A 334,110-nucleotide genomic window follows, 5' to 3' on the forward strand; every position below is an offset into this window, starting at 1 on the left:
CGCGGGCCGGAGGACGACGGCCCGCCCACGGCGTACGCCACGCTCGGCGAGGTGCCGGCGGCCACCCGGCGGGCCCGGCGGGACGGGGTGACGGTGGCCACCCTGCCGCTCGGCGTGACCGCCCGGTCCCGCCCCGAGCTGGGCTGGCTGCCGGCCGGTGTGAAGTCCATCTCGTACGCGACGAGCACCGCGGCCCGGCGGTGGGCGCGGCGTGCCGGCGTGGACGACGTGCTCTGGGTCTCGACGGACGGCTACGTGCTGGAGGCGCCCACCGCGAACGTGGTGTGGCTGACCGCGGGCACGCTGCTGACCGTGCCGGCGGCGGCGACCGGCGTGCTGCCCGGCGTGACCGCCCACCACCTGCTGGCAAGGGCCACCGAGCTGGGCCTGACCGCAGCCGAGCACCTGCCCACCGTCGCCGACCTGCACAACGCCGAGGCGATCTGGCTGACCAGCTCGCTACGCGGCCCCACCGAGGTCAGATCCCTGGACGGAGCCCCTCGCCCCCGCTCCCCCCTGACCCCCCGCCTGCAATCCCTCCTGGGCTTCCCCGCCCCGGGCTCCTACCCCGAGCGTCGATCATGAAGTTGGCGGTCTCGGCTGTCCGATTCGTCACCGTCAACTTCATGATCGACGAGGTGGGGTGGGTGGGGTGGGGTGGGGTGGGTGGGTGGGTGGGGTGGGGTGTCAGCCGGCTACTCGGGTTAGGCGGGCGGAGAGGTGGGGGGTCAGGGGGTGTCCCACGGCGGCCATCTCCTGCGCGTAGAGCAGGGCGCCCTCCACGATGCCGAACAGGCGGGCGCCGGCGGTGACCTCCTTCGCGGTGGCCGTGCGGACCACCGCGTCGGTGGCGAACTCGATCTGGGTGCCCTTGCGCTTGCCGATGTGCAGCTCCATCACACCGGTCGGCACGCTCATCAGCGCCTCGATCTCGTCGGTGACCCGCTCGCCGTCCAGCACCGGACGCCACCAGCCCACCTCGCGACCGGCCGGGCGGACCGGGCGGCTCTGCTCGTCCAGGATCCACGCCCGGGACTCGTAGAACAGGAACGGCCGGCCGTCGTGGCTGATCCGGATCTCCTGCGCGTAGTCGAAGTCCTCGATCGTCGGGAACCCGCCCCGGCCCCGGCCGCGCCACACCCCGATGTACGGCAGCAGCCCGTCCAGGCTCGGGTGCAGCTTGGGACCGACGCGCAGGTCGTGGCTCTCCTCGTACGGGTACTCCTCGACCGGCGGCGCGTTCAGCCACGGCGGCTGGAGCGGATTCTCACTCACGGCTTCACCACTTACCTCTTGCTATCCGGACTGCGACGTAGACCAGACCGCCGGCGAGCGCGCCCAGACCGGCGACCAGCAGGCTGACGAACCCGATCTCGGTAACCATCCGGGCCATCCTATGCTGGGCGGTATGACGCGCACTCTCGTCGTCAAGGCCACCGCCGGCGCGGACGCCCCGGAGCGGTGCGCCCAGGCGTTCACCGTCGCCGCCACCGCGGCCGCAGCCGGGGTCGACGTGTCGCTCTGGCTGACCGGCGAGTCGACCTGGTTCGCGCTGCCCGGCCGGGCGGAGTCGTTCGAGCTGCCGCACTCGGCGCCGCTGGGCGAGCTGCTGCACGTGGTGCTGGCCACCGGCCGGGTGACCGCCTGCACCCAGTGCGCGGCCCGGCGGGACATCGGCCCGGACGACGTGATCCCGGGCGTACGCATCGCGGGAGCGGCGGTCTTCGTCGAGGAGGCCATGGCCGACGGCGCGCAGGCCCTGGTCTACTGACCCGCGCGCCGGGTTGTCCATTCTGACCGGTGCGCCGATCCTGACCCGATATGCCGGGACCCCGCCTACCATTCGGATGTGAGTGAGGCGATCGAACGGTTCTTCGCGTCGTTGCCGGCGCGCGCCCCCGCCGTGCTGCGCAGCCCGATCGGCGGCACGCTCCGGATCGACCTGGCCGACGGCAACCGCACCGAGCACTGGTACGTGACGCTGGCGCCCGGGTCGGCCCGGGTGAGCCGGCAGGAGGAGCCCCGTCCACCCGACGCCGTGCTGACCGTCGGCACCCCACTCTTCGAGCGGCTGGTCACCGGCCGGGAGGCCGGGCTGGCCGTGGTGCTGCGCAACGAGGCCACGTTCGGCGGTCACGTCGTGCTGTTCCTGGCGCTCCGCCGCTTCCTGCCCGACCCACCCGGCGTACGGGACCCGAGGGAGACCGCCCGCGAACACGCCCGGCGGTCGGCGTGAAGGAACGGATCAGCATCCTCGACGGCAACACGTTCCTGGTCAGCGACCGGCGCGGCAACATCGAGCCGTCGTACGACTTCCCCACCGGGTTGTTCTCCTTCGACACCCGGTTTCTCTCCACCTGGATCCTGTCCCTGGACGGCCAACTGCTGCACGCGCTCTCCATCGATGACGCGCTGTCGTACAAGACGCGGTTCTTCATGGTTCCCGGCGAGCCGACGCACTACCTGGACGCCGACGTCTCGGTGATCCGCAGCCGCTCGATCGGCGGCAGCTTCGACGAGGAACTGACCCTGCTCAACCACTCCGGGCAGGATAGGGAGTTCCGCCTCCGGCTCGACATCGCCTCCGACTTCGCCGACCTGTTCGAGATCAAGCACCAGCGGGAGAAGAAGGGCAGCACCACGCCGACCGTGGAGGAGAACGGGCTGCGGCTCACCTACCGGCGGCAGGGCTTCCACCGGGAGGCGAGGATCAGCAGCACCGCCCCGGCCGAGGTGGACCGGGGCGGGATGACGTTCCGCATCCGCATCGGGCCACACGGAGAGTGGACCACCCGCCTGCACGTCACCACCATGATCTACGGGGCCCGGGGCGAGGACATCCGGGCCACGCTACCGCTGGGCGGCCACCGCTCGGTGGCGGCCATCGAGGCGGAGCACCACGAGCTGATCGAGCACGCGCCGACGCTGGGCTGCGACTGCGAGCCGCTGGCGGGCGCGTACCGGCGCAGCCTCACCGACCTGGCCGCGCTCCGGTACGAGTCGATCACGCTCGGCGTCCGGCTGGTCGCCGCCGGCCTGCCCTGGTTCATGACGCTGTTCGGCCGGGACAGCATCTTCACCTCGCTCCAGATCCTGCCGTTCCTCCCCGAACTGATCCAGCCGACCATCCTCATGCTGGCCGGGCTCCAGGGCGGCCGGATCGACGACTTCCGCGACGAGGAGCCCGGCAAGATCCTGCACGAGTTGCGCTACGGCGAGACCGCCGGCTTCGAGGAGCAGCCGCACTCGCCGTACTACGGCGCGGCCGACACCACCGCGCTCTTCGTGATCCTGCTCGACGAGTACGAGCGGTGGACCGGGGACGAGAAGCTGGCGCAACAACTGGAGTACGAGACGCGGGCGGCGCTGGAGTGGCTCGACACGTACGGAGACCTGCTCGGCACCGGTTACGTCTGGTACATGTCCCGCAACCCGGACAGCGGGCTGCCGAACCAGTGCTGGAAGGACTCCCCGGACGGCATCTCCTACTCCGACGGCCGGCTGCCGGAGTTCCCGCTCGCCACCTGCGAACTACAGGGATACGCGTACGACGCCAAGCTGCGCGGCGCCCGGATGGCCCGCGAGTTGTGGGGCGACCCGGCGTACGCGGACCGGTTGGAACGCGAGGCGGCGGCGCTGAAGGAACGGTTCAACCGCGACTTCTGGATCCCCGAGCGGGAGTACTACGCGCTGGCGCTGGACCCGCAGGGGCGACACGTGGACGCGCTCACCTCGAACATCGGCCACCTGCTGTGGAGCGGCATCGTCGACGAGGCCCGGGCGCCGGCGGTCGCCGCGCACCTGCTCGGCCCGCGCCTCTTCTCCGGCTGGGGCGTGCGCACGCTCGCCGACGACCAGGGCCGCTACAACCCGATCGGCTACCACGTCGGCACGGTGTGGCCGTTCGACAACTCGATCATCGCGTGGGGCCTGTGGAAGTACGGCTTCCGCGAGGAGGCCGGCCGGATCTGCGAGGCGATGCTGGACGCGTCCCAGTATTTCGACGGGCGACTGCCCGAGGCGTTCGCCGGCTACGAGCGCGACCTCACCGACTACCCGGTGGAGTACCCGACCGCGTGCAGCCCGCAGGCCTGGTCCGCCGGCACGCCGCTGCTGCTGCTGCGCGTCATGCTCGGGCTGGAGCCGCAGGACGAACACCTGATCATCGACCCGGCCGTGCCGCCGGGGATGGGCCGGGTGGAACTGCTCGACATCCCGGGCCGGTGGGGCCTGGTGGACGCGCTGGGCCGCAGCCGCACCCCGGACGACGACAATCGTGGGCACTGACCGGTCGGGTCAGGCCCGGCAGGGGCTGGTGACCGCCACCCGGACCCGCCCGTCGACCCGCTCGGCCAGCACCGCCGGGTCACCCGGGCGGGCGTACCGGTCGGCGGAGTCCACCACCGGCGCGGCGCCGGCGCCGAACGCGGCGGCCAGCGGCTGGTCGGCCGCCACGGCGGCCTCGCCCCGGGCGGTCCGGGCCGTCCCACCACCCGGGCACGGCGCGGCCAGCACCTGGACGGTCCCGACCGGGCCGCCCCAGCGGCCCAGGGCGCGGGCCAGCGCGGCCGACTCGGCGGCGGCGTCGCCGGCCGGCGCCCGGTAGCCGTCACCCACCGGACGGCAGCCGGTGTCGGCGGTCAGCAACACCCGACCGGGCCCGCCCGAGCGGCCCTCGACCGCCACGAAGTCGCCGGCGTCGGCACGCAGCAACGGCTCACCGTCGAACGTCGAGACGCCCGCCCGCCACTGCGGCGGCAGTCGGTCGGCCACCCCGCGCAGCAGTTCGCGAACGTCACCGTCGGCGGTCGCCACCTCGATGCCGCGTTCCAGCGACGCGCCGGCGTCGATCGGCGTCACCCGGCAGCCCCGCTCCAGCCGGTCGGGCAGGAGCGCCGGCACCCCGACCGACCCGATCGCGGCGGTCAGCTCCCCGATCGCCCGGTCCACCACCGGGCCGGCCTGACTCAACGAACGCTGCTCCTTGACGGTGGGCGGATCGGTGCGCACCGACCACCAGGTCAGCCCGGCGAGCAGCACGGCCCAGACCACCGTGGCGACCACCAGCCAGCGCTGCCGTCGCCGGCCGGACGGCCGGTCGGGCGCATGCTGGTCGGGTCGGGACGGCGGGGCGTACCCCGGCTGGACGGCACCGCTCACCCGGCCATGGTGTCACGCCCCGGCACCCGCCGAGCGGGCCCATCCCGGTGCCGAGATCTTGGAAAGAGGGTGCCCCTATGGGGGCCGTTACTTTCCAAGATTCACCCGGCTCCCACTATCCGGAAGATCAATCTCAGGGCTTGCGCAGCCAGGTCGCCGGGTCCGTCACGAAGATGCCCTTGCCCTGGTGACGGGTGATGACCCCGAGCGCCTCCAGCCGCACGTTGACGAGGTTGATCGTCGACGGACTGACCCGGAACCGGTCACACTGCTCGCTGATCGAGGGCAGCTTGTCTCCCGGCTTGTACTTACCCGACCTGACGTCGGCGCGGCTGCTGGCCCGCGCGATCGGCCGGTCGTCGGCGTTCCTGCCGGAACTGGTGCTCGGCGAGACGACGGTGTCCGAGGAGGGCGCGCCGGACGCGCAGCACCAGGTCTTCTGCGACCGGCGGCTCGGTGGGCGGCGCCGCTGCGTCCGGCGGGCGGACCATCCCGGCGGCTGCACGTCCTGACCCGGTGGCCCTGGCACGGCTCGGGCCGGTCACCCCTGTGCGGGGCGACCGGCCCGAGCCGATGCGCGTGGTGCGGAGGTGTTAAGCGGGGGCCCCTCCTATACCGGAGGCGTTAACAGGGGCCCCCTCCTTACGCCTTCACGGTGATGGTGACCTCGTTGATGCCGCGGGCCGCCGTCACCGGCGTGTCGCCGTTGCCGTGCCGGGAGAGCGCCCGCAGCGTCCACGAGCCCGGCGCGGCGAAGAACCGGAACTGACCGGCCGGGGACGTCACCACCTCGGCGGTGAACTCGCCTGTCGAGTCGAGCAGCCGGACGTACGCGCCCGGCACCGCCTCGCCCGACTCGGCCAGCACCTGACCGGTGATGACGGTTTCCTTCTCCAGGTCGAGGCTGGCCGGGAGCGGGGCGGCCTGGTCCGGCGCGGCGCAACCGGCAGCGGTGGGAGCGGTCGGAGCGGTCATGTCAGGCCTCCCCGGGCTCGTCGCCGAGCGCCACCGGCACGCCGACCAGCGAGCCGTACTCGGTCCAGGATCCGTCGTAGTTCTTCACGTTGCGGTGCCCGAGCAGCTCCTGGAGCACGAACCAGGTGTGCGAGGAGCGCTCGCCGATCCGGCAGTAGGCGATGGTCTCCCGGCCGTCGTCCAACCCGGCGTCGGCGTAGATCTTGCGCAGCTCGTCGTCGGACTTGAACGTGCCGTCCTCGTTGGCCGCCTTGGACCACGGCACGCTGATCGCGGTCGGCACGTGGCCGGCGCGCTGCGCCTGCTCCTGCGGCAGGTGGGCCGGGGCGAGCAGCCGGCCGGCGTACTCGTCGGGGCTGCGCACGTCGACCAGGTTCTTGGTGCCGATGGCGTCGACCACCTCGTCGCGGAACGCGCGGATGGAGGTGTCCGGCGCCTGCGCGACGTACTGCGTGGCCCGGCGGGTCACCGCGTCGGTGACCAGCGGGCGGGCGTCCAGCTCCCACTTCTTGCGACCGCCGTCGAGCAGCTTGACGTCGCGGTGGCCGTAGAGCTTGAAGTACCAGTACGCGTACGCGGCGAACCAGTTGTTGTTGCCGCCGTAGAGGATGACGGTGTCGTCGTTGGCGATGCCCCGCTCGGAGAGCAGCTTCGCGAACTGCTCCTGGTTGACGAAGTCGCGGCGGACCTGGTCCTGGAGGTCGGTCCTCCAGTCGAGCTTGATGGCGCCGGCGATGTGGCCGGTGTCGTAGGCCGAGGTGTCCTCGTCGACCTCGACGAAGACGACGCCCGGGACGTCGAGGTTCTTCTCGGCCCACTCGGCCGAGACGAGTGCGGTGTCGCGACTCATCAGATCACTCCCTGGTGACGATGGGTGGTGAGCCTGCGCGCGGAGATCGAAGCCGGTGGTAGTCGCACCACGCGCGGGACCCTGAGCTAGGAACGGATCACGGGTATGTGCGACGGCGCCGCTGCCGGGCGTTCGGGGGGTGTGAGAAACCCTTTGGTGCCGGTGGTCGCTCAGGCGACCGGAGACAGCCCCGCCGTCAGATGACGGGGCGACACAGGCAGGTGGCCACGCGGCACAGGTCGACCGCGCGCCGTTTGGTGAGGTGGGTCCCCATGGGAAGGGAGACTACCAGCCGACCCGGCGTGTGCCACCGGGCCGACCAGCATGCGAGACGTCAGCGGGCGGAGTTGATCGGCACGTTCGCGGCGTCCGCGGTGACCACCAGGCCCTCCGGCCTCGGCTCCACCTTGCGGACGTTGAGCTGGAACGGCAGCTCCGGCAGCGGCACGTCGATCGAGATGCTCCGGGCGTAGTTGGCCAGCAGCGTCCGCGCCAGCGCCACGTTCGGCAGGCCGTCGGCGGTGAGGTCGCTGAAGCGCAGCGCCACCTTGCCGTCGGCCACCGTCACGGCGGCGGTGCCGTTGACGGTCAGCTTGACGCCGAGGATGTCCACCGGGGCGGTGACCGCCAGCTTGCCGTCCCGCTCGCCGAGCGTCAGGCCGGGCCGCTTCAGCAGCTTGGCCAGGCTGTCGTAGGTGACGGTGCCCCGCCCGTCGACGCGCTCGGCCACCACGTCGCCCCGGCCGGAGCGGATCGTGTCCAGTGACGCGGTCACGTCGCGGGCGTCCACGTCCAGTCGCGGCACGTCGACCGTGTCGCCCTGCACGCTGCCCTTGACGTCGGTCAACTGGATGGAGATGCGCTCGTACTTGCCGGCGAGCACCTGGTTGAGGAACGGGAAGCCGCCCACCTCGACCTTGGGCGCGGCGGACTGGGCGTCCTGCTTGGCGACCTCCTGCCGCACCTGGTCGGCGATCGCCCGCTCGGCCACCCCGGCGGCCACCCGGTCGGCCACGACCAGCAGCCCGGCGAGCACCAGCAGCAGCACGAGGAAACCGATCAGCACCTTCCGACCCCGGCGACGGGGCCGGCCCTCCGCCGGGTACGCCTCTGCCACGCCGCCTCCAGTCCTCGCCGCCGTCACCGCGCCTCGCGGCGCAACCGTACTTACCCGGGGCGAGCTTCCCGCAACCGGGCGATCAGAGGAAGAGCACGCACATGGCGTACGCGGCCGGCGCGGCGAGCGCGAACCCGCCCAGCGGCCCCTGCATGTGCCGGGCCGCCCACATGGTCGGCGGCTCCCCCGCCATCAGCCGGCCCGCCTCGGCGTACCCGACGGCGAGGTCGGCCAACACGGCGGTGGCGGCGGTGACCACGCCGACCAGCGCGGCGCTGGTCGGGGTGAAGCCGACCAGGTAGCTGCCGAGCACGGCGCTGGTCAGCGTGCCGAGCATGGCGCCCGCCACCACGCCGGTCGCGCCGCGCGGCACCTGCGGGGCGAGCCGGGGCCACGGGGCCACCGCGTCGGTCAGCCGGGCCACCAGCAGGGCCACCCCGGCGGCGGTGAGGCAGACCGTGATCGCCTGGGTGCCCTTGGGGATCCGGCTGAGCACGATGAGCGAGGCGAAGGCGACCACCCCGACCACGATGAGCAGGGTGCCGCCCAGCGAGTCGGTCACCCGGACCCGGTCCACCCGGCGGACGAGCTGGCCCAGCACGCCGAGCACGAGGCCGGCGACCGCGGCGTACCCGAGGGGGGCCAGGCCGGCGACGTCGGCCCGTACGGCGGCGACGTCGGCGATCACCGCGGTGCCGGCGCTGACCAGCGCGACAACCAGCAGCGCGGGCGGTCGCATGGCCATCGTCCAGGCGAGCACGTAGAGCAGTTGGACGCCGAAGATGATGGCCGCGAACGGCAGCCGGTGCCCCGGGCCGGCGGTCTGCGCGCCGAGCACCAGGCCGACGCCGAGCAGCGCGGCGAAGCCGGCCACGGTGAGCGCCAGCTGCCGGCGGAACTCCACCGGTGGCACCTCGTCCTCGGGCACCTCGTCGGGGGCGTCGTCGGGGCGCCGGCTCGGGCCGCCCTTGCGGAGCCGACGGGGGCCCTTACGCTCCCGCGGCTCCCCCTCCTCCGCACCCGTCCCGGCGCGCGGGGCGGGCGGGTAGCCACGGGCCGGGCCGGACGGCCCGGAGGACGGGTCGTCTTCGGCCCACGGTTCACGACCGGCGTCGCGCGAGGTGGAGGGAAACACGCCCCGATCGTGCCAGACCCGGGCGGCCCGGCGGAGGTCACGGTTTCGGCAACGTTAAAACCTGCGCCGCGATCGAGGGCAGAAAGGGCAAACGGGAAAAGGCGCGAAGGTGACGGCCGGACCATCGGTTACGCTCAACCCGTTACCCCGCCCGTCAGCGACGCCGGGACCCACGCAAGTTCACAGCGCCGCCCCCACCCGGGCGTGCCGCTGGTCGCGCGCGGCCGAAGGGCCGCCGGGACGGAGGTGATCGTGGAGCTCCTGCTGCTCGTGACCGCACGGGCCGGTGAGCCGTCGGCGGTGTTGCCGGCACTCGACCTGCTGCCGCATTCGGTGCGCACCGCACCCCGTGACGTCCGCACGCTGGTCTCCGGCCCGACGCCGGACGCCGTCCTGGTGGACGCCCGCTCCGAGCTGAGCGAGGCGCGGGCCACCTGCCGGATGCTGCACGCCACCGGGCTCGGGGTGCCGCTTGTCGCGGTGGTCACCGAGGCCGGCCTGATCGCGCTGAACGCCGACTGGGGCGTGGACGACGTGATCCTCGCCGGCGCCGGCCCGGCCGAGGTGGAGGCGCGGCTGCGGCTCGCGGTCGGCCGGCTGAACAACGCCGTCGCGGGCGCCGGCGGCTCGATCCGGGCCGGCGAGCTGAACATCGACCCGGACACGTACGCCGCCAAGCTGAAGGGCCGGCCGCTCGACCTGACCTACAAGGAGTTCGAGCTGTTGAAGTTCCTCGCCCAGCACCCGGGGCGGGTGTTCACCCGGGACCAGTTGCTGCGTGAGGTCTGGGGCTACGACTACTTCGGCGGCACCCGCACGGTCGACGTGCACGTCCGTCGGCTGCGCGCGAAGCTCGGCTCGGAGTACGAGTCGATGATCGGCACGGTCCGCCAGGTCGGCTACAAGTTCGTCGTGCCGCCGTCGCGCTCGCTGCCGGAGTCGGAGCCCGCCCCACTGCCGGTCTGATCGGCGTCGACTCCCACCGGGGGCACTTTTCCCATATGACCTATTTGCCCACCGAGTCCCCCATATCCTGACTGCCTGATTTGTCAGGATCGAGGGGGGCCACGGTGCGCGCGGTGACCACGGGGGCGGCGAACGGCCGGTACCACTGATGTCCGGCTCGACGCTCAAAGCGGTGACGGTGGTGACGGCGGTGCTCATCGGGCTGCTGGCCTCGGCGTACGCGCTGGGCCGCGGCCTGGTGCCGCAGCGGCACCCGACCGCCACCGGCGTGACCACCTCCGCCAACGCCCCGCACTACGCCGACCAGCCGCCGGACACCACCCGACCGAGCCCGGACGCCGCCGCGAGCGCGCCGGCCGTCACCGGCGACGGCGCGGGCCCGTACGGCGCACTCGTCACCACCGGCTCGTCCCGGGTCGCGTTGACGTTCGACGACGGCCCCGACCCCCGGTGGACGCCCCAGGTGCTCGCCCTGCTGAGCCAGTACGGCGTCAAGGCCACGTTCTGCGTCGTCGGCGAGAACGCGGAGAGCTACCCCGACCTGGTCCGCTCCATCGCGGCCGAGGGGCACACGCTGTGCAACCACTCCTGGAAGCACGACGTCAACCTGGGCCGGCGCACCCCGGAGACGATCCGGGCGGACCTGACCCGCACCAACGACGCGATCCTGGCCGCCGCGCCGGGCGCCCGGATCGCGTACTACCGCCAGCCGGGCGGCGCCTGGACCGGCCCGGTGGCGTCGACCTGCGCGGAGCTGGGCCTCACGCCGCTGCACTGGAGCGTCGACCCGTCGGACTGGCGGGCGCCGGGGGCGGCGACCGTGGCCGCGCGGATCCGCGCGCAGATCGGGCCCGGCGCGATCGTGCTCATGCACGACGCGGGTGGGGACCGCTCCGGCACGGTCGCGGCGTTGCAGCAGCTCCTGCCCGAACTGCTCGCGCGGTACGAGCTGGAACCGCTGCCCACCCGCGTCCCGTGACGAGCGCCACCGCACGCCGTCGCCGCTCACCGGGAACGACCGCCCGCCGGCCGCTACCGTGACGGGGGTGAGCAGCACCGAGCCGACAAGCGGTCCCGAATCCGAGACAGCGACCCCGACCGGCCCTGTCGCCTCCACCGACCGGCTGACCCCGGCCGAGGTCGCCGACGTGCTGGCGCTGGCCCGCACCGCTGGCGACACCGACGGCGCCGATCCGCTCGACGAGCACGTGCTGCTGCGGCTGCGCGACCCGGCGGCGCCGGCCGTGCACCTCACCGCCCGCGCCGCCGACGGCACCCTGACCGGGTACGCGCACCTGGACACCACCGCCCCGGCCGAGGGCGTCGGCGTGGAGCTGGTGGTGCACCCGGCGCACCGGCGGCGGGGCACCGGCCGGGCGCTGGCCCGCGGCGTGCTGACCGCCGCCACCGGGCCGCTGCGCGCCTGGGCGCACGGTGACCACCCGTCCGCCGCCGCGCTCGCGGTCGACCTCGGCTTCACCCGGGCCCGGGTGCTCTGGCAGCTCCGCCGCCCGCTGACCGAGGCGGTGCCCGCGCCGGCCCTGCCGGAGGGTGTGGAGTTGCGCGCGTTCCGCCCCGGGGAGGACGACGAGAACTGGCTGGCGGTCAACAACGCGGCGTTCGCCCAGCATCCCGAGCAGGGCCGGTGGACGCTCGACGACCTGCGCGTACGCCTCGCCGAGCCGTGGTTCGACCCGGCCGGCTTCCTGCTCGCGGTGGACGCCGCCACCGGCCGGCTGCTCGGCTTCCACTGGACCAAGGTGCACGAGCGGCCCGGTTCGGCCCGGATCGGCGAGGTCTACGTGCTCGGCGTCGACCCGTCCGTGCACCGTGGCGGGCTCGGCCGGGCACTCACCGCCGCCGGCCTGGCCCACCTGCGCGAGCGGCGCGGGCTGGACCGGGTGATGCTCTACGTCGACGAGAGCAACACCGGCGCCGTCTCGCTCTACGAGCGGACCGGTTTCGCCCGCTGGTCCGCGCACGTCAACTACCAGCGCGGCTGAGCACCGACAGGGCGCCGCGCGGCGGTCACGGGAGCATCACGCCAGGGGCTCGGCGGGATAACGGCCGCCCGGATAAATCACGCTAAAAGCGATAGCGGGCCGCGAGTTCACGAAATGGACAGGCCCACCTCAGCATACGGCCACCTCGCTGGCCGGACGTGTTCATCCCGCGTTCACTTCCGACCGGCGAACCGTCCACCTGGTCCTCCTAACTTTCACGTCAAGCCGGTCAGCGCCGGCCCCCGGCAACCCCGGGCGACCTGACCAAAGACGTGAAGGGAAACCCCTCAAGTGAAGCTCCAGCGGCACGGCGCCATCGCCTGTCTCGCTCTTACCGCGGTTCTCGGTCTCAGCGCCTGCGGCTCGGACAACAACGAGCCGGCCGGCGCGTCCGCCTCCGGCTCCGCCGCCGCCGTCGACTGCGGCAAGGGCACGCTGAACGCGCAGGGCTCCTCCGCGCAGAAGAACGCCATGGCCGAGTGGATCAAGGCGTACCAGCAGAAGTGCGCGGGCACCACGATCAACTACGAGCCGAGCGGCTCCGGCGCCGGCATCCAGGCGTTCATCGCCGGCACCGCCGACTTCGCCGGCTCCGACTCCGCGCTCAAGCCGGAGGAGCAGCCGCAGGCCGACGCCAAGTGCGCCGGCGGCCAGGCCCTCAACCTGCCGATGGTGATCGGCCCGGTCGCGGTCGTCTACAACGTCAGCGGCGCGGACAACCTCCAGTTCAGCCCGGCCACCCTGGCCAAGATCTTCGCCGGCAAGGTCACCAAGTGGGACGACCCGGCGATCAAGGCCGACAACCCGGACGCCAAGCTGCCGTCGGCCGCGATCCAGGCGGTGCACCGCTCCGACGAGTCGGGCACCACCGACAACTTCACCAAGTACCTCGCCAAGACCGCCGCGTCCGACTGGACCTTCGAGAACTCGAAGGCGTGGAAGGCCCCGGGCGGCGTCGGCGCGGCCAAGTCCGACGGTGTGGCCAGCAAGGTCAAGAGCACCGACGGCACCATCAGCTACGTCGAGTGGTCGTACGCCGAGAACTCCGGCCTGAAGATGGCCAAGGTCAAGAACGGCGCCGGTGAGTTCACCGAGCTGACCGCCGAGTCGGCCGGCAAGACCATCGCCGGGGCCAAGTTCGAGGGCCAGGGCAACGACCTCAAGATGTCGATCGACTACAACACCAAGGAGGCCGGGGCGTACCCGATCGTCCTGGCGACCTACGAGATCGTCTGCAGCAAGGGCCTTGCCGCCGACAAGCTCCCGCTGGTCAAGGGCCTGCTCGGCCACGCGGCCAGCGCGGAGGGCCAGCAGGAGCTGGTCGAGCTGGGCTACGCCCCGCTCCCCGACGAGGTCCGCACCAAGGTCGAGGCCGCGGTCAAGAGCCTCTCCTGACGCCCTGATCGACACCACCTCAACGCGAAACGAGCGAGCAGATGGGTGACACCCCTCAGCGCTCGGCGCACGCCGGCACCGGCGGGACCCCCGTGGCCACGAGCCACGAGCGGCCCGCCGGTGCCTCGGCGCGTGTGGCCGAGCGCTCCGGCAACCCTGGCCGCCCCGACGGCGGCCTCGGCGGGGGCGGCGGCCTGCCCCGCGCCCGCGCCTTCGGCGCGGAACGGGCGTTCCGTGGCCTGACCCTGGCCGCCGGCAGCACCGTACTGATCGTCATCGCGGCCATCGCGATCTTCCTGATCGCCAAGGCCGTACCGGCGCTGCGGGCCAACACCGAGTCGTTCTGGACCTTCGAGGGCTGGTTCCCGAACGACAACCCGCCGAAGTTCGGCATCGGCGCGCTCGCCTTCGGCACCGTCCTCAGCTCGCTGCTGGCGCTGCTCGTGGCCGTGCCCGTCGCGCTGGGCATCGCCCTCTACCTGTCGCACTACGCCCCGCGCCGGCTCGGCAACAGCCTGGGCTTCCTGATCGACCTGCTGGCCGCCGTGCCGAGCGTGGTGTTCGGCCTCTGGGGCCGGGACTACTTCGCCGGCCCGGTCGCCGACCTCTCCGTCTGGCTGAACAAGTACTTCGGCTGGATCCCGATCTTCGGCGAGGGCCCGTACGGCAGCTCGATCCTGCTCGGCTCCGTGGTGCTGGCGATCATGGTGCTGCCGATCGTCACCTCGCTCTCCCGCGAGGTCTTCCGGCAGACCCCGACCGCCAACGAGGAGGCCGCGCTCGCGCTCGGCGCCACCCGCTGGGAGATGATCCGCACCGCGGTCCTGCCGTACGGCCGGCCGGGTGTCATCGCCGCGGTGATGCTGGGCCTGGGCCGGGCGCTCGGCGAGACCATCGCGCTGGCGCTGACGCTCGGCTCGACGTACGCCATCTCGTTCAACATCCTCGAAGCCGGCGGCAACTCGATCGCCGCGAACATCGCCAACCGCTTCGGCGAGGCGAACGACACCGGCCGCGGCGCGCTGATCGCCTCCGGCCTGGTGCTGTTCGCGATCACGCTGATCGTCAACATCACCGCGCGGGCGATCATCTACCGTCGCCGCGAGTTCACGGAGTCGGCTGCCTGATGACCACCACAATCCCCACCCACCGCCCGCGCCCGCCGGCCCAGCCGGCCACGCTGCGGGCGAGGCGGCTTCCCGCGTACGCCGCGCCCGCCATCGCCGTCGCGGCGCTGCTGCTGTCGGCGGGCCTCGTCTACGGCGCCGGCATCGGCGGTCCGGTCCTGGTCGTGGTGGTCGGCGCGCTGCTCTACCTGGCCGGTCTCTTCGTCGCGGCGAACGCGGTGGAGGGCCGCCGGTCGGCCCGCGACCGGACCTGGAGCGCGCTGATCCACTCCGCGTTCGTGCTGGCCGTGCTGCCGCTGGCCTCGGTGGTCTGGACGCTGGTGAGCAAGGGCTCCGAGCGGTTGGACGCGAACTTCTTCGGCACCTCGATGAACAACATCGGGGCGCGGGACGCCAACGGCGGCGCCTACCACGCGATCATCGGCACGCTGGAGCAGGTCGGCATCGCCGCGCTGATCACCGTGCCGCTCGGCGTGCTCTGCGCGATCTACATCGTCGAGTACGGCCGCGGCCGGTTCGCGTTCACCATCCGCTTCTTCGTGGACGTGATGACCGGCATCCCGTCGATCGTCACCGGCCTGTTCGTGCTGGCGTTCTGGGTGCTGGTCGTCTCGCCGTGGTTCAACGACGGCCGGCCGGGCTTCTCCGGCTTCGCCGCCGCGCTGGCGCTGAGCGTGCTCATGCTGCCCACCGTGGTCCGCTCCACCGAGGAGATGCTCCGGCTGGTGCCGGCACCGCTGCGCGAGGGCGCGTACGCGCTCGGCGTGCCGAAGTGGAAGACCATCCTGCGGGTCGTGCTGCCGACCGCGCTGCCCGGCATCGTCACCGGCATCATGCTCGCCATCGCGCGGGCCGCCGGCGAGACCGCGCCGGTGCTGCTCGTCGCCGGCGGCGGCGCGGCGATCAACTTCAACCCGTTCGAGAACAACCAGTCGTCGCTGGCCCTCTTCGTCTACCAGCAGGCCGGCGAGGCGTCGAAGTACTCGCCGGCGCGGGCGTGGACCGCGGCGTTGACCCTGGTCGCGCTGGTGCTCGTCCTGACCGTCGCGGCGAAGCTGCTGGCCCGTCGAAACCGGCTCGGCCGATGAACCCCGGAGGTACCGCCACCATGGCCAAGCGCGTCGAAGCCTCGAACGTCACCGCCTACTACGGCAGCTTCAAGGCGATCGAGAACATCAACCTCACCGTCGAGCCGAAGACCGTGACCGCCCTGATCGGCCCGTCCGGCTGCGGCAAGTCGACGTTCCTGCGGTCGATCAACCGGATGCACGAGGTGCTGCCCGGCGCCCGGGTCGAGGGCAACCTGACCATCGACGGGCAGGACGTCTACGACCGTGACGTGGACGTCACCGCGGTCCGCCGGATGATCGGCATGGTCTTCCAGCGGCCGAACCCGTTCCCCACCATGAGCATCTTCGACAACGTGGTGGCCGGCCTGCGGCTCAACGGCGTGCGACGCAAGTCGATCCTGGAGGAGGCGGCCGAGAGGGCGCTCCGCTCGGCCAACCTCTGGGACGAGGTGAAGGACCGGCTGGGCAAGCCCGGCGCCGGCCTCTCCGGCGGCCAGCAGCAGCGGCTCTGCATCGCCCGGACCATCGCGGTCGAGCCGCAGGTGGTGCTGATGGACGAGCCGTGCTCGGCGCTGGACCCGATCTCCACGCTGGCCATCGAGGACCTGATGTTCCAGCTCAAGGACAAGTTCACCATCATCATCGTCACGCACAACATGCAGCAGGCCGCGCGGGTGTCGGACCGCACCGCGTTCTTCTCGATCGAGAAGACCGGTGACCCGGGCCGCCTGATCGAGTACGACAACACCCAGAAGATCTTCAGCAACCCCACCCAGAAGAAGACCGAGGACTACATCACCGGCCGCTTCGGCTGAGGTATAAGGCGGGGCCCCCTGTTAACGCATTCTGCATAACAGGGGGCCCCGCTTAACAAACGCTGAGGTGTCAGAGTTGCGGCCCGAGCGCGCCGAGCCAGACGTCGGAGGCGTTCGCGGTGTCGACGGTGCCGTCGCCGTTGAGGGCCGTGTCGAACGTGATCGCCCCGATCTTGCGGGATCCGAACTTGGGGATCTTCACGCCGGAGACCTGCACGTCCTCCGGCACGTCCAGATAGATGTCCACGCCTGCCTGGTCGATCCGGTAGATGGTGCCGCCCTGGGTGGGGTACTGCTGGCCGTTGCGCGGATCCTTCCGGGAGAAGAGCAGGCCGGGAGGGATCGGTGACGACGTGAAGTCGTGCTGGATCGGGTTGATCCGCTGCCGGGTCACCCTGCCGTCCTGCCAGCAGAACCGCCCCTTGAGCTGCGCGTACGCCAGGCTGTCCACGACGTTGCGACTGTCGCCGTTGCCGAGAATCGCGCCGAACGTCACCGCGCCGTACTGACCGGTGACGGTGAAGTCGCGACACTGCTCACCGGGGGGTGGGGCGCAGGTCCACTGGAAGGGGTTGCCGGGAATGCCGATCGGGATGGTCGACACCTTGGTCACGGTGACGATCGCGCCCGGCTGGATGGTGCCCAGCGCGCCGCTGTGGCCGGTGCCGTCCTCCTTGACCACGCCCCCGCCGGTGCCCACCGACACCGTCTGCCAGTAGGACGTGTAGGAGAAGTTCACCGCGGTCCCCCAGCTACCGGGGTACCAGTTGTTCGCGGTGACGTAGAAGTTCAGGATCGAGCCGGGCCAGCGGGGGTCGGGCCGGTCCATCCGGATCAGGTAGCAGCCGGGGGCGTACGGCGAGTTCACGCCGCCGAACTGCAGGCTGACCTGGGTGTCGGTCCCGACCGTGAACTGCCGGGGGCCGCTCGCCCGGGCGGGGGCCGCGGCGGCCAGTCCGACCAGCAGAACGGCCAGCAGAGTGAGACCAGCGGCTCGTAGGCCGCTCCGTGCTCGTCGCACAGCGCGGAACCAGGCCATGGGCATGCGCATGTCGTGCCTTCCGGTGTGGAGTGGACTACCTGCGCCAAGAAAAGGGCATCGATCGTGGTGAGCGGAAGTGACGAATGCGCACCGCTGGCCGCGCCCCCACTGCGTCCCGCGCAACACCGCACGTCGCCGGGCCCGGGCCCTCCGGCGGCCGCCTCGGGACGGCTTTCCGGGGCCCTGTCCGGCGGTGCCCCCGACGGGTATAACAGCAGTGTGCAGTGGCCCGACCTCCAGGCGTTCGCCGAGGTTTCCGAGGAACTCTCGTTCGGCCGTGCCGCCGAGCGACTGCACCTGTCCCCCTCGGCCGTGGTACGCCGGATCCAGCGCCTGGAGCGCGATCTGGGGCAGCGACTACTCGAACGCTCCACTGTGCACGTGGCGCTCACCCCGGCCGGCGCGGCGCTGGCCGCCCGCCTGCCCGTCCTGACCGACCACTGGCAGCAGGTGATCCGGGACGTGCGCGACGCACCGGGGTCGACGCCCCGGCTACGGCTGGGTCTGATCGAGCTGTGCAGCCGGCGGATGGCCGAACACATCGCCGCCGGCATGCCGGAGCGCCAGCTCGACTGGCTCACCGACGACGCCGCCGAGTTGTCGGCCATGCTGCGGCGCGGCGACCTGGACATGGCACTGTTGGCGGCCTTCCCCGGGGAGCCGCTGGACGTTCCCGCGCCGTTGCACGCGGTCACCGTCGTCCACGAGCCGATCTGGATCATGATCGGCCGGGCACATCGGCTCGGCGACGCGGATCTGCTGGACATGGCGCAGTTGGCGGCGGAGAGCTGGGTGATCAGCCCGCGCAGCCAGTCGCCGTTCCAGTGGGAGGCCCGGATCCTCGCGGACTATCCGCAGGCGACGGTGGTGCCGACGACGTTCATCGCGGGCCGGCAGTTGGTCGATTCCGGGCGGGCGGTCGCCTTCGCCAGCGCGCTCGCCCACTCCCTGCCCCCGTACCGGGTGGTGCCGCTGCGAGGGCTCGCCGGGTCCGCCGCACGCCACGTCTACCTGGCCTGGAACCCGACGTTGGCGGGTGGGCAGTTGCCCAACCGGGTGCTGGCCCTGGTGCGGGGCCTCTATCGGGCCCAGGCCCGCCGCTCGCCGGCGTACTGGGACTGGATCTGTCGGCATCCGACCTCGTTCCCGGGGATCGCCGACGGCACGGGCTAGTTGTACTGCCCAGGGACGTTGGTTGAGGTTGTGTGACGACACGACGTAGATAGACGTGATGACGAAGGCCTCCGGTTGTGGAGTGGAGCTGTCTAGGAACCGCTCCGCCAACCAGGAGGCCTTCGTGTCCCACGCTAACGCCGCTTTGACCCCGCGTGCACGTCTTCGCCTGGCGCGTCTGATCGTGGACCAGGGGTGGCCGGTCGCCCGGGCCGCGGAACGCTATGACGTGTCCTGGCCAACGGCGAAACGGTGGGCGGCACGCTACGCCGAACTCGGCGCCGATGGCATGGCCGACCGGTCATCCCGGCCGAGTCACAGCCCGAACCGCACCTGCCAGCCGCTGGTGCGCAAAGTGGTGCACCTGCGGTGTAAGCAGCGGCTGGGGCCGGTGCAGATCGCCGGCCGTCTCGGCATGCCCGCCTCGACCGTGCACGCCGTCCTGACCCGTTGCCGGATCAACCGGCTGTCGCACCTCGACCGGCGCACCGGGGAGCCCGTGCGCCGCTACGAACACGACCACCCCGGCGCCATGCTGCACATCGACGTCAAGAAGCTCGGCCAGATCCCCGACGGCGGCGGGTGGCGCTATGTCGGCCGCGCCCAGGGCAAACACAACAGGCAGGCCACCGCCCGCCGCACCGGCGCCCGCAACCACCATCGGGATCCGCGGATCGGGACCGCGTTCGTGCACACCGTCGTCGATGACCACTCACGGGTCGCCTACGCCGAGATCCACCAGGACGAGAAAGCCGCCACCGCCACCGCCGTGCTCCACCGCGCGGTCGCCTGGTTCACCACCAGGGGCGTCACCGTCGAGCGAGTGTTGACCGACAACGGCTCCGCCTACAGGTCCCACGCCTGGCGCAACGCCTGCACGGAACTCGGCATCACCCCGAAGAAGACCCGTCCTTACCGGCCCCAGACCAACGGCAAGGTCGAGCGCTTCCACCGAACCCTGACCGACGGCTGGGCCTTCGGCCGGTGCTACACATCCGAAGCCGCCCGCCGCAAGGCCCTACCCGCCTGGCTCCATCACTACAATCACCACCGCCCCCACACCGCAACCGACGGCAAACCGCCCGTCACCAGGTTGACCAACCTCCCTGGGCAGTACAGCTAGTGCTCCAGCCGCGCGTACCCCCGTGCGCCGCGCCGCCGCAGCAGGGCCACCGTGCCCACGACCAGAAGCCCGACGACCGCGCTGACCGCCAACAGCGGAAGTCTCGCCATGACCGCGCTGAGCGCGACGCCGGCCAGGGCCCATCCGGCGGTGAGGGTGTAGGGCAGTTGGCCTCGCAGGAGGAACGCTCCCACCGCGGCGGCCACGGCCGCCGCCACCACGAACGCGCACTGCAGGGCCAACCCCGGACCGCCCACGAACGCGGACTCCGGCAGCAGGGTGGCGATGTTGACGCACACCGCCGCGGTCGACCAGCCGGCGTAGACCCCGAGCACCCCACCGAGCAACGTCCGGCCCGTCCGCTCGCCTCGATCGCCTGGGCGCAGTACCCGTCGCAGGCTCACCGCCAGCCCGGCGAGCATGCCCCCGAAGATCGGCACGGTGAGCCAGGTCGCGGCGGAGGCGGCAGCGACCAGCCAGGCGACGAAGCCGAGCTGGACCAGCGAGAGCGGCACCTGCATCCGACGGTACGGCGTCGTCGTCGCCCGGCGGAGGGGAAAGCCCCACACCGCCACGGCGAGACAGCCGAGCAGGATCACGCCCCAGACGGCGAAGAACGGCACCGGAGGCACGAGCGGCGGGTCGTCATCCTGGCTGCGGAAACCGACCAGCGGTGGCGCGGCGGCTTGCAGCACCGCTGTGGCCAGCAGGAGCCAACGGCCGAGGGATCCAACACTGCGGTACGACCGGTTCACGGAGAGTGGCATGGTCAGTGTTCGTCGAACCATGCCGTGGTGGATTCAACCGGCCGCACCCGGTCACGTCAGCGCAGCAGGAAGCGCGGCTCGGCGCCGTCCAGGCCCTCGATGCGCGGCACGACCGGCGTACCCGGATCGCGTTCCGCCGCGGCGCGCGCCACGCCCGCGAGGTCGCCGGCGGCGGCGACCTCGCCCAGCGTGACCAGGGTGGGCGGCAGCATGGTCAGCTCGCCGGCCTCCGCCCGGGCCGACGCGTCCGCCGGGCGCAGCCACAGCGTGTGGTCGGCCTCGCCGGAGACGTCGCGGGTCCGCTGCCCCTCGGGCAGCAGGGCGACGAAGAAGTACGTGTCGAAGCGGCGCGGCTCGAACTCCGGGGTGATCCACCGGGTCCACGGCAGCAGCAGGTCGGACCGGAGCGTGAGCCCTCGCCGGGCCAGCAGTTCGGCGAAGCCGGTACGCCGGCCCACCAGGTCCTGCCGGGCCGCCTCCCAGTCGTCGCCGCTCACGTCGCCGACCACCGTTGTCTCGTCCGGGCCGGCCAGCAGCACACCCGCCTCCTCGAAGACCTCGCGGGCGGCGGCACAGACCACCGCCTGCGCGGCCGGCGGGTCGAGTCGAAGCCGCTCGCCCCAGGCGGCCGGCGTCGGACCGGCCCAGCCGAGGTGCGCCTCCGAGTCGGAGCGGTCCACCCCGCCGCCGGGGAACGCGTACATCCCGCCGAACGTCATCGCCGCCACCCGCCGGATCAGGTAGACCTCGAAGTCGTCGCCGGTCGGGCGGAGCAGCAGCACGGTCGCGGCGACCCGGGGCACCGCGGGCACGCCACCCTCGGCGTGGAACCGGCGGGCGTGCTCCACCAGGGCAGGGGGTGCGGCGAAGCCGTCGATCGTCATGGACCGAGCCTAGTTCCCGGCCAGCCAGCCCGAAGCGCGCCGGGACGGGCCGATCAGCGGCAGGGCTCAACCCAAGCCGTGAAGCGGTCGTCAAGGCCCGCCGGGCGCTGACCGCTGTCCAGCTCAGCGAGGTCATCGGCGGCGGCCTCGCGCTGTCTCACCAGGAACTTCCTCAGCTCGGTCTTCCGTTCGCGGTAGCGGGCAAGGAGGCACAGCTTCGCCGTGGAGCACGGCCAGGCCACCCCGCACGCCCGGCAGCGCCAGGTAGGGCGCGACGGGACGTGGTCGGCTGGGCGAGGGCGACGCACCATCAGCCACCCACCCGGACCGGCGTGCGGCGGATCGGGGTACGGCGGCGGGTCAGCGTCGGGCCCTGCGGCTCGGTCAGCAGGCGCACCCCGGAGAGCATCACGAACAACTCGCGGCGGGCGACCGCACTCCCGTCTGGGCCGAGCTGGTAGCTGTCGATCCACTCCCACCCGTACGGAGGCGGGGAGGGCAGGTCGCACAGGCGGATCACGCGAACCACGATGGGTGTCACGAACTGCGGTGAGGCCGCGCGGGTCAGGTGAAGGACGTCGCCGCCCCGAATCTCCCGCACACCCGGCGGGACGTTCTCACGGCGGGACGACGCTCTCACCGCTCGCTCTCCCGGCGTGGGAAGACGGTCGTCGCGGCCGGCGACGACAGCCAGCGCGACACCGGAACGCGGCTCGGTCGGGCCGGCGGTGCCGGCTGCGGGTCGGTGATCGGCTTCTCCTCGGGCACGGCGCGCTCCTCTCGTGTGGGAACTGGGAGGGGGACCGCCCCGCGCTACTGCCTGCGGGACGGGGCGGTCCCCTTGACTGGCACGACCGCCGGGCCCTTCCCCTGCCGGCCGCGCCGCCTGGTGACACTCTGCTGTGGATCCCGTTACGCTGGGAAGGTCGATCGAGTGTCCGGGCTGAGCTGGCCGAACACGCTCCCGCCGTGGGGCGTGATGAGTAGTCGATCTCCACTTTGGGAGGCTCTGAGTGGGCTACGTACCGAGTCCCCTCGCGGACTTCATCGTGGGCGAGATCCGCCGCGCCCGCGGAGCCGGCGGCATGACGCAAGAGACGTTCGGCCGTCAAGCGGGCTTCAGCGCCTCACACGTGAGCGCCGTGGAGAGTGGCACGCGGGCTCTCACCATGGACTTCATCCGCGGCGCGGATCGGGCCTTCGGCAACGGCGGCATGTTTGAGCGTCTGGTGGCGAAGCTCGGTGCGCCTTCGTGGTTCCTGCCCTGGCTCGACGCAGAGCGGAGCGCGCGGCAGCTTCGGCTCTTCGAGCCGCTTCTGATCCCGGGCCTCCTGCAAACCGAGAACTACGCTCACGTGGTGATGCGCCTGAACGACCTCATGTCTACGGCCGAGGTCGACCAACAGGTGAGCGCCCGCATGAGCCGTCACAAGATCCTGACCGGCGAGACGCCGCCTCAGGTGGTGGCCGTCCTCGACGAGACCGCGCTTCGTCGCGGGAGCGAAGAGCACGCCGGCATCATGGCCGAACAGGTCGCCCATCTGATCGCGGTCGCCGAGCTTCCCCACGTTCACGTCCATGTGATCCCGGCAGCGGCGGGCCTCCACATCGGACTCTCGGGGCCGTTCGCGATGGCACGGGTCAGCGACGGGAATTGGGTAGGACACCTCGAAAACCAGCTAGGCGGGATCGTGGTCGACGGCGAAGATGGGCTGGATACTCTTCACGCGAGGTGGGAGAACGTTCGGAACGAAGCGCTCCCGCGCCGGCCGTCCATCGAACTGATGAAGGAAGTGCACAGCGATCATGGACCTCACTAACGCCATCTGGCGCAAGTCCAGGCGCAGCGGTTCGAGCGGCGGCAACTGTGTCGAGGTCGCCGACAATCTTGCCGGCGTGGTCGGCGTACGCGATTCGAAGGACCCGACCGGGCCGGCGCTGCTCTTTCCCGCGGCCTCATGGCGGGTGTTCGTCGCGGAGGTAGCCGGCCGGGCCTGACATCCCGACGGGTGGATCATGCTGCCGGCGAACGGGCCGGGCGGGATAGCGTCTCGGGCATGACGCGTTGGGGAATCCTGGCCACCGGGCACATCGCCGCCTGCTTCGCCGCCGACCTGCGGCTGGTGCCGGACGCCGAGTTGGTGGCGGTCGGGTCGCGTACCCGGGAGAGCGCCGAGGCGTTCGCGCGGCGGTTCGACGTGCCGCGGGCGTACGCCTCCTGGGCCGAACTGGCCGCGGACCCGGACCTGGACGCGATCTACGTGGCCACGCCGCACGCCGCGCACCACGAGGCGGCGCTCGCCTGCCTGGCCGGCGGCAAGGCGGTGCTGGTGGAGAAGCCCTGCACGCTGGACCTGCCCACCACCGTCGAGTTGGTGGAGACGGCGCGCGCCCGCGGGCTCTTCTTCATGGAGGCCATGTGGATGCGGACGAACCCGCTGATCCTGCGCGTGCTGGAGCTGATCTCCGACGGCGCGATCGGCGAGGTCACCCACGTCCGGGCCGACTTCGGGGTGGCCGGGCCGTTCCCGCCGGAGCACCGGATGCGGGCCCGCACGCTCGGCGGCGGCGCGCTGCTGGACCTCGGCGTCTACCCGCTGAGCCTGGCCCATCTGGTGCTCGGGGTGCCACAGCACGTGCAGGCGTGGGCCCGGCTGGGCCCGGAGGCGGTGGACGAGAACACCGGCATGGTCCTGGGCTGGGACTCCGGCGCGGTGGCCACGCTGAGCTGCGGCATGGTCGGCGCCACCGCGATCACCGCGTCGATCACCGGCACCACCGGCCGGATCGATCTGCCGGAGCCGTTCTTCCGGCCCGGGTCGGCGGTGCTGCACCGGCTCGGCGCCGAGCCGGAGACGATCCCGGCGGACCTGACCGGTGGCGGCTACCAGTACGAGGCGATCGAGGTGGGACGCTGCCTGGCCGCCGGGCTGACCGAGAGCCCGCTGGTGCCGCACGCCACCACGCTGGAGATCATGACTTTGATCGACGACATCAAGGCCCGGATCGGCGTCTCCTACGCGGCGTAAGGAGGGGCCCCTTCTTAACACTCGGGTGTTAAGAAGGGGCCCCTGCTATGCAGAATGCGTTAATAGGGGGCCCGGCCTTAGAACAGCGGGCGGACCAGCAGGTACGCCAGGCAGGCGATGGCGGCCGCCGCCGGGAACGTGATGATCCACGCGATCACGATGTTGCCGGCCACGTTCCAGCGGACCGCGGAGAGCCGCTTGGTCGCGCCGACACCCATGATCGCCGAGGTGATCGTGTGGGTGGTGGAGATCGGGGCCTTGAGCACCAGCGCGTTGAAGTACAGCACCGCGCTGGCGACGGTCTCGGCCGCGAAGCCCTCCGCCGGGCCCAGGTCGATGATCTTCCGGCCCAAGGTCCGGATGATCCGCCAGCCACCCGCGTACGTGCCGAGCGCCAGCATCGTGGCGGAGGTCCAGAACACCCAGCCGGGGATGTGCGTCTTGCTCTCCTGGAAGCCGCCGGTGTAGAGCGCCAGCACGATGATGCCCATGGTCTTGGCGGCGTCCTGCATGCCGTGGCCGACCGACATGGCGGCGGCGGACACGGTCTGCGCCCAGCGGAAGCCGCGGCTGAGCTTGCCCGGCTGCCCCTTCCGGAACAGCCACATGATCGCCAGCATCACCAGGAAGCCGAGGATCAGGCCGACCACCGGCGACAGCACCATCGGGATGAGGACCTTCTCCACGATGTTGCCCCACTGGACGATGCCGTCGGCGGCGAACAGGGTCGCGCCGACCAGGCCGCCGAAGAGGGCGTGCGAGGAGGACGAGGGCAGGCCGAAGTACCAGGTGATCAGGTTCCAGGCGATCGCGCCGAGCACGCCGGCGAAGACCACGCCGAGGCTCTCCACCCCGGTCGGGAGCGTGACCAGGCCGTCGCCGACCGTCTTGGCGACCCCGGCGCCGAAGTGCGCGCCGACGAAGTTGCCGACGGCGGCCAGGCCGAGGGCGATCCGGGGTGTCAACGCCCGGGTCGAGATGCTGGTGGCGATCGCGTTGGCCGCGTCATGGAAGCCGTTCGTGTAGTCGAACGCCATGGCGACCGCGATCACCGCCAGTACGGCGATGAGTTCGGGGCTCACAGGATCAGGACTCCTTGACCGCGATGGTCTCGACGGTGTTGGCGACGTGCTCGAAGGCGTCGCAGGCGGCCTCCAGCTCGTCGGCGACCTCCTTCATCTTCAGCACCGTGAGCGCGTCGTACTCGCCGGAGAAGAGCCGCACCAGCAGCATCCGGTACGCCTGGTCGCCGTCGTTCTCCAGCCGGTTGCACTCGATCCAGTAGTCCTCGAGATCCTTCATCGACTTCAGCCGGGGCATCGCCTCGGCGGTGAGCTTGGCCTGCTGGTCGAGCACGTTGACCAGCTCGTGCAGCTCTCGCGGGAGCGACGGGAGCTTGGTCAGGCCGTACAGGTAGAGCAGGTTGCCGACCGCCTCCAGGTGGTCCATCACGTCGTCGAGCAGCGAGCCCAGCCGGTAGATGTCCTCCCGGTCGAACGGCGTGATGAAGGTGGAGTTGATCTTCTTGTAGAGGTCGTGCGTGATCTGGTCGCTGTCGTGCTCGACCTCGGTCAGCCGCTCGCTGATCGACTGCACGTCGGCGCCGGGCAGGCCCAGCTCGTTGAGCAGGTCGGTCCCCTTCACCAGGTTCTGCGCGGCCCTGGTGAAGAGCTCGTAGAAGGCGCCCTCGGTGGGACGGAAGGAAAACTTCACAGCACGGACCTCGTCGTGTCGGTGGAAGGGTGGCCGTCGCCTGGCAAGGCGCCTGCTCTGGGCATGCTAGGGACCCGCCGGAACCGGGCATCGACCGGCCCACCCCTGGTCAGACCCGATTCACCGCTCGTTCACCTGCTGTTCACCTGAGTGCTCGAAGCCCTGGTCACGCAACCGGTCACGCTCCCGTTCCACGTCGAAATCGGCAGCCGGATACCCGAGATCCAGGCCGTCGAACGTCTCGCGCAGCAGGTGGGCCAGCGCCCAGTCGCGGTACCACTTGCGGTCCGCCGGCACCACGAACCAGGGCGCGGCGTCCGTGCCGCAGCGCTCCAGCGCCTCGGCGTACGCGGCCTGGTAGTCGTCCCACCGGGCCCGGGTGTCCAGGTCGCTCGGGTTGTACTTCCAGTGCTTCGTCGGGTCGGTCAGCCGCTCCATCAGCCGCTCACCCTGCTCGGCGTAGGAGATGTGCAGCATGACCTTGACCACGGTGACCGCCTGCTCGGTCAACTCCCGCTCGAAGTCGTTGATGATCTCGTAGCGGGACCGCCAGGTGGCCTCGTCGACCAGCCCTTCCACCCGGGCGATCAGCACGTCCTCGTAGTGCGAGCGGTTGAACACGCCCACGTAGCCCGGGGGTGGCAGCGCCCGCCGGATCCGCCACAGGAAGTCGTGCCGCAGCTCCTCCTCGGTGGGCGGGCCGAACGAGCGGATGTGCAGCCCGAGCGGGTTCATCGCGCCGGCCACCCGCTTCACCGCGCCGTCCTTGCCGCCGCAGTCCATGGCCTGGAGCACCAGCAGCACCCGGCGCGGCCGGCCCGCGCCCAGGTGCGCCCCGGCCTGGACGGGCGCGCTGGTGGCGGCGTTCGGGCCGGCGGCGACCTGGGCGGCGGCGTACAGCATCTCCTGCTGCCGGGCCAGCTCCGCACCGACCAGCTCGACCTGGCCACGGGCCCATTCCTTGCGCGCCGACCCCCGGCCGGCCGCCTTCGGCAGCCCCGGCGTCGAGCGGGGGTCCACGGCCGTGAGGTCCGTCGACCCCGGCCCCACCCGCAGCAGCTTCCGCATCGACCCGTCCTCGGGCCTCACCAGTCCACTCATCCCCCGATCCTCACCCTTACGGCCCAGCCATGGGCACGACGCGTCCGGTACGCCCGCTTTGCGGTTCCACCCGGCCGCGCCCGCCCGCCGCCGAGCGGCGCGGCGCGGCGCGGAGGAGATCTTGGTACGAAATGGCCCTCATAGGGGCCGATTTCTTCCAAGATTCACTACAATCCTGCTATTCGGAAGATCGATCTCGTATTCCAGGAGATGGGCGGGGGCGAAGGCGGCGAATGGAGATGTGGTTGACCACCACCTGCTCGCGGCCCTGCCCGGACGTCCTCCGCTCGGCGCGGGTGCGCCGCGAGGCGTACCGGGGTCAGTGGCTGCCGGAGCCGATGGTGACCGGCCTGCCGGCGGACGGGTTCGCGTCCGACCCGGCCGAACGCGCGGTCCGCGTCGCGTCCCGGGCCCGCCGGGCGGTGCACGGGGACGGGTCACCGGAGTGTTCAACCAGCTCAACCCGGAGAAGGTAGGTGACCTGCCGCCGCTAGGCCCGGACGCCGGCCGGCCGGCGCGCTGGTGAGCGCGGTTCAGACCACCAGGGCCAACCACTTCCGGTACGAGGTGGCGAACGGCTCGGTGCCGTCGCCGAGCGCGCCGAGCAGCCAGCGGGACGCCGCCTCCGCCTCGGCGACCAGGTCGTCCGGGTAGTTCCACCGGGCCCGGTGCTCGGCGAACTCGTCCTCGTCGCGCAGCTCGACCAGGCCGGTCTCGCGGCGGCGCACCACGTCCAGGTCGAGGTCGACCAGGTGGACCGTCTCGTCGCCCTCCCACCGGGCCGGGGTGGCGATGTCGCAGTAGACCTCGCTGGTGCGCGGCGGCGGGTTGAACATGCCCGTCCACCAGGCGTTCCGGGGCACCAGCAGGACGAACGGAATCTGCTCGACCGACGGCCGGCCGTGGTAAACCGACTCGGTGCCGACCGGCACGCCGAGCCAGATGCCGAGGTCGTCCTCGGCGAGCCGACGGGCCGGGTAGTCGCGGTGGGCGCTGCCGTCGTACTTGCGGTAGATCACGCGGACCACATCGCTCGGCATGCCTGGCACCCTAACCGATTCCGGCCACGCCACGCGATCGGCAGGTAACCGGACGCGACCCGGCACCGCGCCACGCCGCCGGAGCGGCCGGACCGGCGTCGGTGCCGGCGGGTACGGTCGCACGGTGAGCCCGTCCCGCACCGCCACCCCCGTCCCGAAGAAGCGCCGGAGTGGCCGCGCGAGCGGCACGGAGCTGCTGGCCGCCGCGGTCGGCGCGGTCCCGGGCGGCGCGACCCGGCCCGGCCAGCAGCTCATGGCGGAGGCGATCGAGCGCAGCATCGCCTCCGGCGAGCACCTGCTGGTGCAGGCCGGCACCGGCACCGGCAAGTCCCTGGCCTACCTGGCGCCGGCGCTGACCGTGGACGGCCCGGTGGTGGTCTCCACCGCCACGCTGGCGTTGCAGTCCCAGCTCGTCGACCACGACCTGCCCCGGCTGGCCGACGCGGTCGAGCCGGTGCTCGGCCGTCGCCCCACGTTCGCCGTGCTGAAGGGCCGGCACCACTATCTCTGCCTGGCCCGGTTGGACAGCTCCGTCGAGGACGAGCCGGACGACGCGCTGTTCGACGCGCCCCGGCCCGGCGGCACGAAGTGGCTCGGCGAGGCGGGCCGGCTGGGCAAGCAGGTGCAGCGGCTGCGCGACTGGGCGGAGGAGACCGCCACCGGCGACCGCGACGAGCTGGATCCGGGCGTCGACGACCAGGTCTGGCGCAGCGTCTCGATGCCGGCCCGGGAGTGTGTCGGCGCGAGCCGCTGCCCGTTCGGGCAGGAGTGCTTCGCGGAGGCGTCGCGGGCCCGCGCCCGGGAGGCCGACCTGGTGGTGACCAACCACAGCCTGCTCGCCGTGGACATGCTCGCCGGACGGCACATCGTGCCCCCGCACCGGCTGCTCGTGGTGGACGAGGCGCACGAGTTGGCCGACCGGGTCTCCTCGGCGGCCCAGGCCGAGCTGGTGCCGGAGCTGATCGACAGGTCCACCCGCCGCGCCCGGCCGCTGCTGCGCCCCGACCACGCCGACCGGCTCACCGAGGCCGGCGACGCGCTGGCCGTGGGGCTGGCCGAGGCGCCCGCCGGTCGGCTCACCGCCGGCCTGCCGCCCGCGCTGCGCGAGGCGTGCACGTTGCTCGACTCGGCGACCCGGGCCGCGCTGGAGACGATCGGCGACGTGAAGGCCGACGACCCCGACCCGGTCCGCAAACAGCAGGCCAAGGCGGTGCTGGACGAGCTGTCCACCACCGCCCAGCGGTTGCTGGAGGAGGGCGACCACGACGTGGCCTGGGTGGAGAACCCGGAGAACGGCAGCCGCCGGGCACTGGTGGTGGCGCCGCTGTCGGTGGCCGGCACGCTCGCCACCCACCTCTACGACGAACGCACCGTGGTCGCCACCTCGGCCACGCTGGCGCTGGGCGGGCGCTTCGACACGGTGGCCCGGGCGCTCGGGCTGGACGCGCCGCCACCGGCCCCGCCGTCGCCGGCCGCCGCCGCGGCGGCCACCGCTGCCGCCGCCGGCCGCGGCACCGACCCGGCGCCGGTGGCGAGCACCGAGGGCAGCCGGGCGGCGATCGGCACCGTACCGGCCACCGAGGGTCCGGGCTGGCGGTCGCTCGACGTCGGCTCGCCGTTCGACTACGCCCGGCAGGGCATCCTCTACGTGGCCGCGCACCTGCCCCGCCCCAGCGTCTCCGGGCTGCCCACGGCGGCCGGCGAGGAGCTGCTGGCGCTGGTCGGCGCGCTCAGTGGGCGTACCCTCGGGCTCTTCTCCTCCCGGCGGGCCGCGCAGCAGGCGGCGGAGCTGGTCCGCGCGCGGACCGACCTGCCCGTGCTGCTCCAGGGCGAGGAGGCGTTGCCGCTGCTGGTCCGCCGGTTCCGGCAGGAGCGGGAAAGCTGCCTGTTCGGGGTGATGTCGCTCTGGCAGGGGGTGGACGTGCCGGGCGACGCCTGCCAGCTCGTGGTGATCGACCGGCTGCCGTTCCCCCGGCCCGACGAGCCGCTCGCCGCGGCCCGGGCGGCGGCGGTGGACGCCGGCGGCGGCTCCGGGTTCGCGGCGGTCAGCGTGCCGATCGCGGCGGTCCGGCTGGCGCAGGGCGTGGGTCGGCTGATCCGGGCCACCGGCGACCGGGGTGTGGTGGCGGTGCTCGACTCGCGGCTGGAGACGGCACGCGGCTACGGCCCGTTCCTGCGCCGGTCGCTGCCCCCGTTCTGGTACACGACCCGGCCCGAGGTGGCCCGGGGCGCGCTGGAACGGCTGGCCAAGAGCTGACGCCCGCGCCTCCCCGGGCGGGGTGACGCGGGCGTCGGCGGATCGGGCCGGGTCAGGGCGCCTGAGAGGCGACCACCACGGCGTCCGGCGGGGTGTCCGGCACGGTACGCGCGGCGAGCCGGCGGACCGCGGTGTTGAGCACGGCGATCAGCGGCACCGAGACCAGCGCGCCGGCGATGCCGGCCAGCACCACCCCGGCGGCGATGCCGATGATCACGGCGAGCGGGTGGATGGCCACCGCGCGGCCCATGATCAGCGGCTGGAGCACGTGGCCCTCGATCTGCTGCACGCCGACCACCACGCCCAGGATGATCAGGGCGGTCACCGGGCCGCTGTCGACCAGCGCGACCAGCACGGCCACCACGCCGGAGAGGAACGCGCCGACGATCGGGATGAACGCGCCCAGGAAGACCAGCGCGGCCAGTGGGAACGCGAACGGGATGTCGAAGATGACCAGGAAGATGCCGATGCCCACGGCGTCGATGAACGCGACCAGCACGGTGGCCCGCACGTACGCGCCGAGCGTCGCCCAGGACGCGCGGCCGGCGTCGTCGACCTTCCAGCGCGCGGCCACCGGCAGCAGCCGGACCAGGAACCGCCAGATGTTGTTGCCGTCGCGCAGGAAGAAGAACGTCGCGAAGAGCACCAGGACGGTGCCGGTGAGCACCTCGGCGAGCGTCGCGGCGGTGCTGAGCGCGCCGCTGGTGAACCGCTCGGTGTTGCCGTTGATCCAGGCCTGTGCCTCGTTGATGTAGCGGTCGAGCTGGCTGTCGGACAGGTGCAGCGGCCCGGTCTTGAGCCAGTCCTGGATCTGCCGGACGCCCTGCGAGGACTTCTCGCTCAGCTCCGGCACGCCCTGGATGAACTCGTTGACCACCAGGGTGAGCGTGCCGATCACCGCGGCCAGGCCGCCGACCAGCACCACGCCGGTCGCCAGCGAGCGGGGGAACCGGGCCCTGAGCAGCCAGCCGACCGCCGGGGCGAGCAGCGCCGAGAGCAGCAGCGCGACGGTCAGCGGGATGATCACGATGCTGATCGTGCCGACGATCTTCAGCAGGGCCCAGGTGACGATGCCGATCACGATCAGGCGCCAGCACCAGGCGGCGGCGATGCGCAGCGCGTGCGGCACCTCGGTGTCGTCCCGGCTGACCGTCGAGGAGTGCATCGCGGCCGGCGGCGGGGCACCCACCACGGTCGCCGACGGCGACGCCACCGGACCCGGCGAGGCCGGCGACGCCACGCCTGCGTCTTCCGGCGTCGGGTCGTCCTCGTACCGGCGGGACCGGGCCGAATCACGGCCTGTCTCGTACGCGCGGCGGAGCCGTCCGCGCATCCGCTCGAAGCGGCTCAAGCGCACCTCCCGCACAGTTGACCCACCCACGTCACAGGGGGGACAGGATACGTCCGACCGCCCCACCCTAGGGCGGTCCCGCCACACATTGCCCCGCCGCCGCTCCCGGCAACCACGACGGAAGCGGCCGATCGGCACGCGGTAGCGTTTCGGTGTGACCGCCGACCAGAGTCTCGACGCCGGGCTGCCCATCCGCCTGCTGCACGATCGCGTGCTGGTGCGTACCGAGGGTGGTGAGGGGGAACGCCGCTCCACCGCCGGCATCGTGATCCCGGCGACCGCGGCGGTCGGCAAGCGGCTCGCCTGGGCCACGGCGGTCGGCGTGGGGCCGCACGTGCGCTCGATCGTGTCCGGGGACCGGGTGCTCTTCGACCCGGACGACCGCTCCGAGGTCGAGCTGCACGGCCGGGCGTACGTGCTGCTGCGCGAGCGCGACGTGCACGCGGTGGCGGCGGAACGGGTGGAGGACAGCGCGACCGGCTCCACCGGGCTCTACCTCTAGTCCGCCGCCCCTCCCCCGGCGCCGTTTGCGGCGCTGCCCGGCGGGAAGCCCAGGCACCTCAGTGCGCCCTGGGGAGGGACCATGCCGATCGTGATCAAGAGGATTCTCGCCTGGGGGTTCCTCGCGTTCCTGATCTACTTCATGGCGTTCCGGCCGGACGGCGCGGCGCAGCTGTTCCGGGGGATCGGGGCCGCGCTGATGGCCATCGCCCAGGGGCTCGGCGACTTCCTCACCGGCCTGATGGCCTGACCCCGCCCGGGCCGGCGCGCGCGACAGGCGGCTCAGCCGCGCGCGACAGCGGGCCGGGCTCAGCCGTGCGGGTGCCAGGCGTGCGGGCCGTAGCCCGGGGGCGGGGGCGGCGGGGCCAGCACCACCGGGATCGGCACCACCGGCTCGTCCGGCGCCTCGACGGCCCGCCGGGACCCGTCCGGGAACCGCAGGTGGTAGCGCTGCCCGTCCCAGACCCCGACCGGCGCCTGCGGATCACGACCGACGAAGAACGACCGGTACGCGGCGATCGCATCCAGCAGCTCCCGTTCCTCCCGTGCCGTCCGGTCCCGCTCGGCGGGCTTGCGGTCCAGCCCTCGGCGCATCCCGTCGCGCAGCAGCGCCAGCCGGGTCGCGGCGAACTGGTAGCCGCGCATCGCCTTCACGCCGCCGTCGCCGGCCACCCGCCGGGCCCAGGTGCGGGCCGCGTGCCGCCGGCCCAGGCTGCCCAGCGCCGCCACCTCGGGCGGGGTGAGCCAACCGGCCCGGACGTAGTCGGGCAGCGTGCGCTCGGTGAGCCGGCCCTCCCAGGCCCGCAGCCAGACGGCCAGCCCCACCATGCCGAAGAAGATGGGCACCATGACGCCGAGGTAGCCGTAGAGCACGATCACCTGCTGCCCGGTGGCCTGGGCCAGTGACGGCAGCAGGTTCCAGGTGCCGTGCAGCATCATGGCCAGCAGCAGGCCGGCGAGCGGGGCGAGGATCCGCACCCGCCGGTCGGCGGTCCGCGCGGCCACGCCCAGCCCGACGCCGGTCATCGAGGTGAACAGCGGGTGGGCGAAGCCGAAGAGCAGGATCCGTACGATGAAGATCGCGATCACCTGCTGCGCGCCGGTGGCCGGGCCGTACTCCTCCACGCCGGTGCGGTAGCCGTATCCGCCCAGGTAGAGGATGTTCTCGACCATGGCGAAGCCGACCGCGGACAGCCCGCAGTAGACCAGCCCGTCGGTGATCCCGGAGATCTCCCGACGCCGGAAGATCAGCAGCAGGATCGGGCCGGCCGCCTTGGTCAGCTCCTCGATGAACGGCGCGACGAGCACGGCGGTCAGCGCGGCGGGCAACCCGCGGTCCTCGAACAGTCGCGCGCCGGTCTCGTTGACCAGCAGCGAGATGGCGGTGGAGACGAACGCGCCCCAGGCGAAGCAGAAGATCAGGTATTTCAGCGGCTCGGGTTCGTAACGGTCGAGCCAGAGGAAGCAGGACACCAGCACCGGCACCGGCAGGATCGCCGCGATCACGCCGACCAGCAGCGCCTCCGCGCCCAGGCTCTCGCCCAGCGTGAAGACCATGAACAGCGCGCCGGCCGCGATCAGCAGCACCACCGCGGCCAGCGCCAGGAAGCGCCGCCAGCCGAGCCGGCGCAGCGGCATGCGCGGCGTCGACGCCCCGGGCGGCGGGACGGCGGGCGCGGGCGGCGGCGGTGCTCCGCCGGGCGGGGTGACGGCCATGCGGTCAGCGTAGCCACCCGCGCCCCACTGGTCCGGCCGCATCGTGACGGCTATGCTGCCGGGCAGGTCACGAGCGCCAGCGTCAAGCCCCGGCTTGCTGGCCGGCAACCCTCGTCGAGTTCGCGGTGGGGTGCCCCGGGTGATGACCGGGCCCAGCGCCGCTTCGCGTGCTGGGCAAGCGCGGACCCCGTCCCGGCACCCCGGGGTCCCCGGTTACCCGGAGGCTCCGCCATGACCGTCACCCTCGTACCCGCCCTCCCCACGCTGCCCGTTCCGGTCCGACCGGACCCGCTCGGCGTGCTCGGCGTACCGGGAGAGATCAACCTGGACCACGCCGCCAGCGCGCCGTGCGCGCGGGCCGCGGCCGACGCGGTGGCCGAGCTGCTGCCCTGGTACGCGAGCGTGCACCGCGGCGCGGGCGCGCTGTCCCGGCGCTGCACGCTCGCCTACGAGCGGGCCCGGCAGACCGTGGCGGACTTCGTCGGCGCGCGTCCCACCGACCACGTGATCTTCACCCGGAACACCACGGACGCGCTGAACCTGCTGGCCCGGGCGCTGCCGGCCGGCAGCACGGTGGTCACGTTCGGCGGGGAGCACCACGCGAACCTGCTCCCCTGGCCGCGCGGCTCGGTCCGGCTGCCGGTGCCGGACAGCCCGGCCGGCGCGGTCCGGTCGCTGAGCCTGGCGCTTGCCGAGCTGGCCCGTGACGCCCGGCCCGGCCGGCCGGTGCTGGTCGCGGTGACCGGCGCCAGCAACGTCACCGGCGAGTGCTGGCCGGTCGCCGAGCTGGCCCGGATGGCCCACCGGTACGGCGCGCGCATCCTGGTGGACGCCGCGCAGCTCGCCCCGCACGCCCCGGTCGACGTGGCCACGCTGGACGTGGACTACCTGGCGCTCTCCGGCCACAAGCTGTACGCCCCGTTCGGCGCCGGCGTGCTGGTCGGGCGCGCGGACTGGCTGGACGCCGCCGCTCCGTACCTGGCCGGCGGCGGGGCCACCGGTCACGTCGGTGCGGCCACCCACGAGGTGCGGTGGGTGACCGGCCCGGCCCGGCACGAGGGCGGCACCCCGAACCTGCTCGGCGCGGTGGCGCTGGCGGCGGTCTGCGCGGCGTTCTCGGCGGCGGACCGGACCGCGCTGCACGCCCGGGAGCAGGCGCTGCTGTCCCGGCTGCGGTCCGGCCTGGCCGCGCTGCCGGACGTGGTGGAGCTGCGCACGTTCGGCCCGGACGCGCCCCGGGTGGGGATCGTCAGCTTCGTGGTCGCCGGGCGGGACTCCGCCGAGGTGGCCGCGCACCTGGCGGCCCGGCACCGGATCGGCGTGCGGGACGGCCTGTTCTGCGCCCATCCGCTGACCCGCCGCCTGCTGACCGAGGCCGCCGCCCGCTCGGCCCGCACCGACCTGCCGCCCACCGCGCTGCGCGCGAGCCTCGGCCTGGGCACCACCGCCCACGAGATCGACACCCTGCTGACCGCCCTGGCCACCCTCCCCCATCCCCGTTGATCATGAAGTTGACCGACCCGGAAAACGCTCTCCCACCCGCCAACCTCATGATCACCGAGGCAGGGGTGGGGGTGGGGGCGGGGGTCAGCCGACCGGAGGGGCGGTGGGGGCGGTGGGGGGAGCGTCGGAGGGCTGGTCCTTTCCGTGGAACGCCTGCCGGACCAGGCGGTTCGCCTCCTCCTGGTCGATGCCGGACGCCACCATCAGGTCGCTGGCGGCGGTCCGCACCTGGGCGATCACCACGCTGCCGGAGAAGCCGACCCCGTCGGCGTACGCCCGGCCGGCCTCGCTGACCGCCCGCAGCGCCCGCTCCCGGGCCTGTTCCGGCTCCTCGCCGACGGCGAACTCGTGCCGGAGCAGGCGTACCGACTCGGCGAGGTGGGCGACGGAGTCGGGCATCGGCTCGGGGATCGACTCCTCGTCCTCGATCATGGTGACCGCGCGGCGGATCAGCGTGCCGCTGTTGCGCATCGCCCGGTCGATCGGCTCGGCCGCCTCCGCGTAGTGGGTCAGCTCGCTGCGCCGGTGCCAGCGGGCCGGCGAGATGGTGATGGTCTCCTTGGCGCCCTCGATCGCCTCGCTGAGCGCATCCAACTCCTCCTTGTTCTCCCGGAGCCGGAACAGCGCCCGCTGGGCCGCGCCCCGGTCCCGGTTGCGCAGCGCCTCGGCGCACGCGTCGAGCTGCTCGGCGAGCAGGTCCAGCGCCGGTCGGGCGGCCCGGTTGATCACCCGGAGCGGGTTGAGCGGGAGCAGGACGGCGGTCACCAGCAGCGCGATGCTGCCGCCGATGAAGGCGTCGACGAAGCGCGGGAACTCGATGTTCTGGGTGGACGGGCTGAGCGTCACGATCAGCACCGCGGTGGCCGCCGCCTGGATCACGATGGCCACGCTCGCCCCGGCGAAGATGGTCAGCAGGATCGCCGAGGTCACCACCAACGCGAGCTGCCAGGCGCCGGTGCCGAGGAAGTAGATCAGCACGTCGCCGACGAGGACGCCGACCGCCACCCCGATGATCAGCTCGACGGTACGCCGGAACCGCTGCCCCACCGAGGCGGCGAGCGTGCCCACCGCGGAGATCGGGGCGAAGACCGGCTGCGGGTTGTGCAGCAGCCGGTGCGAGACCAGGTACGCCAGGCCGGCCGCGAGCCCCGCCTGCAACGCCAGGCCGAACGCGGTCCGGACCCGGTGCAGCCGGTCGTGCAGCGTGGCCTTGCTCCGGTGGCGCAACTCGTCCATGGCGGCGGCGATCCGTGGCCCGTCGAGGTCGCCAAGCGCTTCGCGCGACGTCATGCGCCGCAGGAACGGCGGTTGTCGGTCCCGGGCCATGGCGGGTACTACCCGTCCCGTCCCCGGTGAATCCTCGCCCCGACGACGGAGTGGGGCAGACTGCACCGGATGGACGAGCTGACGGTGCGGTGGCGGGCGACGACCCGGGCGGCCGGCGCGACCGATCCGGACGCCGTGGCGCGGGCCGCGGCGCGGCTGCTGGCCGGATGGCGGGAGCCGCACCGGCACCACCACACGGTGGCCCACCTGCGGGCGGTGCTCGACGTGGTCGACGCGTACGCCGATCGGGCCCGCCACCCGGACCTGGTCCGGCTCGCGGCGTGGTGCCACGACGCGGTCTACGACCCGCGGGCCGGCGGCGACGCCAACGAGCGGGCCAGCGCCGACCTGGGCGACGCGCTGCTCACCGCCGCCGGGCTGCCGGCCGCGGCGGTGACCGGGGTACGCCGCCTGGTGCTGCTCACCGCCGGCCACGCGGTCGGGCCGGACGACCCGGACGGCGCGTTGCTCTGCGACGCCGACCTGGCGGTGCTGGCCGCCGCGCCGGACGACTACGACAGGTATGCCGCCGCCATCCGCCGCGAGTACGCCCACGTCCCGGAGCCGGCCTTCCGCGCCGGCCGGGCCGCCGTGCTGCGGCACCTGCTGGCCCTGCCGGCGCTCTACCGGCTACCCGAGCCGCACGCCCGCTGGGAGCATCGGGCCCGCGCCAACCTGACCCGGGAGCTGAGCACGCTGAGCTGAGACCGGCGCGGCCGAGGCGGAGACGTGTTTCGGGCGGCGCAGGCCGCCGGCGCGCAGCAGGCGGACGATCTCGCGGGACGGGACCACCGTCGCGCCCAGCCAGACCGCCACCCGGAACCGCTCGGCGGGCAGGTCGTAGTGGTCCCGGTCGAAGCCGCGCCGGCCGGCGCCGAGCAGCTCGGCGAAGGCGTGCAGCTCCGCGAAGGAGACGTCGCTGATCAGGTGCGACCAGAGCCGGCCGCGCCAGGGCACCGCGGGCGGGTCCAGGTAGAGCACCGTTCCAAAGTACGCCGGTAGCCTTCCCGGCATGGTTGCCCATCCCCTCCTCGACGAACTGCGGGACGCGCTCGGCGAGTCCGCCGTGCTGACCGACCCGGACCTACTGGCCGGGCACGAGCGGGACGAGGCCGACCTGTGCGCTTCGGGCACCCCGCTGGTGGTGGTCCGCCCCCGGGACACCGCGGGCGTGGTGGCGGCGGTGCGCGCGGCGGGCCGGCACGGCGTACCGGTGGTGCCGCAGGGTGCCCGGACCGGGCTGGCCGGCGCGGCGAACGCGGTGGCCGGCGCGCTGGTGGTGAGCACGGTGGCGATGGACCGGATCGTGGAGATCGACCCGGTGGGCCGGATCGCCGTGGTGCAGCCCGGCGTGGTCAACGCCGCGCTGGCCGCTGCGGTGCGGGCGCGCGGGCTCTGGTACCCGCCGGACCCCGGTTCCTGGGAGTCGTCCACCATCGGCGGCAACGTGGCCACCAACGCCGGCGGCATGTGCTGCGTGAAGTACGGCGTGACCAGCGAGTACGTGCTCGGCCTGGAGGTGGTGCTCGCCTCCGGCGAGGTGCTGCGCACCGGCCGGCGCACCGCCAAGGGCGTCGCCGGGTACGACCTGACCCGGCTCTTCGTCGGCTCGGAGGGCACGCTCGGCGTGATCACCGAGGTGACCGTGGCGCTGCGTCCGGCGCCGGAGGCGGCACTGACCCTGGTGGCGGTCTTCGGCACCACGGCGGCGGCCGGCGGCGCGGTGGCCGGCATCGCCGAGCGGGGGCTCACCCCGAGCCTGCTGGAGCTGCTGGACCGCACGCACCTGCGGGCCATCGAGGCGTACCGGCCGATGGGGCTGCGGACCGACGCGGAGGCGCTGCTGCTGGCCGCGGTGGACACCGGCGGCCGGGCGGCCGACGACCTGGCCCGGATCGCCGAGGTGTGCACGGCGGTTGGCGCCGACGAGGTCTGGGCGGCCACCGACGCGACCGAGGCCGCCGCGCTGCTCCAGGCGCGGCGGCTGGCCCACCCGGCGATGGAGCGGTTCGCCGCCGAGACGTTCCCGGCCGGCAACGGCGGCCTGGTCATCGACGACGTGGCGGTGCCGCGCGGCCGGCTGGCGGAGCTGCTGGACGGCGTGGCCCGGATCGCCGTCGCATGTGACGTGCCGATCGGGGTGGTCGGGCACGCCGGCGACGGCAACATGCACCCGAACATCGTGGTCGACCGCGCCGACCCGGCGAGCCTGGACCGGGGCCGGCGGGCCTTCGACGAGATCATGCGGCTCGGCCTGGAGCTGGGCGGCACCTGCACCGGCGAGCACGGCGTCGGGCTGCTCAAGCGGGACTGGCTGGCGCGGGAGATCGGCCCGGTGGGCGTCCGGGTGCACCAGGCGATCAAGGCGGCACTGGACCCGGCGGGGCTGCTCAACCCCGGCAAGGTGCTCTGACTCAGCCCTTGTCGTCGGCGGGCGTGGCCTGGGTGAGCAGCAGCAGCACCTCGTACGCCACCGGCGGCGCCGGCTCGCCCGGGCAGTCCTGAATGGTGACGGTCAGTCCCGGCGGGATCAGCAGCGTCGAGGTCAGCACGCCGATGCAGAGCTGCCGGTACCGCCGGGCCTGGTCGGTCTCCCGGGCCAGCGCCGGGTCGGCGAGCATCCGCTGCAACCGCGACGTCTGTTCCGGGTTCAGCGCGCCGGTCGCGTCGACGCCGTCGCCGGCGCAGTCCCGGCACTGCCACCGGCCGGTCGGCTCCACGTCGAGCGTGCGGACCGGGCCGTCCCCGCCCAGCCGCTGCATCAGGGTGACGAGGTTCCCGGTCGGTGTCGGGGTGGCCGAGCCCTGCTGACCTGAGGTGGTGGCGTTCCCGGCGTCGCCGAGGAGCGCGCAGCCGGTCAGGGCGGTCGCCAGCAGGACGCCGGCGGACAGGGCGGGGACGCGCGACCACGATGGGCGAACCACGCGGGAAACCTACACTTCCGTAGGTAGCGCGCACTAGCCGTCGAGCGGCCGTTAGGGGTTCCGGCCGGCTAGCGGGGCGCGGCCGGGAGGTCGGTGCCCCGGTCGGCCGCGAAGCCCCGCACGTCGGGCGCGCCGAGCCGGGCCGCGTCGGCCGCGATGTCGTCCGGCATGAGCTGCGACGCCCGCTCGGCCTCCACCCGCGCCCGGTAGTGGGCGACCTCCCGGGCCCGGGTCGCCGCGTCCCAGCCGAGCACCGCGCCCATCAGCTCCGCGACGTGCTCCGCCGACTCCAGGCCGCGGTGGCTGGTCTCGATGGAGATCCGGGTACGCCGGGTGAGCACGTCCTCCACGTGCAACGCGCCCTCGGCCCGGGCCGCGTACGTGACCTCGGCGGCGAGGTACTCCGGCGCGCCGGCCAGCGGCGAGGCGAGCAGCGGATCGGCGTCGACCAGGGCGAGCAGGTCCAGGGTGAGCGTGCCGTAGCGCTCCAGCAGGTGCTCCACCACCCCGACCGGCACCCGGTGCCGGCGGGCCAGGTCGGCCCGGTCCCGCCACATGGCGGCGTACCCGTCGGCGCCGAGCAGCGGCAGGTCGGCGGTGCGCGACGGGCGGGTCCGGCCGAGCCGGCGCGCCGCGTGGTCGACCACGTCGGCGGCCATCACCCGGTACGTCGTGTACTTCCCGCCGGCCACCAGCAGCAGGCCGAGCATCGGCTCGACCACGGCGTGTTCCCGGGACAGCTTGGAGGTGGAGTCCGCCTCGCCGGAGAGCAGCGGGCGCAGCCCGGCGTAGACGCCCTCGATGTCGGCGGTGGTCAGTGGCCGGTCCAGCACGGTGTTGACCTGCTCCAGCAGGTAGTCGATGTCGCGCGCGGTGGCGGCCGGGTGGGACCGGTCGAGCTGCCAGTCGGTGTCCGTGGTGCCGATGATCCAGTGGCCGCCCCACGGGATGACGAAGAGCACGCTGGTGGCGGTGCGCAGGATCAGCCCGGTCTCGCCGACGATCGCCGAGCGCGGCACCACCAGGTGCACGCCCTTCGACGCCCGGACGCGCAGGCCGGGACGCAGCCCGACGTCGTTGAGCATCCGCGACATGTCGTCGCTCCACACGCCGGTCGCGGCGATCACGGTGCGGGCCCGCACCTCGAACTCGGCGTCCGGCGAACCGGCCGGCGCTTCCAGGTCACGCACCCGGACGCCGGTCACCTCGCGGGCCTGGCGGATCAGGCCGACCGCCCGGGCGCTGGTGACGACCGTCGCGCCGAGGCTGGCCGCGGTGCGGGCCAGCGTGACCACCAGGCGGGCGTCGTCGACCTGGCCGTCGTAGTAGCGGATCGCCCCGGCCAGCGTGTCGGGCCGCAGGCTGGGGAAGATCCGGCGGGCGCCCTCCCGGGTGAGGTGCCGGTGCAGCGGCATGCCGCGTCCACCGCCGAACACGCCGGCGAACACGTCGTACGCGGCCACGCCGAGCCCGTAGTAGGAGCGGCGGAGGACCCGCCGGGGCAGGTCGCGGACGCCGCCCCCGGTCGGCAACGGCACCAGGATCGGCACCGGGCGGACCAGGTGCGGGGCGAGCCGGGTGGCGAGCAGCCCGCGCTCGGTCAGCGCCTCGTGGACCAGGTGGAACTCCAACTGTTCCAGGTAGCGCAGGCCACCGTGGATCAGCTTGCTGGACCGGCTGGACGTGCCGGCCGCGTAGTCGCGCGCCTCCACCAGGGCGACCTTCAGCCCTCGGGACGCGGCGTCCAGCGCGGCGCCCGCCCCGGTCACTCCACCGCCGATGACCAGCACGTCGAACCGCTCGGCGCGGAGCCGGCGCAGGTCGTCGGCGCGGCGCTCGGCGGAGAGCTGGCCGGCCTCGGATCGGGACACGTTGGGGTCGCGCACCCGTCCACGGTAGCCGTCCGCGCGCCACGGCGACACGTCCCGGCCGTACCGTGATGACCATGCTGATCGGCCCGCCCGTTGCGCCCGTACCCCCGCCGCCGCCGCGCGAGACCGGGCCGTGGCCGGTCGTCGCGGCGGTCGCGGCCGGCGTCTGGGCGGTGCTGGTGACCGTGCCCGGCCAGGTCACCGGCTGGCTGGTCGACCAGGTCGTGCTGGTCACCGGGCTGGACCGCGCGGTGGCCGTCTGGCCGGTGGTCGCGGCGGTCACCGTGCTGCTGGTCGGCGCGCCGGTGCTGGCGCTGGCGCTGCTGCCGCGTTCCCCGGCGCTGCGGGCGACCGGGCGGGCGTGGGCCGGCGGCGCGCTCACGCTGGGCGCGGCGACGCTGCTCCGGGCGCTCCCACCGGTGCACCACGAGGCGTACCTGGCGGCGCTGGCGGTGACCGCCGCGCTGCTCGCGCTCGCCGCCGCCCGGCTCGCCCGCCGCCGTCCGCCCACCCCGGCGACCACCGCCGGGCTCCCCGGCCCCATCCCGGCGGACGGCCCGGCGACGGCCACCGGGCCAACCGGGCCGAGGGCGGCGGACGGCGGGACCGGGCCGGCCGGCCGCGGGGGCGCGCGTCCCGGCGCGGTGACGTTGCTGGCGGTGGCCGCCGGGCTGGCGATGCTGCTGCCCTGGGTGTGGGTGGGCGCGCTGGGCGGCGCGCTGGAGACGCTGCTCGCCGGCCTGGCCGCCGCCGCGTTGGGGATGGTGGCCGGCGTACTGCTCGGCCCCGGGTTCTGGGCCGCGTTCGCCGCCGGGCCGACGCCCCGGCCGGTCCGGCTGGTGCTGCTCGGCGGTCTGGTCGCCGGCGTCACGCTGACGATGCTGGCGGCCGGCGCGGGGCAGTCCGGCGCGCAGTTGCCGGGCCTGCTGCTGCTGCCGCCGCTCGGCTTCGTGCTGGCCGCGCTGGAGGCCGCGGCGCGACGCGCCGGCCGCCCCGCCGGGGCCGGGCCGGCGCGCTGGCTGGTCGGCCTGGCGCTGGCCGGGCCGCTGGCCTTCACCGACCCGGAGGAGATCACCCTGCTGCTGGCCAGCAGTCGCGACGTGCCGTTCTGGGTCGCGGTGGGCACCGGCGCGGCGTTCGCCGTCGCGGTGCTGCTCGCCGTCGGGTACGCCGTGCTGCTCGCCCGTCGCCACGCCGGCACGCCCCGGCGGGGGGTGGCCGGGCTGGCCGCCGGGGCCCTGCTGGCCGCCGTGGCGGTGGTGTACGTGGTCCCCGGCCAGCCGGGCCTGTACGGCGAGCGGCTGCTGGTGGTGCTGCGCGAGCAGGCGGACCTGAGCGGCCTGCCGGCCGGCGCGCCGGGCCGGGCGGGGCGGGACGCGCGGGCCGCCGAGGTCTACCGGCGGCTGGTGGCGACCGCCGACCGCACCCAGGGCGACCTGCGCCGCACGCTGACCCGGCTGCGCCTGAACCCGACGCCGTACTACCTGGTCAACGCCATCTCCACGGACGGCGGGCCGGGCCTCCGGGCGTGGTTGTCCGGCCGGCCCGAGGTGGCCCGGGTGCTCGTCGACCAGCGCCCGCGTCCGCTGCCCGCGGCGGCGCCGCCGGCCCGCGGCGACACCCCGGCACCGACCGGCCCCACCTGGAACGTGTCGCTGATCGGGGCGGACCGGGTCTGGTCGGAGCTGGGCGTGACCGGCGCCGGCGTGGTGGTGGGCAGCTCCGACTCCGGGGTGGACGGCCGGCATCCGGCGCTGGCACCCGGATTCCGGGGCGGCGACGACTCCTGGTACGACCCGTGGGAGCACCGCCGCACACCGGCCGACCGGGGCGGCCACGGCACCCACACGCTCGGCAGCGCGGTGGGCCGCGACGGGATCGGGGTGGCGCCCGGGGCGAGCTGGGTGGGCTGCGTCAACCTGGACCGCAACCTCGGCAGCCCGGCCCGCTACCTCGACTGCCTCCAGTTCATGCTGGCGCCGTTCCCGCCGGGCGGGAACCCGCTGACCGACGGCCGGCCGCAGCGCGCGCCGGACGTGCTGACCAACTCGTGGGGCTGCCCGCCGCTGGAGGGGTGCGATCCGGGGGCGCTGCGCCCGGCGACCGCCGCGCTGGCCGCGGCCGGCATCCTGGTGGTGGCCGCCGCCGGCAACACCGGCCCGAACTGCGGGTCGATCGTCGACCCGCCGGCGCCGTACCCGGACGTGCTCACGGTCGGCGCGGTCGACCGGGCGCGCCGGCTCACCGAGTTCTCCAGCCGGGGCCCGACCGGGGATGCCCCCAAGCCCGACCTGGTGGCACCGGGCGCGGCGGTGCCGTCGGCGTTCCCCGGCGGTGGGTACGCCACCCTGGACGGCACCTCGATGGCGACGCCGCAGGTGGCCGGCGTGGTGGCGCTGATGTGGTCGGCGAACCCGGCGCTGGTCGGGGACCTGGCGCGGACCCGCCGGATCCTCACCGAGACCGCCACGCCGGCCACCGCCCCGGCCGGTACGACCTGCGGCGGCACCCGGGACCTGGTCGGCGCCGGCCTGGTCGACGCGTACGCGGCGGTGCGGGCGGCACGGAACGGTTAACAACCCTGCCGGAATGGCCTAGGGTCGGCGACCATGGACGTGGAGATCATCGAGCTGGGTCCGGACCGCCTCCCCGAGGTCGTCGCGCTCTGCCGGCGGTCGCTGGACCTGCCGGAGGACGCGGCCGAGGCGCCGGCCGTGGTGGCCACACTCGCGGAGCGGGCGGCGGCCGACCGGCCGGTGCTGCGGCTCGGCGCGATCCGCGACGGCACGCTGGTCGGCGTGCTGGTCGGGTCCCGGTCGGCAACCGATCCGCGGCTCGGTCACGTCGACCTGGTCGCGGTGGCCCCGGCGCACCGCCGCCAGGGGATCGGCGCGGCGCTGCTGGCCGACGCGGAGGCCCGGCTGGCCGCGCTCGGCGCGTCCGAGGTGCTGCTCGCCGGCAACCCGCCGCACTACGCGTGGCCGGGCATCGACGTCCGCTACACGCCGGCGGTCTGCGCCGCGTTGCGGCTCGGCTACCGGCAGGACCGGACCGCCTGGAACATGACCGCCACGCTGACCGAGGGGTCGGCGGCGCTGCGCCCCACCGAGGCCACCGAGCGGCGGCTGGCCGAACGGGGCGTGACGGTACGCCGGGCCGTACCCACGGACCTGCCGGCGCTGGAAGCGTTCGCCCGCGCCACGTTCGGCGGCGTCTGGGACGGTGAGCTGGCCGGTTCGGTGGGCCGCCCGGACGCCGGCACCCACCTGGCCGAGCGGGACGGCGAGATCCTCGGCTTCGCCGCGTACGGGTCGGCGCGGCCGAGCTGGTTCGGGCCGATGGGCACCGCCCCGGCGGTCGAGGGTTCCGGGATCGGCGGGGTGCTGCTGCGCCGCTGCCTCCGCGACCAGGCGGCGGCCGGGATCACCGAGGCGCAGATCGGCTGGGTCGGCCCGGTGCCGTTCTACTCGAACGCGGTCGGGGCCCGGATCGAGCGCGTCTTCTTTCTCTACCGGAAGGCCATCAACGGGGCATAACGCCGTTCACCCTCCGCGCCTGTCGGCCGGCCCCTACCGTTCGAGGGGCAGAGGAGGCCCGTTATGACCACCGAGAACGAACGGACCGACGACCCGGCGACGGGCCGACGCCCGAGCGGCGAACTGCCCACCGAGCGGCTCGACGTGGGCGACGCCGAGCAGGACGCGGCGGACCAGCCGGCCGTGGAGGAGCCCCGGCAACCGGTGGACGAGCCGAGGCGGCTGCTGCCGCCGTACGACCGGGCGCACAAGCGGCGCAACCAACGCCCGCTGCCCACCTGACGCGGACGCGGAAGGGGGCGGACCGCTGACGCGGCCCGCCCCCTGTCGGCGTACTGGGTGAAGCTGGACTCAGAAGTCCATCTCCCCGCCACCCGGGCCAGCCGGGGCGGCCGGGGTCTTCTCCGGCTTGTCCGCCACGACGGCCTCGGTGGTGAGGAACAGCGCGGCGATCGAGGCGGCGTTCTGCAGCGCGGAACGGGTCACCTTGGCCGGGTCGATGATGCCGGCGGCCAGCAGGTCGACGTACTCGCCGGTCGCGGCGTTGAGGCCGTGACCCGGGTCGAGGTTGCGGACCCGCTCGACGACGACGCCACCCTCAAGGCCGGCGTTGACGGCGATCTGCCGCAGCGGGGCGTCCAGCGCGATCTTGACGATCTGCGCGCCGGTCGCCTCGTCGCCGGCCAGGTCCAGCTTGTCGAAGGCCGTCTTGCCGGCCTGCACCAGCGCGACGCCACCACCCGGGACGATGCCCTCCTCGACGGCGGCCTTCGCGTTGCGGACGGCGTCCTCGATGCGGTGCTTGCGCTCCTTCAGCTCGACCTCGGTGGCCGCGCCGACCTTGATCACCGCAACACCGCCGGCCAGCTTGGCCAGACGCTCCTGCAGCTTCTCCCGGTCGTAGTCGGAGTCGCTCTTGTCGATCTCGGCCCGGATCTGGTTCACCCGGCCCTGGATCTGCTCGGCGTCACCGGCGCCGTCGACCACGGTGGTCTCGTCCTTGGTCACCACGACCTTGCGGGCGCGGCCCAGCATGTCGAGGTTGACGGCGTCCAGCTTGAGGCCGACCTCCTCGCTGATGACCTGGCCACCGGTGAGGATGGCGATGTCGGTCAGCATGGCCTTGCGGCGGTCACCGAAGCCCGGCGCCTTGACGGCGACCGACTTGAAGGTGCCCCGGACCTTGTTGACGACCAGCGTGGCGAGAGCCTCGCCCTCCAGGTCCTCGGCGATGATCAGCAGCGGCTTGCCCGACTGCATGACCTTCTCCAGGATCGGGAGCAGGTCCTTCACCGACGAGATCTTGCTGTTGACGATCAGGATGTACGGGTCGTCGAAGACGGCCTCCATACGCTCCGGGTCGGTCATGAAGTAGGCGGAGATGTAGCCCTTGTCGAAGCGCATGCCCTCGGTGAGCTCAAGCTCCAGGCCGAAGGTGTTGCTCTCCTCGACGGTGATGACGCCTTCCTTGCCCACCTTGTCCATCGCCTCGGCGATGATCTCGCCAACGCTGGGGTCGGCGGCGGAGATGGAGGCGGTGGAGGCGATCTGCTCCTTGGTCTCCACGTCCTTGGCGAGCTTGAGCAGCTCCTCCGAGACGCTGGAGACGGCGGCCTCGATGCCCCGCTTCAGGGCCATCGGGTTGGCACCGGCGGCCACGTTGCGCAGGCCCTCGCGGACCAGAGCCTGGGCCAGGACGGTCGCCGTCGTCGTGCCGTCACCGGCGACGTCGTCGGTCTTCTTCGCGACCTCCTTGACCAGCTCGGCGCCGATCTTCTCGTACGGGTCCTCGAGCTCGATCTCCTTGGCGATGCTCACACCATCGTTGGTGATGGTGGGGGCACCCCACTTCTTCTCGAGCACGACGTTGCGGCCCTTGGGTCCGAGCGTCACCTTCACGGCGTCGGCGAGCTGGTTCATGCCCCGCTCGAGGCCGCGGCGCGCCTCTTCGTCGAACGCGATCATCTTGGCCATACGGCGTTGTCCTCCTGGACACTCACGGGCCACCCGGGATGCCCGGATGGGCCGTCTGGTGTACGCACCTTGGGGACGTCGCCACCTGGCGACGACGACGTCCTCCTCGGTCGGGCCGGACAGCCCGCGACGACCGGCCCCGTTCCGCTCCGGCACCCCTGAGGCACCGACGCGGCCGTGGCCCTACCGCCCCGACCATTGGCACTCACCGTACGCGAGTGCCAATGACTTGTTTAGCACTCTCCCTAGCCGAGTGCAAGCACGACCGCACCGCTCAGCCGAGTTCCGCAGCCAGCCGGGCCGCGTTCACCGGGCCTTCGTGGGCCCGCTGCTCGGCGTACGCGACGACCAGCCCGACGAGCTGCGCGAGATAGGCCGGCGCGGCCAGCGCGGCACCCACCACGGCCAACGTCACCGCGCCGACCGCGGTGCCCGGCCCGGACATCGGATCGGTGCCGAACGCCGCGCCGCTCACCGCACCCACCACGGCGTCCAGCACGGCAGCCGCGACCAGCGCGCACGCCACCAGCGCCACCCGCCCCAGCACCATGCCGAAGCGGTTGTGGAACATCCGCCAGGCCCGTCCGACCGGCTCCTGCCGCTCGAACAGGTAGACCGGCCCGAACAACGCGACCGCGAACCCGGCGTAGATGCCGGGCAGCAGGCAGAGACAGGCGCCGACCGTGATCAGCAGCGAGACGACGATCGTCCAGCCCCAGAGGCCGAGCGCGCGCCGCGCGCCGTACCGGAGCGCCCCACCCAGGCCGGCCGGCTCGCCGGCCGCCTGCCGGGCGACCACCCAGGTGCCCGCACCCCAGCCGAGCGCCTGGAGCGGACCGAAGACCAACGCGGCGAACAGGACCGCGCCGTAGAACACGAACACGTGCTCCAGGTAGCCGTCCGGCAGCACCAGCGCGCCGTCCGGGCCGGTCGCCATCTCGTCGGCGGGAACCAGGAAGAGCGAGAGTACGGAGATCACCGCCGCCGGGACGCCCTGGGTGAGCAGCATGATCGGCAGGAGGTGCCGCCACCCCCGCCGCACCGCGCCGGCGCACCGCGCGAACCATCCCCCGACGCCCGCGTACGGCGGGGTGACCAGCGGGTCCTGCGGATCGAGACCGGGGTACCAACCCCCGGACACCGGGTGCCCCGGATACGTGGCGCCCGGCATCGGCGGCCCGGGGTAGACCGCGCCCGGCATCGGCTGGCCCGGATACGGCACGCCCGGCATCGGCTGGCCCGGATACCCCGCACCCGGCATCGGCTGACCCGGGAACGGCACGCCCGGCATCGGCTGGCCCGGATGCGCCGGCCCGGCGGCGGGCCATGGCCAGCCGGCGGGTGGCGTGGAGCCCGGCGCGGACCAGCCCGGTGGGAGAGCCGGCGCGGCGGGCCAGCCGGGCGGCGGGGTACCGGGCAGGCTCGGCGCCCCCGGGTCGAAGCCCGGCGCGGACCAGCCCGACGGGACGTCCGGTGTGGCGGGCCAACCGGGCGGCGCGGGCTCCGGTGCGGGCCAGCCGGCCGGCGGGGCCGAGTGGGGCCAGCCGGCCGGCGGGGCGGAGTACGGCCGACCGGCGGTGGTCAGGTCGGCCCACGGATCGACGGGCGCCTGACCGGCGGGCACCTGGCCGGCGGGCACCTGGCCGGCGGGCGTCTGACCGGCGGGCGTCTGACCGGCGGGCGTCTGACCGGCGGGCGTCTGACCGGCGGCGGGCAGCTGCGGCCCGGACGACCCGGACTGCTCCGGCACCGGCCCGGCGGGCGGCTGGCCGGCAGCGGGCGGCTGCGGCCCGGACTGGTCCGGCACCGGCCCGGCGGGCAGTTGCGAGCCGGACGGACCCGACTGCTCCGGCACCGGCCCGGCGGGCGGCGTGGGCCGGGCCGGGTCGGCCGGGGGCACCGGCTCGGTGGAACCCGACGGGGGCAGGTCGGACATGGGCCCTCCTCAGCGGCAACGGCTGGAACGGCTCATGATCTTCCACGGTGCGGGGCGGCATCGCAGCCCCGGTCGGGGTGGTTCGGCCGTGGGCGACGGCCGGTAGCGATCAGGCGATGACGCGGACGTGCTCGGCCTGCGGACCCTTCTGGCCCTGGGCGATCTCGAACTCGACCCGCTGGCCGTCGTCCAGAGCCTTGTAGCCGTCCATCTCGATCGCGGAGAAGTGGACGAAGACGTCCTGACCGCCGTCGACGGCGATGAAGCCGTAGCCCTTTTCGGAGTTGAACCACTTCACGGTGCCCTGTGCCACGGTGCACTTCCTCACTCTGCGCGGCGTCCAACACCCGGAGACCGGCGGACCGGCACCGGCGGCGCACCGGTTTTCGGCGATCGGCGAGGGCCGCTGAATCGGTGACCGAAATCGCACGCTACACGAGGAGTGACGACCGCGCACGACCACAAATCGGGCATATTCCGGGCGCGATACGGCACCCGGACGCGCCCGCTCCGACCCGGTCCGGTATGTATGCGGCATGACCAGCGCGCCCGTCCCGCCCACGGTCCGGCGGATCCGTCCGGAGGACGCCGCCCGGATGCGGGCGCTCCGGTTGGAGATGCTGGCCGACAGTCCGCTGGCCTTCCTGGAGACGGTGGCCGAGGCCGCCGCCCGCCCGCACGCGGACTTCGCGGCCCGGGTGGCGACCGTCTCGCGCGGCGACCAGATCGCCCAGTTCGTCGCCGAGGCGGACGCCCGCCTGGTCGGTCACGCCGGTGGCATCGCCGCCCCGGATGAGCCGGGCCTGACGCTCGTCTACGCGGTCTACGTGACCCCGGCTCGCCGGGGCACCGGGCTGCTGGCCGGGTTGGTGGACGCGGTGGCGGCCTGGTCCCGGGCCTGCGGGCGGCCCGAGTTGATGATGGAGGTGGTGGTCGGCAACGACCGCGCCTGCCGGGCCTACCGCAAGTTGGGCTTCACCGACACCGGGGTACGCGTCCCGCACCCCCGGCTGCCCGTCCTGCGCGAACTCCAGATGCGCCGCCCCGCCTGACGGGTGGTGTTGAGAGGGGGCCCCTTCTCTACCGGAGGCGTTAAGAAGGGGCCCCGCCTTTCATGCGTGGCGGCGTGACTGGACGACTCGGAAGCGGTTGGCCACGTAGGCGCCGTCGGTCAGGGCGGAGTTGGCCGCGGGGTTTGCGCCGGAGCCGTGGAAGTCGGAGAAGGCCGCCGACTGGTTGACGAACACGCCACCGGTCAGGTTGCAGGACAGGTGCACGCCGGCGTCGATCGCCGCCGCCTCTGCCGCGTCCAGCACGGCCTCGTCGGTGGAGTAGACGGCCGCGGTCAGCGCGCCCTTCTCCCCCACCGTCTCGCGCAGGATGCGCAGGCTGTGCGCGGTCGAGTCGGTCGCGATGGCGAACGAGATCGGCCCGAACCACTCCCGCGCGTACGTCGCGGTGTCGCCGGCGTCCAGCTTGACGACGGTCGGCGTACGCACCACGGCGCCCGGGAAGGACGGGTGCTCGACGGTGCGGGACTCCAGCACCGGTTCGCCGACCTTGGTCACCTCGTCGAGGCGCTCCAGCACCCCGTCGTTGACGATCGCGCCGGTCAGCTCCACGCCCCGGGCCGGGTCGGCGGTGAGCTTGGCGACCGCGCCGGCGATCCCGGCGGCCACCTCGTCGAAGCTCTTGTGCCCCTGGTCGGTCTCGATGCCGTCGCGCGGGATGAGCAGGTTCTGCGAGGTGGTGCACATCTGGCCGCTGTAGAGCGTGAGCGTGAAGCCCAGGTTGCGGCAGAGCCCGGCGAAGTCGTCGGTGGAGTCGATCACCACCGTGTTCAGGCCGGCCTTCTCGGTGTAGACGGCGGCCTGCCGGGCGTTCGCCTCCAGCCAGTCGCCGTACTCGGTGGAGCCGGTGAAGTCGACGATCCTCACGGCCGGGTGCAGGGCCAGCGTCGAGGCGAGCTTCTCGCCGTCCGCCTCGGGGGCGAGCTGCACCAGGTTCGGGTCGAAGCCGGCCTCGGCGAGCACCTGGCGGGCGTACTTCACGGTGATCGCCAGCGGCAGCACGGCGCGCGGGTGCGGCTTCACGACCACCGGGTTGCCGGTGACCAGCGACGCGAAGAACCCGGGGTACGAGTTCCAGGTCGGGAACGTGTTGCAGCCGATGACCAGCGCCACCCCGCGCGGCACCACGTGGAACGTCTTGGTCATCCGCAGCGGGTCGCCCTTGCCGGCGGCCTTCTCCCAGCCGGCCGTCCCCGGGTGGCGGCTCATCTCGGCGTACGCGTAGGCGACCGCCTCCAGCGCGCGGTCCAGCGCGTGCGCGCCGCCGGCCTGGAACGCCATCACGAACGCCTGGCCGCTGGTGAACTGCACGGCGTTGGCCAGCTCGAACACGTTCTTGTGCAGCCGGTCGAGGATCTCCAGGCAGACGCCCGCGCGCGCCTTCGGGCCGGCGTCGCGCCAGGCCGGCAGCGCGGCGGTGGCGGCGGCCACCAGCTCGTCCGCGCCGGCGTGCGGGTAGCGGACGTCCAGCGCCACGCCGAACGGGCTGGCCTCGGTGGCCACGGTGGTGCCGTCGCTCGCCTGGTCGAGCGGGAAGTCGCCGCCCAGGTACGCCTCGAAGGCGGCCTTACCGTCGGCGGCGGCGGTCTCGCCGTACACCCGGGGGCTGGGCGACTCGGGATAGGCGGACCAGTACCCGCGCTCCGTGATGGCGGTCAGCGCCCGGTCGAGGGTCTCGGCGTGCCTGGCGTACAGGGGGTGCGGGGTCTCCGTCATGCCCGCCATCATGCAACAGGAAGGCACCAGATCAGTAGGGGCGTGTCACAACTGAAGATAGCCGACGGTCGTCGGCGGGAGGGCGTAGCGCACCGGACGCCGGGTATGCCGCACCGGCGACGAGGACGGGCGGTACGGATGGGGACGACGGAGATCCGGGTACACGGGGTCTACGACCGCGGCCCGGAGGTCGTCCTCGACCGTCCGATCGTCGTCCGGGTGGCCGGGGACACGAACGCGGGGTTCTACCGTCCCCGACCGGGCTTCGGTGATCCGACCGGCCCGAGCGGGACGACGCTGGAGGCGTACCGCTGGGGACCGCTCGCCGGCGGCCGGGTACGCCGGACCCTGCTGCTGGTCCTGCTGCTGCCGTTCATGCTCGCGAACATCGCGGTCTGGATGCTGCCGGTGGCCGGACCGGCGGGGGCGGCGAACCGTGCTCTCTGCCGGCTGCTGGCCGCGACCCTGACCGCCATGTACGTGCTCTCCCTCGTCGGGGTCTCCCTCGACCTGGTCGCCTGGCAGTGCACCGCCTACCCCCGCTGCATGGAGGGGCGGCGGTGGCTCTCCTGGCTCGCCGGGGTGCCGGTCGGCGCCCGTCTGGTGATCCTGGTGGTGGTGCCGATCGCCGGCATCGTCGTGCTGTGGCGACTGAGCGCCCGCACCTGGCAGCTCCCGGAGGACGCCCGCGGCACCGCCCAGGGGGTGGGCGCGGACCGACTGGACGAGCCGGCCTTCTGGGACACCCGGGCACTGCTGCGCCGCCTGCGTTCGCTGCACGTGGTCGTCGCGCTCGGCACGCTGGACGTCGCGCTCCTGCTCCCCGTCGTCGGGCAGGACCGGTCCCCCGTCGGGTACGCGCTGCTGGCCGTCGACGCGGCGCTGCTCGCCGTCGCACTCGCGACGCTCTGCCGCCCAGCCGTCGAGCGGCGCGGCACCGGACCGGGTGACGGGACCATCATCCGGTCGGTGCGGCTGGCCGCCATCGGGCTCACGGTCCTGGCCCTGGCCTACGCGCTGGCGCCGCGCCCCGCGTGGCGGGCGGAGGGGACCCTGCCCGGCTCGGAAGAGATGATCTCCGCCCTGTTCGTCGGTCAGGTCGTCCTGGTGACGGCGCTCGGGGTGCGGGCGGCCAGGCAGGGACGGCGGCCCTCGCTCCGGCCGCACATCATGGTCCTCGGACTGGGCGCGCCGGTGCTCACGACGGTCGCCGTCGGAATGGGGGTGGCCTACTCCGCGGCGATCAACTTCCTGCTGGCCGGGTATCTCGACCGGGGATCGGAACCGACCCTGGCCCGCCCGCTGCCGCCCGGAGCGCCGCCGCTGTGGCCGCCCGCCGCCGGCCGCTGGGTGATCCTCGGCCTCTCGCTGGCGCTGCCCGTGGTGGCACTGCTGGCGCTGGCCGGCAGCCGACTCGGCCGGACCCGCCGGCTGCGGGCCGCCGAGGAACTGGTCCGACAGGAGTTCCCGGAGGCCTCCCGGGTGCCACCGGAGCGGGTTCGCGCGGCCCGGCGGGCCATCGTCCGCTCCTGGCTCGCCGACCGGCTCGGCGCGCCGCTGCTCACCACGTACGCGGCCCTGGTGCTGCTGACCCTCGGCGCGGCGGGGTTGTCACCGTGGTACGGCGGGCCGGGCCAACTGGCCCTGGAGTTGGGCGGGCCGGAGGCGGCCGGGCCAATCCTCTTCGTGACCGATCTGGGCACCTTTCTGATCGTCTGGAGCACCGTCGCCCTCACGGTGGTCGGTGTGCGGGGCACCCGGTCCTCGACCGGACGGATGATCGCGGTGCTCTGGGAACTGGCCACCTTCTGGCCCCGGGCGACGCATCCCCTGGCACCGCCCTGCTACGCGGAGCGAGTGGTGCCGGATCTCTCCCGACGGATCCGCACCCTGACCGCCGAGGGGGACGACATCGTCCTGGCGGCGCAGAGCCACGGCAGCGTGCTGGCCGCCGCCACCCTGCTCCAACTGCCCCCGGACTGCCTGCGCCGGCTCGCTCTGCTCACCTACGTCACACCGCTGACGCGGCTGTACGCCCGGGTCTTCCCGGCGTACGTCAACGAACAGCAGCTGCACGAGGTGGGCGGGCGGATCGGCTGGCGCTGGATCAGCCTGTGGCGGCGCACCGACCCGATCGGGGGTCCGGTGTTCCCGGACGCGTCGCCGGGGCACCCCGCCGGTCGGGTCGATCGGCGCGTACGCGACCCGCACGGCCTGCTGATCCCGCCGACCGACACGGTGCCGCCGACCGTCTACCGGCACCGCTTCGAGCCGGACGACGACTTCCACGCGGCGATCACGGAACTCGACGCACGGCTCCGCGCGGCGGGGTAGCCGCCGCGTCGGGCGGTCGCTCCGGGGCATCCGACCGCGGTGGAGGCTGGTCACCACTCAGATCGTCAACTGCCAGTCGACCGAGCCGGCGGCCGGGCGGAAGCCGAGCTGCTCGTTGATCGCGATCATGTGATCGTTGGCGGCGGCGTTCCAGGTGTCGACCGTCCGCAGCGCCGGCTCGTGGCCCAGCGCGTACGCCAGGTTGGCGACCTTGCAGAGCAGGCCGAGCCGGTGGCCGCGGTGCCCGGGGTCGACGATGGTGATCTGCTGCCAGGCGTGCTCGGTGCTGCTCGCCTCCAGGCTGAGCTGGCTCCAGCCGACCAGCCGGCCGGATGCCTCGTGCACCGCGCCGGTGTTGTAACGGCGCACGCCCCGGGCGTCGAGCGCCCGCTCCACGCCCCGCTTCCGTTGCGCGTCCATCTTCTGCTGCTCCCACGCCAGCTCCCCCATCGGCGCGTCGAGCAGCAGCCGGCCCTCCAGGTGCGCGGTGTCCGCGACGTACTCGTCGGGCGTGTGGTCACGCCAGTGCACGGTGCGGTAGCCGGTGGCCGCCGCGCGGGCGTCGGCCAGCAGCGCGGCCAGCCGGGGCCGGTCGAGCGCGGTCACGTCGAGCCGGCGGCGCACGTCGGCGTTCGCCGGCTTCGCCCCCAGGGCGGCGGCGAACGCCGCGCCGGGGAACACCGGCCCTTCCGCGCCGGGCAGCGCGGCGGCGGTGGAGCCGACCAGCCGCTTGCCGCCGTGCTCCCGGAGCAGGCGCACGCCGTGTTCGTGCAGCGCGCGCCCGATCCCGCCACGCCGGTGGGCCGGGTCGACCACCAGCTCGGCGCTGGCGTTCTCGGTGTTCTCCAGCGTGTGCAGGTGGAGCCGGAGCCAGCCGACCGGCTCGCCGTCGAGGCGGGCGACGAGCCACCGCCCGTCGATGCCGGGCATCGGGTGCCGCAGCAGCGCCTCGAACCGCCGCCGGCAGGTCGGCGGCAGGTCCGGCTCGTCGACGGCGCGGGCCGCTTCCGCGATCCGGTACGCCGCGTCGAGCGTCGGCAGGTCGGCCGCGTCCAGCGGGGTGACGGTCAGGCCCATGACGGCGAGCCTGCCCCGGAAAAAGCGACAGGGCCAGCGGTTTTCCGCTGGCCCTGTCCTACGTTGGTCGGGAGGGACGTTCGCACAACGCCTCCGGCGTTGGGTCGCAAAACTTTGAAAAGTCTCCGGCGAATGCCCTCCCGCACCGAGCATCTTGCGCCGTCCGGTTCCTGCCGTCAAGTCCTGCACTGACAGTTTTCCGACACTCCCCGCAGTCCCCCCATCACCCCGCGCCCCACCCCTCCCGCCCCCACCTCGCTGATCTTGCACTTACCGCCCCGGCAAAAGGGGCTTATCGGCCTCGACGGGGGCCGCAAGCGCAAGATCGCGGGAGAGGGCGGGCGGGGGTGAGGGTGAGGTGGGGTGGGGTGGGGTCAGCCCAGGAGGCCGGCGTCGCGGGCGGCGCGGAGGCTGGGCTTGATGCGGTGCGTGGGACCGGAGGCGGCGGCCACCGCGTCAAGCGTCTTGAGGCCCTCGCCGGTGTTGAAGATCACCGTCTCCGCGGTCGGGTCCAGCCGGCCCGACTCGATCAGCTTGCGCAGCACCGCCACCGTCACGCCGCCCGCCGTCTCGGCGAACACGCCGGTGGTCCGCGCCAGCAGCGTGATCCCGGCGCGGATCTCGTCGTCGTCGGCGTACTCCATCCAGCCGCCGGTGCGGCGGACCGCCTCCAGGGCGTAGAGGCCGGCGGCCGGGTCGCCGATGTTGAGCGACTTGGCGATGCCGGTCGGCTTGACCGGGACGATGGTGTCGCGGTCGTCGTGCAGCGCGGTGGCGATCGGGTTGCAGCCGGCGGACTGCGCGCCGAACACCTTCCAGCCGCCGGCCGGCGCCTCGACCAGGCCGATCTCCACCAGCTCGGTGAACGCCTTGTCGATCTTGGTGAGCAGCTCGCCACTGGCCATCGGGATCACCACCTGGGCCGGGATCCGCCAGCCGAGCTGCTCGGCCACCTCGTAGCCGAGCGTCTTGGAGCCCTCGGCGTAGAAGGGCCGCACGTTCACGTTGACGAACGCGGTGTCCTCGAACTCGTCGGTCTCCACCAGCTCGCCGCAGAGCCGGTTCACATCGTCGTACGAGCCGTCGATGGCGACCAGGTCACCGCCGTAGACGGCGGTGGTGACCACCTTGCCCTGCTCGAGGTCGCTGGGGATGAAGACCACCGACGGCACGCCGGCACGGGCCGCGTGCGCGGCGACCGAGTTGGCCAGGTTGCCGGTGGACGCGCAGGCGTAGCGGGTGAAACCGAGCGCCCGGGCGGCGGTCAGCGCCACCGACACCACCCGGTCCTTGAACGAGTGGGTGGGGTTGGCGCTGTCGTCCTTCACCCACAGCGGCGCGGTGATGCCCAGCTCGGCGGCGAGGTGACCGGCGGCGACCAGCGGGGTCAGCCCCGGGTCGAGGGTGACCCGGGTGGCCGGGTCCTGACCGGCCGGGAGCAGGGCGGCGTAGCGCCAGATGCTGTTCGGGCCGGCCTCGATCTGCTCCCGGGTGACGGCGGCCAGGGCGGCGGTGTCGTAGTCGACCTCCAGCGGGCCGAAACACTCGTAGCAGGCGTGCTGGGCGGCCAGCGGGTAGCGCGCGGAACAGGCGCGACAGACCAGGGCGCGGGCCGGGCTGCGGGAGGTGTCGATGCCGGGGACGGCGGAGAGCGTCGACGTCATGTCGAGGAATTCCTCTCATCTTTCCCCGCATCGCCGGGTGCGGCGGGGACGGAATTGGCACCTGCCCGCAGGGCGCTCGGCGTCGAGCGTGCGGGTGGTTGCCGGGGCGTCGTCGGGCCGTATCCCTCAGCCCCTCTGGATGAGGTATGCAGTTGTGCCGTCGATTCTATGCGCCGCTCACCGCCCCGCCACCCCGGGTCTCACGCAGTGGGCCGCCCCACCGGCCCCGCCTCCCGCCCCTGACCTCGGTCGATCATGAAGTTGGCGGCGACAAATCGGACGGCATCCGCGGTCAACTTCATGATCGCCGGGAGGTGGTGGGCCACGGGGCGGGCGGTGGGGTGGGATGATCGGCGGATGCGACGGGTGGTTGGCCGGATCGGGGGGCTCGCGGGGGTTGCGCTGCTGGCGGGCTGCACCGCGACGCCGGCACCGGTTGATCCGCTGGCCACGCCAGCGGGCCGGCCGGGTGCCGAGGTCGCGCCGTCCCCCTCGGCGGCCTGCGCACCGGAGGGCATCCGGATCACCGAACTCGGGGTGAGCGCCGCGATGGGGTTGCGGGCCATGGGCCTGGACCTGGTCAACTGCGGAACCCAGCCGTACGCGCTGCGCGGCTACCCGGCGGTCAGCCTGCGGGACGCCGACGGGGACCCGATCAAGGTCACAATCATCCCGGGCGCGACGGGGATCACCTCCGGCTTCGACGCCCCACCCACAGGGCTCGTGCTGCTCCCCGGCGAACGGGCCGGCGCCGCGCTGCTCTGGCGCAACACGGTCACCGATCCGACCGTGGTGGCCACCGAGGGCGCTCAGCTCGACGTCGCGCCGGTGGCCGGCAGGCCGGCGTACGCGGTGGCGATGGACGGGACGATCGACCTCGGCAACACCGGCCGGCTCGGGGTCAGCGCCTGGAAGCGCCGCGACGCCGACCCGACCACGGAACCGGTCACGCCGAGCGCCCCGCCCTCCCCGGTCGAGACGCCGGACAATCCGCTGTAGCCGGTCAGCCCGTCACTCGGCGGCGTCCGGCACGAACACACCCAGGCCCTGGTGGCCGTACAACTCTCCGGTCTCGATCAGGATCGTGATGGCCTGCCGCACGGTCGACTGACTGCCCACCTCATACAGGTCAGCCAACTCCTAGGCACTGGTCGATCCCCCGGCCGGGGCGGCGCAGATCTCCACCGGAATTCGCGCTGTCCCGGCACCCCGCCAGGCGAAGGAGACGTGGTGTGACGGATGCGCAGACGAGTTCGGAGGTGCCCGTCGCGAGCGCGATCTGGGCGGTCGAGCAGGTCACCGGCGAGCTGCGGGAGGCGTACCTCGGGGTGGCCGCCGCCACCGTGCTGCTGGAGCGCGTCGGCGCGGGCTGCGCCCATCCGGCGATCAGGCTGGCCCGGCGCAGCGGCGAGGACGCCCTCGACCTGGCCGGGGACGCGGAATTCCAGGTCAGCGACGGGGTACGCCGGCTGCGCGTCGCCGCCGGCCACCGGGAGACCGCCACCGTCGGCGGGCTGGCCGAGGCGCTCGACGATGTGCGGGACCGGTTCGGCACGGCGGCCGATCGGATCGGGCGACTTCCGGCCCGGATCACCGCCGCCGGGCAGCAGCTCTCCGACGCCGGCCGCGCCGACGACCCGGTCACCGGGACGACCGTTCGACAGTGGCAGGACGGCGCCGAACGCCTCGCCCTGATGGCGGAGAGCCTGACGTCGGCCGCTGCGGCGCTGTCGTCGTACACCGAGGGGTTGACCGACGGGGGTCGGCCACGGTGACCGAGCCGCACTGGATCATCCACCTGCCCACCACGCTGACCAGTGTGGACGAGGCCGCCGCGCTGTCCATGGCGTTGCGCCGCTCGCTCGGTCACGTGCTCGCCATCGACTTCGGCGAGACCACGCTGTCCGAGGAGGACCGGCAGTCGGTGCGTACCCGGGTCTGGTGTGACGCCCCGCTCTCCCGCTCCCGACGCTGCCTGCTCCCGGTCGCCCATTCCGGCCGCTGCCGCTGACAGATCTTGGTACGGAACCGCCCCCGGCGGGGCGCTCCCGTACCAAGATCTCGGGCGCGCGGCGGGTCAGGCCGGGACGGAGGCGTTGCGGGTCGCCGGGGTGGGGGCGGCGGGGGCGGTGCGGCGGCGGGAGATCAGCGCGTCGAGCGCCCAGGTGCCCGGGCCGAGCACCGCGACCAGCAGGAACGACCAGCAGAAGAGCGCGGCCAGTTCGCCGCCGTTCTTCATCGGCAGCAGGCCGTGCGGCTGGTGCACCACGAAGTACGCGTACGCCATCGAGCCGGAGGCGAGCAGCGCGGCGGGCCGGGTGACCAGGCCGACGAGCACGAGCACGCCGCAGACGAGCTGGATCAGCGCGGCCCACCAGCCGGGCCAGGTGCCGACGGGAACCGCGCCGCCGGTGGCCGGGTTGCCGCCGAGTATGCCGAAGATCGACGCGGCGCCGTGGAGCAGGAAGAGAAAGCCGACGACGATGCGGAACAGGGAGAGCACGGGACCGTTCAACTGCGCCGGGACCATGGGAAACCTCCTGGGACGGGTATGTGAAGACGTCCAGGATGGCCGGCATAAACATCGAAGGTAATAAATTCCTTGCTGGCGGGACAATCTTGTGGGAACGCTCCCATGATATGGGCATGGTGGGTGAGACGGGGCCCCCTCTCTACCAAATGCGTTAAGAAGGGGCCCCTCCTTTCACCTCAGCTCGTGATGTCCTTGCGGGTGAAGCGCCAGAACGCCAGCCCCCAGAACAGCGTGGCGTAGACGACCGCCGAGATCGCGCCCTTGACCACGTCGTCGGTCTGCATCGGCGACGACAGCAGCCCCAGCCAGGCGCTGCTGTAGTGGGTCGGCAGCAGGTTGCGCAGCCCGCCCAGCGCGGTGATCTGGTCGAGGATGCTGGACAGGATCCAGAGCAGCACCGCCCCGCCGACCGCGCCGAGCGCCGCGTCCGTGGTCACCGAGAGCAGGAACGCCAGGCCGGCCACCACCAGCAGCACCACCGCCAGGTAGCCGAGCACGCCGAGCAGCCGCAGCAGCCCGTCGGCCGGGGCCAGCTCCGCGGAGACCTGGCTGCTCAGCGGCTTCCAGCCGTAGCGCAGCGTGCCGGCCAGCAGCGCGGTGCCGGCCAGCAACACCAACGCCAACCCGGAGTACGCGAGCGCGACCACCAGCTTCACCGCCAGCAGCCGGGCCCGGGGCACCGGCACGGCCAGCAGGTAGCGCAGGCTCCCCCAGCTCGCCTCGCTGGCCACCGTGTCCCCGCAGAACAGGGCCACCACCACGACCAGCAGGAACGACGCCGACACCAGGATCGAGAACAGGGTGAAGTTGAGCCCGCCCGAGGTGGCCAGGTCGGCCAGGCTGGCGAACTCGCCGCGCCCACCGCCGTCGTCGTCCCCGGAGTCGAACTGGAACGCCACCAGGATGATCAGCGGCAGCAGCACCATGAACCCGAGCGCCAACTGGGTACGCCGCCGCGACGCCTGCCGCCGGAACTCCGCCCCGAACGGCATCGTGGCCGACGGCCGGTAGCCGCCCGCCGCGCCGCCACTGCCTTTCGACGCCACCGAAGTGTCCACCATCACCGGTCACCGCTTCCCCGAGAGTTCTCGCCGACCAGGGCGAGGAACGCGTCCTCCAGGCGGCGCCGGGGCACCACCCGGTCCACCCCGATGCCGGCCCGGACCAGTTCGGCCACCACCTCGCGGCGGGCGGTGCCGTTGGTGTCCACCACCAGTCCGCCGTCGTCGTCCGGCAGCACCCGTACGCCGTCCAGCCGCTCCAGCACGGTCCGCGCGGCGTCCGGGTCGCTCACCTCGAACAGCACGCTCGGCGACTCGCCGACGATCTCCTCGACCGGGCCGGACGCCACGATCCGGCCCTTGTTCACCACCACCGCGTGCGTGCAGGTCTGCTCCACCTCGGCCAGCAGGTGACTGGAGACCAGCACCGCCCGGCCGTCGGTGGCGTAGCGCTGGAGCACCCGGCGCATCTCGGCGATCTGCGGCGGGTCCAGCCCGTCCGTCGGCTCGTCGAGCACCAGCAGCTCGGGCAGGCCGAGCATGGCCTGCGCGATGGCGAGCCGCTGCCGCATGCCGTGGCTGTACTTCTTCGTCCGCCGGTGCACCGAGGCACCCAGGCCGGCGATCTCCAACGCCTCGTCGAAGTGCGCGTCCGCCCAGGGCCGTCCGGTGGCCCGCCAGTACGCCTTGAGGTTGTCCAGCCCGGACAGGTGCGGCAGGAAGCCCGGCCCCTCGACCAGCGCGCCGATCCGGGACAGCACCGGCGAGCCCGGCACCAGCCGGTGCCCGAACACGTAGATCTCGCCGGCGGTGGGCTGGGTAAGCCCCATCAGCACCCGCAACGTGGTGGTCTTGCCGGCGCCGTTCGGCCCGAGCAGGCCGACCACCTGTCCGGGGTGCACCTCGAAGTCCACGTCGGAGACGGCGACGAAGCCGTCCGCGTACTCCTTGCGCAGGTTGCGCACGGCGAGCGGGACGCCCGCGTACTCCGGGTGGATGGAGCGGTCCTGGCGGCGGTGCCGGCGGCGGGCGAGCAGCACGACCACGACGAGCCCGACCGCGATCGCGGCGAGCAGGCCGGCCAGCACCCAGCGCCAGATCGCGGCCGAGGTGGGGATCGGCGCGGCGTCGACGGTGGGCAGCACCAGCGGGCCGTCGCCGAGCGCCACGGTGTGCACCGCCGGCTCGGCCGGCGTGGCGTACGCCTGGTCCGACGTCGCCACCACGAGCCGCAGCCGGTGTCCGGCCTCGATCCGCCGGACGATCGCCGGCAGCGTGACGGTGACCGGCGCGGCGGCGTCGAGCGTGGCCGGCAGGCCGGTCAGCCGCACCGGCGCGACCAGGCCGTCCGGCAGCGTCGACGCGCCCTGCGGGTCGACGTCGTAGAGCTTGACGAAGAGCACCGCCTCGCCGGTCTGCGAGGCGACCCGGATCCGCACGTTCGGCGCGCCCACCACGTCGACCGGGTCGTCCAGCGGCGCGGACTCGAAGCGGGCGTGCTGGCCGGGGATGTCGCCGGCCACGCCGTCCAGCAGCGAGCCGAGCGCGCCGGCGAACGGCACCGCGGAGATCGCCGCCGGGTTGCCGTTCGGCGGTACGGCGACCGGCTGGGCCGGCCCGGTCAGCGTCACCTCGCGACGCTCCTGCCCTCTCACGCCCGGGTAGTCGTCGGTGCGGTAGCCGGTGGCCACCAGGCCCCGGTCCAGCGCGTCGAAGCCGGCGATCCGGGAGAACGTGAACGTGTCGCCGGGCGCCGCCCCCTCGCCCTTGACGTAGTGGTCGAGCCACTGCGCGGTCAGGAACTTCACCCGGTCGGAGTCGGACGTCGGGCCGGCGCCGCCGTCGTGGCCGCCGGTGAACCAGGCGACCCGCACCGGCGTGCCGGCGGCGGCGATGCCGCGCGCGTTGGCATCCGCCTCGGTGAGCGGGAACAACGTGTCCGCCTCGCCCTGCACCAGCAGCGTGGGCGCCTTGATCCGGTCCAGCACGCCGGCCGGCGACGAGCGGCGCAGCAGTTCCACCGCGGCGTCGTCGGCCCGGCCGGTGGTGGCGATCCGCAGGTACGCGGCGCAGACGTCCTCGGCGAACCGGCCGCAGGACGGGTCGGCCGCGCCGCCCGGCGCCCGGCCGGAACCGCTGCCCGGCCCCGCGCCCGGCTGGGGACTCGCCGGCCCGGCCGAGGCGGGCGCGCCCTCCGGCACGGCGGCGGTCGCGCCGGACAGCCCGGCCGGCCCGGAGCCGGCGTTGCCGCCGCCGCCGAAGAAGATGCCGGCCCAGCCCTTCTTGAACACGCCCTCGGTGGGCGGCTTGCCGGTGCTCTCCGGTAGGAACGCCCGGGACAGGTCGTTCCAGGTGATCATCGGGACGATCGCGTCGACCCGCTTGTCCTGCGCGGCCAGCAGCAGCGCCAGGCCGCCGCCGTACGAGCCGCCGACCACGCCGACGCGCGGGTCACCGGCCGCGTCGAGGCGGACCTCGGGGCGGCCGGCGAGCCAGTTCAGCAGGCGCTGCGCGTCGCGTACCTCGTAGTCGGGGCTGTCCAGGTGGATCTGGCCGCCGGAGCGGCCGAAGCCGCGGGCTGTCCAGGTGAGCACCACGTAGCCCCGGGCGACCAGGTCCTCCGCGTCCGGGCGGACGGACTCCTTGGTGCCGCCGAAGCCGTGCGCCAGCAGCACCGCCGGCACCCGGTTGGCGTCGGAGGCGTCGTCCGGCAGGTAGAGCGTGGTGTCCAGGTCGACCGGCTCGGTCCCGTCCGGCCCGGACCGCACGGTCAGCAGCGCCGACTCGGTCCGGAAGTCCGTACCCTGCGGGCGGACCGCCCAGACCAGCGCGGCGGCGACCAGGACGACCACCAGCACGGCGGCGACGATCCGGCGCGGACGGCCGGCCAGAGCGCGCCGGACCCGCGCGACGGGTGATCTCATGCGGCACACGGTACGGCCCGCCGGCTGAGCGTTCCCTGAGATCCGCCGTACGTTCGTCCGGTTGCGCCGTTCGGCGCGTGCCGTCCGTCGTCCGCAGAAGGTCCAGAGCATCCCAGCGGGATGTATTCGGATCACGAGAATTTACATCTACAGCCGCAAATCAGTGTTCATGTCGCGACTCGACGACCCGATCGGACGCTGCGTGGCGAACGACTCGACGGTCGGTCACCCCGGACGATCTGACGTGAAGCCGACTCGACGGCTCCGGTTTCAACCCGGCCCAATCCGCTACTTTTCCGGTCCGGTGCACGGGACTGCTTGCGGCGACCTCCCGGGGCATCGACCGCCCTGCCGTCGCCGGAGGAGACAGACCATGACAGTTCCCGCGCCGCGGGTGCGTCGGCGGCCCTCCATGTCGGGCCGTGTCCTGCCCCTGCTGCTGGCGCTGGCGCTGGTCGCCCCGCTCGGGCTGCTCTTCGCGCTCGTCGACGGCACCACCACGGACGACCACGACCTGGCGTCCCGGGAACGGCTGGGGGTCCGTTACCTGCGCGCCCTCGGGCCGGTCACCGACGCGCTGGTGGAGGCCCAGTCCACCGCCGTGGCCGGGGCGCCGGTCTCCCGCGCCTCGCTCAACGCCGCGATCGAGCAGGTGGCCGCCGTGGACACCGCCGTCGGCGACGAGCTGCGCAGCCACGAACGCTGGGCCGGGCTGCGGGCGAAGCTCGAAGGGCTGCCGGACCGGGGGCTCGCCGACCCCGAGGCCGCCTACCAGGCGTACGGCGAAGCCAACGACCTGCTGCTCGCGCTCTACCGGAAGGTACGGGAAAGCTCCGGCCTGATCCGCGACCCCCGGTCCGACACGTTCTTCCTCCAGGACGGCATCGGCGGCGACCTGCCCACCGCGACGGTGCTGGCCGGCCGGCTCGCCGACCTGGTCCGGCTGGCCGCCGCGCGTCCCGCCGCCGAACGCGCGAAGACCGGCATCGAGCTGGCCGAACTGCGGTCGTCCGCGTTCGGTCCGGCCAACGACCTGGTCGCCGACCTGCGCGCGGCGGTGGACAGCTCGGAGAGCACCGACCTGGGCGCCAACGTGCTCACCCCGCTGGACGCCTACCAGCGGTCGCTGGAGGCGTTCACCGCCGCGGGCGGCGGCCGGGCCGCGCCGAACCCCACCCAGCTCACCGCCGCCGGGCTCGCCGCCCAGTCCGCCGCCAAGCAGCTCCGCACCGTCATCCTCGACCAGCTCGACACGTTGCTGGAGGAACGCGTGGACGCGCTCGACCGGGACCGGCTGCTGGCCCGGATCGCGGCCGGCGTGACGGTGGCGTTGCTGGTCGGGCTGGCCGTGACGCTGCTCCGGCGGCCCGCCGCCGGGCCGCACCGGGAGCCGGCCGACGCCGCGCTGCCCCCGGCCGTCCGACCCGACCCGACGGCCGCCGGCCGGAGCGCCGACCGCCAGCCCGTCGCGGTGGGTCGGGGCGTCGAGGCCGAGCGGTGGAGGCCGTTCGATGCTGCTCGCTAGGTTGCGGATCCGGGGCAAGCTCGCCCTGCTGGTGATCATCCCGCTGCTCAGCATGGTCGGGCTGGCCGTGCCGGTGGTCGTCGACCGGGTGGCCGCCGCGGCCCGCGCCGCCGACACCGTGGAGACCGTCCGCGTCGCCAGCCGGATCGGCAGCCTGGTGCAGGACCTCCAGCAGGAACGTCTGCTCTCGATCGGGTTGCTGCTCGGCCGGGTGACCCGCACCGAGCTGATCCAGAAGTCCGCCACCGTCGACGACCGGGTCGCCGACCTGCGCGCCGAGTCGCTGCCGACGCCGGTCCACGAGTCCCTCGACGGGGTACGCCGGCTGGCCGACGTCCGGACCGCGACGCTCGGCGGCCGGGCCACGCCGGAACAGATCCTGAACACCTTCGCCCGGGTCGACCTGGCGCTGATCGAGGCGCTGCGGCTGCCGTTCCGGGTGGACACCGACACCTCGGCCGGGCGGCAGGTGCTCGCGCTCGACGCGCTGCTGCGTACCGACGAGGCGCTGAGTTCGTGCGCCACCCAGATCGTGCTGGTCCGCGCGTCAGGTGATCCGCGGGTGTCCGCCTCGTACATCGCCTGCATGGCGGCGCTCGACGTGGACAACGACCGGTTCCGCAGGCTGATCACGCCGGAGCAGTTGAAGCTGGCGCTGCTGGACGACGCGGCGGTGGCGGCCCGGACCAGCCAGACGTTCCTGCGCGACAGCGTCCGGGACCCGGTCGGCGCGATCGCCCCGGTGCCGCTGGACGCGCTCTTCCCCTCGGTCCGCTCGATGATCACGCTGGGCCAGTTCGTGGAGAAGAAGGTCGTCGCGGACGTCATCGCGGAGACGCGTACCGAGGAGCGGAACGCGCTGACCACGGCCTGGCTGGTCGCCGTGGGGGCGGCCGCGATCCTGCTCCTGGTGGTGCTGCTGAGCATGACGGTGGCCCGTACGGTGTCCCGGCCGCTGAGCCGGCTCACCCGGTCCGCCGAACGCGTCGCCCGGGTCGCCGAGGCGGAGCTGACCCGGGTGGCCGACGACGAGACCGAGTCGGTGCCGCCGGTACGCCTCGACCCGGTCGACGTCCGCGCCCGGGACGAGCTCGGCGACCTGGCCCGCGCGTTCGAGCGGGTGCAGCACACCGCCGCCCGGCTGGTCGAACGGCAGGTGGCCGGCCGGCGCAACGTGGCGCAGATGTTCGGCCACGTCGGCCGCCGTACGCAGAACCTGGTCGGCCGCCAGATCGCGCTCATCGACCGGCTGGAACGGCAGGAGGTCGACCCGGGCCGGCTGGAGCATCTCTACCGGCTGGACCACATCTCCAGCCGGCTGCGCCGCAACGCCGGCAGCCTGGTGGTGCTCTCCGGGGCCACCGGCTCGGACGGCCACGTGGCCCCGGTCCCGCTGGCCGACGTGGTCCGGCTCGCGCTCGGCGAGATCGAGGACTACACCCGGGTCGACGTGCAGGTCCCGCCCGGCGTCTCGGCAGCGCCCGCGATCGTCGGCGACCTGGTGCTGGCGCTGGCCGAGCTGATGGAGAACGCGACCGCCTTCTCGCCGCCGCACACCCGGGTGGTGGTGGCCGGCGAGCTGACCGACGGGGGCGCCCGGCTCGCCGTGGTGGACCACGGCATCGGGCTCACCGAGGAGCGGCTCGCCGAGGAGAACGCCCGGCTCACCCGGCGGGAGCGGCTCGACCTCGCGCCGACCGAGGTGCTCGGGCTCTTCGTGGTGGGCCGGCTGGCCCGCCGGCACGGCTGGGCGGTACGGCTGGTGGCGACCGCGGGCGGCGGGATCACCGCCGGCCTGGAGATCCCGGCCGCCTCGCTGGTGATCCGCCGGCCGGAGCCGGCCGGAACCGCCGTGGCGCGGGCCGCCGCGCCGACCGTGGAACGGCCTCCGGACCCCATGCCGGTGAGCCGCCCGACCCGGCCGGCCGCCGGCGAGCCGGCCGGCTTCGACGCGGCGCTGCTGAGCCGGGCCACCCGCAGCATCTCCAGCGGCGACTCCTGGAACGCCTTCGGCCACCTGGGCGACGACGCCGAGGTGCCCGACGCGCCGGCCCCGACCGCGACCGCTCCGACCGCTCCGGCCGCACCGGCCGCCCGCCGGGAGGCCCCGGACCCGGCCCTGGACCGCCCGGCAGCCGTCGACGAGACGACGGACCGGGACCGCGCGGCGAACGCCGGGAGGCCGGTCGCGACGTCGGCCGTCACCGGGCCGCCGGTCGAGGGCTTCCGCTTCCCCACCGGCGGTCCGCCGCCTGCCTGGCCGCCGGCCACCGCACGGTCCACCACGCGGCCCACCGGCCCGGCGACACACCCCGCCGGCACCACCCCGCCGACACCGGTCGTCGGCCCGGCACCGGCCGCTCCCCCGGCCGCCGGACCGACGACCGGCCCCACCCGCACCCCGCCGCCGCGCGGGCCACTACCCGCCGCACCAGGTCCGGTCGGACCGACGACCGGCCCCGCCTACACCCCGCCGCCGCGCGGGCCACTGCCCGCCGCACCAGGTCCGGTCGGCCGGCCGGCCGGACCGCCCGGGAACCGGCCGATCCGGAAACGGGTGCCCGGCGCCAACCTGCCGCCCGGCCCGATCACCGGACCGGCCGGACCGGTGATCGGGCCGCCGTTCGGTGTTCCGGACGACCCGGCCGCCGTCCGCGCCCTGGTGGAGGCGTTCCAGGACGGGGTACGCCGGGCCGAGGACGACGTCAACCCGGCCGACCCGGCACCCGCACGGCCCCGGCTCAGCCGACGCGTCCCGGGGGCGAACCTGGCCGTCTCCGCGGTGCCGCCCGCGCCCCCGGCCAGCTCCGACCCCGGCGACCCGGTCGAGGTCCGCGACCGCATCACGGAATTCGAGGCGGGCGTCGCCCGTGCTCTGCGCGAAGTCAGTACCGACCACCGCTATGAAGAGGATCCCTCACGGTGACCAGCCCGTACCTGCACGACAACGTCGAACAGAGCGCGACCGGCGACCTCAGCCCCGAGGCGCGCACCTTCAACTGGCTGCTCGACTCGTTCACCTCCAGCACGGCCGGGGTGATGGAGGCGATCGCGGTCTCCTCGGACGGGCTGCTGATGGCCATGTCCGCGATCAAGGACCGGTCCAACGCGGAACGGCTCGCCGCCGTGGTGTCCGGCATGACCAGCCTGGCCGGGGGCGCCGCGAGCTGGTACGCGTTGGGCGGGCTCAACCGGGTCATCGTCGACATGGCCGAGGGCTACCTGCTGATCAGCGCGATCAGCAGCGGCTCGGTCCTCGGCGTGGTCGCCGACCGCTCGGCCAACCTGGGCACCGTGGCGTACGAGATGACGCTCTTCGCCGGCCGCGCCGGCGGTGCCCTGAGCCCCCGCCTGATCGCCGAGCTGAAGAACGCCGTCCAGCAATGATCCCGGGGGTCGCCGGCGAGGACCCGGAGCCGGAACCCGGCGTCCGGATCCGCCCCTTCCTGCGCGCGTCCGCCCCGGGTCCGGGACCGGACGCGGGCGACGGGGAGCAGCCGACCGGCCCGCGTCCGTTCGTGCTCACCTCGGGACGGGTGGACGGTGACCCGGCGATCAGCCTGGAGACCCAGGTGACCGCGCGGCCGGGCAGCGGCTCGTGGGCGGTGACCGCCCGGCTGGCCCCGGAACTCGCGGCGATCGTCGCGATCTGTGTCGAGCCGGTGTCGGTCGCCGAGATCTCCGCCCGGACCCGGATGCAGTTCGGCGTGACCCGGGTGCTGGTCGGCGACCTGCGCGCCGCCGGTCACCTCGACGTGCACGTCGCGGACGTCGACGACGCCCTCGATCCCGATCTCATCCTGCGAGTGATTGATGGACTTCGTGCGATCTCCTGAATGGCGGGCGTCCGCCCCGGGCGGGCCGGCCGCGAACAGCGTCCCCACCCGCTACGGCAACCCGGCCCCGCTGATCGGCCGCGCCACCCCACCGCCACCGACCGGGCCGCCGCTGCCGTACCGACCGCCCGGCGCACCCGGCGAGCCGGCCCCGATCGTCAGCCGGGTGCCCGCGCCACGCCCACCGATCCCGGTGAAGATCCTGATCGCCGGCGGCTTCGGCGTCGGCAAGACCACCACGGTGGGTGCGATCTCCGAGATCGCGCCACTGACCACCGAGGCGGAGATGACCACCGCCGGGATCGGCGTCGACGACCCCGACGGGGTGCCCGGGAAGACCACCACCACGGTGGCGATGGACTTCGGCTGCGTGACCATCGACCGCAGCCTGAAGCTCTACCTCTTCGGTACGCCCGGCCAGGCCCGGTTCGGCTTCATGTGGGACGACCTGGCCCGGGGCGCGCTCGGCGCGCTTGTGGTGGTGGACAGCGCCCGGCTCGACGACTGCTACCCGGCGATCGACTTCTTCGAGCGGGCCGGGCTGCCGTTCGCCGTGGGCGTCAACGCCTTCGACGGGCGGCTGGCGCTGGACCTGCCGTCGATCCGCTGGGCGCTGGCGATCGCCGAGCACGTGCCGCTGGTGCAGTTCGACGCCCGGGACCGGCTCTCCGTACGGGACGCCCTGCTCGTCGTCCTGGACCGGGCGCTGGATCGGGCGACCCGGTCCCGGGAACGCTGAACCGCCAGCCGGTTCGGCCCGTGCTCTGCGAAGGGGTGGACGCGATGAGGGGTGATCTGGACGAGACACTGGCCCGGCTGGCGCGACGCGAGGAGGCGCAGCGCCGACGCGTGCCGCTGCCCGGCGAGCCGGTCGAGCACGCCGACACGGGCACGCCCGCCGAGCACGCCGACACGGGCACGCCCGCCGAGCACGCCGACGCGGGCAGGCCCGCCAAGCACGCCGAGCCGGGCGCACCCGCCGGGGTCGAGCCGGTGGAGGACCGGGCGGGGCACGGCGCGTACCGGCTGCGGGGCGGCCACGCGTCGCCGCGGCGGGACCCGGTGGAGGAGGTCGCCGAGGCGGTCCGGCGGGTGGTCGCCGCGCATCGCGGGCTCGCCGTGACGCTGCGGGTGGAGCTGGGCGATCAGGCGTACCCGATGCGGGTCTCCTGGGCCGGGCCGGAGGTGACGGTGGGCCCGGCGTCCACACCGGCGCCACCGCCGACCTGGCCCATGTCGGTGAAGACGGTGGCCGCCCCGGGCCACGACCCGCGCGCGACCGATCCGGCGGCCCGGCTCGCCGAGCTGATCCGCCGCGACCCCTCGCTCCTGGACGGCCCGGGCCCGCACTGACCCCGGCGGGCCGTGGTGCCGGCGGCTACTGTCGGCGGGTGGCGGAACCCGACCTGACCCTGACCGCGAGCCTGCGGCCGGCCGCGCTGGACGCCCGCCGTGGCGTCGTACGCCTCCACCCCGAGGTGCTGACCGCGTTGGCGCTGCGACCCGGCGACCCGGTGCGGCTGACCGGCCGCCGGGTGACCGCCGGCATCGCCGCCGCCGCCGACCCGGGCACCAGCAGCGCCCTGCTGTACGCCGACGACCTGCTGCTGGGCAACCTCGGCCTGCGGGCCGGCGGCCAGGTCACGGTGAGCCCGCTGCCCTGCGCCCGGGCGAGCCGGGTCACGCTGGCCGGCCCGGTCGCGGTGACGGCCGCGGTCCCGCCGGAGATGCTGCGGCTCGCGTTGCTGGGCAAGATGGTCACCGCCGGCGACGACGTCTCGCTGCTGCCCCAGGACGTGCTCCCGGACGCCGCCGTGCGCGGCCTGGTCGAGGCGGCACGGCACAGCCTCGCCAGCTCCGTCGGGTACGCCTGGACGAGCACGCTGCTCAACGTGGTGGCGGCCGAGCCGGCCACCGGCGCGCTGGTCACCATGGACACGGTGGTGGCCTGGGAACACGGCCCGGCCACCCACGGCCCCGCCGCGTCCGGCTTCACCGGCCCGACCGGCTCCACCGTTCCGGCCGGTCCGACCGGCTCCGGCGACGCGGCCGGTCCGCGCGGCCGGCCCGGTTCCGGCGACTCGACCGGTTCCGGCGGCCCGACCGGTGCGGCCGGCTCGACCGGCTCGGCCGGCTCGACCGGCTCGGCCGGCTCGGCCGGCTCGGCCGGCTCGACGGCTCCGGAAGCCGACGGCCTGCTCGGGCCCGAGGACGCGCCCGACGTGGACGAGCTGCCCGGCCTGCGCGCCCAGGCCGAGGAGCTGACCGAGCTGCTGGACCTGGGCTTCCACCACCGCGAGGTGCTGGGCCGGCTGGGCACCACGGTCGCGCTCGGCGTGCTTGTCGAAGGCCCGGCCGGCTCGGGCAAGTCGTCGCTGGTCCGCGCCGTCGCCGCCCGGGTCGGCGCGCGGGTCCGCCCGGTCTGGGCCCCGGAGCTGGCCGCGCTGTCGAACGACGCGGCGGCCCGCCGGCTGCGGGAGGCCGCCGAGGCGGTACGCGCGGGCGGGTCGGCCGTGCTGCTGGTCACCGACGTGGAGGCGCTCGCCCCGGCCGAGGATCCGGGCCCGCTGGCCACCGTGTTCCGCCAGGTGGTCGCCGAGACGGTACGCGCCGGGGCGGCAGTGGTCTGCACCACCGGACGCCCCGAGGCGGTGGACCCGGCGCTGCGCGGGCCGGACCTGCTGGCGCTGCGGATCAGTGTGCCGCTGCCCGATCCGGCGCTGCGCCGGGAGCAGTTGACGGTGCTCACCCGGCAGGTGCCGCTGGCCGGTGACGTCCGGCTGGACGAGGTGGCGGCGCGTACCCCCGGTTTCGTCGCCGCGGACCTGGCCGCGCTGGTGCGGGAGGCCGGGGTGCGGGCGGCGCTGCGGCAGAAGACGGCCGAGACGCCGACCGTGGCGATGGCCGACTTCCTCGCCGCGCGGGAGGTGGTCCGGGCGACCACGATGGCCGCGTCCACGCTGGAGCTGGCCTCGGTGACGCTCGACGACGTCGGCGGCCTGCACGAGGTCAAGCAGACGTTGACCGAGTCGGTGCTCTGGCCGCTCACCTATCCGGACACGTTCGCCCGGCTGGGCGTGACGCCGCCGCGCGGGGTGCTGCTCTACGGGCCGCCCGGCTGCGGCAAGACCTACCTGGTCACCGCGCTGGCCGGCTCCGGGCGGGCGAACGTGCTGTCGGTGAAGGGCGCGGAGCTGCTCTCCAAGTGGGTCGGTGAGAGCGAACGCGCGGTCCGTGAGCTGTTCCGCCGGGCCCGCGAGGCGGCGCCCACGCTGGTCTTCCTGGACGAGGTGGACGCGCTGGCGCCGATCCGCGGCCAGGCCACCGACGGCGGTACGACCGATCGGGTGGTGGCCGCGTTGCTCACCGAACTGGACGGGGTGGAGGCGCTGCGCAACGTGGTGGTGGTCGGCGCGACGAACCGACCGGAGCTGGTCGACCCGGCGCTGCTGCGTCCGGGCCGGCTGGAGCGCCTGGTCTACGTGCCGCCGCCGGACGGGGCGGCCCGCGCGGAGATCCTCCGGGCCACGGCCCGGGACGTCCCGCTCGCGCCGGACGTGGACCTCGACGCGCTCGGCGCGGAGCTGGCCGGCTTCTCCGCCGCCGACTGCGCCGCGCTGGTCCGGGAGGCGGCCCTGGCCGCGATGCGCGAGTCCCTGACCGCCAGCACCGTGACGGCGTCACACGTGGAGTCGGCCCGCACCCGCGTCCGCCCCTCGCTGGACCCCGTCCAACTGGCCCACCTGGAGTCCTACGCCCAGACCCGCCGCTGACCTCACCGCCCACGAGCGGCCCACCCGAGGAAGCGGTCGAAGAGGTCCTTCGGCGCCGGCACGCCGTCGGGGTTGAGTTTCAGCAGGTCGGCGGTGGCGTCGAAGAGGCAGCCGGCCAGGTGGACCGACAGGGCGACGCGGTCACGCCGGTAGTCCATCAGCAGCAACAGGGGTGCCGGCGGGCACGGCCAAGGGGCCGCGCACACCCGGCAGAGCCAGAGCGGTCGGATCGGCACGTGCGGCCGCACGGCCCGGCGACTGCGATCGGGTACGGAGGAAGCACGCTGCGCGGTCATCCCCCGATCGTGCTTGCGTTGTTAGCGATCGTCAACCCCGATCGCTGTTAACGATAATCAGACAATCGGCGATACCTACCGTCAAGGCGTGGTGGAGTTCGTGGGGATCGCTGAGATCCGAGACATGCTCGGTGGCGTCTCGCGTGCCCGCGCGTCGGTGATCGCCTCTCGACGCGACTTTCCCGCCCCGTACCAGGTGCTCAAGATGGGCCAGATCTGGCGTAAGACAGACGTCGAGAAGTGGGTCAAGGAGCACCGCCCGGACCTGTCGTCCGACTGACCGCGGTCCGAGATCTTGGTAGAAATCGGCCCTCATAGGGGCCCTTTCGCACCAAGATCTCCCGCACGCCGTCAACTTCATGATCGACGCGAGCGGGGCGGAGTGGGGGCGGGGAGGGGTCAGTCGGTGGGGAGGAGGGGGGCCAGGGGGCCCAGGTCCAGGTTGAGGTCCTCGGGGGACAGGCCGAAGTACGCGCGGAGCTGGGTCATCTGCTCCTCCAGCGCCATCAGGGTGGTGCCGATCCGCTCGATCTGCTCGTCGGTGAGGTCACCGAGGTCCACCCGGCGCAGCGCCTGCCGTTCCATGAGCTGACGGAGCAGTTCGACGACGGTGAGCACCAGGCTGGCCAGGCCGCGCTCGACCGAGTCCTGGTCGACGGCGAGCCGGCGGTCCAGCGGCTGGACCCGGGGCGCCCGCCACTGCGGCTCGCCGAGCGCCTCCGCCAGCTCGGCCGCCTCGTCCCGGCCGGTCACGACGCCCCACCGCCGTCACCGCGACGGCTGGTCACGACGCCTCCACCGGTGTCGCCGACGCCAGCGGGTCGGTCGGCGGGGTGAGCGCGCCGACGGATGCGATCAGCGCGCGCAACGAGATCCGGACCAGGTCGACGTCGGCGATGGCCAGCGTGATGTCGCCGCTGACCACCACGCCGGCGGCGAGCACCCGGTCGAGCAGGTCGACCAGGGCCACCGTCCGGTAGCCGGGGTCGTCGGCCGCGCTGGGCGCGAGCGTGGTCACGCCCATGCCGGCGCCGCCTCCGGTTCCGCCACGAAGGAGTACGGCGGCCACGGGCCGGTCAGCTCCAGGCGTACCTCGGGGTGCTCGTCGGCCAACCGACGGGCGGACGCGGCGAAGTCGGGCCACCGGTCCCGGTCGATCAGGTACGCGCCGTTGAGCACCATGGCGGTGGCCGCGCCGGAGAGCCGCCGGTCCTGCGGGGCGTGCCGGTGCGCGGCCACCGCCAACCCGGCCAGCGCGGCGTGCACGGCGGCGGCCGCGTCCGCGGCGGCCTGCTGCCCCAGCTCCCGCGCGTCGAGCTGGGCCCGGCGCCGGCGCAGGTACGCCGCCCCGGCGCCGCCACCACCGGCGGACCCCTCGGCGCTCGGCAGGGCGCCGGGCACCACGTACCCCTTGACGCCCCACTCGGTGCGGTCGGCGAGCCGGGCCAGCGTGCCGACCAGCTCGTCGCGCCGCTCGGCCAGCACGCCGGCCACCCGGGCGTCGTCGCGGTGCACGGTGGCGAGCCGCGCCGGCACCACCGCCCCGGCGCGGGCCAGCGCGTCCACCACCGCGTGGTGCGCCCGGGCGGCCCGTTCCAGCCAGGCCAGGTCCTCCAGGTTGCGGCGCAGCGCGGTCTCGCCGTACTCGTGCAGTGGCACGTCGCTGACCACGGCGGCCAGGCCGGCCCCGGGCACCGCGCGCACCGGCGTACCGGCGATGCCCGACAGGTCGGACGGGCCGGTGCCGCCCGCGACCACGCCGTGCAGCCAGACCGCGGTCCCGGCGTCCGGCTCACTCATCACGGTCCCTCCTCGCGGCCCGGGCGGCGACGCGCGGCCGGCGGGACGCCTCGACCTCCTCCGGGTCGCGCGGACCCGGCTCGACCGGCGGGCGGGCCCGGGAGCTGAGCCACGGATCGTGCTCCCACCAGTCGATGCCGATCTGCCGGGCGGTGTCCACCGAGGCGATGACCAGCCGCAGTTTCAACGTCAGCAGCTCGATGTCGAGCAGGCTGACCCGGATGTCACCGGCGATGACGATGCCCCGGTCGAGGACCCGTTCCAGGATGTCGCCGAGGTTCGCCGGCTCGTGGCCGGCCGGCAGCACCTGGCCGGAGTTCTGCACCACCGAGGGCTCCCGTGCCGTGCTCATGTCAGCCCCCGTCGCCCTTGCCGCGCTGGTAGCGGCGCGTCCGCCGGTAGCCGAGCAGGCTGCCGGTCATGTCCAGCTCGACCTCGTAGAGCCCGAGCAGATCGGTCGACGCCGGGATGCGATGGTCCTCGACCACCTCCACCCCGACCAGCCAGCCGTAGTCGGCGGGCTGGATCGAGGTGATCCCGAGCGCGTCCTTCCCGGTCAGCGCCACCACCTGACGCAGCCCCTCGCGGGCCGCCTCGGCGGTGTCGAGCACGTCCTCGTCGTCCTCGTCGAGGTACCGCTCCCGGTCGTCCCGGGCCCGCGCCGACGTCATCGTGGTCCCCCTCGTGGCCGGCGCGGCCCACCGCCGCGATCGGTGTTCGGCCGCCGCTCGGGCCCGGGCCGCCGCGCCGGGCCGCCGCGCCGCGAGGGGGTACGGCCGCCGGCCGGCCCGGTCAGCCGCTCCAGCACCTGCTGCTGCCCCCGGTCCCGCTCCTCGGGAGTGATCTCACCGGCGGCGGCGGCCCGGTCCAGCTCCTCCAGCTCCCGCCGGACGGTGACCGGGCTGTGCTGCTGCGACTCCGCCTCCCGGGCGACCACCTTGACGATCGCGGTGAGCCCGCGCACCGGCGCGTACGGGAGCGTGAGAAGCGTCCACAGGATGTCCACGGTTCACTCCGCCAGTTGGTGCGCGCTCACGAAGTCGTACGGCGCCAGCGGGCCGATCAGGCGCATCCGGATCAGCTCCCGGCGCTGCTCGGCGAAGTCCTCCACGGCCCGGATGAACTCGTCCTCGTGGTCGCCGGCGACCAGGAAGGCGACGCGTACGGCGTCCATCTCGTGGCTCGGCGGCCGGACCGCGTCCACCTCCGCGTACCGGCCCACCGCGTCGATCAGGTCGCGGTTCTCGGACTCCCGGCGCAGCTCGACCGCCTGGCTGATCATCTCGCCGAGCCGGATCCGCTGCTCCCGGCTCTGCGCCTCCGTCCGGCCGCGCACCTGGTCGGCGAGCGCGGCGGCGTCACGGTTGGCGGCCAGCATCCCGCCGATGAACTCCGGCTCGTCGAAGCGGCCGTGCACGGTGTACTGCACCCGGTCCTCGAACTCGTCGAGCGCCGCGGCGAACCGGTCGTGGTGGGCGTCGAGCAGGTCCGCGACCGCGTCCTCGCCGGTCACCACCGTGCCGAACCGCACCGGCAGCACCGGCGCGACCTCCGCCGTGCCGTCCAGCAGCCGCTCGTACGCGGTCAGGTCGGCCGGCCGGCCCAGCGGCTCGTCCAGCCCCACCGCGCTGACCAGCGCGGCCAGTTCGCCGTGCCGGACCGCGCTCACCTCGCCGGGCGGGGAGCCGACCCCCTCCGCGTCGGCGGTCGGCTCCACGTCGGACGGCACGATGCCGTAGATGAACAGCCCGTTGTCCTGGCTCATCTCAGTTCTCCCCGTCCCGCCGACGCGGCCGGTCCCGCCCGACCTCGCGGTCGCGCGACGCGTCCACCACCGCGCCGCCGACCCCGCCGACCGCCTGGCCGACTCCGCCGACCGCCTGACTGACGTCGCCGGCCGCCCTGCCGACCGCACCGGCCACGCCGTCGATGAGGTCGGGCAGCGTCTGCTGGTCCTTCGGCACGATGTTCATCCGGTCGACCGTGTCGGCGAACCGCAGGTACGTCTCGATGCTGGAGATCACCACCCGGGCGTCGATCTCCAGGAGCTGGATCCCGACCACGGCGATCGACACCTGGGCGTCGATCACCACGCCCTTGTCCAGCACGGTCTCCACCACGTCGGCGAGCGCGCCCCCCGCGCCGCCGCCAGCGGTGCGTTCCAGCGCGCTGCCCGGCTGGTCAACCGTCGCCACGCTCATTCGCCACGCTCCTCACGGCGACGCCGGACAACCGGCCGGCGGGGTGCCTCGGGAGCACGCCGGGCCCGTTCCTCGCGCGGTTCCCGCTCCTCGCGCTGCGGGCGGCGGGCCCGCTCCGGCTGACGGCGGCGCGGCGGCGGCTGCTCCTCCACCGGCTCCTCGTCGTACTCCTCGTCGTCGAAGTCGTCGCCGGCGTCGTAGTCGTCGTACTCCTCCTCCTCGACCGGGCGGCGGCGCTGCGGCGGACGGCGGCGGCCACGCTCGGCGGGCTCCTCGTCACGGCCCGGCTCCGGCTGCGCGCCGCCCTCCTGCTCCTCGCGGAGCGCGGTCTCGTGATCCTTGACCACCTGGGAGTCCTGGATCTCGCCGCGCCAGCCCTCGACCGAGTCCGGGTCGAGCACGGTCTCGGTCATCACGTGCCGGACGAAGTGCTTCAGCTCCAGCCGGACCCGGCGGCCCTGCGCCCGCCACAGGTTGCCGGTGTGCTCGAAGAGGCCCTGCGGGTGGTACTCCAGCACGACCAGGATGCGGGTCAGTTCCGGGGCGACCTCGTGGAAGCTGACCGTGCCGTCGACCGAGCCCTTCTCGCCCTTGGACCGCCAGTGGATGAGCCGGTCCGGGATCTGCCGGACGATCGTCGACTCCCAGGTGCGGTGCGACCAGAGGACCTGCGCCTTCCAGGTCATCTTCTCGTCCTCGTCGTTGTCGGCCTGCTCGACCTTCTTCATGAAGCTCGGGAAGTCGCCGAAGGTGGTCCACTGGTTGTACGCGACCCGGACCGGCACGCCGACCTCGATGGTCTCGACGATGTTGGTGACCTTGAGCTTCTTGCCGCCGCCCTTGCCACCCTTGCCGCCGCCGAACGCCGACATCAGCTTCTCCTTACCGCCGGCCAGGCCGGCATGGAACATGGCCTTCAGCGGGGAGTGGCCGTCGGCGAGCTTCTGCGCGCCGGTGGCCGCGGCGACCAGGCCGGGGCCGCCGCCCTGCTTCGCGTACTCGCTGAGTCGTCCGGTGGCGCCGGTGACCCGTTCGGTCACCACCTGCACGGCGCGCTCGCCGATCGCGGAGGCGAGGTTGCGCAGCTCGCCGCCGATCTGGTCGCGGGCCCGGTCGGTGAGTCCGGTGGGGGGCATGGTCACCGCCCCCGTCGCCGGCGCACGGGGGCCGGTTGCTCGTCGTAGTCGGCCTCGTCGTCGGCCCCGGGCTGCTCGTCCAGCTCCGGCTCCTCGTCGGGCGCCGACCGCCGACCGTCCGCGGACTGCTCGCCGGACCCGGCGGAACGACGGCGCAACGAGTCGGCGCTGCCACGCAGCCGGCCGCTGACCGCGTCGATGCCGCTGCCGGCGGCGGCGGTCGCGGCGGCCCGGCCGGCGGTGACCAGTGGCGCGCCGAGCCGGGAGAGGTTGGCCAGTTGCGGGTTCGACCCGAGCAGGCCGGTGGCCATCTGCTTGAGGCCGCCGGGATTCTGGCTGGCCCGGCCGGCGGCCACGGCGGCGGCCAGGGTGAGGGCCGTCCGCAGCTTCCTGCGCCGGCCGAGGACATATCCGAAACCGACCGCCAGGGCGATCCGAGCTCCGCTCTTCATCAGTTCTCCTTCGCTCCCCGGCGGAAGGGACACCTCATGCGTGGAGCAGGCCCGGAAAACAGCTGCCGAGGATCGGCAAAAGGGGGCCTGCGGCCGGTGTCCCGCATCAGCGGACCCGGCGGGCAGTACCCGCCATGCCATTCACAAAACATTTCTTCGGCGAACTGGAGGCGCTGCTCAGAATGGGCGAAACTTCGCATCGAAGCGCGAAGGAGCAGGGAGTACGCGCGAAGGTTGTCGCGCGGCAAGCAACGACCTCAGTGGGTCGGGAGGGCCGAATCCAGACACATCCGAGCGGACAGCATTCCGCCTTCTTCGTGCAATTCCGCGCCGCATTTACGAAGGACGGAAATGGCCCCGGCATTGTCCGGCGTCGTATCGGCGACGACCGTGCGCATGCCGGCCGCCGCGGCGGCGTGCAGCAGTTCCCGCAGCGCGGCGGCACCGAGCCCGCGCCCGCGCGCCGACCGGCCCAGCCACATCCCGGTCTCCACCGTTCCCGGCTCGTCCCGACGGGTCATCCGCACCATGCCGACCACCTCGCCGCCGGACACGATCGCGTACATCAGCGTGCGGGTCGGGCCGTCCAGGCCGCCGAAGCTGGCGCGGTGGAACTCGCGGAACGCGTCCCGACGGGCCAGCGACCAGCCGGCCGGGGCGTCCACCGGAGGCATGACGTCCTCCGGTTCCGCCTCCGCCGCCGCTACGGAGAGCAACGGTTCCAGGTTCCGCTCGTCCACCGGCTCCAGCCGTACCGCACCCGTCACCAGCCGGAGTCTGCCGGCCGTTCCGGCGCGAGTCCACCCCTTTGCCGACTCATTGCCGGTACGGCGGAGCGGGTCGACCGGTTGTACCCCCGGGGTGTTCCGCCTCACGCTCCGTTGTCATCCGACCGGTTCTTCCGGCGTGAGCGTGCTCACCTCAGGGGCGCGAACTCACAGAGCGCCACCGTGGCGTCGTCGTTCCGCTTCCGGCGGCGCAACCGGTCCGGGTGGTCCCGCTCGGCCGCCCGGACCCGGTCGACCAACCCTTCCGGCCCCTCCACGGTCACCACCTCCAGGAGTCCGGCCCAGTCGAAGAGGCCGAACTGCTCGACCGCGCACGACGCGCCGTCACTGAGCAGCACGGCCCGGCGCAGCGCGTTCGGCCCGTTCAGCGGCACCGTCCCGGTCACCGCGTGGTACGCCGCGTCCGGGTCGCCGGCCGCCGCCCAGTAGCCGTGACTGCGGTTCATCCGGGTGCGCTGCACCGTCACCGCGCGCCGGAACCGGGTCGCCGGGTCGACCCCGCCGTCGGGCAGCGCGGCGGCGGTCCGACGCAGGTCCGCCAGCGCGTTCGCCAGCCGGTCGTCGGTGACCACGTCGACGCCGACGCCGGTGTCGAGCACCAGCGGACTGTCGCAGAGCACCAGGTAGTCGACCTGGTCACCACCGCAGCGCAGCAGGCAGACGGTGGACGACGGGGTGCCGGGATGGTCGAGGTCGCAGGTGTTGCCATGATCCGCCCGCACCGCCAGGATCGCCGCCGCCAGGCTGCTCATCAGCGTGGCCGCGGGGCGGGCCGCGACCGCCAGGCCGATCCGGGCGGCCAGGTGCCGGACGTACCACGCCGGGCCGTGCACGCAGCCGGTGTCGAAGCCGTCCGGCACGGTGGCCCCGTCGAGGACGCCGACGAGCGGACCGAACCGGAAGACCACGTCCTCGTTCTCGAGCCGGCCCGGGGCCGGATCGGACACGGAACGCACCCGCATCATCGGCGCCTCACCGACCGGCCGAGCCGTCCCGCTGCCGGTCGCGTACCGGCGGTCCGGTGCCCCCATCGCCCCACTCCCTCCGTCGCCGCCCGCCGCCTTACCCGGCCGCCGCACGGCCATGCGACGCATCCCGGCAACTCTCCGTCACCGGAGCGGGACTGGCGGTAGCGTCGGAAGCGACCGATCGGACCGGGGACAGGGGGATCGCCATGTTGGAGCGGTTGCACGAGTCGGGAATCCGGGCGGAACACGCCTACATCGCCGGATTCGTCAGCATCGGACTCTCATTCACGAGCTGGTTCCTGTCCAAGAGTCTGGAACGCGCCGGCGTGGACCGGGCGGACCGCTGGGGCATCTTCATCGGCGAGTGGGCGCCGACGTTCTTCGCCATCGGCAACGGGCTGCGCTCGTACGAGAAGTGAGGCCGGTCAACGCCGCCGGTTGCGGGCCCGCGACGAGCGGAGCCGGCGCAGCCGGCCGATCAGCACCGGCTCGGCCGCCAGCGCGGCGGGATGGTCCAGCAGCCCGTTGAGGAGCTGGTAGTAGCGGGTCGCGGAGAGGCCGAACGTGTCCCGGATGGCCTGCTCCTTGGCGCCGGCGTGCTTCCACCACCGGGACTCGAAGGCAAGGATCCGCAGCTCCCGCTCGGTGAGCCCCACGCTCTCCACCGAGGGCGCGTGCTCCACCGAGGGCGCGGGCTCGGGCTCCACCGAGGGCGCGGGCCCGGTCGGCGGCACGGACTCGGTCGGCGGTACCGACTCGGCGGGGGGCGCGGTGCGGGGCGGGGGGACGGCGGCACCGGGCGCCGCCCGCGTACCCCCGACGGGTGGTGGTGGGTCGGACCGCCCGGCGGCGGTCCGGTCCGTGGCGTCGGCGGACATGGTGCTCCTCTCCGACGGCGACTGACCGGCGCGAAGACGCGCCGGCCGGGGAGACCCCAGCGTAGCCAGGGCCGTCCCCGGCCGCATCGTCCCGCGCGGTCCGCGCCGCCGGCGTCCGGCCGGCGGCGCGGAGAACGTCAGGCGACGTCCCGCCGACGCATCGTCCAGAACGCGGCGACCAGGGCCGCCACCACGCCGATGCCGAACACCACCGCCGACTGCTGCCAGGTGACCACGTACTTCGCCGGCTCGCAGGCGCCCCGGGCGAACTCGCAGGTGTCGTAGTCGAACAGCTCCGCCTGCTTCATGAACCACGACTGGGCGTACGTGGAGAGCACGTAGCGATCGCCGAACGGCACCGACAGCACGCTGACCGCGATCCGGATGCCGACCTCGCTGACCGCGAACAGCGCCACCGCCGCGCCCAACGCCATCGCGGTGTGCCGACCCAGCGAGGCGAGCGCGAACGCGACCGCGCCGACGACCAGGATCAGCGCCACGGCGCGCAGCCCGTCCAGCCCGATCGAGCGCCACACCCCGGCGGTCATCTTCGCGGTGGTGCCCCGCTGCGTGCCGATCAGCCAGAACACGGCCGTCCACAACGCACCGAGCACGACGCTGAGCCCGAGCACGGTGGTGAGCAGCGCGGCCAGCTTGGTGCCCAGCACGGCGAGCCGTTTCGGCCGCCAGAGCAGCAGGTTCATCATCCCGCCGGTGTTCCACTCGGCGCCCACGAAGGAGGCGCCGACGATGAACGCGAAGAGCGCCACCGCGAAGGCGAACACGGCGATGAACGTGGGGAACTCGGCCCGGAAGTCGAACTGGTACGGCAGGTTCCACTTCGGGTCGAACATCTCCGGCTGCGGCTGGAAGTCCTTGCCGCAGTTCGGGCCGTAGCGCTCCTCGGTCTGCTCGCCGCGGGCCTGGGCGGCCTCGCACTCGGTGACGCTGCGCTTCCACTCCTCCACCGACTTGCGGTACTGCGCGTCGGAGTCGGCCTGCGCGGCGGCCACCACCTCGGGCGAGAGCTTGTGGCTGGAGAAGCTGAACGCGGTGGCCACGGTGGCGAGCCCGACCACCAGCAGGACGAGCAGCAGGCGGGTGACCCGGCGCTTGGTGAGCCGCCGCAGCTCGGTGACGAACAGGCTCATGCGCCCCAACCTCCTGCGGTGCCGGTCTGGTCGACCTTGGCGGACTGATCGACCTGACGGTTCTGGCCGGGGACCGGCGCGGTGGCGGTCAGTTCGAGGAAGACGCTCTCCAGGTCGACCGCGACCGGGGTGAGCTCGCTGACGTACAGGTCCTGCTCGGCGAGGAGCCGGCTGACCACGGCCGGCTTGTCCACGCCGGACAGCATCAGGTGGTCGGCCTCGGCGGCGACGCGGATCCCGGACCGGGTCAGCGTCTCCTCGGCCCGGGGCAGGTCGGCGACCGCCTCCAGGCGTACCCGCACGGCGCCCTGGGAGTGCGCGGCGAGCACCTGCTCGACCGGCCCGAAGGCGACCCGCCGGCCGAGCGAGATGATGGTGACCGAGTCGCAGATGAGCTGGATCTCGCCGAGGATGTGGCTGGAGAGCACCACGGTCATGCCGGATTCGGCCAGCTCCCGCATGAGCCGGCGCATCTCCCGGATGCCGCCCGGGTCCAGGCCGTTGGCCGGCTCGTCCAGGATCAGCAGCTTCGGGTCCTTGAGCAGCGCGGACGCCACGGCGAGCCGCTGCTTCATGCCGAGCGAGTAGGTCTTCACCCGCTCGCCGGCCCGGTCGCGCAGGCCGACCAGCTCCAGCACCTCGTCGACCCGCCGCTTCGGCAACTCGCCGGCCTGGGCGAGCAGGCTCAGCGTGTCCCGCGCGGAGAAGTGCGGGAAGAACTGCGGGCTCTCCACGATGGCGCCGACCTGGCCGGCGACCGCCGGCAGCGACCGCGGCAGCTCCTGGCCGAGGATGGCCATCCGGCCGCCGTTGGGCCGGATCAACCCGAGCAGCGTACGCAGCGTGGTGGTCTTGCCGGACCCGTTCGGGCCGAGGAAGCCGTGCACCTGGCCGGCCTCGACCCGCATGTCGAAGCCGTCGAGCGCGTGGCGGACCCCGCGTTTCCGGCTCCGGTACGTCTTACGGAGACCCTCGATCTCCAGGACAGCCGACACAGCTGACCTCCCCCGATGTAGGTGACAGCGACACCATACGCGGTATGCACCGGAAGGCAATACCCGGTATGCAGGGTCAGCGTGTCAGGCGGGGAAGCCGCCTCTACCGGAGGCGTTAAGAGGGGGCCCGGCCTTGGCCCTCAGGCGCAGACGACGTGCACGCCGGCGTCGCGGAACGCCTGCACCACGTCCGGGGCCGCGCCGGAGTCGGTCACCAGCGTCTCCACCCGGTCCACCGGGCAGATCCGGGCGAACGCGTGCCCGCCCAGCTTCGACGAGTCGGCGATCACCACGACCCGCTTGGCCCGGGCCACCATCAGGCTGTTCATGGCCGCCTCGCCCTCGTGGTGTGCGGCGGCGCCGAGCTGCGGGTCGATCGCGTCCACGCCGAGCAGCGCGACGTCGAGGGTGACCTCGCGCAGCAGCGCCCCGCCCAGCGGGCCGACCAGCTCGAACGACTTCGGCCGGACCACGCCGCCGGCCACCACCACCTTCATCCGCGAGCGCACCAACAGCTCGTTGGCGATGTTCAGCGCGTTGGTGACCACGGTGAGCTGGGCGCCCTCGGCGCTGGTGTTCAGGTCCGGGCGGACGGCCAGCGCGCGGGCCACCTCGGTGCTGGTGGTGCCTCCGTTCAGGCCGACCACCGTGCCCGGGGAGACCAGCGCGGCGGCGGCGGCCCCGATCCGCTGCTTCTCCGCCGAGTGCTTGGCGGTCTTGTAGCGCAGCGGCAGGTCGTACGAGACGCCGTTGGCGACCGCGCCACCCCGGGTCCGGGTGATCATCTGCTGCTGGGCGAGCTGGTCGAAGTCCCGCCGGATGGTGGCCTGGGAGACCGCCAGCCGCTCGGCCGCCTCCTCGACGCTGACCCGGCCGCTGTCGGTCAACATCTCGAGCAGTGCGTTCCAACGCGCGTAGCGGTCCACCGCGGGGCCCTCCCCTGACTGTGCACGTACGGTGATTGGTTGCGTGCACAGTAGTGCGCGAAACTACGTCTGCGCAAAACCCTGGCCTGCGCGAATGAGGAGACGGTTGCCACGCCCGCCCCACTTCGCGCAGAATGGCGCGCGAAAGAAGGCCCTATCGCGCCGTATTGCGCAAGGTCTCCCCCGGCGAGGAGTTGTCATGCCGTACGTGCACGCGGAGATCGTGAGCCAGCCCGACTGCTGGCGCGAGGCGGCCCGGCTCGCGCCGACAGTCGCCGACCACCTGCCGCGCTCCGGCGAGCGGGTCGCCGTGGTCGGCTGCGGCACGTCGTGGTTCATGGCCGCGGCGTACGCGGGCCTGCGCGAGCAGGCCGGCCAGGGCGAGACCGACGCGTTCCAGGCCAGCGAGTTCCCCACCGGCCGGCGCTACGACCGGCTCATCGCGATCACCCGCTCCGGCACCACCACCGAGGTGCTCGACCTGCTCGCCGCGCTGCGCGGGCGGATCCCCACCACGGTCCTGGTGGGCGACCCGGCCTCACCGGCCGTGTCGCTCGCCGACGCCACCGTCGCGCTGCCCTTCGCCGACGAGCGTTCGGTGGTGCAGACCCGCTTCGCCACCACCGCGCTCGCGCTGCTCCGCGCCCACCTCGGCGAGGACCTCGGCCGGCTGGCCGCCGACGCCGAGGTGGCCGTCCGGGCGCCGCTGCCGATCGACCCGGCCCGCATCGAACAGGTCACGTTCCTCGGTCGCGGCTGGACGGTCGGGCTGGCCCAGGAGGCCGCGCTGAAGTGCCGCGAGGCGGCCACGTTCTGGGCCGAGGCGTACCCGGCCATGGACTACCGCCACGGCCCCATCTCGATCGGCGCCCCGGGCCGGCTGGTCTGGGCGTTCGGCGGCATCCCGGACGGGCTGGCCGAGGACGTGGCGGCCACCGGCGCGGCGTTCGCGCACAGCCGTACGCACGGCTGCCGCACGGTGCTGACGAGCTGGGCGGCCGGCCGCAACCCGGTCGACCCGATGGCCGACCTGATCCTGGCCCAACGGTTCGCCGTGGCGCTGGCCACCAGCCGCGGCCTCGACCCGGACGCGCCCCGTCACCTGACCCGGTCCGTGGTTTTGGCGTGAGGGCGCGCGACGAGGTCGTCGTCGCGCTGGACGTGGGCGGCACCGGGATGAAGTGCGCCCTGGTCCGGCCGGACGGCGCGACGGTGCACACCGAACGGCACGCCACCGCCGCGCAGCGCGGGCCGGACGCCGTGGTCGGCACCATCCTCGACGTGGCCGAAGGGCTGGCCGACAAGGCCCGCGCCGACGGGCTCACGCCGGTGGCCTGCGGCATCGCCGTGCCGGGGGTGGTCGACGAGGCCCGGGGCGTGGCGGTCTGGTCGGCGAACGTGGGCTTCCGGGACGTACCGCTGCGGGACCTGGCGGCCACCCGTCTGCGCCTGCCCGCGGCGCTCGGCCACGACGTGCGGGTGGGCGGCCTCGCCGAGGCCCGGCTCGGCGCCGGCCGGGACGCCGGTCACGTGCTCTTCGTGGCGATCGGCACCGGCATCGCCGCCGCGCACGTGGTCGACGGGTCGGCCGCCGTCGGCGCGCACGGCGCCGCCGGGGAGATCGGCCACATCCTGGTACGCCCCGACGGCCCGCGCTGCGGCTGCGGTCGCGTCGGCTGCCTGGAGGCGGTGGCCTCGGCCTCGGCGATCGGCCGCCGCTACACCGAGTTGGCCGGCGCGCCGGCGACCGCCGCCGAGGTGGTCGACCGGGCGGTGTCCGGTGACCCGCTCGCCGGCACGGTCTGGCGGGAGGCGGTCGAGGCGCTCGCCGACGGCCTCGCCACCGGGCAGGCGTTGTACGACGTGGCGACCGTGGTGATCGGCGGTGGACTGGCCCAGGCCGGTCCCCGGCTGTTCGACCCGCTGCGCGACGCGCTGCGCGAACGGTTGACGTTCCACCGTGAGCCGCGCCTGGTCGCGGCCGCGCTCGGCGACGAGGCCGGTTGCCTCGGCGCCGCCCTGCTGGCCCTGGACACCCTGGCGGAGGAGAGTCGATGACCCGGCGTGTGACCGGCAAGGTGGTGACCCCGACCGGTGTCATCCGGCAGGGCTGCGTGGAGGTCCGGGACGACCGGATCACCGCGGTCGCCGACTACCCCTCGGTACGCGACGGGCACTGGATCGTGCCCGGCTTCGTGGACATGCACACCCACGGCGGCGGCGGGCACACGTTCACCACCGGCGACCCGGAGTCGGCCCGGCAGGCCGCCGCGTTCCACCTCGACCACGGCACGACCACGCTGCTGGCCAGCCTGGTCAGCTCCCCGTACGCGCTGATGCGCGACGCCACCGCCGCGTTCCGGCCGCTGGTCGAGGCGGGCGTGCTCGCCGGCCTGCACTTCGAGGGCCCCTACCTGTCGGCGGACCGCTGCGGCGCGCAGAACCCGGAGTTCCTCCGCGACCCGTCCACCGCCGAGCTGACCGAGCTGATCGAGCTGGGCGGCGGCGCGGTGCGGATGGTCACGATCGCGCCCGAGCGGGACGGCGCCACCGAGGCGATCGAGCTGCTGGTGGCGAACGGCGTGGTGGCGGCCGTCGGGCACACGGACGCCACCTGGGCGCAGACCCGCGCGGCGGTGGCCGCCGGCGCCAGCGTCGGGACCCACCTGTTCAACGGGATGCGCCCGGTGCACCACCGTGAGCCCGGCCCGGTGGTGGCGTTGCTGGAGGCCCCGAACGTGGTCTGCGAGCTGGTCGCCGACGGCGTGCACCTGCACGACGGCATGCTCGGCTTCGCCAGCTCGGTGGCCGGCCCGGACCGGGCCGCCCTGATCACCGACGCGATGGCCGCCGCCGGCATGCCCGACGGCGAGTACGAGCTGGGCGGCCAGGCGGTCACCGTGGCCGGCGGCGAGGCCCGGCTCAGCCGGGACGGCGCCATCGCCGGCAGCACGCTCACCATGGACGCCGCGCTGCGGCACGCGGTCGGCGCCGGCGTCACGCTGCCCGACGCGGTCCGGATGGCCGCCACCACCCCGGCCCGCGCGCTCGGGCTGGGCGACCGGGTGGGCGCGCTCCGGGCCGGGCTGCGCGCCGACCTGGTGGTGCTGGACGACGACCTGAACGTGGTCCGGGTGATGCGCGCCGGCGAGTGGGTGCGCTAGGCGGCCGGTCGCCCGGCGGGCCGGCATGCGCCGCACGCCTATGATCGGGCTCTGTTCCGCCACGCCGGTGGAGCTGTCCCGACTGAGCGAGGACGCAGATGGCCCGCCCGTACCATCCCGGACCGAAGCAGTTCGTCTTCTCTGCCGGCGACGGCGACGATCAGCCCGTCTCGGTGGGTGACCCGCAGGAGGCGTACGAGGCGTTCTCCGCGTTCTTCCGGGGTCGGGAGTCCGACACCTACACGATCAGGGACGAGGCGGCGGGGCAGCGGCTGGTGCTCATGCCCCGGCGGGGGGTGATCTCCCGGTTCGCGGACGCGGACCCACCCCGGTCGGCGCATCTCCTGGTGGACCGGGGCAACCGCTACCTGCCGAGCGCCATGCTGTTCTTCGAGAACGGATACGCCGGCCTCGACTACTTCGGTCAGTGGCTCCCCGACCCCGCCGCCCTGGACGCGTCACCGGAGACCCGCGGCGCCGCCCGCGCCGCCATGTTCGCCACGGAGGCGGCGGCGATCGGCGAGGTCGGCCGGATCTGGGCGGACTCCGGCATCGTCGACCCGACCGACAGGTACCACGTCTTCTTCGAGTCGCAGGACCTCGACGACGACCGGGCCGAGCGGGCCGAACTGCTTCAGTTGATCGCATTCCTCGGTCTCGAACGCGTCGATGCCCCGGCCGGGGCCCGCGAGGGCGAGGTCTGGGTGCGTACCGAGCCGCGCCTGGACGCCGAATGTGCCCGGTGGGCGTGAACGAATCCAGGCGAGACGTCGTCTTCGCGCGTGGCGGCTGGATCCCGAGCGTGGTCCACGAGGACGGCGGGCTGAAGCTCATGCTCGGCGCCGGGGCCGACGCCAACCACGAGCCCCGCACGTTCACGTTCCCGATCTCCGAGGCCCATCTCGCGGTGATCCGGGACGACCTGGCCCGGCACCTGCTGCTGTGGAGCGCGGTCCTTCCGCTGTGCGACGCCGCCGGGACCCGGGGCCGGCTCGACGAGGACGCCGCCGTCGCGCTCCTGGATCCGGTCCTGCTCGCCCCGCCCGGGGACGTCGACGCGCTGTTCCGGCGCATCCCGTGGGAACGGAGCCGGCTCGTCGCCCACGGCGCCGACCTCGGTCTCCTGGAGCACGGTCGGGTCTGCGAGGCGATGCGCGCGGCGACGGAGGCGCCGAACGAGAAGCGCGCTCAGGAGCATCACGCGAACCTGCGTCGCGCCGAACGCGGAGTGGTCCTCGGGCCGCTCGACGCGGGGGTCCTGACGTTCACCGGCCAGTATCTGCACGGCGCGACGATTCCCCGGCGGCTGCCCGAGGCCGTCGACCCGGCGCTGCTGCCGCAGGTCATGCGCGTGATCGCGACCGCCGAGCAGGCGTGCGCGGGGATGCGGATCGGCCTCGACCCGCGGCGGGGGAACCGGGGCACGGACAAGCGCGACTGGGATGCGATGGCGGCGACGGTCGAGGCCGCGGTGCGCCGAGCACATCCCGGGCTCGCCGATGACGCGGTGCGTACGGTCAGCTTCCTGATGTGTTCGGAGGCCGCGGCCCGGTCGCGGAACGCCCCGGTGGAGGACGACGACGCCGCGCCCGATGCGGGCGCGGGAAAGACGGCCCTGTCGTTCACCGACGACAAGGGTGGCGAGAAGACGTGGCGACGGGACGGTACGCGTACCGCCTCCGCCGAGTTCTGGCAGTTCGTCGCCGACCGCTCCGCCGGGGACAACGACGTGTTCACCATCGAGGACGAGGAGATGGGCGAGGGGATCCAGTTGCACTTCTACGCGGACTCCATCGCCCGGATCACCACGGTGCGGCCCGGGGAGGGCGGCTCGGATCCGCAGTACCGGGTCGAGTACCGCCTGGTCGACGGCATCGGCGGGTACCGGGAGCTGGTGAGCGCCTTCGTCCGTGGCGGTTACGCCGCACTCGACCGGCACGGCCCCTGGGTGTCGGACGTCGCCGAGTTCGAGCGCGCGCGTCGTCGACGGTAGTCAGACCGTCGGGGTGGGAACCTCGACGCCCAGCACGGCCTGCTCGTCCGGGCGGTGCACCAGCACGTCGGCCAGGTAGGAGTGGACGGCCCGGCGCATCCCGACGTCCCGGCCGGCCTGTTCGGAGAGCAGCCACTTGTGCTCGATGATCTGGGCGAACAGCTCCTGCGGCTCCAGCTTGCGCCGCAGGTGCGCCGGCACCGCCCGGACCACCGGCTCGAAGACCTCGGTGAGCCAGCGGTGCGCCGCCTGCTGTTCGTCGGTCAGGTCGCTCTCCACCCGGTAGGCGTCCAGGTCGTTGAGGAGCTTGCGGGCCTGGTTCTCCTCGGCGTCCAGGCCGGTGAGCCGCAGCAGCCGGCGGGTGTGGTAGCCGGCGTCGACCACCTTGGGCCGTACCAGGTAGCGCCCGTTGTCGACGGTCGACAGCGCCACCTCGGCCACGTCGAAGCCCAGCTCGTTGAGGCGGCGGATGCGGCCCTCGATGTCGTGCCGGGCGGCGCGCTCGACCTGCTGCTCATAGGTGATCTCGTGCCAGAGCCGCTCGTAGCGCCGGACGACCTCCTCGCAGACCACCTCCGGGTCGATCGACTCGTGCAGCAGGCCGGCGGCCTGGAGGTCGAGCGCCTCGCCGAAGATGTTGACCCGGGCGATCTCCAGGTCCTCGCCGCGCTGGCCGTTGGAGAGCGACGGGTGCAGCGCCCCGGTCTCGGCGTCGACCAGGTAGGCGGCGAACGCGCCCGCGTCCCGGCGGAACAGCGTGTTCGACAGCGAGCAGTCGCCCCAGAAGAACCCGGTCAGGTGCATCCGCACGATCAGCGCGGCGAGCGCGTCGAGCAGCCGGTTCATCGTCTCCGGGCGCAGCGTGTTGGAGAACAGCGCGCGGTAGGGCAGCGAGAACTGGAGGTGCCGGGTGATCAGCACCGGGTCGAGCGGCTCACCGTCGTCGGTCTGCCGGTCGGCCACGATCGCGATCGCCTCGACCGACGGGAAGTCGATCCGCTCCAGCGCCCGCAGCAGGTCGTACTCGCGTTCGGCGACCCGCTCGCCGGTCTCCTTCACCGCGTAGACGAAGCCGCCGAGCCGGACGAACCGCACGATGTGCCGGGAGATGCCCTGGGGCAGCGCCACCAGGTGCTCGGCAGGCCACTGCTCCAGCGGGGTCGACCAGGGGAGGTCGAGCAGCGCCGGGTCGACGAGGGCCGAGGTGATCCGCACGGCAACCAGTGTGACCGCTGACCCGGCGGAGCGCTTCCCTTCGTGGTTCGGCACACAACCGCCTCGTGGTTCGGCACACAACCGCCGATGCCCGGCCGCCGTCGCCGGCCGGTAGCGTGGTCGCGTGCGCCAGACCTCAGGGGTACGCCGCGACCTGCGGCTGCGGCCCGTCCGACCGGCCGGTTGGTGGTGCGACGGGCTGCTGCTCGCCGCGCTGGTGGCGCTGACCGTGGCGCTCACCACCGGGCACCTGTTCGGGCTCGACCGGGCGGTCGCCGACTGGTCTGCCGCGCACCGGCCGACCGCCGCCCGGTGGGTGGCGATGGCGTTCAACCTGCTCGGCCAGGGCACCCCGCTGACGCTGCTGGCGGCCGGGCTGGGCGTGCTGCTGGCGTGGCGGGTGCGCTCGGTGCGGGCGGTGCTGCCGCCGGTGACCGCGTTCGTGCTGACGTTCTTCACCATCGGCCCGCTGAAGGTGTGGACGGCCCGCCCGGCGCCGAGCGCCAGCGTCAAGGAGCCGTTCCTGCCGCCCGAGCAGACGCTGCCGCTGTTCCAGCACGAGTTGCCGGTGCGCTTCGCCCAGTCGTACCCGTCGGGGCACGTGGCGAACGCGATCGTCTGGTACGGCGTACTCGCCCTGCTGCTGGTGCCGCTGCTGCGCTCGGTGGGCCGCACCGTGCCGGCCGGGCTGGTCACCGTGGTCCGGGTGGTGCCCCCGACGGCGGTCTTCTGCACCACCGTCTACCTGGGCTGGCACTGGCTCACCGACTCGGTCGCCGGGCTGCTGCTCGGGCTGCTGCTGGACCGGCTGCTGCGCCGGGTGCCCTGGAACGGCCTGCCGCTGCCGGCGCGGCTCGGTGGCTGGGCCCGGCCGGTCGACCAGCTCGACTGAAAATCCGCCTCTTGTCCCGGCGCATCGACGCCGGTATACATTTAGCAACCTTAACAGTTAAGTTTGTTAAATGTAGGAGGTGCACGTGCTGGCGAGACGAATCAGCCGCTGGCTGTCGGCCGGCGCCGCCGGTCTGCTGACCGCGGCCATGGCGGTGGTGGTGGCCGCCCCGGACGCCCGATCGGCCGTCGCCGACGACGAGGCGTGCCGGCCCGACGGGCTCTACCGCACGCCCGGGGTGTCGGTGCCCTACTGCACCGTCTACGACACCGCCGGCCGGGAGAAGATGGGCGCGGACCACACCCGCCGGATCATCGGCTACTTCACCAGTTGGCGGACCGGCCGCAACGGCGCCCCCGCCTACCTGGTCAACCAGATCCCGTGGCAGAAGATCACCCACATCAACTACGCGTTCGCGCACGTCGACGGCAACAACAAGATCTCCGTCGGCAACCCGGCCGCCGCGAACAACCCGGCCACGAACATGACCTGGCCCGGCGTGGCCGGCGCCGAGATGGACCCGGCCCTGCCCTACACCGGGCACTTCAACCTGCTCAACAAGTACAAGAAGCAGCACCCGAACGTCCGCACGCTGATCAGCGTCGGCGGCTGGGCCGAGACCGGCGGCTTCATCGACGACAACGGCAACCGGCTCGACTCCGGCGGCTTCTACCGGATGACCACCACCGGCACCAACACGGTCAACACCGCCGGCATCAACACGTTCGCCGACTCGGTGGTGACGTTCCTGCGCACGTACGGCTTCGACGGGGTGGACATCGACTACGAGTACCCCACCTCCAACAACAAGGCCGGCAACCCGCTCGACTTCGCCCAGGCCGACGCCAAGCGGGCCGGCCTCAACGCCTCGTACCAGGTGCTGATGCGCACGCTGCGGGAGAAGCTCGACCGGGCCGCCGCCACCGACGGCCGGCACTACCTGCTCACCGTGGCCGCGCCCGCGTCCGGGTGGCTGCTGCGCGGCATGGAGTCCTACCAGGCGTTGCAGTACCTCGACTACGTCAACGCGATGTCGTACGACCTGCACGGCGCGTGGAACCACTTCGTCGGGCCGAACGCGGCGCTCTACGACAACGGCGACGACGCCGAGCTGGCCGCCGGCGGCGTGTACGGCGCGTACTCCGGCATCGGCTACCTGAACACCGACTGGGCGTACCACTACTTCCGGGGCGCGCTGCCCAGCGGCCGGATGAACATCGGCGTGCCCTACTACACCCGGGGCTGGCAGGGCGTCACCGGCGGCACCAACGGGCTGTGGGGGCGGGCCGCGCTGCCCGACCAGACGAAGTGCCCGGCCGGCACCGGCGGCTCGATCGGCTCCACCACCCCCTGCGGCAACGGCGCGGTCGGCATCGACAACCTCTGGCACGACCTCGACGCCGCCGGCAACGAGGTGCCCGGCGGCGCCAACCCGATGTGGCACGCGAAGAACCTCCAGGCCGGCATCACCGGCGACTACCTGACCGGGTACGGCCTCACCCCGGCCACCGACCCGGCCGACCGGATCAGCGGCAGCTACGCCCGCAACTACTCGGCCGCGCTGGCCGCGCCCTGGCTGTGGAACGCCGACAAGAAGGTCTTCCTCTCCACCGAGGACGACCAGTCGCTCGCCGCCAAGGCCGACTACGTGGCCGCCAAGGGCATCGGCGGCGTGATGATCTGGGAACTGGCCGGCGACTACGGCTACGACGCCGCCAAGGGCCGGTACGGCATGGGCGACACGCTCACCACGCTGCTCTACGACAAGCTGAAGACCGCACCGGCGTACGGCGCCCGCAAGGCGGGCATCACCATGCCCACCCGGACGCTGGACGTGGCGGTCGACATGGGCGGCTTCGCGCTCGGCGACAACAACTACCCGATCAACCCCGAGCTGCGGCTGACCAACAACACCGGCGCGCCGATCCCGGCCGGCGCGCAACTGGAGTTCGACTACCCGACCACCACCCCGGCCACGCTCAGCCAGCAGTCCGGCTGGGCGCTCACCACGGTCTCCACCGGCCACACCGGCAGCAACGTGGGTGGCCTGAAAGGCGACCACAACCGGGTACGCCTCACCGTGCCGGCCGCCATCGCGCCCGGCGCGTATGCCGAGGTGACGCTCAACTACCAGCTCCCGATCTCCGGCCCGGCCAACCTCACGCTCGCGTTCGGCGGCCAGACGTACGCGCTGGCCTCGGACCGGGCGCGCGGCGGCGAGGTGGTCGGCCCGTCGCCGAGCCCGACCGGCTCCACCCCGCCCGGCGGGGGCACCTGCACCGCGCCGGCCTGGTCGGCGGCCACCGCGTACTCCGGTGGGGCGACCGTGTCGTACGCCGGGCGCACCTGGACCGCGAAGTGGTGGACCCAGGGCGAGACGCCTGGTAGCGCGGCGGTCTGGGCCGACCAGGGCGCCTGCGCCGGCTCCCCCACGCCCACGCCCACCGCCTCCCCGACGCCCACCGGCACGCCCTCGCCGACACCCACCGGCGGGACCTGCACCGCGCCGGCCTGGGCCGCCGGCACGGCGTACTCCGGTGGTGCGGTGGTGTCCTACGGCGGGCACCGGTGGACCGCGCGGTGGTGGACCCAGGGCGACGTCCCGGGGACCAACAGCCAGGGCGTCTGGACCGACAACGGCCCCTGCTGACCTCGATCCCGGTGCCGCCGGCGGAATCCCGTCGGCGGCACCGGCCGTTCACGTCCGGCCCCTAGGCTGCCGGTGTGGAACAGCTGGCACGCCGGCTCGGCGTACCCGACGCGGTCGTCATCGGTCTGGGGTCGATGCTCGGCGCGGGCGTCTTCGTGGTCTTCGCGCCGGCCGCGTCGGCGGCCGGCGGCACCGGGCTCCTGGTCGCGCTCGCGCTGGCCGGCTTCGTCGCGTTCTGCAACGCCACCAGCTCGGCGCGGCTCGCCGCCCGCTACCCGGAGTCCGGCGGCACCTACGTCTACGGCCGGGAGCGCCTGCACCCGTTCGCCGGCTTCCTCGCCGGCTGGGGGTTCGTGGTCGGCAAGACGGCGAGCTGCGCGGCCATGGCGCTGACCGTCGGGGCCTACCTGTGGCCGGGGCGGGCGCGGCTCGTCGCGGTCCTCGCGGTGGTGGCGGTGACCGCGGTGAACCTGCGCGGCATCGGCAAGACCGCGACCGCCACCCGGATCCTGGTCGCGGTGGTGCTCACCGTGCTGGCCGTGGTCGCGGTGACCGGCGCGCCGCAGGTGACGGCCGACCGGCTCACCGCCCCCGTCGACGTCGGGGCACACGGCGTGCTCACCGCCGCCGGCCTGCTCTTCTTCGCGTTCGCCGGGTACGCGCGGATCGCCACGCTGGGCGAGGAGGTCCGCGACCCGGAGCGCGCCATCCCCCGCGCGGTGCCGCTGGCGCTCGGCGCGGTGCTGGCGATCTACCTGACCCTGGCCGTGGTCGCGCTCGGCGTGCTGGGCACCGACCGGCTGGCCGCCTCCCCGGCGCCACTGGTCGACGTGGTGACCGCCGCCGGCCACCCCGGGCTGGCCTGGCTGGTCCGGGCCGGGGCCACCGTCGCGGTGACCGGGGTGCTGCTCTCGCTGCTGGCCGGCGTCGGGCGCACCACGCTGGCGATGGCCCGCCGACACGACCTGCCGGGCGCGCTGGCCGCCGTGCACCCCCGCCACCTGGTGCCACACCGGGCCGAGCTGGCCGTGGCCGCCGTGGTGATCGTGGTGGTGGCGCTCGCCGACGTCCGGGGCGCGATCGGCTTCTCCAGCTGCACCGTGCTTGTCTACTACGCGATCACCAACGCCGCCGCGCTGACGCTCGACCGTGACCCGGCCCGGAAGCTGCCGGTGCGGGCGCTCGCGGCCCTGGGGCTGGCGGGCTGCCTACTGCTCGCGGTCAACCTGCCGCTGCCCAGCGTGCTCGGCGGCTTCGGCGTGCTCGCTCTCGGCGCCGCCGGGTACGCCCTCCCCCGCGTCCGCACGACCTGAACCCGGCTCACTCGTCCGGGTGTCTGGGCGGCGGCACGGGCGTGGTCTCGCGCAGCAGGGCGGTCAGCCCGGCCCGCCGGGCCACCACCGTCAGCCGGTCGCCGGCGCGCAGCACCACGCGCGGATCGACCGACCAGTCGCCCTTCTGCCCGGCCCGGGTGTGCGCGAGCAGGCGCACCTCGCCGGGGCGGGCCACCGCGCCGAGCGGACGCCCGTCCAGCGGCGAGCCGGCCACCACCGGCACCTCGGTGACCAGCAACGCGTGCCGGTCGACCGGGATGGTGGCGATCACCGCGCGGTCCAGCAGGGCCGCCGCGAACGACGGCGCGGCCAGGTAGGAGACGCTGCGCGAGATGCCGATGCCGAACGCCTGCTGGATCCGCTCGGCGAAGTCGCCGTCGAACAGCCGCAGCACCACCCGCAGGTCGGGGTCGAGGGAACGGGCGATCAGCGCGGCGCGCAGGTTCGCCCCGTCGTCGGTGGAGACCACCACCAGCGCCTGGCTGGTGTCGACCGAGGCGGAGCGGAGCGTCTCCTCCAGGCCGGCGTCACCGACGATCACCGGCACCCCGAGCCGGTGCGCCAGCGCCGCGCCGCGCGCGTCCGGGTTCTTGTCGATGGCCACCACCTCGACGCCGAAGTCGTGCAACTGGGCCATCACCCGGGTGCCGATGTTGCCCAGCCCGACCACCACCACGTGCCCGGAGCGGTCCGGCTGGATCCGGCCGGTGTGCAGGGCCAGCCGGGCGTTGACGATGCCGTCGACCACGGCGGCCGTGATCAGCGGGATCAACGCCAGCCCGGCCAGGTTCAGCACCACCTGCATGACCTGCGCGGCGACCGGCTTGTTGACGTCCGGGTCCTGGCCGCTGAGCGTGGTGACCAGGGTGAGGTAGAGCGCCTCACCCCAGGTGACCGCCGCCGCGCGGGCGTTCAGCCAGCCCAGCACCGCGATCACCCCGAGCAGCACCAGCACCGCGATGCCGATCTTGCGGGTGGCGAAACTGCGGATCGCGCGGAGCAGCACCTCCACCGGCTGCCGGCGTCGCCGGGCCCGCACCAGCCGGCGCGCGGCCAGCTCGGTGCCGGGCGGCCGGCCGGTCGCCTCGGCCAGCACCACGTCGGCCGTGGCCTCGTCGGCGGGCAGCACCCGGACCAGCTCCGGGTCGGTCGTGACGGCCAGGCCGCAGACCACGTCCTGCGGGCGTACGTCGGCGCGGCGAGCCACGTAGAGCGTACGGCCGGCGTGCCGGAAGTGGGTCGGGGCCAGCTCGCCCAGCGCGGCGGCGACGAAGGCGGGCGCGGCCATCGACGCGTCGGAGAGCACCGCCGAGCCGGGGAAGAGCTGCCGCAGCCCGTCCGCCAGGTTGGTGTTGAACATCCGCGCCACCAGGCGCAGCCGGGGCTCGACCTCCTGGGCGCAGAGCGCGGCGTGCATGTTGCCCACGTCGTCCTGGTGCAGCAGGGCCAGGCCGTCCGCGTCGGCCAGCCCGGCCCGGCGGAACGTGGCCTCGTCGAGCCGGTCCGCCGCGACCACGCGTACCCCGGGCACGTCCCGCCCGTCCGGGCCGTCGGAGCGGCGGCGCTCCGGCACCACGAGCGTGACCCGCACCTGACCGGCGGTCGGGCCGGCGCCGAGCAGCGCCCGGACCACCCAGTAGGCCAGCGGGTCGGAGCCGCAGACCACGAAGTGGGGGCGCTCGTCGCCGTTCGAGCGGAGCCGCCACCCGGTCGCGCGGCGCGCACGGTCGCGCAGGGGCTCGGCCATGCCCGGATCGTAGTCAGCCGCTCGCGGCACGCACAGCCCCCTGCGATCTTGAAGGCATGGTGCCGCCGGGTACGGGTAGAGCACCGCCATGCAGACGTTCCTGCCGTATCCGGACTTCCTGGCCAGCGCCCGGGCCCTGGACCAGAAGCGGCTGGGCAAGCAGCGCGTGGAGGCCATCCAGGTGCTGCGCGGGCTGACCCGCCCGGACTACGGCTGGCGCAACCACCCGGCGGTGAAGATGTGGGCCGGGTACGAGGAGGCGCTCACCCGATACGGGCTGGACATGTGCGCGGTGTGGTGCGAGCCCGGCCGGGCGGACACCTGCGCCGCCACGCTCGCCACCGACCTCGCCACCGCCTGCGGCATCACCACGATCCGGACCCAGGACGCGCTTGCCGCCACCGGCGACCTGCCGCCCTGGCTGGGCCGCGACGACCTGCACCGCAGCCATCGGTCGTCGCTGCTGCGCAAGGATCCCGCCCACTACGCGCCGATCTTCCCCGCCGACACCCCGCCCGACCTGGACTACGTCTGGCCCGCCTCGGACCGCCCCCGCCGCTGAGTGAAAGGAGGGGCCCCTTATTAACGCCTCCGGTAGAGCAGGGTCCCCTTCTCACACCCGGAGCCGGGCGCCTGTTAAGAGGGGGCCCTTCCTCTACCTGAGGCGTTAATAAGGGGCCCCTCCTTAAGCCTCAGGCACACTGGGGAGCACTGTTGAGCGGAGGGTGGGGCGTGGGGCTGTCGCAGAAGGTTGGTCGGCTCATCGGCGTACGTGAGCACGTGGTGGACCCGGGCGGTGGTGGCGCGCCGCGCGTGCCGCGCCCGGCGTCGGCGCTGGTGGTGGGTGGTGGCATCGCCGGGATGTCGGCGGCGGTGGTGCTGGCCGAGCGCGGCGTGTCGGTGACCGTGCTGGAGGCCGCGCCGCACCTCGGCGGCCGGCTCGGCGCCTGGCCGGAGGCGCTGGCGGACGGCCCGCAGCAGAACGAGCACGGGTTCCACGCGTTCTTCCGGCAGTACTGGAACTGGCGCGCGATCCTGCGTCGCGTCGACCCGACGCTCGGTTTCCTCAAGCCGATCCCCGGCTATCCGATCCTGTCCGCGCAGTGGCCGACCGAGGAATTCGGCAAGTTGCCGCCGGCCCCGCCGGCCAACCTGCTGGCGCTGCTGCTGCGCAGCCCGAGCCTGCGCCTGTCGGACCTGCGGGCGATGGACCGGGACGCCGCGTTGCCGCTGCTCACCTACGACCCGGTGCGCACCTACGCGGAGTTCGACGAGCGGACCGCGGACGAGCTGCTCACCTCGCTGCGGCTGCCGGACCGCGCCCGCGCCATGCTGTTCGAGGTCTTCTCGCACTCGTTCTTCAACCACGAGGCGGAGATGTCGGCCGCCGAGATGATCGCCCAGTTCCACTTCTACCTGCTCGGCAACCCGGAAGGGCTGGCCTTCGACTGCCCGGACGAGGACTACGCGACGGCGATCTGGGAGCCGCTGACCCGGTACGTGGAGAAGCACGGCGGTCGGGTGCTGACCGGCACGCCGGCGGCCCGGCTGGACCGTACGCCTGAGGGTTGGCGGGTGACCGGCGCCGACGGCGACGGCTGGGAGGCCGGGCATGTGGTGCTCGCCGTCGACCCGCCGGCGCTGGCCGCGCTTGTCGACGCCTCCCCCGGCCTGGTCGCGACCGCGCCCGAGCTGGTGGCGCGGATGCCCGCGTTCGGCCGGCCCGGCCCGCCGTACGCGGTGGCGCGCTACTGGATGGACGGCGACGTCCGCCGGGACCGTGCGGTGTTCAGCGGCGTCTCCCGCCAGCCCACGCTGGACTCGGTGACGCTGTACCACCGGCTGGAGGCCGAGCCGCGCCGCTGGGCGGAGCGCACCGGCGGTTCGGTGGTCGAGTTGCACGCGTACGCCTGCGAGCCGGACGTGCCCGCCGACGAGTTGGCCGCCCGCATGCTGCGGGAGCTGACCGCGCTCTGGCCGGAGGTGGCCGACCTGCGGGTGCGTGAGCTGCGTGCCCGGGTCGAGGCGCAGGCCCCGGCGTTCACCCCGGGCAGCCACGCCGGCCGGCCGGGGGTTCGCACCGACGCCGAGGGGCTCTATCTGGCCGGGGACGGGATCCGGACCGAGTTCCCGAGCGCGTTGATGGAGCGTTCGGCGGCCACCGGGATCATCGCGGCGAACCACATTCTGCGGGCGGAGGGCGCGGCGGCCGAGCCGGTCCGGTCGATCCGTCCGCGCGGCCTGCTGGCCGGCCGGTCCCGATGATCCGTCGATAAACGGTCAAATAACGCATTAAGGTCAAGCGGTGAGCACCGCGACGCGGACGGAGGAGCGGCGGGACGAACGTTCGGTCGTGGTCACCGCGCTGCGGCTCGGCTGGTCCATGGCGGACGCCTACCACCACGCGCAGACCGCCGACCTGACCGACGGCGGGGACCGACCGGCGACCGCCCCGGCGAAACTGTCCAACCTGACCGAGATGTCGGGGCGGCACCGGCTCGGCATGTACCTGGACGGCGTGGACGTGGCGCTGGCCCGGATCGCCGCGCTGACCCCGGCCGGCCGGGTGCTGCCGGCGACCGCCGCCGCCCGGCGGGCCGCCGGTTTCGACCGTGAGCCGCTGCTGTTCGCGCTCGACGAGCTGAACGTCGACGTGCTGCGCTGGACGATGGCCACCGACCACCGGGTCGGGGTGGCGTACCGGCTCGGCCGTTCGCTCGCCGACACGGTCCGGCGCGGCGACGGCACCGAACTGGTCCGGCGGTTCGGCGGGCGGCAGTTCCAGCTCAGCCGGTGGCTGGACGAGCTGGCCAGCGTGCTGCCGCCGTACTCGGCGGCGGTGGTGCGCCGCTCGCTGGCCGCCTGGACCACCGCCGTCGGTCGCGCCTCGGTCGGCGACCCGACCGAGGCCGGGCTCGCCGAGCTGGCCCGCGAGCTGCGCAACCAGGGCGACCTGTGGCAGGACGTGCTGACCGGCGGCCTGCATCCACGGGACCTGCTGGACGAGGAGAACTGGGCGGTGGTGGCCCGGAACCTGGTCATCCGGGACCGGAAGCTGGTGGTGCAGGCAGCCCGGGGCATCTTCTGGCCGGTGCTGGCACCGCTGCTGGCGGTGCTGCTGGCGGTGGTCGGCACCAGCGCCGCCGCGGCGGTCGGCTCCCCCACCACCCGGGCGGCGGTGGCGCTCGTCGGTCTCGGGGCCGGGCTCACCGCGATCTGGCGGTCGATCTCCACCCCGACGCTGTCGGTGGCCGCCGAGGTGAACCGGCCGCTGCTGGAGAGCGAACTGGTGGCGCAGATGAGCGCCCGGATCGACCGCCCGCTCACCGCCGCCCGCCGGGCCGGACGGGCCGGCCGGCAGCGACCGCCCTCCGACGGGAGATCGAAATACGTTGCCCACGTCTCCGGCGTGGACCTACCGTGAACGCGCAAGGTCAACCACCGCTCCGGGAGCCGTCCATGTCGCTGCGATCCGCCACCACGAAGACGTCGTGGCTGCTCGGCGACGGCTGCCCAGGGTCCGGACGGCCCGACTGACGCGCACGTCGCGCGCCCACGTCGTCGCCGCCCGGTCCCCGTGGACCGGGCGGCTTTTTCGTCGCCGCACCACCGACCGATCGTGAAGGGAGAGCCCGGTGGACGCCGTCCTCGTCATCAACGCCGACCTCGGCCCGCTGCACCGGGTCACCGTCCAGCACGCGATCCGGATGCTCTGCCGCCGGGTCGCGGAGATCCACGAGTCCGAGCCGGACCGGCTCATCGGCGTCTTCCCGATGCCGCGGGTGGTCCGCCTCGTCCGGTACGTGGTGACGCGCTGGCGGTTCAGCGCCGGCCCGGCCTGGTCCCGGGCCGGGGTGCTGGCGCGCGACGGCCGGCGGTGCGCCTACTGCGACCGCCCGGCCAGCACGGTCGACCACATCGTGCCCCGCTCCCGCGGCGGCCGTAACACCTGGGGGAACACCACCGCCGCCTGCTACGCGTGCAACCAGCGCAAGGGTGACCGGACCCCGGCCGAGGCGGGCATGCCGCTGCGGCGGGAGCCGGCGACGCCGAGCTGGGTCGCGCTGGCGCGGTGACGGACGGGCCGGCGGGCACAGGGGGCGGCGCCGGGGGTACGCCTCCGGCGCGGCGCCCGCCGGCCCCACCGTCACCGGTCCCCGGGACTCGACCGTCACCGGTCGAGGTGGCGGGCGAGTCCGCCGAGCAGGAGGTCGAGTCCGCCGTCGAACTCGTCGTCCGGGCCGACCGCACCGGCCGCGCGCGCGGTCTCGGCCAGCAGGGGGAAGTCTTCCCGGGGCAGCGCCGCGATGACCGCCGTACCGGGGTCGGCCAGTGCGCCGAGGTGCTCCATCTGGATCGCGCCGACCACGTAGCCGAGCAGGGCGCGGAACGCGACCACCCGGCGGGTGCCGACGAGACCGGCCCGGGTCAGCACCGCGAGCACCGCCTCGCCCCAGCGCAGGATGCCGGGTGAGCGGTGGCGGTGCGCGGGGAGCAGCGGCACCACGGCCGGGTGGGCCCCGACCGCGACGCGCACCCGGCCGACCAGATCCCGGATGCCGTCCGGCCACGGGACGTCCACCGGCGGACGCGTGTCGACCCGGTCGAGAACCCGCTCGACGACCAACGACTCCAGTTCGTCGCGGTCGGCGACGTAGCGGTAGAGGCCCATCGTGCTGGTGCCGAGCTGCGCACCGACCGCCCGCATGGTGAGGCCGGCGAGGCCGTCCCGGTCGAGCACCGCGAGCGCCGCGTCGGCGAGCTGGGCCGGGGTCAGGGAGCGGCGTCCCGGTCGGGAGGGGTGGTGGTCCAGGCCTTGGTCGCTTATCGGCTCTGACCAGTGTCGCTCCGCGTAAGAACGCCTTGCGCCGCCGAGTTCACCTCGCGCCGCCTTTGCTCTGCAGCCACGGAAGCACCATGCACGTACCGTGGCAACGACAGGTCGATCGCCGCCGCGCCACGTGGACCGAAAACCCTGTTCAGGGCCATGATGCGCCGGTGGTTGCAGAGCAAAGGGGGCGGAGGACCACGCCCGCCCCCGCGCTCACCGGCACGCTGAGCGACGATCGCGCGAAGTCACGCACAGTAACAAGTGGATGCGGGCGGCAAGGGGCTACGACGGCGGTGCCGGTCAGAGCGGACGGACCCGCAAAAACGCCTCGCCCGGCGTGCGTCGCGGGGGATCTGCCAGCAGACGATGCCGGACATCGCCGCCATGATGCCGATCAGGACCAGCCCGATCGGAGCGAGACCGAGCAGCGCCTGACCGATGGTCAACGTCAGCGGGAACCGGCCAACGGGACGAGCAAGCGCCGGCCACAAGACGGTCAGCGAGGGGCCGGCGGCGTCCAGCCGAAGCGCGGCGGTCGGCGGTCGTTGGCCGCCGCCACCCCCTCGCGGGCCTCGCCGCTGTCCCGCACCTGCGCGTGCCACCAGGCGATCCGGTCGGCGTCGGCGCGCCCGTCGATGATCTCCTTGGCGGCCGTCACGGTGAGCCGGGAGCGCCCGGCCACGGTGGCGGTCAGCGCCGCCACCCGGTCGGCGAGCGCGGCGGCCGGCAGCACCTCGTCGACCAGGCCGATCCGCAGCGCCCGCTCGGCGTCGACGAGGTCGCCGGTGAACAGCAGGTGTTTGGCTGCCGACGGCCCGACCAGGCCGGCCAGCCGGCGGGTGGTCGGCGCCGGATAGACCAGGCCGAGCCGCGCCGGCGGTACGCCGAACCGGGCGTCCGCCGCGGCCAACCGCAGGTCGCAGGCCACGGCGAGCTGGCAGCCGCCGCCGACGCAGGCGCCCTCGATCGCGGCGACGGTGGGGCGGCCGAACGCGGCGAGCCGTTCCTCGGCGGCCACCGCGATGCTGTGGTCGCCGGCGGCCAGCAGCTCGTCCAGGTCGCCGAGGTCGGCGCCGGCGCAGAACGTGCCGGCCGCGCCGGTGAGCACCAGCACCCGGACCGCCGGGTCCGCCTCCAGACCGTCGAGCAGCACCGGGAGCTGCCGCCACATGGCCGGGGTCATGGCGTTGCGCCGGGCCGGGTTCCGGATCACCACGGTCGCCACCGGGCCGTCCACCGTGACGGTCAACTCCGCGTCGGACATGGTGCGACCGTAACGGGCGGGGCCCGGCGACCACCCGTGTGGGGTGGCCGCCGGGCCCCGGGGTCGGGCGGTCAGGTCAGGAGACGTTGACCGCGGTGTCGTCGATGACGAACGACGTCTGGAGGGACGCGTCCTCGGTGCCGGTGAACTTCAGCGTCACGGTCTGCCCGGCGTACGCGGCCAGGGAGAACGACTTCTGGCTGTAGCCGGTGGCCTTGTTCAGGTTCGAGTAGGTCGCCAGCGTCGCCAGCACCGTGCCGGACGAGTTGAGCACCTGCACGTTCAGCTTGTCGTACTGCACGCTGGTGGTGGACTCGGCCGAGTCGATGTGCAGCCAGAAGCTGAAGTTGTAGGTCGAGCAGCCGCTCGGCAGCGCCACCGACTGCGCGATGTTCTCGTTGCTGCTGTAGCCGTAGCCGTTCAGCCAGGCGAACCGGGTGCCGCCGTGCGCCGACTGGCCGCTGAAGGCGCCGATCGCGCCGGTGGTGCCGGTCCACGGGCTGGTGCCGGTCTCGAAGCCCGCGTTGCCGAGCTTCTGGCCGGCGCCGGTGCAGCCGCCGCCGGTGCCGGTGACGGTCAGCGAGTACGTGGCGGACTTCGCGCCCGACGTCGCGTTGCCGGTGACCGTCACCGAGTAGGTGCCGGTCGGCGTGCTCGCGCTGGTGGCGATGGTGAGCGTGGACGAGCCGCCCGAGGTCACCGAGGCGGGGCTGAACGACGCGGTGGCGCCGGTCGGCAGGCCGGACGCGGAGAACGTCACGGTCTGCGCGGTCCCGCTGGTGGTGGCGGTGGCGACGGTGGCGGTGGCGGAACCGCCCTGGACGACCGAGCCGGCGGTCGGGGAGAGCGACACGGAGAAGTCGTTCCCGGTGGAGCTGCACGGCGCGTCGCTGCCGGCCACGTTCACCGCGGTCCACGCCGCCTGGACGGCCTTGTACTCGGTGGAGCAGTTGCCGTACAGGTCGGTCGCCGCCCGCAGGGTGTACGCCCGGGCCGTGTTCGACGGGGTGGTGGTGTTCACGTACGAGGTGTTCGAGGTGAAGTACACGTCGAGCGCCCGGTACCAGATCTTCTCCGCCTTGGCGCGACCGATGCCGGTCACCGCCGGGGCCGAGCCGCAGACCGGCGAGGTGCCGTACGCGGTGGCGCCGGTGCCCTCGGCCAGGTTGAAGTAGAAGTGGTTGCCGACGCCGGAGGAGTAGTGCACGTCCTTGTTCTTCGTGCTGGTGGACCAGCAGGAGTCGGACGAGCCGTCCAGCGACGGGTTGTACATGTAGCGCAGCGGCGTGCCGTTGCCGTTGATGTTGATCTTCTCGCCGACCTGGTAGTCACCCGGGTCGCTGGGCGCGGCGGCGTAGAACTCCATCATGTTGCCGAAGATGTCGCTGGTGGCCTCGTTGAGGCCGCCGGACTCACCGGAGTAGACCAGGCCGGACAGCGCCTCGGTGACGCCGTGGCTCATCTCGTGGCCGGCCACGTCCAGCGAGACCAGCGGGCGGGAGTTGCTCGACCCGTCGCCGTAGGTCATCTGGGAACCGTCCCAGAACGCGTTGACGTAGTTGTTGCCGTAGTGCACCCGGCTCGGCACGCCCTGGCCGTTGCCGAAGATGCCGTTGCGGCCGTGCACGTTGAGGAAGTAGTCGAACGTCTTGGCGGCGCCGAAGTGGGCGTCCACGGCGGCCGACTGCCGGTTGGAGTTGGCGCCGTTGCCCCACGCGTTGTCGGCGTCGGTGAACGTGGTGCAGGTCGAGGTGCCGTTGTTCATGTCGCAGGTACGGCCGTTGCCGTGCGACGGGTCGATCATCGAGTACGTGCTGCCGGAGAGCGTGGTGTCGATGCTGACCGAACCGGTGTAGATGCCCTGGCCGCTGCCGACCACCGACTCGATCTCGTCGTACGAGCCGATCACCTTGCCGGTGGTGGCGTCCGTGATGACGTGCAGCTTCGACGGCGTCTGCTTGTCCGCCTTCCAGCCGGAGGCGACCGTCTCCCAGGCCAGCCGGCCCTTGCCGCTGCTGGCGTCCACGAACAGCTCGGGCGCGCCGACCGAGGTGAGGCTGCCGGAGAACGCCTTGCGCGCGCTGGCCTTGGCGGCGTCCGCGCCGACCTTGGCGCTGGTGCCGAGCGTCAGCGGGGCGGACAGGCCGACCGAGGTGCCGCTCATGGTGCCGTTCGGGGCGGTGTGCACGACGAAGTCGCCGCCGTAGACCCGCAGGCCCTGGTAGGTCCGGGTGTAGCGGGTGTGTGCCGCCCCGGAGGGGTCGACCTTGGTGCGGACGGCCTGGTACGCCTCCCCGCCGGCACCCTGCACGGCGCCGGGGTTGGCGCGGAGCAGGCTGTCGGCGCGTGCCGCGGCGGCACGCTCGGGGCTGGGGGCGCTGGGCGCTGCCGCTTGCGCCGTGCTGGTGACGCAGGCCAGCACGCCGCTGGTGAGCAGCGCTGCGCTGACGGCGGCGACGGTTCTTTTCACATGCCCTCCTGAAAGGAAGTTGTGACGGGGGTAGTCACTCATGTAGATATAGCTGAGACATCGACAGACGTGAAAGAGGGCGACGGTTTCCCGCCTCAGACACTGACCGAACGGATGAGGGGGGCGCGGTGGTCCGGAACCGGGTGGCCCCGTCGTGCGTCCGATCGGTATGAGAGCAGCCCCCGCCGCGGCGATCGCCCTCGCCGCCGTCCTCACCCCGCTCGCCGGCTGCGCCCGGGCCGACACGCCGGCCCCGGTCGGACCGGCCGTCACCGGACTGCCCGGCGTCGAGGTGGTCCTCGTGCGTTCCGGCGGCATCGCCGGGCTGACCGACACCATCACCGTGCGGCCGGACGGTCACTGGACGAAGACCGACCGGGCCGGCGCCACCCGCGACGGCCGGCTCGCCGACGCCGACCTCGACCGGCTGCGGCAGCTCACCGTCGACCCCCGGCTGACCGCCGAGGCCGCCGTCACCGTGCCGGCGACCATGTGCGCCGACGCGTTCAGCTACCGGCTCACCATCGGCCCGACCACCAGCTCCTACGTGGACTGCCCGCCGCAGGCGACCCCGCCGGCCGCCACCGCCGAGGTGGTCGGCCTGCTCACCCGCGCCACCGGCTGACCCGGGCCGGTCACCAGCCGGCCGCCGCCGCGTGCAACGTCCGCCGCACGGCCTCCGTCTCGCGCCGCCCGGCCACCGCCGGCCGGGCCGCGAGGAAGAGCGTGTTGAGTGGCGGCACCGGCGGCGCGAGCAGCGCCCGCACCGCGCCCGAGGCCAGCTCACCCCGACAGAGGTACGCCGGCAGCACGCTCACCCCGGCGCCCGCCACCACGGCCGACCGGACCGCCCGCAGGTCGGCCACGACCAGGCTGGGGGTGCGGGTGAGCCGGGTGTCGAAGACGGTGCGCCAGTAACGGCGCAGGATCGGCGCCTCCTCGCCGTAGGCGACCAGCGGCACGTCGCGCAGCGCCGCCGGGGTCACCGGGCCGGCCAGCCGCTCCGCCCAGACCGGTGCCGCCACCAGCACGAACTCCTCGTCGTAGAGCGGCTCGACGACCACCCCGCGCCGGCGTGGCCGCACGCTCGTCACCGCCAGGTCGAGCCGGCCGGCGACCAGGTCGTCCAGCAGCCGCTCCGGCATCCCGGCGACCACCCGCAGCTCCAGGCCGTCGGCCACCAGCCCGGCAAGTGCCGGCAGCACCCGCTCGCCGAGCAGCTCGGCCGGCCCGCCGAGGAAGACCGTCCGGGCGTACGCCGCGTCCGACTCCTCGGTCAGCACGGCGGCGAGCCGGTCCAGTGGCTCGGCCACCCGGCGGGCCAGCTCGTCCCCGGCGGCGGTCGGGGTGACGCCCCGGGGCAGCCGGTCGAACAGCGGTCGCCCGACCGCCTCCTCCAGCGCCCGGAGCTGCGCGGTCACCGTGGGCTGCGCCACACCGAGCAGTTCGGCCGCGCCGGTGACCGACCCGGCCCGGTGCACGGCGAGGAAGCTGCGGAGCAGGTCCAGCGACACCTTCACATCAGCAAACCTATCGCCGACGTGACTCTCGCCTATTGGTCAGCTATGGCTCGGCGCGTCAGCATGGTGGGCATGACTCGTGCACTCATCGCGCTGACCAGCCATTCCGACCTCGGCACCACGGGCCGCAAGACCGGCTACTACGTGGGCGAGGCCGCCGAACCGTGGGAGGTCTTCCGGGCCGCCGGGTACGACGTCGACCTGGTGTCGGTGGCCGGCGGCGAGCCGCCGACCGACGGCCGGGACAACGACGACAAGACCCAGAACGACTTCCTCGCCACCGCCGGCGTGACGGACACCCCGAAGGCGGCGGACGTCGACCCGTCCGGTTACGACGTGATCGTCTTCGCCGGCGGCCACGGCACGATGTGGGACTTCCCCGACGACCCGGACCTGGCCCGGATCGCCCGCTCGGTCTACGAGCGCGGCGGCGTGGTCGCCGCCGTCTGTCACGGCCCCTCCGCGCTGGTGAACCTCACCCTCTCCGACGGTTCGCGGCTGATCGCCGGCAAGCGGGTGGCCGGCTTCACCAACGACGAGGAGGCCGCCGTCGGCCTCACCGACGCGGTGCCGTTCCTGCTCGCCGACAAGCTCGCCGAGGCCGGCGCGCAGCACGTGCCGGCGCCGAACTTCACCGAGCACGTGGTGGTCGACGGCCGCCTGGTCACCGGCCAGAACCCGCAGTCCGCCCGCGCCCTGGCCGAGGCCGTGGTGAAGCTGCGCGGCTGAGCGGCGGCGCGGCGCCGGTCGCCCGTGCCCGGCGCGGCGCGGCGCCGACCTTCGGGTGGCGGCGCGCAGGTGCCACTCCGGCTCCCCGCCGACCGGGTCGGCCGGCCCGCCGCGGCGCGGACGGTGCGGTGCGGTGCGCGCCTCAGAAGCGGTAGTCGTCCGGCAGGCCGGTGGCGCGCAGCTCGGGCGGCAGGTGGGCGGCGTCGTTCAGCGCGACCACCGTCGGCGGGCCGGCCGAGCTGTAGCGGATCACGGTCAACGCGCAGTTGGCGTGGTTGAGCCCGATCCACCGGCGCTCCGGCGCCTCCAGGGCGTGCCGCACCAGCCAGGCGACCAGGAAGTTGTGGGTCACCACCAGCTCACGGACGTCGCCGGAGGCGGGGGCGGTGGCGAACCGGGCCACCGCCTCCGCCGTCACGCGCGGCCCGTCCCGCCGGTCCCGCTCGGAGAACTGGGCGAGGAACGCCGCGTACCGCTCCGGCAGGCCGGCCGGGTCGGTGTCGTGCGGCATGTGGTCACCGGCCCGGTCGTCGACGCGTACCGGAACACCTGGCAGCTCCGCCGCGACCAGCGCGGCGGTCTCCGCGGCCCGGGCCAGCGGCCCGTGGTGGACCGCGTCGAGGCGCGCACCGCGCAGGCGTTGCCCGAGCAGCGTGGCCTGCCGACGGCCCCGCGCCGACAGGCCGGTGTCCGCCTCCTGCTCGGGAGAGTCCTGCTCGGCGTGTCGGGCCAGGAACAGCAGGCGGCTCGCCATCGGTCACCTCGTCAAGATCGGGATGCCGACCCTAACCGGCCGGCCGCGATCCCCGCAGCCCGCGATCACCCGCGCGGATGCATCTGGCCGATCCGGATCCGGTTGCCGAACGGGTCGCGGATGCCGAAGTCGATCCCGTACGGCCGGTCGGTCGGCTCGTCGGTGACCTCCACGCCCTTGGCCACCAGGTCCGCGTACGTCTGGTGCGCGTCGTCGGTGGTGAGGAACAGGAAACCGCCGGTGGCGCCCTTGGTGAGCAACTCCCGGACCTGCTCCGCGGTCTTCGGGTCCAGCGCCGGCGGGCCGGGCTTCTCCAACAGGATCTCCCGGCCAGGGTCGCCCGGCACGTTGACCGTGAGCCACCGCATGAAGCCGAGATCCTGGTCGGTGTTCACCTCCATGCCCAGCTTGCCGACGTAGAAGTCGAGGGCCTCGTCCTGGTCGAGCACATAGATCTGGGAGCGGGAGATCGAAGTCATCGTCATGACGAGGACGTTAGAGCAGGCTGCCGGCCTGCTGCTTATCCAAAACTGCACGTTCGGGCCGCGACGCGCCGAGTCCGTCCTGCACCGCTTTGTCCTCAGCGGGCAACGAACACGATACGTGCTGATAACGTCACCGAAACGGTGGAGCGCGACGTCGGGGAGAATGCCGATGCAGGTGATGCTGGCCTGGACCACTGACGGCCCCGACCCGGAGGACGGGCGGGTGGCTCGCGGCACCCGGTTCGACCGGGCCGCCGCCGAGCTGGTGCCGGAGAGCTGGCGACGCCGCAGCTTCGGCGGCGCCGACTGGGGCGTGCTGGTGCAGCACCCGACCGACCAGGGTGCCTACCGGTGGCCGACCGTCGCCGTCGACGGCCCCGTCACCGCCGTCTCGCTGGGCATCCCGGTCGGGGTCGACGCTGCCGGCCCGGTGGCACTGGCCCGGCGCCTGCTCGCCGGTGAGGACGTGCACCGGGAGGTCGTGCCGCCGTTCGGTCTGCTGGCCCTCGACCGGGACCGCTTCGCCCTGCAACAGGACTGGCTGGGCATGGCCCGGGTGTTCACCGGCACCGCCGGCGCGGTCACCGCCTGGTGCACCCGGCCCGGCCTGCTGGCCGCCTTCCTGCACGGCACGCCACGCCCCGACCTCGCCGGCTGGACCTCGTACCTCCTCTGCGGACACTTCGGCGGTGACCTGTCGCCACTGGCCGGCATCCGACTGCTCCGGCCCGGCGAACGGGTCACCGGGCGTCGCCGCGCCACCGGCGGCTGGCAGCTCACCACCGAGCTGCGCTACGCCACCGACGACGTCGTACGCGCCGGCCACGCCGAACGGGACCGACCGGTCGCCGAGCGGCTCGACCGGGCCGCCGACGCGCTGACCCGCGCCGTCACCAGCCTGCACCGGCTGCACGACGGGGAGGTCACGCTCGGTCTGTCCGGGGGCAAGGACTCCCGGCTCATCGCCGCGTCCCTGGTCGCGGCCGGCCGTACGCCGAACCTGGTCACCAACGACGACACACCGGCCGAGGCCGAGGTGGCCCGGGAGCTGGTCCGCCTCCTCCGGGAACGGCGCGGGCTGGAGCTGCCGCACCGCTCGGTGCCGGCCGCCGCCCCGGCCGACGTGCTCGGCGTCGGCCTGCGGGAACGGGCGCAGCGCCTCGCCGAGCGGCACGACCACCAGTTCCCGTCGACCTACCTGAGCCGGCCGGCGGTGTCCACCCGGCTGCCGGAGGCCACCCGCCCGGCGAGCCTCACCGGCGCGGCGGGCGAGCTGGCGGTCGGCTACTGGTATCCCCCGGCCGGTGCCGACCCCGCACCCACGCCCGAGCAGGGGGGCCTGACCAGGCTGCTGGCGGCCCTACCCCGCGCCGCCGCGACGCCGGAGGCACTGGCCGCCGAGCGGGACCGGGTCACCGGCGTGCTGGCCCACGCCCGCGACCTGGGCCTGCGCGACGAGCACCTCATCGACCACCTCTACCTGGTGGAGCGGATGCGCCGGTGGTGCACCTCCGCCTACACCACCGGCATGGTCACCCCGTTCCTCGCGCCGGGCTTCGTCGCCGCCACGTTCGCGTTCGGCGTCGCCGAGAAGCGGGCCCGGCTGCTGCACACCGCGTTGATCGCCCGGCTCGTGCCGGAGTGGGCCGAGGTGCCCTTCGTCAGCGCCGCCACCGGGCCGTCCCGCGCCACCCGGATCTGGGCGGGCGACGGTGTCGCCACCGTGGCCGACCTGCTGGACACCGCGCACGGGCCGCTCACCGACCTGATCCGCCGACCGGTCGTGGAGCGGGCGCTACGCGCCGCGGCCCGGGGCCAGGAGCCCGACCCGCGGGTTTTGCAGCAGTTCACCGCGCTGGCGATCGCCTCCGGGCAGTTGGAGCCGGGCACCACCCGCCCGCCGACCGGCGCCACCTACGCCCGGGTCACCGCGCCGCCGCGTCCGCGTACCCCGCAGCAGGGCCGGCTGACCGGGCTGCGGTGGATCCGGCGGAGCCGGCTCGGCGACCGGCTCTGGGTCATGGCGCGACGGCGGGTGCGCGGCCGCTGACGTCGGCCGGGGCCCGACCGTCGGCCGCCGGCCCCGGCCCGGCGGGCCGTCCGACGGCGGCGCTCGGGCGCATCCATGCCCTGGTGAAGCAGCTCGGCACGTCGGCCGGGGCGGCCTTGCGACGCCGGTAGGCCGACGGGGACTCGCCGACGATGTCGTGGAACGTCCGGCTGAACGTGCCGAGGCTGCCGAACCCGACCAGGTGGCAGATCTCGGTGACCGGTTCCGTGGTGCGCACCAGGAGGTACATGGCCCGCTCGATCCGGCGGCGTTGCAGGTAGCGGTGCGGCGTCTCGCCGAACGTGGCCCGCAACGTGCGGATGAAGTGCGCCTCGGAGACGTACGCGATCCGGGCCAACGCGGGAATGTCCAGCGGCTGCGCGTACGCCCGGTCCATCGCGTCCCGGGCGCGCAGCATCGCCCGGTTCGACTCCTCCACCGCCCGACTCATCCCACCTCCCGCTGTGCAAGGAAGGGCACCCTGTTAACGCATTCTGCAGAGGAGGGGCCCCCTGTTAACACCACTCATCGTTCCACCCGGTGACGCGGCGAGGACTGCCCGAGCGGCCGATTCGCCGCCGCGCCGATCCACAGCAGGGTGAAGGCGTGACATCCGTCGATGGAACGATCGCGCCGGAAGGAGCCGCCATGGACGCACTGCGGAAGACCTCGCTGGTCGCCGGCGGGTGCTACGTGCTCACCTTCGTCTCGATCCCGAGTCTCACCCTGTACGCCCCGGTGCGCGAGGCGGACTACCTCGTCGACACCACGTCGGAGACCCCGGTCGTGGTCGGCGGCCTCCTCGAGGTGATCGTCGCGCTCGCCTGCATCGGCACGGCCGTCGCGCTGTTCCCCGTGCTCCGGCGACAGGGCGAGGCGCGGGCGTTGGGTTTCGTCGCGGCCCGGGTCCTCGAAGCCGGCGGCATCTTCGTCGGCGTCGCCAGCCTGCTGACGGTCGTGGCCCTGCGCCGGGCCGGCGCCGGAGCGGACGCGCTGTTCACCGGCCAGGCGCTTGTCGCTTTCTACGACTCGATGTTCCTGCTCAGCCAGAGCCTCATGCCGGCCGTGAACGCGCTGTTGCTGGGATCCCTGCTGTACCAGTCCCGCCTCGTTCCCCGCGTTCTGCCGCTGCTCGGGCTCGTCGGGGCGCCCCTGCTCGTCGCCGCCGACATCGGCGTGCTCTTCGACCTCTGGGACCGGCTGTCCCCGGTGACCGCGATCGCGGCCCTCCCGATCGCGGTGTGGGAGTTCTCGCTGGGCGTCTACCTGCTCGTCAAAGGCTTCCGGCCCGCGCCGGTCATCACCGGCGCCCGGGCCGCCGGCTGACCGTCACGGGCACGCGCCGGCTGGGGCCGGGGGATGCCTTGTGGAATTGGAGCCCCCGGCCGGGATCGAACCGGCGACATCTCGCTTACAAGGCGAGTGCTCTGGCCAGCTGAGCTACAGGGGCGCGTGTGACGGGCTCAGCATAGCGACTGGGCTCGGGAAATCCCGCCTGGCAGGGCTCCCGAGCACGGAAAACGTCAGTTACCTCACCGGGTCGGCCGGCCGATCGTCCACTGATAGCGCTCACAGCGGGGAGATTGATGCCTCTCAGTGCTCGACTGACCGAAATGTGTATGCCGTCCGTCCCACCCGCTGCGTCTCGTCTTGGCACGAACGCGAAAGCCGTTTACGGTGCAGTGACACGGACGACACTCCGGCCGGCCTCGGCTGCCCGGGCGACGCTCCCGTTGGCCGGCACCCTGGGTGCCGGTCGCTCCTTCACTCGGATCGTCCGGCACGTTCCTGCCGGTGAAAGGAAGCGCTTCATCATGGCTACGGTCACCTACGCGAAGGCGTCCCGGATCTATCCGGGCACCGAGCGCCCCGCCGTCAACCAGCTCGACCTCCAGATCGGTGACGGGGAGTTCCTCGTCCTGGTCGGCCCGTCCGGCTGCGGTAAGTCCACCAGCCTGCGGATGCTCGCCGGCCTGGAGGACGTCGACGACGGCGCCATCTACATCGACGACCGGGACGTCACCCACCTCCCGCCGAAGGCCCGCGACATCGCGATGGTCTTCCAGAACTACGCGCTCTACCCGCACATGACGGTGTACGAGAACATGGCGTTCGCGCTCAAGCTGCGCAAGACCTCGAAGTCGGAGATCGACCGGCGGGTCAAGGAGGCGGCCGGGCTGCTCCAGCTCGAGGAGTTCCTCAGCCGCAAGCCGAAGGCACTCTCCGGCGGTCAGCGCCAGCGGGTCGCCATGGGCCGCGCGATCGTCCGCGAGCCGCAGGTCTTCCTCATGGACGAGCCGCTGTCGAACCTCGACGCCAAGTTGCGTGTGCAGACCCGTACGCAGATCGCCTCGCTCCAGGCGAAGCTCGGCGTCACCACCGTCTACGTCACCCACGACCAGGTCGAGGCCATGACCATGGGTCACCGCGTGGCGGTCATGCTGGACGGCGTGCTCCAGCAGGTGGACACGCCGCGGGCGCTCTACGACACCCCGGCCAACGTCTTCGTCGCCGGCTTCATGGGCTCCCCGGCCATGAACATCAAGACGGTGAAGCTGACCGACCAGGGCGGCGTGTTCGCCGAGATGATCATGCCGCTGACCCGCGAGCAGATCGAGGCGGCCCGCGGCGAGGGCGGCGACGGCAAGGTCACCGTGGGCTTCCGCCCGGAGGACTGCGACCTGGTGAGCCCGTCCGAGGGCGGCATGCCGGTCGTGGTCGAGCTGGTCGAGGACCTGGGCTCCGACGCCAACATCTACGGCCACGCCGCGCTGGAGGGCCACAACGAGCGGTTCGTGGTCCGCACCGACCGGCGCAGCATGCCGAACATGGGCGACACCGTGTTCGTCAAGCCGCGCCCCGGCCGCAGCCACGCCTTCCACGCCACCACCGGCCAGCGGATCTGACGTACGCGAAGCTAAAGGGGCGGCCCGCCACGGCGGACCGCCCCTTTTTCGTGCTTGCGGGTCAGCCCTCGACCGCGCGGCGGCGGGCGACCTCGGCGAGCGTGACCGCGGCGGCGACGCTCGCGTTGAGCGACTCCACGTCGGAGATCATCGGAATGCTGACGGTCAGGTCGCAGGTCTCGCCGACCAGGCGGGACAGCCCGCGCCCCTCCGAGCCGACCACCACGACAAGCGGGCCGACCGCGGCCTCCAGGTCATACAGGTCGGTCTCCCCGTCGGCGTCCAGGCCGACCACGATGAAGCCGGCCTCCTTGCACGCCTTCAGCGACCGGGTCAGGTTGGTGACCTGGGCGACCGGAACGCGCGCGGCCGCGCCGGCGCTGGTCCGCCAGGCGGTCGCGGTGATCCCGGCGGCCCGCCGCTCGGGCACGAAGACACCCTGCGCGCCGAACGCGGCGGCCGACCGGATCACCGCGCCGAGGTTACGCGGGTCGGTGACCCCGTCCAGCGCGACAAGCAGCGGGGCGGCCTGCTCCAGCGCGGCGGTGACCAGGTCGTCGAACGACTCGTAGGCGAACGGCGGCACCTGGAGGCCGACGCCCTGGTGCAGCACCCCGCCGGTCATCCGGTCCAGCTCGGCGCGGCTCACCTCGAGGATCGCGATGCCCCGGTCGGCGGCGGTGCGGACGATCTCCTTGACCCGGTCGTCCATGTCGATGCCCTGTGCGGTGTAGAGCGCGGTCGCCGGCACCTGGGCGCGCAGCGACTCCAGCACCGGGTTCCGCCCGACGAGCAGCTCGGGGCTGTCCTTCGCCGGGTTCGACTTGCGCCCCGGGGAGACCCGGGGCCCGCCGGACCGGCCGCCCGGCTTGCCGCCGCTGCGGCCCTTGGCGGTGGGTACGCCCCGACCGCCGCCCCTGCCCCAGGTGGTGTCCTTGCTGCCGGGCTGGCCGATCTTGGGCGCGCGGCCCTCCTCGGCCGCGGCGCGGCGCTCCTTGTCCTGCTTCCAGGCGGTGCGCTGGGGCAGCTTCTCGGTGCCCGAGTAGGCCTTGTGCCAGGGACGCTCGTCGGCCGGCAGGGTGCGCCCCCGGCCGGCCAGGGAGTCCTTGTTCTTGCCACCGGTGCCCTTGGGGGCGCCCGCCTTCGGCGTCAGTCGCCGGCCACGGCGCTGCGAGTTGCCGGCCATCAGTCCTGCTCTCCAATAGTCCAACGCGGGCCCTGGGGGGTGTCCTCGACGACCACGCCGGCCTGCTTGAGCTGGTCACGGACCGCGTCGGCGGCGGCCCAGTCCTTGCGGCCACGGGCCTGCGCGCGCTGCTCCAGGGCCAACGCGATGAGTGAGTCCACCACGCCGCGCAGGTCGTCCGTGCGGTCGCCACCGGTCCAGGCCGGATCCAGGGGGTCGACGCCGAGGATATCCAGCATCGCCCGCGTGGCGGCCAGCGTCGTGCGGACGGTCACATCGTCGCCGCCGCTCAGCGCGGTGTTGCCGTCCCGGACGACCTCGTGCAGCACGGCGAGCGCCGCCGAGGTGTTGAGGTCGTCGTCCATCGCCGCCACGAAACCGGCGGGCAGCTCACCGGGTCGGCCCACGCCGACCCGCTCGACCGCCCGCTGCACGAAGCCCTCGATCCTCCGGTACGCGACCGCGGCCTCGCGCAGCGCGTCCTCGGAGTAGTCGATGCGGGACCGGTAGTGCGCGGCGGCGTAGTAGTAGCGCAGCTCCACCGGGCGCACCCCGAGCGAGGCCACGTAGTCGAGGTCGAGCGTGTTGCCGAGCGACTTGCCCATCTTGGTGCCGCCGATGCCGAGCAGGCCGTGGTGCACCCAGTAGCGGGCGAACGGCAGGTCGGCGGCCTGCGACTGGGCGATCTCGTTCTCGTGGTGCGGGAACGTCAGGTCGAGCCCGCCGCCGTGGATGTCGAACTCGGCGCCCAGGTAACGCCAGCACATCGCCGAGCACTCGATGTGCCAGCCGGGCCGGCCGCGACCCCACGGCGACGGCCAGGCGGCCTCGGTCGGCTCGCCCGGCTTGACGCCCTTCCAGAGCGCGAAGTCACGCGGGTCGCGCTTGCCCCGGTCGGGGGCGTCGCCGGCCGGCTGCATGTCGGCCGGGGACTGCCCGGACAGTGCGCCGTACGCCGGCCAGGACGCCACGTCGAAGTAGACGTCGCCGGAGCCGTCGGTGGCCGGGTAGGCGTGCCCGGTCTCGATCAGTCGGGCGATCAGCTCGTGCATCTCCGGAATGTGACCGGTGGCCCGCGGCTCGTAGGTCGGCGGCAGCACGTTCAACGCCCGGTAGGAGGCGGTGAGGATCTGCTCGTTGGCGTACGCGATCGACCAGAACGGCCGGCCCTGCTCGATGGCCTTGGCCAGCACCTTGTCGTCGATGTCGGTCAGGTTGCGGATGAACGTGACCTCGAACCCGTTGCCCAGCAGCCAGCGACGCAGCACGTCGTAGTTGACGCCGGAGCGAAGGTGGCCGATGTGCGGGGGCGCCTGGAGCGTGAGACCACACAGGTAGACCCCCACCTTGCCGGCTTCCCGCGGGACGAAGTCCCGCACCGATCGGGTGGCGGTGTCATACAGGCGTAGCGTCACCTCCCAAGGGTAGCCCTCCACACATTGCCGGGTTGGCCCGAGCCGGGTCGTACGCTGCGTGCTGTGGACACGGCGGCACGCCCGGGAGAGACCGCGCAGACCTTGGAACGGGGTCTGCGCCTGCTGTACCTCGTCGCGGACGCGCCGGGCGGGCTGACCGTCACCGAGGCCGCGCACCGGCTCGGCATCGGCCGGGCGGCCGTCTACCGGCTGGTCGGCGCGCTGACCGGGCACGGCATGCTGCGGCGCGACGGCGAGGGCCGGCTGCGGCTCGGCGTGGGCGTGCTGCACCTGGCCCGCCGCGCGCAGCCGCTGCTCGCCGAGGGCGCGCTGCCGGCGCTGCGCCGGCTCGCCGAGCGGACCGGCGCGACCGCCCACCTGACCGTGGTGGAGGGCGGCGAGGGGGTCGCGCTGGCCGTGGTCGAGCCGAGCTGGACCGCGTTCCACGTGGCGTACCGGACCGGTTCCCGGCACCCGTTGGAGCGGGGCGCGGCCGGCCGGGCCGTGCTGGCCGGGCGGGCCGGCGAGTCCGGCCCGGTGAGCACCAGCGGCGAACTCCAGTCCGGGGCGTACGGGGTGGCGGCGCCGGTGCTGGGCGTGCCGGGTCTGGAGGGCAGCGTCGGCGTGGTGTCGCTGACCCCGCTCGACGTGACCGAGGTCGGCGCCCAGGTGACCGCCGCCGCCGAGGCGGTCGCCGCCGCACTCTCCTGACCGCGCCCGCCCCGCCGGGCGGCCGGGCCTGCGGGGTGGGCTGGCGGGCTGGCGGGCTGGCGGGCTGGCGCAAGTTCGGGGAAGTGGCGACATCCGCCCGGGTCGTATATGCCCACCTCGGCGAAATGACGGCGCCACCCGCCGCGGATACGCCCATCTCGCCGGAACGGCGTCGCGCCGCGGCGCGGTTCGGGAACGGGTGCAGGTCCCTAGCACATCGCGGGTGTCGGTGGGGGCTGTCCACAGGCGTGGTATGGACTCGGCCGTGGTGGTTGTCCACAGGGGTGTCGACAGCCGCCTCGGAGCCCCACGCTTGCCGTATGCCACCTCACCCTCATCGCCCGCCGCAGTTGGCCTGGCAGGTCTTTCGTGGCTCGGACGCGGTCCGGCGCGGCCTTCTCTCGCGCCACCACCTCCGGGGCGCGTCCTGGCTCCGACTCCGGCATGACGTCTACGCCGACGCCCGCCTCGACCGCGACCACGAGCTGGCCTGCCGCGCCGTGTTGCTCCGCATGCCGCCCGGCACGTTGATCGCCGGACCGTCGGCGGCCTACCTGCACGGGGTCGAGCACGCCGCCGACTTCACCGACGACGTGCACGTCCTGCTACCGGCCACGGTCCGAGCCGACTCCCAACCCGGCGTCCGGGTGCACCACGCCCCGGTGTCCAGCACCCGCAGCGGCCTGCTGGTCCCCGCCGGCACCGCCACGGCACCGACGAGCACCGCCGCACCGACCGGCTTCGGCCCGATGCCGGCACACGCCGCCATGTCGACCGGCACGACCACTCGGCGCGGCGCGGGCAGACGACTCCCGGCCGTCCGGCCACCCGACGCGGTGGACCCGGGCCGGCCGCCGGTTCGGCACCGCCCGCCGCGTCCGGCCGGTCCGACGACTCCCCCCGGATCGCCGGCCGGACCGACCGGTCCCCCGGAACTGATGAGACCACCCGCCCCGGCCGGGCCACCGAACCTGAGAACGCCCAACCTGGCCGGACCGCCGGACCCGAGAACACCCGCCCCGGCCGGGCCACCGGATCCGAGGCCGCCCGGTCCGGCCGGGCCGCCGCCCCGCACCGCACCCGTCGCCTGCGCCTGGGAGACGGCGGTCTGGGCCGATCCCGTGCGTGCCGTCGGCATCATCGACGGGCTGCTGCGCATCCGTGCGGTCAGCCCGGCCGGGCTCGCCACCGAGGCGGCGCGGAACGCCGGCCGTCCGGGCGGCCGGCGGGCGTCCTGGGTGTTCGGCCTGACCGACGGATGCGCCCAGTCACCGCCCGAGTCACATCTGCGGGTGCGGCTCGTGCTCGCCGGTCTGCCGCGCCCGGTGGCACAGCACCCGGTACGCGTGCCGGCCGGCCCTGTCCTGCATCCCGACCTGGCGTGGCCGGAGTTCCGCGTGGCGGTCGAGTACGACGGTCGGTGGCACGCGGATCCCGATCGGATGCACCTCGACCGGTGTCGGCTCAACCAGCTCGTGGGGGCTGGCTGGCTGGTGCTGCACGTGACCGGTCGACGCCTGCGCCAGGAGTTCCCCGCCCTGGTCCGCGAGATCCGCGCCGCGCTGGTGGCCCGCGGCTGGCGTCCGTGACCTCTCCACTCCGGCGCACCGGTCCGAACACGCGCACCCCGTCGCGCCACCTCGCCGGTGTCGCCTCACCACTCGGACAGGCGGCGACGCCCGGGAGATCCGGACGCCGCCGCACCGGTTCCGGTCAGGCCGGCGTGGTCACGGCGATGGTGCCGCTGAACGCCGAGCTGCCGAACGAGTTCACCGCCTGGATCCGGTAGTAGTAGGTGGTGGACCGGGCCCGCCCGGTGTCGCTGTAGCTCCGGGCGCTTCCGCCCAGGGTGAAGGTGGCCAGGTTGGCGGTGAACGCCACATTGGTCGCCCGCTGGAGCACGAAGCTGGTAACCACGCTGCTGGCGCTCTCCTGCCAGGTGAGGCTCACGGTCGCGGTGCCGCCGGCCACGGCGACGGCGGTGCCGGCGAGGTTCGTCGGGGCGGCCGGCGGCCCGCCGACGGCGATCGTGGCGGTGTTCGACCACGGCGAGCCGACGCCGAGATAGACGGTGCGCACCCGGTAGTAGTAGGTGGTGCCGGCCACGACCGTGGTGTCGGTGTAGCTGGTCGCGTTGGCGGCCAGGGTGACGGTGGTCAGCCCGGCGGTGAAGGCGGGGTTGGTCGCGCGCTGGAGTTCGACCGAGGTCGAGTACGACCGGTTGACCCAGCTCAGGGTCACCCGCACCGGGCTGTTGCCGGGTTGGGTGGCGGTCAGGTTCGTCGGGGCGGTCAGGCTGGTCACCCCGGAGGCGGTGTTCGACCAGGCGGAATAGCTGGCGCTGTTCTCCCGGCGGACCCGGTAGAAGTAGGTGACACCGGGCACCGCGGTGGTGTCGGAATAGGTGGTGGCCCCCGCCGCCAGGGTGACTGTGGTGAGCCCGGCGGTGAAGGAGGAGTTGGTCGAGCGCTGCACGACGACCTGGGTGGCGAGCGGCAGTCCGGTGGGGTTGGTCCAGTTCAGCACGATCGCGGGCGGGACGGTGGCCGACCCGGCGTTGACGGTCGCGGTCAGGTTGGTGGGCGGGGCCGGGGACACCCGGATCACCACCGGCCGCATCATGTCGAAGTCCTCGTGGTCGACCATGTGGCAGTGCCAGACGTACTCCCAGCCGAAGTTGTAGGGCTGGTTGGTGACCACGGCCGGGTTGCCGGTCTGCGGATCGATCTGCGTGAAGCCGTTGGTGGTGCCGGGGACCTGGGTCGGGTCGAGCAGCCGGACGCTGTCGCCGATCTTGAACGGCAGGTTGTCCGGCAACGCGGGCCGCATGGCCACGATGCAGTCCTCGAGCGGGTTCATCCGCACGGTCTCCTTCCAGCCCACCTCGTTGGCGTCCGGCGGCTTGTAGGCGCCGTCCCAACCGACCCGGTTGACCAGTTGGACGTTGTAGTAGTGGAAGTGGATGAAGTGGGTGTCCACCCCGTTGTGCGTGATCTTCCAGATCTGGGTGCCGTCACCGGCCGAGCCGACCGGGGTGGCCAGGTTCGACATGTAGAGGATCTCGGTGGGCGGGTCGATGTAGGCCAGCGGGATCGCAGTCTGGATGAAGGCGGTGGTCTTGGGCAGCTCGACGCCGAGGGTGGGCATCATCCGGCCGTACACCGGGTCGAACTCCTCGATGATCGACTTCGGCCCGAGCGGCAGCGTGACCGGGGTGGTGCCGCCCAGCGGGACGTAGGTGATGGTGGTGTCCTGGATCGCCACGTAGTGGTTGGTGGAGCTGGTGCCGAACGCGGCGTTGTACGCCTCCTCCGGCACGATCGGCTTCGGCTGGCTCTGCCCGTACGCCTGGGGCAGTCGCGTCCGGAGCCGGGCCAGGTCGAACGGCGCGGCCGGGGTGCCCACGACGCGGATCTGCATGAGGGTGCGGGTGTTCGGACCGTAGCCGGGCTGGGTGGTGGGTGCCCCGCCGCTGTCGGTCTGGTCCGGGTCCCCGGTGTAGTAGTCGTAGCGGGTGTCGTAGGCCGGCATGGGCGCCGGGGCGTCGTTGTAGAGGATGAGCGTCGACCCGGGCGCGACGGTGGAGAAGTCGACGATCACGTCGGCGCGTTCGGCCGGGCCGATCAGCAGCGAGTGGTCGGAGACGTTGAGCACGGTGATCGAGCGACGGTCGTACTCGTAGTTGATGGGCTGGGGCGGGATGATGGCGACCTCCGGCAGGAGCCCGCCCTCGTTGCCGATCTGGATCCAGTCCGGGCCGACGGCGGCCGGGGCGGGCACGCCGCCCTCGCGGCCGTCGGTGGGCCAGGTCGGCGGGAAGTCCGGGTTCGGGCACGCCTCGACCATCGGCACCTCGCCGGCGGCACCGTCGTTCAACGTGCCGTCCGGCTTCCACATCGTGCCGTTCGAGGCGGCGTGGTAGAGCTGGAGGTTGAGCGCCCGGTCGTTGCACGCGTTGAGGATGCGGAACCGGTATGCCTTGGGCTCCACCTGGAGCGTCGGGTAGGCGCAGCCGTTCACGATCGGGGTGTCCATGAACGCCTCGGGCGTGATGGTGGGCAGCGGTGTGCCGGGCTGCACCGGCGGCTCCCAGGGCCGGGTGACCGGGTCGTAGTACGGGTTGGGCACCGGGCCCTGCTGGATGCCGGTGAACGGTGGCCAGAACCACGGCCCGTAGTCCCAGCGGCCCATCGGGTTGGCACCGGCGGCGTTGTACGGGTTCTGGTTGGGCATGTAGACGTGCGGCATCCACAGGCTGCTCTGCCCGCCCCAGTTGACGGTGTCCCACGTCGGGTCCTGCCGGGCGAGCTGGGCCGGTGGCGGCACGAACGTCTTGTCCTGGATGACCAGCGGAAGGTCGCCGGGAGGGATGACCCCGTCGGTCACCATCTGCTGCTCGACCGGGTCCTGAAGGATCAGGAGCGCGAACTGCCCGGTGTACGGGGTGAGGTGGGTGATGCCCTCGGTGTGGTCGTGATACCACATCATCCGGGCGCTCTGCTGCATCGGGAAGTAGAGCGTGACCGCGCCCGGTCCGGGGTCGGGCATGTCCGCACGTTGGCGTAGCTGGCGCCGCGCGGGTAGGACGTCACCTCGCCGGCCGGGGTGAACCACTGGAGCGGGGTGCCGTCGCTGATCCACGGCGTCTCGGCACCGTGCATGTGCATCGCGGCGCGGTTCTGCGTGTATAGCTCGGTGTTGTTCAACGGGCCGGTGCCGGCGCCGGTGAGGGTGGTGTCGACGGGCAGGAACAGCTTGCCGGCCGCGCCGGTGGGCAGCAGGTTGAGGAACTTGATCCGCACCGGCCGGTTCCGGCGGGCGTAGATGAGCGGCCCGCAGTAGTAGGGGCGGACCGGCGGCGCGATGGTGTTGTGCCCGCTGGGGTCGGTGCCGTTGTTGACCTGCCGATATCCGCGCACGCGGGTGGGGGGCGCGAGGTCCCGGTTGAACATCTTGCCGTAGTCCTGGACGCAGATCTCGTAGTAGTCGCTTCCGGGGTAGGTGATGGTGTCGGGCACCGCCACCGGGATGTAGTGGTTGAGGTCGTTGGCGTGGTTCGGGCCGACGCCGGGCAGCGAGTCGACGAACTTGCGGACGCCGGTGCCCGGCTGCACCACGCCGCCGACGACGGTCGGGAGCGCGGTGTTGGCGTAGTTGGGCGTGAATCCGAAGTAGTCCGGCGGGTCGCCGGGGCCGAGCGTCGGCTCCTCGGCCGCGTTCTGCTTCGGGATGGTCGCCTTGCGGATGGTCTCCTCGGACATGGTTCTCCTCCTCGCCGAGGGCCGCCGCGGCACCACAGCCCGTCGACCCAATGATCACTCTCGGTGATAATTCAAGTCGAAGGAGTCAGTCAATGGAAGGGACCTTCGGCCCGCACAGAGGGCTTGAGCTGCACAAATGCCATTTCGCACCAACCGGACAGCGACCGGCGGGAAGACCACTGTGTGCAATCGCCGACACGGAGAAGCCCGGGCGACGTACGTCGCCCGGGCTTCTCGGAACCGCGAATGTCGTTACGGCCGCGCGTTGGGCTTCAGCGGCGTCTTCACCGCGGCGAAGGCGTCGACGATGCCGTAGCCGTAGAAGCCGTTGAAGTTCAATGAACCCGCGCAGTACGCGTTGTACGTCTCGTCCCGACCCTCGTTGGTGTAGGTCTGGAGCCGCGGCTCCGGGCAGGCGTGCTCGGCCGCCGTCCGGTAGAGGTGCTGCTCGACCTGGTCCGGCGCCATGCCGTAGCCGTTGCGGCCCTGCTGCTTGCCGTACCGGCTGACGATCAGCGCGGCCACGCCGGAGACGTGCGGAGACGCCATCGACGTGCCCTGGAGGTAGGTGTAGTAGCCGCACTCACCCTTGGCCGTGCACTGCTTGAACACCGAGTCCTCGAAGCCGGCCACGATGTTGCCGTCCTCGTCGACCGACCCCTCCTCCTGGAGCACCTTCTTCGGGTACGTGGAGAGGATCATGTTGGCGTCGGTGCGGTAGGTGTCGGTGCCGAAGCCGTCCCGGAACCAACCACCCGGGGCCGCCACCGAGATCTGCTCGGTGCCGTAGTTCGAGTAGTCGGCCTTCTTGCCGGACGGGCCGACCGCCGAGACGCCGATCACGTGCGGGCCCTCGACCGGCAGGTCCCAGCAGCTCGCGTTGTCGATCGGCCGCGGGTACGGCGGGGTGTCACCGTAGTCCGGGCTGCTCTCGTCGGTCCGCGGGGCGCCCAGGTCCTCGTTGTTGTTGCCGAGCGAGCCGACCAGCGTGACGCCCTTGCGGTGGGCGAAGGTCAGCGCCCGCTTCATGGCCTCGATGATGGTCCGCTGCTCGGCCTGCTGCTCCGGGTTGTCGGCCGGGTTGGCGGTGCAGTTGTAGAGCCACGGGTCGACGTAGAAGGACATGTTGACCACGTCGAGCCCGGAACGGCCGGCGTGCACCAGCGCGTTGACCACCGGGTTGAGGAAGAAGTAGCCGCTGTCCTGGCCGCCCTTCAGCTCGACCAGGGAGACCTTCGGGGCCACGCCGGAGAGGCCGAAGCCGTTGGCGGCGGCGCCGATCGTGCCGGCCACGTGGGTGCCGTGACCGCCGTCGTCGGTGCCGACCGGGTCGAGGCAGCTCGCCACCTCGCACGGGCCGTCGACGTCGGGGATGTCCGGCGCGAAGTTGCGGGACAGCGCCCAGTTGAAGTTCGGGGCCAGGTCGGGCTGGCTGGCGTCGACGCCGGTGTCCAGGACGCCGACGGTGACCCGGCGGTCGCCCGGCTCGATCTTGCGGGCCTGGTCGGCCCGGATCATGTCCAGGCCCCAGAGCTTGTCGTCCAGCGGGTCCATCTTCTTGGCGTTGCCCTTGGCGACCTTGGCCTTGGTCGCGGCGGCGGCCACCAGGTGCTCCTGCTCGACCCGGTCGAGCTTGGGCTTGCGGCCGATCGCCTTCTCCTCGGCGGCGCCGAGGAGCGCGCCGGCCGCGGTGGCGCGGCTGGCGAAGTCCGCCCGGTCGCTGCGCACCTGGAACAGGCCGACGTCGTCGGTGCGGGAGACGACCGTGCCGCCGGCCGCCTTGATCGCGGCGATCGCGGCGTCGGTGGAGACGCCGCTCTCCGCCAGCACGGTGAAGGTCCGGGTGCTGGTCGGCGCGGCCGTCGCCGGAACCCCCAGACCGGTCACCGTGAGTGCCAGCGAGGCCGCGACCGCGACCGCACCGGCGGTGAAGCGCTTGCTCACCACATTCAGATCCTCTCGTTGAGGGACGTGGCAGTCATCCCACATCACGGGAGCGGGTTTCGCCAGGTGTGCGCCCGGAATACGCCACAATCAGGCATTCGCGCTCGTCAACGCGGCGAGCACCCCGGGCAGCTCGGCCAGCGTGGACACCTCGGCGTCGGGTTCGAGGCCGGCCGGCCGGGGCAGCCCGGCCCGGTTGAGCCAGACCGCCCGCAGGCCGACGCGCTGGGCGGCGACCACGTCGTGTTCCGGCGAGTCGCCGACGTGGACGATCCGGGTGGCGGGCAGCCCGGCGGCAGCCACCACGGCGGCGAAGAACGCCGGTGCCGGCTTCTTCGGCAGGCCACCCTCGTGCGCGTACAGGGCGAAGGCGAACCGGCCGTCGAGGCCGCAGCGTTCCGCGCGGCTGTTGCCGTTGGTGGCGAAGCCCAGCAGGTGGTGCGGGCGCAGCGCGGCCAGCGCCGGCAGCACGTCGGGGAACGGCCGGCTCAGGGCGTACCGGCGGGCGAAGAAGAGCGCCGCGAACTCGTCCAGGTGCGCGTCGAGCCCGGCCCGGGCCAGCGACCGGGCCAGCGCGGCGCGGCGGATCTCCCCGACCGGGGCCGCGCTGAGCGCGCCGAAGACCGCACCCCAGTCCCCCTCCAGGTCCGCGAGCGACACCTCGGCCGCCGCCGGGGTCCACCGCCGCATCTCCTCAAGTACGGCCACCAGCGCGCCGGTGACCGCCGGGCGCAGGTCGACAAGGGTCTCGTCGGCGTCGAAGACGACGGCGGTCCGGGGTGCGGTCACCGCTCACCGACCAGCGCCGCCCCGGCCGGGGCCGGTGACGCCTCCCCCGGGCCGGCCCGCAGCTCGTCCACCCGGACCAGCGCGACGCCGCCGACGATGAGCACGCCGCCGACCAGTTGGATCGCGCTCGGCAGCTCGTTCAGCACCAACCAGGCGATCAGCACCGCGAACATCACCTCGGTCAACCCGACGAAGGAGGAGAGCCGGGCGCCGAGCAGCCGCGCCCCGGCGACCCCGGCCAGGTACGCGACCACGGCGGCGATCAGCGACAGTCCGACGATCGGCACCAGCCAGCTCACCCGGTGCCCGGCAAAGCTGACGTCGGCGGTGCCGGCGGTCAGTGGGAGCACCCCCAGCCCACCGAGCAGCAGCAGCGCCACGGCGCCGACGGCCATGCCGCCGCTGGCCATCACCGCCGAGGGCAGTTCGGCATCGACGCGGCCGGCGATGACGTAGTAGCCGGCCAGCCCCACGCCGGCGCCGAGCCCCCAGAGCACGCCGACCGGGTCGAGCCGACCGGCACCGGTGAGGTCGAGGACGAACACCAGCCCCGCCAGCGCGGTGAGCGAACCCGCCACGGTCAGCACCCGGGGTCGCTGGCCGTGGACGAGCCACATCCAGCCGACCACCAGCACGATGCCGAGGTATTCCAGCAGCAGCGCCACGCCGACCGGGAGGTACCGGACCGCGTTGAAGAAGCACGCCTGGGCCAGGGCCACCCCGAGCAGCCCGAACAGCACCACGGTGAGCGCGTTGCGGCGCAGCACCGGCCAGCGACCACGCAGCACCAGCAGGGCGGGCACGGCCAGCACCAGCGCGGCGATGCCGACCCGGGCGATCACCACGGCGACCGCCGACCACTCACCGGTGATCAGCGGCCGGGCGAACGTGCCCGAGGTGGCGAACGTGAGCGCGGAGAGCAGGGCCAGGCCGAGCCCGGTGCCGGACCGTTCGCGCATCGACATTCCCCCGGTCATGAGTGAAGAAGCGTTACGCTGATGACGTTAGGGGTGCCGTCCGACAGGAGTCAAGTTGCTTTTCGCTCATGACACCGAGTGCGGGTTGGTGGCCGCCGCCGCACTGGTGAACACCACCGGCCCGGGTCGGGAGGACCTGCCGGACGTCACCGCGCTCGACGCGTTCTTCACCGCGTACGGGTGGAGCGGCCGGCACGAGCACACCGAGGCGGAACTACGCCAGGTCCGCACGCTGCGGCCCCGGCTGCGCCGGATCTGGTACGCCGACACCGACGGGGTGGTGGAGATCGTCAACGGGCTGCTCCGCGAGTCGCACGCCCTGCCGCAGCTCATCCGGCACGACGACGAGCCGTACCATCTGCACGCCGTGCCCCGCGACGCGCCGTTGGCCACCCGGATGGCGGTCGAGGCCGCGATGGCCGTGGCCGACCTGGTCCGCTCCGGCGAGCTGACCCGGCTGCGCCGCTGCGACCACCCCGACTGCGACAACGTGCTCGTCGACCTGTCGAAGAACCGGTCCCGCCGGTTCTGCGACGCCGGCTGCGGCAACCGGGCCGCGGTCAGCGCCTACCGGGCCCGCAGGGCGGCGTCCCACTCCTGACGGATCGCGGGCCAGTCCGCCCGGAGCAGCTCGTACTCCACCTCGCCGTGCTCCGTACCCGGAATCGGATCGTCGAAGACCAGGTGGAACGTGCGGGCGTAGCGCAACCCGGCACGGGCCATGACCGCGCGCGACCGGTCGTTGACCGCCATGGTCTGCGCCCACACCCGCCGCACGCCGACCGTGTCGAACGCGTGCCGCACCAGCGCCCGCGCGCCCTCGGTGGCCAGCCCGTGCCCCCACACCGCGCGGCGCAACCGGTAGCCCAGCTCCGCCTCGCCGCCGTCGTCGGACGGATCGAGCGCCAGCCAGCCGAGGAACTCCCCGGTGAACCGGTCGAGCGCGGCCCACCGACCCAGCCCGGGATGCCGGCCGTACTGCGCGAGCAACCGGGGCAGCACCTCGTCGCGGATCGTCGCGGCCGGCGTGGGCACACCGTTGGTGAGGAACCGCATCACCTCCGGGTCGGCGTCCAGCGCGACCAGTCGGTCCACGTCGGCCATGGTGAACCGGCGCAGCGTCAGCCGGCCGGTCTCCCGCAACACCCCGTCGTCGTCAGGCACGGTCGGATCATCCCGCCGACCCGTCGCCCGGGGCGAGGCAATTACCGCCAGGGTGTGGCCGTTGCGGGCTGGGTTGCGGTAGATCTTGGAAGAATTGCGCCCCTCCGAGGGCCGTTTGGTACCAAGATCTGCGGTCACCGCGTCAGCTCGGCAGCGCCTCCGCGACCCAGAGGCCACGACCCTGCAATCCCACGACCAGACCACGGTCCTGGAGGATGATGATCGCCCGCTGCACGGTCGTGACGCTCACGCTGTACAGGTCGGCGAGTTCCTTGTAGGTCGGCAACCGCTCACCCGGCGGGTACTCGCCACTTCTGATCCGGGTCGTCAGATCTTCGGCCACCTCTCGGTAGCCACCGCTCGGTATGGGCATGGGAGGTTCCTTCGTTCGGCACCCCCATCGGATCATGAGCAAAAACCACCTTCAAGACCAACATTACCTTAGGTACTAAAGGTCTCTAACATGGCGGCTGTGGCGAGGTCCCTCGTTCGGCAAGCGACAACCGAGCCATGCGGCGGTCCAGAGCAGACATGGGGCCTGGTCCCCAGGACGGCGTCGCGGTGGACCGTCCCGCTCCCCCGGCCGGGCGGTCCCACCCCCGCCGGGGCGGCAGCGACAGCACCGACGACTCAGCTCGAAAGGGACCGCACATGCCGCTACCTGACCGGCCCCACCTACCGCTACGCCCGCTCTGGCTCTGCCGGACGTGCGGCACGCCCTGGCCGTGCGCCGACGCGCGCCTCACCCTGCTCGACGAGTACGCGGGCGACCCGGTCGGGCTCAGCGTCTATCTCTGCGGCGTGCTCCACGAGGCGACCGCCGACCTGCACCGGCTGCACCCGGCCGAACGGCTCGACCCGGCCGCCCTGTTCGCCCGCTTCCTCGGCTGGGCACGACGACGGGCCATGCCCTGACCTCAGGGGTGCGTCATCCGGAGCAGGTCCAGCGCCTCGTCCAACTGGGTCTCGGTGAGCTTGCCCGAGTCGACGTGCCCGCGCGAGATCACCACCTCGCGGATGGAGACCTGCTTGGCCAGCGCCTCCTTGGCGATCGAGGCGGCCTCGTCGTACCCGAGATGGCGGTTGAGCGGGGTGACGATCGACGGCGAGCCCTCCGCGTACGCCAGGCAGACCTCGGCGTCCGCGACCAGGCCGGCCACCAGGCGCTCGGCGAAGAGCCGGCTGGACGCGGCGATCAGCTTGATCGACTCCAGCAGGTTGCGGCCCATGACCGGGAGCATCACGTTCAGCTCGAAGTCGCCCTGCGAGCCGGCGAAGGCCACCGCCGCGTCGTTGCCGATCACCTGCGCGCAGACCTGCCGCATCGCCTCGGCCACCACCGGGTTGACCTTGCCCGGCATGATCGACGAGCCGGGCTGGAGGTCGGGGATGCGCAGCTCGCGCAGGCCCGCGCGAGGACCGGAACCCATCCAGCGTACGTCGTTGGCGATCTTGTAGAGGCCGACCGCGACGGTGCGGAGCTGCCCGGACGTCTCCACCAGCGCGTCCCGCGCGCCCTGCGCCTCGAAGTGGTTGCGTGCCTCGGACAGCGGCAGGCCGGTCGACTCCCGCAGCCGCCCGATCACCTTGCCCGCGAACCCGAGCGGGGTGTTGATGCCGGTGCCCACCGCGGTGCCGCCGAGCGGCAGTTCGCCCAGCCGGGGCAGCGCCGACTCCAGCCGCTCGACGCCGTAGCGGACCTGGGCGGCGTACCCGCCGAACTCCTGCCCGAGCGTGACCGGCGTGGCGTCCATCAGGTGCGTCCGGCCCGCCTTGACCACGGTCTCGAACTCGGCCGCCTTCGCCTCCAACGCCATGGCGAGCTGCGTCAAGGACGGGAGCAGATCCTCCACCACGAACTGGGTGGCGGCCAGGTGGATCGAGGTCGGGAACACGTCGTTGCTGGACTGCGACGCGTTCACGTGGTCGTTCGGGTGCACGTCGCGGCCCAGCTCGCGGCTCGCCAACGACGCGATCACCTCGTTGGTGTTCATGTTGGACGACGTGCCGGAACCGGTCTGGAACACGTCCACCGGGAACTGGTCGTCGTAGCCCCCGGCGGCGACGTGCGCGGCGGCCGTGGCGATCGCCTCGGCCACGTCCGCGTCGATCACGCCCAACTCGCCGTTGACCTGGGCAGCCGCCCCCTTGATCTGGGCCAACGCCTTGATCTGGGCCGGTTCGAGCCCGCGCCCCGAGATCGGGAAGTTCTGCACCGCGCGCTGGGTCTGCGCCCGCCACAGCGCCTCGGCGGGCACCTCCACCTCGCCCATCGAGTCACGTTCGATCCGGTAACCGGTCGCCTCTGGAGTCGTCACGCGTACCATCCTGCCGCGCCGCCGGCCGGTACGCAGGGAAAGCGACGCGGGCCTCAGCCCAGCTCGGCCAACAGCTCCTCGGTCGCCCGCTGACCCGGGGACTCGATCTGACGGAACAACACCAGCGCCCGGCCGGCGTACCGACGGGCCTGCCCGGCGTCAGTGTCGCGCAGGCACCGGGCCAAGCCGTCCAGTGCACGGGCCTGCTCGTAGCGGGCCCCGAGCCGGGTCGCGTCGGCGAGCACCCGGCGGTGCAGGTCGAGCGCGCTGGCCACGTCACCCTGGTCGAGCAGCGCCTGGGCGAGCAGGTTGCGCGAGGCGCACTGACCGATCCGATCGCCGGAATCGGTCACCACCACCAACGCCTCCCGGTGCAGGTCGGCCGCCCGCTCGGGCCGGCCGACCCGCCGCTGGAGGGTGCCCATCTCGTTGAGCACCTCCGCCTCGCCGTACCGGCCGACGTACTTCTTCTTGAGGCGCAGGGCGACCCGCAGCAGCCGTTGGGCCGGCTCCAGGTGACCCATCCGGTGCCGGATCATGCCGGTGTGCGCGACCGCGTTCGCCAACTGCCGGAAGTCCCCGTTCTGCCGCGCCAACACCAGGTGGGACCGGCTGAGCCGCAGCGCCTCGGCGTGGCGGCCGGCCGACAGCAACGCGTAGGCCACGTTGTTGATCAGGTTGGCCAGCTCCGCCGTGTGGTCGGCGCCGCGAATCATCTGCATCGCGGTGTCGAGGCACTCCATCCCCTGCTGGTGATCCCCGTTCGCCGAGTAGGACACCCCGAGGTTCCACAACGACACCCGCATCTCGTCGCGGAGCCCGAGCCGCCGGCGGATCTCCAGGGCCCGCCGCATCAACCGGATGGCCTCGGGAAACCGGGCCTGCCGGTAGTAGACCGAGGACAGGTAGTTGTAGATGGTGCCCACCGCCGCCTCGTCACCGAGCGCCTCGGCCGCACGCAGGCCGACGGTGTGCGTCTCCAGCAGGTCGTCCAGGTGTCCACTGTCGAAGTTGGCCCGCCAACAGGCCCGGGCGAGCTGCCAGCAGTGCCGCCGGAAGCCCTCCACCTCGGCGAGCTGGACCAGCGCGGTCAACAGCGCCGCGTGCGCGTCGAACCAGGCCCGGCCCTGCGGGAGCGTGGCGTCGACCAGATCGGGCCGGCGCGGCGGGTTGGCGGGCAGGGACCGCAGGCTGCCCGCCGACTCGATCGTCCGGGAGATCGCCGAGGCCACGTCGAGATGATGGTCCAGCAGCCGTTCCAGGGCCGCCCGGCGCTCCCCGGCCCGGCCGGGCTCGGCGAGCAGCGTCCGGGCGTACTCGCGGATCAGGTCGTGCAGCCGGTAGCGGCCCGGGTCGGCCTCCTCCACCAGGTGCGCGTCCACCAGCTCGTCGAGGAGATCCTGCGCCTCGGCCAGAGGGATGTCGGCCAGCGCGGCGGCCACCCGGTTGTCGAACCCGCCACCCGGTGGCAGACCGAGCAGCCGCAGCATCCGCTGCGCCGTGGGCGACACCTGGGCGTACGAGAGCGCGAACGCCTGCCCGACGGACCGCTCCCCGGCGGCCAGCTCGGCCAGCGGGTCCCGGCTGGTGGCCAGCCGTTCGGCCAGGTCCGCGACCCGCCAGCGGGGCCGGTGCGCCAGCCGGGCCGCCGCCAGGCGCAGCGCAAGCGGCAGGTGCCCGCAGCGTCGCGCCACCTCGGCAGCCGCCTCCGGTTCGGCGGCGACCCGGTCCCGGCCGACGATCCGGCCGAGCAGCTCCACCGCCTCCTCCGGGTCGAGCACGGGCAGCGACGACGGGCGCCCCTCGTCCAAGCCGACCAGTCGGCCGCGGCTCGTGATGAGGACGAGGCAGTCCGGGCCGTTCGGCAACAGCGGCGTGACCTGCGCGCTGTCGGCCGCGTTGTCGAGCACCACGAGCGCGCGGCGGCCGGCCAGCTCGGTACGCCACAGCGTCAACCGGTCGGCCAGATCCAGCGGCATCCGCTCCGGCGGCACCCCGAGCTGGCGCAGCAGGACCGCCACCGCCGCAGCGGGGGTCAACGGCATGCGCTCGCTGTGCCCGTGCAGGTCGACGAAGAGATGCGCGTCCGGGTAGCGGTCACCGAGGGCGGCGGCCAGGTGCACCGCCAGCGTGGTCTTGCCGCTGCCGGCCATGCCGTCGATGAGCTGGACCCGGACCCGGTCCTCCTCGATCTCCTTCACCAGCCGGACCACGGTCTGCTGCCGGCCGGTGAAGTCACTTATCGCCCGCGGCAGCGAACGGACCGGCACGGTGGACCGGTGCTCCGCGACCCCCAGGGCCAGGTCGCCGGCGAGCACCCGCTGGTGCAGGTCCTGCAACTCCGGACCGGGCTCGATGCCCAGCTCCTCGGCGTACAGTCGGCGACCCTCGCGGTAGACGGCGAGCGCGTCGGCCTGCCGGCCCACCGCGGCGAGGGCCCGCATGAGCTGGCCGCGCAGCCGCTCCCGCAGCGGGTTCCGCTCGACGCTCTCGACCAACTCGTCGACCAGGTCGGTCGCCGGCCGCAGGCGCAGCTCGATCTCGACGCGCTCCTCCAACGCCGCCAGTCGCTGCTCGTCGAGGGCCAGCGCCCGCCGGCGTACGCTCCGGCTGGGAATGCCGCTGAGCGCCGGCCCCCGCCAGAGGGCCAGCGCGGCCCGGTAGTGGCGTCGCGCCTCCTCGGACTGGCCGGCGGCGACCGCGGCCCGCGCGGCGTCCACCGCCCGGCCGAAGATGTCGGCGTCGAGGTCGTCCGGTGCGACCCGGATGCCGTAGCCGGCCGGATCGGTGACGATGACGTCCGGCGGCAACCCCAGCACCGCGAGGCGCTGTCGCAGTCGCGACACGCAGATCTGCAGTTGGGCCCGGGCGGTGGCCGGCGGACGGTCCTCCCAGACGGCGTCGATCAGCTCGTCGAACGGCACCACACGACCGGCGCGCAGCAGCAGGAGGGCGAGCACGGTCCGGTCCCGACCTGCGGTTACGGTGGCTTCGCCCCCGCCTACCCGCAGTGGTCCCAGGATCCCGAACCGCATGCGCCGCCCCCGTACGCCTTTGTGCACTTACTGCAGCGTAACCCGCTGGTCACCGCACGACGCGTCGAGACGATAGTGATGTGATAGCGGATCGACAGCGCCGCCGGACAGACTCGTCGCGGTTGTCGGTGACGACATCCGACGGGGGCGGTGCGCCCGTCCGGTCGCGAGGCCGGGCGAGCGCACCGATGTCGGAAGATGGAACCGGGCCGCGCGGAGCGGCGTCAGCGACGGCCGACGGTGAGCACCGGCTTGGTGACCTCGGCGAAGAAGTCGTTGCCCTTGTCGTCGACCACGATGAAGGCCGGGAAGTCCTCCACCTCGATCCGCCAGACCGCCTCCATGCCCAACTCCGGGTATTCGAGCACCTCGACGTGCTTGATGCAGTCCTGGGCCAGCCGGGCCGCCGGGCCCCCGATCGAGCCGAGGTAGAACCCGCCGTGGGTGTGGCAGGAGCGGGTGACCTGGGCGGACCGGTTGCCCTTGGCCAGCATCACCATCGAGCCGCCGGCCGCCTGGAACTTCTCCACGTAGGCGTCCATCCGGCCGGCCGTGGTGGGGCCGAACGAGCCGGAGGCGTAACCCTCGGGGGTCTTGGCCGGGCCGGCGTAGTAGACCGCGTGGTCGCGCAGATATTGCGGCATCGGCTCGCCCGCGTCCAGCCGCTCGGCGATCTTGGCGTGCGCGATGTCCCGCGCGACGACCAGCGGGCCGGTCAGGGACAGGCGCGTCTTCACCGGGTACTTCGACAGCTCGGCGCGGATCTCGTCCATCGGCCGGTTCAGGTCGACGCGGACGACAGTCTCGGTGTCCAGCGTCTCGTCGGTGACGTCGGGAAGGTAGCGGGCCGGGTCGGTTTCGAGGCGCTCCAGCCACACGCCCGACGGGGTGATCTTGGCAACCGCCTGCCGGTCGGCGGAGCAGGAGACCGCGATGGCGACCGGACAGGACGCGCCGTGCCGGGGCAGCCGGACCACCCGCACGTCGTGGCAGAAGTAGCGCCCACCGAACTGCGCGCCGATGCCGAAGTTGCGGGTCAGCTCCAGCACCTCCGCCTCCAGCTCCAGGTCGCGGAAACCGTGCGCGCTCATCGAACCCTGCGTCGGCAGCGCGTCCAGGTATTTCGCGGAGGCGTACTTGGCGGTCTTCAACGCGTACTCCGCGGAGGTGCCGCCGATGACGATGGCCAGGTGGTAGGGCGGGCAGGCGGCGGTGCCGATCAGCCGCAGCTTCTCCTCCAGGAACTGCATCATCCGCGTCGGATTCAACAGCGCCTTGGTCTCCTGGTAGAGGTAGGACTTGTTGGCCGAGCCCCCACCCTTGGCCATGAACAGGAACTTGTACGCGTCCGGGTGGCCGTCCGGGTCCTCGGCGTACAGCTCCACCTGGGCCGGCAGGTTGCTGCCGGTGTTCCGCTCGTCCCACATGGTCAGCGGCGCGAGCTGCGAGTAACGCAGGTTCAGCTTCGTGTACGCCTGGTAGACGCCGCGCGAGATCGCCTCCGCGTCGGTGCCGTCGGTGAGCACGTGCCGACCGCGCTTGCCCATCACGATCGCGGTGCCGGTGTCCTGGCACATCGGCAGCACGCCACCGGCCGCGATGTTGGCGTTGCGCAGCAGGTCGAGCGCGACGAACCGGTCGTTCGGCGAGGCCGCCGGGTCGTCGATGATCGACCGGAGCTGGGCCAGGTGGGCCGGGCGCAGGTAGTGGGCGATGTCGTGCATGGCCTCGGCGGTCAACGCGGTCAACGCGGCCGGCTCCACGGTGAGGAAGCGGCGGCCACCCGGGCCGTTGACGACGTCCACGCCCTCGTCGGTGACCAGGCGATATTCCGTCTGGTCGGGACCGGTCGGCAGGAGGGGCGCGTACGAGAAGGCGGTGGCACTGCTCATGACCGAAAAGCCTAGGGCAGAGCGGTCGATCGGTGACACCCGCCGGTGGGGTCCTGGGACGCCGATCTCACCCGGCGTCACTTCCCGTCGGCGCAGAGTTCCTTCTTCGGCCCGCAGTCGCCCCGGCCGCCCGGGGGACGCCAGGTGTCGCCCGGGTCGGGCGCCGGCACGGCACCCTGGTCGGCCGGCGGCGCTCCGGTGCCACCGGTGCCCCAGCGGACGTACCCGATCTCCCGCCCCTCGCCGACGATCATGCCGTTCGGGCCGACCGCCAGCGCGTTCGCCGACGTGCGCAGCTCGGCCAGCACCCGACCGCCGCGCGGCTCGACCGCGACCAGCCGGGACGGTTTCTCCTCCGTGATCACCACCGCGTACGGGGTGAGCGCCGCGCCACTGCGGCTGCCGGCCGGCCGCGTCCACCGGGTCCGGTCGGCGGACAGCTCGCGGCCGAGCAGCGAGTCCTTGTCGGCGCTGCGCACCACCGCGTACCGGTCGTCGACGGCGAGCAGCTTCTCACCCTCCGCGCCCACCTGGAGCAGCCGGCCGTCGTAGCCGTCGAGCACCGCCTCCCGGCCGTCCGGGGCCACCCCGATGAGCACGTTGCGGGCACCCTGCGGGTCCTCCCGCTGCACGCAACCGGCGGCGTCCGCGGTACGCAGGTTGATCCCGGCCCGTCGCCACACCTGCTGGCCGGTGGCCGGGTCGACGGCGGTGACGACGAAGTAGCAGCTCCCGTCGCGGGAGGTGGCCGCGACCCGGAGCAGCCGGCCGCCGACCACCGCGAGCCGCTCCTCCCGACCGGGCTGGACGTTCTGGAGCACCCGGCCGGTGGCGGTGTCCACCACGTGCACCCGGCCGTCGACCGGGAAGCCGAGCAGCGGCGGGACCGACTCCGGCCCGGCCACCCCGCCGTCGATACGGGTCGCGCCCAGCCGGCGGGTGCCGAGCAGCTCCGGATTGTCGGCGAGCACTCCGCTGTGCACGCCGGGCAGGAACGCGCTCCACAGCGGAGCGGTGCCGCGCGGGTCCCAGGCCCGCAGCGTGCAGTCGGTGGCCTGCACGCAGTACGCGTCGAGCAGCAGGTTGCGGTACGTCCAGACGGCGATCGCGCGCTCGTCGCGCCGGCGGGTCACGCCGGTGGTCGGGTCGAGGACCTCGTACCCCTTGTCGAGCAGCTTGCCCACGGCGACGACCGACTCCCGGCCGGTGCCGGCCACCGCCGACCAGTCGGCCTTGCGCTCCCAGAGCTGGCTGCCGTCGGCGAGCTTGCGGGCCTCGATCCGGGTGCGCTGCTCGACGATCACGGTGTCACCGGCGATGGTGACGCTGCGCGGGGTGCCACCGACGCGTTGCTGCCAGACCACGTCCGGCTCGGAGATCGGCTTGCTCCGGTCGACCCAGTCCCAGAGCCGGGGGAAGGGGTTCCAGACGCCGGTGGCGGCGAGCACGACCACGGTGATGAGCCCGAGCAGCAACCAGCCGCGTATGCCTAGGCCCTTCACACCGGACACGGTAGCGACGATCACCGTTCCCCGGGCTCCGTGCGGGGCGTGTCGCGCCGCTTCTTGCCCGGCCCGAGGTGTTAGAGGGGGCCCCGTCTCTACCGGAGGCGTTAAGCGGGGGCCCTTCCTTCGCCGCGGGCGGCGGAGCGCACGAGGGGCAGCGTGCGGTAGGGGATCTGCTCGGCGAGCGCGATGATGGTGGAGGCGCGCCGGATCGCCTCCGAGGCGACGATCTGGTCGATGACCCGCTGGAGGTCGGTGTTCGACCGGGCCACGATGCGGCAGAGCAGGTCGCTGGAGCCGGTGATGGTGTGCGCCTCCAGCACCTCCGGGATGGCGGCCAGGTGCGCGGTGACCTGATCGTGGCCGTGCCGCTGGCTGATCTCCAGGGTGACGAAGCTGGTCACCCCGAAACCGATCGCGGCCGGGGAGATCTCCGGCCCGAAGCCGCCCACCACGCCCCGGCCGACCAGCTTGTCGAGCCGGGCCTGCACGGTGCCCCGGGCCACGCCGAGCCGCCGGGAGCACTCCAGCACCCCGATCCGGGGTTCCTCGGCGAGCAGTTCGATCAAGCGCGCGTCCAATTCGTCGAGCTGTACATCCTGACCAGTGTTCACGGTGTTTGACGATACCGAATGCGCAACCTGACCAGGAAAACTGCTAACTATTGCCCAACCGGAGGCGGTCCGGAGATGCTCGCCGGAAGCACATCCACGGCGGCCCACGAGGCCGGCCGGTACGCGAGGGAGGCCACCATGACCCAGGCGATCGACCGACCCCAGTTGACCGAGGAGGTCGACGCCGACGTGCTCGTCGGCGCCGTCAACCACGACATCAGCCGGGACCCGTTCCCGGTCAAGGGCCTCGACCACCTGCACTTCCTGGTCGGCAACGCCAAGCAGGCGGCGCACTACTACTCCACCGCCTACGGCATGACCTGCGTGGCGTACCGGGGGCCGGAGCAGGGCTACCGCGACCACGCGCAGTACGTGCTGACCAGCGGCTCGGCCCGGTTCGTGCTGACCGGCGTGGTGCGTCCGGGCGCCGACGGCGAGGCGCACGTGGCGAAGCACAGCGACGGCATCTCCGACATCGCGCTGGAGGTGCCGGACGTGGACGCCGCGTACGCGCACGCCACCGCGCAGGGCGCGACCGGCCTGCTGGAGCCGCACGACGTCAGCGACGAGCACGGCACCGTCCGGATGGCGGCCATCGGCGCGTACGGCGACACCCGGCACACGCTCGTCGACCGGTCCCGCTACACCGGGCCGTTCCTGCCCGGCTTCGTGGCCCGCGCCCCGATCGTGGACCGCCAGCCGATGATCGACGCCGGCCTCCAGCCGAAGCGCTTCTTCCAGGCCGTCGACCACGTGGTCGGCAACGTGGAGCTGGGCCGGATGGACGAGTGGGTCGAGTTCTACAAGCGGGTCATGGGCTTCAGCAACATGGCCGAGTTCATCGGCGACGACATCGCCACCGACTACTCCGCGCTGATGAGCAAGGTGGTGGCCAGCGGCACCCGCAAGGTGAAGTTCCCGCTCAACGAGCCGGCGGTGGCCCGCAAGAAGTCGCAGATCGACGAGTACCTGGAGTTCTACCAGGGCCCCGGCGCCCAGCACGTCGCGGTCGCCACCAACGACATCCTGGCCAGCGTGGACGCCATGCGGGCGGCCGGCGTCGAGTTCCTGGACACCCCGGACTCCTACTACCAGGACCCGGAGCTGCGCGCCCGTATCGGCAACGTGCGGGTGCCGATCGAGGAGCTCCAGTCCCGCAAGATCCTGGTGGACCGGGACGAGGACGGCTACCTGCTCCAGATCTTCACCAAGCCGGTGCAGGACCGCCCCACCGTCTTCTTCGAGCTGATCGAGCGGCACGGCTCCCTCGGCTTCGGCAAGGGCAACTTCAAGGCCCTGTTCGAGGCGATCGAGCGGGAGCAGGAGAAGCGCGGCAATCTGTGACACTGTCCGCGTGACCCAGCCTCCCCCGAACACGACGCCGCCGCCCGCCGGGCCCCCGCCCGTGGGCGGCGGCTTCGCGCCGCCCAGCGGCCCGGCGGTGCCCGCACAGCCCATCCCGCAGACGTACCCGCCGCTCCCCGGCTACCCGCCGCCCCCACCCGGGTACGCCCCGCACGTCGCGCCCGCGCCACCGGCCCTGGCCCCGAACGGCCAGCCGCTTGCCGGGTTCGGCGAGCGGCTGGTGGCCTGGCTGATCGACACGGCGGTCGCCACCGCGGTGGCGATGGTGCTCTTCGCGCCCGTCTTCATCTGGCTCGTCCTCCGCATGATCGACCGGATGCCGGCGCCCGGCCCGGACGGCACCGTGGCCGAGCCCGACCCGTTGGTGATCTTCGGCGACTTCCTCCTGCCGGTGCTCCTGGCCGAGCTGGGGCTGTTCCTCCTGCTGCTGGTCTTCTACTGGCTCTACCACGTGGAGTACGCCCGCCGGACCGGGCAGACGCTCGGCAAGAAGGTGATGAACCTGCGGATCATTCCGGCCCGACCCGACGCCACGCTGACCCGCGGGATGCTCGGCAAGCGCTACCTGGTCGAGTTCGTCGCCGCCTCGCTGGTGCCGTTCCTCAACTACCTCGACGGCCTCTGGCAGCTCTGGGACAAGCCCTGGCAGCAGTGCCTGCACGACAAGGCTGCCGGCACGGTCGTCGTTAAGGTTGCACCGTGAGCGTGAGGAGCGAGCCGGGCCTGCGAGCCCCGCAGTCGCGAACTGAAGGGGCATCGTGAGCGTGAGGAGCGAGCCGGGCCTGCGAGCCCCGCAGTCGCGAACTGAAGGGGCACCGTGAGTCTGGAACCTGGCTGGTACGTCGACCCCGCCGAACCGGAGACCCGCCGCTGGTGGGACGGGGAGGGCTGGATCGGTGCGCCGATCCCGGTCGACGTCACCCCGCCCGACGGTCCACCGCCCGCCGAGCCCGAACCGGCCGCCACGACGCCGGCCGCCGGCTCCGCCCCCGACCGGCCGACCTCCGGCGCGCCGGGTGGCCCCACCGGTCAGCCGGCCGGGCCGGTCCCGACGGGTCAACCCGGCCCCGGCTGGGGACAGCCCGGGCAGCCGGGCCAGGCGGGCCCGTGGCCCGGACAGCCGGGTCAACCCGGCCAGGCCGGCCAGGCGCACCCCGGCCACCCCGGACAGCAGGGGCCGCCGCCGGGGTGGCCGTACCCGCAGTGGCCGGGCCGGCCTCCGGTGCCGCGTCCGCACGGGCTGCCGCTCGCCTCGTACGGTGCCCGGCTGGTCGCCCGTCTCATCGACCTGGGCGTGGTGTTCCTGCTCAACGTGGTGGTGAACGGCTGGTTCGTCTACCGCTACTTCGAGGCGATCGAGCCCTATCTGCGGGAGACGATGCGTCGGGCGTTGAACGGCGACACCTCCACCGAGGGGCTGCCCCAGATCGACGACCAGGCCGGCGGGTTGCAGGTCGCCATCCTGCTGATCGCCACCGCGCTCTGGTTCGCGTACGAGGTGCCGTCGATGGCGGCGCGCGGGCAGACGTTCGGCAAGCGGGTGGCCCGCGTACGCGCGCTGCCGATCGACGCGGACCAGCCGCTCGGCTTCGGCCGGGCCACCCGGCGGTGGAGCACGATGGGCCTGCCCACGCTGCTCTGGTACTGCTGCGGGCTGGGCCTGCTGCTCCAGTTCGTCGACGCCGTCTCGCCCCTGTTCGACCAGCCGCTGCGCCAGGCGCTGCACGACAAGCGGGCGCAGACCGTGGTGGTCCAACTCCCCCGCAACCGGCCCGACCCCCGTACCGCCCCGCGCGACCGCGCCGACCCCCCGGGAGACACCCCATGACCGAGACCGGACGTCACCAGCCTCCGCTGCGGCTCACCCGCGTCGACCTGGACGCGCTGCCCAACTACGTGCCCGGCCGCAGCCCCGCCGACCTGGCCCGGGAGCTGGGCCTGGCCGAGGCGATCAAGCTGGCCAGCAACGAGGTGCCGTACGGCCCGCTGCCCGGCGTGGTGGAGGCGGTCACCGAGGCGGTCGCCGGCTCGCACCGCTACCCGGACATGGGCGTGGTCGCGCTGCGCCAGGCGCTCGCCGAGCGCTACGGCGTGGACGCCGACCGGATCGCCACCGGCTGCGGTTCGGTGGCGCTGGCCGAGCACCTGGTCCGGGCCACCTGTCTGCCCGGTGACGAGCTGCTGTACTCGTGGCGCTCGTTCGAGGCGTACCCGATCATCGCGGCGACCAGCGGCGCGACCAGCGTGCGGGTGCCGAACGACGCCGGCCACGGGCACGACCTCGCGGCGATGGCGGCGGCGGTGACCGACCGGACCCGGATGATCCTGGTCTGCAACCCGAACAACCCCACCGGTACGGCGGTGCGCAAGGCCGAGCTGGACCGCTTCCTCGACACGGTGCCGGACGACGTGCTCGTGGTGATCGACGAGGCGTACCGGGAGTTCGTCACCGACGCCGAGGTGCCGGACGGCCTGAGCTACCTGCACCGGCCGAACGTCGCCGTGCTGCGCACGCTGTCCAAGGCGTGGGGCCTGGCCGGCCTGCGGATCGGCTGGCTGGTGGCCGCGCCGGCCGTGGCCGCCGCCGTCCGCAAGGTGGTCACCCCGTTCTCCACCAGCACGGCCGCCCAGGCCGGCGCGCTGGCCGCGCTGGCCCAGGCCGACGAGGTGCAGCGGCGCTGCGCGCTGGTGGTGGCCGAGCGGGACCGGGTCACCGAGGCGCTGCGCAAGTTCGTGCCGGACGTGCCGGACAGCCAGGCCAACTTCGTCTGGCTGCCGCTGGGCGACCGGGCGATCGAGTTCGGCAAGGCGTGCGAGGCGCGCGGCGTGATCGTGCGGCCGTTCCCGGGCGACGGCGTACGGGTCACCATCGGCACCCCGGCCGAGAACGACGCGTTCCTGGCCGCCGCCGAGGCCGCCCTCGCCTGACGTGCAAGGAGGGGCCCCTGCTTAACGCCTGGCGTCGAGAAGGGGCCCCTTCTCACCGGCCGGCGCCGGCCGCTCAGGTGGCAGCGAGCAGCACCGACTCGGCCATCAGGAACCAGCCCTGGTCGTCGTCGGCCTCGGTGGCGTGCTCCCGCACCCGTTCCACCGCCACGTAGCCGTCCACCGCGTACGCCCGGCCCGGTCGCCACCCGATCCCGTCCCGCCCGACGTCCAGCACGAACTCCGACCGGGACGCGCCGGTGAGCGGGTCCAGCGTGACCAGTTCCCGCCGGTCGGTCAGCAGATGCACCCGGCCCGGCTCCTGGGCGAGCACCCGGGCCGGGTGGACGTCGGCCCGGCGCCACAGCTCCTCGCCGGTGCGGGGGGACCGCCCGACCACCACGCCGCCGGACGTGTCCACCACCCGCTCACCGTCCAGCACCGAGCCGGGGGCGTCCAGACCCGGCGCGGCCACCGGCTCGCCGGGATCCGTCACCAGCCAGCCCCGGCTGTGCTCGCCGCCCGGCCCGGCGGTACGCAGACCACGACAACCGGAGTGCCCGTCGCGGCAGCCGACCGGCGTGACCACGAGTTGGCCCGGCGCGTCCGGTGGCCGCCAGCGGGTCCGTACCGCGCCGGTCCCCGCGTCCCGCAGCTCGACCGCGGCCGGTCCCGCGCAGGTGTCCACCCCGACCAGGTCGCCGCTCGCGGTGCTGCCCACGTCGGTCCGGCAGCCCCGGCCGACGTCGGCACGCCAGAGCCGGCGGCCGTCGGCCAGCGCGTATCCGCCGACCGCGCCCGGACCGGCGGCGAGCAGCACGTCGCGGCCGTCGGCGGTGCGGGCGACGTGCAGGCCGGCCGGGTCCCAGACCGGGGCCGCGAACGTGCGGCGGGGCTTCGGCACCGACCCCGGCTCCGGTCCGTCGGCCCGCCAGGCCACCCGCCCGGTACGCGCGTCCAGCGCCACCAGCTTCCCGTCGGACCAGCGGCTGACCACCGTGGTGCCCTCGGTGAGCACCCCGACCAGCGTCGCCGGCCACCGGCGGTAGGACCAGAACGGGGTCACCCGGTGCCGGCCGGTGACCGGCTGGTCCGCGTACACCTGGCGGGTGCCGGCGTAGACGCGGAGCCGGCCGTCCACGACCAGCGGCGCCACCGGCAGCCGCCCGATCACCCCGACGGTCGGTGCGGGCGCCTCCGGGTACGGGTCCCGGGCCACGGTCTCGACCTCGGCCGGCGCCAGCACCCGGGCGACCACGGCGACCGACGCCGCGACGGCCAGCACCGCCACCAGCGCCACCACGGCCCGCCGCCTGCCGGCCTTCGCCATCCGCCACCTCCGCCCCGGCACCCTACCGGCCGGGGCCGGGCCGCGATCCGGTCGCCCGGCCGACGGCAGGGAAGGTCAGCCCGAGCCGTGGGCCGGGGTAACCACGAACGCGCCCGCGGCACGGTGTGGTGGGCTCAGGCGGCCTCGGTGGAGCGGGTGGGACCGGCGGCCAGCGCCAGGTCGGCCAGGTCACGCCGGAGCGCGCTGTCCACCGCCCGGGCGGCCAGGCCGCCGAGGATCAGCGCCAGCACCCGGCCGTACGGCCGGTTCGGCACCGCCTCCTGCTCGACGGTGACCTCGGTGCAGCCGCGCCGCCGCCGCTCGACGGTGCGCAACGTGAAGGTGATCCGGTAGTCGACGCCGGACCCGGGTGAGCCGAGCACCAGGCGGCGCGGGGCGACGGCCTCGACCACCTCGAACTCCTCCGGCTCGGCCCCGCCGTCCGGCCGGAGGCGGGTCTCCCGCCAGGTGGTGCCCGGCCCGAACGCACCGTCGGTGAGCACCTCGACCGCGCCGACCGCGGAGAGCCAGTCGGCGCGCGCCGGGAGGTCGGTGAGCAGGCGCCAGAGGTCGGCGTCCTGCGCCTCGATGAAGGCGGAAACGGTCACCGTCGACATGGCACCTCCCGTGTCGTCCACGGTACGGCCCGTCACCGATGTGGGGGAGCCCCACCGTGACATTTCCGCCGCCGGTGCCCCCACGGCGGGACACCGGGTCGCCGGGATCGATCAGTCGCGGAAGGCGTCGCGTCGCAACGCCGTTACGAACGCGCTCCACCCCGGCGGGCTCACCGCGAGCGTCGGACCGGTCGGGTCCTTGGAGTCGCGTACGCCCACCACGCCGTGCGCGGCCACCACGTTCGTGGCCACCTCGACGCAGAGGCCCTGATCGTTGGAACGGCTGCTGGTCCGCCACACGGCACCGATCAGCTCGGTCATGCTCGGTCCTTCCTGTGTTTCCTGCTGGATGCGCCCGGACCGGCACCGCCCAGGGCCGGCACCGCCCGGGGCGCACCCGATCCGCGTCGATCAACGCGCGAGGAAACGGCCCTGGTCGCACAGTGGGTGCGACCAGGGCCGTGGGCTCGGAAAGCCGGATCTCAGCGGGCCGGGAGGACCGTCCCGGTGACCTCGCCGAGCGCGATCGTGGTGCCGTCCGGTCCGGGCGCGGTGGCGGTGATCGTCACCGTGTCGCCGTCCTCCAGGAACGTCCGCTGGCTGCCGTCGGCGAACTTCACCGGCTCGGACCCGCCCCAGGTGAGTTCCAGGAACGAGCCGACCTGGCCACGTTCCGGCCCGGACACGGTGCCGGAGGCGTAGAGGTCGCCGGTGCGCAGCGACGCCCCGTTGACGGTGAGGTGCGCGAGCTGCTGGGCCGGCGTCCAGTACATGGTGGCGAACGGCGGCTCGGCCACCCGCTCGCCGTTCCACTCCACCGACAGCGTCAGGTCCAGCCCGAGGTGCGGGGTGTCCCGGAGGTACTCCTGCACCGGCGGGTCCTGGTCGGGCGCGGGCACGAACGCGTCGGCGAGCGCGTCCAGCGGGGTGACCCAGCCGGCGACCGAGGTGGCGAACGACTTGCCCAGGAACGGGCCGAGGGGTTGGTACTCCCAGGCCTGGATGTCCCGGGCCGACCAGTCGTTGACAAGCACCACGCCGAAGACGTGGTCGGCGAAGTCGGCCACCGGGACCGCCTCGCCGAGCCGGCTCGGCACGCCGACCACGAAGCCGACCTCGGCCTCGATGTCCAGGCGTACGGAGGCGCCGGTGGTGGGGCCCTGGGCGCTGGCGCGCTGCCCGGCGGGGCGGACCACGGGCGTGCCGGAGACGACCACCGTGCCGGCCCGGCCGTGGTAGCCGATCGGCACGTGCTTCCAGTTCGGCAGCAGCGGCGGCTGACCGGGCCGGAAGATCTGGCCGACGTTCGAGGCGTGGTGCTCCGAGGAATAGAAGTCGACGTAGTCCGCCACCTCGAACGGCAGCAGCAGCTCGATCTCACCCACCGGCACCAGCAGCGGCTCCACCGCCGGCCGGTGCGCCGGATCGGTGAGCAGCTCGGTGACGCGCTCCCGGACGGCGCTCCACTGCGGCCGGCCGAGCGCCAGGAACGCGTTCAACGTCTGCCGGCCCAGCGCGCCGCCGGCCAGCACCAGACCGGCGGCCTCCGCGCCGGCCAGGTCCAGCACGAGGTCGCCGATGCGGACGCCGACGCGCGGCTCGCGGTCGCCGTGCCGGAACACGCCGTACGGCAGGTTCGTCACCCCGTACGGCGAACCCGCCGCCCCCTCAACCCAGCTCACGATTCGAAGCCTCCGTTCACCAGCCCCAGCCGGATCAGATCGGTAAGTGGTTCGGAGATGCTGCACGACCCGTACCCGACCCAGAGCGGGCGTTGCGCCTCGCGCCGGCCCCGGGCGGCCTCGACCACGCGCACCACGTCGGTGACGGCCAGCAGTTCGGCCACGCCGTCCACGTCGGCGCCATCGACCGCGGCCAGCGTGGCGGCCAGCACGTTGACGAAACCGTGGTGGGTGAAGCCGGTCTCCGGGTCGCGGTGCCGGATCGCGTGGTGCAGCCCGGCGGTGAGCTTGAACGGCAGGTCGCGGTCCCGGCAGGCGCAGATGACGGCGGCCAGCTCGACCGGGGTCGGGAACAGTTCGGCGGCCAACCCGCCGGTGCGGAACTTGGCCGCCACCGGCAGTCCGCCGGCCCGGGCGTCGGCGAGCGCGTCCAGCGCCCCCATCAGCCCGAAGGTCAGCGGGATCTCCGCGTAGACGGCGGTGTCGTCGAGCCGCCCGGCGAGCGCGACCAGCTCGGCGAGGCCGGGCTGCGGGTCCTCGCCCCGCTTGGCGACCGGCGCCTCGACCTGCCGGGCGGTGACGCCGTCCGGCGTCAGGGCGGCGAGCGCGGCGGGCAGCCGGTCGAGGCCGGTGTCGCCGATCAGCCCGATGACGAAGCCTTCGGACGGGTCCACCCGGCCGTGCAGCGCGCCGTCCTCGATCTCCGAGGCGGGCAGCAGCAGCGGGCCGACCAGGCCGGCGTACCAGGCGTCCCGGTGCCGGCGGTGCGCGGTCACCGCGTCGGGCAGCGCGGCGTTGCCGGGCGGAAAGACCGCGGCGTCGTCGACCAGGCCGGTGAGGAGGCGGGGCACCTGCGTTGACACGAGAGAAGAATGTACGGGACGCTACGAGGAACGGACAACCGCGTCCGATTATCGGACGCCACCGGCCGGCCAACGGGACATAACGGAGGCGACATGCCGTACTACCGCAGCGTGGGCGAGGTGCCCCGCAAGCGCCACACCCAGTTCCGGCAGCCCGACGGCACGCTCTACGCCGAGGAGCTGGTCGGTCAGGAGGGCTTCTCCTCCGACTCGTCGCTGCTCTACCACCGGCACGCGCCGACCGCGATCCTCGCCGCCGAGGAGTTCGCCCCGCCCACCGTCACCCGGGTGCCGAACCTGCCGCTCAAGCCGCGTCACCTGCGCACCCACAAGCTCGACGGCGGCGGGGCGGACCCGGTGCTCGGCCGGCGTTACCTGCTCGCCAACGACGACGTCCGGATCGCGTACGTGCTGGCCGACCGGCCGTCGCCGCTGTTCCGCGACGCCACCGGCGACCACTGCCTCTACCTGGAGTCCGGCTCGATGCGGGTGGAGTCGCCGTTCGGCGTGCTCGACGCGGTGGCCGGCGACTACGTCGTCATCCCCACCTCGACCATCCACCGCCTGGTGCCGACCGGTGACGAGCCGACCCGGCTGCTCGCCGTCGAGGCGTCCGGCCACATCGGCCCGCCCAAGCGCTACCTCTCCGTACGCGGGCAGTTCCTGGAGCACTCGCCCTACTGCGAGCGCGACGTCCGGGGACCGGACACCCCGCTGCTGGTCGACGGCGAGGAGGTGGAGGTGCTGGTCAAGCACCGGCGCGGGTGGACGAGGTACGTCTACGCGAACCACCCGTTCGACGTGGTCGGCTGGGACGGGCACCTGTACCCGTGGGCGTTCTCCATCCACGACTTCGAGCCGATCACCGGGCGGATCCACCAGCCGCCGCCGGTGCACCAGACGTTCCAGGGCCCGAACTTCGTGATCTGCTCGTTCGTGCCGCGCAAGGTCGACTACCACCCGGCCGCCATCCCGGTGCCGTACAACCACCACAACGTCGACTCCGACGAGATGCTGTTCTACACCGGCGGCAACTACGAGGCCCGGCGCGGTTCCGGCATCGAGCAGGGCTCGATCTCGCTGCACCCGTCCGGCTTCACCCACGGCCCGCAGCCGGGCGCCGCCGAGCGGTCGATCGGGGCGGACTTCTTCGACGAGCTGGCGGTCATGGTCGACACGTTCCGCCCGCTGGACCTCTGCGACGCGGGCACCGCCTGCGAGGACGACGGCTACGCCTGGACCTGGGCGCGCAAGCCCTGACGTACGCGACGAGGGGCCGCCCGGAGGCGGCCCCTCGGCACCGGTCGGAGCGTCAGAACGTGGACGCGTCGATGACGAAGCGGTAGCGCACGTCGGACGCGAGCACCCGCTCGTACGCCTCGTTGATCTTCTCGGCCGGGATCACCTCGATCTCGGCGCCCAGCCCGTGCTCGGCGCAGAAGTCGAGCATCTCCTGGGTCTCCGCGATGCCACCGATGCTCGACCCGGCGAACGACCGCCGGCCCGGGATCAGCGAGAACGCGTGCACCGACAGCGGCTCCTCCGGGACGCCCACGTTGACCAGCGTCCCGTCCACCGCGAGCAGCCGCAGGAACGCGTTCATGTCGATGGTCGCGCTCACCGTGTTGATGATCAGGTCGAACGAGCCGGCCAGTTCCGTGAACGTGCCCTCGTCGGAGGTCGCGAAGTAGTGGTCGGCGCCGAGCCGCAGCCCGTCCTCCCGCTTCTTCAGCGACTGGGACAGCACCGTCACCTCGGCGCCCATCGCGTGGGCCAGCTTCACGGCCATGTGGCCGAGACCGCCCATGCCGATCACGGCCACCTTCCGGCCCGGCCCGGCGTTCCAGTGCCGCAGCGGCGAGTACGTGGTGATGCCGGCGCAGAGCAGCGGCGCGGCGGCGTCCAGCTCGATGCCGTCCGGGATGCGCAGCACGAAGTCCTCGGTGACCACGATGGCCTGCGAGTAGCCGCCCTGGGTCGGCTTGCCGTCCCGGCCCACGCCGGCGTACGTGCCGGTGCTGCCCTTCAGGCAGTACTGCTCCAGGCCCTTGCGGCAGCTGTCGCACTCCCGGCAGGAGTCGACCAGGCAGCCGACGCCGACCCGGTCGCCGACGGCGAACTTCGTCACCGCGGAGCCGACCTCCCGCACCACGCCGGCGATCTCGTGGCCGACCACGATCGGGTAGCGGGTCGGCCCCCACTCGCTGCGCGCGGTGTGGATGTCGGAGTGGCAGATGCCGGCGAACTTGATGTCGATGAGGACGTCGTCCGGGCCGAGGTCCCGCCGCTCGATGGTGGTCGGCGTGAGCGGGTCGGTCGCGGACGTCGCCGCGTAGGCGTTGACAGTCAGCATTCGACTTTTCTACCCCGGTTGAGCAGGGCGAATCCGGCGACCACCGAGGCCGTGACGGCGCCCACCAGCGGCCACGGGCCGCCGACCAACGCGTAGACCACCAGCAGCACCGGCGCGGCGGCCCCCGCGTAGACGGCCGGCGCCAGCCCCCGGGACATCGCGTCCCGCGCGCCGGGCAGCCGGCTCACCGGCCGCCAGGCCAGCAGCCCCACCCCGACCGCCGCCAGCACCGCGAGCAGCCGGGACGCGACCGGCGCGGTCGGTCCCAGCGCGGCGACCAGGACGGCGGCGGCCAGCGACCAACCGGCGGCGGCCAGCACGAGCCGGCGTACGCCCGCGTCGACGGCACGCACCGGATCGGGGCCGGGCGGGGAGATGTCGGCCACCTCGGTCAGGTGCTCCAGCGTCTCCGCGTAGCGCCGTCGCTCCAGCCGGGCCACGCCCGGGTCGCGCCCCGCGCCGGCCAGCTCCGGGTCCAGCCGCAACGCCTCCCGGTAGGCCCGCTCGGCCAGGTCGAACAGCTCCAGCCGAACCGCGACCAGGCCGAGCACGAGGTGCGCCTCCGGCTCGTCCGGCGTCAGCTCGACGCCCCGCCAGGCCGCGTTCAGCGCCGGCTGCCCGTTGCGCGAGGCGGACAGGATGGCGGCGGCGCTGCGCTGCGCGTACGCGTCGGTCGGGCCCAGCGCCAGGAGTTCGTCCGCGGTGCCCGCGGCGGCCTTCCAACGCTCCAGGTCGAGCAGCGCGAACCCGCGTGCGACAAGCGCCGGCGCGTTCCCCGGCGCGGCGGCGACCGCCGCCTCGGCCACCGCCAGCGCCTCGGCGGGACGACCGGCGGCGAGCTGCATCCGGGCCAGCATGGTCAGCGCGGCGAGGTGCGCGGGCTCCGCCGCGATCAGCGCGGCGAGCTCGCCGATCCCCTCGTCGTAGCGACCCAGCTCGGCGAGGAGATGGGCGCGTTGCAGGTAGCCGTCGGCGGCGGACTGGTCGGGGGCGGCGTCACTCGGCATCCCGGCGAGCCTAGCCGCCCCGGCTCGTCAGCTGCCCGTCAGCGCGGTCAGATGCTGCGGCAGGACGCGCCCGCCCCGCCCCCGCAGGTCCCGAGGCTGCACCACCTGCGCAGGCCGCTCTCGTCCAGGAACAACCATCCGCAGCGTTCGTCCGGGCAGGCCCGAACCGTGAGCCGGCCCGGATCGGCGAGCAGTTGCGCGGCGCTGAACGCGGCGGCGTGCACGGGCAGCCGCAGCCCGGCGGCGAGGTCGATCCACCAGCGACCGCGCCCGTCCGCCGCCCACCGGAACACCGCCGTCCGGGCAGCCGCCCCGGCGGCGCGGGCGACCGCGTCGAAGGCCCGACGGTCCGCCGGATCGACCATGCTGGCGTAGAGCGCGGCCCGCAGCGTACGGGCCTCGGCGAGCACCGCCTCCGCGGTGCCGGGGTCACGTCGGGCGAGGTGCAGCAGGCGGTTCACCGACACCTCGTCGGTCAGCCCGACGTGACCCGCCCAGACGGCGAGCGTCCGGTAGCCGCGCAGCCACTCCGCGCCGGGCAGGGGAGAGTCCCGACCCCACCCCGCGTACGTGTTGCAGAAGTCGAGCGCGGGATGGCCGCCGACGCTCCACGGCAGGCTCTCGTCGCGGACCCGGACCTCGTACACCGGCCGCCCGGACCGCTCCAGCCGGTCGTCACCGGCGAGCACCCGGCGGTGCACCTCCCGCAGCCGGGGCCCCGGCTCGACGCCGACGTCCGCCGCGAGCCGCTCCCGCGTGGTGCGGTAGAGCCGCAGCGCGTCGGCCCGCCGGGCCCCCCGGTACAGCGCGGTCATCAGGACGGCCACGAGCTGTTCCCGGGTGGGGTGCCGGGCCGCCAGCGGCAGCAGATCCGCGATCGCCGGCCCGTGCCGGCCCAACGCGAGCTGCGCCTCGGCGCGCAGCTCCACCGCGACCAGGCGAAGCTCCTCGACGGTTCCGTGCAGCCGGTCGCGCAGCTCGCCGTCCGCCACGTCGGCGAGCAGCGGCCCCCGCCAGAGGGCCAGCCCCCGGTCGAGCAGCCGTACCCGCGCGTCCGGCTCGGCGGTGACGCCGGCCGCCCGGACCAGGTCGCCGAACTCGTCGACGTCGACCCGATGCCCGACCCGGTCGACGACGTAGCCCCCGCCCCGGGTGCCGATCCGCACCCCGTACGGATGCAACGCGGCCCGCAGCCGCCCGACGTACGTCTGCACCGCGCCCCGGGCCGCGGCCGGTGGCCGGCCGTTCCACAGCAGGTCGGCGAGCCGGTCGGTCGACACCACCCGGCCCGTGTCGAGCAGCAGCAGTCCGAGCAGGCAGCGCTCCTGCCGCCGGACGCCGAGCTCGACGGTCCGGCCGTCGTGGCGGGCCTCGAACGGCCCGAGCAGGCGGAACTCCATACCGAACAGGACGGGGGGACCCGGGCCGGCGGTTGTCACCCGGCGGTGAGCGCGTGGTGGGCGGCCCGGTCGCCGGGCGGGGACGGCCGAACGATCGACCCGACTGCCGGGGCGAAAGCGGTGAGCCGGTGGTGAGCCGGCGGCACGATCCTGGTCCGGCCCCGGTCAGCAACAGGATGGAGTGACCATGCGAGTCAGGATGAGCGCCGCGGTGACGGCGGTCGTGACGGCGGTCGTGGCGAGCCTTTCCGGCCCGGCATCCGCCGCCGACCGTTCTCCGGGCGCCTGGGTGCCGGCGCCGCAGGAGGCGTTCGAGTTACCCGCCGGCGCCCGGTGCACGTTCGCGGTTCGGGTGGAGCCGATCGTCGACGAGGTGCGGATGCTGACGCTGGAGACCTACCCGGACGGCTCACCGAAGCGGGAGCTGTTCACCGGCGCCCTGCTCGACCGGGTGACCAACCTGGAGACCGGCGCCACCTCCACGGCCGACGCGAGCGGCACCTCGCTCGTCGTCCACGGCACGGACGGGTCGATGACCTGGTACGTCACGGGCCCGGTGTTGCTCGGCTTCCGGGAGAACGCCGGCACGCTGCCGAAGGGGCTGTGGATCGTCGACGGCCAGTTCCGGGTGGCGTTCACGCCCACCTTCGACAAGACCATCACGATGCTCCACGGCACGACCCACAACGTCTGCACCGACGTAGACTGAACCCCGGCCCGGCGACCGGCGTCCCCGGTCGCCGGGTCACGCCGTCGGCGCCTCGTACACCAGCGCCACCGCGATGCCGGCCAGTCCTTCGCCGCGACCGGTGAAGCCCAGGCCGTCGGTGGTCGCCGCGGACACGGTGACCGGCGCGCCGACCGCCTCGGAGAGCACCCGCTGCGCCTCGTCCCGACGCGACCCGATCCGGGGCCGGTTGCCGACCACCTGCACCGACACGTTGCCGATCACGAAGCCGGCCGCCCGCACCCGGCGCGCGCTCTCGGTCAGCAGCGCCACCCCGGAGGCGCCGGCCCACTCCGGCTGGTCGACACCGAAGTTGGCGCCCAGGTCGCCGAGGCCGGCAGCGGAGAGCAACGCGTTGCAGGCGGCGTGCGCCACCACGTCGGCGTCCGAGTGGCCGGCCAGGCCGTCCTGGTCGGGCCAGTGCAGGCCGGCGACCCAGCAGGGCCGACCGGCCGCGAACGCGTGCACGTCGGTGCCGACGGCCACCCGAGGAACGATCATGACGCCGAGCGTACGCGTACGCCGTGATCAAGGAGTTCGGGTCACCGTCGGGCCGGACGGCGACGCGAACCCCTTGGTCAATCCCGCAGGGTCGCCGGTCAGGCGCCGGTGGACAGGAGGTGTTCGGCCAGGGTCAGGTCGAACGGGCGGGTGATCTTCAGGGCCAGCTCGGAGCCGGGCACGCAGAACACCGCGACGCCCTGCTTCTCCACCAGGCCGGCGTCGTCGGTGAGTGGATCACCTGCCGCCCGGTGCGCGGCGGTCAGCACCGGCCGGCGGAAGCCCTGCGGCGTCTGCACCGCGCGCAGGACAGCCCGGTCGACGGTGCCGAGCACCCGCTCGGCGGCGTCGACCTCCTTGATCGTGTCGACCACCGGCAGCACCGGGATCACCGCGTCGTGCCCGCCACGGACCGCCGCGGCCACCGACTCGACCAGCTCGGGCGGGGTGAGCGCCCGCGCCGCGTCATGGACCAGGACGATCTCCGGCCCGGCCGGCACGGCGGCGAGCGCCGCCGCGACGGAAGCCTGGCGTTCGGCGCCGCCGGGCACCACGGTCACCGGCGCCACCGGGGCCAGCAGCGCCCGCACCGATTCGACGTCGGCGGCCGGCGCGGCCACCACGATCGTGTGCACCGACGGCGCGGCGGCGATCCGGCGGACGGCGTGCACCAGCAGCGGCTCGCCGCCGAGCGCCCGGAGCGCCTTGGGAGCGCCGGGACCGAGGCGTACGCCGGCACCGGCCGCAGGAACGAGGACCGCGACGTCACCGCGCGGATTGAGCTGCGCGGTCACGTCGCGGTCCTCGGTTTCGTTCATGGTGCTGCGGGTAGAGGCAGCGGTGCGGATCAGGCTTCGGTCAGCACCTTGTCGAGCAGCGACTCCGCCTCGTCCTTCGTGCTCTTCTCGGCCAGCGCGACCTCACCCACGAGGATGTCACGGGCCTTGGCGAGCATGCGCTTCTCGCCCGCCGACAGGCCCCGCTCCCGCTCCCGGCGCCACAGGTCGCGGACGACCTCGGCCACCTTCAGCGGGTTGCCGGAGGCCAGCTTCTCCAGATTTGCCTTGTAACGCCGCGACCAGTTGGTGGGCTCCTCGGTGTGCGGAGCACGGAGCACGTCGAAGACCTTGCCCAGGCCCTCTTCGCCGACCACCTCGCGCACACCCACGATCTCGGCGTTCTCGGCGGGCACCCGGACCGTCAGGTCACCCTGCGCGACCCTCAGGACGAGGTACTCCCTGGGCTCGCCCTTGATGACCCGAGTCTCGATTGCCTCGATGAGTGCGGCCCCGTGGTGGGGGTAAACAACGGTCTCGCCGACACTGAAAACCATAGGTTCGAAACCCCTTTCGCTGTGTCTAGGGTAACACGCTCAGGCACCGATGTCTCACCGCTGTCCTGATCGTTGGCGCAGCTCAGGGGCCCTGTGAGAGGTATTTCTTCGGCTTGACAGGAGGCCAAGACGATGGTTTAACCACGCTCCGTGACGAACAAATAACTACCCGGTACGGGTGATGGCCGGAGCGATCAGATCTAGGGCAATGCGCTCCTTCCATGGTAGCTCCGCAACTCCACCCGCGCCCAGGTGTGGCGGTACGGCCCCCGGTGCGGGACGCTGGTGGTGGACGTGACGTCCGCTCGCCGAGACGTTCCTGGGGGTCCGATGGGCGTGCCTGACGCTGACGGCCAGGGGCCGGCGGACGGACTGCCGGGCCTGCCACCGGAGTGGGGTCGCGTCGTCGTGCCCGACGACGCCTCGGCGCTCGCCGACGAGGCCCGACAGATCCGCCGCGAGCTGCGCCGCGCCCCACGCCCCGCCGGGCGTCCGGCCCGGTTCACGCCGCCCCTGCTGGCGCTGCTGGCCGCAGTGTTGATCACGCTCGCCGGGCTGGCCGCCGTCACCTGGCCACGCCCCCACCGCTCCCCCGGCGCGCCGACCGTGCTGCCCCGGTCCACCCCCGCGGCGATCGGCCCGCTGCCCGCGCTCGACCTGGTCGGCGCCGACAACACGCCGGTGCCACTACGCAGCCTGCTCCCCGCCATGATCATCCTGGTCGACGCGTGCGCCTGCGCCGAACAGGTCGGCACGGCGGCGGCCACCGCGCCCGCCGGGGTCACCGTGGTCACCGTGACCGAGGGCCGCAGCGCCGGGCCCGCCACCGCGACCGGCGTACGCCCGCTCGGCGACCCGGCCGGCGGCCTGCGCTCCTACCTGCATCTCTCGGCCCGGCCGGGCACCGCCGCCGCGCTGCTCGTGGACCGGCGGGGCACGCTGGTCCGAATGGTGCCGGAGCTGGGGCCGGCGGCGGACTACCAGGCCGACCTGGCCCGGTTGGCCGGCTGAACCCGCTCAGCGGCTCAGTAGAGCGCCTCCAGCCGGGCGTTCAGCTCGACCTCGCCCCGCAGCGCGGCGAACCGCACCCACACCGGCGCGCCCGTGCCGTCCAGGAACACGACGGTCACCTGCCCGCCGCAGCTCAGCACCCGCTCGACGCCGTCGGCACCGGCCACCCGCATCGACACGGCACCGTCACCGGCGCAGCCCACCGACAGCCGGTACTCGTCACCCGGCGACGGGTTCGCCTGCCGCACGACCGGCGGGTCACCCGGCATCAGCCGCGACGTCTCCCGCCACACCACGTGCGACACGTTCTCCTGGCGCGTCCCGCCGTCGGGCTCCACGTCGACCACCACCGGCGAACGGACCTCACCGGTACGGGGATCGACCTCGGCCACCATCCGGGAGCGGGGCGACGGCCGCTCGGGCGGTGTCGACCCGACCCCCGCACCGAGATCCACCCGGGACCGGGCGAGGTCGTCGGTGGAGGAGCCGACCGTCGTGCCCAACCACGGCGCCGCCGACCGCCACCACCACGCGCCGACCGCCAACGCCAACACGGTCAGGCCCACCAGCACTGCCCGCCGGGTCCGCTCCTCCGAGGCCATGCCGGCAGCGTATCGACGCCACGGCGAACCGTCAGCCCGCGCGCTCCAGCAGGGCCGCGTAGAGCGTCAGCCCCGGCCCGAACGCGAGCATCACCACCCGGCGCGGCGGCGACGGCGTACGGCTCAGCCGGTCCAGGATCAGCAGCACCGTCGGGGACGAACAGTTGCCGTGCTCGGCAAGCGTCTCCCGGGACGTCGCCAGCGCCGTCGGCGGCAGCTCCAGCTCATGCTCCACCACGTTGAGGATCCGGGGGCCACCCGGGTGCACCGCCCAGCCGTCCACCCCGGACCGGTCGCACCCGTGCCGGGCCAACAGGTCGTCCACCAGGTCACGGACGAACCGGGACAGCACCTTCGGCACCTTCGGCGACAGCCCCATCCGGAAGCCGGTGTCGGTGACGTCCCAGGTCATGTGATCGGCGGTGGAGGTGTCGGTGACGGAGGTGACCTCACGCAACGCGTACCCCCGGCCACCGGGGACGACCACGGCGGCGACCGCGGCGTCCGAGAACAGCGCATGCGAGACGATCTGCTGGGTGTCCACCCGGGCACCCGGCGGCTGGATGTGCAGGCTGGTCAGCTCCGCGCAGAGCAGCAGCGCCGGCCGCCCCCGGGCGGTGACGAAGTCGCTCGCCGCGCCGAGCCCGGGCAGCGCCGCGTAACAACCCATGTGGCCGACGAACATGCGCTGGGTGTTCGGGGCCATGCCGAGGTCACGGGCCAGCAGGATGTCCAGGCCGGGCGTCGCGTAACCGGTGCAGGAGCAGACCACGAACAGCCCGACGTCGCCGGCGTCCAGGCCGGCGGCGGTGAGCGCGCGGCTGACCGCCTCCTTCCCGAGCGGCAACGCCTCGACCTGGTAGCGGCGCATCCGACGCTCGGTCGGCCACTCCGAGACGTCCTCCAGCAGCGGATTCACCGCCGCCTGCCGCCGGGTCACCCCGGAGTTGGCGAAGATCTTCTCGGCCAGCACCCGCGTGGTGCCCGAGAAGTGCTTCTCGAAGAAACCCGTCCACAGCTCGTCCTGCGCGGCGCCCGGCGGCAGCGCCATGCCCAGACCCGCGATCACCGGTACGCCCACGTCCCCACCTCAGCTTCGCTCAGTCCTGCGGCCGTCGAACTCCGGCTTACCAACGAGGGACCGCGCTGTCCCGGTCCGGGTCGCCGCCGAGTGCGGCGATGCCGAGCCAGTCGGCGCACACGTCGGAGGTGGCCGGGTGCAGCGAGCCGCACCGGGCGTCCCGGTAGAGGCGCTCCAACGGATGACCGCGGCGGGTCGCCGACGTGCCGGCCGCCTCCAGCATGGACGCCGCCACCTCCGCGGCGGTGGTGCCGGCCAGCAGCTTGGCCCGCCACACCCAGCGGTTCGTCTCGGCCGAGCCGGGTTCCTCGTCGACCCGGCGGGCCGCCTCGGCGACCACCAGCTCGGCGGCGGCGGTGGCCGCGTCCGCCCGGCCCAGCCGGGCCCGGACCGCCGGCAGCCCGGCCAGACCGCGGATGTTCAGGTGCTCGGCGGCGGCGTCGATCGCGGCCCGGGCCACCCCGACGTAGACGGCGGCGTAGCTGGCCACCAGCCAGTGCGGCATGAGCTGGGCCACCACCAGCGCCAACCCCTCCACGCCGCCGAGCAGCCGGTCGGCCGGGACGGTCACGTCCAGGTGCAGGTCGTGCGAGGAGGTGGCGCGCATGCCGAGCGAGTCCCAGGTCGGCTCGACCGTGATCCCCTCCCCGGCCGGCACCAGGAACTGGGAGACCACCGACTGGTCGGTGGCGCTGCGCGCGGCCACCAGGTAGCCGTCCGGGTGGCCGGCGCCGGAGCAGAACGTCTTGCTGCCCTTGACGTGCCAGCCACCGTCGACCGGTTCGTAGACGGTGCTGAGCTGGGACAGCCGCGCGCCCGCGCCGCGCTCGCTCATCGCCACCGCGTACCACGCGCCGTCGGCCGCCGCGCGCAACAGTCGGTCGCGGGCGGCCAGCGCCTCCTCCGGTACGCCGAGCGCCTCGGCCAGTTCCTCGGTCACCGCGCCCAACGCCCCGGTGACCGAGGCGTGCATGTTGAACACCAGCGCGGTGGCGCCGTTGCCCCGGGCCAGCTCGGTGGCGACGGCGGCGTACTCGGCGAAGGTCGCGCCCTGCCCACCCAGCTCACGCGGGACCATCAGGCCGAACAGGCCGGCCTGGCGAAGGTCGGCGAAGTCGTCCACCGGGAACGAGCCGTCCCGGTCGTGCCCGGCCGCCCGGGCGGCCAGTCGCGGCGCCAACCGGCGGGCCGCCTCCAGCGCGTACACGGTCATGTCGCCCCCTTCTCGGCGTCCCTTACCCCCGGTGACCTCCGCTATCCGCCCCGGCGCCCACTGCCCTGGTAGAGCACCGCCGTCGACCGCGTCGGCACGATGCGCGGCTCCGTCCGCACCGGACGGTCACCGCCCCGCCACCGGCGCAGCAACCAGGCCAGCGTGCCGCCCAGCTCCGGCCGGACCCCGCGCAGACGCAACGACACGCCGTGCCGGGCACACTCGGCGACCAGCGCGCGGGCGTCCACGAACAGCCGGTGGTCGTGGATGCCGCGCGGCACGGTCGGCAGCCGTTCACCCAGCTCCACCGCGACCAGCCGGGCCAGCAGCGTGTCGTTGAGCGTGTCCAGCACCAGCAGCCCGCCGGGCCGCAGCAACCGGCACGCCTCGGCCACCGCCCGCCGCCAGTCCGGCACGTGCTCCAGCAGCTCACCGGCCGAGACCACGGCGGCGCAGCCGTCGGCCAGCGGCACGGCGGTGGCGTCGCCCTGGAGCACTGTCACGCCGTGCGTGGCGGCCTGGTCGAGCGCGGAGCGGGTCAGGTCCACCCCGACGTGCCGGTAGCCCTTGCCGGCCAGGTGCGGCGCCAGCAGCCCGGCCCCGCAGCCGAGGTCGACCAGCAGGTCGTCCCGGTTGGACGCCGGGGGCACCAGGGCGGCGCGGGCGCGGGCCAGCCAGTGCAGCATGGCGAAGGCGCCGTCGGGCCGCCACCACTCGCCGGCCAGGTCGTCGTACTGTCGGGGGTCGTTCGGGGACAGCGCCCGGTGCGGGCTGGACACCGGCGACGCGTCGGGCATGGACCGAGCGTGGCACGACTACCCGGTAACGACCAGACTTCCCTTATGTCGACGCGGGTGTTAGGGCTGGTCAGAGCGAGCCATCCGGAGCCGGCCGCGGCGGTCGTCGTGGTCGCCGCGCTGCTCGCCGCCGGCGTCGGGCACTCCGCCGCCGGAGTGGCCACGGTGGCGCTGACGGTGCTGGCCAGCCAGCTCGCCGTCGGCTGGAGCAACGACCTGATCGACGCCGACCGGGACGCCGCGGTGGGGCGTACCGACAAACCGGTGACCACCGGCGCGGTCGCCCGGCCGACGCTGGCCCGGGCCACCGCGGTCGCCGCCGTCGCCACCCCGCTGCTGGCGCTGACCGGCGGCCCGGCCGCCGCGGCCTGCGCCACGCTGGGGCTGGTCTCCGCGCTGCTCTACAACAAGCCGCTGAAGTCGACGGCGGTGTCGGTGCTGCCCTACGCGGTCTCGTTCGGCGCGCTGCCCGCGTTCGTGGTGCTGGCCCGGCCCGACTCGCCCGCGCCGCCGGCCTGGCTGGTGGCCGCCGCCGCGCTGCTGGGCGCCGGGGCGCACTTCGCGAACGTGCTGCCCGACCTGGCCGACGACGCCCGTACCGGGGTGCGCGGGCTGCCCCACCGGCTGGGCCCCGCGGGCAGCCGGCTGGCCGCCGCCGGCCTGCTCCTCGCCGCCACCGTCGCGCTGGTGTTCGGTCCGCCCGGACCGCCGTCGTGGACCGGCCTGTCGGCGGTGGCCGCCGCCGTCGCGGTGCCGGCCCTCGGTTGGTACGCCGGACGCGCCGCGACCGCCACCGGTGGCCGGCCGGTGGCCGCCTTCCGGTCGGTGCTGGTGGTGGCGCTCATCGATGTGGTGCTGCTGGTGGCGAACGGCCGGGTGGTCTGAGCCGTCGCCACCGAGGATGGCATTGCCGGGTCCGCGTGCGGGCCTCGATCAGCTCCAACTACCCTGGAGCGCGGTCTGCGCGGGTATGGCCACCCCGTGTCCGGGGGTCGACCGGGCGGGGATCGTGACGAGGAGGACCGACGTGACGCGCTCGATCAGGGGTTCCCGGCGACCGGCCCTGCTGTTGGCCGGCTCGGCGGCGGCGGCGAGCCTGCTGCTGTCCGGGTGCGGCGCCGGTCAGATCGCCGAGACCGCCAACAAGATCCCGTCGGTCCAGGGCGTCAACGTCCAGACCTCCGACAACCTCTACAAGGTGCGCGGGCTCTACGTGCAGTTCCCCGGCCCGGAGGGCTACCAGGCCGGCGCGACCGCCCCGCTGAACGTCGTGATCTACAACGACAGCGAGTCCCCGGTGACGGTGACCGTCACCACCGACAGCGCCCGGGAGATCCTGCTGACCGGCGCGGCCGGCTCCAGCGGCGCGGCCACCCCGACCGGCTCGCCGACCGAGCCGGCGTCGGCGTCGCCCACCGCCACCGACCCGAGCGCCTCCCCCAGCCAGTCGCTGGAGGCTCCCGCCTCGCCGTCCGCCTCGCCCAGCGGGTCGCCGTCGGAGAGCGCGTCGCCGTCGGAGAGCGCGTCGGCGCCCGCCGGCCAGCCGGCCCGGATCGAGATCCCGGCGCTCGGCTACGCACAGCTCAACAGCGGCAACCCGCAGTTCCTCCAGCTCGTCGGCCTGAACCAGAAGCTCCTCGTCGGCCAGCAGGTCAACCTGACCTTCGACTTCGGCGGCGGCAAGGTGATCAAGACCCCGGCGCCGATCGGTGTCCCGCTGACCCCGCCGGCGCAGCCGTCCCAGATCGTCAACCCGCGCGAGCACTCCGCCGAAGAGGGCGGCACCGAGGGCGGCAGCCACGGCTGACGCCGTACCCCCGTTCCGTCCGACACCGCCGCGGTGGCCAGCGCCACGCGGCGGTGTCGTCGTCTCGGCGGTGGGCGTTCGTCGTACCGGCCGGATAGCGTCCGGTGGTGACCACGCCCCGATCGACCCCGTCCCGCGCCGGCGCCGGCCGCGGTCGCGCCGCCGCCCGCGAACCCCGCCCGGCCTACGAGTGCGACGCCTGCGGCCACCAGCCGCCCAAGTGGATGGGCCGGTGCCCCGAGTGCGGCGAGTGGGGCTCGGTGGTCGAGTCAACGGTCACCGGCCCGCTGGTCTCCGGCCGGGTGGTCAGCTCCCGGATGCCGGCCGAGCCGGCCCGGCCGATCGCCACCATCAGCGCCGCGCCGGCCCGGGCCCGGCCCACCGGCGTCAGCGAGCTCGACCGGGTGCTCGGCGGCGGGCTGGTGCCCGGCGCGGTGGTGCTGCTGGCCGGTGAGCCCGGCGTCGGCAAGTCGACGCTGCTGCTCGACGTGGCCCAGCAGTGGGCCGTCGGCGCGGGCAGCCCGTCGCTGGTGGTCAGCGGCGAGGAGTCGGTCAGCCAGGTGCGGTTGCGGGCCGAGCGGATGGGCACCCTGCACGACCAGCTCTACCTGGCCGCCGAGAGCGACCTGGCGGCGGTGCTCGGCCACCTCGACGCGGTCAAGCCGGGCCTGCTGGTGCTCGACTCGGTGCAGACCATCTCCACCACCGGCACCGAGGGCGTGCCCGGTGGCGTGACGCAGGTGCGCGCGGTCACCGCGGCGGTGGTCGCGGTGGCCAAGGAACGCGGCATCGCCACCGTCCTGGTCGGGCACGTCACCAAGGATGGCCAGGTGGCCGGCCCCCGGGTGCTGGAGCACCTGGTGGACGTAGTGCTCCACTTCGAGGGCGACAAGCACTCCTCGCTGCGCATGGTGCGCGGCGTGAAGAACCGGTTCGGGGCCGCCGACGAGGTGGGCTGCTTCGAGATGCACGAGGGCGGCATCAGCAGCCTGGCCGACCCGTCCGGCCTGTTCCTGACCCGCTATTCCGAGCCGGTGCCGGGCACCTGCGTCACGGTGGCCATGGAGGGCCGGCGGGCGCTGGTCACCGAGGTGCAGGCGCTGATCGGGGCCACGGTCGCCGGTTCGCCACGGCGTACCGTCTCCGGTCTCGACGGCGCCCGGCTGGCCATGGTCCTGGCGGTGCTCCAGCGACGCACCGAGCGGCTGACGCTGCACGACCGCGAGGTCTTCGCCGCCACCGTCGGCGGCATCCGGGTGGTCGAGCCGGCCGCCGACCTGGCGGTGGCGCTCGCGGTGGCCTCCGGCGGGCTCAACCTCGCGCTCAACCCGCACCTGGTCGCCATCGGCGAGGTCGGGCTCACCGGTGAGGTGCGCCGGGTCGGCGCGGTGTCCCGGCGGCTGGCCGAGGCCGCCCGGCTGGGCTTCCGGCTGGCCCTGGTGCCGCCCGGTGCCGGCCCCGGCAGCGGCGGCGTCGCCCCCGAGCAGATGCGGGTGATCGAGGTCACGGACGTGCGCGCGGCGCTCCAGGCCGCCGCCCGAGCATCCGCGGAGTGACCGTGGGTAGTCACGTGCCGGGCGCGGGCGGACGATTCCGGACAGGTCACGCCGCCCCGGGGCGGCCCGTCGCGCCCGACATCACGACACATCACAGTAACCACGAGAGCACCCACCGCACCGCAGTCCGTAGACTGTGCCCGTGCCGATCGACCGCGATGCCACCAAGCCCGCAACGGCGACGCCGCAGGCCCGCACCGGCGCCGTGAGCGGCAACCCCACCCGCGCCATCAGCGTGAGCGTCGCCGGCAGCGTCGGCGGGGCCGGCGCCGACCCGCTGCGGGCAAATCTCGCCCTGATGGCACCGGGCACCGCGCTCCGCGACGGCCTGGAGCGGATCCTGCGCGGTCGCACCGGCGCGCTGATCGTCCTCGGCTACGACAAGGTGGTCGAGCAGATCTGCACCGGCGGCTTCCCGATGGACGTCGAGTTCTCCGCCACCCGGGTCCGCGAGCTGTGCAAGATGGACGGCGCCGTGGTGCTCTCCAGCGACGGCACCCGCATCGTCCAGGCCGGCGCGCACCTGATGCCCGACCCGTCCATCCCCACCGAGGAGTCCGGCACCCGGCACCGCACCGCCGAGCGGGTGGCCCGACAGACCGGCTACCCGGTCATCTCGGTCAGCCAGTCGATGCGGATCATCAGCCTCTACGTCAACGGCCAGCGGCACGTGCTCGACGACTCCGCGGCGATCCTGTCCCGGGCCAACCAGGCCCTGGCCACGCTGGAGCGCTACAAGCTCCGGTTGGACGAGGTCTCCGGCACGCTCTCCGCGCTGGAGATCGAGGACCTGGTCACCGTCCGCGACGCGGTCGCCGTGGTGCAGCGGCTGGAGATGGTCCGGCGGATCGCCGACGAGATCGCCGGCTACGTGGTGGAGTTGGGCACCGACGGCCGACTGCTGGCGCTCCAGCTCGACGAGCTGATGGCCGGCGTGGACGCCGACCGCACCCTGGTCATCCGCGACTACCTGCCGGTCGGCCGCAAGTCGCGCACGCTCGACGAGGCGCTTGTCGAGCTGGACCTGCTCAGCGCCACCGAGCTGATCGACCTGGTGGCGGTGGCCAAGGCGATCGGCTACCCGTCCGCCTCGGACGCGCTCGACGCGGCGGTCAGCCCGCGCGGGTTCCGCCTGCTGGCCAAGGTGCCCCGGCTGCCCGTGGCCGTGGTCGACCGGCTGGTGGTGCACTTCGGCAGCCTCCAGCGGCTGCTCGGTGCGACAGTGGAGGATCTTCAGGCGGTCGACGGGGTGGGCGACGCCCGCGCCCGGGGCGTCCGCGAGGGCCTGTCCCGGCTCGCCGAGGCGTCCATCCTGGAGCGGTACGTCTGACCCGGCTCAGCCGGTGACGGTCAGCTTCACCGGCTGGCTGATCTTGGTGCCGACCCGGGCGAAGACCTGGTACGTGCCGATCGGGGCGTACGGGCCGGCGGCCAGCCCGTCGGCGCAGCGGGTGGTGTCCCGCCCGTTCCAGCCCAACTCGTAGGCGCGCTCGAAGTTCGGCGTGAACGACTGCACGTCCGAGCCCTTGCCGGTGCCGCAGGTGTCCGACGACCAGATCTTCTCCGCGCCCGCCTTGACGTAGAGCTCCTGGAGATCGGCGCCGACGTCCCGGCTGCACGTGCGGTTCGAGACGTTCTTGACCTTGAGGCGCAGCGTGACCACCGTGCCCCGCTGGGCGGCGGCCGGCACCGCGACCGGCGTCACCTGAAGCTCGGCGTCGGTGCAGGCGCCGTCGGCGGAGACCGGCTCGCCGGACGCGCCACCGTCGCCCGGGCCCGAGCCGCCGCCGGTGTTCGTACCGCCCCCGGTGTTCGTGCCACCGCCGCTGCTCGTGTCGCCACCGTCGGCGCCGGCGTCACCACCGGAGACGTCGGGCGCCGGCGACGGACTGGCCGTCTGCGGGGTCAGCACCGAGCCGGACGGGCCCGGAGCCGCCCCGGCGGAGCCGCCCGGCGACGGGTCACCCCCGCCCGGCCCGCCGGCGTTACGGTCCGAGCCGGTGCAGGAGTAAAGCAGGACAATCAGGAAGAGCAGGCCCGCGCCGAGCACGACGGCACGACGCCGCCAGTACACGGTGGGGGGCAGGGGGCCGACCGTCAGACGCATGATGCGCCTACCGTAGCCGCGCGACGCTCGGTGTGCCGGTCCGACGCGCCGGTGACCGCGCGTCACCCCGATCCGGGCGTCCACTGTGGAACACCACGGGGTCGGTCAGAGATAGACCTGCCGCTGGTAGACGGCGTGCGCCCCGGCCACCCGGTCGAGGAAGAGCAACCCGGCGCAGTGGTCGATCTCGTGCTGGAGCGCACGCGCCTCGAAACCGTCGGTCACCAGCCGTACCGGCTCCCCGCTGCCCGGCAGCGCCCCCTCCACCACCAGACGACTGGCCCGCTTCACGTCGCCGGTCAGGTCGGGCACCGACATGCAGCCCTCGCGGCCGGCCTTCCACCGGCTCGCCTCCACCACCCGGGCGTTGCACAGCACGAACGTGCCGTGCACGGTGACCGCCTTCGGATGCCCCGTCACGTCCACCGCGAACACCTGGGCGTTCACCCCGATCTGCGGCGCCGCCAGGCCCACACAGCCCGGCGAGACGCGCATGGTGGCCACCAGGTCGGCGGCCAGCCGCACCACCTCGTCCGAAGTGGGGTCGACCTCCGGACCGGGCCGGCTCAGCACCGGCTCCGGGGCGGCGACCACCGGACGGACCTCGCCCGGGACACCAAGCTTCTCCGGTGTCCAGCCACCCAGGCCGGCGTACCCCTCGCCGGTCACAGCAGGTCCGAGTCCGCCGGGCGGAGGCTGACGCCGACACCCAGCTCGGCCGCCGCCCGGGTGAGCCGGCCGGCCACCTCGTCCGAGCTGCCCGACGGCAACTCCACCTCGGCGACCACCACGTAGAGCGAGCCGGTCAGCCGGGTGCTCAGGTCGGTCACGTTGCCGCCGGCGTCGGCCAGCACCCGGGTCATCGCCGCGACGATGCCCATCCGGTCCGCGCCGTGCACCGCCAGCACGTACGGCTCGCCGACCGGCACGCTGGCGCTGTCCGGGGCGACCGCGCGTACGGTGGCCAGCAGGTACCCGTCGGCGGCGAGCGGGGCCAGCGCGGCCTCGACGTCGGCGGCGGCCGGGCCCACGCAGATCAGCGTCATCGCGAAGTGGCCGCGCAACCGGGTCATCGTCGAGTCGGTGAGGTTCGCGCCGAGCCGGGCGAGGGCCTCCGCGACGTCGGCGACGATGCCCGGCCGGTCCCGGCCGATGACGGTGATCGCGAGCTCGTTCATTCGGACATTCTGCCGCGCCGCCGAAGTGCCGCCGCGTCGGCCCACCCGGCCCGCCCAATCAGCGGGATCTCCGCCCGTGACATCATCGGCACCGCCATGACTGAGCCCACCTTCGCCACCCAGGTCAGCCGGTGGTACGAGCGCAACGCCCGCGACCTGCCCTGGCGCAAGCCCGGCATCGGCGCCTGGGCGATCCTGGTCAGCGAGGTCATGCTCCAGCAGACGCCGGTGGTCCGCGTGGTGCCCGCGTGGGAGGCGTGGCTGGCCCGCTGGCCGGAACCGCGCGCGCTGGCCGAGGACACCCCGGCCGAGGCGATCCGGATGTGGGGCCGGCTCGGCTACCCCCGCCGGGCGGTACGCCTGCGCGAGTGCGCGGTGGCCGTCGTGGAGCGGCACGGCGGCGTGGTGCCCGACCGGCTGGACCAGTTGCTGGCGCTGCCCGGCGTCGGCACGTACACGGCCCGGGCGGTGGCCGCGTTCGCGTACGGGCAGCGGCACCCGGTGGTCGACACCAACGTCCGGCGGGTGGTGTGCCGGGCGGTCGCCGGTGAGCCGGACGCCGGCCCGACCACCCGACCCGCCGACCTGGTCGCCACCGAGGAGCTGCTGCCGATCGAGCCGGCCGCGGCGGCCCTGGCCAGCGCCGCCTTCATGGAACTCGGGGCGGTCGTCTGCACCGCCCGGTCGCCCCGTTGCGCGGTGTGTCCGGTCGAGTCCAGTTGTGCCTGGCGGGCCTCCGGGCAGGCCGCCCCGGACGGGCCGACCCGCCGTCCGCAGCGCTACGCCGGCACCGACCGGCAGGTACGCGGCCTGCTCCTGGCGGTGCTCCGGGAGACCACCGGGCCGGTGCCACACCAGCGGCTGGACCAGGTCTGGCACGACGACGTGCAGCGGGCCCGGGCGCTGGCCGGGCTGGTCACCGACGGACTGGTGGAGCCGGTGGGCCCGGAGTCCTTCCGACTGGCCGGCGACGGCCCCCCGATCCCGCTGCCCTGACCCACGGGTGGCACGGGAAAGGCGACGGCCCCGGTGGCTCTCGCCGACCGGGGCCGTCGCCCTGGAACTCTTGCCCGCCTTACGCGGCGGCGTCGTCCGCGCCGGTGGCGGCGGCGCCGAGATCCGCCGGGACCGCGTCCGGCACGGCGTCCGGCCGGTCCGCGCCCCGGAAGACGAGCTTGGACTTGTCGATGTTCTCCGGGTCGCCCTCGCAGTCCACCACCACGATCTGACCCGGGGTCAGCTCGTTGAAGAGGATCCGCTCGGACAGGTTGTCCTCGATGTCGCGCTGGATCGTGCGACGCAGCGGCCGTGCGCCCAGCACCGGGTCGAAGCCCTTCTTCGCCAGGTACTTCTTGGCGTTGTCGGTCAGCTCCAGACCCATGTCCTTGTTGCGCAGCTGGCCCTCGATCCGCTGGATCATGATGTCCACGATCGAGAGGATCTCGATCTCGCGCAGCTGGTGGAAGACGATGGTGTCGTCGATCCGGTTCAGGAACTCGGGCCGGAAGTGCTGCTTGAGCTCGTCGTTGACCTTCTGCTTCATCCGGTCGTAGTTCGACTCGGAGTCCTCCGAGGCCTGGAAGCCCAGGGAGACCGCCTTGGCGACGTCCCGCGTGCCGAGGTTGGTGGTCAGGATGATGACCGTGTTCTTGAAGTCCACGATCCGGCCCTGGCCGTCGGTGAGACGCCCGTCCTCCAGGATCTGGAGGAGCGTGTTGAACACATCCGGGTGGGCCTTCTCGATCTCGTCGAAGAGGACCACCGAGAACGGCCGACGGCGCACCTTCTCGGTGAGCTGGCCGCCCTCGTCGTAGCCGACGTAGCCGGGAGGGGCACCCACCAGCCGGGAGACCGTGTAGCGGTCGTGGAACTCGGACATGTCCAGCTGGATGAGGGCGTCCTCGCTGCCGAAGAGGAACTCGGCGAGCGCCTTGGACAGCTCGGTCTTACCGACACCGGACGGGCCGGCGAAGATGAACGAGCCGGACGGGCGCTTCGGGTCCTTCAGGCCGGCCCGGGTCCGCCGGATCGCCTTCGAGACCGCCTTGACCGCGTCCTCCTGGCCGATGACGCGCTTGTGCAGCTCGTCCTCCATGCGCAGCAGGCGCGAGGTCTCCTCCTCGGTCAGCTTGTAGACCGGGATGCCGGTCCAGTTGCCGAGCACCTCGGCGATCTGCTCGTCGTCGACCTCGCTGACGACGTCCAGGTCACCGGCCTTCCACTCCTTCTCCCGCTGGGCCTTCTGGCCGAGGAGCTGCTTCTCCTTGTCGCGGAGCTGAGCGGCCCGCTCGAAGTCCTGCGCGTCGATCGCGGACTCCTTGTCGCGGCGCACCTGGGCGATGCGCTCGTCGAAGTCACGCAGGTCCGGCGGCGCGGTCATCCGGCGGATGCGCATCCGGGCACCGGCCTCGTCGATCAGGTCGATCGCCTTGTCCGGCAGGAAGCGGTCGGAAATGTACCTGTCGGCCAGCGTCGCGGCGGCCACGAGCGCGGCGTCGGTGATGCTCACCCGGTGGTGCGCCTCGTAGCGGTCCCGCAGGCCCTTGAGGATCTCGATGGTGTGGGCCAGCGACGGCTCACCCACCTGGATCGGCTGGAAACGGCGCTCGAGCGCGGCGTCCTTCTCCAGGTGCTTGCGGTACTCGTCGAGCGTGGTGGCGCCGATGGTCTGCAGCTCGCCGCGGGCCAGCATCGGCTTGAGGATGCTGGCGGCGTCGATCGCGCCCTCGGCGGCGCCGGCGCCGACCAGGGTGTGGATCTCGTCGATGAACAGGATGATGTCGCCGCGGGTGCGGATCTCCTTGAGCACCTTCTTGAGGCGCTCCTCGAAGTCACCGCGGTAACGCGAACCGGCCACCAGGGCACCGAGGTCGAGCGTGTAGAGCTGCTTGTCCTTGAGCGTCTCGGGCACCTCGCCCTTGATGATCTTCTGGGACAGGCCCTCCACCACGGCGGTCTTGCCGACGCCGGGCTCGCCGATCAGCACCGGGTTGTTCTTGGTGCGGCGGGACAGCACCTGCATGACCCGCTCGATCTCCTTCTCGCGCCCGATGACCGGGTCGAGCTTGCCCTCGCGGGCGGCCTGGGTCAGGTTGCGGCCGAACTGGTCCAGCACGAGGCTGGTCGACGGCGCGGCCTCGCCCGGCGCGGCGCCCGCCGCGGCCGGCTCCTTGCCCTGGTAGCCGGAGAGCAGCTGGATCACCTGCTGGCGGACCCGGTTGAGGTCGGCGCCGAGCTTGACCAGCACCTGGGCGGCCACGCCCTCGCCCTCGCGGATCAGGCCGAGCAGGATGTGCTCGGTGCCGATGTAGTTGTGGCCGAGCTGCAGCGCCTCGCGCAGCGACAGCTCCAGCACCTTCTTGGCCCGCGGCGTGAACGGGATGTGCCCGCTCGGCGCCTGCTGGCCCTGGCCGATGATCTCCTCGACCTGCTGGCGGACGCCCTCGAGGGAGATGCCGAGGCTCTCCAGGGCCTTTGCCGCGACACCCTCACCCTCGTGGATCAGGCCCAGCAGGATGTGCTCCGTACCGATGTAGTTGTGGTTGAGCATCCGGGCCTCTTCTTGGGCCAGGACGACAACCCGTCGCGCTCGGTCGGTGAACCGCTCGAACATGCCCTCGTGCTCCTCACATGCCGTGCGCCTTGATGGTCAGATCTCGGCGGGGCCGGTGCGCGGACGTCCGGGACGGGCGTCCGTGCCTCCTTACTCTATCGCCGCGGACCGTCTCCGCTGAGGTCGTGTGACCCCGCCGATGACCGTTCCGACGTCGTTTCTGCCAACCGTCCACGCTCAGGAGGTGTTCCGGGACCCCTGCCTGTACGCGCAGAGCGAAATTCGACCGTCGGCGGAAGGCCCGGTCGAGAGGGCTCCGGCGGCATCGAGGCGCCCGCCGCGGTCGTCCACAGCCTGTGGACGGAATCTCCACCGCCTGTGGACAACTCTTCCGGACGCCGGATTCTTCCCGCGTCGGCGGCCCGTACCGACCCGCCCACCGACCCCTGGCCGGGAAAGAGACATCGGCGACGAAGAGGACGAAACGCCGACGCCGGCCCGGAGTCGTCCTCCCGGCCGGCGTCGGTCGCCGTCGCGTGCGGTCAGCGTCAGCGTCCCGCCTTGGCGTGGAACTCGTCCACGATCTCCTGCGGGATACGGCCCCGGTCGGAGATGTCCTTGCCGTTGCTCTTGGCCCACTCCCGGATTGCCTTGTTCTGCTCGCGGTCCGCGGTCGCGCCGCCCCGGCCACGTGCGGCCCGGCCACCCACGACCACTCCCCCGCGACCGACCTTCGTTCCGTGCGCGATGTACTGCGCGAATGCATCGCGCAATTTTTCAGCGTTGGAAGCCGAGAGGTCGATCTCGTACTGCACGCCGTCCAGCGCGAACTTGACAGTCTCGTCAGCGTCCCCGCCGTCCAGGTCATCGACCAGCTTGTGAATGATCTGCTTGGCCACGTCCCACATTCCTTTCGAGCAGGGTTGCGCTCCTGCATTACTCAGAGCACGATAACCTGCCCGATGCTTGCTCCGTCAATAGGATGGCGTAACAAGCCGGAGAAGCTTTGCGGCGCCCTACTCCGGCCGGACCAAGGGGAACAGGATGGTTTCCCGAATTCCCAGGCCGGTCAGCGCCATCAGGAGCCGGTCGATTCCCATTCCCATACCGCCGGCCGGCGGCATTCCGTACTCCATCGCCCGGAGAAAGTCCTCGTCGAGTCGCATGGCCTCGTCGTCGCCACGCGCCGCGAGCTGCGCCTGGGCCACCAGCCGCTCCCGCTGCACGACCGGGTCCACCAGCTCGGAGTACGCGGTACCCAGCTCGAAGCCGAGCACGTAGAGGTCCCACTTCTCGGCCAGGCCGGGCTCGCTCCGGTGCGCCCGGGTCAGCGGGCTGGTCTCCTCCGGGTAGTCGCGGACGAACGTCGGCGCCCGCAGGGACGGCACCACCAGTTCCTCGAACAACTCCTCGGCCAGCTTGCCGGGACCCCACTTCGGGTCGACCGAGAGACCGATCTTGTCCGCGTACTCGACCAGGCGTGACCTTTCGGTGCGGACAGTGACTTCCTCACCGAGCGCTTCGGAAAGAACACCGAACAGCGACACCGACCGCCACTCGCCGCCCAGGTCGAACTCGCTGCCGTCGGCGTGGGTCACCACGGTCGAGCCGGCGACCGCGACGGCGGCCTGCTGCACCAGATTCCGGGTCAGCGCGGCCATGGTGTCGTAGTCGCCGTAGGCCTGGTACGCCTCCAGCATCGCGAACTCGGGCGAGTGCGAGGAGTCGATGCCCTCATTACGGAAGTTGCGGTTGATCTCGAAGACGCGGTCGACGCCACCCACGACCGCCCGCTTGAGAAACAGTTCCGGTGCGATTCGCAGATACAGATCGGTGTCGAGCGCATTGCTGTGGGTCACGAATGGCCGGGCGGTCGCGCCACCGTGCAGCAGTTGCAGCATCGGCGTCTCGACCTCGATGAAGTCCTGCCCGTGCAGGGTGTCCCGCAGGCTGCGGACCGCGGCGGCCCGGGTCCGCACCATCTGCCGGGCCTGCGGACGGACCACCAGGTCGACGTAGCGCTGACGGACCCGGGACTCCTCACTCAGCGGCTTGTGCGCCACCGGCAGCGGGCGCAGCGCCTTGGCGGTGACCACCCACTCGTCGGCCAGCACCGACAGCTCGCCGCGCCGGCTGGTGATCACCTCGCCGGTCACGCCGACGTGGTCACCGAGGTCCACCAGGCGCTTCCAGTCCGCCAGCCGCTCCGGGCCGACCCGGTCCAGCGAGAGCATCGCCTGGAGCTCCGTGCCGTCGCCGTCACGCAGCGTAGCGAAGCAGAGCTTGCCGGTGTTCCGAATGAAGATCACCCGGCCGGTGACCGAGGCCCGGTCCCCGGTGGCGGTGTCGGTGGGCAGGTCGGCGTAGCGCTCCCGGAGCAGCGCCAGCGTGGTGGTCCGGGGGAAGCCGACCGGGTACGGCTCGACGCCCTCGGCGAGCATCCGGTCCCGCTTCTCCCGGCGGACCTTCATCTGCTCGGGAAGGTCGTCGGCGGGATCTGTTGGCAGGGCGTTCTGCTCGGTCACGGCACGCTTCCTCAGGCCTTGGGGAACATCGGCGGGGTCAGCCCATGAGCGTACTCAAGCGTCGTGCCGGCCGTTACGGGATAACCTGCCGGCCATGACCGACCCCACTGCGGCGCTCTCGTTCGGCGCCGCCGCAGCCGAGTACGACCGGTTCCGGCCCCGCTATCCCGAGGCGGCGCTGCGCTGGACGTTGGACGGGTTGCCGGCCCCGGCCCGGGTGGTCGACCTCGGTGCCGGCACCGGCATCCTCACCCGTGGCGTGACCGCGCTCGGGCATCACGTCGTACCCGTGGAACCCGATCCGGGGATGCGGGCGCAACTGGCCGCCGCCACGCCGGGCACGGCGGCGCTCGCCGGCAGCGCGGAGTCGGTGCCGCTGCCGGACGGCGACGCGGACGCCGTGCTGGCCGGGCAGGCCTACCACTGGTTCGACCGGGCCCGCGCGCACACCGAGGTGGCCCGGGTGCTGCGCCCCGGCGGCACGTTCGCGCCGGTGTGGAACGTGCGTGACGAACGGGTCGGCTGGGTGGCCGAGCTGACCCGGATCGCCCATCTCGACCACAACGCCGGCGACGTGACCGGCCGGTACGCCGACTTCGGCCCCGCCTTCACCCCAGTCGAGGTGGGCGAGTTCGACCACGCCACCACGCTCACGCCGGACGAGCTGGTGGCGATGCTGCACACCCGCTCCTACTGGCTGACCGCCACCCCGGCGGAACGGGCCCGGGTCGACGGCGGGCTGGCCGAGCTGTTCGCCACCCACCCCGAGCTGGCCGGCCGGGCCACCGTGGAGCTGCCCTACCGCACGATCGTGCTCCGGGCACACCGGCGTTGAGAGGGGGCCCTTCCTCTACCGGAGGCGTTAACAAGGGGCCCGTCCTTGCACCTCAGGTGTTGCGGTCGTAGACCATTCGCAAGCCGATCAGCGTGATCATCGGCTCGTGGTGGGTGATGGTGCGGCACTCGCCCACCACCAGCGAGGCCAGGCCGCCGGTGGCGATCACCGCCCGCACCTCGCCCAGCTCCTCGGACATCCGCTCGACGATCCGGTCCACCTGGCCCGCGAAGCCGAAGTAGAGCCCGGACTGGAGGCACTCGACCGTGTTCTTGCCGATCACCGAGCGCGGCCGGGTGGCCTCCACCTTGCGTAGCTGCGCGGCGCGGGCGGCCAGCGCGTCGAAGGAGATCTCGATGCCGGGCGCGAACGCCCCGCCGAGGAACTCGCCCCGATCGCTGATCACGTCGAAGTTGGTGGTGGTGCCGAAGTCGACCACGATCGACGGCCCGCCGTAGAGCGTGTACGCGGCAAGCGTGTTGACCACCCGGTCCGCGCCCACCTCCTTCGGGTTGTCGATGGCGAGCTGCACGCCGGTGCGGACCCCGGGCTCGACGATCACGCTGGGCAGGTCGGCGTAGTAGCGGCCCAGCATGGTGCGCAGCGATCGCAACGCGGCCGGCACGGTCGAGCAGGCGGCCACTCCGGTGATCTCCACGGCGTCACCGGCCAGCAGCCCGCGGAACATCAGACCCAGCTCGTCCGCGGTGGAACGGGCATCGGTCTTGATCCGCCACGAGTGCACCAGCTTGTCGCCCTCGAAGGTCGCCAGCACGGTGTTGGTGTTTCCGATGTCGATGCAGAGCAGCACAGCGGCAGCCTAGACGGTCACCTGGCGTGCAGGTCGAGGGCGATGTCGAGGATCGGTGACGAGTGGGTCAACGCGCCGACGGAGAGGAAGTCCACGCCGGTCGCCCCGTACTCGGCCGCCACCGGCAGGGTCAGCCCGCCGGTCGCCTCCAGCTCCGCCCGGTCGCCCACCGTGGCCACCACCTCGCGCAACTGCGCCGGGGTCATGTTGTCCAGCAGCAGGAACCCGGCACCGGCCTCGACCGCCTCCACCGCCTCGGCCGGCGTGTCCACCTCCACCTGCACCGGAACGTCGGGGAACGCCTCCCGTACCCGGCGGAACGCGGCCGCGATCCCACCGGCCGCCACCTTGTGGTTGTCCTTGATCATGGCGACGTCGTGCAGGCCCATCCGCTTGTTGGTGCCGCCGCCGGCCCGGACCGCGTACTTCTCCAGCGCCCGCAGCCCCGGCGTGGTCTTGCGGGTGTCCAGCACCATGGCCTTCGTGCCGGCCAGCGCGTCCGCCCAGGCCCGGGTGTGGGTCGCCACCCCGGACATCCGGGAGAGCAGGTTGAGCGCCGTCCGCTCGGCGGTCAGCAGCAGCCGGGTCGGACCGGTCACGGTCGCCAGCACGTCGCCGCGCGCCACCCGCTGCCCGTCGTGGGCCACCAGCGACACCTCGACCGTACGCCCGGCGCCGGTCACGTCGCCCACCAGCTCGAACACGGCGGCGGCCACCGGCAGCCCGGCGACCACGCCGTCCGCGCGCGCCACCAGGTCGGCGGTGTCCCGCTGCTCGGCCGGGACGGTGGCGACGCTCGTCACGTCGAGGAAGTCGGGGCCCAGGTCCTCGGTCAGCGCGTCGACCACGACCCGCCGGACCCGCTCCGGATCCAGGCCACCCTCGCGCAGCGCCCGCACCGTCGACTCGATCATGATTATTTCTCCCAATTTTCGGCCAACCGCCCGTCCGGGCCCACCTCGGCCACCAGGTGCCCCAGCCACCGGTCGTCGGCCACCGGGAAGTCCTCCCGCCAGTGGCAGCCCCGCGTCTCCTGTCGGGCGTACCCGGCGGCGACGAGCGTCGACGCCACCGTGAGCAGGTTCGTCGCCTCCCAGTCGGCGGTACGCGGCACGCCCGCCCCCTCGCCCAGCGCACGCAGCGTGGCGGCGGTGGCGGCCAGCGTCTCCGCCGAGCGGAGCACACCCGCGCCCCGGGTCATCGCCCGTTGCAGCTCCGGCGTGCCCGCCGCCGGCACCAGCCGGCCCGGCCCGCCCACCCAGGCGCCGGTCTCCGCCGGGCGGGCCTGCTCGGGCAGCCCGGCGGCGATGTCCTCGGCGATCCGGCGGGAGAAGACCAGCCCCTCCAGCAGCGAGTTGCTGGCCAGCCGGTTGGCGCCGTGCACACCGGTGCAGGCCACCTCGCCGCACGCGTACAGGCCGGGGATCGAGGTGCGGCCGTGCAGGTCGGTCCGGACGCCGCCGGAGGCGTAGTGGGCGGCCGGCGCGACCGGGATCAGGTCGGTCGCCGGGTCCACGCCGATGGCCAGGCAGGACGCCACGATGGTGGGGAAGCGCCGGGCCAGGAAGTCACCGCCCAGGTGCCGCGCGTCCAGGAACACGTGGTCAGCTCCGCTGGCGAGCAGCACCCGGTGGATGCCCTTGGCCACCACGTCACGGGGGGCCAGCTCGGCCAACTCGTGCTGGCCGACCATGAACCGCTTGCCGTCGCCGTCGACCAGGTGGGCGCCCTCGCCGCGCAGCGCCTCGGAGACCAGCGGCTGCTGTGCGAGACCGGCGCCCGGTCCGCCCGCCGGCACGATCAGCGCGGTCGGGTGGAACTGGACGAACTCCAGGTCGGTGACGGCCGCGCCGGCGCGCAGCGCCAGCGCCACCCCGTCGCCGGTGGAGACCGCCGGGTTGGTGGTGGCGGCGAAGATCTGCCCCATCCCGCCGGTGGCCAGCACCACCGCGCGACCGAGGATCGCGCCGACGCCGTCCTCGCTGCCCTCGCCGAGCACGTGCAGCGTGACCCCGCAGGCCGGCCCGAGCCCGCCGGGGCCGTCGCCCGGCGCGCGCAGCAGGTCCAGTACCAGGGCGTGCTCGACCAGCCGGATCCACGGGTCGCGGCGCACCGCGGCGTGCAGCGCCCGCTGCACCTCCGCGCCGGTGGCGTCCCCGCCGGCGTGCACGATCCGGTCGGCCCGATGACCGCCCTCCCGGGTGAGCATCAGTGAGCCGTCCGGGTTGCGGTCGAACTCCGCCCCGATCCGCATCAGCTCGCGCAGCCGGGTCGGGCCCTCCTCCACCAGGGCCCGGACCGACGCCGGGTCGCAGAGGCCGACGCCGGCCACCTCGGTGTCGTGGGCGTGCGCGGCCGGGGTGTCCGCCGGATCGAGCACCGCGGCGATGCCGCCCTGGGCCCAGCGGGTGGAGCCCTCGTCGATGTCGACCTTGGTGACGACCGTGACGTGCAGGCCGGCCTCACGCAGGTGCAGCGCGGCGGTCAGCCCGGCGACCCCGGAGCCGACCACGATCACGTCGGTGGTCTCCACCCAACCGGGCGCGGGCGCGGCGAGCAGCCGGGGCAGTGCCGGCAGGTCGACCGTGGGAAGGTCCATGAACACAGTCAACCCGAAGCATCCTCGTCCCGGGCGGCGGGGGCGGGACGAGTGGTTCCGGCTACCTCGTCCGGACCGGCATCCCGGCCGGGCCGGCGCCCTTCAACGAGACGCTCACCTTGCGGTGGCTGAGCCACAGGTAGCAGCGGACCCCCCGGTCGCCGACCGCCCAGCGGCCGGGGCCCGGCGGCCGGACCACCACGTCGCTGCGGTACCGCAACACCGGGTCGGCGGGCACCCCGGTCCAGCGCGCGATGGCGGCGTAGCAGCCGGCGTAGAGCGGGGCCCAGTCCGCCGGCTTCTTCGGGTACGGCCGGTCCGGCGCCGCCCACACGCCGACGAACTCGGCGTCGTGCGTGGTCGCGCAGTCGACCGCGTTGAGCGTCTGCACCCGTCGCCGGTCCTGGCCGGTGCGCTGGCAGCCGAGGCGTAGCCGGGAGGGCTGCTTGAGCGCGTCGCGCAGGCTGCCCGTCCGGGTCACCACGGTGGCCGCCGCCTCGGTCGTGTTCAACTCGGTCAGGTCGCACCGGAACCAGCGGGAACCGGCCGTCCACCCGGTGCCGGTGGGCGTCGCCACGGCCAGCCGGAGCCGACCGGCACGCCAGTCGTCGCCGACGTAGCCCCGGGCGCGGGTGTCGCACTCGGCGAACGCGGTACGCAGTTCCGGCGAGGTGAGCGCCGGCGGAGCGGCCCGGTCGACGGTGAACGCGCCGACGTGCACCGTCTCCACCCGGTGCGGCACGTCGCAGCCGACCGGCGCGTACCCGGCCAGGCCCACGGTCGGGGTGAAGTCGGCGACCTGGCAGACGCCGGCCACCGGCGTGAACGGCCCGGCGGGGCCCAGCGCCGGCCAGTCGTCGGCGAGGTCCCCGTCCACCCCGCCCGACGAGGCACACCCGGTCAGCACCACGCCCGCGACCACCGCGGCGACGAGGCTGCGCATCGCACGGCCCATCGCGCCTCCCCCAGCCCGACGACCGTCGATTCCGACGGCCCGCCCAGGGTAGCCGAAAATGACCTTCCGGTAACAGACCGCGCTGACCCGTTCCCGCCCCCTCCCTCACCCCGCTCGCCGATCTTGCGGTTGTCGCCCCGACAAATAAAGCAAAGGGGGCAGACGCGGGGCACCAACTGCAAGATCGCGGAAGAGGGGCGGGGACGGGGGGCCAGGTCCGGTCAGGCCGGGGTGGTGGCGAGGGGGTTGGGGATGGGGGTGCCGGCGGTGCCGGGGGCGGCGGTGGTGGGGTCGGTGGTGAGGTCGACGATGTTGTTGTCGGCGTCGACGTGCACCACCCGGGGCTGCCAGGTGCGGGCCTCGGCGTCGTCCATCTGCCCGTACGAGATGAGGATGACCAGGTCACCGGGGTGCACCAAGTGCGCGGCGGCGCCGTTGATGCCGATCACGCCGCTGCCCCGGCGACCCGGGATCACGTACGTCTCCAGCCGCGCCCCGTTGGTGATGTCGACGATCGCGACCTGCTCGCCGGGGAGCAGGTCCGCGGCGTCCAGCAGATCCTCGTCCACCGTCACCGAGCCGACGTAGTGCAGGTCGGCCTGGGTCACCGTGGCCCGGTGGATCTTCGACTTGAGCATGGTCCGGAGCATCGGGTTGCCTTTCCGCATTCGTGGAGGGGTCAGGGACGCGGCGCGAGGTGGATCGCCGTGTTGTCGATCAGGCGGGTGGCACCCACCCAGGCGGCGATCAGCAGCCGGGCCGCGCCGGAGACCGGGCCGGGCTCCAGGTCGGTGTCGGTGAGCACCAGGTAGTCGAGGCGGGCCTCCGGCGCGTCGAACGCCCGGTGGGCGGCAGCAAGCACCGCGCCCGCGTCGTCACCCCGCTCCGCCGCCGCCGCACCGGCGCGCAGCGCGGCGGAGAGGCTCAGCGCGGCCCGCCGCTCCGCCGCGGAGAGGTAACGGTTGCGGCTGGACAGCGCCAGGCCGTCCGGCTCGCGTACGGTCGGCACGCCGACGATCTCGGTCGGCACGTCGAGGTCGCGGACCATCCGGCGGACCAGGGTGAGCTGCTGGTAGTCCTTCTCGCCGAAGAAGGCCAGGTCCGGGCGGGTGAGCTGGAGCAGCTTCAGGACCACGGTGAGCACGCCGTGGAAGAAGCCGGGCCGGCTCAGGCCCTCCAGGTCCGCGCCGAGCGGGCCCGGGTCGAGCCGCACCGTCGGCTGTCCCTCCGGGTACATCTCGTTCACTGTGGGCGCGAAGACCAGGTCCACCCCGGCCCGGCGGCAGATCTCCAGGTCCGCGTCGAGCGTGCGCGGATAGCGGTCGAAGTCCTCGTTCGGGCCGAACTGGAGCGGATTCACGAAGATCGTCACCAGCACGTGGTCGGCCCGCTCCCGGGCGGCCCGCAGCAGCGTCTCGTGCCCCGCGTGCAGCGCGCCCATGGTCATCACCACGCCGACGCTGCCGGCCAGCCCGGCCCGGGCCGCCGCCAACTCCTTACGCGTGTGCACCACGTTCACCACGAGGAGGCCACCTCCATCCCGTCCAGCACGTCCCGCAGCGGCGCCGCGTCCGCCGGATGCAGGCGACCCGCCGCGACGGCGCGGTCCGCCGTCCGTCGGGCCAACGCCAGGTAGGCCGGCACCGATTCCGGCGCGGTCGCGGCCAGCCGGTCCAGGTGCCGGCGTACGGTGCCCGCGTCGCCCCGGGAGACCGGGCCGGTCAGCGCGTCGTCGCCGAGCCGCAACGCGTTCTCCAGGGCGGCCCGCAGCAGCGGGGCCAGCACCTTCTCCGGCCGGTCCACCCCGGCGTCGCGCAGCCGGTCGGCCGCGTCGTTGACCAGTGTCACCAGGTGGTTCGCGCCGTGCGCGAGCGCCGCGTGGTAGATCGGCCGGTCGGCCTCGCCCACCCACTCCGGCACCCCGCCCAGGTCGGCCACCAGCCGGGCCGCGAACGGGCGCAGCTCGGCCGGGGCGGTCACCCCGTAGGAACTGCCGGCCAGGCGGGACAGGTCGTCCGGCGTACCGGTGAAGGTCATCGCCGGGTGCAGCGCGAGCGGCCGGGCGCCGGCCGCGGCGGCCGGGGCCAGCACGGCCAACCCGTGCGCGCCGGAGGTGTGCGCCACGACCTGCCCCGGGCGCAGCGCGCCGGTGGCGGCCAGGTCGGCGACCACAGCGGCCAGGGCGTCGTCGGGGACCGCCACGAGCAGGAGGTCGGTGGCGGCGCGGGCCACGGCGGGCGCGGCGTGGTGCGGGGTCTGCGGCAGCAGCAGCGCCAACCGGGCCCGCGAGGCGCCGGACGCGCCGGACGCGGCGACCACCCGGTGACCGGCGGCGGCGAGCGCCGCGCCGAGCACGGCGCCGACCCGGCCGGTGCCGAGCACACCAACGGTGAGGGTACGGGGAAAGGCGAGCGGGGCGCGGTGGACCCGCGGGCGCAGCGGTGCGCTCATGGCAGCGATCCAGTCCTCGAAGGGGGTACCGGTCGATGGCAAGTATGCGCCGTGGTCACGGAGCCGGAACAAGAAGGTGTGAAAACCTTCACCGGTGCGGTAGGGCTGGCGCGCACCGTTGCGGTCCGCCTCGTGGCCGGTCACCGTAGGGTCGGCACGGTGACGTCCCGTGAACGAGGAATGAATTGACGGCGCTGCGCTGGCGCGACGCGATGGAGACCGCGCTCTACGGCGCGGACGGCTTCTTCGTCTCCGGCCCGGGGCCGGCCGCCCACTTCCGCACCAGCGTGCACGCGTCCCCGGTGTTCGCGTCCTGCCTGCGGCACGTCCTCACCGTGCTCGACCTCGCGCTCGACCATCCCGCCCGGCTGGACGTGGTCGATGTGGGCGCCGGGCGGGCCGAGTTGCTCCGCGCGCTGCTCGGCGCCGTCGTGGCGACGCCCACCGAGCCGTCGCTGGCGGAGCGGATCCGGCTCGTCGCGGTGGAGAGGGCCGCCCGCCCGACGGACCTGCCCGCCGAGATCGAATGGCGGTCCGACCTCCCGCCGGAGATCACCGGCCTGCTGCTGGCCACCGAGTGGCTCGACAACGTCCCCTTGGACGTCGCCACCCACACCCCCGACGGCTGGCGTCACGTCCTGGTCGACCCCGCCACCGGCGCGGAGTCCCCCGGCCCGCCGCTCGCCCCCGCCGACACCGCCTGGCTCACCCGCTGGTGGCCACTCCCGCCTCCACCGTCCCCGGTGATCAAGGAGTTCGCGTCGGGCCCGACGCCGGACGGCGACGCCAACTCCTTGATCACCGACGAGGGCGGGTGGGGGCGGGTGGAGATCGGGCGGGGGCGGGACGAGATGTGGGCGGAGGCCGTCGGACGGGTACGGCGGGGGGCGGCGCTGGCCGTCGACTACGGGCACCTGCGCGACGCCCGGCCGGTGGACGGAACGTTGACCGGGTACCGGGGTGGACGACAGGTGCCACCGGTGCCGGACGGGTCGTGCGACGTGACCGCGCACGTCGCCATGGACTCGGTCGCCTCCGCCGGTGAGCGGGTCGCGCGGTGTGCGTACACCCTGGTGTCGCAGCGGGCGGCGGTGCGGGCGCTCGGAGCCGACGGCGGTCGACCGCCGCTGAGCCTGGCCTCCCGGGACCCGGCCGGCTACCTGCGGGCGCTGGCCGCGGCGTCGGCGGTGGCCGAGCTGACCGACCCGACCGGCCTCGGCGGGCACTGGTGGCTGTGGCAGCCGGTCGGCGTCGACCTCGATCCGCTTCTGGCACGATGACGGGCATGACCACGGACGCCGGCGACCTCCGCGAACTGACCGTCGGAACCGGCGCCGGCGGTGAGCAGCTCGGCACCGACATGGTGCTCAACATCGGGCCGCAGCACCCGTCGACGCACGGCGTGCTCCGGCTGCGCCTGGTGCTCGACGGCGAGCGGGTGGTCGCCGCCGAGCCGATCGTCGGCTACATGCACCGGGGCGCGGAGAAACTCTTCGAGGTACGCGACTACCGGCAGATCATCGTGCTCGCCAACCGGCACGACTGGCTCTCCGCGTTCTCCAACGAGCTGGGCGTGGTGCTCGCGGTCGAACGGCTGATGGGCATGGAGGTGCCGGAGCGCGCCACCTGGCTGCGGATGGCGCTGGCCGAGCTGAACCGGGTGCTCAACCACCTGATGTTCCTCGGCTCGTACCCGCTGGAGATCGGCGCGATCACGCCGATGTTCTACGCGTTCCGGGAACGGGAGACCATCCAGGCGGTGATGGAGGAGGTCTCCGGCGGCCGGATCCACTACATGTTCAACCGGGTCGGTGGCCTCAAGGAGGAGGTGCCGGCCGGCTGGACCGGCCGCGCCCGCGCCGCCATCGGCGAGGTCCGCCGCCGGATGCCGGACCTGGACAACCTGATCCGGCGCAACGAGATCTTCCTGGCCCGTACCGTCGGCGTCGGCGTGCTCTCGGCGGCCGACGCCGCCGCGTTCGGCGCGTCCGGGCCGGTCGGCCGGGCCTCCGGCCTCGACCTCGACCTGCGCCGGGACGAGCCCTACCTGGCGTACGACCAGCTCGACGTGCCGGTGGTGACGAAGACCGCCGGGGACTGCCACGCCCGCTTCGAGGTGCTGCTCGACCAGGTGTACGCGTCGCTCGACCTTGCCGAGCAGTGCCTGGACCGGGTGGACCGGATCAGCGGGCCGGTGAACACCCGACTGCCGAAGGTCGTCAAGGCCCCCGAGGGACACACGTACGCCTGGACCGAGAACCCGCTCGGCATCAACGGTTACTACCTGGTGTCGCGGGGCGAGAAGACGCCGTGGCGGCTCAAGCTGCGCACCGCCTCGTACGCGAACGTGCAGGCGCTGTCGACGCTGCTGCCCGGCTGCCTGGTGCCGGACCTGATCGCCATCCTCGGCTCGATGTTCTTCGTGGTGGGCGACATCGACAAGTGATCTGCGGCGCGGCGACGCCGCCCCGCGCCGGTGTGTCGGTGCTGTCGGTGCCGGCGCGTCGGTGTCGGTGCTGTCGGGGTCGGCGACTGGCGCGGCGCGGTCAGCGCCAGCGCTCGGCGGTGTCCCGGGGCGGGTGGCCGTAACCGTCCGGCTCCGGGCGGCGCCACTCCGGCTCGGGCTGCCGTTCCGGCTCGGGTTGCCGCCACTCCGGCTGGGGCTGCCACTCGGGCTGGGGCTGCCGCCACTCCGGTTGCCCGCTGCGTTGGGTCGGCGGTCGCCACGCGTCCGGCATCGGCACCCCACCGGCCGGTAGCGCCGGCTTGCTCTCCCCCGACCAGCCGCCACCCGGCGACGGCTCCCGCTCGTGCCGCGGCGCCCCGACGTCGTGGTACGCCGGCTCGCGGTCGTGGCGGGTCGGGCCGGTGCCGTCGTGGCCGGGTGGCGTGGGCGTGCCGCGGACGGAGGCCCACCGGTCCTCGATCCGGTACCCGGTGCCGCCGCCGTCGGCGTGCACCGCGGCCCGCCGCTCCCCGACCCGGACCTCCCGTCCCTGACCGTCGTCGCGGACCTCGGCCCAGCGGTTGCCGGCACGCAACTCGGACCAGTGGCCACCGTCCGGCTCGCCGACCGCCGCCCGGCCGTACGGTTCGGGCGACGCCGTCCGCTCGGGCGTTCCGGTCGGCGGCCAACCGGCCTCCGCGGGCGACGGCCGACCGGCCCGGTCGTCAGCCGACCCGGACCAGGGGCGCTGCTCGTCCGCCGCCCGGCCCGGCCGCGAGCCGGTCGACCACCCGTCCTCCGCCGGCCGTGCCGGCCAGCCCCGGGCACTGCCCGCGGCACGGCCGACGCCGGCCCAGGGATGCTCCCGCCCGTCACCGGTGCCGGTGCCGGTGCCGGTGCCGGTGCCGGTGCCGGTGCCGGTGCCGAATTGTCCGTCGGCCGGTGGGTCCGGCCGGAAGCCGCCAGCCCGTCCGCCCTCGTCCCGCGAACCGGGCCACGCCCCGCCGTCCCGTGCGTCGCCGTCCCGCGCGCCGTCGTCTCGTGCGCCGTCGTCTCGTGCAACCGGCCACGCGCCGCCGTCGGCCCGGGCACCGGGCCAGGCACCGCCGTGATCCCGCGAACCCGGCCACGCGCCGCCGTCCGGGCCGCCGTCGGCCCGGCTGTCGGGCCACGCCCGCTCCGGGCCGGACGACGGGGGCCCGGGCCAGGCGTCCTGCCCGGCGCCCGGCCAACCGGCGCGCGCGTGATCGTCCCCGGCCGGCTCACGGTGGCCGGCACCGCGCCGGGCGACCGGTTCCGCGCCGAGCGGCCGGTCCTCCGCCGACGGGGACCAACGGCCTGCGTACCCCCCGTAACGGGTACCGGCCGGATCGCCGCCGCCGTCCACGAACGTGTGCCGCGTGGTGACGTGCACGGTCTCGGTGTGGTGGACCACCCCGACCGGACGGGATTCCGGCCGGGCAGCCGGTCCGGGTACCCGCGCCACGCCGTACCCACCGCCGGCGGCCCGTTCCGCGTCCCGCGCGGTGGGCGGCGGCTCCGTGCCGTAGCTGCCGAACTCCGAGCGCTCCGCGCGCGGCCGGGCCGGGCCCGCCGCGTAGCCGCCGGACTCCGCGTGCTCACCGGCCGGGCGGTCGCGGTCGACGCCGGGTGGCCCGGTTCGCGCCCGGCCCGCCACGGCGTACGCGTCGGACGCGGACCGCTCGGCCCGGTCGTCGACGTGGCTGCCGGTGGCGTCCGAGCGGCCCGCCCACGGCGGGTCGACCTGCTGGTCGGTGCCGAAGCGACCCCCCGTCGCCGGGTTCGGCTCGTCCTCGTCGGGGCCGGTCGGATGCGCCCGTCCCGCGTCGTACGCGCCGGCGGCCGGGACCCGGGCCCGCCCGCCCGGGCGGTCCTCGGCGGGTGGGGCGGCCAGGCCCGCAGCCGCCGCGTCGAGCCGTCGGCGCACCGCGCCGGCCGCTTCCTCCGCCCGTCGCGCCTGGTCGAGCGCCTGGTTCCCGCGCTGGGCGGCGGCCACGATCTCGGCCCGCAACTCCCGGCGGAGCTGCTCCAACTCCTCGCGCAAGCCCTCGGACACGGCCCCGTCGCCGCTGTTGTCGGCCCGCAACGCGATGGAAAGGCCGATCAGCACGACGGCGAGGATCGCGAGCACGGCACCGAACCGGAGCATGCCGTTGCCGTCGGCGACCAGCAGGATCAACGCCGCCAGGGGGGCCAACCCCACACCGGTCCAGAACAGGATCGTCAGTGGCGTCGGGGTGCGCTTGTCGGCGGGGGCGACCGAGGCGGGCATGGGTGAGCAGACTACCGAGAGTTCCATCGGAGTGGAACGGTTCGGCACAGTCGGATGCCCGCACCGCCGGCCGGGTTACCGGCTCCGCCGCGCCGCCGGCCGGCCACACCGGCCGGCGGCAACGGCGAGCGGTCAGCTGGTGGCGAGCGCGGCGTCGGAGGAGAAGACCAGACCGACGCTTGCGGAACCGGTCTTCAGCGCGTTCTTGGTCTGCGGGCCACCCGCGTCCAGCGAGCTGAACGAGCCGGCCTTGAAGTCGTAGACCTCGACGAGCCCGGCCTGGCACTTCGGCCGCTGCGGGCACTCCGGCGGGCCGGCCAGCACGGTGGCCTGACCGGAGCACTTCGCGGCCAGGTCGGAGAGCGTGGAGACGCCGTACTTGTCGGCGAAGGCCTTGGTGACCGCGAAGGCGTTCTGGTCCTGCGCCTGGGACGGCTGGCCGAACACCAGGCCGGACTTGTCGCCCTCGGTCTTGAGCGCGGCGACCGTCTTCTCCAGCTCGGGCGAGGAGATCGGCTGGGCGTCCTTGCCGTTGGCCTTGGTGTTGAGGAACTCCGCCATGGTGGCGGCGTACTCCGGGACGACCTGGATCTGGCCCTTCTCCAGGGCCGGCTCGTAGAGCTCCCGGTTGCCGATGGTCTGCACCTTGACCTGGTATCCGGCCGCGGTGAGCGCGATCTTGTAGAGCTCGGCGACGGTCTGGCTCTCGCTGAAGTTGCCGGCGCCGACCGTGACCTGGCCGCCCGGCCCCTTCTCGATCCCGTCGGTCACGCCGTTGGCGCCGGCGAACTCCTGCGCCGCCACCTGGGGCGTCTTCCGGTCGACGTCGACCGCCCGGTTGAGCTGGATCAGCTTCGGGGTGTCGAGCTTCGCGGAGACCTTGTCCAGCGCGGCGACCAACTGCGGGGTGGCCGCCTTCTTGTTGATCGCGGGAAGGACGTTGTCGGTGTTCTGGAGCTTCTTGTCGTCGGTGAGGACGACGAACTGGTCACCCGCCACCGGGGCGCAACCGGCGCCCGAGGCGCCCGCCTCGGGTGCGTCGGTGCCGGACGAGCCGGCGTCGCCGCAGCCGGTGAGAAGACCCGCCGCGACGAGGGCGCCGAAGGCCCCCGCGACCAACCGTGAACGTGCGCGCATCAGATGCCCGCCTTCCGTGTCCCGGCGCGGCCCCTTCGGGCCGGCCGCGTGTCCGACGGGCGATCCGTGCGCCGCCCGTGAGTTCACCCAACATCCTCACGGACCGGACCGACAAATTCGGAGCGGTTTTCGTCATCGGATCGTCACCCGGGGGCCGCGCGACGGGTGACCGTCGTCTCGTCACCCGACCGGAGGCCGGACGTCACCCGACCGGACGCCGGGCGTCAGCCGCCGGCCGTGGCCGCCGCGGCGCGGCGGTTCGCCCGCCGCCGGGCCCGCCGCAGCGGGCGCGGCGTGACCAACCGCTCCACCACCGCGAGCACACCCTCGACCAGCAGCGCCAGCCCGGCCACCAGGACGCCGCCGGCGATGATCTGGCCGCCGCCGGCGGCGATGTCGAGGCCGAAGCCGGCGCGGATGATCTGGCCCAACCCGCCGCCGTTGACGAAGGACGCCAGCGCGGCGGTGGCCACCACCTGCACGGCCGCGGTCCGGAACCCGGCCGCCAGGTAGGGCACCGCGAGCGGCAACTCCACCCGGCGCAGCACCTGCCCGCCGGAGAGCCCCATGCCGCGCGCGGCGTCCCGGGCCTCCGCGTCGGCCTGCCGGACCCCGGTGTACGCGTTCGCCAGCAACGGCGGCACCGCGAAGACGGCGAGCGCCACCACCACTGAGGCGCGGCCGAACCCGAGGAAGGTCAGCGGCAGGATGGTCAGCAGCGCCAGCGTGGGGATCGCCAGCGTGACGTTGGAGACCAGCAGCACCACGCCGCCGCCCCGACCGCTGTGCCCGAGCCAGAGGCCGATCGGCCAGGCCACCAGGCAGCCGAGCAGCACCGCCAGCGCGGACATGCTCAGGTGCTCGCCCAGCCGGTCCAGCACGCCACCCGGGTTGGTCCAGTTCAGCGGGTCGTTCAGCCAGGTCACCGCCGCCTCGACCGGGTTCATCGAGCCGACCTTCCGTTCGCGACCGCGGGGCTCCGCCGCGCTGCGCTCCTCGCACTCACGACTGCCGTCCCCGCAGCCAAGGGGTGAGCAGCCGGCCCACGCCGGCCAGGACCAGGTCGAGCACCAGCGCCAGCAGCACGCAGAGCACCGTGCCGGTCATGATCTGCGCCTTGTAGAAGTTGTTCTGGAACCCGGCGAAGATGAGCTGGCCGAGCCCGCCCCGGCCCACCACCACCCCGACCGTGACCAGCGCGACCGTGGAGACGGTGGCCAGGCGTACGCCGGTGAGGATGCCGGGCAGCGCCAGCGGCAGTTCGATCCGGAACAGCCGGCCCCAGCGGCCGTACCCCATGCCTTCGGCGGCCTCCCGCACCTCGGGTGGCACCTGGTTCAGGCCGGCCAGCGTGTTGCGCACGATCACCAGCAGCGCGTACAACGCCACCACGGTGAGCACGGTCACCGCGCCGATGCCGAGGTAGGGGGCGAGGAACGCGAACAGCGCCAGCGACGGGATCGTGTAGAGCACCCCGGTCAGCGCCAGGATGGACGCGGCCAACGACCGGAACCAGTACGCTGCCACCGCGAGCGGCAGCGCCACCAGCGCGGCGATCACCACGGCCCGGGCGGTCAGCCAGGTGTGCTCGCGCAACGCGGCGAGGATGCTGTCAGAGTTGTCCCGCACGTACCGCCAGGAGAACCACGGATTACCCGGGGCGGCCCGGTAGCTCAGGTGGAGGAACACACGTGGACGTTACCCCGGAGACCCCCGCCGGTCACGGCGCCGCCTCGATCACGCTGGAGCGCATCCGCAAGCGCTACCCGGACGGCACCGAGGCGGTCCGCGAGCTGAGCCTGGAGGTCAAGGCCGGCGAGCTGGTGGTGCTGATCGGCCCGTCCGGCTGCGGCAAGTCCACCGTGCTGCGGATGATCAACCGGCTGATCGAGCCGACCGACGGGCGGATCCTGCTCGGCGACGACGACGTCACCCGGGTCGACCCGGTGACGCTGCGCCGCCGCATCGGCTACGTGATCCAGAACGTCGGCCTCTTCCCGCACCAGACCGTGGCCGCCAACGTGGCCACCGTGCCGGGGCTGCTGGGCTGGTCCCGGGACCGGACCCGGGCCCGGGTCGGTGAGCTGCTGGAGCTGGTCGGGCTCGACCCGACGCAGTTCGGCAAGCGCTACCCGCACGAACTCTCCGGCGGCCAGCGGCAACGGGTGGGGGTGGCGCGCGCGCTCGCCGCCGACCCGGTGGTGCTGCTCATGGACGAGCCGTTCTCGGCCGTCGACCCGATCGTCCGGACCCGGTTGCAGGAGGAGTTCCTCCGGTTGCAGGCCGAGGTCCGCAAGACCATCGTGCTGGTCACCCACGACCTCGACGAGGCGGTCCGGCTGGGCGACCGGATCGCGGTGCTGTCCGAGGGCGGGGTGTTGGAACAGTACGACCGGCCGGCCGCGCTGCTCGGCTCGCCCGCCTCGGCGTTCGTCCGCGAGTTCGTCGGCGCCGACCGGGGCATCCGGCAGCTCGCGGTCACCCCGGTGACCCGCGCGGTGCTCGACCCGCTCCCGGCCGGCGACACCGACGGGCTGCCCACGGTGGCGCTGGGCAGCTCGGCCTACGACGCGCTGGGCACGCTGCTCACCGCCGGCGCCGACCGGGCCGTGGTCACCGAGGACGGCCGTCCACTGGGGCTGCTCGCCCGCACCCGGGTGCTGACCCTGGGCGCGGTCGACTGAGCCGGCCCGGCCTCACCTCGCCCCGGCCAGGCCGACGATCCCGGTGAGGTCAGGCCCGGCCGCCTCGGCCGGCTCGACCTGGCCAGGCCGACGATCCCGGTGAGGTCAGGCCCGGCCGCCTCGACCGGCTCGACCTGGCCAGGCCGACGATCCCGGTGAGGTCAGGCCCGGCCGCCCAGGCTGGCCAGGCCGATGATCCAGCCGGCGAAGAAGCCGTACGCGGCGCCGGTGCTCGCGGCCTGGAACGCGGCGTAGAGCGTGCCGTGCGGCCCGAGCAGCGTGGCGAGCAACGCGCTGAGCCCGGCGGCCAGGGCGTACGCGCCCCAACCGGAGAGGAACTGGCTGCCCGAGGCCGCCACCCGGTCGACCTGCGGACCGGGCAGCAGGTAGAGCAGCGCCGCGGCCAGCACGATCAACAGGATCGCCCGCAGGTTGGTGGCGAGCATCCCCTCGTCCGCGTGCCACCGCCAGGCCGGCCAGGCCAGCAGCCGCAGGAACCAGCCACCGGCGCCGGTCGGGTCGGTGTGCTCCTGCGCCCAGCCGACGTACATCGGGCTGCCGCCGACCGCGACGAGCAGGAACGCGGCGAGCGTGCCGGTGCCGGCGGCCGTGCCGTACCGGCTGACGGTGCGGGGGCGGTTGGTGAGGGCCATGGCACGGCCAGTTCCCGGGCCACCGCGGCGGGCAAACCTGCCCGGTCGCCGGACCGCCGCCGGCCGGCGTACGGCCACCGGGTCAGTGCTTCATCAGGTAGTCGATGAAGGCGGCCCGCAGCAGCGGCGCGGACTCCTCGTACCCGTGCCCGGTCAGCTCGCGCCACAGCGCGTTGGCCTCGTCGATGGTCGGCCCGACCGAGTTGGGCGCGCCGTCCAGGGCCGCGGCCTCGTCGGCGTTCGGCAGGTGCCGCAGCACCGACCAGAAGAACCTGACGTCGCGACGCTCCCGGGCCAGGTGGAACGCCTGCTCGCGCAGCTCCTCGGTGGAGAGCTTGTCGAGCTCGTCGAAGGTACGGCCGCCGGGGGCAGGAGTCTCCGTCATGCCGCCGAGCCTAACCGGCGAGATCAGCTCCGGCCCGCCGGACGCGACGCCACCAGTCGACGTCAGCGGCCGTCGGTGTCCCAGCGGCGCGGCTCGTTCTCCCAGCGCGGCGCCTCCCAGGCGTCGACCGGGGTGTCGGTGTCCCGCACCGGCAGCACCGACGGCCAGGTGTCGGTCGGCTCGGGCCTCGGCGGCATCACCCAACCGCCGCTGATCGTGCCGTCGCCGGGCGGCCGGATCGGCGCGGGCGCGCCCGCGGCGGGCCCGGCCGGGCGGGGCCGGCCGAACGTCTCCACCAGGCGGGTGACCACCAGCCCACCGCCGAGGACGGCGCCGCCCACCGCCCACCGGCTGACCGTCCAGCCGTGCGCGTCGGCCCAGATCTGGAACACCACCACCAGGCAGACCGCCAGCAGGGCGCCGAAGATGCCGCCGCGCCGGCCGTACGCGCTGGTGCCGCCGAGCAGCACGGTGCCGACCGCCAGCACGGACCAGTCCAGCCCGGTGCCGGGCGGGACCGGGCCGTGCCCGTTCGCGGCGATCAGCACGCCGCCGAGCATGGCCAGCACGGTGGAGCCGACGAGCGCCAGCGCGGTCACCGTGGCGGCCACCGCGCCCCGCCGCCGCGCCGGGTCGGCGACCGGACGGAACCGGCCGAGCAGTCGGCGTACCGGTTTGATCGCGCCGAACAGACCGCCGAGGACGGCCACCGCGGCGAAGCCGACGAAGAGGTAGAGCGCGGTACGGCGGGGGTCGTAGTCGCCCTGGACCGCGACCGGGGCGGTCCGGCGCTCCAGCCAGACGATCACGCCGGCCGCGCCGGCCAGGCTCGCCGCCCAGCCGGGCACGTGCAGCACCACGACGGCCAGGGCGAGCGCCAGCCCACCGACCGCCGCGACCGCCAGCGCCGGCAGCAGCGCGTCGCGGAGGCCCCGGTCGCCCTGCTCGGCGAAGTGCAACGAGGCGGCCAGCGCGACCGGGCCGACCGCGAGGTTCACCGCGGCGGCCCGCAGGCTCAGTCCGGCGGCCAACGTGAGCAGGCCCAGCCCGGCCACGTCGACGAGCAGCATCTTCAGCGCGCCGCCGCGCAGCGCGTCCGAATCCTCGCGCCAGAGCAGCCAGGTCACCGTGATCAGGCCGGCCAGCAGCAGGAACTCCCAGACCACGTGCACCGCGATCCGGTCCCGGCCGGGCTCGCCGTGGTAGGGGTCGTCGAAGACGTTCTCCAGCACCGCGGCGGGCACGCCGGACGGCGTGTCCGGTGGCGCCGTCCGGCCCGACTCGTCGTACCCCATTGGCCCGTGCCTCCCAGGTGGCCGCGTCCGGCCCACTCGGCGGGCGGACCGGCGGCGGCCGTCGCTCTCCGGTCGCCAGGGACGGTACCTGCGGGCGGTGACGGGGGAAACCCTCTGCTCAGCGCCGCCCGCGCGGCGTCTCCCGATCGCCTGGTTCCCGGTCCTCGTCGTCCTCCTGCTCGGGCACCCGGCAGGAGCGCTCCAGCCAGAGCGCGGCGGCGACCAGGGCCAGCGCGGCGACCAGGCCGGCCACCGCGGCCGGACGGTCGCCGACGGCGGCGTTGGTCCGCTCCACGAAGAGCCAGCCGACCAGCCCGGCGTAGAAGCCGGCGAAGATGGCCCCGGCCAGCGCGGACGCCTTGGCGAGCACCACGAACCGGGCGACCAGGAGCGGGTTCACCGGCTCCCGGCCGGGCCGGCGCTCGACCCGGGCGCGGGTGTTGGCCGCCGCGTAGCCCTCCAGCACGGCCAGCCCGGCCAGCGTGATCACCGGCAGCCACGGCAGGTCGGGGGCGAAGTCGTAGTAGAAACCGCTGATCAGCAGCCAGGCCACCGCGGCGGCGGCCAGACCGGCCACCACCAGCGTGGAGACCCGGGTCGGCCCCATCCGGAAGCGGTCGGGGTCCTGCGGGGGCCGGGCCGTACTCATGCGTCCGACTCTAGCGTCAGATCGGGCCGTGGGCTCAGTTCCAGGGCGTCGGCGGCCAGCGGCTCGGCGTTGAGCAGGTCGGTCAGCCAGCCGTGCCCGGGCAGCCGGCCGTGCGGCTCGATGTCGATCCACGGCCGCAGCACGAACGCGCGCAGGTGCGCCCGGGGGTGCGGCAGGGTCAGCTCGGGATCGTCGCTGAGCACCGGCTGCCCGGCGGCGTCCCAGACCGCGACGACGTCCACGTCGAGCGTGCGCGGCCCGTACCGGCGGGCCGGGTCGCGGGTCCGGCCGGCCGCCGCCTCCGCGGCCCGGGCCCGCGCCAGCCAGTCCGCCGGCGTCGCCGCCGGGTCCGCGACCATCACCGCGGCGTTCAGGTACGCGGGCTGGTCGGCGTCCCCCCACGGTGGAGTCTCGTAGACGCCGGAGACCAGCAGCACGTCGCCGCCGAGCGTGGCCACCGCGCCGCGCAGGTGGTCGAGGCGGTCGCCGAGGTTGCTGCCGATCGACAGCACGGCCCGGCTCACCGGGTACGCCGCATGGTGACGGCCACGTCGTGGAAGGCGTGCGGGATCGGGGCCTCCGGCTTGTGCACGGTCACCGTCGCGGCGACGACCAGCGACTCGGCCAGGCAGACCGCGAGCAGCCGGTCGGCGAGCGTCTCGATCAGGTTCACCGGCTCGCCGGTGAGCACCGCGACCAGCCGCTCGGCCAGCTCGCCGTAGTGCACGGTGTCGGTCACCTCGTCCGACCGGGCGGCCGGGGCCAGGTCGAGTTCGAGCACCGCGTCGACCACGAACTCCTGCCCCTGGGCCCGCTCGAAGTCGTAGACCCCGTGCCGCCCGTGGGCCCGCAGGCCGGTCAGCTCGATCCGGTCGGTCATCGGTGTCCTTCCCCGGCCGTGCCGGCGCTCGTGGTGGCCAGTCGGGGACGGCCGGTGGCCCGCCAGACCGCGAGCGCGTCGACGGTGCCGCGGACGTCGTGCACGCGTACCCCCCAGGCCCCGGCGGCGACGGCGAGCACGCTGGTCGCGATGGTCGCGGCCGCCCGCCCGGCGGTGGGGCGCGGCTCGCCGGCCGGGTCGGCGAGCAGCCGGCCCAGGTAGGACTTGCGGCTGGCCCCGAAGAGCAGCGGGAAGCCGAGGTCGACCAACTCGGGCAGGCGGGCGCTGAGTTCCCAGTTGTGCGCGGCGGTCTTCGCGAAGCCGAGCCCGGGGTCGACGATGATCCGGTCGGCGGCGACGCCGGCGGCGAGCGCCGCGTCGACCCGCTGGCCCAGCTCGGCCCGGACGTCGGCCACCACGTCGGTGTAGGTGGCCAGGTCGCGCATGCCGCGCGAGTGGCCCCGCCAGTGCATGAGCACCCAGGGGCAGCCGGCGTCCCGGACCACCCGGGCCATGTCCGGGTCGGCGAGCCCGCCGGAGACGTCGTTCACCACGTCCGCGCCGGCCGCGAGCACCGCCTCGGCGACGCGGGCCCGGCTGGTGTCGATGCTGACCGGGATGCCGGCGGCGCTCAGTTCGCGGATCACCGGCAGCACCCGGGCGGTCTCGGTCTCCGCGTCGACCCGGTCGGCGCCGGGCCGGGTGGACTCGCCGCCGACGTCGACCAGGTCCGCGCCGGCCTCGCGGAGTCGCACCCCGTGTGCGACGGCGGCGTCCAGATCGGCGTATCTGCCGCCGTCGGAGAAGGAGTCGGGGGTGACGTTGAGGACGCCCATCACCACCGGGGCGTCCGCTCGTACCAGATCGGTCACGGACCCGACAGTACCGTTCGCCAGCAGGGCTTCCGGCGACCGGGCGCGACCCGGATACGACGCCCCTGACGTGCGCATTGGAACAGGTGTACGATCGGTCGTCCGGGTCGAAGCGGGTCCACTCTTCGCGGCTTGTCGCAAAGGTGGCCGGCCCGTACGCTTTGGAATTGCCCAGCATCGAGATGGCGAAGCCCGGAGGGGAGGGCCGAAGCGGGAAGAATCCGCCCAAAGCTCACCACTCTTCGTGGTGGGTGACGGACGCAGCGTTGACGGCGCTGTTCCCGTCGAGCACCATCCCGCCAGGCTTGCCTAACTGCACCATCGCGGCGCCGCCGGCCGCGACCTTTGGGGAGGTTTCCAGTGATCGCCATCGAGCTCATGGCAACGGCGTCCACCGCCGTCGACCACGCGCTCCACACCCTGGCGTCGACTCCACTCGCCGAGCCGGCCCCGAAGGGCATCGACACCGACAACGTCGTCACGTTCTTCGCCAGCAAGGTCGCGCCGATCCTGCTCGCCGTGCTCGGCGTGATCTTCATCGGCCGGGCCAGCCGAGGTGAGATCTCCAAGGTGCTGACCAGCTCCGCCATCGCCATCATCGGGCTGGCCTTCATCGCCGGCGCGGCCACACTCTTCTTCGTCGGCGACTACCTGATCAACCTCATCTTCGAGTAGGGCGTTGGGCGACGATGCGGCTGCGCACCGACGACGACATCTACCGGGCTCGCCTCGTCTACCTGGGGCCGCCCGGCTACACCCTGCCCGTCCATCTGCCGTACGCCCAGTACGGCCTGTTCATGCTGCTCGTACCCCTCTACGTGTTCATCCACTGGTTGTTCACGCTCCAGGTCGAGCTCTTCCCCGCCTGGGAGATCTCGCTCGCCATCGTGACGACCTCGTTCATCTTCCGGTACGTCGACCCGGACCGGCCGGCGCGTATGGTCATCCGGACCGCGCTGACCGACTGGCGACGCACCCGGGAGCCGGCCGCCGAGCTGCGGGACCCGCGCCTCGTCGCGAGCCGGATCAGGATCCGGGAGGAACTGGCATGACCGGGCGCAGGCCGACGACGCAGACGAACGACGCGGGTGAGGCGGTCGCATGAGTCGCTCCTCCACGCCGGGTTCCCCGGCCGGGCGCCCGGCCGACACGCCTGGTAACCGTGCGCGATCGTTCAACTACCCACCGGACGAGGATCTGGACGAGGTCGTGCTGGACCCGGCGCTCGTCACCAGCCCCGGCCACGGCCGCGTCGGCGTGTTCCAGCCGCCACGCCCGCTCGGCCCGCGCGGTGGCGACACGCGCGAGCCGGTCCGCCCCGACGGCGACATCGACTCGCCGTTCCTCGACCTGTTCGGCGGCGCGCAGCCCCGGGTCCGCCGCCCCGCCGCCGCCACCCCGCCGGCCCTGCCGGTCGAGCCGGTGGTGGCCCCACCCCGACGCGGCGTCGGCGGCGTCGGGCGCGACGCGCTGCCGATCCCGCACCAGCCCGCCGCGCCGACCGAACCGGCGCCGCCGGCCCGGCCCGAACCGCCGGCCCGACCCGAACCACCGGCCCGGGAGCCCGCCCCCGGCGTACGCGCGGTGGAGCGACAGCGGCCGGAGCACGCGCTCGCCGCGCCCGCCGAGCCGCCCGCGCTCGACCCGCCGCCGGCGACCCGCAGCCGGGTGCCGCTCCAGGCGGGCGACCGGCTCGCGCTCCGCCCCACCGCCGAGCCGGAGCCGGCAGCCGAACCCGTGCTCCCGCCGCCCGCGCGCGCCGAGCTCGGAGCCGCCGCGTACCGCGCCGACCCGCGGGAGCCGGCACCCGACCTGCTGGACCGGCCGGCACCGTCCCGGGAGGTCGGCCGGCCCGCGCACCGTGAGGTGACGCCGCCCCGGCAGCGCTCGGCCGACCGCCGGAACAAGCCGGCCAAGCCGGTCCGGGTCCGCGCCCCGAAGATCAAGTTCGGCGACCGGGACCCGGCCGTCGAGCTGGCCATCACCGAGATCGCCGGCCACCTCACCTTCACCCCCAACACGGTCACCGCCTGGTACTGGCTGCCCGAGGTGCGCTGGGCGTTCCGCCCCGACGCGGAACGCGAGGCGCTGCTCTCGGCGATCTCCGAGCAGTACGCCGGCCTGGCCGGATTCCGGCTGCACCTGCGCCGCACCACCCGACCCTTCCCGGCCGACGAGTGGGCGCGCACCATCGACGCGCACACCGCCACCCCACTGCCCGACGTCCCCGGCACCACCGGCTGGGCCGACCACCTGGTCGCCGCCCAGCGGCACCTCATGTCCGTCAACCACGCCGAGGGCCAGACCTACCTCGGGGTCACCTTCGCCCGCCGGTCGCTCGGTGACTCGCTCACCGAACGCCTGCTGCGCACGTTCGGCCGGGGCACCGCCGACGGCGAACGGCGCCGACTGGGCCGCACCGTCGAGCAGTTCGACGAGGTGCTCGGCGCGTTCGGCATGCGCGGCCGCCGGGTCACCGCGCCCGAGCTGGAATGGCTGCTCTACCGCTCGGTGGCGCTCTGCATGGCGCCGCCCGGCGTGCTCTCCCCGATCACCAACGGCCGGTGGGAACGCGGCGACCTGCTGGCCCTCACCGAACAGGTCGAGCGCTACCGCACCCCGTACGGCTCCACCGTGAAGCTGGTCAACCGGATGACCGGCGAGGAACGGCACGTGGCCGTGCTCGCGGTCGGCCGGATGGAACCGCTGGAGATCCCCGAGCGGCACGAGCCCTGGCTGCACTTCCACGAACGGCTGCCGTGGCCGATGGAGCTGTCCACCCGGGTCGACCTCCTCGGCCCCAACGACTCCTTCCGGAACCTCGAACACCGGCTCCGGATGATCCGTTCCCAGCAGCTCGACTACGCCGAGCACGGCATCGACGCCCCGCCCGAGCTGGAGCGGCTGGCCAAACGGGCCCTGGTGATCGGTGACGAGATGACCACCGGGCTGCCGGTCGACTCGGCCCGGGCGCACGGCTGGCACCGGATCGCGGTCGGCGGTCGCACCCGGGAGGAATGCCTGGAGCGGGCCCGCCGCCTCATCCAGCTCTACTCCCGCGAGCTGCGCATCTCGCTCCAGCACCCGAAGAACCAGGACTGGCTGGCCCGCGAGTTCATCCCCGGCGAGCCCATCGCCAACACCGGATACGTCCGACGGATGCCGGTCCAACTGCTCGCCGCCGCGCTGCCCCAGGCCGCGTCCACGGTCGGCGACCGGCGCGGCGACCTGATCGGCCGGACCGCCGGCACCTGCCGCCGCCCGGTCTTCCTCGACCTGCACTTCCCGATGGAGGTACGCGAACGCTCCGGGCTCGCCGTCTTCGTCGCCGAACCGGGTGGTGGCAAGTCAACGCTGCTCGGCGCGCTCGGCTACCTGGCCGCGCGACGCGGCGTGCAGGTGACGCTGCTCGACCCGTCCGGCCCACTGGCCCGGCTCTGCGCCATGCCCGAGCTGGCGCCCTACTCGCGGGTGCTCAACCTGACCGGCTCGGAACAGGGCACCCTGGCCCCGTACGCGCTGATCCCCACACCGCTGCGCAGCGAGTTCGGCACCGGGGCGGCCGGCGACCGGGAGTTCGAGATCGCCGTCTCCAACGCCCGCGCCGAACGCCGGATGCTGGTGCAGGACATCTGCATGATGCTGGTGCCACCGCAGGTGGCCCGGGAGGCGTCCACCGCCACCCTGTTCCGGCACGCCGTACGCCAAGTGCCGGCCGAGGAGACCTCCACCCTGGACGACGTGGTCGCCTGCCTCCAAGGGCTCGACGACGACGCCGGCCGCGAGCTGGCGAACCTGCTGCTCGACACCGCCGAGATGCCGCTGGCGATGCTCTTCTTCGGCCGCCCGCCGGAAGGACTGCTCGGCGCCGACGCCGCGCTCACCGTGATCACCATGGCCGGCCTCCGGCTGCCCGACCTCAAGATCGAGCGGGAGTACTGGTCGGCCGAGGAGGCCCTGGCCCTGCCGATGCTGCACACCGCGCACCGGCTGGCGGTCCGCCGCTGCTACGGCGGGTCGATGGGTTCCCGGAAGCTCGTCGGCCTGGACGAGGCGCACTTCATGGAGGGCTGGCGCTCCGGACGGTCGTTCCTGGTCCGGCTCGCCCGCGACTCCCGGAAGTGGAACCTCGCCGCGCTGGTCGCCTCGCAGAACCCGAAGGACATCCTCGGCCTCGACGTGCAGAACCTCGTCTCCACCGTCTTCGTCGGCCGGATCGCCGAGGACAGCGAGATCGCCTCCGAGGCGCTGCGGCTGCTCCGGGTGCCGGTCGACGACGGCTACGAGGCCACTCTCGCCTCGCTCTCCCAGGCCGACAGCGGTTCCGCCAACCGGCTCGGGTTCCGTGAGTTCGTCATGCGCGACGTCGACGGACGCGTGCAGAAGGTCCGGGTCGACGTGTCGTACGTCGACGGGCTGCTGAAGCACCTGGACACCACCCCTGCCGCGGTCGCCCAGGCCGCCGGCCAACTGCCGACCGTGCTGGCTGATCTGGAGGCGTGACATGGCGAGGGCCCGGGCACGGATCACGGCGCTCCTCATCGCTCTCGGCGTACTCGCCGGGGCCACGATCTCCTGGCCGCTGATCGGGGGCACACCGGCGTACGCGGCCGGCCCGGTCACCCAGGCGCGGGCCGAACTGTGCAGCACCAAGGAGTGGCAGGCCGACTTCCGGGCCTGCGTGGGCAAACTCAAGGCGGTCAGCGAGGACCAGGTCGAGTGCCGTAACGCGCCGGTGCCCGGGACACCGGACTCCGGCCTCGCCGGCTGGTTCGCGGCCCGCCCCGACTCCGCCAAGCAGCCCGGCCCCAAGGGTCTCTACAGCGACTACGGGTACGCCGGCTACAGCTACACCACGTACGACGTGGACGGCGGCTGCGCCTCGTCCGTGCTCCACCCGGACTACCGCTTCACCACCATGGTGGCGAACGGCGAGTTCATGTTCGCCAACGCGGTGATCGGCGCGTCGAACGCGTTGCGGGAGCGCGCGTGGGACCCACGGACCATGTGGCGCTGGGCGGACCCGCTGGTGGAGCAGGCCACCAAGGCTGTCTACCAGAAGGTGTTCAGCGTCTTCGGCATCATCACCATCTGCGTGGTCGGCCTCTACCTGCTCTGGCGCTCCCGCCAGTCGGACATGAGCAACGCGATGACCACTGCCGGCTGGGCGATCCTGGTGATGGTGGCGGTGACCGCGCTGGCCGCCTGGCCGGTGAAGTCCGCGAACATCGCCGACAGCACGCTGATCACCACCCTCGGCGTGGTGCACGACGCGGTCGGTCCATCTACGAAGGACGTTCCGCCGGACAAGTGCGTACTTCCCAACCCGGATGCCTGCGTGGACAAGCGTCCGCCGGCCGTTCGGGCCAGCGACACCGCGACCGAGACGATGCTCTACCGCAACTGGCTGCGCGGCGTGCTCGGCTCCGCGGACAGCGAAACTGCCAAGAAGTACGGCCCTGCCCTCTACGACGCCAAGTCGCTTACGTGGGGAGAATCCGAATCGATCCGCGCAAAGCCGGCGACGCGGGACGTAGTGATCAAGGCCAAGCAACAGCAGTGGGCCCGGGTCGCTGAGCAGATCAAGTCGGAGGACCCGGAGGCGTACGAGTACCTCCAGGGCACCAAGGACATGGACCGGATCGGCGCCGGCTTCATCGCGGTGCTGGCCTCGCTGCTGTTCGCCATGTTCGACCTGACCGCGTCGGTGCTGGTGCTGCTCGGCTTCCTGATCTTCCGGTGGGCGGTGATCGCCGCGCCCATCCTCGGCACCGTCGGGTTGATGCGCCCGGCCAGCGCCGGGCTCCGCCGGCTGGCGAACGCCGTGGTGGCCGCCGTGTTCAACATCGCCATCTTCGGCACCGGCGCGGCCATCTACCTCTTCGCCGTCGACCTGATCATGAACACGGCCACCCTGCCGGGTTGGCTCCAGGTGGTCCTGGTCTGGCTCTGCGGGGTGGTGGGCTGGCTGCTGCTGCGGCCGTACCGGCGGATCACCCAACTCGGCGGCAAGGACAGCAGCGAGGCGGTCAGCTCGGCCGGCTCGTGGCACCGCCGGTTCTTCCGGGACATGCGGGTCGCCGCCCGGCTGGACGTCGCCGAGCCCGGCGGCACCAACGAGCCGGCCTTCGGCCGGCGTCGCGGCGTCGTCGCCGACCAGCGCAGCCTCCGACCGGAGGCCCGGCACGAGGATCCGGCGCACGCCGCCACACCCGTCGAGCGGGAGCGGCCGGACGGACGGGAACGGCCGGACGAGCCGCCCGCACCCGAGCGCACCGGTGGACGGCCCACCACTGCCCCCCGGCCGCGCCGCGCACCGTCCACCTGGACCGAGCCGGACGTGCCCGAGGAAATTCCCTCCTACGCCGTCTACCGGCCCGACTCGGCGGACCGGGCGACCGCACCGGCCACCCGGCCGGCGCCGCGGATCCGCTCCGAGGCCAGGTGACCTCCGATGCGACGGGCGCTGGAGCTCCTCTTCACCCGGGTCCTCCGGTCCCGGCTCGGCATCGCGCTGGTGATCGCCGTTCTCGTCTTCGGGGTGATCGGCACGGCCCGGCTGGTCTCCGGAGCCGGCGACGGGGGCGTCGGCGTGGCCGTCCGTCCCACCCAGCCGATCAGCACCGTGGATCCCGAGGCAGGTGAGGACGGGGTGCTGTCCAGCCCGCCGGCGGCGGTCGCCCCGAAGACCCGCCCGGGTGAGCCCACCCCCGAGCAGGTGGCCGGACGCTTCACCACCGCCTGGCTGGCCGGTCCGGGCAGCACCGGCGACGCCTGGCAGGCCCGGCTGCGTCCGCTCTCCACGCCCGCGCTGGTGGAGAAGATGGCCGGGGCCGACCCGGAGACCGTGCCGGCCCGGCGGACCACCGGCCCGCCGACGCTCCGCCCCCGCACCGAGACCTTCGTGGAGGCACTGATTCCGTTGGACGACGGCACGCTCCGGCTCGAACTGGTCGCCCCGGACGGGCCGTGGTTGGTGGACGCGGTCGACTGGGAGCGGTCGTGAGCGCCGGCGCGGCCGCCGTCGGGCAGGTCCGCCGCAAGGTTCGGGTCGGCGTGCTGGCCACCGCGGTCACCGGCGTACTCGCCCTGCTCTGCTGCGTGGGCGGCGCCGCCGCCTTCTTCCTCACCGAACTGGGCGGTGATCGGGAGGACCCGAAGCTCGCCGGCCTGACCTGCGACCCCACCTATCAGGTGACGCTGACCGGGGACATGCCGCGCTTCGCCGAGTACGGCGACGGCCAGCTGCGCAACGCCGCCGCCATCATCAAGACGGGCCAGGACATGAAGGTGCCGGCGCGGGGGTGGGTGATCGCGTTGGCCACCGCGATGCAGGAATCGGCGCTGCGCAACCTGGCCAACAGCCGCGTGCCGGCCTCACTGGCGCTGCCGCACGAGGGGGTCGGCGCCGACCACGACTCGGTGGGCCTGTTCCAGCAGCGGCCGGGCTGGGGCAGCGTCGAGCAGCGGATGACGCCGTCGTACGCGGCGCGCAAGTTCTACCAGAAGATGGTGAAGGTGCCGAACTGGCAGCAACGGCCGCTGTCCGTGGTGGCGCAGCGGGTTCAGGTCAGCGCGTTCCCGGATGCCTATGCCAAGCACGAGGAACTGGCGGGGCGGATCGTCGACGCGCTCGCCGGCGGGGCGGCCCGGACCGTGGAGATCGCCGGCAAGGCGGTCTGTGACGCCGCCGCCGGGGCCCGGATCGCCGCCTCCGGCTGGACCGCGCCGCTGCCCGGCGGGGTGGTCTCCGGTTTCCGGACCGACGCCCGCCCGAGCCACGACGGCGTGGACCTGGCCGCGGACAAGCGCACCGAGATCCACGCCGCGTCGGCCGGCCGCGTGCTGGTCGCCAGGTGCGACCCCGACCACTCCGGCCGGCGGGACTGCGACCGGGACGGCTGGCCGGACAAGGGTGGCTGCGGGTGGTTCGTCGACATCCTGCATGCCGGCGGCTTCATCACCCGCTACTGCCACATGATCGAACGACCCCGGGTACGTCCGGGTCAGGAGGTCGCGGCCGGTGAGGTGATCGGGCTCTCCGGCACCAGCGGCAACTCCTCTGGCCCGCACCTGCACTTCGAGGTGCACCACGACAGCGACCGGTCCAGCCGCGGTGCGGAGAACCCGGTGCCGTTCATGCGCGAGCGCGGTGCGCCCCTCACCGGGACCGGATGAATTCGCCGCCCATGAGCAATCCGCTGCCCGACCCGTTCGCGGACCGTCCCGACTGGGCCCCGCTGCCGCCCCGCCCGATCGAGGTGGTGCCCGCCACCGGCGGAACCGAGTTGCGCGGCCGCCGGGTGCTGGTCGGCCTGCCCGGCCTTGGCTGGCGCGGTGACCTGCGCGCCGACGAGCGGGTGGTGCAGGGCAGCCGCACCTACGTGCCGGTCATCCCGGAGCACGAGTGGTACCGGGCCGAGTCCGAGCAGGTGGAGGTGTTCGCGCCGCTGGTGCCGGTGGAACGCGTCTGGGTGGAGACGGTCGGCGGACGGAGACCGCCGGCTGGTCCTGCCGAGTCGGGCATCCGGCTGGTCTCGCTGGACGCGCCCACCCGCCGGCCACCCACCCCGGTCTTCGAGACCGACGCGGTGACCGGACGGCGCGTGGTGCACGTGGACGACGGCGCAGAGCGGCGTGACCTGCGGGCCGTCACCGAGACCTACTCCGGCGCGGACGGCGACATCTGCGTCCGGGTGGCACCCGAGCTGGAGTGGTACCGCTGGGCCTGGCGCGGACAGGCACCGACCACCCTGGAGGTACCGGTCCACCTGCTCTGGCTGGAGTAGCCGTAAGCAGGTCAGAGACGCTTAGCCGCACAGATCCGCCAGTCATCATGACGTTGAACCTCAAAACGCCAGCTCTGACGGTCGCTCTGCCTCAATCCGTCCACGAGGGCCGACATCACAAGATCAGCATGCACCTGCGCTTGGTCCCCGTTCTGCTGCACATCGAGGTTTTCCCAACCCACGGAGATCGCGGTTCCGAACCGTTGCTCTCGCGTCACAAGATCGTCCCGGAGAGATCTCAGCTCACCTAAGTCGGCCCCGTCCTTGCAGACGAACTCGTCTGCCCTCGTCTCGTTGCGTTCGGCGAGAAAATATTGGACGAAATTGGCCACGACCACTTCAGGAGAGCTGCGGTCCGGGGCGGTGGCCCGGTCGTACAGCACGAAGCCGACCACCGCGCCGCCCGCGCAGAGCAACGCCACCACTCCCGCGACGACCGCGAGCACGGTGCGCAGCGGGCGCTTCGGGCGAGCCGGAGCCGGAGCGGGCGCGGGGGGCGCCAACTGCTCCGGCGGGGTCCGCTGCGCCGGTACGCGGGAGACCTGGGAACCGGCGGGGGGCTGCACTGATTCCACCTCCTGAGGCTATCGGCTACACGGCGCGTACCCAATGCCTCAGAACTGGCGGATCGTGGCGAACCGCCGGACGGACGCCGCCCGGCGCGGACCTGGTGGGGTCCGTGCCGGGCGGTCGTGCCGTGCCCCGCGGTCAGGCGGGATGGTGTCGCGTCAGGACAGCCGGTACGCCCGGATGACCTCCTGCTCCACCGTGTTGCCGACGTCGTCGGAGGCGGTGGCCTTCAGCGAGACGAATCCGCTGGTGCGCGGGTACCGGAGGGTGGCGTTCCAGCTGCCCGCTCCGGCCGCCGTCAGCCGGACCGGCTGCCAGGTCGCACCGTCGTCGTAGGAGACGCTGAGCGTGGCACCGGCGATCTTCCCAGCACCCACGACCCCGGCCACGTGCGAGGCGGCCAGGCTGATCTTCTGCCGGCTGCCGGCCCGCACCGCCCCGGCCAGGTCGGTGTCGACCCCGTAGTCGAGCTGGACCAGCGGCAGCAGCACCCGGTCGTCGGCCTGGGTGGCCCGGAAGCCCCAGACGCTGCGGGTACGGGTGGACGTGACCCACGGGTCGGCGGGCCGGGTGGTCTCCTGCTCGAACCGGTAGTCGGCGCTCCCGGAGACCACCGGTGCCGCCGCCTGGACGGCCTGATAGGGCTGCTCCCGACCGATCAGCTTGCCGTTCTGGTAGAGCCGGGACCGGACGGTGCCGAATCCTTCGTCGATCGCGCCGGTGATGTCGGTGTCGCCACCGGCCGGCGGGACGTTGACGGCGAAGACGTTGCCGTTGCGGTACGGGTACCAGTAGCCGGGGCCGAGCCGCGGCCGGGTGACCGGGGCGAACCACTTCCGCGCCACGTGCTGACCGGGCCGGTAGGTGACCTGGTTGTAGCGCTGCTCCCAGCCGGGCATCAGGAGAGCCTTCTGGTACCAGCTGGTGCCTTCCTGGGTGGACAGGTAGTCGACCCGGGTCGACGGCGCCGCCACCGGCAGGTCGATGCCGAGGCACGGCGGCCAGTGGTAGGAGCGGCAGTCGGCCCGCTGTTCGAAGGCGATCGCCGGGGTGCCGGCGTGGAAGCTCTGGTCCACCCGGGCCAGTTCCTCCTCGGTCGGCGCGTAGGTCGGGTCGGTCGGCACCTCGCCCGGCCAGGCCCGGACCAGGTCGTAGACGTACGGGCTGAACGCGACGGCGGCGCCGCGCAGGCGCAGGGTGCCGGGACGGGCCGCCGCGAGCACGCGCTCACCCTCGGCCCGGGTCAGCGACACCACCGGCAGGTTCGTCCCGCCGGCCGCGGCGTAGTACACGCCGGGCCGGTCGTTGACCACGACCAGCAAGGCGGCTCCGGCCGCGTTCGCGGCGGCGGCCCGCTGGGCGGGGGACACGGCGTCGTCCCGGGTCACCAGCACGGCCTTGCCCTTGACGTCGAGGCCCTGGTAGTCGGTGCCGTTGCCGGCGTACACCGCGGCGAGGTCGACCTTGCCGTCGAGCCGGGTCGAGCCGGCCTGGTAGCGCGGGTCCAGCTCGACGGCGGCCGGGGTGTGTCCGGCCAACTTCAGGTGGTCGACCTCGCGGCTCCACCGGACGGCGAACTCGAAGGTGCCGCCGCTGATCTTCCCGGTCGGTGCGACGTAGACGTCATCGACGGCGGACGGCACGGCGTAGGTGTTGGCGAAGGCGCCGTACTGGCCGCCGATGCCGGAGTCGCGGAAGTACTGCACCCGGCGGTAGGCGTCCTCGCTCGGTCGGGGCGTGGTGGCGGCCACCTTGTGCGCCTGTCGGGCGTCCAGGTCCACGGTCCGGTCGGCGTCGAGCTTCAGGCTCGGGGTGCCCAGCAGGGCCATGCCGGCGGAGTCGGGCCCGCCGTCACCGGAGACCGGCAGCCAGCTGGTCACGTTGTACTCGCCGGGCGGAAGGCGCAGTGCCGTGGTGGTCCCGGTGGCCGGGTCCAGGGCGATCGTGCGGATGGCCTGGTCGCCATACCGGTAGACACTCACGTAGCCGCCGGCCGGCTTGCCGTCGCGCCCCTCGGCGGTGATCGTGAGCCGGTACCGCTCGTCCTCCTTCACCAGGCCGAGGGCGGTGTGCGCGCGGACGGTGCCGGTGGTGTCGGTGGCGACCACGGCGCCGGCGTACCGGCCGGTGGCCGGGGCGTCGTCCGCGTCGGCGGTGACGGTCGCGGTGGCGGTGCCACCGGCCGGCACGGTGACCCGCGCCGGGGAGACCGCGGCGAGCGCGGCGGGCTTGCCGTCCGGCCCGGTCATGGTCGCGGCGAGGTCGAGGGTGACCGCCTCGGTGCCGCTGTTGGCGTACGTGAGGGTGCGGCTGACGGGCTGGTCGCCGTCGTGCGGCCAGTCGTGGAAGCCGAGGTCGGCGGAGCCGGTGGCCTGCACGTCGCCGAGGGCGGCCGGCACGTCCAGCCGACCCGCGCCCACCTGGTACGGGGTGGTGCCGGCGAGCTGCTTCGACGCCGACATGAGGCTGTCCTTGATGCGGGCGGCCGACCAGTCCGGGTGCTTCGCGGCGACGATGGCGGCGGCACCGGCCACGTGCGGGGTGGCCATCGAGGTGCCGCTCATCTTCACGTAACTGCCGGTGCCGGAACTCTGCGCGGCGCGGGCGGCGAGGATCTGCACGCCGGGTGCGGAGAGGTCCGGCTTGAGGCCGTTGTCACCGAACCGGGGGCCCTGGCTGGAGAACGCGGCGCGGACGTCCCTGCCATCCACGGCGGCGACCGTGAGTGCGGCGTCGGCGGCGCCGGGGCTGCCGATGGTCGACTCGCCGTAGGTGTTGCCGGCGGCGGCGACGAAGAGCGCGCCGGTCTGGGCGGTGAGCCGTTCGACCGCCTGCGCCATCGGGTCGGTGCCGTCGCTCGGTTCCTGCGAGCCGAGGCTCATGTTGACCACCTTGGCGTGCTGGGCGGCCCACTCCATGCCGGCGATGATCCACGAGTTCAGGCCGGAGCCGGAGTCGTCGAGCACCTTGCCGATCACCAGGTCGGCGCCGGGTGCGACGCCCTTCTCGACGCCACCGGAGGCGGCGCCGCTGCCGGCCACCGTGGAGGCGACGTGGGTGCCGTGCCCGCGGCGGTCGCCGGTGTCGGAGCCGGGCACGAAGGAGACCGCGTCCTTGACCTTCCCGGCGAGGTCGGGGTGGGTGGCGTCGACGCCGGTGTCGAGCACGGCGACGGTGGCGCCCTTGCCGTCGTACCCCTTGGGCCAGGCCTGCGGCGCGCCCACCTGGGCGACGCTGTCGGCCAGGTCGACGTGGACCCGGCCGTCGAGCCAGAGCTTGCCGACGCCGCCGGCGAAGCGGCCGGACGTGCCGGTCGGGGCGAGGGACCGCCAGAACGGCTGCGCGTCCTTCTTGGCGGTGCTGATCGCCAGGCCGTTGATGCTGTTCAGGTCGCGTACCTTGCGGGCCTTCGCCGGGGTGGTGCGGGCGGACCGGGCGGTCGCGGTGCCGGCGTAGGTGGCGATCAGGGGCAGCTCGGCGGCGTGCGCGTCGTCGAAGCCGTCCTCGATCAGCTCGGTGACGTTGAACAGGTCCCGGTCGAGCCGGTTCGCCGCGAGGTACGGCAGCGCCTCGTCGGGGATGACGTACAGGTCGTCGCCGACCGTCTGGGTGTGCACCCCGCCGACCGAGCCGCGGCTCTGGTCGACGGTGACCACGTCCGGTCCACCGCTCTGGTGGGTGACCCGGACGACGTCACCGGTGACCAGGGTGAGGGTGTCGGTGGCCCCGGTGGTGCCCGGGAGGGTCGGTGCCGAGGGCTGGCTGCCGGCGGCCGGGGTTCCGGGCGCGGCGGCGAGCGCCGCCGCGACGGTGACGGCGAGCAGGCGACGGGTACTTCGTGGCATCGAATGACCTCTCCGTGAAGACCTGGGACGGCCTGACGATCCGCCGTCGACGGTGGCCCGGGCAACGGATCGACCACGGCGGCTTCCCTCCATGACGCAAAGCCGCCACACTTGATCACCGGTGAGGCGGCGGAGGCGTGACATGGTGCTGGACGTGCTGGGGCTGAGCAGCGAGGAGTCGACGGCGTACCGGGCGTTGGTGTCCATGCCCTCGGCCGGGCCGGGGGATTTGGCGCCCCAGGTCGGCGGCGACCGGGACGAGGCGGCCCGGCTCCTCGGGGTGCTGGAACGCAAGGGTCTGGCCGCGCGCAGCGTCGGTGACATCGCCCGGTTCGTGGCCTCTCCGCCGGGCACCGCGTTCGGCGCGTTGCTGTTGCAGCGGCAGAACGAGCTGCGCCTGGCCGAGCTGGAGCTGGGTTCGCTGGCCGAGCTGTACCGGGCAGCGAGCGCCGGGCGCGGCGTCGCCGAGGTGGTCGACGTGATCATCGGGGTGCCGGCCCTGCGCCAGCGGCTGGAGCAGCTTCAACTCGGCGCCAAGTCGGAGGTGATGACCTTCGTCAAGGCGCCGGTGGCGATCATCAGCGGCGCGGAGAACACCGCCGAGGACGACGCGGTGGCCCGGGGCGTGCGCTACCGGGTGCTGCTGGAGCGGGCGATGCTCGACGAGGACGTCGACATCGACGGGATCGTGGCGGCCCGCAACGCCGGGGAGGAGATCCGGATCGCGGAGAGCCTGCCGCTCAAGCTGTTCGTCGTGGACCGCGAGATCGCCCTCCTTCCGCTGATCAGATCATCCGACGTGGCCACCACCGGGGCGCTGCTGGTGCACCAGAGCGGCCTGCTGGACGCCCTGATCGCGCTCTTCGAGCTGGAGTGGGCGACGGCCATGGAGGTCACCGCCTCGGCCGACGGCTTCGCCGGCTCGGGGGTGGACGACCTGGACGTGCAGATCCTGACCCTGCTGCTCACCGGCCTGACCGACCAGGCGGTGGCCGGCCACCTGCGCACCTCGCTGCGGACCGTGCAGCGGCGGGTCCGTCGACTGATGGACCTCGCCCGGGTGCAGACCCGGATGCAGCTCGGCTACCAGGCGTCCCGACTGGGCTGGCTCCCGGGTGAGTCGGGGCACCGCCGGGGGTAAGGACAGGCGCACCGCCGGGGTAAAGACCGGCGCAGCGCCGACGGACATCCCGGAGGACGGCTCCCGGCTGGGATACCGTCACAGCTCGGGGAGCAGGGGTCGGCCTCGGGAAGAGAGGTGGACGCGATGGCGAGTCCGAAGGCGCGAGCCGGCCGGGCCGCCGTCCTGCATCGGCGGGCGGAGGCTGCCGCGACCGCCGCCGCCGGCATCCTCGACGAGATCCGTCCCGCCCCCGCCGACCACCATCGGCAGTACGAGCTGGCCGAGCGGCTGAGTACCGCGGCGGCGCTCGCCGCGCCCGGCTGGGCCGGCACGGCGCTGGAGGAGCTGGCCGTGGCGACGCCGCCCGGTGACCGCCCGCCGCCGCTGGTCCGGGTGGGCACCGCCGCGCCGCTGGAAGATGCCCGGTTCCCCGCGCTGGTGCCCCTGCTCGACAGCGGCCATCTGGCCGTCGACGCCGACGCGCGCGACCCGCGCGTCGCCGGGCTGCTCCGGGCACTCCTGCTGCGGCTCTTCGCCGCCACCCCGGCCGGCGCGCTGCTGGCCCGGGCCGTCGACGGCACCGACCCGGCCGGCACCTTCGCGGGCTTCGCGGCGCTGGCCGATGCCGGTCTGCTGCCGCCGCCCGCCACCGACGTCGCGGGGCTGCGGGCGGTGCTCGCCGAGGCCGAGCAGTGGGTGGCCGCCGGCACCGCCCGGCAACGCGGACACGACCGTACGCTGCTGGTCGTGCTGGCCGCCCTGCCGGACGGTGTCGCGCCCTCCGACCTGACCCGGATCGGGGAACTCGCCGCCCTGGGGCACCGGGCGGGGCTGCACCTGGTGGTGGCCGGCTGGTCCGGCCAACCACCGCTGCCGCAGGCCACCACGATCACCGTCCGTACGGCGTACGCGCTGGTCGGTGATCCGCCGGGCGCGGCGCTCGGGAGCCCCGGCGCGGAGCCGCCGGGCGGTCTCAACTCCCCGGTCTTCGTCGAGGACGATCCGTCGGCCGAACTGGTCGCCGCGGTGTGCGACCGGTTGGCCCGGCAGGTGGAGGACGGGTCCCGGCTCGCCCTGGCCGATCTACTGCCGACCGACGGGCTGTGGACCGACGGCTCGGCCGACGGGCTCAGCACCACTGTCGGTGACGCGGCCGGGCGCCCGGTGAGTCTCGGGTTCACCGAGCTGACCCCGCACTGGCTGGTGAGCGGCCGGTCGCAGGCCGGGCGTTCGGCGTTCCTCACCGACACGCTGTTCGGGCTGGCCGCCCGGTACGGCCCGGACGAGCTGGAGCTCTACCTGGCCGACCTGGGCGACGGGGAGTCCTTCGTGGAGTTCCTCCAGACCGAGCGGGACCGTTCCTGGGTGCCGCAGGTCCGCGCCGCCGGGATGGCCGCCGACCGGGAGTACGTCGCGGACCTGTTCGGTGAGCTGGAGGCGGAGGCGCGCCGCCGTGAGGAGGCGTCCCGGCGGGCCGGCGGGCAGCGGTACGCCGAGCTGCGCCAGCACCAACCGCTGCCCCGGATCGTCTGTGTGATCGACAACTTCCCGCTGGTGCTGCGCGACCGGGACCGGCTCGCCACCGACCTGCTGGCCCGGCTGGACGCGTTGGCCCGGGTCGCCCGCGCGTACGGGATCCATCTGGTCCTGGCCGGCGAGGGTGACCTGGGCATCGGTGGTCCGCGCGATCCGCTGCTCGGCCAGTTCCCGGTGCGGGTGGCGCTGCCCGGCGGCTCGGCGGTGCTGGAGCCGGCGAACGACTCGGCGGCCGGCCTGCCGGTGGGCAGCGCGGTGGTGAACACGGCCGGGGGCCTGGGCGGCCCGCGTGGCGCGACCCGCGGCCACGAGCGGATGATCCGCTTCCCGGACCCGTACGGGGATCCGGACGTCCTCGCCGACCTGCGACGGCGGCTGTGGTCGGCGAGGCCGGAGTCGGTGGCCCCGCCGGTGGTGTTCGCCGGCTACGCCCGCCCGCTGCTCGCCAACGATCCGCGGCACCGGGCCGCGTTGGCCGGGCGGGTGCACGCGCCGGCCGCGCTGCTGGGTCGCGCGGTGGACGTCCGGCGCACCACGGTGGCGGTGCCGCTCGGGCCGGTCGCGGGCCGGAACCTGGCGGTGTTGGGTGGGGACGAGGAGGCCGAGCGGCTGCTGGTCACCGCCGTGCGCAGCGCGGCGGCGGCGCACCCGGACGCCGGGCGGTTCGTGCTGGCGCCGCTGGCGAACGGGTCGGCCGAGCCGGCCGGCGTGCTGGCGGCCGAGCTGGCCGGGCGGCACCGGGTGGAGACGGTCGACGCCGGCGGGTTGCGGGCGGCCATCGAGGCGGACGAGCCGGGTTACCTGGTGGTGTTCGGGCTGGACGTGCCGGACGCCGCCGAGTTGCCGCCGGAGCTGCTGCGGTCGTTGCTGTTGGAGGGTCCGCCGGCCGGCCGGCACCTGCTCGGCTGGTGGCGTACCCCGGCGCCGCTGGCCGGGCTGCTCGGGCCCGGGGGCGAAGTGGACAAGCTGACCGCCGTGGCGGTCACCGACGTGCCGGGTGGGCGGCTGGAGCGACTCTTCGACCGGCCGGTGTGGTGGCATCCCCGGCCCGGTCGCGCGGTGCTGTGGGACGGCCCGGAGGAGCAGGGCACGGTCTTCGTGCCGTTCGGCACCGGGGAGGCGGCCCGATGAGCGGGGCTCCGACGGCGGTGCCCGGGCCGCGCGTGGGTGATCCGACGGTGCCGGTGGACCCGGCCGAGTCGGCTTGGGCGGAGTACGTCGCGGCGGCGCGGCAGCTCGACGGCGTACGCCGGGCGGCGGCGACCGCCGCCGGGGAGCAGGCCCGGTCGGTGACGGCGGCCCGCGAGGAGCTGACCGGGGTACGCGAGCGGCTGGCCGCGCAGCAGTCCCGGCTGCGTGAGCTGGGCGTACCGGCGATCTCGCTGGCCCCGACGCCGCCTGAGGTGAGCGAGGCGGCCCGGTCGATGGCGGGTGGGCCGTCCGCCGTGCTGGCGGCGCTGCGGGCTGCCGGCGGCTGGGCGGACGCCGCGGACGACGCGTTGGCCGCGCACGGCCTGCCCCGGTTGGCCCGCTGGCCGGCCCGCCCGCGCAACCTGCTGGTGTACGGGCCGTTGGCGTTGGTGGTGCCGCTGCTGCAGCTCGTCCTCTACGCGGTCGCGGGTGCCGGGCCGGTGACCGTGTTGGCGCTGCTGGTGGGGCTGCCGCTGCCGGCGGTGGCGTTCATGCTGGGTTGGCTGGCGGTCGGGCGGGTGTTCCGTCCGCGCCCGACCGACCGGGTGGACCGGACGCCCCGGTTCGGCGCGCTGGTCTGCCTGGTCCCGGCCGTGCTCACCGCCGCCGGTCTGCTGCTGGCCATGCTGCCCGGCTGACCGGCCCCGGGGACGACCACGGCCACGCCGGGCAGCGTGGATGCCGGTCGGGTCAGCGGTGCATGATCAGCGCCATCGCCTCGGCCCGCGACTTGGCGTCGTTCTGGAGGCCGCCCCGGACCGCCGAGGTGATGGTCTTGGCGCCGGACTTCTGGATGCCGCGCATCGCCATGCACATGTGCTCGCACTCGAGCACCACGATGACGCCGCGCGGGGCCAGGCTGGACATCAGCAGGTCGGCGATCTGCGACGTGAGCCGCTCCTGCACCTGCGGCCGGCGGGCGAACACCTCGACCAGTCGGGCCAGCTTGGACAGGCCGGTGATCCGGCCGTCCGGCCCGGGGATGTAGCCGATGTGGGCGCTGCCCCGGAACGGCAGCAGGTGGTGCTCGCACAGGCTCATCACGTCGATGTCCCGGACGAGCACCAGCTCCTCGTGGTTGGCCTCGAAGGTGGTGCGGAGCACCTGCGCCGGGTCGACGCGCAGGCCGGCGAAGAGTTCGGCGTACGCGCGGGCGACCCGGGCCGGTGTCTGCTGGAGGCCGTCCCGGTCCGGGTCCTCACCGACCGCGATGAGGATCTCCCGGACCGCCTTCTCGATCCGGCCCAGGTCGACGCTGTCCTCGACCGGGCCGCCGGTGAGCTTGCCGCTGATCAGGCGCGCGGCCACGTAGTCGAGCGCGTCGTCCCCGTCGGGCTCGGTCGCGGAAACGGCCGGCTCCCGGTGGGGGGAGCCGGCCGTCGGGTCGGTGCTCAGTGCGTACCGTCCGAGTTGTTGCTGGCGCCGCCGACCGAGATGCCGTCGGCGGTGGCCTGCTTCTGCAGCGCGTCCTTCTCGGCCGGGGTGAGCACCGGCGGCTCGGTGGAGGGCAGGCGCTTGCCGAAGCCGTGATAGGGCGCCATCGGCGGGCGCTTGACCACCCGGGCGGCGATCCGCGCCATATCGGCGGTGGAGAGCGTTTCCTTCTCCATCAGCTCAAGGACCATGGTGTCCAGCACATCCCGGTATTCCACCAGGATCTCCCAGGCCTCGTCGTGCGCCAGCTCGATCAGCGCGCGCATCTCGCTGTCGATCTCGGCGGCCACCGAGTCCGAGTAGTCCCTCTCGTGGCCCATGTTGCGGCCGAGGAACGGCTCGTCACCGCTGGTGCCGTACTTGATCGCACCGAGCTTGGAGCTCATGCCGTACTGCGTGATCATCGCGCGGGCCAACTGGGTGGCCTTCTCGATGTCGTTGCCGGCGCCGGTGGTCGGCTCGTGGAACACGAGTTCCTCGGCCGCCCGGCCGCCCAGCGCGTACGCCAGGGTGTCGATCATCTCGGCCCGGGTCTGGGTGTACTTGTCCTCGGTCGGGAGGACCAGCGTGTGCCCCAGCGACCGGCCCCGGGACAGGATGGTCACCTTGTGCACCGGCGCGGCGTGCGGCAGCGCCCAGGCGACCAGCGCGTGCCCACCCTCGTGGTACGCGGTGATCTTCTTCTCCTGGTCGCTCATCACCCGGGTGCGACGCTGCGGGCCGGCGATCACCCGGTCGATCGACTCCTCGAGCGAGTCGTTGGAGATCGCCCGCTGCTCCTTGCGCGCGGTGAGCAGCGCGGACTCGTTGATCACATTGGCCAGGTCGGCGCCGGAGAAGCCCGGGGTACGCCGGGCCACCGCGTCGAGGTCGACGTCGGGCGCGAACGGCTTGCCCTTGGCGTGCACCCGCAGGATGGCCTTGCGGCCCTCCATGTCGGGGGCGTCGACCGGGATCTGCCTGTCGAACCGGCCCGGGCGCAGCAGCGCCGGGTCGAGGATGTCCGGCCGGTTGGTGGCGGCGATCAGGATGACGCCGCCCTTGGTGTCGAAGCCGTCCATCTCGACCAGGAGCTGGTTGAGCGTCTGCTCCCGCTCGTCGTGGCCGCCGCCCATGCCGGCGCCACGGTGACGGCCGACCGCGTCGATCTCGTCGACGAAGACGATCGCCGGCGCGTTCGACTTGGCCTGCTCGAACAGGTCACGGACCCGGCTGGCGCCGACACCGACGAACATCTCGACGAAGTCGGAGCCGGAGATGGAGTAGAAGGGCACGCCGGCCTCGCCGGCCACGGCGCGGGCCAGCAGCGTCTTACCGGTACCGGGCGGGCCGAAGAGCAGCACGCCCTTCGGGATCTTGGCGCCCAGGGCCTGGTACTTCGCCGGGTTCTGCAGGAAGTCCTTGATCTCGTGCAGTTCCTCGACGGCCTCTTCCGCCCCGGCCACGTCCGCGAAGGTCGTCTTCGGCGTGTCCTTGGTGATCATCTTCGCCTTGGACTTGCCGAAGTTGAGCACCCGCGAGCCGCCGCCCTGCATCTGCGACATGAAGAACAGCAGCAGGAGCACGAGCAGCGCGATGGGGAGGAGATTGACCAGCAGGCTGACCCAGATGCTGTCCGACGACACCTTGGTGTCGACCGGGCCGGTGATCCGGTCCGCCGCCTCGGCCTCGCGGACCTGGTTCCAGACCTGGCCGCCGACCTCGTACGGGAACTGCGCCTCGATCTTGTCGGTGGTGGTGTCGTCGAACTTGGCCTTGTCCTTCAGGTCGAGCTGGAGCGTCTGCTCCTTGTCCTGGAAGACGACCTTCTCGATACCACCCTTGTTGAGCTGGTCGAGCGCGACGGACGTGTCCACCCGGTGGTAGCTCGGACCAGCGGTGAACAGTTGACTGAGCACAACGGCGCCGAGGATGACCAGGATGATCCAGACCACCGGTCGGCGGAAGAAACGCGTACGTTCCATGCTGTCGTCGGGCACCGAGGCGCCCGCATCCTCCTGATCGACGTCCTGACCGTCTGAATGGTGTCGCCGCCTCGGGCGGCGGCCGGGGCCGCCGTGCGGGCCGGCCCGACCCCCGGGGCGCGCGAACTGCCGCACCACGGTCACTCGACGGTACACCGTACGAGCGAGGTGTGAGCTTGCGAGCCCGGCACTTACGCGTACGGCGAACCAGGGTTTGAGCCGGCGTGGCGGGGAGCTCCGCACCCGACCGGCCCATGCCGCACGGTCACGCGGCTCGGAGGGTCGGGCGTGGAGAGTGCCTCCACGTCACCGGCCCCTACCGTAGACCGAAAGGCTGAGAGCCCGCTGAACGTCCGCTGACGAGCGGCTCGGCGGCGGCGCTCAGGCCCGCGCGTAGACCTCGGGCTTGAGCACCCCGACGTACGGCACCTCGCGGTAGCGCTCGCCGAAGTCGAGCCCGTAGCCGACCACGAACTCGGTCGGGATGTCGAAGCCGACGTACTTCACCGGCACCTGCACCTTGACCGCGTCCGGCTTGCGGAACAGGGCGACCACCTCGACGCTGGCCGCGGAGCGCGACTCCAGGTAACGCAGCAGCCAGGACAGGGTGAGGCCGGAGTCGACGATGTCCTCGACCACCACCACGTGCCGGCCGGCGACGTCCCGGTCCAGGTCCTTGAGGATGCGGACCACCCCGGACGAGGTGGTGCCCTGGCCGTACGACGAGACGGCCATGAACTCCAGCTCGGCGGGCGGGCCCTGGCGGCCCAACGCGCGGGCGAAGTCGGCCATGAACATGACCGCGCCCTTGAGCACGCAGACGAGCAGGAGACCGTCCTCGACGTGCGCGTAGTCCGCCGAGACCTGCTTGGCGAGTTCCGCGGTCTTCTCGCGGATCTGCGCCTCGGAGATGATCACGTGGTCGATGTCGGCGTCGTACCAGGAGCCGTCAGCCATGCTCCTAGCCTGCCGTACGCCGGATGGTCGCCGTCGGCGGGGCCGCCCCTTTTGGCGCGGTCCCGCCGGGGATCTTCGGCGCGAACGGAGCAATTCACCTCAGCAGGTACGGGAGCGCCAGCGCCGCCCGTCGTCGGTCGGCTTCCAGTCGGCCGAGTCGCGGGTGTCGGCGGTGAACCCGAGGGCGCTGGCGCCGGCCAGCAGGAGCAGGAACAGCAGGAGCAGCAGAACGGTCATGGCGGCGCTCGCTTTCGCATGGTTGGTTCGCTTTTCGCCGCCGGTGCGCACCGGACACCACCAAGTCTGCGACCCGCCGTCCGACCCGGACAGTGGCAGAAATGCCCGCGAGCATCGATTTCCTGCCACCCACCGGGTTACCCTCGTCACATGTTGCGCTCGGTGGCGGTGCTGGCGATGGACCGGGTGGCCACGTTCGAGTTGGGCGTGTTCGCCGAGGTGTTCGGCACCGACCGCACCGACGACGGCTTCCCCGCCTACCGGTTCCAGGTCTGCTCGCCCGACGGCGGGGCGGTGCGCACCTCGTCCGGGTTCCACCTCCAGCCGCATGCCGACCTGGCCCCGCTCGACGACGCCGACCTCGTCGCGGTCCCCGCGCACTTCAGCGGCGTCGCCGTGCCCGGCGAGGACGACCTGCGGGCCATCCCGCCCGCCGTGCCGGCGGCACTGCGCCGGGCCGCCGCCCGCGGGGCGTACGTGTTGAGCGTCTGCTCGGGCGCGTTCGTGCTCGGCGCGGCCGGCCTGCTTGACGACCGGGAGTGCACCACCCACTGGCTCTACGTCGACGAGTTGCAGCGTCGCAATCCCCGGGCCCGGGTCCGGTGCAACTCGCTCTACGTCCAGGACGGCCGGCTGCTCACCAGCGCCGGCACGGCCGCCGGGATCGACGCCTGCCTGCACCTCGTCCGCCAGGAGCACGGCTCGGCGACCGCCACCCGGCTGGCCCGGCGGATGGTGGTCCCGCCGCACCGCGACGGCGGCCAGGCGCAGTACGTCGAGGCGCCGATCCCGAGGGCGCCGGAGGCGCCCACGCTCGAACCGGTGCTGGAGTGGCTGATGGGCCACCTCGACCGCGGCGTGACCGTGGACGAGCTGGCCGCCCGGGCCGGGATGGCCCCGCGTACGTTCGCCCGCCGGTTCCGCGCCGAGACCGGCACCACACCGCACGACTGGCTGACCAACCAGCGGGTGCTGCTGGCCCGGCGGCTGCTGGAGGACACCCGGCTCAGCGTGGAGAGCGTCGCCGACCGGGCCGGCTTCGGTGACGCGGCGGCGCTGCGGCACCACTTCACCCGCCGGGTCGGCACCACGCCGCACGCCTACCGGACCACGTTCCGCGAGCGCGCCGACGCCTGAGCCTCTGGTGTCAAGCGGGGGCCCCGCCTATGCAGAAGGCGTTAAGCGGGGGCCCCTCCTTGCACCAGGCGGGTGGTGTGGCGGTGCACCTGGAGGCCGCCGGGCAGGTACGCCGGGCCCTGGCCACGCCAGGCGGTGACCAGCGCGTCCAGCGCCGCCACGTGCCGGTGGGACAGCGCGGCCGGCGCGGCGCCCAGCTCCCGCGCCCAGGCGTGCAGCACCCGGGTACGGACCGCCGCCGGCAACGCGGCCAGCCGGTCGACCGCCAGCCCGCCACCGGCGGCCCGGACGTCGGCGAGCGCGTCGCCGGCCAGCGCGTCGAGCGCGGCGGTGTCCGCCGCGAGCAGGCGCGCGGTCCGGGCCAGGTTCGCCACCACACCCGGCCCGAGCGCGTCGACGAGCGCCGGCAACGCGTCGGCCCGGACCCGCGCCCGGGCGTACGCGGGATCGGCGTTGTGCGGGTCGGTCCACGCCGCCAGCCCGAGCGCGGCGCAGGCCGCCCGGGTGTCGGACCGGGACACGTCGAGCAGCGGACGCAGCAGCGGCACCCCGTCCCGCTCGCGCCGCTCCGGCATCCCGGACAGTCCGCGTGGCCCGGCGCCCCGGGCCAGCGCGAGCAGCACGGTCTCCGCCTGGTCGTCCCGGGTGTGCCCGAGCAGCACCCCGGCCGCGTCGTGCCGCCGGGCGGCGGCGACAAGCGCCTCGTAGCGGGCCTCCCGGGCGGCCGCCTCGGGGCCGCCGTCGCGCCCGGCCACCCGTACCGGAACCACCTCGACCGGGTCGAACCCGGCCGCGCGGGCCCAGCCGGCGACCGCGTCGGCCCGCTCGGGCGAACCGGCCTGCAGGCCGTGGTCGACGGTCACCAGGCCGGCCGCGCGGCCGAGCCGGGGCGCCACGAACGCGGTGGCCGCGGCGAGCGCCAGCGAGTCGGCCCCGCCGGAGCAGGCCACCAGCACCGGTCCGGGCCCGGGCAGGTCGGTCAGCAGCCGGCGTACGGCGAGCCGCACGGCGGCCACTGACGGTGCCAGCGCGGGCGCCGGCGGCGTCACCGGTCCCGTCGGTGTGCCCGGTTCGGTCGACGCGGCCGGTCCCGCCGACGTGGGCGGCCCGGTCGGGGCGGCCGGTTCAGCCGGCGGTCGGGGTGGCACCGGCCGGCCCGTGCACCCGGGACACCCAGGCGTCCGGGTCGCCCAGCTCGTCGAGCCGGGGCAGCGTGAGCGGGGAGGAGAAGATCTTGTTGAAGCCGGCCATGCCGACCCGGTCCACCACGCCGTGCACGAACTTCCGGCCCTCGGCGTACTGGCGCATCTTGACCTCGATGCCGAGCAGCCGGCGGATCGCCTTCTCCAGCGGGTTGCCGGACTCGCGGCGGCGGTTGAACGACGCCCGGATCGACCCGACGCTGGGGATGACCTGCGGGCCGACGCCGTCCATCACGAACTCGGCGTGCCCCTCCAGCAGCGTCATCAGCGCGGTCAGCCGGTCCAGTACGGCGCGCTGCGCCGGGGTCTGCACGATGTCGAGCACGCTGGCCCGGCTCTCCGGGTCCTTGACCGCGTCGGAGAGCGTGGCGACGCCACGGCGCAGGCGCTCCAGCAGGTGCTCGCCGCCCTGTGAGGCGTCCACGAACGCCTGCACCTCGCCCAGGAAGTAGGCGCGCATCCACGGCACGGCGGTGAACTGGGTGCGGTGGGTGACCTCGTGCAGGCACACCCAGAGCCGGAAGTCCCGCGGGTCGGCGCCGAGCTTCCGCTCCACCTCGACGATGTTCGGCGCCACCAGCAGCAGTTGGCCGGGGTCGCCGGCGAAGACCTCGTACTGGCCGAGCACCCGGCCCGAGAGGTACGCCAGCACGGTGCCGGCCTGCACGCCTGTCACCCGGGAGCCGATCGCCTCGGTGAGCGCGCCCGGTCGCTTGTCCCCGGAGAGCCGTTCGACCAGCGGCGAGACGACCTCACGCAGCCCGGCGATGTTGGCCGCCGCCCAGTCACGGCGGTCGACCACGCGGACCGGCGGGTGCGCCACCTGGGCCCGCAGGCCGGTGTAGTCGGCGACGTGCCCGGCGGCCTCCTCGGTCAGCCGCCGCAGGTCGCCGACCACGTCGGTGGCCTCGGCGTACGACACCCGGGGGCCCGACTTGCTCAGCGCCCCCGCGGTAGCGGCGGCCAGATCCCAGTCCACGAACTGCGCCATGAACCCACCGTACCCGCGCCGGCACACCGCCACCCGGGCTCGGACCGGCGGATCGACGCCGGTCGGTCAGCGGCAGCCGCAGCCGGCCAGCGCGGAGGTGATCCGGTCGAGCGCCTGCCGGGTCTCGTCGAGCGAGCCCTGCGTCCGGTCGGTGAGCACGGCGAACGTCAGCAGCCGGCCGTCGACCGTGGTGACCGTGCCGGCGATGGCGTTCACCCCGCTCAGCGTGCCGGTCTTGGCGCGCACCACGCCGGCGCCGGCCCGGGTCGCGGTCACCTGGTAGCGCTCGTCGAGCGTGCCGGACCAGCCGCCGACCGGCAGGCCGCCGAAGATCGCGGCCAGCTCGGGGTGGCTCCCGTTGCCGGCGAGCGTGATCAGGTCGGTGAGCAGCGACGGGCTGATCCGGTTGGTGCGGGACAGCCCGCTGCCGTCGGCCAGGCTGATCTCACCGGCCGGCAGGCCGAGACCGCCGAGCACCTCGTCGGTGGCCGCCGCGCCGCCGACGAAGGACCCGGGCTGGCCCTTGGCCAGCGCCACCTGGCGGGCCATCGCCTCGGCGATCACGTTGTCGCTGTCGCTGATCATGATGTCGACCAGCCGGATCATCGGCAGGGACTCGACAGTGCCCAGCTCGGCGCCGGGCGCGGTGCCGGACCCGCCGGCGGGCGGCGCGGCGCCCCGGGTCACCTGTGCGGCGCTCCCGGTGAGCCCGAGCAGCTTGGCGAACTGCCGGCCGGCGGTCAGGTCCGGCTGGGGAACCCGCTCGGCGGCGTGGTTGGTCTCCTCCGCGGTACGCCGGGCCTGCGCCGGGTCCTTCCGGGCGCCGTCGGTCATCAGCGCGGTGATCGCCGCGCCGAACCCGCCGGTGGGGATGTCGGCGTCCCAGCCGGGTTCGAAGACCGGGCCGCTGAACAGCGTCGCGTCCACGATGACCTTGGTCGGGGCGGTGCCACCGAGCGCGGTGCGCACCTGGGCGGCCAGGTCGTCCAGCCGGGCCGCGCCCGGGTAGAAGGCGTTCTTCCGGTCCACCGCGAGGGTCGGGTCACCGCCGCCGACCAGGACCACCTCGCCCGGGTTCGGGCCGGCCACCGCGCGGGTGGGGATCCGGTACGCGGGGCCGCGCGCGGCGAGCACCGCGACGCCGGTGGCGAGCTTGGTCACCGAGGCGGGCACCGTCGGCGCGTCCGCTCCCCTGCCGTAGAGCGCCTGGCCGGTGGTCACGTCCGCCACCGAGACGTTCACCCGGTCCCCGAGTGCGGCGGCGCGCACCAGCGGGTCCAGCGCGGCGCGGAGCCCGGCCACGGTGGGCAGCGGGGCGTTGCCGTCCGGCCCGGCCAGCACCGCCGGCGGGTCGGGCTCGGGCGGTGCGGCGGTCGCGCCGGACGAGGTGCCCCCGCTGCCCAGCCAGCCGGCCACCGGGCCGGGGCGGAGCACCGCCAGCCCGGCCACGGCCAGGACCAGCACCAGCACGCCGGCCAGCGCCGCGACCAGCCGGCCGCGGCGGCGCGGCGGGACCGGAGGCGGGGTGGGCGGGGGCGGCGCGGTGCCGACCGGTGGGACCGGTGGGCTCACCGGCACCGGGGCCGGCCAGTGCCCGGCCGCCCGGTCGTCGGGGTCGGCCGCGCCGGTGGGTGGAGTCGTACGGTGGGTGAGGTTGGCGCCCGGCACGGACACCCGGCCGGTGGCGCCGGCCGGGCCGGAACCGGATCCGACGGACCGCCGCCCGTCAACCCCTCCGGGGCGGTAGTGTGAGTCTTCCCTCCCCACGGCCCCCTCCTCCCCGCTCGAAATCACCTTGGGTGACACTACTTCGGTCCGAACACTATGCGGCGGCCGGAGCCGGCGGGGGCGTTCTCCCGTGCGGGCGGCGAGCCGGTGGTTCCGTTAGCCAGCGTGGGCAAACGAGGGAGCGTGGGAGATGGATTTCGACGTCACGGTTGAGATCCCCAAGGGTCACCGCAACAAGTACGAGGTGGACCACGCGACCGGCCGGATCCGGCTGGACCGCACCCTCTTCACCTCCACGCAGTACCCCGCCGACTACGGCTTCATCGAGGGCACCCTGGGCGAGGACGGCGACCCGCTGGACGCGCTCGTGCTGGTGCCCGAACCCACCTTCCCGGGCTGCCTGATCCGCTGCCGCACCATCGGCATGTTCCGGATGACGGACGAGAAGGGCGGCGACGACAAGGTCCTCTGCGTGCCCTACGAGGACCCGCGTCAGGAGCACCTGCGCGACATCCACCACCTGGGCGAGTTCGACCGGCTGGAGATCCAGCACTTCTTCGAGGTCTACAAGGACCTGGAGCCGGGCAAGTCGGTCGAGGGCGCGACCTGGGTGGGCCGGGTCGAGGCGGAGGCGGAGATCGTCAACTCGTACCGCCGGGCCAAGGAGGCCGCGGAGCGCGGCGAGACGCTGCACTGACGGCGAAACTTCCCGGGCCCGGGTCGCATCGGCGACCCGGGCCTTTCGCTGTTCAGGCGAGCAGGCCGCGGGCCCGGTCGTAGAGGTCGAGCACCGCGCAGGCCACCGGCACCACGGCCACCACCAGCGCGGTGTCGGTCAGGTCGGCCAGCCGGCCGAGGTACGGCGAGACGGGCCGACGGGCGTACGTGGCGCCGGCGGTGACCGCGACCAGGGCCAGGGCCAGCCCGCCGACGGTCAGCGCGAGGCGGCCCCCGGGCCCGGCCCGGCCCGCCAGCACCACGCCGAGCAGCGCGTACCCGGCCAGGCCGGCGGCGACGGCCGGCACCCGGTGCCGCACCGCCACGAAGAGCCGGGAGCGCAGCAGCAGCACCCCGGAGGCGACGGCGACCAGCAGCCACCCGGCGGTCCCCCCGGCGGCGACGAGCACCGCGGCGGCGCCCACGGCCAGCACCGCGTGCCCGAGCAGCATCCCGGTCAACGCCTCCTCGGCGCGGGCCACGGCCGCGTGCACCCGTCTCCGGTCGGGCAGGTCGCGGGTGCCGGCGGGGGCGGGCAGGGTGAGTGGCGGCAGCGGCAGCTTGCCGACCCGGATGGCCAGCAGCGGCAGCCCGCCGAGCGCGAAGACCAGGACGGCGAGCAGCACGGCCGCGGTGCCGGCCGGGTCGAGCAGCAGCGCGCCGAGCGCGGCCACCGCGCCGACCGCGCCGACCGTCACGCCGGCCACCGGGACCCGGGACCGGTGCGCCACGCCGAGCAGGCCGAGCACCGCCACCAGCAGCACCGCCACCGAGCCGACCAGCAGTTCGGGGGCGCCGACCCAACGCAGGCCGGGAATCGGGCCGACCGGGTCGCCGGAACCGACCGCGAGCGCGCCGGCCGCCGCCGCCCAGGGCAGCGCGTACCCGCCGAGCGTGACGCCGACCGGGCCGTCGCCGTAGGCCCGGGAGGCCGCGGTGCCGGCGAGCACCAGGATCAGGGCGCCCGCCGCGGCGACCGTCCAGCCGGGCCCGCCGGGACCGGCGGACAGCACCGCGACCAGCCCGACCGCCAGCGGCACGGCGGCGCCGGCCAGCGCGGCGGCCCGGGTCGCCCCGGCCGACCAGGCGGCGCCCCGCCGGCGGGCGCCGTCCACGATCGCCTCGACCACGTCGTCGTACTCCAGCTCGGGCCACTCGGCGCGGGCCGGTACGAGATGCAGCACCTCGCCGTCGCGGACGCCCTGCGGCAGCAGCGCCTGGGCGGTGGCCAGCACCGCGCCGTCGGTGCGTCGCAGCACCCAGCCGCCGTGCCGTTCGCCGTCGTCGGCGAGCCCCTCCCCGGCGTGCCGGAGCACCTCGGGCAGCAGCTCGGCCAGGGGAACCTGCTCCGGCAGGGCCACGTCGACCCGTCGCCGGGGCGCGCTGATCGTGACCCGGGCGAGCCCGCTTGTCATCGACGCATCTCCATCATCGAGCCGGAACGGTGGGCTGACGGACGGAAGGACTTTACCTACTATGAGCCAGGCTCGGGTTACCGAGAGCCATGGGAGGCCGCGTGTCCACTGTCGTCATCAAGCGACCGCCGCGCCGACCGGCCCCGGAGATCCCGGTCGGTGAGCTGCCCGTCGAGGCGCCGCCGGAGATCCCGGTGGCGACCGGCGGGCGCTGGCAGCAGGCGCTGATGGTGCTGCCGATGCTCGGTGGGACGGTGGCCATGGCGATGATGTTCGGCCGGGGCGGCGGCGCCTACTCGTACGTGGTGGGCGGCATGTTCGGGCTCTCCTCGCTGGCCATGCTGGTGACCACCTGGGGCAGCGGCGGCCCGAAGAAGTCCGAGCTGATGGCCGCCCGGCGGGAGTACCTGCGCCACCTGGCCACGCTGCGTCGCCGGGTCCGGGAGACGGCCGGCGCCCAGCGCGCCGGGCTCGCCTACCGCCACCCGGAGCCGGGACGGCTCTGGTCCACCGTCGACAGTCACCGGGTCTGGGAACGCCGGCCGGGCGACCCGGACTTCGCGGTGGTCCGGGTCGGCGTCGGGCCGCAGACGCTGGCCACCCCGCTGGTCCCGCCGGTCACCCGGCCGCTGGAGGAGCTGGAGCCGATGACCGCCGGGGCGCTGCGGCGCTTCCTGGACGCGTACTCGGTGGTGCCGGACCTGCCGGTGGCGCTGTCGCTGCGCAGCTTCGCCCGGGTCTTCGTGCGCGGCCCGGCCGGCGAGGTACGCGGCACCGGCTCGCCGGCCGCCCGGGCGCTGGCCCGGGCGGTGCTCACCCAGCTCGCCGTCTTCCACGCCCCGGACGAGCTGCTGATCGCGGTCTGCGCCGGCCCGGAGCGCCGGGACCGGTGGGAGTGGGTGAAGTGGCTGCCGCACGCCCACCACCCGGCGCGCACCGACGCGCTCGGCCCGGTGCGGCTGGTCACCAGCGCCGCCGCCGACCTGGAACGGCTCCTCGACGACGTGCTCGGCAGCCGGTCCCGGTTCAGCCCGCACGGCCCGGCCACCGACGGGCCGCACGTCGTGGTGGTGCTCGACGGCGGCGACCTGACCGGGGCCGCCGACCTGGCCGGCGACGGCGGCATCGACGCGGTCACCGTGCTCGACCTGGACACGCCGCCGCCCCGGCTGCTCGACCGGTACGCGCTGCTGCTCGACCTGGTCGACGGCCGGCTGCACTCGCACTCGGCGGAGGGGCCCGCCGAGGTGGGCGCCGCCGACGCGTTGCCGACGGCCGACGCGGAGGCGGTCGCGCGGCGGCTCGCGCCGCTGCGGCTGGCCGGCGCGGCACGCGGGCCGGACGCGCCGCCCGGCGCCGAGCCGGGCCTGCCGGAGCTGCTCGGTCTCGGCGACCCGGACGGTTTCACCGCCGAGCAGGGCTGGGCGCCCCGCGCCGCCCGGGACCGGCTGCGGGTGCCGATCGGGGTGGGCGCCGACGGCGGGGCGATCGACCTCGACCTCAAGGAGTCGGCGCTGGACGGCATGGGCCCGCACGGGCTGCTGATCGGCGCCACCGGCTCCGGCAAGTCGGAGCTGCTGCGCACGCTGGTGCTCGGCCTGGCCGCGACGCACAGCTCGGAGCAGCTCAACTTCGTGCTTGTCGACTTCAAGGGCGGTGCCACGTTCGCGCCGTTCGAGCGACTGCCGCACACCGCCGCCGTGATCACCAACCTGGCGGACGCGCTGCCGCTCGTCGACCGGATGGTCGACGCGATCAACGGGGAGCTGATGCGCCGCCAGGAGCTGCTGCGCCGGGCCGGCAACTTCGCCGGTGTGCGTGACTACGAGCGGGCGCGCGCGGCCGGCAGTCCGCTCGCCCCGCTGCCGTCGCTGCTGCTGATCTGCGACGAGTTCTCCGAGCTGCTCTCCGCCAAGCCCGACTTCATCGACCTGTTCGTGCAGATCGGCCGGCTGGGCCGGTCGCTCGGCGTGCACCTGCTGCTGGCCAGTCAACGGCTGGAGGAGGGCCGGCTGCGGGGGTTGGACACCCACCTGTCGTACCGGATCGGGTTGCGCACGTTCTCCACGTTGGAGTCCCGGACGGTGCTCGGCGTGCCGGACGCGTACGAGCTGCCCCGCAGCCCGGGGCACGGGTACCTGCGCTCCGGCACCGAGCCGCTGGTCCGGTTCAAGACGGCGTACGTCTCCGGCGCGGTCCGTCGACGCATCGGCCCGGCGGGCGCGTCCGGCGTCGGCGCCGCGCGGGTGCTCGCGTTCTCCACCCACCTCGCGCCGGTGCCCGCGCCGGCCGCGCCGGCCGCGCTGCCGGCCGAGGAGGAGAGCGGCGAGACGCTGCTCGACCTGCTGGTCGACCGGCTGGCCGGGCAGGGCCCACCGGCGCACCGGGTGTGGCTGCCGCCGCTGGACGCCTCCCCCACGCTCGACGAGCTGCTCGGCCCGGTCGGCGTCGACCCGGTCCGCGGGCTCACCGTGGCCAATCCCGAGCTGCACGGCGCGTTGCAGGTGCCGGTGGCGGTGGTGGACAAGCCGTTCGAGCAGCGGCGGGACCTGTTCTGGCTGGCGTTGGACGGCGCGGCCGGGCACGTCGCGGTGGTCGGCACCACCCGCAGCGGCCGGTCCGCGGTGCTGCGCACGCTGGTCTGCGCGCTGGCGCTCACCCACACCCCGGCCGAGGTGCAGGTCTACTGCCTCGACTTCGGTGGCGGGACGCTCGGCGCGCTGCGGGACCTGCCGCACGTCGGCGGCGTGAGCGGGCGGACCGACGGCACCGCGGTGCGCCGTACCGTCGGGGAGGTCGCCGGCCTGCTCGCCGAGCGGGAGCGGCGCTTCACCGAGTCCGGGGTGGAGTCGATGGCGGCGTGGCGCCGGCGGCGGGCCACGACCCCGGCGGCCGGCGCCGACCCGTTCGGGGACGTGTTCCTGGTCGTCGACGGCTGGAACACGCTGCGCGGCGAGTACGAGGACCTGGAACCGCTGGTCACCGAGCTGGCCACCCGGGGGCTGGCGTACGGGGTGCACGTGGTGGCGAGCGCGCTGCGCTGGTCGGACTTCCGCCCGGCGATCCGTGACCTGTTCGGCTCCCGGCTGGAGCTGCGCCTCGGCGACCCGGCCGACTCGGTGGTGGTCAAGCGCGCGCTGGCGGCCACCGTGCCGGAGGAGCGGCCGGGGCGCGGGATCACCGCCGGCGGGCTGCACTTCCTCACCGCCGAGCCCCGGTCGGCCGCGCTGGGGGACGAAACCGTCGACCTGGTGAAGGCCGTCGCCGACGGGTGGTCCGGGCCGGTGGCGCCCCGGGTGCGGCTGCTCCCGCCGGTGCTGCCGTACGCCGAACTGGACCAGACCGCGACGACCGGGCTGGCGTTCCCGGTCGGGGTGGCGGAGGCGGATCTGGCCCCGGTGGTGCTGGACTTCGCCACCGAGCCGAACTTCGTGGTCTTCGGTGACGCCGAGTGCGGCAAGTCCTCGTTCCTGCGCGCGCTGGCCACCTCGATCGTCCGCCGGTTCACCCCGGAGCAGGCCCGGGTGATCCTGGTCGACTACCGGCGCAGCCTGATGGGCGCCATCGAGACCGCGCACCTGATCGGGTACGGCACGGCCGCGCCGCACACCACCGAGCTGATCGAGTCGGCGGCCGGTTACCTCCAGGGGCGGCAGCCCGGCCCGGAGGTGACCCCGGCCGAGTTGCGCGCCCGCACGTGGTGGACCGGGCCGGAGCTGTTCGTGCTGGTGGACGACTACGACCTGGTGGCCGGCGGGCCGACGAACCCGCTGCGCGCGTTGGAGGAGCACCTGCCGCACGCCCGGGATGTCGGGCTGCACCTGGTGCTGGCGCGGCGCTCCGGCGGCGCCGGCCGGACCGCGTACGAGCCGATCGTCCAGCGGCTGCGGGAGCTGTCCACGGCCGGGCTGGTGATGTCCGGCGGCCCGGAGGAGGGGCCGCTCGTCGGCCAGGTGAAGGCCGGGCCGCTGCCGCCCGGTCGGGCCCGCCTGGTCACCCGGCGTGAGGGCGTCCGTCTGGTGCAGTTGGCTCATCTCCCGCCCGGATGAGCCGGGTGCGCCGAGTTGCCCCGGGACGGCCGGGACTACCGGTAATCTCCGAGCAGCATGTGTCGGACGCGACGGAATGGCTGGGGAATGTGACCAGGGATCGGCAGGGGCTTCCCGGCATGCCGTCCCGGCGTCTCGCCGGGCGCGCGCTGCTGGCCGGCGCGGCGGCGTTGGCCGTCACGGCCGGCCCGCTGGCCCCGCCGGCACACGCCGCGCCGGCCACCGTCCAGGTGCCGGCCTGGTCCGCGCCGGAGCGCGTGTTCCGGGCCGACCAGGTCCGCGACGAGCAGTGGCAGTTGGCGGAGCTGCGGGCGAAGACCGCCTGGCGGACGTCGACCGGGCGTGGCGTGGTGGTCGCGGTGATCGACTCGGGAGTGGACGCGTTGCACCCCGACCTGGCCGGTCAGGTGCTGCCCGGCCTCGACCTGGTCGAGCCGGGCGGCACGGACGAGCCGGACCCGGTGGGGCACGGCACCACGGTGGCCGGGCTGATCGCCGGGCGGGCCGACGACGATCACGGCGTGGTGGGGCTGGCGCCGGACGCCCGGATCCTGCCGGTCCGGGTGCTGGACGCGGAGAACCGGTACGACGACGCGCTGATCATCGCGAAGGCGGTGCGCTGGGCGGTCGACAACGGCGCCCGGGTGGTGAACCTGTCGCTCGGGGGCGGCGGCGACAGCCCGGCGCTGGCCGCGGCGCTCGACTACGCGTTCGCCCGGGACGTGGTGGTGGTCGCCTGCACCGGCAACCTGGCCACCTCGACCACCACCAAGGTCTGGTACCCGGCCCGCGAGCCGGGCGTGCTGGCGGTCACCGGCCTGGACCGCGACAGCGAGAACCTCTGGTCCGGTTCGATCACTGGTCACGAGACCACGCTCAGCGCCCCGGCCACCGCCCTCTACGGCGCCCGCTCCCGGGGCGGCTACTGGCGGGTGCAGGGGACGAGCTTCGCCGCGCCGCTGGTCGCCGCGACGGCCGCCCTGGTCCGGGCCCGCTACCCGCGGATGCCGGCCGGGGACGTGGTCAACCGGCTGATCAGCACCGCCCGGGATCTCGGCCCGACCGGCCGGGACGACCGGTTCGGGTACGGCATGGTCGACCCGGTGGCCGCGCTCACCGCCGACGTGGCGCCGGTGGGCCGCAACCCGCTCGACGACAACGCCGCCCCCGGCGTGGTGGGTTTCGGTCCCGCCCCGGGCGAGGGCCCGGACACCCGGGCCGCGGCGGCGGGGCAGGGCGGCGACCCGTTCGGTCGCCCGCAGCCGGCCGGCTGGTCGGCCGGCGCGGCGGGCCAGACCGACGACCCCGCCCCGGGACGGCTCTGGATCGGCCTGGCCCTGCTCGTCGCCCTGGTCACCGGCTCCGCGCTGGTGGTGCGCCGGTTCCGGCAGGCCCGACGCTGACCGGCGAGTCTGACCGCGCCCTTCCCTGGGTAGTGAACGGCGCATGAACAGCACCGGCCCGGCGTCCACGCGCGACCGGTCGTGGCGGAGCCGCCGCCTCGACCCCGACCACTCGCTGGGGCTGCGCCTCAGCCTGGCCGCGGTCGCGGCGGTCCTGGTGCTGGTGCCGTTCGCCCTGCTCGCGCTGCTGGTGCTGGGCGCCTGGCCGCCGCTGCTCCGGCTGGACGCCTCGGTCACCGACGCGTTCCACGGATATGCGGTGCACCATCCGCTGTGGGTCCGGGTGATGACGGTCTGGACGCACGCGTTCGGGCCGGGTCCGCTGCGGGTGGCCGCCGCGGTGGCGGTGGTCTGGCTGCTGCGGCGCGGGGCGCCGCGGCTGGCGGTCTGGGTGGTCACCACGATGCTTGTCGGCGGCCTGCTCGGCGCGCTGCTCAAGCTGCTGGTCGGTCGGGACCGGCCGGACCTGCTCGAACCGGTGGCCCGGGCCGCCGGCTACTCCTTCCCGTCCGGTCACGCGCTGAACGCGGCGCTGGCCGCCGGGGTGCTGCTGTTGCTCTTCCTGCCGTTCGCCCGCGACAACCGCGCCGGCCGCATCGCGCTCTGGACGGCGGCGACGCTGCTCACGGTGGTGACCGGGTTGAGCCGGATCGCGCTGGGCGTGCACTGGACCAGTGACGTGGTGGGCGGCTGGGTGCTGGGGGTGGCCACGGTCGCCGCCACCACGGCCGCGTTCGCCACCTGGCGCACCGGGGCCGGCCGGCGGCCGGCCCGCCCGCTGCGCGAGGGGGTCGAGCCGGAACTGGCCGACCCGGAGGATCGACACGCGTAACAAGACGGCCACCTGGGTAAAGGGCGGCTCATGTCCGATGTCGCGGTCCAGATCGCCCGGCGCGTCCTGCTGCCGGTGGCCCTGCTCTTCGCCGTGATGGTGGGGCTGGGCCTGCTGGTCACCCGGGTGCTCACGCACACCTGGCCGTTCACCGTGGAGGACGCGGTGAACCGCGAGTTCGCCGGTGACCGGTCGTCCGGCTGGAACGACGTGTCGCTGGTCTTCAGCACGCTGGCCAGCACCCAGATGATCGTCGTGGTGACGGTGCTGGCCGCGCTGGTGCTGCGGCTGGTGCTGCACCGCTGGCGGGAGCCGCTCTTCCTGTGCGCGGCGGTCAGCGCGCAGGCGCTGATCTTCCTGTTCACCACCATGGTCATCGACCGGAACCGGCCGGCCGTGGAGCACATGGACGCCTCTCCCCCGACGTCCAGTTTCCCCTCCGGGCACACCTCGGCGGCGACCGCGCTCTACGTCGGCCTCGCGGTGCTGCTGGCGCTGCGGGCGCGCAGCACCCCGGCCAAGGTCACCTGGTGGACGCTGCTGGTGCTGGTGCCGGTCGGCGTGGCGCTCACCCGGATGTACCGGGGCATGCACCACCCCAGCGACGTGGTGGCCTCGTTCGTCAACGGCGGCACCTGTGTCGCGATCATGGCGCGCGCGGTGCTCGACCGCACGCTCACCTGGGGCCGCGCGAACCTGTCGCTGAGCCGGCCGGGCGACGACGTCGCGCCGGCGGGAGCCTCTGCCGGCGGTTGAACCGTTCTCGGCGGGTGAGGATTCGACCCGTCCGAATATCGTCATCATCGAAGCCGACTTTTCCCGGAATTTGCGGGACGCGCTCGTATCACTCTGGTGGTACGAGAGGCCTCGATGGGACGGAGAGCCGGAATGGCGCGACAGGAATCCTTCGGGCGGAGCCTGCTGGTGTCCGTCGACGCCCGCGGTTACGGCGCCGCGGACGGCCGCCGGCAGGCCAGCTTCCAGGAAGCCCTGGTGAGGCTGCTCGACGAAGCCGCGGAGCGGGCCGACCTCCACCGTTCCTCGTGGCAACGGCAGCCGGCCGGTGACGGCGAGCTGGCCCTGCTGCCCCCGGATGCCCCGGAAGACCTGCTGATCGACGACTTCGTTCCCGCTCTCGACCGGTGCGTCGCCCGCTACAACGCCGACCTGACGACGCCGGCCCGTCTCCGGCTGCGCCTGGCCGTCCACCACGGTGTGGCCTTTCCCGGTGCGAACGGCTACGTGGGCGCCGGCGTCGTCGTGGTGAGTCGCCTGGTGAACTGCGGGGCCGCCCGCAGGATCCAGGACGCGGCCGACGACATCGGCCTGGTGCTCATCCTCTCCAACCGGGTCTACCTGGACACCGTGGCCCAGCGACACACGCATCTCGACCCGGCGCGGGATCTGGTGCGGGTGCCGGTGAAGGTGAAGGAGTACCGCGAGGACGCCTGGCTGCACGTGCCCCGCTACCGCGCCGAAGGACTGCGTGACCTGCTCGACAGCCACCCCGCGCCCGACGCCGGGTCGACCGACCCCGGCCGACCCGACGTCGAGGAGCGGTCGGACGCCACGGCTGCCCCACCGGCGGCGGCCCGGCCGGGCGAGCCGAACGCCTGGACCCGCCGGTACGAGGCGGAGGTGATAAGCGAGTTCCACGGGCCCGTCAAGGCCGAGGTGATCGGCATCAAGAAGGTGGACGGCCGTGGGTGAGGTCGCCGCCCCGGGGCGCGAACCCGACGACCGGCCGGCCCCGGACACCTCGACGGCACCCGGCGGCGACCCGGGTGACCGCGGACGCGCCGACGCGGACGGCCACCGGGGACCACGGGTGCCCCACAACGATCCGGTCCCGCCGGCGGGTGGCGGCAGCCGCGGCGACAGGCCGGACGCGCCGCCCGCGACCGACGCCACGGGCACCGCGACGGCGGGGCCACAGAACGGTTGGCAGAACCACCTGCCGCAGGTGATGCAGGTTTTCAACGGCCAGGTCACCAGCGACGTGGTGGGTGTGGCCGGTGGGGAGGGCCGTGACCGCCGTCCGGTGACCGGCAAGCTCGAAGCCGCGGAGGTGGACCTCGAGCTGGGCCACTTCATCCCCCCGTCGGCGTACGACGAGGCGCTGGAGGCGCTGCTCACCGAACGAATCGTGGTCCTGTGCGGGGCCACCGGCAGCGGAAAGCGGACCAGTGCGCTCGGCCTGCTTCGCGACGTCACCCACCTCCCGCTCGTGGTGCTCTCCTCCGTCATCACGCTCAAGGAGTTGGCGCAGCGCAGTTACGAGCCCGGATACGGCTACCTGGTGGTGAACCACCAGGGCGAGGGCAGCGTCGCGGAACGGGACTTCACGTGGCGGACGGTACGCGACCGGATCCGCGAGTGCGAGGCGTACCTGGTGGTGACCACCGCGGACCACGACGGCGTCGTGGAGACGGTTCGGCAGTTCCCCTGGCACCGGCCCGACCTCCGGGCGGTGTTGCGGGGCTGGCTGGCCGGAACGTCCGTCGAGCCGGCGCTGGCCGAGACCCTGGCGGATCAGCTCACCGACGAGTACGCGATGGGCGACGTCGCGAGGATCGCTCGGCGGGTCGCCGCCGGCGAGCCCTACCGGGAGGTCCTGGCCGAGTTCGAGGCCGGTTCCGCGTCCCGGGTCCAGGAGTGGTTCGACAAGGAGCCGAGCGTCCAGGAGGTGCTGGAGGTGACGGTGCTGGCCTTCCTGGAGGGCGTCAACCACCGGACGTTGGAGGCCCAGGCCGTCCGCCTGGAGCGGCTGCTGGCCGACCGGCTGCGGGACGAGCAGCCCGGCCGGGAGCGGCCGGTCGTGGAACCCGGGTCGCTCGCGTTGCCCGCCGGGCGACGGCGGCGGACCACCGGCGACGGACTGATCTCGAGCGAACAGGTCAGCCTCGGTGTCACCACCCGCCCGCTGCCGGTGTTCCGTCGGCCCGAGTACCGCCGACACATCCTCGCCGAACTGTGCAGGCGTTACGACAGCCCGTTCTGGGACGCGATGCGGGAATGGCTGCAGGAACTGGTGGTGGGCGAGTCCGCGGTGCGGTGTGCGCAGGGCCTGGCCTGGCTGGCCGCGGTCGACTTCGACGAGGTCGAGCAGTCGTACCTCCATCCGTGGTCGCGTGGCGAGGCGGGCTGGACCGGCCAGACGACGGCCGCCTATCTCCTGTGGTGGATGTGCCTCAACGAGGAGACCACCCCCGCCGCCCTCGGCCTGGCCAAGTACTGGGCCTCGCACGGCAACCCGCAGCAGCGGTGGACCGCGGCCATGGCCTACGGCGGCGAACTCGGCATCCGCGAGCCGACCCAGGCGGTCAACCGCCTGTGGCACCTGGTGACGACGAGCGCGGACGGCGACGAGGAAGCGGCGTCCGCCCTCGCCATGCTGTTCGCCACGCTGACCGTGCACACCGAGGAGGCCGGCCGGGTCGTGTCGCTCCTGACCCGCGTCCTGCGCCGGCCACCGGGCCGGCCGGGTGACGCGCGGGTCGTCGACCGGGCGCGGCTGGTGCTGTTCAAGGTGCTGCTGATCCGCGATCCGGACCGTGGGGAACTCGCTTCCTTCATGTTTCTCGACAAGCATCCGGAGCGCGTCACCGATGTCTCGACGCTGTGGGCGGAGGCGATCTGCAACCGTCCCCACCGCGAGACGGTCCTGAACGCGCTCTGGTCGGGCCTCCACCGCCTGGGGCGGATCAGCGCGACACCGGTCGCGCACGCCCATGCCCTGGCGCAGGGCCTGGCCGCGGCGCTGCCCCCGGCCGAGGCGCTGAGCTTCCAGCACGACTTCCGACTCGTCGACGTCCGACGCGGCAACCCTTCCCGGCCGGCGCAGCAGTCCCTCGCCCTCGTCCTGTTGGACGTGCTCGAGCGGTACTGCCGCGCCCTTCGACCGAAGGACTGACATGACCACCAGTTACCCGATCCTGAGCCAGGACTATCTCGAGCCCGCGCCGAGCAGAGGAATGCTGGGCATGCGCAGGAAGACGCGGGCCGGGCAGCGGCTGCCGCGTCCGCACGCACACCAGGTGCTGGTGTACCGCGTGGACGGGTCGTACGTCGTCGACGACGGACGGCTGCCACCGGACGACGCACAGGTCGTCCGGGCGACGCACGTCAGCCTCGTCGACCGGGGCAGCGAGGTCCCGGTCGTGGTCCAGTTCACCGTCAGCTCGGCGGAGGCGAGCGACTTCACGGTGCGGGCGACGTTCGTCTGCTCCGTGACCGACCCGGTGCGGGTGGTCCGCGAGAACGTCAACGCCCACACCGCGATCCTCACCTACCTGAAGCGCTACCACCGGTTGTCCCAAATGGGCGTGGGACACCGGATGTCGCAGGTCAACCAGGTACGGCGCGCGGTCGAGGGCCACCTCCGGGCGTACACCGAGAAGCGTCCCGCGATGATCCCGGGGCTGCACGCCACGTTCACCGCGGTGGAGGTGCTGACCCCCGACGAGGTGGCCGCCTTCGAGAAGGTCCTGCGGGAGAAGCACCGGAAGCACCTGCTGGACACGGCGGACCAGGACTACACGCACGCCCTGGCGACCGGGCAGGACCGGAACGTCCGCGACCGCGCGGACGAGGACCGCGAGCATCGGCAGCGGGTCGAGGTGGATACCGAGGAACACGCCGACCTCGTCGAGTTGACGCGGCTACGCCGCCGGCTCCGCATCCAGGAGATCGAGAGCGAGGCGGCACGCCTGCGGGCCGCCCAGGCCGTGGACATGATCGGCGGCGATCCGGTCAAGGCGCAGATCTACGCGCACACCGTGGGCGACCTCGGCGCGAGGGAGTTGGCGGAGAGCATGCTCGCGCAGGAGGAGCGCAGGGACGACGCGCGGCGCGCCGACGAGGCGCAACGCCTCCAGTGGCAACGGGAGGACCAGCTCCGACGGGAACGGGAGCAACGCGAGGACCAGCAGCGGCGGATGGCGATCAACGTCGAGGTGATCCAGGAGATGGCGAAGCACGGGCACGCCAACCTCCTCAACATCCGGCTGGAGCGCATCATCGCGGAGGTGACCGGCACGCCCCTCGACGAGCTGAGCGGGCCCCCTCCGACAGCGGTCGGCCGCCCGGCGCACACCGAGATCGAGGCGTCCGAGCGGGCCGTCCCGAACGACGGCGGCGAGGCGCGCACCGGCGGTCAGGTGGACGACGACGGCACCGATCCGGACGACGACATGGGATTGCGGGAAGAGGATGACTGACACGCTGCCCGCCTCGTCCGGGACGGCCGGCGGCGATGTCGCCGGCACGGAGCCGTACCGTCCGGCCCCGCCCGCCGAGGGGCCGGCGCGGTGGGCCCGACGTCTCGTGGGTGTTCGGGAAGATCTGCTGGACTGGGTTCCCGAGGAGCGCCCCCGCTATGCCCGTCTCGGGCTCATCGTGGTGAACACGGGACTGATGGCGGCGCTCTCCCTGGCGACCGCGCTGCACCGGGTCGTGGACGTCCCGTGGCCGGCGATCGTGCCGGCGGCGCTCTTCTGGGGTTTCCTGGTCGTCACCATCGACAGTTGGTTGATCTCCAGCACCCACGGGCTGCTCGGCGGCCGGCGGCTCGCGCTCTTCGTCCCGCGTCTGATCATCGCCCTGCTGATGGGCGCCGTGATCGCGGAACCCCTGTTGCTGTGGGCCTTCCAGCCCGCCATCCACGCCCAGCTCGACCGGACCCGCAACGGCGAGGTCAACGAGATCGCCGGACGGCTCAAGCAGTGCAACCCGGCCGACGGCTCACCTGTCGACGTCGACGCCTGCGGCACGTTCCGCCTCCCGCTGGCGAGCCCGGACGACGAGCGGGAGAAGTTGCGCCGGGCGACCGCCGAGCGGAATCTGCTCCGGGCCCAGGTCGACAAGTCCAGCGCGGAACTGCGTCGCCGCCAGGCCTTCGCCGAGAAGGAATGTGCCGGAAGGTCGGGGCCCGGCCTGTCGGGGACCGCGGGTAAGGGTTTCCGGTGCGACAACGCCTGGAAGGTGGTCGGGCAGTACCGCGAGGACAGCCGGCTCGTCGAACGGCAGGCCAAGCTCGACCAGTTGGACGCCGCCATCGCCGCCTCGACGAACACCCTGGCCGGCCGGACGGCGGACTACGCCGCTCAGGTCGATCGGGCCATCGCCGCCAGGCTGGACGAAGAACGGCAGATCAGGAAGCCGATCGGCGTGCTCGACGAGGACCGCGCCCTGGGCGAACTCTCCCGGCAGAGCGGCTTCGTGCTCGCCGCGCAATGGCTGGTCCGACTGCTGCTCATCACGATCGACTGCCTGCCGGTGCTGGCGAAGTTCCTCGGTGGCAGCACGACCTACGACCTGATCGTCAACCGGCAGATCGAGGCGGGCAAGCGTATGCACCACTCGCTCCTCTCCACCCACGAGCGCCGCACCCAGGCGGCGTCCGACGTGGCGATCCGAGAAATCGATCACGACCGGGACACCCGGATCCAGCAGGTGGACGAGGCCGACCGGGTCGCCCAGGCGCGCTACGACGCGGAGCTGGACGCCGAGATCGATCGGCTGGCCGAGCGGTACAGCCGGGACACCCGGGACGGCGACTGATGCCCGGGACGGCAGTCGGCGCCCGCCACCGATCAGGCGGCCGGAAATTCGAGCATGGCGCGCAACCGGTGGAGATCCCGGACGATCAACGAGCGGTATCCCGTCTCGACCAGCCCGTCCAGGCGCAACACCCGCAGCGCCCGCTGCACCGTGTCCTCCGAGGCGCCGACCATCGCGGCAAGCTCGCCCTGCCGCAGCGGCAGCGGAATCCGGACGGCACCGGGTACGGCGGGTTCACCGGAGAGGACGGCGAGTTCGACGAGGACACTCACCAGCCGGGTCTGCAACGGCTGGGTGGCGAACTCGACCCGGCGCCGGTTCGCCGCCGCGAGCCGCTCCGCGACGACGGCCGCCACCTGCACGGCGGCCCCCGGGTTGCGGCCGAGGAAGTGGCGGAACACCGATGCCACGATCACGCGCGCCGTGACCGGCGAACACGCCACCACCGAGGCCTGACGTGGATGCCCACTGGTCGCCGCCAGCTCGCCCACCGTGTCCCCCGGGCCGCGTACCGCCAGGAGCGCCTGCCCCTCACCGGCGGCCATCGTCACCTTGGCGAAACCGCTGAGCAGGAGGAACACATGGCTGTCGTCCCGTCCCTCGTGGATCATCCGGGCCCCGTCGGCGTACCGCCGCACCGCCCCCAGCCCGAGCAGGTCGTCACGCACCGGCACCGGCAGTCGGCCCAACAGGCTCCCGGATCTCCACGGCGGAGTTGCTCTCAATCGTCGCCCCCAGTCCCCGGCCAGCCGATCAGGCAAGCATCTCGTCGCCCATCAGGCTGATTCATGGGCCGGACCGGCACAACCACGTACCGGCCGGCTTCGGAGCCGAAAGCAGGAGCAGTCACCGGCGCACCGGTCGCGTCCCCCCGAAAGCGGCCCGACGCGGCCCTGCGGAAAGGGCAAGGCCCATGCGACAAAAGACGTCCCGCCGCCCGGAACGGTCATCCGGGAGCGGACGACCGCCGATCCCGTCCGGTCCGTCGGACGTCGAGCACGCGTGGCGGGCGCTGACCGTGGCGTTGGAGATGGTGAAGCACGCGGAGACGAAGGCGGCAGCCACGCTGGCCGCCGCCGGCGTGCTGGGCGGGGTTCTCTACACCTTCGCGCAGCGCCTCGATCGCCCCGGACCGGCCCTCGTGGTGGCGGTGACCGGCGCGGCCGTCCTCCTCCTCTGTGCGGTGCTCGGTGCCGGGCTGGCGTTGCGTCCGAGGGCGGGCCCCCGCGGCGGACCGGTGAGTCTCCTCTACCACCAGAGCGTCGCGGACCTGTACCGGCGTGGCCCCGACGAGTACGTCGACGCGTTGCGGGGCCTGGTGCGGGACCCGGACGCCCTGATCCGAGCCGTCGCCACCCAGGTCTGGGTCAACGCACACGTGGCGAGCGCGAAGTACCGGTGGGGCAATCTGGGCGTGTTCGGTCTCCTCGGCGGCACCTGCCTGCTGGCCGTCGCCGCGGCGGTCGCCCGGCACGCGTCGGGCTGATCGGCCGGGCGTCGCTCAGGTGCAGTCGCCGGTGGCCACGCCTCGGGTACGCTCCGCGCCGGTCAGCGCCACCGACCGCGCCTCGGCGGCGGTCACCGCGAAGCCGGTGTTCGGGTCGTCCGCCGCCGCCGCGAAGATCACGCCGAGCACCAGCCCGTTCGAGGAGACCAGCGGGCCGCCGGAGTTGCCGCTGCGCACCAGCGCGCGGATCGTGTAGATCTCCCGCGTCACGTCCCCGGAGGAGTAGATGTCCGGCCCGGTGATCCGGTCGACGTCCCGCACCCGGGCCGGCCGGGCGTCGTACGGGCCGTCCAGGGGGAAGCCGAGCACGATCGCGTCCGCCCCGCTGGCCGCCGCACCGGCGGCGAAGCGCAGCGACGGCCCGGGCAGCCCGGGCACGTAGAGCACGGCCAGGTCCCGATCCGGGTCGTAGACCACCACCTCGCCGTCGTACCGCTCGCCGCGCAGTTCCACCGCCACCGACCGGGTGCCGGCCACCACGTGCGCGTTGGTCATCACCCGGTCGTCGGCGTAGACGAAGCCGGAGCCCTCGATCCGGCGGGAGCAGCTCGGCGCGGAGCCGAGCACCTTCACCACGGACCGCTTGCTGTTCTGCACCACCTGGGAGTTGGCCAGCGCCGGGTCGGGCGGCGAGACCTGCCGGGCGTTGGTGCTGCCCAGGCCGTTGAACACATCGGGGAAGCCGTTGGTGTCGACGGTGTCCCGCAGGGCGGTGGAGAGTTCCTGGGCCCGGTCGGGCAGCACCCGGTCCACCACGGTGAGCAACGCGCTGTCCTTGACCGAGGCGGCCAGCCAGGGCACCGACGAGGAACCCAGCGGCACCGCGACCAGCCAGGCCACCAGCATGACCGCGATGACCGAGATGAACGCGCCACCGACGTCGTCGACCTTCTTGCCGGCCGGGCCGGTGATGGCCGCGCGCAGGTTGGAGCCGAGCCAGCCGGCCAGCGCCTGCCCCAGCACGGCGAGCCCGAAGATCGCCACCAGGGAGATCAGCACCCGGGTGCCGCTGGACGCGAACTGCCGGGCGATCAGCGGGCCGACCTGGAGGCCGAGCAACGCGCCCAGGAAGAAGCCCGAGAACGACAGCGCTCCGACGACGAAGCCCTGGCGGTATCCGCTGATCGCGAACACGAGCATGAGCAGGAGCAGGACGAGATCCACGGCGGACACGCCCCAAGGGTACGGGCACCGGGCCCGTGGCCCGCTCAGCGCTCGCTGAACGTGACCTGAGGATGCGTGCGGGTGATCAGCGCACCGGGCTCTCGTCGGCCGCGTCGGTGCCGGCCGAGGGGGCCGGGGTGGCGCCGACCGGCGGCAGCTCCCACACCCGCGAGCGGGGCCAGGGCCGGGCCCAGCCGCCCATCTCCAACAGTCGGTCGATCACGCCGCCGGTGAAACCCCAGACCAGCATGCCGCGGACCGAGAACGCGGGGCCGATCCAGCCGCTGGGATGGCGTACCCGCATGCGGTTGTCCGGGTCGACCAGCTCGGCGACCGGCAGTCGGGCGACGTGCGCGACCTCGGCCGGCTCGCGCGGGTGGACCGGGTGCGGGTCGTGCCACCAGGCGAGCACCGGGGTCACCACGAAGTCGCTGACCGGGATCCACAGCCGGGGCAGTTCGGCCAACACGGTGACACTGGCCGGGTCGAGGTCGACCTCCTCGTTCGCCTCGCGCAGCGCGGTGGCGCGGGCGTCGGCGTCCTCCGGGTCGGCCGCGCCGCCGGGGAAGGCCGGCTGCCCGGCGTGGTTGCGCAGCGTCGCGGCGCGCTGGAGGACCAACATGTCCGGCCCGGCGCCGGGCTCCTCGCCGAGCAGCACCAGCACGGCGCTCTCCCGGCCGCCGGTCTCCGGCGTGGCGAGCTGGGTGAAGTCCTCGGCCCGGGCGCTGCCGAGCCGGCCCAGCAGCGGGTCCAGCCATCCGGGCGGCGTCCGGGTCACACCCGCACCCCGAGATGCGTGCGGACGAGCGCGGCGAGGCGGGCGTCGTCGAGCGCGCCGGTGCCGTCGATGTGCCGGATCCGGCCGTCCGCGTCGACCAGGACGGTCAACGGGAACGCGCTGCGTTCGAGCGCGCGCTCGAACGCGTCGCCCTGGTCGAGCAGCATCGGGAAGTCGATGCCGAAGTCCTCGCCGAGGGACTGCGCGCCGCCGCGGCTGTCCCGGCTGTTCACCCCGATCACCTGGAACCGGCCGTCGGCCCGGTCACTGAGCCGCTGGAACGCGGGCAGCTCCTTGCGGCAGGGCGGACACCAGGACGCCCACACGTTGATCACGGCGGGGCCCTTCACGTCGCGCAGCTTCACCGGCGCGCCGCCGGTGAAGCAGTTGAGCGCCAGGTCGGGCAGCGGATCACCGGGCTTGCCGGCCGGCGACGGCGCGGCCGAGGCCGGCACCGCGGTCAGCGGGGCGCAGTCGGCGAACGGCGAGGGTCGCTCCGCGCGGGTGGCCGACGCCGGGCCGGCCGGCTCCTCGGCCGTTGCGGTGCAGCCCGCCGCCAGCAGCAGGGGGACGAGCAGGAACGCGAGCCGGCGGGTCACGGCACGTCCGCCACGGTCGCCTGCTGCGGCACCAGGTCCGGGTCGAGGCCGACGGCCGCCGCGAGGTCCCGCGCGCGAGGGCCCTTCAGCAGCTTGGCCGCGGCGGCCGGCTCGGTCGGCCCGGTGCCGTACGCGGGGCAGAGCTTCGCCAGCGTGCACGCGCCGCAGGCCGGCTTGCGGGCGTGGCAGACCCGACGGCCGTGGAAGATGATCCGGTGCGACAGCATGGTCCAGTCCCGCTTGGGGTAGCGCAAGCCGATCGCGTGCTCGATCTTGACCGGGTCGGTCTCGGTGGTCAGCTCCCACCGCTGCACCAGCCGCTGGAAGTGGGTGTCGACGGTGATGCCCGGAACGTCGAACGCGTTGCCGAGGATCACGTTCGCGGTCTTGCGCCCGATCCCCGGCAGGGTGACCAGGTCGGCCAGCCGGCCGGGCACCTCGCCGTCGTACCGCTCGCAGAGCGCGCGGCCCAGGTTGATCAGCGAGCTGGTCTTGTTGCGGTAGAAACCGGTGGGCCGGATCAGCTCCTCCAGCTCGACGCGGTCCGCCCCGGCGTAGTCGGCGGCGGTGCGGTAGCGGGCGAACAGCTTCGGCGTGACCTCGTTGACCTTCTTGTCGGTGCACTGGGCGGACAGGATCGTGGCGACCGCCAGCTCCAGCGCGTTGCCGTGGTCGAGTTCACAGTGCGCGTCGGGGTGGGTCTCGGTCAGCACCCGCCCGATGCGGCGGGCCCGACGCGTACGGCCGAGGTCGGTCTCGGGGGAGCGCGTGGTCACGCCGGCCAGCCTACGTCGCGGGGCCGACGCCCCGGTGGGTCGACGCGGGTGGTCGTGCGCTCAGCCACCCGCCGGGGCGCTGATCTTGCCGCTCGCGTCGAGCTTCGCGCCGGTGTCCGGGAAGTCCGCCCGGGTCACCTCGCGCACCAGCCCGAGGCCGCGGTCCTGCCGGTCGACGGAGGGCCGGCCGACGCCGCTCATCACGGTGGAGGTGAACGTGCCGCCGACGAATCGGCCCTCGGCGGTGAGCGACACCTTGAGCACCCCGCCCCAGCCGAGCCGGCCGGTGCTCTGCAACGACTTCCCGCCGCCGGCGAAGTTGCCCAGGCTGTAGGCGATCAGCTTGCCCTGGTAGAACTCCAGGCCCCGCAGCACGTGCGGGCCGTGCCCGATCACCAGGTCCGCGCCGGCGTCGATCACGGTACGGGCGAAACGCATCGGGTCGCCCCGGTTCTCCCCGACGTACATCTCGGTGCCGGGCTTGACCCGGGTCTTGTCCGCGCCCTCGGCGCCCATGTGCACCTGCACCACCACGAGCTTGGCCATCCCCTTGGCCATCTCGATGACCTGCTTGGCGGCGTTCAGGTCGATCAGGCTGTTCGACCAGGGGTACGACGAGAAGCCGACCACTGCCACCTTGACGCCCTTGACGTCCACGACGGTGATCTCGCCGGGCGCGCCGGTGTGCTTGAGGCCGTGCGCCTCCAGCGCCGACTGGGTGTTCTCGTAGCCCTGCTGGCCGTAGTCGTTGCCGTGGTTGTTGGCCTGGTTGAGCAGTTGGAAACCGGCCGAGCGCAGGTGCGCGGCGTAGCCGGGCGGCGCCCGGAACTGGTAGCAGTTCTGCGGGTTCGGGCCGCACTTGCCGGCGCCGGTGTCGTCGGTGAGCGGCTCCTCCAGGTTGCCCATCACCAGGTCGCCCTTGAGCGCGGACTTCACGTCGTCGAAGAAGCCCTTGCCGCCGTTGGGCGGCAGCCGGTTCGGCGCGTTCCCCATGATCACGTCACCGGTCGCGGTCAGCGAGATCGACGGCTCGGTCGACTCGCCGGAGGCGGCCGGCTGGTCGCCGGACGCGGGCCCGGCCGAGCCGGTCGACCCGCCGCCCTGCCCGGTCTGCCAGAGCGGGCCGTCGCCGCCGCCGGAGTCCGAGCAGCCGGCGGCGAGCAGGACCGCGAAGAGCGCGGCGAGCGCGGCGAGGCGCGGTCGGGGGACAGCACGGCGCGGCACGGGACCGACCTGGTGGGGGCCGGTGGTGCGGCGGGAACGGGGCACAGAGTGGGCGGAAGCGTACATCGTCGGCGACGCTACCGCCCCGGGGACGCCGCGACGAGGGCCGAATGGTCGGAATACCGGTCTGCGCACGTCAGCCGGCCCGCCGGTCGGACCAGGGCACGACCGGGCCGGCGCCGCCGGCGCGCACGGCGGCGTGCACGGCCCGGGCCAGCGGGGCGCCCCAGGTCGAGCGCGGGCCGCCGTACGGGGCCGGCGTGCCGTCGGCCGGGCAGAGCACGGTGACCGCGTCGGTGGCGGTGCCGGTGGCCGGCAACCCCAGCTCCCAGATCGCCTGCGCCTTCGCCTCGGTGGCGGTGGCCACCGCGTTGACCAGCGCGGCGTCCCCGAGCCGGACCGGCACGTGCACCACGATGTTGACGGTGCCGACCCGGGGGGCCGGCGCGGGCCCGGCCGGCGTGTCCTCGGCGGTGGCCCGGTCGCCGCCGGCCGACGCGGGTGCGGCGGCCCAGACGGGGGTGCCCAGGCCGACCGTCGCCCAGACCCGGACGCCGTCGTCGCTGCGGTGCACCACCTCGGTCACGTCCACGCCGGTGAGCAGCCCGACCCCGGGCCCGCCCAGGTCCAGGTCGCGGGCGAGTTCGGCCAGGTGGGCGGCGGGGTCGTCCCGGTCGTACGTCATCGGCACGGTCGCGTTGACCACCCACCGGCGGACGCCGATCCCCCCGCCCAACGGGGCGGAGCCGACCGCCAGCAGCGGCGTCTCGGCCCGCCAGACGAGCAGCGGGATGTCCCACCCGGCTTCGGACCGGCTGGTCAGGATCGGCTCGCACAGCACGCCGGTCACCTTACGATCAGGTGGGGACCGGCGGCGCCCGGCCCGGCGTCGCGGGGCCGGATCCAGGGGTGCACCTCCGATTCCTGCTCATGTGCGCCTAGACTGGCGGCGCGCGAGGGATCAGCGGACGGCGGACCCGGGCCGACGGACGGCACGCGCAGGCGGAGGTGCGCGATGGACGAGGTACTGGCCCGCAGCGGGATCTTCCAGGGTGTCGACCCGGAGGCTGCCGAGGCGCTCGCCAAGGAGATGGAGACGATCGAGGTCCGCAAGGGCGAGGTCGTCTTCAACGAGGGCGAGCCCGGTGACAGTCTCTACATCCTCCTGTCCGGCAAGATCAAGGTGGGTCGCCGCGCGGCGGACGGCCGGCAGAACCTGATCGCCGTGATGGGCCCGTCGGACATGGTCGGCGAGTTGTCGCTGTTCGACCCCGGCCCGCGGACGGCGACCGCCACGGCGGTCACCGACACCCGGCTGGTCCGGCTGCGCAAGCAGGCCCTGCGGCCGTGGCTCAACAACCGGCCCGAGATCGCCGAGCAGCTCCTGCGGGTGCTGGCCCGCAGGCTGCGCCGGACGAACGACTCGCTCGCCGACCTGATCTTCACGGACGTGCCCGGCCGGGTCGCCAAGAACCTGCTCCAGATGGCCGGCCGGTTCGGCACCCGCGACGGCGGCGTGCTGCGGGTGACCCACGACCTCACCCAGGAGGAGATCGCCCAGCTCGTCGGCGCCTCCCGGGAGACCGTCAACAAGGCGCTCGCCGACTTCGCCTCACGCGGCTGGCTGCGACTGGACGGCAAGAGCATCATCATCCTCGACCCGGAGCGCCTGGCCCGTCGCGCGCGGGTCTGACCTCCCGCACCTCCACCCGGCTCCCCGGCCCGGCCCGCCCCACGCGGTCCGGGCCGGCGCCGTCTCTGCCGTTCGCGCGGTCCGGACCGTCTCTGCCGTGGTCGCGCGGGCCGGGGCCGGCGCCGTCTCTGCCCGGCGCAGAATTCCTGGACGTCCCCGGCGGCCGACGTCCAGGCTGGGCCGATGATCGAACGCGTCGCCGTCCTCTCCGACATCCACGGTGTGCTGCCGGCGCTGGAGGCCGTCCTGGCCGAGCCGGACGTGGCCGCCGCCGAGCTGATCGTGCTCACCGGTGACCTCGCGTCCGGCCCGCAGCCGGTGGAGGTGCTGGACCGGCTCGCCGCGCTCGGCGACCGCGCCCGCTGGGTCGGCGGGAACGGCGAGCGGGAGCTGGTCGAGGCACGGGCCGGGAAACCGTCGGAGTTCGAGGTCGCCAACTGGGCCGCCGCGCAGCTCCGGGACGACCAGGTGGACCGGCTGGCCGCGCTGCCACCGCACGTCACGCTGCCGGTGGCCGGGCTCGGCGACGTGCTGTTCTGCCACGCGACGCCCCGCGACGACGAGGAGGTCGTACTCGTCGACTCGCGGCCGGAGCGCTGGGCCGAGGTCTTCGCCGGCCTGCCGGCCGAGGTCGGCACCGTGGTCTGCGGGCACACCCACATGCCGTACGCCCGGTTGGTCGACCGTCGCCTGGTGGTCAACCCGGGCAGTGTCGGCATGCCGTACGGGGGCGCGGGCGCCTGGTGGGCGCTGCTCGGTCCGGGGGTGCAGTTGCGCCGCACCCGGTTCGACGTGGACGCCGCCTGCGCCGAGGTGGTCGCCGGGTCCGGCTTCCCGGAGGCGGCGCAGTGGGTCGACGAGTACCTGCGCGGCGGATACTCCGACCTGGACGCGCTCACCGCCTTCGGCCCCCGGGACGGTCGCTGACGGGTACCCGACGTCCACGCTGGACGGGGGCGTCCTGAGCCGCGACTCTGCGATAGCGTGGCCTGATGGGACGGCGGTACCGGGTGCTTCTCGTCTCCAGCAGCGGTGGCGTCCTGCTGGATCTGCTGGCGCTCCGCCCCTGGTGGGCACGGCACGATCCGGTCTGGGTCGCGGTCCGGGCCCCCGACACCGAGGTGGCGTTGGCCGGGCAGCGGGTGCACTGGCAGCCCGAGTTGTCGACCCGCACCCGGCTGCGGGTGCTGCCGGCGACCTGGCGGGCGCTGCGGCTGCTGCGCCGCGAGCGACCCGACGTGGTGGTGTCGGCCGGCACCGGCGTGGCCGTCGGCGTCTTCCTCGCCGCCCGCCTGCTCCGGGTGCCGTCGCTGTGGTTGGAGACGTTCAACATGACCGGGCCCGCCGGCTCCGCCGCCCGGCTCTGCTCCCGGCTCGCCGCCGCGGTGCTGGTGCAGCGTCCCGCCCTGCTGGCGTCCCGCCCCCGCGCGGTGCTCATCGGGGAGCTCTACTGACCATGGCCCGCGTCCTGGTCACCGTCGGCATGGGTCCGTGGCCGTTCGACCGCCTGGTCCACGGCGTCGCGCCGCTCTGCGCCGCGCACGAGGTGTTCGTCCAGACCGGCACGTCGACCGTGACGCCGCCGTGCCCGCACGAGGCGTTCCTGCCCCTGGACGACCTGCGCGAGCGGCTCGCCGCCGCCGACGTGGTGATCACCCACGCGGGGAACACCGTGCGCCTGGTCCAGCGGCTCGGCCGGGTGCCGGTGGCGGTGGCCCGGGAGGCGGCGCGGGGCGAGATGGGCAACGACCACCAGGTCGCCTACCTGCGCGACGAGGAGCGTTCCGGCCGGGTGATCGCGGTGTGGGACGCGGCCGACCTGCCGGCCGTGGTGGCCGCGCACCCCGAGCGGCAGCGGCGGTTGCTGGCCGAGCGGCCACTGCCCGGCGCGGTTGACGGCGCCCGGTTGGCCGCCACGTTGGACGCGCTCTGCGCCCGGCTGGTCCGATGAGCCGGGCCGACGAGCGCCCGGCCGGTCCGACGAACCGGGCCGACGAGGCGACCCGCCGAGCGGGCCGGCAGCCCTTCGCCACCCACCCGCTGCGCCGGTACGCGTTCGCCTGGTCCGCGCTGGCCGGCCGCACCGGCCGACACCTCGACCTGGGCTGCGGCCCCGGGGACTTCCTCGCCGCGCTGCACGAACACGGCACCGTGACCTGCGAGGGCGCCGACCCGCACCCCGGTTACCTCGCCGGGCTGGCCGCCCGCCACCCCGACCTGCCGCTGCACCGGCTGCGGGTCGGTCGGCCGCTGCCGTTCACCGACTGCCGCTTCGACTCGGTCAGTCTGCTCGACGTGCTGGAGCACGTGCCCGACGAGGCCGCGCTGCTCGCCGAGACGCACCGGGTGCTCGTCCCCGGTGGGCTGCTGGTGCTCACCGTGCCGCGCCGGCACGTGTTCAGCTTCCTCGACCCCGACAACGCGAAGTTCGACTTCCCCCGGCTGCACCGTCGCATCTACTCGTGGCGGTTCGGGTCGCAGGTCTGGCAGAGCCGGTTCGCGGATCTCTCGAACGACCTGCGCGGGGACATGTCGGTCGGCCGGGACCGGCACACCAACTACCGCACCGCCGACCTGCTCGACCTGCTGCGCGCGGCCGGTTTCGCGCCGACCACGGTGACCGGCGCCAACCTGTTCTGGCGGTGGTTGCAGATCCCGGCGCTGCTCACCGGCGGGCCGGTACGCCGCCTGCTGGAGCGCGGCATCCACCTCGACGGCCGGCTGTTCCGCGCGGCCAACCTCTTCGTCGTCGCCCGGAGGCAGCCGTGAGCATCACCCACCCCGTCCGGAGGCAGCCGTGAGCGTGGCCGACACCGCGCGGCTGGCCTGGTTCTTCGGCCGGCTCGCCATCAAGGAGCGGGTCGCGCCCCGGCTGCACGTCCGGCCGCTGGTCGCCGAGCTGTTCCTCACCGACAACTGCAACCTGCGCTGCACGAGCTGCGGCTGCTGGACCACCAACACCAAGGGTGAGCTGTCCACCGAGGAGTGGCGGGACGTGCTGCGCCAACTCGTCGCGATGCGCATCCACAAGGTGAACTTCACCGGCGGCGAGCCGTTGATCCGGCCGGACGCGGTGACCCTGATGGCGTACGCGCGCGAGGTGGGCGTCCGCCACCTGCACCTGAACACCAACGGCATCCGGCTCACCCCGCCCGTCCTCGACGAGGTGCTCGCCGCGGGCGTACGCAGCTTCAACGTCTCGGTCGACGGCCCGACGGCGCTGGTGCACGACCGGATCCGGGGCCGGCTCGGCGCGTTCGAGACGACCACCCGGCACCTGCGGAACCTGATCGCGGAGCGCGACCGGCTCGGCCTGAAGGTGCGGATGAACTTCACCGTCATGCGGGACAACGTGGACAGCCTGCCCGGCATCGCGGCGCTGGCCCAGGAGCTGGGCGTGGCGCTCTATCTCAACCTGGTCACCGACCGGACGTTCCTGTTCCGCACCGACGCGGTCACCGGGCAGACCGACGTGGCGGGCGACCGGCTCGACGTGGCGCTGGCCGAGTTGGAGGCGATGGCCCGGGCGGACCAGCGGTGGTTGCCGCGCTACTCGGAGCTGCGGTACCTGCGCGGGCACTTCGACGATCTCGTACAACGGGACCTGCCCTGCGCCGAGTCGCAGCTCAAGCTGATGGTGCACTCCCGGGGCGAGATCGGCGGCTGCTGGGCGCACGACCCGACCGCCTCGGTCCGGCAGCGCCCGATCACCGAGATCGTCGACGCCCCGGAGTACCGCGCCGAGCACGCGCGACTGTTCCGCAAGGAGTGCGTCGGCTGCGGCAGCAACTACAGCCTCAACCTGCGCTGGCGGCCGGGCACCTACCTGGCCGACCGGCAGTGGCGGCGCGGGCGGCGCAGCCTTGTCTGAGCCGATGCGCCCGAGCCAGCCGCTGTACGACGCGCTGGCACCCGGCTATGAGGAGCACTTCGCGGTGCCGCACCGGCGCGCGTACGACGATCTGGCGTGGGAGCGGGTCAGCGCGCTGCTGCCGCCCGACGGCCCGGTGGTGGACGCCGGCTGCGGCGTGGGCCGCTGGGCCCGACGCCTGCTCGACCTGGGCCATCCGGTGACCGGCGTGGAGCAGGCCCCGGGGATGGTCGCCGAGCTGCGTCGCCGCCCGCCCGGTCCCGGCTTCACGCTTGTCGAGGGCTCGATGACGGAGGTGACGCTGCCCGCCACGGCAGGCGCGGTGCTGGCGATGGGTTCGCTGCAGTACACCGCCGATCCCGAGCGGGCGGTCCGGCACCTGGCCGGCTGGCTGCGTCCGGGCGGGGTGCTGGCCGTGCTCGTCGACTCGCTGGTGGGCCTGGTGCTGGAGCTGGTCGGTGCCGGCCGGGACGACGAGGCGGTGGACCGGTTGGCCCGGCGCCGGGGCGTCTGGCGGGCCGACGGGCACGCCGCCGACCTGCACCTGCTGGACCGCGCCCGGTTGGCAGCCGCGTTCACCGCCGCCGGCCTGGTCGAGGTCCGCAGCGCCGGGTTGCTGGTCAGCGCCGGGCCGTTGGGCCGGGCGGGGCTGGCCGGGCGGCTCGCCGCCGACCGGGACGCGCTGCTGGCGTTGGAGCGCCGGCTCGGCGACGACCCGGTCCTCGCCGACGCCGGCAAGCAACTGCTGGTGACCGGCCGTCGCCCGGCCTGACCACCCGGTGCCGGCGAGGTTCAGCCCAGGCAGCGGCGCAGCGCGGCGATCACCCGTTCCGCCTGCTCCACGGTGAGTTCCGACGACATCGGCAGCGCGAGCGCCTCGGCGTCCAGCCGGTCGGTCACCGGCAGCCGTTCGCCGCCGCCGAGCGGGCCGCGGTGGATCGCCGCGAAGTAGGGCTTGGTCTGCACGCCGAGCGCGGCCAGCGCGTCCGCCACCCGGTCCCGGTCGGCGATCCGGGCCACCCAGTGCACCCAGCAGTGCCGGTCTCCCGGGCGGACCCGCTGGAACTCCACCGGCAGGGTGCGGGCGGCGGCGGCGTACACCTCGGCCACCTCGCCCCGCCGGCGGACCAGCGTGTCCAGCTCCGCGAGCTGGTCGACCGCGACGACGGCGTGCAGCTCGTTCATCAGCTCCGAGCGGGTCCAGCCGGCCGGCGCGGCGAGCACCGCCTCGGCGGCGTCGGCGGGCAGCACCAGAGCGCCGCCGGCCCCACCGGCGGAGACCACCTTGGCGAAGCTCATCGAGTACGAGTGGGCCAGCGCCTGCTGTGCCACCGGGCGGCCCCGGTGCAGGCTGCCGAGGGCGGCGGCGGAGTCGGCCAGCAGCGCCACGCCGGCGGGGTCGCAGACCGCCCGCAGGGCCGGGTAGTCGCACGGGTTGCCGAAGGTGTCCACGCCGAGCACCACGCGTACGCCGCCCCGCGCGACGGCGGTGGCGACGGCCGCCGGGTCGAGCGTCCAGGTCGCGGCGTCCACGTCGACGAAGCGCAGCGCGTACCCGAGCTGGACCAGGATCTCCGCCGTCGCGGGAAACGTGTACGACGGCAGCACCGCCACGTCGCCGGGCCGGGCCGGGCCGACGGTGGCGGCCACCATGATCCGTAGTGCGGCGGTGCCGGACGCGGTGAGCAACACCCGGTGGTCGTCGTCGAGTTCCAGCTCCTTGCCCAGTCGTTCGGTCAGCTCCCGCGTCCACCGGTTGCCGTGCTTGACCTCGCCGCTGGTGAGCGCCGCCTGCTGGCGGTCGGCCACCAGGTCGGGGTGGGCGGGCAGCGGCGGCACGACGACCGGCAGCGGCGGCCGGAACACGGGTGCCCGGTCGGCGTCCACCGCGGCGACCAGTTCCGCCAGGCCCTGGCGGAGCGGCGGCACGCGGTGACCGGCGGCGGTCAGCTTGTCGGTGACCACCAGGCCGGAGCTGTCCGGTGTACGCCGGGGTGTGGTCAGCAGCGGCGCCGACGACCCGCACAGGTCACGGATCCAGGTGGCGAGGTCGACCAGGGACACCGGCTCCCCGCCGACGTTCCAGACGCCGGGGCCGATCCCGTCGAGCAGCACCCGGGCGAGGGCGTCGGCGGGCAGGAAGCTGCGTACGGCGTCCGCGGTGACCGGCAGCGGCAGCCCCTGGCGGGCCCGGCGGACCAGCCGGGTGGCGACCCGGTGCTGTCCCGCGCCGAAGGCGTTCGCGAGTCGGAGCACGGTCAGCCGGTCGGGGTCGACCGCGCCGGCGACGAGCCGTTCCTGGGCGAGCTTCGCCATCGCGTACGTCCACCGGCCGGTCGGGTCGGCGTCGGCCATGGTCCGGGCCAGCGGGGCGGCCCGCCAGGGCGGGCAGGGCGTCCGGGCCAGTTCGCGGGCGGCGGCGCACCAGTCGTCGAGTTCCTCGACGGACCACGGCAGGTCGGGCGGGGTCTCCTCGGTCAGCGGACCGGCCGCGGCGCCGTACACCTCGACGGAGGAGGTGAGCACCACCTGGCGTCCGGCCAGCCGGGGCAGCAGCCGGGCGGTGCTGATCGCGTTGTCGAGCGGCAGCGTCCAGGGCCGGCGGGGGCGCGGCTCGCTGGCGCCGAGCAGCACCACGACGAGGCCGGGCGGCAGCTCGGGTGGGTCGTCGACCAGCAGGTCGACGCGGATCCAGTCGGGCGCGCCGGTGTTCGTGCCGGCTGGCGGATGCCGGTCCACGACGGTCACCCGCGCACCGGCGGCCAGCAGTGCCTCGGCGGTCGCGGCGCCCAGGAAACCGGACCCGCCGACCAGCACGAATTCATCCATCGTCGTGCCTCCCCGTGAACCGAGCACAGTATCGCGGAACGGACCGTCCGAGGGGTGTCGGATAGCGGCGGCAGAAAAAGTCAGGCTTGACTGTTTGTTTCCCGGGCGGGACGCTGTCCCCGTGCCCACCGCACCGACCCGCGTCCCGCAGCAGGAACGCAGCCGCGCCACCCAGGCCCGGCTGCTGGAGGCGACCGTCGAGTGCCTGGTGGAACACGGCTGGTCCGGCACCACGACCACGGTGGTGGCCGCCCGGGCCGGCGTCTCCCGAGGCGCCCAGCTGCACCACTACCCCACCAAGGCCGCCCTGGTCACCGCCGCCGTCGCCCATCTCGCCGAACGCCGGGCGGTGGAGCTGCGCACCGAGGCGGACGCGCTGCCGGCCGGCCCGCGACGGCTGGACCGGGTGATCGACCTGCTCGGCGCCGCCTTCACCGGGCCGCTCTTCGTCGCCGCCCTCGAACTCTGGGTCGCCGCCCGCACCGACGCCGAGCTGCGCGACGCGCTGGTGCCGCTGGAGGCCACGGTGGGCCGGGAGATGCACCGGCTCACCGTCGAGCTGCTCGGCGTGGACGAACGCCGGCCCGGCATCCGCGAGGCCGTGCAGGCCACCCTCGACCTGCTCCGCGGGCTGGGCGTGGCCAACCTGCTCAGCGACGACTCACCCCGCCGCACCGCCCTGCTGCGGATGTGGAAGCGCCAACTCGCCACCCTGCTCACCCCCGACGCCCCCTGACCGGCCCACCCGCCCGGAGGCACCATGGTCGACGCGACCGCACTGCTCGCGGATCTCACCGCCGAGTCCGACCAGCTCGACGCGCTCGTCAGCGGGCTGCCACCGGAGGACTGGGCCCGGGACACCCCGGCCGCCGGCTGGACCGTCGCCCACCAGATCGCCCACCTGGCCTGGACCGACCACGTGGCCGGGCTCGCCGCCACCGACAGCGACGCGTTCTACGCCTCGGTGCTGTCCGCGCCCGACCCGGCCCGGCTGGTCGACGACGGGGCCGAGTCCTTCCTCGCCCCGCCGGCCGCGCTGCTGGCCCGCTGGCGGGACGGCCGCGCCGCGCTCGCGGCGGCCCTGGCCGCCACCCCGGCCGGCGAGAAGCTGCCCTGGTACGGCACCCGGATGTCGCCCGCCTCGATGGCCACCGCCCGGCTCATGGAGACCTGGGCGCACGGCGAGGACGTCGCCGACGCGCTCGGTGTCACCCGCGCCCCGACCGCCCGGCTGCGGCACGTCGCGCACCTCGGCTTCCGTACCCTCGGGCACAGCTTCGCCGCGCACGGCCGCCCGGTGCCGACGGACCCGGTCCGGGTCGAACTCACCGCACCGGCGGGCGACGAGGTCTGGGCCTTCGGGCCGGCAGCCGCGACCGACCGGGTGACCGGGCCGGCGCTCGACTTCTGCCTGCTGGTCACGCAGCGCCGGCACCGCGCCGACCTGTCCCTGGTCGCGACCGGGCCGGTCGCCGACGAGTGGCTGGACGTGGCCCAGGCGTTCGCCGGCCCGCCGGGCGCCGGCCGGGCGGCGGAGGCCCGCCCATGAGCGGGGTGCTGCGCGTCGGCAACGCGTCCGGCTTCTACGGCGACCGGTTCGCCGCCTGGCGGGAGATGCTCGACGGCGGCGAGCTGGACGTGCTGACCGGCGACTACCTGGCCGAGCTGACCATGCTGATCCTCGGTCGCGACCGGATGCGTGACGCGTCGCTGGGCTACGCGAAGACGTTCCTGCGGCAGGCGGAGGGCGTGCTCGGCACCGCGTCGGAGCGCGGGGTCACGCTGGTCACCAACGCCGGCGGCCTCAACCCGGCCGGGCTGGCCGACGCGATCCGGTCGCTCGCCACGCGACTCGGCCTCGACGTGCGCGTCGGGTACGTCGAGGGCGACGCGCTCCAGCGGCCGGACGCGCTGACCGCGAACGCGTACCTGGGCGCGTTCGGGATCGCGGCCTGCCTCGACGCGGGCGCGGACGTGGTGGTGACCGGGCGGGTCACCGACGCGTCGCTGGCGGTCGGCCCGGCGATCGCCCGGTTCGGCTGGACCCGGGACGACCTCGACGCGCTGGCCGGGGCGACCGTGGCCGGGCACCTGATCGAGTGCGGGGCGCAGGTCACCGGCGGCAACTTCAGCTTCTTCACCGAGCTGCCGGACGGCGGCCGGCGCCCCGGTTTCCCGATCGCCGAGCTGCACCCGGACGGCACGTCGGTGCTCACCAAGCACCCCGGCACCGGCGGCGCGGTCACCGTCGAGACGGTCACCGCGCAACTGCTGTACGAGGTGGGCGGGCCGGACTACCTCGGGCCGGACGTGGTGACCCGGCTGGACACGGTCCGGCTGGAGCAGGCGGGGCCGGACCGGGTACGCGTCTCCGGCGTACGCGGCACGCCCCCGCCGGACACGCTCAAGGTGGGCGTCAACAACCTGGGCGGCTTCCGCAACTCGATGACGTTCGTGCTGTGCGGGCTGGACATCCCGGCCAAGGCGGACCTGGTCCGGGGTCAGGTGACGGATGCGGTGGGCCCGGACGGGCTGGAGTTCACGCTGGCCCGCACCGACCACCCGGACGCGGCCGACACCGAGGCGGCGAGCGCGCTGCTGCACGTACACCTGCGCGATGTGGACAAGGCGCGGGCCGGGCGGGCGTTCTCGGCGGCGGCGGTGGAGCTGGCGCTGGCCTCCTACCCGGGCTGCACGCTGACCACGTTGCCCGGCGACGCCACGCCGTACGGCGTGTTCACCTCGGACACCGTGCCCCAGGACGCGGTGACGCACGTGGCGGTGCTCCCCTCCGGCGAGCGCGTGCCGATCCCCCCGCCCTCCGTGGTGGGTGGTTTGCCGGGGCCCCCTGTTATGCACCAGGCGTTAACCGGGGGCCCCTCCTTGCACCGCACGCGGCGGGGGGCGCTGGGGGAGCTGGTGGGGGCGCGGTCGGGGGACAAGGGTGGGGACGCCAACCTCGGCGTCTGGGCCCGGACGGACGCCACCTGGGCCTGGCTGCGCGGCTGGCTGACCGTGGAGCGGCTGGCCGAGCTGCTGCCGGAGACCGCCCCGCTGACCGTGGAGCGGTACGAGCTGCCGAACCTGCGCGCGGTCAACTTCGTGATCCGCGGGCTGCTCGGGCCGGGGGTGGCCGCGTCCACCCGGTTCGACCCGCAGGCCAAGGCGCTCGGCGAGCTGCTCCGGGCCCGGGTGGTCGACCTGCCGGCGGAGGGGCCGGCATGACCATCGTGGACACCCCGGAGCGTCGCCAACTTCGCGAGCTGACCCGCGCGTTCGTCACCCGGGAGGTGTTGCCGCACCTGGCCGACTGGGAGCGGGCCGGTGAGGTGCCCCGCTCCCTGCACGAGACCGCCGCGCGGGTCGGGCTGCTCGGCATCGGCTTCCCGGAGTCGGTCGGTGGCAGCGGCGGCGACCTGCTCGACTCGATCGTGGTCACCGAGGAGATCATCCGCTCCGGCGGCTCGTCCGGGCTGGTCGCCGCGTTGTTCACGCACGGCATCGCGCTCCCGCACATCGTCGCGGCGCAGGACGAGCACCTCATCGACACGTACGTCCGGCCCACGCTGGGCGGGACGATGATCGGCGCGTTGGCGATCACCGAACCGGACGGCGGCTCGGACGTGGCCGCCATCCGCACCTGCGCGGTCCGCGACGGCGACCACTACGTGGTGAACGGCGCGAAGACGTACATCACCAGCGGCGTCCGGGCGGACTTCGTGACCACCGCGGTCTGCACCGACTTTCCCGGCTCCGGCTCACTCAGCCTGCTGGTGATCGACAAGGGCACGCCCGGGTTCACCGTGGGCCGGCGGCTGGAGAAGCTCGGTTGGCACTGCTCGGACACCGCCGAGCTGTCCTTCGTCGACGTGCGGGTGCCGGTGGCGAACCGGGTCGGCCCGGAGGACACCGCCTTCCTGGCCATCATGCAGCAGTTCGCCGCCGAGCGGCTGTCGCTGGCCACGAGTGCGTACGCGACCGCGCAGCGCTGCGTCGACCTGGCGGTGCGGTGGTGCCGGGACCGCTCCACGTTCGGCCGTCCGCTCGCCAGCCGGCAGCTCGTCCGGCACCGGCTGGCCGAGATGCACACCCGCGCCGAGGCGGCCCGCGCGTACGTGCACGAGGTGGCCGAGCGGGTGGCTCGACCACTCCAGCTCGGCGCGTCTGGCACCGCGCCGCGACCTGGAGCAGTCGGCGGGCAGCCGGTGGTGACCGAGGTGGCGATGGCGAAGAACGTGGCGGTGGCCGCCTGCGACCACGTGGTGGACGCCGCGCTGCAACTGCACGGCGGCTTCGGCTACCTGCGCGACGCGGAGGTGGAGCGGCACTACCGGGACGCCCGCATCCTCGGCATCGGCGGCGGCACCACCGAGATCATGAACGAGATCATCGCGAAGGGCATGGGCCTGTGAGCACTGTTCTCCAGAGCACGATCGACCCGACCGCACCCGCCTTCGCGGCCAACCGGGAGGCGCTGCTGGAGCGCCTCGCCGAGTTGGAGACCGCGCTGGACCAGGCGCGGGCCGGCGGCGGCGAGAAGTACGTGACCCGGCACCACAAGCGCGGCAAGCTGCTCCCCCGGGAACGCATCGAGCTGCTGCTCGACCCGGACAGCCCGTTCCTGGAACTGTCGCCGGTGGCCGCGTACGGCACGGACTTCCCGGTCGGTGCCAGCACCGTGACCGGGATCGGCGTGGTCGAGGGCGTGGAGTGCCTGATCGTGGCGAACGACCCGACGGTACGCGGCGGCGCGATCAACCCGTGGTCGTTGGCGAAGACGCGTCGGGCGGGTGAGATCGCGCTGGCCAACCGGCTGCCGATGGTGAACCTGGTCGAGTCGGCCGGCGCGGACCTGCCCTCCCAGGCGGAGATCTTCATCCCCGGCGGGCGGGTGTTCCGCGACCTGACCCGGCTCTCCGCGGCGAAGATCCCCACGGTCAGCGTGGTGTTCGGCAACGCCACCGCGGGCGGCGCGTACGTGCCCGGCATGTCGGACTTCACCATCATGATCCGGGACCGGTCGCAGGTCTACCTGGCCGGGCCGCCGCTGGTGAAGATGGCCACCGGCGAGGTCACCGACGACGAGTCGCTTGGCGGCGCGCTGATGCACGCCTCCACGTCCGGCCTGGCCGACTTCCTCGCCGAGGACGAGCGGGACGGCATCCGGCTGGCCCGGCAGTGCGTCCGCCGGCTCAACTGGCGCAAGGGCGGCCCGCCGCCGCGCACCCCGTCCCCGCTGCCACCCCGGTACGATCCGGAGGAGCTGCTCGGCATCGCCAGCGCCGACCTGAAGGTGCCGTTCGACCCGCGCGAGGTCCTCGCCCGGGTGCTCGACGACAGCGCGTTCGACGAGTTCAAGCCCGGCTACGGCACGGCGCTGGTGACCGGCTGGGGCGAGCTGCACGGCTGGCCGGTCGGCGTGCTGGCGAACGCCCGGGGTGTGCTGTTCAGCGAGGAGGCGCAGAAGGCGGCCCAGTTCATCCAGCTCGCCAACGCGGCCGACACCCCGCTGGTCTTCCTCCAGAACACCACCGGCTACATGGTCGGCACCGAGTACGAACAGCGCGGCATCATCAAGCACGGCGCGTTGATGATCAACGCGGTGTCGAACTCGACGGTTCCGCACCTGACGGTCAACCTGGGCGCCTCCTACGGCGCCGGCAACTACGGCATGTGCGGCCGGGCGTACGAGCCGAGGTTCCTGTTCACCTGGCCGAACGCGAAGTCGGCGGTGATGGGTCCGGCGCAGTTGGCCGGCGTGCTGTCGATCGTGGCCCGGCAGGCCGCCGCGGCCCGGGGGCGGGACTACGACGAGGACTCCGACACCGCCATGCGGATGATGGTCGAGCAGCAGATCGAGTCGCAGTCCGGGGCGCTGTTCCTCTCCGGCCGGCTCTACGACGACGGGGTGATCGACCCCCGGGACACCCGTACCGTCCTCGGGCTCTGCCTGTCGGCGATCCACAACGGACCGGTGAAGGGCGCCGACGGTTTCGGCGTCTTCCGGATGTAGCCGTGAGCGCGAGGAACGCAGCGAAGCGGAGTCCCGCAGTCGCGAACGAAAGGCAGGCTCAGCGCTGATGATCACTCGACTTCTGGTGGCCAACCGGGGGGAGATCGCCCGCCGGGTCTTCGCCACCTGCCGCGCGCTCGGCGTGGCCACGGTCGCCGTGCACTCCGACGCGGACGCCGACGCGCCGTTCGTCGCCGAGGCCGACCACGCGGTCCGGCTGCCGGGGAACACGCCGGCCGAGACGTACCTGCGGATCGACCTCGTCCTGGACGCGGCCCGGCGCTCCGGCGCGGACGCGGTCCACCCCGGCTACGGCTTCCTCGCCGAGAACGCGGAGTTCGCGGCGGCGGTGACCGACGCGGGCCTGACGTGGGTCGGCCCGTCCGCCAAGGCGATCGCCGCGATGGGCGACAAGATGGCGGCCAAGGCGCTGCTCGCCGACGCGGGCGTGCCGATGCTGCCCACCTGGACCGACCCCGACCAGGTCACCGCGTTCCCGGTGCTGGTCAAGGCCAGTGCCGGCGGCGGCGGCCGGGGCATGCGGATCGTCCGCGACGCGGCCGGGCTCGCCGAGGCCGTCGCGGGCGCGCGCCGCGAGGCGGCGGCGGCGTTCGGCGACGGCACGGTCTTCATCGAGCGGTACGTCGAGCGTGGCCGGCACGTCGAGGTGCAGATCTTCGGCGACACCCGCGGCACGATCGTGGCGCTCGGGGTACGCGACTGTTCGGTCCAGCGCCGGCACCAGAAGATCGTCGAGGAGGCGCCCGGGGTGCTGCCCGACGAGGTGCGCGAGCGGCTGCACTCCGCGGCGGTGGCGGCCGGCCGGGCGGTCGACTACGTCGGCGCGGGCACCGTGGAGTTCCTGCTGGCCCCGGACGGGCAGGTGCACTTCCTGGAGATGAACACCCGGCTCCAGGTCGAGCACCCGGTCACCGAGCTGACCACCGGCCTGGACCTGGTGCGGCTGCAACTGCTGGTCGCCGACGGCGAGCCGCTGCCGGTCCCGGCCACACCTGTCCCGCAGGGCCACGCCATCGAGGTGCGGCTCTGCGCCGAGGAGCCGGCCGAGGGTTTCCGCCCGGCCACCGGCACGCTGCACCGGTTCGCGATCCCCGGCGTCGACGCCGAGTTCGGGCCCACCCGGGGCCTGCGCCTGGACTCCGGCGTGGTGGACGGCTCGACGGTGAGCGTGCACTACGACTCGATGCTGGCCAAGCTGGTCGCCTGGGCGCCCACCCGCACCGAGGCGGCCCGTGCCCTGGCCGGCGCGCTGGCCCGGGCCGAGCTGCACGGCGTGGCCACCAACCGGGACCTGCTGGTCCGGGTGCTGCGCAGCGGCGAGTTCGCCGCCGCCGACGTCGACACCGGCTTCCTGGACCGGCACCCCGAGGTCTTCGCGCCGCTGCTGCCGGCCGAGCAACTCCCGCTGGCCGCGCTCGCGGCGGCGCTGTCCGGGGCCGCCGCGCGTCGGGCCGCCGCGCCGGTGCTGGCCGGGCTGCCGTCGGGCTGGCGCAACGTGCCGGCCGTCCCCCAGGTCACCCGCTTCACCGACATCGAGATCCACTACCGCCTCACCCGCACCAACACCCTCGCTGAGTGGGCAAGGACGGGCCCCCTCTTAACGGATTCGGTAGAGGAACGCGCCCCGCTTGACAGTGAGCTGCCCGTGGTCGAGCTGGTGTCGGCCGACCCGGACCGGGTGGTGCTCGACGTGGACGGCGTGCGGCGCGCGTTCCGCGTACACCGGGTGGGGTCGTCGGTCTTCGTGGACGGCCCGGACGGGGCGGCGAGCCTCACCGAGCTGCCGCGGCTGCCCCGGCCCACCGCGGCGCTGGCGGCCGGGTCGCTGCTCGCGCCGCTGCCCGGCGCGGTGACCCGGGTGCATGTCGAGGTCGGTCAGCGGGTCGCCGCCGGCGACCTGCTGCTGACGCTGGAAGCGATGAAGCTCGAACATCCCGTGCTCGCCCCGGCCGACGGCGTGGTGGCGGAGCTGCCGGTCGCGCCCGGCGGCCAGGTGGAGACGGGTGCCGTGCTGGCCGTGGTCGACCCCGAGGAGGACCCGCAGTGAACTTCGACCTCACCCCCGAACAGGACCAGCTCCGCGACGCGGTACGCGCGCTGGGCCGCCGGTACGGCCACCCCTACTTCGTGGCCAAGGCCAAGTCGGGAGAACACACCACCGAGCTGTGGCACGAGGCCGGACGGCTCGGCTACCTCGGCGTCAACATTCCCACCGAGTACGGCGGCGGGGGCGGCGGCATCACCGAACTGGCGCTGGTCTGCGAGGAGCTGGCCGCGGCGGGCTGCCCGCTGCTGCTGCTCGTGGTCTCCCCCGCCATCGCCGCCACCGTGATCAACAAGCACGGTACGGAGGAGCAACGCAAGAAGCACCTGCCCGGCCTCGCCGACGGCTCCCAGAAGATCGTCTTCGCGATCACCGAGCCGGATGCCGGGTCGAACTTCCACCGCCTCGGCACGGTGGCCCGCCGCGACGGCGACGACTGGCTGCTCACCGGCCGCAAGGTCTACATCTCCGGGGTCGACGAGGCCGACCATGTGCTGGTGGTGGCCAGGACCGAGGATGCCTCCTCCGGCAAGCTCAAGCCGGCGTTGTTCATCGTGCCGACCGACGCGCCCGGCCTGGAGAAGTCCAGGCTGGACATGGAGATCCTCTCCCCGGAGAACCAGTTCCAGCTCTTCCTGGACGACGTCCGGCTGCCCGCCGACGCGCTCGTCGGTGAGTCGCTGGACGCCGGCCTGCCGGCGTTGTTCGCCGGGCTCAACCCGGAACGGATCACGGTCGCCGCGATGGGCGCCGGCACCGGCCGCTACGCCGTCGAGAAGGCGTCCGACTACACCGCCACCCGCAAGGTCTGGGGCGGGCGCTCGATCGGCTCGCACCAGGGCGTCTCGCACCCGCTCGCGCATGCCGCCGTCCAGGTGGAGCTGGCCCGGCTCATGATCTACAAGGCGGCCAGCCTCTACGACGCCGGCCGCGACCTGGAGGCCGGCGTCTCCGGCAACATGGCCAAGTACGCGGCCGGCGAGGCCGCCGCGCTCGCCGTGGACACTGCCGTCCAGGCGCTCGGCGGGGCCGGCATGACCACCGAGTACGGCGTGGCGACGCTGCTCGGCGCCGTACGCGCCGGCCGGATCGCCCCGGTCAGCCGCGAGATGATCCTCAACTTCGTCGCCCAACACGTCCTGTCCCAGGACAAGTCCTACTGACCGTGGGTGTCTCCAACCCTTCGGTGGGTGGAACGCCGTGGCTGTCTCCGGCCCCGTGTGACAGCCATGGCGTTCCACCCGAGCGGTCGGCGAGACTGGCGGGGTGGGAACGGGCGAGGTGGAGCAGGCGGGTGAACGGCTGTACGCCGTGTTCGCCCGGCACCCGATGCCGGACGACATGGCGGCGTGCGAACACTGCGTGGACCCGGCCGACGTCGACCGCTTCCGGCGTACGCCGCTGCGCGCGTTGACGCCGGACCAACTCGGCAGCTACCTGTCCAACCCCGGCACCTGGGGTGACGGGAACGAGCTGCCGCACCTGGTGCCCCGGCTGCTGACCGCGTACGCCGCCGGCGAGATGGTCGACCAGTCCTGGCCGGACACGCTGGCCCGCCGGATCGCCGGGCACTGGGCTGACTGGACGCCCGTCGAGCGGAGCGCGGTGGAGGACTTCCTCCGCGCCTGGTGGCGGTCGACGCTGACCTCGTGGCCGTCCGAGCATCCGGCGGAGGACATCCTGGACGCGGTGGCCGCGCTGGAGCTGGACCTCGGCCCGTACCTGGCGGCCTTCGCGGAGCTGCCGGGCGGGGCGGTCACTCGGCACCTGACGGAGATCGTCGGATGGTCGGCACCCGACGATCGGGCGAGACGCGCGCTGGACCGCTGGCTGGCCTCCGACACCCCGGCCGAGCTGCTGTGGGCCGCAGCGGTCGCCGACGCGGGAACCCCGCTCGGCGACGAGCTGGCCGAGGCCGCCGACCTGGCCGACCTGCTCCGCAAGACACGCTGACGCGGGTTCGGGGCAGATCTTGGAAGCAAACGGCCCTCGGAGGGGCCCTCATCTTCCAAGATCTGCGTGCGGATTGCGAGCCGCGCCCGTCAGCGGACCGTGCGGCAGGCGGCGTCGATGCGGTGAACCGGGCGAACCCGGCGACCCAGCCCCTCCAGCAGTGAATCCTCCACGTGGAAGTCACGCACCCGGAGCTGCCGCCGGGGCAGCTCGTCCTCGCTCGGGCAGAGCACCTGCGCGCGTACCTGGCCGACCGGCAGGTAGCGGACGCCACCACGTTCCTGGAGCAGCACCACGTCGACGTCGTCCACGGTGACCACGTGACCGCGGACGTCCTCGGTGACGCCGGGCGCCGTCTCGACGGTGGTCACGGTCAGCGGCAGCACCGGCGTGCTGATCACCGGCAGCGCGGCCCAGACCAGCATGGCCAGCACCGCCGCCTCGGTGACCGAGGCGAGCGGCCGGATCACCGCCGCCGGCAGCGGACCGGTCACGAACAACGCCAGCACCGGGGGTACGACAAGCAGCGCCAGCGCCAGCGCCTCCCCCTGCCGGCCGGCGTCGAGCAGGGTGGGCCCGAGCAGCCAGAGGTATCCGGCGAACCCGGCGGCGAGCAGCAGCAGCCGGGGCACCCGCTGCTCGTGCAGCCGTTCCGGGCCGAGCTGGAACGCGGCCACGAACGCCGGCAGCAGCAGCGGCAGGTAGAGCAGCGGCCAGGTGCCCAGCGCGAGCAGGAAGCTGGCCACCGCGAACCAGGCCGGCGTGCTGTCCACCCAGCGGGCGAAGAGCGGCCGACGGATTCCGGGCGGCATCCGGTCCACGCTGACCCGCAGCACCGCGCCGAGCGCGAACACCGCGACCAGGGCGGTGGAGAGCAGCGCGGCGGCGGTGGTGAGGAAGCCGGCCAGCAGGTTCACCGTGCCGACGTTGGCGACCAGCAGCAGCGTGGTCTGCAATTCGCCGCCCGCCTCGACGCCGAGCCGCAGCACCGAGAAGACGGCCGGCACCCCGACGACCGCGGTCCAGAACGACTGGGTGGCCCGCGCGCGACGCTCGGCCGGGTCGGCCGGCGGTGGCACGGCCCGCCCCGGCGCGGCGGCACCGGGGCCGGCGGTTCCGGCAGCGGCAGCCCCAGGGCCGGCAGTGCCCGCGCCCGGAACGGCAGTGCCCGCCGGGACGGCGTCCGGCGGGGCGGTCATCGCCGGGGCGCCTTGTCGTCGAAGTCGACGAGCTTCGGCACGTTCAGCGGCTGCGGCTGGGACTTGTCCGCCTTGAGCCACGGCCCGAGCGTGCGGTTGTACGCGGTCAGCCACGGGCTGCTGATCCCGTCCCGCCCTTCCAGGTAGCTCTTCTGGAGCGCGAACGCGACCAGGTCGCGCAGCGCCGGGTCGCCGATCGGCACACCGATGCCGAGCAGCTCGCTGGTGCCGAACGGCATGTCGACGATCTCGAACTCGGTGGGGTACTGGGACAGGAAGCCGGCCAGGATCGTCTCATCGGAGCTGACCACGTCGTACCGCTTCTCCCGGATGCCCCGTACGCAGTCGCCGACGGTCTTCACCACGTACGCCCGGACCTGGTGTTTCTCCAGTTCCGCCTCGGTGGTGGAGCCGCCGCTGGTGCAGACGCGCAGCCCCGGCCGGCGCAGATCCTCGATGGTGCGGACCCGGTCGCGCAGCCGCGTCGGCACCATCACCTCCTGGGTGGTGACGAAGTACGGCCCGGCGAAGCTGATCAGCTTCTGGCGCTCCTCGGTCATCGAGAAGCTCGACACGATCAGGTCGACGGTGCCGCCCTGGAGCGCGGGAATGCGGTCCTCGGTGGCCAGCGCCACCCACTGGATACGCTGCTCACCCTGGAAGCCGAGGAACGCGGCGATGTAGCGGGCGATCTCCACGTCGAAGCCGATGTGCGCGCCGTTGCGCAGCTCGCCCATCAGCGGCTCGGTCTCCGACACCCCGATCTTGATCTTCGCTTGACCGTCGATGTGCGAGTCGTGCAGCTTGTCGAGCACCGAGGGCAGCGGGGGTTCGCGGCGGTTGTCGCAGCCGGCGGCGGCGGCCAGGGTGAGTGTCAGCGCCACGGCCAACGTGGTGGCGAGGGAACGGAGCCGGCGGGGAGAGATCTCGGGCATCGGACACCTCGATCGCGGGACACGACGACGGGAAACTCAGCGTAGCGGCCACCACACAATGCGCCGTGCCCCACGGCCCGGGGTACGGAGGACGCCCGATCGCCCGCCGTACCCCGGGGGTCCGTCAGCGGACGGTAAGCGTGCCGACCGCCGGCCCCGGCGTGCTCACCGGCGGCAGCCGCTTCGGCTCGCCCCGACCGGGCGCGCCGGCGCGGGCCAGCTCGCTCTTGGACGCGGCCACCCGGCCGGTCGGCGGGTCCTCCTGGAACGGCTGGGCGTCACCGACGCAGCGCGCACCCTTGGCCGGCGGCTTGCCGGTGAGCAGGTACGCGTCGATCTTCCCGGTCACGCACACCGAGGTGCCGTACGCGGTGTGCCCCCAGCTGTCGCTGCTCAGCAGCCGGCTGTTCGGCAGCAGCGCGGCCGAGCTGACCGCACCCTGGTAGCTGGTCGCCGGGTCCCAGTAGTTGCCGACCACGAGCACCGGGGCGGCGGTGGTGCGGTTGAACGGGCCGGTGTAGGCGTCCTCGTCGCGCACCGTCCAGGTGTCCCGGGCGCAGGGCGCGGTGCCCCAGGCCCAGGCCCGCCCGAAGTACGGTGCCCGCTGGTCCTCCCTGGCCGCCAGCGCCGGCCAGGCGTCCGCGCTCCTCGGGTGGTACGCGTCGGTGCAGTCGACGGTCAGGAACGTCTCCAGCCCGTTGTCGTACGGGAAGTCGTACCCCCGCTGTTGCCGGGCCTGCGCGGCACGGGCGGCGAGCGCCCTGCGGGCCGTCGCGGCGGCGGCCTTGCCGGTGGCCGGGTCGGTCGCGGCCAGCAGTTGCATGGTGATGTCCACGACCGACTGCCAGCCGTACGGGTCGTAGAGCGCGCCGAGCGTGGCGACCACGAAGTCGGCGTAGCTGACGGTGAACGAGCCGTACTCCGGGTCGTCGATCACGGCCGGCTTCTTGCGCAGCCGCTTCGCCACCGTGTCGTACCCGGCGACCGGGTCACCGCCGGCGGCCAGCGCGCACTGCTCCGCGCCGACCTTGGCGCACCGCACCAGGATCTCCCGCAGCGCCCGGTACGCGCCGTCGGCGCTGCGCAGCCGCGTCTCCTGGAGCTGGTTGCGGGCCGGGCCCTGGCCGACCCAGGCGTTCGGGTTGAGCACACCGTCGACGACGAGCGCGCGGAACCGGTCCGGGAACATGTTGGCGTAGTACTGGCCCAGCGCGGTGCCGTAGCTGAAGCCCAGGTAGCTGAGCTTCTGGTCGCCGACCGCCCGGCGCAGCACGTCCATGTCGCGGGCCACCTCGGCGGTGGACGCCGCGCCGGTCAGCGGCTTGCCGGTGGTCGAGCACGCCGTGCCGACCGCCTTCGAGGCGGCGACGTACGCCTTCTCCTCCGCCTTCGTCCACGGGAACGCGACGTTCAGCCCGGCGTACGCCCGGGTCTGCTCCTTGACGGTGCGGAAGCACCGGATGTTGTCGCTGGCCTCGATGCCGCGCGGGTCGACGCCCACCACGTCGAAGCGGTCGAGCAGGTCGTCGCCGAGGAAGTAGGGCGCGGCGAGCGCGATGCTGGTGCCGGAGCCGCCCGGGCCGCCCGGGTTGAGGAACAGGCTGCCGATCTTGTGCTGCTGGTCGCGGGCCTTGACCCGGAGCAGCGCGACCTCGGTGGTGGCGCCCTTCGGGTTGTCGTAGTCCAGCGGGAGCCGGACCGTGGTGCACTCGGCGTAGTCGTAGCAGGCGTACCAGTCCAGCTTCGGCGTCGGTACGCGGTCCACCCGACGTGCCTCGGCCGTGCTGGTGCGGTCGTACGCCGGCGGTTGCGGTGTCGGCGCGGCCACGGCGGGCGAGACGGCCGATCCGGCGAGGAGGATCCCGGCGATCCCGGTTGCGGCGAGGGGCCGGATTACACGGGGCATGTGACTGCCTTCCGGTGGGGAACAGATCCGTCGAGGAGCACCTCGACCCCGTCACTTTAGGATTCCCCCACGACTGGAAGTGACCCCCAAAAGCGGACCGATGCCGCAAAATGCCGAGTTATGTAACGATTTTTTCTCGATCGACGCTTTTCGCGATCCGATGTGGAGCCGGAGTGACGGGAAGCCGTCCCGGGTCGACGGTTGACAGGTCGACGCGCTAAGCCATGCTTGTCGGGTGAGTTCGTTCCCGAGGTCCGATGCGCGGGTGAAGGCCGTCGCCGCGTCCGCGGCGACGGTGGCGGCGCTGGTGACGCTGGCGGTGTGGCGACCGCCCGGCATCCTGTCGGTGGTGCTGGCCCTGGTCTGCGTCGTGCTGGGCATGGTCACCGGCGTGACGATCACCGCCGCCCGGCAGTCGCCCGGCGGCGGGGTCGCCGCACCGTCGGCCGAGGGCTGGCCGGCCCCCGACCCGGGGTACGGCGTGGACGCCGACACGCTGGAGGCGATCGACCCGCGCGCGGTGCGGAACCTGCGCACCCCGGGCGGCGCTCCGGTCGACGCGGACACGCTGGAGGCGCTCGACCCCCGGGCGGTCCGCGGGCTGCGCGCGGCCGGCGCGCTCGACGCCGACACGCTGGAGGCGCTCGACCCGAGGTCGGTGCGACAGCAGCGGACGGTGAACGGGATCAGCGACCGGTGAGCGCGGCGATCGGGCTCAGCGACCGGTGAGCGTGGGGCGGGCCAGCGCGTTCACGCCCTGCCCGGCCAGGCAGCGGTAGGTGCGGTCGGCTTCGCTCTCGGCCGGCGGCAGCACCTCCAGGTTCCACCCGGTCCCCGACTTGACGCCGCTGACCAGCCGGAACGTGCCCGCGTTGCAGACCTTGCGGACGGCCGGATCGGCGGCGACCGCGTCGTGGCCGGCCCCGGTCAGACCGTTCGGCAGGTCACCGGCGGCGTAGGTCTCCCAGGTGTGCTGGCCGTCGCACGGCACCCGGCTCGCCTCGGCGCGTTCGCGGCGCAGGCGCACCGGGCCGTAGCACTCCAACTCGGGCGCACAGCGCGCACCGGCCGGGAGGCGGACGTCGGCGGACGCGCAGCCGGGCAGCGGCGTCATCCCGGCCGCGCCGCTGGCCACCGGGGTCGGCGACACCACCGGCTGGGTGCCGCCGGCCAGCCACGCGCCGCCGGCGGCCGAGGCGGCCAACGCCAGCACCCCGGCTCCGCCGAGGAACCAGCGCCTCGGCCAGCGCCGGCTCCGCGTCGGCACGGTCGGGTGGTCGTCCCGGACCGGCTGCCGCGGGCTCGGCCCGCCGCTACGGTCGTACGGGCCGCCGGTGCGGTCGTACCGGCCGCCGACGATCGGAGGCGTCGGGGTGCCGGGGTCGAGCGGGAGCGCGGCGAGCAGGCCGCGCAGCTCGACGGCGGAGGGCCGCTCGCCCGGGTCGTTGGACATGCCCAGGCGCAGCACGTCGATCAGCTCGTCGGGCACCCCGGGCAGCCCGGGGATCGGGTGCTGGAACATCTCCAGCACGGTGACCAGGCTCGGGTTGCGCTCGGACTGCCAGCGCGGCGGCCGGCCGTGCATCACCGCGTAGAGCGTGGCGCAGAGCGCGTAGACGTCGACGGCCGGGCTGGGCGGGCTGTGGTTGAACATCTCCGGCGGCGCGTACGCCGGGGTGAGCACCTCCAGCGTCACCGAGGCGTCGCGCACCTCGGCCAGCACCGCCAGACCGAAGTCGGCGAGCACCGCCGAGTTGAACTCGGAGTGCAGGATGTTGGCCGGCTTGACGTCGCGGTGCAGCACGCCGGCCGCGTGCGAGTGGGCCAGCGCGTCGGCGATCTTCACGCCGAGGTCGCGGGTCTCCGACGCGTCGAGCGGCGAGGTGCGCATCCGTTCCGCGTACGAGCCGTCGCACAGCTCCATGATGAGGTAGGGGTGCTGGTCGACGGTGACCCCGACGTCGAAGAGGTCGACCACGTGCGGGTGCGACGACATCCGCCCGGCGGCGCGGGCCTCGCGCAGGAAGCGGGCCTGGTCGCGCTCGTTGTTCAGCGTCCGGTTCTCGACCTTGACGGCCACCTCGCGCCCCACCGAGATCTGGGTGGCCCGGTAGACGGTGGCGTAACCACCACGGGCGAACACTGACAGGTCGGTCAGACCGGGCACGATGGGCAGCCGCATGGCGCCGGGCGGGGTCTCGGTCACGGCTCGAAAATACCCAACGGTCCCGGTCGGTCAGCGCGCCGCGTCGGAGGCGGGCGCCGGCGCGGAGTCGCCCGACCGGGTCGGGACCGCCGGAGCGGCGGCTCCCCGACGGGCGTCCCACCACAGGCCGGCGGCGGTCGCGAGCGCGCCCAGCCCCTCCCACGCGGCCACCCCGAAGAACCGGTCCGGCGCGACGTCGGAGAGCACCGCGATGGTGAACACGGTGAACGTGACCAGCCGGAACCAGACCGTGAACCGGTAGAACGGACGCCACTCGGTGGCCACCGCGAGCAGGTAGTAGACCCCCATGTTGAACGAGGCCATCGAGGACGCGGTGAGGAACGTGCCGGTGTAGTCACCGGGGGCACGCTCGGCCGGCACCTCGAAGCCGAGCAGGCGCAGCTGCGTCTCCGGCCAGAGCAGACCCAACGCGCCGAGCAGCAGCGCCAGGAGCCCGAAGACCGCGATCGTCCAGCCGGCGCCGGAGCGCGGCAGCCTCATCGTCCCTCCCCACGAACTCCTCCGACGGCGCTCGCCGGCCGCCCCACGCTAACCGGCCCCACCGACGAGCACATCCCCGGAACCGACAGAACAGGGGTGCTCAGCCGGCGAGGCGCGACCGCAGCGCGTCCGCGGCGGCCCGCTCGCTGAGCTGCTCGGTGGCGTACGCCAGGCGGACCGCCTCCTCGGCGCTGGCCAGCGCCTCCGCCGGGCGGCCGGCGGCGTCCAGCGCCTCGGCCAGCGCCAGCCCGGCCACCACCTGGCTGCGGACGTCCTCGGCGGGGGCGGCGACCGCCCGCTGCGCCCAGTCCAACGCCTGCTCCCGCTGGCCGTGGGCGAGCAGCGCGGAAGAATACCGGGCCATCGTCTGTCGCCGGGAGATCAGCAGCGAGGGCGCGTTCGCCGCCACCATGGCCACCGGGGCGAGCAGTCCCACCGCGGTCCCCGGGTCACCGGCCGCGACCCGGGCCATCGCGAGCAGCACCCGCGGCGCGACCTGGGCGGGCGCCTGCGGGTTGTGCGGCTCCACACTGGTCAGCACCGACCGCGCCTCCCGCTCGGCGGTCTCGCAGTCGCCCATGTCCAGCGCGACGAAGCCGCGCAGCGTGCCGGCCATGCCGGTGAGCAGCGGATGGGTGGTGCGGGCGGCGTACTCCAACGCGTCGGAGAACAGGTCGGCGGCGTGCTCCGGCTCGCCCAGCCCGCGCGCCACCACCCCGCGCACCACGAGCGCGAAGCCCTGCCCCCAGTCGTCGCCCACCTCGGCGAAGTCCCGGTACGCGCGCCGCGCCGCGCGGTCCGCCTCGGCGAGGTCGCCCAGCTCGGCGGTGGCGTACGCCTCGACCGCCCGCAGCGTGCCCACCGCCCACGCCTCGCCGACCCGCTCCCCGAACGGCAGGAACACCTGGGCCAGCCGGCACGCCTCGCGCAGCCGGCCGGCGAGCAGCCGGGCGAACGCGGTGGTACCGCGCAGCCAGGCCCGCCCGTACGGGTCCTTCAGCTCGGCGAACAGCCGGGCGGCCCGGCCGAGCACCGCGTCGGTGCCGGCGAAGTCGCCCCGGGTGGTGGTCACCCAGGCCAGGTTCTGCAACGACCAGGCCTGCCCGCGCGGATCCTTCGCGGCGAGGCTGACCTGGTAGGAGGCGGCCAGCCGGCTGCTCGCCTGGCCCAACCGGCCGGCGATGAAGTCGGCCATGCCAAGCCGGCGCATCGCCGAGGCCCGCAGCGTGGGCAGGTCGGCGGCGGTGGCCACCTGCAACGCCTCGGAGTAACTGCGCTCGGCGCGCTCGGCGTCGCCCAGTGTCTGCTGGGCCTGCCCGGCCAGCAGCAGCGCCGCGGCCCGGGTGGCGGCTTCGCCGGCGTTCGCGGCGATCTTCTCGGCGGCGGCGAGCGCGTCGGTCGGGCGGCCGATCTGCAACAACGCGCGGGCGTGCACCACCCGGTCGGCCGGGGGCACCGCGCCACGGGCCAGTTCGGCCGCGCGTTCGGCGTACTCGACGGCAAGCGCCGGCTCGCCGACGCGCAGCGACCGGCGGGCGGCCCGGCCCAGCGCGGCCACGCCCAGGCCGGCGACCGCGCGGGCCGGCGCGTCCGGGCGGAGCTTGACCGCGTCGGCGAGCGCGGTGGCCCGCTCGACGTGCTCGGCGACGAAGTCGTCGCGGGCCGCCTCGGTGAACCCGCCCGCCGGGGTGCCCGCCTCGGTCACGCTCTCCGGGGCGGCCCAGCGGGCCAGCGCGGCGTGCCGCTCGGCCAACTCCGCCTTGCTCACCCCGGTGTACGCGGCCTCCCGCATCAGCGGGGTGGCGAACGCGAACCCGGTGCGGGTGCGGTGCAACATGCGACGTTGCAGCAGCTCCTCGACGGCCCGGTCCAGCTCGACCGCGGCCACCGCGGCGGGCCGCCCGTCCCGCCCGACCCGCTGCTCGCGCAGCGCCTCCAGCGCGCCGGCGGCCACCGTGTCGCCGACCACCGCGGCGTCGCGCAGCACCGAGCGGGCGTCCGGCGGCAGCGCGTCGATGCGCGCCGCGAGCACGGCGGCCAGGTCCCGGGAGAGCAGCCGGCTGCCCAGCGAGCCGGGGGCCAGCCGCCAGGCCACGTCCCCGCCCCGCCCCGCGCCGGCGGTCAGCGCGCCGCGTTCCATCAGCAGCGTGACCAGTTCGGCCAGGTAGAACGGGTTGCCCTGGGCGGTGGCGAGCAGCCGGTCCGCGTCGGCCTGGGGCAGTCGGCCCCCGGCGAGGTAGCTGGTGAGCAGCCGGGCCGCGTCCGCGCCCCGCAGCGGCGGCAACGCGTGCACCTCGGCGTCCGCGAGCCGGGTGAGCGCGCCGGCGGTACGCACCAGCTCGGGGCGGCCGAGCAGCAGCACCAGCACCGGCCCGGTGAGCCGGTTGAGGGTCAACGCGAGCGCCTTGACCGTCTCGGCGGTGGCGTCGTGCAGGTCGTCCACCACGATCACCAGCGGGGCCTCGCCGGCCAGCCCGCTGAGCAGGTCCGCGACCGCGTTCGGCACCACCTCGGCGTCCGCCGGTCCGGTGGCGGCGTTCCACTCGACGCTCTCCGCGGCGGGTGGCAGCTCGGCGTACCCGAGCAGGGCCAGGAGCTGGTCCACGGCGATCGGCGGCGGGTCGCCGGGGAGCCGGGCGAGGCGCTGGCCGAGCCGGCGCAGGCGTTCCTCGACGGCCGGCCGGGTCACCGCGGTCGCCGCGTCGCTGGGCAGGCCGACCGCGGCGCGGACCAGGTCGGCCAGCGGCGCCAGCCGGCGTCGTTCGCCGAACGCGGCGCAGCGGACCGACAGCACCCGGGCGCCGGTGTGCGCCGCGTACCGGCCGGCGCCGACGTCGTAGCCGGCGGCGAGGCGCTCCACCTCGGCGGCGAACCGGGACTTGCCGATGCCCGCCTCGGCGGTCATCAGCAGCACCCGGGGCTCACCCCGGTCGATCACCTCGGCGAGCCGGCCGGCCATGCGGCCGATCTCGGTCTCCCGGCCCACGTAGGGCGCCTCGTCACCGAGGCCGGACCGGGTGCCCGGCGCGTCCAGCAGGCCCAGCAGCTCGTACGCCTCCACGGGTTCACGCTTGCCCTTGAGCCGCAGCGGGCGCAGCGCCCGCCAGGAGGCGACGTGCCGGGTGGCGGTGGAGGTCCGCGCGCCGGCGTAGATCGCGCCGACCGCGGCGGCGTCGGCGAGGCGCGCGGCGGTGTTCACCGTGTCGCCGATGACGGTGTACTCGATGGCGGCCTGGATGCCGGCGATGACGTCCCCGGTGTTGAGCCCGACCCGCAGGCCGAGCGGCGCGCCGCCACCCCGCTCGTCGTCGAGCACCCGGCGGACGGCGCGCTGCATGGACAGCGCCGCGCGGACCGCCCGCTCGGCGTCGTCCTCGTGCGCGACAGGCGCGCCGAAGACCGCCATGATCCCGTCGCCGGTGAGCTTGTCGACGTGCCCGCCGAACGTCTTGACCGCGCCGGCCAGCGCGGCGAGCACCCGGTCGGTGACCGCGCCGACCCGCTCCGGGTCCAGGTCCTCCGACCAGGAGGTGAATTCGGAGAGGTCACCGAAGAGCACGGTGACCACCCGGCGCTCGGCGGCCGGCAGCGTGGCGGCGGCCGGCAGCGCCGCCCCGCAGTTGTGGCAGAACCGCGCCCCGGGCACGGCGACGGTCCCGCACACCGGGCAGGTCACGGCTGCTCCACTCCGAGGTGTTCGAGCTGGGCGCGGACCGACCACTCGGCGGCCCACCACAGCGACCGGTCGACGTCGGCGTAGACCACGGCGACCACCTCGGGCGCGGTGCGGGCGCCCGCGGCCACCGCGGCGCGCACCTGGTCGAGCCGGGCCCGCCGGTGGGCCAGGTAGAACTCGGCCGCCGCGCCGCAGTCGGCGAGCGCCGGGCCGTGGCCCGGCAGCGCCGGGACCCCCCGGTACGTCGAGAGCAGCTCCAGGCTGGCGAGGTAGTCCCCGAGGTGCCCGTCCGGGTGGGCGACCACGGTGGTGCCCCGGCCGAGGATGGTGTCGCCGGTCAGCACCACCCGCTCACCGGCGTGCTCGACCAGCAGGCAGACCGAGTCGGCGGTGTGCCCGGGGGTGGGCAGCAGCCGGAGGCCGAGGCCGGCGTCGGGCGTGGTCGCGGCGGTCAGCGGCTCACCCCCGGCGGTGTGCGCCGGGTCGGCGGCGAGCACCGGCACGCCGCCGAGCAGCTCACGCAGTCGGGGCGCGCCCTCGGTGTGGTCCGGGTGCCCGTGCGTGATCAGCACCCAGCCGATTGGCCCGTGCGCCGCGATCGCGGCCAGGTGCCCCTCGTCGGCCGGGCCCGGGTCGACCACCACGGCCGGCGCGGCCGGCCCGGCCCGCAGCACCCAGGTGTTCGTCCCGTCGAGCGTCATCGGCCCCGGGTTGGGCGCCCGCAGCAGCGAAACCCATCCCGGCAACTCTTCTGCGAGAGCCCCTGCGGCCCCCGTCACACGCCCACCCATGGCAGCGATCGTACGACCCCACCCGCCATCCCCCGCGATCTTGCAGGTCCGGCCCCGGGTTTGTCCTCGTTCGAGGCTTCTGCCGGGGCGGAACCTGCAAGATCACGGAGGCGGGTTACGCGACCTCGACGATGACCTCGACCTCGACCGGGGCGTCGAGGGGGAGTTCCGCCACGCCGACCGCGCTACGGGCATGTCGACCGGCCTCGCCGAAGACAGCGCCGAACAGGTCGGAGGCACCGTTGATGACGCCGGGCTGACCGGTGAAGCCGGGCGCGCTGGCCACGAAGCCGGACAGCTTCACGATCTTGACGACGTTCTCCAGCCCGACCAGCGCGTCGATCGCGGCGAGCGCGTTCAACGCGCACCGCTCCGCCAGGTCCTTCGCCTGCTCGGCGGAGACACCGTTGCCGACCTTGCCGGTGGCGAGCAGCTTGCCGTCGGCCATCGGGAGCTGACCGGAGACGTAGACGTGCTGCCCGGACTGGACGGCCGGCACGTAGCTGGCCACCGGCGGCACCACCTCGGGCAGCGCCAGACCGAGTTCGGCGAGCTTCGCGTGGGGTCCGTTGCTCATTGGTCAGCCCTTCGGACGCTTCAGGTACGCGACGAGCTGCTCCGGGTTCGGTCCGGGCACCACGGAGACCAGCTCCCAGCCGTCCTCGCCCCAGTTGTCGAGGATCTGCTTGGTCGCGTGGACCAGCAGCGGGACCGTGGCGTATTCCCACTTCTGCATCGGAGGAAGGCTCCCTTGCCTGACTTGGACTTCGGTCAGGCACAGCCTACGGTCCGACCGCCTCAGCCAGACGCGGGACGCTGCTCCGGGGCGGGCGACTCGCCGCAGGGGCCCTCGTGCTCGTAGCGCTGCGGGCAGCGACTGCGGTCGGGCAGCAGCAGGTCGCAGAAGACGCGGTGCCGGTTGTTCTGGTCGTCGGCGGTGGAGACGGTGGTCTCGCCGGCGTCCAGCTCGGCCAGGAAGCCGAGGGAGGTGGCCACGATGCCGGCGAGCGCGGTCGCGGCGGCCAGGTCGGGCACCCGCACCGGCAGGTGGATGACGTAGCCCGGCTCATCCTCGTCCCGCCGGCGACCGGCCGGCCGGAGCAGCGTGCGGACCACCTCGACCGGGGGCCGGTACGAGCGCTCGTTGAACGGTGTGCCCGCGCCGGGGCCGTCGGCGTCCCCGGGCCGGGCGGCCCGGTCACCGGGGGGAAACTGGGCTCGGGGAACGTTCTCCGCGTCGCGCATCCGCTGCCTCCGGACGTCGTACCTGCTCATGGGCACCACTGCGCGGCTCGGAATCCCCCGGTCCGGCCGCCGTGTCGCGACGAACGTAGGACGTGGCCGGCCATTCCGACAACGGGACGCGCATGAATGATCACGTCGAGTCACATATGTGACACAATGCTGGTCCGAAACGCGATGGCGCTCTCGCGTCCGGCACGCCATGACGCGGGGCTGGCAAGTGGCCCGCCGACCGCTACCCTTCCGGACTGGGCGCGCGCGGTCGCGCACCCACCACCTCGACCCCGTGCCCGTCGCCTGGGGCGGCGACGGGCGCGCCGCAACCCGGGGGAGACCGATGACCCAACCGCCCGCCGGTGGCCCGACCGGCACGCCCGGCGAACCGATCCCGCAGCCCGCATCCGCCGGGGCCCTCCCGCCGACCGGGCCCGGTCAGCCACCGCCCGGCGCCGGCCCACCGCCGGGGCTCGGCCACCCGCCGTACCCGCCCGGCGCGCCGCCGCGCAAACGCCCGACCCTGTTGATCGTCTCGCTCGTGCTGGCCGCGGCGGTCCTGCTGTGCGGCGGCGGTGGCACCGCCGCGTTCCTCGCCCTCCGCGACGGCGCGGACGGCCAAGGCGCGCCGGAGCCGCAGGTGGCGGTGGACGGCTTCCTCAAGGCCGTCTACCAGGAGCGGGACGCCGACAAGGCGGCCACGTTCGTCTGCTCCGCGGCCCGCGACGACGAGAAGATCGCCGCCAAGGTCGCCGAGGTGCAGAAGTACGCCGGGCAGTACCAGAACCCCCGCTTCCGTTGGACCAACCCGACGGTCGACAACCAGACCGGGGACCGCGCCACGGTCTCCACCAAGGTCACCATGACCACCGCCGACGAGAAGGTCGCCGATCAGGACCTGCGCTTCACCGTGGTGCGGAAGACGGGTTGGTGGGTCTGCGAGGTCGGCTGATCCCGGCGGCTGGTTAGGCTCGACGGATGGCAGCGAGTGAGCAGCCGGCCGAGTCCGCCGGCAGATGGCCGGGCCGCCTGCACGTGGTGACCGGCAAGGGTGGCACCGGGAAGACCAGCGTGGCCGCCGCGCTGGCCCTCGGGCTGGCCGCCGGGGGCCGGCGCACGCTGCTGGTCGAGGTCGAGGGCCGGCAGGGTATCGCCCAGCTCTTCGGCACCGACCCGCTGCCGTACGAGGAGCGGCACCTCACCGACGCGCCCGGCGGCGGTGAGGTGCGGGCGCTGGCGGTCGACGCCGAGGAGGCGCTCCTCGAATACCTGGACATGTTCTACAAGCTCGGCGCCGCCGGCCGGGCGCTGCGCAAGCTCGGGGCGATCGACTTCGCCACCACGATCGCCCCCGGGCTGCGTGACGTGCTGCTCACCGGCAAGGTGAAGGAGGCCACCACCCGCACGGCGGGGTCCCGCCGGGCGTACGACGCGGTGGTGCTGGACGCGCCGCCGACCGGGCGGATCGGGCGCTTCCTCAACGTCACCGCGGAGACCGCCCGGCTGGCCAAGGTGGGCCCGATCAAGACCCAGAGCGAGGGTGTCTCCGCGCTGCTCCGCTCCCCCATGACGGCGGTGCACGTGGTCACGCTGCTGGAGGAGATGCCGGTCCAGGAGACGCTCGACGCGGTGGCCGACCTGACCCAGTTCGGCTTCCCGGTCGGCCGGGTGATCGTCAACGGCGTCCGTCCGCCGGTGCCGGCCGGTCGCCCGGTGACCGCGGCCGAGCTGAAGCGGGGGTTGGCCGCCGCCGGCCTGCCGACCGACACCCGGACCGTGGCCGGCCTCGCCGAGGAGGCCCGCGACCAGCGGGTACGCCGCGAGCTGGAGGATTCGCTCCGCGGTGACCTGGTGGAGTTGGGGCTGCCCCTGATCGAGCTGCCGCTGCTGCCCGACGGGGTCGACCGGGCCGGGCTGGAGACGCTGGCCGAGACGCTCGTCCGGGCGGATTGACTCACACCTGGGGCCGGCCCGGAGCAGAGAGCCCCTCGGGACGGATACGCTCGATTGGTGCCTTCCGAAGACGCGGCGCCTCCGCTGGACGTCGACCAGATCCTCGCCGACCCCGGCGTGCGGATCGTGGTCTGCTGCGGGGCGGGCGGCGTGGGCAAGACGACCACCGCCGCGGCGCTGGCGCTGCGGGCGGCCGAGCGGCACGGCCGGCGGACGGTGGTGCTCACCATCGACCCGGCCCGCCGGCTGGCCCAGTCGCTCGGCCTGACCGAGCTGGACAACACCCCCCGGCAGGTCAAGGGCCTCGACGTCGAGACCAGCGGCGGCGAGCTGCACGCCATGATGCTCGACATGAAGCGCACGTTCGACGACGTGGTGCTCCAGCACACCGACCCGGCGAAGGCGGCGGAGATCTTCGCCAACCCCTTCTACCAGGCGATGAGTTCCACCTTCGCCGGCACGCAGGAATACATGGCGATGGAGAAGCTGGGCCAGCTCCACGCCCGCGGCGACTGGGACCTGATCGTGGTGGACACGCCGCCGTCGCGCTCCGCGCTCGACTTCCTCGACGCGCCGGCCCGGTTGTCCCGGTTCCTCGACGGCCGGATGCTGCGGCTGCTGCTGGCCCCGGCGCGCAGCGGTGGGCGGAGCATGTTCAGCCTGGTGACGGCGAGCTTCGGGATGTTCTCCAAGGTGGTGCAGAAGGTGCTCGGCGCACAACTGCTCACCGACCTGTCCGGTTTCGTCGCCGCGCTCGACTCGATGTTCGGCGGGTTCCGGCAGCGGGCTGAGCAGACGTACCGCATCCTCCAGGCCGACGAGACCGCGTTCCTGCTGGTCGCGGCGCCGGAGTCGGACGCGGTCCGGGAGGCCGCCTACTTCGCGGGCCGGTTGCGGGACGAGCGGATGCCGCTGGCCGGGCTGGTGCTCAACCGGGTGCACCAGCCCGCCGCGCCGGGGCTGTCCGCGGAGCGGAGCCTGGCCGCCGCGGAGCGACTGGCCGGCGTCGGCGGGCACGAGGGCACCGTCGAGGTGTTGCGCGCGCACGCCGCGCTGGCCCAGCAGGCGGTCCGCGAGGAGCGGGTGGCGGCCCGGTTCACCGAGGCGTTCCCGGCGGTGCCGGCGGTGTCGGTGCCGGCGCAGCCCGCCGACGTGCACGACGTCGACGGGCTGCGGACGATCGGCGAGGCGATCAGCCGGCGGTGAACCGCCGGCCGGGCCCCGTCAGGAGGTGGCGGTGGTGACCAGGATCTTGTCCTTGCCGGCCTTCTCCTTGGCGTTCTTCCTCATGGCCGCCTCGAACATCTTGCGCCAGCTCGTCACCTGCGGGTGACGGCGGAGCAGCGCGCGGCGCTCGCGTTCGGTCATGCCGCCCCACACGCCGAACTCGATCCGGTTGTCGAGCGCGTCGGCCAGGCACTCGTACCGAACTGGGCAGCTCCGGCAGATCCTCTTCGCCACGTTCTGTTCGGCGCCCTGTACGAACAACGCGTCCGGGTCCCCGTTCTGACACGCCGCCAGTGACGGCCAGTCAGTGATCATGCCCATCTGTACACGTCCCCCCTTGCAGTACTTACCGACGTCGCGCGAGCAGCCGCGAACTTCCCCCCGGTCGTCCGGCCGGCCTCCCCAGGGCGGCACGGACGACGTGTGGCTGCGATCGCCGTCACCATCATGCTGTGTAGTCACCCGATTACGCAACGTTGTCGGCGAAATCCCTAATTTCCGGACACTCCCGGCGCGCCGGGCCTTCGCCGGCCGTCTACCCGGCTCCGGTACGGAAAAACGCCGCGCCGATCCCCCGATCGGCGGAGACTTCTGCGGATCTCACGCAACCCTGTGCCAGGGTTCGTGCGTTTAGCACAACGAGGACGGCGCGGGATGGAAATGGGGAAAGTTCCCCGTGCGCCGGCCGATCCCTGCTCGCGTACCCTGTCGAGGTGACCTGGATGCGGAAACGTGACCACAATGTCTTCACCAACGCCGCATCGCTGCTGATCTGCGGCCTGCTGGCCGGCGTGGTGGTCGCCGCGGCGGCCTTCCCCGCGGTGGCGATGACCGGGCTTGCCGCGAAGGCCGGCTCGGAGACGTTCGGCGCGCTGCCCAAGGAGTTGACGGTGGCCCGGGCCCCGCAGATCACCTATCTGCTCGCCTCCGACGGCAAGACGCCGCTCGCCACCATGTACGACGAGAACCGCAAGGACGTCAAGCTCAAGGACATCTCGCCGTACATGGTCAAGGCCATCATCGCGGCCGAGGACCACGACTTCTACAAGCACAACGGCGTGGACCTCAACGGCGTCGCCCGGGCGTTCGTCAACAACCAGTCCACCGGCTCGTCCCGGCAGGGCGCGTCCACGCTCACCATGCAGTACGTCCGGCTGGCCATCTCCTACTCGGCCACCCACCCGGCCGACGTGGTCGCCGCGACCGAGGACACCAGCACCCGCAAGCTGCGCGAGATGAGCCTGGCGCTCCAGGTCGACAAGGAGCTCTCCAAGGACGAGATCCTGGAGCGCTACCTGAACATCGCCGCGTTCGGCAACGGCGCGTACGGCGTCTACGCCGCCAGCCAGGTCTACTTCGGCAAGCCGCCGAGCAAGCTCGACATCCAGGAGTCGGCGATGCTCGCCGGCATGGTGAAGGCGCCGACCGCGTTCGACCCGACCACCAAGGCCGGCTACCCGGAGGCGGTCGGTCGGCGCGACTACGTCATCCAGAACATGGTGCAGACCGGCGCGATCACCCAGCCCGAGGCGGACGCCGCCAAGAAGATCAAGCTCCAGGTGCGGGACAAGCGCACGCCGAACGGCTGCGTGCAGACCAACACCAACTCCTGGGGCTTCTTCTGCGACTACTTCTACCGCTGGTGGCTCCAGCAGGAGACGTTCGGGGGCACCTCGTACGACCGGGAGCGGCGGCTCAAGAGCGGCGGCTACACCATCGTCACCAGCATGGACGTGCAGGCGCAGAAGGCCGCCGACAAGGCGGTCCGCAACAAGCTGGGCGAGAGCAGCAAGGCGGCCCGGATGGTGGCCGTGGTCGAGCCGGGCACCGGTCGGGTACGCGCCGTGGCGGTGAACCGCAAGTTCAAGATCGACGACCCGAAGAACCCGCAGAACAAGCTCGCCAGCGACCCGAAGAAGGCCAAGAAGAAGATCCGGGGCAACTACCCGAACACCGTGAACCCGCTGGTCACCGGCGGTCCCGGCATCTCCGGCTACCAGGCCGGCTCGACCTTCAAGATCTTCACGCTGGTGGCCGCGCTGGAGAAGGGCTACCCGCTCAGCTACAGCATCAACGCGCAGCCGGTCTTCAAGTCCGACTACCCGGTCGAGTTCAACTCCCCGGCCGCCTGCCCGGGCACCAACAAGTACTGCCCGAAGAACGCCAGTGAGTCGATGGCCGGCATGCACACCATGTGGAGCGGCTTCGGCTTCTCGGTGAACACGTTCTTCATCGACCTCCAGCAGCGGGTCGGCGCGGAGAACGTGGTCAAGGCGGCGCAGAAGCTCGGCATCAGCTTCCGCTCGTCGAGCGACGCCCAGCTCGCCGCCAACCCGCACCAGTGGGGCGCGTTCAGCCTCGGCGTCTCGCAGACCACCCCGCTGGAGCTGGCCAACGCGTACGCCACGCTGGCCGCCGACGGGAAGTACTGCGAGCCGATCCCGGTGCAGGAGATCCGCGGCCCGGACGGCGACAAGCTCGACATCGCCAACCCGCGCTGCGAGCAGCGGATCAGCACCGAGGTGGCCCGCGCCGCCGTGGACGCCGCACGCTGCCCGGTCGGTGACCGCTCCACCACGTCGAAGTGCGGCACCGCCACCGCCGGCAACGTCCGCGGCATCGTCAAGGCGCCGGTAGCCGGCAAGTCCGGCACCACCGACGGCGACAAGACGTCCGCCCTGGTCGCTATGACCAAGCAGTACGCGGTGGCCGGCATCATGGCCGACCCGGACTGGGCGCAGACCACCCAGAAGATGCTGCACAACGAGACGCCCCAGGGCATCAACCCGGCGGTCTACGAGACGCTGCGGGACGCCATGAAGGGCAAGGAACGAAAGAACTTCACCCCGCCGGACGGCAAGATCGTGATGGGTGACCAGCGCTCGATCCCCGGCGTGAAGTGCGAGTCCGTCGACACCGCCAAGTCGCGGATCAAGGGTGCCGGCTTCGAGCCGGTGGTGTCCAGCAACAAGGTGCCGTCGGAGTGCCCGGCGGGCACCGCGGCCGGCACCAGCCCGGACGGGCGCACCATCAAGGGCGGCGTGGTGCTGATCGAGGTCAGTTCCGGCCAGGGCGCACCGGCACCGGGCAACTCCGCCGGGCCGGGCGGGCCGGCCACCCCGCCGGGCAACGGCAACGGCCGACCGGGACGCCCTGGCCGCGGCTGACCGGCGAACAACGACGACGGGCGGGCACCCCAGCGGGTGCCCGCCCGTTCCGTTGCGGTCGGCGCGTCTACAGGCCGAGCTGGCGGCGTACCTCGGCGGCGACCCGGCCCCCCTCGGCCCGGCCGGCCACCGCCGCCTGGGCCGCCTTCATGGCCGGGCCCATCTGCGCCTTGCCGGTGAAGCCGCCCGCGGCGAGCGCCCCCGCGACCAGCTCGGCCAGCTCGTCGTCGGGGAGCTGCTTCGGCAGGTAGCGCTCCAGCACCTCGCCCTCGGCGGTCTCCTTGCCGGCCTGCTCCGCGCGCCCGGCGTCGGCGAACGCGGTGGCCGCCTCGCGCCGCTTCTTCGCCTCCTTGGTCAGCACCGCGAGCACCTCGTCGTCGCTGAGCTCGCGCTTCTCGCGGCCGGCGACCTCGGCGTTGCCGACGGCCGCGAGGGCCATCCGCAGCGTGGAGGTGGTCAGCTCGTCGCGCGCCTTCAACGCGGCGCGCATGTCGGTGGTGAGACGGTCCTTCAGCGTGCTCATGGTCGGTGAAACTACCCTGAACAGCATGCGAAAGCGCACACTATTCCGGCTCGCGGCCGGAACCGCCGCCGCCGGCGCGGCCACGCTGGCCTACGCGTCGCTCGTCGAGCGCAACCTGTTCACCCTCCGCCGGTACGACGTGCCGGTGCTCCCGACCGACGCCGAACCGCTGCGCGTGCTCCACCTGTCGGACCTGCACATGATGCCCAACCAGCGGCGCAAGCAGGACTGGGTGGCCTCGCTGGCGGCGCTCGACCCGGACCTGGTGGTGGTCACCGGCGACAACATGGCCGACCCGGAGGCGGTGCCCGGTGTGCTGCGCGCGCTCCAGCCGCTGCTCGACCTGCCCGGCGCGTTCGTGTTCGGCTCCAACGACTACACCGGGCCGGTGCTGAAGAACCCGTTCACCTACTTCCTGCCCGACCGGGAGTACACCGAGGGCGTGTCGCTGCCGTACGAGGAACTGCGCGGCATCCTCACCGGCGCCGGCTGGGCGGACCTGAACAACGCCCGCACCACGCTCAAGGCCGGCGGGCGGGCGATCGAGGTCGTCGGCGTGGACGATCCGCACATCGAGCGGGACGACTACGACGCGGTGGCCGGGCCGGTCGGCACCGAGGTCGCGCTGTCGATCGCGCTGGCCCACTCACCGGAGCCGGCGGTGCTGGACCGGATGGCCGCCGACGGCTTCGGGCTGCTGCTGGCCGGGCACACCCACGGCGGGCAGGTCTGCGTGCCCGGGTACGGCGCGCTGGTGACCAACTGCGGGCTGCCCCGGTCGATGGCGCGCGGGCTGCACCGCTGGCCCGGCTCGGACTCCTGGCTGCACGTCTCCGCCGGCCTGGGCACCCACCCGACCGCTCCGGTCCGCTTCGCCTGCCCACCCGAGGCGAGCATCCTGACCCTGATCCCCCGCTGACGCTCACCTCTGGCGATCTTGGTACGGATCGGCCCTCGGCGGGGCGAATCCGTACCAAGATCCAGGCGTCGCGTGGGGTGGGGGGTACCGAGTTGGACCCCGGAGACGGGTGGGCTACTATTTGTCGGCACGCCTCGGGGTGTGGCGCAGCTTGGTAGCGCGCTTCGTTCGGGACGAAGAGGTCGTCGGTTCGAATCCGGCCACCCCGACCAGAGGTAAGTGACAGTCAAGGCCCCTCCACGGAGGGGCCTTGACTCATTTCTCAGGTACGCCGCACCATGCGGCCTGGCTTGAGCCGGGCGGGCCTACGTACTGGGGGGATTCTGATGCCTCGCGGCGATGCCCGACCCGAAGTGCCGCTCCGCCTCGTGCTGATGCTGGTTGGCACCGGCCTGGCGAACCGCAGTCGAATCCACCTCGGACGAGAGACGATCCCGGTCCCGGCGGCTCACGAAGACAACGACCGCGAGCACCAACACCGCCAACACCACGAGCGATACCACCACCGTCGTCATGCATCGACGCTACGGCATGCGAACCACTCGCCGCCATGACGGCAGGCAGGATCGAGTCGCGAATAGGATGCCGAGATGTCCCGGCCAGTGATCTTCGATCTCTTCCACACCTGATCGAAGGCGCCGACGAGGAGCGGGACCCGGGTCGTCGGCGAGATGGCGGTCATGGTCGGGGTGGCTTCCCCTCGGACGCTACCGAGGCACGGCCACAAATTCCATTCGGTCCGGTACCGCTGAGCCTGGAGCCGGGTGCCCGACGGCGATCACCGACCTCGGCATCGGCTGAGGACGACCGACGGGCGAGACGCACACCAGGCGATCTCCCGGCTGCGGGCGGCCGACCGGTTCACCTGGCAAGGTAGACGCATGCCAGCGATGATCCGATCCCGCCTGACCGATTGGACCACCGTCGTACCTGTGCTCGCCGTGCTCCTGCTCGTCTTCACGTGGGGGCGGGAACTGCCCGGTGTGCTGATCTTCGTGGTGGCTGCCCTGCTCGGGGCCGCCGTGCTGGCCGCCGTCCACCACGCCGAGGTGGTGGCGCACAAGGTGGGCGAGCCGTACGGCTCGCTGGTGCTGGCGGTCGCGGTCACCGTGATCGAGGTCGGCCTGATCGTCACGCTGATGATCAGCGGTGGGGACAAGACGCAGGCGCTGGCCCGGGACACCGTCTTCGCCGCCGTGATGATCACCTGTAACGGCATCCTCGGCCTGTCGCTGCTGCTCGGCGCGCTACGCCGGCAGGTGGCGGTGTTCAACCCGGAGGGCACCGGCGGGGCGCTGGCCACCGTGGCGACGCTCGCCACGCTCAGCATGGTGGTGCCCACGTTCACCACCAGCCGGCCCGGCCCGGAGTTCTCCCCCGGTCAGCTCGCCTTCGCGGCGGTCGCCTCGCTCGCGCTCTACCTGCTGTTCGTGATGGTGCAGACCGGCCGGCACCGCGACTACTTCCTCCCGGTCACCCAGGAGGGCAGCATCCTGGCGGAGGACACCGACGACGACGGGCACGCCGAGCCGCCGTCCACGCGTACCGCGCTGGCCAGCCTGGCGCTGCTGGTGGTGGCGCTGGTCGCGGTGGTCGGCGACGCGAAGACCATCTCCCCGGCGATCGAGTCCGCCGTCCAGGCGGCCAACCTGCCGCAGGCGTTCGTCGGCGTGGTCATCGCGCTGCTGGTGCTGGCGCCGGAGACGCTGGCCGCCGCGCGGGCGGCCCGCCGGGACCGCGTGCAGATCAGTCTGAACCTGGCGCTCGGCTCGGCGATGGCCAGCATCGGCCTGACCATCCCGGCCATCGCGATCGCCTCGATCTGGCTGGACGGCCCGCTGCTGCTGGGGCTGGGCGGCACCCAGATGACGCTGCTGGCGCTGACCGCGGTGACCGCCGTGCTCACCGTGGTGCCGGGGCGGGCCACCGTGCTCCAGGGCGGGGTGCACCTGGTGCTGCTCGCCGCGTTCGTCTTCCTGGCCGCGAGCCCGTGACCGCGTCGGAAGTGCGTCTCCCGCGCGTCCGGTGATCGACCGAAAGGCCGTTGCCCGCCCCGCACGGGAACGGTTTGATGCCCGTAACTGTCCGGGCGGGCGCCCGGACGGCAACGGGAGGAAATCCACTGTGTTCAGTGTCAGGCCACGTCGTGGCCTCATCGGCCTGCTCGGGTTGACCCTGGGGGTCACCGGGCTGACGGTCGTCACCACCGACGGCGCCGCCGTGGCGGCGCCGCACTACACCACCCCACCCCAGGTGCAGGGCGGCTGGGTCGACTCGGCCACTCCGGCGAAGGCGTACAACTGGGCCGAGGGCGTCAACATGCCGCTCGGCACCCGGGTCGACGACGCCGGGAAGTCGCACACCTCGCGGATCTACGCCACCTTCGACCTGTCCCAGTTCGAGGGTGGCCGGAAGATCTACGGCGGAAAGGTCTTCATCCAGGAGCAGACCGCCGCGGACTGCACGAAGCGGGCGATCGAGATCTGGCGTACGAAGCAGGTGGGTGCTACCCCCACCTGGAACCGGCAGCCGGAGCCGATCGGCAAGCTCGACGAGATCCTGACGCCGGAGTACTGCCCCCGGGCCAGCATCTCCTTCGACGTGGGCACCGCCGTCCAGGAGGCGGTGGCGCAGAAGCAGCGGCGGATCACCTTCCTGCTCCGGGTGCCGGAGCAGTACGAGTCGGACCCGACGTACGCGCGTGAGCTGAACTGGTACAAGCAGGTCCAGCTCAGCGTGCAGTACAACTCGTTGCCCACGGTCGACAACACGCGCCTCTACAACGGCGGCTTCGCCTGCACCCAGTTGCGGCCGTACCCGAAGATCGGCTCCTTCGCCCACGTGCTCCAGGCGGTCGGCTCCGACGCCGACGAGTGGGACCAGCGCAGCCTGCGTACCGACGTGGCGTTCTGGCCGGTCGGTCACCCGGAGCAGCGGCGGGAGCTGAGCGGTGAGCACGGCAGCTCGGGCCGGGCGAACACGGTTCAACTGCCTGCCGACGCGCTGGCCGACGGCACCTCGTACGTCTGGCAGGCACGCGTCGGCGACGGCGCGGACACGTCCGCCTGGTCGAAGAAGTGCTACTTCAGCTATGACGCCACCGCGCCCGCGGCGCCGACAGTGACGTCGTCGAACTACCCCTCCGCGGAGACCGGCCAGTGGGTGCCGGCCGGCGAGCCGGGTGTCTTCACGTTCTCCGGCAACGGCAAGAAGGACGTGGCGGGCTTCCAGTACCGCTGGGGGGACCTCGGGGTCAACGTCTGCGAGTGGAGCGGTGACCTCGGCCAACTGGTCTGCCCCGACCCGCTGAGCTATCCCGGCACGGTGCGGGCCGACTCACCAGGCGGCACGGCGACGGTGACCCTCAGTCCGAACGGCGCCGGCCCGCAGCGGCTCACCGTGCGCTCGATCGACCTTGCCGGCAACGTCTCCACGCCGGTGGTCTACCAGGTGTACGTGCCGTCGTCGGCACCGCAGGTGGAGACGCCGGACGGACCACCGGAGTGGAACAAGGACGTGCTGCTGAGGCTCACCCCGGCGGCTGGCCTCACCGGGGTGGAAGAGTACGAGATCACTCTCAACAACGACCCGCCGGAGACTCGACGGGCCGACGAGGACGGCGTCGCCTACTTCAGCTTCCGGGCCACCGATCCGAACGGCTACCGGGTCACTGTGCGCAGCCGCAGCGCCAACGGGTTCGTCTCGGAGGAGCGTTCCTGGTGGGCCTACTTCGACCCGTGGCCAGGGGTGCGTTCCGACGTCTACGGACAGCCGGCCGACGGGAGCCCGGTGGGCGGGGTCGGGGTGCCCGGCACCTTCACCTTCTCGCCGCCGCCCGGGTGGACCGACGTGGCGACCTACCGGTACGCGTTCGGCGACGACGGCGAGTTCACCGACGTGACCGCCGACGGTGACGGTCGGGCGACCGTGACGTGGACGCCGCAGACCAGCGGGTGGATCACCCTGACGGTCTTCGCGGTCAAGGCCGACGGCACGTTCAGCGAGTACGCCAACTGGTACTCGTTCGAGGTCGCCGGCACCGCCTGACCGGTGGGGCGGGGTGGACGGGGACCGTCCGCCCCGCCCCGTCAGTCGTGCAGCTCGGTGCGGGCCACCTCGGCGAACGCCGCGCTCAGGTAGTCGGCGAACGGGCGTCCGGTGACGGTGAGCAGGTCGGCGACGAGCAGCGGGGCGTGCCGGGCGACCGCCGCCGGGTCGGGCGGGTTGTCGTCGTCGCCCGGGTCGTAAACGCCGAGCGCGCCGGCCAGCAGCACCAGCAGCACGTGCGGGTCGGCCTCGGGCCACCACGTCGCGGCCGACCGGACGCAGCGCTCCAGCACCTGGCGTACGTCGTCGCCGTCCAGCCCGTCCGGATGCCCCTCCTCCAGCAGCAGCCGCACCGCGCCGCCGAGCACCAGCCCGGCCCGGTCGGCGGCGGCGAGCCGCTCCACCGCCGGCCGGTACGCCTCGGCGTCCCGGTCCCGGGCGGCGTCGACCGCGTCCGTGGCGCTCGCGGCGATCTCGCGGGCCGGGGCAGGCAGATGACGCCACGTCGCACTCACCGCCCCAGCATGGCAGACCAGCCCTCTACCCACCCCTCCCCACCCCACTCGTTGATCAAGGAGTTTGCGTCGCCGCGCGGCGCGTTCTCGACGCAAACTCCTTGATCAACGAGCCGAGGGTGGGTGGGGACGGTGGGGACGGTGGGGGAAGAGACGGCAGTGGGCCCCGGAGCACTGCTCCGGGGCCCACTGGCGGTACGGGTCAGGCGGCGGGGACCTCCGCGGTGGTCTGGATCCGGTCCAGCGCCGGCGCGGACACCGGCGACTTCTCGGTCAGGTACGCGGTGAAGGCGTCCAGGTCGATCTGGCCGGTCACCGCGTTGGTGCCGCCGGTCAGGACGCTGAAGCCGTCGCCGCCACCGGCGAGGAAGTTGTTCACCGTGACCCGGTAGGTCGCGGTGTCGGTCACCGGGGTGCCGTTGATGGTGAGGCTGCCCCGGACCACCCGGCTGCCGGCACACGGCGTACCGGCCGGCGCGGTGGTGCCGTTGACGTCCACCACGTAGTGCACGGACGAGGACGCGTAGAGCACCCGCGCCACGGTGAACTGCTGCTCCAGCATGCAGTAGAGCTGCGCGCCGGTCAGGTCCAGCGTCACCAGGTTGTTGGCGAACGGCTGGACGGTGAACGCCTCGGCGTAGGTGACCGGGCCGGCGTCGAGGTCGGCGCGGACACCACCGGGGTTCATGAACGCGGCGACCGCGTTCTGCTCGGTGTCGGTGGCGGCGAGCTGGGCGTCGGCGATCACGTTGCCCAGCGGCGACTCACCGGTCTGGTACGTCGGCTTGCCGTTGGCGTCGACCCCGGTCTGGTACAGGTTCTCCTGGGTCTTGGTGATCGCGGTGGTGGTCTCACCGACCACCCGGTCGGCCACCGGGCCGAGCGCGGTCTTGTACCGGCTGATCAGCTCGGTCGAGGCCGGGTCCTTGGCGACGTCCCGGGTGACCACCACGTTGTTCGCCGACGCGCTGACCACGTCCCGGGTACGCGGGTCGATCTTCAGGTTGATGTCGGTGACGAGGCGGCCGAACGAGCTGGCGCTGGTGACCAGCTTGCCGTTGATGTTGCAGTTGTACGCGGCGTGGGTGTGACCGCTGACGATCACGTCGATCGCCGGGTCCATCCGGTTGGCGATGTCGACGATCGGGCCGCTGAACCCGGTGCAGTCGTTGATGCCGCCGCCGTTCTGCACGCCACCCTCGTGCAGCAGCACGACGATGCTCTTGACGCCGAGCAGCCGCAGGATCTTGGCGTACTTGTTGGCGGTGTCGGCCTCGTCGGTGAAGCGCAGCCCGGCCACGCCCTGCTGGCTGACGATGTTCGGAGTGCCCTCCAGGGTCATGCCGATGAAGCCGATCGGCACACCCTTGACGATCTTGATGCCGAACGGCTGCATCAGCGGCAGGCCGGTGGAGGTCTTGAACGCGTTGGCGGAGAGGTACTTGAACTTCGCGCCCTCGAACGGCGTGCCGTCGGCGCAGCCGTCCACCGGGTGGCAGCCGCCGCGCTGCATCCGCAGCAGCTCCTTGGCGCCCTCGTCGAACTCGTGGTTGCCGACGCTGGCGAACTCGAGCCCGGCGAGGTTCATCTCCTCGATGGTGGGCTCGTCGTGGAACGCGGCGGAGAGCAGCGGCGAGGCGCCGATCAGGTCGCCCGCGGCGACCGTGACGGTGCCCTTGCCCTGCGCCTGCGCCGCGGCGCGCATGGCCTTCAGGTGGCTGGCCAGGTATTCGGCGCCACCGGCGGCCTGCCCGTCGATGGTGCCGCTGGAGCCGGTCGGCGGCTCCAGGTTGCCGTGGAAGTCGTTGATCGCGAGCAGTTGGACGTCGACCGGCTTCGAGTGGGCCTCAGCCTGGTCGGGGGTGACGGCGACGGCGGTGAACGCGGTCGCGGCGAGTGCGGCCAGGCCGACGGCGGCCCGGCGGCGCATCCCGGGGACGGACATGGAACTCCTCGTGAGATACCGGCGCGTGGTTGCCCGGACGATGGTTCGCCCGGCGACCCTGATGCGTGCCGTGACAGGGGTCGATCGCGGAAGGCGGCACTCGGGGGAACGCCGCCCCGCCCGGGGTAGCTTCTCATCCACCGGGCCGCAGGTCGACCGGGGTGGCATTCGGAATGTTCACCGCACCAGGCGACCCGTACCGGTCTGCCCGACGAGTCCGACATGACCGTCGGGTTAAATTCCCGCACGGCGCACGCCGGCCACGAAAGGGCGCCGGCCCCCAGGGACCAGGGAGCCGGCGCCGTCGCTCATGTCACGCCGAAAACGTTGCTGTGGCAACCTTCCTGACCGGAAAAACTCCCGGCGGGCCATCCGTCGCCGGCCGAACGGCCGTTCATGTCCACCGGTCCGGCGGCCGGAGCGGACTGTCCGAACTCGACCTGGACACCGGAGGGCGGGTCGGCGACCGCGACGTGGGCGGCGCCGACCAGTGTCCGGAGCGCCGCCCGGCTCCACCGCCCGGCGACACCCGGCCGGCCGGACAGATAGTCGACGGTGCGCGCCACACCCCAGCCGTGCGCCTCCCGCAGCCCTCGGGCCAGCATGCCGAGATAGACCGGGGCGGGTCGGGTCCAGGGCACCGCCACCGCGCGGTGCGGGGCGGTGAACGTGAGCATCGGCCGGCCGTCGCGCTCCCCGACCCGCAGCAGCGTCTCGTACCGGCCCGGACCGAGCGTGGCCCGCCCGGTCGCGACCGCCGCGCGGATCCCGGCCAGATCCGCGCCGGGCGGCCGGTACATCTCCTGGGCGGCGATGTCGGCGAACTGCTCGGCCGTGACCAGGTAGCCGCGGACCGCCGCCCGGCCGGGCAGCTCCGGGTCGTAGAACGCCATTCCGCCGGTCCAGGCGCGGGACTCGCCGGCGAAGTAGACGCCGCCGGGGATCAGCGCCGGGACCGTCCGGCGCGGCGGTCGGCAGTCCCGGCAGCCCGGGTACGTGCGCAGCCCGCCCGCCGGGCGCCCGCCGCGCAGGTACCGGTCGAGCCGCGCGGCGTGCAGGTTCGACCCGTACGCGACATACCAGAGCAGGGACACCGGAGCGGTCAGAAGCCGCACGTCCGGCCGGCGGCGTGACTGACCTGGACGATGTGTGTGACGCAGCCACCGTCGGCGACCCGGTGCAGCAGGAACCCGGTCGGCTCGGCGACCCAGCCGATCTCGTCCCCGTCGGCCATGGTCAGGCTGGCCTGGATCCAGGTGCTCGGCGCGCAGGTCAGCACCGTACCGGCGAACGCGCTGGTCACCGGGCGGTGCAGGTGGCCCGCGGCGACGCGTACGACGTGGGGGTGTCGGGCGATCACGGCGGCGAGCGCGTCGGCGTCGGCGAGCCGGATGGCGTCGGCGGCCGGGAGGCCCACCGCGACCGGCGGATGGTGCAGGCACACGACGGCGGGCGCCTCCAGCCGGCCGGCGAGCACCCCGTCGAGCCAGTCGAGCTGCTCGTCGCCGAGGCGACCGCCGGAGCCGCCCGGGGTGAGCGAGTCGAGTACCACGAGCGTCGCCTCCGGGTGGTCGACGTGGTAGTGCGCGGAGAACCCGCCGGCCAGGTGGGGGGTGCCGCCGAACGTGTCGAGCAGCGACTCGCGGTCGTCGTGGTTGCCGGCGGCCAGGTGGACCGGCAGCGGGAACCGCCCGACGATCTCGCGGAGGGCGAGGTATTCGTCCGGCCGGCCGTGGCCGGTGAGATCGCCGGTGATCACCACGCAGTCGGGCCGGGGGCGCAGGGCGAGCGCCGTGCCGAGCGCCCGGTGCAGGCCGGCCGCCGGCTCGGCAGCGAGCGGACCTGTGGTCACGTGCGGATCGCTGAGCTGGGCGATGAGCATCGGCGCCTCCTCGGGCCGGGACCCTCACGCTACCGCCGCCCCGGCCCACGCGTTGCCCACAGGCCGCGTCCACAGCCTGTGGATAGCACATGTGTACGAAGGTCGACGGCGGTCCCGCTGAGTACGCTTGATCGCGAACCCACCCCCTCCGAGCAGGAACGACGTGGATCACGAGCGAGTCCTCCGCGACGTCACGGTGCGCCTTCCCACGGCGTCGACCGTGCCGGAGGCGTGCCAGTGGACCGTCACCGCGCTCGCCCGGCACACCCCGGCGACCGCCTCCGTCCTGCTCCGCGTCCACGACCGCCTCCGGTGCGTCGCGGCCACCGGCGCCTGGCAGGTCTTCTCCCACGTCCCGGCGACCGCCGACGATGCCGGGTCGGCCCGGCACCGGCCCGAACCGTCGGTGGTGCGGCGGGTCTACGCCTCCGGCGAGACCGCCGCCGTGCCCGACGTCGCCGCCGACCCCGACTACCTCCCGATCCGCCCGGACGTCACCACGGAACTCTGTGTGCCGGTACGCGACCCGGCCGGCCGCCCGATCGGCGTGCTCGATCTCCAGTGGAGCGAGCCGGTCACGCTGGCGCCCTGGCAGGAGACCGCCAAGCGGCTGGCCGACCGGCTCGGCGCCCGGATCGCGGCGCTCGGCGGCCCACCCGCCGAGAGCCGCAGCGAGAAGCTGCTCCGGCACGCCGCCGCGTTCACCGCCGCCGGAACCGACTGGGACCTGATGACCGCCGCCATCGCCGCGGCCCGGGACGTGTCCGCGCTCTCCGCCGCCGTGCTGGTGCTCACCGGTCGCGGTGGCCCCCGGCTGGGCGCGCCCACCGACACCCCGGGGGAGCTGGAGGCGCGGATCCGGACCGAGCTGGCCGAGGCCGGCCCCGCCACGCTGGACCGGATCATCGACCGCGCCCACCGCTACGGGTCGGCGTACACGCTGGGCGAGGCGGGGCACCCGCCGACCGAGGAGTACCTGCCGCTGACCCGGGCCGGCGCGCGCACGCTGGTGGCGGTGCCGGTCGGCACGCCGTCGAGCGGCGGTGTCCTGCTGGTCGCCGACGGACGGTCACTGCGGCCCGACCCGACCACGGTCAACCTGATCGAGCTGCTGGCCGGGCAGGCGTGGACCTGTCTGGACCGGCTACGGACGCTGGCGCGGCTGCGCGAGCAGGCCAGTTCGGACCCGCTCACCGGGCTGCGGCACACCGGCCCGTTCGGGCAGCGGATCGCCACCGCCACGCCGGGGCGTACCGCGCTGCTGGCCATCGACGTGGACGGGTTCAAGCACGTCAACGACACGTACGGCCACCAGGCCGGCGACCGGCTGCTGGTGGGACTGGCCCGGGCGCTGGAGGGCGCGCTGCGGCAGGGCGACGAGCTGTACCGGACCGGCGGCGACGAGTTCTTCGCGGTGATCGAGGTGAGCCATCCGCAGGAGGCGGTCCGGATCGCCGAGCGGCTCACCGAGGCGGCCCGCCGCACCGGGCGGACGATCAGCGTCGGCATCGCGCTGCCCCGCCCCGACGAGCCCCCGGAGCGCACCCTGCACCGCGCCGACCAGGCCCTCTACGCGGTGAAGCGGCACGGCCGAGACGGCGTCCACCTATCCGCCGCCTGACCCACCCGCCCCACCCGCTCCACCCTGCTGCCCCTCCCCGCCCCGCGCCCTCCCCGCCCCGCGCCCTCCCGCGCCCTCCCCGCCCCGCGCCCTCCCGCCCCCTCCCCGCCCCGCGCCCTCCCGCGCCCTCCCCGCCCCGCGCCCTGTTTCACGGAAAGAGTGGCTATTCGGGCCCGCATAGCCACTCTTTCCGTGAATGTGGGCGCGCGCGAGAGGCGCGCGAGGCGCGCGGGTGCAGGGCGCGAGGGGCGCGGGGTGCAGGGCGCGAGGGGCGCGGGGTTAGGGGGTTAGTTCCTTGGCCAGGAGTTCGGCGATCTGGGCGGTGTTGAGGGCGGCGCCCTTGCGGAGGTTGTCGCCGGTCACGAACAGGTCCAGCGCGCGCGGGTCGTCCACCGCCCGGCGGATGCGGCCGACCCAGGACGGGTCGGTGCCGACCGCGTCGATCGGCATCGGGAACTCCCCGGCGGCCGGGTCGTCGACCAGGATCACGCCCGGCGCGTTGCGCAACGCCTCGCGGGCCCCCTCGGCGGCCACCTCGGTGGCGAAGACCGCGTGCACGGCGACCGAGTGACCGGTCACCACCGGCACCCGTACGCAGGTCGCGGAGACCTTCAGGTCGGGCAGGCCGAGGATCTTGCGGGACTCGTTACGGAGCTTCAACTCTTCGGAGGACCAGCCGCCGTCACCGAGCGAGCCGGCCCAGGGCACCACGTTGAGCGCCAACGGGGCCGGGAACGGGCCCAGTTCCTCGCCGACCGCCTGGCGTACGTCGCCGGCCCGGGAGCCGAGCGCCCGGTCACCGGCGATCTTGCCGAGTTGGAGGTGCAGCGCGTCCACCCCGGTCCGCCCCGCCCCGGAGGCCGACTGGTAGGAGGCGAGGACCAGCTCGCGCAGGCCGTACTCGCGGTGCAGCGGGGCGATCGCCACGATCATCGCCAGCGTGGTGCAGTTGGCGTTGGCGATGATCCCCTTGGGCCGGTTGCGTACCTGATCAGGGTTGATCTCGGGGACCACCAGCGGCACGTCCCGGTCCATCCGGAACGCGCCGGAGTTGTCCACCACCACCGCGCCCCGGGACACCGCGATCGGCGCCCACTCGGCCGAGACGTCGTCGGGCAGGTCGAACATCGCCACGTCGACGCCGTCGAACGCGTCGGCGGTGAGCGCCCGGACGGTCAGCTCCTCACCCCGGCACGGCACCCGGCGGCCGACCGAGCGCTCGGAGGCGAGCAGCCGGATCTCGCCCCACACGTTGCGGCGGGAGGAGAGGATCTGGCACATCACGGTGCCGACGGCACCGGTCGCCCCGACCACGGCGAGGGTGGGCAGCGACGGCATGCGCGCTACCGCCCGGTGCCGGCGTAGACGACGGCTTCGGTGTCACCACCCAGCTCGAAGGCGTCGTGGATCGACTTGACCGCCTTGTCGAGATCGGTGTCCCGGCAGACCACGGAGACCCGGATCTCGGACGTGGAGATCATTTCGATGTTCACGCCGGCGGTGGCGAGCGCGGCGAAGAAGCCGGCGGCGACGCCCGGGTGGGAACGCATGCCGGCGCCGATCAGGGAGACCTTGCCGACGTGGTCGTCGTAGAGCAGGCCCTTGAACTTGACCGGCTCCTGGATCTTGCTGAGCGCGGCCATCGCGGTCGGCCCGTCCGCCTTGGGCAGCGTGAACGAGATGTCGGTGCGGCCGGTGCCCTCGGTGGAGACGTTCTGCACGATCATGTCGATGTTGATCTCGGCACCGGCCACGGTGTCGAAGATCCGCGCGGCGGCGCCCGGCTCGTCGGGCACCCCGACGATGGTGATCTTCGCCTCGCTGCGGTCGTGGGCGACCCCGGTGATCAGTGCCTGTTCCACGGGAAGGTCCTCCATCGATCCGGTGACCATGGTGCCGGTGTTGGTCGAGTATGACGAACGGACGTGGATCGGCAACCCCGCGCGCCGGGCGTACTCGACGCTGCGCAGGTGCAGCACCTTCGCGCCGCAGGCGGCCAGCTCCAGCATCTCCTCGTAGGTGATGTGCTTGATGTGCCGGGCGTTCGGCACGATCCGCGGGTCGGCGGAGAAGATGCCGTCCACGTCGGTGTAGATCTCGCAGACGTCCGCGTGCAGCGCGGCGGCAAGCGCCACCGCGGTGGTGTCCGAGCCGCCCCGGCCGAGCGTGGTGACGTCCTTGGTGTCCTGCGAGACACCCTGGAAGCCGGCGACGATCACCACCGCGCCCTCGTCCAACGCGCCCTTGAGCCGCCCCGGGGTCACGTCGATGATCCGGGCGCGGCCGTGCACCGAGGTGGTGATCACGCCGGCCTGGGAACCGGTGAACGAGCGGGCTTCGTACCCCAGGTTGTGGATGGCCATGGCGAGCAGCGCCATGGAGATCCGCTCCCCGGCGGTGAGCAGCATGTCCAGCTCGCGGCCGGGCGGCAGCGGGCTGACCTGGTTGGCCAGGTCGAGCAGCTCGTCGGTGGTGTCGCCCATGGCGGAGACCACCACGACCACGTCGTCGCCCGCCTTGCGGGCCGCCACGATGCGCTCGGCCACCCGCTTGATCCGCTCGGCGTTGGCGACGGAGGACCCGCCGTACTTCTGCACCACGAGTGCCACGACTGTGCACTCCCTCCCGGTGACGACCCTGAGCGTGCCGACGCCGCCGGGTCTGAAGGTCCGGCGGCGCGTGTCAGACGCCCTCAGGGTATCGGGCGGGCCGTGCGGCCGGGTCGGGTGATCCCACCATCCGGCCCGGCGTGGGGCGGCTCACCAGCCCCGGGCGTCAGGCGGCACACCCGGCGGCACCGGCCCGGACGTCGTGCGACACGCCAAGCGGTACAGCCGTACGGTGGGCTGACCGGAGCCACCGTCGCACCGCAGAATGACCCGGTGCACGCTCATCGACGCGCGGCCCGCCGGCTGTCCGGCGCACTCGCGCTCACCCTGCCGACGCTGCTGGCCGCCTGCGTCGCCGACCCGCCGGGTTCGGCGCCGGCCGGCACCGTCGATCCCGTGCCGGTGCAGGTCGACGCCGCCCGCGACGAGCTGGCCGGGTTGGCCGCCGCCGCGCAGGACCGGCACCTCACCGCCACGTACGCGTTCACGCCGCCCGACGGCCCCACCCGCACGGTGGCGGTGACCAGCGGGAACGACGGAAGCTGGCGGGTCGACGTGCCCGGCTGGGGGCGGGACGGCACGGTCGACGTCTCGCTCGCCGCCACCTCGGACGGGCTCTTCCAGTGCGCCCTGCCCTCGGCCGGTTGGACGGGGCCCGCCGGCTGCGTACGCCTCGGTGACGCCGACGACGCGGTGCCCCGCCGGCTGGACCCGCGCGTGCAGCACCCGTTCACCGACTGGCTGGAGGTGCTCACCGACCGGCGGGCCCCGCTGGCGGTCTCCCCCGCCCCGCCGCCGGCCGGCGTCACCGGCCGGTGCTACGCGGTCGACTCCACCTCGGCCTCGCTGAACGCACCGCTGGACGTGGGCGTCTACTGCTTCGGTGAGGACGGCACCCCGGTGGCGGTCCGCGCCACGCTCGGCAGCCTCACGCTGACCGGCTCGCCCGGCCCGGCGCCGGCGACCGTCGAGCTGGCCGGGGCGGTGAGCGAGGGGGAGCCGGTGGGCCGGGACGCGCCGACGCCGGGAACGTCGTAGCACTTTGTCCGTTACGGGTTGCATTGCCCACATCACTCCACCCTGATTCGGATGACAAAGCGGGCATCAGGGACGCTCTACCCATGACCGACCTGACCCCGCTGCTCGCTTTCCGCTGGAGCCCTCGTGCGTTCGACCCCGACGCCGAGCTGACCGCCGACGAGGCGGCCGTGCTGCTGGAGGCGGCCCGCTGGGCGCCCTCGGCCGGCAACGCGCAGCCGTGGCGGTTCGCGCTCGGGCGCCGGCAGGCCGAGACGTGGAAGCGGATCCTGGTCGGCCTGCCCGACACCGACCAGGGCTGGGCCCGGCACGCCGCCGCCCTGCTGCTCGCCGCGCACGCCGGCGGCGACCCGGAGCGCAGCGCGTACGACCTGGGCCAGGCCGTCGCCCACCTCACCGTGCAGGCCACCGCGCTCGGCCTGCACGTCCGCCAGGTCACCCGCCTGGACCGTCGCCGTCTCGCCGCCGAGTTGGACCTGCCCGACGACGTCCGGCCACTGGTGGTGGCCGCGGTCGGTCGCCTCGGCGACCCGGCCACGCTCCCACCCGACCTGTACGCCCGGGAGACCGCGCTCCGCTGCCGCCGACCCCTCCCAGCCCTGCTGCTGCGCTGACGGCGACCGCCCGCACCCGACCCGGCCGGCTCAGGTGCCCCGGGCGGCGCGCAGCAGGGCGGCGCCGACCTCGGTGTTGCGGTAGAGCACGCGCCGCCCGGCCCGGAACCGGGCCACCAGCCCGGCGGCGTGCAGCGCGGACAGGTGCTGGGAGACGTTCCCGGCCGACATCCCGGTGAGCCGGGCCAGGTCGGTCGTGGTCACCGCCGCGTCGAGCAGCGGCAACAACGTGGCCCGGCCGGCGCCGAGCACCCGGGCCAGCGGGTCGCCGAGCGGGGCCGGGGCGCGCTCCCAGAGCGTCCCGATCGCCCGGACCGGATACGCCCCGCCGGGCAGCGAGTCCTCCAGCAGGTTCCACAGCACCCGCCGGTAGGTGAACACCCCCGGGTTCAGCGCCAGCCCTCGGCCACGCAGGTCGAAGTCGCGCTCGAACGGGTCGTCGCTGACCACCCGGTCGCCGAGCCAGCGCAGGCTCGGATGGAGTTGCGCGAACAACCGGCCCGCGCCGCCCTCGGCGAGCTGGGCCGCCCGGTAGGCCACGTCGGCGTCGAGCAGCGCCCGCATCCGAGGCCAGTCCGGCGCGATGGCCTCGTCGTGCCAGACCCGCACCGCGTCGACGAGCTGCGGCAGCAGGCCGCGCGGGTCGGCGAGCAGCGCCGCCCCGAACGGGCTCAGCGGCCCGCTCGGCACGGTCGCCAGCAGATCCTGGACCACGACCTGCGGCGGCGTCGCCGCGATCTGGTCGAGCTGCTCGGCCATCCCCACGTCGGGTCGGGCCGCCGGGGTGAGGAAGTCGGGCAGCCAGCGACGCGGCCAGGTCAGCTCCACCAACGGGCGGACCCGGGCGGCCACCTCCGGGCGGCGCAGCGTGACCCGGGCCCGGTCGATCCAGGGCAGGTGCACCGCGTGCCCGACCGGGTCGCGCACCGCCCACATGCTCATGACCGTCTCGTTGGCCGGCGACACGGCGAACCGTACGCCGGCGACGTCGGCCACGGTGAACCGCAACTCGGACACACGCACCCCCGGACGCAGGATTCGGCCCAGCCTAAATGGCTCGACCGGAGCGCGTGGCCCCGGTTTGCTCAGCGGCCATGGGGGCCAGAGAGAGCATCAACACCGCCGTCCGGCACGTCGTACCGCCGGCCGGGTTGACCCGCGCCCTGGCCGTGCAGGCCATGGTGAACGCCGTCGGCAACGGCCTGTTCCAGGCCGGCAGCGCGGTCTTCTTCACCCGGGCGCTGGGGCTCGGTCCGGCGCAGGTGGGTCTCGGCCTCTCGCTCGCCGCCGGGGCGTCCCTGCTCGGCACCGTCCCGCTGGGCGCGCTCACCGACCGGTACGGCCCGCAGCGGGTGTGGATCGTCGGCCTGCTGCTCGACGCGGCGCTGTTCGCCTCGTACCCGCTCGTCGGCGGCTTCGCCGGGTTCCTCGCCGTGGTGCTCGCGCTGGCCGTGGTGGGCGCCGCCGCCGGCACCGCCCGCCAGGTCTACTCGATCAACGTGCTGCGGCCGGAGGAACGGGTCACCGCGATGGCCTACCAGCGTTCCTCGCTGAACGTCGGCTTCGGGCTGGGCGCCCTGATCAGCGGCCTGGTGCTGGCCGTCGACACGATCTGGGCGTACCGGGGGATGGTCTGGTTCATCGCCACCGTCTTCCTGGTGACCGCCGGCTTCGTCCGGCGGCTGCCCCGGCTGCCGGAGGTGGCCCGCCCGACCGAGCCGACGAGCCGGCTGGCGGTGCTGCGCGACCGCCCGTTCATGACCGTCGCGCTGCTGTCCGGGCTGCTCACCGCACACCAGACGCTCTACCTGACCGTGCTGCCGCTGTGGATCCTCACCCGCACCGACGCGCCGAAGACGCTGATCGCCGCGCTGGTGCTGCTCAACACCGTGCTGATCGTACTGCTCCAGGTGCGGGCCAGCCGGGGCGCGGACAGCGCGCAGGGGGCGGCCCGGGCGTCCCGCCGGGGCGCGCTGCTGATCGCCCTGTTCTGCGTGGTCGTGCCGGTCTCCGGGCAGACCCGGGGGCTACTCACCGTGGTGGTGCTGGTGGCCGCCGCGACGCTGCTCATCCTGGCCGAGCTGATCGAGTCGGCGGGCACGTGGGGGCTCACCGCCACGCTGCCACCGGCCGCCCAGCGCGGCGCGTACGTCGGCGCGTTCGGGCTCGGTTCCCAGGTGCAGTTCCTGGTCGCGCCGGCCGGGCTGACCGCGCTCGGCGTGAGCACCGGCGGCTGGGGTTGGTACCCGGCGGCGGCGATCTTCGTGCTGGTCGGGCTGGTGATCGGGCCGGCGGTGGCCCGGGCGGAGCGGACGCCCCGGCTGGGCGCGACGCCCGCGTCCACCGAAGCGGTGACTCTGGTCCCATAGTCCGGACCGGCCTTCCCACCGTCCGTCCCACCACGTAGGGTGACCCTGTCATGTGGCAGGCGTACCTTCTCCTTGGTCGCCGCGACGAGGCCTGACCGGCCGGCACCTCGTCGCGGAGTTGAACCGCGCCGTCCAGCACATCCGAACTTCTCCTCGGCACCGCCGCGCACCGTCGCCCGGCACCTCGCCGACACCTTCCGATCTGCTGACGCCACATGTTCCAGGGAGCACTCCGAGATGGCTCAACCTGTCACCGATCCGTTCGCCCAGCAGCGCCCCAGCCGCATGCCGGTGCACCGTTACCTCCCGTACGACAGGCAGTTCCGGGTCGAACTGCCGGACCGCACCTGGCCGACCCACCGCGTCGAGGCCGCGCCCCGCTGGTGCGCCGTCGACCTCCGCGACGGCAACCAGGCGCTGATCGACCCGATGTCGCCCGAGCGCAAGCGCCGGATGTTCCAGCTCCTGGTGCAGATGGGTTACAAGGAGATCGAGGTCGGCTTCCCGTCGGCCAGCCAGACCGACTACGACTTCGTCCGGCAGCTCATCGAGCAGGACCTGATCCCGGAGGACGTCACCATCCAGGTGCTCACCCAGTGCCGGGAGCACCTGATCGAGCGCACGTTCGAGTCGCTGCGCGGCGCCCGCCGGGCCATCGTGCACTTCTACAACTCCACCTCGACGCTCCAGCGCCGGGTGGTCTTCGGCCTGGACCGCGACGGCATCACCGACATCGCCACCCAGGGCGCGCGGCTCTGCCAGAAGTACGCGGAGATCCACACCCCGGACACCGACATCCACTACGAGTACTCGCCGGAGTCCTACACCGGCACCGAGCTGGAGTACGCGCTGGAGGTCTGCGCGGCGGTGATCGAGGTGGTCGACCCGACCCCGGACCGGAAGCTGATCGTCAACCTGCCGGCCACTGTCGAGATGGCGATGCCGAACGTCTACGCCGACTCGATCGAGTGGATGCACCGGCACCTGCCCCGACGGGACAGCCTGTCGCTGAGCCTGCACCCGCACAACGACCGGGGCACCGGCGTGGCCGCCGCCGAGCTGGGCCTGCTGGCCGGCGCCGACCGGATCGAGGGCTGCCTGTTCGGCAACGGCGAGCGCACCGGCAACGTGGACCTGGTGACGCTGGGCCTGAACCTGTTCTCCCAGGGCATCGACCCGATGATCGACTTCTCGAACATCGACGAGATCCGGCGCGCGGTCGAGTACTGCAACCAGCTCCCGGTGCACGAGCGCCACCCGTACGCGGGCGACCTGGTCTACACCGCGTTCTCCGGTTCCCACCAGGACGCGATCAACAAGGGCTTCGCCGCGCTGCACGCCGACGCCGCGGCGGCCGGGGTGCCGGTCGACGAGTTCACCTGGGCGGTGCCGTACCTGCCGATCGACCCGAAGGACCTGGGCCGCACCTACGAGGCGGTCATCCGGGTCAACTCGCAGTCCGGCAAGGGCGGCGTCGCGTACATCATGAAGTCCGAGCACCAGCTCGACCTGCCGCGCCGCCTCCAGATCGAGTTCTCCGGCGTGGTGCAGGCGGTCACCGACCACGACGGCGGCGAGGTCGAGCCGGGCACCATGTGGGAGATCTTCGCCCGCAACTACCTGGTCGACCACCAGGTCGACCCGGCGGTCACGCTGGCCGGCTACACCATCGGCACCGTCGACGGCAAGGTCGAGATCGACGCCCGGGTCGGCTTCGGCGGCGAGACCCGTGCGCTCACCGCGGTCGGCAACGGCCCGATCGACGCGTACGTCAACGCGTTGCAGTCGCTGGGCGTGGCGGTACGGGTGCTCGACTACCACGAGCACGCGCTCGCCTCCGGCGGTGACGCGCAGGCCGCCGCGTACGTGGAGTGCGAGGTGGACGGCCGGACGGTGTGGGGCGTCGGGGTGGACGCCAACATCGTCACCGCCTCCATCAAGGCGGTCACCAGCGCCGTCAACCGCACCCGCGCCTGACGTGCAAGGAGGGGCCCCTTCTTAACGCATTCTGCATAGGAGGGGCCCCCTCTTAACGCCCGCGCCCGAATGGCCCGAGTGTGAGATGGGGCCCCTTCTCTACCGGAGGCGTTAAGAAGGGGCCCCTCCTTTCACCCGGGGGCGGTGGATGAGCAGCGCGGCGAGCAGGGCGCCGGCCAGCAGCAGGCACGCACACCACAGCAGCGCGCCCCGGTACGCGTCGGCAAGCGCGCCCTTCTGCTCGTACCCGGTGCCGGAGAGGCCGACCAGCAACGGCAGCGCGGCCACCGCGAGCAGGCCGCCGGCCCGGGAGGCGGCGTTGTTGAAGCCGCTCGCCACCCCGGCGAACCGGTCCGCCACGGCACCGAGCACGCTCGTCGTCAGCGGCGCGACCACCAACGTGAGCCCGGCGCCGAACAGCGCCACGCCGGGCAGCACGTCCACCCAGTACGACGCGCCCGGTCCGACGCGGCGCAGCAGCAGCAGGCCGGCGGCGGCGACCACCGGGCCGACGGTGAGCGGCAGCCGGGGGCCGATCCGGGCGGAGAGCGCGCCGGCCCGGGGCGAGCCGACCAGCAGCAGCAGCGTCATCGGCACCGTGGCCAGGCCGGTGAGCAGCGCCGACCAGCCGACCACGTTCTGGAGGTAGACGGCGAGGAAGAAGGTGAACCCGCCGAGCGCCGCGTACACCACCACGGTGAAGATGTTGAGCACCGAGAAGAGTCGGCTGGAGAACAGCCCGGTGGGCAGCATCGCGCGGTCCCCGCGCCGCCGCTCGACCAGCACGAAGGCCGCCACGGCGGCCAGTCCGACCACGGCGGCGGCCAGCACCGCCGGGGCGGCGCCGCGCGCCGGCGCGTCGATCAGCGCGTACGTGATCCCGCCGAGCGCCAGCGCGCCGAGCAACGCGCCGGCCACGTCGAATCCGCCGTGTCCACCGGTACGCGAGACCGCCTCGTCCCGGCTCTCCGGCACCCAGCGCATCGCGGCGAGCACCACGCCCACGGCCAGCGGCAGGTTCACGAAGAAGATCCACCGCCAGGAGAGCGCGTCGATCAGCCAGCCACCGACCAGCGGCCCGAGCGCGGTGGACACGCCGGAGAGGCCGGACCAGGTGCCGATGGCCCGGCCCCGGTCGTCGGGGTGGAAGCTGGCCTGGAGCACGGAGAGCGAGCCGGGGGTGAGCAGCGCCCCGCCGGCGCCCTGGAGGAACCGGGCGGCGATGAGCCAGCCGGTGCCCTGGGCCAGCCCGCAGAGCACCGAGGCGACCGCGAACCAGACCACCCCGAGCAGGAAGATCCGCCGCCGGCCGAACCGGTCGCCGAGCGCGCCGCCGAGCAGCACGAACGCGGCGAGCATGAGCAGGTAGCCGTTCACGGTCCATTGCAGACCCGCGACGGTGGCGTCCAGTTCGGCGCCGAGGCGCGGCAGCGCCACGTTGACCACGGTGCTGTCCAGGAACACCATGCCGGAGGCGAGGATCGCGGCGAGCAGCGTGCCGCGTCCGGCGGCCGAGCGGGTACGCAGTGCGGGAGCGGCAGATGTCACGTCCATCCACTCTGCCCGTGATCCCCCCACCTACGCCACGAATCACGGAAACCGCCGCCGGGTACTGTGCGGACTCGCCCGGAGCCCGCAAGCTGGAGAGGTGTCGTCTGTGCGTACGAGATCAGGAGTCCGAGCCGGGCTGACCGCCGCGCTCACCGCGGTGCTCGCCCTCGGCGCTGTCGGCTGCGACGGCTCGGTCACCGAGCCGGATGCGCCGCCGAGCGCCTCCGGGAACGTGAACCAGCAGCTCGGTGAGCTGACCGTGGCCTCGGCCGGGTCGATGAAGGGCTACAGCCGCTCCCGGTTCCCGCACTGGCGGGACACCGGTAAGAACTGCGACGTCCGGGACACCGTGCTGCAACGCGACGGGGAGAACATCAAGCTCTCCGGGTGCAACGTGGTGGGCGGGCGGTGGGAGAGCGCCTACGACGGGGTGGTGCTGACCGACCCGTCGGACGTGGACATCGACCACATCGTGCCGCTGGCCAACGCGTGGCGGTCCGGCGCGGACGAGTGGGAGGACTCGAAGCGCGGCGACTTCGCCAACGACCAGACCCGGCCGCAGCTCATCGCGGTTTCCCTCCGCTCCAACCGGGCAAAGGGTGACCAGGACCCGTCCCAGTGGAAGCCGGCGAACCGGTCGTACTGGTGCCAGTACGCGGCGGACTGGGTGACGGTCAAGCACTACTGGCGGCTGACGGTGACAAGTGCCGAGAAGGCCGCCCTCACCGACATGCTGGAGGGCTGCACATGGGCGAGCAAGCCGTGACCGGGGCGGGTGGCACACCGGCGCCGGAGAAGACGCCGGACGCCTCCGGCGACGACGCCGCGGCGGCCGGCACCGACCCGACCCCGACCGGTCCGGCCTCGGCCGGGATGACCGCGGACGGCCAGCAGGCCGCGCCCGCCGACGTCTCCGGGGCGGGCATGTCCGCCGACGCCGCGCCGGGCGCTCCGGCCGGCCCGGCGAACCGCACCGCCGACATCACCGCCGGCCCGGGCGGGGTGATGACCGACGAGGTGGGTGTGGTGACCGGGGAGCTGACGTTGCGCACCGAGCACGCTGACGGCCGGGTGGCGCTGCGGGTGCAGTACAAGGACGCCGACGAGTGGTACGCGGTCACCGGCGGCTCGGCGCCGCTTGCCGACCCGGCCGCGCTGGACGCGGTGCACACGGTCGCGGTGGGCCTGCTGAACCGCCCCGAGGGCTGAGAGCGCCGGACGCGTCGGCCCGCCCCGACGGGACGGGCCGACGCGTCGTCGTGTCACGGGGTGGGGATGAGTTCGCCGGTGTCGCCCGGCGCCGCCCCGTCGTCCGGCCGGACCAGTTCCGGCTCCACCTCGTGCGGCCGGATCCGCCCGGCCGCGATGTCCTCGGCGTAGTGGCAGGCCACCCGGTGCCCGTCGAGCACCTCGCGCAGCGCGGGCCGCTCGCCGGCGCAGCGGGTGGGCTGGGCCCACGGGCAGCGGGTGTGGAACCGGCAGCCGGCCGGCGGGTTCGCCGGTGACGGCAGGTCGCCGGCGAGCAGGATCCGCTCCCGGCGGTCCTCCACCTGCGGGTCGGGCACCGGCACCGCCGACATGAGCGCCCGGGTGTACGGGTGCATCGGCTCCCGGTAGAGGTCGTCGCTGGACGCCTCCTCCACCAGGCCGCCGAGGTACATCACCCCGACCGTGTCGGCGATGTGCCGGACCACCGCCAGGTCGTGCGCGATGATCAGGTACGTGAGGCCGCGCTCCTCCTGCAACTCGTCGAGCAGGTTGAGCACCTGGGCCTGGATCGACACGTCCAGCGCGGACACCGGCTCGTCGGCGACGATCAGGTCCGGTTCGAGCACCAGCGCGCGGGCGATGCCGATGCGCTGGCGCTGGCCGCCGGAGAACTCGTGCGGATACTTGCTGAGCGCGGACGCGGGCAGGCCGACCGCGGCGAGCGCGTCCCGGAGCCGCTTGTCGACGGCCGCCTTGTCCTTCGCCAGGCCGTGCGCCTTGAGGCCCTCGACCAGCAGCGATTCCACCGACTGCCGGGGGTCGAGGCTGGACAGCGGGTCCTGGAAGATCATCTGGATGCGGCGGCGGATCCGGCGCATCGGCTCGGCCTTGAGCGAGCGCAGGTCGGTGCCGTCGAAGACGATCTCCCCGGCGGTCGGTTCGACCAGCCGCAGCAGGCCCCGGCCGAGCGTGGACTTGCCGCAGCCCGACTCGCCCACCAGCCCGTACGTCTCGCCCTTGTTGATGGTGAGCGAGACACCGTCGACGGCGTAGACGTGCCCGATGGTCCGGTCGACGAGCACGCCGCTCTTGATCGGGAAGTGGACCTTGACGTCGCGCAGTTCGATCAGGGGTTCGGTCGTCCGCTCGGTCGACTCGGTCACGGGACCGCCACCTCCTCGGAAACGGGGTTGTTGCAGCGCAGGTCGCCGCCGTTCGCGGTGGGCTCCAGCGGGGGCGGCCCGTCGAGGCAGGCGTCCACCACGTTGTCGCACCGGGGGGCGAACGCGCAGCCCTCCGCCCACGGGATGTTGTCGGCCACCGAGCCGCGGATGGCGTGCAGCCGCTCACCGCGCGGCGAGTCGAGCCTCGGCACGGAGTTGAGCAGCCCGTGCGTGTACGGGTGCCGGGGCCGGGCGAACAGTTCGTGCCGGGCCGCCCGCTCCACGATCTTGCCGCCGTAGAGCACGTTGACCGTGTCGCAGAGCCCGGCCACCACGCCCAGGTCGTGGGTGATCATGATCAGCGCGGTGCCGGTCTCGTCGACGAGCTGCTTGAGCAGCGTGAGGATCTGCGCTTGGATCGTCACGTCCAGCGCGGTCGTCGGCTCGTCGGCGATCAGCAGCCGCGGCTTGCAGGCCAGCGCGATGGCGATCAGCGCGCGCTGCCGCATGCCGCCGGAGATCTGGTGCGGGTACTCCTTCAACCGCCGGGTCGGGTCCGGGATGCCGACCGCGTCGAGCAGTTCCCGGGCCTCCTTCAGCGCCACCTTGCGGTCCATGCCCCGGTGCCGTTCGAGCACCTCGGCCACCTGGGTGCCGATCGGGATGACCGGGTTCAGCGAGGAGAGCGGGTCCTGGAAGATCATGCCGATGTCCCGGCCGCGCCGGTCCCGCAGGTCCTCCGGGCGCAGCTTCAGCAGGTCGGCGCCGTCGAAGTTCACCTCGCCGGTGACCTTGTTGCCGCGTTTCGGCAACAAGCCCATGATCGCCAGGCTGGTGACGCTCTTGCCGCAGCCGGACTCACCGACCAGGCCGACCGTCTGCCCCGGCTCCACGCTGAAGCTGACCTCGTCGACAGCGGTGAACGGCCGCTCACCCTTGCGCTGGAACACGACGCTCAGGTCGCGTACGTCGAGCAGGCTCATCGGGTCACGTCCTCACCGTGCTGGTCGTTGGTCCACACCGCGCTCACCGCCGGCTCTTCGGGTCGATCGCCTCGCGCATGCCCTCGCCCAGCAGGGTGAAGCCGAGCGCGACCACGATGATCGCGGCGGCCGGGAAGTAGGCCAGCTCCGGGCGGACCTCGAAGTACCGCTGACCGTCCACGCCGAGCATCAGCCCCCACTCGGCGCGGTTGATGTCGGGGTCACCGAGGCCGAGGAAGGAGAGCGACGCGGCCTCCAGGATCGCGGTGGAGAGCGTCAGGGTCGCCTGCACGATCACCGCGGTCATCGCGTTGGGCAGCATGTGCCGCAGCACGATCGCCCCGCGCTTGACGCCGAGCGCGCGGGCGGCCAGCACGTGGTCGCTCTCCCGCTGGGCGAGCATCGAACCGCGCAGCAGCCGGGCGAAGATCGGCACGTTCACGATGGCCACCGCGAGGATGACCGTCCACTGGCTGGACCGGCTGGCCAGGGCCACCAGGCTGATCGCCAGCAGCAGCGCCGGCAGGGCCAGCATGACGTCGGTGAAGCGCATCAGGATGTTGTCGACCCAACCGCCGAACGCGCCGGCGAGCGCGCCCACCAGCACGCCCAGGACCAGCCCGATCAGCGTCGCGAGCACGCCGACGAACAGCGTCTGGCGGCTGCCGTGGATCATCCGGGACAGGAAGTCCCGGCCGAGGGGGTCGGAGCCGAGCGGGAACTCGCTGCTGGCGCCGGGGATGTTGTCGACGGTCAGGTTGCGGGTCAGCTCGTCGAAGCGCTGCGCCGGGTCGTGCGGCGCCAGCAGCGGCGCGAAGATCGCGACCAGCACGAAGAGCGCCACGATCGCCGCGCCGACCATCGCGGTCGGGTTGCGCCGCAGCCGGCGGAACGCGTCCCGGACCAGGCTGACGCCGCCCTTGTCGGCGGTGGCCTGGGCCAGTTGCTCCAGCCGGGCGCGCTTGCGCTCGCCGAGCCGGTCCAGGCCGCGGGGCAGGGTGCCCTCGGGCTTCTCGGTGACGGCCGACGGGTCCACGCTCTCGCGCGGCGAGCCCACGGTGGGCCGGGTGATCGGATCGCTCATCGCACACGCACCCTCGGGTCGATGAAGGCGTAGGAGAGGTCGACCAGGAGGTTGACCACCACGAAGACCAGCGCGGCCAGCAGGATCAGCGCCTGGAGCACCGGGTAGTCGCGACCGCCGCTGATCGAGTCGTAGATCAGCGTCCCGAGACCGCCCCAGTTGTAGACCCGCTCGGTGAGCACGGCCCCGGAGAGCAACGCGCCGGTCTGCAGGCCGATGGTGGTGACCACCGGCAGCAGCGCGTTGCGCAGGATGTGCCGGCCGCGGATGGTCTTGTGCCGCAGCCCCTTCGCCTCGGCGGTACGGACGAAGTCCTCGTTGAGGACGTCGAGCACGCTGGCCCGGGTGATCCGGACGACGACCGCGAGCGGGATGGTGGCCAGCGTGATCGCCGGCAGGATCAGGTGCCACAACGCGTCACTGGTGGCGTCGAACTCCCGGGTGAGCAGCCCGTCGAGCACGAAGAAGCCGGTGACGTCGGTGTTGTCCATCCCGGTGCTGATCCGGCCGGACGGCGGGAACAGGTGCATGTTCTGCGTGAACACGTCCTTGAGCAGGTAGCCCAGGAAGAAGATCGGGATCGAGATGCCGAGCAGGGTGCCGCCGATGCTCAGGTTGTCGAGCAGCCGGCCGCGGTGCCGGGCGGCCAGGTAGCCGAGCGGCACCCCGAGCCCGATCGCGATGATCATGGCGGCGGCGGCCAGCTCGACGGTCGCCGGGAACGCGCGGCCGATCACCTCGGTGACCGGGTCGCCGCTCCGGATCGAGTTGCCGAAGTCGCCGGTCACCAGCCGCTGCATGAACTTGGCGTACTGCACCAGGATCGGCTGGTCGTAGCCGAGCGCCTTGACCAGCAGCGCGCGCCGCTCCGGCGTGGCCCGCTCACCGAGCAGCGCCTCGATCGGGCCGCCGGGCAGGTTCCGCAGCCAGACGAAGACCAGCGCGGACAGCCCTATCAGGGTCACCACCAGCTGCAACAGGCGGCGAACTATGACTCGCAACATCTCTCACACACCAGATTCTCGGTTGAACAGCGGGTCGGCCCGGGCCGGGAGCGAGAGCCCGGCCCGGGCCGATTCCGCGTGTGGCGTCAGCGGTGGATGCTGCCTCAGCCGACGCTGACGGTGTTGAACCGCTCGTCGGTCAGCGGGCTGGCGACGAGACCCTTGACGTCCTTGGTGACCACGATGGCCGGCGGGGCGTGCCAGACCGGCACGGCCGGCAGCCACTTGGTGGCGATGTCGCGGTTGACCTGCTCCCAGGCGGCCTTCTTGCCGGCCTCGTCGACCGTGGCGTCGGCCTTGGTGATGGCCTCGAACATCTCGGTCATGCCCTGGTCGCCGAACTCGACCTTGCCGCGGCCGAAGAACGTGCCGACGAAGTTGCCCGGGTCGTTGTAGTCACCGGTCCAGCCGAGCAGGTGCAGGTCGTGCTTGCCGAACTGCTGCACGTCGTCCTTGTAGCCGCCGTTCCACGGCCGGGCCACCCCGTTGACCGTGATGCCCACGGCCTTCAGGTCGTTGGCCAGCACGGTGAAGATCTCCTGCGGGTTCGGCATGTACGGCCGCGACACGTCGGTGGGGTAGTAGAAGTTGAGGGTCAACTTCTCCGCGCCCGCCTCCTTGAGCAGCTGCTTGGCCTTCTCCGGGTTGTAGTCGTACTTCTGCACGTCCGGGGCGTAGCCGAGCACGGTGTCCGGCATGAACTCGTCGGCGACCTTGGTGCCACCCGGGCCCTTGGTCTGGACGAGCTGCTGGCGGTTGAGCGCGTACGCGATCGCCTGCCGGACCCGCAGGTCCTTCAGCTTCGGGTTCTTCTGGTTGATGCCCAGGTAGAGGATGTTGAACGCGGGACGGTCGAGGACCTGGTAGCCCTCGCCGGACAGCGCCTTCCGGTCGGCCGGGGCCGGGAAGTCGATGCCCTGGACGGTGCCGGCGCGCAGCTCCTGCTTCCGGGTGTTCTCGTCCTTGATGATCTTGAGGACGAGCTTGTCGACCTTGGCCTTCTCGCCCCAGTAGTCGGCGTTGCGCTCCAGGGTGATCTCACCCTTGGTCTTGTCCCAGCCCGCGAACTTGAACGGACCGGTGCCCACCGGGTGCTCGTTGGCGAACGCGCTGTACTCGAACGAGTCGCCGTTCTGCTTCACCGTGTCGGCGTCGTACTTCTTCAGCGCCTCGGGGCTGGCGATGGAGAGCGCGGTCAGCGCGAAGGCACCCGGGAAGGCGCCCTTGTACTGGTTCATCGTGACGACGGCGGTGCCGTCGTCCTTCGCCTCGCACTTGTTGTAGACCGGCTGGCCCACGCCCTCGGCCTCGTTCTTGGCGAAGCCGCCGAACGTGTCCGAGTAGTAGATCATCTGCGACTGGGCGGCAGCGCCCTTCATGTTGAACCAGCGGTCGAAGTTGAAGCAGACCGCGGCGGCGTTGAAGTCGGTGCCGTCGTGGAACTTCACGCCCTTGCGGAGCTTGAAGGTCCAGACCTTGCCGTCCGGGTCGTGCTCCCAGCTCTCCGCCAGGGCACCCTGAAGCTCGGCGGTACCGGGCTTGTTCTGCACGAGGGTGTCGTACATCTGGCGGATCGGCCGGAACGACTCACCGTCGTCGTTGAAGATCGGGTCGAAGTTCTTCGGGTCCCCGGCACCTGCGAAGACGAAGGTGCCGCCGCTCTTGGCGCCGCTCCCACCCTCGTCGTCCCGGTCGCTCTTGGCGCACCCGGACGCACCGACCGCCAGGGCGGCCGCGGCCGCGAGGGCCACGGCCGTTTTCAGCCTGCTCGCCTGCATCTCTCACCTCTGTCATGCGCATGTATTCACGCCGAGCTGTGACTCAGTCCGTGAGCGGGAGGTTATGGCATGTCACACAGAAGAGGAACGGGCGAAGGGCAATCGCTATCAAGCCGACACCTTCCGAGGCCGCCTCACATCACGGCCCGGTGGCGGGCACACCGCCCACCACCGGGCCGGCGACTCAGACCGCCCGGCGCCCCTCGAAGGCGCGGCCCAGCGTGATCTCGTCGGCGTACTCCAGGTCACCGCCGACCGGCAGGCCGCTGGCCAGCCGGGTCACCGCGATCCCCATCGGCTTGACCATCAGCGCGAGATAGGTCGCCGTCGCCTCGCCCTCGGTGTTCGGGTCGGTGGCGAGGATCAGCTCGCGGACCTCACCGCCGCCCAACCGGGTCATCAGCTCACGGATCCGCAGATTGTCCGGGCCGATGCCCTCCAGCGGATTGATCGCGCCGCCGAGCACGTGGTAGCGCCCGCGGAACTCGCCGGTCCGCTCGATCGCCACCACGTCCTTCGGCTCCTCGACCACGCAGAGCACTTCATCGGTACGCCGTGGATCGCGACAGATCCGGCACTGCTCGGACTCGGCGACGTTGTAACAGGTCGTGCAGAACCGGACCAGCTCCTTGACCTTGCGCAGCGCGCCGGCCAACCGGTTGACGTCGGCCGGATCGGCCGACAGGACGTGGAACGCGATCCGCTGGGCGCTCTTCGGGCCCACGCCCGGCAGCCGGCCCAACTCGTCGATCAGATCCTGGATGGCGCCTTCATACATCTGTCGGCTCAGAACCCGGGCAGGCCGAGGCCGCCCATCCCGCCCGCGACCGGGCCCATCTTCTTCTCGGTCAGCTCCCGGGCCGCCTCGGCGGCGTTGTGCACGGCGGCGACGACCAGGTCCTCCAGCGTCTCCACGTCCTCCGGGTCGACCGCCTTCGGGTCGATCTTGATCGCCTTCAGCTCACCGGTGCCGGCGACGGTGGCGGTGACCAGACCACCACCGGCGGTGCCGGTCAGCTCCGCGTCGGCCAGCTCGGCCTGGGCGGCGGCGATCTGCTGCTGCATCTTCTGCGCCTGCTTCAGCATCTGCTGCATGTTCGGCTGTCCACCTGGGCGCACGGACCGCTCCTTCTCGCACTCGTCTGCTCGGCCGCCGCTCAGCCTATCCGCTGGGACCGACCCCACCCCGTCCGGCGTGGCCGCCCACGCCGGGCCGGACGGGGCCCGAACCGGGAGCGCCGGAACGAACAGTTCCCGGTCGTCGACAAAGGGGCTAGCGGGCGTCCACCTCGTCGATCCGCTCGGCGCCGAACGCGTCGCGGAGCAGGCGTACCGCCTGTTCCTCACTGGACTCGCGCGCGGTGCGCTCGTCGATGACCTCGTCCAGCGGCTCGTCGCCCGGGTCGAAGCCCTCGAAGTTCGCCGGCGCGGCACCGCCCGACCGTTTCGCGCCGCCGCGCACCGGGCCGTCGAAGTCCGGGTCGTACGGCGGTTCACCGGCCCAGTCGGCCTCGGCCGTCTTCCGGGCCGCCTGCCCGGTACGCGGGCCGCGTCCCGCCGCAGCCGCCCGGGCTGCCGCGATCGCGCTGCTCACCGGCGGACCGGTGGACGCGGCCGGCTGCGCCGGTGGCCCGGCCGGTCTCGGCGGGGCCGGTGCGGCGTGGGCGGCCGACGCGCTGGCCGGTGGAGCGGATGCCGACGCCCCGTCCGTGCTCGGCGCGCCACCCGGGCGGGCCGGCTCGGGCCACTCGTCCGCCTTCGCGGGCGCACCACCCGGTTCGGGCCGTTCTCCCGCGCCGGCGGCCGCGCCACCCGGGCGCGCCGGCTCGGGCCAGTCCTCCGTCGGGTCGACGGTGGGAGCGCCGCCGGCGGACCGCATCGCCCCGTTCCGGCCGTTCACACCATCACCCGCGCCGTTCGCCCGCCCCGATCCGCCGGGCGCGCCACCGGCTCGACCCGCACCGTCGGCCGCGCCGGCCGGGTGGGCCCCACCCGGCTCCGGGCGGGCGGGCGGCTCCGGAGGCGGGGATGCCGGTCGGGCCGGCGCGGCGGGTCGGGACGGGCCACCGGGCGACGCGCCGCCCCGCTCGCCGGCCACCTCGCAGCGGATCTGCCAGCGGCCGCCCAGCTCCTCGTAGAGCGCGTCGGTGAGCACGGCGGCGTGATCCGCCATCATCTTCGCCAGCACCGTCGACTTCACGGTCAGCACCAGCGTGTCACCGTCCAGGTCACGCACCACGGCGTCGCGCATCAGCGCGGCGATCCGCTTGTTGCTCCGGTTGACCTTGCCGACCACCTCCGGCCAGACCCGGCGCACCGCCACGGCGTCCAGCGCGCCGGGACTCGCCGCGCCCGGACGGGGCGGCTCGGGCGTGGCCGGATCGGGCATCACCGCCGACGACGGCACCGGACGACGGGCCGGGGCGGCCGGCTCCTGGCCGGTCGGCAGCGGGGAGCCGGCACCCGCGCCCGAACCGACCGGACCGGATGAACCGCCCGGACCGGAAGCACCAGCGGCCGCGGCCGGAGCGCCGGGGACCGGCCGGGAGCCGGCCGTCGCGGCGGCGGCCCGGGCGGCGGCGGGCCCGGTCGGGGCATCGGCAGCCGCCGGCGTGCCGGCGGTCGACGGGTGGACCGCGGCGGCAGCCGCGCCCGGGGCGGGAGCGGCTGGGCGTACCTCCTGGGTGGGGGTGGCCGGCGCGGACGGCGACGGCTCGGCGCCACCCAGCGTGAGCCGGCGTTCCATCCGCTCCAGACGCTGGAGCAGGCCGCCGGACGAGTCGTCCGCGCCGGGCAGCAGCATCCGGGCGCAGATCAGCTCCAGCAGCAGCCGGGGCGCGGTGGTGCCGCGCATCTCCACCAGGCCGTTGTGCACGATGTCGGCGCAGCGGGACAGCGTGGCCGGACCGAGCCGGTGGGCCTGGGCGGCCATCCGCTCGATCTGGTCGGCAGGGCCGTCGATGAGGCCCTTGGCGGCGGCGTCCGGCACCTGCTGGAGCACGATCAGGTCGCGCAGCCGTTCCAGCAGGTCGGAGGCGAAGCGGCGCGGGTCGTGGCCGGCCTCGGCGACCCGGTCGACTGTCGCATAAGCCGCCGCGCCGTCCCCGGCGGCGAGCGCGTCGCACATCTCGTCGATCAGCGCGGAGTCGGTGACGCCGAGCAGCGCGGCGGCCCGGGCGTAGCCGACCCCCTCCGGGCCGGCGCCGGCGATGAGCTGGTCGAGCACGGAGAGGCTGTCCCGCGCGCTGCCGCCGCCGGCGCGGACCACGAGCGGGAACACCGCCGGGTCGACCTTGACGCCCTCGGCCTCGCAGAGCTGCTCCAGGTAGGGCCGGAGCACGTTCGGCGGGAACAACCGGAACGGGTAGTGGTGGGTCCGCGACTTGATCGTGCCGAGGACCTTCTCCGGCTCGGTGGTGGCGAAGATGAACTTGACGTACTCCGGGGGCTCCTCGACCAGCTTGAGCAGGGCGTTGAAGCCGGCCGACGAGACCATGTGCGCCTCGTCGATGATGTAGATCTTGAAGCGGCTGCGGGCCGGCGCGAAGAACGCCTTCTCGCGCAGCTCCCGGGCGTCGTCCACGCCACCGTGGCTGGCTGCGTCGATCTCGATGACGTCGATCGACCCGGGGCCGTCGGGGGCCAGCCCGCGGCACGACTCGCACAGCCCGCACGGCTCGGGCGTGGGGCCCTGCTCACAGTTGAGCGAGCGGGCCAGGATCCGGGCGCTGGAGGTCTTGCCGCAGCCGCGCGGGCCGGAGAAGAGGTACGCGTGGTTGAGCCGCCCGCTGCGCAGCGCCTGCGACAGCGGCTCGGTGACGTGCTCCTGACCGATGACCTCGGCAAACGTGCGGGGCCGGTACTTGCGGTAAAGGGCCAGTGCCACCCGTCCCGCCTCCTCTCGACCGAGCCATTCTGCGCCGGTCGGCCCCGGGTGACCACCCACCACCCCGTGACCCGACCCGCGGCGACGTTACCCGGCCCCGGAGACAGAAAGGCCTCCCGTGCACCCGGCAGAGCTCGCTTATCCTTGCTGCCTTCCGGCCCTGGGGAGGTTCACGAGGTACCGCCGCACGGGAGGTGACGCCAAGCCTACCCGAAGGCTTGTGGATCTTCCCGGAGGGTGGGGTGGCCCGCCGTCGCGGGACCTGTATCCTGGCTCGCGGAGGATTCGCCTAGAGGCCTAGGGCGCACGCTTGGAAAGCGTGTTGGGTTTACACCCTCACGAGTTCGAATCTCGTATCCTCCGCGCTCTCGTGAGCAGGGCCGGCCCCGTCGGGGCCGGCCCTGCTGCCGTCTCCGGCCCCCTCTTCTCCCTCCCCTGACCGACCACCGCCCCGTGGCGGGTGGAGTGTCGATAACGTTTTCTTTACCGGTTCAGGGGGTCGATGGGCACATCAGCGGATGGTGAGGCATTGACAAAGTTAACCGGTTAAGCCGACCATCGTGGATATCTTCGCCGGGTCGGACGCCGGAAGGGCAACCGACGCTCCGACCCGTCCGGGCGGCGAGGGCTCCCCGCAACCATCACCCGTACGGGAGTTCCTCATGATCCAGCGCACCCGCACGCGGGCCTGCCTGGCCGGGGCGGCGGCAGCCGTCACCGCACTGGCCACCACGCTCGTCACCACACCCGCCGCCCAGGCCGCCGCCGGCGCCTGCTCGGTGACCTGGCAGGTCACCAACGACTGGGGCGGCGGCGCCACCACCAACGTCACGATCACCAACACCGGGGCCGCCGTGAACGGCTGGACGCTGGGCTGGGCGTTCCCCGGCAGCCAGGTGATCGGCGACATGTGGAACGCGACGAAGACGCAGTCCGGCGCGAACGCCACCGCCACCAACGTCTCCTACAACGCGAGCGTCCCGGCCGGCGGCACGGTGAGCTTCGGCTTCAACGTCACCTACACCGGGTCGAACCCGACCCCGACCGCGTTCACGCTCAACGGCGCGGCCTGCGGCGACACCACGCCACCGAGCCCGAGCCCGACGGGCAGCCCGAGCCCCACCGGTAGTCCGACCCCGACGCCGGATCCGACCGGCGTCCCCAGCGGCAACCTGGCGCTCAACCGGCCGGTGACCGCGTCGTCGACGGAGAGCCCGAACGCCGCCGCCCAGGCGGTCGACGGCAACGGGGGCACCCGCTGGTCCAGCCTCTACGCCGACCCGCAGTGGTTCCAGGTCGACCTGGGCGCCACGTACCCGATCAACACGGTGCGGCTGCGTTGGGAGGCCGCGTACGGCAAGGCGTACCAGATCCAGACCTCGACCGACGGCACCACCTGGACCCCGGTGTTCAGCACCACGACGGGCGACGGCGGCACCGACGACGTCACGCCGGCCGGGGCCAGCGGCCGGTACGTGCGGATGTCCGGCACCGCACGCGGCACCGCCTGGGGTTACTCGCTCTACGAGTTCGAGGTGTACGCGGTCAAGCCGCCCACCCCGCCCGGCCCGGACTGCGGCCAGGCCCCGGCCGACCCGCAGGCGAACTCGAAGGCCCGCAACCTGATCTGCTACCTGCGCACGCACACCTACGTCAGCGGCCAGACCGACCTGCCGGACGCGGACAAGGTGCAGCAGTTGACCGGCCGCTACCCGGCGATCGTGGCGTTCGACTTCATGGAGTACACCCGGGGCAGCATCGAGACCCAGCAGGTCATCAACTGGGCCAAGGCGCGCAACGGCATCGTCGCGTTCCAGTGGCACTGGTACTGCCCGCGCGGCGGCAACTACTCCGCGCCCTGCGACTTCCAGCCCGACCTGAGCAACCCGTCGTCGAAGCTCTACCAGGACATCGACCTGGTGGTGCGCGAGCTGAAGAAGATGGGCGACGCCGGTGTGCCGGTGCTGTTCCGCCCGCTGCACGAGGCGAACAACAACTACATGTGGTGGGCGAAGAAGGGCCAGGACGCCTACAAGCAGCTCTGGCGGCTGATCTACCAGCGGGCGCAGCTCGCCGGCGCGCACAACATCGTCTGGGTGTTCAACGGGATGGCCAGCGGCCAGGGCACCTCGCTGGCGTCCTGGTACCCGGGTGACGGCTACGTCGACCTGGTCACCTCCGACTACTTCCAGAGCAGCAGCGACTTCGCCACCACCAAGGCGGTCAGCGGCGCCAAGACCACCGGCGTGGCGGAGACGTTCAGCCCGCTCAACCCCAACTCCGACCCGGCGTGGCCGTACTACGTGGTCTGGGCGTCGCGGGACTGGAACGGCAGCGGCAAGGACGTGGCCGGGCTGTGGCGCACCGCGATGGCCAACCCGAGGACCATCTCGATCGACCAACTCCCCGACATGTCCGCGTGGTGACGACCTGATCGCCAGGGGGCCGGGCCCGTCGAGGGTCCGGCCCCCTCCGTCGTACGCCTGACGTCAGCCGCCGAGGTGGCGCAGGACGGCCAGGACCCGGCGGTTGTCGGTGTCCGACGCCGGCAGGCCGAGCTTCGCGAAGATGTTCGCCACGTGCTTCTCCACCACCCCGGGCGTGATCACCAGCGCCGCCGCGATGCCGCTGTTGGACCGCCCCTCGGCCATCAGCGACAGCACCTCGCGCTCCCGTGGGGTCAGCGACGCCACCCCGGCGGTGCCCTGCCCGGCCCGCATCAGGTGGCCGACGACCTCCGGGTCCAGCGCGGTGCCGCCGGACGCCACCCGGGTCAGCGCGTCCACGAAGTCGGCGACGTCGGCGACGCGGTCCTTGAGCAGGTAGCCGACGCCGGCCGGCCGGGCGGCGAGCAGGCGGGTCGCGTAGCGGGTCTCCACGTACTGGGAGAAGAGCAGCACGCCGACGCCGGGATGGTCGCGCCGGATGTCGATCGCCGCGCGCAGCCCCTCGTCGGTGTGCGTCGGCGGCATCCGGATGTCGACGACTGCCACGTCCGGCACGAAGGCGGCGACCGCGGAGCGCAGCGCGTCCGCGTCGGCCACCGCGGCGCACACCTCGAAGCCCCGGTCGGCGAGCAGCCGGACCAGCCCCTCACGCATCATCGCGGCGTCCTCCGCGATCACCACCCGCATACTGTTGCCTCCGTTCACGCGTGAGTGGGCAGGTCGATCTCGACCCGGGTGGGACCACCGGCCGGGCTGTGCACGCGCATCCTCCCGTCCACGACGCCGGCGCGCCGGGCCAGCCCGGCCAGGCCCGGGCCGTCCGGATCCGCCCCGCCTGTCCCGTCGTCGTCGACCGTCAGCGTCAGACGCTCCCCGGAGCCTGCGACACCGAGGCCGATCCGGGTCGCCCGGCTGTGCTTGGCCGCGTTGGCGAGCAACTCGGCGGCGCAGAAGTAGGCGATGGTCTCGATCGCGGGCGCCGGACGCTCGGGCAGGTCGACGTGCACCGCGACCGGGACGGCACTGCTCGTGGCGAGCGTCGCCAGCGCGTCGCCGAGACCGTTGTCGAGGATCGGCGGGTGGATGCCACGCACCAGGTCGCGCAGGTCGGCGAGCGCGTCCTTCGCGCCCCGGTGGGCGAGCGCGACCAGCTCACGGGCCTGCGCGAGGTCGGGCGGCGGGCCGTCGGCCCCGAGCTTCTCGGTCGCCATGCCGAGGTTCATCGCGAGCGTGGCCAGCCGGATCTGCGCGCCGTCGTGCAGGTCCCGTTCCAGCCGGCGCATCATGGTGGCCGCGTCGTCGATCGCCCGGGCGCGGCTGGCCTGGAGTTCGCGTACCCGTTCGGCGAGCCGGCGCGGGCCGAGCAGCCGCCGCATCGCGGCCAGGTCCGGCGTCGTGCCGGCGCGCATCAGCCACGGCGCGACGAGCAGCATGGCCAGGCCGGCGGCGGCGATGAGGAACGTGCCGGCGTACGTCCGCGCGCCGACGAGGCCGAACGGGGTCACCGCCCACACCGGACCGAGGCGGGTGCCGGGCGGGTGGTTGCGGAACAGCGGCCACCAGAGCGGGTAGCTGAGGTTGACCGGGCCGAGCAGGTAGCAGAACAGCCCGTAGCCCTGGGGGATGGCCAGCGGCACCTTGAGCAGGCCGTATCCGACGGCACGCCAGCCCGGCCCGTCGGCGACCAGGGCACCGATCCGGTTCGAGGCCCGCGGTGGCGGAGCCGCCACGTGTACGCCGAGCAGCCGGCCGGCGATCCGGCGGTGCACCGCGCCGGTGGCGCGCCCGGCCGGCGCGGCCAGCACGACCAGGAGCGCGACGGTGAGCGGCAACAGCACCAGGAAGATCGGCGCGACGGCCGGCGCGGGCTGACGGGACATGCCTCCGGTGGCCCAGAGGACAAGCGCGCCCAGCGCCGGTACGAGCGCCGGCACCGCCAGGATCGCGACCGCGCTGACCACCCCGACCAGGCAGAACACCGCCCGGCGCAGGGTCTGCGCGGTGAACGGGGCGCGCAGCGCGGTCACCGGCCCATTGTCGCCTGTCACGCGTCGCGCCGACGGAGCAGCAGGCCGCCGCCGAGAATCGCCACGGCCGCGTACCCGCCCATCAGCAGCACGCTGACCCAGCCGGCGAACAGCCCGGGGGTCGGCGTGATCACCGCGACGGAGTTGAGCAGCATCAGCAGCGGGACGAAGCGGCCGACCGCGATACCGTCCGCGCCGAACAGTCCGACCGCGAACGACGGGACGAACACCAGCGCGAACAGCACGCCGATCGCGGCACCGGAGTGCCTGACGACAGTCCCGACGCCCACGCCGATCAGCGCGGTGGCCGCCAGGTAGCCGCCGGTGAGCAGGACCGCGCCCAGGATCCGCGGGTCGCCCAGCGAGGCGGCCGGGATGGCGGTGCCGCGGATCGCGAGTTGCCCGCCCAGGTAGCCGGCGAAGCTGGCGAGCAGGCCGACGACGAGCGCCGCGCCACCGCCGACGGTGGCCTTCGCGGCCAGGACGGTCCGGCGACGGGGGACGGCGGCGAACGTCGAACGGATCATCCCGGTGCCGTACTCGCCGGTCACCGCGAGGACGCCGAGCGCGCCGAGCAGGAGTTGGGCCAGAATGGCGCCGCTCAGGCTGTTGTTCAGGATCTGGGCGGTGGTGGCCACCGGCGTGTGCCCGCGGTAGCCGAGTCCCACCCCGACGCCGGCCGCCGCCATCGAGAGCACCGCCGCCGTCGCCAGCCACCACGTCGACCGGACGCTGGTCAGTTTGATCCATTCCATCCGGGCCGCGTGCCGGAATCCGTAGCCGCTCATGACACATCCGTTCCGTGGTAGTCGGTGACCCGCGAGGTGAGGCGGAAGAACGCGTCCTCCAGGTTGTCGCCGCCGGCCGCGAGTTCGGCGACGGTCGTCTCGGCCAGCAGCCGGCCCCGGCCGATGACCACCAGCCGGTCCACGGTCAGCGCCGTCTCGGCGATCAGGTGGCTGGACACGAACACGGTCCGGCCCTCGGCGGCGAGCCCGCGCAGCAGGTCCCGGATCCAGCGGATGCCCTCCGGGTCCAGCCCGTTGACCGGCTCGTCGAGCAGGAGGACGCCCGGGTCGCCGAGCAGCGCGAACGCGATCCCGAGCCGCTGGCGCATGCCCAGCGAGTAGGTGCCGGCGCGCCGGTCCGCCACGCCGGACAGCCCGACCACGCGGAGCACCCGCTCGACCCGGGACCCGGGGATGTCGTTGCTCGCGGCCAGCGCGGCCAGGTGCGCCCGCCCGCTGCGGCCGGGGTGGAACGCGCCGGCGTCGAGCAGCGCGCCGACGGTCCGCAACGGCCAGGTCAGGTCCGCGTACCGGACGCCGTCGACAAGCGCCTCGCCGTGGTCCGGGGCGTCCAGGCCGAGGATCATCCGCATCGTCGTGGACTTCCCGGACCCGTTCGGGCCGAGGAAGCCGGTCACCACGCCCGGCTGCACCCGGACGGTGAGCCTGTCCACGGCGGTCCGGTTCCCGTAGCGTTTGGTCAACTCACGTAGTTCGATCACGGGATCGACGCTAGGCATCGCGCTCGGCAGCGGTAAGCCGGAAACCATCCGACCTGGTCCGGGGGTTTTCCACCCCGACGGGCGGGCTACCGTTCCAGGGCGACAGCGGGATCCGTCGTCGTACACATGTTCCATCCACAGGCTGTGGACGCCGAGAGGACCGGATGAGTTACCAGCTCAGTGCCGTGGTCGCCGACGTCGAGGTGCTGCGCGAGCAGACCGCCGACCTGGACCACGCGGTGCTGGCCGCGCTCCGGCAGGACTTCGCGCTGCTGCCGGTCACCCCGCAGCTCGTGGCGGAGCTGACCGGCGAGCCGCCGGATTTCGCCGCCGAGGAGCCCTGCGCGGTACGCCCGTTCCGGCTGGTCCTCTCGCCGCCGCTGGCGGGGCTGTTGGCCCGCTGGTCGAAGCGCGGGCCGGTGGCGTACCTGGAGGCGGAGTTCGCCGGCGGGCTCGGCCACCAGGCGGCGGTGGTGTGGCTGGACGGCGACGTGACCTGGGGCCCGCGCTTCGACGGCGCGCTGGACCGGCCACGGGCACAGTGGCCGATCAACACGGCGCTGGCCCGGCTCGGCGCCGAGCCGGGCGCGTGGATCGACCCGTTCGCCGAGCTGGGCCTGCACCTGGAGCGCGACACGGCCGGCTGGTTGGCGCACGGCCGGCGCGGGCTGTCCGCCGACTACTGGGACGAACTGGCCGAGGAGTGGGAACTGCGCCAATCCGGCCCGCACCAGCAACCTCCTCGCCCCGGTCCCGTTGGGGACTGGGGGATTGCATGAAAATACGACAATTCGGCTTTATCGCCACACTGCTCGCCGCCGCTTCCATTGCCGGGAGCGGCGTCCATCCACATGGGCCGGACGTGCCGGCCCGACCGGTCGGCGCCGCCGAGGTGGTCAGCCTGGACGGCCTGCGCAACGCGGGGTTCGGCGACACCGAGGAGGACCTCACCCGGCGCGGCCTGCTGCGCACCGACGAGGAGACCTGCGGGCCCACACTGGCGGGGCACGGCGAGGTCAGCCCGATCTTCGTCGACGACCGGCTCGTCCTGCTCTGGCTCGACGACCCGATGACCACGCCGGAGGGGATCAGCGCCGGCACGCCGGTCGGCGAGGTCCGCACCGCGTACCCCGGCGCCGCCGCGCTGCCGGCGCCGCCCGGCAGCCACCGCTTCGCCGGGCTGCTCGCCCGCGACGGCGACCGCGCGTACCTGTTCCTGCACGACGGCGTCACCGTCCGGGAGATCATCGCCGGGTACGCGGACTGGGCCCGCCGCCTCTTCGACGAGGGCTACGGCCCCTGCTGACCGGCCGGTCACGCGCGGTCCGACAAGCTGATTGTCCGACATCGACCACCGTGGAATCATCTCCCTGCTCGCGCAGATCGCGCAGCTCTAACGGGGGAGTACATTGTGCGTACAACCATGTCCGTTCCATGGTGGAGACCGCTGGCGAGGTGGGCGGCCGTCACCGCCCTGAGCGCCACCGCGGCGGGCCTGCTGGCCGGGCCCGCCGCCGCCGCCCCAACGACCGGTCCCTCGCCGCGACCCACGACGACGGCCGAGCAACCGCGTCCGGCGACCGTGCCGTCGGCGGCACCGACCACCACTCCGGCTCCCACCGCGACGCCGGCCCCGGCAAAGCCTGCGGCGGTCGCCAGCACGGCCGCCACCTGCGGTGGGCCGCTTCCGCTGGGCAAGGTCACGAACTGCGCGTCGATCACCGGCGCCGCGCAACACACCTGGACGGTCACCTCGACGGTCGACCAGGACACCCTGCTCGTCCGGCTCCGGCAGGTCTCGGGGGATGGTGTCGGCGCACAGGTCACCGGTCCCGACGGCAGCAACGCCTGCTACGCCGGCCCATACCTGAACGACTGCCGGCTCGGCGCGGCAGGCACCTACCGGATCACGGTGACGCTCACCTACGGCACCGGCAAGGGCGCCTACTCGCTGTCGGCGGAGTCGATGCGCACGCCCTCCACCTGCGCCACCCTGCCCGAGAGCTTCTTCTCCTTCGCCTCGACCGGTCGCAGCGGCACGCTGCCCGCCGGCCTCGCCGCCCGCTGCTTCACGTTCACGCAGCCCACCGGCACCGTGCTGCACCTGGCCGACCCGGGAGGCGCCGAGGACGTCCAGGGCAACATCCTGGACGGGCAGTTCCAGCGGATCTGCTCGGTGCGCTACGCCACCGAGTGCACGCTCGGCTCGCCGGGGCCGTACCGGCTCTTCCTGGAGGAGACCTACGGCACCAAGGCCGCCTACACCCTCAAGATGCCGCGGATCTCGCGGTCGGTCGGCTGCCCGGCCCTGCCCCTGACCACCTTCGGTGACCCGGGCTCGGCGGTCGGCACCGGCACTGTACCGCCGAGCGAGGGGGTCGGCTGCCAGAAGCTGCGGGTCGCCACCCCGGGCCCGCTGCTCGTCCGGATCGAGCAGTACGCGAATCAATACCTCGACTGGCAGGTATACGACGACGCCGGCCAACTGGTGTGCTCGGAGTACGACTCCTGGCGTTCCTGCGCGACGCCAGCCGCCGGCCCCTACACGCTGCTGATGCGGAACTGGAACTGGGAGCCGGTCACCTACCGGGTGGCGGTGGCGCGACTCGACCGGGCCGAGGGCTGCGCCGACCCCGCCGGACTCGCCTGGGACCAGCCGACCCTGACGGTGCACCAGACCTCGGCGGTGCAGACCAACTGCCAGCAGTTCCACGGCACGGCCGGCGAGCGCGTCATGGTCTACCGGGCCCCGGACCGCTACAACGACCTCTCGTCCTGGCTCGTCGACGAGCAGGGTGCCGTGCTGTGCACCGAGTGGTCGGAGGAGGACGGCTGCGTCCTGCCGTCGACCGGCACCTTCCGGGTCGTCTCCTACCTCGCGAGGTGGGAGCCGGAGGACACCGGCCTGACCTACCGGCTGCAGATCCGCAACCTCAGCGACGCCAGCGGCTGTCCGGCGGTCACGCCCGGGGCGTACAACGCTGCACCGGCCGGCGCGCTCGGCGGCGTCCGCTGCCGCGTCCTGGACCTGACCGAGGGCACCTTCCGGATCAAGGCGGCCGGCGAGGACAACTACCGGCAGTACGCGACCGTCTACGACGACGCCGGGCACAAGGTCTGCACGGACGTGCGGTGCGAGATTCCCGCCGCCGGGTGGTACACCCTGGTGCTCAGCGGCGGCGCACCCGACGCGGTGATCGACAACGGCCTGCGGTACCACCTCGCGGTGCTGCCGTGGATGCCGTCCGACTGCCGGCCGGTGTCCGACACCGGTTGGCAGGACGCGCCGGTGCGGGGACGCCTGAGCACTCCGGCCCAGTTTGACTGCCTCCAGCTGAGCAGCCCCGCCGGCGCCCTTCTCACCGGGCTGTTCCCAGGCGACGCCACCGGAGCCGGCTGGCCCGAGATGACGGTGCTCGACGCCACCGGGGCCTCCGTGTGCGACGAGTACTCGTTGCGGCAGTACCACTGCGAGCTGACCGGCCAGGCGCCGTTCCGCGCCGTACTCAACTCGGGCAACGGCGACGCGGACGGTCCGTACTCCCTCGCCTTCACGCGCACCGACGGCCCGCCCGCCTGCCCGGCGCTGCCGGCGGGTGCGACGGGTGCCACGGTGACCACGGGCACGGACCGCTTCGGGGTCTGCCTCTCGATCCCGGCCGACGCGCGCGGGGCCACGGAATCGATCACCTGGAAGCGGACCAGCGGCACCGGTGACGCCCGCCTGTCCGTGTTCGACTCGGCCGGCCGGCGCTACTGCGGGCCGACCGGCTACGCCGTCGAGCGAACGATCTCCTGCGCGCTACCCACCGGCCCGGTCACGGTGATCCTGGAGGCCGACGCGGTCGACGCCACCTATCAGCTCACCCACCGGGACGCCAGCCTGCCGGCGAGCTGATCGGCGACGGAACGGAAAACGCCCGGTCGATCCTTGCGGATCGACCGGGCGTTCTCGCATCTCACGAGCGGTGGCGGCGGGATTTGAACCCGCGGAGGGCGTAAACCCTCACACGCTTTCGAGGCGTGCTCCTTAGGCCACTCGGACACGCCACCGCCGACGAGGGTACAGGACCACCGCTTCGGACGCCGAACCGGTATCCCGTCGGCCGGCCTGGCAGGATCTTTGCCATGAGTACGCACATCGGCGCTGAGCCGGGAGAGATCGCCGAGCGGGTCCTGATGCCGGGTGACCCGCTGCGGGCCAAGTGGATCGCGGAGACCTACCTCGAGGAGGCCCGCTGCTACACGACGGTGCGCGGCATGCTGGGCTTCACCGGGCGGTGGAACGGCGTCGACGTCTCCGTCCAGGGTTCCGGCATGGGCATGCCGTCCGCCTCCATCTACGCGCACGAGCTGATCAACGAGTACGGCGTGAAGACGCTGATCCGGGTCGGCTCGTGCGGCGCCCTGACCGAGGACCTGCAACTGCGGGACGTGGTGGCGGCCATCGGCTCGTCCACCGACTCGAACATGAACCGGATGCGCTTCGACGGGCTGATCGACTACGCCCCGGTCGCCGACTTCGGGCTGCTGCGTACCTCGGTCGAGGTGGCCGAGCGGCGCGGCATCACCATGCGGGTCGGGCCGATCCTGGCCGCGGACGCCTTCTACACCGACCGGCCGGACCTGTACGACGCGCTCGCCGACTACGGCGTGCTGGCGGTGGAGATGGAGTCGGCGGCGCTCTACACGATCGCGGCCCGGTTCAAGGCCCGCGCGCTGACCATCCTGACCGTGAGCGACCACATCAAGACCGGCGAGAAGACCACGTCGCAGGAGCGTGAGCAGACGTTCGGCCAGATGGTCGAGATCGCCCTCGACACCGCCATCGCCTGACCGACCCTCCGCCGGCTACCCCCTCGCCGCCCCCGTCACCACCCGGTGCCGGGGGCGGCGTCTCGTTTGAGAAGGGGCCCCATCTATACCGCAGGCGTTAACAGGGGGCCCGGCCTTACCGGAAGAAGGCGCGCAGCAAGGCGGCGCTCTCCGGGGCCAGGACGCCGGGGTAGACCTCGGGGCGGTGGGGGATCCGGCGGTCGCGCAGGACGTCCCAGAGCGAGCCGACCGCGCCGGTCTTCGGTTCCCACGCGCCGAACACCACTGTCGAGACCCGGGCGAGCGCGATCGCGCCGGCGCACATGGTGCACGGCTCCAGCGTCACCACCAGCGTGCAGCCGTCCAGCCGCCACCGGCCCAGCCGCTGCGCGGCGCGGCGCAGCGCCAGCACCTCGGCGTGCGCGGTCGGGTCGCCGGTCAGTTCCCGCTCGTTGCGCCCGATCGCCAGTTCCCCGCCGTCGGGCCCGTAGAGCACAGCCCCGACCGGCACGTCGTCGACGCCCTCGTTCGGCGTCGGCCCGTCCGGGCCGGTCGCGGCGACGTGCAGGGCCCGGCGCATCCACAGCTCGTGCCGCTGCCGGCGCCCCACCGCACCCGGGTCGGCCAGTCCTTCGTCCGCGCCCGGCCCTGCCCGTCCGGGTCGACCCGGCGTCGGCTGGCCGGGTCGCAGCGTCTCCAGCGCCGGGTCGGTGGCGTCGGCCGGTTCCACGGCGCCGGGCGTCACGGACTCGCCGGGCTCAGACCTCACGCAGCTCCTCGACCTCGTCCGCGCAGCCGAGCACCTGGCAGATCTCGGCGGTCACGTCGGCCGGCATGTTGCCCTCGTGCGCGCAGAGCGCGAGCAGCTTCGGCGCCGGGATGCCGAGGTCGGCGAGGAGGTCGGCGTCGCCCACCGGGTCGGCCTCCGGGTCCACGGCCGGCTGCTCGGTCTCGTCGTCGCCGCCGGACGGGCGCGGCTCGTCGACGTCCTCCAGGCCGGTGACCGAGGTCTTCAGGTCGCCGACCAGCAGCGCGCCCAGCCGGGACTCCTCCGCGTACGCCGAGTCGGAGCCGAAGACCCGCAGGTCCTCCCCCTCGTCGAGGCGCAGGACGACCAGGTAGGTGTCGTCCGCCTCGACGAACAGCAGGGAGAGGTCGGCGTCCGGCTCGACGTCGCGCAGCCGGTCGGCCGCCTCCTCGATGTCGGTGACGCCCCGCAGGCTGACCTCGCCGGCGGTCCAGCCGCCGTCGATGCGCGCCACGGCAGCAGCGAAGTACGACACGGTCCCCCCAAATTGGCCTCGGCAGCATGCCGACACGTCACGCGATGCACGTTAACCGGTCGGGTCGGCGGGCGACCGGTCAACGCCCCGACAGGGGCCGGGCGTTCCTGGAGAAAGTCGCCTCAGCCGGCCACGCGGCGACGGGTGGCGATGAGCTGGCGCAGGCGTTCGCTGCGCGCCCGCTGCGGCCGCTCGCGCTGCTGTACCGCACGGGCACCGGCCAACTCGGCAAGGAGTTGCAGGCGACGGCGGCTCCGATCGGGGTCGAGCCGCGGCGGTGTGGTCCAGGCCATACGGCGAGCGTGAACCGTCACCGCGCGTACGTCAAGATGGTCTTCGCTACGCAGCGAAAGCGGCACGTAAGGTCACCAGAGCGGCCAGTCGCCGGTCTGCGCCCACCGCACCGCGACGATCGCGGCGGCGATGCTCCAGCCGCCCGCGGTGACGATCGCCACCCCGGTCGCCACCCCCCGGTCGCCGTGGCGGACCAGCACCGCGGCGACCGCCCAGGCGACGCCGCCGGCCAGCACCGTCCACCAGGCGTAGCCGGGCACGTCGCGGCCGACCAGCCCGAACAGCAGCAACCAGGCGAAGGTGACCACCGCGCCGAGCGCCACGCCGGCACCGGTCACCGGGTACGGCTCGCGGTAGCTGGGACGCATCGGCCCGCCGGACGGGAAGAGCCCCGACGGGGTACGCGGCGGCGCGTGGAACGCCCCCGGACCGCTCGCTCCGGCTGCCCCGTGCCACCCGTTCGTCACCGCTGCTCCCCTCCCGACCCATCGCCCCCGAGGTCACCCACCGTGACCGGCCGGTGTGACCGGGTCGGCGCTTTCGTTCCCACGGTAGTGGTCTGCCAGGATGATCGGATGCGCTCGCCATCGATCGGCCGCCGCGCGCGTCCGGCGTTCCCGGTCCTGTTGCTCGTCGCGGCGTTGGCCGCCGGGTGCGACCGGCCCGCGGCGCCCGCGGACGCGTGGCAGGACCCGAGCCCGATGGTGACGGCGACGCAACCCGCCGAGCCGACGGCGAGCCCGACCCCACCGGCCGCCTCCGCCGCCCCGACCGCCACCGTCGCCCCGACGCCGTCGCGCCCCGCGCCGCGACGCGTCTTCCCGGTCCGGGCCGGCAACGTCGACTACCACCCGACGCACGGCGGCTACCCGGGCACCGACGTCTTCGCCGACTGCGGCGAGCCGGTGGTGGCGGTCACCGACGGGGTGGTGCTCGAGGTGAGCCGGGTGGACCGGTTCGACAAGCGGGGGCCGTTGGGGCCGAACAACGGCGGGCTCTCGGTCTCGCTGCTCGGCGACGACGGGGTGCGCTACTACGGTTCGCACCTGAGCGCGATCACGTCCGGCGTCGATGCCGGCGTCCGTGTCCGCGCCGGGCAGCAGCTCGGCAAGGTGGGCCGCACCGGCAACGCCAACAACGTGTGCCACCTGCATTTCGGGCTCTCCCCGAAGTGCTCCGGCCACGACGACTGGTGGATCCGTCGCGGGGTGGTCTGGCCGGCGCCCTACCTGAACTCCTGGCGCAAGGGCGGCAACCGGTCGCCGGTCGCCGAGGTCACCGCCTGGCAGCGCAAGCACGGCTGCCCGGCGTCGCCGGGCCGGTCCGCGGCGGGCGGCTGACCCGACGCGCGGGTCGGGCGGCTGACCGACGCGCGGGTCCGGCGGCGCACGGCGGGCGGCCGGAGCGCGTAGGTTCCACTGCATGACTGCCCGAGATCCCCTCGCCGATCTGCGCCGGATCGCGTTCCTGCTGGAACGGGCCAACGAGGCCACCTACCGGGTGCGGGCGTTCCGGTCGGCGGCCGCGGCGCTGGGCGCGTTGCCGGCCGACGAGGTGGCCGAGCGGGCCCGCACCGGCAAGCTGACCGAGCTGGCCGGCGTCGGCGACGTCACCGCCCGTTGCGTGGCCGAGTCGCTGGCCGGCGAGGAGCCGGTCTACCTGCGTCGGCTGCTGGCCACCGAGGGCACCGACCTGGACGAGGAGGCGGCGACGCTGCGGGACGCGTTGCGCGGCGACTGCCACACCCACTCGGACTGGTCGGACGGCGGCTCACCGATCGAGGAGATGGCGCTGGCCGCGGTCGAGCTGGGGCACGAGTACGTGGTGCTCACCGACCACTCGCCCCGGTTGAAGGTGGCCCGCGGCCTGACCGCGGACCGGCTCCGCCGCCAGCTCGACCACGTGGCCGCCGTGAACGAGGCGCTGCCGAAGGGTTTCCGCATCCTCACCGGCATCGAGGTCGACATCCTCGCCGACGGCTCACTCGACCAGACCGACGAGTTGCTGGCCCGGCTGGACGTCGTGGTCGGCTCGGTGCACAGCGGCCTCAACGACGAGCGGGCGAAGATGACCCGCCGGATGGTGACCGCGATCGCCAACCCGCACCTGGACATCCTCGGGCACTGCACCGGCCGGATGGTGTCCTCCCGGCCGGCCGGCGTGACCGGGCCGGGCGACAAGGGGCACCGGCCGCGTACCCGCAAGGAGAGCGAGTTCGACGCGGACGCCGTCTTCGCCGCCTGCGCGGAGCACGACGTCGCCGTCGAGATCAACTCCCGGCCGGAGCGGCAGGACCCGCCGAAGCGGCTGATCCGCCGCGCGTTGGAGGCGGGCTGCCGGTTCGCCATCGACACCGACGCCCACGCTCCCGGGCAGCTCGACTGGCAGCGCTTCGGGTGTGAGCGGGCGGCGCGCTGCGGCGTACCGGCCGACCAGGTGATCAACACGTGGACCGCCGACCGCCTGGTGAAGTGGACGGCGGGCCGGGGCTGAGCGGTCAGGCCCGGGCGGCCGGCTCGACCGGGCGGGCGGCGGGCGCCACCGGCGTCGGGGCGGGCCGCCGCCGGCCGACCAGGCCCTGCGCGACCGCCACCCCGACCAGCACGATCAGCGCGCCCACCGGTTGGTGCCAGTTCATCCGCTCGCCGAGCACCACGGCGCCGACCACCACCGCGAAGATCGGGACCAGGTACGTCACGGTGGACGCCGTGCTGGCCCCGGCCAGTCGGATGTTGCGCAGGTTGATCACGAAGGCGAGCCCGGTACCGAGCGCGCCGAGCGCGAGCACACTGGCCACCACCCGGGGCGACAGGTCGGTCGGCGCCGGCGGCGCACCGGCCACCAGCGGCGCGGCCAGCGCGAGCTGCGCGGTCGCCACGAGCAGTTGGGCCGCCGACAGCGACAGTCCCGAGTACGCGCGGCCGGCGATGAACTTCTTCTGGTACGGAATCGCCAGCCCGTAGCAGGCCGCCGCCCCGAGGCACATGAGCTGGCCGGTGAAGTGCGCGCCACCGACGCCCGCCCAGACACCGAGCACCACCAGCACGCCGACGAAGCCCAGCGCCAGCCCGACCGCCCGGCGCGCGGTCAGCCGCTCGGTGCGGAACACCAGCACCGCCAGCGGCAGCACGATCAGCGGCGTGGTGGCGTTCCAGATGCCGGCCAGCATGGACTCGACCCGCTGCTCGCCGTAGCCGAACAGGGTGAACGGCAGCGCGACGCCGAACGCGGCGACCACCAGCAGGTGGCCCCAGACCGCCGGCTCGCGGGGCAGCCGGTCGCGCAGCACGACCAGCACCACGAGCAGCGTGGCCGCGCCGGTGGCCACCCGGTAGAGCGTGAGGTGCACGGGGTGCAGCTCACCCACCCCCACCTTGATGAAGAGGAAGCTGGAACCCCAGATCGCGGCCAGTGCGACGAACCCGGGCAGCCAGCTCCGCAGCGGTGCCCGGTCAGGAGCGAAATCCATGTTCACCCCTGACACTCTGCCCCTCCGGTACGACGAAGTCGCGCGGATTTCGGACGCCGTGTCGACCGCCACAGCAACCGACCTACAGTGGGGACGTTGACCGGTCGAGGAGGTGACAAGTCGATGGCCGCGCCGCTGCGTTTCGATCCGCTCGTCGATTTCGACGGGATGTGGACCACCCGGCTCGCCGACCGTTACCTCCCGTTGCGCGAGCTGCCCGACGCGCGCTACGAGTGCATCGACGGAAGGCTGGTCATGACCCCCGCCGAGACCGGCACCAACAGCTATGCCGAGGGTGAGCTGCTCCACCTGCTCAAGCCGGCGGCGAAGGAGGCCGGCTTCTACGTCTTCGGCCAGGTGAACCTGACGTTCGCCCCCGACAGGTGGATCCAGCCCGACCTGACCATCCTGCACACCCTGCCCGGAACCGAGCAGGAGGACCGGTGGATCCCGGTTCGGCTGTGCACGATGGCGGTCGAGTTCGTGTCGCCGGGAAGCCGCCGGCAGGACTTCGTGGACAAGCCCCGCCGCTGCGCCGAAGGCGGGGTGCCGTACTTCATGCGCGTGCAGATCGCCCGACAGCTCCGGCACGTCGGCGTCGAGTTCCTCTCGCTCGACAACGGCGGCTACGTCAGTACGGCTCAGGCGGTCAGCGGCCAGCGGCTCAAACTGGACCTGCCGTTCCCGATCGACTTCGACCCCGCCGATCTGCTGCCCTGAACACGGCAAACGGGCTCGACACCGGGGTGACCCGGTCACGTAGGGTCGCCCCGTGGGACGAATCGATGACCTCGCCAACCGGTACGTGGCGGAGTGGGCTCCGCTGAGCCCGACCGGGGCCACCTACGTCGGCATCGCCGGCTACGACGACCAGCTCGACGACCTGTCGCCCGAGGGCTACGCGGCCCGTGCCGAGCTGGCCCGGCGCACGCTGGGCCAGCTCGACGTGACCGAGGCGGAGACCGAGGCGGAGCGGACCGCGCAGGAGGCGATGCAGGAACGCCTCGGCCTGGAACTCGCCCGCTACGACAGCGGCGAGACCACGAGCGAAGTCAGCGTGATCACGAGTGGGCTGCACGAGCTGCGGATGGTCTTCGACCTGATGCCGACCGACGGCGAGGAGGCGAAGGCGAACGTCGCCACCCGGCTCAACCGCTTCGCGTCCGCGCTGGAGGGCTACAAGCGCACGCTGCGTGAGGCGGCGGCGGCCGGCCGGGTCAGCTCGCAGGTGCAGCTCGTCGAGGTCGCCAAGCAGTGCGACATCTGGGTCGACCCGGACGGCGACAACTTCTTCCACGGCCTGGCCGAACGCCTCGACGCGGACGGCACGCTCGGCGCCGAGCTGCGCAAGGGCGCCGCCGCCGCGACCGCGGCCACCGCCGAGTTCGGGCACTTCCTCCGCACCGAGCTGGCCCCCGTCGGGCGGCAGAAGCAGGCCGCCGGCCGGGAGCGCTACGAACTGGCCTCGCAGTACTTCCTCGGCGCGAAGGTCGACCTGGACGAGACGTACGCCTGGGGTTTCGCGGAGCTGGCCCGGCTGGAGGCCGAGATGCGGGCGGTGGCCGCGCGGATCGTCGGCCCCGGCGCCTCGGTCGACGACGCGGTCCGTGCGCTCGACGCCGACCCGGCGCGGACGGTCCGCGGCAAGGAGGCGTTCCGCGACTGGATGCAGGCGCTCGCCGACCAGGCGATCAGCGAGCTGGACGGCACCCACTTCGACATCCCGGAGCAGGTCCGCCGCATCGAGTGCTGCCTGGCGCCGACCAGCGACGGCGCGATCTACTACACCGGCCCGAGCGAGGACTTCTCCCGGCCGGGGCGGATGTGGTGGGCGGTGCCGCAGGGCATCACCGAGTTCTCCACCTGGCGTGAGGTGACCACGGTCTACCACGAGGGGGTGCCGGGTCATCACCTCCAGGTCGCGCAGACCGCCGTCCGGGCCGACCTGCTCAACCGCTGGCAGCGGCTGCTCTGCTGGGTCTCCGGGCACGGTGAGGGCTGGGCGCTCTACTCGGAGCGGCTGATGGACGAGCTGGGCTACCTGGCCGACCCGGGAGACCGGCTCGGCATGCTCGACGGGCAGGCGTTGCGGGCGGCCCGGGTGATCGTCGACATCGGCATGCACCTGGAGCTGGAGATCCCGGCGGACAATCCGTTCGGCTTCCACCCGGGCGAGCGCTGGACGCCGGAGCTGGGTTGGGAGTTCATGCGGGCGCACTGCCGGGTGCCGGACGAGACGCTGCGCTTCGAGCTGAACCGCTACCTCGGCTGGCCGGGGCAGGCCCCCTCCTACAAGGTGGGCGAGCGGATCTGGTTGCAGGCCCGGGAGGACGCGAAGGCCCGCAAGGGCGCCGACTTCGACCTGAAGGAGTTCCACCGCCAGGCGCTCGACCTGGGCGCGCTGGGGCTCGACCCGCTGCGTCGGGCGCTGGGAAGGCTCTGAGGACGACGGTGGCCGGGCGTCGGAGGGACCTCCGACGCCCGGCCGTTTCCGTGGTGCGCCCGGATCAGGCCAGGTCGACCCGGAGCACCGGTTTGGCGGTGAGCGAGTTCGAGTGCTCGTACGCCAGCTCGATCACCGGGTCGTCGAAGCTGATCGGGATCGGCGAGGTGATCGGGATGCCGTCCGGGAAGGGCAGCTCCGGTGTCAGCGTGATCTTGATGCCGAGCAGGTGCCCGACGAACCGGGTGGCGTAGAACGCCACGTCACCGGAGACGGTGAGCCGGTCGGTGACGTACCGCTGCTTCTTGCCCGCCGGGCCGCTGGCCAGCAGCGTGAAGTCGTCGGTGACGGCCTTGTCCATGGTGAACTTCAGGCACTTGAGCTTGCCCCGGTAGGTGGGCAGCTCGACGATGCCCTCGAAGCGCAGCCCGGTCATGGTCACCTTGGAGCCGGTGAGCCGGGAGGGCGGGTCGGCCACGAGCGGCTGGTCGGGGTCGGCGGCCAGTTTGGGCAGCGGCTTGCCCTCCTCGACCGGCTTGGGCTTGGTCGGGGCGGGGTCGGCGTCGTCGCAGTCGGCGCCCGGCTTCGCCGGGGTCGACGGCTTGGCGCTGCCGCTGGGCTTCGGTGTGCCGCTCCCGCTCGGGGTGGCGGCTGCGGCGGCGGGGGCCACGGTCGTCGGCGTCGGCGACGGCTCGGCCTTTTCCTCCCCGCCGGTGAACAGGCCGGTGATGCCGTCGACGAGGTCGGTCAGCAGGTTGCCACCCGGGTCCTCGGCCGGCGGCGCGGTCGTGGCGGTGGCGCTCGGGCTGGCCGACGGCGATGCCGACGCGGTCTTCGAGGCGGACGGCTTCGGTGCCGGCGCCGACGTGGTCGGGCAGGCCGCCGGCGCGGCGACCGCCGGCCGCTGGTCGCGGAGCGCCACCAGGCCGGCCAGGGAGACCGCGAGAACCAGCAGAATCGCGTACGCCCGGGGCGCGTAGCCCGGCCCGTGGGGCGTGTCCGGCCCGACCGGGTCGACGGGTGACGCCTCGCGCAGTGGGTTACGCGGCTCCGGCAACGTGTCGGTGAGGACGCCGGTGGCGTCGTCCTGCCGCTGCCGGGGCGGCAGCAACTCGTCGACCAGGGCCGGCTCCGGCTCCTCGGCCGGCTCCGTCGCCGGCTCGTCGACCGGCTGGGCCGGCTTCGGGTCGCGGGCGGTTTCCTTGCGCGGCACCCAGGCGAAGCCGAGCGCGCTGCCGATCATGCCGAGCAGCAGGCCGATGAAGAAGCCGCCGAGGTTCACGCCGATCAGCGAGTAGAGCGCGGTGATCGCCGCGACCACCGCGTAGAACATCCGCTGGGCCGGGCTGAACCAGAGCAGCATGCCGCAGGTCACGAGGATGGTCGGGATGAGCCAGGACAGGAAACCGGTGGGCCCCATCTGGAACGTGAGGCCGTTGAGGCTCATCTGGGTGGTGGCGAAGATCTCCAGACCGGCCAGCGCGGTGAAGAGCCCGCCCCAGAACGGTCGCGCCCGGCGCCACCGGCGGAAGCCACGCCACGCCTGGCCGGGCCGACCCGGCCGGGCCTGCTGCGTCTCGGCGGTTGTCACGTACTCCTCCTGGCGGTGCTGACGGGGTGAGACATGGCCGAGGCTCGCGGAGGGCGCCCTCCGCGAGCCTCGCCATCAGATCAGAAGCACTCCTTGGCGTCCTTGCCCACGTTGACCTTCAGCTTCAGGCCGTTGAGGGTGAAGACGCCGGCGCTGGTGGAGCGTGCCACCTGCTCCAGCTTCGTGATGGTCACCTTGTCCGCGCTCTGCCCGAACGCGCCGGGCTGGCCCTTCGTCGGGTTGAGGTCGTTGGCGTCGCGGCCGATCTGGATGTTCTCGAACGTGGCGTCGCCCTCGAGCGACTCCATGTCGATCAGCAGGTTGGTCGCGGTGGCCGGCTTGCCGCCGCCACCGGCGTTGATGGTCAGCACGATCGGCACGCCCGGGATGCTGGCGTTGACCGACTGGCAGAGGTCGTAGAGCTTGGCGTCGGTGATCTCCGAGACGGCGACCGGGTGCTTGGTGCCGTTCTTCTCCTCGACCAGACCGCCGTACTGCTTGAAGCCGTTGCCCTCCAGCTTCGAGGCGCCGACCTTGAAGGTCTGGCCCGACACCGCGAACGAGGCCGCGATGGCGCCGTTGGCCATGCCCAGCACGATGCCGCCGGCCACGACCGTCGCCGGCACCATCATCGCGGCGAAGCGCCGCCAGCGGGTGCCGCCACTCGGCTGACGGTTCTCCGATTCACTCACAAGGTCCTCCTCGACGGGGGTGCGTCGCCGGACGCGGGACGCGACGCGGGACGGGAAAGCTGCGGGGCGGCGCGGATGCCGTTGTGCCGAACGGCCGCGCGGTCGCGGATTGGATGCTCTCGCGAAGCGACAGACCTCACAAGCCCCAAGCTACTGACGGGTAACACAGACGTGATATCAAGATCGTCCCTGGTTACCAACGGTTAACATCCCCGGGGCAAGGAGGTCAGGGCAAACCGGCCTGATTACGACAGGATGCCGAACAGGTTTCACCTGTGGTAGTCGTCACTGCCAAACATCACAGTTCGGTAACGGCGAGCTGGCAAGGCGCTGTGGGTGAGGCGCCGCTCACCCGTCCGGTCGGGACCACGCCACCGACCGGAGCCGGCTCAGCCCCGCTCGTCCAACCACGACTCCAGCAGGTGGCGGTCGATCGAGTCGACCCGGCCGAGGGGACGCCCCGCCGCCGCCCGCGCCCGCAGCTCCGCCCGGGTGAACCAGCGCGCCGCCACCAACTCCTCGTCGTCGACCCGGACCCGCGTCGACACCGCCGTCGCCCGGAACCCGACCATCAGCCCGGCCGGAAACGGCCACGCCTGCGAACCCTGATAGGTCACCGCCCGCACGGACACGCCGGCCTCCTCGGCCAACTCCCGCCGGACCGCGTCCTCCAGGCTCTCGCCGATCTCCACGAACCCGGCCAGCAGCGACCAGGAATCCTCCGCCGCCCCGCGATGCCGCCCCAGCAGGCAACGCTCCGGCTCACCGGGCGCCTCGACCAGCACGATGACCGCCGGCTCGATCCGCGGGAAGAACAACCGGGTGCAGTCCGGCCCGGTGCAGGAGCGGACGTGCCCGCCCGAGCCGGCCACCGTGGCCGCCCCGCACGCGCCGCAGAACCGCTGGCCCCGATGCCAGTGCAGCAACCCCTTCGCGTACGCCTGGAGCGCCGCCTCCGCCGGCGTCAGCCCGCCCACCAGAGCGCGGACGTCCACCGCCTCGACCGCGCCGGCCAGCTCGCGGGCCTCGCCCTCCTCCCGGCCGGACAGGTCGGCGGCGAACACCGCCCGGCCCGCGTCCAGCCCCAGGAAGACCGTCTCGTCGGCGGCGGCGAGCAACCCGGCCGCGTCCACCACGGTTGGCCGCACCGGCGCCCGCCCGGCGTCCACCAGGCACCGGTCCCGCCAGCACGGCAGCACCACGCTCGCCGGATCGGTCCGCCGCTCGGCCAGCCAGTTCGCGTCCCCGCGCAGCTCCGCCGCCCGGTCCAGCCAGCCACCGCCGTACGCCAACCCGCGCTCGTCCGCCCGCACCCGCCCACCGTGTCACGACCAGGGCGTGGACGGGGCCCCGAAACGGGTGATCGGTGCGACACCGCCGCCCGCCCGACACGACCGCCCGGCCGGAGACTCCCGACCGGCCCGAGCGTTGGTTACCGTAGGTGTCTCCCGCGGGGGAAGCGGTCCCCGCACGTGTCCTTCCGATGAGGTTGCAGTGACGATGTACGGCGAGAAGGTGCCGTCCGCCGACGACCGCCCCACCATCAAGGTGGCGGCGGTGAGCTGGCCCGGGGTCGAGCTGGAGCCGGTCGCCACACCGCCCACCGGCGACCCGGGGAAGCCGCCGCGCTCCCGACGCGCCCGGCTGCTGCTGGCCGGCGGGATCACCGCCGCCGTGCTCGCCGGTGGCATCGGCGTCGGCGCCTACGCGTACGCCGGTGACGTGCCCCGCGGCACCACGGTGCTCGGCACCGAGCTGGGCGGCCGGAGCCGGGCCGAGGCGGCCCGCGCGCTGCGCACCGAGCTGGAACGCCGCGCCGACGCGCTGAACGCCCCGATCACCGTGACCGTGGGCGAGAAGAAGGTCGAGCTGAAGCCGGCCGACGTCGGGCTCACCATCGACGTGGACGCCACCGTGGCGGCGGCCGCCGCCGCCGACGCCCACGCGGTCAGCCGACTGGTCGGCTCCCGCGCGGTCGAGCCGGTGGTCACGGTCGACGCCGACCGGCTGGCGGCCGCCCTGCGCAGAGCGGCGGGCGACCAGGGCCGCGAGATGACCATGCCGACCATCATCTGGACCGGCACCACCCCGAAGCCGGTCTACCCGAAGCCGGCGCTGACCGTCGACACGACCGCCGCGACGACGGCGGTCACCTCGGCGTGGCTGGCCGCTCGACCGGTCACCGTGCCCCTGGTGGAGCAGTGGCCGGCGACCACCCGGGAGGAGGTCGACCGGCTCGTCACCGAGCTGGCCCGGCCCGCCGTCGCCGCGCCGGTCACGCTCACCACCGACGGCGGCTCGGTCACCATCCCGCCCGCCGCCATCGCCAGGTCGCTGCGCTTCCCGACCGACGACGCCGGAAAGATCAACCCCCGGGTCGACGTCAAGCGACTGCGCGCCGCGCTCGGCGGCAAGCTGGCGACGCTGGAGGTGGAACCGCGCGACGCCGGGCTGACCATCAGTGGCGGCAAGCCGAAGGTGGTGCCGAGCCGGGCCGGCCGCCAGGTCGACGCCGCCGCGCTCGGGCCCGCGTTGCTCGCGGTGCTGCCGAAGCCGACCGACCGCGCGGTGACCGCCGAGCTGAAGCCGGCCGCGCCGGAGCTGACCGAGGCCAAGCTGGCCGAGCTGGGCATCAAGGAACGGGTCTCCACCTTCACCACCCGGTTCACCGGCGGCCTCTCCTCCCCGCGCAGCCAGAACATCGTCCAGGCGGCCAAGGACGTGGACGGCACGATCGTCAAGCCGGGGGAGACCTTCTCGCTCAACGCGCACACCGGTGAACGCGGCTACGACCAGGGCTACCAGGACGCGCCGACGATCGTGAACGGCAAGCTGGTGCCGGGCGTGGGCGGCGGTGTCTCGCAGTTCACCACCACGCTGTTCAACGCGAGCTACTACGCCGGGCTGGAGGACGTCGAGCACAAGCCACACTCGTTCTACTTCAGCCGGTACCCGGCCGTCATCGAGTCGACCATCTACTGGCCGCAGCTCGACTTCAAGTTCCGCAACAACACGCCGCACGGCGTGCTCATCGACACCTCGTACACGGGCAGCTCGATCACCGTGTCGATCTGGAGCACGAAGATCTACGACAGCGTGAAGACCGAGTACGGCCCGCGCCGGAACGTCACCCAGCCGAAGACGGTCTACCTCAAGCCGGGCCCGGACTGCATCTCCGCCGCCGGTGGGGTGGGATTCGCCCAGGACGCGTTCCGGGTGATCAAGAAGGACGGCAAGGTCGTCAAGCGGGAGAAGTTCAGCTGGCGGTACGACGCCGAACCGCGCTTCATCTGCGCCCCCGAGCCGGGGGCCTGACCCGGACGCCAAGAAGGCCCCGCACAGCGGGGCCTTCTTCGTGCTCGGTGCGATCAGGGCCGCGCCGCGGCCAGACCCTCCCGTACGCCGTCCGCGTCCCGGTCGGTGCCGTACACCGGCGTGTCCGGCTGCTGCCGCCAGCTCTCGTCGAGCGTGCCCGCGTCGACCGGGTCGAAGCCCAGCTCCTCCACGATCCCCATGACGACCCGCTTGGCGTCCTCGTCGTCGCCGGCGACCGGCAGGCCGATCCGGTCCGGCGTGCCCGCCGGCTTGCCCGCGTCCATCAGGTGCGCCGCCTGGATGTTGTTGAAGGCCTTGACCACCCGGGCGCCCTTGAGGTGGTCGGCGGTCCACCGGCTGGAGCTGAGACTACGGTCCAGCAGCTCGGCCACGTCGCCGTCGCGCTGGGGGTAGTAGTTGTTCGCGTCCACGACCAGCTTGCCGTCGAAGAGCGACGCCGGCAGTTGCGGCACCGCCTTCAGCGGGATCGCGACCACCACGAGTTCCGCGCCCTGGACCGCCTCCTCCAGGCTCACGGCCCGGGCGCCGGTCTCGGCGGCGAGGTCGGTCAGGCTCTGCGGGCCGCGGGAGTTGGTTACCGCGACGTCGTGGCCGAGTGAACTCAGACGACGGGTGAGGGTGCCCCCGATGTGCCCCGACCCGATGATTCCGATCTCCATGACCACTCCTGTACCCCGGTCGGCCCGTACCGATCCCGAACACGCCGTTCGTCACGTCACGTTTGACGAATCCGCCCGGTCGGGGGACACGCGGAGCGGTCCCGGGCTCGACGGTACGAGACACGGCGGGTGGGCCGTGGAGATTCCGCCGGTTCGGGCG

The 334,110-nt window shown here is 73.5% G+C and carries 309 protein-coding genes, 4 tRNA genes, 1 other RNA gene, 3 pseudogenes and 2 riboswitches (1 of these 319 cut by a window edge); of the genes and pseudogenes, 141 read left to right on the plus strand and 176 right to left on the minus strand.

Features of this window, described 5'->3' with window-relative positions; genetic code table 11:
- Positions 1-585: the 3' portion of an aminotransferase class IV gene (locus tag OG767_RS29495; protein ID WP_405094345.1), read on the plus strand. 273 nt of this gene lie to the left of the window's left edge; only the last 585 of its 858 coding nucleotides appear in the window; the start codon falls outside the window, past its left edge; it ends in the stop codon at positions 583-585.
- Positions 586-687: 102 nt separating this feature from the next.
- On the opposite strand, the gene OG767_RS29500 is transcribed toward OG767_RS29495, so the two are convergent.
- Positions 688-1,275, minus strand: coding sequence for an FABP family protein (locus tag OG767_RS29500; protein ID WP_405091386.1), 588 nt, complete (start codon positions 1,273-1,275; stop codon positions 688-690).
- A 4-nt stretch (positions 1,276-1,279) separates the two neighbouring features.
- Positions 1,280-1,384 (minus strand): small membrane protein MtfM, encoded by a 105-nt coding sequence (gene mtfM / locus OG767_RS29505; RefSeq protein ID WP_013288813.1) that lies wholly within the window; start codon positions 1,382-1,384, stop codon positions 1,280-1,282.
- Positions 1,385-1,396: 12 nt separating this feature from the next.
- Between mtfM and OG767_RS29510 the strand changes: the two genes are divergently transcribed.
- The 3 genes from OG767_RS29510 to OG767_RS29520 all read left to right on the plus strand — a co-directional run bounded on the left by OG767_RS29510 (position 1,397) and on the right by OG767_RS29520 (position 4,287).
- The gene (locus tag OG767_RS29510) at positions 1,397-1,771 is read left to right on the plus strand and encodes a DsrE family protein (protein WP_405091387.1); all 375 of its coding nucleotides are present in this window, start codon (positions 1,397-1,399) and stop codon (positions 1,769-1,771) included.
- A gap of 78 nt (positions 1,772-1,849) precedes the next feature.
- Positions 1,850-2,236, plus strand: coding sequence for an SCP2 sterol-binding domain-containing protein (locus tag OG767_RS29515; protein WP_405091388.1), 387 nt, complete (start codon positions 1,850-1,852; stop codon positions 2,234-2,236).
- Positions 2,233-4,287: a glycogen debranching N-terminal domain-containing protein gene (locus tag OG767_RS29520; protein WP_405091389.1), complete on the plus strand. Its 2,055-nt coding sequence runs from the start codon at positions 2,233-2,235 to the stop codon at positions 4,285-4,287. Before OG767_RS29515 ends, OG767_RS29520 begins: the two co-directional genes overlap by 4 nt.
- Before the next feature lie 9 nt (positions 4,288-4,296).
- Here OG767_RS29520 and OG767_RS29525 read toward each other — a convergent pair whose 3' ends face one another.
- Positions 4,297-5,160, minus strand: coding sequence for a hypothetical protein (locus tag OG767_RS29525; protein ID WP_405091390.1), 864 nt, complete (start codon positions 5,158-5,160; stop codon positions 4,297-4,299).
- A gap of 133 nt (positions 5,161-5,293) precedes the next feature.
- Positions 5,294-5,509: a winged helix-turn-helix domain-containing protein gene (locus OG767_RS29530; RefSeq protein WP_405094346.1), complete on the minus strand. Its 216-nt coding sequence runs from the start codon at positions 5,507-5,509 to the stop codon at positions 5,294-5,296.
- Here OG767_RS29530 and OG767_RS29535 point away from each other — a divergent pair.
- Positions 5,436-5,666, plus strand: a pseudogene (locus tag OG767_RS29535) (hypothetical protein); the annotation flags it as partial. The gene OG767_RS29530 and the pseudogene OG767_RS29535 overlap by 74 nt on opposite strands.
- A 136-nt stretch (positions 5,667-5,802) precedes the next feature.
- Here the strand turns inward: OG767_RS29535 and OG767_RS29540 are convergent.
- From OG767_RS29540 to OG767_RS29560, 5 genes are all read right to left on the minus strand, one after another.
- On the minus strand, positions 5,803-6,135 hold the full coding sequence (locus OG767_RS29540; RefSeq protein WP_405091391.1) for a DUF1416 domain-containing protein: 333 nt from the start codon (positions 6,133-6,135) through the stop codon (positions 5,803-5,805).
- Between the two features lies 1 nt (position 6,136).
- Positions 6,137-6,985 carry a sulfurtransferase gene (locus OG767_RS29545; RefSeq protein ID WP_405091392.1) on the minus strand — a complete coding sequence of 283 codons (849 nt, stop codon included), beginning with the start codon at positions 6,983-6,985 and terminating at the stop codon, positions 6,137-6,139.
- A 196-nt stretch (positions 6,986-7,181) separates the two neighbouring features.
- The gene (locus OG767_RS29550) at positions 7,182-7,259 is read right to left on the minus strand and encodes an Ms5788A family Cys-rich leader peptide (RefSeq protein WP_310503780.1); all 78 of its coding nucleotides are present in this window, start codon (positions 7,257-7,259) and stop codon (positions 7,182-7,184) included.
- 60 nt (positions 7,260-7,319) lie between these two features.
- A complete protein-coding gene (locus OG767_RS29555) occupies positions 7,320-8,102 on the minus strand; it encodes a DUF2993 domain-containing protein (RefSeq protein ID WP_357300087.1) in 783 nt (260 codons plus the stop codon).
- A gap of 82 nt (positions 8,103-8,184) precedes the next feature.
- Positions 8,185-9,237, minus strand: a complete 1,053-nt coding sequence (locus OG767_RS29560; protein WP_405091393.1) for a hypothetical protein — start codon at positions 9,235-9,237, stop codon at positions 8,185-8,187.
- A 246-nt stretch (positions 9,238-9,483) separates the two neighbouring features.
- Here OG767_RS29560 and OG767_RS29565 point away from each other — a divergent pair, with 246 nt between their 5' ends.
- The 7 genes from OG767_RS29565 to pstB all read left to right on the plus strand — a co-directional run bounded on the left by OG767_RS29565 (position 9,484) and on the right by pstB (position 16,613).
- Complete coding sequence (locus OG767_RS29565; protein WP_199199901.1) at positions 9,484-10,203, plus strand: response regulator transcription factor; 720 nt, start codon at positions 9,484-9,486, stop codon at positions 10,201-10,203.
- A gap of 148 nt (positions 10,204-10,351) precedes the next feature.
- Positions 10,352-11,182 carry a polysaccharide deacetylase family protein gene (locus tag OG767_RS29570; protein WP_405091394.1) on the plus strand — a complete coding sequence of 277 codons (831 nt, stop codon included), beginning with the start codon at positions 10,352-10,354 and terminating at the stop codon, positions 11,180-11,182.
- A gap of 67 nt (positions 11,183-11,249) precedes the next feature.
- Complete coding sequence (gene mshD, locus OG767_RS29575) at positions 11,250-12,206, plus strand: mycothiol synthase (RefSeq protein WP_405091395.1); 957 nt, start codon at positions 11,250-11,252, stop codon at positions 12,204-12,206.
- Between the two features lie 291 nt (positions 12,207-12,497).
- Positions 12,498-13,601, plus strand: a complete 1,104-nt coding sequence (gene pstS, locus OG767_RS29580) for a phosphate ABC transporter substrate-binding protein PstS (protein ID WP_281938408.1) — start codon at positions 12,498-12,500, stop codon at positions 13,599-13,601.
- Between the two features lie 41 nt (positions 13,602-13,642).
- The gene (pstC, locus tag OG767_RS29585; RefSeq protein ID WP_281938409.1) at positions 13,643-14,728 is read left to right on the plus strand and encodes a phosphate ABC transporter permease subunit PstC; all 1,086 of its coding nucleotides are present in this window, start codon (positions 13,643-13,645) and stop codon (positions 14,726-14,728) included.
- A complete protein-coding gene (gene pstA / locus OG767_RS29590; protein ID WP_405091396.1) occupies positions 14,728-15,816 on the plus strand; it encodes a phosphate ABC transporter permease PstA in 1,089 nt (362 codons plus the stop codon). The genes pstC and pstA overlap by 1 nt, the downstream gene beginning before the upstream one ends.
- A 20-nt stretch (positions 15,817-15,836) precedes the next feature.
- On the plus strand, positions 15,837-16,613 hold the full coding sequence (gene pstB / locus OG767_RS29595; protein ID WP_405091397.1) for a phosphate ABC transporter ATP-binding protein PstB: 777 nt from the start codon (positions 15,837-15,839) through the stop codon (positions 16,611-16,613).
- A gap of 70 nt (positions 16,614-16,683) precedes the next feature.
- On the opposite strand, the gene OG767_RS29600 is transcribed toward pstB, so the two are convergent.
- A complete protein-coding gene (locus tag OG767_RS29600) occupies positions 16,684-17,634 on the minus strand; it encodes a hypothetical protein (RefSeq protein ID WP_405091398.1) in 951 nt (316 codons plus the stop codon).
- A gap of 240 nt (positions 17,635-17,874) precedes the next feature.
- On the opposite strand from OG767_RS29600, the gene OG767_RS29605 reads away from it, so the two are divergent.
- Both OG767_RS29605 and OG767_RS29610 read left to right on the plus strand, forming a co-directional pair.
- Positions 17,875-18,828, plus strand: coding sequence for a LysR family transcriptional regulator (locus OG767_RS29605; protein WP_405091399.1), 954 nt, complete (start codon positions 17,875-17,877; stop codon positions 18,826-18,828).
- Between the two features lie 124 nt (positions 18,829-18,952).
- The gene (locus tag OG767_RS29610) at positions 18,953-19,951 is read left to right on the plus strand and encodes an IS481 family transposase (protein WP_405094110.1); all 999 of its coding nucleotides are present in this window, start codon (positions 18,953-18,955) and stop codon (positions 19,949-19,951) included.
- Here OG767_RS29610 and OG767_RS29615 read toward each other — a convergent pair.
- The 4 genes from OG767_RS29615 to OG767_RS29630 all read right to left on the minus strand — a co-directional run bounded on the left by OG767_RS29615 (position 19,948) and on the right by OG767_RS29630 (position 22,370).
- Positions 19,948-20,718 carry a hypothetical protein gene (locus OG767_RS29615; protein WP_405091400.1) on the minus strand — a complete coding sequence of 257 codons (771 nt, stop codon included), beginning with the start codon at positions 20,716-20,718 and terminating at the stop codon, positions 19,948-19,950. The genes OG767_RS29610 and OG767_RS29615 overlap by 4 nt on opposite strands.
- A gap of 56 nt (positions 20,719-20,774) precedes the next feature.
- Positions 20,775-21,602: an NUDIX hydrolase gene (locus OG767_RS29620; RefSeq protein WP_405091401.1), complete on the minus strand. Its 828-nt coding sequence runs from the start codon at positions 21,600-21,602 to the stop codon at positions 20,775-20,777.
- Between the two features lie 310 nt (positions 21,603-21,912).
- The gene (locus OG767_RS29625; RefSeq protein ID WP_405091402.1) at positions 21,913-22,122 is read right to left on the minus strand and encodes a hypothetical protein; all 210 of its coding nucleotides are present in this window, start codon (positions 22,120-22,122) and stop codon (positions 21,913-21,915) included.
- Between the two features lie 116 nt (positions 22,123-22,238).
- Positions 22,239-22,370 (minus strand): hypothetical protein, encoded by a 132-nt coding sequence (locus OG767_RS29630; RefSeq protein ID WP_405091403.1) that lies wholly within the window; start codon positions 22,368-22,370, stop codon positions 22,239-22,241.
- 245 nt (positions 22,371-22,615) lie between these two features.
- On the opposite strand from OG767_RS29630, the gene OG767_RS29635 reads away from it, so the two are divergent.
- Genes OG767_RS29635 through OG767_RS29645 form a run of 3 tightly spaced genes read left to right on the plus strand, consistent with a single transcriptional unit; the run spans position 22,616 to position 24,631 of the window.
- Entirely contained in the window at positions 22,616-23,422 is an 807-nt protein-coding gene (locus OG767_RS29635; RefSeq protein ID WP_405091404.1) for a helix-turn-helix transcriptional regulator, read from the plus strand.
- Entirely contained in the window at positions 23,409-23,600 is a 192-nt protein-coding gene (locus tag OG767_RS29640; RefSeq protein ID WP_405091405.1) for a DUF397 domain-containing protein, read from the plus strand. Before OG767_RS29635 ends, OG767_RS29640 begins: the two co-directional genes overlap by 14 nt.
- Positions 23,601-23,659: 59 nt before the next feature.
- A complete protein-coding gene (locus tag OG767_RS29645; RefSeq protein WP_405091406.1) occupies positions 23,660-24,631 on the plus strand; it encodes a Gfo/Idh/MocA family protein in 972 nt (323 codons plus the stop codon).
- A 77-nt stretch (positions 24,632-24,708) separates the two neighbouring features.
- Here OG767_RS29645 and OG767_RS29650 read toward each other — a convergent pair whose 3' ends face one another.
- The 3 genes from OG767_RS29650 to OG767_RS29660 form a co-directional block, all read right to left on the minus strand.
- Positions 24,709-25,713, minus strand: coding sequence for an inorganic phosphate transporter (locus OG767_RS29650; RefSeq protein WP_343444820.1), 1,005 nt, complete (start codon positions 25,711-25,713; stop codon positions 24,709-24,711).
- A 4-nt stretch (positions 25,714-25,717) separates the two neighbouring features.
- The gene (locus OG767_RS29655; RefSeq protein ID WP_089157475.1) at positions 25,718-26,344 is read right to left on the minus strand and encodes a DUF47 domain-containing protein; all 627 of its coding nucleotides are present in this window, start codon (positions 26,342-26,344) and stop codon (positions 25,718-25,720) included.
- 120 nt (positions 26,345-26,464) lie between these two features.
- The gene (locus OG767_RS29660) at positions 26,465-27,445 is read right to left on the minus strand and encodes a PPK2 family polyphosphate kinase (RefSeq protein WP_405091407.1); all 981 of its coding nucleotides are present in this window, start codon (positions 27,443-27,445) and stop codon (positions 26,465-26,467) included.
- 233 nt (positions 27,446-27,678) lie between these two features.
- Here OG767_RS29660 and OG767_RS29665 point away from each other — a divergent pair, with 233 nt between their 5' ends.
- The gene (locus OG767_RS29665) at positions 27,679-27,921 is read left to right on the plus strand and encodes a hypothetical protein (protein ID WP_405091408.1); all 243 of its coding nucleotides are present in this window, start codon (positions 27,679-27,681) and stop codon (positions 27,919-27,921) included.
- 57 nt (positions 27,922-27,978) lie between these two features.
- On the opposite strand, the gene OG767_RS29670 is transcribed toward OG767_RS29665, so the two are convergent.
- Positions 27,979-28,485, minus strand: a complete 507-nt coding sequence (locus OG767_RS29670; protein ID WP_281938423.1) for a DUF402 domain-containing protein — start codon at positions 28,483-28,485, stop codon at positions 27,979-27,981.
- A 124-nt stretch (positions 28,486-28,609) separates the two neighbouring features.
- Here OG767_RS29670 and OG767_RS29675 point away from each other — a divergent pair, with 124 nt between their 5' ends.
- Positions 28,610-30,742, plus strand: a complete 2,133-nt coding sequence (locus OG767_RS29675; RefSeq protein WP_405091409.1) for an ATP-dependent DNA helicase — start codon at positions 28,610-28,612, stop codon at positions 30,740-30,742.
- Between the two features lie 52 nt (positions 30,743-30,794).
- Here OG767_RS29675 and OG767_RS29680 read toward each other — a convergent pair whose 3' ends face one another.
- Complete coding sequence (locus OG767_RS29680; RefSeq protein WP_405094347.1) at positions 30,795-32,075, minus strand: AI-2E family transporter; 1,281 nt, start codon at positions 32,073-32,075, stop codon at positions 30,795-30,797.
- A 172-nt stretch (positions 32,076-32,247) separates the two neighbouring features.
- Between OG767_RS29680 and OG767_RS29685 the strand changes: the two genes are divergently transcribed.
- Complete coding sequence (locus OG767_RS29685; protein ID WP_396773744.1) at positions 32,248-32,595, plus strand: GroES family chaperonin; 348 nt, start codon at positions 32,248-32,250, stop codon at positions 32,593-32,595.
- 81 nt (positions 32,596-32,676) lie between these two features.
- On the plus strand, positions 32,677-32,844 hold the full coding sequence (locus tag OG767_RS29690) for a hypothetical protein (protein ID WP_199199902.1): 168 nt from the start codon (positions 32,677-32,679) through the stop codon (positions 32,842-32,844).
- Between the two features lie 59 nt (positions 32,845-32,903).
- On the opposite strand, the gene OG767_RS29695 is transcribed toward OG767_RS29690, so the two are convergent.
- Entirely contained in the window at positions 32,904-34,352 is a 1,449-nt protein-coding gene (locus tag OG767_RS29695; RefSeq protein WP_396773746.1) for a PrsW family intramembrane metalloprotease, read from the minus strand.
- A gap of 23 nt (positions 34,353-34,375) precedes the next feature.
- Positions 34,376-34,497, plus strand: a riboswitch (SAM riboswitch).
- Between the two features lie 44 nt (positions 34,498-34,541).
- Here OG767_RS29695 and OG767_RS29700 point away from each other — a divergent pair.
- On the plus strand, positions 34,542-35,813 hold the full coding sequence (locus OG767_RS29700) for an aminotransferase class V-fold PLP-dependent enzyme (RefSeq protein WP_405091410.1): 1,272 nt from the start codon (positions 34,542-34,544) through the stop codon (positions 35,811-35,813).
- An 84-nt stretch (positions 35,814-35,897) separates the two neighbouring features.
- Here the strand turns inward: OG767_RS29700 and OG767_RS29705 are convergent, their stop codons facing one another.
- Positions 35,898-37,139 (minus strand): FUSC family protein, encoded by a 1,242-nt coding sequence (locus tag OG767_RS29705; protein WP_405091411.1) that lies wholly within the window; start codon positions 37,137-37,139, stop codon positions 35,898-35,900.
- Between the two features lie 69 nt (positions 37,140-37,208).
- Here OG767_RS29705 and OG767_RS29710 point away from each other — a divergent pair, with 69 nt between their 5' ends.
- On the plus strand, positions 37,209-37,844 hold the full coding sequence (locus tag OG767_RS29710) for a metal-dependent phosphohydrolase (RefSeq protein WP_405091412.1): 636 nt from the start codon (positions 37,209-37,211) through the stop codon (positions 37,842-37,844).
- On the opposite strand, the gene OG767_RS29715 is transcribed toward OG767_RS29710, so the two are convergent.
- Positions 37,770-38,153 (minus strand): DUF4031 domain-containing protein, encoded by a 384-nt coding sequence (locus OG767_RS29715; protein WP_405091413.1) that lies wholly within the window; start codon positions 38,151-38,153, stop codon positions 37,770-37,772. The genes OG767_RS29710 and OG767_RS29715 overlap by 75 nt on opposite strands.
- Here OG767_RS29715 and OG767_RS29720 point away from each other — a divergent pair.
- A complete protein-coding gene (locus OG767_RS29720) occupies positions 38,152-39,552 on the plus strand; it encodes an FAD-binding oxidoreductase (RefSeq protein WP_405091414.1) in 1,401 nt (466 codons plus the stop codon). The two genes, OG767_RS29715 and OG767_RS29720, sit on opposite strands and share 2 nt — an antisense overlap.
- A 1-nt stretch (position 39,553) precedes the next feature.
- On the opposite strand, the gene OG767_RS29725 is transcribed toward OG767_RS29720, so the two are convergent.
- On the minus strand, positions 39,554-40,063 hold the full coding sequence (locus OG767_RS29725) for a hypothetical protein (RefSeq protein ID WP_405091415.1): 510 nt from the start codon (positions 40,061-40,063) through the stop codon (positions 39,554-39,556).
- 68 nt (positions 40,064-40,131) lie between these two features.
- A complete protein-coding gene (locus tag OG767_RS29730; RefSeq protein WP_405094348.1) occupies positions 40,132-41,934 on the minus strand; it encodes a glycerol-3-phosphate dehydrogenase/oxidase in 1,803 nt (600 codons plus the stop codon).
- 68 nt (positions 41,935-42,002) lie between these two features.
- On the opposite strand from OG767_RS29730, the gene OG767_RS29735 reads away from it, so the two are divergent.
- The 3 genes from OG767_RS29735 to OG767_RS29745 all read left to right on the plus strand — a co-directional run bounded on the left by OG767_RS29735 (position 42,003) and on the right by OG767_RS29745 (position 45,752).
- Positions 42,003-44,510 carry a S8 family serine peptidase gene (locus OG767_RS29735; RefSeq protein ID WP_405091416.1) on the plus strand — a complete coding sequence of 836 codons (2,508 nt, stop codon included), beginning with the start codon at positions 42,003-42,005 and terminating at the stop codon, positions 44,508-44,510.
- A gap of 33 nt (positions 44,511-44,543) precedes the next feature.
- On the plus strand, positions 44,544-45,470 hold the full coding sequence (locus OG767_RS29740; protein WP_405091417.1) for a GNAT family N-acetyltransferase: 927 nt from the start codon (positions 44,544-44,546) through the stop codon (positions 45,468-45,470).
- Between the two features lie 63 nt (positions 45,471-45,533).
- Positions 45,534-45,752 (plus strand): hypothetical protein, encoded by a 219-nt coding sequence (locus OG767_RS29745; protein WP_281938453.1) that lies wholly within the window; start codon positions 45,534-45,536, stop codon positions 45,750-45,752.
- Positions 45,753-45,821: 69 nt separating this feature from the next.
- Here the strand turns inward: OG767_RS29745 and groL are convergent, their stop codons facing one another.
- From groL to OG767_RS29760, 3 genes are all read right to left on the minus strand, one after another.
- The gene (groL, locus tag OG767_RS29750; protein ID WP_107161321.1) at positions 45,822-47,444 is read right to left on the minus strand and encodes a chaperonin GroEL; all 1,623 of its coding nucleotides are present in this window, start codon (positions 47,442-47,444) and stop codon (positions 45,822-45,824) included.
- A 274-nt stretch (positions 47,445-47,718) separates the two neighbouring features.
- Positions 47,719-49,380 (minus strand): hypothetical protein, encoded by a 1,662-nt coding sequence (locus OG767_RS29755; protein WP_405091418.1) that lies wholly within the window; start codon positions 49,378-49,380, stop codon positions 47,719-47,721.
- A 109-nt stretch (positions 49,381-49,489) separates the two neighbouring features.
- Positions 49,490-49,693 carry a cold-shock protein gene (locus tag OG767_RS29760; protein WP_107161326.1) on the minus strand — a complete coding sequence of 68 codons (204 nt, stop codon included), beginning with the start codon at positions 49,691-49,693 and terminating at the stop codon, positions 49,490-49,492.
- Between the two features lie 223 nt (positions 49,694-49,916).
- Here OG767_RS29760 and OG767_RS29765 point away from each other — a divergent pair, with 223 nt between their 5' ends.
- Complete coding sequence (locus OG767_RS29765) at positions 49,917-50,432, plus strand: GNAT family N-acetyltransferase (RefSeq protein ID WP_281938458.1); 516 nt, start codon at positions 49,917-49,919, stop codon at positions 50,430-50,432.
- Between the two features lie 60 nt (positions 50,433-50,492).
- Here the strand turns inward: OG767_RS29765 and paaN are convergent, their stop codons facing one another.
- On the minus strand, positions 50,493-52,166 hold the full coding sequence (gene paaN / locus OG767_RS29770) for a phenylacetic acid degradation protein PaaN (RefSeq protein ID WP_405091419.1): 1,674 nt from the start codon (positions 52,164-52,166) through the stop codon (positions 50,493-50,495).
- A 138-nt stretch (positions 52,167-52,304) separates the two neighbouring features.
- Between paaN and OG767_RS29775 the strand changes: the two genes are divergently transcribed.
- Entirely contained in the window at positions 52,305-54,500 is a 2,196-nt protein-coding gene (locus OG767_RS29775; RefSeq protein ID WP_405091420.1) for a hypothetical protein, read from the plus strand.
- 57 nt (positions 54,501-54,557) lie between these two features.
- Here the strand turns inward: OG767_RS29775 and OG767_RS29780 are convergent, their stop codons facing one another.
- Together OG767_RS29780 and thrC are read right to left on the minus strand one after the other, a co-directional pair.
- A complete protein-coding gene (locus tag OG767_RS29780; RefSeq protein ID WP_405091421.1) occupies positions 54,558-55,577 on the minus strand; it encodes a GNAT family N-acetyltransferase in 1,020 nt (339 codons plus the stop codon).
- A gap of 374 nt (positions 55,578-55,951) precedes the next feature.
- Positions 55,952-57,241 carry a threonine synthase gene (thrC, locus tag OG767_RS29785; protein WP_405091422.1) on the minus strand — a complete coding sequence of 430 codons (1,290 nt, stop codon included), beginning with the start codon at positions 57,239-57,241 and terminating at the stop codon, positions 55,952-55,954.
- A gap of 12 nt (positions 57,242-57,253) precedes the next feature.
- Positions 57,254-57,387: riboswitch (SAM riboswitch) on the minus strand.
- Between the two features lie 211 nt (positions 57,388-57,598).
- Here thrC and OG767_RS29790 point away from each other — a divergent pair.
- Positions 57,599-58,240 carry a DUF4232 domain-containing protein gene (locus OG767_RS29790; protein ID WP_405091423.1) on the plus strand — a complete coding sequence of 214 codons (642 nt, stop codon included), beginning with the start codon at positions 57,599-57,601 and terminating at the stop codon, positions 58,238-58,240.
- A gap of 12 nt (positions 58,241-58,252) precedes the next feature.
- Here the strand turns inward: OG767_RS29790 and OG767_RS29795 are convergent, their stop codons facing one another.
- A complete protein-coding gene (locus OG767_RS29795) occupies positions 58,253-58,378 on the minus strand; it encodes a hypothetical protein (RefSeq protein WP_405091424.1) in 126 nt (41 codons plus the stop codon).
- Positions 58,379-58,473: 95 nt separating this feature from the next.
- Between OG767_RS29795 and OG767_RS29800 the strand changes: the two genes are divergently transcribed.
- Complete coding sequence (locus tag OG767_RS29800; RefSeq protein ID WP_405091425.1) at positions 58,474-59,016, plus strand: hypothetical protein; 543 nt, start codon at positions 58,474-58,476, stop codon at positions 59,014-59,016.
- Complete coding sequence (locus OG767_RS29805; RefSeq protein ID WP_405091426.1) at positions 59,013-59,252, plus strand: hypothetical protein; 240 nt, start codon at positions 59,013-59,015, stop codon at positions 59,250-59,252. The genes OG767_RS29800 and OG767_RS29805 overlap by 4 nt, the downstream gene beginning before the upstream one ends.
- A gap of 66 nt (positions 59,253-59,318) precedes the next feature.
- On the opposite strand, the gene OG767_RS29810 is transcribed toward OG767_RS29805, so the two are convergent.
- From OG767_RS29810 to OG767_RS29820, 3 genes are all read right to left on the minus strand, one after another.
- Positions 59,319-59,771: a DoxX family protein gene (locus OG767_RS29810; RefSeq protein WP_107161346.1), complete on the minus strand. Its 453-nt coding sequence runs from the start codon at positions 59,769-59,771 to the stop codon at positions 59,319-59,321.
- A 179-nt stretch (positions 59,772-59,950) separates the two neighbouring features.
- Positions 59,951-60,835, minus strand: a complete 885-nt coding sequence (locus OG767_RS29815) for an ABC transporter permease (protein WP_405091427.1) — start codon at positions 60,833-60,835, stop codon at positions 59,951-59,953.
- On the minus strand, positions 60,835-63,699 hold the full coding sequence (locus tag OG767_RS29820) for an alpha/beta fold hydrolase (protein WP_405091428.1): 2,865 nt from the start codon (positions 63,697-63,699) through the stop codon (positions 60,835-60,837). The genes OG767_RS29815 and OG767_RS29820 overlap by 1 nt, the downstream gene beginning before the upstream one ends.
- Positions 63,700-64,072: 373 nt before the next feature.
- Between OG767_RS29820 and OG767_RS29825 the strand changes: the two genes are divergently transcribed.
- The 7 genes from OG767_RS29825 to OG767_RS29855 are packed head-to-tail and all read left to right on the plus strand — an operon-like array spanning position 64,073 to position 72,833.
- Positions 64,073-65,224, plus strand: a complete 1,152-nt coding sequence (locus OG767_RS29825; RefSeq protein ID WP_405091429.1) for a hypothetical protein — start codon at positions 64,073-64,075, stop codon at positions 65,222-65,224.
- On the plus strand, positions 65,211-68,150 hold the full coding sequence (locus OG767_RS29830; RefSeq protein WP_405091430.1) for a nitrate- and nitrite sensing domain-containing protein: 2,940 nt from the start codon (positions 65,211-65,213) through the stop codon (positions 68,148-68,150). The genes OG767_RS29825 and OG767_RS29830 overlap by 14 nt, the downstream gene beginning before the upstream one ends.
- Complete coding sequence (locus tag OG767_RS29835) at positions 68,147-68,611, plus strand: roadblock/LC7 domain-containing protein (protein ID WP_107161362.1); 465 nt, start codon at positions 68,147-68,149, stop codon at positions 68,609-68,611. The genes OG767_RS29830 and OG767_RS29835 overlap by 4 nt, the downstream gene beginning before the upstream one ends.
- Complete coding sequence (locus OG767_RS29840) at positions 68,608-69,060, plus strand: DUF742 domain-containing protein (RefSeq protein WP_107161364.1); 453 nt, start codon at positions 68,608-68,610, stop codon at positions 69,058-69,060. Before OG767_RS29835 ends, OG767_RS29840 begins: the two co-directional genes overlap by 4 nt.
- Positions 69,038-69,799 carry a GTP-binding protein gene (locus tag OG767_RS29845; RefSeq protein ID WP_405091431.1) on the plus strand — a complete coding sequence of 254 codons (762 nt, stop codon included), beginning with the start codon at positions 69,038-69,040 and terminating at the stop codon, positions 69,797-69,799. The genes OG767_RS29840 and OG767_RS29845 overlap by 23 nt, the downstream gene beginning before the upstream one ends.
- Before the next feature lie 44 nt (positions 69,800-69,843).
- Positions 69,844-70,413: a hypothetical protein gene (locus tag OG767_RS29850; protein WP_405091432.1), complete on the plus strand. Its 570-nt coding sequence runs from the start codon at positions 69,844-69,846 to the stop codon at positions 70,411-70,413.
- A gap of 38 nt (positions 70,414-70,451) precedes the next feature.
- Complete coding sequence (locus tag OG767_RS29855) at positions 70,452-72,833, plus strand: AAA family ATPase (protein ID WP_405091433.1); 2,382 nt, start codon at positions 70,452-70,454, stop codon at positions 72,831-72,833.
- 2 nt (positions 72,834-72,835) lie between these two features.
- On the opposite strand, the gene OG767_RS29860 is transcribed toward OG767_RS29855, so the two are convergent.
- Positions 72,836-72,991, minus strand: coding sequence for a hypothetical protein (locus OG767_RS29860; protein ID WP_405091434.1), 156 nt, complete (start codon positions 72,989-72,991; stop codon positions 72,836-72,838).
- A 226-nt stretch (positions 72,992-73,217) separates the two neighbouring features.
- Here OG767_RS29860 and OG767_RS29865 point away from each other — a divergent pair, with 226 nt between their 5' ends.
- Entirely contained in the window at positions 73,218-73,409 is a 192-nt protein-coding gene (locus tag OG767_RS29865) for a hypothetical protein (protein WP_405091435.1), read from the plus strand.
- Positions 73,410-73,528: 119 nt separating this feature from the next.
- Here OG767_RS29865 and OG767_RS29870 read toward each other — a convergent pair whose 3' ends face one another.
- The 12 genes and pseudogenes from OG767_RS29870 to OG767_RS29925 all read right to left on the minus strand — a co-directional run bounded on the left by OG767_RS29870 (position 73,529) and on the right by OG767_RS29925 (position 80,537).
- A complete protein-coding gene (locus OG767_RS29870) occupies positions 73,529-73,882 on the minus strand; it encodes a gas vesicle protein K (protein WP_405091436.1) in 354 nt (117 codons plus the stop codon).
- A 31-nt stretch (positions 73,883-73,913) separates the two neighbouring features.
- A complete protein-coding gene (locus OG767_RS29875; RefSeq protein WP_405091437.1) occupies positions 73,914-74,153 on the minus strand; it encodes a gas vesicle protein in 240 nt (79 codons plus the stop codon).
- The gene (locus tag OG767_RS29880; RefSeq protein WP_405091438.1) at positions 74,144-74,929 is read right to left on the minus strand and encodes a GvpL/GvpF family gas vesicle protein; all 786 of its coding nucleotides are present in this window, start codon (positions 74,927-74,929) and stop codon (positions 74,144-74,146) included. The genes OG767_RS29875 and OG767_RS29880 overlap by 10 nt, the downstream gene beginning before the upstream one ends.
- Positions 74,930-75,080: 151 nt before the next feature.
- Positions 75,081-75,281: pseudogene (gene gvpJ / locus OG767_RS29885) on the minus strand (gas vesicle protein GvpJ); the annotation flags it as partial.
- 1 nt (position 75,282) lies between these two features.
- Positions 75,283-75,600, minus strand: coding sequence for a gas vesicle protein (locus OG767_RS29890; protein WP_405091439.1), 318 nt, complete (start codon positions 75,598-75,600; stop codon positions 75,283-75,285).
- The gene (locus tag OG767_RS29895; RefSeq protein WP_405091440.1) at positions 75,597-75,935 is read right to left on the minus strand and encodes a gas vesicle protein GvpG; all 339 of its coding nucleotides are present in this window, start codon (positions 75,933-75,935) and stop codon (positions 75,597-75,599) included. Before OG767_RS29895 ends, OG767_RS29890 begins: the two co-directional genes overlap by 4 nt.
- A gap of 3 nt (positions 75,936-75,938) precedes the next feature.
- Entirely contained in the window at positions 75,939-76,694 is a 756-nt protein-coding gene (locus tag OG767_RS29900) for a GvpL/GvpF family gas vesicle protein (protein WP_405091441.1), read from the minus strand.
- Positions 76,695-76,908: 214 nt separating this feature from the next.
- Positions 76,909-77,094, minus strand: a pseudogene (gene gvpJ / locus OG767_RS29905) (gas vesicle protein GvpJ); the annotation flags it as partial.
- A gap of 32 nt (positions 77,095-77,126) precedes the next feature.
- Entirely contained in the window at positions 77,127-78,266 is a 1,140-nt protein-coding gene (locus OG767_RS29910; RefSeq protein ID WP_405091442.1) for an SRPBCC family protein, read from the minus strand.
- A 2-nt stretch (positions 78,267-78,268) separates the two neighbouring features.
- A complete protein-coding gene (locus OG767_RS29915; RefSeq protein ID WP_405091443.1) occupies positions 78,269-78,718 on the minus strand; it encodes a hypothetical protein in 450 nt (149 codons plus the stop codon).
- Positions 78,719-78,975: 257 nt separating this feature from the next.
- Positions 78,976-79,485, minus strand: a complete 510-nt coding sequence (locus tag OG767_RS29920; RefSeq protein WP_405091444.1) for a GNAT family N-acetyltransferase — start codon at positions 79,483-79,485, stop codon at positions 78,976-78,978.
- Positions 79,486-79,634: 149 nt separating this feature from the next.
- Complete coding sequence (locus OG767_RS29925; protein ID WP_405091445.1) at positions 79,635-80,537, minus strand: hypothetical protein; 903 nt, start codon at positions 80,535-80,537, stop codon at positions 79,635-79,637.
- A gap of 143 nt (positions 80,538-80,680) precedes the next feature.
- Between OG767_RS29925 and OG767_RS29930 the strand changes: the two genes are divergently transcribed.
- Positions 80,681-80,893, plus strand: coding sequence for a hypothetical protein (locus OG767_RS29930; protein ID WP_405091446.1), 213 nt, complete (start codon positions 80,681-80,683; stop codon positions 80,891-80,893).
- A 6-nt stretch (positions 80,894-80,899) separates the two neighbouring features.
- Here the strand turns inward: OG767_RS29930 and OG767_RS29935 are convergent, their stop codons facing one another.
- The 4 genes from OG767_RS29935 to OG767_RS29950 all read right to left on the minus strand — a co-directional run bounded on the left by OG767_RS29935 (position 80,900) and on the right by OG767_RS29950 (position 84,424).
- The gene (locus OG767_RS29935; RefSeq protein ID WP_405091447.1) at positions 80,900-81,352 is read right to left on the minus strand and encodes a DUF3263 domain-containing protein; all 453 of its coding nucleotides are present in this window, start codon (positions 81,350-81,352) and stop codon (positions 80,900-80,902) included.
- Positions 81,353-81,489: 137 nt separating this feature from the next.
- Entirely contained in the window at positions 81,490-82,503 is a 1,014-nt protein-coding gene (locus OG767_RS29940; protein ID WP_405091448.1) for an ABC transporter permease subunit, read from the minus strand.
- Positions 82,500-83,498 (minus strand): ATP-binding cassette domain-containing protein, encoded by a 999-nt coding sequence (locus tag OG767_RS29945; RefSeq protein ID WP_405091449.1) that lies wholly within the window; start codon positions 83,496-83,498, stop codon positions 82,500-82,502. The genes OG767_RS29940 and OG767_RS29945 overlap by 4 nt, the downstream gene beginning before the upstream one ends.
- A 140-nt stretch (positions 83,499-83,638) precedes the next feature.
- Positions 83,639-84,424 (minus strand): DeoR/GlpR family DNA-binding transcription regulator, encoded by a 786-nt coding sequence (locus OG767_RS29950; RefSeq protein ID WP_107161380.1) that lies wholly within the window; start codon positions 84,422-84,424, stop codon positions 83,639-83,641.
- A gap of 199 nt (positions 84,425-84,623) precedes the next feature.
- On the opposite strand from OG767_RS29950, the gene OG767_RS29955 reads away from it, so the two are divergent.
- From OG767_RS29955 to OG767_RS29975, 5 genes are all read left to right on the plus strand, one after another.
- On the plus strand, positions 84,624-85,553 hold the full coding sequence (locus OG767_RS29955) for an SIS domain-containing protein (RefSeq protein WP_405091450.1): 930 nt from the start codon (positions 84,624-84,626) through the stop codon (positions 85,551-85,553).
- The gene (locus tag OG767_RS29960; protein ID WP_405091451.1) at positions 85,550-86,482 is read left to right on the plus strand and encodes an ROK family protein; all 933 of its coding nucleotides are present in this window, start codon (positions 85,550-85,552) and stop codon (positions 86,480-86,482) included. The genes OG767_RS29955 and OG767_RS29960 overlap by 4 nt, the downstream gene beginning before the upstream one ends.
- Complete coding sequence (gene nagA / locus OG767_RS29965; protein WP_405091452.1) at positions 86,479-87,588, plus strand: N-acetylglucosamine-6-phosphate deacetylase; 1,110 nt, start codon at positions 86,479-86,481, stop codon at positions 87,586-87,588. The genes OG767_RS29960 and nagA overlap by 4 nt, the downstream gene beginning before the upstream one ends.
- 98 nt (positions 87,589-87,686) lie before the next feature.
- Positions 87,687-88,340 carry a hypothetical protein gene (locus tag OG767_RS29970; protein ID WP_405091453.1) on the plus strand — a complete coding sequence of 218 codons (654 nt, stop codon included), beginning with the start codon at positions 87,687-87,689 and terminating at the stop codon, positions 88,338-88,340.
- Positions 88,337-89,581 (plus strand): DUF6357 family protein, encoded by a 1,245-nt coding sequence (locus tag OG767_RS29975; protein WP_405091454.1) that lies wholly within the window; start codon positions 88,337-88,339, stop codon positions 89,579-89,581. The genes OG767_RS29970 and OG767_RS29975 overlap by 4 nt, the downstream gene beginning before the upstream one ends.
- On the opposite strand, the gene OG767_RS29980 is transcribed toward OG767_RS29975, so the two are convergent.
- On the minus strand, positions 89,582-90,850 hold the full coding sequence (locus OG767_RS29980) for a DUF4032 domain-containing protein (protein ID WP_374709163.1): 1,269 nt from the start codon (positions 90,848-90,850) through the stop codon (positions 89,582-89,584).
- A gap of 100 nt (positions 90,851-90,950) precedes the next feature.
- On the opposite strand from OG767_RS29980, the gene OG767_RS29985 reads away from it, so the two are divergent.
- The 3 genes from OG767_RS29985 to OG767_RS29995 all read left to right on the plus strand — a co-directional run bounded on the left by OG767_RS29985 (position 90,951) and on the right by OG767_RS29995 (position 95,651).
- The gene (locus OG767_RS29985) at positions 90,951-91,688 is read left to right on the plus strand and encodes a phosphatase PAP2 family protein (RefSeq protein WP_405094349.1); all 738 of its coding nucleotides are present in this window, start codon (positions 90,951-90,953) and stop codon (positions 91,686-91,688) included.
- A gap of 85 nt (positions 91,689-91,773) precedes the next feature.
- Positions 91,774-94,338, plus strand: coding sequence for a chitinase C-terminal domain-containing protein (locus OG767_RS29990; RefSeq protein WP_405091455.1), 2,565 nt, complete (start codon positions 91,774-91,776; stop codon positions 94,336-94,338).
- A 74-nt stretch (positions 94,339-94,412) separates the two neighbouring features.
- Positions 94,413-95,651: an APC family permease gene (locus tag OG767_RS29995; RefSeq protein ID WP_405091456.1), complete on the plus strand. Its 1,239-nt coding sequence runs from the start codon at positions 94,413-94,415 to the stop codon at positions 95,649-95,651.
- A 7-nt stretch (positions 95,652-95,658) separates the two neighbouring features.
- Here OG767_RS29995 and OG767_RS30000 read toward each other — a convergent pair whose 3' ends face one another.
- Complete coding sequence (locus OG767_RS30000) at positions 95,659-97,419, minus strand: NAD-binding protein (RefSeq protein ID WP_405091457.1); 1,761 nt, start codon at positions 97,417-97,419, stop codon at positions 95,659-95,661.
- Between the two features lie 88 nt (positions 97,420-97,507).
- Here OG767_RS30000 and OG767_RS30005 point away from each other — a divergent pair, with 88 nt between their 5' ends.
- The 4 genes from OG767_RS30005 to OG767_RS30020 all read left to right on the plus strand — a co-directional run bounded on the left by OG767_RS30005 (position 97,508) and on the right by OG767_RS30020 (position 101,495).
- Positions 97,508-97,981 (plus strand): MSMEG_6728 family protein, encoded by a 474-nt coding sequence (locus tag OG767_RS30005; RefSeq protein WP_405091458.1) that lies wholly within the window; start codon positions 97,508-97,510, stop codon positions 97,979-97,981.
- A 170-nt stretch (positions 97,982-98,151) separates the two neighbouring features.
- Entirely contained in the window at positions 98,152-99,684 is a 1,533-nt protein-coding gene (locus tag OG767_RS30010) for an FAD-dependent oxidoreductase (RefSeq protein ID WP_405094350.1), read from the plus strand.
- Between the two features lie 40 nt (positions 99,685-99,724).
- On the plus strand, positions 99,725-100,843 hold the full coding sequence (locus OG767_RS30015) for a hypothetical protein (protein ID WP_405091459.1): 1,119 nt from the start codon (positions 99,725-99,727) through the stop codon (positions 100,841-100,843).
- A 211-nt stretch (positions 100,844-101,054) separates the two neighbouring features.
- Entirely contained in the window at positions 101,055-101,495 is a 441-nt protein-coding gene (locus OG767_RS30020) for an HNH endonuclease (RefSeq protein ID WP_281934552.1), read from the plus strand.
- A 95-nt stretch (positions 101,496-101,590) separates the two neighbouring features.
- Here the strand turns inward: OG767_RS30020 and OG767_RS30025 are convergent, their stop codons facing one another.
- The 3 genes from OG767_RS30025 to OG767_RS30035 all read right to left on the minus strand — a co-directional run bounded on the left by OG767_RS30025 (position 101,591) and on the right by OG767_RS30035 (position 105,984).
- A complete protein-coding gene (locus tag OG767_RS30025) occupies positions 101,591-102,160 on the minus strand; it encodes a TetR/AcrR family transcriptional regulator (protein WP_405091460.1) in 570 nt (189 codons plus the stop codon).
- A gap of 586 nt (positions 102,161-102,746) precedes the next feature.
- The gene (locus OG767_RS30030) at positions 102,747-103,514 is read right to left on the minus strand and encodes an enoyl-CoA hydratase/isomerase family protein (RefSeq protein ID WP_405091461.1); all 768 of its coding nucleotides are present in this window, start codon (positions 103,512-103,514) and stop codon (positions 102,747-102,749) included.
- Between the two features lie 76 nt (positions 103,515-103,590).
- Positions 103,591-105,984: a M4 family metallopeptidase gene (locus tag OG767_RS30035; protein ID WP_405091462.1), complete on the minus strand. Its 2,394-nt coding sequence runs from the start codon at positions 105,982-105,984 to the stop codon at positions 103,591-103,593.
- A 169-nt stretch (positions 105,985-106,153) separates the two neighbouring features.
- Between OG767_RS30035 and OG767_RS30040 the strand changes: the two genes are divergently transcribed.
- Positions 106,154-106,609 (plus strand): hypothetical protein, encoded by a 456-nt coding sequence (locus tag OG767_RS30040; protein WP_405091463.1) that lies wholly within the window; start codon positions 106,154-106,156, stop codon positions 106,607-106,609.
- A gap of 10 nt (positions 106,610-106,619) precedes the next feature.
- Here the strand turns inward: OG767_RS30040 and OG767_RS30045 are convergent, their stop codons facing one another.
- A complete protein-coding gene (locus OG767_RS30045; RefSeq protein ID WP_405091464.1) occupies positions 106,620-107,504 on the minus strand; it encodes a LysR family transcriptional regulator in 885 nt (294 codons plus the stop codon).
- 72 nt (positions 107,505-107,576) lie between these two features.
- Between OG767_RS30045 and OG767_RS30050 the strand changes: the two genes are divergently transcribed.
- The gene (locus OG767_RS30050) at positions 107,577-108,233 is read left to right on the plus strand and encodes a type 1 glutamine amidotransferase domain-containing protein (RefSeq protein WP_405091465.1); all 657 of its coding nucleotides are present in this window, start codon (positions 107,577-107,579) and stop codon (positions 108,231-108,233) included.
- Between the two features lie 142 nt (positions 108,234-108,375).
- Here the strand turns inward: OG767_RS30050 and OG767_RS30055 are convergent, their stop codons facing one another.
- Together OG767_RS30055 and OG767_RS30060 are read right to left on the minus strand one after the other, a co-directional pair.
- On the minus strand, positions 108,376-108,987 hold the full coding sequence (locus OG767_RS30055; protein WP_405091466.1) for a histidine phosphatase family protein: 612 nt from the start codon (positions 108,985-108,987) through the stop codon (positions 108,376-108,378).
- Positions 108,988-109,052: 65 nt separating this feature from the next.
- Entirely contained in the window at positions 109,053-109,472 is a 420-nt protein-coding gene (locus OG767_RS30060; RefSeq protein WP_405091467.1) for a VOC family protein, read from the minus strand.
- Positions 109,473-109,641: 169 nt separating this feature from the next.
- Here OG767_RS30060 and OG767_RS30065 point away from each other — a divergent pair, with 169 nt between their 5' ends.
- On the plus strand, positions 109,642-111,522 hold the full coding sequence (locus OG767_RS30065; protein WP_405091468.1) for a hypothetical protein: 1,881 nt from the start codon (positions 109,642-109,644) through the stop codon (positions 111,520-111,522).
- Here OG767_RS30065 and OG767_RS30070 read toward each other — a convergent pair.
- Positions 111,491-111,973: a helix-turn-helix transcriptional regulator gene (locus OG767_RS30070; RefSeq protein ID WP_405091469.1), complete on the minus strand. Its 483-nt coding sequence runs from the start codon at positions 111,971-111,973 to the stop codon at positions 111,491-111,493. The genes OG767_RS30065 and OG767_RS30070 overlap by 32 nt on opposite strands.
- A gap of 197 nt (positions 111,974-112,170) precedes the next feature.
- Here OG767_RS30070 and OG767_RS30075 point away from each other — a divergent pair, with 197 nt between their 5' ends.
- Complete coding sequence (locus tag OG767_RS30075) at positions 112,171-112,848, plus strand: DUF4386 domain-containing protein (protein ID WP_405091470.1); 678 nt, start codon at positions 112,171-112,173, stop codon at positions 112,846-112,848.
- A 47-nt stretch (positions 112,849-112,895) separates the two neighbouring features.
- Here the strand turns inward: OG767_RS30075 and OG767_RS30080 are convergent.
- Positions 112,896-112,972, minus strand: a tRNA-Thr gene (locus tag OG767_RS30080).
- Between the two features lie 364 nt (positions 112,973-113,336).
- On the opposite strand from OG767_RS30080, the gene OG767_RS30085 reads away from it, so the two are divergent.
- Positions 113,337-114,428, plus strand: a complete 1,092-nt coding sequence (locus OG767_RS30085; RefSeq protein WP_281934499.1) for an ABC transporter ATP-binding protein — start codon at positions 113,337-113,339, stop codon at positions 114,426-114,428.
- A gap of 61 nt (positions 114,429-114,489) precedes the next feature.
- Here OG767_RS30085 and rlmB read toward each other — a convergent pair whose 3' ends face one another.
- Together rlmB and cysS are read right to left on the minus strand one after the other, a co-directional pair.
- Positions 114,490-115,614, minus strand: a complete 1,125-nt coding sequence (gene rlmB / locus OG767_RS30090) for a 23S rRNA (guanosine(2251)-2'-O)-methyltransferase RlmB (RefSeq protein WP_405091471.1) — start codon at positions 115,612-115,614, stop codon at positions 114,490-114,492.
- Positions 115,614-117,029: a cysteine--tRNA ligase gene (cysS, locus tag OG767_RS30095; protein WP_405091472.1), complete on the minus strand. Its 1,416-nt coding sequence runs from the start codon at positions 117,027-117,029 to the stop codon at positions 115,614-115,616. Before cysS ends, rlmB begins: the two co-directional genes overlap by 1 nt.
- A gap of 63 nt (positions 117,030-117,092) precedes the next feature.
- On the opposite strand from cysS, the gene OG767_RS30100 reads away from it, so the two are divergent.
- Both OG767_RS30100 and OG767_RS30105 read left to right on the plus strand, forming a co-directional pair.
- Positions 117,093-117,740: an IclR family transcriptional regulator gene (locus tag OG767_RS30100; protein ID WP_405091473.1), complete on the plus strand. Its 648-nt coding sequence runs from the start codon at positions 117,093-117,095 to the stop codon at positions 117,738-117,740.
- Positions 117,741-118,060: 320 nt separating this feature from the next.
- Positions 118,061-119,329: a hypothetical protein gene (locus OG767_RS30105; protein ID WP_405091474.1), complete on the plus strand. Its 1,269-nt coding sequence runs from the start codon at positions 118,061-118,063 to the stop codon at positions 119,327-119,329.
- Between the two features lie 124 nt (positions 119,330-119,453).
- On the opposite strand, the gene OG767_RS30110 is transcribed toward OG767_RS30105, so the two are convergent.
- The 5 genes from OG767_RS30110 to OG767_RS30130 all read right to left on the minus strand — a co-directional run bounded on the left by OG767_RS30110 (position 119,454) and on the right by OG767_RS30130 (position 126,693).
- Positions 119,454-122,288 carry a hypothetical protein gene (locus tag OG767_RS30110; RefSeq protein ID WP_405091475.1) on the minus strand — a complete coding sequence of 945 codons (2,835 nt, stop codon included), beginning with the start codon at positions 122,286-122,288 and terminating at the stop codon, positions 119,454-119,456.
- Positions 122,225-123,001 (minus strand): hypothetical protein, encoded by a 777-nt coding sequence (locus tag OG767_RS30115; protein WP_405091476.1) that lies wholly within the window; start codon positions 122,999-123,001, stop codon positions 122,225-122,227. Before OG767_RS30115 ends, OG767_RS30110 begins: the two co-directional genes overlap by 64 nt.
- Before the next feature lie 252 nt (positions 123,002-123,253).
- Positions 123,254-124,945 carry a S8 family serine peptidase gene (locus OG767_RS30120; RefSeq protein ID WP_405091477.1) on the minus strand — a complete coding sequence of 564 codons (1,692 nt, stop codon included), beginning with the start codon at positions 124,943-124,945 and terminating at the stop codon, positions 123,254-123,256.
- A gap of 90 nt (positions 124,946-125,035) precedes the next feature.
- On the minus strand, positions 125,036-125,734 hold the full coding sequence (locus OG767_RS30125; protein ID WP_405091478.1) for an HAD family hydrolase: 699 nt from the start codon (positions 125,732-125,734) through the stop codon (positions 125,036-125,038).
- The gene (locus OG767_RS30130) at positions 125,731-126,693 is read right to left on the minus strand and encodes an EamA family transporter (RefSeq protein WP_405091479.1); all 963 of its coding nucleotides are present in this window, start codon (positions 126,691-126,693) and stop codon (positions 125,731-125,733) included. The genes OG767_RS30125 and OG767_RS30130 overlap by 4 nt, the downstream gene beginning before the upstream one ends.
- 73 nt (positions 126,694-126,766) lie before the next feature.
- Between OG767_RS30130 and OG767_RS30135 the strand changes: the two genes are divergently transcribed.
- Positions 126,767-127,312, plus strand: coding sequence for a CGNR zinc finger domain-containing protein (locus OG767_RS30135; protein ID WP_405091480.1), 546 nt, complete (start codon positions 126,767-126,769; stop codon positions 127,310-127,312).
- Here the strand turns inward: OG767_RS30135 and OG767_RS30140 are convergent.
- Positions 127,279-127,875 carry a GNAT family N-acetyltransferase gene (locus OG767_RS30140; protein ID WP_405091481.1) on the minus strand — a complete coding sequence of 199 codons (597 nt, stop codon included), beginning with the start codon at positions 127,873-127,875 and terminating at the stop codon, positions 127,279-127,281. The genes OG767_RS30135 and OG767_RS30140 overlap by 34 nt on opposite strands.
- A 142-nt stretch (positions 127,876-128,017) precedes the next feature.
- Entirely contained in the window at positions 128,018-128,248 is a 231-nt protein-coding gene (locus tag OG767_RS30145) for a winged helix-turn-helix domain-containing protein (RefSeq protein ID WP_357299913.1), read from the minus strand.
- Positions 128,249-128,526: 278 nt separating this feature from the next.
- Here OG767_RS30145 and OG767_RS30150 point away from each other — a divergent pair, with 278 nt between their 5' ends.
- The gene (locus OG767_RS30150) at positions 128,527-128,790 is read left to right on the plus strand and encodes a hypothetical protein (protein WP_405091482.1); all 264 of its coding nucleotides are present in this window, start codon (positions 128,527-128,529) and stop codon (positions 128,788-128,790) included.
- 2 nt (positions 128,791-128,792) lie between these two features.
- On the opposite strand, the gene OG767_RS30155 is transcribed toward OG767_RS30150, so the two are convergent.
- The 5 genes from OG767_RS30155 to OG767_RS30175 form a co-directional block, all read right to left on the minus strand.
- Complete coding sequence (locus OG767_RS30155) at positions 128,793-130,202, minus strand: class II fumarate hydratase (protein WP_405091483.1); 1,410 nt, start codon at positions 130,200-130,202, stop codon at positions 128,793-128,795.
- 44 nt (positions 130,203-130,246) lie between these two features.
- Positions 130,247-133,228, minus strand: coding sequence for a BTAD domain-containing putative transcriptional regulator (locus OG767_RS30160; RefSeq protein ID WP_405091484.1), 2,982 nt, complete (start codon positions 133,226-133,228; stop codon positions 130,247-130,249).
- A gap of 224 nt (positions 133,229-133,452) precedes the next feature.
- A complete protein-coding gene (locus tag OG767_RS30165; protein ID WP_405091485.1) occupies positions 133,453-135,120 on the minus strand; it encodes a fumarate hydratase in 1,668 nt (555 codons plus the stop codon).
- Between the two features lie 77 nt (positions 135,121-135,197).
- Positions 135,198-136,631, minus strand: a complete 1,434-nt coding sequence (locus OG767_RS30170) for a PQQ-binding-like beta-propeller repeat protein (protein ID WP_405091486.1) — start codon at positions 136,629-136,631, stop codon at positions 135,198-135,200.
- Between the two features lie 101 nt (positions 136,632-136,732).
- The gene (locus OG767_RS30175; RefSeq protein WP_405091487.1) at positions 136,733-137,239 is read right to left on the minus strand and encodes an Lrp/AsnC family transcriptional regulator; all 507 of its coding nucleotides are present in this window, start codon (positions 137,237-137,239) and stop codon (positions 136,733-136,735) included.
- Between the two features lie 138 nt (positions 137,240-137,377).
- Here OG767_RS30175 and hppD point away from each other — a divergent pair, with 138 nt between their 5' ends.
- The 4 genes from hppD (at position 137,378) to hisC (ending at position 141,532) form a co-directional block, all read left to right on the plus strand.
- Positions 137,378-138,583 carry a 4-hydroxyphenylpyruvate dioxygenase gene (gene hppD, locus OG767_RS30180; protein ID WP_107161699.1) on the plus strand — a complete coding sequence of 402 codons (1,206 nt, stop codon included), beginning with the start codon at positions 137,378-137,380 and terminating at the stop codon, positions 138,581-138,583.
- A gap of 10 nt (positions 138,584-138,593) precedes the next feature.
- Positions 138,594-139,307, plus strand: coding sequence for an RDD family protein (locus OG767_RS30185; RefSeq protein WP_405091488.1), 714 nt, complete (start codon positions 138,594-138,596; stop codon positions 139,305-139,307).
- A 114-nt stretch (positions 139,308-139,421) separates the two neighbouring features.
- Positions 139,422-140,432 carry an RDD family protein gene (locus tag OG767_RS30190; protein ID WP_405091489.1) on the plus strand — a complete coding sequence of 337 codons (1,011 nt, stop codon included), beginning with the start codon at positions 139,422-139,424 and terminating at the stop codon, positions 140,430-140,432.
- Positions 140,429-141,532, plus strand: a complete 1,104-nt coding sequence (gene hisC / locus OG767_RS30195; protein WP_405091490.1) for a histidinol-phosphate transaminase — start codon at positions 140,429-140,431, stop codon at positions 141,530-141,532. The genes OG767_RS30190 and hisC overlap by 4 nt, the downstream gene beginning before the upstream one ends.
- 73 nt (positions 141,533-141,605) lie before the next feature.
- Here hisC and OG767_RS30200 read toward each other — a convergent pair whose 3' ends face one another.
- The 5 genes from OG767_RS30200 to OG767_RS30220 all read right to left on the minus strand — a co-directional run bounded on the left by OG767_RS30200 (position 141,606) and on the right by OG767_RS30220 (position 146,021).
- The gene (locus OG767_RS30200; protein ID WP_405091491.1) at positions 141,606-142,859 is read right to left on the minus strand and encodes a PQQ-binding-like beta-propeller repeat protein; all 1,254 of its coding nucleotides are present in this window, start codon (positions 142,857-142,859) and stop codon (positions 141,606-141,608) included.
- Between the two features lie 134 nt (positions 142,860-142,993).
- On the minus strand, positions 142,994-143,476 hold the full coding sequence (locus OG767_RS30205; protein WP_405091492.1) for an SRPBCC family protein: 483 nt from the start codon (positions 143,474-143,476) through the stop codon (positions 142,994-142,996).
- A 111-nt stretch (positions 143,477-143,587) separates the two neighbouring features.
- Complete coding sequence (locus OG767_RS30210; protein WP_107161711.1) at positions 143,588-143,797, minus strand: DUF397 domain-containing protein; 210 nt, start codon at positions 143,795-143,797, stop codon at positions 143,588-143,590.
- Positions 143,798-143,958: 161 nt separating this feature from the next.
- On the minus strand, positions 143,959-145,158 hold the full coding sequence (gene fahA / locus OG767_RS30215) for a fumarylacetoacetase (protein WP_405091493.1): 1,200 nt from the start codon (positions 145,156-145,158) through the stop codon (positions 143,959-143,961).
- Positions 145,155-146,021 (minus strand): hypothetical protein, encoded by an 867-nt coding sequence (locus OG767_RS30220; protein WP_405091494.1) that lies wholly within the window; start codon positions 146,019-146,021, stop codon positions 145,155-145,157. The genes fahA and OG767_RS30220 overlap by 4 nt, the downstream gene beginning before the upstream one ends.
- A 93-nt stretch (positions 146,022-146,114) precedes the next feature.
- On the opposite strand from OG767_RS30220, the gene OG767_RS30225 reads away from it, so the two are divergent.
- Positions 146,115-147,281, plus strand: coding sequence for a homogentisate 1,2-dioxygenase (locus OG767_RS30225; protein WP_405091495.1), 1,167 nt, complete (start codon positions 146,115-146,117; stop codon positions 147,279-147,281).
- Positions 147,282-147,333: 52 nt separating this feature from the next.
- Here the strand turns inward: OG767_RS30225 and OG767_RS30230 are convergent, their stop codons facing one another.
- The 3 genes from OG767_RS30230 to OG767_RS30240 are packed head-to-tail and all read right to left on the minus strand — an operon-like array spanning position 147,334 to position 150,781.
- On the minus strand, positions 147,334-148,374 hold the full coding sequence (locus OG767_RS30230) for an NAD(P)-dependent alcohol dehydrogenase (RefSeq protein ID WP_405091496.1): 1,041 nt from the start codon (positions 148,372-148,374) through the stop codon (positions 147,334-147,336).
- A complete protein-coding gene (locus OG767_RS30235) occupies positions 148,368-149,381 on the minus strand; it encodes a tetratricopeptide repeat protein (protein WP_405091497.1) in 1,014 nt (337 codons plus the stop codon). Before OG767_RS30235 ends, OG767_RS30230 begins: the two co-directional genes overlap by 7 nt.
- Before the next feature lie 47 nt (positions 149,382-149,428).
- Positions 149,429-150,781, minus strand: coding sequence for a BTAD domain-containing putative transcriptional regulator (locus OG767_RS30240; RefSeq protein WP_405091498.1), 1,353 nt, complete (start codon positions 150,779-150,781; stop codon positions 149,429-149,431).
- A 187-nt stretch (positions 150,782-150,968) separates the two neighbouring features.
- Here OG767_RS30240 and OG767_RS30245 point away from each other — a divergent pair, with 187 nt between their 5' ends.
- Positions 150,969-151,490, plus strand: coding sequence for a hypothetical protein (locus OG767_RS30245; protein WP_405091499.1), 522 nt, complete (start codon positions 150,969-150,971; stop codon positions 151,488-151,490).
- A 36-nt stretch (positions 151,491-151,526) separates the two neighbouring features.
- Here OG767_RS30245 and ispF read toward each other — a convergent pair whose 3' ends face one another.
- From ispF to OG767_RS30260, 3 genes are all read right to left on the minus strand, one after another.
- Positions 151,527-152,009 carry a 2-C-methyl-D-erythritol 2,4-cyclodiphosphate synthase gene (gene ispF, locus OG767_RS30250; protein WP_405091500.1) on the minus strand — a complete coding sequence of 161 codons (483 nt, stop codon included), beginning with the start codon at positions 152,007-152,009 and terminating at the stop codon, positions 151,527-151,529.
- Positions 152,010-152,107: 98 nt separating this feature from the next.
- On the minus strand, positions 152,108-152,803 hold the full coding sequence (gene ispD, locus OG767_RS30255) for a 2-C-methyl-D-erythritol 4-phosphate cytidylyltransferase (protein WP_405094351.1): 696 nt from the start codon (positions 152,801-152,803) through the stop codon (positions 152,108-152,110).
- A 53-nt stretch (positions 152,804-152,856) separates the two neighbouring features.
- A complete protein-coding gene (locus tag OG767_RS30260; protein ID WP_091610855.1) occupies positions 152,857-153,342 on the minus strand; it encodes a CarD family transcriptional regulator in 486 nt (161 codons plus the stop codon).
- Between the two features lie 330 nt (positions 153,343-153,672).
- Between OG767_RS30260 and OG767_RS30265 the strand changes: the two genes are divergently transcribed.
- A complete protein-coding gene (locus OG767_RS30265; protein WP_405091501.1) occupies positions 153,673-154,353 on the plus strand; it encodes a hypothetical protein in 681 nt (226 codons plus the stop codon).
- 14 nt (positions 154,354-154,367) lie between these two features.
- Here the strand turns inward: OG767_RS30265 and OG767_RS30270 are convergent, their stop codons facing one another.
- The 4 genes from OG767_RS30270 to OG767_RS30285 are packed head-to-tail and all read right to left on the minus strand — an operon-like array spanning position 154,368 to position 158,046.
- Positions 154,368-154,955 (minus strand): hypothetical protein, encoded by a 588-nt coding sequence (locus tag OG767_RS30270; RefSeq protein ID WP_405091502.1) that lies wholly within the window; start codon positions 154,953-154,955, stop codon positions 154,368-154,370.
- 31 nt (positions 154,956-154,986) lie between these two features.
- Entirely contained in the window at positions 154,987-156,036 is a 1,050-nt protein-coding gene (locus OG767_RS30275; RefSeq protein ID WP_405091503.1) for a type III polyketide synthase, read from the minus strand.
- 46 nt (positions 156,037-156,082) lie between these two features.
- Positions 156,083-157,249: an acyl-CoA dehydrogenase family protein gene (locus OG767_RS30280; protein WP_405091504.1), complete on the minus strand. Its 1,167-nt coding sequence runs from the start codon at positions 157,247-157,249 to the stop codon at positions 156,083-156,085.
- A gap of 41 nt (positions 157,250-157,290) precedes the next feature.
- Positions 157,291-158,046 (minus strand): methyltransferase domain-containing protein, encoded by a 756-nt coding sequence (locus tag OG767_RS30285; RefSeq protein WP_405091505.1) that lies wholly within the window; start codon positions 158,044-158,046, stop codon positions 157,291-157,293.
- A 45-nt stretch (positions 158,047-158,091) separates the two neighbouring features.
- On the opposite strand from OG767_RS30285, the gene OG767_RS30290 reads away from it, so the two are divergent.
- The 4 genes from OG767_RS30290 (at position 158,092) to disA (ending at position 162,739) form a co-directional block, all read left to right on the plus strand.
- Positions 158,092-158,931 carry a UbiA family prenyltransferase gene (locus OG767_RS30290; protein ID WP_405091506.1) on the plus strand — a complete coding sequence of 280 codons (840 nt, stop codon included), beginning with the start codon at positions 158,092-158,094 and terminating at the stop codon, positions 158,929-158,931.
- A gap of 142 nt (positions 158,932-159,073) precedes the next feature.
- Positions 159,074-159,853: a hypothetical protein gene (locus tag OG767_RS30295; RefSeq protein ID WP_405091507.1), complete on the plus strand. Its 780-nt coding sequence runs from the start codon at positions 159,074-159,076 to the stop codon at positions 159,851-159,853.
- A 107-nt stretch (positions 159,854-159,960) separates the two neighbouring features.
- On the plus strand, positions 159,961-161,409 hold the full coding sequence (gene radA, locus OG767_RS30300; protein WP_405091508.1) for a DNA repair protein RadA: 1,449 nt from the start codon (positions 159,961-159,963) through the stop codon (positions 161,407-161,409).
- A gap of 142 nt (positions 161,410-161,551) precedes the next feature.
- Complete coding sequence (gene disA / locus OG767_RS30305; protein WP_396773986.1) at positions 161,552-162,739, plus strand: DNA integrity scanning diadenylate cyclase DisA; 1,188 nt, start codon at positions 161,552-161,554, stop codon at positions 162,737-162,739.
- 6 nt (positions 162,740-162,745) lie between these two features.
- On the opposite strand, the gene OG767_RS30310 is transcribed toward disA, so the two are convergent.
- The 3 genes from OG767_RS30310 to OG767_RS30320 all read right to left on the minus strand — a co-directional run bounded on the left by OG767_RS30310 (position 162,746) and on the right by OG767_RS30320 (position 164,694).
- A complete protein-coding gene (locus tag OG767_RS30310) occupies positions 162,746-163,516 on the minus strand; it encodes a hypothetical protein (protein ID WP_405091509.1) in 771 nt (256 codons plus the stop codon).
- Positions 163,517-163,621: 105 nt separating this feature from the next.
- Positions 163,622-164,185 carry a peptide deformylase gene (locus OG767_RS30315; protein WP_107161741.1) on the minus strand — a complete coding sequence of 188 codons (564 nt, stop codon included), beginning with the start codon at positions 164,183-164,185 and terminating at the stop codon, positions 163,622-163,624.
- Positions 164,182-164,694, minus strand: a complete 513-nt coding sequence (locus OG767_RS30320; RefSeq protein WP_405091510.1) for a glycine cleavage system protein R — start codon at positions 164,692-164,694, stop codon at positions 164,182-164,184. Before OG767_RS30320 ends, OG767_RS30315 begins: the two co-directional genes overlap by 4 nt.
- A gap of 96 nt (positions 164,695-164,790) precedes the next feature.
- Between OG767_RS30320 and OG767_RS30325 the strand changes: the two genes are divergently transcribed.
- Positions 164,791-165,690: an A/G-specific adenine glycosylase gene (locus OG767_RS30325; protein ID WP_107161745.1), complete on the plus strand. Its 900-nt coding sequence runs from the start codon at positions 164,791-164,793 to the stop codon at positions 165,688-165,690.
- A gap of 79 nt (positions 165,691-165,769) precedes the next feature.
- Here the strand turns inward: OG767_RS30325 and OG767_RS30330 are convergent, their stop codons facing one another.
- The 3 genes from OG767_RS30330 to lysS form a co-directional block, all read right to left on the minus strand.
- Entirely contained in the window at positions 165,770-168,307 is a 2,538-nt protein-coding gene (locus OG767_RS30330; protein WP_343444673.1) for an ATP-dependent Clp protease ATP-binding subunit, read from the minus strand.
- A 488-nt stretch (positions 168,308-168,795) separates the two neighbouring features.
- The gene (locus OG767_RS30335) at positions 168,796-169,146 is read right to left on the minus strand and encodes an Lsr2 family protein (protein WP_199199943.1); all 351 of its coding nucleotides are present in this window, start codon (positions 169,144-169,146) and stop codon (positions 168,796-168,798) included.
- Positions 169,147-169,263: 117 nt separating this feature from the next.
- Positions 169,264-170,772 carry a lysine--tRNA ligase gene (gene lysS, locus OG767_RS30340; RefSeq protein WP_405091511.1) on the minus strand — a complete coding sequence of 503 codons (1,509 nt, stop codon included), beginning with the start codon at positions 170,770-170,772 and terminating at the stop codon, positions 169,264-169,266.
- Between the two features lie 94 nt (positions 170,773-170,866).
- On the opposite strand from lysS, the gene OG767_RS30345 reads away from it, so the two are divergent.
- Positions 170,867-171,607 carry a class I SAM-dependent methyltransferase gene (locus OG767_RS30345; protein ID WP_405091512.1) on the plus strand — a complete coding sequence of 247 codons (741 nt, stop codon included), beginning with the start codon at positions 170,867-170,869 and terminating at the stop codon, positions 171,605-171,607.
- A gap of 52 nt (positions 171,608-171,659) precedes the next feature.
- On the opposite strand, the gene OG767_RS30350 is transcribed toward OG767_RS30345, so the two are convergent.
- The 7 genes from OG767_RS30350 to OG767_RS30380 form a co-directional block, all read right to left on the minus strand.
- Complete coding sequence (locus OG767_RS30350) at positions 171,660-172,418, minus strand: type III pantothenate kinase (RefSeq protein ID WP_107161757.1); 759 nt, start codon at positions 172,416-172,418, stop codon at positions 171,660-171,662.
- A gap of 17 nt (positions 172,419-172,435) precedes the next feature.
- Positions 172,436-173,332: a carboxylating nicotinate-nucleotide diphosphorylase gene (gene nadC / locus OG767_RS30355; protein ID WP_405091513.1), complete on the minus strand. Its 897-nt coding sequence runs from the start codon at positions 173,330-173,332 to the stop codon at positions 172,436-172,438.
- A gap of 2 nt (positions 173,333-173,334) precedes the next feature.
- On the minus strand, positions 173,335-175,017 hold the full coding sequence (locus OG767_RS30360; RefSeq protein WP_405091514.1) for an L-aspartate oxidase: 1,683 nt from the start codon (positions 175,015-175,017) through the stop codon (positions 173,335-173,337).
- 61 nt (positions 175,018-175,078) lie between these two features.
- Positions 175,079-175,972: a septum formation family protein gene (locus OG767_RS30365; RefSeq protein WP_405091515.1), complete on the minus strand. Its 894-nt coding sequence runs from the start codon at positions 175,970-175,972 to the stop codon at positions 175,079-175,081.
- A 221-nt stretch (positions 175,973-176,193) separates the two neighbouring features.
- Complete coding sequence (gene panD / locus OG767_RS30370; RefSeq protein ID WP_405094352.1) at positions 176,194-176,622, minus strand: aspartate 1-decarboxylase; 429 nt, start codon at positions 176,620-176,622, stop codon at positions 176,194-176,196.
- A gap of 29 nt (positions 176,623-176,651) precedes the next feature.
- On the minus strand, positions 176,652-177,494 hold the full coding sequence (gene panC, locus OG767_RS30375) for a pantoate--beta-alanine ligase (protein ID WP_405091516.1): 843 nt from the start codon (positions 177,492-177,494) through the stop codon (positions 176,652-176,654).
- Positions 177,488-178,423 carry a Rossmann-like and DUF2520 domain-containing protein gene (locus OG767_RS30380; protein WP_405091517.1) on the minus strand — a complete coding sequence of 312 codons (936 nt, stop codon included), beginning with the start codon at positions 178,421-178,423 and terminating at the stop codon, positions 177,488-177,490. Before OG767_RS30380 ends, panC begins: the two co-directional genes overlap by 7 nt.
- A 212-nt stretch (positions 178,424-178,635) precedes the next feature.
- Here OG767_RS30380 and OG767_RS30385 point away from each other — a divergent pair, with 212 nt between their 5' ends.
- Together OG767_RS30385 and OG767_RS30390 are read left to right on the plus strand one after the other, a co-directional pair.
- Positions 178,636-179,703 carry an SAM-dependent methyltransferase gene (locus OG767_RS30385; RefSeq protein WP_405094353.1) on the plus strand — a complete coding sequence of 356 codons (1,068 nt, stop codon included), beginning with the start codon at positions 178,636-178,638 and terminating at the stop codon, positions 179,701-179,703.
- A complete protein-coding gene (locus OG767_RS30390) occupies positions 179,700-180,869 on the plus strand; it encodes an NADH-quinone oxidoreductase subunit D (RefSeq protein WP_181570726.1) in 1,170 nt (389 codons plus the stop codon). Before OG767_RS30385 ends, OG767_RS30390 begins: the two co-directional genes overlap by 4 nt.
- A gap of 100 nt (positions 180,870-180,969) precedes the next feature.
- Here the strand turns inward: OG767_RS30390 and OG767_RS30395 are convergent, their stop codons facing one another.
- The 4 genes from OG767_RS30395 to OG767_RS30410 all read right to left on the minus strand — a co-directional run bounded on the left by OG767_RS30395 (position 180,970) and on the right by OG767_RS30410 (position 185,988).
- A complete protein-coding gene (locus OG767_RS30395; protein ID WP_405091518.1) occupies positions 180,970-183,162 on the minus strand; it encodes a hypothetical protein in 2,193 nt (730 codons plus the stop codon).
- Positions 183,163-183,294: 132 nt separating this feature from the next.
- Positions 183,295-184,299 (minus strand): glycine betaine ABC transporter substrate-binding protein, encoded by a 1,005-nt coding sequence (locus OG767_RS30400; protein WP_405091519.1) that lies wholly within the window; start codon positions 184,297-184,299, stop codon positions 183,295-183,297.
- 224 nt (positions 184,300-184,523) lie between these two features.
- Positions 184,524-185,246, minus strand: a complete 723-nt coding sequence (locus OG767_RS30405) for an ABC transporter permease (protein ID WP_405091520.1) — start codon at positions 185,244-185,246, stop codon at positions 184,524-184,526.
- 55 nt (positions 185,247-185,301) lie between these two features.
- Positions 185,302-185,988: an ABC transporter permease gene (locus tag OG767_RS30410; protein ID WP_107159500.1), complete on the minus strand. Its 687-nt coding sequence runs from the start codon at positions 185,986-185,988 to the stop codon at positions 185,302-185,304.
- Positions 185,989-185,990: 2 nt separating this feature from the next.
- On the opposite strand from OG767_RS30410, the gene OG767_RS30415 reads away from it, so the two are divergent.
- Complete coding sequence (locus OG767_RS30415; RefSeq protein WP_357299812.1) at positions 185,991-186,983, plus strand: ATP-binding cassette domain-containing protein; 993 nt, start codon at positions 185,991-185,993, stop codon at positions 186,981-186,983.
- A 161-nt stretch (positions 186,984-187,144) separates the two neighbouring features.
- Here the strand turns inward: OG767_RS30415 and OG767_RS30420 are convergent, their stop codons facing one another.
- The 7 genes from OG767_RS30420 to folP form a co-directional block, all read right to left on the minus strand.
- Entirely contained in the window at positions 187,145-187,636 is a 492-nt protein-coding gene (locus OG767_RS30420) for a hypothetical protein (RefSeq protein WP_405091521.1), read from the minus strand.
- 82 nt (positions 187,637-187,718) lie between these two features.
- Positions 187,719-188,021, minus strand: a complete 303-nt coding sequence (locus tag OG767_RS30425) for a hypothetical protein (RefSeq protein ID WP_107159648.1) — start codon at positions 188,019-188,021, stop codon at positions 187,719-187,721.
- A 62-nt stretch (positions 188,022-188,083) separates the two neighbouring features.
- Entirely contained in the window at positions 188,084-189,316 is a 1,233-nt protein-coding gene (locus OG767_RS30430) for an ABC transporter permease (protein WP_405091522.1), read from the minus strand.
- A gap of 118 nt (positions 189,317-189,434) precedes the next feature.
- On the minus strand, positions 189,435-189,965 hold the full coding sequence (locus OG767_RS30435; protein WP_374709160.1) for a DUF3180 domain-containing protein: 531 nt from the start codon (positions 189,963-189,965) through the stop codon (positions 189,435-189,437).
- Positions 189,962-190,489: a 2-amino-4-hydroxy-6-hydroxymethyldihydropteridine diphosphokinase gene (folK, locus tag OG767_RS30440; RefSeq protein ID WP_405091523.1), complete on the minus strand. Its 528-nt coding sequence runs from the start codon at positions 190,487-190,489 to the stop codon at positions 189,962-189,964. The genes OG767_RS30435 and folK overlap by 4 nt, the downstream gene beginning before the upstream one ends.
- Positions 190,486-190,845 carry a dihydroneopterin aldolase gene (gene folB / locus OG767_RS30445; protein WP_405091524.1) on the minus strand — a complete coding sequence of 120 codons (360 nt, stop codon included), beginning with the start codon at positions 190,843-190,845 and terminating at the stop codon, positions 190,486-190,488. Before folB ends, folK begins: the two co-directional genes overlap by 4 nt.
- The gene (folP, locus tag OG767_RS30450) at positions 190,842-191,717 is read right to left on the minus strand and encodes a dihydropteroate synthase (protein WP_405091525.1); all 876 of its coding nucleotides are present in this window, start codon (positions 191,715-191,717) and stop codon (positions 190,842-190,844) included. Before folP ends, folB begins: the two co-directional genes overlap by 4 nt.
- A gap of 360 nt (positions 191,718-192,077) precedes the next feature.
- Here folP and OG767_RS30455 point away from each other — a divergent pair, with 360 nt between their 5' ends.
- From OG767_RS30455 to OG767_RS30485, 7 genes are read left to right on the plus strand one after another with little or no spacing between them, the layout of a single operon-like run.
- Positions 192,078-192,392, plus strand: coding sequence for a hypothetical protein (locus tag OG767_RS30455; protein WP_091070155.1), 315 nt, complete (start codon positions 192,078-192,080; stop codon positions 192,390-192,392).
- A gap of 14 nt (positions 192,393-192,406) precedes the next feature.
- A complete protein-coding gene (locus OG767_RS30460; RefSeq protein WP_089157613.1) occupies positions 192,407-192,769 on the plus strand; it encodes a hypothetical protein in 363 nt (120 codons plus the stop codon).
- Positions 192,770-192,818: 49 nt separating this feature from the next.
- On the plus strand, positions 192,819-196,220 hold the full coding sequence (locus tag OG767_RS30465) for an ATP-binding protein (protein ID WP_405091526.1): 3,402 nt from the start codon (positions 192,819-192,821) through the stop codon (positions 196,218-196,220).
- A gap of 1 nt (position 196,221) precedes the next feature.
- Positions 196,222-198,165, plus strand: coding sequence for an MFS transporter (locus tag OG767_RS30470; RefSeq protein ID WP_405091527.1), 1,944 nt, complete (start codon positions 196,222-196,224; stop codon positions 198,163-198,165).
- 6 nt (positions 198,166-198,171) lie between these two features.
- A complete protein-coding gene (locus OG767_RS30475) occupies positions 198,172-198,723 on the plus strand; it encodes a hypothetical protein (protein ID WP_405091528.1) in 552 nt (183 codons plus the stop codon).
- A complete protein-coding gene (locus OG767_RS30480; RefSeq protein WP_281934380.1) occupies positions 198,720-199,895 on the plus strand; it encodes a M23 family metallopeptidase in 1,176 nt (391 codons plus the stop codon). Before OG767_RS30475 ends, OG767_RS30480 begins: the two co-directional genes overlap by 4 nt.
- An 11-nt stretch (positions 199,896-199,906) precedes the next feature.
- Positions 199,907-200,506: a hypothetical protein gene (locus tag OG767_RS30485; RefSeq protein WP_405091529.1), complete on the plus strand. Its 600-nt coding sequence runs from the start codon at positions 199,907-199,909 to the stop codon at positions 200,504-200,506.
- Positions 200,507-200,517: 11 nt separating this feature from the next.
- Here OG767_RS30485 and OG767_RS30490 read toward each other — a convergent pair whose 3' ends face one another.
- Both OG767_RS30490 and OG767_RS30495 read right to left on the minus strand, forming a co-directional pair.
- The gene (locus OG767_RS30490; protein WP_405094354.1) at positions 200,518-201,072 is read right to left on the minus strand and encodes a hypothetical protein; all 555 of its coding nucleotides are present in this window, start codon (positions 201,070-201,072) and stop codon (positions 200,518-200,520) included.
- Positions 201,073-201,234: 162 nt separating this feature from the next.
- On the minus strand, positions 201,235-204,921 hold the full coding sequence (locus tag OG767_RS30495; protein ID WP_405091530.1) for a S8 family serine peptidase: 3,687 nt from the start codon (positions 204,919-204,921) through the stop codon (positions 201,235-201,237).
- Between the two features lie 142 nt (positions 204,922-205,063).
- Here OG767_RS30495 and OG767_RS30500 point away from each other — a divergent pair, with 142 nt between their 5' ends.
- From OG767_RS30500 to OG767_RS30510, 3 genes are all read left to right on the plus strand, one after another.
- Complete coding sequence (locus tag OG767_RS30500; RefSeq protein WP_405091531.1) at positions 205,064-206,062, plus strand: TrmB family transcriptional regulator; 999 nt, start codon at positions 205,064-205,066, stop codon at positions 206,060-206,062.
- Between the two features lie 117 nt (positions 206,063-206,179).
- Positions 206,180-208,711, plus strand: coding sequence for an FtsK/SpoIIIE domain-containing protein (locus tag OG767_RS30505; protein WP_405091532.1), 2,532 nt, complete (start codon positions 206,180-206,182; stop codon positions 208,709-208,711).
- The gene (locus tag OG767_RS30510) at positions 208,708-209,409 is read left to right on the plus strand and encodes a hypothetical protein (protein WP_405091533.1); all 702 of its coding nucleotides are present in this window, start codon (positions 208,708-208,710) and stop codon (positions 209,407-209,409) included. The genes OG767_RS30505 and OG767_RS30510 overlap by 4 nt, the downstream gene beginning before the upstream one ends.
- A gap of 52 nt (positions 209,410-209,461) precedes the next feature.
- Here the strand turns inward: OG767_RS30510 and folE are convergent, their stop codons facing one another.
- From folE to OG767_RS30530, 4 genes are all read right to left on the minus strand, one after another.
- A complete protein-coding gene (folE, locus tag OG767_RS30515; RefSeq protein WP_107159537.1) occupies positions 209,462-210,079 on the minus strand; it encodes a GTP cyclohydrolase I FolE in 618 nt (205 codons plus the stop codon).
- Between the two features lie 83 nt (positions 210,080-210,162).
- Entirely contained in the window at positions 210,163-212,169 is a 2,007-nt protein-coding gene (ftsH, locus tag OG767_RS30520; RefSeq protein ID WP_405091534.1) for an ATP-dependent zinc metalloprotease FtsH, read from the minus strand.
- A gap of 381 nt (positions 212,170-212,550) precedes the next feature.
- Positions 212,551-213,126 carry a hypoxanthine phosphoribosyltransferase gene (gene hpt, locus OG767_RS30525; protein WP_405091535.1) on the minus strand — a complete coding sequence of 192 codons (576 nt, stop codon included), beginning with the start codon at positions 213,124-213,126 and terminating at the stop codon, positions 212,551-212,553.
- A gap of 99 nt (positions 213,127-213,225) precedes the next feature.
- Positions 213,226-213,363 (minus strand): hypothetical protein, encoded by a 138-nt coding sequence (locus tag OG767_RS30530; protein WP_199199870.1) that lies wholly within the window; start codon positions 213,361-213,363, stop codon positions 213,226-213,228.
- 150 nt (positions 213,364-213,513) lie between these two features.
- On the opposite strand from OG767_RS30530, the gene OG767_RS30535 reads away from it, so the two are divergent.
- Complete coding sequence (locus OG767_RS30535) at positions 213,514-214,500, plus strand: GlxA family transcriptional regulator (RefSeq protein ID WP_405091536.1); 987 nt, start codon at positions 213,514-213,516, stop codon at positions 214,498-214,500.
- 41 nt (positions 214,501-214,541) lie between these two features.
- On the opposite strand, the gene tilS is transcribed toward OG767_RS30535, so the two are convergent.
- The 3 genes from tilS to dacB form a co-directional block, all read right to left on the minus strand.
- The gene (gene tilS / locus OG767_RS30540; RefSeq protein WP_405091537.1) at positions 214,542-215,549 is read right to left on the minus strand and encodes a tRNA lysidine(34) synthetase TilS; all 1,008 of its coding nucleotides are present in this window, start codon (positions 215,547-215,549) and stop codon (positions 214,542-214,544) included.
- 76 nt (positions 215,550-215,625) lie between these two features.
- Complete coding sequence (locus OG767_RS30545; RefSeq protein ID WP_405091538.1) at positions 215,626-216,693, minus strand: zinc-dependent metalloprotease; 1,068 nt, start codon at positions 216,691-216,693, stop codon at positions 215,626-215,628.
- Between the two features lie 66 nt (positions 216,694-216,759).
- Positions 216,760-218,184 carry a D-alanyl-D-alanine carboxypeptidase/D-alanyl-D-alanine-endopeptidase gene (gene dacB / locus OG767_RS30550; protein WP_405094355.1) on the minus strand — a complete coding sequence of 475 codons (1,425 nt, stop codon included), beginning with the start codon at positions 218,182-218,184 and terminating at the stop codon, positions 216,760-216,762.
- Between the two features lie 427 nt (positions 218,185-218,611).
- Here dacB and OG767_RS30555 point away from each other — a divergent pair, with 427 nt between their 5' ends.
- Positions 218,612-219,118 (plus strand): inorganic diphosphatase, encoded by a 507-nt coding sequence (locus OG767_RS30555; RefSeq protein ID WP_091070192.1) that lies wholly within the window; start codon positions 218,612-218,614, stop codon positions 219,116-219,118.
- Positions 219,119-219,170: 52 nt separating this feature from the next.
- Here OG767_RS30555 and eccD read toward each other — a convergent pair whose 3' ends face one another.
- A complete protein-coding gene (gene eccD / locus OG767_RS30560) occupies positions 219,171-220,553 on the minus strand; it encodes a type VII secretion integral membrane protein EccD (RefSeq protein WP_405091539.1) in 1,383 nt (460 codons plus the stop codon).
- 101 nt (positions 220,554-220,654) lie between these two features.
- Here eccD and eccCa point away from each other — a divergent pair, with 101 nt between their 5' ends.
- The 8 genes from eccCa (at position 220,655) to OG767_RS30600 (ending at position 233,398) form a co-directional block, all read left to right on the plus strand.
- Complete coding sequence (eccCa, locus tag OG767_RS30565) at positions 220,655-224,602, plus strand: type VII secretion protein EccCa (protein ID WP_405091540.1); 3,948 nt, start codon at positions 220,655-220,657, stop codon at positions 224,600-224,602.
- Positions 224,603-224,721: 119 nt separating this feature from the next.
- Complete coding sequence (gene mycP, locus OG767_RS30570; protein ID WP_405091541.1) at positions 224,722-226,005, plus strand: type VII secretion-associated serine protease mycosin; 1,284 nt, start codon at positions 224,722-224,724, stop codon at positions 226,003-226,005.
- Positions 226,006-226,048: 43 nt separating this feature from the next.
- Complete coding sequence (locus OG767_RS30575) at positions 226,049-226,837, plus strand: phosphatase PAP2 family protein (protein ID WP_405091542.1); 789 nt, start codon at positions 226,049-226,051, stop codon at positions 226,835-226,837.
- A gap of 30 nt (positions 226,838-226,867) precedes the next feature.
- On the plus strand, positions 226,868-227,593 hold the full coding sequence (locus OG767_RS30580; RefSeq protein WP_405091543.1) for a phosphatase PAP2 family protein: 726 nt from the start codon (positions 226,868-226,870) through the stop codon (positions 227,591-227,593).
- A 132-nt stretch (positions 227,594-227,725) separates the two neighbouring features.
- On the plus strand, positions 227,726-228,547 hold the full coding sequence (locus OG767_RS30585; RefSeq protein WP_405091544.1) for a hypothetical protein: 822 nt from the start codon (positions 227,726-227,728) through the stop codon (positions 228,545-228,547).
- The gene (locus OG767_RS30590; RefSeq protein WP_405091545.1) at positions 228,540-230,750 is read left to right on the plus strand and encodes a hypothetical protein; all 2,211 of its coding nucleotides are present in this window, start codon (positions 228,540-228,542) and stop codon (positions 230,748-230,750) included. Before OG767_RS30585 ends, OG767_RS30590 begins: the two co-directional genes overlap by 8 nt.
- A gap of 1 nt (position 230,751) precedes the next feature.
- Positions 230,752-232,056, plus strand: coding sequence for a hypothetical protein (locus OG767_RS30595; protein ID WP_405091546.1), 1,305 nt, complete (start codon positions 230,752-230,754; stop codon positions 232,054-232,056).
- Entirely contained in the window at positions 232,049-233,398 is a 1,350-nt protein-coding gene (locus OG767_RS30600; RefSeq protein WP_405091547.1) for a DUF4407 domain-containing protein, read from the plus strand. The genes OG767_RS30595 and OG767_RS30600 overlap by 8 nt, the downstream gene beginning before the upstream one ends.
- 32 nt (positions 233,399-233,430) lie before the next feature.
- Here the strand turns inward: OG767_RS30600 and OG767_RS30605 are convergent, their stop codons facing one another.
- Positions 233,431-234,087 (minus strand): Crp/Fnr family transcriptional regulator, encoded by a 657-nt coding sequence (locus tag OG767_RS30605; protein WP_405091548.1) that lies wholly within the window; start codon positions 234,085-234,087, stop codon positions 233,431-233,433.
- 224 nt (positions 234,088-234,311) lie between these two features.
- On the opposite strand from OG767_RS30605, the gene OG767_RS30610 reads away from it, so the two are divergent.
- Positions 234,312-234,884 carry a Pycsar system effector family protein gene (locus OG767_RS30610; protein ID WP_405091549.1) on the plus strand — a complete coding sequence of 191 codons (573 nt, stop codon included), beginning with the start codon at positions 234,312-234,314 and terminating at the stop codon, positions 234,882-234,884.
- 15 nt (positions 234,885-234,899) lie between these two features.
- Here the strand turns inward: OG767_RS30610 and OG767_RS30615 are convergent, their stop codons facing one another.
- The 6 genes from OG767_RS30615 to OG767_RS30640 all read right to left on the minus strand — a co-directional run bounded on the left by OG767_RS30615 (position 234,900) and on the right by OG767_RS30640 (position 240,287).
- A complete protein-coding gene (locus OG767_RS30615) occupies positions 234,900-236,078 on the minus strand; it encodes a MarP family serine protease (protein WP_107159556.1) in 1,179 nt (392 codons plus the stop codon).
- 76 nt (positions 236,079-236,154) lie between these two features.
- The gene (locus tag OG767_RS30620) at positions 236,155-236,847 is read right to left on the minus strand and encodes an NUDIX hydrolase (RefSeq protein ID WP_405091550.1); all 693 of its coding nucleotides are present in this window, start codon (positions 236,845-236,847) and stop codon (positions 236,155-236,157) included.
- A complete protein-coding gene (locus OG767_RS30625; protein WP_405091551.1) occupies positions 236,844-237,446 on the minus strand; it encodes a TlpA family protein disulfide reductase in 603 nt (200 codons plus the stop codon). The genes OG767_RS30620 and OG767_RS30625 overlap by 4 nt, the downstream gene beginning before the upstream one ends.
- A complete protein-coding gene (gene nth, locus OG767_RS30630; RefSeq protein WP_405091552.1) occupies positions 237,443-238,222 on the minus strand; it encodes an endonuclease III in 780 nt (259 codons plus the stop codon). Before nth ends, OG767_RS30625 begins: the two co-directional genes overlap by 4 nt.
- Positions 238,223-238,282: 60 nt before the next feature.
- Positions 238,283-239,446 (minus strand): CapA family protein, encoded by a 1,164-nt coding sequence (locus tag OG767_RS30635; RefSeq protein WP_405091553.1) that lies wholly within the window; start codon positions 239,444-239,446, stop codon positions 238,283-238,285.
- A 136-nt stretch (positions 239,447-239,582) separates the two neighbouring features.
- On the minus strand, positions 239,583-240,287 hold the full coding sequence (locus OG767_RS30640) for an adenosylcobinamide amidohydrolase (protein ID WP_405094356.1): 705 nt from the start codon (positions 240,285-240,287) through the stop codon (positions 239,583-239,585).
- Between the two features lie 174 nt (positions 240,288-240,461).
- Here OG767_RS30640 and OG767_RS30645 point away from each other — a divergent pair, with 174 nt between their 5' ends.
- From OG767_RS30645 to OG767_RS30675, 7 genes are all read left to right on the plus strand, one after another.
- Positions 240,462-241,139, plus strand: coding sequence for a Crp/Fnr family transcriptional regulator (locus tag OG767_RS30645; RefSeq protein WP_007073398.1), 678 nt, complete (start codon positions 240,462-240,464; stop codon positions 241,137-241,139).
- Between the two features lie 183 nt (positions 241,140-241,322).
- A complete protein-coding gene (locus OG767_RS30650; RefSeq protein WP_405091554.1) occupies positions 241,323-242,066 on the plus strand; it encodes a metallophosphoesterase family protein in 744 nt (247 codons plus the stop codon).
- Between the two features lie 65 nt (positions 242,067-242,131).
- Positions 242,132-242,593 (plus strand): glycosyltransferase, encoded by a 462-nt coding sequence (locus OG767_RS30655; protein WP_107159567.1) that lies wholly within the window; start codon positions 242,132-242,134, stop codon positions 242,591-242,593.
- Between the two features lie 2 nt (positions 242,594-242,595).
- Positions 242,596-243,090, plus strand: coding sequence for a hypothetical protein (locus OG767_RS30660; RefSeq protein ID WP_405091555.1), 495 nt, complete (start codon positions 242,596-242,598; stop codon positions 243,088-243,090).
- On the plus strand, positions 243,087-243,908 hold the full coding sequence (locus tag OG767_RS30665; protein ID WP_405091556.1) for a class I SAM-dependent methyltransferase: 822 nt from the start codon (positions 243,087-243,089) through the stop codon (positions 243,906-243,908). Before OG767_RS30660 ends, OG767_RS30665 begins: the two co-directional genes overlap by 4 nt.
- 28 nt (positions 243,909-243,936) lie before the next feature.
- Positions 243,937-245,010, plus strand: a complete 1,074-nt coding sequence (locus OG767_RS30670; RefSeq protein WP_405091557.1) for a radical SAM protein — start codon at positions 243,937-243,939, stop codon at positions 245,008-245,010.
- A gap of 4 nt (positions 245,011-245,014) precedes the next feature.
- Positions 245,015-245,782 (plus strand): class I SAM-dependent methyltransferase, encoded by a 768-nt coding sequence (locus OG767_RS30675; RefSeq protein ID WP_405091558.1) that lies wholly within the window; start codon positions 245,015-245,017, stop codon positions 245,780-245,782.
- A gap of 20 nt (positions 245,783-245,802) precedes the next feature.
- On the opposite strand, the gene OG767_RS30680 is transcribed toward OG767_RS30675, so the two are convergent.
- Positions 245,803-247,839 carry a DegT/DnrJ/EryC1/StrS family aminotransferase gene (locus OG767_RS30680; protein ID WP_405091559.1) on the minus strand — a complete coding sequence of 679 codons (2,037 nt, stop codon included), beginning with the start codon at positions 247,837-247,839 and terminating at the stop codon, positions 245,803-245,805.
- 121 nt (positions 247,840-247,960) lie between these two features.
- Between OG767_RS30680 and OG767_RS30685 the strand changes: the two genes are divergently transcribed.
- From OG767_RS30685 to OG767_RS30720, 8 genes are all read left to right on the plus strand, one after another.
- Positions 247,961-248,575, plus strand: coding sequence for a TetR/AcrR family transcriptional regulator (locus OG767_RS30685; protein ID WP_107159578.1), 615 nt, complete (start codon positions 247,961-247,963; stop codon positions 248,573-248,575).
- Between the two features lie 24 nt (positions 248,576-248,599).
- On the plus strand, positions 248,600-249,388 hold the full coding sequence (locus OG767_RS30690) for a TIGR03084 family metal-binding protein (protein WP_405091560.1): 789 nt from the start codon (positions 248,600-248,602) through the stop codon (positions 249,386-249,388).
- Entirely contained in the window at positions 249,385-251,064 is a 1,680-nt protein-coding gene (locus OG767_RS30695; RefSeq protein ID WP_405091561.1) for an acyclic terpene utilization AtuA family protein, read from the plus strand. Before OG767_RS30690 ends, OG767_RS30695 begins: the two co-directional genes overlap by 4 nt.
- Complete coding sequence (locus OG767_RS30700; protein WP_405091562.1) at positions 251,061-252,251, plus strand: acyl-CoA dehydrogenase family protein; 1,191 nt, start codon at positions 251,061-251,063, stop codon at positions 252,249-252,251. Before OG767_RS30695 ends, OG767_RS30700 begins: the two co-directional genes overlap by 4 nt.
- A complete protein-coding gene (locus OG767_RS30705) occupies positions 252,248-253,852 on the plus strand; it encodes an acyl-CoA carboxylase subunit beta (protein ID WP_405091563.1) in 1,605 nt (534 codons plus the stop codon). Before OG767_RS30700 ends, OG767_RS30705 begins: the two co-directional genes overlap by 4 nt.
- Before the next feature lie 67 nt (positions 253,853-253,919).
- Positions 253,920-255,920 carry a biotin carboxylase N-terminal domain-containing protein gene (locus OG767_RS30710; RefSeq protein WP_405091564.1) on the plus strand — a complete coding sequence of 667 codons (2,001 nt, stop codon included), beginning with the start codon at positions 253,920-253,922 and terminating at the stop codon, positions 255,918-255,920.
- Positions 255,917-257,080: an acyl-CoA dehydrogenase family protein gene (locus OG767_RS30715; RefSeq protein WP_405091565.1), complete on the plus strand. Its 1,164-nt coding sequence runs from the start codon at positions 255,917-255,919 to the stop codon at positions 257,078-257,080. The genes OG767_RS30710 and OG767_RS30715 overlap by 4 nt, the downstream gene beginning before the upstream one ends.
- 103 nt (positions 257,081-257,183) lie before the next feature.
- On the plus strand, positions 257,184-257,870 hold the full coding sequence (locus OG767_RS30720) for a hypothetical protein (protein WP_405091566.1): 687 nt from the start codon (positions 257,184-257,186) through the stop codon (positions 257,868-257,870).
- 89 nt (positions 257,871-257,959) lie between these two features.
- Here OG767_RS30720 and OG767_RS30725 read toward each other — a convergent pair whose 3' ends face one another.
- The 3 genes from OG767_RS30725 to OG767_RS30735 all read right to left on the minus strand — a co-directional run bounded on the left by OG767_RS30725 (position 257,960) and on the right by OG767_RS30735 (position 261,910).
- The gene (locus OG767_RS30725) at positions 257,960-258,949 is read right to left on the minus strand and encodes a hypothetical protein (protein ID WP_405091567.1); all 990 of its coding nucleotides are present in this window, start codon (positions 258,947-258,949) and stop codon (positions 257,960-257,962) included.
- A 116-nt stretch (positions 258,950-259,065) separates the two neighbouring features.
- Positions 259,066-260,004, minus strand: a complete 939-nt coding sequence (locus OG767_RS30730; RefSeq protein ID WP_281934300.1) for a transporter substrate-binding domain-containing protein — start codon at positions 260,002-260,004, stop codon at positions 259,066-259,068.
- 124 nt (positions 260,005-260,128) lie between these two features.
- The gene (locus tag OG767_RS30735) at positions 260,129-261,910 is read right to left on the minus strand and encodes an alpha/beta hydrolase (protein ID WP_405091568.1); all 1,782 of its coding nucleotides are present in this window, start codon (positions 261,908-261,910) and stop codon (positions 260,129-260,131) included.
- Positions 261,911-262,145: 235 nt separating this feature from the next.
- On the opposite strand from OG767_RS30735, the gene OG767_RS30740 reads away from it, so the two are divergent.
- Positions 262,146-262,610, plus strand: a complete 465-nt coding sequence (locus OG767_RS30740) for a hypothetical protein (RefSeq protein ID WP_405091569.1) — start codon at positions 262,146-262,148, stop codon at positions 262,608-262,610.
- A 15-nt stretch (positions 262,611-262,625) separates the two neighbouring features.
- Here OG767_RS30740 and OG767_RS30745 read toward each other — a convergent pair whose 3' ends face one another.
- The 7 genes from OG767_RS30745 to OG767_RS30775 all read right to left on the minus strand — a co-directional run bounded on the left by OG767_RS30745 (position 262,626) and on the right by OG767_RS30775 (position 270,329).
- Positions 262,626-264,116, minus strand: coding sequence for a serine/threonine-protein kinase (locus OG767_RS30745; RefSeq protein ID WP_405091570.1), 1,491 nt, complete (start codon positions 264,114-264,116; stop codon positions 262,626-262,628).
- 30 nt (positions 264,117-264,146) lie between these two features.
- Entirely contained in the window at positions 264,147-264,617 is a 471-nt protein-coding gene (locus tag OG767_RS30750; RefSeq protein WP_405091571.1) for a hypothetical protein, read from the minus strand.
- Between the two features lie 100 nt (positions 264,618-264,717).
- Positions 264,718-268,293, minus strand: coding sequence for an adenylate/guanylate cyclase domain-containing protein (locus tag OG767_RS30755; RefSeq protein ID WP_405091572.1), 3,576 nt, complete (start codon positions 268,291-268,293; stop codon positions 264,718-264,720).
- Positions 268,290-269,084, minus strand: coding sequence for an MBL fold metallo-hydrolase (locus OG767_RS30760; protein WP_405091573.1), 795 nt, complete (start codon positions 269,082-269,084; stop codon positions 268,290-268,292). The genes OG767_RS30755 and OG767_RS30760 overlap by 4 nt, the downstream gene beginning before the upstream one ends.
- A gap of 115 nt (positions 269,085-269,199) precedes the next feature.
- Positions 269,200-269,661 carry a RidA family protein gene (locus OG767_RS30765; RefSeq protein WP_107159613.1) on the minus strand — a complete coding sequence of 154 codons (462 nt, stop codon included), beginning with the start codon at positions 269,659-269,661 and terminating at the stop codon, positions 269,200-269,202.
- Positions 269,662-269,664: 3 nt separating this feature from the next.
- Positions 269,665-269,820 (minus strand): DUF4177 domain-containing protein, encoded by a 156-nt coding sequence (locus tag OG767_RS30770; protein WP_013289021.1) that lies wholly within the window; start codon positions 269,818-269,820, stop codon positions 269,665-269,667.
- Positions 269,821-269,882: 62 nt separating this feature from the next.
- Positions 269,883-270,329 (minus strand): hypothetical protein, encoded by a 447-nt coding sequence (locus tag OG767_RS30775; protein ID WP_107159615.1) that lies wholly within the window; start codon positions 270,327-270,329, stop codon positions 269,883-269,885.
- Between the two features lie 334 nt (positions 270,330-270,663).
- On the opposite strand from OG767_RS30775, the gene OG767_RS30780 reads away from it, so the two are divergent.
- Genes OG767_RS30780 through OG767_RS30790 form a run of 3 tightly spaced genes read left to right on the plus strand, consistent with a single transcriptional unit; the run spans position 270,664 to position 273,479 of the window.
- The gene (locus OG767_RS30780) at positions 270,664-271,272 is read left to right on the plus strand and encodes a hypothetical protein (protein WP_405091574.1); all 609 of its coding nucleotides are present in this window, start codon (positions 270,664-270,666) and stop codon (positions 271,270-271,272) included.
- A gap of 26 nt (positions 271,273-271,298) precedes the next feature.
- The gene (locus OG767_RS30785; RefSeq protein ID WP_405091575.1) at positions 271,299-272,273 is read left to right on the plus strand and encodes an ArsA-related P-loop ATPase; all 975 of its coding nucleotides are present in this window, start codon (positions 271,299-271,301) and stop codon (positions 272,271-272,273) included.
- Positions 272,274-272,327: 54 nt separating this feature from the next.
- On the plus strand, positions 272,328-273,479 hold the full coding sequence (locus OG767_RS30790; RefSeq protein ID WP_405091576.1) for an ArsA family ATPase: 1,152 nt from the start codon (positions 272,328-272,330) through the stop codon (positions 273,477-273,479).
- A gap of 18 nt (positions 273,480-273,497) precedes the next feature.
- On the opposite strand, the gene OG767_RS30795 is transcribed toward OG767_RS30790, so the two are convergent.
- Entirely contained in the window at positions 273,498-273,821 is a 324-nt protein-coding gene (locus OG767_RS30795) for a WhiB family transcriptional regulator (RefSeq protein WP_107159621.1), read from the minus strand.
- Positions 273,822-274,222: 401 nt separating this feature from the next.
- Here OG767_RS30795 and OG767_RS30800 point away from each other — a divergent pair, with 401 nt between their 5' ends.
- On the plus strand, positions 274,223-276,667 hold the full coding sequence (locus tag OG767_RS30800; RefSeq protein ID WP_405091577.1) for a transglycosylase domain-containing protein: 2,445 nt from the start codon (positions 274,223-274,225) through the stop codon (positions 276,665-276,667).
- A 67-nt stretch (positions 276,668-276,734) separates the two neighbouring features.
- Here OG767_RS30800 and OG767_RS30805 read toward each other — a convergent pair whose 3' ends face one another.
- The gene (locus OG767_RS30805) at positions 276,735-277,190 is read right to left on the minus strand and encodes a GatB/YqeY domain-containing protein (protein ID WP_107159623.1); all 456 of its coding nucleotides are present in this window, start codon (positions 277,188-277,190) and stop codon (positions 276,735-276,737) included.
- A 25-nt stretch (positions 277,191-277,215) separates the two neighbouring features.
- On the opposite strand from OG767_RS30805, the gene OG767_RS30810 reads away from it, so the two are divergent.
- A complete protein-coding gene (locus tag OG767_RS30810; RefSeq protein ID WP_405091578.1) occupies positions 277,216-278,109 on the plus strand; it encodes a metallophosphoesterase in 894 nt (297 codons plus the stop codon).
- 135 nt (positions 278,110-278,244) lie between these two features.
- Positions 278,245-278,321 (plus strand) — tRNA-Pro (locus OG767_RS30815).
- A gap of 93 nt (positions 278,322-278,414) precedes the next feature.
- On the opposite strand, the gene OG767_RS30820 is transcribed toward OG767_RS30815, so the two are convergent.
- Complete coding sequence (locus OG767_RS30820) at positions 278,415-278,624, minus strand: hypothetical protein (RefSeq protein ID WP_405091579.1); 210 nt, start codon at positions 278,622-278,624, stop codon at positions 278,415-278,417.
- 375 nt (positions 278,625-278,999) lie between these two features.
- Between OG767_RS30820 and OG767_RS30825 the strand changes: the two genes are divergently transcribed.
- Both OG767_RS30825 and OG767_RS30830 read left to right on the plus strand, forming a co-directional pair.
- Complete coding sequence (locus OG767_RS30825; RefSeq protein WP_405094357.1) at positions 279,000-280,103, plus strand: calcium:proton antiporter; 1,104 nt, start codon at positions 279,000-279,002, stop codon at positions 280,101-280,103.
- A gap of 130 nt (positions 280,104-280,233) precedes the next feature.
- On the plus strand, positions 280,234-282,156 hold the full coding sequence (locus OG767_RS30830) for a hypothetical protein (RefSeq protein ID WP_405091580.1): 1,923 nt from the start codon (positions 280,234-280,236) through the stop codon (positions 282,154-282,156).
- 41 nt (positions 282,157-282,197) lie between these two features.
- Here OG767_RS30830 and OG767_RS30835 read toward each other — a convergent pair whose 3' ends face one another.
- The 4 genes from OG767_RS30835 to OG767_RS30850 all read right to left on the minus strand — a co-directional run bounded on the left by OG767_RS30835 (position 282,198) and on the right by OG767_RS30850 (position 286,498).
- Positions 282,198-282,671, minus strand: a complete 474-nt coding sequence (locus tag OG767_RS30835) for a hypothetical protein (protein WP_405091581.1) — start codon at positions 282,669-282,671, stop codon at positions 282,198-282,200.
- 202 nt (positions 282,672-282,873) lie between these two features.
- The gene (locus OG767_RS30840) at positions 282,874-284,616 is read right to left on the minus strand and encodes a bifunctional UDP-sugar hydrolase/5'-nucleotidase (RefSeq protein ID WP_107159640.1); all 1,743 of its coding nucleotides are present in this window, start codon (positions 284,614-284,616) and stop codon (positions 282,874-282,876) included.
- Between the two features lie 308 nt (positions 284,617-284,924).
- A complete protein-coding gene (locus OG767_RS30845; protein ID WP_405091582.1) occupies positions 284,925-285,710 on the minus strand; it encodes a histone deacetylase in 786 nt (261 codons plus the stop codon).
- A gap of 8 nt (positions 285,711-285,718) precedes the next feature.
- Positions 285,719-286,498 (minus strand): metallophosphoesterase, encoded by a 780-nt coding sequence (locus OG767_RS30850; protein ID WP_405091583.1) that lies wholly within the window; start codon positions 286,496-286,498, stop codon positions 285,719-285,721.
- A 163-nt stretch (positions 286,499-286,661) separates the two neighbouring features.
- On the opposite strand from OG767_RS30850, the gene OG767_RS30855 reads away from it, so the two are divergent.
- Entirely contained in the window at positions 286,662-288,119 is a 1,458-nt protein-coding gene (locus OG767_RS30855) for a diguanylate cyclase domain-containing protein (protein WP_405091584.1), read from the plus strand.
- A gap of 279 nt (positions 288,120-288,398) precedes the next feature.
- Here OG767_RS30855 and OG767_RS30860 read toward each other — a convergent pair whose 3' ends face one another.
- Both OG767_RS30860 and OG767_RS30865 read right to left on the minus strand, forming a co-directional pair.
- Positions 288,399-289,457 carry an aspartate-semialdehyde dehydrogenase gene (locus OG767_RS30860; RefSeq protein ID WP_405091585.1) on the minus strand — a complete coding sequence of 353 codons (1,059 nt, stop codon included), beginning with the start codon at positions 289,455-289,457 and terminating at the stop codon, positions 288,399-288,401.
- Between the two features lie 5 nt (positions 289,458-289,462).
- The gene (locus tag OG767_RS30865) at positions 289,463-290,728 is read right to left on the minus strand and encodes an aspartate kinase (protein ID WP_281934251.1); all 1,266 of its coding nucleotides are present in this window, start codon (positions 290,726-290,728) and stop codon (positions 289,463-289,465) included.
- Positions 290,729-291,001: 273 nt separating this feature from the next.
- On the opposite strand from OG767_RS30865, the gene OG767_RS30870 reads away from it, so the two are divergent.
- Both OG767_RS30870 and OG767_RS30875 read left to right on the plus strand, forming a co-directional pair.
- The gene (locus OG767_RS30870; RefSeq protein ID WP_405091586.1) at positions 291,002-291,766 is read left to right on the plus strand and encodes a hypothetical protein; all 765 of its coding nucleotides are present in this window, start codon (positions 291,002-291,004) and stop codon (positions 291,764-291,766) included.
- Positions 291,767-291,849: 83 nt separating this feature from the next.
- Positions 291,850-292,380 (plus strand): nitroreductase family protein, encoded by a 531-nt coding sequence (locus OG767_RS30875; RefSeq protein WP_405091587.1) that lies wholly within the window; start codon positions 291,850-291,852, stop codon positions 292,378-292,380.
- A gap of 30 nt (positions 292,381-292,410) precedes the next feature.
- Here OG767_RS30875 and OG767_RS30880 read toward each other — a convergent pair whose 3' ends face one another.
- On the minus strand, positions 292,411-293,403 hold the full coding sequence (locus OG767_RS30880; protein WP_405091588.1) for an ArsR family transcriptional regulator: 993 nt from the start codon (positions 293,401-293,403) through the stop codon (positions 292,411-292,413).
- A 71-nt stretch (positions 293,404-293,474) separates the two neighbouring features.
- On the opposite strand from OG767_RS30880, the gene OG767_RS30885 reads away from it, so the two are divergent.
- Together OG767_RS30885 and leuA are read left to right on the plus strand one after the other, a co-directional pair.
- Entirely contained in the window at positions 293,475-294,749 is a 1,275-nt protein-coding gene (locus OG767_RS30885) for an MFS transporter (RefSeq protein ID WP_405091589.1), read from the plus strand.
- A gap of 237 nt (positions 294,750-294,986) precedes the next feature.
- Positions 294,987-296,726: a 2-isopropylmalate synthase gene (gene leuA, locus OG767_RS30890; RefSeq protein WP_405091590.1), complete on the plus strand. Its 1,740-nt coding sequence runs from the start codon at positions 294,987-294,989 to the stop codon at positions 296,724-296,726.
- Positions 296,727-296,837: 111 nt separating this feature from the next.
- Here the strand turns inward: leuA and OG767_RS30895 are convergent, their stop codons facing one another.
- Entirely contained in the window at positions 296,838-298,280 is a 1,443-nt protein-coding gene (locus tag OG767_RS30895) for an MFS transporter (protein ID WP_281934241.1), read from the minus strand.
- Positions 298,281-298,383: 103 nt separating this feature from the next.
- On the opposite strand from OG767_RS30895, the gene OG767_RS30900 reads away from it, so the two are divergent.
- A complete protein-coding gene (locus OG767_RS30900) occupies positions 298,384-299,043 on the plus strand; it encodes an HNH endonuclease family protein (RefSeq protein ID WP_405091591.1) in 660 nt (219 codons plus the stop codon).
- Positions 299,025-299,486 (plus strand): hypothetical protein, encoded by a 462-nt coding sequence (locus OG767_RS30905; RefSeq protein ID WP_405091592.1) that lies wholly within the window; start codon positions 299,025-299,027, stop codon positions 299,484-299,486. The genes OG767_RS30900 and OG767_RS30905 overlap by 19 nt, the downstream gene beginning before the upstream one ends.
- A gap of 53 nt (positions 299,487-299,539) precedes the next feature.
- Here the strand turns inward: OG767_RS30905 and OG767_RS30910 are convergent, their stop codons facing one another.
- From OG767_RS30910 to ffs, 9 genes are all read right to left on the minus strand, one after another.
- Positions 299,540-300,649, minus strand: a complete 1,110-nt coding sequence (locus OG767_RS30910) for an ABC transporter ATP-binding protein (RefSeq protein WP_405091593.1) — start codon at positions 300,647-300,649, stop codon at positions 299,540-299,542.
- Entirely contained in the window at positions 300,646-301,632 is a 987-nt protein-coding gene (locus OG767_RS30915; protein ID WP_281934235.1) for an ABC transporter ATP-binding protein, read from the minus strand. The genes OG767_RS30910 and OG767_RS30915 overlap by 4 nt, the downstream gene beginning before the upstream one ends.
- A 43-nt stretch (positions 301,633-301,675) precedes the next feature.
- A complete protein-coding gene (locus tag OG767_RS30920) occupies positions 301,676-302,617 on the minus strand; it encodes an ABC transporter permease (RefSeq protein ID WP_405094358.1) in 942 nt (313 codons plus the stop codon).
- A gap of 95 nt (positions 302,618-302,712) precedes the next feature.
- Positions 302,713-303,720 (minus strand): ABC transporter permease, encoded by a 1,008-nt coding sequence (locus OG767_RS30925; protein ID WP_405091594.1) that lies wholly within the window; start codon positions 303,718-303,720, stop codon positions 302,713-302,715.
- Between the two features lie 104 nt (positions 303,721-303,824).
- Positions 303,825-305,498, minus strand: a complete 1,674-nt coding sequence (locus OG767_RS30930) for an ABC transporter substrate-binding protein (protein ID WP_281934232.1) — start codon at positions 305,496-305,498, stop codon at positions 303,825-303,827.
- Between the two features lie 184 nt (positions 305,499-305,682).
- On the minus strand, positions 305,683-306,276 hold the full coding sequence (gene recR, locus OG767_RS30935) for a recombination mediator RecR (RefSeq protein ID WP_358193838.1): 594 nt from the start codon (positions 306,274-306,276) through the stop codon (positions 305,683-305,685).
- Between the two features lie 8 nt (positions 306,277-306,284).
- Positions 306,285-306,593, minus strand: coding sequence for a YbaB/EbfC family nucleoid-associated protein (locus OG767_RS30940; RefSeq protein WP_217628661.1), 309 nt, complete (start codon positions 306,591-306,593; stop codon positions 306,285-306,287).
- A gap of 178 nt (positions 306,594-306,771) precedes the next feature.
- Positions 306,772-309,384, minus strand: coding sequence for a DNA polymerase III subunit gamma and tau (locus OG767_RS30945; RefSeq protein ID WP_405091595.1), 2,613 nt, complete (start codon positions 309,382-309,384; stop codon positions 306,772-306,774).
- A gap of 107 nt (positions 309,385-309,491) precedes the next feature.
- Positions 309,492-309,581: signal recognition particle sRNA small type (ffs, locus tag OG767_RS30950), an RNA gene on the minus strand.
- A gap of 81 nt (positions 309,582-309,662) precedes the next feature.
- On the opposite strand from ffs, the gene OG767_RS30955 reads away from it, so the two are divergent.
- Positions 309,663-309,747, plus strand: a tRNA-Ser gene (locus OG767_RS30955).
- 299 nt (positions 309,748-310,046) lie between these two features.
- Positions 310,047-311,810 carry a glycosyl hydrolase gene (locus OG767_RS30960; protein ID WP_405091596.1) on the plus strand — a complete coding sequence of 588 codons (1,764 nt, stop codon included), beginning with the start codon at positions 310,047-310,049 and terminating at the stop codon, positions 311,808-311,810.
- 63 nt (positions 311,811-311,873) lie between these two features.
- On the opposite strand, the gene OG767_RS30965 is transcribed toward OG767_RS30960, so the two are convergent.
- Genes OG767_RS30965 through OG767_RS30980 form a run of 4 tightly spaced genes read right to left on the minus strand, consistent with a single transcriptional unit; the run spans position 311,874 to position 315,368 of the window.
- Complete coding sequence (locus OG767_RS30965; protein ID WP_405091597.1) at positions 311,874-312,518, minus strand: LuxR C-terminal-related transcriptional regulator; 645 nt, start codon at positions 312,516-312,518, stop codon at positions 311,874-311,876.
- 14 nt (positions 312,519-312,532) lie between these two features.
- Positions 312,533-313,858, minus strand: coding sequence for a sensor histidine kinase (locus OG767_RS30970; RefSeq protein ID WP_405091598.1), 1,326 nt, complete (start codon positions 313,856-313,858; stop codon positions 312,533-312,535).
- A 17-nt stretch (positions 313,859-313,875) separates the two neighbouring features.
- Entirely contained in the window at positions 313,876-314,646 is a 771-nt protein-coding gene (locus OG767_RS30975) for an ABC transporter permease (RefSeq protein ID WP_405091599.1), read from the minus strand.
- The gene (locus tag OG767_RS30980) at positions 314,643-315,368 is read right to left on the minus strand and encodes an ABC transporter ATP-binding protein (protein ID WP_405091600.1); all 726 of its coding nucleotides are present in this window, start codon (positions 315,366-315,368) and stop codon (positions 314,643-314,645) included. Before OG767_RS30980 ends, OG767_RS30975 begins: the two co-directional genes overlap by 4 nt.
- A gap of 164 nt (positions 315,369-315,532) precedes the next feature.
- Between OG767_RS30980 and OG767_RS30985 the strand changes: the two genes are divergently transcribed.
- The 3 genes from OG767_RS30985 to OG767_RS30995 all read left to right on the plus strand — a co-directional run bounded on the left by OG767_RS30985 (position 315,533) and on the right by OG767_RS30995 (position 319,266).
- Complete coding sequence (locus OG767_RS30985) at positions 315,533-316,147, plus strand: hypothetical protein (protein WP_405091601.1); 615 nt, start codon at positions 315,533-315,535, stop codon at positions 316,145-316,147.
- Positions 316,144-316,674 (plus strand): hypothetical protein, encoded by a 531-nt coding sequence (locus OG767_RS30990; RefSeq protein WP_405091602.1) that lies wholly within the window; start codon positions 316,144-316,146, stop codon positions 316,672-316,674. The genes OG767_RS30985 and OG767_RS30990 overlap by 4 nt, the downstream gene beginning before the upstream one ends.
- A 117-nt stretch (positions 316,675-316,791) precedes the next feature.
- Positions 316,792-319,266, plus strand: coding sequence for a hypothetical protein (locus OG767_RS30995; protein WP_405091603.1), 2,475 nt, complete (start codon positions 316,792-316,794; stop codon positions 319,264-319,266).
- Positions 319,267-319,334: 68 nt separating this feature from the next.
- Here the strand turns inward: OG767_RS30995 and OG767_RS31000 are convergent.
- Positions 319,335-319,421, minus strand: a tRNA-Ser gene (locus OG767_RS31000).
- Positions 319,422-319,496: 75 nt separating this feature from the next.
- Here OG767_RS31000 and deoD point away from each other — a divergent pair.
- On the plus strand, positions 319,497-320,204 hold the full coding sequence (gene deoD / locus OG767_RS31005) for a purine-nucleoside phosphorylase (protein WP_107162259.1): 708 nt from the start codon (positions 319,497-319,499) through the stop codon (positions 320,202-320,204).
- Between the two features lie 115 nt (positions 320,205-320,319).
- On the opposite strand, the gene OG767_RS31010 is transcribed toward deoD, so the two are convergent.
- The 4 genes from OG767_RS31010 to OG767_RS31025 all read right to left on the minus strand — a co-directional run bounded on the left by OG767_RS31010 (position 320,320) and on the right by OG767_RS31025 (position 322,128).
- A complete protein-coding gene (locus OG767_RS31010; RefSeq protein ID WP_405094359.1) occupies positions 320,320-320,874 on the minus strand; it encodes a nucleoside deaminase in 555 nt (184 codons plus the stop codon).
- 67 nt (positions 320,875-320,941) lie between these two features.
- Positions 320,942-321,466, minus strand: a complete 525-nt coding sequence (locus OG767_RS31015) for a tRNA adenosine deaminase-associated protein (protein ID WP_107162257.1) — start codon at positions 321,464-321,466, stop codon at positions 320,942-320,944.
- A 122-nt stretch (positions 321,467-321,588) separates the two neighbouring features.
- Complete coding sequence (locus OG767_RS31020; RefSeq protein WP_396779051.1) at positions 321,589-321,825, minus strand: hypothetical protein; 237 nt, start codon at positions 321,823-321,825, stop codon at positions 321,589-321,591.
- A gap of 6 nt (positions 321,826-321,831) precedes the next feature.
- Positions 321,832-322,128, minus strand: a complete 297-nt coding sequence (locus OG767_RS31025; RefSeq protein WP_107162256.1) for a hypothetical protein — start codon at positions 322,126-322,128, stop codon at positions 321,832-321,834.
- Between the two features lie 333 nt (positions 322,129-322,461).
- Here OG767_RS31025 and OG767_RS31030 point away from each other — a divergent pair, with 333 nt between their 5' ends.
- Together OG767_RS31030 and OG767_RS31035 are read left to right on the plus strand one after the other, a co-directional pair.
- A complete protein-coding gene (locus tag OG767_RS31030; RefSeq protein WP_405094360.1) occupies positions 322,462-323,100 on the plus strand; it encodes a M23 family metallopeptidase in 639 nt (212 codons plus the stop codon).
- 82 nt (positions 323,101-323,182) lie between these two features.
- Positions 323,183-324,253 carry a PHP domain-containing protein gene (locus OG767_RS31035; RefSeq protein WP_405091604.1) on the plus strand — a complete coding sequence of 357 codons (1,071 nt, stop codon included), beginning with the start codon at positions 323,183-323,185 and terminating at the stop codon, positions 324,251-324,253.
- A 4-nt stretch (positions 324,254-324,257) separates the two neighbouring features.
- Here the strand turns inward: OG767_RS31035 and OG767_RS31040 are convergent, their stop codons facing one another.
- Positions 324,258-325,229 (minus strand): DMT family transporter, encoded by a 972-nt coding sequence (locus OG767_RS31040; RefSeq protein ID WP_405091605.1) that lies wholly within the window; start codon positions 325,227-325,229, stop codon positions 324,258-324,260.
- 96 nt (positions 325,230-325,325) lie between these two features.
- Here OG767_RS31040 and OG767_RS31045 point away from each other — a divergent pair, with 96 nt between their 5' ends.
- Positions 325,326-325,949 carry a Uma2 family endonuclease gene (locus tag OG767_RS31045; protein WP_405091606.1) on the plus strand — a complete coding sequence of 208 codons (624 nt, stop codon included), beginning with the start codon at positions 325,326-325,328 and terminating at the stop codon, positions 325,947-325,949.
- 52 nt (positions 325,950-326,001) lie between these two features.
- Positions 326,002-327,672, plus strand: a complete 1,671-nt coding sequence (locus OG767_RS31050) for a DUF885 domain-containing protein (protein ID WP_405091607.1) — start codon at positions 326,002-326,004, stop codon at positions 327,670-327,672.
- A 64-nt stretch (positions 327,673-327,736) separates the two neighbouring features.
- Here OG767_RS31050 and OG767_RS31055 read toward each other — a convergent pair whose 3' ends face one another.
- From OG767_RS31055 to nudC, 3 genes are all read right to left on the minus strand, one after another.
- Complete coding sequence (locus OG767_RS31055) at positions 327,737-329,263, minus strand: DUF6114 domain-containing protein (protein WP_405091608.1); 1,527 nt, start codon at positions 329,261-329,263, stop codon at positions 327,737-327,739.
- An 80-nt stretch (positions 329,264-329,343) separates the two neighbouring features.
- A complete protein-coding gene (locus tag OG767_RS31060; RefSeq protein WP_405094361.1) occupies positions 329,344-329,895 on the minus strand; it encodes a DUF6230 family protein in 552 nt (183 codons plus the stop codon).
- Between the two features lie 449 nt (positions 329,896-330,344).
- A complete protein-coding gene (gene nudC, locus OG767_RS31065; protein WP_405091609.1) occupies positions 330,345-331,268 on the minus strand; it encodes an NAD(+) diphosphatase in 924 nt (307 codons plus the stop codon).
- A gap of 187 nt (positions 331,269-331,455) precedes the next feature.
- On the opposite strand from nudC, the gene OG767_RS31070 reads away from it, so the two are divergent.
- Complete coding sequence (locus tag OG767_RS31070) at positions 331,456-333,270, plus strand: VanW family protein (protein WP_405094362.1); 1,815 nt, start codon at positions 331,456-331,458, stop codon at positions 333,268-333,270.
- 53 nt (positions 333,271-333,323) lie between these two features.
- Here the strand turns inward: OG767_RS31070 and OG767_RS31075 are convergent, their stop codons facing one another.
- On the minus strand, positions 333,324-333,950 hold the full coding sequence (locus OG767_RS31075; protein ID WP_405091610.1) for an NADPH-dependent F420 reductase: 627 nt from the start codon (positions 333,948-333,950) through the stop codon (positions 333,324-333,326).
- Positions 333,951-334,110: the final 160 nt, after the last annotated feature.

The organism is Micromonospora sp. NBC_01392, assembly GCF_045040125.1.
Classification (GTDB): Bacteria; Actinomycetota; Actinomycetes; order Mycobacteriales; family Micromonosporaceae; genus Micromonospora.

Bases quoted from the DNA above. Each gene is read 5' to 3' on its own strand.
- mtfM (WP_013288813.1), bottom strand. From the start codon at position 1,384: ATGGTTACCGAGATCGGGTTCGTCAGCCTGCTGGTCGCCGGTCTGGGC.
- OG767_RS29510 (WP_405091387.1), top strand. From the start codon at position 1,397: ATGCTGGGCGGTATGACGCGCACTCTCGTCGTCAAGGCCACCGCCGGC.
- OG767_RS29540 (WP_405091391.1), bottom strand. From the start codon at position 6,135: ATGACCGCTCCGACCGCTCCCACCGCTGCCGGTTGCGCCGCGCCGGAC.
- OG767_RS29545 (WP_405091392.1), bottom strand. From the start codon at position 6,985: ATGAGTCGCGACACCGCACTCGTCTCGGCCGAGTGGGCCGAGAAGAAC.
- OG767_RS29550 (WP_310503780.1), bottom strand. From the start codon at position 7,259: ATGGGGACCCACCTCACCAAACGGCGCGCGGTCGACCTGTGCCGCGTG.
- OG767_RS29570 (WP_405091394.1), top strand. From the start codon at position 10,352: ATGTCCGGCTCGACGCTCAAAGCGGTGACGGTGGTGACGGCGGTGCTC.
- pstC (WP_281938409.1), top strand. From the start codon at position 13,643: ATGGGTGACACCCCTCAGCGCTCGGCGCACGCCGGCACCGGCGGGACC.
- pstA (WP_405091396.1), top strand. From the start codon at position 14,728: ATGACCACCACAATCCCCACCCACCGCCCGCGCCCGCCGGCCCAGCCG.
- pstB (WP_405091397.1), top strand. From the start codon at position 15,837: ATGGCCAAGCGCGTCGAAGCCTCGAACGTCACCGCCTACTACGGCAGC.
- OG767_RS29615 (WP_405091400.1), bottom strand. From the start codon at position 20,718: ATGCCACTCTCCGTGAACCGGTCGTACCGCAGTGTTGGATCCCTCGGC.
- OG767_RS29620 (WP_405091401.1), bottom strand. From the start codon at position 21,602: ATGACGATCGACGGCTTCGCCGCACCCCCTGCCCTGGTGGAGCACGCC.
- OG767_RS29640 (WP_405091405.1), top strand. From the start codon at position 23,409: ATGGACCTCACTAACGCCATCTGGCGCAAGTCCAGGCGCAGCGGTTCG.
- OG767_RS29645 (WP_405091406.1), top strand. From the start codon at position 23,660: ATGACGCGTTGGGGAATCCTGGCCACCGGGCACATCGCCGCCTGCTTC.
- OG767_RS29660 (WP_405091407.1), bottom strand. From the start codon at position 27,445: ATGAGTGGACTGGTGAGGCCCGAGGACGGGTCGATGCGGAAGCTGCTG.
- OG767_RS29665 (WP_405091408.1), top strand. From the start codon at position 27,679: ATGGAGATGTGGTTGACCACCACCTGCTCGCGGCCCTGCCCGGACGTC.
- OG767_RS29670 (WP_281938423.1), bottom strand. From the start codon at position 28,485: ATGCCGAGCGATGTGGTCCGCGTGATCTACCGCAAGTACGACGGCAGC.
- OG767_RS29680 (WP_405094347.1), bottom strand. From the start codon at position 32,075: ATGCGCGGACGGCTCCGCCGCGCGTACGAGACAGGCCGTGATTCGGCC.
- OG767_RS29690 (WP_199199902.1), top strand. From the start codon at position 32,677: ATGCCGATCGTGATCAAGAGGATTCTCGCCTGGGGGTTCCTCGCGTTC.
- OG767_RS29695 (WP_396773746.1), bottom strand. From the start codon at position 34,352: ATGCGGCCGGACCAGTGGGGCGCGGGTGGCTACGCTGACCGCATGGCC.
- OG767_RS29700 (WP_405091410.1), top strand. From the start codon at position 34,542: ATGACCGTCACCCTCGTACCCGCCCTCCCCACGCTGCCCGTTCCGGTC.
- OG767_RS29705 (WP_405091411.1), bottom strand. From the start codon at position 37,139: ATGGCCCGGGACCGACAACCGCCGTTCCTGCGGCGCATGACGTCGCGC.
- OG767_RS29710 (WP_405091412.1), top strand. From the start codon at position 37,209: ATGGACGAGCTGACGGTGCGGTGGCGGGCGACGACCCGGGCGGCCGGC.
- OG767_RS29720 (WP_405091414.1), top strand. From the start codon at position 38,152: ATGGTTGCCCATCCCCTCCTCGACGAACTGCGGGACGCGCTCGGCGAG.
- OG767_RS29715 (WP_405091413.1), bottom strand. From the start codon at position 38,153: ATGCCGGGAAGGCTACCGGCGTACTTTGGAACGGTGCTCTACCTGGAC.
- OG767_RS29735 (WP_405091416.1), top strand. From the start codon at position 42,003: ATGACCATGCTGATCGGCCCGCCCGTTGCGCCCGTACCCCCGCCGCCG.
- OG767_RS29740 (WP_405091417.1), top strand. From the start codon at position 44,544: ATGGACGTGGAGATCATCGAGCTGGGTCCGGACCGCCTCCCCGAGGTC.
- OG767_RS29745 (WP_281938453.1), top strand. From the start codon at position 45,534: ATGACCACCGAGAACGAACGGACCGACGACCCGGCGACGGGCCGACGC.
- groL (WP_107161321.1), bottom strand. From the start codon at position 47,444: ATGGCCAAGATGATCGCGTTCGACGAAGAGGCGCGCCGCGGCCTCGAG.
- OG767_RS29755 (WP_405091418.1), bottom strand. From the start codon at position 49,380: ATGTCCGACCTGCCCCCGTCGGGTTCCACCGAGCCGGTGCCCCCGGCC.
- OG767_RS29765 (WP_281938458.1), top strand. From the start codon at position 49,917: ATGACCAGCGCGCCCGTCCCGCCCACGGTCCGGCGGATCCGTCCGGAG.
- paaN (WP_405091419.1), bottom strand. From the start codon at position 52,166: ATGACGGAGACCCCGCACCCCCTGTACGCCAGGCACGCCGAGACCCTC.
- OG767_RS29775 (WP_405091420.1), top strand. From the start codon at position 52,305: ATGGGGACGACGGAGATCCGGGTACACGGGGTCTACGACCGCGGCCCG.
- OG767_RS29780 (WP_405091421.1), bottom strand. From the start codon at position 55,577: ATGGGCCTGACCGTCACCCCGCTGGACGCGGCCGACCTGCCGACGCTC.
- thrC (WP_405091422.1), bottom strand. From the start codon at position 57,241: ATGACGTCGACGCTCTCCGCCGTCCCCGGCATCGACACCTCCCGCAGC.
- OG767_RS29790 (WP_405091423.1), top strand. From the start codon at position 57,599: ATGCGACGGGTGGTTGGCCGGATCGGGGGGCTCGCGGGGGTTGCGCTG.
- OG767_RS29810 (WP_107161346.1), bottom strand. From the start codon at position 59,771: ATGGTCCCGGCGCAGTTGAACGGTCCCGTGCTCTCCCTGTTCCGCATC.
- OG767_RS29815 (WP_405091427.1), bottom strand. From the start codon at position 60,835: ATGGTGGACACTTCGGTGGCGTCGAAAGGCAGTGGCGGCGCGGCGGGC.
- OG767_RS29820 (WP_405091428.1), bottom strand. From the start codon at position 63,699: ATGAGATCACCCGTCGCGCGGGTCCGGCGCGCTCTGGCCGGCCGTCCG.
- OG767_RS29825 (WP_405091429.1), top strand. From the start codon at position 64,073: ATGACAGTTCCCGCGCCGCGGGTGCGTCGGCGGCCCTCCATGTCGGGC.
- OG767_RS29830 (WP_405091430.1), top strand. From the start codon at position 65,211: ATGCTGCTCGCTAGGTTGCGGATCCGGGGCAAGCTCGCCCTGCTGGTG.
- OG767_RS29840 (WP_107161364.1), top strand. From the start codon at position 68,608: ATGATCCCGGGGGTCGCCGGCGAGGACCCGGAGCCGGAACCCGGCGTC.
- OG767_RS29845 (WP_405091431.1), top strand. From the start codon at position 69,038: ATGGACTTCGTGCGATCTCCTGAATGGCGGGCGTCCGCCCCGGGCGGG.
- OG767_RS29850 (WP_405091432.1), top strand. From the start codon at position 69,844: ATGAGGGGTGATCTGGACGAGACACTGGCCCGGCTGGCGCGACGCGAG.
- OG767_RS29860 (WP_405091434.1), bottom strand. From the start codon at position 72,991: ATGGACTACCGGCGTGACCGCGTCGCCCTGTCGGTCCACCTGGCCGGC.
- OG767_RS29875 (WP_405091437.1), bottom strand. From the start codon at position 74,153: ATGGGCGTGACCACGCTCGCGCCCAGCGCGGCCGACGACCCCGGCTAC.
- OG767_RS29880 (WP_405091438.1), bottom strand. From the start codon at position 74,929: ATGAGTGAGCCGGACGCCGGGACCGCGGTCTGGCTGCACGGCGTGGTC.
- OG767_RS29890 (WP_405091439.1), bottom strand. From the start codon at position 75,600: ATGACGTCGGCGCGGGCCCGGGACGACCGGGAGCGGTACCTCGACGAG.
- OG767_RS29900 (WP_405091441.1), bottom strand. From the start codon at position 76,694: ATGAGCCAGGACAACGGGCTGTTCATCTACGGCATCGTGCCGTCCGAC.
- OG767_RS29910 (WP_405091442.1), bottom strand. From the start codon at position 78,266: ATGCCCCCCACCGGACTCACCGACCGGGCCCGCGACCAGATCGGCGGC.
- OG767_RS29915 (WP_405091443.1), bottom strand. From the start codon at position 78,718: ATGAAGAGCGGAGCTCGGATCGCCCTGGCGGTCGGTTTCGGATATGTC.
- OG767_RS29925 (WP_405091445.1), bottom strand. From the start codon at position 80,537: ATGGGGGCACCGGACCGCCGGTACGCGACCGGCAGCGGGACGGCTCGG.
- OG767_RS29930 (WP_405091446.1), top strand. From the start codon at position 80,681: ATGTTGGAGCGGTTGCACGAGTCGGGAATCCGGGCGGAACACGCCTAC.
- OG767_RS29935 (WP_405091447.1), bottom strand. From the start codon at position 81,352: ATGTCCGCCGACGCCACGGACCGGACCGCCGCCGGGCGGTCCGACCCA.
- OG767_RS29940 (WP_405091448.1), bottom strand. From the start codon at position 82,503: ATGAGCCTGTTCGTCACCGAGCTGCGGCGGCTCACCAAGCGCCGGGTC.
- OG767_RS29955 (WP_405091450.1), top strand. From the start codon at position 84,624: ATGCCGTACGTGCACGCGGAGATCGTGAGCCAGCCCGACTGCTGGCGC.
- nagA (WP_405091452.1), top strand. From the start codon at position 86,479: ATGACCCGGCGTGTGACCGGCAAGGTGGTGACCCCGACCGGTGTCATC.
- OG767_RS29970 (WP_405091453.1), top strand. From the start codon at position 87,687: ATGGCCCGCCCGTACCATCCCGGACCGAAGCAGTTCGTCTTCTCTGCC.
- OG767_RS30000 (WP_405091457.1), bottom strand. From the start codon at position 97,419: ATGGCCGAGCCCCTGCGCGACCGTGCGCGCCGCGCGACCGGGTGGCGG.
- OG767_RS30005 (WP_405091458.1), top strand. From the start codon at position 97,508: ATGCAGACGTTCCTGCCGTATCCGGACTTCCTGGCCAGCGCCCGGGCC.
- OG767_RS30030 (WP_405091461.1), bottom strand. From the start codon at position 103,514: ATGTCCGACGCGGAGTTGACCGTCACGGTGGACGGCCCGGTGGCGACC.
- OG767_RS30040 (WP_405091463.1), top strand. From the start codon at position 106,154: ATGAGAGCAGCCCCCGCCGCGGCGATCGCCCTCGCCGCCGTCCTCACC.
- OG767_RS30050 (WP_405091465.1), top strand. From the start codon at position 107,577: ATGACTCGTGCACTCATCGCGCTGACCAGCCATTCCGACCTCGGCACC.
- OG767_RS30055 (WP_405091466.1), bottom strand. From the start codon at position 108,987: ATGGCGAGCCGCCTGCTGTTCCTGGCCCGACACGCCGAGCAGGACTCT.
- OG767_RS30060 (WP_405091467.1), bottom strand. From the start codon at position 109,472: ATGACGATGACTTCGATCTCCCGCTCCCAGATCTATGTGCTCGACCAG.
- OG767_RS30065 (WP_405091468.1), top strand. From the start codon at position 109,642: ATGCAGGTGATGCTGGCCTGGACCACTGACGGCCCCGACCCGGAGGAC.
- OG767_RS30070 (WP_405091469.1), bottom strand. From the start codon at position 111,973: ATGAGTCGGGCGGTGGAGGAGTCGAACCGGGCGATGCTGCGCGCCCGG.
- OG767_RS30075 (WP_405091470.1), top strand. From the start codon at position 112,171: ATGGACGCACTGCGGAAGACCTCGCTGGTCGCCGGCGGGTGCTACGTG.
- OG767_RS30085 (WP_281934499.1), top strand. From the start codon at position 113,337: ATGGCTACGGTCACCTACGCGAAGGCGTCCCGGATCTATCCGGGCACC.
- rlmB (WP_405091471.1), bottom strand. From the start codon at position 115,614: ATGGCCGGCAACTCGCAGCGCCGTGGCCGGCGACTGACGCCGAAGGCG.
- OG767_RS30105 (WP_405091474.1), top strand. From the start codon at position 118,061: ATGCCACCTCACCCTCATCGCCCGCCGCAGTTGGCCTGGCAGGTCTTT.
- OG767_RS30110 (WP_405091475.1), bottom strand. From the start codon at position 122,288: ATGCCCGACCCCGGACCGGGCGCGGTCACGCTCTACTTCCCGATGCAG.
- OG767_RS30115 (WP_405091476.1), bottom strand. From the start codon at position 123,001: ATGTCCGAGGAGACCATCCGCAAGGCGACCATCCCGAAGCAGAACGCG.
- OG767_RS30130 (WP_405091479.1), bottom strand. From the start codon at position 126,693: ATGCGCGAACGGTCCGGCACCGGGCTCGGCCTGGCCCTGCTCTCCGCG.
- OG767_RS30145 (WP_357299913.1), bottom strand. From the start codon at position 128,248: ATGCCCATACCGAGCGGTGGCTACCGAGAGGTGGCCGAAGATCTGACG.
- OG767_RS30150 (WP_405091482.1), top strand. From the start codon at position 128,527: ATGCCGCTACCTGACCGGCCCCACCTACCGCTACGCCCGCTCTGGCTC.
- OG767_RS30155 (WP_405091483.1), bottom strand. From the start codon at position 130,202: ATGGTACGCGTGACGACTCCAGAGGCGACCGGTTACCGGATCGAACGT.
- OG767_RS30160 (WP_405091484.1), bottom strand. From the start codon at position 133,228: ATGCGGTTCGGGATCCTGGGACCACTGCGGGTAGGCGGGGGCGAAGCC.
- OG767_RS30165 (WP_405091485.1), bottom strand. From the start codon at position 135,120: ATGAGCAGTGCCACCGCCTTCTCGTACGCGCCCCTCCTGCCGACCGGT.
- hppD (WP_107161699.1), top strand. From the start codon at position 137,378: ATGACCCAGGCGATCGACCGACCCCAGTTGACCGAGGAGGTCGACGCC.
- hisC (WP_405091490.1), top strand. From the start codon at position 140,429: ATGACCGAGACCGGACGTCACCAGCCTCCGCTGCGGCTCACCCGCGTC.
- OG767_RS30200 (WP_405091491.1), bottom strand. From the start codon at position 142,859: ATGGCGAAGGCCGGCAGGCGGCGGGCCGTGGTGGCGCTGGTGGCGGTG.
- OG767_RS30205 (WP_405091492.1), bottom strand. From the start codon at position 143,476: ATGTCGACGGTGACCGTTTCCGCCTTCATCGAGGCGCAGGACGCCGAC.
- OG767_RS30210 (WP_107161711.1), bottom strand. From the start codon at position 143,797: ATGACCGAGCTGATCGGTGCCGTGTGGCGGACCAGCAGCCGTTCCAAC.
- OG767_RS30225 (WP_405091495.1), top strand. From the start codon at position 146,115: ATGCCGTACTACCGCAGCGTGGGCGAGGTGCCCCGCAAGCGCCACACC.
- OG767_RS30230 (WP_405091496.1), bottom strand. From the start codon at position 148,374: ATGCTGACTGTCAACGCCTACGCGGCGACGTCCGCGACCGACCCGCTC.
- OG767_RS30235 (WP_405091497.1), bottom strand. From the start codon at position 149,381: ATGCCGAGTGACGCCGCCCCCGACCAGTCCGCCGCCGACGGCTACCTG.
- OG767_RS30240 (WP_405091498.1), bottom strand. From the start codon at position 150,781: ATGGAGTTCCGCCTGCTCGGGCCGTTCGAGGCCCGCCACGACGGCCGG.
- OG767_RS30245 (WP_405091499.1), top strand. From the start codon at position 150,969: ATGCGAGTCAGGATGAGCGCCGCGGTGACGGCGGTCGTGACGGCGGTC.
- ispF (WP_405091500.1), bottom strand. From the start codon at position 152,009: ATGATCGTTCCTCGGGTGGCCGTCGGCACCGACGTGCACGCGTTCGCG.
- OG767_RS30260 (WP_091610855.1), bottom strand. From the start codon at position 153,342: ATGGTTTTCAGTGTCGGCGAGACCGTTGTTTACCCCCACCACGGGGCC.
- OG767_RS30265 (WP_405091501.1), top strand. From the start codon at position 153,673: ATGGGCGTGCCTGACGCTGACGGCCAGGGGCCGGCGGACGGACTGCCG.
- OG767_RS30270 (WP_405091502.1), bottom strand. From the start codon at position 154,955: ATGGCCTCGGAGGAGCGGACCCGGCGGGCAGTGCTGGTGGGCCTGACC.
- OG767_RS30280 (WP_405091504.1), bottom strand. From the start codon at position 157,249: ATGACCGTGTACGCGCTGGAGGCGGCCCGCCGGTTGGCGCCGCGACTG.
- OG767_RS30285 (WP_405091505.1), bottom strand. From the start codon at position 158,046: ATGCCCGACGCGTCGCCGGTGTCCAGCCCGCACCGGGCGCTGTCCCCG.
- OG767_RS30290 (WP_405091506.1), top strand. From the start codon at position 158,092: ATGTCGACGCGGGTGTTAGGGCTGGTCAGAGCGAGCCATCCGGAGCCG.
- OG767_RS30310 (WP_405091509.1), bottom strand. From the start codon at position 163,516: ATGCGTCTGACGGTCGGCCCCCTGCCCCCCACCGTGTACTGGCGGCGT.
- OG767_RS30320 (WP_405091510.1), bottom strand. From the start codon at position 164,694: ATGAACGAGCTCGCGATCACCGTCATCGGCCGGGACCGGCCGGGCATC.
- OG767_RS30325 (WP_107161745.1), top strand. From the start codon at position 164,791: ATGACTGAGCCCACCTTCGCCACCCAGGTCAGCCGGTGGTACGAGCGC.
- OG767_RS30330 (WP_343444673.1), bottom strand. From the start codon at position 168,307: ATGTTCGAGCGGTTCACCGACCGAGCGCGACGGGTTGTCGTCCTGGCC.
- OG767_RS30345 (WP_405091512.1), top strand. From the start codon at position 170,867: ATGACCGACCCCACTGCGGCGCTCTCGTTCGGCGCCGCCGCAGCCGAG.
- nadC (WP_405091513.1), bottom strand. From the start codon at position 173,332: ATGATCGAGTCGACGGTGCGGGCGCTGCGCGAGGGTGGCCTGGATCCG.
- OG767_RS30360 (WP_405091514.1), bottom strand. From the start codon at position 175,017: ATGGACCTTCCCACGGTCGACCTGCCGGCACTGCCCCGGCTGCTCGCC.
- OG767_RS30365 (WP_405091515.1), bottom strand. From the start codon at position 175,972: ATGGGCCGTGCGATGCGCAGCCTCGTCGCCGCGGTGGTCGCGGGCGTG.
- panD (WP_405094352.1), bottom strand. From the start codon at position 176,622: ATGCTCCGGACCATGCTCAAGTCGAAGATCCACCGGGCCACGGTGACC.
- OG767_RS30380 (WP_405091517.1), bottom strand. From the start codon at position 178,423: ATGAGCGCACCGCTGCGCCCGCGGGTCCACCGCGCCCCGCTCGCCTTT.
- OG767_RS30385 (WP_405094353.1), top strand. From the start codon at position 178,636: ATGGAGACCGCGCTCTACGGCGCGGACGGCTTCTTCGTCTCCGGCCCG.
- OG767_RS30390 (WP_181570726.1), top strand. From the start codon at position 179,700: ATGACGGGCATGACCACGGACGCCGGCGACCTCCGCGAACTGACCGTC.
- OG767_RS30395 (WP_405091518.1), bottom strand. From the start codon at position 183,162: ATGCCCGCCTCGGTCGCCCCCGCCGACAAGCGCACCCCGACGCCACTG.
- OG767_RS30400 (WP_405091519.1), bottom strand. From the start codon at position 184,299: ATGCGCGCACGTTCACGGTTGGTCGCGGGGGCCTTCGGCGCCCTCGTC.
- OG767_RS30405 (WP_405091520.1), bottom strand. From the start codon at position 185,246: ATGAACCCGGTCGAGGCGGCGGTGACCTGGCTGAACGACCCGCTGAAC.
- OG767_RS30420 (WP_405091521.1), bottom strand. From the start codon at position 187,636: ATGGCCCTCACCAACCGCCCCCGCACCGTCAGCCGGTACGGCACGGCC.
- OG767_RS30425 (WP_107159648.1), bottom strand. From the start codon at position 188,021: ATGACGGAGACTCCTGCCCCCGGCGGCCGTACCTTCGACGAGCTCGAC.
- OG767_RS30430 (WP_405091522.1), bottom strand. From the start codon at position 189,316: ATGGGGTACGACGAGTCGGGCCGGACGGCGCCACCGGACACGCCGTCC.
- OG767_RS30435 (WP_374709160.1), bottom strand. From the start codon at position 189,965: ATGAGTACGGCCCGGCCCCCGCAGGACCCCGACCGCTTCCGGATGGGG.
- folB (WP_405091524.1), bottom strand. From the start codon at position 190,845: ATGACCGACCGGATCGAGCTGACCGGCCTGCGGGCCCACGGGCGGCAC.
- OG767_RS30460 (WP_089157613.1), top strand. From the start codon at position 192,407: ATGCGGCTGCGCACCGACGACGACATCTACCGGGCTCGCCTCGTCTAC.
- OG767_RS30465 (WP_405091526.1), top strand. From the start codon at position 192,819: ATGAGTCGCTCCTCCACGCCGGGTTCCCCGGCCGGGCGCCCGGCCGAC.
- OG767_RS30470 (WP_405091527.1), top strand. From the start codon at position 196,222: ATGGCGAGGGCCCGGGCACGGATCACGGCGCTCCTCATCGCTCTCGGC.
- OG767_RS30475 (WP_405091528.1), top strand. From the start codon at position 198,172: ATGCGACGGGCGCTGGAGCTCCTCTTCACCCGGGTCCTCCGGTCCCGG.
- OG767_RS30485 (WP_405091529.1), top strand. From the start codon at position 199,907: ATGAGCAATCCGCTGCCCGACCCGTTCGCGGACCGTCCCGACTGGGCC.
- OG767_RS30495 (WP_405091530.1), bottom strand. From the start codon at position 204,921: ATGCCACGAAGTACCCGTCGCCTGCTCGCCGTCACCGTCGCGGCGGCG.
- OG767_RS30500 (WP_405091531.1), top strand. From the start codon at position 205,064: ATGGTGCTGGACGTGCTGGGGCTGAGCAGCGAGGAGTCGACGGCGTAC.
- OG767_RS30510 (WP_405091533.1), top strand. From the start codon at position 208,708: ATGAGCGGGGCTCCGACGGCGGTGCCCGGGCCGCGCGTGGGTGATCCG.
- ftsH (WP_405091534.1), bottom strand. From the start codon at position 212,169: ATGGAACGTACGCGTTTCTTCCGCCGACCGGTGGTCTGGATCATCCTG.
- hpt (WP_405091535.1), bottom strand. From the start codon at position 213,126: ATGGCTGACGGCTCCTGGTACGACGCCGACATCGACCACGTGATCATC.
- OG767_RS30530 (WP_199199870.1), bottom strand. From the start codon at position 213,363: ATGACCGTTCTGCTGCTCCTGCTGTTCCTGCTCCTGCTGGCCGGCGCC.
- OG767_RS30535 (WP_405091536.1), top strand. From the start codon at position 213,514: ATGTTGCGCTCGGTGGCGGTGCTGGCGATGGACCGGGTGGCCACGTTC.
- OG767_RS30545 (WP_405091538.1), bottom strand. From the start codon at position 216,693: ATGGCGCAGTTCGTGGACTGGGATCTGGCCGCCGCTACCGCGGGGGCG.
- OG767_RS30555 (WP_091070192.1), top strand. From the start codon at position 218,612: ATGGATTTCGACGTCACGGTTGAGATCCCCAAGGGTCACCGCAACAAG.
- eccD (WP_405091539.1), bottom strand. From the start codon at position 220,553: ATGACAAGCGGGCTCGCCCGGGTCACGATCAGCGCGCCCCGGCGACGG.
- mycP (WP_405091541.1), top strand. From the start codon at position 224,722: ATGCCGTCCCGGCGTCTCGCCGGGCGCGCGCTGCTGGCCGGCGCGGCG.
- OG767_RS30575 (WP_405091542.1), top strand. From the start codon at position 226,049: ATGAACAGCACCGGCCCGGCGTCCACGCGCGACCGGTCGTGGCGGAGC.
- OG767_RS30580 (WP_405091543.1), top strand. From the start codon at position 226,868: ATGTCCGATGTCGCGGTCCAGATCGCCCGGCGCGTCCTGCTGCCGGTG.
- OG767_RS30585 (WP_405091544.1), top strand. From the start codon at position 227,726: ATGGCGCGACAGGAATCCTTCGGGCGGAGCCTGCTGGTGTCCGTCGAC.
- OG767_RS30595 (WP_405091546.1), top strand. From the start codon at position 230,752: ATGACCACCAGTTACCCGATCCTGAGCCAGGACTATCTCGAGCCCGCG.
- OG767_RS30600 (WP_405091547.1), top strand. From the start codon at position 232,049: ATGACTGACACGCTGCCCGCCTCGTCCGGGACGGCCGGCGGCGATGTC.
- OG767_RS30610 (WP_405091549.1), top strand. From the start codon at position 234,312: ATGCGACAAAAGACGTCCCGCCGCCCGGAACGGTCATCCGGGAGCGGA.
- OG767_RS30645 (WP_007073398.1), top strand. From the start codon at position 240,462: ATGGACGAGGTACTGGCCCGCAGCGGGATCTTCCAGGGTGTCGACCCG.
- OG767_RS30650 (WP_405091554.1), top strand. From the start codon at position 241,323: ATGATCGAACGCGTCGCCGTCCTCTCCGACATCCACGGTGTGCTGCCG.
- OG767_RS30655 (WP_107159567.1), top strand. From the start codon at position 242,132: ATGGGACGGCGGTACCGGGTGCTTCTCGTCTCCAGCAGCGGTGGCGTC.
- OG767_RS30660 (WP_405091555.1), top strand. From the start codon at position 242,596: ATGGCCCGCGTCCTGGTCACCGTCGGCATGGGTCCGTGGCCGTTCGAC.
- OG767_RS30665 (WP_405091556.1), top strand. From the start codon at position 243,087: ATGAGCCGGGCCGACGAGCGCCCGGCCGGTCCGACGAACCGGGCCGAC.
- OG767_RS30675 (WP_405091558.1), top strand. From the start codon at position 245,015: ATGCGCCCGAGCCAGCCGCTGTACGACGCGCTGGCACCCGGCTATGAG.
- OG767_RS30680 (WP_405091559.1), bottom strand. From the start codon at position 247,839: ATGGATGAATTCGTGCTGGTCGGCGGGTCCGGTTTCCTGGGCGCCGCG.
- OG767_RS30690 (WP_405091560.1), top strand. From the start codon at position 248,600: ATGGTCGACGCGACCGCACTGCTCGCGGATCTCACCGCCGAGTCCGAC.
- OG767_RS30695 (WP_405091561.1), top strand. From the start codon at position 249,385: ATGAGCGGGGTGCTGCGCGTCGGCAACGCGTCCGGCTTCTACGGCGAC.
- OG767_RS30700 (WP_405091562.1), top strand. From the start codon at position 251,061: ATGACCATCGTGGACACCCCGGAGCGTCGCCAACTTCGCGAGCTGACC.
- OG767_RS30710 (WP_405091564.1), top strand. From the start codon at position 253,920: ATGATCACTCGACTTCTGGTGGCCAACCGGGGGGAGATCGCCCGCCGG.
- OG767_RS30730 (WP_281934300.1), bottom strand. From the start codon at position 260,004: ATGCCCGAGATCTCTCCCCGCCGGCTCCGTTCCCTCGCCACCACGTTG.
- OG767_RS30735 (WP_405091568.1), bottom strand. From the start codon at position 261,910: ATGCCCCGTGTAATCCGGCCCCTCGCCGCAACCGGGATCGCCGGGATC.
- OG767_RS30750 (WP_405091571.1), bottom strand. From the start codon at position 264,617: ATGAGGCTGCCGCGCTCCGGCGCCGGCTGGACGATCGCGGTCTTCGGG.
- OG767_RS30760 (WP_405091573.1), bottom strand. From the start codon at position 269,084: ATGGGTGGGCGTGTGACGGGGGCCGCAGGGGCTCTCGCAGAAGAGTTG.
- OG767_RS30765 (WP_107159613.1), bottom strand. From the start codon at position 269,661: ATGAGCAACGGACCCCACGCGAAGCTCGCCGAACTCGGTCTGGCGCTG.
- OG767_RS30770 (WP_013289021.1), bottom strand. From the start codon at position 269,820: ATGCAGAAGTGGGAATACGCCACGGTCCCGCTGCTGGTCCACGCGACC.
- OG767_RS30775 (WP_107159615.1), bottom strand. From the start codon at position 270,329: ATGCGCGACGCGGAGAACGTTCCCCGAGCCCAGTTTCCCCCCGGTGAC.
- OG767_RS30780 (WP_405091574.1), top strand. From the start codon at position 270,664: ATGACCCAACCGCCCGCCGGTGGCCCGACCGGCACGCCCGGCGAACCG.
- OG767_RS30785 (WP_405091575.1), top strand. From the start codon at position 271,299: ATGGCAGCGAGTGAGCAGCCGGCCGAGTCCGCCGGCAGATGGCCGGGC.
- OG767_RS30795 (WP_107159621.1), bottom strand. From the start codon at position 273,821: ATGGGCATGATCACTGACTGGCCGTCACTGGCGGCGTGTCAGAACGGG.
- OG767_RS30800 (WP_405091577.1), top strand. From the start codon at position 274,223: ATGCGGAAACGTGACCACAATGTCTTCACCAACGCCGCATCGCTGCTG.
- OG767_RS30805 (WP_107159623.1), bottom strand. From the start codon at position 277,190: ATGAGCACGCTGAAGGACCGTCTCACCACCGACATGCGCGCCGCGTTG.
- OG767_RS30810 (WP_405091578.1), top strand. From the start codon at position 277,216: ATGCGAAAGCGCACACTATTCCGGCTCGCGGCCGGAACCGCCGCCGCC.
- OG767_RS30820 (WP_405091579.1), bottom strand. From the start codon at position 278,624: ATGACGACGGTGGTGGTATCGCTCGTGGTGTTGGCGGTGTTGGTGCTC.
- OG767_RS30825 (WP_405094357.1), top strand. From the start codon at position 279,000: ATGATCCGATCCCGCCTGACCGATTGGACCACCGTCGTACCTGTGCTC.
- OG767_RS30840 (WP_107159640.1), bottom strand. From the start codon at position 284,616: ATGTCCGTCCCCGGGATGCGCCGCCGGGCCGCCGTCGGCCTGGCCGCA.
- OG767_RS30850 (WP_405091583.1), bottom strand. From the start codon at position 286,498: ATGCTCATCGCCCAGCTCAGCGATCCGCACGTGACCACAGGTCCGCTC.
- OG767_RS30860 (WP_405091585.1), bottom strand. From the start codon at position 289,457: ATGCCGTCGCTGCCCACCCTCGCCGTGGTCGGGGCGACCGGTGCCGTC.
- OG767_RS30875 (WP_405091587.1), top strand. From the start codon at position 291,850: ATGACCGACCTGACCCCGCTGCTCGCTTTCCGCTGGAGCCCTCGTGCG.
- OG767_RS30885 (WP_405091589.1), top strand. From the start codon at position 293,475: ATGGGGGCCAGAGAGAGCATCAACACCGCCGTCCGGCACGTCGTACCG.
- leuA (WP_405091590.1), top strand. From the start codon at position 294,987: ATGGCTCAACCTGTCACCGATCCGTTCGCCCAGCAGCGCCCCAGCCGC.
- OG767_RS30895 (WP_281934241.1), bottom strand. From the start codon at position 298,280: ATGGACGTGACATCTGCCGCTCCCGCACTGCGTACCCGCTCGGCCGCC.
- OG767_RS30905 (WP_405091592.1), top strand. From the start codon at position 299,025: ATGGGCGAGCAAGCCGTGACCGGGGCGGGTGGCACACCGGCGCCGGAG.
- OG767_RS30915 (WP_281934235.1), bottom strand. From the start codon at position 301,632: ATGAGCCTGCTCGACGTACGCGACCTGAGCGTCGTGTTCCAGCGCAAG.
- OG767_RS30925 (WP_405091594.1), bottom strand. From the start codon at position 303,720: ATGTTGCGAGTCATAGTTCGCCGCCTGTTGCAGCTGGTGGTGACCCTG.
- OG767_RS30930 (WP_281934232.1), bottom strand. From the start codon at position 305,498: ATGCAGGCGAGCAGGCTGAAAACGGCCGTGGCCCTCGCGGCCGCGGCC.
- recR (WP_358193838.1), bottom strand. From the start codon at position 306,276: ATGTATGAAGGCGCCATCCAGGATCTGATCGACGAGTTGGGCCGGCTG.
- OG767_RS30940 (WP_217628661.1), bottom strand. From the start codon at position 306,593: ATGCAGCAGATGCTGAAGCAGGCGCAGAAGATGCAGCAGCAGATCGCC.
- OG767_RS30960 (WP_405091596.1), top strand. From the start codon at position 310,047: ATGATCCAGCGCACCCGCACGCGGGCCTGCCTGGCCGGGGCGGCGGCA.
- OG767_RS30965 (WP_405091597.1), bottom strand. From the start codon at position 312,518: ATGCGGGTGGTGATCGCGGAGGACGCCGCGATGATGCGTGAGGGGCTG.
- OG767_RS30975 (WP_405091599.1), bottom strand. From the start codon at position 314,646: ATGAGCGGCTACGGATTCCGGCACGCGGCCCGGATGGAATGGATCAAA.
- OG767_RS30985 (WP_405091601.1), top strand. From the start codon at position 315,533: ATGAGTTACCAGCTCAGTGCCGTGGTCGCCGACGTCGAGGTGCTGCGC.
- OG767_RS30990 (WP_405091602.1), top strand. From the start codon at position 316,144: ATGAAAATACGACAATTCGGCTTTATCGCCACACTGCTCGCCGCCGCT.
- OG767_RS30995 (WP_405091603.1), top strand. From the start codon at position 316,792: ATGTCCGTTCCATGGTGGAGACCGCTGGCGAGGTGGGCGGCCGTCACC.
- deoD (WP_107162259.1), top strand. From the start codon at position 319,497: ATGAGTACGCACATCGGCGCTGAGCCGGGAGAGATCGCCGAGCGGGTC.
- OG767_RS31025 (WP_107162256.1), bottom strand. From the start codon at position 322,128: ATGCGTCCCAGCTACCGCGAGCCGTACCCGGTGACCGGTGCCGGCGTG.
- OG767_RS31030 (WP_405094360.1), top strand. From the start codon at position 322,462: ATGGTGACGGCGACGCAACCCGCCGAGCCGACGGCGAGCCCGACCCCA.
- OG767_RS31035 (WP_405091604.1), top strand. From the start codon at position 323,183: ATGACTGCCCGAGATCCCCTCGCCGATCTGCGCCGGATCGCGTTCCTG.
- OG767_RS31040 (WP_405091605.1), bottom strand. From the start codon at position 325,229: ATGGATTTCGCTCCTGACCGGGCACCGCTGCGGAGCTGGCTGCCCGGG.
- OG767_RS31060 (WP_405094361.1), bottom strand. From the start codon at position 329,895: ATGATGGTGCCGGCGACGGTCGTGGCCGGCGGCATCGTGCTGGGCATG.
- OG767_RS31070 (WP_405094362.1), top strand. From the start codon at position 331,456: ATGTACGGCGAGAAGGTGCCGTCCGCCGACGACCGCCCCACCATCAAG.
- OG767_RS31075 (WP_405091610.1), bottom strand. From the start codon at position 333,950: ATGGAGATCGGAATCATCGGGTCGGGGCACATCGGGGGCACCCTCACC.